Source organism: Bacillus cereus group sp. MYBK5-2 (assembly GCF_051915685.1).
GTDB classification, from domain to species: Bacteria; Bacillota; Bacilli; order Bacillales; family Bacillaceae_G; genus Bacillus_A; species Bacillus_A cereus.
On record NZ_JBQAFE010000006.1, the window covers coordinates 1 to 338,808 of the forward strand.

The following is a 338,808-nucleotide window of genomic DNA, read 5'->3' on the forward strand; positions in this document are numbered from 1 at the left end:
AGAAGAAGAGAAAGCAAGAGAAATAGCAAAAGCTAAAGAAGAAGAGAAAGCAAGAGAAATAGCAAAAGCTAAAGAAGAAGAGAAAGCAAGAGAAATAGCAAAGGCTAAAGAAGAAGAGAGAGCGAAAGAAGCATCTAAAAACAACATACAGTCTGCTAAACGTGAATTAACGGTAGTAGCGACAGCGTATACTGCTGATCCAAGTGAAAATGGTACATATGGTGGACGCGTTTTAACTGCGATGGGGCATGATTTAACGGCAAATCCGAATATGAGAATTATCGCAGTTGACCCGAAAGTAATCCCATTAGGATCTAAAGTATGGGTAGAAGGCTATGGAGAAGCGATCGCTGGTGATACTGGAAGTGCAATTAAAGGTAATCGTATTGATGTTTTAATGGGTTCAAAAAGTAAAGCTATGAATTGGGGAAGACAAACTGTTAAAGTGAAAATTTTATAATAACAATAATTATCCAAATAGAAGTCAGTTCTCTTTATTGAGGCTGGCTTTTATTTTGTTAGTAGAAGGATAATAGGATTTTTAAAGGGCTTATTACTAAATCTGTAATTAAGTTACCAGCTTCATTACCAAAAACAACGGTAAAGCTTATAAATATGAAAAATGAAGATATACCTACAGATGAAGATAGTTACTGGGAAGCTTTTGACTTGTTCGGTTCTAAATATGTATGTAGATTATTAGGCGTACCATTATATGATGATCTTCCAAAGGATTTGGCGTGTCCAACTTGTGCGAAAGAGATGAAATATGTTGCTACAATTACTCAAGATATTGAGGAACGTGGACTTATTTCAGTAGTTGATTTCCAGTTTGGGGAAATGAATATATACTATTATTTATGTATAGATTGTTTAATTATAAAAACTGAAATACAAAATACATAACAAGCCTAACATATTATGTTAGGCTTGTTTTTCGATCGCAACATCATTAAGAATTGCATCAAATATATCTTTTTGCGTAAAGTTATCTGTAAAAATAGTTTCTGTGGCAACCTTAATAGTATCGTGCGGATTATACCATTTTTGTAGGGAATCCTCACCAAATTCATGTCGTTTGTCTCTTGTGTTATGTCGTCTAATAGTTTCCTCTAATGATAAATCAAAGTAATATGCAAATGCATTTTCATCAAAATAACGAATTAATTCTTTTAACATCTCACCATACCTATGACTGTTCAATATACCTTCTAAAATAACAAATTCACATTTTCCTTTTCCGTACTTCGTAATTTCAAATAGTAAATCATGTGATAAATTACCCATTGTGTCGTGTACTCTAAGCATATCTCTACGTACAACATCCTGTGATACTAAAAGTGTTCCTTGTCCGAAATGTTCTTGTAGTTGTTTTGCAATCGTTGTTTTACCACTTGAGGAGTTTCCTCTAAGAATGATTAAAGTGGATGTAAGTATAGGATTAGACATAATGTATTTCCCCCCAACAGCATTAATTATATAGAAAATTTTAACAAATAAAGTGAGGAAAGTATATAATTAATATGATGGATATTTAAGGAGGGGGTAAGATGGGAGATATATTAAAAAATGCACAACCTATATGGAAACGGACTTGGTTTCGTTATCTAGGGGCATTTTTTATTGTTCAGTTACTGTTTACCCCGCATTAAAGGGCAGTAAGACCCCCACCTCAAAATTTAGCGAAAGCGAAGAAGTTAGGTGGGGGTCTTACTGCCCGTAAAAGCCCGATTGGTGAGGGCTGATAATCAGTGGGGGATGAACAAAACCCCCACTGATTAAAGTTTCACTTTATTTTGTGTGAAATCACTGCGTGGGCGCCAAACTTTAGGCCAGGCGGAGAGTTTTTTAATAGAATATTAAATTCTCAATTTTTCACTGAATGGTTCACACTCTATACAATCCCGCAATTTAACGTATTTACAGCATTTTTTGCGATTACATTACTACCATATGCATTAGTAGGTGCAATGAAAGATGTAACAGCAAGAAAAAATATAAAGGAATAATAGAGGTATAATATGCTTTTTCAAAAAGATGGTTTATTGATTAGATACGTAATGGAAGATGATGCATCTATCATTTCTAAATGGTTAACGGACCCAGCAGTCTTGCAGTATTACGAAGGACGAGATAATCCGCAATCTGTAGAAAAGGTGCTTGATCATTTTATACATAGTCCAAACAGTAATGAAAAAAGATGTTTAATAGAATTTGATACCGTTCCGATTGGTTACATACAAATGTACCCAGTGGATTCAGAGTGGAAAGCGTCATATGGCTATAAAGAATCACAAAATGTATGGGGTATGGACCAATTTATCGGTGAACCAGCTTATTGGGGAAAGGGAATTGGAACAAAACTCGTTCAGGCAGCAATTACATATATTATGGGTGAAATGGGAGCAGAAGCAATTGCAATGGATCCGAAAGTAAATAATGAACGAGCAATAAAGTGTTATGAAAAAAGTGGATTTAAAAAAGTAAAGATTTTAAAGGAACATGAGTTGCATGAGGGGAAATTAGAAGATTGTTGGATGATGGAATATAAACAATAATAATGGCTTATACAAATAAAGGGGGATGTGTGAAATGAAAAAAGCATTAATCGTAATTGATGTGCAAGCGGGTATGTATACAGCTGGAATGCCAGTACATAATGGGGGAAAGTTTTTACAAACATTGCAAGAGCTTATTATGGAATGTCGTTCAAATGATATTCCGGTTATTTATATCCAACATAACGGTCCTAAAGACCATCCGTTAGAAAAAGGTACGGATGGATGGCGAATCCATGCGGCCATCGCTCCGCAAGAAGGAGATAATATAGTTGAAAAGACGACTCCAGATTCATTCCATAATACAAACTTAAGCGAAGTGTTACAAGAGAAAGGAATTGAACACGTTATTCTTTCGGGAATGCAAACAGAGTATTGTGTAGATACGACAACGCGCAGAGCATGTAGTGAAGGATATAAAGTAACGTTAGTGAGTGATGCACATAGTACATTTAATACAGAAGTGTTACGTGCTGAAGATATTGTGAAACATCATAACGCAGTATTGGGAGCGTTTGCGGATGTTGTTGCAGTAAAAGACTTAAAAGTGGCTGCCTCTAAATAAGAGGCAGTTTTTTATTAGAAAAAATAGCGTCAAATATTGTTAGTAAGTCGGTATTTTGAAATAATCACTTATATAATTTCACGTACCATAATGAAAAAATACAAAAAAGGAGCACCACATAATTAAAAAGGGCGCTCCTGCATTAAAACATTACTTTTTTTTATCTTTATCCAATATATTTTGTTCTTCAGCAAACTCTGTACCATATGCAAAGCGGCGATTAATACGAATGTTATCATTGTTGTGCCTTGTATGAGAGTTAGAGAAGCGATGAACGATTACTTCAGATAAAGTGAAGACGATGGCAGAAAGGATACTGCCCCATGCAATTTGCATATAGTTGTCTAATAAAATATTACCGAAAATCCATACGCTTAAATATGTTAATAAGAAATCCGACATAATGGCACCAGTATTGCCAATTCGATTTAAAATGATTTTATCAACGAACATGTAGGATACGATTGTAACAAAGAGACTGAATGAAATAATTTGAACAAACGTTGCAGGGAAAAATAAAGCAAGCCCAATGCTAAATGCGATAATGCACGATATAAACTTGATAAGCACTACTGTGAAATCATTCAAAATTTACACCTCCGATTTATACATAGTTTTTCAATAAATTCTGGAGTTCATACATTGTAACGGATTTATTTACATAAAACTTTTTCATGTTCGGAATTTAGTCTAAATATTATAAAAACAATGAAAAAATGTTATAGTAAAATGAGAGTGTATGACATTTTTAGGTAAGGGGGAATCCAGGATGTGGATTACTTCAGAAGTAGAAATTCCAGATGAGTTAATTGATCACCTTGAGCAAGGAAAGTTAGTATTATTTGTTGGAGCGGGAGTTTCTATGAAAGGGAAATCAAACTTACCGAATTTTGATGATTTAGTTGATGAAATTGCAAAAACGTTATATGTCGAAAAACGTGAAATAACAGAACCACATGATTATTATCTTGGTAAAATTGCGAAAACAAAAGATGTACATCAAGTCGCAAGAGATCTCGTTCATATAGAGAAATCAAAACCGAATCCATTGCATTATGCAATTCCAAGGTTATTTCCTTTAGATACAGATATCCGCATTGTAACAACAAATTTTGATCAACATTTTACAACTGCAATTAAAGAAATAAATAGAGATATCAATGTTTATTACGCTCCAGCTTTACCGACTGGGAGAGCTTTTAAAGGTCTTGCTTACATACATGGTAATGTAGAACAGGAGAAAGAGGCTTTAATTTTAACAGATGGTGATTTTGGAAGGGCTTACTTAACGGAAGGGTGGGCGAGAAGGTTTTTAGTTGATCTATTCTCAAATTACACCGTTTTATTCGTTGGATATAGTCATAATGACCCAGTAATGAAATATTTAGCAACTGGTTTACCACCAAGTACAAGACGATTTGCTTTTGTCGCACAAGGAGAAAATACGTACCACTGGGAACATTTAGGGATAAGACCAATTGTGTATCCGAATAAGGTGAATAATCATCAATCCCTCGTAAAAGCGGTAAAACGCTGGGCTGAATTAATGGGTGATAATTATATTACGAAAAGAATGCGTATTCGGGATATTGTAACGGTTCCCCCGTCAGTAGAACAGGAACAATTATCATACATAAAGCAATCGATTAAAAAAATTGAAACAGTACGTTACTTTGTGGAATTTGCTCATGATTATGAATGGGTCGAATGGTTAGAAGCAGAAGGTAAATTACAAAATTTGTTTATGCTTACGCCAAACTATAATGAAGTAGATGAATTACTTGCAGAATGGTTAGTGGAACAATTTCTTTTTAGTCATCAGAAAGAATTATTTCAATTAATTTATAAAAACTATTCTAAAATATCACCGTTATTATGGAGAACAATTTGTAACTACTTAAACGAAACGAAGAGTAAGATGGACCCGTTGTTGTTTGCAAGGTGGACCCTCCTTTTATTAGAAACAGCTGAAAAAGATAGTAGCTCTATAGAAAAGATTTCTAAGTTACTGCAAAAATGTTCTTTTCCTGAGCATAAAGAAATTGCCTTATTGTTACTAACTTTTATTTTAGACGGAAAACTGAAGTTGAAACGTGTAAGGAAATGGGGAAATGATACGCAAGAATCAATAGAACTCGAGGAATCGAGTCGCTTACCAGTATCTACATTTTCTCATGTGGAGCAAATTTGGAACGAAAAGATGAGGCCATATATCGCTTATTATGCTGTTCCAATTATGATGATTGGATTAGAAAAATTGAGAATGTTGTCGTTAAGACAAACGGCACTGAAAAAAAGAAATAAGGAAAATGTAGAGAAAGAGTTTCATCAAAATGACCTTGCATTTTTAATACGAATTGTAAAAGAGTGTCTAACTTATTTATGCGAAAACAATGAGAAAAAAGCGGATTATTATATTACAGAAATGATAGAAGCAAATAGTGTACTTCAAAAGCGAATTGCAATTGATGCGATGAATAAAAATATTTTTGTTCGTGTAGATGACAAAATGAAATGGTTGTTACATGAAGGACTTCTTTTAGATTTCACTTATAAACACGAAGTTTTTCAACTTTTAAAAAGGCATTATGCACATTGTTTAGAAAAAACAAAAGAAGAAGTCACTCGAACTGTAATAAAGCATCTTACAGAAGAGAGGGTATTTGATGCATGTCTCGTATTAGACTTATTATTCAAGTGTGATTCGAATAGCCCATCTACGGCAAATGGGTATGAGTTAATGAAGCAAAAGCATCCTCATTTTCATTCTGAACGATACAGTGTACAAAAGAAAGAGGATACAGTAGAAAGCATTACTTGTAATGTAACTGCTGACGGATTATTGCAGCTGAAAGATGTTGAAATTATGAAGCAAGTTCAGCAATTTTCGCAAGATGGTGTTTTTGAACAACGCCATTTTTTAGAGATGTTATCAAAAGCATGTAAATTAAACACAGAGTTGAGTATTTCATTTGCATACCAATTAGTAGGAGTGCAAGAAATAAGTAATGAAGTATGGTTTGTTTGTATTAGAGAATGGCGAAATAATCGAGGATTGACGAATGAGCAAATCCAAAAAATTATTCCGCTATTGCAGAAATTTGTTAGAAATACTGCTTTTCATTGGTTAATTAGTAGTTTTCTATATGAAATTAGTAATCGACTAGAAGAGTTAGAAGAGAATAGTATACGTGTTGTAAAACGATTTGCATTTTCAGTGTTTCCTCAAGTTATGAAGAGTGATACAGACTTTAAGCTTGCGAAACAAGATTTTTATAATGAATCAATTCAGCATCCGGTTGGAAAAATGACGGCTGTATTATTAAAGTTGTTATCATATGATCATTTATACGATCGTAATGTATATGAATATTTATTTTTATTTGAAGAACAAGTAAGAGTTAATTCGGAACGAACAAACTTTATGTTTGCTCGTTTAATAGCAGATATTACATTCCTATATCATATTGAAAAACAATGGTGCCGAAAATATTTGTTACCATACTTAGATTTAAAAAAACAAAATGAGATTACGGAATATGCATGGGCCGGCTTATGTTACACGCAAATAAATCTACCTTTATTTACAGAAATGAAGCGATTTATTAAGTATGCGATAGAACATTTGGAAGTATTACATCCGCATACGAGAGAAGCTTTCTTGAAGTGGCTTAGCTTTGTATTTATTAAATGTGTACTATATTGGGATCAAAAAACAGATTGGTTATACCCGTTACTCATACTAGAAAATGAAGAAAATAAAATTAAGTTTATGCAGTTTTTATGCTATTACGTCAAAACATTAAGTGTAAAAGAACAACAAAAATTTTGGACAGCTTGGCTCAGTGTATTTTTGCGAGAACGACCAAAAATGGGTGAGATAACTGCAAGAGAATATGTAATGCTTTTACGTATTATTTTATACATGGATGAAATATTAGAAAAAGGATTATGTATTATGTCTCGTGCATTTTCAAGTGTACATGGTAAATGTGCAGGTGAGGAAATGAAGCAGTTATTGATTGAAATGCTTCATAAAAAAGAAAGTATGAAAGCGCATAAAGAAATATTTGCAAATGTGTTTTTTATTTTACTACAAACATGTCACGAAGCCGTTTTATTTGAAAAAGAAATCATAAAAATAAAAGAATTATTAGTTCAGTATGAAGTAGAGGAATATGTTTTACATTTACTAGAAAATGAAATAATTCGCATAGGAATTGTAATGGGTGATTTACAAAAAGAATTATAGGACGAAAGTGGAATTTAAAAAAATATATAAAAAGTTGTTGACAGTGTTTTGAAAAGCGTTCTATAATACGAATCATACTTATTCAATTTCAAAAACATTTGAATAAACAAAGTGCAATGAAGAGATCACAGTAGTGGTTAGTCTTACTGTAACAGAGAGCTGGTGGTTGGTGTGAACCAGTACAGGGATAATCATGAATTACAGTCTTGGAGCATCTTTTTCGTAATAAAGATAGTTTGTCTTTATGAGGAAAAAGCGGTCAATTGATCGTTAACAGTGAAGAGAGGTAGACGGAAAGTTAGTCTACAACTAGGGTGGTACCGCGATAAATATCGTCCCTACTGATTTATTCAGTAGGGACTTTTTGTATTTTAGTGGTTCAACTTGAAAATTAAATAGTCATGCATTGAAAGGAAAAGCAGTAGTTGTTGTTTCCCTGTAACAGAGAGCTGGTGGTTGGTGCAAACCAGTACATAAACAAGAGCGAATTACAGTCCTGGAGCATCTTTTTCGTAGTAAAGATAGTATTGTCTTTATGAAGGGAAAGACGGTCAGATGATCGTTAACAATGAAGAGAGGTAGACGAAAGAAGTCTACAACTAGGGTGGTACCGCGATAAATATCGTCCCTACTGATTGGATCAGTAGGGCTTTTTTGTACAAAAAAGTGGGCTTTTAACTAGTAGTTCATGTCTTTGTAAGAATTATCAGTTTAAAATAAGAAGAGGTATCGATTCCACTATGAATTTGTATAATTAGTCAGTTCAGAAAATAGAGAATTTTTTATTCTCTTACTATACTTTTAAAACATTAGAGGAGGATTTCCAAATGGCAAATCATGAATTAGATCAATTACGTAAACAGGTAGATGAAATTAACTTACAACTATTACACCTTTTAAACAAACGTGGTGAAATTGTTCAAAAAATTGGAGAGCAAAAGCAAGTACAAGGTACGAAACGCTTTGATCCAGTACGTGAGCGTGAAGTACTTGATATGATTGCAGAGCATAACGAAGGACCATTCGAAACATCAACAGTTCAACATATTTTCAAAACGATTTTCAAAGCAAGCTTAGAGTTACAAGAAGATGATAACCGTAAAGCGTTACTAGTATCACGTAAAAAGAAACAAGAAAATACAATCGTTGATGTAAAAGGTGAATTGATTGGAAACGGAACACAAACGTTCATCATGGGACCTTGTGCAGTAGAAAGTTTAGAACAAGTTCGTCAAGTAGGGCAAGCGATGAAAGACCAAGGCTTAAAATTAATGCGCGGTGGTGCATTCAAACCGAGAACTTCTCCATATGATTTCCAAGGTTTGGGAGTAGAAGGACTTCAAATTTTACGTCAAGTAGCAGACGAGTTTGACTTAGCAATTATTAGTGAAATTTTAAATCCGAACGATGTTGAAATGGCATTAGACTACGTTGATGTAATTCAAGTTGGCGCACGTAACATGCAAAACTTCGATTTATTACGAGCGGTAGGTAAAGTTAACAAACCAGTATTATTAAAACGTGGATTAGCAGCAACAATTGATGAGTTCATTAACGCAGCGGAATACATCATTGCGCAAGGTAACGATCAAATTATTCTTTGTGAGCGCGGTATCCGCACATACGAAAGAGCAACACGTAACACATTAGACATTTCTGCAGTACCAATTTTAAAGAAAGAAACACATTTACCAGTTATCGTTGATGTAACACATTCAACTGGACGCAGAGATTTATTATTACCAACAGCGAAAGCGGCACTTGCAATTGGCGCAGATGCAGTAATGGCTGAAGTTCATCCAGATCCAGCAGTTGCATTATCAGATTCTGCACAACAAATGGACATTCCAGAATTCCATAGATTCATGGATGAGTTAAAAGGTTTCAAAAATAAATTATCTTAATTCCATATCATATATGCGTTGAAGAGGAAACAGTAGTGCTTATCTCACTGTTAAAGAGAGCTGATGGTCGGTGTGAATCAGTACAAAGGTAAGCATGAATTACAGCCTTGGAGCATCTTTCCCGACAACTTTTGGAGGGTAAGACGGTCAAACGATCGTTAAAGAAGAAGAGAGGTAGACGAAAGAAGTCTACAACTAGGGTGGTACCGCGATAAACATCGTCCCTACTGAGCGCTCAGTAGGGACTTTTTTGTACAAAAAAATAGTAAAGGGGCAAGAGAAATGAGATACATTACAGCTGGAGAATCACATGGACCGCAGTTAACAGTTATTTTAGAAGGTGTACCAGCAGGTTTGACACTTACGGCGGAACATATTAATAAAGAATTATTAAGAAGACAAAAAGGTCATGGACGCGGAAGACGTATGCAAATTGAAACAGATACAGTTGAAATTGTAAGTGGTGTTCGTCACGGGATGACACTTGGATCACCGATTACGTTAATTGTAAAAAATGATGATTTCAAACATTGGACGAAAGTAATGGGTGCAGAGCCAATTTCTGAAAAAGAAAGTAAGGACATGAAACGTACAATTACAAAACCACGTCCAGGACATGCGGATTTAAATGGAGCAATTAAATATGGTCATCGTGATATAAGAAACGTATTAGAGCGCTCATCTGCAAGAGAAACGACAGTTCGTGTAGCTGCTGGTGCAGTTGCAAAACAAATTTTAAGCGAATTAGGCGTAAAAATTGCAGGACATGTTCTTGAAATTGGTGGAGTAAAAGCAAAACATATTTCAAACTTACCGATTGAAGAAATCCAAACGATAACTGAAAACTCACCAGTTCGATGTTTAGATAAAGAAGTAGAGCAAGAAATGATGGATGCGATTGACAACGCAAAAAGTAGCGGAGATTCAATCGGTGGTATTGTGGAAGTTATTGCAGAAGGTATGCCAATTGGCGTTGGTAGTTACGTTCATTACGATCGTAAATTAGATGCAAAACTTGCTGGTGCAATTATGAGTATAAATGCATTTAAAGGTGCTGAAATTGGCGTAGGTTTTGAAGCGGCAAGACAACCAGGAAGTAAAGTGCATGATGAAATTCTGTGGGATGAAGAAAAAGGATACACGAGAAGAACGAATAATGCCGGCGGTTTAGAAGGCGGTATGACAACAGGTATGCCAATTATCGTAAGAGGCGTGATGAAGCCAATTCCTACTTTATACAAACCGTTAGCAAGCGTTGATATTGATACGAAAGAAGCATTCCAAGCGAGTATTGAAAGATCTGATAGTTGCGCAGTACCAGCGGCGGGTGTAGTAGCTGAATCTGTTGTGGCATGGGAACTTGCAGATGCACTAGTCGAACAATTCGGAAAAGATCGTATGGAATTATTAAAACAAAACATTATGCAACACAATAACTACGCAAAAGAATTTTAATAAAAAGGTGGGTTTAACGTGCAAGTAAAAGATCAACTATCATCATTACAACCATATAAACCAGGTAAATCACCAGAACAAATGAAAGAAGTGTACGGAGATCATTCGTTTGTGAAATTAGCATCGAATGAAAATCCATTCGGCTGTTCGCCACGTGTTTTAGATGAGTTGCAAAAATCGTGGTTGGAACATGCTTTATATCCTGACGGAGGTGCTACAACGCTCCGTCAAACAATCGCAGATAAGTTACATGTGAAAATGGAACAAGTACTTTGTGGTAGTGGTTTAGATGAAATCATTCAAATAATAAGCCGCGCCGTATTACGAGCGGGAGATAACATTGTAACAGCAGGTGCAACATTCCCACAGTATCGTCATCATGCCATTATAGAAGGTTGCGAAGTGAAGGAAGTTGCGTTAAATAACGGTGTATACGACTTAGAAGAAATTTCTTCAGTAGTAGATAACGATACAAAAATTGTATGGATTTGTAACCCGAACAATCCAACAGGCACATATGTGAATGACCGAAAATTGACTCAATTCATTGAAGGTATTAGTGAAAATACGTTAATTGTCATTGATGAAGCGTACTATGAATACGTAACAGCAAAAGATTTCCCAGAGACATTACCGCTTTTAGAAAAACATAAAAATATTCTTGTACTTAGAACATTTTCTAAAGCGTACGGATTAGCTTCTTTCCGCGTTGGATATGCGGTTGGACAGGAAGAGTTAATCGAAAAATTAAATGTCGTTCGTTTGCCATTTAACGTATCTTCATTAGCGCAAAAAGCAGCGACGATTGCTTTTGGTGATGACGAGTTTATTGAAGAAATAGTTCGTGTGAATACAGAAGGATTACAACAATACGAGAGCTTTTGTAGGGAAAATGATATTCCATTTTATCCATCGCAAACAAATTTCATCTTCTTGCCAGTTGAGAATGCTGGAGAGATTTATGAAGCTTGTGCACATGTAGGATTTATTATTCGTCCGTTCCCGAATGGTATCCGTATTACAGTCGGAACAAGGGAGCAAAATGAAGGGGTGATTTCAGTGTTACAACAACACTTTGAAAATAAAAAAAGAAAGTCTCGAGATGAGGAAAATGCGTAAAAAGGTAGTATTAATTGGAACTGGTTTAATCGGAGGCTCTCTCGCATTAGCAATTAAGAAAGAGCACGATGTAACGATAACAGGTTATGATATATTTCAAGAACAAGTAGAGCGTGCAAAAGAATTACACGTAGTAGATGAAATAGCAGTTGATTTACAGCATGCATGTGAAGAGGCACATTTAATTGTTTTTGCTTCTCCAGTTGAAGAAACAAAGAAGCTATTACACAAACTTGCGTCATTCCGTTTACGAGAAGATGTTATAGTGACTGATGTTGGTAGTACAAAAGGCACGATTATGAATGAAGCAGAAACTTTATTTTCAAAGGAAGTATCTTTCATTGGTGGACATCCAATGGCAGGTTCTCATAAAACGGGAGTTGAAAGTGCAAAAGCGCATTTATTTGAAAATGCATTTTACATTTTAACACCGATGCATCATGTGCCAAATGAACATGTGGAAGAGTTAAAAGATTGGTTAAAAGGAACGGGATCACATTTCCTTGTTTTAAATACAGAAGAACATGATTATGTAACAGGAATCGTTAGTCATTTCCCGCACCTTATCGCAGCAGGTTTAGTGAAGCAAGTAGAGAAACATGCAGGAGATAATCCGCTCATTCATCAGCTAGCTGCTGGAGGGTTTAAAGACATTACACGTATCGCATCTAGTAGTCCGAAAATGTGGAGTGATATTGTAAAGCAAAATCGTGAGCATTTAATGGTATTATTAAAAGAGTGGATCTCTGAAATGGAAGATTTATATAAAACAGTTTCTACCGGAGATGCATGCGAGATTCAAAACTATTTTGCAGATGCGAAAGAATACCGTGATTCTTTACCAGTAAGAAAGAGAGGGGCAATTCCTGCCTATCACGACTTATACGTCGATGTATTAGATAAGGTGGGGGCATTGGCTCATATTACGAGTATTTTGGCGCGCGAGGAAATTAGTATTACGAACTTGCAAATATTAGAAGCGCGTGAAGGACTGCTTGGGGTATTACGTATTAGCTTCCAAAGGGAAGAAGATCGTATGAAAGCAAAACTAGCGCTTGGAGAAGAAGAATACCAAACTTATGAAACAATTTAAATGAGAAGGTGAAAAACGTGAAAGAAAGAACAATACAACCTGTTAATAACGGATTGAATGGCAATATTACAATCCCAGGTGATAAATCCATTTCACACCGTGCTGTTATGTTCGGTTCTATTGCAGAAGGGAAAACAACAATTAAAGGTTTCTTGCCCGGTGCAGACTGTTTAAGTACGATTTCATGTTTTAAAGAAATGGGAGTAGAAATTACGCAAAACGGTGACGAGGTTACTGTAGTTGGTAAAGGATTAGAAGGTTTACAAGAACCAAAAGCTGTATTAGATGTTGGTAATTCTGGTACAACAATCCGATTAATGTCAGGTATATTAGCTAACACACCATTTTTCTCTTGCGTACAAGGTGATGAATCTATCGCAAAAAGACCGATGAAGCGTGTAACAAACCCATTAAAACAAATGGGCGCAAACATAGACGGCCGAGAAGAAGGAACATTTACACCGTTAACAATACGTGGCGGAGATTTAAAAGCAATTGAATATATTTCTCCTGTTGCAAGTGCACAAGTAAAGTCAGCTATTTTACTTGCAGGTCTTCGTGCAGAAGGTGTAACAGCTGTTACAGAACCACATATTTCACGCGACCATACGGAAAGAATGCTCGAAGCATTTGGTGTTAAAGTAACTCGCGAAGGGAAAACAGTGAAGCTGTCAGGTGGACAAAAATTAACAGCAACAGACATTCAAGTGCCCGGTGACGTATCATCAGCAGCATTTTTCTTAGTAGCAGGTGCAATCATCCCAAATAGTAAACTAGTATTACAAAATGTAGGAATGAATCCAACCCGTACAGGTATTATTGATGTTTTAGAAAAAATGGGTGCTACGTTCACTGTAGACCTAATTAACGAAGGGGCATCAGAACCAGCTGCAAATATTACAATCGAAACATCTTCATTAAAAGGAATTGAAATTGGCGGAGATATTATCCCTAGATTAATCGATGAGATTCCTGTAATCGCATTAGCGGCAACGCAAGCAGAAGGAATTACAGTAATTAAAGATGCACACGAATTAAAAGTAAAAGAAACAAACCGTATTGATACAGTAGTTGCTGAGTTAACGAAACTAGGAGCTCGAATAGAAGCAACTGATGACGGTATGATCATTTACGGAAAATCAGCTCTAAAAGGCAATACAGTAAATAGTTATGGTGATCACCGTATCGGAATGATGCTTGCAATTGCTGGCTGCCTAGCAGAAGGAAAAACAATTATTGAAGATGCAGAAGCAGTAGGTGTATCATATCCTACATTCTTTGACGAACTTCAAAAGTTAGCTAAATAAAAAGGGTGGAAAGCAGATACGTGATGTATCTGCTTTTTTGTTAAAACGTCCTTGTAATTTCACTTACCGAACTATAATAGTGAGAATTATGATACAATTCAAAAAGGGAATGGAGGAGAATTATGTGAATGTCATACAATTAAAAGAAGATAAATTCAGAGAAGCATTACGTTTATCAGAATACGCTTTTCAATATAAAGTAGATGAGGAACGATTACAGCAGCAACTTACAAAAATGAAGGAAAGTCATGAAATATACGGCATTATGGAAGGGAAAGACTTAGCTGCAAAACTACACCTCATCCCGTTTCATATTTACATAGGTAAAGAAAAATTTAAAATGGGTGGCGTTGCAGGAGTAGCGACGTATCCAGAGTACAGAAGAAGTGGGTATGTAAAAGAGCTACTTCAACATTCACTTCAAAGAATGAAAAAAGATGGCTATACAGTCTCTATGTTACACCCATTTGCTGTTTCATTTTACCGTAAATACGGCTGGGAACTTTGTGCGAATCTACTCAAATGTCATATAAGTAAGAGCGATTTAGTGATGAAAAAACAAGTAAATGGTACTGTGAAACGTTTTAATAAAGAAAATCATCCAAAAGAAGTCGAGAAGCTCTATGAAGCATTTGCAGAACGTTTTTCATGTATGTTAGTTCGAGAGAAGAACTGGTGGTTACAAGCGGTTTATGATGATTTAACATTAGCGATTTACTATGATGAAAATAAAAAGGCAGCAGGTTACATGTTATACAAAATAGAAAACTATAAAATGACAGTAGAAGAATTTGTACCACTGCATAATGAAGCACGAAATGGTCTATGGAATTTTATTTGCCAGCATGATTCTATGATTAAAGAGCTTGAAATGAAAGTAAGTGAAAACGAACAGTTGTTATATACATTGCAAGAACCACGTGTGAAAACAGAAATAAAACCATATTTTATGGGAAGAATTGTAGATGTAGAGCAGTTCTTAAAACAGTATGAGTTAAACTGGAACAATGTACAACAAGAAGTCATTTTACATATTACAGATTCATTTGCACCGTGGAATAATGTATCGGTGAGACTTGCAAATTATGAAATAGCAATTATAGAAGAACCAATGGATAAAGGGATCAAGCTAGATATAAATGCACTATCTACAATACTGCTTGGATACAAACGCCCATTAGAACTAAATGAATTAGAATTAATTAGCGGAAGCGAAGAGGAAATACGGGCATTTGAGAATGTAGTACCAGTGCGCAAGCCGTTTATTTATGATTTCTTTTAATTTGCATATAAGATGGAGTTGTTTCGAACAAAATTTTGGGATAGCTCCATCTCATCGTATTAATTTTTGTCGGTAAGTTGATATATCCTGAAAATCGCTGATATAATTTTATTCACATACAAGAGAATAGAATCGCAACTATACGTTGTCACGCACTTGACTTTTATTCCCTGTAATTTATAATTAAAAACGGAATGAATTTTCATTCCTGAAAATAGAGGTGGAAAAAATGGCTAAAAACAAACAAGAGGATATTTTTGATGCTGCGATGCAACTTTTTGCAGAGCGTGGTTACGATGGTACGACAATTCCAATGATCGCTGAAAAGGCAAAAGTCGGTGCGGGTACTATTTATCGCTATTTTGAAAATAAAGAGGCACTTGTTAACTCATTATTTTCAAAAAGTATGTTAGAGCTTTCTGAAATAATAAAAACGGATTTTCCTGTTGAAGCAAATATTCGTGAACAGTTTAGTCATACGTACAACCGTTTATTTGAATTTGCGAGAAACAATGTAGATGCTTTTTTATTTACAAATTCTCACTGTGATAGTTATTTTCTTGATGAACAGAGTAAGAAAATATTTGATGATTTTATAGGCTTCTTTATGAATATTATTGAAGATGGAATCGCAAAAGGTTTTCTTCGTCCATTGCCTCCAGTTGCTTTAATTATTATTGTATATCAACCGCTAGAAAAATTAACGAAAGTAATTGCAACAGGGCAATTAGAATACTCGAAAGAGTTAGTAAAAGAATTAGAAGAAAGCTCTTGGAACGCTATTAGAATCATTTGATTCTATAGCTTTATAAGTACAGGAATGAATATTCATTCCTAAATAGATTAAAAAAATGAGAGCAGGAAAGGATATTTGTGTAACTAAGGGAATGAACATTCATTCCGGAAAGACTAGTTTAATAGAATTTACAAAATAACGTAATAGAATAATAGGAATGAACGTTCATTCCGTTACTAACGTGAAACTTTCAAAATGGGAGATGATTCAAATGAGCAAGTTAAAAAGTTGGAGAAGTTTATCTTTTCTATTATGGATAGTTATTACTATTACAATGGTCGTAACGATGCCTAATATGGATAAATTAGTGAAAGAAAAAGGGAAAATTACAATCCCTAATACAAAGCAAAGCAGTATTGCTGACAAGATGATGAAAGAGATGGATAAAGAAGGGGTTGAAAAGTATGAAATTATAGCTGTTTTTAATAGTGGCAATAAGGCAGCTTTAATAGATGAACAAAAAAAGGAAATAACAAAAACAATCAACGCCCTGCAAAATGAAAAAGAGCAATTAGGAATTAAGGAAGTTGTTTCACATTTAGACAATAAAGACTTGGAGAAACAATTAGTTTCTAAAGATAATACGACTATTTTAACGCAAATATCGATAGATAAAAAACATGGTGAAATATCAAAAGTTTCAAATAATCTTCATGAAAAAGTGCAAACGAAAGGGGTAAAAACGTATTTAACAGGAAGTGACTTAATAGCGGGTGATTTTCTTAAATCCTCTCAAGAGGGAGTGAAAAAGACAGAAGTTATTTCAATCATTTTCATTCTTGTAGTATTAATCCTCGTATTCCGTTCACCAGTTGTTCCAATTGTTTCTCTTCTTACAGTTGGTATATCGTATTTAGTTTCAATGGGGATTATTGCCCAGCTTGTAGATCAATTTAATTTTCCATTCTCAAACTTTACACAAGTGTTCGTAGTCGTCGTCCTGTTTGGGGTAGGAACAGATTATAACATTTTATTATATACGAGGTTTAAAGAAGAATTAAGTAAACAAGAAAATGCATTTTTAGCTACAAAAGAAACATTTAAATCAGCAGGTAAAACTGTATTATATAGCGGAATAGCGGTGCTAATTGGTTTTGCATCACTTGCTTTAGCAAGTTTTAAATTATATCAATCTACTTCAGCGGTAGCAATTGGTGTTTTAGTATTATTACTCGTATTAACGACTTTAAATCCATTTTTCATGGTGCTTTTAGGAAAAGGAATGTTTTATCCAGTTAAAACATTTAAAGGTCATGAGGATAGTCGCTTATGGGGATTCTTTGCGAAAAACTCAGTAGCAAGGCCATTTGTCGCTTTAATCATCGTATTCGTAATATCGATTCCTTTCGTATTAAAATACTCTAATACACTTAATTACAATGATTTATTTGAAGTGGATAATAAGTATGAATCCAAGATGGGTATTAACGTAATAGAGGATCATTTTCCGCCTGGTTTCTCTTCACCGAGTACATTAGTCATTCAATCTGATAAAAAGCTGGATGAAGGAACTTCTCTACAAATTGTAGACGAATTAACTGATAAAATTTCGAAAGTTAAAGGTGTGTCAGAAGTATATGCACCAACACGTCCAACTGGTGAGAAGATAAAAGAATTATATTTAAATAAGCAAGCGGGAGAATTGAATACAGGATTAGGAGATGCCGATGGTGGCATAAAGGAAATTAATGATGGATTAACAGATGCGAAAAATAAAATGGGAAGTAATGATTCAAATAGTCTTGCGAATGTTCAAAAATTAATTGATGGAACGAACGAGGCGAAAAACGGGGTATCAGCATTAGGAACAGCTTTACATCAATTATCAAATGGCATAAACGACGGTGCACAAGGAGCACAGCAAATTGAGAGTGGTTTAGCTTCAGTAAACGAAAATATAAATGTTCTATCTAATGCAACGTCGCAGCTGCATGCTGGTTATGCACAGTTAGAAAAAGGTTTAAACTCTTACGATCAATACTTCGGAAGTATTTCTCAAGCGATTGATGGTGCGAAAAAGGGATATGAACAAATTGAAATGTTAATGACCAATTTCGTTCAAACGAAACCAGAATTAGCGAATGATCCAAACATACAACAAACGATAGGAATTGCTAAAGAGGCTCAAAAGAAATTAAGCGTACTTTCAAATGAATTAAATCAATTAGCAACGCAGCACAAAACGGCGATGAGTTCATTTAAAGAAGCGAATCAATCGTTACTGAAAGTGGATAACGGCTTAAAAGAAATGAGCAATGGAGTTAATAAGTTACAAAAGGGAGCAGCCGATCTTAAAAATGGATTAAATGAAGGTTCTTCAGGTTCAAAACAAATTGCAAATAAATCAGTTGAGTTACAATCTGGATTAACGAAAATAAACGATGGGCAAGGACAACTTTTAACGGGCCTTAAAGACCTGCAAGAAAAGATGGGGCAATTACAATCCGGTTTATCTAAAAGTACAGAAGGGCTTGGAAAAGTAAGTAATGGCCTGCATGACGCACAAAAATATTTAGGGGAGCTCAATGAATCGAAGAGCTCTGAGAAGTTTTATATTCCAAAAGAAGTGCTAGAGGGAGAGGATTTCCAAAAAGCATTGAACACGTACATGTCACAGGATAGAAAAATTGCTAAAATGACTATCATTTTAGATGTAAATCCGTATTCAAAAGAAGCGATGCCAATTATTCAAGAAATCAATAAAACAATCGATGGCACTGTAAAGGGAACGGAATTACATGATGCGAAAACAGCAATTGGCGGAACAACAGCTAGAAACGTTGATTTAAAAGAAGTAACAGGGCAAGATTTCTTACGTACAGCTACAATTATGTTAATTGGAATTGCGATTGTATTAATCGTAATTACACGCTCATTACTAAACACAATATTTATTATTGGCTCATTACTATTAGCGTACTTCGCATCACTCGGTATAAGCGAACAAATTAGTGCACATGTATTACATGTAGATTCATTAAGCTGGAATGTTCCATTCTTTAGCTTCATTATGATTGTCGCTTTAGGAGTGGATTATAGTATTTTCGTAATGATGCGCTATAACGAGATAGAAGGGGATTCGGTAACGAAAATTGTAACTGCATCTCGTCATATAGGAGGAGTTGTATTATCAGCGGCGCTAATTTTAGGCGGGACATTTGCAGCATTAATTCCATCAGGTGTATTAACACTTATACAAGTTGCATCAGTAGTTGGCGTTGCACTTCTTCTATTAGCTTTAATTGTGATGCCGATATTATTACCGGCGTTAATAGGGTTAACGAGTAAAATGAAGAGTTACAAAGAGAAAATAATAAATACGAAATAAGAAGAGACTGTAGGGAATGATTTCTCTACAGTTTTTTCGGTATATAATATTTCAGATGAAAATGAATCCGATATATTACAGAATGAGCAGTGAAAGGTTATATGAGAAAGAGGTCGATGATACACATACAATAGCTAGGGGAATGGACAAAAACTATCCGATTTCATTGTAGAAAGGTAATCAACCGTTGCTATTCATCCAGCTTCTACTATATAATAGCTATAGTCTACAATAATTGAGTCGTAATATGCGATTTTTTAAGACAATCGGTGAGAAAACGCTGAAATAAGCGGTATTAGTAGGAGGACACAAATGATTACAGTAAGTAACGTTAGTTTGCGTTTCGCGGATCGCAAATTATTTGAAGATGTTAACATAAAATTCACGCCAGGTAACTGCTACGGTTTAATCGGAGCAAACGGTGCTGGTAAATCTACATTCCTAAAGATTTTATCTGGAGAAATTGAACCATCAACAGGTGACATACATATTACGCCAGGTGAGCGTCTAGCAGTATTAAAACAGAACCACTTCGAATATGAAGAGTTCCCAGTATTAGAAACAGTAATTATGGGTCACACGCAACTTTACAAAGTAATGCAAGAGAAAAATGCTATTTACATGAAAGAAGACTTTAGTGATGAAGATGGAATGCGCGCTGCTGAACTTGAAGGTGAGTTCGCTGAGCTTAACGGTTGGGAAGCTGAGTCAGAAGCTGCAATTCTTCTTAAAGGTTTAGGTATTGGTGAAGACCTTCATGATAAGAAATTGTCAGAATTAACTGGGGCAGAGAAAGTAAAAGTATTACTTGCTCAAGCTTTATTCGGTCAACCTGACATTCTATTATTAGATGAGCCTACCAACCACTTGGACTTAAAAGCGATTCAATGGTTAGAAAACTTCTTAATGAACTTTGAAAACACAGTTATCGTAGTATCCCATGACCGTCACTTCTTAAATAAAGTATGTACGCACATGGCTGACCTTGATTTCGGTAAAATTCAACTTTATGTTGGTAACTATGACTTCTGGTATGAGTCAAGCCAATTAGCTTTAAAATTAACACAAGATGCTAATAAGAAAAAAGAAGAGAAAGTAAAAGAGTTACAAAACTTCATTGCACGCTTTAGTTCAAACGCTTCTAAAGCGAAACAAGCAACTTCTCGTAAAAAATTATTAGACAAAATTACATTAGATGATATTAGACCGTCATCACGTCGTTACCCATTCGTTGGCTTCACACCTGAGCGTGAAGTAGGAAATGACTTATTAACTGTTGAAGGTCTGTCTAAAACAATTGATGGTGAAAAAGTGTTAGATAATGTGTACTTCACTTTAAATAAAGGTGATAAAGTTGCATTTATCGGCCGTAACGATATTGCGATGACAACATTATTTAAAATTCTTATGGGTGAAATGGAGCCGGATAGCGGTTCATTCAAATGGGGTGTTACAACCTCTCAATCTTACTTCCCAAGAGATAACTCTAAGTACTTTGAGAACAGTGATTACAACTTAGTTGAATGGTTACGTCAATTCTCTCCACAAGATGAGTCTGAAAGCTTCTTACGTGGTTTCTTAGGCCGTATGTTATTCTCAGGTGAAGAAGTTAAGAAGAACGTTTCTGTATTATCTGGAGGCGAAAAAGTTCGTTGTATGTTATCTAAAATGATGTTAAGTGGTGCGAACGTAATCACACTTGACGATCCAACGAACCACTTAGACCTTGAGTCAATCACAGCATTAAACAACGGTTTAATTGCATTCAAAGGTACAATCTTATTCACATCTCATGACCATCAGTTCGTGCAAACAATTGCAAACCGCATTATCGAAGTAACACCAAACGGTGTAATCGATAAAGAGGCTACTTATGATGAGTTCTTAGAAAATGAGGAACTTCAAAAACAAGTAGATGCAATGTACAAAGGTCAATAATATATAATGAAAAACTCGCTCTTTTTAGAGCGAGTTTTTTTGTCGAGAAAACGTAACATCGCTGGTCGGTCAAATGAATAATTATTCAAATATAATATTAATGAACAGGAGAATTTTTTCATGTATGAAGGGATGTAATGACTTTAAGATTTAAAGAGTTAGTTGAAGAAGGGAAATGTAAGTGGAGTAATATAATCAAATCGTATTATTTTGTCATGTGAAATATGTACCAAATTTGGAGATAGAATAGTTTGCGAATGAGTTTATAAAGGTATATAGTATGGGGTGTCATAATTAGTGGATGAATCTTGGGAGAAAACAGGAAATGTTACAAATTTATTTTGTTAAATAGAAACCAAGGTCAAAATGTCTAGAAAGAAATAGTTGAATAAATACTAGCTTCAAATTATAATTACTAATATTCTTCATATAGTTAAATAAAGATAATCTATTTGAAGAAGAAAATTTGAATAGAGAGACAGACTTATAAAAAATAAGCCTTGGATGATCAAAAGAGGTGGAGAAATGAAACAGTTCTTATTAAAGAGCAAAAGTGTGTTAAGCAATCATTTTGGATTCTTTCTGTTTGCCGTTATTTTATTGTGGCTCAAAACATATGCAGCTTATGTAACGGAATTCAATTTAGGAATTTCAAACACAATTCAAAAATTCTTGCTGTTTTTTAACCCGCTTAGTTCAGCAGTTCTATTTTTAGGACTTGCATTATTTGCAAAAGGGAAACGATCTTATATTTGGTTAATTATCATTAATTTGTTATTGTCGATTCTTTTATACGCAAACGTAGTATACTATCGCTTTTTCAGTGACTTTATTACGTTCCCGACATTAACACAAACGAATAACTTTGGAGATTTAGGTGGTAGTATTCTTGCGTTGCTACATCTTTATGATCCATTATACTTCTTAGACACGATTATATTAATTGTGTTAGTCGCAACAAAATTTGCAAATCCAAAACCAATTCGTGTTGCGAAGCATAAATTATCTCTAGTATTTGTAGCAGGTATTTTATTATTCAGTGTTAACTTAGGTCTTGCAGAGTCTGACCGTCCTGAATTATTAACAAGAACGTTTGACCGTAATTATATTGTGAAATATTTAGGTGCATACAACTACACAATTTATGATGGAATTCAAAGTGCGAAAGCATCGACAGAACGAGCATTAGCTGATGGCGATAATATGACAGAAGTACGAAATTATTTAACATCAACTTATGCAAGTCCAAACCCTGAGTATTTCGGTAAAGGAAAGGGAATGAACGTAATTTACATTCATTTAGAGTCATTCCAAAACTTCTTAATTGATTACAAATTAAATGGTCAAGAAGTTACACCGTTCTTAAACTCATTTACAAAAGATGCGAATACACTTTATTTTGATAACTTCTTCCATCAAACAGGACAAGGGAAAACATCTGATGCGGAGTTTATGTTAGAGAATTCAATGTTTGGTTTACCGCAAGGTTCTGTCTTTACAACGAAATCTCATAATACGTATCAATCAGCACCAGCTATTTTAGGACAACAAGGATACACATCAGCAGTATTCCACGGTAACTACAAAACATTCTGGAACCGTGACGATATTTATAAATCATTTGGTTTTAATAAATTCTTTGATGCGTCATACTACGATATGAATGAAAAAGATGTAGTAAACTACGGATTAAAAGATAAACCGTTCTTTAATGAATCTATTCCGTTATTACAAACGTTGAAACAACCGTTCTATACGAAGTTTATTACGTTATCGAACCATTTCCCTTATCCAATCGATAAGGCAGAAGCAACGATTGAACCAGCAACAACAGGTGATTCATCAGTAGATACGTACTTCCAAACAGCACGCTATTTAGATGAATCTGTAAAAGGCTTCATCGATTACTTGAAACAATCTGGTTTATATGATAACTCAATTATTGTTATGTACGGAGACCATTACGGTATTTCAGATAATCATAACGCAGCAATGTCAAAAGTAATGGGTAAAGAAATGAACTCATTTGAAAATGCACAGTTACAACGTGTACCATTAATCGTTCGTGTACCAGGAGTGAAAGGTGGCGTACAACATCAATACGGTGGTGAAATTGACGTTCTCCCAACGCTATTACACTTACTAGGTACAGATACAAAAAACTATGTTCAATTCGGTTCTGATTTATTATCACCAGATCATAAACAAGTCGTTGCGTTCCGTAACGGTAACTACGTAAGCCCAACAGTTACTGCACTAAACGGCAAATACTATGATACAACTACTGGAAAACCTGTAGAATTTACAGATGAAATAAAGAAAAATGAACAAATGGTTCAAAACTCACTAAAATACTCTGACCAAGTCGTAAATGGTGACTTATTACGATTCTACACACCGGAAGGATTCACTCCAGTAGATCGTTCGAAGTATAACTATAACAACCGCGATAAAAACAAAACGAAGGTAAAAACGACTCCGGAAGGGGAAGCTAAATAAATAATAAAAGGCGCTATTCATATGAATAGCGCCTTTTATTTGTAAATATACCATCATTATGAGACAGAACCAGCTGTTGCTTTTTGTTTTGCCTTTCCGAAGAAAACTACACCGACGATGATAATAATGATAAATGCCCATTTAACGAAAGGGTTACTTTCGAAAAATCCAGCGAACCATTTCTCATCTACAATCATTTTCGCGGCAGTATAAGCTAAAACGGCTGCTCCGATCGTAATAATGACAGGAAAACGATCCACCCATTTTAAAATCAATGTACTGCCCCATACGACTACTGGAATAGACACTAATAATCCGATGATTACTAAAGAAAAGTTACCATGGGCAGCTCCTGCAACAGCTAGTACATTATCAATGCCCATTAACGCATCAGCAATAATAATGGTTTTAATAGCAGACCAAAATCCTTCTTCGGCTTTAATATCATGATTTTTGCCCTCAGCGATCAGCTTGTAAGCGATCCAAATAAGAAGTACACCACCAATTAGGAGTAATCCAGGTATTTTTAATAACCAAACGACAACTAAGGTAGCGAGAGCTCTAATAGCGATTGCTCCAATGGTTCCCCAAATGATAACTTTCTTTTGTTGGTCTTTCGGTAATCTTCTTGCTGCTAACCCAATTACGATGGCGTTATCTCCGGCTAACACTAAATCGATGACAATAATGGCAAGCAAGGCAGACAAATATTCAGATGAAAGAAAATCCATATACATATCACTCCTTAAGAGTAATATGTGCTAAAGTGTTGATAATATAAAAAAGGATTGAAATTGTATATTCAATCCTTTTTTGACTGTATTCTGACATGTATGCTTTTATTTTGAATAAGTCGCTTTTGTAGTTTTTTACTTATCGCGTTTCTTTTTTTAATTGATTCCAAGCTTCTTCAGTTTGCACTATAAATACGATTATATAACATCTACTTATTTAAACTAGGTTAAAGATAGCATGTGATATTTCAAAGTTAAATTTATCCCACAGTAACGGGCAGTAGGACCCCACCTCAAAATTCAGCGAAAGCGAAGAAGTTAGGTGGGGGATCAACTGCCCGTAAAAGCCCGATTGGTGAGGGCTGATAATCAGTGGGGGATGAACAAAACCCCCACTGATTAAAGTTTCACTTTATTGGATAAAAGGGAAGGGACGTATAATATTGATATGGTGCAAGCGTGTATAGGTTTTCTCTATAAGGAAATTCTAAAAACGATAAAAAAGACTTGATAACCTACTAGAGGGAATCAAGTCTTTTTATTACATACGATTATCATGCCAGAAGTTTAATGGGAAGTGTTCGTTCTCATTATATGCTTCTAATTCATATCCTTTTTCTTTCAGTCCTTTAATAATTCCAGGAACTGCTTTTACTGATTGTGGATGAATATCATGCATAAGGATAACTTCTGTTGGATTTGTAGCACCATGTAACACGTTTTCTACAATTTTAGCAGATGCAGCATCAACTTGCATTTTGTTATATTTCCAGTCTAAAGAATCAATTGTCCAATCCCAAACTTTTAAGCCATTTTCTACAACTTTGTTGCGAAGAGCTTCGTTTAATCCTGGCATAGAGCCGTAAGATGGACGAGTTAATACTGGTGATTTACCTAAAACACCAGCGATTAAGCCTTGGTCTTCCTTCATTTCATCTACGTAATGACCTTCAGTGTAAAGTTTCTTGTAGTTATGAGTCATACTGTGCATCCCAACGTAGTGGCCTTCAGCATCTTCGCGTTTTACAAGATCAGGGAAAGCTTTTACGTTTGAACCAATTAGGAAGAATGTTGCTTTTGCATTTTCTTTCTTTAACATATCTAAAAGCTCAGCTGTGTATTTTCCAGGACCGTCATCAAATGTTAAATAAGCGACTTTTCTAACTTGCCCGTTATAATGTTTTGGAGCTTCTTTCGGAGCAAGAGATGTTTGAATCTCACTTACAAGTTGAACAGATTTTGCTTCATCCTCTGTACTAGCTAGAGCAGTATGTACTGATCCAAAAGCTACTTCGTATGTGAATAATACCCCCGCACAAACTAACATAGCCCTTTTTACTAAAGTTGTCATTCGAATTCCATTGTGCATAATTTTCCTTCTCTCTATAAAAGTTCTACTCTACTATATTAGCAATTATAGGTAGGGAAATGCAAAAAAACTTTTTTACAAGTGTAAAAAAGTTTACTCAAAAGTATGCAAGATTTTATATCAATTGCAGTTTTGAAAAATAGGATGAATTTAAACTTTATTATTTAAACTTTCAATCACCAAATCATACTTTCGTATCACTTCGTTTTCGTTCCAATTATTGATTCGAATATTTTTGATTTTTATTAAAATATTGGTAAAGAAACAATTACATGAAAAAAGGAGTGGGAATATGAATAATTATATTTGCACTACATGTGGAGTATAGTATCCCGAAAATGAAGAAGCACCTTCTCGCTGTAAAATTTGTAATGAGGAAAGACAGTATGTTAATCCAATTGGGCAGTCATGGATAACATTAGAAAAAATGCAAAATAGCAATTTATACTAAAGTCCTATTGTTTATTAACTAATAGTTCTTTCAACTTAGGAAGCTTACCCTAATGAGGGATGTTAAAGGGAATATAGTAATAAAGCTTTGGAAAATAAAAAGGAGGAGATTTGCATGAAGAATTGGGTTCAATTTAGAATTGCAAGACCAACAGATAAATTTGAAAAAGTGATAAGTTTTTATGAAACAGGATTAGGATTAAAACGTATAGGGGAATTTCACAATCATGAAGGATATGACGGGGTTATGTTTGGTTTACCAGATGAAGAGTATCATTTGGAGTTTACTACACATGTTAATGGAAGTCCATGTCCGGCACCGACAAAAGATAATTTACTAGTTTTTTATATGTCTAATAAAGATGAAATTGAAAAGATAGTAAATCGATTACGTAATATGGGTTATCATGAGGTGGAACCAGAAAACCCATATTGGATAGAGAAAGGAACCACAATAGAGGATCCAGACGGTTGGAGAATTGTGCTTATGAATGCATCTGAATGAAACTATTTTCATATGAAATAGAGTGTAACAAAATGATTTAGACATAAATCCCTACAGTGTTTGTAGGGATTTTTATATAAGAAAATCTTATTGAGAGAGTTATTAAAATGTAGAAAGATTTTGGCTAAGAATAAATGTAATAAACATAATTTATGAAGGAGGTATAAAAGTATGATAGTAAACCATTTTAAAGAGTTTTCTAAACATGTTGGAAATACACATCTCATTAAAAGTTCTTTCGTAGTTTATATCTTATTCTACGGAAAATTGATACCATCAAAAAACTGTATGTTTAACATGTATAGTTTTTTGATGGTATAGCTGTGCAATGTTTAAAAATTTCACATACCGTATTTTAAAAATAAATATAGGAAAACCAAAAAGTAATGTAGAATATATCGTACATACATATATACAGTCAACATAAAAGATAAAGAGGTGGGTATATGTTACTTGAGGAAGTAATGCGGCAACTAGAGGAATATGGAACAGAACAAAATCGAAAAACGTATAAAAACCACGGAGCGAAAGAGCCGTTATTTGGAGTTAGTTTTGCGAATTTAAAATTGTTAAAAAAGAAGATAAAAAAAGATCACGATTTAGCAGTTGAATTGTGGGAAACGAAAAATATGGACGCAATGACATTAGCAACTTATATTTTAGACCCGAAAAAAATAACGACAGAACAGCTTAATAGTTGGATTCAGGATGTTGATTATTACTGTTTAATGGATGTTCTTATGACATCTATATGTACTTCGCCAATTGCAATAGAAAGAATGGAAGAGTGGACAAAGTCTAATGATGAATGGATTGGAAGAGCTGGCTGGTCTTTATTAGCAAATATAGCGATTAAAAATAAAACGTTACATGATGATTTCTTCTCTCCGTACTTAGAAGAGATTAAAGAAAATATACATAATGAAAAAAATAGAAAAAAAGAAGCGATGAATAGTGCTTTAATCGCAATAGGAATTCGTAATGAAGACTTAGAGCGACAAGCGATTGAAATTGCAAGTGAAATTGGAAAAATAGAGGTTGATCATGGTGCAACATCATGTAAAACACCAGATGCAGAAAGCTATATAAAAAAAGCGAGAGAAAGAGCTGAAAAAAAGAAAGTGAAATAAGAAAAGAGGATCGGTTATGAAACCAATTGAAGCAGCACAAAACATAATTACATTACAATTTCCGAATTGTGATGTAGCTTTACTCGGCGGAAGCGTTGCACGAGGAGAAGCGACGAAAACATCTGACCTTGACATTGTAATAGTCGATCAAAGTTTAACTTCTTGCTATAGAGAATCTTTCTATAGTAATGGATGGCCTGTTGAGGTGTTTGTTCATAATTTCGAAACATATAAAACCTTTTTCAAAATGGATTGTGATCGAGGGAGACCGTCGTTACCACAATTAGTTTCAGAAGGGATTGCCTTAAAAGGGGAACAGGAAATTGTTGAGAAATTAAAAAAAGAAGCGAATGATTTACTACATAAAGGACCGGCTAAATGGACCGAAGAAACGATTAAGCAGAAGCGATATTTTATTACGGATACTTTAGATGACTTTATTGGTGCAACAAAAAGAGAAGAAGAATTGTTTATCGCTAATTTATTAGCCGATTTAGTACATGAATATGTATTAAGAGTAAATGGTAAGTGGCTTGGGAGTTCAAAATGGTTTATTAGAGTGCTAAAAAGATATGATGAGCAATATGCAAACAAATTTGTAGCCGCTTTTGATCATTTTTATAAAACGGGAGGGAAAAATGAATTAATTCATTTTATAGAAAAGACGTTAGAACAGTATGGTGGAAGAGTGTTCGAAGGATTTTCTATTGGTAAATAAAGAGAGGAGAAAAAAATGAATGTACCATATGTTCAATTAAGAGAATTGACACTAGATGATGTAGAAGATCGCTATCAATGGTCATTAGATAGAGATGTAACAAAGCATTTAGTTGTACCAGATCAATATCCTCCGTTCACTCGTGGAGATACGAGAAACTGGATTGAAGCTTGTATAAGCCGAAAAAATGGTTATGAACAAAGGGCAATCGTTACTGAGACAGGTATACATATTGGATGGGTAGACCTTAAAAATTTTGATAAAACAAATAAAAATGCTGAACTAGGAATTGCGATTGGAAATAAAGACTATTGGGGTAAAGGATTTGGAATGGCAGCTCTAAACAGCATGTTACAAATAGGTTTTTCTCAGTTTGAATTGGAGAAAATTTGGTTACGTGTAGATGAAGATAATACAAAAGCTAAAAAGAGTTATGAAAGTGCCGGATTTGTATGCGAAGGGTTAATGAGAAATGATCGATTGAGACAGGGAAAGTTCATTCATCGCTATCGTTACAGTATATTAAAAGAAGAGTATGAATCAAAAAATAATAACCTATAAAAATATTATGTAAATTAAAAAGGGGAAAATAAAATGATTCGATTACTTACAAAAGCGGATGCAAAAAAATATTGGGAGTTGCGTTTACAAGCACTACAAGTAAATCCAGAAGCATTTATAACGACTTATGAAGAAGCAGTACGTCAAGAAAACCCTCTTGAACGAGTTGCTAGTAATCTTTCATCCAACAGTAGTTTTACATTTGGTGCTTTTAATAATGAAAATCGTTTAGTTGGGGTTGTTACTTTATTAACAGAAGAAAAAGACGCATATAAGCATAAAGGACATATCGTTGCAATGTATGTAGATACTGAAAATCGAAGAAGTGGTCTTGCACGTGATTTAATACGTAAAGCAATTGAAAGGGCAAAAGAGATGAAGCTAGAGCAATTGAATTTAGGGGTTGTGTCAACGAACGAACCAGCCAAACGATTATATGAATCAATGGGATTTAAAACATACGGAATTGAAAAAAGGGCTATAAAAATGAATGGTGTGTATAGTGATGATGAACATATGGTGTTGTTCTTTTAAGAGAGGAAGTTTTGTATGAAAAAGGCGAAACTGCGACAATAAGATGGGGAATATGGCATATAGCAGATCATAATCGGTATCATCAAGCTCATATAAGTCGATTGAGGAAATTATACAGAGAATATAAACTACATATTCTTTAATTTTTTAATGAACGAACGCCCCTAAATAATAATTAAAGGAGGCATTTGTTTTTATTCGTTCGCTTTTCTTCCCAAGCTATCATTAAATTTTTATGATAATCTTTTGGTTTCTCAATAGAAAACCAGTAAATTGAATGTGCAATAGTTGGTAGCCATCTTTTATAGCGGATGCGTATATTTTCATGGTAAGTATAGTGGGGCGAGATTAAAGTAGATTTTGACCGTTGAAAATTTTGACATGTAATGGCCTCGATTTCATACCAATGCACTTTATTCCCATGTAAATCTACTACAATTCCTTCATCATCCTAAAGTGAAATGTAAGTTTGAATGTAGATTTTTCATCGCGTATACTAAAATATATGTCATAGAGATAAAAAATTAAATACAAGGGGTTTTACAATGAAAGCAATTGTTATAGGGATACTGGCATCATTTTTCTTTGCCTTTACTTTTGTTTTAAACAGGGCAATGGACTTAGAAGGTGGAAGCTGGATTTGGAGTGCATCATTACGGTATTATTTTATGGTTCCAATGCTATTACTTATTGTTATGTATAGAGGGAACTTAAAGCAACTCTTTCAATATATGAAAAACAATCCGAAAGAATGGTTAGTGTGGAGTATCGTTGGATTTGGTCTCTTTTATGCACCGCTTAGTTTTGCTGGAGCGTTCGGACCAGGTTGGCTCGTTGCATCAACATGGCAAATTACAATCGTTGCAGGGATTTTGTTAACACCATTTTTTGCGGTGGATTCACTACATAAAAAACTTCCGATGAAGGAATTAGTAATGTCGGGCATTATTTTATTCGGTGTCGTTCTCATGCAAGTAGAACATGCTTCTTCATTAGGTATTCGTGAAACCGTTTTATGTGTAGTTCCTGTACTTATTGCAGCATTTGCGTATCCTCTTGGAAATAGAAAAATGATGCAAGTTTGTAAAGGGGAATTAGATGTATTTCAGCGAGTACTCGGTATGACATTAGCAAGTTTACCATTTTGGTTTTTATTATCTGGTTACGAAGTATCAACAGGCGGATTACCGTCAAGTAGCCAAGTTTTTCAATGTTTTATTGTAGCAGTTAGCTCTGGGTTAATCGCGACAGTATTATTTTTCTTTGCAACAGATCTTGTGAAAGATGATCCGCAAAAATTAGCAACAGTGGAAGCGACGCAGTCTGGTGAAGTTTTATTTGCGCTAGTAGGAGAGTTGATCTGGTTATCTGCACCAATTCCATCATCATTATCTTGGATTGGTATGAGTCTCGTTATTATTGGAATGATACTTCATAGTTATGTGGCTGTCGTTGTAAAAAAAGAAGAAAAAATAACGGCGTAATGAGATTAGCTCTTTTTATTAAGAGCTAGTCTTTTTTCATAGAAAGGGATGAAAGTATGAATTTACAGTGTGTTAAACAAATTGAGAAAGATTCAATATTAAATGTGCTACAATATGCCGTCGGTCCAAATGAAATAAGCTTAAAGAAGGCAGTAATATTTTATCAAAGTAATAAAGGGACTTTGTACAAATATGAAGAAAAAGCTTGTCTAGGTATTGAAATAATCGGAGAAACTAAAGCACGCATATGTCATATAGCAGTGGCTCCAGATTATCGTCAAAAAGGAATTGCACTGCAAATGATTAAAGAAGTGGTAAGGATATATCAATTGACTTATATAGAAGCGGAGACAGACGATGGGGCGGTAGAATTTTATAAAAGAATTGGTTTTCAAGTTAAAAGTTTAGGAGAAAAATATCCAGGGATAGAAAGATTTCATTGTTACATGGAAAAATAGTATAAAAATATGCATATGGAGTATAGTTTGAAAAAATAGGATTTACATTTTTCTTCATTTCAAAAAAACTCTCGCTCATCATTATCTACGATTTTAATAGAGTTTTGAGGCTTCAGTATAATAATATACATATTTTTGTAGTAATGAATATGATTAAGTTAAAAATTAAGAAAAATATGATAATATATTTATATAAAAGTTTAAATTTACGTGGCTAGTGGGGGAACCAATATGAAAATGAATGAAATAGTAGCAAGTACACAATTTCCAAATACAATCGAAACAATAACAAAAGATTTAAAAGCATTAGGAGTCGAAAAAGGAATGACAATTATCGTTCATTCATCACTAAGTTCTATCGGGTGGATATCTGGTGGTGCCGTTGCTGTAGTAGAAGCATTAATGAAAGTTGTTACGGAAGAAGGAACGATAATAATGCCAACGCAATCTTCGGATTTGTCCGATCCGAAACATTGGTCAAGACCACCTGTACCGGAAGACTGGTGGCAAATTATCCGAGATAACGTCCCAGCATTTGATTCACGTATAACCCCAACAAGGGGAATGGGTGAAATAGTTGAATGTTTTCGTACATATCCGAATGTAGTACGTAGTAATCATCCGTTAGGAAGTTTTGCTGCATGGGGAAAACATGCAGTAGAAATAACAATGAACCATTCGTTATCAATGAGCTTTGGAGAAGAATCTCCATTAAGAAAAATATATGATTTAGACGGGTACGTATTATTAATTGGTGTTGGATATGATTCCAATACGTCTGTTCATTTATCCGAGGTGCGTTCTGGTGCATGTGAGTTAATACAAGTAGGAGCACCTATTATAGAAAACGGTGAAAGAGTGTGGAAAGAGTTTGTTGAAATGGATTACGAATCTGAGAAGTTTGTAGAAATTGGTGTGGAGTTTGAGCGAAAAGGAACTGTAAAAAATGGGAAGATAGGGAATGCAACGTGTCGTCTAATGAAACAGCGTGATATAGTTGACTTTGGAACAGAATGGTTTCGTAAGAAAAATTAGTAAGGGATGGTTACAATGAAGGGGAAAAAGGTATTAATTACGAGCGGTGGTTGTCTAGAAAAATGGGATCAAGTACGCGGGCATACGAATATGGCCAAAGGTACAATCGGAAGGATAATCGCAGAAGAACTTCTAGCTAAAGGGGCACATGTTATATATTTACACGGTTATTTTGCGGAGAAACCGAGTGATATACATAGAGGGTTAGAATTACATCCATTTGAAGGAATCGTTGATTTACAAGATAAAATGAAAAGTATCATATCACATGAAAAGGTTGATGCAGTCATTATGGCAGCAGCTGGATCAGATTGGATTGTAGAGAAAATTTGTGATCAAGATGGTAATGTTCTTAATATGAACGGAAAAATTTCAAGTGATATAGCACCGATTATTCACTTTCAAAAGGCTCCAAAGGTATTAAAACAAATAAAAGAATGGGACCCAGAAACAGTACTTGTTGGTTTTAAACTTGAAAGTGATTTAAATGAAGAAGAACTGTTTGAAAGAGCAAAAAATAGAATGAAAGAAGCAAGGGCGAATGTAATGATTGCGAATTCACCACATTCTTTATATTCGCGCGGGGCTGTGCATTATGTAATTGGACAGGATGGTAAAGGGAAGTTGTGTAATGGGAAAGATGAAACAGCGAAAGAAATTGTCAAAAGCTTAGAGGTATTATGTAATCGTGTCACTGCTTTTTAAAATTAAGTTTTTAGATGAGAATGAATCCGCATAGTAATAAGTAAGCGAAACTTTAATTGGTGGGAATTTTACTTTTACACGAATGTGAAGCGTATACCAATCAAGAGCTATACACAGAATAATTGGTGAGGAGTGGATTCTATGGAACATTTATTAAAGCAAGCTATTAAACTTAGAAATGAAAAGAAATATGCGCAGTCTAAAGAGATGCTTATAGGATTAACAAACTTTACAAAGGATGCAGAAGTACTGTATCAGTGTGCGTGGATACATGATGTAATGGGGCTAGAAACAGAAGCAGTTCCGTATTATGAGCAGGCAATCGCAAATGGACTTGATGGCGAATCGCTTTGCGGTGCTTATATTGGTTTAGGAAGTACATATCGTTGTATAGGGGAATATGAAAAGGCAATTACAGTATTAGAAGCTGGGGTGAAAAAATTCCCAGAGAACGCTCCAATGAAAGTATTTTTATCATTAGCAAAATATAACGTAAACGATCACGAATCAGCGATGAAATTATTACTTGAAACTGTCGTGAAAGTAGAGGAAGTAAAAGAATTTGAACGTGCCATTTCATTTTATAAAGACCATTTAAATGAGGTTTTTAAATAAAGGAGTGAACGTATGAAGGTTACACTATCACGAAGGCGAAAAGGTACTTGGATTGGACTCGTCTCTTTAATTATGCTATCAAACTATTTATTGTATGCCCTTCCAATTGTACCAGTTGCGCCGAAAGAAGTTGTGCTTGGGTCATTATTAGATTGCATGTTTGTCATTCCAATCATCACGTATTTCTTCATTATTCGAAAAAGATACTCGTTAACATATATAGTTCCTGTTGTAATAGCTGGTTATATTTTTGCAAGATTTATTATTCCAAGTGACTATTTACAAGCTTTTTCATTCATCTCTTATATTATTGTTGCGGCTGAAATTGCATTTGTAGGTTTAGAATTATTCCTTCTCTATAAAATTGTTAGAGTGCTTCCTAAAATAATAAAAAAATATAAAGAATATAGAAGAGAAAATTATTCCTTTTCTTATGCAATTGATGCAGCGTTTGACGCTACTATGAAAAGAGGTAAGTTAATAGATGTCATTCTAACAGAGTGTAAGTTAATCTATTATGCGTTTTTATCGTGGCGTGAAAAAGTACCAACAGGTAAATCTGTATACTCATATCATAAAAAGACTGGTGCTATAGGTGTGTATATCATGATTATTCACGCAACAGCAATTGAAAGCATTGGTTTTCATTATTTACTACATCAGTGGAATCCAGTAATAGCATGGATTTTACTTATTTTAAATGTATACGCGATGATTTATTTTATAGCTGAAATACAAGCGATGCGCAAAAATCCACTTGTCGTAACAGAAGAACAAGTAATCATTCAAATCGGATTAGGAAAGAAAATTGTTATGCCATTTACACAAATTGATAATATTGCGTTCTACAAGGGTGAATTGCTAACGGCAAAAGAAGGGAGACAGGTATTGGATGCAACTGTTATGGAGTTCATAAAAGAACCTGCTACTTTTGAAATAACATTAAAAGAGCCAGTGAAAGCGCAGTTGTTATACGGCTTTTCTAAAACAGTAAGTCGTGTTTACTTAAATGTTGATGAAGAACGAAAATTTTATGATGCGGTTAAGGAAAAGTTAAAACATGAGTAATAGTACTGTTAGTTGCATAAAAACAAATGAGCTTCCGTTAGAAGTGAAAAAATATGAAACATGGATAGTGAAAAACTCTTTCTAAATAAGAAGGAGTTTTTATTATGTACTTGTATAAATCATTATATAAAAAACTATACACTTCTTTATTACTACATAAATGGATATAATTGAGGATAGAACTAGCATAAGGGGAAACAAAATAATGAATAAGTTACTTACATCGAAAATTGAAATTATAGAAAGAAAAATCCGGTATAACTCAACAATAGTAGATCACAATTGCTTATTACTTGAAAAGCAATCACAAAGTATCGTTTTATTTCACGAGGTGCAGTATTCATTTACAATGACTGCAAATGATACTAAGTTAATAATCCCAAAAGGGAGTTATACAATCGCATATTACTGGAAAGATCGTCCGTACAATTTATACGTATGGAGAGATATAAAAGGAAAGTATTTAGGTTCCTATTTTAATATCGTAAAAAACACACAAATAAAAGATGAAGTGGTTTCCTTTGAAGATTTAATCATCGATATTATGGTACTTCCAAATGGAGAATACTTCATATTGGATGAGGATGAATTACCAGAACCATTAGGAAATTTCGAAGGTGGTTATGTGAAGAAAGCTCTTTATGGATTAAAAGAAATCATTCAAAAAGAGCTGCCACCAATAGTTTTGGAGACAGCCAGGGTGCAGAGGAAATAAAATTTAATTACATAAATATTTTGAATGGGAATGAGTAGTCTCAAGTTATATGATCTAACTTTTTTAATAAATCTAAGGTTAGTAGCATATCTCTTGAGATTACTCTTTTTTTGTAGAAATTTCGTCGCTTAGTTATTAAATCGATTTTAAATTTATGAAATAATATTGACTGAATCAAGTTCAGTCGTTTATGATTGAATCAGATTCAGTCGTGGTGAAAACATTGTAGGAGATGACGTATGAAAAGAATATCAAAAGAACCAGATGTAAGACGCCAAGAGTTAATGGATATTGGTTTTGAACTATATATGAAAAATGGTATGAAAGGATTTGGCATAAAAGATGTTGTGAATCATGCAGGTGTAGCAACGGGCTTATTTTATTATTACTTCAAGTCTAAAGAGAATTTTGTTGATGAAGTTTTAAATGACTTTATTGTGAAAAATATGGAGTTAATTGAAGAAATACTTATTTCAAATGAACGGTCTGTCATGCAAAAGATGAAAGATTCACTAGATATATTTTGGACATTTATTGAAAAGTTAGCACCCTATAAAAATGTGAGTTCGTTTCAGACGGAACAACATTTTCAACTGGAACAGAAATTATTCGCACGTATGCAACCGTTAATTAGACAAGTAATTGAAGAGGGAGTGAAAACAGGGATTTTTTATACTGATAACTCATTATTAGCTTCTGGGTTTATTTTATACGGTCTTAGCAGTATTGCTCATTCAGAAGTAAAGTTGAATCTAGATACAAAACAAGAAATGGTTAATTTAGTATTAACTACACTACGATACAATCAAAAGGAAGGAGAGAGTATATGAAGATTATTATCGATGGAAATAATATCTCACAAGAGCAACTTATAAAATGGAAAAGAGAACGGATAAAAAAAGTATTATATATATTAGGACATAAAGAGTCTGAAATAAATGATACAGACGTCATGATAAAACAGCTAACGGAAATAAAGTTGCGATATACATACAATGAAATGTACGAAAAGTTGAAATCAAAACTTAGATTAAGTGCAATAGGTATGCATATCTGTACTCTTTTATCTGGCGATAGACGAAAATTTTCAAAAACTAGTATTTATTTAGACGGGATTACAGCAGAAGAAGCCATACATGAAATTGATAGTTTGATGCTTGAACAATCACGTGAAAATAACAAAGTGAATTTATCTGCTTGTCCTGATCACTATGTACTAAGATCCTTTGGGGAAAATGAATTAGAGGTTATCGAAACTACTGGTAATTCTCCGTTTCCAGTTCAATTTTTCATTGTTTTTGGTGACGAAACTGGATTGAAAACACCAAGAGATAAATCTTATCAATACCAATCAACAGGTGTTGCACGTATGAAAGATGGTACTACTATTGGTGGAGTTCGACATCAATTTAAAGATACTGATACAGGGATAGAAGTAAGTCTAGTTGTTGAGTTCCCAGCCCTTTGTCCTAATAGTCTAATTAAATCTCATCAAATGCATTTAGCGTGTGAGTTTTCTTATTGGTTACAGTGGATTAAAGATCAGAAAAAATAGTAAGTAAACGATATCGTTTAAATAATCAAAAGTAAAATGTTCAAACAAATCATATGTATGTTTTAATAAAACCTAGTTGACTTATCGGAAATATTTGTATAATATGTACTTAATTCCATAACGTATTGCTGATTGGAGAAACCAAAGGCATTTTATCTATTGATAAAATGCCTTTGGTTTTTTTATTGTACAAATACTGAATCTGTTCATTTATATGAATCATTTTAAGGAGGGGAAGAAATGACTGTTTCAATTGATGGGGTATCAAAATATTTTTTGAAACAAACTGGTACGGTTCAAGTATTAGAGAATATTAATTTTCAATTAGAAAAAGGGGATTTCGTTACAGTAATTGGTCCGAGTGGTTGCGGAAAAAGTACATTACTAAAAATCATTGCAGGTTTAGACAGCGATTTTGAAGGTGAGATCACTATTGATAGGGAGCGTATAACAAAACCGAGTAAGAAGCAAGGATTTATATTTCAAGAGCATCGATTGTTTCCATGGCTTACAGTGGAAGAAAATATTGCAGCTGATTTGTCGTTAAAAGATAAGTATGTGAAAGATAAGGTGAGAGAATGGGTTGAAATCGTTCGGTTAGATGGCTTTGAAAAATCGTATCCGAAAGAAATTTCAGGCGGGATGTCACAACGTGTTGCGATAGCGAGAGCGTTATTAAGAGATCCAAATGTATTATTACTTGATGAACCTTTTGGAGCGCTGGATGCTTTTACTCGAAGTCATTTACAAGAAGTATTGCTAAATATTTGGGAGCAGAAGAAAACAACAATGATATTCGTTACACATGATATAGACGAAGCGATATATCTTTCAAACCGAATCATCATTATGAGTGCAAAACCAGGGAAAATACATAAAGTGATTGAAAATAATTTGCCTTATCCGCGAAATAAAACTTCTCAATCGTTCCAACAACTTCGAACGAAAGTATTACAGCAGTTTGAATATGGAGGGTTGATTCAAACAAGTATATAGGAAAAGGGTGATTTTATATGTATAAAAAATTAAAAATTCTTTCTTTTGCTTTAGCTATATCAGTATGTTTATTAGGATGTGAAAAAAGTACAGCAAGTAGTAAGAAAGAAGATGTAACAATACAAATTGGTATACAGCAAGGGTTAAGCCCGCTATTACTAGCAAAGAAAAAGGGGTGGTTTGAAGAGGAGTTTAAAAAAGAAGGAGTTAAAGTGAAATGGACAGAGTTCCAAAGTGGACCTCCTTATTTTGAAGCAATCGCATCAAACCGATTAGACTTTGGTGAAGTAGGGAATTCTCCAGTCATTTCAGCGCAAGCAGCAGGTATTGGATTTACCGAAATCGCCAATACAAGTTATGCAAGAAAAGGAACTGGAATTCTCGTTCAAAAAGATAGCAAAATTGCGAGTGTAAAAGAGTTAAAAGGTAAAAAAATTGCAGTAGCAAAAGGAAGTAGTGCCTTTAATTTATTGTATCGAGCACTTGATAAAGAAGGGATTGATGCAAAAGAGGTAAATGTCATTCAATTACAACCAGATGAAGCGCAGCCTGCATTCGAATCAGGATCAGTAGATGCATGGGCGATTTGGGACCCTTTCATATCATTACATACGTTAAATAAAGGTGCGAAGGTGATTGCAGACGGTGAAACATTAAATGTCTCTTCGCCAGAATTTTTAATTACGAGAACAAAATTTGCGAAAGAACATCCAGAATTAGTTGAGAAATTCCTCAAAGTTTATGAGAAAGCACGTGTATGGCAAGATGCTAACTTAGATGAAGCAATAAAAGTATATACTTCTGTAAAAAAGATAGATGCGGAGATCGTAAAAGAAGTGTTTAATCACGACAAACCAATTTTAGTTCCGGTAACGAAGGAAATAATAGCAGAACAACAAAAGACAGCGGATTTTCAATATAAGCTCGGTTCTATAAAGAAAGAAATTAAAGCGGAAAAAGTTGTAGATAATTCTTTCGTAGAAAAAGCATTGAAAGCGAAGTGAAAAGAGGTTTTGTAAAGTGGAAAATACGAAAGCTGTTATGAAACCAGCGAGTATAACGATTGAGAAAAACAGCGTTAAGAATGTGCGAAAGTTAAATGTAAAAGTTTTAGTAAGGGCGATTACTATACCGGTTATTATATTAATAATTTGGCAGTTAGCTGGTGTATTCGGTCTTGTTTCTAAAACAGTTTTACCAACACCATTAGATATTTTTCTAGCTTTCCAAGAGCTTATTAAAACAGGAGAGTTATTCGGCCATTTAAGTATTAGTGTATTCAGGGCTGCGGCTGGTTTCTTTATTGGTGGGGGCTTAGGAATCATTTTAGGAACGATTGTTGGATTTTCAACGAGAAGTGAGCAATATTTAGATCCATCTGTGCAAATGTTAAGAACTGTACCTCATCTAGCTGTTGCGCCACTTTTCGTATTATGGTTCGGTTTTGGTGAAACATCGAAAGTGTTATTAATTGCAGATGGTGCATTTTTTCCTTTATACGTAAACGCATTTTTAGGTATTAGAGGTGTGGATTCAAAGTTATTTGATGTTGCGAGAGTGTTAGAGTTTAGCAAAAGAAAACTAATTACGAAACTCATTTTACCATCTGCATTGCCTAACCTTTTACTAGGAGCAAGGTTATCGTTAGGTGTTGCATGGGTGAGTTTAGTAGTAGCAGAACTTATGGGATCTACAGAAGGTATTGGTTATATGATTATGGATGCAAGGCAATTTTCAAATACAGATATCGTATTTGTCGGCATAATTATCTTTGCATTTGTTGGGAAGTTTTCTGACTCTCTAGTACGTTTACTAGAAGTGAAGTTTTTAAGATGGCGAGATAATTTTAAAGGTGAGACTGGGAATTAACATATAAATTATTAGGGGTAATTTATATAGAATGTGTTAGTATACGTTTCAAAATAAATAAGGGGTGTGTAAAGGTATGGAATTATTATGGTTTATTCCGGCTTATGGAGATGGTCGATATTTAGGAACGACAAAACGAGGAAGAGCAGCTGAATATGGTTATTATAAGCAAGTTGCTGCGGCAGCTGATTATTTAGGATATACGGGTGTTTTACTTCCAACTGGTCAAGGATGTGAAGACCCTTGGGTGTTAGCTTCAGCTCTTGCTGCTGAAACAGAAAAACTAAAATTTTTAGTAGCAGTGAGGCCAGGACTAATGTCACCTACAGTTGCAGCGAGGATGGCATCTACATTTGATAGAATTTCAGATGGGAGATTGCTTATTAATGTAGTAGCTGGAGGAGATCCAGTTGAACTACAAGGAGATGGATTATATCTTGATCATGATGAAAGATATGAAGCAGCGGATGAATTTTTAAAAGTTTGGAAATCGACATTGCAAGGTAAAACGATCTCTTTAGAAGGAAAACATATTAAAGTTACAGATAGTAAAGTTGTATTCCCACCAGTTCAAACGCCATATCCTCCTATATATTTCGGAGGATCATCAGCTGCTGGAAAAGAAGTAGCAGCTGAACATAGTGATGTATATTTAACGTGGGGAGAGCCGCCAGAGCAAGTGAAAGAGAAAATAGAAGAAGTAAGAAAACTTGCAGAAGAGAAGGGGCGTACAGTACGATTTGGCATTAGATTACACGTAATTGTAAGAGAGACAGAAGAAGAAGCATGGGAAGAGGCCGAACGTTTAATTCAATATGTGGATAATGAAACAATTGAGCTTGCTCAAAAGACATTTGCAAGATATGATTCGGTTGGTCAAAAACGGATGACACATTTAAATAAAGGTACGAGAGAGTCGTTAGAGATAAGCCCTAATTTATGGGCTGGAATCGGACTTGTAAGAGGTGGGGCAGGTACTGCACTTGTAGGCGATCCGCATACAGTAGCAGAAAGGATAAAAGAATATGAATCGTTAGGAATTGATACGTTTGTTTTATCAGGATATCCGCATTTAGAAGAAGCGTATGAAGTGGCAGAATTGTTATTCCCATTATTGAAAGACAAGAAGAAAGAAGAAAATAAAATTGTTGGTGAAATGATTGCTGATGCATATGCATTAAAAAAATAGTGAGAAATAAAGTTTCACTTATTTATTGCTTCATTTTGTTTACTGCCTGTTAATACGGTATAAAAAATCCGCAAGTTATTCGCTTGCGGGTTTTCATCGTAAATTATTAGAAAATATGGTAAAATTAAAGGGTAACTTAAGGTGCGGTTGGTTGTTCAATTATCACTTCTCCGAGTAAGAGGGGGGTGATAATACGTGAGTGAAATAGCGTTGCTACTGCAAGGTGGACTGTTTCTCGTTGCATTGTTAACGTTCGTCGTCGTTTTAATAGACAAGCTCAAAAAATAACAACCCACCTATGCCTATAGAATGTGGGTTGTTTTGTTTGTAAGAAACAAATAGGATAAATGAACAATCCAATCTGCTAAGTTACGTGGACTAGTGTGTAGCCGCACACTAGTCTTTTTTATTTATATACAATTTATAATTGGTTTATGTGATTGTATTGTTCTTTTCATACTCATTATAACACAGTGTCTTTTCATCAAGAAAGGAGACCGTATGTTCTGGTCACTATTATATAGTAGGTGCTTTTTCTTTAAACAGCCCATCCATATACTGTTTTAAACTTTGGATATAAAATTTCTGTGTATTCACATTATTTACACCGACAATGGGTGATGGAAGGTCAAATCTTTTTTCTGATAAATGAACGACAACATCAAAGATGTCAAACAAGCGAATGAAGCAAAACAGACCGTCTTTATCGCTAAGTAAAATAAAGTAATGATTTTCACTACTTGTATTTAGCGTATTCCATAAAGAACTTTTGCTTAAATCACGTACAATGCTTTTTTCTTTTAGTTCCACGAAATCTGCATTTGAGAGAATGGTAGAAATATCAATCGCATCTTGATCTTCAAAGTAGCCATCAACTGCTTGTACAGCGAATGTATAAGCCATTTTTAATATACTCATTTTATATTTACGGTTATCTAATAGTAATTCACGTTGAATAGAACTCGCTACTTTCGTTACACGTTCCTCTTTCCAAATTTCATTATGTAAGGAAATATCGTGCTTTTTACATAGTTTCATAATTAATGCATTAGAATAAAGAATTTCGTCGCTTACTTCGACAACATCAGTCTCAGCAGCCGCAAGTTCCTCACCGTGCTCATTCGTATAGAGTGGGGAATCAATTTGTCTTTTCATTTGTTCAATCTTAAATTGACTCAATTTATGCCTAATTAAAGGACGATCAATATTTGTTGTCATTTGTTCATGACAAGTATCACAAATTGAGTTTGTGAAATAATATCCACATAATATTTCTGGAATGACATATTGTTCACTAAGTTCTTTCGTATCTTTTCTGCAAATGATGCATTGTGTCATTTTTATCACCTTTACCTGCAAATTTGTATGTAATCTCATTGTAGTGTATTTATCGGTATTTTGGAATATTGTAAAGGAAAATATTATGTGAAATTCATACTTATTTTGGTACAATGAAGAGAAGTGCTAGTTTAAAGGAGGCCGTTTTTTTGAAATCAAAAGTGCACTTTTGGACATTAGAAGTGCTAATGGTTGTAGGAATCATATTTATTTGCACAAAAATATCATTTTTATTTCAACCGATTGGTATCTTCATATCAACATTATTTTTCCCAATCTTAATCGCGCTTTTTTTATACTTCATATTTAATCCTGTATTAATCTTTTTGGAGAATAAAAAAGTACCTAGAAATTTAGCGATATTGCTGTTATATCTTTTTATCATAACATTAACTGCGGTTGGCGTTGGAGTAGTTGTTCCTACGATTTCACAACAGCTAATGGACTTAGTAAAAAATATGCCAGGCTACATAAAAGAGGGAAAAGTATACATACAAGAATTATCACATCATAGGTTGTTTGAATGGTTATCTACACAAAACTACGTTTCCATTGAAACAATTGAAAAAAATGCGATTGAATACTTAAAAGATATACCAAATACAATTACGTCGAGTGCAACGGCTTTATTTGGTATTATCACGAACGTTGCATTAGTTGTATTTACTGTACCGTTCATTTTATTTTACATGTTTAAAGATGGACATGCCTTTCCAGGAAAAGCGGTAAGTTTATTACCAGAGTCTTACCGTGAAGAGGGGCTTCGTATCATTAAGGAAACGAACGAAACATTATCTGCATATATTCAAGGGCAAGCGCTCGTTTGTATATTTGTAGGTGCGTTTACTTTTATCGGTTATTTAATTATCGATTTACCGTACGCTTTCGTTTTAGGAATTATCGCAGCATTTACAAACATCATTCCTAACTTAGGTCCATTTATCGGGGCAGCACCAGCTGTTATTGTAGGACTGTTCGTATCTCCGATGCAAGCCTTATACGTAATTATTATCGTAACAATTGTACAACAGTTTGAAAGTAATATTATTTCACCACGTATTATGAGCTCGAAATTAAACATCCACCCATTAACAATTATTATCCTAATTTTAGGGGTAGGAAACTTTGCTGGAATCATCGGAATGATTTTAGCAGTACCAGTTTATGCAGTAACAAAAACAGTTGTTTCGAACTTAGTGAGATTGTTTAAGACGAAGAGAAGTAACCGAAAATAGTAAAAACTGAGGAAGATACACCGCTTTTTAAGTGGTGTATCTTTTGTTTATAAATAAATAATTAAAAGTGGGTTGATTTGATTTTATTATATATTTTTTATACATCAAATTCAGTGATAAACTTGTGTGATATAAGCTCTATAAAACTATGTGGAATCCCTCTGAACTATCCAAATCATTTCCTTACAGCGTGCTATCAACATCATAATCGACTCCTTTCAATTCTATATAGTTAAACGATTAAAGGTGAGTGTAGTACTTGCTTCTACGATCTCGAATTTCATCAATAACTTGTTTATATTGTCTTTCTTGTTTTAATTTATTTTGAGATATTGTTTCTTTTTGAATCGTAATCGTTAAAAAGAAAAGGTGAAACTTCATATGTGAATTCCTCCTTTCGAATTGGAATTACAGATGACTACAGTAATGACTTTGTCTTTCTTTTACAGAATTCATAGCCTGATTAATTTGTCGTTCATGAAGCATTTCAGACTCAGAAAATTTATTTCTTTGAATGGTAATGGTTAAAAAGAATACTTTAAATTTCATAAAATAATTGCCCCTTTATAAATGTTTTAGAAAAAACGAGTGTAATAAGAAATTATAGGTGACTACAGTAATGACTTTGTCTTTCTTTTACAGAATCCATAGCCTGATTAATTTGTCGCTCATGAAGCATTTCAGACTCGGAAAATTTATTTTTTTGAATGGTAATGGTTAAAAAGAATACTTTAAATTTCATAAAATAATTACCCCTTTATAAGTGATTTAGAAAAGACGAGTGTAATAAGAAGATTGACGCTCTTTTACTTCGTCCATAATGTTTTGAATGTGTTGTTCACGTAAAATCTCTTTTTGTGAGAGCTTACGTTTTTGAATAGTGATTGTTAAAAAGAATGCTTTAAATTTCATGAATATATTACCCCTTTAAAATATATTTTTAATACATTTGAGTGTAGTATGAACTTTTAATGTCAGTTATTTTATCAGTCAGTTGTTTTAACTGTTGTTTACGATTGATTTCAGTTTCAGATAAAGTATTTTTTTGAAGTGCAGTCGTAAAAAAGAAAATATGAAAAGTCATAAATGAATTCCTCCTTTCGAAAAGGAATTACAGGTGATCACAGTAAAGTGCTTGGCGCTCCTTAACATCATTCATAGCTTTTTCAATTTGCTCATTATGAAGAATTTCATCTTTGGAAATTGTATTTCTTTGAATCGTAATACTTAAAAACAATACGCTAATAGTCATTGAATGTTGCTCCTTTCTTAGAAAAATAATGTAAGAGACTAAAAAATCGCGCAAAAAAACCACAGGAAGATACAGTTCTCCTATGGCTGGGCGTGAAAAAGCCACAGGAAAGTATACGACCTCCTGTGGCGAATTTATGAATTAAATGAAATAAAGTACGATTTTCAATTCTCCATTAGGGTGGTCGAATTCATATTTAATTGTCCAGAAAACACAGGTGCAGTTAACGCTAAAGTTAATGCATGTAATTGTAATTTCATCATTTCCTTCGACCTCCTTTTAGAATTTTTTTCTTACGTTAGTAAGTATATACAATTAATGGATAATTGTAAACATAAAAAATGAAAATTTTTAATTTTGATTAAAATGCGTATATTTAAAAAGGGATTTGAAAGTAAATATTGTAATTAACGAAATATCGATAAAAATGGGGGATGCTAAATGAAATATATGCATCATAACATGATCGTTATGCTAACAATTTTTTTATTCATTGCGGCTTGTTCTAACGGAGAAAGAATAAAAGATATATATGATGTTAGGTCAGATGATTTTAAGAAATATACTGGGACATACGTTGGTAATAATTCAGATGTGGTTGCAATTGTTAATCATTTACCCGGTGGTGGAACAGTTCAAAGTATAAGTTTAGGAAATGAAAATATAAAAGTGAACTATGGTGCAAAAGAAAGTGGGGCTCTTACAGAAGAAATGATTGAGACGTATTGGTTTGATGAGAAGGATACGATGAAGAAGAATTTTTTCTTTAATGCTATATATTTAGTGATTTTAGTACCAAATGCAAAAAGTTATGAGTTTCAGGTAGATAATAAAAACTTTAAGATAACGAGGGAAGAAATGTTATCAATTTTGCATAGTATATTCGATGATTTTCCAAAAGAAAAAGATATATGGAATAAAAATAAAGTTATAAAGTTCTTTAACGGCAATGAAGAAAAAATTAAAATGCTTGTGGAAGATAAAGATTTTCGGAAATCTTTATTTGCTAAATATCCAGTGAGCCAGTTGAAATAATGGAGGGGAGAAGATGGAGTTAGTATACAAAATTTCTTATCATAGAATGCAGGATTATTATTTACCTAAGTTAGTACAGGCGATTAGGCTCGTTAGTGAAGAAGATTTGTGGAAACAAGAGACCTCTGTTAATTCAATTGGTGGAATCGTACTACATATTTGTGAACATTTACAGAGAAATACAAGGCGTTATAAGGATCACAATATAGTTTTTGAAAATGGAATTGAAGAATATTTTCCAATAAAACATTTAAGCTTCGAAACTTTGTTAAAAATTGTTGAAGAAACATTTGATGAGTGGGGAAAAGTATATATACAAGTATGGGAAGAAAAAAGGCATATTGATCTTCAGAGTTTATTACATTTAGTGGAGCATACAAGTTATCATTTAGGGCAAATAGTAGATCGTACAAAGTCAATAAAGGGACAACAATTTAACTTTTGTCAAAATGGTATAAATGAAAAGAATTTGAGAACAAGAGTTGAAACCTCGAAATTTTAGAAAGAGAGTCATTCGTTTAAGAATGACTCTCTTTTTTGTAAAAGAAATTTATGGAAATAAATATATTTATGTGATATGGTTAATTGCATAAGTAATGAACCTAAGAACCTAAGGTGGTGAAATTGTGAAACCTACTCTGGAGCAAAATAAATTAATATACTTACAAATTGCAGAAACGATTGAATCTGATATTTTAAAAGACATATTGCTTGAAGAAGAACAAGTTCCATCGACAAATCAATTTGCGAAGATGTTACAAATAAATCCGGCTACTGCAGCTAAAGGGGTGAATGTATTAGTGGATGAGGGGATTTTATATAAAAAGAGAGGGATCGGAATGTTTGTTGCAAAGGGAGCGAAAGAAGTCGTACTAAAAAAAAGACAAAATGCTTTTATGACTGAATATTTACCTAAAGTGTGGGAAGAAGCGAAAGTACTAGAAATATCAAAAAATGAATTGATGGATATGATTCAAAAGATTACGAAGGAGGGGAAAGAGGGATGATTGCACTTGAAACGAAAGATATAACGAAAAAATATAAAAAGAAAATAGCTGTAAATGAAGTAACGATTTCATTAGAAGAGCATAAAATATATGGTTTGCTTGGAAGGAACGGAGCAGGGAAAACGACACTATTAAATTTACTTGCAGGTCAAATTACTTCAAGTAGTGGAAGTGTATCAATATTTGGTGAAAATGTATTTGAAAATAGTAAAGCAATGCAAAATATTTGTTTTGTTAGAGTAAAAGAAGAGTCTCATTTAAGTTATAGCGTAAAAGAAATTTTTAAGATATGTAACATGTTTTATAAAAATTGGGATCAGAAGTTTGCTGAAGAACTGGCGGGTAAATTTCAGCTTAATATAACAGAGAAATACCATAAACTATCTCATGGCATGCAAACAGTTGTAGGAATTATTAAAGGGTTAGCAAGCAGAGCGACAATTACTATTTTTGATGAACCAACTACAGGATTAGACGCAGCACATCGTGAGTTATTTTATAGTTTACTACTAGAAGATTACGGGGAGTATCCCAGAACAATTATATTATCAACACATCTGGTAGAAGAAGTAACCCATGTTATTGAAGAAGTAATTATCATAAAAGAAGGTGCACTTGTTGTTCAATCAACAGTGGAAGATTTATTGCAACAAGGTCATATTATTTCAGGGCAAAAAGGTAAAGTGGAGGAGTTCTTGATTAATAAAAAAGTTATAAATAAAGAAATTTATGGGAATAAAGGTATTGCTGTTATATGGGAAGAGCTTTCTAATGAAGATTGTTACTCTCTTGAAAAAGAAGGTTTAGTAATTGATAGAATTACATTACAAAAACTATTTATTCACATGACTGGTGGTGAAGTGGAATGACGATGTTAATGAAACAATTGAGGTTACATATAAATTTTCATTATAAAGCAATTTTAATATTTTGGATTGTAGCTTTATTAATAAAAGGAGCTTTATATGCTGCTCATTTAAATGAAGCGAAAGTTGGTTATTTACCCGAAATTATCAATAATCCTTCAATTGCAATTATGATTTTTATAGTAGGGAGTGTTTTCATTGTTCAAGATGATTTATTTCGTTTAGCAGTTTCATTTGGTATAACGAGAATACAATATTTTATCGGAGCGATTTGTTATATTGTGTTGCAATCCGCATTGTTTTCATTCCTTCAAATACTGTTTTTACAAGATATAAAATATAACTTAGTAAATGTTAACTTTGGAGAGCAATTAATACAACAGTTTATTTTACAATTTTTATTTTATGTTACGATAGCATGTTTCTTTCAAGTAGTAGTAATTTTTAAGCAAAGATTTCAATGGATTGGTCTCATGATTGGTGGGTCGCTTTTCCTTTCAACAAATAGTGTGCTGTATGGAGAAGTAGGGATAAAAGGATTGTTATTTACAAATGATGTATCTTTAATAGATATCCCTTATTTTATTGTTATTTCAATTGGATTAACAATTCTTTATATCATAACTAGTAGTATATTTATTCGTAAAGTATCATTTGAACGAACAGTTTAAAATAGTGATAGATTATTCTTTTAGGGAGAAGGAAAATATATGGGAGACACGTCCTCACTAATAACCGTCTTTTTATGCATTGCACTACTAATATTTTGGCGTCGTTATCGCTCCATGCATAAGCCAATAAAGGGGTCGGGAAAACGTATTTTATGGCCATTACTATTTTTAACACCAGGTATTGTATGGTTTTTAGGTCCCGTACATCCAGCTATATTGCAAGTAAGTATAGCGGTATTCATTGGTGTACTTTTTGCTGTGCCGCTTATAGTATTAACAAATTATGAACGAAGAGATGATGGGAATATTTATACGAAAAAAAGTGCAGCTTTTTTAATTACTTTTATTGCACTTGTCGTTTTGAGATACGGTTCAAGAAAATATATTGTTGACTTAGATCAGCAAACAATAGGTTTATTATTTTATGTTGTTGCAGTATCGTATATTTTTCCTTGGAGAATTGCCTGTTATATAAAGTTTAGGAAAGTTTGGCGGGAAAATAATAATCATGCTATATGAAAACTTCTCATTTGAGAAGTTTTTTTATTTTTATAGGTAAGCAAAACAAGTTGTTGAAGGGCAGGCTATCATAGAATATGATACATATTATAATGAGGAAAAGTTGAGGGGATAAAAATGCGTACAATTTTACTTTTTCTAAACAACATGTCCATCGATAAAATAGAGAACATTAGACATAAACATGATCCTTTAGTTGGATTAATTCCACCGCATATTACAATTGTATTCCCATTTGAAAGTTCGATTTCAAATGATGAGCTGAAATTACATATTATAAATGTATCAAAACCGATACAGAATATAGAAATTGAATTTACGAATCAAATTACAAGTGAAAGAGAATATTTGTTTTTACGAGTTGAAAAGGGGAAAGAACAAATAGAGGAACTACATAATATTCTATATACAGGACCTTTATTACAATTTTTGAAAGAAGACATTCCGTACATCCCGCATGTAACAGTCGGAAGAAAAGAAAGTGCCGAATTAGCTGCTGAAGTAGTGAAGGAGATTCCTAGTTTTCATGGGAAGTTAAATTGTGTGATTGATAGAATAAGCGTGGAGCGAATTGGAGAGAACGGGGAATCAATTATTGAATTTGAAGTGCCATTTCTAAAAAGCTGACAAAAGTCAGCTTTTTATTTCGTAGCATGAAGTAATGCACCAATTGCACCGCTATTACCACCATCTTGTAAAAAGATTGGTGTTTTATTTTGATATTCGGTGTAGCTACTAATAATATGTTGAAGTTGTACGTTATTACATAAAGTCGAACCAATATAAATAATATGTTCAATGTTTTTTGTTTCAGCGAATTGAAGGCTTAATGCAGTAACGACTTCACCAACAAGTCCTTGTACAGTAGCTAGTATATCGGAGCTACTATTATTTGATTCTGTAATGGCTGCTTTTCCGAAGTTACTAGCAGTTAAGTTATTATCGATAGGGGAAAGAATACCACCATAAATATCTCCAACCGTAATATCTAGTTCTTTTCTAGATCCTACTTTTGTTAGAGGGATTACATCTTCAAAATGATCTATATTTGTTAACAATTTTGAAAGTCCCATAATAGTCCCACCACCAACTCCGGTTCCACCAGCGCGAATATATTGTTCATTATAAACGTAATGGATAGAAGTACCTGTACCGATATTGGTTAAAATAAAATTGCGTATAGCATGTTTTTCTTCTTTTAATATGTATTGGACACCTGCAAGAGTAGCTTCAAATTCGTTTAGCTCTATTATTTTATATGAACCTGTAAGCAGATGCTGTAATAGTTTCGATTTACCACCCGTAATACATATTTGTTTTATGCCATTGTTGTTTTTAATCCAATCTATTATTTTATGTTGTTCATGCGAATAAAATTTTTCAAAAGTTAATAGCTTTTTTTTGTTAAAATAAGCTATTTTCGTTAATGTGCCTCCAGCATCGATACCGATAGTACGTTCCATTTTCCTGCTCCTAACTACGTAATATGTTTTCCTATTTACTCAATCGGTTGAGAATAGATATTTCCAACTGATATAAGGAACACTTTAATCTGCTTGATATATTAATAGTTTTTCTATAGTTACAATAGGCTGGTCGTTTACAGTTGCAATACCTTTACCAAGAACAAAACCTCGGCGATTGCGCGTTAGCTCATAATGTAAATCAAGTCTATCACCGGGATATGCTTTTCCGTGGAATTCAACTCCATCTAAAGAGGAGAGGAATCCTAGTCCTTCAGAATCACTTGTATGTACAAATGCACTAAGCTGAGCAAGTGCTTCTACAATTAACATATGAGGCATATGTTTGTGACTATCATTTATAAACCATTCGTTATTTGTAATGAGTTTATATCCTGTAACGAATTCATCTTGTTTTACATTTGTTACTTTATCAATCATTAAAAATGGATAACGATGGGGAAGTGTGTCTTTAATATGCATATGAAAGTACCTCCAATTAATAATACCCCTGCTAAAGTTAAGCAGGGGAGCCGGAATTAATTTTTAACTAATTCATTTACTTTTTCAAGGACGAAAATGCCGCTATTTCTAATGTTTTCAACAACTTGTTGCAACACTTCTTTATCTTGAACGAGTGCAATACGTACGAAGCCTTCTCCGTGAGGTCCAAATGCATGACCAGGTGTAACAACGACATTCGCACGATCCATTAATGCATAAGCGAAGTCTAGAGAAGTCCATCCTTGTGGAATTTCTGCCCAGACAAACATACTACCAGCTGGCTTATCGACATTCCAGCCAAATGTTCGGAATCCATCGATTAAAGTATCTCTCCGTTCTTGATAAATATTGCGGTTTTTCTCACAAAATGCAGCGCCATTTCTTAGTGCTGCAGATGCCGCTTTTTGAATTGGTAAAAATACACCGTAATCGGTATTAGATTTAAATTGAGTAAGTGCACGAACAATTTCTTCGTTTCCAATCATATATCCAATACGGCTACCTGCTAAACTATAACTTTTTGACAAAGAATTGATTTCTACACCAACTTCTTTAGCACCAGGTACAGAGAGGAAGCTAATTGGCTTATTACCATCGAAATAAAATTCAGCATAAGCAAAATCATGGACAACGATAATATTATGCTTTTTCGCGAATGCGATTACTTCTTTAAAGAAATCTTCATGAGCCATTGCTGGAACGGGATTCCCTGGGAAGTTTAAAATCATCATCTTTGCTTGATCGGCAATTTCTTCAGGGATGACTTCTAAGTCTGGTAAGAAATCATTCTCTTTCTTTAAAGGCATGTAGTAAGATGTTGCACCAGCCATTTGAATACCTGTTTCATAAGCTGTATATCCTGGATCAGGAACTAATATAATATCACCTGGATTTGCATAAACCATAGGTAAATGAACGAGCCCGTCTTGTGAACCCATTAATAATAAAACTTCTTTATCCGCATTTAATAAAACGTTATGAGTGTTGTTGTAATATTCAGTTACAGCTTCGTGAAATTCTTGAATACCTGATAATGTATACCCGTAGCTCTCTTTCTCACTCGCTGTATGTACCATTGTTTCTCTTACAAAATCAGCGGGCGGCATATCAGGATTTCCGATGCTCAAATCAATCATGTTATGACCTGCTGCAATTTTTTCTTTTTTATAGGCTCCTAATTCACTAAATATAGAAGATTGGAATGCTTTCATTCTAGTTGCTAACGTGTAAGTCATCAAAACCCCTCCTAAAACAGTGCTTTCATTCTGCGTTTTTAATTATTCTGAAAACACATGTTTATATTTTATCATTTTTTTATGAAAATTAAAACGATTGACAAATTTAGAGGAAGGATTAGCCTATTTTGAAAAGTATCGATGTAAATAGCGTAGATGTGTTAATTGAAATGTCTATTATAGGATTCATTTTATATAACTTAAGGTATTTTCTAGTTTTTATTAAGTATATTTCTCATGTTTTAAATGAAAAAGAATACGAAAACAAGGGCTATTTTTGTGGCCGATTTCTAAAGTGAAATAACGCAGAAAATATTTTCTGCGTCTCCTCTGAAATGTAATCATTTCTTTTTATATGTGCATAATTTTTCGGCTGTCAAAAAGTATACATTTAATGTACCGTCGGCAACTTTTAAAGTTTGGTCCGATGTAAATGAATTACCATAATCAATGTGATATACATTAGAATTTTTGACAAATGAGCCTTTATATAAATCGTCTTTATTCTTTGTTGTCTGCATTTCTACTAAATTTTGCACAATTTCCTCTTTATTTTCTTTTTTGACAACTGTTTCAAATTTATAATATACAGGGCATTCACCTTTTTTATTGTCAACGACTTCCCAAGAACCGTATATATCGTTATTGCTGCATCCACTAAGTAGGATGATTAGTATAGGAATTGTAAGTAGAACCTTTTTCATTTTGTGCTCCTTTCTTTTAAATTTGAATAAACGTGCGAATACGATAGGGATATTATAATAAATAAAGTTTAAATTTTTTTAAAGAATTATTTAATTTCATATAAAAATTTAAGAGAAATTAAATAAGCATGAATCTAGTGTAAAGTCAGATTCATGCTAGTACTATAGCCTATGTTATGTCTTTTTTGAGGATAAATAAAGAGGAAAGCAGAATCACTATTCCATTTAATATATATACGCTTGCGATCATAAAGGCTAACGTACCTGCGCCAAATCCTGCTTTATCGAATATAGAAGCAAATGTTGCGATAGTCAAAAAAATAATGGGAGTCAGTAGTAAAAATATGAAACCTGCCACGATTCTTTTTTTAAAACTATGTCCAGATAAGGAAATGGCTAAAAAGTTTAGGATGCTAAACAGAGCAATTGCAAAGAGCAGGACAATAAATACTTCGATGCCATCAGACATTTTACCACTCCTTTTATAAAGAGTACTTTTTATAATCTATTCGAAATAAAAGGGGGATACTCCTTTAGGTAATTTCAATAAACGTAATAAATAGGCGTATTATAAAACAAAGAAGTATGGATTCAATATTAGACCCATACTTCTTTGTTTATTTTATAAATTTGCAGATTGCGAATGCTGTTTTTCATAATGTTTCTGCTTAGAAAGGGAAATAGAAATAATCAATAATGAAACGACTCCAAAGATGAGAACCATATATTGTAACCCAATTGTATCTAAGAAGAAGCCTGTGCCAAGTAAGACGATTTGGAACATAACCCTCTCAAACATATTACGGAATGAGAAGAGGCGACCGTGATAACTTTTTTCCACTTTCGTTTGGAAAATCGTCGACATAATAGGGAAGAAGCAGCCAACACTAAACCCAAACAAACCAAATGATGTAAGAGCCATCCATTTTATATCGCTAAAGAACAATGACAGATGTGCAAAAGCAGTACAAACTGAGAAGAAATATAGTAATTTTTCAGGTTTGAAATGATCAGATAGACGTTTAATTACGAAGGCACCTAACATAAATGCGACACCTTCAATTGTATATATGAACCCTTTAATCGTAGGATCATGTTGCATTTCGCTAATGTTAATAACCATTAAATTAAACCCAGCTATAAATAATAGAGGGATGATACTTAATATAAGTGCTGTAAAAGCAATAGGAATTCCTTTTAAAATACGAAATACTTCCATAAAGCTATTATCTTTTGCAGCTTGTTTACTTGGTGTTGTTGATTTCTTGTCTTCGAATTGTAGGAAGAAAGTCGAGAGGAATAATAAGGCGTATGCTGCCATTGAGAAGGCATACATGTACTGTAAACTCATCACAACTAAAAGAATTCCACCTAGTGAAGTGCCTGCAATACGAGCAATTGTACCAACATTCATATGTACACCGTTCATTTGTAATAACTCATGCTCACGTACGATGAGTGGAATTACAGATTGTAATGCAGGGAAATAAAATGCTGCTGAAATTTGAAGAGCAACCATAAATGCGATCATAAATGCGATACTTTCAAATTGAATAGCAAAAAACATGAAAATAACACTTAAAACTCGACCAAACCCAGCGTAAAGAAGAACTTTTTTCTTTTCATACTGATCGATGACACGGCCAGCCATAGGTCCAACTAGAACACCGGCTAATAGTCCGATAAATAATATAACTGATTTCATGAAATCAGAAGGGACATATTTTTGCATAAATTCAAGGTTGCCAAGAATACCAAGCCATAATCCTAGACCTGCAATAAACTCCCCAATTAAAACAATCCAAACGTTTTTATTACGCCACATAACATTAAAACCTCTCCGTCTTTTAAAATGAAAAACTCGTATATAAAACCTCCTTATTTATGTATTCTTTTCATACGAACTTTTTTAGAGTCAGAGTCTATATTACGTGTTTCATAATTGGATTTCAATCTTTTTGATTGGTCAAAAATTTGATGTGTTAATTGATGAAATAAGTGAATCAAAACGTAAAAAAATTATGATTAAAGCTAATAGAAAGTAAGGATACATATAAAAAAGCAAGAACGTATAACTACGCCTCGCTTTTCTCAAGTACAAAATTAACTATTAGATTCACTTAGCAACATTTACGCTCTTGTCCAATAGCTAAAGCGCTAAAAGATAGTGGGCCAACAACTTCTGCGCTTGCACCACTAGTAAGGTTTTCTACAGTTAATGAATATTCGTGTGTTCCACTGCTAACGTTTTGATCTATAGCTTGAAATGTTTGTACGTAGAATTGTTCAGAATCTGTAGATTCAATACCTACTTGCGCATTAAAAATTTCAATGTTATCACGGAAAATTCGGAATAAAACTTGTGAAGTCTCAGTTATACCTTCTACACCAATTGTAGCGATTAATTCTACTCGATTATTACGTGAATCTCTACTTGAAATTCTCAATTTCAAATTTGCTAAAATTGCTTTATTTGGAGAAGCTGGGATTGCAAAAGTTGTTTCACCAGTTTTACTAATAGGTTGAGTAGCTTGGTAATCAATGATATGAGTCATATTCTTCACCTCCTCATATACTAGAATATGAAAATAGTGAAGAATTAGCTTGGACAAATACTAGATTATTTAATAGAGTCAACAACAATTATTGAAAAGAAGAAATTCACATAAAAGCATTAAGAATATATCACAATAAGATGATATTTTTCTTAATGCTTTTTGTAATTAAGCAGAGTATTCTTCTTTACGTACTTCAAAAAATTCATTACGTCGTAAGTAATTATAAATTTTCTCTGAAACCTCTTCTTCTTCAGACACCAAGAAACGATGATCAAAAGCGTAGAAAGATTGACCTTTAATTAATTTTACGTAATACATATTAAACGCCTCCTGACACTAGATTATTACTTGCTTCATATTTATGATGGCCTATATGTCTGCTAAAAATACTTGGAGTTTCAAAGGGGATAAGCAGAGGGATGAAAGAGCTTACAATTCTGTAAGGTTTATGTCACCTTTTTCGATAGTTTACATTCGCTAATTTCTTCTATACTACAAATAAGTTACATAAAATAAGGGGGTAAAAAGATGGATGAAATAATTGGAGAAGTTGTAGCTGGTATTTGTGAGTTTGTAGTGGAAGTAACAGCGGATGCTATAGGAAATTTAGTTTCCGGAAATGAGGAGGAAAAAGAAACATTATAATAATTTGTAAAAGAATAAAGTTGATCGAATTATAAAGGCTGATTTCTAAAGGGGATTCAGCTTTTTTATTTTTTACATTATATTAATTTAATTTGAATATTCATTTGTTATCATATTTAAGAAGCCTATATAAGGAGGTGAATAAACAAATATGTCGAATTCAGGGCCTGATTTATCTGTTTCTCGTTTGATTGTGGTAAATATAGAGGAAAAAGAATATCATTTTATTGTTCGTGAACATCCGATTGTAGGGAAATTTATATCGCTATTTGAAAATGGAAAAGAATATGGTTTAATAGATAAACAAATCGCTAATAAAGATAAATTTATTACATCGGAGCTTACTAAGTTAGATTATTTTAATATAGATGTTTTATATCTTACACCTGGTTGGATATGGATTGGTATGGATCAATTTGGTTTACATGCTCGTGAGGCTACTTATAACGAAGTAGATGTTATCATGAAGTTGAAAGAGGATTTATATTATATAGATATATACGAAGAAATAAAAATGTAGTAAATATTTAGTCAGGTTAGGGGGAAAGTTCCCGTAGCCTTTTTTTTGTTTAATGAAAGAACGTACAATCATGTTATTTTGATTATACGGGAACATGATGAGAAGTGAGATGAAAAGAGGATTTGAAAATACATGGAGAGAATTGTAATAATTATATGAGTCGTATATGTAAATAACAATGGAAAGAAGATGATAATATGAGTAAAGAAGAGCTTGTGAAAAAACAGTTTGGCAGTAATGCAGATAAATATGTAAATAGTAAAATACATGCTAAAGGACTGGATTTACAATATGTAGTTCAACAAGTTGAGTCTCGTCATAATAATCGTCTTCTTGATGTTGCTACTGGTGGCGGACATGTGGCAAATATGTTAGCACCCATGTTTGAAGAAGTAGTTGCACTTGATTTAACAGAACAGATGTTAGAAAAAGCAAAAGTTTTTATAAAGCAGAATGGGCATGAAAATGTATCTTTTGTAGCAGGAAACGCAGAGGATTTACCATTTGCAGACCATTTTTTTGATACAATCACATGCCGGATTGCAGCCCATCATTTTACGAATCCGGCTCAATTTATTTATGAAGTAAATCGTACATTGAAGGATAATGGATTATTCATCTTAACAGATAATGTTTCGCCAGAAAATAATGAATATGATACATTTTATAATTTTATAGAAAAAAAGCGAGACCCAAGTCATGAACGAGCTCTAAAAAAGACAGAATGGCTTACTTTATTAGAAAAAAACGGTTTGCAAATGCAGTCATGTCTTACTTTTGATAAGAAGTTTGATTTTGACTGGTGGTGTAATATGATGGATGTCCCTTTACAAAAGCGTGAAAAATTAACAGAATGTATGATGAAAGCACCAAACGAAATGAAGGGATATTTTAATATTCAATTTAAAAATAATAAAGTAGAATCGTTCTATACTGAAATGGCTATGTTTATATGTAAAAAAAGTACAACGTTAAAAAGATAAATGTGTTGCAGTCTTTCTGAAGTACGATATACTTAGTACAGAGAAACTGAGAATTGAGGAATAGTTATAATGATTCGTGTACGCATTGAAGGTTCTGAGGAAGAAATGCTTGAATTTATGGGGAAAATGCCAGACATTCCTGGATTTGAAAAGACACATATGAGAGAGCCGAGAAAAGGAAATAACCCGAAATACGATTCAAGTAAAAATGTACTTGCATATTTGTCTTATAAAAAGATTGAAGTCGCCAATAAATAGGCGACTTTTTTAGTTTGGGCTGTTTCACCGCCTTGTCTTTTTCACATAATAATAATAGTAGATTATGCTTAAGAGGGGTGAGAATAGTTAATAAGAAAATTATCTTTTTTGGAGATTTTGGTATTGATGACGCCGTAGCGTTAATTTATGCAAATAAAACATGTAAATTAGATATTCTAGGTATTGTTGCTGAGTACGGGAATGTATCACGAGATATCGTTACGGAAAATGTTTATTTTTTAGAAAGGTACTATGCTACACAAGTGAAAATTATTGAAGGTGCGAGTAGACCGATGACAGCTGAAGAGCCTTTGTTTTTCCCTGAAATCCACGGGGATCACGGTTTAGGTCCTATTATTCCACCTGAGATGAGAATTTGTAAACGAGAAAATTTTTGTGAATTAATCAAATTAATCGAACCTTGTCCAGAAGATATTATAATTGTGGCGACAGGGAGACTAACGACGCTTGCTACGTTATTTTTATTGTATCCAAATATAATGGATCGTATTTGTTCGTATTATATAATGGGCGGCGCTTTCCTATTTCCAGGTAATGTTACACCAGTATCTGAAGCGAATTTTTATGGTGATCCAATTGCAGCAAATATTGTTATGAAATATGCGAAAAACGCTAGCATATACCCGTTAAATGTAACACAGGGCGCGCTTATTACGCCTGAAATGGCCAATATAATAGATAAACAAGGAACTGGACAGGCGAAACTCATTAAACCAATGATTGATTTTTATTATGAGAATTTCTATAAAAAAGAATATCCGGGTATTGGTGGAAGTCCTATACACGATTTACTACCGTTTATCTCGTTTATAAATGACAGTATTTTCGAATATAAAAAATCGGCAGTGTGGATTAGTACGACAAATGATGTGACTAGGGGCCAAAGTGTAGCAGACTTTAGAAAAATAGCTGAGCCAACAAGGTTTGATGATCGGCCGATTCAAAGAATTGCTGTTGGTTTTAACTATGCAGCTTTTAAAGAAGAGTTTATGCGAACAATATTGAAGCCAGATTGTTCTTAATGTGTGTAATAACAAGTCGGATAAATCGTTAGTTCAAAAAAAGGTTTAATCTGTGTGTATTATTCTCAAAAATCTTAAAGTTGAACAACATGAATAACTTATGAAAAATGTCACATAACTAATGGTAAGCAATTGTTTCTAATTATATTTTGATTGGTGAAATGTAAAGGAGGTTATTATATGATTTGGTCTTTAATCGTCGGTGGTATATTAGGATGGCTTGCGAGCTTAATTACTGGAAAGGACGTACCTGGTGGTGTAATTGGTAATATTATTGCTGGTATTATCGGTTCTTGGGTTGGTTCGAAATTACTTGGTAGTTTTGGTCCAGTCATTGGCGGATATGCAATTATTCCAGCTTTAATCGGTGCGATTATTTTAATTTTCATCGTAAGCTTCTTATTACGAGCAATGCGAAAATGAATGTAAGGACTGTTTACATTTGTAAGCAGTCCTTTTTATATGTTATGCTAGTATTATACAATCAGGAGGTGTCAGCATTGAAATCATTTACAGTAAATTTCCATCAAGAAGATAATGCAAAAGCGACAACAGTACATAAATTAAGTGAAGAGGACTTCAATAAAGCAACTGAAAAAGGTACTCGTCATTTATTTGATTTAGATACAAACGTTGGCTTCTTCGTATTCTTTGATGCAGAAGATGCAGAAGGAAATGATCAATACTTAATGTTACAATATGAAGGGGATCATGAAGAACCAACTGCATGCTACGGATTTGATTTAAAACTATACTATCAATTTTTAGCACTATACTTAAACGATCTTGAATTCCAAGGCGAAACAGATGAGGAAGAGGAAGAATACGGTCCAATTCATCATTTAGCGCATTTACTTTATCATATTGTTGAAGATGGTAAATCAATCGAAGTGTAATATACATATTTGAAGCTGCTCTTTTTGGGCAGCTTTTTTATATGACATTGAAATGGTGTACTGTAAGCTAAATAAGGTGAAATTTTAATCAGTGGGGGTTTTGTTCATTCCCACTGATTATCAGCCCTCACCAATTTAGCTTTTACGGGTAGCAGGGTCTCCACCTAACTTCTTTGTTTCCGCTGAATTTTGAGGTGGGGATCTTACTGCCCGGCAAATAGCGAGATAAATTAATAATAGAAATTTATTTATTACTTTTATGTTAGCGTCGTAAAACACCTGTTATAATGATTGTAATCAAATTCTTGGAGGCTAATTCTATGCTTGTAGATGTAAAAGCTTTTATTAAAGCTGCAGGTTTAACATGTATTTCATCATTAAGTGGAGATAACACGTTTGCTTATAATTTTGAAACAGTAAAAAACACTATCGCTACATTTTTTAAGAAGCTAAGATTTACCGTTTAATTTCATTTCAACCAGTAGGAAAAGAGTAATCACTTCCTACTGGTTTTTTTGTTTCAAGGAGCTGTTGTGACAGCATGTTTTAAATTATAGATAGAGGATATTATCATTGAGAAGAGAAGGTTTAAAGAAGGAGATGAATACGATGATTAACAATATAATTCCAAGTTTTTTAAAATTATGGGAAAGTGACGATTTAGAATTAGAAGTCCTTAATTAATACTATACTTCGCATCCGGTTGATTATCGAAATGAATAAAATACAATAGGGGGTAAAAATGATGAAGGTATATTTGAAAATAGTTATGTTATTTCTTGCTTTTACATGCACATTTGCATTAGCAGCATGTAAAGGGACAGACGAAAAAAAGGAAGCAAATCCAGCCTCGGAAAATCATAAAAATGAACAAAGCAATTCTTCAGAAGAAAAGAAAAATCTTGAAGCAAAACCAAGTAATGAAAAAACAACAAAACCATCAGCTGAGCAAGATTCGAAAGATAGAACACTTAATCAAAAATCAATTAACCACGTTAAAGATTTGTTTGAACTAGCAAAAGAAGGAAAGGTACCTAATGTGCCATTTGGAGCCCATACAGGGGATATTGAAGAAATTGAAAAAGCGTGGGGGAAAGCAAATAAAACCGAATATGCAGGGAATGGAATGTACGCAACTTTTACAAATAAAAATGTTGTTTTCGGATTTAATAAAGGGTCACAAGTTTTTGATGTACGCTCATATCATGCAGAACTAAAATTGATTACATTACAAGAAATTGAAAAAGCATTAGGAAAACCATCTTCAGTTAAAGAGAATGGTGAAGATAAAATATATGTATACAAAGTAAATAACCAGTATGAATTGAAATTTGTCATTCCAAAATCGACTGGTAAGGTCGATCATATTTCCGTATTTTCGCCAGAGGATAGTATTAATAAAATGGCAGGATAAGAAATTAAGTGATTTCAAAAACACCTCACTTTCTTGAAGTGAGGTGTTTTTAGTTGTAAACAAGGAACGTCTCCTGTCATATAAAACATACTTTCATATGCGAAATACTTCACTTTTGTTTTTTAATATTCATCCAATAAGAAATATTGATCTACTGAAAAAGTAGTAACCTATAAATTATGTGTAGGATGGTTCGCGATTTTTTTACGTTCCAAACTTTGAACAAATAGCGCTTGAACAATACCTCCAACTAATAAGAAGCTAGCACAAATATAAAACAGCATACTTCCATTTAACTTACTTAATATAACTGCACCAATAACTGGTCCACACGTTCGAGATATATCCCAGTGTATACCGTAAATTGAAAAATATAAACCACGTTTATCATGAGGTGCAATTTCTGAAACGAATCGTAATAAATGGTTTAGAGCAATACTTTCGCCAATGACTAAAAAGAGTAAGGTGAAGAATAACGAGAATATCGTCGTTGAATAACTAAAGCCAACCGCAGCTATTGTATAGCAGGCGTAAGAAATAAGGATGATTTTCGTCATAGAAAATCGTTCAGACCATTTTACGAGGAAGATTTGTAGAATGATTTCCAAAATGGCTTTGCATGTTGAAATAAATGCGAGTATGAATACGAGATTAGGAAATACATGTTCTGCAAAAATACGATAATTTGTCTCAGTTTGTGCATAAAAAAAGCTAATAGGAAGTGTAGAAACCATAAGACCGAATATGGCATAATGTTTAAAAATAAATTGCTTTGGTGAACTTGCCTCAACTGTTTGTTTCGACTTACTCATAGGTGGAACGGTTTCTGGGAGCTGGGTCCAAACAACAACGGCATATATCGTAAGGGTTACACTTTGCACGATAAATAAATATTCTGGGTGAGTATTATAAAAACTTGCACCGATTAAAGGGCCGACTACGGATCCAATTGCTCCCATCGTTTGTAGGAGAGCAAAAATTTCTGCTTGCTGCTCTTGTTTTGTTAAATCAGCAATTTGTGCACGTTGAGCTGGAATATATAAGGAACGGCCAATACCATTAATGATATATAACAGTGCAAATATAAAAACGGATTGAGCGAAAACGAAACTACCGATTGCAACACCTTGTAGTAATAATCCGAGTAACATAATCTTTTTTCGGCCATATTTATCAGTAATTCCTCCAGCAATAAGTGTAAATAAAATGTCTGAAAGTGGCTGTAATCCGAAAATTAGCATAGTTATTATTACATTGCCGTTTAACATTTTATTGACGTAAATAATCATAATGAGAGCTAACATAGATTCAGTCGTTCGGGTTAATAATTCACCACACAATCTAATAAAAATAGGTTTATTGTAACGAAGTAAGAGATAATTCAATATTAATTCCTCCTTTCTATATTGAAATGATAAGATGAAAGGAGAGTTGGAAAAAGGGTAGAAACTATAGGGAGGATTTTTCACCTTTTAGGGGGAGTATGATGTTTATTTTAGATCAATACATTGAACTATGGATTGCTTATGGAAAAGGAAAAAAAGAGGGAGAACGATTGGAAGTAACAGTGCAAAATATATCTGGTACATTATTTTGTACAGAGCGCAATAGTAAATTAATTATAAAAAAATTAGATGAGTTAAATTGGATTAAGTGGTTTCCAGGTCGCGGCAGAGGAAATCGGTCTAAGTTAATATTTCAAAAGCACCCGATATCTTTAATTTTAGATAGAGGAAAAGAAATAACGAAAAAAGGGGATGTGAAAAGCGGAAGTATATTTGTGGAACGCTATAGCTCACATTTTCCATCGGTAAAGGGAGAATATCATTCCTGGGTGGATTCAATATTTGGTCATAAGGTTGAAATGACATCTGAAGGGAGAAGAGATGTACTCCGGTTGCAAGTACAAATGAATTTAGATATCACATTAGATCCTGTATACGCTACAATGCGTTCAGAATGCCATATGGTAAAACATATATTCGACACACTCGTGTATGTAGACGGTAATACAAACATTATAGAGCCAAGACTTGCATTTCACTGGGAATATAATGACGCTGAAAAAATATGGACGTTTTACTTACGAAAAGGAGTTCACTTTCATAATGGAAAACAACTTACTGCACATGATGTTATATACTCGTTGAATCGATTTATGAAGCTGGAAAATAATGCACACGCATGGATGTTACAACACGTTGAAAATATCCGTTCAGTGGATGACTACGTTTTCGAAATTCAATTACATACGGAAAATCGAATGTTTTTACATATGCTAAGTGCAGAACAGTGTTCTATCGTGAATGAAGATGAAGCAGGAGGGTTAATTGGAACAGGGCCTTTTCAATTATATAAAAGTAATGAAAATCTGTTCATTTTAGAAGGACATCCTTTATATTTTCGTGAAAGACCTTTTTTAGATCGTATTGAGTTGTGGAATGTAGAACAAGGTGTAAGTACATACGATGTTTTAGTAAAGGCGCAGTATAAAGATAAAGAAAAACATAATAAAGAATTGTCTCGGCTTGAGTCGAACGTGACATATATAACATGTAATCTTACGAGAGAAGGACCAATGCAAGATGCGTTATTTCGGAAAGCGTTATATAACATCATTCATGGTTATACAATCGTTCAAGAACTCGGCGGAGAACGTGGAGAAGTGGCAAAGAAACTAATATTAGCAAATGAAAGCATAGTAGATATTGACGAAGATATCGAAAGTTTAATTAAAAGGAGTACTTATCATAGTGAAGTGCTACAACTCTACACATTTACAGGACGAGATCATGTTGAAGATGCACAATGGATACAAAAAGAGTGTGCGAAGTACGGGATTCGTGTAGAAAATAATTTTCTTGAGATAGAAGAGCTATTGGAAGTAAGTACGATACAAAAGGCCGATATGATGCATGATAGTGCCACAATAAGTGAACGAATAGAAGATAGTTTATTATATATGTTTCTTACAAAAAATAGTTTTATTCATGGACAAAGCAGCATGGACTTTCATGAAAAGTTGTCTCCTTATTTTAGACAAGAAGAATTAGAGAAAAGAGTTACACTGTTACGCGATATCGAGGATACTTTGTTACGTCAAATTCATATTATTCCTTTATATCGTAATAAACAAGAGGTAAGTACACATGAAAAAGTTCAAAATATAATGATTAATTCACAAGGTTGGATTGATTTTTATAATATTTGGTTTAAATCTTGATATATAAGGGCTTTTGCACATTTTCATAAGATGTGTAAGAGCCTTTTTTGTATGTAGGAATAGGTTTGTTTTACACATTGTTACGCTACTTGTGATAAAAGTCTATTTACAGCGTAACAGTGTTATGTTACATTGTTGTCAGGAAGGAGTGTTATACAGTTGAGTACAGATTTAATTTCAAAAAAAGATTTATTAGAACTAACTGGTATTTCATACGGACAGTTATATAGGTGGAAAAGAAAAAATTTAATTCCGGAAGATTGGTTTGTACGAAAATCAACGTTTACAGGTCAAGAGACATTTTTTCCGAAAGAAAAGATATTAGAGCGTATCGATAAAATCCAAACGATGAAAGAGGATTTATCACTTGATGAACTAGCTAACATGTTTTCACCGAGTGTGAGAGAAATTCTTTTAACAAAGGAAGACATTTTATGCAAGGGGATTGCATCAGAACCAGTTTTACAATTTTTCATAGAACAAACGAATAAAACAGCAGAGTTTCAATTTGTAGACATTCTTTATGTGTACATGTTAGAAGAATTACTACAATCAGGAGAGATTAGTTTAGAAGAAGGAAAAATGGTCTTGCAAGTTTTACGTGAAAATTATGAAGCAATGAAACATAAAACTTGTGACTTAATCATCGTCCGAAAGTTAGGGATTTCTACATGTTTATTAGTTTCAAACGTGGACGATTTAATTTTTGAAAAAGGCACCAAAATCGTTTTACGCGAAGCGATTATGAAATATACCGAAGCATTAAAAACTAAATTGTTGTAGTGGAGGAGAAAGTATGCGTACAGATAATTTGATTATAAATGGTTACGGTTCATCGAATGGTGGCGAGTTTCATAAAGTGCAATTAAACGGAAAAGGAACTGTGAATGGAAATGTTGAATGTGAGCAATTTGAATGTAACGGTTACGGTGCAGTTACTGGCGATTTGAAAAGTAGCAGTGCACGAATTAGCGGATCTGGTAAAGTTGATGGCACAGTTCATGCTGAAACGATGCGAATTGATGGAAAAGCAACAATTACGCAAAATGTAAAAGCAAACAGTTTGAAAATTGCAGGAAAAGGTACGATAGGTGGAAATGTCACTGGTGAAGAATTTAAAGTCAATGGTCAAGCTACAATTGACGGTAATTGTGAAGTGGATACTTTTTCTTCAGAAGGACAATTTACAATCGGTGGTTTATTAAGCGCAGATGAAATTAATATAAATATTCACGGTACATGTCGAGCGAAAGAAATTGGTGGTCAAACGATTAAAGTAAGACATAGATCAGGTACATTTAGTAGGCTATTTAAAACAGTATTTGGCTTGCAGTTAGAAGCTGAACTATTAGAAGGTGACAATATCGATATTGATTATGCTCACATAAGAACGGTAAGAGGAAACAATGTTACAGTAGGAGCAAACTGTGAGATTGAACTGATTGAATATACCGGTGTTCTTACTGTTGATAAAAATGCAAATGTAAAAGAAATTAAGCAGGTTTAACGGAAGGGAGAAATCAGTATGGAACATCCACATAGTCTCACAGTAAATGGTTCTGGTAATTCAGCAGGCGGAGATTATAATAAAGTGAAGATTCGCGGTGAAGGAACAATTACCAATGATATGAGTTGCAATGAGTTTAAAACGTACGGAACGAGTGATGTACGCGGTAATGTGAAAGTGAAAAACTATGTCGTGTATGGAGATAACGAAGTACAAGGAAATGTAGATGCGGAATATGTAAAAGTATATGGTAATACACAAATTCATGGTGATGCTCATATTGAAAAAACAAAAGTTAGAGGTACGATAGATATTGAAGGAAAGTTTTCAGGTGATTTCGTAGATGTAAAAGGTGCTTTAAATGTAAAGGGAGATATTGAAGTAGAAGATTTATCATTAACTGGTGGTCTTGAAAGTGATGGATTACTTAATGCTGAAAATATTCAAATCTCACTTCGTTATGAAGGCAGTAAGGTAAGAGAAATTGGTGGTAAAAAGATTACTGTTCGTAAAAAAGCGAGATTTATTCCTTTTACTAGTCATGCTGGAAACCTCCAAACTTCGATTGTTGAAGGAGATGATATCTATTTAGAACATACGATTGCTGAAGTTGTAAGAGGCAACAACGTCACAATTGGTCCTGGATGTGAAATTAGTATTGTAGAATATCATACTAGTTTTAATCAAAAAGGTAATGCAGTCGTAAAAGAACATAAACAAATATAAGTAGTATGAGGGAGAGCAAGAGATATGGTTGAGAAGAATAATAAGCTCGGCTTTGTTGTGGCGGGCTTATTGCTAGGTATTTTAATGGCATCGATGGATAATACCATTGTCGTAACGGCGATGGGAACAATCGTTGGTGATTTAGGAGGCCTTGAAAACTTTGTATGGGTTGTTTCTGCCTATATGGTCGCAGAAATGGCAGGCATGCCGATTTTCGGTAAGCTATCAGATATGTATGGTAGAAAGAGATTCTTTATTTTCGGTTTAATTGTCTTTATGATTGGTTCGGCACTTTGTGGTACTGCTGAAAATATTACACAGTTAGGTATTTATCGTGCCATTCAAGGTATTGGCGGCGGGGCACTAGTGCCAATCGCGTTTACTATCGTTTTTGATATTTTCCCACCTGAAAAACGCGGGAAAATGGGTGGTTTATTCGGAGCGGTATTTGGATTATCTAGTATTTTTGGGCCATTACTTGGCGCATATATTACCGACTACATTAGCTGGCACTGGGTATTTTATATTAACTTACCACTTGGCATTTTAGCACTTATTTTTATTACATTCTTTTATAAAGAATCACGCGTTCATAGGAAGCAAAAGATTGATTGGTTTGGTGCAATTACTTTAGTTGGTGCAGTAGTTTCTTTAATGTTTGCGCTTGAACTAGGCGGACAAAAATATGATTGGGATTCTAGCTTTATTTTAAGCTTATTTGGTGGATTCGCCATTTTAATCATTGCATTCATTTTTATTGAACGAAAAGTAGAAGAACCAATTATTTCATTTGAGATGTTTAAGCAGCGCTTATTCGGAATGAGTACAATTATTGCTTTATGTTACGGTGCTGCATTTATGTCAGCAACTGTGTACATTCCGTTATTTATTCAAGGTGTATACGGTGGTACCGCAACAAACTCAGGATTATTACTTTTACCGATGATGTTAGGATCAGTCGTAACAGCGCAGTTAGGTGGATTTTTAACAACTAAACTTAGCTACCGAAACATTATGATTATTTCTGCGGTTATTATGCTAATTGGACTATTCTTATTAAGCACGTTAACACCAGAAACAAGTCGTGCATTATTAACAGTTTATATGATTATTATCGGATTTGGAGTCGGTTTCTCATTCTCTGTACTAAGTATGGCAGCTATTCACAACTTCGGTATGGAACAGCGCGGGTCTGCGACTTCAACGAGTAACTTCATTCGTTCGTTAGGAATGACACTAGGCATTACAATCTTCGGAATGATCCAAAGAACAGGTTTCCAAGATCAATTAGAAGAAGCATTTAAAGGGATGAGCGGGGGAATGAATACAAACGCTTTAGGGGATTCAAGAGCTATTCTATCAGAATCGGCAAGATCTCAAATCCCTCCGCAAATATTAGATAAGATTATTGACGCTCTTTCTAGTTCAATTGTTCAAACATTCATGTGGGCATTGGTACCAGCTGGATTAGCATTCATATTCATTTTCTTTATGGGAAATGAGCGCATGGTAATTAAGAAACAACAAACGAATAAAAAGAGTGAAACATCAAAAGCGTAATGAAAAAGCTCCTTTCTAATTGGAAAGGAGCTTTTTCGTATGTACGGTGTTAGATTAGCCTTCGATAATTTCGTATTCTTCGTCTGCAAGTAATAAAATTTGCGTTTTCTTGCCTTTGTTTTGAACTTCGATTACATCGTATGCGCCTAAGTCTCTTACTTTGCTTTGAGAAGCGTTAACCATAACTTCAATAGAATCAATTAAGATATCTTCTTCAATATATGATTCAGGCAATGCCATATCTTCAGTATCTAATACACACGCATATAGATTTTGTAAATTTTCAGCAGTTGGGTTTTGTTCCTCAACATCAATGATGTTTTTTACTGCTTCCATATTTTCCTCTTTTGCTTGGTATACTTTAATTTTAGCCATTGTTTTAATCTCCTTTATAACGTAATCGTAGAGGCTACACCTTATTATAACGTTTTTTTCATGAAAGATGAAATTGTTATATGTATTTATAGTAAAAATTATGTTTCCTTACTCAAAAATGGTGTGATTTCCATATAAATGTACGATTAGGTAACGATATTGCTACGTTAACGTTATATTGTCCAAGCTTTTCTTATTTTCTTCTCATATATATGTAGTAGCAATTCTATATAGAGAAGGGATGGAGTGTAAGTGGGGTGTGAACCGAAACGTGATTGTGGGTGTTGCCAAAATAGTATATGTGAGTTTTTACAGAGTCTAGAACCGTATACAAAAGTTGAAAGTATCATAATAGCAGGAAACGAAATTGCTGTATCTTATTTTCTTTCATTTAATAAGAAAACAGGTATCGTATCATTCGTACAAGAAGACAATGAGGTTATATTTGTCGATTGTTCAAAGATTGATGCAATTCGAATAGGGAAAGTATGTAGTTGCAAAACAAAAGTTAAATATATTGAAGAGGACTTTAGCTTGCTAGGAAATGTTTGCCCGCATTGTTTAACAGAGGGGAGTACAATCTTTTTCGATTTTAACAATCCTGAATTAAATGTGTCTTTCCAAGCAACAACAATTAATCCACCTAGATGTACTGAATTTACAGATGATCTCGGGAATGTAGTAAAGCAAATTACTATAGTAGGTGAGGCGAGAGTTTCTAGAGATTTTGTTCAAGTACCTGAACTGGTAGGTTTTCGATTACTTTTATCACATCCAGCTGGAGACCCTTTAAACTACGGATTATTATTTATTAATTTTCCTGATACGATTTTTATTTTTATATTGGCATCAAGCGGATACCTTTCCATTTCGAACTGTTTAAAAATAGAGGGCGGAACTGGTGATGCCGAAATAGAAGAGATGAAAAAAATGATAGAGGATGACGTTAACACGTACAAATCAGTTGTTAAATTGACTAAAGTATATAAGAACGGTGAGACGGAATCTTTTATTTATAAAAATGAGTTATAACACATGTATTTAAATGCACCCTCAAACTATTGTTGAGGGTTGTTACATAATTAATTATGTTGGTCCTTCAAACCGTTTGTTAACGGGTAAGAAATATATTTATTGTTGACTTATTTTATATGTTGATCATTTCATAGTTAGTAGATGTTATAATCATTTTATGTTTACTGATATTTTATAAATATTCGAAGTTTTAATTTAATAGTCAATTGCTTTTATGATGAACAGGTGGGTATGTATATGAATACGAATTATGGAGCGCTCATGAAAATGTTAAGAGTAGTTGATTCTAAAGAAGGCGGGAATGTAAATGATATATGAAGCGAATATACATACAAGAAAAAAACTAGTTTCTATGTTTGAGGATTTCAATAACGTTGTTTTACTTTCTTATTTACAAGGGCATATGGGTACTGCTTGGTTAAATGATCTTGAAAATCCAAAAGTAGCACAAGTTACGGTAGGGATTTTTACATTTTACGCTGGAGACCCAAATACGAAAGAAACAGAAGAGTTATTACGTAATATTCCAGAAAGAATTTTAGTTATCGTAAATAGTGAAGAGTGGAAACAACGCTTAGAAACATTCCATGAAAGAAAAATAGATAAGTTTTTACGTTATAAATTCAAACGAAATCCAGAAGTTTTTAATCGTTCAAAATTAAAATCTTTTATATCAGCACTTCCAAAAGAATATGAGTTAAGAAGAATAGACGAGCATATCGCAAATAGCCCTACATTACATAAGATATCTGAAGATTTCACAAGTCAATTTCATTCGGTAGAAGATTATATAAACCGTGGTATAGGTTATAGCATTTTATATAACGGAGAAGTTGTATGCGGTGCATCCTCGTATAGTATTTATAATGATGGGATTGAAATTGAAGTTGCGACTGATCACAATCATAGAAGAGAGGGCTTGGCAACTGTAGTAAGTGCAGCTCTTATATTGGATTGCTTAGAAAATGGAAAGTATCCAAACTGGGACGCAGCGAATACTACATCTGCTAAACTAGCAGAAAAGTTAGGATATGAATTTGATAAGGCATATGATACTTATTTTGTGGATAATAGATGAGTGAAGGAGTTACATACTAAAAAATAAATGCGCCCTAGTACGTAAGTCTAGGGCGCATTTATTAGTTGGTAAATATCTTCATAACAATCATATCATATTTTATCTTTTGAATGTTTGGAATTAAAGATATTTATGTGACTTTTTGAAAAAATAAAAGAGCAGCTAGCAAAAGCCAACTGCTCCTCTCTCAGGGGGAATGGAGAAATACAATCATATTATCTATAGTATTGACGGAACATAGAGTTTTAATCAAAGCCCGATTGGTGAGGGGTTTGATTAAAACTCCCACTGATTAAAGTTTCACTTTATTACATTTACAATTTAAATAGTAGAACGTGTTTATCGTAGTTCTCCAAACACCAATTATATTTTTTTAGAATAATTGGATGGACTGCTTCTGTCGTAGTATCGACTTCAGTATATCCATATTTCTTATAAAAGTTTTCTAATTCCTCAAAAGGAAGACAATATACATTTTGTATTTGTGATTTTTTCGCAGTTTCTACTAAAAATGAAACAAGCTCACCAGCTAATTGAAGCCCTCTAAATTGAGGCAGAATAAAAATCCCACCCATTTCTAAAGTATCTTCATCTATTTGGACTAATCGGCCAACACCTGCATACTCGTTGTTATATGTAATAATTGCAACTTTATCTCTTTTTAAATCACTTCGTACAAATCCTATTGAGTCATATTGATTATTAACCCATTCTAAATCGTTAGATGTGGCCAATTGAATACTCATATACATCCTCCTTGGAAATACTAGCGCTTTCTTCATTATATAGAACATAACATACTATATCAAAGGAACCTTGAGGTAGCCCATTTGTTTAAGTTATTAGTTAAAAGTGTGGGGTTGCTGGCATTGAAATGATGGCTTCACCAAACATAGGATAATAATCTTGTGAATTTAGTGTTACATAGTCAAAATAAAAATTAGTTCATGCGTTCGGTAATGCACGATGGTTTAAGTGTAGAGAAGATCATAGGGGTATTTTAATTAGTAGCTACTGTATTCATTGAAGTTATTAAGGAAATGTCGTAATCCCTAGCCTTAGTGATACAAATCATATTATGGTTTAGTAAAAAAACTCTTCCTGAAAAAGAGGGGGATTAAAGATAAGAGCACTTCGAAAAGTGCCCTTCAGTAAACGACTACTTATTCTAAAAAGAAAGGATGCAATATATTATATGAAGTTTAGTGTATTTAAGTATGGGTCTTTTATATAAAAGTTTTATTTTGTTCCGAATAAAAAGGCGGTTGTTTCCGCAACCACCTTTCAGTAAAACAAAGCACTTTTTATGAAATAAATTATGGATGGTCCCTAAAAAAGGTTATAGGATATACCCACATTTTTATAACTAAAGTGACGAACTCAGGTTATAAGGAAGGAACAATTATATTGTATGAAATCTATTCTAGAGTAGTCACAAAGAAAGTTGTCTTCTTATTAGAAGGCAGCTTTTTTTATTAGAAAAAGAAGTAGAAGATTAAGTTACTTGTCCAAACAAATTTTAAAAAAATACATAAAATGCTATTAGTTAGTCAATATTTTAATATTGCTAATTTTTAAGACTAAAAGGGGTGATTTTATGTGTGAATGTGAAGTTTGTAGACGAAAGAAAAATCGGGATCCATTAAACCGGGAGTTTGAGCCGAAAAAACGAGTTCATGAGCCAAAAAAAGAGGATTGTGAGCCAAAAAAAGAAGATTGTGAGCCAAAAAAAGAGGATTGCGAGCCAAAAAAAGAAGATTGCGAATCATTAAATGATTATTCGTTTAGTAAAAATGCAAATTTTTTAGAGGCAGCTATACAAACAGATGAAATCGATCAAATTTCTGAGGAATATATTGAAATAGTTGATTCAGCAGATGTACAAGTTACTACTACAGATACAAAAGCTGCGCTATCTATCCAAGCGGCATTACAAGCAGCTATCGTAGTTGTAGTAAGTATTTCTATAGCAGATAGTGAAAAGGCAGATAAAATAACACAAGAATTATTTCAAAAATCAGCTATTAAACAAATTAATAGACAAAAAACATTTATTAAAAATTCTAGAAACGTAACCGTAACAACTACTGATACAGATATTGCAGTGAATATTCAAATTCTCCTTCAAATTTTATTAGCTTTATTAGTTAAACTAAACATTTTATAAAGTGTCTATTCTATTGATATTTAGCTATAAGTTTTCACTCTAAGTAAATGTTTTTTGTTGTAATACGTGGTACAAGCTTGGACTTTTTATTATGACTGAATTAATATTCAAGATGAATGGTAAAGCAAGTGTGGAAAACTACAAATAAAGATAAAATACATGATTTAACAGTAATGAAACTTATATTTATGTGAAGTGAAGGAAAGCTGTCTTCTTATAAGAAGTCAGCTTTTGATTTTATTAGCAAAAAGAAGTGAAAATAGAAGATTAAGTTACTTGTCCAAGCAATTTTTATTTCATTACATATAATGCTCGTAGATATTTAAAATTTTTATAGAAAATTGATTGGAGTGAATATTGTAAATGGATGATTTAAACAAATTTTCTTCCTTTAAGTTTGATAAGGATCAAAAGAATATAATTATAGACCTTTTACTCTCAGATATTTTTAATAGGCATGGGATAAATGAAGAAAAATTAAAAAATTTATCACCAGAAAAAAAGCAGCAAATTAAAAGTATTGTTTCTGAAATACAATCACAAGTTAATAATTATTTAGATTGAAAGGGGGTGAACGCATGGACAAAACATGTCATTCAGATGAAAATAAAAAGTGGAGTGCATTAGATTCCTCAAATCCTCATCCATCTTTTAAAAATGCTAGCGTTTCAGAAGCAGCTGCGCAAGAAAGTAAAACGTATCAAATTTCTGAAGAATCTATTACAATTGTAGATTCAGCAGATGTAGAAGTTACTACTACAGATACAAAAGCTGCTTTATCTATTCAAGCAGCATTACAAGCAGCTATCGTGGTTATAATAAGTATTTCTATAGCAGATAGTGAAAAAGCTGACCGTGTAGCACAAGAATTGTTTCAAAAATCATCTATTAAACAAATTAATAAACAAGAAACTGTTATTAGAAATTCTAGAAATGTTACAGTTACGACTACGGATACAGACATAGCAGTAAATGTTCAAATTCTTCTCCAAATTTTATTAGCTTTACTAGTAAAATTAAATATTTTATAAAATGTTTAACTTGTTTTTATCTAGTGATTCTTACAGGTGAATATTCACTGTTTTAATTATAGTACAGGCTATAAATATTTATCATAACTGGACTAATATTCAACATCACCAAAGTATGAATGTAAACAAACAATTTGATGGAAAATAAAGTTTGGTTATTTTATGAAAATGTAAAAGCCATTTCCTTTATTGGATTTGGCTTTTACATTTTAAACAGTATGAATTTGAAAAGATTATATTAAGATAAAGAATTAAAATATAATGATACAAAATACTTATAAAATTATTCGTGTTTTAGAAAAATAATAAGAAAAAGGTGTTTAAAATAGAATCATTTTCATTAACAGTTCAAGTTTTGAAGAATAGTGCATACAATATAAAGTGTTTTCCTTTCTTCATTTAAGTTTTACGTATATAATTTAAAAGTACTATTTTTATTTTATTATTTTATATTTATAACAGAATAGAGGTTTAAAAATGGGTGTTAAAATCATTACGGATAGTGCGGCGGATTTACCAGTAGAATTGCTGCAAGCATATGATATTGATTTAATTCCACTCCGTGTATATGATGAAGCAGAAACAGAGTATTTAGATGGAGTAACATTAGAGTCAGTTACATTATTGCAAAAAATGAGAGAAGGCGCTGTTTATAGAACGTCATTGCCTTCACTTGAAACGTTCCAAGAAAAATTTGTTTCTTATGCAAAAGAAGGTAATCCTTGTATATATTTAGCTTTTTCATCTGAACTGTCTGGTACATATCAATCATCAGTTGTCATTAAAGAGGAAGTAAAAGAAACATATGCTAACTTAGATTTAGAAATTATTGATACGAAATGTGCTTCGCTTGGTCAAGGTCTTGTCGTTTTAGAAGCTGCTAAAATGGCAAAAGACGGCGCGTCAAAAGAAGATATTTTAAAGCGTGTTGATTTTCTAATGAGCCATATGGAACATATCTTCACTGTAGCTGACTTACAGTACTTAGTGAGAGGTGGACGTTTAAGTAAAGTCGCAGGATTTATCGGTGGTTTACTAAACATTAAACCGATCTTAAACGTGGAAGAAGGAAAACTTGTACCACTTGAAAAGGTACGAGGGAAAAAGAAAGTATTAAGCCGTATTGTTGATATTATGGAAGAACGTGGTAAAGACCTTAAAGGTCAAACAATCGGTATGACTCACGGTGACGATTTAGAAACAGCTGAAGCATTAAAATCATTAATTACGGAAAGATTTGGCTGTGAAGTATTTATCGTAAATACAATTGGTGCAGCAATCGGTGCACATACAGGACCTGGCGTTATAACGTTATTTTTCTTAAATGAAGTAGAGTAAAGGATTGATCTTTTGATCAATCCTTTTTTATTTTTTAATCTGTGATAATCGGTCGATATGGTATTGATGAAGATAAAATCTTTGAAGTTTTCCTATATCAAATGCAATCTTGTAGAGGGAGTATTTTTTATATGTGTAATGATACTTAATGGTAGAAGAAAAGAGTATAAATAAGAATATATTTATAGGAATTTAAATATTTGAAGATATCAAAATTTTGCCATTTCATATATAATTGTGTGGGGAGAAATATCTGTAACTATTTGTAAAAATAGGAGGCGGCTATAAAAATGCAAGAAAGTGCTAGATGGGATTTAAATCGCTTGTATTTGAATGAGGATATTCTATTTCCGATTTTGGAGTTGAAAGAGCAATATTTTGTAACAAAAGATGTAGAGATTCTTTCAAAGCTTATACAAGCTATTGAAAAAGCAGAATACTATTTGTACTGTCGATCGGTTGAAGAAAGTGTTCCATCTGACCTTACTAAATTGACCGTGAAAGTGAAGGAACTAAAAAGTGAATTACAGCAAGTAATAAAACATAATGAAGTGGAAACTTCAGATAATACTAAGTTAATAAAAGATGAACTTAATGCGTGGGAAAATATGTACATACAATTACGGGATAGGATAGAAATAGAGCACAATAATAAACTATTATCCTTTGGACAAGCAAATACTATTGCAATGAATAGTGATAATGAAAAGGAAAGATTAGAAGTATTCGATTCATTAACATGTGCTTTACATAAGGAAAAAGAAATCTTTGCTACTGTATTAAATCAAGTAGGGAGATTGCGTAATGCAAAGAGTAATGAAATAGAAGATAGAGAGATTTTAACACAATCTTTTCATGCGAATGGCATTTCAGAAACTGTATTATTCCAAATGTGGAATTTGACAGAAGAAAACCTTGATAAATTAGTAAGTGCTTTAAACGTGTATAAGAAAGGGAAAGCTTCGATTACATGGCATGAACTTATGACAGTAAAGGAAAGTAATGAGGTCATGATTCCTTTTTCAGTAGCAGTACAAAACGTTTATGATGCATGTAAGAATATTGATGAAGAATTAGCAGAATTTGCACGTAATGCGATAGAAAGTGGATGGATAGATGCTGAACCGAGAGAGAATAAACCACCAGGTGGGTTTTGTGCTCCATTTTTCAGTGAGAAAGAATCGAGAATCTCCATGCGTTATGATGGGAGTATAGATAGTGTAAGAGTGCTCGCTCATGAATTAGGACATGCTTGGCATTTTTATAATATGAGTTTTGAACAATCTACATCTTTTTTAGATGATTATTTGCCGATGAGTACGGCTGAATCAGCATCTATTTTCTTTGAAACGGTACTCTTAAATTATCTAATTGAAACAACGGATAGTAAAGATATGAAAAAGGTATTGCTTAGCTGGAAAATAAGAAATAGTTTTAATTATGTAATGGCAATACGAGCATCGTATCAGTTTGAAAAAACATTTTATGAAAAATGTAAAGAGGGTCCATTAAGTGCTGATGAAATTGAGAAATTATCTATAATGGCACAAAAAGAAGCTTATGGAAAAGCTTTAAGTGAATACCAGCCGTTTGTATGGATGAAATATATTCAATTTTATATAGCAGATGTTCCTTTTTACAATTATCCATACACGTTTGGATATTTAGTAAGTTTTAGCTTATTAGAAATAGCTCAAGAAGGTAAAAGTACTTTTCATTCGAAATATAAAGAGTTCTTACGAGAAACAGGAAAGGCTCCAGTAGAGGAGCTTATGAAAAAACATTTTGAAATAGATATAAGAAATTATGAATTTTGGAATAAAGCTTTTATTCAAATTTCTAAAGACATTGATGAATATTTGCAGCTTATATAAGGGGAGAGTAAAGTGGATCAGCAATTTATAAAAGGTATACCTTTTTCAACTTTAGAATATGCAAAAGCTATAAGTTTATTAAAAGGTTGGTTATATGAACAACAAGAGAAACCAAGGTTTGTAGTAACTGCAAATCCTGAAATTGTTATGTCTGCAAAGGAAAATACGGAAAAATCAAAGGAGTTTAAAAAGATGTTACTATCTGCGGATTTAATAACAGCGGATGGGATTGGTGTCATAATTGGCTCGAAAATATTAAAAGGAACTTTGAAAGAACGTGTTACTGGGGCGGATTTAACTCACGATTTAATAAAATATTGTAACGACAATGAATATCGTGTCTTTCTTTTTGGAGCTGCGCCAGAAAGTAATAAAAAGGCATTAGAAAAATTAAATGAGCAGTTCCCAGGAGCACAATTTAAAGGACAGCATGGATTTGTAAATGGTGAAGAAATAGAAGAAATAAAAATGAAAATTAAGCAATTCAAGCCGCATTTATTACTTGTAGGACTAGGTTCACCAAAACAAGAAGAGTTCATTTATGAAAACATACAAACATTAAACGTTCCGCTATCTATTGGTATCGGAGGAATGATTGATATAATATCTGGTACTGTAAAAAGAGCACCGAAAATAATGAGGGATACTGGAACTGAATGGCTGTATAGGTTACTCTCACAGCCGAAAAGATTAAAGAGACAACTTGTACTTCCGAAATTTTTATTGTCGGTTATGTCAGAGAGGATTAAAGGGATTAATTAATAAAGGGGACTACATACATGAACAGAATCGGCATTATCGGAGCAATGCAAATTGAAATAGATTTACTTTTAGAAAAGCAAGTAATACAAGAAGAACAGACAATAGCGGGAATGCCATTTTATATTGGAGAATTCATGGGAACAGAAGTAATTATTGCACGTTCTGGTGTAGGGAAAGTAAATGCAGCTGCATGTGCGCAAACATTAATTCATAAATTTAATGTAGACTCTATCATCAATACGGGCGTTGCTGGTGGATTACATCCAGATGTAAAAGTTGGTGATGTAGTTATTTCAACGAATGTTACCCATCATGATGTAAGTAAAAATCAAATGAAAAAATTATTCCCGTTTCAAGAGGAGTTTATTGCAAGTAAGGAATTGATAGAGTTAGCACGTAAAGCATGTAACAGTAATAGTTCAAATATTCAAGCTCACGAAGGAAGAATTGTAAGTGGTGAATGTTTTGTTGAAGATTCAAAGTTAAAGGCAAAATTAATAGATGAATACGCACCTCATTGTACAGAAATGGAAGGTGCAGCAATTGGACATGTTGCCTACATAAATGATATACCGTTTCTTGTTATACGATGTATTTCTGACAGTGCAGATGATGAAGCTCAAGTTTCTTATGATGATTTCGCGAAAACTGCTGCGAATTATTGCTCAGAAATTATTATTGAGATGCTTAAAAATATATCTGGTAAAACTATAGTCCAAAAGGAGAGATAGGAATGTTACAAGCATTAATTTTTGATATGGATGGAACATTATTTCAAACAGATAAAATTTTAGAATTATCGTTGGATGATACTTTTGATCACTTAAGATCACTTCAATTATGGGATACGGTAACACCGATTGAAAAATACCGTGAAATTATGGGTGTGCCGCTACCGAAAGTTTGGGAAGCTTTATTACCGAACCATTCTATTGAAATAAGAGAACAAACAGATGCATATTTTTTAGATAGACTAATTGAAAACATAAAAAGCGGAAAAGGCGCTTTATATCCAAATGTAAAAGAAATATTTACATATATAAAAGAAAATAATTGTTCAATTTACATTGCTAGTAATGGTTTGAAAGAATATTTACGAGCAATCGTAACGTATTATGCTTTAGACAAGTGGGTGACTGAAACGTTTAGTATCGAACAAATACAATCGCTAAATAAAGGTGACTTAGTTAAAAGTATTATGAACAAATATGATATAAAAGAGGCAGCCGTAGTTGGTGACCGGCTATCTGATATAAATGCAGCGAAAGACAACGGTTTACTGGCAATTGGATGCAATTTTGATTTTGCGCAAGAAGATGAACTTGCTCAGGCTGATATAGTAATAGATGATTTAATAGATTTAAAGCGGATACTGCCTGCTGTACAGAGATAAATAAAGTGTGTGCATTTTTTTCGAGTCCTATATGTCTTATTTTATGGAGGGGAATATGCTTAAAAATAATTTTAAAATTAGTAATATTCCTGCGGTTTTGTGGGGAGATAAGAGTGAAAAAATTTTTATTGCAGTACATGGAAATATGTCAAATAAGGAAGATGTAGTTATTCAAATATTAGCTGAAGAAGCCGATCGAAAAGGTTATCAAGTATTAAGCTTTGATTTACCTGATCATGGAGAAAGAAAGAATGATAACACTCCTTGTAAAGTACAGTTTTGTGTTAATGAATTATCTATAATTATGAACTACGCAAAAGAACATTGGAAAGAAATAAACGTGTTTGCATGTAGTATGGGAGCATATTTTAGCCTTTTAGCTTTTCAAAATGATGTGATAGAAAAGGCATTATTTTTATCACCAGTAGTTAATATGGAACGAATTATAGAAAATATGATGAAATGGTTTAATGTAACACCGGAGCTTTTACAAAAAGAAATGACTATAGAGACACCTATTGGTCAAAAGTTATATTGGGATTATTTATGCTATGTAAAAGAGCATCCTATTAGTACATGGAATACAGATACATATATTATGTACGGAGCTAAGGATGAACTGTGCGAATTTGAAACTATTAACTATTTTACAAAAAAACATCGTTGTGAATTAGAAGTTATGGAGACGGGTGAACATTATTTTCATACTGAAGAACAGTTGAAAATATTTGAACAGTGGTTACACAAGCATATCAATTAACAAATTATAATTTAACTTATACCTGCTAGAGAAGAATGGTGAATTTATAAACTGATATTATATTTGAGAGACATTATAAATGTATATGTATTCATTTAAGTAAACAGGTGCTTTAGTTCAATAAGAATTACACAACTTTAAAGAGCCTTACCACACACTAGATTGTAGCAAGGCTCTTATATTTTCATAATAAAATTAATTAACTGTATTATCGATTTGAAGTATATGCATACTATGAATTAAATAAAGTAACAACCATAAAAATGCTCAGAATAAATGATTCTCGAGCATTTTTATGTATTTTCGTACTTAGGGGGAATGGACTTGAAAGATATACATATTCAACAAATAGAAAATTTAATGGAATATGAATTCAGTCATCTCGTTCAAGACAGTGAAGAAGAAGGGTTTAATTTCCTTATAAGACTAATAAATGAATATAAAAACAAAGTAAATGTATTCAATAAAACTGGAGAATGTTTATATGGTATTTTCCAAGGGGATATGTTAATCGGAGTTGGAGGTTTAAATAAAGATCCGTACACAAAAGACAATAAGATTGGGCGGTTGAGGAGATTTTATATTTCCAAGGATTATCGGCGTATAGGGTTAGGGAATTTATTATTAAATCAACTATTATGTCATGCGGAAAAGTATTTTGAAGTGATTGTTTTACATGCTGACACGAAGCAAGGGGATGTGTTTTATACTTCAAATGGATTTGTAAAAGGGGGATTATATAAGGGATCGAGTCACTACAAACTATTATAGAGATTGCTATCCAAAGAATAGCTACGGAAAGATATTTTCGTTGATAAATCGATATATTTTAAAAATCCCTGATATATATGAAGGTGCGACCCTTATATTAAAAACAACTTTTATAATTTCATTTACCAAATTGTTATTATAAAAAAGAGCACCTTAGCTTTTAAAATTTAGCTTATAAGGTGACTCCTTTTCATTCAATTACATTTTAACCTTCATGTGTTTCAATAATAATCCTGGTTTACCTTTTACATAATAAAAATGCGGATTATTTTCATCATCATAAAGCATAATATAAGGCTTTTCTTTTAGTGGGAGTAGTATAAGTACTTCGTCTATTGTAGTGTGTAACCATTGATTAGTAATAGAAACCGGCTTAGATAAAGGGATTTTTATCATATAGCCATCTTTTGGAACGACATTTAAGTTTTTAAATGGACCAGTAATTGATTTAGCGTATTGAACTGCTTCTTTTTGGATTACTGGATCTAAAGATTGTTTTTGAATGACCATTTCTTTTTGACAATCAAATACTTCAATTTGTTGATTTGTATTTGCGAACGCATTTGTTGATAATAGAAATAGAAGCAGAGAAATGACCCCGATTTTTTTTATCATAGTACAACACCTCACCATTACTATCCCCTCAAAAGCTTTAAATATTTTTCTGTCACATTCATGTAACAAGGATGTTGTATGATACAATTGGTTTTTGTTTAAAAGCAATGGAGGAAAAAATATGAAAGTTTTAATTGCAGATGACGAACAAGATATGTTAAGGATTTTAAAAGCTTATTTTGAAAAAGAAGGCTTTGAAGTATTATTAGCGAAAGACGGAGAGGAAGCACTTCAAATATTTTATGATGAAAAAATTGATTTAGCTATTTTGGATTGGATGATGCCGAAACATAGTGGTATTACTGTCTGTCAGGAAATAAAAAAGAATTCAAGCGTAAAAGTATTAATGCTTACGGCGAAAAGTGAAAGTGAAGATGAATTAGCAGCGCTTCAAAGTGGGGCAGATGAGTACGTAAAAAAACCATTTCATCCAGGAGTACTAATTACGCGAGCGAAAAAACTTATTCAGCATGATGATATTATTCAAGTACAAGATGTAAAGATAAATTTTGCCAAAAATAAAGTATATAAAAATCATATAGAGTTAGAAATTACAAAAACAGAGCTCGAATTAATAAAATGCTTTTTAAATCATAAAGGAACTATTTTAACTCGTAAGAAATTGTTAGACATTGTATGGGGATTTGACTATTTTGGAGAAGAGAGAACGGTTGATACACATGTAAGAAGGCTGCGTAAAAAAATTGGAGAAAATATTATTAAGACGCATCGTGGGCTGGGTTATAGTTTGGAGGAACAAAGTGAATAAACTTGGGAAAAAGCTATTTCTCAGCATTTCTTTAACCGTTATTCTTATATTTACAATTTCTTTATTATTAATTAACTTTCTCCTGCCGAAATATAATATTTATAAAACACGTGAAAACTTAAATGAATTTACAACTCAAATACAAAATGCGCCAGTCAATGATTTAGAAGATGTTATTCATACAATTGAAAGTGAAAATAACGTTACAATTGCGTATACGCCAATTAATCAGTCAGAAGATGCTATGAACGACGCGTTACGCATGCAACTTACCAAAAAGAAAGTAACGTTAAATAAGCTTTGGATTACGAAAGACGAAGTTATGAAAGTGAAGACGGAAGGGCAATCGAATAAACTGTACGATCAAGGAAAGGTAAAAGCGAGTTTTTTTGCTAAATATATTGCGAAAGATGATACGATAATTTTAATTGGGACTTCCATTGCGAATTCAAATGAAATTATAAATACGTTAAATACATTTTACTTATATATCCTATGTTTCTCGCTCCTTCTTATTATTTTACTTGTGTGGATACTTTCAAAAATAATAACGACACCACTGAAAGAGTTAAGTGATGTGGCTCAGGATATTTCACATTTGCAGTTTAAAAGAACGAAAGTGAAAACGAATGATGAAATAGGAGAGTTGGCCAATAGTATTAATATCATGAGTGAAAAACTACATGAAGCACATCAAGACTTAACTGATCGTAATGAACATTTAAAACGATTTATGGGTGATGTAACGCATGAATTAAAGACACCGATCGCATTAGTAAAAGCATACTCTATGGGGATTAAAGATGGATTAGATGATGGGACTTATGTAGATACAATTATTAAACAAACAGATCAAATATCAAACTTAATTGAAGAACTATTACGATTTTCTAAACTAGAAAGAGATATTTTACAAAAAGAAGAATTCCCCATTGAACCACTGGTTCAGAGTATATTAGATAAGCATCAGATTGAACTGGATTCGAAAGAAATTAACTTGCAAGTAAATTGTAATGCGGGCAATACAATCGTTTATGCAGATTTAAATAAAATGAGAATGGTGTTTCAAAATTTAATTTCTAATGCGATAAAATATACAGCAAATCAAAACATAATAATTACATTAGAAGATAGAAATAAAAGTATATATTTCCAAATAAAAAATGGCATTCCTACGGATAAAATTAAGGATATCGAGAAAATTTGGGAGCCTTTTTACGTACTAGAATCTTCTCGTAGTAAAGAAAAATCAGGTACAGGATTAGGACTAGCGATAGTGAAAAGTATTTTAGAAAGGCATGGTTTTGAATATGGAGTTTCCTCTATAGATGGAGAAATTCAATTTTATATAAATGTGAAAAAGGACTAATGAAAATATTAGTCCTTTTTGCAGCTTTAGAGATTAGCGATACAGGATGAATCACCATAATTTTCAAAATTGATGTATTAAATGGAGAATTAGCAAATGTTCTACTTTCATTAAATTCACGTGAAGTTCACAGGAAAACGTTATATTTACATAGTTATATTTGAATTTAATGAAGTGAGGTATTTAGATTTGAAAAGAAAGAAATTAGTAATTGGTAGCATTTTAATGGGTATGACGTTATCTTTATCTGCATGTGGTTCATCAGATAATATTGTAACGACAAAATCAGGAAGCATTTCAGAAAGTGATTTTAACAAAAAATTAAAAGAAAACTACGGTAAACAGAATTTATCTGAAATGGTAGTAGAAAAAGTATTACATGATAAATATAAAGTTACGGATGAAGAGGTAACGAAACAACTAAAAGAATTAAAAGACAAGATGGGCGATAATTTTAATACATATATGGAATCCAATGGTGTGAAAAATGAAGATCAGTTGAAAGAGAAATTAAAGCTTACTTTTGCTTTTGAAAAAGCTATTAAAGCAACCGTAACGGAAAAAGATATTAAAGATCATTATAAGCCAAAGCTTCAAGTTAGCCATATTTTAGTAAAAGATGAAAAGACAGCAAAAGAAATTAAAGAAAAATTAAATAGTGGCGAAGATTTCGCGGCATTAGCTAAACAATATTCAGAGGATCCAGGTTCTAAAGAAAAAGGTGGGGAACTATCTGAATTTGGACCTGGTATGATGGTGAAAGAATTTGAGGATGCTGCGTATAAGTTAGAAGTTGGTCAATTGAGTGAACCTGTTAAATCTTCTTTCGGATATCATATTATTAAGCTAACGGATAAAAAAGAGCTTAAACCGTATGAGGAAGAGAAAGAGAATATTCGTAAAGAATTAGAACAGCAACGTATACAAGATCCTCAATTCCATCAACAAGTTACTAGAGAACTGCTTAAAAATGCAGATATAAAGGTATCTGATAAAGACTTGAAAGATACCTTTAAAGAGTTAGAAAAATAATAAATGGAATGTAAGGCAAGCGATAGAAATATCGGTTGTCTTTTTCTCTATTTATCCCGCTATTTGCCGGGCAGTAAGACCCCACCTCAAAATTCAGCGAAAGCAAAGAAGTGGCCCTGCTGATCGTAAACGCCCAATTGGTGAGGGCTGATTAAAGTTTTACGTTATAAAGAAGGAGGAAGTGGGAAAATACTTTCATACCTGCATTAAATTTTACTTAATAAGAAATCTTTGAGTTTCTCAACTTTTATATAAAATAAAACTGAATTTTCAGTTATTTTGTTATATAGTAAAAGAGAACGAATAAGGGGAGGGAACATTTTGAGTAAAAAGAAAATGGCAATTACACTGTCAGCAATGCTATCTGCAACAATTATACCTAGCTTTACTATGGATGTGCATGCAGAGAAGAAGGAAGAGACTAAAAGTACGAAAATTGAATTAGAAAATGGGATGACAAAACCGATTTATTCTCTCGATGAAGCTATTATCGAAAATTTATATGTAGAGACAGAAGTTGATAGTGATCGAGACGGTAAGAAAGACAGAGTATCGATAAAAGTTATGCGTCCAAAGACAGATTCGAATGTGAAAGTTCCTGTTATTTATGAAATGAGTCCATATCGATCTGGATTAAAAGATGTTCCTGTATATAATGTAGATGAAGAATTGTATGCGTATGAAGGAAAACCGTATGGAGCGGTTAATCTTGGTTCGTATGGGAACTATTACGTGCCAAGAGGTTATGCAGTTATTCTAGGCGAAAGTATCGGTACTGGAAAATCAGATGGATGCCCTACAACTGGAGATGAACAAGAGATACTCGGGACAAAATCTGTTATTGATTGGGTAAACGGTCGCGCGAAAGCATTTACAGAACAGGGTGAGGAAGTTCAGGCAAATTGGTCTACAGGAAATGTAGGTATGACTGGAGTTTCCTATAATGGTACATTACCAAATGCTGTTGCGACTACTGGAGTCGAAGGTTTAAAAACAATTATTCCAATCGCAGCAATTAGTAGTTGGTATGATTATTATCGTGCAAATGGTGCAGTCATTGCTCCAGGCGGATATCAAGGGGAAGATACAGATAATATGGCAGAAGCAGTACTGACAAGGGAAAACCCTGAAGTTTGCGGACAAGTTATAAAAGAGTTAACGGCTGGACAAGACCGAAAAACAGGTAATTATAATGATTTTTGGGATAAACGTAACTATGTAAAAGATGCTAAAAATGTAAAAGCGAGTGTATTTGTTGTTCATGGTTTAAACGATTGGAATGTTAAAACAAAACAGTTCGCGCAATGGTGGGAAGCACTTGGAGAAAATAATGTTCCGCGTAAAATGTGGCTACACCAAGGTGGTCATGGTGGGACATCAAGTAATAGCTGGCAGCAAACACAAAATAAATGGTTAGATTATTGGTTATACGGGATTGAAAATGGAATTATGGATGAACCAATGGTTGATGTGCAAAGAGAAAATAAAACGTGGCAAAAGATAAAAAATTGGCCAGATCCATCAGCTGTACCTTCAAAAATCCGTATGTATTTAAGTAATAAATCAGTCAATTTTCCATTAAGTATGGGATCGGCTAATAAAGTTTTCTCATTCTTAGATGATGCACAAATGAAATCAAACCAATTAGTAGCAAATCCAGAATTAGAAGTAGCAAATCGATTAGTATATACAATGCCTGTACTGCAAAAAGATACGCGTATAAGTGGTACACCAAAGATTTCAATTACAGGAAATATTGATCGATCTGTATCAAATTTAACAGCATTACTTGTTGACTATGGAGGAGCGAAGCCGGAAATCGTAACGAGAGGCTGGATGGATCCACAAAACGTAAAGAGTATAGAAAATTCAACAGCGATTCAAGCGGGCAAAGATTATACATTTACATGGGACATGCAGCCAGATGATTATGTATTTAAAGTGGGGCATCAAATCGGAGTTGTTTTAATTGCAAGTGATTATGATTATACAATTAGACCGAAAGCTGGCACGAAACTTACAGTGAAATTAAGTGAAGTGACATTGCCGATTGTGAAATAAATATTTTTTCTAAAGAGCTTACTAAAGTAAGCTCTTTAATTTGTAGTCTGAATTTTTAATTTTTATATTTCAAATTGGAAGGGTATGTAATACAATATCATTATATTCTATGGAAAGTGAGTGATATATTATGATAGTCAGCTCTTTCGAAATCTCATTAAAATTAGAGGTACAGGAAGATTAGTTGAATTGAAATCTTCCGTACGTAAAAACGGAGGAGAAAATAAATGTTTAGCTTTTATAGTACACTTTGTACGGAACTGTATGATTACACAAAACCAGTCGGTTATTCTTTAAATGGTGATATTGAGTATTACAAAGAACGTTTAAAAGATTGTAGAGGAAGAATCCTCGAAGCTGCAGTAGGTTCAGGGCGTGTCATCATTCCGCTTCTAGAGGCTGGTTTTAAAGTGGATGGGATAGATTATTCACCTGAAATGCTAGATTCTTGCCGTAAGCGCTGTAAAGAGAGAAGCTTACATCCTAATTTGTATGAAGGAAGCTTGCAACAATTTTCACTTCCGCATAAATATGACGCAATTATCATTCCTACTGGATCTTTTTGTTTAATTGAAAATCGTGTGGATTCTATAAATGCATTGAAATGTTTTTATGAACATCTTAATCCAGATGGACAATTAATCGTAGATATTATGCTTCCGCATGACTGGAAGACTGGAGAAATTCATACATCGACTTTCTCTTTGCCAAGCGGAGACGGAATCACATTAGAAAATAAATCAATTGAAATAGATTGGCTGGACCAAGTTACTGTATCATATTTGAAATATGAAAAGTGGAGTAAAGGACAGTTAGTACAAACAGAATTGCAACGCTTTGCGCTGCGCTGGTATGGAATAGAAGAGTTTATACTTCTTTTAGAAAGTATAGGTTTCTCAAACATTACTTGCTCTGCTGAATATGTTTATGAAAAAGAACCGTCAAACGCAAATCAAATGATTACTTTTGAAGCTGTGCGAAAAGAATAGAACTAAAACTATGAATAAAAAATAAGGCAATCGTTTTAAAATCGGCTGTCTTATTTTTTATTTTATGTAATGGTTTATAGAGAAAGATTGGAGGGAAATAAATGAAACTTATATTAATATTTGGCCCACAAGCAGTTGGAAAAATGACAGTGGGGCAAGAATTAGCAACATTAACCGGTTTAAAACTTTTTCATAACCACATGACAATTGATTTAGTAAGTCCAATTTTTGATTACAGTACGAAAGAAGCAAAAAGACTAGTAAGTTTATTTCGTAATGAAATATTTGAAGAAGTATCTAAAAGTGATTTATCTGGAATGATTTTTACGTATATATGGGCATTTGACCTCCAAGAGGATTGGGATTATATACATCATGTAGAAAATATTTTTGAATCAAAAGGTGGGACAGTGTATTTTGTAGAGCTGGAAGCGGAATTAGATGAAAGATTAGAACGAAATAAAAGCCCGAATAGATTAGAACATAAACCGAAAAAAAGAGATATTGAGTGGTCTGAAAATAATTTGAAAGAAACGATGAAAATGCATAGATTAAACTCTCTTCATGGTGAAATTGAAAAAGAAGAGTATATAAAAATTAATAACACGTATTTGAGTGCAAAAGAAGTAGCGGAAATGATTAAAGAGAAGTTTCAATTGTAAAATTCCCAAAGTCTATTTCGTTTCTATTGTCCAAGCATTCTCCTACTAATTACATATACTATTTATGTTAAAATCGGTCACTATTTTAGATGGTGCTATTTTAATATATATAACTATGCAGGGAAGAGGGGAGAATAAATTTGGAAAACGTAGAACAAGATAGAATTGAAAATCAAGTGTATTCAAATCGTGTAGTAAGATCAGAATTTGATTCGAATTGGGAAACTTGTATATCAAAGAGTGGTTATGTAATTTATGTAGCAACAAGTAATAATGCTGAAGTAATAGTGCTTCTTGCAGATGGTTCAAGTAAATTATTAATTTTCGAAAAAGGCGGTAAAGTAGTAGTAGGTGGCGGTGGAACAAGTCATTACAGTAAGCCGCATATTGCAAGAAATATTTAAGATAGAACATGTTGTTAATTAAGAAGAAGCTGGAAAACGGTTGTCATTCATGTTTAGGGCATGATAGACGAACCGTTTTTTTATTTGTTTATAAATTTAGAAGAACTTCATTGATTACAAATACATCGGGATGACCAGCGAAATTAGAAGAAAACTTGGCGGCTAATGGTACAAAATATTATGTAGGTTTGCAAGAATCTTATAAGCGATATAAAAAGTATTTCCTATTTGGGGAAACACTACTTCTATGTTATAGTATAATAGTGTTTTTAAAGGACGCTATTTTAATATATCTATAATTTTGTTATGTATTATTTTTATATTAAATAAGCGTCTAAAGTATTTTTTTATATAAGGAGTAATAATTAGAGAAATGAAAAATATAGACTTTATACTAGAAAGTGACGAGGCATTAAAACCGTCTGAACGATTAGTACTATTATTATTAGAGAAGCATAGAATGTTATATACGAACGATCTATTGGCATTATCAAATTTATCATATAAAACATTAACAGATTCATTAACCGCACTAGTTTTAAAATCGTATGTGTTAAAGGAAACAGGTAAGGGAAGAAGACAGAATTGCTATAGATTAGTATGATAAGGCAGCTGTTTTAGAGACTTTTACATATGTTTTTTTCAATCGTAAGGTGAAAGTGTATTTTTGTTTTCAAACGAAAAACTCACTATAAGAGGGGCTAAGATAGTAGTGTTTCATTTTTGTAAATGTAATTATTTCATCACTGAAAATACAAAAATAAAATAAACAGTATAAAAAAGAAACAAAAAAACAATCCATTCTAAAAAGGGATTGTTTTTTTATTGGAATAATATTATTTGATGCGTCGAAAGCATGAATAGCAGTAATAGACATTACCTGTTTTATTTCATGCAACTGAACAAATATGATGAAAACTATGTGTATAGTTTTTTGCTTGCTTTTTCAGTAACTCTAATGAAATCATGGTCTTCATTGTTTAAAGGCAGTATTTTTAACATTATTGCTATTCAGCATTAAGCACAAAAGAAGTGGTATATAATATTGTTATGTAAACTTAAGATTTTAAAAGGAAAATGTAATAATGAATAGAACATGTAGAAGGAGATGCTTAAATATTTTGAAGGATGGGAGATTATTATGGAGTATTTACAATCAATAGCACAAGCTGTGATAAGTGGTAATAAGGAAAAAGTAGTAAAGTTTATAAAGGCGAGTCCAAGTGTTGTTAACGAATGTAGTGAAGATGGCTGGACAACACTTCATTTAGCAGCTTATTTTGGACAGAAAGAAATAGCGAGTTTTCTTTTAGAAAGCGGTGCAGATATACATAGTAGAGCGAAAAACGAAAATGAAAATACGCCTTTGCAAGCGGCAATTGCGAACAAGCAAAGTGAACTTGTCGCTTTCTTAATTGAAAAAGGATCAGATGTAAATATTATGCAAAGTGGTGGCTGGACAGGACTCCACGAAGCAGCATTATTAGGAAATGAGGAAATAATTATGTTGCTCCTTAAAAATGGAGCTAATAAGATGATTAAGAAAAGTGATGGGAAAACAGCGTATGATATTGCATTAGAAAAAGGATATGATCACCTTTTACATCATTTGAAACAGGAAGTGAACTTATGATGAATAAATGGAGTGTTGGTATATTTTTATTTAATGAAGTAGAAGTGTTAGACTTTGCAGGGCCATTTGAAGTTTTTTCTGTAACTGAGGTGAATGGAGAAAAACCATTTACTGTTTATACAGTTAGCGAGAATGGGGAAATGATTACAGCAAGGAATGGATTGAAGGTACAGTCAGATTATAGTATTGAAAATTTACCACCAGTGGATATTTTAATAATTCCGGGCGGGCTAGGTGCTAGAAAATATGAAATAAAAAATGAAATAGTAATAAAATGGATTCGCCAACAAATGAAAGAAGTAAGGCTGATGACTTCAGTTTGTACAGGAGCGCTATTACTGGCGAAAGCAGGTTTACTAGAAGGTTTAAAAGCAACAACACATTGGGCTAGTATTGAAAAGTTTAAAAATGAGTTTCAAAATGTTGAAGTTATAGAAAATGTAAAGTTTGTAGATGAAGGACATATTATAACATCTGCCGGAATTTCAGCTGGAATTAATATGGCATTTCATATTGTGAAAAACTTGTTAGGTGTGCATGTTGCGGAGGACACAGCGAAGCGAATGGAGTATGATATTAGTTTCCCAAATTAAAAAGCCCGGATTGGGCTTTTTATATTGAATGAATATAGTTAAGCTCTTCATCACTCAACATAGGGCGAACAGATGCATTTGCATTTTCTTGTGCTTGTATTCCTGTTTTGGCACCAGGAATTACAACACTTACTGCCGGATGAGAGAGTACATAGCGAAGTGCAAGTTGCCCTAAGGTCTGATTTTTATTTGAGAGCAACCGAAGTTTCTCTACAGTTTGTAAGTCTTCTTGAAACCAAGTTTCATTTGGCCAATCTTTGCGTAAATCTCCATCCGGAAAAATTGTTTTATTTGAGAATTTTCCAGTTAAAATGCCCATTTTTAATGGACCACGAATAACAGCTCCTAAATTTTTCTCTTGTAAAAATGGTAATATATCTTTTTCTGGTTTTCGATTTAATATATTGTAATCAAGCTGTACGATATCAATTTCGTTGTTGTTATTGAAATGACGAATGTATTGTAAATCATGAGTCGAAACACCGACTGCTCTTACTTTGCCATCACGTTTTAATATGTCAAATGCACGTAGAAATGCTTCTGTTTCCCTACGATTATGCCACCAAATATGACAAAAATAAAGATCAATATAATCTGTTTGAAGACGTTGTAAACTTGTTTCGAATACGGCGATGATTTTTTCGGGAGTATCATATACAGGAACTCCATTAGGGTCGTAGTGATGTCCGATTAAACCACCTTTCGTTGATAGGATAATATCATTACGATGTCCTTTAATCGCGGTAGCCACCAACTTTTCACTATGTCCTAAACCATACACATCCGCAGTATCAATAAAATTCACACCACACTCAATTGCTTTTTTTATAGCGGTTATAGATTGTTTATCGTTAACAGGTCCCCATTCATCCCCACCGATTGCCCATGCGCCAAAACCTATTTCAGAAACAGTTATTCCAGTTTTACCTAATGTACGGTAATGCATATTCCCCCTCCTTGTAAGCATGTTATAACATGGATATGTGGGGAAGGAATTTTGTGTGTGAAAAAACTCTTCTACAATAGTAGAAAAAGAATTACAGAAACTACTATTTTATAGCAGCATGTATAAAAAAAAACGGTGTAAATATGGAAATGTCGTCGAATGCTATCTTTAATTGGTTAATTTATGGGATATTTTTGTGAAGGAGTTTATTTTATAAGAATAGAATTAATTTAGTAAGAAAACGTGCCGATGGTAGTGAAAAATATGGGTTAGGGGGATTTGAATGAGGAAACTCAAACGAGTAAATGTTCCTAATATACCAGAGCAATTATCACAACCTAGTGACAAGCGTAGGATAAATAAAAAGAAGTTAAGGCGACTTATTTTAATGGTCCTTTTTATTGCAGCAACTACTCTGTACGTTCAATATATTTTAACGAAACAACAAGAAGTAATTGATAAAAAGAAAGATACGATTACGGATCAAAAGAAGCAATTAGTATCTTTAAAGAAAGATAAAGATTCTTTAAAGACTAACATAGAGAATTTAACAGACGATGAGGAAGAAATTTTGAAGTTAGCGAGAAAAGAGTATCAATTTTCTAAGTCAAATGAAACTATATTTGTGATGCCAAAGTAATAAAAAACAGTTAGCCATTGAACTGCACCTCCAATTGTTAGGCAGCGTCTAACAATTGGAGGTGCAGTTTTTTATGTATGAATGTCATGGTACAAGGAACAATCACATATTGTAAAAATGAAGAGTTTAAGCTGTTTTCATAAATATGGAATATGCACTAAAATAAATGTTGTTAAAATTCTGTCAATTATATTATAATACAAGGTAAGCGGATACATTTTTTAATCAACGTTGAGTTCCTCGCTCATACGACTATTAAGAAACCCGTTATCCTCGTATAAGAAAGGAAGATAGCTGTGTACGCTTCAAATACAATTTATATCGTAGGGGATGCGAAAGCACCTCAAAATAATCCCATTACTGAAAAGTATAAAAGCTATTTCGTAGCATTTATACTTGTTAAGGATACAGGGGAAATTGTAGATGCAGACTGCTCAGCGACAATTGCATTAACATCTCAATTTGTTAAATATTTATTTCTACATAAAAATATAAATGACCCAGCGTTAGTAATGGAAGTAAAGAACCGATATTTCGGTTCTTCTCAAAAAGCGTTACTTGTAGCGCTAAAAGATGCACAGAAAAAATATAATCAGATTGCTGCTTTGTCTACTCAATCATAGACAAAATCCAGCCGTAAGAATCATTCTTATGGCTGGATTTTTTTATTTCACATTAACGTCCTACATCAAAAGCAAACGAAAATAAAGTAGAGAGATAGGAGAGTAAATGCCCAATGGGTTTACCTAATAATCCGTGGGTATAAATCTCCGGTGGATTAAAATTTCACTTCATTGGAGAACGAAAGGATGAACAAAATGAAAATTACAGATGTAAAAGTAAATCGTAGACGTGTAAAACTGCATACACCGTTTAAAACCGCGCTTCGTACTGTAACCGAAATTGAAAGTATAGATGTTTATATTCATACAGACGAAGGAGTGATTGGTAAGGGGGCTGCAGCCGCAACGCCAGTTATTACGGGGGATTTCACCAGCGGAATGGAAGAAGCGATTTTAGGGCCGATGCGTTCATGTTTAATTGGTCAAAATATCATTCAATTTCAGCAGTTACTACAGCGCATTCAAATGAGTTGTATTGGAAATTCAAGTGCGAAAGCAGCGGTAGATATCGCTTTATATGATGTATATTGCCAATATCAAAATGTGCCGTTATATGCATTGTTAGGCGGGAAGAAAGAAATTCATACCGATATTACAGTGAGTGTGGATGAGCCTGTATTAATGGCAAAAGAAGCGAAGAAACATATAGAAAAAGGATTTCAAACATTAAAGATTAAAGTGGGTAAAGAGGCGCATTTAGATTTGGAACGTATTGAGGCAATTCGAAATGTGGTACCAAGAAATACGACATTACGTTTAGATGCGAATCAAGGTTGGAGTCCAAAAGAAGCGGTCTCTATCATTCAAGAGATGGAAAATCGTAATTTAAATATAGAATTTATTGAACAACCAGTACACGCGAAAGATTGGGATGGGTTAAAGTACGTCAAAGATCGTGTGCAAACGCCAATTATGGCCGATGAAAGTATATTTTCAGCAAGTGACGCATTAAAGCTCGTTCAAGGAAGATATGCAGACTTCATTAATATTAAATTAATGAAATGTGGTGGCATACGTGAAGCATGGCGTATTGCTGATATCGCAGAAACAGCTGGTGTGAAGTGTATGGTGGGCAGCATGATGGAGTCTTCACTTTCCGTTAGTGCTGTTGCGCATTTAGCGGCAGCGCATCCTAATATTCATTATTTTGATCTTGATGCACCGCTTTGGTTAATGGAAGAGCCAGAAGGAATGACTTATTCTGGATCAAAGGTAAACCTTCAATCGACAGTGAATAGTAAATCTTAGGAGAAGAGACAAGTAAACTATCTTTTAAGGGGGATATATATGAAAAAAGTAGGAACTGCATTTTTAACAACTTTATTTATATTTTCATCGTTTACATCGGCAAATGCTGAAGAAAAGAAGGATAATAAAGCATTTATAGATGTATCTGCTGCAACGTTATGGACAGCACCTGATTCATTAAGACCAATCGATACACCGAGTGCAACAAATCCAGTGGATCTATGGAAATGGACGAAATCAATGACACTTGACGAGAAACTATGGTTAACAAATGCAAATAAATTAGAAACACAAGCTTTACTCGGTCAAGAAGTAACTGTTATTGATAAGAAAGGCGAATGGGTGAAGGTATTAGTGCATGGACAGCCAACACCACGAAATGAAGAAGGTTATCCGGGCTGGATGCCTGAAAAACAATTAACATATAATCAAGAATTTGCAGATAAAACAAATGAACCTTTTGTCTTAATAACCAAACCAACAGCGATTTTATATATAAATCCTTCTGAAAAACATAAATCACTTGAAGTCAGTTATAATACAAGACTGCCGCTATTAAGTGAAGACACAATTTCATACCGTGTATTGTTGCCAAGTGGTCAGAAAGCATGGCTACGAAAAAATGATGGAACAGTTTACCGATCTCAAACTGATATTCCAACTCCGGCGGCCGATGATTTAATTAACACAGGGAAAATGTTTTTAGGCTTACCGTATATATGGGCTGGTACAAGTGGTTTTGGATTTGATTGCTCTGGCTTCACACATACGATCTATAAATCGCACGGCATTACAATTCCGCGAGATTCTGGACCGCAATCAAGAGCAGGGGTTGCAGTTGATAAAGAAAATCTACAAAAAGGAGATTTAATTTTCTTTGCACATGATCAAGGGAAAGGTAGTGTCCATCACGTTGCAATGTATATTGGTGATGGCAATATGATTCACTCACCAAGAGCTGAAAGGTCGGTAGAGATTATACCGCTAAATACACCAGGATATATAGAAGAATACGCTGGTGCTCGTCGTTACTTACCTTAAAAATAGAAGGGGGTTTTTAAATGAAAAAAGTTATTCGTTACTCATTAGTTAGTACTCTATTAGTTTCTTCATTTTTAGTTGGTTGCGCAAAAGAAAAAACTGCAACAAAGCCGAAAGATGAGAAGAAAGTATTACAGTTACTAGAAACAGGTGAAATTCCGTCGTTAAATTCAGGGAAAGTAACAGATGCAGTCTCGTTTAACGTTTTGAATAACGTAATGGAAGGACTATTCCGTCTATCGAAAAATGATGAAGTAATTGAAGCCGGCGCACAAAAATATGAAGTGAGTAAAGATGGAAAAACATATACATTCCAATTGCGTGATGCGAAATGGTCTAACGGAGAGCCAGTAACCGCTCATGATTACGTATACGCTTGGAAGCAATTGATAAATCCAGATACTGCTTCTCAATATGCATACATTGCGTACGATGTAAAAAATGCTGAGAAGATAAATAAAAAACAACTAGGTCTAGATGAATTAGGAGTAAAAGCGAAGGATGATAAAACATTCGTCGTAGAGCTAGAACATCCTGTACCGTATTTTACGAAATTATTAATTTTACCATCCTTCTATCCAATTAACGAAAAATATGCGAAAGAGCAAGGTGATAAATATGGATTAGAAGCAAATAAAGCGGTATATAATGGACCGTTTACATTATCAGAGTGGAAGCATGAAGCTAGCTTTACAATGAAGAAAAACGATAAGTATTGGGATAAAAAAGAAGTGAAGTTAGATGAAGTAAACTATCAAATTGTAAAAGAAATTTCAACTGCGGTAAATTTATATGAAACAGATAAAGTTGATAGAGCTGTTATTTCTACAGAATTCGTAGATAAATATAAAAATAATAAAGAGCTAAAACAATATACAGATCCAGTTATGTACTTCTTCCGATTTAATGAAAATGTACCGATTCTTAAAAATAAAAATGCACGTCTTGCGCTAAGTACAGTTTTTGATAAGAAGGGACTCGCAGATTCATTTTTAAATGATGGATCGGTTGCAGCAAACTATTACGTACCAAAAGGATTTTTAAAGGGCCCAGATAAGAAAGATTTTAGAAGTACGGCTGGTGAGTTTAATAAGACAAATGTAAAACAGGCGAAGGAATATTGGGAGAAAGCAAAACAAGAGACAGGTACAAATGAAGTGACGTTAGAACTATTAAATTATGACTTGGAAAACTTTAAAAAAGTTGGAGAGTACATTAAAGAGCAGCTTGAGAAAAACTTACCAGGATTAAAAGTGAATGTAAAATTACAACCACATACGCAAAAATTAGCACTTGAGAAGAAGAAAGAATATGAAATGTCGTTATCACGCTGGTTACCAGATTATCCAGATCCAATGACTTACTTAGAAGTATTCCTTTCTGGAAGTAGCGTCAATAATACAGAATATGCAAACCCAGAATATGATGCGTTAATTAAGAAGATTAAAACAGAATTAGGTAATGATGAAAAGGCTCGCTGGAAAGCAATGCAAGAAGCTGAAAAAATGCTACTTGATGATGCAGTAATTGCACCGGTATTCCAGCGCGGATTATCTTACTTACAAAAACCATATGTGAAAGATTTATATGTACATCAATTTGGTCCAGCTACAAGTTTAAAATGGGCAGATGTACAAAAATAAAAGAATGGAGAAACAGACTTCATGTATGTGATAGTCTGTTTTTCTTATTTAAAGTTAGAAAAATAGTTCATGGTATAATTTATTAGTCTGTAAACAGTATTTGGAGGGGAAATGATGTCTATGTTTGAAGAAGAGAAAGTAATTTATACAAAAAGATTATTTATGAGGAAACCAATTGTAGAAGATATTAATCAGTTTTATAACATATTAAAAAAAGATACTGTTGGCAAATGGTTGGCTAAATCAAGAGGAATGTCGAAGGAAGAAACAAATGATTATATTGGGCAACTTATCTTACATTGGGAACAGTATGACTTCGGGGTATGGTTGTTATTTAATAGTGAAACAGGAAAGCTTTTAGGACATTGTGGTTTAAGAAAGGTAGATGAAACAGGTGCAATAGAAATTATGTATCTCCTTGACCCAGAACATTGGAGGAATGGGTATGCATTAGAAGCAGCAGAGGCTTCCATTAAATATGCAATAGAGACTTTGAATGTAATAAGAATAATTGCTAGAGTTAAAGTAGCAAATGAGAGCTCGAAAAAACTTTTACGAAAGCTCGGGTTTATATATACTCATGAAGTTAATCATAGCGGGCGTTTATTATCATATTTTGAACTTCATACATCATCCGAAGAATTCTAGACATTTCATATGTTTTTTTATTGTTAAAAAATAAAAAAACATATGAAATTCCAGTGTGAAATTTATGTAGAATCTTGTATAATTAACGTGTTTCTATGGAAACATTTTCTTGTGCTATTTATATAGGACTTAATAGAACAGTAAGGAAATACATACATGTATATAATAGATAAATAGAATGGAACATGTATAGAGAAAAAGGAGAGAAAAGATGACGTGTCAAAAACAAGGGTTACAATTTAATAACGATAGAAAGAGGGACAGAAGATGAAAATGAAGCATGCTTTTGGTCCTATAATTTTAGCGTGTGTGCTTTTTTTCATTATCATTCTAATCCCATCGAAAAGTTTAGTATCGCTTATTAGTGATAAGAAGGTAGAAGATGCGGCAACTTCTTTACAAAAAGAGAAATTACAAAGTGTTTTCTTACAGCAAAAAATGTTAGAGAATTCACAGTATTTACCGATGTACGGTTCATCAGAATTTTTACGAATGGATGCATATCATCCGTCTAATTATTTCAAAGTAAACCCAGCTGGTTTTACACCGTTTTTAATTGGAACTGGTGGTACACAAAGTTTAGCTCATATTTTAAATATGACATCTACTATGGATGAATTAGAAGGTAAAAAAGTAGCCTTTGTTCTTTCACCACAATGGTTTACAAAGACTGGTGTATCACAAGGGGATTTCACTAATAATTTCTCCAAACAACAAGCATATCATTTTATTTTTAATGATAAGATAAATCCAGAAATGAAGAAGCAAATCGCGAAACGGCTATTAGATTATAAAGTTGTTCAAGAAGATGATATATTAAAAAATTCATTAGAAGGTATTGTATATAATGATTCGAAACATAACATAAAAGCAGGGTTAGTTAAACCACTTGCTTATATGCATCGAAATATTTTAGATCATAGAGATTTATTTAACTCTTTATTTAAAATCGAACCGATGAAAGAGAAAACAAATATCGGACTTCGTTCAATTTCTTGGGAAGACGCACGTAAACACGCAGAACAAGAAGGGAAAGCTGAATCTACTACAAATACATTCGGAATTGAAAATCCGTATTATCATAAGAATAATCTGAAGAAAAAACTAAAAGGTTTAAAAAACTTTAGAGCAAATGAAACATATGATGAATCACCAGAATACGATGATTTACAAATTATTTTAGAGTTATTTAAAGAGAAAAATGTCAAACCACTCTTTATTTCTGTACCTGTAAATGGGCCTTGGTATGATTATACTGGCTTCCCGAAAGAACGCCGTGAAGTGTATTATAAAAAAGTTCGAGAACAGGTTGAGAAAGCAGGATATCCAGTAATTGATTTCTCTGGTCATGAATATGATAAGTATTTCTTAAAAGATACGATTCATTTGGGCTGGAAAGGTTGGATTTATTTTGATGAAGCAGTGCAGAAATTTTATTCTGAGAAATAAAGTATAGAAATCGGAATGGCTATGAGCCGTTCCGATTTTTTTTAGTATAGAGGATTTTGGTGAGGGCAATTTGGGAATGCATGTATATCTTGAATTTGTCTATAATCATAATGTTTCATTGCAAACTGAGCTTGGTAAAGGTATTCATACACATATAATTGACCATCATGCGCTGAACATAATACACCAGAAGTTCCTTGCCCATTTATGAAGGAAATGCCGATAGGGCGTCCGATTAAGTACGGTATTTTTTGCTGCCAATGCATAGGGGAATCACTCCTTTTTGAGATAATATACGAAAGAAATGATTAAATGGTTGCTTATCCATGTAAATGTAGATGGAAAGGTGTTATATAATTCCTGAAGATTAATTCATATATAAATAAAAAACCGCTATAATTCCGAATGAATTTATAGCGGTTTTTATTATATTCTTAAGCGAGATTTTTACGCTTTTTTGTCCATTTTTTTATAACGAAATATAAAAGTATAAGTACGACGCCACCAATTGCGAATGATTTCACATACGGACCAGCAATATCATTTATATTCTCCCAATTTTCACCTAGTTTTTCACCTAAATAAATGAAAATAATAGACCAAGGGATAATCGCAAGTGCTGTTAATGTAGTGAAACGTAGTAATGGCATTTTTGTAATACCAGCAGGAATTGAAATCGCATGACGCACTACTGGAATGAAGCGTGCTGTAAAAATGACGCCAGTTCCGTAACGATTAAACCAATCTTCTGCAGCATCTATTTGTTTTTTATGTATGAAAATATATTTTCCGTAACGTTCTAATATAGGGCGTCCGCCGTATCGTCCCAGCCAATAAATAAAGATTTGAGCAATGACACCGCCAATTGTACCGAATACAACAGCGCCTATAAATGAGATACTTCCATTGAATACTAAGTATCCTGCATAAGCAAGGACAATTTCACTTGGGATAATTTCAATCATAAGTCCAAGCATAATGCCCCAATAACCTAATTCTTCAAAAAACGTTAATACTGAATGAATAAAACTACTTAACATTGTTGCACCTTCTAGTTTATGAATTTTTGAGTATAAGAACCTTTTATTTAATGACGTAAAAGGTTCACTATATGTAGATTATACCTTATTTACATAGGGGATTGCTATTTCAATTCTTTTATGTCTCTCATAATTATTATAGTAAAAGATATAAGCCGCGTTTTCATGAAGGGTTAATGAAAAGATTATTAAAAATTTCTCATAAAAAAATAGAAGCATTTCTGCTCCTATTTTTTAAGGCTTCACATCTAAGTTCTGTAAAAATAAAGTTGCTGTTACGTAACGTTTTGCTAACATTTGTACATATGCGGTATGTACAGAAAGGGTCGCAATAATAATAGCGTTACGAATTGCTTCGCGTTGTTCGTTATTAATTTGATCGAACTTGCTTGCGATTTTATCAGCTTTTTCTTTTACGATGTTTTCAATTGTATGAACGGTATCTGTTGCATTTAATTGTAAGCAATTCCCTTGATTGAGTTCTTCAAATAGAGAAGAGTATGCTACATATAAATGAACAGGATTGATTAAATCATCACTTCGATCGGCTGGGTCATTTACAATAAGGCGTAATAGCTTACGAATGGATTCAAAATCAAGTGCTGTTTTTAAATCTTCGACAATAAATAGTAAGGCTGCTTGTTCAATTGAATATTTTTTCCCCTTTTGAGGAGAGCCAATCATTTCTTTTATATCTCGTTTCACCCAGTTTTGCATAGCAGTTACAGAGAAACTTGTGTTTTCAATCTGATTGCCAAGCGCAACTATTTCATTTAAAGAAAAACCGACATCAGTATCGTCAATTTTAATCAGCTTTTCAAAAATAGGTGAAAGTGCGGTAGTAATAAAAGCTGTAACGCTTTGTCCGCTTTCAATATCTTTTTTATGTGACTTTGCCCAAGCTTCTTGTAAAATACCGAGAGGCTTTTTCGTATTCCATCCTCTTAGTGATAGAAGAAGGGTAGCCATTTCGTTTCGTGTGAGATGAAATGTTTCCATCTTTTCACCTCCAAAATAATAAAAAGTTCTTATGAACTTATAATATGTTTTGTTTCATTTAAAGTCAATTCTGTTTTGCTTAATTTTTCCTTTGTGACCAAACTGTTGAAAGTAAATAATACTTGCATATTTCGACAAAAGTTCATATAATAAGTTCATAAGAACCTTTAAAATGTTCTTAAAAACAAATCTATCATTCTGAATTTACTAGAAAGATAGATTTCACATATATCTATATAAAAGGAGAATGGATATAATATGTTGAAAAAACTTGTAGCAGTAATGACAGCATTCATGGTTATCTTTGGGGCTAGCAGCTTTATGTTCGTAGATCATGCAGCAGCGAAAAGTTACAAATCTGGTAAAAAATCATTTACACCAAGTTCAGGTCAAAAGTCAAAAGTTGATTTAAACAAAAAAGACTCAAATGTAAATTCTCAAAAAACGACTCCAGATTCAAAAACGAAAGCAACAAACACGGCACCAAAAAGTAATAAAGGAAGCTTTATGAAAGGTTTATTACTAGGTGGTCTTGGTGGTTTACTAATGGGTAGCTTATTTGCAAATATGGGAGCTCTTGGTTCTGTATTAGCGTTTATGGTAAATATGTTAGTAATGGCTGGTATCGTAATGTTAGCAGTTCGTGCATTTAAATACTTCAAAGACCAACGTAAGAAGAAAGCAGATGAAGTAGCATGGAAACAATAAAAATTTCTGAACAAGAGCTTATAAATGCGCTTTGTATATATATCGCTGAAAAAAGACAAGTGGGTCCAGAAGAAGTATTAGTTGAACTCATGTATGATGACGACTACGGTTTCTCTGCGGAAGTAGAGGTAAATGGTCGCCAGCAAATTTTAATTCAAGCAAACTTAATCGAAGCTTTACGCTTATTGCTTGACAGAGAATATAATGTCAATCCATTCGCAGCGAGATTACAACTTGAATTAGATGATGAAGAAGGCATTTACGCATTAGCGAAATTTAATAACTCAGATGACTAGAAAAAAGAGCTGTTGAGAATAATCTCAACAGCTCTTTTTAGTATGTGCATATGTAGAAGAATAATCACGCCAAATTTCATTCATTTTTCGTCTACCGATATCTAGCATAGGATTAAACTGAATTGTAGCTTTTTGACGAACAGAGTGAACGTTTTGAATGGCGTGAGATAATTGTTGGTCGACTATATCAGGTTTTTTACTTGCATATTTAGCAATAGATAGACCTGCAACTGTTCCTTGCGCCATCGCAATTTCTCCGCTTTCAATGCCTGTAATATTGCCGGCTACAAATAAACCGGGAAGAGGGGTTTCCATTGCTTCAGAATGGAGAGGAACGTGTCCACCTAATTCTGAAATGTAATGGAAGGGACAACCAGCTACAGCTGCAAGTTCGGCAAGTGGGTATAATCCCCCGGCAATACATACAAAATCTGCTTCGTATATTTTCTCTGTTCCATTAATAACATTTCCTTTAGAGTCAATATTAGCAATACGTACACCTTCAACTTGATCTGTTCCGATAATTTCAAGAGCTGCTTTCCGAAGGTGAAGTGGCGTTCCGTTTATTTTCATTCCGTTGTTTGGATAGAATGTTAATCCAGCTTTTCGAATCCAATCGAATTTCATAAAGTGGCTACCTATTCGCAAGAAAGCAGAAGGAGCGAGGTGAGCTGCATTTAAAAGAGAGTTTAAAACTTCTTCAGGTTCACCAGCTTTTTGACTTAACTCGCTTTTCTCAGGGAGTACAATATGATCCACTGTAATTCCCGCTAATTGCAATTCACTTAAAATGGCGAAAGACAAAATGTTAGCACCAATAATAATTCCTTTTTTTCCAACTTGCACGCGATGAACATTTGTCATAACTTGAGCTGCTCCAATTGACATCACTCCTGGAAGTGTCCAGCCAGGAAGGGGAATAGAATATTCCGCAGCTCCAGTAGCAAGTAGTACGAAAGGTGCTTCTAACGTACCGATATTAGTATGTACAAACCAATTGTTTTCATCTTTATCTAAATTATAGACCGAAACACCGCATCTGATATGTACTGAAAGTGATTCTGCTTCTTCATGAAGTCGCTTCGATTCTTCTATTCCGTTCCACCATTCTCCAGTAGGCTCTTGATGCAACTGTCCTAACAATCTCCCGCCCGGCTTCATAAATTCATCAATAACGAGCACTTTTAGTCCGAAACGAGCACAAGAGATAGAAGCAGATAATCCCGCTGGCCCTGCACCTATAATAATTACATCACTCATCGCTTTTTCACCATCTCTCTCACGATATTCGGATGCTGTTTCCCGCTTTCAACAACCATGTTTTCTTCTACAACAGTTAAGCATGCGCGTACATTTGTTTGATTATTTACTGTCACGCGGCATTCGGAACAGTGCCCGATATTACAATAAATACCTCGCGGTGTTCCGCTATCTTCATGAACTCTTAATGTCCTTATTCCATTTGCTAACAGGGCAGCAGCTATCGTTTCATGTTCATATGCTTCGTATTGATGACCGTTAAATTGAAAGGTAATACGCTCACTACTTTGTAAAGTACCTAAAATAGGGTGATGTGTAATTCTATTCATTTACTTTCACCTACTGATCCAAAAGTAACTGCACGTATTGGTGGTTGATATTTTAACGGTAGTTCATTAAGAGTTACGTCAAGATTCACATTTTCAATCATTCGATCTATCATTATTCTGCATGTGCGACCACCGCAAAATCCCATGCCAGCACGTGTTCTTAATTTTAATTCTCTTGCCGAGCAGTTATATTCAGCAATTGTCGATTGAAGTTGCCCATATGTAACCTCTTCACAACGACAAACGATTAAGTTGTTTTTATTTGTCACGTGTATTCCTCCTCTAGTTCGATTTTCACAAATTATATATGCAAAAATCATGCCAATATAGAGGAGGGAGAGAGAGCTACCTGTAAACGCCTGATCGGTGCATACTGATTCTTTATTGAAGTCCAAGTTTCTTTAAACGGTTATATAAAGTAGCCCTTGTTACACCAAGTTGTTTTGCGCATTCTAATTTATTCCCATTTAAAATTCTTAAAGCCCTTTCAATAACTTTTTTCTCATGCTCATCCATCTCTTCTTGTAAAGAAAGGATTGTATTATTGTTGCTGAGTAATAGGGAATGAGCTGTATGGTTTTCTAAAGTTTCAGTCGTATGAAATGGTAAATATTCTTGTTTTATAATTCCGTCTGTTGCGAATACCACAAGCCGTTCAACAACGTTTCGAAGTTCGCGAATATTACCTGGCCAATTGTAATGAAGCAGTTCATGCATAATGCTTGAAGGTAGGTCACGAATTGGTCTGTTGTAGTTGATTGAAAAATCGTTTAAGAAAGAATAGGTTAATTCAATAATATCCTCGCGTCTTTCGCGCAGCGGTGGAATCTGCAAACTAACTACATTTAAGCGGTAATATAAATCTTCTCGGAAAGTTCCTTTTCTCATTTCTTCTTGTAAATCACGATTTGTAGCAGCGATAATACGGAAATCAATATTAATTTCTTTTTCACCACCAACTCGGTAATACTTTCGCTCTTGCAGTACACGTAACAGTTTTACTTGCATATCAAGTGGCATTTCACCTATTTCATCAAGAAATAAAGTACCGCCTTGCGCGAGTTCAATTTTACCTTTTTTTCCTTTACTATTTGCTCCAGAAAACGCCCCACGCTCGTAACCGAATAATTCACTTTCAAATAACGCTTCTGGAATTGCCCCGCAGTTAATCGAAATGAAAGGCGCCTTCGCTGCCTCACTTGCTTCATGAATTGCTTTCGCAAATACTTCTTTTCCAACTCCACTTTCCCCAAGTATTAAAACAGTTGATTTTACCGAACAAACTTTTCTAGCTAATTGTATCGTTCTTTGTATAACAGGACTTTTCCCATTCATCGCAAGGAATGGATCGGATTCATCTTTATACTTTGCCACTTCTTGTTCTAAACGGTGCATTTCATGTGACATATTAAATAGTTTTTCATTTAAAGCGACTTGATTTGTAACATCTGTTTCTGAAACGACTGCACCTATAATTTCATCATTACAATAAACTGGATTTGAATTAATTAATACGAATAAATCGGGACGAGGCTGATGGAACTGAGCGACTATGCTTTTTCCATCATGTAAAGATTGTAAAATTTCCAAGTCTTTATAATCAAAAAAACGAGTAATCGGTTGCCCAATAATCTCATTATGGTTGACTGAAAATATTTTTTCAGCGCCATCTGTCCAAGTTCGAACGTATTCTTTACTATCAATGACTGTAACAGAAGAGTCAGTTGTTTGTATTACAGTGTCATAAAATGACTGTAGTTCATTGTAGGACTTATAAAGAAATGGAATCATTTGCTGAGAAGTTATACAGCATAGCGGCTCATCGTTTTCGTTAAGGATGATAACAGCTAATTCATAAGAAAAAGCGTCAATTAATGCAGTGAATGAGTCATCTACATAAATAATTGCGCAATTATATTCTTCTGTAGTAGAAGGGAGATAATAAAACCTTTCGTTTATTTTCTTAATGCGACCAAGGCTACATGTATGATTGATTAAAGCGCTTTCCAAAAATTCTTGTATAGTCGGAAATGAAAATTCCATAATGTCCTCCTGTTATGTATAAAAATTTTGACAGTGATAAAAAAATAATACACCTATTCACTATAAATTTAAAATATTTTTACAAATAAAAATATTATTTATAAAAATTGTATATGTACAGAATTGGCACGTCAATTGCATAAAAAGAAAGTGAGAGGGCTAGGAAAGGAGGAGTATATTGTGAGGCACTGCGACGTTTTAATTATAGGTGGTGGAATAATAGGGTGTTCTATCGCTTATTACACTTCAAAATACGGAAGAGACGTAACAATCATTGAAAAAGGGGAATTTGTCAGCGGGACGTCTTCACGGTGTGATGGGAATATTTTGGCCATTGATAAAGACCCAGGATTTGATAGTCAAATGTCTTTAGTAAGTCAAAAATTAGTAACTGATTTAAGTGAAGAATTAGAGCATTCATTTGAATATAGGGCACCAGGAAGTATTCTCGTATGTGAGTCAGACGAAGAGATGGAGGCTGCGCAACAATGGGTAGATCGGCAAAAAGAAGCTGGATTACCGTTTCGAATGCTTGATAGGCAAGATATAAGAGAAGAGTCGCCTTTTTTTGCTGATGATTTATTAGGCGGTTTAGAATGTGCGACGGATTCAACTGTGAATCCATATCTCCTTGCTTTCTCGCTTCTGTCAGAGGCACAAAAGTTTGGCGCAAAAGCTTTTAAGCAGACCGAAGTAAAGAGTATGAAAATAGAGACGAATGGTTCATTTGTTGTAGAAACTACGAATGGAACTTTTACAGCACAACAAGTTGTAAATGCAGCCGGTGTGTGGGCTCCTAAGATTGGTCAGATGTTAAATATAAATATACCAATTGAACCGAGAAAAGGGCATATTATTGTAGCTTCAAGGCAACAACACGTAGGATGCCGTAAAGTAATGGAATTCGGTTATTTAATTTCTAAATTTGGCGGAAAACGAAAAGTAGATGCTTTAACTGAAAAATACGGGGTTGCGCTCGTATTTGAGCCTACTGAAAGTCAAAATTTCTTAATTGGAAGTAGTCGTGAATTTGTAGGGTTTCATACGAGAATAAACAATGAAGTCATTAAATGTATCGCAAATAGAGCGATTCGCTTTTATCCGAAAATGGCAGATATGATGGTAATTCGTTCTTACGCTGGTTTACGTCCGTGGACAGAAGATCATTTACCGATTATTTCACGAGTGGAACATATTCCGAATTATTTCATTGCCGCTGGACATGAAGGTGATGGGATTAGTCTTGCAGCAGTTACTGGAAAAGTAATTGAAGAGTTATTAAATGAAAAAGAGACAATTATTCCTATTGAACCACTTCGTTTGAGTCGTTTTACAGAAAGGGTGTTAAACAGATGAGGTCACAAAGAGTCTTTACGACGATTGATACACACACAGGTGGGAATCCAACGAGGACATTAATTAGTGGACTTCCAAAGTTGATTGGAGAGACGATGGCAGAGAAGATGTTACATATGAAAAAGGAGTATGATTGGATTCGAAAATTGTTAATGAATGAACCGCGTGGTCATGATGTAATGTCAGGAGCATTATTAACAGACACGTGTCATCCTGAGGCTGATATAGGTGTTATATACATAGAGACAGGTGGATATTTACCGATGTGTGGTCACGATACAATCGGTGTATGTACAGCGTTAGTTGAATCAGGTTTAATTCCGGTAGTTGAACCGATTACTTCTTTAAAACTAGATACACCGGCTGGCTTAGTTGAAGTAGATATTGCTGTTCAAGATGGAAAAGCAAAAGAGGTATCTTTCTGTAACATACCAGCTTTTTTATTGAAAAATATTACTGTACAAGTGAAAGACATTGGGACTATAGAGGCTGATATTGCGTATGGAGGGAATTTTTATGCCATTATTGATGCGAAATCAGTAGATCTAGAATTAGTACCAGAAAATGCATCTACAATCATCGATAAGGCGATTCATATAAGAAACACAATTAATGAGAAGTTTGAAATCACTCATCCAGAGTATTCGTTTATAAGAGGATTAACACATGTTGAATTTTATACAGATCCTACTCATGAATGTGCGCATGTGAAAAATACAGTTGTTGTACCACCAGGCGGAATAGATCGATCTCCATGCGGTACAGGAACATCCGCGAAGCTAGCTGTATTATACGCTCAGAAAGAAATCGAAATTGGTGAAGAGTTCATTCATGAGAGTATCGTTGGTTCTTTATTTAAAGGATATGTCATGAATACGACACATGTTGAAAATATTGAAGCTGTCATAACGAAAATTACGGGATCAGCTTGGCTTATGGGTATGCATAGATTTTTTTACAATGAAATGGATCCACTTAAAGAAGGATTTTTGCTAATTCCGCCGATGGAACATGAAACGGAGGATATAAAATGAACATTCAAAAAATTTATACAGCAGTAGACGTACATGTAAATGGCGAGGCATTTCGTGTAATGAAAGACGCACCATGCAAATACTACTACAGTTTGGAGCAATTAAATGAACAATTTTCAGGTGAATTAGCAGAAGAGATGAAGCTTTTATTAAATGAACCACGTGGTTTTATCGGTTTGAATGGGTGTATTGTCGTTCCATCTATCCATAATGAAGTGGATGCAGCTGTATTATTTTTTAATCATGAAGGTTCGGTTCCGCTTCATTATGGAGGCATTGTTGCAGTAATAACGATGTTACTCGAAAGTGGGTATTTAAAAAAGAGAGAGTCCAATCAATACAAAATTGAAACGTTATCTGGAATATTTTTAGTTCATGCGTATGTAGAGAATGATGAAGTTATATCGGTTTCGTTTGAAAGCAAACTATGCTATATGATTGAGGAAAATTTACAGGTTGGTAATGTAAGTTATTCTCTCATACAAGCAGATAAAGTATATGCAGTTGTAGAGAAAGGTGCGTATTCGCCAGAAATTCGTGTTGAAAACATTTCAGAATTGAAAAGATGGGGAGAAGCTACACTACAGACTATACAAAAACAGTCGCTAATAAAAAGGCTTATTTTAGTAGATCCTTCGCAAAAAGAAAAGAATCATATAAAATCGATTACATTTCATGAAGATAACTTTATTGTCCGTTCACCGGGGTTTGTTTCTTCTATTGTTTCTTATGTTCATGCATTATTTAAAAATGATTATATGGCGGATCAACCTTTTAAAAATGAAAGTATATTTAATAGTTTTATAATTGTGGAAAAAGTGAAGAAGGAGGAACTAGGATACATTTTCCGTTTTGAAAGTAGAGGATTTATTACAGGGATGCAGACGTTTCTATTAGACCCTACGGATCCATTTCCGGCAGGTTTCTTATTAAAATAAAATGTGATAGGGAGAGATAAATATGCAAAAAATTAAAGGGGCATTTCCAGTATTAATAACACCGATGGATGAATTTCAGGAAATTAATTGGGATGGGGTAAAGCAAAATGTAAATTACTTTATCGAACAAAACGTTGCAGGTATCATCATTAATGGAAGTACAGGAGAATTTGTAAGTTTATCAAAAGAAGAACGATTTAAAATGGTAGAAACCGTGTTGAAAGAAATTGATGGTCGTATTCCAGTCATTGTTGGAACTGCAGCAGAGACGACGAAAGAAACAATTGAATATACGAAACATGCAGAAGCGCACGGAGCGGATTGTGCATTAATTATAAACTCTTACTATTGTAAACCGAAGGAAGAGGAGATTTATTTTCATTTTAAAGAAATCTCAAACTCTGTAAATATACCAATTATGTTATACAATAATCCATTTACTTCTGGTGTTGATATGAGTACAGAGCTAATGCTCCGTATTGGAAAAGAGTGTGAAAATGTTACACATATTAAAGAATCTAGCGGAGATATTCGAAAAGCAAGAGATTTAGTAAGACAAAGTGAAGGGGCTTTCCAAGTCTTCTGTGGTTCTGAAGATTTAGTTATGGAATCATATTTAGTTGGTGCCTCGGGATGGGTTTCAGTAGCAGGAAATATCGTTCCCGGTCTCGTTACAAAAATGTATGAGCATTTTCAAAATGGTGAATTAGAAAAGGCGTGGGAAATAAACGATGCTATTTTACCACTTTGCGAGTTTCTTGAAGGATCAGGGAAATATGTTCAAATCGTTAAACGTTCCATGGAATTACATGGGCAAGCGGGAGGACCTTCTCGCTATCCAAGACTAGGATTAACTGTTGACGAAGATCAAAAGCTTCAAACGATTTTATCAAATATTGCAGCTCATGTAGCTGTTTAAATAAGGAGGAGAACATAATGTTAAAGACAAATATTGAGCTGAAACCAAAAGTGGAAGCGTTTTTAAATGAAGAAATTAAAATGTTTATTAATGGCGAATTTGTTGCTGCTATTGGGGGAAAGACGTTTGAAACGTATAATCCAGCTACAGAAGATGTTCTAGCTGTCGTATGTGAAGCGCAAGAAGAGGATATTGATGCTGCAGTAAAAGCGGCAAGATCTGCATTTGAATCTGGTCCGTGGGCAGAAATGACTACTGCTGAAAGAGCGCATCTTATTTATAAATTAGCAGATTTAATTGAAGAACATAGAGAAGAATTAGCGCAACTAGAAGCTTTAGATAATGGAAAGCCATATCAAGTAGCACTTGATGATGATATTTCAGCGACTGTAGAAAATTATCGTTATTACGCAGGATGGGCTACAAAAATCATTGGGCAAACCATACCAATTTCAAAAGATTACTTAAATTACACGAGACATGAACCTGTAGGTGTTGTAGGTCAGATTATTCCGTGGAATTTTCCGCTCGTTATGTCTTCTTGGAAAATGGGAGCTGCACTGGCGACAGGTTGTACGATCGTATTAAAGCCAGCAGAGCAAACGCCTTTATCTTTACTGTATACAGCGAAACTCTTTAAAGAGGCTGGATTTCCAAACGGTGTTGTAAACTTTGTACCAGGATTTGGTCCTGAAGCAGGGACGGCAATTGTAAATCACCATGACATTGATAAAGTTGCTTTTACAGGATCTACTGTTACTGGAAAGTATATTATGCGTCAGTCTGCAGAAATGATTAAGCATGTAACGTTAGAGCTTGGCGGAAAATCACCAAATATCATTTTAGAAGATGCGGACTTGGAAGAAGCAATTAATGGTGCATTCCAAGGTATTATGTATAATCACGGTCAAAATTGTAGCGCAGGATCACGTGTGTTTGTTCATCGTAAACATTATGAAACTGTAGTAGATGCACTTGTGAAAATGGCGAACACCGTAAAACTTGGAGCAGGTATGGAGAAAGGAACGGAAATGGGTCCACTCGTATCTAAGAAACAACAAGAGCGTGTGTTACATTACATTGAGCAAGGGAAGAAAGAAGGTGCTACAGTTGCGGCTGGTGGCGAACGTGCGCTTGAAAAAGGTTATTTCGTTAAACCAACTGTATTCACAGATGTTACAGACGATATGACAATCGTTAAGGAAGAAATATTTGGACCAGTTGTTGTTGTACTTCCATTTGATTCGACAGAAGAAGTAATTGAACGAGCGAACAACTCATCCTATGGCCTTGCTGCGGGTGTATGGACGCAAAATATCAAAACGGGTCATCAAGTGGCAAATAAATTAAAAGCAGGAACAGTGTGGATTAATGATTATAACTTAGAAAATGCAGCTGCACCATTTGGTGGATACAAACAATCTGGTATTGGCCGCGAATTAGGTTCATATGCGCTTGACAATTATACAGAAGTGAAAAGTGTTTGGGTAAATATAAAGTAATAGGGCGTTTTACTGACAAAAATTGAGGGATGAAATAATGAAAGATGCGGACAACTAGAAAGTTTGATAATAGTTGTCCGTTTTCTTATATACAAAATTGCTTTTAAAAAAAATGATAAGGGGGATTTGGATGGAGAATTTAGTAGAATGGTTAGTAGGGCAAGTGTGGAGTATCGGTTTAGTTGTTTTTGCATTAGGGGCAGGCGTATATTTCACGATTGCAACACGCTTTTTGCAAATTCGTTATTTTAAAGAGATGATTAAACTATTATTTGAAGGAAAGAGTTCAGAGACGGGGATATCATCTTTTCAGGCATTTTGTTTAGCCTTATCAGGAAGAGTTGGAATTGGTAATATTGCAGGGGTAGCGACAGCAATTGCTTTCGGCGGGCCTGGAGCTGTATTTTGGATGTGGGTAATGGCTTTGTTAGGGGCAGCGAGTGCGTTTGTTGAATCAACATTATCTCAAGTATACAAAAGTAAAGTAGGGAATGAATATCGCGGCGGTACTCCATATTTCATTGAGAAAGGTTTAAAAATGAAATGGTTTGCAGTCATTGTAGCGGTAGTTGTAACACTTTCATATGGCATGTTATTACCAGGTATTCAATCTAGTAGTATCGCAGTTGGATTCGAAAACTCTAATGGTATTAACAAATATATAACTGGTATATTTTTAGTCGTGTTACTAGCAGCAATTATTTTTGGTGGTGTAAAGAGAATTGCTGGCGTTTCTCAAATGCTTGTTCCATTTATGGCAATTGGTTATGTAATTGTTACATGTATCATATTAATTGCGAATGTAACGGAGATTCCAAGTATGTTTGCTTTAATTTTCTCTAGCGCATTTGGTGTAAATGAAATGTTTGGTGGAATTGTTGGTGCAGCTATTGCATGGGGTGTAAAACGCGCTGTATTTTCAAACGTTGCTGGTGTCGGAGAAGCAACGTATAGTTCGGCTGCTGCTGAAGTATCGCATCCTGCAAAACAAGGATTAGTTCAAGCGTTTTCCGTATATATTGATACAATTGTCGTATGTACAGCGACAGCTCTTATGATATTAATTACAGGTATGTATAATGTTATACCTGAAGGGAAAAGCGCTATTGTAAAAAACATAGGAAATGTGGAAGCAGGTCCAATTTATACGCAACAAGCAGTTGAAACTGTGATGACAGGGCTTGGTCCAATATTTATTTCAATTGCAATTTTCTTTTTTGCATTTACAACGTTACTCGCTTATTATTATATTGCTGAAACGACACTTACTTATTTAGATCGTCAATTGAAGTATGGCTGGTTAAAACCAGTTTTAAAATTTGGATTTTTAATTATGGTTTACATCGGTAGTGTTGAATCAGCGTCGCTTTTATGGAATCTCGGAGATTTAGGAATCGGTAGTATGGCATGGTTAAACTTAATCGCGATTCTATTATTAAGTAAAATCGCATTAAAAGTGTTAAAAGACTATGAAACGCAGAAAAAAGAAGGGAAAGACCCAGTATTTAATCCTAAAAATGTGGGGATTGAAGGATTAACATTTTGGGAAGAAAGAAGTAAAGAGGTTGAAAGAAAAAGTTATTGTAGATGATAATTTAAAATTATAATGTAAATTAACTGAAAATTCTTAATTTAAAAGAAGGTATATTGCCTCCATTTCATCGCATACTACAATAGGTATGGATAATATGACTGGAGGGAATAAGATGGAACATGAGCAACATAGTTCGATAAATGATATTCTACATCATTATAAAGAAGGTATAGGTAGTTTTACAAATCAAATTCCTGAAATCGCTGAGACATATAATGCGTTCACGCAAGCTTGTTTTCAAGAGGGTGCTTTAACAAAAAGAGAAAAACAACTTATTGCATTAGGAATTAGTTTAGCAACGCAAGATGAGTATTGTACAATTTATCATACAAAAGGTTGTCTTGATCAAGGATGTTCGGATAAAGAGATTTTGGAAGCATGTGGTGTTTCAGCAGCATTTGCTGGCGGAGCTGCGATGAGTCAAGCGGTAACTTTAGTGCAAGAGTGTTTAACAGAACTGAAAAATCAAAAGCATTGAATAAAAAACGTTTTAAACTTTATGTTTAAAACGTTTTTTATTTGAAATTAAATTTGTATTCAATTTAATATTCTATATCTTCATAAATAGATTTTTCTACATCAGGAAGAACTGTGTATATACTCTTACCGATTAAAGCTTCTAATTCTTTCTTAATCGCATAAAACCCTTTCCAATGTAAAGATGTATGAGATGTTGTACCATGACGCAAACCAACAGAAATTAATCTTCTTTCCAGCGTAGTAAAGCCACCCGCATCAGCAAGAGCGTCACAAAGAGTAATTACTTTATTGTATAAGTCGTAGTTACAATGTTCATTTAATATTTCAACTAACCGGCTTCTCATATGGTCAGGAACGAGACTCCATTCCGCTGCGATATCTATATGTTCATTTTTTGCATGGGAATGAGTGTGTCACACAAATAACAGCGTTTCCTGTATACCCTAAATCATTCATATACATATAACCATCATAGGAATGAATGACCGATTTGGTAAAACCTTTGTATCTTCCGATATCATGCAAAAGGGCAGCGTTATATGCTATGTCAGCATCTAGGTTATACCCATTTTTAATAAGTTCTATAATTATGTTTTCAGTTGCATGAGCAACATGTAGTGAATGTTCAAACCAAGGGCCCGGGTTTTGTTCATATGCCCATTCGAGTAATTCTTTTGCGTACGTTCTATCTAATATATATTTCATATCGTTATCCTTTCACAAAAAACCATATCTTTCTATAAATTCATCTTATTATTTCATTATTCCTTCTTTAAAAATTGTTACAATGAAACAAAAGGGGGAAAAGTAATGCGAAATTTAGTAATTGAAGAAATAAAGCAACTAGAAAATGATATGGAAGAACTTTCGAAACTTTTAAAAATGGTTGTAAATGATGGGGCATCAATTGGTTTTTTGCCTCCACTGGAACAAAAAGACGCAACAAAGTATTGGCGAACAGTATTAGCGCCAGAAGTGATATTGTATGTGGCTAAAATAAACAACGAAGTAGCAGGGAGTATTCAATTACAATTAGTTACTAAGCCTAACGGAATTCATAGAGCCGAGATTTGCAAATTAATGACTCATCCAAACTTTAGACGTAACGGTATTGGACGATCGCTTATGCAAAAAGCAGAGGAACGAGCAAAGCAAGAAAACAGGTCTCTTTTAGTATTAGATACTAGAGAAGGAGATCCTTCCAATAAATTGTATAAATCACTAGACTACCAAGAAGTTGGAACAATACCAGGGTATGCAATTTCTCCGAATGGAAAGTTAGATGCTACGGTTATTTATTATAAAAACATTTAAGGTATAATCAAACGGGGAGAGTGCTTAATTATTAGTAAGTGAATAATAAACGACTATTTTTAACACAGTCTATATTTTTCTGGCGGTGTTAAAATAGTTAATTATAATCTAATTAACGCACTAAATGAATTTGAGAAAGTTTTTAGAGGGTTCTTTTAGTAATGATTCTCGTCTTATAATAAATGTAGAGAAGATGACTAGCCAACTATAGTTATTTTCGCTTTATTATCGGAAGGGGATGAAAGTATGAAAAAGAATAGTTTACAAAAGATGAAGAAAGTTATTTTAAGTGGTGGAGTATTACTTACGGGATTATTAACATTTGGATTTTCAGAAAAGGCTTCAGCTCATGGATATGTAGAATCACCAGCGAGCCGATCTTATTTATGTAAGCAAGGGGTAAATGTAAATTGTGGACCGATTCAATATGAACCACAAAGCGTAGAAGGGATAGGTGGATTTCCGCAACTAGGACCTTCTGATGGACAAATTGCAGGGGCTGGTCATTTTCCCGCTTTAGATGTTCAAACTGTAGATAGGTGGAAGAAAGTTACGTTAAATGGCGGGACGAATACATTCAAGTGGAAACTAACGGCTCCTCATAGTACAAAAGAGTGGAAATATTATATTACGAAAAAAGGTTGGAATCCAAATAAACCTTTAACGCGATCAGATTTAGATTTAGTGCCATTCTATGTGAAAAATGACGGTGGAGCTAGACCAGGGACAACAGTAACGCACGAAGCAAATGTACCAACTGACCGTAGTGGATACCATCTTATTTTAGCTGTTTGGGAAATTGCAGACACTGGAAATGCGTTTTATCAAGTTATAGATGTAAACCTTTTGAATAATGGCTTATCCTCAAATTTCGCTTTTAACAATATAGTGCAAGCTCCTACACTATTTTAATTGAAACATACATTTCGATCATCTAATTCATTTTAGATGATTTTTTTTATGAAAATGATGAAAAATATAGAAGAAAGTGCAATTATTTATAAAAAAATATGCTTTAAATATTGTCATATTTGCTTCTTTAAGATATCCTTTTCATGAAGAGGTGGAAAACATGGAAAAAGTACTAGTTTTCGGGCATAAAAACCCAGATACAGATGCAATTTGTTCTGCAATTGCTTATGCAGAATTGAAAAAAGAATTAGGAATGAATGCTGAGCCTGTACGTTTAGGCGAAATCAGCGGTGAAACTCAATTTGCGTTAGACTATTTTAAAGTAGAAGGACCGCGTTTTGTTGAGACAGTAGCAAGCGAAGTGGACAACGTTATTTTAGTTGACCATAACGAGCGTCAACAAAGTGCTAACGATATCGAATCAGTTCGTGTGTTAGAAGTTATTGACCATCACCGTATTGCTAACTTTGAAACAAGCGATCCTATATACTATCGTTGTGAGCCAGTTGGCTGTACAGCTACAATCTTAAACAAAATGTACAAAGAAAATGGCGTAACAATTCGTAAAGAAGTTGCAGGTTTAATGTTATCTGCAATCATTTCAGATTCTTTACTATTCAAATCTCCAACTTGCACAGAACAAGACGTAGCAGCTGCTCGTGAATTAGCGCAAATCGCTGGTGTAGATGCAGATAACTACGGCTTAGAAATGTTAAAAGCTGGTGCTGACTTAAGCGGAAAAACAATGGAGCAATTAATCTCTCTTGACGCTAAAGAATTCCAAATGGGTAATGCGAAAGTTGAAATCGCACAAGTAAACGCTGTTGATACAAACGACGTTCTTGTACACCAAGCGGAACTTGAAAAAGTAATCTCTGCAGTAGTAGAAGAAAAAGGTTTAGACCTATTCTTATTCGTTGTAACTGATATCTTAACTAATGATTCTGTCGGTCTTGCGATCGGTAAAGCAGCAAACGTTGTTGAGAAAGCATACAACGTATCACTAGAAAACAACACAGCTACTTTAAAAGGTGTTGTATCTCGTAAAAAACAAATCGTACCAGTATTAACAGAAGCATTCCAAGCTTAATCGTATTGCGTACAGATGAACAGTAAGGACAAGTAGTCAGATTGGCTACTTGTCCTTTTTTATCTCTAAAAAACAGAAAATTAAAAACGGGAGGATTGTGTATGTTTAATGACTTGGAGAGTAAATTACAGTCACTTTTAGAACGAAATATTACGTCGGTTTCAGAATTAGAGAGCTGGCTCTCGGAGGAGCTACGTTTAAACGCTGAAATACAGAAGTTGCGTTTGACTTTTTAGAAGAAAGGATATAAAATACTGCAAGGGTCATTCTAAATTTGATTAACGAATTAAAATAAGGATAGCGTTAGCTATCCTTATAATCGTTTATTCGTAAGATTTTTTCTTGTTTATATAAAATGTAATTATAGCAGTAATGAAGAAAATAGGTATCGCATACACTTGCCCAACAAATAACTTCCAGCCGACATAATTATAGCCTTCAGATGCTGGGATGATAACGGAAATAACGCAAACAATAAAATAGACTAATAGTGCAGGGATAATATTTTTCATTTTTATGGACCTCCTTCCTAATTTAATTAATAAATTATAATATTGCAATTTAGTTATAATAATTTGAAGAAAAAAATGCAAAAATTTTTATGGTATTATAATATTTGCAATGAGAGTGATCCATAGTACATATATGGTAAAATGTGTAATTTAAACTTTTCAGAATTATTATATAGTATTTTGAGAGAAAAATGTACAAAATAACGAATTTTATTTACCAAAGTAAAGGGAGTAGAAATATATATGAAAAGGATATGTATAATTCCATGTGGAAAAAAGAAAATTTGGGATAAACATTCAGACTACGGACCGATGGAAGCAAAAGATGTGTATATTAGTCCGTTCGGAAAAGCATGTCAGGCGTACGCAACTATGTTTTTCGAAAACTGGGTTATATTATCGGCGAAACATGGATTTTTAAGACCAAATGATATTGTATTAGAAAACTATGATCTTGCATTTGATTCAAAAAGTGATGAGGTAATAAATATAGAGCAATTACAAAAACAGATGGTAGATAAAAGTTTATTACAGTTTGACGAAATCGTCTTACTAGCAGGGAAGAAGCATAAAAAAGTAGTGACAAAGTTATATCCAGAAGAAATGATTACATATCCGCTAGAGGGGTGTAAAGGGATTGGATATATGTTGCAGAGGTTGAAAGAAGCTGTGAAGGAAGGGGAGGAAATATAGGTGTAGTTTCAGTGATTTTAAACTCTATTTATTTAGGGAGCTGAAAAGTAAAATAGAGTTTTTAGGCATCGCCGAAAGGGTGATGCTTTTTTTGTTCGTGTCGTCATTCATGTAAAAGTAATTTAGAGAATAAATCATTCGATTTATGAAGCGATAGCTTTTTTATATCGAGAACAAATTGCTTCACTTCTAGAAAATGTAGGACATATGGGTACAGTTAAGCTTGTAAGTGGGAATAGCAATAAGACAAGTTTTGAATAGGATATTAAGAAAGGAGATGTTGATAAATAATGGCCAGATATAGTTTGCACGGAGGACACAATAGTATTGTTCAAGGTGCTAATTTTGGGAATCGGAAAGAACACGTTTTAGATAGGCAAGTTAAAGATGCTGTGGCGACTAAGTTAAGATCCCTAGGACACACGGTTTATGACGATACGGACGAGGTAGGGGCAACTCAATCACAAAATTTAAATAATATCATTCGGAATAGCAATTCCCATGCTGTGGATTTAGTTATTTCTTTTCATCTTAATGCAAGTGATGGAAATGGACAGGGTGTTGAGGTTTTGTATTATGATCAGAAAGATTTGGCGGCTAAAATCTCAGCTCAACTAGCAAAAGATATTGGATGGCGTGATCGAGGTGCGAAACAGCGTACAGATTTAGCGGTATTAAATGGGACGAAAGCACCTGCTATTCTTATAGAATTAGGATTTATTGACAATGAATCTGATATGGCAAAATGGAATGTTGATAAAATCGCTAATTCTGTTGTATTCGCTCTTACAGGACAAACTGGAGGAGGTGCAGCGGATTTGCTCAAAGTAAAAACTGGTGGTGTAGCATTTAGTAATTTACAAGCTTTGGCTCAAGCTATGGTAGATGCGGGTATTGATGGACAAATTGTCGTTCAGAAAGATGGCATTGGTTATGCTATAACGAATGGCTATCCGTCTGGAAATATCGCTAAATTTACAGCTTGGTTAGATGCACGAAAATGGTACTATGAGTACGTGAGATAAAATGAAAATTAGTTTGATTAAAAACTAAAAATTGTCTTATATTTAGTTAACAAGTATATTAAGTAACTAATAATTATGTAACTATAAAAATATGGACAATGTATATGTAAATTAGTAAACAAAACCACCTGTCAGAAAGGTGGTTTTGTTTATCTAGCTATTTGTGGGCAGTAAAATTCTTATCTCAAAATTCGGATGAAGCTAAGAAATTAAGTGGGAATTTCACTGCTCGTAGCCTCCTACTAATTATAGTTTCACTTTATATAGTTTAGAGCTTTGTAAATCTTTACTTGTTAAACCTGTAATAATATTTTGTTTTCTCAATACATAAGCCGAATTTTAAATTATTACCCAATAATATACTACCTCTCATACTATTTATTAGTTGATAATAGCAAAAAAACAAGCTTTGAATATAATAATGAAAAAGGAGATGTTAAATAATGGGTTATATTGTAGATATTTCGAAATGGAATGGCGACATTAACTGGGATATCGCAGCACCACAATTGGATTTCGTAATTGCACGTGTACAAGATGGTTCAAACTATGTAGATCCTTTATATAAAAATTATGTACAAGCAATGAAAGCAAGGAATATTCCGTTTGGTAATTATGCGTTCTGTCGTTTCGTTTCAGTAGAGGATGCACGGATAGAAGCAAGAGACTTTTGGAACCGTGGTGATAAAAATGCAACAGTTTGGGTAGCTGACGTAGAAGTAAGAACAATGAACGATATGAGAGCGGGTGCACAAGCTTTTATTGATGAATTACGCAGATTAGGAGCTAAGAAGGCTGGTTTATATATTGCTCATCATATGTATGCTCCATTTGGAATGGCAAATGTCAATTCTGATTTTGTATGGATTCCTCGTTATGGTGGTAACAAACCGGCGTATTCATGTGATATTTGGCAATACACAGAAACAGGGAATGTGGCTGGTATCGGCAAGTGTGATTTAAATAAGCTGATTGGAAATAAGCCGTTAGCTTGGTTTACAAATCCAATTGTTGAGCCGATAAAAAAACAAGAAGGGGTTGGAATTATAGTGAATAAATATAACAAAGTAGTTACTTATGAATTTGGTGTAAATTTAGTTCCTGACATGATTCAAATGATGGATAAGCTTGGATATACTTCTAAAATAATATCTCGTGGAGATAACCAAGGGCTTGTGTATTTCGAAACAGATTATCGTCAAGGGAACGAACTGGACAAAGCAACTGCTGGGTTAGATACGAAAGGAATTAAATATTCTTATGTAATCTTTTAACTCTACTTATATTATGGAGAAAATAGACTAATAAACAAGCCTTTGTATACTTTTAAACATAGAATATGATGAATTCTATTAAGGAGGAAGCAAATTCATGGGGAATACTTGTCATTGTGGGCATTCCCGAAATTGTAATACATTTTGGGATAATTTAATGTTTGGGAGATGTAGATGTAAACGCAATGATTTTCACGAATGTTGTTGCAAAGAGAAACCGAAATGTGAGTGTGAAAAATGTCATTGTAAAACAAAACCGAAATGCCATTGTATTCATGAAGAGGAAGGGTATTAATAATAAAAAAGAGTACGATACGTACTCTTTTTTTGGGTGATTATATTCCATCTTGAACAGATTTCTTTACAATTACCCATGTGTCTTTCTTTTTAACCGTTATAGCTACATTAGTTCCATTAGATTCCTTATAAAAGATATATCCATTATTTGAGTTTACATATGTTACTGGTTCGCCTATGCAATCTCGCGAGCAGGATTTGTTGACCAGTTCAATTAGGGATAGTTCACTTGGATCGGTTTTGCTTGCTTCTATAACAGCATCAAGGCTTGTTTTTCGATAACCTTGCAAGTTTATATGAAAAAGCTGCTCTATTTCTCCTGTAATGCTAGTGTTCATTACTTCTACTGAATTCTTTTTTTCTTGAAGAAAGCCGTTTTCATAAAGTAATTTTGTATAGCCAATCCATGCTATTAACACTAGCATGAAAAACATACCCGTCATTTTAAGTATTCGAAGTCGTTTGCTTATAATTGTTTCTGAGTATTTCATTCACTCTAATCCTCCAATGTTTTTAATTTAAAATATGCTTGGATACATACTTTTAGAAGAGGATGAAAGTTAATGAGTTTTCAATAAAAAAGAAAACATCCAGAGTTAGATGCTTTCTTTTTTTGTATTTTTGGCTATCTGTTCGTTACTTGTTTCATAAGTGGTCTTATTTCTTTAACTGGTGGTTTCTTATCATAGGCATCAACGTAAGAAAAGTAGTAGTTTAAGTTTCTTAGAAGACCTTTTCCTATTTTTGCACTTAAGAAAGGAAATACTTGTCCGGTATAATCATCGAGAGATTTACAGTAATATTTTTCATCTAAATATATACTGTATTTACATGTTAGTTCTACTAAAGGATTCCCTTCATCATCAAATACTTCTTTAGAATCAATAATATCTATTAGTGCAAATTTTTCATTTAAGTAAACTTTCTTTTTTTTCTCGTGTTTATTTGTAAGTATAAAAACGAGACCAATTGCGTTAATCAAACTATTTCCTCCTATAAAAAACGGATATTAATAAAATATATCGATATAAGCTAAATGTAAAGAGGAGAGGTGAAATATCATAGAGAGAAAACTAAATAAGCCGATTTATGTTTGGAAATCGACTTATTTTTATCAAGTACTACTTAGTAGTAATACCTACTCTGATTAAAGTTTCACTTTATTGAAATACTTGCGGGAATTGTTTTACGATTGCGTTTGTTATCATGTCGGCCATTTCCAATGCTTCTTTTTCAATTTTATCGTAAAGTTTTACTCCTGCTTCATAATCTTTATTTAGGAAGGCAAGTGCTTCTGCTTTCGTTAGTGCTAAATGTTCATAAAACATTTTTCTAAATTCTTCTTTATCTATATATGGGTTGATACTGTTAAGAAATTCAATAATTTCATCACCATTAGCGTACCATTTTTTCTCTATAGCGGCCGCTGCATTTTGATTACCAGCTTTTGCGGCTTTAACAAGATCCGCTGCAATTACTAAGTGATCTTTAATTAATGCACTATATTTTTTCACTGCATCCTCACCGTAAAATGGTTCAAGTGATAGTCCCATATGTGTTGCGTTTTGTAGAAGTCGTCCAACAGTAACGTTAACATCTGGTAAATTAAAGACTATACTTATAATAGCCAATCTCGTCCAAGCGACGTGTTGTTCCCATAAAGAACGCATATACCCTTTTAAAAAATTCTCATTTTTACTAATTCGGTAGTTCCGTACGGATAAATCATAGTTTACATAAGGGTTATGGTAGGGGGAGTAATACGATTGCCAATAAGAATACATAAATAGTAACACTCCTTTGAACATGTATAACTCAAAGTATGATGAAGATTTATTTTTAGTTACGTGTCCTAGATTATTTTTAGGGAATTTGAAATGGAGAAATTCAATGAATGATGTTGTGGTATATATGAATAAATTGAATATAAAGTAAAAGAGGGTCTGCAAGGGAAGTTGCAGACCCTCAAAAGGGTATTGCCGAGATGTCGGACTCGACTACGTAATGTTATCATAAAATTCTTTTGAAAAACCCTGGTAAATGTGTCCAAATGAAATTAGGACCTTCATACAGTCAAAGGGACCTGCTTCCCGCGGCAGGCCCCAATAACTAGATAATGTCGATGAGCAAAAAACTCATCTGGAGTACTTTTATAGTAACAAGTAAAATGTCTTTTGTGTATTGAGAAAGAAGAATTGCATAATTATATGTGAACAATTTAACTCCCAACAATTCATGATAATCATGAATTGTTGGGAGTTAAATATGGTTATAAAATGGAGAAAAGACTTGGAAGTGAGATCGAGGTACACAGAAGTATGTAATCATGAAAAAGACCTGCTAATATAAGCAGGTCAACTTAAGGGGTTTATCCAACAGATTATTATATATGGTAACAACTGAATTGTAGTAAGTCTATACATTTAATATTGAGAAAAATTCTGTGAATGATATATTTTTTGCGCATATATTAACGTCTAAAAAGTTGAGAAAGAAAATTAAAAAGCTTTTTATAAGAGAATAATGGCTGATACTTATAGTATGATTCATATTTCCACGCATCATTATTAGAGAATTGGAGTTTTTGTGTTTTCGTTTTCGTTTTCGCTGTGATGGAACTCATATTACGATGCTTCATATAGTAACCTCCTGAATTTATATGTATACGATTAGTAGTATTCAAGAAAGGGAAATAAAATGAACATTTAAATTGAAACTCTTTCTTCTTGTGTACTGGATTTATATTATAAATGTTGTAAAACATATAAAATAATGATGCTAGTTAGTATTAAATAGGTGGAGAAACATAGAATAATGAAAAAACAATAAGCATCTAATCATCCCTTTCAAGTCGCATAAGTGATTGATATAATAGAAGTAGATGAAAGATAAAGAAAAGCAGGTGACTCTTTTTTGTTTACTAAAGCACAAGAACTTTTAGCGTCCTACTTTGGTTATTCTTCGTTTCGAAGAGGACAAGATGAAACAATTAAAAATGTACTAGATGGGAAAGATACAGTTTGTATTATGCCAACGGGTGGCGGTAAGTCAATTTGTTATCAAATTCCGGCATTAGTATTTGAAGGCACGACGTTGGTTATATCTCCTTTAATATCACTTATGAAGGATCAAGTAGATACATTGGTACAGAATGGCATTTCAGCTACATATATTAATAGTTCTATTTCTATTGCTGAAGCAAATCAGCGAATTCAATTAGCGAAACAAGGACATTACAAATTACTTTATGTCGCGCCTGAGCGTCTTGATTCGATGGAGTTTGTTGACCAACTTATCGATATGAAAATCCCTATGATTGCGATTGATGAAGCACACTGTATTTCACAGTGGGGACATGATTTCCGTCCAAGTTATTTACATATACATCGCATATTAGATTATCTTCCAGAAAAGCCGCTCGTATTAGCATTAACAGCAACAGCAACACCGCAAGTACGTGATGATATTTGTAATACACTTGAAATTAATAAAGAAAATACAATTATGACAACGTTTGAGCGTGAGAACTTATCGTTTTCTGTTATTAAAGGGCAAGATCGAAATGCATATTTGGCGGATTATATTCGTCAAAATCAAAAGGAATCTGGGATTATATATGCAGCTACTAGAAAAGTAGTCGATCAGTTATATGAAGATTTAATGAAGGCAGGAGTTTCTGTATCAAAATATCACGCTGGTATGAGTGATATTGATCGCAATGAGCAACAAGAACTCTTTTTACGAGATGAAGTAAGTGTAATGGTAGCAACATCTGCATTCGGGATGGGTATTGATAAATCGAATATTCGTTACGTAATTCATTATCAGCTTCCAAAAAATATGGAAAGTTACTATCAAGAAGCAGGACGTGCTGGTCGTGACGGATTAGATAGTACATGTATATTGTTATATTCTTCTCAAGATGTACAAGTACAGCGTTTTTTAATTGATCAATCAACTGGAGAATCACGTTTTTCAAATGAACTTGAAAAATTGCAAAATATGACCGATTACTGTCATACAGAACAATGTTTACAATCATTCATTTTGCAATACTTTGGAGAAGAATCGAAAGAAGATTGTGGACGCTGTGGTAATTGTACAGACAATCGCGAGAGCATCGATGTGACAAGGGAATCACAAATGGTTTTATCATGCATGATTAGAACGAACCAACGCTTTGGAAAGCAAATGATAGCGCAAGTATTAACTGGGTCGAAGAATAAGAAAGTTATTGAATTTAATTTTCATACTTTACCAACGTATGGGCTTTTATCGAACCGTAGTGTAAAAGAGGTCAGTGAGTTTATTGAGTTTTTAATTTCAGACGAGTTAATTGCAGTTGAGCATGGCACTTATCCGACGTTAAAAGTAACTGAAAAAGGGAAAGAAGTATTACTTGGTAAAGAGAATGTTTTACGAAAAGAACGAGTAGAGACAAGACAAATTGTTCAAGACCATCCTTTATTTGAAGTGCTTCGTGAAGTACGTAAAGAAATTGCACAAGGAGAAGGTGTACCTCCGTTCGTTATTTTCTCTGACCAAACATTAAAAGATATGTGTGTGAAAATGCCGCAAAGTGATTCCGAATTGTTGACGGTAAAAGGTATCGGAGAACACAAACTTGTGAAATATGGCTCGCACTTCTTACAAGCAGTTCAGCATTTTATTGAGGAAAATCCAAATTATGCTGAAACGATTAAGACAGAAGTAGTTTCAGAGCGTAAAAAGTCAGGAAAAGCGTCCGCAAATTCTCATTTAGAAACGTATGAAATGTATAAACAAGGTATTGATTTGAATGAGATTGCAAAAGAACGTAACTTATCAAGACAAACAATCGAAAACCATTTAATTCGCTGCTATGAGGATGGAATGGAAGTAGATTGGCAAAGCTTTGTTCCAGCAGAGTATGAATCTCTTATTGAAACTGCCGTTCAAAATGCAGATGGTGGTCTGAAATCTATTAAAGAACAGCTTCCGAATGAAGTGAGTTACTTTATGATTCGTGCTTATTTACAAATAAGAAAGTAGAGGCATATAAAGGGGATAAGAATTTATGTATCATGTTTTCGTTTATGGCACGTTAAGAAGAGGACAAACGAATGCTCATTATATGCTGGGTGCAACATGCATCGCAGACAGAGCTTGGACATATGGAAAATTATTTGATACGAACGAAGGATATCCGGCCATGACTTATTCGATTGAAGAACAGGTATATGGAGAAGTTTATGTAGTAAATGATGAGATATTGTGTAAGTTAGATGAACTAGAAGAATATACAGGTAATGCGGAGACTGATTTATATGATCGAATCACGCAAACAGTATATGTTGCTGATAGGGAAATTGAGGCATATGTGTATATCGCTCAAGATAAAAAGATGTTAAAGAAAGTGATAGACTCTGGTGACTGGCTTATGTATCAAAAAATATAATAAGGTAGTTTTAAAAATTGGAAAGCAGATAATGACGAATTCATTATCTGCTTTTTATTGTGTGAATAATTGTCGTTCTCTTTTTATTCTTATAGTTCTTAGTACGATTCCAATTCCGAGAAATAAAACAGTAGCAGCGACCCCGCTAATAGGATTTAACCAAAAATCACTACTGTTTGTAAGGGTAATAATCCCTGTTATGGTAACTAAAACAGTAGGAACAGCATCCTCAATCGCATGCATGATAACGCATGGCCAGACGGATTTTGTAAGTCTATATATTTCAACATACATAATTGACCAACAAACCATAAGGATACAGCCAGATAAAAGCATATTTAATCTTGAGATAGATTCAAAATATTCATTTGAAGAGCCTCCTTTACTTTTATTTATCCTACTATTTATGGGCAGTAAAACGCCCATTGATTAAAGTCTTTAATTTTTACAATGTTTTTTAATAGATAAATTAAATAGGAGACAAATAGAAAGAAGTATCTTTTACATGCATCACTATACTATATGTGTATGTGTGTGATTTAGATGTTGCATATTCTTTTTAAATTAGAAAGATGAAAAGTAAGTTTTTTCGGAAAATTTAAATGGAAACTATTGACTTTATGATTGGATTTTTAATACAATGATACTTCGACTGAAAAATTAGAACGGACAGGAGGGAATCGTCGAAATGAGCAACATATTTGAAGATGAGTTACAAAAAATGAAGGATACTTTACATACGATGGATGAGCAATTGGATAGGCTTGAAAAAATCCCGGTTTATTATGGAGAAGATTTTAAAGAGCAAATTCTTGAAAGTATGAGGGAGTCTAATAGACAAAACTTACGTATTGGTGTGCAAGAGCCGTACTTTGGAAGGTTAGATTTTCAGGAAGATGGAAAAGAAGAAGTTATGCCGATTTATATCGGAAAAGTAGGGGTTTCGGATATGGACACGATGAAGCCAATCATTATTGATTGGCGAGCGCCTGTCGCAAGTATGTTTTATTCATTTACCGGTGGAGAAGAATTAGCATTTTATCAATCACCAGATGGGTTAGTAGAAGGTGATGTGTATTTAAAACGAAACATTTCCATTCGAAAAAGAGAACTTGAACGTGTTGTTGATACATATGTAAAAGGAAATGAAGATGTATCACATGCCGATGATTTTCTTCTATATCGATTAGGTGAGAATAAAGATAATAAGCTAAAGGATATTGTTTCAACGATTCAATCGGAACAAAATGATATTATTCGAGCGGAAAGAAATTTACCATTACTTATTCAAGGGGTTGCAGGGAGTGGAAAGACAACAATTGCTTTACATCGCCTTGCTTTTTTAATTTATGAATATCGTGAACAACTAGAAGCAGAAAGAATGATCGTATTTGCACCGAATAGTCTGTTTTTAGACTATATTTCGAGTGTACTTCCTGAATTAGGTGTAGGGAATATTAGTCAAACAACGTTTCCAGATTGGGCATTACGTACGTTAGATGATTCAGTGAAACTAAAGCAGACAGAAAAAAAATTGAAAGAAGCATTTTCAATTAATCGTGATGAAAAGAAGGTAATGCTAGGTAAATTAAAGGGTACGTTGGAATTTAAGACGTTTATTGAAGAGAGAATGATCCAATTTGAAAATGAGTTAGTTCCGACAAAAGATTTTGAGGCGTGGGATAGAGCGATTATTCCAGTAGAAGATATTAAAAAATGGATGCAAGTTGAATATAAACATTATCCTTTACAGAAAAGAAGAGAACGATTAGTAGGACGAATGAAGCGCTGGATTGAAATTGAGCTTAAAAAATTCGGGGAAACAAACGAGAAAAAATTACTAAAAAAAGAAGCGACTAAGAGACTGAACGCATATATGAAGTTTTGGCCGAAAATGAGTGCTCTTTCACTGTATAGTTCAATAGTAAAAAGTAAAGAAATACTTGAGGCATTACCTGAAGAACTTGTTAAAGAAACAGAAAAGAGTTGTCGTAAAAAAGAAGTGTATGTAGAAGATTTACCAGCTTTAATATACATACATCATCGTATAACAGGGATTGAAATCGGGCAGAAGTTTCATCACGTTGTTATTGATGAAGCGCAAGATTTTTCGCCTTTCCAAGTTTATGTATTAAAAGAAATTACATTAGGTAATTCTTTCACTATATTAGGTGATTTATCGCAAGCGATTTATGATTACCAAGGAATTGAAGATTGGAATGCTTTTAAGGAAGTATTCCAAGAAACCGGTTATTATGAATTGACAAGAAGTTATCGTTCTACAAAAGAAATTATTGAATTTGCAAATGAAATAATTAAAAATGCAGAAATCCCAGTAGGACTCGCAACACCAGTCTTCCGCAGTGGAGAAGATGTGAAAGTAATTCATGCAGAAAATCAATTTACTGAAATTGTGAAGACGGTAAAACATTTGCAAAATGCAGATGTGAAAACAATTGCGGTAATCGGAAGAACAGAAGATGAATGCCGTGATATATATGTGAAATTAACAAATGCAGGATTAACGGTCAACGTAATTGAAGCAAACCAAAGTAAATATGAAGGTGGTATATCAGTAGTACCTGTCTATTTAGCGAAAGGTTTAGAATTTGATGCGGTGCTTTTAATTGATGTGGATGAAGAACATTACAAAAACACAAAACATGATGCAAAATTACTATATGTCGGATGTACGAGATCACTTCATGACTTATGGATTTTCCATAGTGGGGAAGCGTCACCTTTAATTAAAGGATTAAAATAAAGTGGAACTATAATCAGTGGGGAGTTTTACTGCAAGCTAATGTGGGATAAATATAAAAAGAGGATTTTCTAGTACAGTATGAAGATCCTCTTTTTTATATTAAAATGGTAGACGAATTAATGACTTGAGCTGTTGTTTAAATGATATACGATGCTTTTTTCTAATTCCTTAGTTTGTTCTTTTTCCCATGTACGAACAGCATCTACTGGAATTTGTGTATGTTTTAACCAATCTAGAATTAAGTGTAGTTGTTCTTGTATTTGACCAATGTTTTGCTCCTTTATGTTCTTATTCTGAATTCTATTAATTAATTGAAGCATATAGGGAAGTTTTTCTATACATTCGCTTAAATCTCCGCAATAACCTGAAGGGAATTCATGTGTACCAAATTCTAAAGTATGGATGTAATTAGAAACTAGGTATATCATAGCTTCTTGTTCGGTATCACCACCTAATTCAATCGCTTTTCGAAGGGATTTTTCTAAATCGTCATCTTTATTGCTAGAGTCCATATAAATTCCTATCCATCTAAAAGGTCTTGAATCAATCGGGTTGTTTTCTGTCCATCTATATAGAATGTCAATTAGAAAACTATTTAGTGAGAAAGTTAAGACCTCATCTTTTTCGTTTAATGCATCTAAAATAGTAAACAACGAAATGGCAAACTCTTCTTGATCTTTTGATTCCCATTTCTTTGCATTTGAAATAAATGTCTCTAAATGTTTATAAGCTAATTTTCGAAGTCCCGCTTCGCGATGCTGACAGTAACAAATAAAATCATGTCAATGTTCATTTGTATTCATATGTATAATAATAGTTTGTAATGCAGTGAGAGGTTTATCCATTATAAGTCCCCAATCTATTAAGCACGTGTTGAAAATTTAGTGTTATTATATCATTACATAAATTAAAGTGGGAAGAATTTAAGATGGATTTTATTGGTCGCGGGATCCAATTGATTGGTAATGTAGCAGTTCTAACAGGACTCATTATAGACTTTGAAGATGAAACGTAAAAAAAGTTATTGTGTTTATCTGTATATTAAGGTAATGAAATATTTGTATTTATTTAATTTTTAGAAAACATAGACTACAACATTAATAAATGGTATAATTTCCTTGTTATTGGAATTAAAATGAAAATATTAGAAGAAAAAGGATAGGGTTGGTTTTAATGGGGGATTCTGATCACAAAGAAACAAAGGCAATATTAAAGTTATGGTTTATTTATATACCACTTGCATTTGGAGAGTTTGTCTTTTCGAATATCATAGATTATTTAAAAAAATAAAGATTTTGCATTTGAAAAACAATTAACCTAATTTAATTGTTTTTTTATTTTTCTCTAATAAACCAAACAAAAATAAAGATTTTGAACAAGATGAAGTTTATGAAGGAAATAACGTTGATTAGGTGCTGAAAACGGGAATCATTCAAGCATGGTAATTCGCCATTTTTATAGCTTCCTATAGTGAAATGTTATGTTCACATCATATGTATACGATATTTGTAACTTAATATAGCATTACTGGAACTTCAAAATTAGTAGTTAAGGTTGCTACCTTTTAGAGTGCTATAGATATATAACTTAGCTAAAAAAGCAAAAATCATATAATTTGCGCTTTTTATTATCCGTTTTTTGGTAAATGATTATAGTTTTTGTCACATTAATACTGTACGATACATAGTATAAAACACATACTGTATGACATATAGTAATGGAAATGAGGTGAGTGAATGGATACTTTATTAAACTCGTTAATTACTGAGTTAAGAAGAGGGACATTAACGTTAGCTGTTTTAAGTCAATTAAGAACGCCGCAGTACGGATATTCACTTGTCCAGTTATTGGAGCAATCAGGGATTACAATTGATCAAAGTACTTTATATCCACTACTTCGCCGATTAGAAAAGCAGGAGTTAGTGACGAGTAGTTGGGATAAAACAGAGAGTAGACCTCGTAAGTATTATGTTTTAAGTGAATATGGATTAGAGATATTTTTACAATTGAAAAAGCAGTGGGTAAAGGATTCGAAAGAACTTTATAACTTATTAAAGGAGGAGGACGAAAATGAGTTTGATTGATATGTATGTCCATGAAGTTGCGAAGAGATTGCCTGAACAAAATCGTGAAGATATTACACTTGAACTACGGTCAACAATAGAGGATATGTTACCAGACGATTATAATGAGGAAGATGTGAAGAGTATACTCGAAAAATTGGGAAGTCCAGTTTCATTGGCTAATGGGTACTTGGATAGACCAATGCATTTAATTGGACCACGTTATTTTGATGTATATACGACGCTATTAAAAATGATTATACCAATTGCAGCTGTTATTGCGCTCATTTCAATGGTTGCAGAAAATTTTATAGGCTATAATGGTGATCAAGCGGTATTAAATGTTATTTTACAATTGATAGGTAAAGGTATAGGGGAAATTTTTGAAGTGGGTCTCCATGTATTTTTCTGGTTAACACTTGTATTTGCTATTTTAGAAAGAACTGATAAAGAAAAGGATCCACACCCATTAACAACAAGCTTAAAAAAATGGACACCAGATGACTTGAAAAATGTTTCGTATATCCCGAAGAAAAAGGCGATTTCAAAGTTTGAAGTTTTTGGAGGTTTAATGTGGACAGCAATATGGGCTACACTTTACTTTTATGCGAATCATCTTGTAGGCGTATATCATGGTACAGAAAACGGATTGAAGTTTGTCGCGCCAACGTTTAATCAAGATGTTTTGCTTCAATACTGGTCCCTAATTTTGGTTATGATCGTTTTCGAAGTAGCTATATCACTTTATAAGTTAGTACAGGGACAATGGACGAAAAGGTTGGCAATTGGAAATGCTATTCTTCAAGTAGTCGGAACAATCATATTCATTGTAATTGTAGTAAATCCACATTTATTAAACGCAGGATTTATTACGTATTTGGCAAATGCATTTACTATTTCCCCAGAGGAGTTTAAAACGTGGCTCATTGGGGGAGGAATTTTCTTCTACATGTTATCTGCTGCAATAAATATACTTGATGGTTTCCGAAAAGCTAGTATTCGTATGTAGATAAAAATCGGAAATTTCGATAAAATAAAACTATTGAAAAGATAGTGAAATAAGATGAACATGATGAAAGGAAGAAAACAATGATAAGGGAAGCAACGAAAAGAGATTTAGCATACATTTTAGATATTTATAACGATGCGATACTTTATACAACAGCTGTATATGCGTATAAACCTGTAACCCTTGAAAATAGAATAGATTGGTATGAACAAAAAAAGGCTGAAGGGTATCCAATTTTCGTATATGAATTAGATAATAAAGTAGTAGGATTTGCGACATTCGGCCCATTTAGAGCGTGGCCTGCTTATAAATATTCAGTTGAACATTCTGTGTATGTAGATAAGGCATATAGAAAAAATGGCATTGGGTCTTCATTAATGAAAGAATTAATCAAAATTGCAAAGGAAAGAGAGTATATTACCTTAATTGCTGGAATTGATGCAGAGAATGAGAAAAGTATTGCCTTGCATCAAAACTATGGATTTATTCATGCAGGAACAATAAAAAAAGCTGGTTATAAGTTTAATAAATGGCTAGATTTAGCTTTTTATCAGCTGGAACTTAACGGTCCTGAAAATCCTATAGAAGAATAAATATTTTTCGGTAGCAAGAAAAAATTCATGCTACCTTTTTCTTATTTAAATAGCTGATATGAGCTGCCGAAAAGTTTTTTTTATATTCGATATTGAATTTATTGGTATAATAGGAATGTTTAACGAATTTCCGCTTCTTTATGTGATGGGGGGAAAAGATTTACCGAATCGACGTGAAAATAAAGAGGTAGATGAAGCTTTTGCAGCAGTTTTAAAGTACATATAAAAAGAATATAGTGAAAGCATGCTAGGAGTGAGCGATTGAAAAGAAACTTAAAGACTTCAACAATCATTATTTTAATTTTAACGATTATTGCTCTTGAAGTTGGAATCGCACTATATGATCACAATTTGTCATTAGATACAATTTACTTTGCAGCGATCCTTATTTGTATTGTATTGCTTTTTGGCACACGTGTTTCTGGAGAGAAAGAAAGTACATCGCAACGAGGAAGAAGAAAAACAGCTCTTATATTTTGGCCATCTATTTTATTGTCTATCGTTTGTTTTGCGGTTATAAGTTACATAAGGGTAGGATATGTCTCTGTACCAGGTATAATTGGCTTTTCATGCTTTGTTACATATGGTGGATTCGTATGTATTAGTATTTTAAAGAGAAAAAATAAAATGTAGATTACTAAGCTGAAAGGAAGCAATATAAATGAAACATATAAAGAACGGTACACGTACTGAAGGAGAATATATTAAAAATAAAGTTATTCAATATAATATGTCCATCTTAACAGATGAGGCAAGACAGACGATGGAAGAAGTACGCCTCGTAGTAAAAAATGAAGAAGGAAAAATTTTTGGTGGCGTAACAGGTGCGATGTATTTTTATCACCTTCATATCGACTTTTTATGGGTTGATGAATCAGTTCGTCATGACGGTTATGGCAGCCAACTTTTACATGAAATTGAAGGGATTGCGAAGGAGAAAGGGTGTAGATTAATATTGCTAGATTCATTTAGTTTTCAAGCACCAGAATTTTATAAAAAGCACGGTTACAGGGAGTATGGTGTCGTTGAAGATCATCCGAAAGGTCATAGTCAGCACTTTTTTGAAAAGAGATTATAATAATATTATGTATACTGATTGGTGGAGGGAAGCATATGTACACGTATAAATTGCAACAAGAACAACCAATCTGTGCAGAAAAAATAAAGAAGCTTTATGATTCTGTCGGTTGGTGGCCAGAAAGAAAAGAAGTCGATATTGAAAAAATGTTAAAGAATAGTATAGCCATTGGAGTATGGGAAGAAAATGAATTAGTTGGATTTGCTAGAGTCGTTTCTGATGGTATTTTTCGAGCATACATTGAAGATGTTGTCGTACATGAGAGTGTAAGAAATAAAGGTATTGGAGAGAAGATGCTTACAATGTTACTCGAGGAAATATCTCATATTCATATTGTTAGTCTATTTTGCGGAGAGAAGCTAATAAAGTTTTACGGTGAGCAGCAATTTCAAGCAACGAAGCAAATTGTGATGCATCGTAATCAAACAGGGAAAGAATAAGAGGTGCCAATTAAAATGAATGCAACAAGAGCGTACTGTTTATCGAAAAGAAAAGCGACAGAAGATTCTCCAGATGGCTGGAGTGCAACATGTATGAGGCTTAATAATAAAATATTTGCGATAGTAAATCATGAAGAAGGCGAAAAAGCTGCGATTACATTGAAGTGTGATCCAGAAGTCGCATTAAGAATAAGAGAAGATTATCCAGAAACCATTATTCCAGGGTATCATATGAATAAAAAACATTGGAATACTGTTTATATTCATAAGGATATAGTGCAGGAGCAAATTAATAAAATGATTGATTGGTCGTATGATTTAGTACTACAATCATTTTCAAAGAAAAAGCAGCAGGAGTTAATGGATTAATATGTATTAGGAGTGTGTGTAATGAAAGATTCGATTAAAGATACGTATGATAAATTAGCGAGTACATATAAAGAAAATCTAGATTTCGCAAATCCATATAACAGTTATTATGAAAGACCGGCGATGATGGAGCTTATTCCAAAGGAACTAGAAGGAAAAAAGATACTAGATGCTGGATGTGCAGCTGGATGGTATACTTCTCAATTCATAAAAAGAGGAGCAAATGTTACAGCAATTGATGTAAGTCCTGAAATGGTAAAAGCAGCAAAAGAAAATATAGGAGAAGAAGCAACGTTCCTTTGTCATGATCTGCAAGAAACATTGCCATTTAAAGATAATACATATGATGTGATTGTAAGTTCATTAACTCTTCATTATATAGAAAATTGGAATCAAGTATTTCAAGAATTTCGTCGTGTATTGAAGCCAGGTGGAGAACTTATATATTCTATTCATCATCCTTTTATGGATTTCACAAAGTTTCCATGTGAAAATTATTTTGAAAAACAGTTATTAATAGATACTTGGGTTAAACCGAATATTACTATTGAAGTCAAGTTTTTTAGAAGATCATTACAAGACATACTAAATGAAACTACAAATTATTTTGTATTAGAAGAGATAGTAGAACCGAAGGCAATTGAAAAAATGAAAGAAGTAGACGAAAAATCATATTATTATCTAAATACGAATCCACATTTTCTTATCATTAAAGCAACTAATAAATAGCTAGTAAAATAACTTTGTTTTACTAGCTATTTACAGTTTTACATTACATATTAGGGGACTTTAAAATGAATACGAAACGAAATAGAGTAGTATATGCACTATTTACTATAGTTGTTATTATTTTAGGTCTTAGCTCAAGAAAGTTTTCTTTCGCACTACCACATCTATTAAATGATTACTTAGGCGATGCTTTATGGGCATTAATGATTTTCACTGGCTTTGGATTTTTGTTTCCTAAAACAGAGACGAAGAAGTTGGCTTTTATTAGTTTAATGTTTTGCTACGGGATTGAAGCGAGCCAATTGTATCATGCGGAATGGATAGATAGCATGCGTGCAACGACTTTGGGCGGACTCGTGTTGGGATACGGTTTTTTGTGGAGTGATTTAGTGGCCTATACAATTGGTGTTGGAGTGGGAGTACTGTGTGAGGTTATTTTTCGGAAGACATAAGAATTGTAAAAGGGGTATTTGTAAATGGAACAAGCACTGGAAATTGCAAAGTTTTGGTTTCAAAATGAACATGTCACAGCTACTGTAATTCAACAAAAAGTAGCGAAGGTTATATGCAAGAATAAAGAGTATATTTTAAAGAAAACAGGATCAATAAAGCAACTTCTAGTTGAATTCGATGTTTTGAAGCAACTGTATGAAAAGGGGATTAAAGTACAGAGAGTAGTAAAGACAGAAAATGATGAACAATATGTATTATATAAAGAAAAATATTATTGCTTATATGAGTATGTTGCCGGAAGTGTTTTAGAAATAAAAGATACGAATAAGCTGGAAAGGCTAGCAAGTACAATTGGAGAAGAAATAGCTAATCTGCACAAAGCATTACATTCGGTGAATAGTGACCATGAGTTAATAAAAAGAGATTTATATAGGATGGTATTTGAATGGGCTATACCGATTTTAGAAAAGAATGAGTATGTTCATCGAGAGGTAATTCAAAAGATGGAGCGAATGCACGCAGCTTTCAAGGAAACAGTCCATCCATTACCGAGACAAATTATTCATCGTGATATGCATCTATCAAATGTAATCTTTAAAGATGATAAACTGGAAGGGTTTATAGATTTTGAGATTTTAGAAAATAATGTAAAAATATTTGATTTATGTTATTGCTGTACAAGTATATTAAGCGAGCTATTTAGTGATGAAAGATTAAGAGGGAAATGGTTACATATCGTTAGCAAAGTCTTTGAAGGTTATTATAAACAAAATGATTTAACGAAAGAAGAACTAAAAGCCATTTGGTATGTTATGCTTTCAATTCAAATTATCTTTATTACTTATTTTGTCCAGTTACCAGATTTATTAAAGTTAAATGAAGAAATGTTCTTCTGGATTTTAGCTAATAAGGAAACTATTGAAGAAGTTATAGAAGGTATCGTAAAGGTATGAAAAAAATAATATTAATTGGTTCTGGTGGTTCAGGAAAATCTACATTAGCAAGGCAGTTAGGAAATAAATTAAATATTAAGGTGCATCATCTTGATGCATTATTTTGGAAACCGAATTGGGAAGGTGTTCCGAGAGAAGAACAAATAACAGTTCAAAATAACTTAATTAAAGATGAGAAATGGATTATTGATGGGAATTACGGCGGGACGATGGGTATAAGACTGAATGCAGCTGATACAATTATCTTCCTTGATATTCATAGAACAATTTGTGTTTATAGGGCTTTTAAAAGAATTGTAAAATACCGAAATAAAACAAGACCAGATATGGGCGCAGGATGTGAAGAAAGATTTGATTTGCAATTTTTTAAATGGATATGGGAATATCCTAATGCTAAACGACCTACAATTTTAAAAGAGTTAGAGCAATTGCCGGAAGAGAAAAAGGTTATTGTTTTAAAATCTCCAAATGAGGTTCGGAAATTTTTAGAGCACATATAATTATAGAATGTAACACAAAAATTCTTTGTGAATCTTACCGATTAGTTTAATAAAACTAATCGTTTTTTATTATGAAAAATTTAACGCTTTTTGAAATTTGTATTTTGTAATGAGTATATGACTTTAATTTCATATAAAATGAACGTTTGGAGGAATAGAAAATGACTAACGATTTAATTCAACTAATCGATTCATTAATGGTCAATATTCCAGCTGGAGAGGTAGTATTAAGAGATGATCGAATAAAAAAAGAATGGCTAGTACAAATTCAACCATTTCTTCTTGCAAAGTATGCTGTAACAATGGAACTATATGATGCTATTACAAATAGTACATTAAATAATTTTGATAAAAATCATAAACCAGTTGTCAATATTTCATGGAACGATGCCATTGCGTTTTGTAATGTACTTTCAAAAAAAGCGGGATTAAAAGAATATTATTCTATTAGTGATGGTGGTCAAATTGTGAAATGTAATTTAGATTCAAATGGCTACCGATTACCATCTGAGGCGGAGTGGCAATATGCATGTAAAGCAAGTACAACCGGATATACATACGGGAAACTTCATGATATAGCGTGGTATAATGAAAATTCAAATGGAGAGATTCATGACGTTGGCCAAAAAGAACCGAATGCATGGGGACTTTATGATATGCTAGGGAACGTTTGGGAATGGTGTTATGATTTGTATGATGAAACAGTGTACGGATCATACCGCATTTTTCGTGGTGGTAGTTGGGCTGAAACAGCGAGAGGGTGCGGCGCTACTTGTCGTCGTCGAAGCCATCCTACATTTCATATAGATGATCTCGGTTTTAGACTTGCTAGGTCAATTTAGTAGGAACATGATACGAACAGCTAGGAAAAGAGTATGGAGAGAATCCGTAATCTTGCCAACATAGAAATGATTTAACGTAAGGAGTGTTTATTATGGCGCGTGTTTTATTTATTAATGCTGGATCAGAAGGACATATAAATCCAACTTTACAAGTTGTAGATGAATTGATTTCTCGTGGTGAAGAGGTCGTTTATTTTTCAATAGAAGCTTTCAGGGAGCGGATTGAGAAGACAGGTGCTACTGTACGAACGATTGATGATCAAAAATTTATAAAAGCGTTTCTATCTGGAGGCAGAAATTATTTACAGGAAAGAATAAATGGCCTTCTACATACAGCAGATATTGTAATACCTAGCGTTTTAGAACAAATTGAAGGTGAACATTTTGATTACATAATTCATGATTCTATGTTTGGCTGTGGCCATTTAATTGCTCAAATCCTTAAACTTCCAGCCATAAATTCATGCACATCTTTTGCGCAGGATGAAAAATCCTTTGAGCAAATGTTAGGTCATCTATCAAAAAATATCCCAGTAGAAATTTATGATAAAATACAGAATGATTTTCAAAACTTAACGAAGGGAATTGCTGAAAAATATGGTGTTGAAATAAAATCATCTTATGAAGTTTTCTGTAATCCTGCACCCCTTACTATTGTATATACAATTAAGGAGTTCCAGCCTTTTGGTGATACTTTTGATGAAACATATAAATTTGTAGGACCATCTATCTCTGCACAAATGAAAAACAGAGACGTTGATTTTACTTCAATTGAAGAAAAAAGTCCGATTTATATTTCATTAGGTACTGTTTTTAATGAAGCGATTGACTTTTATAAACTGTGTATGAAGGCCTTTGAGAATAGTGAGCATACAATTGTTATGTCTATTGGTAGTAAAACAAAAATAAGTGATCTAGGCGAAATTCCTAAAAACTTCATTGTGAAAAACTATGTACCCCAAACTGAGCTGCTTACATATACGAAACTATTTATTACACACGGCGGGATGAACAGTGCGCATGAAGGACTGTATAACGGGATTCCGCTCGTTGTAATACCGCAAAGTGCAGATCAGCCAGTAGTCGCAAAGCAAGTGGAGAGTCTTGGAGCAGGAATAAAATTACAAATGCAAGGATTAACTGCGGATCAACTAAGTGAAAGTGTAGAAATGGTATTAAATAATCCGTCATTTAAAGAAGTCGCTTTGAATTTGAAGAAATCTTTCCAAAAATCAGGTGGATATAAGGAAGCTGTTGATGAAATTTTTATATTTGTAGGTCAGTGAAAAAATGAAATTATACATTAGAAAAGCATCTAAATAGGATGCTTTTTATTTAACTTTATAATTCTTATTTTTAATATTTAGTATGGTTAAAACTAAGGCACGGAGAGATATAAGTATAAGAATAAAAGTTAACTAGTTAAATGTATTGTCAATTATGAAGTAAAGATGATAGATAAATATATTCAAATTTTATTTTAAAATGTTAGGACTTAGTTTTACATGTTAGTAATAATTTCACTGTTTCTGCACAACTTCTGCACATACTCAGGTAATTTCTATGTCATGATATATTCATAAAGTGAAATATTTCACAAGAAAAATATAATTTCACTGCGGTGTATGCATAATTAACACATACATCGGTACAAGTTTGTCTCTTGTTATTCTTTTACATCAAAGCCCACATTCCACTACAAAGTATAACAAGAAGGAGACATGAACATGAATAATCGATTTTTAAAACAACTACAAAATATGAAAATGAACAAAAAAAGTTTAGGAGCTGTAGCATTAACAGCTGGAATTATTAGTACGACACTTATTCCTCAAAATGCTTATGCGCACGGTTTTGTTGAAAAGCCTGGTAGCCGATCTGCTTTATGTAGTCCAACTTATGGTGCGCTAAATGTAAACTGTGGAAGTGTTATGTATGAACCACAAAGTTTAGAAGCTCCAAAAGGGTTCCCACAAGGTGGTCCAGTAGATGGACAAATTGCTTCAGCAGGCGGAAAATTTGGTGGTATTTTAGATCAACAAACAGCAAATCGTTGGTTTAAAAATACAATCACTGGTGGGGAAAATACATTTACTTGGAAGTATACTGCGCCTCACTTAACGAGTAAGTGGCATTACTATATTACTAAAAAAGGATGGAATCCAAATAAAGCGCTAACAAGAGCAGATTTTGAACCAATTGGAACAGTACAACATGATGGTTCTGCAGCTTCAAATAATTTAACTCATAAAATCAATGTACCTACTGATCGTAGTGGATATCATGTGATTTTAGCAGTATGGGATGTAGCTGATACAGCAAATGCATTCTATAATGTAATTGATGTTAATCTTATAAATGATGTGAAACCAGACATAGAAGCGCCAAGTATTCCAAATGGACTTCAGACGCAAAAAGTAACAGCGAATAGTGTAGAACTAACATGGAACGCTTCTACGGATAATGTAGGGGTAAAAGGATATCAAATCTTCCGTAACGGAGAGATGATTGATACAGTACTAGGCACTCATTTTATTGATAAGAAATTACAACCGAGTACAGAATACTCTTATACTGTAAAAGCAATTGACGCAGCTGGAAATGTATCGAAAGAAAGTGCAGCGCTTACAGTAAAAACGACAGTTGAGACTCCTGATACAGAAGCACCAACACAACCAAAAGGATTACATAGTATGGGAACGACAGCGTCAAGTGTGGATTTAATGTGGAGTCCATCTGACGATAATATTGGTGTAGACCATTATGATATTTATAGAGAAACAGAAGGGGCAATGAAAAAGATTGCAACATCCAATACAGCTTCTTATATGGATAAAAATCTGCTCGCTAATACTACTTATAAATATGTAGTAAAAGCTGTTGATGTAGCTGGAAATGAATCCGTACAGAGTGATATATTCACAATTACTACAAAAACCGAAAGCGCTTCATATGAAGCGTGGGATGCAAAAAAAGCATATAAAAAGGGAGATAGAGTTCTACACGAAGGAAAAGTATATGAAGCAGTCCAGAGTTATCAAGGAAATGGTGATCCGAACTGGATTTATGCATTATCATTATGGAAAACAGTGTAAGCTTTACCTAGATATGAACTAAGAGATGATGGGCTTTGATTTCAAAAGAGAATCTTGAGAATTCACTTTTCTATTTATAAAAAAGGGTAGTGTATGAATACATAAGATTCATATACTACCCTTTTTATTATGATAACACTTTCGTCATAAGTATATGCGGAATGCCATCTTCCATAAATATATCAGAAGAAGTTTCATAACCTAATTTTTTATAAAATCCTTCAGCTTGTGTTTGCCCGTGTAGTTTCACTTTTGTAGCTTGTTCGTTACGAGCAATTTCTTCTAACGTTTGAATGATGACTTTACCTAATCCGTATGTACGATAATCTTTTAAAATGCAAATACGTTCTAATTTTCCGACGCCATCAACAAATCGTATACGCCCTGTACCTACAGGAAGCTCATGATAATAAACTAAAATATGTTTACATTGCTCTCCGATTTCATCGAATGTATCAAATTCATCTGCAAGAGGGACACCTTGTTCTTTTACAAATACTTCTTTTCGAATATGAAAGGCAGTTTCTAAATCAGCAAGTTCTGTTATAAGTTTGGATTGCAAAATGTTCAGTCCTTTCTAATGTAATCAGCTTGTGTTTTCATAGTATATCATAATAAAGCGCTATAAAGAGAAGAACATACTAAAAAGCCAACTTTAAAAAGTTAGCTTTTATTACAATTCCTTTATCCCATTTTTAGCGCCGATAATTACTTTACTCGTCATACTTATAAATAACCCTGTTTCAACTACACCAGTAATCATTTTTAATTGAGTGTGTAAATGGGCAGGATTAGAAATATGATTAGGGAATATACAATCGATAATCATGTTATTGTTATCGGTTATATAGGTTTCATTGTTTTTCAAACGTAATGTTGTTTGACATCCTAAAGACTGAATTTTATTTTCGGTTTGTTTCCATGAAAAAGGGATGATTTCAATAGGTAATGGAAAAGTACCTAAATGTGTTACAAGTTTCGATTCATCAGCAATGATAATTAGTTTTTTAGAGGAAGAGGCAACGATTTTTTCACGAAGTAATGCACCGCCACCGCCTTTTATAAGTTGTAAATTTGAATCAATTTCATCCGCTCCATCAATTGTAAGATCAAGACTTTGTACGTCGTTTAACGAAATTAGGGGGATATTTAGTTGCTGTGCTAATGCTTCAGTTTCCTTTGATGTTGGTACAGCTTGAAATGATAATCCTTCTTTTACACGCTCACCTAATTTTTGTATTGTCCAATATACAGTAGAACCTGTACCAAGCCCAATTTTCATGCCATCGTTTACAAAGTTAGCAGCATATTCGCCAGCGAGCTGTTTTAAATTCATCGCTTTACTCCGCCGGACGTGGCCCAGCATCAAGACCTGAATTTTCAACTGTAAGTACCGGACGAACGACTATATCTTTATGTACACGCATTTGACAAGATAATCGTAAATGATCTTCAATTCCTTTTTCCGTCATTGCATGTTTCTCATTCGCACTCGCTTCACAGAAATCACCTGCTAGTATTTCTACTCTACAAGTTGTGCAACGTGCATTCCCGCCGCAACGATGAAGAATGTTGACACCGCTATCTTCAATTGCTAATACTAACTTTGTTCCTTCTTTCACATCAAAAGTTCCCGCACCTTCAATTGTTAATTTTGGCAAATTTGTTCCTCCTCACGTAAAATTGTACATAACATATTTATGACCGCGAATTATTGAACATAAACATTATTTTTTTATATCCCCGTAACTTTTTTAAATGTTGAATCGTTTATTAAGTAAGCGCTGAAAAGGAGTGGTTATTTTGTGCACAAAAGTAACTCATGTTTTAAAGAACCATATCGATATGAATCATTCAAATATAAACTTTTTAATTGAACAATATGGAGAGTTAAAAAGATACTGTACTTTTTTAACGAAAAACAAATGGGATGGGGAAGATCTCGCCCAAGAAACAGTGTGTAAAGTGCTTCAAAAATATAGAAATAAAGATATTTGTATGACACTCGTCTATAAAATAGCAAGAAATCGTTGGTTAGATCAGATGAAGTCTAAGTCTGTTCATGAAAAAATAAGAGAACAAATCACTTTTGAAGAACCACATGAGAACATTGCAGATTTGCATGAAATGGTAGGGAAAGTATTGTCTTCATTAAATGTACAGCAATCCGCAATTTTATTATTAAAAGATGTTTTTCAATATAGTATCGCTGATATTGCTAAAGTGTGTTTTGTATCAGAAGGTGCAGTAAAGGCTTCTTTATTTCGAAGTAGAAATAGGCTGAAAACTGTAAGTGAAGAAGGGATTGAGATAGTCGAATTCACAGAGGATATTGAAGTTGTTGTAACATCTATTCGTGAGGAAAGACCAGAATTGTTAACGAAACTTCTTCCGACAATAGATTTTACTAAGTTACCATCTAAACAGCCAGTGTTATTATTTAATGTGAAAAAACCTTCTTCCTACAGTTGTATGCTTTGCGCAGCATAACAAGTATTGGAGGAATTTAAAATGAATACAATTCCATATGTAGTAGAACAAACAAAATTAGGAGAACGTTCCTATGATATATATTCAAGGTTATTAAAAGACCGCATTATTATTATCGGCTCAGAAATTAACGATCAAGTAGCGAGTAGTGTCGTAGCGCAATTATTATTTTTAGAAGCAGAAGATGCAGAAAAAGATATATATTTATACATCAATAGCCCAGGAGGTTCAACGACAGCAGGTTTTGCAATATTAGATACGATGAATTTAATTAAACCAGATGTGCAAACGCTATGCATGGGCTTTGCGGCATCATTCGGTGCATTGTTATTATTATCAGGAGCAAAAGGAAAACGGTTTGCGCTCCCTAACAGTGAAATTATGATTCATCAGCCGCTTGGTGGTGCACAAGGGCAAGCAACAGAAATTGAAATAACTGCGAAAAGAATATTAAAGTTAAAGCATGATATTAATAAAATGATTGCAGAAAAAACAGGCCAACCGATTGAAAGAGTAGCACATGATACAGAAAGAGATTATTTTATGACTGCAGAAGAAGCGAAGGCATATGGGATTGTAGATGACGTTGTTACGAAAAAATAAGATGAAAAAGGCTAGAGGATATATTAATTCTCTAGCCTTTTTATTAATCCTTTACCCATTCATCAACTAATGCTTGATTTTTTTTAATCCATTTTCGCGCAGCCTCTTCAGGATCTTTTGTTTTATTTAACATGACCATTAACGTACCAAGCTGTTCATCGTTCATTTTCCATTTATCAAAGTATTTTATAACATCTGGGTGATCTTTTTCGAAACCTTTACGAACGGAGTAATAAATGTCATCTTTTTCACCATATACTTTCTTAGGGTCTTTTAAATATTTTAAGTCAAATTCTGAAAAACCCCAATGCGGATTCCAAAGCGTAACAGCGATTGGTTTCTTTTTTGTATATGCTTTCTTTAGTTCACTCATCATCGCAGCTTCAGAAGATTGGACAAGTTTTAGTTTTATATCATATTCTTTCATTGCTTTATTCGTTAAATTCATAAGACTACTACCGGGTTCGATACCGACAATTTTATTATCTAGTTCATCTTTATGAGCATTTAAATCTTCGATACTGTTTATGTTTTTCATATAAGAAGGGACGACTAAACCTAGTCCAGTACCTTCGTACCATTTTGATTTTAAGACAATATCATCTTTATAACGATCGTTTAGCGGTTTATCTGTAACTGGTAGCCATACTTCTAAATTCGCATCAACATCGCCACGAGCGACACCAGTCCAAATTGCGGCTTTTTCTAAATACATGAGCTCAACTTTGTAGCCTTTTTCTTCTAATAAAACTTTCCACATGTTTGCGGTTGCAATATTTTCTTTCCAACTTGTTACACCAAGTTTAATTTTTCCTTTCGAATTTGCATTTGTTGCATTACATGAAGTGAAAATCATAGTAATAAATAATGCAAGGCATATAAACCAAATTTTCTTTCGCATCGAAAACCTCCTAAGTAACGTTTGCCTTATAAAATAAATGTATAAGTAAGCATTCTTATTATGAACGGAAACGAGAATTTTAAAGAAATCTTATGAATGTCATTTTTATGTAATATTTCTTTGTAAAATCGCAACACTATGTGAATAGATGGGTAGAAAAGGAGTAGTGACATGGATAATACAAAGGTGCGTGTTGAAAACGTAACAAAAGTATTCGGGAAACATCCGCAAAGAGCCCTTTCCTTATTAAAAGAAGGAAAAAGTAAATCGGAAATTTTAAAAGAGACAGGAATGAACGTTGGGGTGAAAAAAGCAACGTTTGAAGTTTACTCTGGAGAGATTTTCGTTATTATGGGTTTGTCTGGTAGCGGGAAATCTACGCTAGTTCGTATGTTAAATCAATTGATTAAACCAACTGCAGGTCATATATACATAGATGGTGAAGACATCGCAACGATGGGAAAAGAAGAGTTACGGAGAGTAAGAAGAACGAAAATGAGTATGGTATTTCAGAAATTCGCTCTATTTCCGCATCGTACAGTTATACAAAATGTTGCATATGGTTTAGAAATACAAGGAGTTCCGGTTGAAGAGCGAGAGAAAAAAGCGTTAGAATCGCTACAGTTAGTAGGACTCGATCATCATAAAGATAATTATCCAAGTCAACTTAGTGGTGGTATGCAGCAGCGCGTTGGAATCGCAAGGGCACTAACGAATAATCCAGATGTATTACTAATGGACGAGTCATTTAGTGCATTAGATCCACTTATTCGAAAAGAAATGCAAGATGAATTGTTAGAGTTACAAGATAAAATGGAAAAAACGATTATATTTATTACGCATGATTTAGATGAAGCGCTTCGAATTGGAGATCGTATCGCATTAATGAAAGATGGAGAAATCGTCCAAATTGGAACGCCAGAAGAAATTATGATGAGCCCCGCAAATGAATTTGTAGAAAAGTTTGTTGCGGACGTGAATTTAGGAAAAGTAATTACGGCTGAGTCTATTTTAAAACGACCAGAAACTTTATTGATTGATCGTGGACCTCGTGTGGCCCTTCAAATTATGAGGAATGCAGGCGTCTCAACTGTATATGTTGTAAACAAAAAGTATGAGTTTTTAGGTATATTAACTGCGGATGATGCGAGTAAAGCAGTACAAAAACAGTGGCCGATTGCTGATTTATTACTTAATGATATTCCGCATGTGTATTTGGATACTTTACTGGAAGAGACATATGCAAAAATGGCAGAGATGAAATATCCGTTACCAGTAATCGATGAGAAGAAAAGGCTAAGAGGAATTATTAAACGTGAAAGTGTCATTCAAGCTCTTGCAGGAAACATTGAGGAAGAGGTGAAAGACGATGAATAGTATACCACGTATTCCATTAGGGGAATGGGTCGACTCATTTGTTGCAAGTTTATATGAGCACTTTGAAGGCTTATTCCGAGGATTCTCTTATATTATTGGTGGATTCGTTGATTTACTCACTAATTTTTTAACAATAATACCTGCCATATTGATGATTATTATCTTGTGTTTCTTCATTTGGTACACAACGAGGAAATTATCTTTAGTCATTTTTACGCTTATTGGATTATTATTCATTTTGAATATTAACTACTGGGCACAAACGATGCAAACATTAGCACTCGTACTTACGTCTGTTATTATTTCAATTATTGTCGGAATTCCAATTGGTATATTAGCATCTCAAAATGAGCGTTTCTCAAAATTTTTAAAGCCAACATTAGATTTTATGCAAACAATGCCAGCATTCGTATACCTCATTCCAGCGATTACATTTTTCGGAGTTGGTGTAGTACCTGGAATTATTGCATCGGTAATCTTTGCAATGCCACCGACAATTCGTTTTACTGACTTAGGAATTAGACAAGTTCCAGAAGATTTAATTGAAGCAGCGAATGCGTTTGGATCCACAGCATCACAAAAACTATTTAAAGTACAATTACCACTTGCAACCGGAACGATTATGGCTGGTGTGAACCAAAGCATTATGCTTTCGTTATCGATGGTTGTAACAGCATCACTTGTAGGAGCTCCAGGGCTTGGAGTTGATGTATATCGCTCTGTAACACAAGTTAATATCGGAATGGGATTTGAAGCTGGATTAGCTATCGTAGTAATCGCAATTATATTAGATCGAATTACACAAGGGTTCCATACGAAAAGAAAATAATGACCAAAAAACACACTTTTATAATACAAAGTGTGTTTTTTATTGTATCTAGATTACATATGAACGATAACAGAACCTCCAGCTGGTGTACAAACTTGGTTTTGTTGTTGTTCCATTGATTTGATGAATTGATTATTTTCCTCGATTAATGAGATTAATTTAGTTAATTGACTTTCAAGACTTGCGATATGATGCATCATATATTGTGAATCATGATGCAATGTATTCCTTGCGGGATGGGGGGAATAAACATACTGTTGATTTATATTTGGATTCCAATGAGGATACATTTGAATTGTTCCTCCTTCAATAAATTACGAAGCTTTCCTATAGTAAATGCCTATGTATAATTAATAGTTACTTGAAAATTTTTCAATATAAAAGGAGTATGTACAGAAAATGGAAAATGTTATATGTGAAGTTAAAGTACATTTTTTTGAAATGTTCAAGTGAGATAGTGAATATATTAATACATTCAAGTAAGCGTATGTTGTTTAGCGAGAAATGATGGGAGGAGATGCAATTTTGGCTAAAAATAAAAAAAGAAATGATGCTTTGGCAATAGGTATTGGTATAGGAGTTGTAATCGGTGTATTCCAAGGTTATTTTACAAATAATTTAGTAATCGGAATTGTGATTGGGATCGTAATTGGGATTGCGTTTTTGAAGAAATAATGAGGTTTAAATTCATTTCAAAAATTGCTGTATCAAAAGAGTGAATCTTCGGAATATAAATCCTGTTTTTCCTTTTTTTATGATATTATATATGAAAAGGATGGTGATGAATATGTCAACGAACGATCAAGTAAAACTAAACTGTTTTATTTGTGAAAAGCATAAAGGAAATATTATAGTTCCAGGTGGAGCTATTTACGAAGATGAACTGCTTTACGTTGGACATGTCCACTGGGATAGTGAAGAAACATACTTGGGTTATGTAATGATAGATATAAAAAGGCATGTACCTGGCCTCGCTGAACTAACAGATGAAGAAGCGAAAGCGTTCGGACTTATAACAAGTAGAGTAAGTAAAGCGCTAAAAGAAAGCGAAGGTGCAGAGCATATTTACACTTTTGTTTCAGGGAATGGTGTACCACATATGCATATGCATATCATACCGCGTTATGCAAATACACCAAAAGAGTTTTGGTCACCAACCGAGATAGCGAAATGGACCGGCGCACCATATGGTGAAGCAGCGAAAATCAAAAAACTATGCGAAAGAATACGAGAGTATATGGTGAGTGAATATGCATACAACAAATAATAGACAACATTCATGGGTTGGAAGTAGAGAAATGTGTTTAGACGAAATTTCGGTAAAGCAATATGGTGATATCGTGCTCGGTGCATATGGTGGGAATATTAGTGCCGGAGCAAAAAAGAACGAAGATGGTGCGTTAGTTTGGTCAAATGGTGATTGGGAATTTGCAGCTATATTAGATGGACATAATAGTGCAGAAAGTGTTGATTTAGTAGTAAATACAATCGAAAAAGAATATGAAAATATAAAAGTAATTTTGAATGAATCAATTAATACAGTGTTTCAATCTATTGAAAATCATATACTGACAATTTTTCAGTCATCTTCATTTAAGGAAAAGTGCAAAAAAATTAAAGGTGAAACAGCTTGCTTACTATGTGTAAGGAAAGAAAATTATATATGGTGGCTTTCTATCGGTGATTGTTTAGTGTATGTATTTCATGAAGAGTTACATAAGTTAGGACAATATGCATTAAATCAACGTCATTTTTACGAATGGATTGGAAATGTAAACACATTTGATTTACCTGTGCCTTGCTATTCATCAGGTATTCGTGAATTACGTACTGGAAAGAACCGAATTGTAATGGTGACAGATGGTGTATTAGAATGCGGGGAACGCCGATATGAAACACCTGTAAATTTGTATAATGCTATGAATAGAAATGATAAAACACTTAAAGAAAATATTCACAATGTTTTAGAACACGTGCATCATCAGTTGGGACGTGATAGTGCGACAATTATTAGTTGGGACGTAGAAAATAAAAGGAATGCTACGTATCCGAGTGATCAGCCGGAGAAAAGGTAAAGGAGGAAACATCACTGTTTTGGGTTAAAGGAATTTTATTAATAGTATGGATTATATCCTTAGTTGTTTTTGAAAAAGTAGTGAGGAAAAAACTAAATATACCGAAACAAACAGACTGGAATAGTAAATATGTAAACAACTTTCATAAATGGGGCACTAGGGCTCTTATTATTTCTTATATAATTGTTACGATGATATGTGCTACTTTAAATCCCGTTTATATTAGTAATTTACCCATTTTATTTTTAATAACTTTATACTGCCTTCAATCATTTATGGAGTGGAAATTTGATAAAGAATCGAGGGAATATGTCATTTCTTTAGGAGCGGTTCCGCTATTAGTAATAACAGGAATTATGCTTAATCTTTTCTTTTATACCTAGTGGATTTAATTATATGTGGAATGAATGGGGAGACAAAATGAAAAATCCTAAATTACGTGCTGAAGCAATGATTTTAAATGAAGATCATTCTAAAGTACTTGTACAATGCGATGAAAATGAATCATTTTATCGTTTTCCAGGTGGCTCTATTGAATTTGGTGAAACGTCAAAAGAAGCAATAATTCGAGAGTTAATAGAAGAGTACGATTTGAAAGTTGATGTTCAAGAGTTAGCAATTGTAAATGAACACATTTTTGAGTGGGATAACGAAAAAGGTCATCATTGTACATTGATACATTGGGGGACTGTTGAAAAAATCATTACAAATGAAATAAGGCATAAAGAGCATGAGGATATTATATTAATTTGGAAAAGTCTAGAGGAATTACAGGAGAAGCCGACATATCCTCAAGGCATCATAAGTTATTTAGAAGGGGATAACCGTAATATAGTCCAATTTATTTCAAGTAATTAAATGAAATAATAGGAGGGGTGAAAATGGGAGCTTCTACTTTTTGGATTATAACTATTGTTTTTTGTATAGCTATCTATTTTCTCGATAAGTTTTTAAGAAAAAAATTGAATATGCCCAAGGGTGGTTTTTGGGGATATAAGAAACATGTAAATAGTTTACATAAAAAATTGGAAATAGGACTACTTTTTATTTATTTAATAACTAGCTTTATATTTATCTTTAAATTTGAAAGTATTAATATTGCTTATGTCATTTTTACTTATTTAGGTGGGACGTTAATCTTAAGAGCATTGATGGAATGGAAGTATGATAGAGAGTCGAAAGAATATATATTTTCGGTAATTGGGGTATTCACGTTTATTTTTATGACTTCGATACTATTTTACTTCTTTCCACCTGTTGTATAATAAAAATTTGATAGTACAAATAATGAAATAACTAATAAACAAGAAACCATTTACTACTAAATGGTTTCTTGTTTATTTAAGCATTTATTTTAGTTAATATAGATGTAATGAAATTAGTTTTATCCTCTGCATACTTATGTTTATCAGTAGGATTAGCTTGTGAAAGTTGAATCTTTAACTGTTCATACTGCATGCGTGCAGTTTTATTGTCTATTAAGTAATCACGAAATTGTAATTGTTCTATTAAATATGTATTCCCTTGTTCATACATATGAATTTGATGAGTTCTTGGTTCACCTTTATTAAAATAGTATCTTTCGGGTAATACTTCTTTTCTATATTTATAGTTTAGTAGTTCTAACTTTTTAATACAATGTATACCGTCCGTATAATTTTCTAATTCAATTGCTATATCAATAATGGGCTTTGCACTTAAATATGGAATAGAAGTACTACCAATATGGTGTATCGCTAAAATATGTTCGCCAATTTGTTCCTCAATGAGTTGTTTCTCTTTCATAAACTCAATTTCCCATTCTTCAGTCCACGGCACTAAAAACACTTTCCCATACGGTAAACCTAACATTTAATTAGCATCCCTTTCAAAATAGTTTTCAAAAAGTTTATTACATCTTCTTAAAGCTTCTCAAAACAAGGTATTCCCACAATTTCCAAGGAAGAATCTTCTTCGCGAAGATCATAAATTTCACACCTTTACCGATTGGATATCGTAAATTTGTACGCTTAGATTCAGCAATTTCTACAATTTTATTAGCAACATCTATCGGATTACCAAATGTATCACTGCCACTATTAATATGTTTTTGTATTTTATCCATATACTCTTTGTAAGGAGATGTTGTATCAGATTGATTTTCAGCTAGTTGTTTCCCAACCTCCCATATGTTTGTGTTATAAGAACCTGGTTCAATTAAAGCAACATCTATTCCGAAAGGTTTTACTTCTAAGCGAAGCGATTCACTCCAGCCTTCTAATGCATATTTTGAAGATACATAAGGAGATAAACCAGGGAATCCAATTTGGCCGCTAATGCTGCTTATATTAATGATTTTTCCACTTCTTTGTTTTCTCATATACGGTAAGACAAGCTGGGTAATTGATATAGCTCCAAATAGGTTCGTTTCAAATTGTTTACGGTATTCCTCTACTGGAATTTCTTCTACAAAGCCGCCATTTGCATATCCTGCATTATTAACAAGAAGGTCTACTTTTTGTATTTCTTTTAAAAATAATTGGAAGTTATGTATAGAGTTTTGATCGGTTACATCTAATTGTTGAACTTTTATATTTTGCTGTAAGTTAAGTTGAGTAACTTGAGATAGTAAGCGCACTTGTTTTTCAAGGTTTCGCATTGTAGCGATAACTAAATAATCTTTTTTTGCGAGTTCGAGTGTAGTTAATAGTCCAAATCCACTTGAGGCTCCTGTAATTATTGCGATTTTTTTATTCATTTTCTGCCAGCTTTCTTTTTCTTTTATCATAACGAGTTATGATAAGAAAATCTATTATTCTTACATTCAGTATGAAATCAATTTGTATGTAAAAAAGGGGATTATAGGGAATGAGCGTATATAGAGTAGTGTATATTAATATGATAATGAAATGAGGGAAGAAAAATGGTCCATGTGAAAGATGTATTAGCAGATCAGTTATTAGCAAATGCGAATGATCCCAGTTGGTATATGCCATTTTCAGATGCAGTTAAGGATTTATCTGAGAGGGAAGCTTTCTGGAAACCGAATGAAGAGTGTAATAGTATAGCCGAAATCGTACAACATTTACTGTATTGGAACTCTACGTGGCAAACTAGGTATAAAGAATCACATGTTAATGCAGTACCCGCTATAGGAGATAATAATAAAAGTTTTATGCTTTCAGATAATCAAACTTTCGATGAATTACGGGAAAAGCTACTAGAAAAACTGTTACAATGGCAAACTCTCATAAATGAAGAAAAGGTTGAAAGTGATGTAGCGGGATTTCCCGTTTCTGCAAAATGGTGGGAAGTGTTAGCGAATGTAACAACTCATAATGCATATCATATTGGGCAAATTATTTACATCCGAAAATTACAGCAGAGCTTTGATAATGAATAAGATAATAGTTCTCAAATTAGGTGAACAAAAGTGGACAAAACGAGACAAATGTCTCATTTTGTCCACTTTTTATTATGAAAGAAAAGCGAAAACCTATTAAAGCAAGGATTAGAATTTGGCACGGTACTTGCAATATAAAAGACGAACAAGAAAATAGGAGGGCTGGACATGTTAAAAACAACTGAAAGTAAAGGGAATGAAATTACGAAAGAACAAGCTCGTTGGATGTACGAAAAAATGTTAGAGATTCGTAAGTTTGAAGATAAGGTGCATGAATTGTTCGCGCAAGGCGTTTTGCCTGGTTTCGTTCATTTATACGCAGGTGAAGAAGCAGTAGCAGTTGGTGTATGTGCCCACTTAACGGATAGTGACAGTATTACAAGTACACATAGAGGTCATGGACATTGTATCGCAAAAGGTTGTGATTTAAATGGTATGATGGCTGAACTTTTCGGGAAAGCGACAGGATTATGTAAAGGTAAAGGCGGTTCCATGCATATTGCCGATTTAGATAAAGGAATGCTTGGTGCGAATGGCATTGTAGGCGGGGGTTTCCCACTTGCTTGCGGTTCAGCATTAACAGCTAAATATAAAGGAACAAAAGATGTAAGTGTTTGCTTCTTCGGTGACGGAGCAAATAATGAAGGAACATTCCATGAAGGGGTTAATTTAGCGGCGATTTGGAAGTTACCAGTTATTTTTATTGCAGAAAATAACGGTTACGGTGAAGCAACTACATTTGAATATGCTTCAAGTTGTGATTCTATCGCTGATCGCGCAAAAGCTTATAATATTCCAGGTGTTCAAGTAGATGGAAAAGATCTTCTAGCTGTATATAAAGCTGCTGCAGAAGCAGTGGAACGTGCGCGTAATGGGGATGGTCCAACAATTATTGAATGTATGACATATCGTAATTATGGTCATTTCGAAGGTGAAGCGCAAACATATAAAACATCAGAAGAAAAAGAAGAACATTTAAATGAAAAAGATGCAATTGTGAATTTCCGTAAGCATTTAATTCATGAAGGTTTATTAACGGAATTTGAACTTGTTGATATGGAAAAAGCAGTAGATGATGCAGTACAAAGATCCATTGAATTTAGTGAAAATAGTCCATACCCAGACGATGAAGAATTATTAAAAGATGTATACGTTTCTTACAAATAAGAGGAGGGTGAAAAATTATGACTAGAACAGTAAGTATGTCAACTGCAATTAATGAAGCGATGAAAATCTCAATGCGTCGTGATGAAAATGTAATTTTAATAGGTGAAGATGTTGCAGGCGGTGCACAAGTTGATCATTTGCAAGATGATGAAGCATGGGGCGGTGTTCTTGGTGTTACGAAAGGACTTGTACAAGAGTTTGGCCGAAATCGTATATTGGATACACCAATTTCTGAAGCGGGTTATATGGGAGCCGCGATGGCAGCTGCTGCAACTGGGTTACGTCCGATAGCTGAGTTAATGTTTAATGATTTTATCGGTAGTTGTCTTGACCAAGTATTAAACCAAGGTGCGAAATTCCGTTATATGTTTGGAGGTAAAGCAAAAGTACCTGTTACAGTACGTACGATGCATGGCGCTGGTTTTAGTGCAGCAGCTCAGCATTCACAAAGTTTGTACGCATTATTTACGAGCATACCAGGTATTAAAGTTGTTGTTCCTTCCACGCCGTATGATGCAAAAGGCTTATTATTAGCAGCAATTGAAGATGATGATCCAGTAATCTTCTTTGAGGATAAAACACTTTACAATATGAAAGGTGAAGTGCCAGAAGGATACTATACAATTCCATTAGGAAAAGCAGATATTAAACGGGAAGGTTCTGATGTAACAATTGTCGCAATCGGAAAGCAAGTTCATACAGCGCTTGCAGCTGCAAAGCAATTATCGAAAAAGGGGCTTGAAGTAGAAGTAATTGATCCACGATCTTTATCACCGCTTGATGAGGATACGATTTTATCATCTGTTGAAAAAACAAATCGTCTTATCGTCATTGATGAAGCGAATCCTAGATGTAGTATGGCAACAGATATTGCGGCAATTGTAGCGGATAAAGGTTTTGATTTGTTAGATGCACCTATTAAACGAATTACAGCACCACATACACCCGTTCCGTTCTCACCACCACTTGAAAAGTTGTATTTGCCAACACCAGAAAAAGTAATTGAAACTGTATCAGAAATGATCGGAGACCAATCTTTATTACATGTGTAATAAAACGATGAGAAGGGAGAGAGAGACATGGCTGTAGAAGTTGTAATGCCGAAGTTAGGTATGGCGATGAAAGAAGGTATTATTACGAGCTGGAATATTAAAGCAGGCGATAATGTAGCAAAAGGAGAACTAATTGCTAGTATTAATTCAGAAAAAATTGAAACGGAAATTGAAGCGCCAGCTGATGGTACAGTACTTGATATAGCTGTAAGTGAAGATGAAGGAGTGCCGCCTGGTACTGTAATTTGCTACATCGGTAAACCGAATGAAAAGGTAGAAATGCAGGAAAGCACACATGTGGTAGAAGAAAAAACATCTAATATAGAAGTACAAAATCAAGAAGCAAATGGGAAAGAAGTATCGAAGCAAAGAATTAAAATTTCACCTGTAGCCAAGAAAATTGCAAAGTCTGAAAATCTGGATATCAAGGCATTAGTTGGTACAGGCCCTGGCGGAAGGATTACAAAGGCAGATGTATTAAAAGTACTTGAGGTAAGAGTAAACGTTCCGGAAATATCTGAACGAGAAGAAAGTAAAGCGATTCCTGTTACTGGTATGCGTAAAGCAATCGCAAATCGTATGCACGCAAGCTTACAAAATAGCGCACAATTAACGTTAACGATGAAAGTAGATGTAACAGATTTAGTTGCTTTACATAAAGAAATAGCGGAATTTGTACAAAAAAGATATGATAATAAATTAACCATTACGGATTTTGTCTCGCGTGCTGCTGTATTAGCACTTGGAGAGCATAAAGAAATGAACAGCGCTTATATAGATGATGCAATTCATCAATTTGAACATGTGCATTTAGGCATGGCAGTTGCATTAGAAAAAGGGTTAATCGTTCCAGCTATTCGCTTTGCAAATAATTTATCTTTAGTAGAATTGTCTAAAGAGATTAAGAATGTGGCACAAAAGGCGCGAGCAGGTAGCTTAAGTAGTGATGATATGCACGGAACGACATTTACAATTAGTAATTTAGGTAGCTTTGGTATTGAATATTTCACACCTGTATTAAATACACCTGAAACTGGCATTTTAGGTATTGGCGCAATTGAACATGTTCCTGTATATAAAGGGAAAAAATTAAAAAAAGGTAGTATGTTACCTTTAAGTTTAACATTCGATCATCGTGTACTAGACGGTGCACCAGCAGCTGCATTTTTACGCACAATTAAACATTATTTAGAAGAACCTATAACAATTCTTTTATAAAGAGAAGGTGAGAGAATGAGTAAACTAGTTGTAATTGGAGGCGGACCAGCTGGATATGTAGCGGCAATTACCGCGGCTCAAAATGGCAAAGGTGTCACTCTTATTGATGAAGCTGAACTTGGCGGAACGTGTTTAAATGTTGGCTGTATGCCTACGAAATCACTGTTAGAAAGTGCTGAAATACATGACATTGTGAGAAAAGCGAATGATTATGGAGTTACGCTTAATACAGGAAGTATATCAATTGATTGGGATCAAATACAGGCGAGAAAATCACAAATCGTAATGCAACTCGTCCAAGGAATACAATATTTAATGAAGAAAAATAAAATTAAAGTTGTAAAAGGAAAAGCGAAATTCGAAACGGATCATCGTGTGCGAGTTGTACAAGGAAATAAAGAAGAAGTAGTTGATGGAGAGAGCTTTATTATCGCATCTGGTTCCGAACCTACAGAATTACCATTCGCTCCGTTCGATGGAAAATGGATTTTAAATAGTAGCCATGCCATGTCTCTTGAGAGTGTACCATCTTCATTGTTAATCGTTGGCGGTGGTGTAATAGGATGTGAGTTTGCAAGTATTTATAGTAGACTTAGCACAAAAGTATCGATAGTTGAAATGGCACCGCAATTACTACCTGGTGAAGATGAAGATATCGCGAATATTTTAAGAGAGAAATTAGAAAAAGATGGTGTGAAAATTTTTACGGGAGCAGTTTTAAAAGGATTAAATAACTATAAGAAGCAAGCTTCATTTGAGTACGAGGGAATTACTCACGAAGTAACTCCAGAATTTGTTCTTGTTTCTGTAGGAAGAAAACCACGAGTGCAACAATTAGGATTAGAAAAGGCAGGGGTTCAGTTTTCAAATAAAGGGATTTCTGTGAATGAACATATGCAAACGAACGTATCGCATATTTACGCAGCTGGTGATGTAATCGGTGGAATTCAGCTTGCTCACGTTGCCTTCCATGAAGGAACGACAGCAGCATTACACGCAAGCGGAGAAGACGTGAAAGTAAATTATCACGCTGTGCCCCGTTGTATATACACAGCTCCAGAAATAGCTAGTGTAGGGTTAAGTGAAAAAGGTGCAAGAGAACAATATGGTGATATTCTCATCGGAGAATTTCCTTTTACAGCGAACGGAAAAGCTCTTATTTTAGGAGAACAAGTAGGTAAAGTAAAAGTCATTGTAGAACCTAAATACCAAGAAATTGTAGGGATTTCTATTATCGGTCCTTATGCAACTGAACTTATTGGTCAAGGAACCGTAATGATTCATACAGAAGTTACCGCTGATATAATGAGAGATTATATTGCAGCACATCCAACTTTATCTGAGGCGATTCATGAAGCGTTAATGCAAGCAGTAGGACATGCTGTACATGCTTAAATAAAAATATGATAAACCACTATTCTCTAAATGAAAGAGAGAATAGTGGTTTGAATTTTTATAGAAGAAATTAAATATCTTATTACTATTTAATTTCAATCGCTGAAGTAATATCGTTCCAATCAGCAGCTAAATTAGCAGTTTTACCGTACCAATCAGCATGTTTAAATAAAACGCCTTTTCCATATCCTTGTGTTGAAGTGTGCTCCCAAAGTGTAGTTGAATAACTTGCAGAAGGTGACGCTGTACTTACAGAAGAAATTCTGTCATTCCAGCTAGATGGTAAGTTTTTAAAGCCGCTACTCCAGTAAATATATTGTCCACCTTTATCTTTATGTTCATAAAAATCAGTACTACCAGCACCGCTACCTAAAGGATTAATTTTATTTTTAATTGCTTTTTTATCCTTTTCAATATACGCATCTAATGTTTCACGGCTAGTAAAACCATAAGCTAGCCAATCTCCATTTTCATTTTGCTCTGGTAATACCATAGTAATTTGGATATCTTTCTTATCCTGCTCACTTAATTTTGCAAATGAATTAACATTTTGTTCATCCACTTTTAAATAATCAAATGACTTAATTGTGTTACTTTTTTCTTCAGCACTTACCGCACCTAGTCCTCCAGTTAGTGCAAAACCTGCTACTAATGTCCCTGCTACTAATTTCTTCAACATATAACCATCCCTTTTTGTTTGAATTTTTGTACAGGTGAATCTTGTACAGCTAAAATGTATTTTAATTTTATAATTTTGTAAACATTCTGAAGTTTTAGAAATAATAGGCGGAATATTTACAGTTTTACATTTTTTCTTTAGAAAGAATGGTTATTGGAATGATATAATAAGTGGATATATTGTTTTTACTGGATGTAAAGATGTTTTAGGAGAGGTGTCATTGAAATATTTTACAAGAGATTGGTATAAAGAAATGCAAGTTTTAGAATTTGTAAGTTTTATAGATTCTATAAAAGAATGGTCGGAAATGGATATAGAAAGTTTAAAGGAGGAAATTGAGAAAAGGAAAATAGATTTATTAAAGTTCCTTCCTGAATCGATATACTCAATTATACAAAACATCACAACTAATTCAGAATACCCATCAGATGAACTGAAAAAACGTATGTGAAAGTGGTCAACAGATTATGAGAAAAGAGTGGCACAATTAGATCAATCATACGTAGAATATTTTAATTCCATTGAGAAAAAACTTCCGTCAAATGTCGTTCAGTTACACAAGACATCATTACACGACAGTGTAATTAAAGTAGTAAAAGAAGATACTTTGTCTATCGTATTAGATTGCAGTGGTACTTTTAGTGAATTTGATAAATTTGAAGTAACCTTTATAGGAGTAACAAAGTGTTCTATGCCGGAAAACTTTGAAAATGCTTGGTGGTTATATCATGAAATAGCTCTTACTGAAGATGGTTTTGAACTAGGTGTTTTATTCGACTGTCCATTTAGAGAAGTGACGATTTGTGCGACAGATGTATTACTTGTGAAGAAATAATTTTTTATGGAGCATTACAAACGTTTGACATAATAAAAAAATAAAGTTATTGTAGATACATGAAGTCTACAATAGGGGCTGTACTATGAAATATTCTAAAGCTACAAATTATGCTCTTCATACAATGCTTTTTCTGGCAAAGGCTACACCAAATAAGTTAGTTAGTGTTCACCAATTAGCAGAAATGCAAAATGTTTCACCAACGTACTTGTCTAAAATACTAACTAAGTTGACGAAGGAAGGGATGATACATTCATCATCTGGTCCAAAGGGCGGTTACTCGCTTAGTAAGAATTGGGAAGATATTTCATTTTTAGATATTATACATGCAATTGAAGGTAAAACATCATTGTTTGAATGTTGTTTACATGACAAACCTGGATGTTTAATTAATGAAGTAATGCTTGCAGCAGAAGAGAAAATGGAAGAAGAGTTACGAAATCAAAAAATCGTAGATCTTGCGAAAAAAATAAAAGTGGATTTTTAATCTGCTTTTATTTTTAAATTAATTAAGGATAAAAAGACTCTTTGATATCTTTAATTGTAGTTAGAAAATGATATGAAGAAGGAGAGAAGATGATGACTAAATTTTGGAATGATCGATATAAATCAGATGAATATTTTTACGGGGAAGAACCTAATACATTTATTAAAGAACAAGCATTTCGTTTAGCAAATCACGATAAAGTAATAGCTTTCGCGGAGGGAGAAGGTAGAAATGCTGTATTTCTAGCAAGACAAGGGAACGAAGTAACAGCTATTGATTATTCGGAAGATGGATTAGAGAAGACAAAAAAATTGGCAGAGAAGCATAACGTAAACGTGCATACAAAAAAAGTAGATTTATTAGCTGATAGTTTGCCAGAAAATGAATATGATGCAGCAATTATGGTATTTGGACATTTTCATGATGATTATAAAAAAATGATATTAGGTAAAATGATACAAACGATAAAGCCTGGTGGTTTAATTATGTTTGAAGTTTACTCAAAAAAACAAATAAACTATGGTACTGGTGGACCAAAAGATGTTGATATGCTGTATGATCCAATTGATATCCTTACTTGGTGTGAAGAACATAAGGTAATTCATTTCTTTAATGGCGAACAAGAGCGAATTGAAGGGAAAGGGCACACTGGTTTAGCTGATGTTATTCAAGTTGTTATTAGAAAATGAATATAAGTGTTAATGAAAGTTAAATGTATGAATGTAAAAGACCAGTCATGTAAGACTGGTCTTTCTATTTAGATACTAAATTATCAAGCTTCCAATATGTATCTGTTAACGGCGCTGCTTTGCTATCTATATATAAATACATATTATTTAAATCTTTTGGTGAAGTTTTCAGTTCAAACACAATGTCAGTAGTTAAAGAGAATTCGTGTGGAACATTTTTATAGTGCTCGTCATCTATCGGATGAGCTTCACCTTCATATTTCTGACCAGTTTTTTCATCTTGTATGAAATATTTTATTTCCGAAAGATCAATAGTTTGTCCATCGTCTCGAACATTATTAATCATAACACGAGTAGTAAGGCGCCGCTCTTTGTCTATTTTTTCAAACTTTGCATTATCAACTGTCGCTCTATAGTATTCATTTTTAACTATTTCTCCATAGTGCATTGCATTCTTTTCGAGAGCGCTCTTTTCTTGTTTTGATGTAGTATTGCTATTACATCCTGTTAATATTCCAGTAAATAATAATGCTGTACATGTCGTTTTGATTAATGATTTCATAGTAATCCCTTTCTGTATTAAAAAGTAAAACATAGGAATAATTTCACATCAATAGGAAGGTAAATGGAAGTATTTTTGCGTAATATACAGATATACATTTATTTGGTTGTTAAGTTAACAGGATAGAAAGAGGGAGAAGACTGTATAAAACGGAATAAATAAGAATTGAAAATATTGTAAAACGGAAGAGGCATGCATATAATTAAAATAAAGTTTAAGTTTCTGAACCTTCAATAACGGTGGTGATAACATGTTTACTGAAGAACGTCGAGAGAAAATTTTAGAACTACTTAATACAGATGGAAGAGTAATAGCAAAGGATCTTGCGGAAAGATTTGATATGTCTATTGATTCTATAAGAAGAGATTTGTCTATTATGGAAAAGGATGGTTTATTAAAAAGAACGCACGGAGGTGCAATTGAACTTACGCGAGTGAGAAACTTAGCTGCGGAACCAACTAAACGTTATAGTGATAGCTCAATATATGAGGACACAATTGCAAGAGTTGCGGTATCTTATATACAAGAAGGTGATTCAATTTTTATTGGTGGGGCTTCCGTTCATAATGCGATGCTGAAATATTTACCGGAAGTATCATTTACGGTTATTACGAATTCTATAGAAATAGCTGGTTATCTACGAGAATATAAGAATATTGATACGTATTTAATTGGCGGAAAAGTAAAACCTTCAGGGAATATTACTGATACACTTGCCTCTGAATTGATAAGTAGATTTTCTATTGATCTGTATTTCTCTACAGGTGGAGGCATTTCATTACAAGGTATTAGTACCGCAACACCTGAAGTTGCTTATTTTAGTAAAAGAGTAAGTGAAATTGCTAGAAGAAATATTTGTTTAGTTCCGCATAATAAACTTGGAATAGATTGTTTTATAAGAGGAGAGTCTCTAAAAAAAATTGACATTATTATAACTGACGAAGAGGCTAGTAAAGAAACTGTTCAGGACTTTGAGAAACAAGGTAAACAAGTTGTAATAGCGCCATTATATTCATTTGAAAGGAGTTTGACATGATTGTAAAAGAGCAAGAGTTTTATATAAATGGATTAACTTATACAATTCGTTCTGCAGCTGAGAAAGATGCTGAGCAGTTATCGAAAATTAGAGTTCAGATTGATGGAGAAACTGAAAATATGGATAGAGATGCTGGAGAGGGATTTATAGATGACCTAGGGTTTCAAAAAATAATAAAAACAGATAGTGAAGAGACGAAGAATCTCTTTTTAGTTGCAGAAGTGCACAATCGAATCGTTGGATTTTCAAGATGTGAAGGATCAAATTTTAAGAGATTATCTCATAAAGTGGAGTTTGGCGTTTGCATTTTAAAAGAGTTTTGGGGATATAGAATGGGGAAGAGCCTATTACAACAATCTATTAAATGGGCTGACGAAAATGCAGTAAATAAAATATCTTTACAAGTATTAGAGACAAACGAGAAAGCTATTCATCTGTATAAAAAATTAGGTTTTGAAGTAGAAGGCATTTTGAAAAATGACAAAAGACTATCGGATGGAAAGTATTATAATACGGTATTGATGGGAAGATTTACTAATACTTTTCATGAAAGAGGTGAAGAAGTATGTTTTACAGAAGGAAGTACTATGTAGTGAAAAATGAATTCATAGAAGTATTTAATGATCATTTCAATAATACGAACTTACCTAATCAATTAAAGCATGGTTCTAGGCTAATAGGACGCTGGATGAAAGATAATAAGAATGGTACGTCTGAAGTATTTGCCATATGGGAATATGATAGTTATGAACAGTATAATGAAATAGAATCGAAAATTAGAAGTGACGAGAGGCATATTAAAGGAATACATGAATGGTATGAAAACCATGGCGGGAAAGAATATGTTTTACAGGAGTACATAGTAGAGATGAAAAATGAAGAGTTAGTATGTACTGTAAAGTAACAGAGGGGTGAGGGATAATAGGAATGAAAACAAAATTATATTTTAGTTTAGCATCCGCTATTTTATTTGCAATAGCCGTGATTGTTTTCTTTATAAATGGTAATCCACAAAAGTGGTTTTGGTTATGTATTTTGTTTGCGTCCATTATACAAAATATAGTGCTACTAAAAAAGAATAAAGAAGTGCATTAGGATATTCAAATTATTAACATATTTGTGTCGTATTGCTAGTTGTATTGAAAACGCTTTTATTCAGTTTTATAATAAAAGTATGTTTTATAAATCTCCAAAACAATTAAAAGGGAGATGATACAATGTTAGCTTCACCGTTTTACTTACATACATGGAAAAAGTTTGTTAATGAAGGTGTTCTTGATTCAAATCGCATAAATCAAAGAATTTCAGAATCGTGGCATCGATGTAAACAGGCTAATGTTAATCCTCATATGAATAAAGGTCAGAAAGTTTTGTCTTCTAATATTTTTCGAGAACAAAAGAAAAAGAGTGAAATTTTCCTTGATATAGCATTACCCCAAATACAAAATATGAGAAAAACCATTGATGAACTACAAATGATGGCATTATTAATCGATCCAGATGGTTATGTCCTATCCTTAAGTGGAAATAAACAAACGTTAAAGCGAGCGAAACATATTAATTTTATTGAAGGTGTAAAATGGACGGAAGCAGCTGTGGGGACAAACGCAATAGGAACAGCGCTAGAAATTGAAGAAGCTATTATGATAAGTGGTACTGAACATTACTCCGTGGTATCTCATAGCTGGAGTTGTGCGGCTGCTCCCATTCATAATGATGACGGGAAATTAATTGGTGTTCTAGATTTCTCCTGTCCAATTGAATTTTCGCATCCATATATGCTCGGTATGGTAACTTCAATTGCACATGCGATAGAACGTGAATGTAGCATAAGAGTTCATCAAAATGAATTACACTTAATCCATCGTTTTTTAGATGTCATTGATAGTGATGAACAAGTAGTTATTTGTAATCATCGTGATGTTATCGTTTCTGCGAGTAAGAGCGTTCGGGAACGAGTAACTAATTGGTCAAGAATGAAACTTGAAGATTTAGTGCACCATGGATTGGAAACTAAATTAGAGATACCGGTATATAGTAATGAAAGAATGATCGGGAAATGTATGTATTTAAAGGAAAACAAACAAATGAATACATATTCTGCTTTCACATTTATAAAAGGAATTACTTTTCCAGGAGTTACCGGGACAAGTAAAGCATTTCAACACACACTAGAAGAAATTAAGCTTGTTTCACCGACTGATGCTAGTGTGTATGTATGTGGTGAGACAGGAGTAGGAAAGGAATATGTCGCGAGAGCGATTCATGAAAATAGTCCAAGAAAAGACGGACCCTTTATAGCTGTTAACTGCGGTTCTTTTCCTAAAGAATTAATGGAAAGTGAATTGTTCGGTTATGCTGAAGGTGCGTTTACAGGTGCGCGACGTCAAGGATATAAAGGGAAATTTGAACAAGCGAATGGAGGAACACTGTTTTTAGATGAAATTGGCGAAGTACCACCAGAGATGCAAGTAGCCTTATTGCGTGTTTTACAAGAACGCACAATAACTCCAATAGGAAGTTCAAAAGAGGTACCAGTAAATATTCGTATTATTACTGCTACACATAAAGATTTACTAAGGTTAGTAGAAGAAGGGAAATTCCGTCAAGATTTATATTATCGTTTGCACGTTTATCCGTTATATGTTCCATCGTTAATAGAAAGAAAAGAGGATATCCCATATTTTATACAACACTTTTGCGAACGGAAGAATTGGAATGTTGTATTTCCAAAGAGTATATACAATCAATTTTTACAACATACATGGCCCGGAAATATTCGGGAACTAGTAAATGTATTAGAACGCATTTACATTTTGTCGCAAGGACGGGAAATATGCGAAAAACAAGTCGCTTTTTTGATACAAACAATGACGGGAAATCAACAACAACTTGAGTTACAAGTTGAAAATAAAACAGAACAGACATTACATTTTCGCGAAAAAATACAGCGTGATAGCATGATTGAAGCATTACAAAAGACAAACGGAAATGTTTCGTTAGCTGCAAAACTATTAGATGTACCCCGTAGTACATTCTATAAACGAATGCAAAAATATAAGTTATAAAGTAGATTTTTGTAATCTACTTTTTCTTTGTGGGCTCATGTTCTGTCGGAATGTGCGCTTACCGGGGAAATAATAGAATTGTTAGAAAATAATTCCCGGAAGGGGGACTTATGTGAAGTATATTGAAATCGGCTTCGGAAATAGGTGGTTCGTTCGAACAGAAACCGAAAATAAAGATGGAACTGAATTTGAAGAACGAGGAATTATAAAACCTATTTATTTTGAGTCACTATATGTACGAATGTGGTTTCGGAAAACGTGTTTAATTTTTGATACGAAAGAAGGATTTAAAAAGATTAAGAAGAAGAGGATTGAATATAAATTTATAGTTGGAATTGTAAGTAGACTGAATAAAGAAAAAGTGTGCTAACATACATAGTTATATTGGCCAGGAAATTCTATTGACTTATATCAAACTCATAAAAAGTAATTTTACTAAATATAAATTGTTAATAAAACCACTAAGGAAACTTAGTGGCTTCTTTTTTTATAGGAAGGATTTTCATATGAATAGGATCTTAACGATTGTACTTGCAATTATTGTAATGGGGTATTCCATTTATAGTTGGAATGATACTTCGGAAATGAGTATGCTAATTTTACAAACGCTTTTAGGGTTTGTGTTAGTTAGCTTAGGCGTGCAAAATTTAAAAAATAACGAAAAAGAAAATAGAAGTATAGGGATTGCTTTACTACTCGTGGCTTTGTTTTTAATTGTTGTATCTTTAATAAAATATTTTGTATGAATAAGTTTTTAAATTAATAAAAAATGATTATTTATTGAATCCCCCTCACAATAAAAAGTTAAAATTCTACTTGTATTTCACTATATAAAATATGGCATAATGATTTAGTTAAATAGAAATGGATAGGGTATTTGAGAGGGGCAGTATAATGAGTTTTGCAATTGAAATAGTAATAAAAGCACCAATGGATATTGTATGTGACTATATAATAGAAGATGAAAAAATAAAAGAATGGAATACGTTTATAATAGAAAATCGCTATCCTTCAAATATGGATAAAGAGAATCCACGTGTAGGAGATAAATATATTACTGTTCAAAAAGTCGGTAAGAAAATATTCGAGGCAGAAGTAGAAATTCTTGAATACGATACACCGCATATTATTTCACTTGGTAGTGAAATGAAGCAAGGATATTCAGCAATGACTTATATGTTAGAAGAAGATGAGGAAGGTACAGCACTAACATTAATTTCAGAATATGAACCTAGTAATTTTTATTATAAAATGATGTATAAGTTAACAGGTTGGATTTCACGAGGTTTAACTATGGAACAAATGGAACGTCTAGCAGAATGTGTAGAAGCTGCTTATCATAAAGAAGATTAATATTAAAATATATTAAGGTAAAAGCGTTACTCAATCTCATGAGTAACGCTTTTACTGTTTGAAGATTTTTCATTGAAAATCTCAATAGCTCTTTCATATATTTCTTTATCAACACAAAATCTTTCTGTTATCCAATAATTAAGTTCAGAAGATGTAATGATTTGTTCTCTTTTCTTACCTTGGAAATATCGTTTTAAAACATTATCATTAATAGAAGTTGGAATACCATCGATATAACCGAAAATCTGAAGTTTCTTTAATACAGGAGATGTATGCCAATCGTTAGACTTTGTAACGAGTTCTTTCATACTTGATAAATGTATTGGATCTGTATGTAAGATTTTTGCTGGACCTGGATTTCTAGCAATTTTAATCCTATTATTTGAGACTTCATAAGTGAAAGTTTCTCTTACATTACTTATTTGAAATGATTCATAAAGTGGGTAAGCTTGGAATAAAGGTGCACAATAACCAACATCAACATAATAAGGTTGGTCTAAGTTAACCCGTAAGCATAAATGTCCGGGATCCATATACATATAATGAATATTAAAACCAAGATTTGATAATAACCAATGGAATCCAATTGAGTGCGTCCAACAAGTACCCCCGAGACCTTTTGTTGTAATACGGTTTATGTATGTCTCAATGGAAGGAAAATAATTACCTGTTTCATTACCCTTTTCCCAGTCAATTATTTTAGTAAGGGTTTCCCATTTTATTTTTTCTTGATGAGCTTTAATAAGCTCATTTAAAAACTTTAAGCTAGTAGGCTGTTTTGTCGTACCTAAAAATGATAGAAAGCTATTTACTAGTTGTACTTGGGTCATTTTCTTATCCTTTCTATATAGAAATTGCTATTGGTATTATTATACAATAGGTGTCAGAAAATACAGTTGTTTATTATTGGGGTGGGAGAGAATTATATGTCGATGTCGCTATATTATAAAAAAATCCGTGAGCAATTAGGCCATGAACTAATATTCATGCCAAGTGTAGCTGCAGTTATTAAAAACGAGCAGGGAGAAATCTTATTTCAATATCCTGGCGGAGAATATTGGAGTTTGCCGGCTGGAGCAATTGAACCTGGGGAAACTCCAGAAGAAGCAGTAATTCGGGAAGTATGGGAAGAAACAGGATTGAAAGTACGAGTAAAAAAACAAAAAGGGGTATTTGGAGGGGAAAGGTTCCGTCATATATATCCGAATGGCGATCAAGTAGAATATATTGTTGTTGTGTTTGAATGTGAAATTACTAGTGGAAAACTGAAATCGATAGATGGTGAATCTTTAAAACTACAATATTTCTCATTTTCTGAAAAGCCTACTTTAGCGCTACCATACCCAGATAATATATTTTTATAGATGTAAAATAACACACCTTACTTATTGAAGGTGTGCTATTTATATAACCCGGTCGTATACATCTCCGTTAACGTATACACAATTTCCTCTAAGTTAATCTTTTTATCATTTTGCGTAATAGTCCAAAGAAACGATTCATTCATCGCGAACCAACCGCGTGCTACAATCTCTTTATTTAAATTAAGTTGTGCTAATCCACTTTCTTGAGAGTAAGTAATATCCTGTTTAATACTTGTTATAAAACGTTCCCGAATCTCATCCCATTTTTGCCGTATTTCTTTTGATAATCCTATCGCTTCCTCTACAACTTGCAAAATAGCGCGTTCTTCATTTGCTAATTGCAGGAATGCTCTAACTTGATTTTGGATCATTATACGTGCTTCCTCTTTTGTTTGTGGAGAAAAAGAGCGTTCAGCGATATTATAAAAACGATTCATAACATCTTCCATTAAACTAATTAGGAGATCATCTTTGTTTTTGAAGTATACATATGCTGTTCCGTAACCAGTTTCTGCATGTTTAATAATTTGTGTAATTGTCGTTTTTTGAAATCCATTATTTGTAAAAATAGTGTAACCAGAGTGTAATAGTTTCTTCTTCGTTTCTAAGGAGCGGTGTTTTCTTGATGAAAGAGTAGAGTTTTTCAAAGAATCACCTCTTTATACTGAAATATCTGAAAATATAACTGTATTGTAAAAGAAGTTCATATATAAAGTCAACTGACATAATATCATTGACGTTGTATCAATTAAGGTGATATATTTCAATTAGTTAGAATAAAAAGAAAATTAAGAGAAGGTGACACCATGTATAAAGAACCATTTCAACCAACTTATGAGTATGCGCTTGGATGTGATAAACATGATGAACTGAAAGATTTTCAAACTGAATTCTATAAAAAAGAAGGTACTATATATTTAGATGGAAACTCATTAGGGCTACTTTCAAAAAGAGCAGAGAAATCATTACTTACGTTGCTAGATTCGTGGAAAGAGTATGGCATTGACGGCTGGACAGAAGGTGAGCACCCGTGGTTTTTCCTTTCAGAGAAATTAGGTAAACTTACAGCCCCTCTTATTGGTGCTTTACCGGAAGAAACTATTGTAACCGGTTCTACAACTACAAATATACACCAAGTTATTGCGACGTTTTACGAACCAAAAGGAATACGTACAAAAATACTTGCGGATGAATTAACTTTCCCATCAGATATTTATGCACTTCAAAGTCAAATTCGTTTAAAAGGATTAGATCCAGAGGAGCATTTAGTAAGAGTGAAAAGCCGAGATGGTAGAACACTTTCTGAAGAAGATATTATCCATGCGATGGAAGATGATATCGCTTTAATTTTATTACCTTCTGTTTTATATAGAAGTGGTCAAATTCTTGATATGAAACGTTTAACAACGGAAGCTCATAAACGCGGCATTCACATTGGATTTGATTTATGCCATTCAATAGGATCTATTCCGCATCATTTCAAAGATTGGGATGTCGATTTTGCTGTTTGGTGCAATTATAAATATTTAAATGCAGGACCGGGTAGTGTTGCAGGCCTTTATGTAAATAGTAAACATTTTAATAGACTGCCAGGATTGTCTGGATGGTTTAGTTCTAGAAAAGATAAACAGTTTGATATGGAGCATACATTAACAGCTGCTGATCATGCAGGTGCTTATCAAATTGGTACACCACACGTATTAAGTACAGCACCATTAATTGGTTCACTTGGAATTTTCAAAGATGCTGGTATTGAACGTTTACGTGAGAAATCTTTACATATTACGAGATACATGCTGAATTTAATTGGACATGAATTAAAAGATTTCGAATTTACAATTGGAAATCCATTAGAGGATGAAAAACGAGGCGGGCACATTTATTTAGAGCATGCAGAAGCAGCACGTATATGTAAAGCACTAAAAGCAAATGGAGTAATTCCAGATTTTAGAGCGCCAAATGGGGTGAGACTTGCGCCGGTCGCTTTATATAACACATACGAAGAAGTGTGGAAATCTGTACAAATATTAAAGAAAATTATGAAAAATGAAGAGTATAAGCAGTTTGAAAATAAGCGAGAGGTTGTGGCATAAATATGAAAACATCAGAGTGGATTGATATTTCACAACCGCTAAATAATAATATTGCAACGTGGCCAGGAGACACACCGTTCTCGTATGAAGTTTCATGGTCAAAAGAAGAAAGTGGCTCAGTAAATGTCGGAAAGTTAACGATGAGTATTCATACAGGCACTCATATTGATGCACCATTTCATTTTGATAATGATGGAAAGAAAGTATTGGATTTAGATGTTCAAGTTTATGTTGGCCCAGCACGGATTATTGACGTTTCTAATCTTAAAAGCATCGGGAAAAAGGAATTAGAAAGCTTTCATTTAGAAGGTGTAGAACGATTATTATTACGTACATCTTCACATGGAAAAGCTGAAGAATTTCCAGAGGTGATCCCTCATTTACGTGCAGACATAGCGTCGTTTCTTTCAGAGAAAGGTATTCGTTTAATCGGAGTAGATGTACCATCAGTTGATCCGCTAGATGATAAAGAATTAGCAGCGCATCATCAATTATTTAAACATGGAATTCATATTTTAGAAAATGTCGTACTAGATCATGTAGCAGACGGTGATTATGAACTTATTGCATTACCACTTGCATTAACTGATGCAGATGGAAGTCCAGTTCGAGCCGTTATTAGACCAATATAAGTAGAATCATATAAAAGGGGCGTTTGGCTAATATGAAAGAAAATGAAAAAGTAATTATGGAAAAAGGGATTCATACGGATTTTAAAGAGAATATGACGTATGGGGAGTATTTACAATTAGATAGTTTACTATCTTCTCAAAAAAGATTATCGGACCATCATGATGAAATGTTATTTATCGTTATTCACCAAGCAAGTGAGCTTTGGATGAAGCTCATTTTACATGAGCTAAATGCGGCGATTGAATCTATTAAACAAGATAAATTACAACCAGCTTTTAAAATGTTAGCACGTGTATCAAAAATTCAGTCTCAAATTATTCAATCTTGGGATATTCTTGCGACATTAACACCATCAGAATATATTGAGTTTCGTGATTCACTCGGTCAAGCTTCAGGTTTTCAATCGTATCAATATCGTATGATTGAGTATGCACTTGGCTATAAAACGCCACACGCATTAAAAATTTATGAAAAGGATCCAGAATTACATGCACGACTTCATAAAGCGCTACATGCACCAAGTCTATATGATGTCGCGATTCAAGCATTAGTAAAAGAAGGATTCCCTATTCATAAAGATGTGTTAAACCGTGATATTACGCAGCCTTATGAAGAAGATGCAACAGTAGAAGCAGCATGGTTGGAAGTGTATGCGGATGTGAAAAAATATTGGAATTTATATCAGCTTGCTGAAAAATTGATTGATATTGAAGACTGGCTACAACAATGGCGTTTCCGTCATATGAAAACAGTAGAAAGAATTATTGGACATAAAATGGGTACAGGTGGATCCTCCGGTGTTTCTTATTTAAAGCGAGTACTTGATCAACAATTCTTCCCAGAGCTTTGGAATGTTCGTACGAAATTATAAAAATAAACCTGTCAGTTCATTATGGCTGACAGGTTTATTTTTATTTGAGCATAATTATGTTTAAAATGAAGGAACAAGATATAATAAATGGAGTAACTATTTAAATGGAGGTAAAGTTTTTGGATTTCAAGCAACTAGAAAATAAATTCGAAAAGAAAAAAGTGAATACATTTCTTGTTTATCAAAAAGGGGAATTAACAACTGAGTATTATAAAACACCCGAATGTGCAAATAACTTATATAAAATAAATTCGATTACAAAAAGTATCGTATCTTTATTAATTGGTATTGCAATTGATAAGGGCTATATAAATGATATACATACATCGATTACAGAGTGGATTGAAAATGTACCTGGGGAAAAACATGATTTGACGCTATATCACTTATTAACAATGACTACTGGTGAGGACTGGAAAGAGTTTGGGAATGGAGTAGTATTCCCAAATGACTTTGTAGAATCAGAGAACTGGGTACAGTACATATTAGAAAAGCCAATAATTGAAGAACCTGCTACAAAAATGAATTATAATTCAGGTTCTTCTCATTTACTGAGCTATATTATTCAAGAAGCTACTGGAATTTCGACAGAGCGGTTTGCAAAGAAGTATTTATTTGATCCATTAAAAATTAACGAATACGAGTGGCAACAAGATCCGCAGGGTATATATGTAGGTGGCTTCGGTATGAAAATGAAATCTACCGATTTGTTAAAATTAGGGAAATTATGTTTACAAAATGGATATTGGAATGAAAAAGAAATTGTATCAGCGAAATGGTTAGAAGAGTCAAGTAGGGCTCTATTTGAAACATATGAACATGTCGGCGCATATGGGTATCACTGGTGGGTATTACATAACGGAAGATTTCACATACCGTATTGTATATATTTTGCTATGGGATATGGCGGACAATACATTGTTATCATTCCTCAGTTAGAATTAGTAGCTATTATAAGTAGTCATATGCCAAAACGTGGGCTCGTTCCATTAAAACTATTTATTGAGCATGTACAGGGAAACTCCAATTATATATAAGAAAAGGAGGGAATGTATGAGGGATGAAAAAACTTTATCTTTATTTAGATTCTGTTTAAGTCTTCTAGTATGTAGCGCCATTATTGCGCAATTCATAATTAGGGCACAAGTGAAGCCGTTTAATCCAGTTAACTTTTTTAGTTTCTTCACCATTGAAAGTAACATTTTAGTTGCATGTATTCTCCTTTTAAGTAGTATCGGAACAGCTACATTTGGTCGCTCAGAGCAGTTTAGTATACTTCGTGGTGCGGCGACGGTATATATACTTACGACAGGACTCGTTTATTTTTTGTTACTAAGAGGGTTAGAAGAGTCACTTCAAACGGCAATACCATGGGTAAATACTGTGCTACATTATATCATGCCGATTACAATGCTTTTAGATTGGATTTTAAATCCACCTATTAAGAAAATCACTTGGAAACAAGCTGCAAGTTGGATTTTATTCCCGTTTTTTTACGTTGTATATAGCTTAATACGTGGTCCAATCGTGAATTGGTATCCATATCCGTTTTTAGATCCGAGAATAGGTGGATATGGTAAAGTACTTTTATACAGTATAGGGATAGCAGTTGTAATTGGTGCTATTTGTATATTGGTAAGATTTTTAGGGAATCGAAACTTTAGAAAAGAATTTTAGAAATGCAAGAACCCCCACTGTGTCTGTTTTTAACAGTGGGGGTTTCACTTTATCCAGCTATTTGTCGGGCTGCCCGTAAAAGTCCGATTGGTGAGGGCTGATTAAAGTTTCACTTTATCTACTCGTCTTCTGAAACGACAGCTTTATAAATTTCTCCGTCTTCGTTTCAAATTCTACATCAACAAAAACACCGTATTCTTTTCCGTTCTCACGTAACCACAATTTAAATTTTTCAACAGTTATTTGAACTGTTTTTGGTTTTCTACCTATATGAAGATAGTCAATAATTTCTGCTTTTGGGTATTGTTCTTTCGTCTTTTCTACGGCAAGTTTACCCCATTTGGCATACGGTGGCTGCGCATGAACAATTGATGAGCCTGTATATATATTTGAACATGTTGTTAGGAACAGAATGACGAGTGCGACGTGTTTTAAAGATTTCTTCATGATGAACTCCTTTTATCCTTTTTTTATATTGTTTACATATTTTTTCAACGATATTAGTTTGGATTTTTTTGTCTTCTTTACATAAAAGCGAGGCTTTTACAAAACATAACCAAGAAATCATTTCCGTAATTAAGGAGGGAAAATTATGCGCCAAAAAGCTATTTTTAAAATAGCAGTTTTACTTGCGTTCATAGGACTGTCTTTAATGGTCAGTAGTATACAACTAAAGAATGTAGAAGCTTTTTCTAATCAAGTTATTCAAAGAGGAGCATCTGGCGAAGATGTCATTGAACTGCAATCTCGTTTGAAATATAACGGGTTTTATACGGGAAAAGTGGATGGTGTTTTCGGATGGGGTACATATTGGGCACTTCGGAATTTTCAAGAGAAATTCGGATTACCCGTTGATGGTTTAGCTGGAGCTAAAACGAAGCAAATGCTCGTGAAGGCAACGAAGTATGACAAGTCAACTGCTAATAAAGGGACGACAACAAATAAAGGAAATAGCGGCGGAACTGCACAAGAGAATAAACCACCTCAAAATAAAGGGACAAATGTTCCGAACGGTTATTCTCAAAATGATATTCAGCTTATGGCAAACGCAGTATACGGAGAATCACGCGGTGAACCATATTTAGGACAAGTTGCAGTAGCTGCCGTTATTTTGAACCGTGTTACAAGTGCGTCATTCCCAAATACTGTTTCAGGTGTAATCTTTGAACCTAGAGCATTTACAGCGGTAGCCGATGGACAAATATATTTAACGCCAAATGAAACAGCAAAAAAAGCAGTTTTAGATGCGATTAACGGATGGGATCCAACAGGAAATGCTTTATATTATTTCAATCCAGATACTGCAACTAGTAAATGGATTTGGACTCGTCCACAAATTAAAAAAATCGGTAAACATATTTTCTGTAAATAGAGCGGAGGTGGGACAATGTTACGAGGTATTATCATTGTATTATTAACAGTCGGTGTAGTAGGAACAGGCTATTGGGGCTATAAAGAGCACCAAGAGAAAAATGCAGTTTTAATTCGAGCGGAAAATAGCTATCAACGTGCATTCCATGATTTAGCATACGAAGTCGATTTATTACACGATAAAATTGGCACAACACTTGCGATGAATTCACGATCATCTTTATCACCTGCATTAGCGGATGTATGGCGTTTAACATCTGAAGCTCGCTCGGATGTAGGGCAACTTCCTTTAACATTAATGCCATTTAATAAAACGGAAGAATTTTTAGCGAATATCGGTGATTTTAGTTACCGTGCAGCCATTCGTGATTTAGAAAAAGAACCGTTAAATGAGCAAGAATATAAAACGTTGCAAACTTTATATTCAAATGCAGGAAATATACAAGATGAACTAAGAAAAGTACAACATCTTGTTTTGAAAAATAATTTACGCTGGATGGATGTAGAAATGGCACTTGCATCAAATCGCGATCCAGCAGATAACACAATTATTGATGGATTGAAAACTGTAGAGAAAAACGTAACATCATATTCTTCTACAAACTTCGGACCGACCTTTACAAGTGCGCAAAAAAATAAAAAAGGTGGATTTGAAGCGGAAGGAAAGGCAATTTCTAAAGATGAAGCGGCGAAAATTGCCAAATCATTTTTGAATTTAAAAGGAAATGAAAAAGTAGATGTTGAGAAAAGCGGAAAAGGTGCGAAAGAATCCTTCTATAGTGTGAAAATTAAAGATGAAGCAACGAACAATGAGTTCTATATGGATATTACCGGAAAAGGCGGATATCCAATTTGGGTTATGAATAACCGCGAAATTAAAGAACAGAAAGTTAGTTTAAACGATGCAGGTAGTAAAGGTTTGAAATTTTTAAAGGACCATAAGTTTAATAATATGGAGCTTTATGATAGCTCTCAATATGATAATGTTGGTGTATTTACGTATGTAGTAAATGAAAATGGAGTACGAATTTATCCAGAAGCAATCCAAATGAAAATTGCTTTAGATGATGGTTCTATCGTTGGGTTCTCCGCAAAAGAATACTTAGCGTCACATCAAAAGCGAACAGTTCCATCGGCAAAGCTAACTGCAACAGAAGCAAGAAAGAAAATCAATCCGGATGTAAAAGTTATGGAAGAACGTAAAGCTTTAGTAGTCAATGATTTGCATAATGAAGTACTTTGCTATGAATTTGTAGGCACTTTAGGAAAAGATACGTACCAAATATTCATTAATGCTAATAGCGGGGCCGAGGAAAAGGTAAAGAAAATGCAAGCTGTTGAAAAAATTTATGATTAAACCTTAATAGTGAAGTGGTGAAAATAATGAAAACTCTAATATATATATTGATGCTTTGCTTCGTTATAACTGGATGCAGTATTGGAAAAAAAGACAATCCAAACGAAAAGCCGGAACAAAAAAATGTTTCAATGAAAAATGTTAATTATACGAATAAATCAAATAAGCCAAATGAAAAAGCAGCAGATCATTTAGCATCTTTAGCAGCAAGTGTGCCAGGTGTGAATGATGCAACAGCGGTCGTTGTTGGAAAATATGCTATTGTAGGTATTGATGTAAAAGCAAAACTTGATCGAACTCGAGTTGAATCAATTAAATACTCTGTTGCAGAAAGTTTAAAAAATGACCCTGACGGTGCTAATGCAGTCGTTGTAGCAGATGTTGATACGTATGAACGCCTCAAACAAATCGGAAAGCAAATTAAAAAAGGAAAAACAGGTGAAGGTATACTAGATGAATTAGCCGCTATTGTGGGCCGAGTAATGCCACAAGTTCCAAATGATATGATAGAAAATAGAGAAACGAATCCAATTAAAGATAATGATAAACAATTACCAAAAGATGAAGAACAAGAGTTAAGAAAAGAACAGGATGATCAATCAAATAATCATTTGAATAAATGAAATTAGCCTCGTACTTAATTGTACGAGGTTTTTAAATATAATATTAAATATTCAGTTTATTTTTAAGGGAATATATGGTTTAATTATCATAGGAGGGACAACTGTTATGATGAAAAAAAGCGCATGTATATTGTTTAGTTTATGCTTAGGTTTCAGTATGACAGCGTGTGAGCAGAGAAAAGAAGTGAAAAACCAAACAGCAACTTCTTCTACTGTGATGGAAAGGCAACAGAAAGAGTCTATCAATATAAATCATTTCTCGAGTATAAATGAAGGAATGACTTATACAGAAGTGAAAGATTTAATTGGTTTTGAAGGAGATTTACTTATAGAAGAAGGGGTAGAACATTCTACACAAATTAAACAAATTTTTGCTTGGAAAGGGAACGATCCAAATTCATTTGTTGAAATTACCTTTTTAGATGGAAGAGTGCATTCAAAAGCACAGCAAGGTATAAGTTAATAAGCTAAAAAATGGGAGAGTTTAGCATGAACATACACACAGGGGAAATTCAATTAGCTCCGTATAAGGAGAAATATAAAGAAGTTATACAAACATTTACTTTACCAAGTGAACAAGTTCAGTTTACATCAGATCCAAGCGCATTACTGGAGAAAGCAAAAAGTGATTATACAAAAAATGTGATTGTCATTTTAGATCACAATGGGGTACCGGTGGGTCTTTTCGCATTGGAAACGGGAGATAGAGTAAAGGAGTTCACAGATAATGAGGATGCTTTACTTTTAACGTCATTTTCTATTAATCACAATAGACAAAGAAAAGGATTCGCTAAAAAGTCATTGTTATTATTAGAAGAGTTTGTAAAACGTTATTTTCCAATAAAAAATGAAGTTATACTTGCTGTGAATGAAAGAAATATTCCTGCACAAAATTTATATGCAAAAGTTGGTTTCCAAGATAAAGGTTTTAGAAGAATGGGACCAATTGGCCAACAAATAATAATGCATTTACCTATAATAAAATAATGAGATAGAAAACTTACTCTTGAATATTCAAGTAGTAGGTTTTTTATTTTAACAATATATAATATATGTATATAAAATGAAACAGGAATGAAGGATATAAAAAATGAATCAAGATAGAAAATGGAATATCGTTGGAGGAAGAGTGATTAAAACTGGGATTGCAGTTTTTCTTACAGTGTTAGTTTGTGATTTTTTTAACATCCCAACTATTTTTGCTGTAATAACAGCAATTGTTACAATTGAACCAACTGCAACAGACTCAATAAAAAAAGGACTTATTCGCTTTCCGGCCTCAACAATTGGATCGGCATATGCCATGACTTTCACATTTTTCCTAGCCCACCAAGCAATTTCTTATGCATTAGCTGCAATGTTTACGATCGTTACATGTCAAAAACTAAGGTTACATGCGGGAACTTTAGTCGCAACTTTAACTGCCGTAGCAATGATTCCAATTACGGCAAATCATTATTTTACTGCATTTTTAATTCGTTTAGCTACTACATCTACTGGTATTATAGTATCTACTTTAGTGAATTTTTTCATTTTGCCACCCCACTACACGAAAATGATTTTTGGATGTACAGAGGATCTATTTGCTAAAACAGCAAATATTATGGAAGAATGGATTACTGCATTAGTTGCAGGAAAAGGTATGAAAAAGGAGACTGCTCAGGATTTATCTAAATTGACTTTATTATTGCATAAGGCGATACAATTTGTTCAATATGAGCAGAAAGATTGGAAATATCATCAACATACAAAGAAGGAAATGAGAAGCTTTTTAACGATGCAGAAGCAACTTCATATATTACAGCAAATCATTTACCATATAGATAATTTAGCTCGGGTATCAATTGAGACTTGTGACTGGTCACAAAGTGAAAGAGAAATATTACAACGAACAATTCATTCTATAATTGCTATATTGAGAAACCGTTGTAATGAAATTGATGAGGAACATTTCAAACTTATTGCTGAATTAGACAAGCAATTTTGGAGTTATAAAAATGATTTAAAAGATTATAAACCAAATCATTATCATCACCATTTTTCAAGTGAATCTATTATTTTATTTGAGGTATTATCTATTCATGATATGTTAGAAGAATTAAAACAAATATCCGAGAAATATGAGTGGGAAAACCGATTCAATTGATAAGTTCATTTTACTGTGGGGGGGATAATATGACACTTTATATTGCATTACTAAGAGGAATCAATGTCGGTGGCCATAAAGTAATCAAAATGGCTGATTTAAAACGAGTGTTTGAATCAATAGGGTTAAAACAAGTGAAAACATATATACAAAGTGGTAATATTGTGTTCGAATCTGAGGAAGGTATAAACTTTCTAAAGGACCGAATACAATCTGAAATAAAAAAAGAATTTGATTTCGATGTTCCAGTCATGCTAAGAACACATGATGAATTTATAAATATTATTAAACAATGTCCATATGAAGTTCATTCATTGTTAGAAGGAGAAAGTGTTCATATTGCTTTTTTAGCTAATGTACTTTCTGAAGAAGAGAGTAGTCAATTGCTTACATTTAAAAGTGAACTTGAAGATTGCTATATAGATGAGAAGGTCGTTTATTTATTTTTCAAAAATAGCATTCGAAATTCTAAATTAATGAACCAGTTTCAGAAGTCACATACACTAGCTACAGTTAGGAATTGGCGGACTGTGAATAAATTAAAAGCAATTGTAGAGAGTATGTAAATATAAAAAGATGAGGTTTTCTACATGTAGAAAACCTCATCTTTTTACTTATATTGTTTTGCAATTATGAGTTCGACAATAGGATAAATAAAGAATGAAGAGCAAATTGCGATGAACAGAGGGAGGTTTTTTACTCCATCTAAATTAGCCCCCATAGAAAATCCTTCGGAGAAGATTAATAAAAGGAACATTACAACTACAAGCACAAAATACGCAATTTTAAAGCTTTTATATGTAATTTGTTGTCCCATCTCATCTTGACTTTCTTCTGACACACCGTGGGGATCTCCCCAAGTAATGTGATTAATTAAATTACTAAGTATTAACGAAATAGCAAAAATCGTACCACCTAAAATAGAACCTTCAGTTATGTATTTATATGTGCCATGTACTAGTATTGCAATTAATGCTAAAACAATGATTATAAAAATAGTTTTTTTAGTATTCAATAAATAATTGCCCCCTCGATTGTAAAAAACTTTTTACAAATATAAGTATAAAATTGGAAAAGCATCATGTCAAATACTTTTTACACGAAATATGTAAGTATGCAATATTTTGGTTTTATGATAAACAAAAAATTACAATACATTTGAATGTAAAAGAATGGGCTCGCATATATTTGGAAGGGATGTCAGATTAATTTAGGGGGTAGTTATGTCTATACTTTTAAAAGCTGGTGCAGATGCAGGAAACAACGGTTTGAAGTTAATGGTGAAAGGGCAAGACCCTATTTTTATTCCGAGTATTTATTCTTTATATATAGGTGAGCCTACAGGACTCTTAGATGAGGTAGATGTTTCATTATCTGAATTAGAAAACCACATTGATGTGACTATAAGTTCGCCATCGTTAATGCTAAATAATGTACGATACATCGTTGGAGAAAAAGTTATTCAAGATCAATTAAAAGGTACTGAGGTAGAGAAGAAATCGAATAAGTCAACGGATGAGTTAATGGTTATTACAATACTATCAGGTTTGGCGGTAAGCGCTATGCGTCAAAGTCCAACTTCTAGCCATATTAATATTCGTTATGATTTATCTGTCGCTCTTCCTATGCAGCTTATTACACAAGAAATAGCTGCTGAAAATGCAAAACGTTATATGGGAAATCATAAGGTTATTTTCCATTATCCGAACGGACGCGATGTGACAATTAATGTTTCAATTGAGTATTGTAAATGCCTGCCTGAGGGCGCTTCTGGTACGTGGGGCATTGTATACGATGAAGAAGGAAATGTTGTGAAACATAAAATAGAATGTGAGCAAAATCAAGTTTCTGAAATTGATTTTGTAGATAAAACGCTACTCTCTTTTGATATTGGTGCAGGGACGACAGAAGAAGTCGTTTCATTAGGGGTGAATTTCCGTCCGCAACTAAGTAAAGGTTTATCTTATGGTGTAAAAGAGACGTTACTACAAATCATTACGAGATGGAACCGGAAGTATCCAACTAAAACGATTGATAGTATTACAGAATTCAATCAAATTTATTTAAATGATAAGCATCCGAGAAATACCTTATTAGTTGAGGAATCACAGCCAGCGCTATTAGGTTTAGCAGCACGTGTTGCAACAGATATTATAAATAAAATTGATGATATGAAAGACGATCCATACGTGTTTATTTATGGCGGGGGTGCAGTAATTATTAAAAACAGTTTAAAAATGATTTTAAAGCAAAAAGGACGACTCAAAAATGTAATCTTTGTAGATAATCCGTTATTTACAAATGCACGAGGATTATTAGTCTATACTTGTTCGCCAAAATATAGAGAGCATAAGCAAAAAGAGTTAGGATTTACAAACTTAACGATAAGTTAGTTGGTGGAAGTATGCGATCTAGGCGATATAAACGTGGTGATCGAGTAAAAATCAATATTCATAAATCGGTATCACCTGAAATGCTTGCGTGGCTGAATAAACAATCAAATCCAACTAATTTCTTCTTTTTTGCTGCGCAGCAACTATTTAAACAAGTTGGAGATATTGACGTTTCAAAAGCTTTACCAAGCAGCCATGTTTTCTCATTATATGTGGAGCCTTCATCCTTATTAAAAGTCGAAGTAAACCCTTTTAAAAACATGACACTAGACACAAATACATCCACCGAAAATGCAAAAAAAAAATTATGGGAATCTGTTGATCAATTAGATTGTCCATTTTTTTAAACATAGAAAAATATACAAAGTCCCCATCACTATACATACGAATACAGTGATGGGTTTTTGTTTGTAACTAGAAGGGGGCACAATTTGTGCCCCCTTCCATTAGTTATTTATCTAAATTTTAGATGTATGTTTAGAAACAGCGTTAATTATGCTTTCCCAGTCATCTGGATGGTTTTCATGGCCTGCCCCTTTAAGGGTTAATAGTACTGAGTTTGGAATTTCATCAATTAGTGCGAGGCCATGTTCAAATGGTAGTGCTGTATCGTCTGTTCCGTGAATAACTAATGTAGGTGCTTGTATGGATTGAAGTACACCTTCATATGCATCATCACCTTGAAGTAAAGCGTGATTAAACATACTTAATAAATTGTTTGCGCGTTCTATTTCTTGTTTTACTTGTTTATAAACTCTATTTTCATCAAATATTCGTTCTGATCCACATAATAGACGAGATCCTGAAACTAAATACTCTGCCACATCATTTTTATTTGCCCAATCTATACTTGTGCCATTTACATGATGTGTTAAAATCCTTTCATCCATTGGAGGTAAATCGCGAGTATTGTCATCAGATCCTATTACACTAGTCGCTAGTAAAGTCAGCGTCAAAATTCTTTCGGGATGTTTTACAGCAGCAATTTGAGCAATCATACCACCTAATGACATACCAAATAGGTGAGCTTTATTAATATGATAAGCATCTAGTACTCCAATTGCATCTTCAGCCATATCTGTTACTGTATAATTGGAAGTTCTAGGTTCATATGTAACAGAGCGTCCAACATCGCGATTATCAAAGCGAATAACAAATTTTCCTGTGTTCGCCAACTGTTCACAAAATTCTTCATCCCAATATATCATTGAACAAGTAGCTCCCATAATTAATAAAATAGCGGGATCATTAGAGTTACCGAAGCTTTCTGTACATATATCAATACCGTTTATTTTAAATATCTTTTCACTCATAAAGTTAGCCCCATTTCTTTTGAATTTAATTAATAATACAGTTTTGAATAATTCTAAGATGTGTGTAAGATTCTTTTTGAAATTCATCCCGCTATTTGCCGGGCAGTAAGAGCCCGATTGGTGAGGAATGATTAAAGTTTCACTTTATAATACTTTTTGCATAATTACCCCCAAAAATAAGTATATGGTAATTCAAGGCAAAAAATTTTGAGAAATAATTGTATGTTATTAAAATAAACAGCAAGGAGGAGAGAAAATGAAAGCAATCGTTATTGATCGATATGGCAGTGTTGAAGAATTAAAAGAAAGACAAGTTTTAAAATCGGTTGTTAAGAATAACGAAAAAGCTCAACAATAGATAATATCCCATACTATACATTTTCATTTGCGGGTATTATTTATTGTTGGCTAATGTGATATTGCTTCTAACAAATACTTTTTCGTATTGTATCATGTAATTTCTCTAATCCAATTTCCATATCTTTCTCGTTTAACATTGAATAGCTAATTCTTAATTGGTTATCATTTGTTTCGTAGTTTAATAGACAAGCTGTTCCTGGTAAAAAAGAGACATCTACTTCATTTGCTTTTTGTAATAAGGTAAAGGGATCTATCGAATCAGGTAGTGTCACCCATAAATTAAAACCTCCATTTGGTATTTCAAAGTGTAGTTCTTTTAATGGCGATAATATATCAATTGTTAAATCACGTCTCATTTGTAAAGCTGTACGTAATTTTTCTAAATGGTTTTTCATACGTTCTGCACGTAAAAACGGTAGAAGTGCCTTTTGTGTTAATAAAGGACTACCGATATCCATTGAACCTTTTACTGCATATAGCCATTCAAAAATAGGACCATCGGCAATAAGTGCTGCAATACGCAGTCCTGGTGCTAACGTTTTACTAAATCCTTTTATATATATTACGTGGCCATCCTTATCAAAACTTTTGATTGGGGGCGGGATTATAGCATCCTCAAAATATATTTCTCCGAAAGAATCATCTTCAATAATAAAAAATTGATATAGCTCCGATAGTTCTATAAGTTCCATTCTTCGTTCTTTACTCATTACTGTACCTGTCGGATTCTGGAAGGTGGGATTCGTATACAATAAAACGGGATTTTTACTTTGACAAATATCATCAATTAAGTCGGAGCGAACTCCATGATTATCAAGAGAAACGGGAATGATTTGAACACCTTTATTGATGAAAATATCAAGCGCAGCACTGTAACATGGACTTTCTACCAATACAATATCTCCAGGTTTTAATAATGTTTGAGCAATTAAATCAATTCCTTGTTGTGCGCCGCTTGTAATTAATAATTGAGATGGGTCTGTCACTAATTTCTGGTGTTCATGTAAGTAATTTGCTATTTCAACTCGCAATTCATAATCGCCTTGAACTGGCCCATAAGTTGCTAACAACATCGGATTTTTATCCAGCAATTTATGCATTTCATCTGCCAAAAATGGATTTGGTAACAGACGAGGATACAGAATTGCTTGTGAAAAATTATAATATTTACGGTGCTTATTCATTGCATATTGAGAACGCATAACATTAATCGTTTTCGTTTGTTGCCATTTATACGGAATTGGTTTGAAATCTTTCTTTACCCGTTTATATATGTAAGCACCTTTTCCTTGTTCGATGCGTATATACCCTTTCGTTTCTAACTGTTTATACGCTTTACGAACTGTTAATACATTGATTTGTAAATCTGTGGCCATACAACGTAAAGAAGGAAGAGATTCACCATGTGAAAGCATACCACTTTGTATTCTGTCAACAATTTGCATATATATTTGCTTGTAATACGGTATGTTTGTTTCTTTACGCAATACAATTTTCATAGGTTCACCTATTTTTCTTTTTAACTTAATTAAAGCGAAAAATATATAGGGAATCAACTACAACTTGAAGTAACTGTTATATGTACCGATACACTGTTATACACCATAGCCTCTATACTCATTCTAAGAGTAAAAAGGAGGAAGCAAAATGGTCATTTTTAATTACATTTTAGTATGTATTATTTTCGGGACAACATTTTTAACGATAAAAATTGGAATTGAAGCAGGGGCGCCACCGTTGTTTTCAGCAGGAATTCGCTTCTTTTTAGCGGGCATAATCCTTATGATTATTTTTAAATTAAAGCGAAAAGAAATTATGCCACATATATTTTCAAAACGCATTATGTATGCTGGATTTTGTTTAACATTTATGACATTCGCAAGTTTATATTGGTCAGAACAATATATTTCTTCGGGATTAGCTGCTGTTCTTTCTGCTACGGGACCAATGATGATTTTATTAATACAAGCAAAGAGGAATAGGGAGAAATTACAAAAGGAACAACTCGTTGCTTTAGTTATTGCACTAATAGGTGTTATATTTGTTTCTTTACCAGGAATGCATCAACAAGTAAGTTTCATATGGAGTATTGCTTGTATTGTTTTAGTTATAGGGGAGTTATTTTACGGAATAGGCTCTATTCGTTCGAAAGAAATACTGTCAGATTTATCAAATGTATCACCATTTCTTATTAACGGTATTCAAATGTTTTATGGAGGGATTTTACTACTAATCGCATCTATTATTGTAGAACAACCAAATGTAACCGTATTAACTTCATGGAGTGTGCAATGGCCTATTTTATATCTCATATTTATCGGATCGATTGGTGGACACGGATTATATTACTGGCTCTTATCAAAAACAAATCCAGTATTTCCATCGACGTGGTTATATGTATCACCATTAATTGCAATAATTGTGGGATATATCATTTTAGGAGAACCTTTAAATCCTACAATGGGAATGGGGGCTTGTCTTATATTGATTGGTGTATTTTTGGCCAATCGTTCAACACTACGGACTTATTTCAAAAAAGGGCGGTTATTAGAGAAGGAGATGTAGTTTAATAAAGCAATAGCCCTGTATATTACAGGACTGATAAAATCAAAAACACAGTTGGAAAAATAACCAACTGTGTTTTTGATAATTAATTCACTTTTTTAATAAAGCCTTTATAATGACGTTTTACAAGCTGGCTTTCTAACGTCTTCATAGTTTCTAGTGCTACACCGACAATGATAAGTAAGCTTGTACCACCAATTTGAGCAGAAGGTGGTAACGTAGCAATTTTCGTGAATACGAGCGGTAATATAGAAATAGCACCTAAGAAAATTGCACCGATAAATGTTAAACGGTATAGAATTTTAGTTACATATTGTTCAGTTGCTTTACCAGGACGAATACCAGGAACATATCCATTTTGCTTTTTCAAATTCTCAGCCATTTGTTCAGGATTTACTTGAATAAATGCGTAGAAGTATGTGAAAGCAACGATAAGACCGACATAAAGTGTCATTCCAATTGGATGTGCGAAATCAAGATTTGCAACTAACCATTTTGATACGCTTGAATCAGGGAAGAGCTGCGCAATTGTACGCGGCGTCATTAAAAATGCAGAAGCAAAGATAACTGGTATAACACCAGCACTATTTACTTTAAGCGGTAAATGAGTGTTTTTTGCTCCTTGATATTGATTGTTTCCTGAAACAGCTTTTGCATATTGGATCGGTATTTTACGTACAGCTTGTTGAATGTAAATAACACCAACAACTATCGCTAAAATTACGAGTCCAATTAAAACAATTTTTATTATGTGCATAAATAGCTGATCGCCAGCATTTTGGAATTGTTGTAAATAAATTTGATTTGCAACATTTGGAATGGCGGCAACGAGACCTGCGAAGATAATCATCGAAATACCATTACCAACTCCGTTAGCGGTAATTTGTTCGCCTAACCAAAGTAAAAATGCAGTACCTGCAGTTAAAACTGTCGCAATAAATAAGTATGTAGTCCAGCTTTGATCTGTTATTAATTGTCCACCTGCTATATTATTAAAGCCATAAGACATTCCGATGGCCTGTATGAATGCGAGAATGATTGTAAAGTATCGAGTGAATTGAGCTGATTTCTTACGGCCCATTTCTCCTTGCTTTGCCCATTCCGAAAATTTAGGTATAACATCCATTTGTAGTAACTGTACTATGATGGAAGCTGTAATATATGGTGTAATACCTACAGCAAAGATTGAGAAGTGTTGCAATGCTCCTCCGCCAAATACGTTTAACATACCTAGAACGTTAGCTTGATCTTGTACTTTTAATACCTCTGCGTTAGTATGAGGAACTGGAATAAACGTGCCAATTCGAAAAACGATTAACATCGCTAGTGTAAAAAGGATTTTCCTTCTTATCTCAGCTACTCTCATGAAATTTGAAATCGTACGAAACATTATGTCGCCTCCTATATTTTTATCAGTAAAAAACTGATTATTATACCCTATGAAGTAACCACAAACCTCCTTCCGCACTAAATTCATTTGACAAATGGATTTTCATACACTTTGTAGTTTTCACGGATATAAAAATATAAGGTGTTATATAAGCGACCTATACACTTCACGTAATCATTCAATACCCATAATATATCGAATAAATTAACAAATGTACATACATACGCATTAAAAATGAATAAATAGGATCATTTTTTACATGTATTTAATGATAAATTGATAGGACATTATTATTCAAGATTGTTATACATGTTATAAAAATAAAGGTGAGCCATTATAATTTATAACTAATATTCATTCAAATGTGTCAGCTAATAGTGTCTCCCAATCTTTCAAGGATAATTTATCATTTATATGTTTTAGTGCGTTAGGTACAAAAATATGACAAATAAGTTCTAAGCTATTACCATCTGGATCAATAAAATAAACAGATGCATTACCTTGATGTGGACGGACAAATGGTTCAATAGATTCATTACTCCCAAACGGAACAGCTTTAATTTGAAGTGAGTGTAACCAATGTAATGATTCTTTTAAATCCTCATAGGAAACTCTAAATGCAATATGACGTAAAGAAGGATGATATTTTGTTTCGTATTCAGAGCCCGCCCATAATCCTAGCCAACTTTTCCCATCCTCAATCCAAAAGAATGCTGTTGATTCATCGCTCCAGGCTAACTTCAACCCTAGTTTTTCATAAAATTCGATAGATTGTTGTAAATTACTCACTGGTAAATGCGCTTCGTATATTCCTTTAATCAATTAAAATCCTCCACCTTTTTATTTTCTTACAATTAATATATCGATTTAAAAAGAATGTAAAATCAAATAAAAGTATGAAAGTACATACTACTTTAGTAGTAATAGTAATCAATTATATTTCAATTCAAATTCATCTCCCGCTGATTAAAGTTTCACTTTATATGATTAGAGAATTCTTTTTATTTAAGAAGGAATAAATGTTAAAGAAAGCTAATTAAACAGTGTACATATTTATAGGGGAGAAGATATAAATGAAAGTTGTTATAAAAAAATTACCACCATTAGAAGTAGCGTATATAAGACGAACTGGTAGCTACTTTGAACCGCAAGATCACTGGAGAAAGTTACTGAATTGGTCAATTGAAAATAAACTGTATCCACCAGAGCAATCATTTATCGGAATATCATTGGATAATCCTGAACTTGTTGCAAGTCATAAGTGCCGGCATGATGCATGTATTACGATTCCTGAAAACTTTGATAAAGAAAAGTATCATACTGTGCAATTTAAAAGATTAGATGGAGGTACATATGGTCTATGCCAGTTCTATGATGAACCTCATAAATTAAGTGAAGCGTATCAATACATGTATGCAGAGTGGCTACCAAATAGTGAGTATGATGCAGATTATGATAGAGATAATTTAGAGTTTTGCTTAAATAATGTTGCTGAAGATCTAGAAGGAAAGTTAAAGGTTGATTTATTTGTGCCAATTAAAAATATATAAAAAACAAATAACTTCATTTGTGGTTTTAAAATGAAATTGGACTAGTAGTGAAAGAAAATCTTTTTTCGAAGATAATATTTCTAGCGTAGAAATTTAAGTATGTAGGCTGCAATGAAAGGAGAATCCACATGGATAAAATTGTAAATGACAAGTTTTATGAAACGAGAAATCAATTAGTTGAGGAAATTACTTTGTTGAGTAATGCTCAATTTAATAGGAAACCAGATAAGGATAAATGGAGTATTGCACAAATTTGTCATCATTTAGTTTTATTAGATGAGAGAGTGATAACAGTTATTTCGTCAGGATTAAAAAAGTTAGATAGTACCCAAAATGAGCGTAAAGAAATTCACACTATTTTATTAGATAGAACGAAAAAGTTTATAGCTCCAGAAATGATTGAACCAAGTATAGAACCATTTGAAGTGCAGCAAATGCTCAATATGCTAAACGAATCAAGAAAAGAATTGATGCGTTTCCTGAGTACAATAGAAGATGAGTCTGTATTAGCGAAAAAATCAGTGATGCATCCAGCTCTTGGAGAATTGCCCCTTGATCAGTGGATAGAACTGATCTATTTGCATGAACAGCGTCATATGTTACAAATCAAAGAGATAAAATTGCTTTGTGAAATTGAAAAGTAAAAATTATTCTCTATTTATTATCGATACGTATTATAAACAGGGAAAACGGTTGATTCTTATTGATTCAGAAGAAACCAAAAATAGAATGAAATTAGTTGAAAGTAACCAATAAGCTGAAGAAAATATGAAACTATCCGATTTTCTGTATAAGTGTAACCCCCGTCTTAAATGAAGAGCGGGGTTATTTTTTTGAAAGTGTTTTTATTTAGAAGGAGATAAATCAGTAACTGTATATGCCCGTTTTAATAAATTGAAATGATGATTTTTATGATGATAAATGATATGTCCTTATTTTGAAAGTACACTTCACACTCTTAAGAAAGGGGTATTCTGTCAGGAAATGATAAAATACAATTCTGTTAGAGGATGTATGCAATTTATTCTCTTTATTTTTGCAACAGAACCACCTTCAAAATTATCTTTTGTAGTTGAAGTTTCCTGAATAATAAGTTACATTTTTAAAGTTCAAGCAACTTTATGAAATTACAAAAAGGGGAGAAATATTATTATTATGCAAAAAATGAAATGGAAGAACTTTGTATGTTACTTTGTAATTCTATTACTGCTTGGAACAGCAGTAATAGTCAAACCACCTATCTCTAAGGCTGAGGAATCTGAAGTTAATATCACATTGTTAGGTACTGCAGATATTCATGGTAGATTTATGCCTTGGGATTATGCGCTTGATGGAGCAAATATGAGTGGAAGTTTGACACAGCTTTATACGGTTATAAAGAAGGTCCGTCAAGAAAATCCAAATACCATATTAGTAGATGCCGGGGATACAATTCAAGGAAACTCAGTAGAATTATTCAACGATAAGCCACAATCGCCAATGATGGTAGCGATGAATACAATGGGATATGACGCCTGGGCATTTGGAAATCATGAATTCAACTTTGGATTAGATACATTGAAAAAAGTTAGTGAGCAATATAAGGGGAAAACGTTAGCAGGAAATATTTATAAGGAAAATGGAGAGCGCTTTCTTCCTGCATATACAATTGTAGAAAAAGGTGGAATTAAAGTTGGGATTATTGGTATGAATACACCAATGATTAGTGATTTTGAAAAAGGGACAGATCACTTAAATGGTTTAGTGGTGAAAAATCCGGTAGAAGAGACGAAAAAGGCAATTAAGGAATTAGAAGGTAAAGTAGATGTAATGGTAGGAGTTATGCATATGGGATTAGAAAATGAGAATGGTATCCCTGGTACTGGTGTTCAAGATATTGCAAATGCTTGTCCGGAACTAAGCGCTATTTTTGCGGCTCACATGCATAAACTTGTAAAAAAAGAAGTTGTAAATGGCGTAATTATTACAGAACCAGATAAATATGGAACACATATTTCACGTATTGACCTTACTTTTACAAAGCAAGATGGGAAGTTGGCTTTAAAAAATAAAACTGCTACCGCTATACCTGTAAAAAATGCTGATGGAACAACGATATTATCTGATCCTACACTTGAAGAAACATTAACACCTTTTCACGAATATGCGAGAGGAGATGCAAATGTTGTAGTCGCTCAATTAAAGGGTAGAAATCTTGTTCCTGAAAATGAAATAAAGGGTATTCCAAGTGTTCAGATTCAAGAAACACCTTTATCAGATTTCTTTCATGAAGTCATGCTCTACTACAGTAAAGCAGATGTAGTAGCCCATCAAATTGATAATGATTATGCCCGTTTAGATATAGGTCCTATTAAGAAAAAAGATATTGCGTACAATTACCAATATGCCTTGGGAGAAATTACAGTATATAAGATTTCTGGAAAAGATTTAAAAGACTATATGGAATGGACAGCAGGATATTTTAACTCATCTCGTGCCGGAGATGTAACCGTTAGCTTTGATAAAACCCGCCGTGCCTCTAAATACAGTACGAACGATTTCTTTGGAGGCGTAAAATACGAAATTGACTTAACAAAACCATATGGAAGTAGAATTACAAATTTACGCTCTATTCGTACAAACAAACCAATCAAAATGAGCGATGCTATGACGCTGGGAATGAATGCATATAGAATGGAGGCTCTTCAGGCAAAAGGAGGAGCTTTAGAGGGGCGTAAGTTTGAACAAATTTGGTCATCTAAACAAGAGAATGCATTTGGAGAAACAGGTGGGACCATTCGTAACCTTGCTATTACATATTTAAAAGAGGTAAAGAACGGTGTATACACGCCAAAAGTTATGCGTAATTGGAAAATTACTGGTGTAGATTTACATTCTTCAGAGCATAAGGCGGTAGTTGATCTTGTGAATAAAGGGATTTTAGAAATTCCAAAAACAGAAGACGGAAAATACACAAATATAGCATCTATAAATACGAAAGACTCAATTTCAAAAGAAGAGATTATATTACTCTCACAAAAAGCAAATATTAATCCAAATCAGTTTAATCATGTAAAGACAAAAGGTGAATTTTACAAAAAACTTAGTAGGATTACTAAAAAAATATAAATTATAAAATTTCTTATAGTAATTGTTATTTTAATAGCATGAAACCCACTCTTAAAATAGTTAAGAGTGGGTTTTTATGTTGTTATTTAGATGTAAGTATACTTTTATTAGAATGAATATAGATAATTAATAACTAACCAATTGGATGAGCGTCTTAGGGAGCTCTTTTTTATTGAAATTAATGCATTTATATGAGTTGTTCTTTAATTGTAGCATCATCCTTAATTTATGTAATTTTGCATAATGTTACATAAATTGTGTATTTTCTCTTTTTTTAGACATTAATAGACAGTATACTTTGTACAAGCTTTCTATTTCAAAAATTATACGAGGTGAAATAATGAAAAACAAAAAGACATTAACTAAGGTAGCATTAACAACAGGATTAGCTTTAACAGCTGTGGCACCATATGGGGTAGGTCATGCAGAGGAAACAGATCAACTACAAGTTCAAATTCAGGAGGAATCGTTCCGTTCGGGTGAACTTACACAGCCGTCACAAAAGGCACCAGAAAATGTAGTAAAGGATGCACTTAAGGAGAAAACAGAACAAGCTCTGTCCCAAAAACAAGTCAATGGAGAAGCAGGAGTAGATTATAAAGTCCTTCAAAAACGTGGTTCGTATGATGGAACTACACTTGTGCGTATGCAGCAAACATACGAAGGAAAAGAAGTATATGGACATCAATTAACTGCACACGTAGATAATAAGGGTGTTATTAAAAGTGTTTCAGGCGATAGCGCGCAAAATTTAAAACAAGAAGAATTGAAAAAAACTATTAATCTATCAAAAGATGAAGCAAAACAATATATTTATACGAAATACGGGAACGATATCAAGTTTATTTCTGAGCCAGAAGTTAAAGAGGTTATTTTTGTTGATGAAAATAATGGACAAGCTAGCAATGCATACCAAGTTACCTTCGAAGCTGCAACACCAAACTATGTTTCTGGTACTTATTTAGTAAATGCACAAAATGGTGATATGTTAAAAAATATGGTAAAAGAATCTAACTTAAAAGCAAGTGAAAAACTAGTTGGAGCCTTAAAGAAAAGTAAACAAAGCAGCCTTACATCATTAACGGGAACAGGAAAAGATGATTTAGGTATTAATCGTTCATTTGGTATCTCTAAACAAAGTAATGGCAAATATGCTCTTGCTGATTATACAAGAGGGCAAGGCATTGAAACATATGATGTGAATTACAGAGATATTACTAAAGAAGAAAGCTATTATCCTGGTACATTAGCGACAAGTACTTCGGCAACATTTAACGATCCAAAAGCAGTAAGTGCTCATTACTTAGCAACAAAAGTATTTGATTTTTATAAAGATAAATACAAGCGTAATAGCTTTGATAATAAGGGACAAAAGGTAGTTTCAGTTGTACACGCTTGGGATTCTGAAGAGACGAATGATCCGAAAAATTGGCAGAATGCATTAAGTGCTAATAATGGAAGTATGCTTGTATATGGCGATCCTATTGTTAAAGCATATGACGTAGCTGGACATGAATTTACACATGCTGTTACTTCTAGCGAATCTAATCTTGAATATTACGGGGAATCCGGTGCGATTAATGAGGCGCTATCTGATATTATGGGAACATCTATTGAGAAATACGTAAATAATGGAAACTTTAACTGGACAATGGGAGAACAAACGGGATCTGTTTTCCGTGATATGGAAAACCCAGCTTCTGTTCCATCTTCACTTGGAGTGCCTTATCCAGATGATTACAGTGAATTTAACGATTTTAATGGATGGGATCAAGGCGGTGTTCATTTTAATTCAAGTATTATTAATAAAGTTGCGTATCTGATTGCAAAAGGCGGAACTCATAACGGAGTAACTGTTAAAGGAATTGGTGAAGATAAAATGTTTGATATTTTCTATTATGCAAATACAGATGAGTTAAACATGACTTCTAATTTCAAAGAATTGAGATCAGCATGTATTCGAGTGGCAACTAATAAATATGGTGCGAATACAGCTGAAGTTCAAGCAGTTCAAAAAGCATTTGATGCAGCAAAAATTAAGTAATTTAGAAATATAGTTATCATTCATATATTAATACATTATGAAAAACAGCTAATGTCATTTTAAGGATATTAGCTGTTTTTTACGTAGCAATGTATTATTGAAAATAAACTGACTAAGCAATAATGAGGCACTTTATCTGTAAGAAGTTGTGACAAATAAATAAGGTTTAAAATATATAAAAACAGAAAATTAATAATATATTGACCTCTTGATAGAAAGTCTATAAAATGAAAGCGATAACAAACGATTGCTTTAAAATGTTTTCCCTGATCTTTTAGTATTTACAAATATATGAAGGCATAAACAAATCTATTTTTTTAAGCACTAATGCAAACGTTTTCGTATTAAAAGGTCATTGAAATACATACGTGAAAATAGCCAATATGGAGGTGAAGTAAAAGAGATTTCTAGATTAATTTAAGCAGTGTTATGTAGTGAAAGCATAATAAATCGTTAGTAATATTTGAAGAAAGGGTGTATGTGGTGCAAATTATAAAAAGATTAATTAACAAAACAGTTTTATTACTTACTTTAATCGTTATGTTATCATCTGTTTTCTCCTTTCAGAGTGTGAAGGCAGTTTCAAATTTGAAAACAACTGAAATTATCATTCATTACAAAGAAAAGCTTGGAAATACAAAAGACTGGAATCTTTGGTTATGGGGAGAAAATGCAAATGGTACATCTTATGAATTTACTGGTGAAGATGAATTTGGAAAATACGCTAAGATAAAAATAGACGGTGACTATAATCGTGTAGGATTTATAGTTCGAACAAATGAATGGGAAAAAGATGGTGGGGATCGTTGGATTGAAAATATAAAGGACGGTCGTGCTGAAGTTTGGATTCTTTCGGGTGATGAAAAAGTATATAATTCTAAGCCATCATCGGATCTCTCAATTCAAAAAGCAACTATTGATAGTTTCCATGAAATTACTGTAACGACTAATGTCCCGTTTCATATTAAGGAAAAGAAAATTGAAATTGAAGGCATTAAAATTAAGAATATTACTCCTTATGATATAAACAGTGGAGATATTACTAATAAGGTCAAAATAATTACGGAACAGAAAATTGATTTAAAACAAACATACAAAGTTAAAATAGAAAACTTAGCTGATACGAATACTGAAATTGGTAAAGTCATTCGTAGCGAAGAATTTGATAATTTATTTTATTATGGTGGTAACGATTTAGGAAATACATATACTCCGCAACATACAAAGTTTCGTTTATGGGCTCCTACTGCAAGCGAAGCGAAGTTAGTTACATATAAAAACTGGAACGATAAAATAGGTGCTGAAATAAACATGCAACAAGGTGAAAAGGGAACTTGGACAGCAGAACTAAAGGGGAACCAAAAAGGGCTCTTTTATACGTATAAGGTCAAAATTGGTGATAAGTGGACTGAAGCGGTTGATCCATATGTGCGTGCTGCTTCTGTAAATGGGGATAAAGGTGCAGTCGTTAATTTAGAAGAAACAAATCCGAAAAAATGGAAAGCAAACAAAAAGCCAAAATTTAAAAATCCGGAAGATGCTATTATTTATGAGTTACATGTACGCGATCTTTCCATTCAACCTGAAAGTGGTATTAAACAGAAAGGGAAGTATTTAGGTGTAACAGAAAAAGGAACAAAAGGGCCAGAAGGTGTAAAAACAGGACTTGATCATATAAAGGATCTTGGTGTTACTCACGTTCAGTTTTTACCGATATTTGATTATGCTTCTGTAAATGAAGAGACTTTAAATGAACCGCAATATAACTGGGGATATGATCCTAAAAATTTCAATGTTCCAGAAGGCTCCTATTCTACAAATCCTTATGAGCCGACTGTGCGAATAACTGAATTAAAGCAAATGGTTCAAACACTACATGATAATAATCTTCGAGTGGTGATGGATGTAGTATATAACCATATGTATAACGCTGCTGAATCTAATTTCCATAAGTTAGTTCCAGGTTATTATTATCGTTACAATGAAGATGGAACATTTGCAAATGGAACTGGAGTAGGAAATGATACTGCTTCAGAAAGAAAAATGATGAGGAAATTTATGATAGATTCCGTCACATATTGGGCAAAAGAATACAATTTAGATGGATTCCGTTTTGATTTAATGGGTATTCATGATTATGAAACGATGAATGAAATACGTAAAGCTGTTAATCAAATTGACCCTTCTATTATACTACACGGAGAAGGATGGGATTTAAATACACCTCTTGCAGCTGAGCTAAAAGCAAATCAAAAAAATGCAGAGAAAATGAAAGGGATTGCTCATTTTAACGATAATATACGTGATGGGTTAAAAGGTAGTGTATTTGAGGAAAAAGAAAATGGTTTTATAAATGGAAAGGAAAACATGGAAGATCGTATTAAAAAAGGTATTACGGCAGGTATTGACTACGATACAAATTCGTCTACCTATCAAGATCCAGAGCAGGTGCTAACTTATGTGGAAGCACATGACAATCATACATTATGGGATAAACTTGAGTTAACTAATCCAGGTGACAGCGATGAAGTGCGAACACAAATGCACAAATTGTCTTCTTCGATTTTATTAACATCACAAGGAATTCCATTTTTACATGCAGGGCAAGAGTTTATGCGGACGAAATACGGTGATCATAATAGTTACAAATCTCCAGACTCAATTAACCAGATGGATTGGCTGCGCCGTGCAACGTTTAATAATGAAGTAGATTATATGAAGGGTTTAATAGAATTACGCAAAAAGTACTCAGCTTTTCGAATGACATCTGCAGAGCAAATAAAAACACACGTATCATTTATTGATGCTCCAAAAAATACTGTAGCTTATATAATAGAGGGGAATAAACATGAATACTTTACAGTGGCTCACAATGCAAATAGAGAAGCTGTTGAAATAACACTTCCATCGAAAGGGCCTTGGAAAGTACTAGTAGATGGCAAGCAGGCGGGAAGTAAACCACTTTATGTTGTCCATGACAATAAAATTAAAGTTCCTGCATTAAGTTCCATTGTTTTAAAATCAGAAAAACCAATTAAATAAAAGCGAAGAGTGTGGAAATAAATACTGAATTGAGCAAAGTTAATAAGGATTGCAAATGAAAAAAGCGAAGTGAAGATTATTCTCACTTCGTTTTTAAAGTTAATGTAATATAATTTCACATACTGTAATTATATTACAGTAGGAGGAGAAGATATCTTTGAGTTTATTTATAAAATTACCTAAAATACATTCGTAATTCATATAATGTTTATTATATATTCGAACATATAACGAACTAGATGTTCGAGTTGTATTAATTCCTACAAATCGTTTAAAAATAACAAAGGCGTAAAAAGTATATGGAATTAAAATAGAGAAAAGACACCATTCAAGGTGTCTTTTCTCTATTTTGAATATGAAATGTAAGTAACTCGATTGTATGTAATAGTATGTGATATTTTCACACTAACTGATTAAGAAAAATTTAAAACTCTTTTCTTAATCTATTTGTAATAAATTACATCATAAAATTTTATCGATATAATAAATAAAACTTTCTCAACATTATTTGATTTAATAACTATATTCAACCGCTCTCCAATCCATTACAATAATTTCACATTGGAAATACATGAATATTCTCAATGTTACAAATGGTTTATACCTTATAGGATTACTATGGGAAAGGATGTGAAATATCCAAAAAGAAATCATTTTTTATGATGAAATAAAAAATTTTAATGAAGAAAAAGTTATTTCATTATTTTCAAGTTTCATTAAAGTGCATGTATTTATAATCACTATGAGACAAGGAGCAGAATCCGAAAAAATTTTTGTAAATTAGAAAATTGCATTTCAAAAATAAGTTAAATGTTTATGGAGGGTTATATGAGCGAGAAAATTTATTACTGGTCTCCGATTAAGCATTGGGAGAAGTTGCATAATGAAGTTTTGATAGGGGAAATGAGATTTACAGGTATTCTGTCTGAGTGGTTTCCAGATTTTTATTTTATGGCTCAAAAAGGTGTGAAAATTAGTGAACTAGTAGAGCGCTTTTCGTTAGGAAATGTAGAAGAGACACAAAAAAACATAGAGCTCATGATAAAAAATCGTGTGTTAGTAAGTAATATATTACACCCAAGAGAAGTATTTTCTTCACAAGAAAAGATTTTTTCAAATCCATATAGCAAGCAGATTCGCTTTTCTAAAGAAAAGTTAGATAAGTATATGAGTAAACAATTAAATCGCACGCACGTTGCTGCACGGTCGACCGAAATTCAACTTGAAACAACAAATGAGCTACCTACTATAATCAAGGAACGTAGGTCTTGTCGTCAATTTGATATGGAAAAACATATTAGTTTTTCGGAATTTTCCCGATTCTTATCAACTCTAAAACAGGTTAGGGAAGAAAAAATATACTATCATTACGCAAGTGCAGGCGGGCTCTATCCCATTGATATCTTTGTTTATGTAAAACCAAAACGTATAGAGGATATGAAAGCTGGATTTTATTATTATAACCCATCAAAAAATAGTCTTGTGATTGTAAACAACATTGATCAAGTAATCAAAAGTGATCATGAGTTAATTAATCAGGATTTATTTACTCAATCTGCCTTCTCAGTTTATTTGGTTTATAATGCGAACGCTTCCATCCCGAAATACGGTTCAGATGGATATTTATTTGCTTGTATTGAGTCAGGCATTATCACTGCTACCTTAAATATGGTTGCTGAGACATTAAATTTAGGGGTTTGTTCAGTCGGTCATATGAAATTTGAAGATATTCAGCAATTTTTATGTTTGGATAATCATCAAGTGTTTCTTCATGGGCTTGAAGTTGGCTTGAAAATTAACGAGTAGAAGAAATGAATATTAGGGGGATAAAGATAAAAATGCACATTAAAGATCGAAGTTCGATTCATGAAAATAAAGAAGTAGAAGCGTTTTGGAAGGAGCAATTATCTTCCGAGATTCTCGATTTTTCTGTATTTAAATTTAATAGCGATTACCAACTAAATAAAGAAACACCTTGTGAATACGTTCAAGTCATAGTGAATGTAGAATTTAGTAAAAGTATACAAAAAATAAGTAAGTCTCAAGATTTATTATTATTTAGCTGGTTTCAAGCCGCTTTAAGGGTTTGTTTGGCACATTATACAGATCAAGAAAGAATTACTATTGGTATTCCTATAATTGAAAAGAATCTTGAACAATGTGAGAATCTTAATAAGTTGATTCCTTTAGGAAGTGAAATCCAGCCGCATCACACCTTTAAACAATTAGTAAATGAGATTGAACAAACGACTTTATTCGGGTATGAAAATCAGGAGTATCCGCTCTCTGAATTATTAGTTAAACACAATTTAACTCCTTTTCAAATTGTAATCGGGATGGAAGGATTACATAATGAAAATTCGCTAGAAGAATACGCAGAGAATAATTTAGCCCTATGGATACGAAGAAAATGGAATGAAATACATAATGAATTTGAATTTCAAATTTCTTGCAAGTCCCGTTCATTCTCTTCTTTGCAACAGTTTGCCAATTCGTATTGTTATGTTTTAAAGCAAGTTTCACAAAATCCGAATTTGGCATTGAAAGATATTTGTATTATTGCAGAAGAAGAAAAAGAGTTGTTAGAAGGATTGAATACTTTTCAAACGGGCATAGACTTGTTTCAATCATTTCAAGATTTGTTTGAAGCGCAAGTATTAAAAACTCCAGATCAAATTGCTGTTGTTTGTAATGATCAATCTTTGACATATAGAGAATTGAATAAGAAAGCGAATCAATTGGCTTCTATTCTTCAAAGTAAAGGTGTTTCAAAAGAAAGTATTATTGGCGTTATGGTAGATCGGTCATTAGAAATGATTATTGGTATGATGGGGATTTTAAAAGCAGGAGCAGCGTATTTACCAATCGACCCTAACTACCCAACTGAACGAATTGAATATATGTTACAAGATAGTCAAGCAAAATATTTACTTAGTAAGCGAACAGAGGAAGTATTGCCACAATTTGCAGGTGAAGTACTGTATCTTGATAAAGAATATCTTTTTCAAGGTGAAGAAAGTAATTTAGTACGAGAACATAATCCTAATGATTTAGCTTATGTTATTTACACATCAGGATCGACAGGAAATCCAAAAGGGGTAATGATAGAACAAAAATCGCTAGTTCATTTTTTAAATGTAATGAGAGAAAAAGTAAAAGCTAATCAATCATTCTTGTTTCTTGCTAGTGTATCTTTTGATATTTCCTTGTTAGAAATATGTCTTCCTTTAACGCAAGGTTCAAAAGTAGTAATTGCTACAGAGGACCAGTTTGCAACAAAAGAATTGGCTCATTTGGTCAAAAAACATAAGGTGGATTTATGGGAATCAACGCCATCGCGAATGGAAGTGATTTTGAGTGATCCAGAAGGGGCGATTTTTCTAAAAGATTTAAAATCTATTTTATTAGCAGGAGAATCATTTTCCATTGATTTGGTTGAAAAAATTCGTTGTATCAGTGAAGCAACAATTTTAAATATTTATGGTCCCACAGAAACAACCATTTGCGCAACAGTAAAAGACTTGAGCACTTCCAAAGAAGTTACGATTGGCAAACCTAACCCGAATTATCATTCCTATATATTGAATAAGTATGGCCAATTAAAACCATTTGGAATTCCCGGTGAACTCTGCATTGCTGGCGTAGCGGTAGCACGAGGGTATCTTGGTAAAAATAAACTGACAGATGAAAAGTTTGTACCGAGTCCTTTTGCGGCAGGGGAAATGATGTATCATACAGGTGATCTCGTTCGTTGGTTGCCTAATGGAGAACTTGAATATTTAGGTAGAATGGATCATCAAGTGAAAATTCGGGGGTATCGGATTGAATTAAGAGAAATCGAAACTCAATTAAGGGAATATCCAGAAATAAACCAGGCTATCGTTGTTGATCAAGTGTATGGAAATAGGAAATTATTAGCTGCCTACTATGTATCGGATAACAAGGTGTCTTTTGATGAAATCAGAAAATATTTAAGTGATAAATTACCTGAGTTTATGATTCCTGAAAAAATGATTCAGGTAGAAGAGATTCCATTGAATCCAAATGGAAAAGTGGATAGAAAAAGATTGTTGGATATAACACAAACGGATTATGTATCAATTCCATACGTTGCTCCGCGCAATGAAATTGAACAAAAATTAGTGCGTGCATGGGAAAAAGTTATGGAGATCGAGGGAATCGGTATTCATGATAATTTTTTTGCATTAAAAGGAGAATCTATTAAAGCACTTCAGGTAATTAATTTATTAAGAAAAGACGGCTTAAAAATAAGTACAACAGATTTTTTTAAGCACCCCACAATCGCTCAACTGAGTTCTTGTGTAAAGCTAGAGCATAAAGAGGAAAACCTTGAAAGTAGACCAACTCATGTTAAAGATTTGTCTAAGCCATTTTCCTTAACAGAAGTTCAGACAGCGTATATGATAGGACGGAATTCACAGTTTGAATTAAGTGGTATTTCCCCTCAAACATATTTTGAATATGAAACAGCTTTGGATATCAATCGTCTTTCAAAAAGTTTTCAAAAGGTAATTCATCGTCATCCAATGTTGCGAGCTGTAATTTTACCAGAGGGAAAACAGCAAATATTACAAAGCGTTCCTGATTACGAGATTGAAATAGTGAGTCTCATAGATTTAGATGATAGGAATCAACATGCTCGCTTACAAGAAGAGCGTTCTCGAATGACTAACCATGTATTCCCTTTGGGGCAATGGCCTTTGTTTGAATTGAAAGCTTTTCTTTTAAAAGAAGACACGTATTTATTATGTTTTCGATACGATGCTTTATTAATGGACGGAGCAAGCATGAACATTGTTGGACAGGATTTGTTGCATTATTATTATAAACCAAATCAAAAATTAGAATCTTTATCTTTTGATTTTCAAGATTATATGTTTATCTATGATGAAATGGAACAAAGCGAAGAATATAAAACAGCAAAAGATTATTGGACAAGTAAGCTTCCTGACTTTCCGTTTGCACCTTCTTTGCTGTTAAAAAAGGATCCAGCAGAGATTGCTACTCCTAAATTCCAATCACTTACAAAAATCCTGGATAATAAAAAATGGACAAAGCTACGAAAGTTAGCACAAGAGAAAGAGGTAACGCCTTCCGCTCTACTTTGTACAATATATGGTGATGTGTTGGCATATTGGAGTAATCAACGTCGATTAGCAATTAACTTGACTGTATTTAACCGTTATCCTGTTCATGATGAAGTAGAACAGATTGTTGGAGATTTCACATCACTTATTTTATTGGATGTTGATGTAAAACCAGAGCAAACTTTCTTTACTAGAGTAAAAGAAACGCAAGCTACTTTATTAGATGGCCTTGAACATCGTCATTACGATGGAGTTAACTTTATTCGAGATTTTACTCGATATCATCAAATGACGCCAAAAGCAGTTATGCCAATCGTTTTCACCTCGATGTTAGCAGGTGCAGGTGCTTTCTCTTGGGAACAACTTGGTTCTCTTCGCTATATTCATGCTCGGACTCCACAAGTGTATTTGGATAATGTAGTAATTGAAAAAAATGGAGAGTTATTAATTAGCTGGAACTATGTTGAAGAGTTGTTTGATGTTGATGTAATAGAAGCAATGTTTTCCCAATTTGTTGACTTATTGGAACAATTGGTGAAACAAAGCGATATAACATCTTTGCAGATGAAAGAATCGGATCAAACTTTAATTAAGCAATACAATGAAACAACAGAAAAAATACCTTCAACTACTCTGTATCAATTATTTACAGACCAAGTAAAACGTACACCGGATGAAGTAGCAGTGGTATTTGAACAAGAATGGTTAACATACTCGGAACTTCATAAACGTTCTAATCAAATTGCCCACTTCTTAAAAGAGCAAGGTATTGGTCTAGGTGACAAAGTGGGTCTTTTAGCAAAAAGGCGAGTTGACACAATTGTTAATATGTTAGGTGTTTTAAAATCAGGTGCCGCTTATGTTCCGATTGATCCCGATCATCCTTTAGATCGCCAAACATATATTTTAAAAAATAGCTCATGCAAGCTTTTATTAGAACCTAGTCTTTATGAAGAAAATCATTTGTCATTTTATACAACAGAAGATATGCCCGCTATTGCTGGTCCAGAAGATATTGCCTATATTATATACACTTCAGGAAGTACAGGAAAACCAAAAGGAGTAATTATTACTCACCAAGCGGTTACGAATACTATTCAAGACATAAATCAAAAATATGAGGTGAATGAAGATGATCGTATTATTGGTATCTCTTCCATGTGTTTTGACCTATCTGTATACGATATTTTCGGAGCTTTAAGCACAGGTGCAATGTTAGTAATGATTCGTGATCCGAGAGACATGCAAGAATTAATCCGCACTGTCGAACGTAGAGGGATTACAATTTGGAATACAGTGCCTGCAATCATGGATTTGGCATTGGAGCAAGTAGGTTCTCATTTTGAATATCCTTCTTTACGTTTAGTTTTACATAGTGGAGATTGGATTCCGCTTTCTTTACCAGAAAAAATAAAACGACATTTTCCGATTGCAGAAGTAGTCTCACTAGGAGGGGCAACAGAAGCATCGATTTGGTCAATTTATTATCCGGTCAAACAGGTGGAATCACATTGGAATAGTATTCCATACGGGATGCCCTTGGCAAACCAAACGTATTATGTGTTGAACTATGAAAAGAAAATGTGCCCTGTTGGTGTAATTGGAGATTTATATATCGGGGGAGTGGGCCTTGCTAAAGGATATTTAAATGATGAAAAGAAAACAAATGAAGCGTTTGTGTCACATCCTGATTTTGGTCTTATATATAAAACAGGGGATTGTGGAAAAATGCATTCTGAGGGATATATTGAATTTTTAGGCCGCCAAGATTACCAAGTGAAAATTCAGGGATATCGAGTAGAGTTAGAAGAAATCTCTCATTGTCTTCTAACTTATAAACAAGTCGAACATGCTGTCGTAATTGATCAAACAGATGAGAACGGAATAAAATTTTTAGTTGCATATGTGGTAACTGAGCAAAATATTAGTACAACAGAACTACGAAAGCATTTGCAAGATCACTTGCCAGATTATATGATTCCTTCTTATTTTGTTTATTTGGACCAATTACCCCTGACTCCAAACGGTAAATTAGATAGAAAAGCGCTCCCTACTCCGGAGAAACAAAAAAATGAAGTATTTATTGCCCCAAAAACTGAAATGGAAAAAATATTAACTAGTATTTGGCAAGAAGTACTCAAAATAGATCAAGTTGGAGTAAATGATCATTTCTTCGCCTTAGGTGGAGATTCGATAAAAGCGATTCAAGTGTCCGTCAGACTGTATCGACAAGGATTCGAGCTTGAACCAAAAAATATATTTTCATTTCCTATATTAAGGGACATGGTTCAATTTGTTAAAAAGCTAGACCAGTTTTCAAGTTCACAAACAAATGATGTAAACATAATGAACGATAATAAAGCTACATTACTAAATGTTAAAGATAAACAACTTAATCAACATACACTTAACAAAATACAAGAAAAAATGCCGGATATAAAAATAGAACGTATTTACCCGTTAGCACCTTTCCAGGAAGTTATTTATGAGCATGCTACGAATGAACCTGATACAAATGCATATTTTGAACAAACAATTTGGGCACTTGAGGGGGAGCTGGATATTAAACTCTTTATTCAGTGTTTCCAACAATTAGTTGATCGTCATGATTCTTTAAGAACAATAATTGTGCAAGATGAACAAGCAAAACCTTGGCAAGCTGTTCTATATGATGTTCAAATAAATTCAGAAATAAAAAACTTGATTGAGATGACGAAACAAGAACAGCAAGAATTCCTAAAACAGTGGATGAATGAAAATTTAAGTCGAGGATTTAAAAATGATGAACTTATGACACGTCTCTGTATATTCCAACTAGGTAATAACGAGCATAAAGTAATTTGGAGTTCCCATCATCTATTATGTGATGGTTGGAGCGTCAGCATTTTGATAGACGAATTATTCCAGCTCTACGAAACTACAAATGCCGGAACTACGGCGGGGTTACCCATGGTAAAACCTTTTGAAACATTTATAGATTGGACTTTGGCACAAGATCATGAGAAAGCACGTCATTTTTGGCGAGATTATTTATCAGGATACAATCAGAAAATTAGTATTCCTAAAAAGAAAGTCCCATCTAAAAGTGAAGGGTTAAACTTCACTTTTATGGATTTAACATTAGACAAGGATTTGACTGATCAGTTACAGACATTTGTAACTAAAAATAATATAACTATGAATACGGCATTACTAGCTGTATGGGGAATATTGCTTGGCAAATTCAACGGAACGAGAGAAGTAGTATTGCCTAACCTAGTATCAGTCAGACCTCCCGAAGTAGAAGGAATTGAAAATATGTTCGGTCTGTTCACAAATGTTTTGCCTATCCGATTAGCATGGACAGAAACGCAATCTTTTGTGGACTTCCTGCAAAAGGTACAACTAGAGACATTGAAATGTAATGAGTATGCATACTATTCATTTGTTGATATACAAAAGCAAAGTGAATTAAAAACTGAGTTGACTGACCATCTTTGGGTTTTTGAAAACTATCCAACTAATCCAGCAATCTTTTCTTCAAATGAAAACAGACATTTTGCTATCACGGATTACGAAGTTGTTGATGAGCCACATGTAAAGTATGGAATTATGTGCTTCCCTGAAGAAAGACTTACAATAAAGTTTGGATATGATCAAACGGTATATGAAACAGAGAAAATACAGGAAATATTAAATCACATCCAGGGGTTAATCAACACGATTCTTCAAAATCCAATACAAACAATTTGTGATTACAAATTATAAAAAATGAAAAGGCGAGCAAGAACTCGCCTTTTTAAATAGAATAGGAGTAAATCAAATGACAAAAAAATTACAGTTATCAGCCGAAGAAATGCGTCAGTTAGGATATCAAGCGGTTGACTTAATTGTTGATCATATGAATCATTTAAAAAGTAAACCAGTTTCAGAAACGATTGATAGTAATATTTTTAGAGACAAGCTAATTGAAACGATTCCGGAAAATGGATCTAATCCAAAAGAATTACTTCATTTTCTTAATAACAATGTGTTTAATCAAATTACTCATGTGGATCATCCTCATTTTATGGCTTTTGTGCCAGGTCCTAATAATTATGTTGGTGTATTAGCAGATTTTTTAGCAAGTGGGTTTAATGTATTTCCTACAGCTTGGATAGTAGGTGCAGGTGCCGAACAAATTGAATTAACGACAATTAACTGGTTAAAATCAATGCTAGGATTCCCTGATTCAGCTGAAGGATTATTTGTCAGTGGTGGTTCCATGGCTAATTTGACTGCACTTACTGTAGCGAGACAGGTCAAGCTGAATAATGACATAGAAAATGCGATTGTTTATTTTTCTAACCAAACTCATTTTTCTGTAGATCGAGCACTTAAAGTATTAGGTTTTAAACAGCATCAAATTTGCCGAATTGAGACAGATGAAGACTTAAAAATTTCAGTTAGTACTTTAAGAAAACAAATAAAAGAAGATCGATTAAAAGGGAAAAAACCATTCTGTGTTATTGCTAATGCAGGGACAACGAATTGCGGAGCGGTGGACTCCCTCGATGAATTGGCTGATGTATGTGGTGATGAAGATATATGGCTACACGTGGATGGGGCTTATGGGGCTGCAGCAATTCTCAGTGAAAAAGGAAGGGAGTTATTAAGTGGAATTCATCGTGCCGATTCTTTAACGTTAGACCCGCATAAATGGCTTTTTCAGCCTTATGATGTTGGTTGTGTACTTATTCGAAATAGCCAATATTTAAGTGAAACATTCCGTATGATCCCAGAGTATATTAAGGATACAGAAACTAATATAGAAGAAAAAGTGAATTTTGGGGAGCGTGGAATTGAACTTTCTCGTAGATTTAGAGCATTAAAGGTATGGCTTTCTTTTAAAGCATTCGGAGTTACAGCTTTTCGTGAGGCAATTGATCATGGCATTATGCTAGCTGAACAAGTTGAAGAGTTTTTAAGGAAAGAAAAAGATTGGGAAGTAGTAACACCTGCCCAATTAGGAATTGTTACTTTTCGTTATATTCCATGTGAGCTAACATCTACAGATACAATTCATGAAATAAACAAAAAATTGGTGGAAGAAATTAATCAAAGAGGATTTGCTATGCTAAGTACGACTAAATTAAAAGAAAAAGTAGTAATTCGACTTTGCTCTATCAACCCAAGAACAACAAAAGAAGAAATACTTCAAATCATGATGAACATAAAAGCATTAGCAGAGGAAATAAATACATCGCCTAAACATCTTATATCTGTTTCTCAACCTTGATATATTAGGCGGATTTTACATATTAATAGCCGATTCTTATTTAGAATCGGCTATTATATTTAAATGATAAATACATATATACTATTTATAAGTGTTTCTCTTGTAATGGGATTAAGCCTCAACCTTGGATACTCGTTTGAAACCAGTCTTTATTGCTTGTACTATTTCGTTCACAGCATAAATAGATACATCGGCATTTGGATTTAACCCTTCAAACCAGTGATAGGCATTTGGATATAAATGAAACTCCACATCAACACCAGCTTGTGCTAGTTTGCTTACATAGGTTAATGTTTCGCTGCGGAATGGATCTAATTGACCAACAAATGTGTAAGTATACGGTAAGTCACTATAATCCTCAGCTCGAGAAGGTGCTGCATAGGCAGGGATTTGATCCGTTCCATACATTTCTCCTAAATACATTTTCCAGCCAGCTTCATTTGCCTTTTGGTTCCAAACAAATCCCTCTTTAATTTCATTCGCTGAAGGTGTATCATTTCTGTCATCAATCATTGGATATAGTGGCATTTGTAAACAAATTGAAGGATATTTTCGATCTCGTGCTAATAATGATAATGCTGCTGTTAGTCCACCGCCAGCGCTTACTCCTGCAACCCCAATTCGATTCGAATCAATGTTTAATGGCTTTGCATTATCAGCAATCCATTTTAAAGCTGAATAACAATCCTCAATTGGTGCTGGGTAAGGGTGTTCAGGTGCTAAGCGGTAGTCTACAGACACGACCACACAGCTAGCTTCTTTTGCAAACCTCATACAAGTATCATCGTTATCATCTATAGACCCTAAGATATAACCTCCACCATGTATCCATAATAAGACAGGTAAAGATTCATGATTTGATTTTGGACGATAAATTCGTAATGGTAACGGATTATCATCAGGCCCAACAATGACTTTATCTGTTAAAGAAAGAGAGTCATCAACAACGGTAGGTGGTCTCATTTGAGCTATTCCTTCTCTGATTGATTGCAAATTTTCTGGGCGTAAATCGAGATCCGGAAACATCTCTAACCCTTGTAATAATTCTGGATTTACTCTAGTTTTCATTTTAGCACCTCTATTTGTAATTGTTTTCAAATAAATGAAGTGTATTCTAAGTAGTTTAATTGTGAAAGAACACCACAATTAAATTGTAAATTGGATATGTTATAACGGTCAACAGAATATTCGGAAATTAAAACCTTTCTCAAGAAGGAGTTTCATGCAATCAATAATACAAGTAGTGGATTTAAGAGCAAAGAGGTTTAATGTCGTTGTAATTATGTACATTAGAAAAATTTCTTTTCTAGACTCATGAAGAATTATGAAAAGCAAAATTTTATAGATGGTTATCTTAAAAATAAACAAAGAGAGAAGAACTAACCAATGTTCTTCTCTCTTTTTCATATGTAATTAGGGTATCCATAACTGTAAATATGGATGGTATAGATTAATGGATGAATAATTTATTTTTAAATTAATAACGTAATACATAAAGATTTTTGTATGTAATATTTCATATACAGGGACCACTGGTGAAAATGCTGAGCAATGTTTTTCCATATGGTAAATTAGTTCCTTAGTTATTTATTTTATTTCATTTTCAATCGTGTAAGGCTTGGGGCTAAGATTTACAAAGGTGACTAGTAAAAAATATAACAATACAAGTATAAGATTTTGTACTTAGTAATCTCGCGATTTAAGGCATGACATTGGATAAGTGTGGGGAGTTCAATCGATTTTGAATAAAATCAATAGTATCAGTTGCAATTTTTTTACGTTTAAGAACTATCCCGGCATGACCACATGTATAAATATATCGTGTAGGCCTTTCCCAAGATGTCCACAAGTAGTCTGTATCCTCAGAATGCACATATAGATCGTGCTTACCTGAAATTAATAAAATATTTTCTTTTTTTACTTTTGGTAATGTTTGACTCGGTTCAGTGATTTTCCAATAATCTATTAAATCATCATACGTTACATCATGATGTTCCAAGTCTTCTCTAATAAATTTACCTGGAGTTGTATTCCAAATTGAATAAGAGAGTCGATTTGCATAGAAAATGGATGCTAACACATCAATTTCTTCTTCAACAAGAGAGGTTAAGTTAGTAATAAATCCACCTAAACTAATTCCTATTAGAATCAGGGGACCATTTTTATTTGCTTTAATCCATTTAATCAAAGCTCGTAAATCAGCTACCGCTTGTCTAGTTGCTTGTACTGTTCGTTCAATATTTGCACTTACCATATACTCTCCACTGAAAAAGGATTGATCGGGTTTTCTTTCAAAATGATAGGGTAGAGTGAAATAATACATATTCCACTTCAGGCTGGTCATATGATCGTGGAATATTTTTTTCACACGTTCGTTAGAATCCATTCTCCAACCGTGAACAAAGATAACATGAGGTGCATTTTCATTTTTATGTAAGAATAATTCCCCAGTTACAGAGTCGTTGCGTGAATCACCGGATTGAACCGAGCTTTTATATTTGAATTGCCCAACCATGTATTCCTTTTCCTGTTTTAAATGCTTAATGTCAAAATGAATATAGGATGGTTTTACTTTATAAAAAGATTCTATGTCCTTTATATTTAATGAAGTGTTAGATAGGGAAGTATACTGAAACGCTACACTTCTTTTTTTGTGTAAACCATATAAGGCGTACCGATCAATGAGTTTTGAAAAAATCAAATTAACCTCCTCCAAAATACATATTGTTTAAAACCTGGACAAAATTTATGTTGTAAATTAATTATAAAATATTCTCTTTTTCTAATAGTAGGTGATAAATTTGTATATCATATTATAAAGCTTGCAATAAAATAAAACTATAAATATATTATACTAAAATCTAAAAAGCAAGTTAATATTCTTATTCATATAAGAAAATATTAACTTGCTTATTTTCGTATTAAAAGATGCACCTTTTAAAGCGACGTGATTTGTATGAGATACAGTAACTATATTAAAATCCCTATTATAGATATCCAAATAGGTTTCTCTATATTTATTGTATAGAAATTACACAGTAAATATTTTTTGTGCTACATATATTAAATTAATCTTAACCTTTAATTAATCTTAACCTTTATATAAATTTATTAAACGGAATAACTCCTTACCAATATTCAAAAACGGCTACGTTTTTGAATTTGTGTTCTAGCTTTTCTGAAACAGGTAAATAACTACACATAAACTCCTTATATCTCTAGTTAAACTACCGATTAGCTCCATATAAACTCTAGATAACCTATATAGAATACAAGATATCAAGGAGGTAAGAAAAAATGAATTTTATGAAACGAGCAATTCTCAGTATGAAAAAAAGGATAGGAACATCATTAATTTTGATGGCAGTTTTTCTGATTGTTACAAATTTGGTTCTTTCAGGTTTCACAATCCAAAATGCGTCAAAAAAAGCAGCGGATGCTGCGAGAAAAAAACTTGGTGCAGATGTTACTTTAGGTCTTGATTTCGACAAATTAGGTCAAAAAGCTAAGGAAACTGGAGAAATGCCAAATCCACCGCAGCTCGATACAAAAGAAACAGATCAATTAGCGAAATCCAAGTATGTAAAAGACTATAATTACATAGCTAACACTTTTGGTATTTCTGATGGACTTAAACTAGTAGGAGCTTCAGAAGAAGAAGGAAAAGGTAAAGCCGGAATGGCGGCTGTGCGAGGCGGTTCAAGCTCTGGTACAGAAATAGATATGAATGCTTCTTTTATGATTGAGGGAGTTCGCAAGACTGCATTACAAGAAAGCTTTAAAAACGGAAAAAGTAAAATCATTGATGGAAAACCAATTACAGAGCAAATGAAGGATCAGAATGTAGCTTTAATGGAAAAACGATTAGCGGAATTAAACAATTTGAAAGTAGGAGACAAAGTTAAAGTGCAATCAGGGGATAAGAAGGAAACCCTTGAGGTTGAAATTATCGGTATTTACGAAACAAATGAGCAAGGAATGGGTCAACAGGCTCCTCCTATTATGGATCCAGCTAATAAACTATATATGCCGCATTCAACTATGAAAAAATTAGAAGTAGACCAAGGTATAAGTAGTGTTCAAGTCGTGTATTTCTTGAATGATCCACAATATATTGATGCATTTAAAAAAGAAGTAAAAAAATCTAACATTGATTTTAATTATTATAAATTAGATGCGCATGATTCATTGTACAAGCAAATGATTGGTCCTATCGAAAATATCTCTTCGACTTCTCAAATGATTATTTATATTGTATCGATTGCAGGTGCAATTATTTTAGGATTAATCATTATGCTATCAATTAAAGGACGTCGTAAAGAAATGGGAATTCTATTGTCTATTGGAGAGAAAAAGTGGAAACTGATAGCGCAATTCGTAGTAGAAGTAGTGTGTATCGCTATTTTAGCATTTGGATTATCCATAACAACAGGAGCTAAAGTTTCTCAATATATCGGGGATAATTTACTTTCGAATGAAATTGCTACTGCAAGCGAAGAAACAGATACTTCGCAACATGGTACTGTAATGATGGCTGGATCTGGTGGTACTCTACAAAATCAAAAAGAAGATCCAATTGATAAAATTGATGTAAGTGTAACAGGAGAAGATGTAGGGAAAATGGGTGGAATTGGACTAGCTATTGCTATAATAGCAACGCTTCTTCCAGCATTATCTATTCTACGTTTAAACCCAAAACAAATTCTTTTAAAAGATGAATGAGGAGGCTTAATATGGAGACGATTTTACAGTTTAAAAATTTGGATTATTATTATGAAAGTAATGGGAAAAATGTAGCGATACTAGATAATGTTAACTTTTCTTTTCAAAAAGGACATTTCTACACGATTTTAGGACCATCTGGATCTGGTAAAACCACAACTCTGAGCTTAGGTTGTGGACTGGATGTCCCTAAAAATGGTTATGTACTGTATAATGGCAAAGATATTAGAAAAATTGGTTTGGATCGATACCGTAATCAAAATGTATCTGTAATTTTTCAATCTTATAATTTGATAACCTATATGACAGCTCTTCAAAATGTCTTAACAGCAATGGAAATTACGGGTGTTAAAGTGCAAAATAAAACAGCAAGAGCATTAGAATTGTTAGAAAGGGTAGGACTCACAGAAGTTGAAGCGAAACGAAACGTCCTGCAACTAAGCGGTGGACAACAACAGCGTGTAGCAATTGCTCGAGCACTATCTTGTAATGTTGATTTACTGATTGCAGATGAGCCGACAGGAAACCTCGACGAGGAAACTGCAATGGATATAATAGAACTATTTCAAGAACTTGCACATAAAGAGAATAAATGCATTATTGTTGTGACGCACTCACAGGAGGTTGCTAAAAAATCAGATCGTGCAGTGTATTTAAGTAAGAAGAAGTTGGTCGTAAATGAAATCTAATATAAACATCGTAGCTTTTTAATTCACATAATTTTCAAAATCTAGACCTTTCAAAAGCTTATATTTGATTTATAATAAAATCAAGCCATAATCAAAATGGTCTCCCTGTACTAAATGTTAAAATAGTTTGTTGTTCCCGTTTTTATTATAATTGGTTACCTATATCATGGGATAATCACACATAAAAAACGGGACATTACCTAGATGTATGACCTAAATATCGTCCCGTTTACCTACTCTGTATAGTTATTGCAGAATTAAACCTACAATCATAATTAAACTAAATACTATTATCCAACCAAACGCACAGTAGCCAAAAATTCTAATCCATTTAGGTAATTGATGCATGTTAATTTTATTTGTGGGAACTCCTTGCATAGAAAACATCATTTTTTGATCTCTATCTCTATTATTTTGTTGTTCATACATACTATCATCACCTTTCCAGAACTATTGCGTTTATAGTATATCAGCCTAAAGAAAATTATGTACAGAATAAGAAGGGATAGCATATATATTATGTGGTGGACTTTATAAATAAATGCATTTAATTGCCATAGTTCTAAGCACTAATCCGTTATAAATACTGAAAAAGAGCCCTACATAGATAGGACTTATTTTCTTCAAATGTTAAGTTGCTGGATATAAATCAGAACCAAGGTAACGTTCTTTTATAATTTGAAGATGATGAAGCTCATGACCAGCAATGATGTATGCTAATGCACGAACTGTAACTTCAGAATTATTCGCATTTCCTCTTTGTGACCAAGCTTCTTTATCTAAGCTTCTAAGTAAATACAGGGTAGATTGGCGAACAACTATTAAATTCTCAAGAAGATCTTGCATTGATTGCTTATCAAAAGCAGCTCTAAGAACATACATATCATCATTATAGCCTGGAAGTTCTGCTGTCTCGCCTCGAGCGATTGATAGCAATCGATACGCCATAATCCGTTCTGTATCTGCTATATGACCGATTACTTCCTTTATACTCCATTTAGTAGGAGCATACCGGAAAAGTCCCTCACTATTAGAAATTCCCTTTAATAAAAGATTCGTTTCTTTCATTTGTTGTTCTAGAATATGTATGATATTTCCGTCTGATACCAAGTTGGTATACGTTGCATAATAGGAGTTATATTCACTTACCTTTGGTCTTATTTGCATACGAATCATCCTTTTTGTTTTATGTTTAATCTTTACATATAGCTTATCATAAAAGAGTTCCAAATTAATCTGAAAAATGGAGGCAAATATGCATTTTTCATCCTCCTTTTCAGTTTCATAGATGAAATGCATCTCAAATAAGAGAATCTAATTTGCTGCTATGCGGAATTTCGTTTTTTTGCTGTTATAGTAGAAGATAAATATGTAAATTGAATACAGTTTGTCACTACTTATGATAATCGCCATTTAAGAAGAAGCATTTGTCCATTAAGTGAAAAACCTGTTAATAAATTTATACTTACTACAAAAACAAACAAACTCGTCCTATTTAAAGGAGAGTTTGTTTGTTTTTGTGTTTAGATAATGGAATACTCATGTAAAATTGCACACTATGTTCCATATTTTTTATTGAATACTTTATATCTAGCGTTTCAAGAATTTGCTTAACAATATATAGCCCTAAACCACTTCCTCCGGTATTTCGATTTCTTGATTTTTCAATTCGATAAAATGGTTTGAAAATTTGTTGTAAATCTTCATCTTTAATATTGACACCTGTATTTATAATTTGCATTTCGATTTGACCTTGTTTCGAATCCTCACTTAACTTTATATAGACTTTTTCATTATGTGGTGAATACATAACCGCATTATGAATAATATTTTTACATGCTTTTTCTAAAAGAACACAATCTGTATAAATAGAAAGGTCAGAATCAATTTCTTTTATTATTTCGATGCTTTTTTGAGAAGCGAAAAATTCGAGATCTTTTGTGATTGTACCTATTAACTTTGAAGGATTAACTTCCTCTACTTTTAGTTTGAAGGTGTGTTGTTCTAATTTCGATACGCTTAAAATTTCACGAACTAATTGTTCCATACTTTCAATAATTTGATGATTTTTCTTTAAATATTGATCGCGATTTTGATAAGGGCCAATATTGTAAATCATCCCTTCTAAGTAGCCTTTCATTACAGTAAGAGGGGACTTTAATTCATGTGCTACAATCGCAAAAAACTCTCTGCGTTTTGTTTCTATTTCTCTTTCTTTTTCAATATCATTTTTTAATTGTTCATTTGCTTTTTTTAAATCAAACATAGCTTGTTGTAAGTTAATAGACATGTCATTCAAACTATTAGACAATTCTCCTAACTCATCTGTAGAGCGAACCTCAATTTTTTCGGAGAAATCTAAATTTGCCATCTTTTGTGCACCTTCATTAATATAAATAAGTGGCTTTGTAATAAACCTGGAATAAAAATAAGCACTTCCTATACCAATAATGAGCACAATGATACTAATATAGGGGAGAAAGCGTACTAAAACCTGTGAAGCTTCATCAATCGGTTGAAATGTAGCAAAGACTATAAGCGTTAAACTACCATCTTGGAATTGAATTGGTTTCGTAACGTTATATGAATTGCTAAGGCTACTTGCATTCTCGAATCGTGTTGCTTTAGTAACTACTGTTTTTTGCGTACCACTTTGAATAAAAGAAAACGAAGGAGAGTAAATAATTACTCCTTCTTTATTTTGAAGATAAAGCATCGCATTATTTTTTTTTGCGTATTCATCAAAAAGTGGTATCGCATCTTGAAACGTAAGATTTTTAGACTTATCAATGATTTCGTTTATCCCTGTTTGAAGTTGATCTGTTTTATATTGCTCATAAAATGTAGGAAGAAAGAAGTATAAAGTTAAATAAATCAATACTGCAAAGGATAACAAAATGAGAGATGTAGTCATAAAGAGTTTATAAGTGATTTGCTTCATTTTCATGAGTTTCACAATACTATTCATCAATTTTATAACCAATACCCTTTATTGTTTTAATATAAGGGATAGCTAATTTTTTGCGTAGGTTTTTAATATGTGTATCAATTATTCGTGTTTCTCCAAAATAATCGTAACCCCAAACTTTCTCTACGATATTTTCTCTTGTAAGTACTTTTCTCTCATTTTGAAATAGTAGTTGTAGAATTTCAAACTCTTTTGTCGTTAATATAATTTCAACGTCATTTACATAGACTCTATATGCATCCACATCGATACGAACTTCTTTAAATATCAAATGATTATTTACATTTTTATCATAACTTCTTCTAAGTACAGCTTCGACTCGTCTAATCAAAACATGAAATGAAAAGGGTTTTGTTATATAATCATCGATCCCAAGATCGAATCCTTTCATTTGATCTTCTTCTTCTTCCAACGCAGTTAGCATAATAATTGGTACGTTTGACTGACTTCGAATCATTTTAGAAACTTCAAATCCATTAAGATTGGGCATCATGACATCTAGAAGAATTAAATCAAAGGATTGCTTATTAAATTGTGTCATACCCTCTAGTCCATCTGAAGCGACTACCACTGTATAATGCTGTGTCATTAAAAATTGTTTAATTAATTCCTGAATTTCTTGATCGTCCTCTACCACGAGGATATGATAGTTTTTCATAATATCACCTCTGGTAGTCATTATAGCCGTACAATCTGGAGTTTATGTGGAGATACAGTAGTAAACTTCATAGAACGCTTACTACCAAAAAGTATTATTAGCTATATTACTTTTTTATGGAGAAATAATTGCTTAAAAAAACTTATTGTATGAATTGGTGTACGATTAATATTTACGAAAAACTAATGTATAATAATGTGAATTGTATGTAGTTTCTTAAAATTTGTGAAAATATACTTTTGCTTCTTTACCAAAAGAGGAAAAGGAATTTCAATATAGAAGAAACTACCGTAATACTAGAGTGTGTGCCAAGAACTTTGGATTTCTTTCATCTAGTTTCTATTTAATCGTTCATCACTACATAATAATGTTCTTGCTAAACCAAAAGTTTAAAGGTACAAACTTGGAGAGATTTATATAATGCTAGAAAGGTTGTGAAATGATTTGATGGGTTATAAAGCGATGCTGTTTGATTTAGATGATACATTACTTGATAGGGATAAAGCAGTAGAGGCATTATTTTTAATTGTTTTAGAAAAGTGTTATGAAAATGTAGATGGTGCGGCTAAAAGCAACATGTTACAGAAATTCAAAGAATACGATAAAAGAGAATATGGCATAAGTAATAAAACGACAGTTTTAGAATCATTGTTTGATGAATTCACGCCAAGGTATAGATTGCCACGCAATTACATCCAAGATTTTTGGAATAATAATTTCCCTAGATGTTTTTCAATAGACCAAAATACTATTCATTTCTTAAATCAAATAAAGAAGCACTGTAAAGTTGGAATTATAACAAATGGCTCAACTCAGAGGCAAAAAGCTAAAATATTTAACACGAATTTAAATAGGTATTTTGAAACAATCATTATTTCTGAAGAAGTGGGATTTAGTAAACCTGATAAACGTATATTCGAACTAGCATTAAATAAGCTAAATGTACAAACGGAAAATACTTTATTTGTTGGGGATGACTTAGAAAAGGATATTACTGGTCCTCAAAATGCAAATATAAAAGGTGTGTGGTTTAACCCTCAGAAAATCAAGAATACTACCAAAATACAACCATATGCTGAGATTAACACTTTGAATAGTTTGTTAAGTTATGTTACTCCACAATATTTTTATAACAAGTAAAAGTAATCTCATATATATATTAAAAAATATAAAAAAGAGAAACTATCATTAATTTCATTGACCGTATTAGTAATAAAAAATAGATATTTACAACAAAAAATAGAGGCCATTTTAATAGCTGAGGTTAATTTAATCTATGATTAATACGAAGTTTTGTAAAACAATTTTACTCATACTGTGTAAATTATAAAGGGGGAGGACTATGAAAATAAAGAAAGTAGTAATCGATGGAATCAATATTGCGGTCATTAGGAACGATAAGGTATTAATATCGGATGTTCAGTCTGCATTAGATACTATGGCAACAGTTCAATATGAGGTAGATGCGAAACATATTATTATCCATAAATCTTTAATAAGTGAAGATTTCTTTGACCTAAAAACACGGCTTGCGGGCGATATCCTTCAAAAGTTTATAAACTACAAGGTAAAGATTGCTATTGTTGGAGATTTCTCTATGTATACTAGTAAAAGCTTAAAGGATTTTATTTATGAATGTAATAAAGGGAATGACATTTTTTACTTAGCAACTGAACAACAAGCAATTGAAAAACTAAGTACATTAAAGTAATAATTATATTCTGCTAAATTCCCCCATTTCACTTAGTTCATAATTATATACGATATAGAAGAACTGATGTTTGTGGTAAACTAAGAGATGAATAAAGGGGGAGTTTTTTTGAACAATTTTAATAATATAATCCAAAATTTAAATAATATAGTTTACAAACCTAACAACTTAATGATTACGAATCTAAAAGAAGAAAAGCAAAACGCAGAATATGCCGGATGTTTATTCCACTTAAATAACAAAACCATTCGTTTTAGAAAATCAAAAGTTACACCTAATAAAATTGGTCAATTCGTTTCTTTTTGGGAGAAAGATGAAAATATGCGAAATAGAGCTTTCTCTTATGAAGCTGCTCCTGATTTATTAGTAATCACTTGTATTGCTGATAATAAACTAGGGCAATTTATTTTTCCTAAAGAGATTCTTCTTAAAGAAAAAATATTGAGAACACAAAGTCAAACAGGGAAAATGGCAATGAGAATTTATCCTGTTTGGGATACCACTGTTAGTAATCAAGCTAAAAAGAGCCAAACATGGCAACTTCAATATTTTGTTGATTTAAGTGATAGTAATAGTTTGCCTATAGATAAACTATTAAATTTATATTCGTAGCTTTTGGTTTGCCACAAAAAGAAGTGATTACAAAAAACATGTGTAATGACGCCTCCTATGTGAATCGTAATTTTTGTACCGGTACAGTTAGATGAAATGTACGTTGTTACAGTGCCCCTTAAAATTTACAATCAGCATATATTATTTAAACTTATAAATTTTTAAGGGGTGCTAAATATGACAAGTTTACAAGATCAGCTTTTCACAAGATTAAATCTAAAAAAACGTAATGATGTAACGTTTGAAGAATTACCTACCATACTCTTTTCGTTTGCGCATACTATACCATTTGAGAATTTAGATGTTATAGCACGAAATACGAATCAAATCTCTCTGGAAAACTTACGAGAGAAAATTTTAACTAGTCCCCGTGGTGGACTTTGCTACGAATTAAATACTCTTTTTTACTATTTCTTAAAAGACTGTGGCTATGATGTACAACTGGCATTAGGTACGGTGTATAAAAACGATATAAATGCATGGGCACTTGAGGATGGCCATATAACAATTATTTTAACTTATGATAATGTACAGTATTTAATTGATGTAGGTATAGCTTCGTTAGTACCTCTTGTTCCTGTACCTTTTACTGGTAAGTCTGTTTCTTCAAAAAATGGTTCGTACCGGGTGAGACGAAAAGATACGAGTAAAGGAAATTATGTTTTAGAAAGAATAGATACTGATGGAGAATGGAAAGTTTGTCATGCTTTTTATAAACATAATATTGATGAGATAGTAGTAAATGATGTTCAAAGAAGAGTGATAGAAGATGAGAAGTCTATTTTTAATAAAGGACCAATTGCAGTAAAGTTGACGAACTCTGGCCATATTTCATTAACGAATACAAGTTTAACCGAAATTATTCATGGGGAAAAAACTAAGCATGAAATTACAGAAGATCAATATAAAGAGTTTTTATATACTTTATTTGCTATTAAGTTATGAATAATAAAGATAGCCGGTTCCTATTCAGAAGCGGCTATCTTTATTATTTTTGGTGTAAATGGTTTTCTTCTAATATGTTTTGGAAACTGTGGTATAGTTAATGTTTCCTCAGCTTCTTCATATGTATGAAAAATTGGTTCTTTTCCATCATCCCCTTGTAAAACTAGCCCTTCATCTCGGATTACATATGGCATAAAACCACCCCATCTAGTAAAGAATTATGTTCTTTTGCAGCAGAATAATACGATTTAAAGTTTGATTTTCTTAATACATATAATACACTAGAACAGTACGAAAAAGTATGTACAATGAATTTTGAATGTAAAGGAAGATTATTATGTCAGTTATTGATAAATTGAAACTTAATAAGTATACAAATATGGTCGTTATTAACGAACCAAGTGATTATGACATTTTTACAGGTAAAGAGACTGCATTCTCAAAAGGACACGATGCTATCTTTATATTTGTAGAAACGCTTGATGAAATGGTGAAACAAACGAATTTTATTATTAGTAATGAAGAATTACTAATTGAAAAAGGTTACGTATTCTTCGCATATCCGAAAAAAGGTAATGCGCGTTATAGTACGTTTATTCACCGTGATGAGATGTTTCCGGCATTAAACGTTGGAGAAGATGGTTATGTGGGAGAAAGCGATATTAAATTTGCACGAATGGTAAGTATGGATGAAGTCTTTACTGTTGTTGGTTTAAAACGTGAAAAGAAAAAAACAACAAAAACATCTGCTATGAGTCAATGTGTTGCCGATTATGCAGATCGAATTAAAGATGTTGAAGCATTATTAGCTACTCATCCGAATGAACTTAAGTTTTATCAAAGTTTAACGCCTGGATACCAAAAAGATTGGGCACGTAATCTTTTTTCTGTGAAACAAGAAAAAACTCGTGAAAAACGTCTAGAGAAAATGATAGAAATCCTTTCACAAGGCTATAAAACAATTGAATTATTCCGTAAGAAGAAAAAATAATGATTAAGGAAGTCACAATGCTGCAACAATTAATTGTGATGAGTACATTGAAAAAAGCATTCCTTCCATTATACTAAGGAATGTTCTTATATTTATATAATTAGCAAAAGAGAAAAGGTGTTTGAAATGAAATCGTATATTGTAGTTGGATCTGGAATTTTAGGAGCGTCTACTGCTTATCATCTTGCTAAAACAGGTGCGAATGTTACTATCGTGGATCGCCAACAATTAGGGCAAGCAACTGATGCAGGAGCAGGAATTGTATGTCCATGGTTATCACAGCGTCGTAATAAAGCATGGTATAAAATTGTTAAAGGCGGTGCACGTTACTATTCTTCGTTAATTCAGCAATTAGAAGAAGACGGTGAAACTGACACAGGATATAATCGTGTAGGTGCAATTAGTTTACATACTGACGAGAAAAAGTTAGATCAAATGGAAGAGCGAGCTTATAAACGACGTGAAGATGCCCCGGAGATTGGTGAAATCACTCGCTTATCAGCTGAAGAAACAAAAAAATTATTCCCAGCATTATCAGACGAATATAGTTCTGTTCATATTAGTGGTGCTGCACGAGTAAATGGGAGATTATTACGCAATGCATTAATAAGTGCTGCGAAAAAACATGGTGCAACTTTCATAAAAGGCGATGCTATATTAGTCCATGAAGGAAATCATATTACGGGAGTTACAGTAAACGATGAAACAATTTTAGCAGAAAAGGTTATTGTAACTGCAGGCGCATGGGCGAATGAAATCTTGAAACCATTAGGAATTAATTTCTTAGTTACATTCCAAAAAGGACAAATTGTTCATTTGCAAATCGAGAATACAGCCACAGAAAATATGCCAGTTGTTATGCCACCGAACGATCAATATATTTTAACGTTTGACAATGGGCATGTCGTAATTGGTGCAACACATGAAAATGATACTGGTTTTGATCATCGTGTAACAGCAGGTGGTTTACATGAAGTATTCCATAAGGCATTAACAGTTGCGCCTGGCTTAGAAAATGCTACAATGCTTGAAACGAGAGTTGGATTCAGACCATTTACACCAGGATTCTTACCTGTTATCGGACCGCTACCTAACTTTGAAGGAATTCTCGTTGCGAATGGATTAGGGGCTTCGGGTTTAACAGCTGGTCCATATCTAGGAGCGGAACTTGCTAAACTAGCGCTCGGAAAAACGATTGAATTAGATTTAAATGATTATGATGTTGCTGGCGCAATTGAATAATATAGGGTACTGCTAACATTTAGGAAAAACCATGCTAAACAAATTCGACAAGAAATAATCAGTTTTTCCTCTGTTAAGAGTAAGCCTGTTTATGAAAAATAAAATTATTTAAAAATAGAGGGCCGACATTATAAACCTGCATTAATAATGTAGAATTGTGATGGCGGCTCTTTATTCATACTGATTTAAAACTTATTTTCGAGAGGAGGTTAAGTAATGAGGGCGTCATATCAAGTATTGATATTTCCTTATATAAAAACTGCCGATTCTATTCAATATGCCATTTTTAACCGAAGTGATTATGGTTATTGGCAAGGAATAGCTGGTGGCGGAGAAGACGGTGAGATTCCTATTGAATCAGCAAAACGGGAAGCATTTGAAGAGGCTGGTATTACAAGAGAATGTCCATATATACAATTAGATTCTGTGTCTTCACTACCAGTAGAGGATGTAGTTGGAGGATTCCTTTGGGGAGAAGAGGTTTATGTAATAAAAGAATTTTCTTTTGGAGTTAAAGTCCCTACAAAAAACATATCATTATCTAAAGAACACTTTAATTATAAATGGTTATGCTTTGAGGAAGCAGTAACGCTTTTGAAATGGGATAGCAACAAAACAGCATTGTGGGAATTAAACAAAAGACTATTAAAACAATAAAAGTTTTTGCTAACAAAAATAGTTGTGGAAGAAGAATTGAACCATTAACAAACCCTTGCTACACTTCTAAACAATGTTTTAGATTATAAAATAGAGTAATATAGATTTTGTATAGGTAATTTACTAAGAGAACTTGTACTAAGAAAAGCCCTATACAGTTGACTCTGAAAAAATGAAAATAATTAGAAATATTTTTATATCGTACGGTTTTTGGCTATGAATAACGGAATAAATATTAAGTATTCAACAGTTTAAATAAAACGAGTTAGCTTTTTATTTTAAGAAGAAAGATGACTCGTTTTATGCTAAAATTCGCTTAGTGTATATTTTCGTTAAAATGTGGGTGGGCCCCCTTTTAGCAAAACCGGAGTGGGAATGATGAGTATAAATAGTTTTGTGGGATTGATAAATAACGAATTATTAAAAGAGGTAAGTATAAGAAGTGAGGATGAATTCGAGCCTGTAGTAGTTAAAGATATTCCTAGACTTTGGAAGTGTTTAGGAACAGGTAATTATGCCGCAGTATTCATGCACAAAGAATACAAAGATTGGGTAGTGAAAGTTTACGTGCGAGAAGGAGAAGGAATTGAAAAAGAGTCAGAAGTATACCGAAGAATCGGAAATCATCCTTCTTATTCAAAGCTTATATATAAAGGGGAAAATTTCATAGTATTGAAACGTTTAAAAGAAATTACCTTATACGATGCTATTCATAAGGGTATTAAAATTCCTAAGCAAGTAATACTTGATATTAATGAGGCTTTAGAGTATGCGAGGGAACAAGGGTTAACTCCTTGTGATGTTCACGGGAAAAATGTGATGATGGAAAAAGGAAGGGGATATGTAGTCGATGTATCTGATTTCTTAAAAACAAAAGAAGATAGTAAGTGGAGAGACCTAGAAAAGGCATATTTCACCTTTTATTTTCCTTTCATTTATAAATTGCCTTTCCCGGTTAAAATACCGTATTTTATGTTAAACATTGTTAGACGTTCGTATAGAAAATATAAGAAGCTTAAAAAGAACTTCAAATTGTAAAAGGACCACATATGTTCCTGAAAATGAGTTAAATTCACATAAATAACTTTAGAAAAATTTCAAATTTTGTTTAGGGGCTACTCCAAGACCTTAGCTTGCTGGGCATGTGGTGTTACCTCAAAAAATAAAAAGATTAGGAGTGAATCCTAATCTTTTTATTTATACATATTTTTGTTAGTTATATCACTATCAATTCCAAAACGGGATATTTTGAATAAATGAAACCGTCAAAATAAGTGTTGATGCGGAACCAGCAGTTACTAAAGTTACTATTTTTCGTCCATTCTGTTCTTTTGAAAGTTTTATAAGTTCTGTAATTAACACAATCCATATTATGATAGATACTATTGAAATAATATTTATAGACATATGTAACACATCTCTTCGTGTTTTTACATAAATATTTCTTCTTTTATAAAATAAAAGCAATTTAACAAGAAAATATGTAACGCATTAAAAATCAATATTTTCCTGTTAAACCACCTTTTTTAAATAGAAATATGACTGATAAAACGATAACAACAGCCTTCAAACTGCCCCAATATGGATAAATAGCATGATCTGTTAGACTAGCATATTGAAAGATATTCTCTAAACCGAAAATTCCTATCATGACTGCTAAAAGGAATGAAGCTGATTCATACGTCCCTTTACGATAGAGGGTAAATAAATAGACTGCGAAAATTAGTGGTAAGATGATTTGTAGTACGATTATCATAGTTCGTCCCCCATATTATTTATAATTATATTATATACAAAATTGTAATAAAAAGGAATATAACTTATTTGATACTAACAGAACTACTCTAATCATATTCTTCTATAAAAAAGAAGAAAAAGGGGTGTACAGTTAATTGACAAAAGTTAAAGTTAGTTTACGACCCATTGTTCAAAACGTAAATTTACCAACCGTATTGAAAACAACGATACTTCCAGGTGAATCGATTGAAAGACTATTTATCGCAACCCAATTAGGAGAGATTTTTTACATAGGGGACGGAGTTATAAAGACATTTTTAGATATTCGTCACCTAATTATTAAATTAGGTACATTTGAAGAAGGTGTTTCTAGTAGCGGTTATGATGAACGCGGATTGCTAGGACTTGCGTTCCATCCGCAATTTTATCAAAATAGGTTATTTTATCTACATTATTCAGTAGCTGGAACTCAAGGGCCAGGTGCATTTTCTGAGCAATTTAAACCGAATCCTTGTGACCCTAAAACGCTAAATTTAAAGTGGGTTAATAGAAATACGCAATATGATCACATTGATACAGTAGAAGAATGGACTTTACAATCTAATGGTCAAGCTCAAAAGCGACGAACATTACTGAATGTAAGAAGACCATTTTTTAATCATAACGGAGTCAATAGTTTAAACTTTTCACCTGAGACTGGAAAACTTGTTTTTACAAATGGAGATGGCGGGTCAGGTTATGATCCATTTAATTTAAGCCAAGATGATTTAGAAATAGCAGGTAAAATAATTGAAATCGATGTAAGTAAAAATACATTTATAAATAACCCTCCTATAGTTACACGCTTTAATGAACTTCCTTTATCTATACAAGAAACACTTACAGTAATTGCAAAAGGAGTACGTAATATAACCGGCATTTCATTTCAAAGGTTTTATAATCAATATATCAAATACGCCGGAAATGTCGGACAAGATATTGTAGAGTCTATTTTTTCATTTATTCAATATAAACCTATACCGGTTACAGAACTTGTTCAAATGCATTTTATGAGGTTAACTCCCAATCAAGATGGGGTTATCAATTTTGGGTGGCGAGGATGGGAAGGGGATTTACCTACTTCTTTTATACGACATTGTTCTGAGAATCAGACTTTGGATGAGAGAACAATGGTTTATTATGATGAAACAATACAAACTTCAGTCAAGCGTATTCTGCCTCTACTTAGTTATTTTCATAAAGATTCTAGAACAGATAAGTTTGGAGGAACTTCACTTACAGGAGTTCAGCCATATATGGGAAATGCAATTCCAAATTTAACAGGTAGCGTTGTTTTTACTGACCTTGCCAAGAAAGGAGAATCTCAGTCTCCAATTAAGGGTGTTTTAGCCTATACTAGAGCAGGTACAGATGGTAAACATGCTGACTTTCATGCTATTGAAACCAATTATGATTTTGGTACGCAACCAGCTTATTATATGAGTTTAGGAACAAATTCGGATCAAACTAAATTATATTTAGGAGTTTACAGTTCTATGAAAGTAACTGATTTTAACAAAGGTACCATTTTTGAAATTATTCCCTGATACGATATACACTTGTAGTTTATAATCCAAGGAATTTATTTTGTTTCAAAACGCACAATTTATCCCCCTAAAAGTCTTTTATTATATAGTAATTCATAACAAGTAGAAAGCAGCTCATAAACCACTAGTGTATGAATAATATAGAAAGTAATGAATGAGGCATCTTTAGGGGGAGATATTGATGAATCGGTTTGTACGTTATTGGTATCAACTGATGATAGAACATGATACGAGTTTTGTTCATAAAAGAAAATTGTCCCTTGCGAATAAGTTAGTACTTACAGCTTTGATGAGTACATTGGCCACCATGTTTCAAGCAGCAGGAAACTTAGTTCCTGGTATAGGTTTGCTCATTAGTCCATTTTCGACATTACCGATTTTTTTTGCTATTTTCTATTCTATTCGTGAGGGAATAGTTTCTTATATTCTTACTATTTTTCTATTATTTATTATTGAGCCCAGTGAACTAATTGTTTTTCCTTTTACTACAGGCTTATTAGGTCTAGCCTTAGGAGTATCTTTTTTAAAATTAAAGAGGAGAATTTGGATAGTTTCTTTTTCAGCAACGTGTCTACTTATAGGTATTATGATCGTTCTCGATGTTTTCCGTTTTCCGGTACTTGGTCCTACTGTTCATACAACTATGGACATAAAAATTATTTTATCAATATTTATAATGAGCTTTCTATACTGTTGGATTTATGCAGGTTTTTGCAGAATAATGATGAATAGATTATATAAAGTGTTGTATTGACAATGGCATAATGAGGATTGGAGATTGAATTCATGACTAACGTTGCAGTTAGAAGACCGAATTTGAATGATGTAGATGAACTATATTTGTTTTTCCGTATAGTTATTACGAATACATACAAAAATGAAGGATTGTCACAATTATTAGATGACATAGAAAATGAAATTAACTCAAAAAAGCAGTATTTGAAAAGTGATTTTGATAGTAACGGAGAAAGTCGTTACTTTTTATTAGCAATTGATACAAGTAACGATAAAATCATTGGAACAATCGAAATCGGTCCAGCAAGTACATTGATTAATAGTTGTACAGGTGGTGTACTTAAAAATTTGTATGAAATAGGAACTGTATTCATACTTCCGGAGTATCAGAGAAAGGGAATAGGGAGTTTATTATTACATACAATGTTTCTTACATTACTTAGCAGAGGGATAACAGAATATTGTTTAGATAGTGGATATAAAAATGCGCAAAGTATATGGATAAAAAAGTTTGGAAAACCTAGCTATGTATTGAAAGATTACTGGGGAGAATCCAGTGATCATATGATTTGGAAGAAAAGTTTACATGATACACCTATAATATTTGAATTATAAAATGAAATATGCCTCTGAACATAGCTTTTCTTACTTATGTATGCTATTATTTATCTTTATAATAAAAGAGGACGTGAATGAACTTGATTAAAATTAATATTCCTGAAGCTGATGTTTCAATTACTGAACGTAAACAAGTTATTAAAGGAGACGAGCCAATCATTACGCCAATTAATGGATTTATCGATTTCCACTTGTTCCCTAGAGATAAAGGCGGCATTTTTATGTTTTACAATATTAATGACGAACTTCTTTTCGTAGGTAAAGCTCGTAAAATTAGACAACGTATTAAGAAGCATTTTGAAGATAATGTTTCACCAATTAAAAATCACCGTGATGAAGTATACCGCATTGATGCATGTATCGTAGAAGATCCAACAGAAAGAGAAATTTACGAAACATATATCATTAATGAATACAAAGCGAAATATAACGTTGATAAAGTATTCTACAAATAATCAACATTAATAAAAAGCAATCCTAGCTAATATGCCAGGATTGTTTTTTATTTAGATTTATTCTTCATATCTTTCTCCTTTTTTCAAATGATTAGCAGCAACAAAACAGATTACACCTATAAATATAAGTACAATACCAACCGTTTTATGTTTTCCCTCAAAGAAAGGAATATCTGAAATAACATTTGTCATACATAGTCCTAAAAATACAAGGATAGGGCCCACCCAAAGTAATACATTACCGAATTTTGTGTGCTTCCACATAATAACCCTCCTTAACCCTCTTTACATATATATCCATAAATGAAAAGTAAATTCATAGAGAAATATAGTTTTTTTCATATCGAAAATTTAACCCTCATATATTGGTACAAGCAAAAGAGAAAGGAGACCATCATGAATTGGTTAGAAGCTTTCATACTAGGTATAATTCAAGGTTTAACAGAATTTTTACCAATCAGTAGTACCGGACATCTTTATTTAGGAAGGCATTTGTTCCGATTAGATGAGGCTGGCTTATTTTTAGATACGATGCTGCATATTGGGACTTTACTTGCGGTTTTTATTTATTACAAAAAAGAATTTATATATTTAATTAAAAACCCATTTTCAAAGCTCATGTTATTACTTATCGTTGGGACAATACCCGCAGTTGTAATTGGTTTATTGTTTAAAGATTTCTTTGAAGATATTTCAAAAACAGGAATCACGATCGGTTGGGAGTTTTTAGTGACCGGATTCTTTCTCTACACGGCAGATAAACAAAAGAATGGTCGTAAAAAAATGAATGACATAACATATAAAGACGCATTAATTATCGGTTCATTTCAAGCTGCTGCTATTTTTCCAGCCATTTCCCGTTCTGGAATGACAATTGTCGCTGCATTATGGAGAAAATTAGACCGTGAAACTGCTGCTTACTTTTCTTTTTTACTATCGACACCAGCCATTGTTGGAGCTATCATTTTGCAATTTATAGACGTTTTTCAAGGGAAAGCAGAATCTATTTCTAGTACATCTTTAATTATCGGAACGTTATCAGCAGCGTTTTTTGGATACATAGCTGTTTCATGGATGATTCAATATTTAAAACGTCACTCCTTAAAAGTATTCGCGTATTACGTATGGGGATTAGGTATTTTAATTTTAATGTTGCAATTTACTGATGTATTTTAAGTATAATGATAAAGAAGTTAATTAGTTTAAGATCCTGTTTCATTCATACAAGGCAGGATCTCTTTTTATTAAGGGGGAAAATATGTTTAATAAGGCTATCGTTATTGGTGGAAGTATGGCAGGAAAGTTTGCAGCAAAAGCATTATCAACTTCTTTTAAAGAAGTAATCATTATAGAAGCTGGTGAAAGATGGGATGGAAAGTCTTCGAGAAAAAGAGTTCCACAAAGTAATCATCCTCACGTGTTATTAAAAGGTGGAGAAAACGCAATTGAAGAATTGTTTCCTAATATTACGAATGAATTAATAGAAGCAGGTAGTATCGTAAATAACTTTACTCGTGATTTAAAATGGCATCAATTTGGTTTATGGAAACAGCCATTCATAGGGGAAGTACATATGATTCAACAAAGTCGTCCTTTGCTAGAATGGCATATTCAAAAACGAATACATCAAATTTCAAATATTACTATTAAATATGAAACATTGGTTAAAGGGTTATTGGTAGATGCAAAGCTTAACAAAGTGTGTGGAGTAAAAGTTAAATATCTAGAGACAAACACACAAGAAGAAGTTCATGCGGATCTTGTAGTTGATGCGAGTGGATTTGGCTCAAAAAGTATAGAGTGGCTACGAGAATACGAAATTGAAGTACAAGAAGAGAAAGTTCGTATTGATTTATTTTACGCAACGAAAATGTTCAAACTTAAAGAAAATGAGAAATTAGACTGTTGCAATGTGCTAATGTCTCCGAGTTTCCCTGATAACCTTTATGGCGTTCTTATTCAAACGATAGAAGATAATCGTTATTTTGTTACTTTCAGTGGATACGCAAACGAGAAAGCACCACAAACAGATGATGAGTTTTATGATTTTGCTGAAAACCTATCAATTTCTAATGTTACAGATTTCCTAAACAAGGCCGAGGGAATTACTGATATAAAGACATACAAAATTCCTTATCAAGTACGCCGGCGATTTGATTTAGTGAATAATGTACCAGAAGGATTATTAGTTGTTGGAGATGCGCAATGTCGTTTTGATCCCGTTTTCGGCCAAGGCGTATCAGTTGCTGCTATGGAGGCTCACCAATTGCAATTACTTTTGCAAGATAGAAAACAACTTGATAAAACATTTACACAACAATTTTATAAAAAGGCAGCTACTATAATAGAAACCCCTTGGGATATGACAACAACAGAAATATCACGTCACCCGCAACTAAAGAGAGAATTAACTACAAAACAAAAATTTCAGCTATGGTATACGAAACAAATATATCGACTATCTGCAAGTAATTCTGATGTTTATATTCGGTTAGTACGAGTGATGAATTTAATTCGTAGTCCATTTCATCTTTTTCATCCGAAAGTGTTACTATCTGTATTACTTAATCGAAAGAAATAGCAGGAATATAATTGATTAAAAAAGAATGTATAACAGTTAGTAAATCAAGAAGGAGAATACGGGATGGAAATATACATAGAGCAACTAAAGGAACAAGATGCTAAGGATTTATTTACGTTTGAACTTACGAATAAATCTTTTTTTGAAACAATGGTACCAAATCGTGGCTCAAAATATTTTGAATTTGAATATTTCCAAAAACTACTAGACGATTTATTAATAGAACAAGCGGATGGAGATTCTTATTTTTATTTAATTCGTAATAAAGAAAAAGAAATTGTAGGGCGAATTAATTTAGTAGATATAGATACGGAAACTCGAATTAGTTCGCTCGGGTATCGGGTCGGAGAAAAATTTACTAAAAAAGGAGTTGCAACAGCAGCCGTAAAATTAATTTTAGATGTAGCGAAAAATAATGAAATTACTGAAGTTCATGCTAAAACAACGACTAATAATCTCGCATCACAAATTGTACTAGAAAAAAGCGGATTTTCTTCTTATCAAAATGAATCAGATATAACATCTGTAGAATTACATGGAGAACATGTGAAGTTTGTACACTATATTTGGAGAAATACTTCGCGCTTATAATAAGGAGGACTTATTCATGAATGATTTACGTTATCCAATTGGCCAATTTACATACAAACGTCCTATAACTGAAGAAATGATTGATACATGGATTCAAGAAATTGAAGATTTACCTAATGAACTAACAAAGGCAATTAAAGATTTAGATCAGAAGCAGTTAGATACACCATATCGCGTTGGAGGGTGGACTGTCCGTCAAGTTGTTCATCACGTTGTTGATAGCCATATGAATAGCTACATACGCTTTAAATTAGCACTGACAGAAAAGAATCCAACTATTAAGCCGTATAAAGAAGAGAAGTGGGCAGAGTTACCCGATTCAAAATTACCGGTAGATGTTTCACTAGTAATGCTAGATTCATTACATAAAAGATGGGTTAACCTTTTATATTCTCTAGAAATTGAAGATTTAGAAAAGACATTTAACCATCCTGAAACTGGTGAAACAAAACTTGCTGTTGCAATAGGACTATACGCATGGCATGGTCGTCATCATACCGCTCATATTACCTCGTTAAGAAAGCGACTTAATTGGTAACATGGAGATTACATTAGAGAAGGCGACAGAAAGTGATGCAACAGATTTATTTCAAATGCAAATAGACTCATTTAGCCCTTTATTACATAAATATAAAGACTACGAAACAAACCCAGCAAATGAACCTATTGAAAAAACTATATTTAGAATAAATAATCCCAGCAGTAATTTTTATAAGATGATAATAGATTCGAAACTTGTTGGAGCGATATGTATATCCCAAAAAGAACTACCTTATAAATTTTGGATCAGTCCAATGTTTATTCATCCAGTCTATCAAGGGAAAGGAATTGCTCAGAAGGTACTTATTTTAATTGAAGAGATGTTTCCAGAAGCACGAAGCTTTGAACTTGCTACGATTTTAGAAGAAGAAAGAAATTGTTTTCTATACGAGAAAATGGGGTATAAAAGAACAGAAGTAATAAAGAAATTAAATGATAAAACTACACTTATTTATTACAAAAAAGAAAGGTAAAGCATATAAAATACGCTTTACCTTTTTATGTCATTTCGGATTAAATATACAAAAATAATGTATGTTCTTCCAGAATACTCGGGTTAGTAATTTTAAAAATGAATAAAAATACAAAAACCACTACTTTGTCGTAAAGGTTACTAACGCTTTTTGAATGCTTAAAATACTATCGTCACCTTTAAATTCTTTCGTAATTGGATCCTCCATACTAGACACCCAAATTTTAAGTTCTGCATCTAAATCAAAATGCCCAGCCGTTTCGATGCTATATTGTGTAATACTTTTATAAGGAATAGAATGGTATTCTGTTTTTTTGCCAGTTACTCCTTGTTTATCTACTAAAATAAGACGACGATTTGTAAATACGATTAGATCACGAATTAATTTATAAGCATGCTCTACTTTTTCATCGTCTAGCATAATCTTCTCTAAATCACGTTCTACACTTTCAGAACTTGTATTTGATGCATTTCCTAAAATACCGCTAAATAAACCCATATTAAATTCCTCCTTTAATATATGTGGAATGAATTACTTATATTGTAACATGTTACTCGCAAAGATATTATGACATTACTTTAGTAGTTTCTGGTTATTGTTGTAATTAGTTTATATAACCTCATCTTAAAATCTTATGCTAATATGAAATTAAGAAAAAAGAAGCAGAGGGATATAGCATGAAGAATATTGGTTTAGTGTTAGAGGGCGGAGGAATGAAAGGTTTATATACTGCAGGTGTACTCGAATATTTCATGGAAAAGAACTTATTCTTTCCATATGTAGTCGGCGTATCAGCTGGAGCCTGTATGGGAGCAACCTATTTGTCACGTCAAAAAGGTAGAAATAAGAAAGTAAATACAGAGCTAGTATCAGATTACAGGTATATATCTTATCGAAACTTAATTCGAAAACGTGAATTATTCGGAATGGATTTTTTATTTGATGAAGTACCTAATAAAATTGTACCATTTGATTTTCAAACTTTCTTAAACTGTAATGAACAGTTTGTTATAGGGACAACTGATTGCGAATCAGGACAAGCCATTTATTATAATAAAGCAGAACACGGAAATGATATTTTAAAAATCATTCGTGCATCTAGCTCTGTGCCGTTTATAGCACCTGCTGTAGAATATAATAATCGAAAATTATTAGATGGAGGGATTATAGACCCTATACCTGTTTTGAAAGCCCAAAAGGATGGTTATGAAAAGAACGTTGTAATTATGACAAAGCCAGAAGGATATGAGAAGCAACGAAATAAATTTTCAGGCCTGGCTAAAATTTTATATAGAAAATATCCGAAAATCGCAGAGAATTTAGTAAACCATTATCGTTTTTATAATGAGACGATATCTTATATGAATCAAGAAGAACAAAAAGATAATTTTTATGTAATTCAGCCAAGTGTACAGCTTCCTATAAGCGGAATAGAAAGAAATAAGGAAAAGCTTGTTAATCTATATAATCTTGGGTATATCGATGCTCAATATCATTATGAAAACTTATTAAATTGGATAGAGAAATAAAGGAGGAGAAAGTTGAAGTTAGGAAAACAAATTATTTTTAAGGAATTGCAGAAAATGCATAGTCCACTTCATAAACCGTTTCCTTATCGTGCTACAGCAAAATTGCAACGAGACCTAAAAAGTAAATTTACCGAAGATGATTGTATAAACGCTGATTTTAATCATTATTGGATGCATACAGCAGCTACTTTAAAGTCTATACTAAATGGAAACGAACAGAACATTACGTTTCAACAAATAAAGTGGTTAAGAAAATCGTTTTTTGAGTGGTTTCTGCAATATCGTTTTCTAGAAACAGAAATTGTGAATTATCCCATTTTGTATAGAGATTTCATAAGTTATGAGAAGACCAGGAAGCTATTACCTTACTGAACAAAAAAACGTACAGGTTACATTACTTGTACGTTTTTTTGTTCATAAAACATTCAATATTAACAACTAGTTTATATAGGAATTCTAATGAGAAGAAAGAAGTACATATAATAGAATGATACAGGGAGGAGAGAGGAATAGCTGTTTTCCTTTAAGATATTGTCCAATTCGAATACAGTTAGTTATTTATGTTAAAATATTTCGAGTGAAATCAAGCTTTAAACAAAATAAGTCAACATGCAGAAGGGACAACATTAACATGGAAAACGTATCAAAAATAGATAAATTGGAATCAATAAAATCTTTACAGTCAACAATCCGTAAACTTGAAAATGCCTTATCACAGATGACTCAAAAGGGCTCAAATACTACTTTAGTGAAAAAAAGACTCAAAGCAGCTAGTATCGGCTTAGCTATGTTAGAAAGTGTTTGGAAGCAAGAAACTCATCATTATACTCAGGAAGATTTAGCAGAAGCTCGTAATGTTCTGATTGGTTTGCTTCCATCAATTGAAAAGATTTACGATAAGTCAAAGCTTGGGAGTCCTCAAAGAACACTTTTAGAAAGAAGAATAAAATCATTGGAACTTTCTATTCAAGCAATTGATCATTTTTCTAATCAATAACTTCTCTAAACACATTACTTACGACTACTTTTATATAGGGATTCTAATGAAAAAACTACATATAGAGTACTACAAAAGAGGAAGAGAGGTGACTTCGATCATTAGTCATAAGTTAGAGCAGCTTAAAAATCAATTAAAGAATGGAAACGAAAAAGCTCTTTATACTTTTTTGCATGAAATCAAATCATACACTACTAATAGAACTATGCCCTATAGATAATCAGTATAAACTTATAACGTATATATGGTTAGGCAATCAAAATACTGAAAATGTTTATGTATTCGGTAGTTTTCCTGGTTGGGATCTGTCTGTAAATCAATTACAACGATTGTTACAGACAGATATTTGGTATGTTACGTTTAGAACAAATAAGAGTTTTATTTCAACTTATTATTTTACAGTAAATGATTTTTTCGAAAATAATTGGATAAAGCGTAGTGAACAGTATCGATTAGACCTATTTAATAAAAATACATTTGGAGAAGGTACCAATAAAGCGTCTGTGTTAAAAATAAGTATGGACATGCAGTATAGCAGTCGTTTCCCTTCAAATCATTATCCATCTGGGAGAGTTGAAACATATTCTTTTCATAGTTCGATTTTAAATAACACACGTAAAATTCATATTTATACGCCTCATGATTATTCTCACACTCCACATCTTCAAGAACTTCTCATTGTATTTGATGGGAATTCATTCAGAGCCTTTTAATTGAAAAAACACTTAATTATTTAATTTACGAAAAAGAAATCCCATCTTGCATTGCTGTTGCTATAGATCCTGTCGATCGATTAGAAGAGCTAACTTATAACGATAAAATGAATGCATTTTTAACGAAGGAATTACTTCCGTGGATTCAAGCTAAGTATCACGTTTATCAAGAAAAGAATCATACAACAATTGCTGGTTTCAGTCTTGGTGGCTTAGCAGCTTTTTATGCAGCACTTCAAAATCCACATATTTTCGGAAATGTGTTGTCAATGTCTGGATCCGTACATTGGAAAAAGGATAATTATGAAAATACAATTCCTTGGATTGAAAATCAAATTTCATCAATAAATTCTAATGCGACTCATCTACATTCTTACATAGCAGTAGGTGAACTCGAAAACGAACCTCTTTTAACGGCTAATAGACGGCTATATAAAGCTTTAGAAGCAAAGAAATACCAAACCACTTACGAAGAGTTTCAAGGTGGACATGATAGCGTATGGTGGCGAGAAAAGCTATTCGATGGATTAAGGGCATTAGAAAATAAAAAGGAGAGAGAATCTATGAATCAAGAAGAACTAGATAAAAAACTAAAAAAACAAGAGATTTTAGTAAAAGATGAGAAAGTTTGGTCTTATACGTATGAGGATCATATTAGTTCTATCGTTAAACAAGCAGAACAGAAAGGAGCTTTTGATCATTTACCTGGTAAAGGGAAACCTCTTAATCTTGATAAAGATCTTTCGTACAATCCTGAAAAGCAACTTTATAGAACTTTAGCAAATAATCATGTTTTACCTAGGTGGATTGAGCTTTCAAAAGAAATTGATGATTTAAAAGAAAAGCTAAAAGAAAATACAAATACTGCAGAAGCAGCGGATTTAATTCGAACTATTAATAAAAAGGTATTAGAACATAATCTACTTTGTCCACCAAGCGCGCAAAAAATGAGGGTAAAAATGGATTTTTAACGATTTTCAATTAAGCTATCGCTTACTATATAATTAAGTTAGGCATTTTCAATTCATTACTAAAAGGAGGCAAATATAGTGAAGAATACGTATCAACTTCAAATTCCGAAAGAACTAGAACAGTATCGTAGTATTTTAGAAGAAAGTGTGAAACCGTATGTTAAAGTGTCTGGAACATTAGCAGAGACAACGCTTTTTGAAAGTAAGTTTGGTGGATATCCGTATTTACCTATAGATCAAGAGCATCCTAAAGACTCAAACGGACAACCTATGATGCTACTTGCGCAGTTAAACCTTGAAGAAATACCAAACATTGAACATATGCCTCAACATGGAATGTTACAGTTTTTCATAAGTGCTGAAGAAGATCTTTTTGGAGCAGATTTTGATCATCCCACAAGCCAAAAAGACTTTCGAATTGTTTATCATTCTACAATCACAGCGGATTTAACTAAGGTGATTACTGATTTTAGTTATTTAAACACTTTAGATTTAGAGAATTTTATCATACCCAAAGCAGCAAAACTAAAGTTTGAGTTGGCATATCAACCAGTAACACCAAGAGATTATCGATTTGAAATGATTTTTAATGATAACATTGATTGGGAAGAAATTGTTGATGAAGAAAATAATACAGAATTAGGCGAACTGTATGATGATTTATGTAAGGATCAAGGACATAAAATTGGTGGTTATCCATTTTTCACACAGACAGATCCAAGGGAATGGGAAGAAAAATACCAGCAACATGACATATTATTGATGCAAATCGATACAGACGATTCATTAAATATTATGTGGGGCGATTCTGGGGTTGCTAATTTCTTTATACGTAAGGAAGATTTGTTAAATCTAGATTTTTCCAATGTCATTTACAATTGGGATTGTTACTAGAAGATATAAATAAAATAATAGCAAACAAAAAATCTTCCTGAAGGTGAGGAGGATTTTTTTATGTTAAAAATAAGCGTTATGTTAACTAGAATAAAAAACAATGAGTGTAATGAAAGTCAAGCCTAAATAACAGAAATAACAACAAATAATGTAAAGTTGTAAAACATGTGCAAATAGCAATTAATTCATTAAGTAAAACATAAAATAAAATTATTAATTTATATTTTGTATAGAAATAATTTTTCTGTATAAAAATTTCTTGCCAATCAAAAATGTTTTTAATTCGTTAAATCTTAAGCGATTATTGATTAAGATTTGCTGTGATGAATTTATAACAAATAAAAACGATAAAAACTGAAGAAATTTGTTTAGATAAGATTTAATGTAAATCTCACCAAAAATCTCCGTTTCGTCTCATTAAGTATAGTTTACTTGGGTTTTGATACCTGTTATTGCTTCGTTTCTATAACTGCCTATAATATATATTATGTTAACTAACTTTAAATAATAAACTTATTATAGGTAAGTTAGTTTTGTGATTAGCCTCCCCTCGTTCTTTTTAATCATTCTGTGTGATGGATTGTTTAGTTGTTTGTTTTATAAGTTGTTGATGAAAATGTCTCCAGATATAAATTATATTTAAGACAATAAAAAATGCAATTCGTTTTAACTGAACGCATTAAACGAATTGCATTGATATGATTACGAATAAGTTCTTAAAATTAGTTTGCTACAGCAATTGCTTCGATTTCAATTAATAAGTTATCGTTAATTAACTTTCTAACTTCTACAGCTGAACTTGCTGGTGGATTATTAGTGTCAATGTATTGATCTCGTATATCTCTAACAGTGGCCATTTGAGAAATATCTGTTAAGAAAAATGTTAATTTTATTACATCATTAAATTGTAATTCTAAAGTATCTAATGCACTTTTAATGTTTTCGAATACTTGTCGCGTTTGTATAGCTATATCACCAACACCAACTATTTGACCATCAGTATTGATTGCTACTTGTCCAGATATGTAAATTGTTCGTTTAGCGTTACTAACTTCAACTACATGTGAATATCCAAAAGTTGGTGGCATTGTTTCTGGATTGATAAATTTCTTTTGCAAGGTGTCTCTCTCCTTTTTTATCAAGACAATTGTAAAATCTATGTATTTACTATATTCAATCAATAAAATTAAGAATCCTTTATGATTTAAAAATTAAAAACCTTAGAATAACTATCTTCATACCTATTCTAAGGTTTTTTAGGATTTTATATTCAGTTATCGCTAGTGGACATTGTTAAATTAATCTTTTCATAATCTCTTTTAAATTGATTATCATTTTTTAGCCAACGTTTGAAAGCCGATTCGCTTATTTCTAAATTTGAACAAGTTGTAGCATTACATTTATTTTTCATATATTCTTCAAGGAAATTTTGTTTTCTTTGTTTAACGGCAGTTTGAGTTTGTTTTAATTTTCGATCTTGTAATTGATCTAAACTCAGACTTTCTTTCTGAAACACTTCATATTTTCTATGCAAATAAATACCTTTATCTTTATAAATCCACTTTGAAAATAATTGTATTGATTTTCTTCCAGATAAAATGACACGATAATGTGTATTTTGATTTATTAAATAGGAAGTTAAATTGTGATTTTGTAGTACCTGATTTAAAGAATTCATAAAGTTATATGATCCTCCTACAAAGCTTACTGTATAAGTTTCATACTTGACGTAACCATCCCCATCAAAATACCCACGAACAAAATGATGCAAATATTCTTCTGGTACTAAAGGAAATTCAATGTTAAAAGATTTACATGGCATGATTCCGTGAATATTCATTAGATCGTCTTTTATTACTTTGCTATTAATATTTAGCATATATACGTTTGTTTTTTTATTTAGATATAGTGGCTGGTTGGTGTTTAGTTCTTGTTTTATATCTTCTAAAATGTAATTTTCTTTTTGAGATATACTGACACATTGATTTTCTTTCTGTATAACAACATCTGCTGCTATAAACCCTAAAATATAAGCCATATTGTTTGACCACGTTTTAAAATAATCTTCTGTTATGTCATACTTTCTCTTCCAACTCCCTATAGCGCGCCTTGGTACGTTATTGTCTGATAAAACCATACGAATATACCTTGCAGACACATTAGCAAGCATGGCGATTTCTGAGGTGCTCTTCCCTTCTGCATACAAATGAATGATTTCCGATTTTGATAGTTTACATTTTGAGTTCTTTTTTCTCTCTATTTGCACTTACGTCCTCTCCTTCCTTTCTTTTATTAGAGATATATTTTCTTCTATAACATACAACGAAACATATGTTCTTTGTTACGTATAAGAAGGAATTTACTAAATAAAAACAATTTACATGTACTTAATATTTGTCTTAGCTGCTGTAGGATTTACATTTTATATATACAAATAATGAATTTGACAAATTTATGAAATGTACTGCATTTAAGGTGAAAGGTAAAATGATTTCGTTTAAACTACAAATAGCTACAATAACAACATACGTATATTGTTAAACGTAAAAAGGAGAACGAATGAAAAAGAAATATATAAATCAAATCGATACTGATGTAAGTTTTAAACCGAAAGATATTATAGGTTTAATGACTGATTACTTAAAAATGAAATCAAAGCTGCGTCCTATAAAGAATTTGCCTATCGTTTTATCAAATAAAGATAATGAATCGTTAGAGAGTGTTACATGGTTTGGCCATTCTGCTTCTCTTTTGAAAATAGAAGGTAAAAAACTATTATTAGACCCTATGTTTGGAGATGCCTCTTCCCCATTTCCTTTGTTTAATAGTAAACGCTATAGTGGTACTTTTTCTTTAGAACGTGATGACCTTCAAGAAATTGATGCGATTATCATTTCTCATAATCACTATGATCATTTGAATTACAAAAGTATTATGCAGTTAAAAAATCGCGCAAAACACTTTTATGTTCCAACTGGAGTTGCACAATATCTTATTAAATGGGGTGTTTCACCTAGTAAAATTAGTGAGCATAATTGGTGGGACGAAATTACGTTTGATAATATTAAGTTAGTATGTGCGCCTGCAAGGCATTTCTCTGGACGTGGTATGACAGATAGAGATCGTTCATTATGGTGTTCATGGCTTATTCTTGGTCAAGAGACTAAAATTTTCTTTAGTGGTGATAGCGGTTATGCCCCTCACTTTAAGGAAATTGGTGATAAATACGGTCCATTCGATCTTACATTAATGGAATGCGGGCAATATGATCCGAGGTGGTCTGCTATTCATATGTTGCCTGAAGAAACGGTACAAGCTCATATTGATGTTAAAGGAGAATTACTTCTTCCGATTCATTGGGGTGCTTTTACGTTAGCATTACACGAATGGAGTGATCCGATAGAACGTGTTACGAAAGAAGCTAACCGTTTAGGAGTTAAAATTACAACGCCTCAAATTGGCGAATCTATTACGTTAAAATCTACAAACTATCCTTTAACAGCTTGGTGGAGAGAAATTTAATTATAAATAGAAAAAAAGCGAACTCTCTTATAAGGAATTCGCTCTTTTTCTGTATTTAAACTTATTTCACTATATTTGATTTCCCGCTATCTAAAATTCTATTTGCTGGTACACTGGACATTTCAATCACTGTATTCATACTTTTATCAGTTAGTTCAATGAGTTCGTTTTCGTGACTGATTTTCTGTAAGTCCCACACCATTCCATGAAATTCATTATACTGACCACTTACTTTTATAATGCTTTTTGTTTTATTTGAAGGCTGTATTTGAAGATTTGTAAATTGATTCCCACTAATTTCATTTGGCGTAGTTACTTGACTATCCATATAAATCATATTCACACAGTCTTCTAAAGAAAAGTTCATAAAACGATTGGCATTTATCCAAGCTTGTCCGGTGCTCGGTTTTTTTGCTACTAATTTTAGTCCGGTTTCCATTCCTACAATTTTAATGTTTTCGAAGTTAACAAACGAAATTTCATTTTCTTTTCCAGCAGAGTATAAAGAAATTCCGGTACCTTTATTCGTTTCCGTCCAATTGATAATATTTATATCTTTTATTTGTGTTTTGTTCCAAGTGTTATAATATTTATTTTTACCGTCTAAATAAATAACTTCAGAGTTAAATTTAGGATCGTCAATAGCTATATACGCTCCTTCAATGGATGCGTTTTTCTCCAGTTCTAGAACTCTAAAGTTTCCCTCAACTACAAATTGGGATCCATAACCAAATAATAATTTCACACCTTTTTTAACAATGATTGGTGACGTAATTTTATACTTCTTATCATCAAGTAATACCGTTTTAATTTTACTAGATTCTGCTTTATTAATAGCAGATTGTATTTTTATTGAATCATTTTCCCCTTTAAAGTTTTCTACATACAAGTCAGTACTTTTAGCTGCATAGTCTTTTTTATTGTATTGATAAAAAGCAAAAGTAATTAAAACTATACCAATGAGTAAAACAATTATTTTCTTCATCATACTCACCCCATATCGATTAATCTATGGCTTTTATATTGAGGTTATTATTATTTTGCTTTGTATTTCAGATTACCATTGCTGCTTTGTCTATTAATCCCTTCCTCTATCCTTAATAAGCTCTTACTGGCGATATAAGATGTACTGCTGCAGATTGTTCTCCTGCTTCAATCAATATCGGTCTCATAGAACCGCCAAAGCTTAAAGTAATCGTTTCTTCTTTTATTGCTCGTAAAGCATCAACCATAAAATGCCCATCGAAAGATATATTTAATTGTTTTTCACCTTGAATTGCATCTATTTGTTGCGTTTCGGATATTTGCCCAATTTGAGAAGCGTTTGAAGAAATTTTAATTGTGGATTCGTTTATGATTTCTAAGTTAACATTGTTATTGGCCCATTCACTTGCTAATAAACTTGATCGGTCTACACCTTGTAATATCTTTTTTCTATCTACGTTAATAATCGTTTTAAAATCATTTGGGATAAGGTTAGAAATATTAGGATATTTCCCTTCAATTAGTCTTGAATATAATGTAGTTGTTCCAAACGTAAATATAATATGACTCTCCGAAAGGTAGATATATACGAATTCCGAATTGCTGTTCATTAATTTTAGAAGTTCATTAATGGTTGCGCTTGGTACAATACAATTTGCTTTTACATCTGAGGAAAGTAGCGCTTCACGTATCGCTAGTCTATGTGAGTCAGTTGCAGCACAAATTAACTTATTATTAGATAACTCTATATGCACCCCAGTAAGAACAGGTCTAGATTCATTTTTTGCTACCGCAAAAACTGTTTGTTTAAATACTTCAATCAATTGCTCTGTCTCTACTTTGATTTCTGCATGATTGTCTATAAGTGGTACATTCGGAAACTCATCTGCAGGAAATCCATTTAAACTTAATGTGATTTCTTCTGATTGTATCTTAATAATTTGCTCATTCTTACTTTTTATTGCTATATCACTTGGCATTTTCTTTATTATTTCAATGAAATACTTTGCAGGTACAACAATAGTTCCTGCCTTTAAAATAGTTGCAATCTTTTCGTCTTCAATTAAAACAGGAATGAATTTTTCAATAAAAATATTCGAGTTACTTGCAATTAAAGTAATTCCAGATTGATCTGCAGTTATTTTTATACCAGATAATATAGGAATTAAAGATTTTGTTGATATTGCTTTGTTGACTTCTGAAAGTGCTTGAGTGAATTGTTTGTGATTAACGATAAACTCCATGTTTTCCCCGCCTTACATGAGATAATATTTTTATGAAGATTGATGAACGATTGTTCCGTTAAAAAAATAAGGTACTGTTTCTTTATTTTGTAATAAATCTAGTAAATGTTCTGGTATGCGTAAATATGGAGCTGCTATATGTAATTCCATCCAAGTAATCTCTTCAATTTCTTTTGGCCTTGATATATATGTCTCTCCGCCAATTATTTCACCTAGAAAATTAAAGAAAATTGCATGATGATCTCTTTCCTCGAAAAAGGCTTCGCTGATAGAACAAATCCCTTTTACGTTTATATGTAACCCTGTTTCTTCTTTTACTTCTCGAATTACTGCTTCTTCCAATGTTTCTCCTAATTTAACTGCGCCACCTGGTAATGTATAATAAGAACCATTTTCCCCTTTGTTTTTTACCATTAAAATCTTTTCATTAGTTTTATCGTACAAAATCGCGTATGTAACATTAACTTTTTTCATATGTACCTCCTCTATTTTTAATAAAAGGAATTTTCTGTCTTCTATTCATTCTACCATTAACTCCTTTTAATATATATAAGTTAGTTAAGTCTTGCCTTTACCACTATTGGTGGAGTTAATAAGAATAGGCTACTGATATAAAAAAAGAACGTACCTTAGGAAGATTATCCAAAGTACGTTCTTGCAGTTTTAGAATAAAAATTGATCCAATTAATACTGAAATTAATAATAACCTCGCCCTTATTGCATGTGTATTCCAAATACTAATGTTAACAAATTCTATATACTTTTTAGCCGTTTTTCTAAATAATAATGATTATGTCCTTTCGGGTGATCTTCACTTACTCCAATTACTTTATATCCATGTTTCTTATAAAAATCAGGAGCTTGGAAACTAAAAGTATCTAAATTAATTAACCTACACCCTTTTTCAATTGCAAATTCTTCAATAAGTTTTATTAACTTGGTTCCATAACCTTCGTGTCTATATTCTTCAGAAACCCACAGGAAATCAACATGTACGTGGTGCCAAAATGTAATTGCAGTTATTCCGCCTACTATTTCTTCTTTTTCATTTTTTACTATGAAACTAACCTTTTCTGAAGGTGTTTTTTCTTCATCTGCGAGACATTTTTGATTGTATTCAATTACTTTCTCTCTTATGTAATCACTATCTTCTTGTACCCACTGCTGTACTATTTTCATTTTAATTATCACGCTCCTTTTAAAGTATCTATTCAATTTAATAATCGTAATATCCTGTCTAACTCAATAGTCGTAGTGCACTGTTTCATTTCACTAAAATTTTAAAAAACCGTACTACATTTTATCTGTAGTATGGCTTTTTACCGCGTTTGATTCTTTTTAATTCAAGTTTCAACATATTAGTACAATAATTCAATTGTATCACTGCGAAAAAGAATGAACATTCCTAAACTAATTAGAACAATAATATAACAATTTTTCTCAAGTACTTTAGCTAGAATAGGAGCTCTTATTAATTTGTAGCTAATAAAACACCATATCGCTATCATGGAAAAAAAGATCATTAATGTAACGATATTTGCTTCCAAGGATTGACTAGCGAACATTGGTATATAAATTGAGATATTGTCAGCTCCATTAGCCAATGTAATCGTAGCTACTTTAAATAATGACTCAGAAGTGTTATCAATATGAATATTCTACGTATCTGCTACTTAGTTCATCAAGAAATAAACAACTTTATTGCTTCTCAAATCATTTCATTTTAAATTAAATAACTCTATTCTCTCTATACTAAAAAGAGCCCTAACATGAGGACTCTTTTTAAAATTAAGCTACTTTCCGATGTAAATGTTTTAGTTCCTTTTTCTTTTCTACATTTGGTGGACGGATTAATATTGAAATAATGAAGGAAATAACACTTAAAATACCGATTATAATGAAAGTTGGTTGAAATCCCCCAAGTATCGCTCCAATAAATGATCCTGCAAGCGCACCAAATCCAAAACCTTGGTAGACAATCCCGTAATTTGTACTATGGTTTTTTAATCCAAAAAAATCTCCGACAATAGCTGGGAATATAGTTATATTACCGCCGAAGCAAAAGGCGACACTTGCTACACAAGCAAAATAGATTCCGTAATTTAGCGGAATAAAACTTAAAGTAAAGACTGACAAACCTATAATAATAAACGTTGCAGAGACAATTTTCATTCGGCCGATTTTATCTGATAACGTCCCAAGAATGATTCTACCTACTGTATTAAAGATCGCAATCATAGCAACGGCGTTTGCAGCGGTTGCTGCGCTAAGTCCAACAAGTTGTACGCCGATATCTTTTACCATACTGATTAAATACAAACCACCCATACACGAGGTGAATAACATAAAAAATAGCAGATATACTTGTTTCGTTCGCATCATTTCACGCGGAGTATAGTCATTGTGTAATGTTTCAGTTACAGCATTACTTACAATTGCCTCACGTAAGAAGAACGATCCGATTAACACTAAAAGTAACACGATAATACCCCAATATAAGAATGCTTGTGATACACCAAGGTTATCGATAAGATTTCCGTTTATATATCTAAAGATTAAGCTGCCCATTCCATACGCTGATACAGATATACCTGAAATAAGCCCTTTCCGATTTGGAAACCATTTAATTAAATTAGATAGTGATGTAATATAAGCTGTTCCATCCGCATAACCAACAACGACACCAGCTAATAAATATAATAGTGGTAAGGAAGAAACTTGTGAACTAAGTATTAAGCCGAGTCCTAAAACAATTCCTGCAGTAGCAATAAGTTTCCGAAGTCCTAATTTTTTCTGTAACTTTGCTGCAAATAAAGTTGAGAATGATAAAGAAAAACTTGTTATAGAGAAAGTTATCGCTACTGAATTGAGATTCCATCCAAACTTACTTACAAGGGGTTGATTAAATAAACTCCATGTATAAATTGTTCCAAGGCCAATTTGAACAATGATTGTACCTAGAACAATTAGTAACGGATTTATAGAAGTTTGTTTCATACTAACTGTCCCCTTCTTTTATCTTGACATGAATTTTCACAGTTAGTATATCCATCGTAAATTGCAAGATACTGTACGGAAAATGGTAATTAAGTTCATATACACAAAAAGACACTTCATAAAGAAGTGCCTTTTGCAGGTTATATCAGATGTTTCTAAAGAAAGCTTTGTTAAGATAAGCCATTTTCAAATGCTTATGTATATATGTTATCAAATAATTTCTTATATGTGATGAGACTTAAGACGTATTTTTCATTCATCATATAGTCGGATGAAAAATTAATATTCGATTTCATCAAAATCCTTCGGCTGCGGTACAGTTTGCATATTAGCTGCATCTTTAGGATCGCTATAAATCGCATTTTGCTCTGTATTTACATCTTTTATATTTTGTTTTTTATTTTTGTTCACTTTATCTTTCACTTTCAATCACTCCTTTTTGTTATAGGAGTAATTATGCCCTATTACCGTTACTAAATGTATCAGCGACTAAATTACTAAATTCACGTAAATAATATAAGTAATTATCACCGCCGTAGTTATATCTTTTGTTATACATTTTTGCAACAACTACATTATATTCAGGTATTACTAAAATGGTCGGTCCAGTAATCCCTAATATTTGATAAGCCCCTTTTGGAACACGTTCACCAAGTTCGCTTAATCGCGCAGGCTCATTTTGGATGAACCAAAACAATCCATTTTGTGGTAGCTCTTTGTTTATATATGTTGGACTCTGCAAACTCGTAGCGATTTTTATAACTTCTTTTGGAACAATTTGTTTATCATCTATCCTACCTTGATTTAAATGAAGATTGCCCCACTGCGCAAATTCTCTAGTTGAGACAAACAAATTTTTTTCAGTACCGTCATCTACCGTACCAATTTCACTAATTGCGTCTTCATTTGGATTATTAACAACGTCAACTAAATTTTCATCTCGCTGAACTCTCCAACCTGTTTCTTGAAAATTAGCAGGCTTAAAAACACGCTCCTTTAACAATTCAGGAAAACTTTTGTTATATAGCTGATAAATAAGACGTGTCATCATTCTTACATTAATATCTCTATACGCCCATGATTGTCCCGGTTCAAATTCACGAAAAATTGTCCTGTCATTCGTTTCTTCTAATCCGTGCGAATGTGTTACTAAATGTCTTATCGTCGTTTTACCAAGCAATGCGGGATCAAAGTTTTTAAAATATTTTATCGCTTCATCATCAATAGAATTTATTTTCCCCTCATAAAGCGCATACGCTATCATTAATCCTAAATAACTTTTTCTAGCAGAAGCAACGTTAAATTGTGAAGATGCTGTTACTTTCTTGCTTGTAGATGTATTTGAGTGATAACCACTATAATGCTCTAGTACGATTTTATTATCTTTTATAATACAAAGTGCTGTAGCAGAACTATGATTTTTTTCTTTTATATCCTCTACCCAAGAAATCAACTTATCATATGTATACAAATAAATCCCCCTTAATACACATCAAAATTACAGCATGAAAGAAAAGTGCAAAATAATTTTCACACCTTTCTTTCAAGTAAAATAGCTTTGATGTTCTATACTTAAATAATCCACCAGTTCCAGCAATTAAAGCAACCAAAACATCCAGCGCAGCCTACACATCCGCCACATCTGCCGCCGCAACCACCGCAGCGTCCACCACAACCTCCGCATCCGCCGCAACGACGTACATCGCCTTGAATGTAATAATATGGATATTGATTTTGTTGTTGATCCCAATACACAACATTGCCAGTTTGATAATCATTAAGGTTTAATGATTGTAGTTCTTGTTGAAACTGATTCATTATGAAACCCTCCATTTATAAATGTAAATTCCGTCCAAATATTAAAGTTAATAAATTCTTGTAAACAAAGTAGAAACAAGACTATAGACTAAATACGTACATCAACAAAATATGAACTTACACTAGGTAATGTACCTTGTTTTTTAGCCTATTTTCTTTATATTCATTTGATGGACATATTTACTATAAATAAAGTGATTTAAAAATTACTAATCCAACAATTTAGTAGTTCATCACTTAACTTTCTTTCTAGTAATTCCTTCACTAAAGGCATTGGCATGATTTCATAATGATTTAAGGCTTCTTTATTATAATCTATCCAGTGAAATGCTAAATGAGACTCGCTAGATTTCGGTGTTAAGTCCGTATGTAAATCTTGTGACTCTACTTCAAAAATGTGATTAATTTCATGATGAAGCACTTCTTTATCTTGCCATTGATTTTCTATGACTCCTAAAAATTGTTGTATACTACAGTTTACTCCAAGTTCTTCTCTTAACTCTCTTATTAATGCATTCTCTGCTGATTCTCCAATTTCAATATGGCCACCAGGTAAAAAATAATGATGGCCAATATATTCAGCAACTAATAATTTTTCATCTTTTATCATGACTGCTCGTACAATATGATGGAATTTACTTTTCAATTGATATCCCTCCTAGTTATTCAATGTATAGTTGCTCAAAATAGTCATTTAGTATTGGTATTATATAAATCATAGGTGTTTCATACGGATGAATATCATTAATAACTTCAAGAGCATCTTTTACAAGTTCTCGTTTACACTTTATTTCAACTTTACATTCTTGCCCTTCGCATATTCGCCCAATTTCTCCATTAAAAGGAGATGCCTCGTCTAAAGGTCTCCAATATCCTTTCACTGAACTATAGGAAAGACAATGGTCATATTCGCCCGTTTTACATGCTCCAATTTTATTTAATTCATCCCTTAATGTTTCAATATATTCTTCAGGAATGAACACTTCAATTTTCACTTCAGTAAATTGCATATTTCATTTCACACCTTTACTTCTTAATAGTTAAACAAATAAACGGTATACTTGCTCACCATCATACTCCTGTCCTAATGATATGAAACCATATCGTTCATATAATTTCTTTGCAGAGAGATTATCTTTATGTACGGTTAATCTTATTTCTTTACACGATTTAAAAGTATTTTTTATTATATTAATACTTTCTTGTAATGCTGCTTTTCCATAACCATTACCTTGTTGCGATTGATCAATAATAAATCCGTTAATCCAATACATATCCGATGTCTCTATTACAACAGCATGCATAACAAAACCAACCATAAGGTCACCATCGTATATAGCGAATGGTATGTACTCTACATTGTCACCATCTGGTTTTATATATACTTTAGCAAGCGAAACTGCTACGGATGGCACAAATTTCAACTGATTTCCTTTAACTTGTAGCTTTAATGCTGCTTCCCAATTTTCTCTCGTAACAACCTTTAACTGGACATTCAATATTGTAAGCTCCCTTATATAGAGGATGTATGTTTATATTCAACGTAGCGAAATAATTCCCTTTTTCGACAACAACTTATAACATGATTTTTATAAAATCTTGAATGAATTTTTGTTCATCTATTTCTAGTGCTATATGGGCTCCATCAGATATAGAGCTAGGGCGAAAATCAGCAAATGTTTGTCCTTTCGTATCTCCGTATGTATCTACATATACTGTACGATGCACAAATTCAAAAAAACTTGGATTTACTAATCCGCTTATTGCAACCACATCATGTAGCAAAGGTCCTTCCATAGATGGATTAAGTTTTTGGTATGCGGATAGATAGTAATCATACATTGGTTTCATTATCATATGAAATGGATTCTTTGTATTAGCTTGAATATAGTTAAATACATTCGGTGTTAACACAGCTTTGTTTGTTACATTTAAAGGGAATATGAATAAATTCTTTGCTTGATGGAAAACAATTTTACTTGCTATCGGATCTCCATACACGTTTGCCTCTGCTAATGGCGTAACGTTTCCTACTTCTAAAAAAACACCACCCATGAAATAGATTCCTTTTACATTTAGCATTAAATTATTCCATAAATTAAAAGCAATTGCTAACGAGGTAGATCTTCCTACATCAACAATCGTTAAATCTTTTCCGTACTTTATAAGAATCGCAGCAATACTGCCGAAATTATATATTGGAATAGATAATACATTTTCTGGAACATGGATGGGCCCTAATCCTTCTGCTCCGTGAATTTCAGGGTAGTACGTAGTAATTTCTTCTGTAAGTGGTTTTGTTGCACCACTAATGACAGGAATATCTTGTCTATTTGCTAACTGTAAAATATAAGCTGCATTATGTGCAGCATGTATATGCTCAACATTTCCGTATCCGGTTACAATACCGACAATTTCAATTTCGGGATGCAGTAAACCATACATAATGGCAAATGAGTCATCAATACCTGGGTCTCCGAAAAATAATACTTTTTCCAAGAAATACTCTCCCCTCATAAAAACATAGAGTCATCAATAACTATGTATATGAAAAAAGCAAGTATATCTATGCGAATTTTAGGATGGATAATGTTTTACAAAATATTAAAAAGGAACTAGCCTATGCTAATTCCTTTCTTAAGTAACCATTCTCAAATTTAATTAATTATCGTATCCTTCATAAATTGCATCATTTATTTGATTTTGTATTTTTTTATCATCAGGTACAGGTTTCCACCAATTTCCTGTAATAAATAACATAGTTAATAAATTATAACTATCACTAAAATAACTTTCTTTCTTATTCTTCATCCAATCCCAACCGCTATTTACCCACTTTTGATTATTGCTACTCGTTATACTTGCAGCAATAAACGGTGAAACAAATACAGCAGTTGAATAACTACCAATATTGGATCCGTTTAATTGATAACCATCCACAATTTTAGAAGGATTTCCATTCGTTTTATTTTGAATCCATGAAGAGACTTTATCAGAAATGACTTTACTTCTTTTCTCGCCGTACATCGCATAGTCCATTACAATTCTCAATGGTACCCGACTAGCATTGTAATAATATGCATTTGTATATTCTGACTCATCTAAGAAGTCTTTAGGTGCGGGTTGTGGTGGGTTTTTTACAACGAAATCTGAAATAAGTCCTGTATTTGGAGAGTACTTATTACTAAATTGCGTATAAACATCGTACAAATTATTAATAACAGTAAGCCAAGTTTTATCACCTGTAAATTCATAAAATGCTCTAAGGTGTGACATCATCCAATCAGATGGTCTCGTATCAAGTGAACTTTTAGAATCCCAATCTCCTAAATTTAGTCGGTTATTATTTGTAACATTACTAGCTTTAATACCTTTTGTAATCATGTCTTGTGCTTCTTTCAAATAATTAACTGTTCCATTAGATCCCCACTGCTTATGAGCAAGAAGAAGAGAATACGCAATATCTAAATCTCCATCAGTAGCAGAATCAAAATGACCTTGTGCTTTTTTACTATCTGCGACAACCCATCCCATTAAATTAGGATTTTGAGAACTTTTAAAAGTTCTTGCTGTTTTAAATAAACCGTCATAGATTTTTTGAGCATTCGAATCATAACCAGCCATTAATACTGTAATTATCATCCCATACCCTTGACCTTCTGAAGTTCCAAGTGGCTTAAACCCATCAGCATCACCTGTAATCTCTCCTTTTACATAATAACCACCAGGTAAAGAAGATAAATCATTTTTCAAATATTTCTTTTTCCAATTATCGTAGTAACTTCTTACAGAAGCATTTAAACTTTCCTGTGTAACATGATTCGGTTTTATAACACCTGCATAATTAACTTGCTGGGGAAATGGTTTCATCTCCTTTGCAGCAGCTACTTGTTGATTAACTACGGGAATAGAATTTTGTATTGAATTGTCCGTTACACTTGCTGCGAAACTAGAATTAGAAAAACTAGCTAGTCCGATTCCTACAATAGAAATACATGTGAAAATTTTTCTTTTTCCATTCATTATGTTGTCAGCTCCTTTTAAAATGCTTACTACATAAAATATAACATACAATATTTAACTGAAATACAAAATATTATATTTATCAACATAAGAAAGAAACTATATAAAAAAGTATCATAAAATTATTATTGAATTACATTATACGGATTGATTATTTGCTAAATTCCTATGTTTTTCTTTTCTTAATACTGGTATATGAGCAATCACAATTCCAAGTATAGTAATTCCTCCGCCAATTATCGAAACTAAAGTTGGCACTTCTCCTAACCATATCCAAGCAATGAAACACGCAGTTATTGGCGTTAAATATAGAGAACTTGTTGCTTCAGAAGCACCAGCACGAGATATAATATAGGCCAATGCAATATACGGGAGTACTGTTGGAAAGACACCTAAATATATAACGCTCAAGTTAACTTCAAGAGGAGCTGCTAGTACTTCTTGATAAACTCCGGGTAAGAAAATAAGCATACATACAGTACTAGACAAAATTGTATATATGGTAAATGGTAAGAAACCGTATTTTTTTAAGTAAGATGTTTGGAAAACGAAAAATAGACTTTCTGAAATCGCCGCTAATAATATAAATAATCCCCCGCTATTCAATTGAATAGCATCGCCCTGGCTAAATGAAATTAAGGCAATTCCTGCAAAACTAATTACACCACCAAGCCAACCATTTAATTTCATTTTGTCATTCAAAAAAACAGAAGCAAGAATTGCCGTCACTATTGGAGTGACTGAAATTATTAAACTTGCAGATCCAGCATTTACTGTTTTTTCGCCGTAGTTTAATGCGATGTGATAAATAGTAAACCCTAAAGCACCAAATATAAAAATTGCTGGGATATCCTTTAAATCCGGTAATCGTAGTTTGTATATAAATGAAAATAACAAAAGTATAAATGAAGCGATTAATAAGCGTAGTAAAGTAAGGTGTTCCGGCGTATAAGATTCAAGCCCCATACGAATTGCTGGAAAAGCAGTTCCCCATATAAGAATTGTAAAAGCGTGAGCACATATAATGCGTAAATCCCATTTTTTATTATGCATATTTTCTCTCCTTCCCTAAAAAACCAACCATTTTTAAATTACCAATTATTTCTTTTCATCATATTTAATAGTTGATACAATGTCTTCAACCAGTTATTTATCGGAAAAACCAACCACTTTGAATCTTTTAAATAAACGAAGGAGTTTTTTATATGACAACCGATAAAAAAGTGCCCAAATATCGGCAGATAATAGACTATATGAAAGAAAAAATTGAAAACGGAGAATGGCCAATTGGAAGTAAAATCCCTAGTCAGCGGCAGTTAGCAAAATTATTTCATGTAAATCGAAGTACTGTAATAAATGCGCTAGATGAACTTATGGCAGATGGTTTAATTCAAGGACAAATCGGAGCAGGAACAATTGTAACAAATAATACATGGTCATTATTAGCAACTAATCCCCCGCCCGATTGGAGTGAATATGTAAAGGCCGGTATTCATAAACCAAGTAAGTTAATGGTGCGAGAAATAAATGAAGCAGAAGCAAATAAAACGCTTATCCATCTTAGTAAAGGTGAACTTGCACCGCACCTTTTCCCGCTCGAAACTATGCAATCTATAATTAAAAACGTCAGTGAGGAATTAGATTATTTCGGATACGAAGAACAAAAAGGTTTTTATCCGTTACGTGAAGCAATAAGCAAATACGTAAAATCATTTGGAATACATGCATCACCGGGTTCTATATTAATAGTCTCTGGTGCACTCCAAGCATTACAATTAATATCAATTGGTCTTTTACATAGAAAATCAACTGTTTTACTTGAACAACCTTCTTACTTATATTCACTTCATGTTTTTCAATCAGCAAATATAAATTTATCCGGTATATCAATGGATCACCACGGTATTTTACCTAACGACTTATTAAAACGAATTAAATATAGTCAAAAGAATAATATTTTATATTCAATCCCTTGTTTTCAAAATCCAACGGGGATATTGATGTCCAAAGAGCGAAGAAAAGAAATATTAAAAATATGTGAAAAAGAGCAATTGCCTATCATCGAGGATGATATTTACCGAGAGTTATGGCTTGATGAATCACCTCCAGCTCCTTTAAAGTCGATGGATAAACATGGACATGTATTATATATTGGTAGTCTCTCTAAAACACTTAGCCCAGGACTTAGAATTGGATGGATAATCGGACCAGAACCTGTTATTGATAGATTGTCAGATATAAAAATGCAAACAGACTATGGATCCAGCTCTTTATCTCAAAGAGTAGCTGCTGAATGGATAAATGAAGGTTTTTATGAAGAACATGTAGCAAACGTAAGAATGCACCTGAAAGAACGAAGACAAATAATGATACGAGCTTTAAATAAATATTGTGCAGATATTGCATCATGGGATATTCCTAGTGGTGGATTTTTTATATGGCTAAAGGTTGTACATAACATTCCGATGAAAAAACTATTTTCAGAGGCACTATCAAAAGGAATTCTTTTAAATCCGGGACGTATTTATGAAGAAGAATCAGATCAGTACATTCGTTTATCATATGGATATGCTACTCCAGAACAAATGACTAACGGAATTAAATTGCTCAGTGAATTAATTCGGAAGTTAACGGCATAAAAAAAATCCTCTTTTGTTTTTGGAGGATTTTTTTATGTATCTTATTTACCACAATTTCATTTCCTGCCCTAATAAAATAAGTTCTTCATAAGGATCTCCGTCAATATTTAATACTTGAGCAAAAGCAGGTTCTGTTTTTAAACCTTGTTCCTTTAAGTGAATAACTTCTTCCCTTATATGGGGATGCTGCATTAATAACATGTGCTCCACTATCATATGTCTATATGCATTTTGATTACGCACTGGCTTAGGTTGAGCAAATAATTCAAATTCAAAACCTTCGAATTCAAAATTCACCTTTATCGATTCAGTACCTTTCATTTTTTTCTTTTTTATATTGAACCCTCTATAAGAACCATATAAAGATCTCATTTCCTGCTCAAAAACATCAAAGTTATATACTTCCATTACAATATCTAAGTCAGATTGAGGAGTATCAATTCTTATCGGGATTGTCCCGCAAAGAACGGGATTATATAAAGCTAAATCCTCCATTATGTTTAGGCTATTCAAAACATCATATATTTTTTGTTGCTTGTCATTGCCCGATTGTAAATATGTAATAGATGTAAACATGGAAGTCTCTCCTTCATTTCACGTAATACGTGTCTCACTAAACTCAAGAAAAATTTGTCCGTTTAAACTTGTTCTTGAAGTACCTTTACTTCAATATATTAAAGTGAATAAACAATATGTTTCAACTTTTCTCCTATGCTGCAATACTATAAAAATAAAAAGGGAGGAATTATGATGAGCATTTTCAACATTCTTTTAACCATCCACATATTATTTGGAACGATAGGTTTAATAACTGGGATAATAGCGATGGTTGCTCAAAAGAAGAAAGGTAAACATACGGAATGGGGTGAAATATATCACGCATCCTATGTCGTTATCACCGTTACTGCCATTATATTATCCATTATAAACTGGGATAAAATCGCATATTTATTTTATGTAGCAATCTTCTCTTATTCATTTGCGATTTATGGATACCTTGCACGAAAAAAACGTTGGAAAAATTGGCTCCATCACCATATTAGAGGTATGTTAGGCTCTTATATCGGTGCTGTTACTGCACTTTTAGTAAATGTCGGTATTCATATTCCCTTAATTAATTTATTGCCGCCTATATGGTTTTGGTTTTTACCTACATTAATCGGTATTCCTCTCGTAGCCAGTGTATCAAAAAAATATAAAAAGCGTAGTTAAACTTCATTACATTTTCGTTACTTTCTGATGATTATTATGAAAAATCATACTCAATGTAATATTTTATTTATAAATTCAAGATCGTATTGCTTTAAGTTAGTCACTTAGCGCTAAATAAGAAGAATCCAATAACAGTATTGGATTCTTTTTCAAATTTCATTTCAATATCGGCTTTATGCATTCAATGATGTTACCATTTGGACCAAAAACCATCTTTGTATACTTGTGGGTACTTGTTTTATTGATTCAGTGATAATTACACCATTATAGTTTAAGATTGTAATAACGAATGTAAACGATCCGGGTAATTCGTAAACATCCCATCAACGCCCCATAAAAGTAACTTTTTCATATCTTTTTCATTATCTACAGTAAATGGATGAACTTCTAATCCGTGTTTCTTTATTCTCTTTACATAAGCGGAATCAATATATTTATAGTTCATCCCAAGACCGATGCAGTATGTTTTATACTTTTTTATCTCTAATTCAGTTAATTGAACTGCCTTTTTGTAAGGTAGTAATTGTACTAGCGGTAAAGTAACATCTAAACTATGAATTTTTTGCAGACTTTCTCCACTAAATGATTGAATAATAACGTTATCACTTATTTCGTAGTGCTTTATAATTTCTAATAGCTTCTCTTCCATACCAGCGTATTCATCTGGTGATTTTGTTTCAATATAATAGTTTGCACCATTCCCGAACGTTTCAATAATTTCTTCTAGTGTTGGGACTTTAGCATCTTCAAAGTCTTTCTTTGCTAAACTTGGATGCTTTTCATTGAAAAAAGAACCTGCATTAAGTTTCTTTATTTCTTCTAATGTATGTTCCTTAACTAGACCCGTACCATTTGTAGTGCGGTTTACTGTTTCATCATGCATAGCTACTAAATGTCCGTCTTTTGTCATTTGAAGATCAATTTCTATATAATCTCCTTTTAATTGTTGTCCTAATTTATACGCTGCTATTGTATGTTCCGGCGCATACGCAGAAGCGCCTCTATGTGCAATGTTTTTTATATGATTTGCTTGATTAATAGCTTTCGTGTACTTACGTTCATCTACTTTATGTAAAACGAAAGTACCTAGTAATATAATGGTGCAAATGATTGTAATGATATATATCTTTTTCATAATGATGTATTAACTCCTACATGAAAGCAATTTGGATCGAATAATTTATTCAATTAAATGTCGATTTTCAAATACAGTCATTTGTCCAACAGATTGAAAACCAGCCTTTTTATAAATATTAATCCCATCAGGTGAAGCTTGTAATACGCATTGAGCAACTTTCAATTGTTTTGCTTCTTGCAGCAAGTAATTAAACATAGTGGAGCCAAATCCTTGCCCTCGCATTTTTTCTTTAGTTGCTATATCATAAATACCAATACTATCTTTTGTACATACTAATGAACCAACAGATACAACTTCATCTTTAAAAATCCCTAAATATAGTTTCATATTTTCACTATTCCATAAATCGAAAGAAGCAGTTTCATTATAAAATGTTTGCACATGTATACCTTCCTCTGATGTACCAAATAGATTAGCTAACGTTTCCCCAAACTTTTTAATTTGTCCTAACGAAGATGCTCTTTGTATCATAAAACCTTCTGGCATTTTTATTGTTGGTTGAATTGTCTTTAAGTCTGCTACCATCGCAATATTTTGTTCTGCTTCTTTTAAGCCAAGTTTTATTAATTCGTTTTTTATAGCCTATTCATAGCTATTATCCCAAAACCAAACACACATTGGAAACTTCTTTTTATTATAGTTGTTTATCACTTTATATAATTTCTCAATGTCTTCCGTTACATCATTGTTTAGTAAAGTAATGATATTAAATGTATCTGCAGGTAAACCACAATCTACAGCAATGTAGTCCTTCGTTTCTTTTACATTCATTCCATGTACATGACGCGCAATATATGACATTTTATATGTGAAGTTATCTATTAATAACTGTTTATAATTCATTCTTTTTTCTCCTTTCATAAAAATTCGTATTCAAATCGTTCAGTATTAAATATAACATATACGAAATGTAACTATTTCTATAAAAATATCTCTATAAATCACTCTATACGCTCTGAAAGAATTAAAAATGATATAACGTTGTCGGAATGAAAAAAGTGGTATATAATAAATATTAACATTACTAGTAATTATTTTAGGTATTCCTAGAATAAAGGAGCGATACATATGAAAATTACTATTTATTTCGGAAGTCATGAAGATCAAGATGTTCGTACTATGGACTGTCATTTAGATGTAGAAGATACAGAAGAGATTGTTTCTGTATCATAATATAAATTGTAGGGATGAACCCTCTTCCCTACAGCGTTTAAGGCACCCTTTACAGGTGTCTTTTTTGTTGTTTTTTTCGTCAAAAACCCTTTACTTTATAGCGTTTTAATAGTAAAATATAAACATACGAACAAACGTTCTTTTTATTTTAAACGTACATGAAGGGATGATTTTAACAATGGCTCCATTAAAGCGCAGAGGAAGAAAAAAGCAAGCACCTATTATTTCAAATACAGGCTTTATCGGCTCTGTCTTTATTGATACATTGGAGTTACAAAAGAAATCCTATTATTTCGCTCGTAAAAAACTTCAAATTGTTCATCACGTATTAGATGGTCTCTCTGGAGCAACAAGTGCTTTATTTAAAGAACATAACATTTCAGCATACATGTCATGTGTGTATTTACATAAACAAAAGAAAATTGGCTTTGTTCTTTCAACGAAACCATTTGAACAAAGTGATGGCGTTGCTTATTTTGTCAATTATTTAATCGAAAAGAATTTTTACGGCGGCCATGACGAAGATGTAGAATATCAAGAAGTATTTAATACAGGTTTTATCGGTGTAGTATTCGCTGATTTATCTAGTATAGATCGCTTTAATTTCGAGTTTGAAATGGGTATGCTAACGAAATTAATGAAAGATATGATTATTCCGGTTAAAGAACTCTTTTTACGCCACAATGTACCGGCATACATTTCCACTTCTCATCTAGAGGAACAAAACAAATTAGGTTTCGTTCTCTCTGTAAAGCCATATGACGAACGCGCTGAAGCAGATTTATATTTTGAAGCATATTTAAAAGAACGAGGATTATTTATTGGTGATGAAGAAGATGAAATTGATAAGATCGTTATTAGAAAAACAGCTGAATTACGATAGAAAAGCGCAGGATTAGAATCCTGCGCTTTTTAAGTTACGTTAAACACTATAATCTTTTGAATGAATTTCTAAATTAAACTTATTTGCTAAAATTTTATTCAAATCTCGATCAACAGCAATATATAAACAATCTTCCGGTAGTTCTTCATAAATATTTCGTAAAAAGAACCCAATACCAGACCCTAAATCAAGTAGTATTTTTTCATTTAAATCTAGTTGCATTAGTTTCTTTTTTGACCATTCTCCTCCTCTTTGAACATTTTCCAAAAAAGCAGTATCGGTTTCATGGATATAATCCGAAATAGAATCTTCAAGTGATGTCTTTTCATACGCTTTCAACGAGTTACCAGCTGTTAAAACCCCTGAAATAATCGCGTATTCTTCACCACAATTACAAATTAACTTTCCTTCAATAATTTGATTCTTATTAATAATCCCATCTTCAAGAATTAAATTTCCGTTACACTTAACACATTTAAATAAATGAAGTACTTTTAAATCTACCCCTAAAATTGAACTCGAGATTTCAGTTTCTATAGATAAATTATGTAACGCTTCCTTTAATTTATCCCGTTTCTTCTCCAAAAGTTCTATTTCCTGTTCCATTTCGTCATATTTTAGTTTAAATAAAGATTGGTAAAAGGTAATTTTTTCGTAATTCATAGATTTCGCTAAATTTTTATAAAAAAATAGTTCTTTAATTTCATTCAAGCTAAACCCTAAATCTTTGTAATATAATATAAGTTCTAAATCTCTTTGACAATACTCATCAAAAAAATAGTGCCCTCCTTTTTTTTCAGGAATAATGAGACTGAGATCCATATAATGTCTAATTGTATCAATACTTATGTTATTTACTTCACCAAACTTACCGATTTTCATAATATCCCTATCATTTAAATATTTTTTTATATAGATTTCTATTTTTATCTTTAAAAATCCTTTCACCTTTTTTTATCAGCATTATTTACGGAATAAACAAATAGTATTATTTATATTGTTGTGCCTAATAATATAACATGCAACTTTTGGTTTTATGTATGTTATATTGTCAGTATCAAAATTATTAAACCTAAATAGATTTATTACTCTCTACTTAATGAAATGTACCTATAAACGGACATTATAGCATCGCTTTATTGAATTGTTGGAGTAGGATTACTGTAGAAGGTTACATAGGGGGAGCGTCAGGAAAATGCCGATTTACAATGATAAGGGAATTCCAAATTAAAAAGCGCAATTTCTCTGCAAATCAAAACAGAGAAATTGCGCTTTTTAATTATTTCATTTTTTTATTGAATTCATTAACTGGAAGAAGTATTCAGGTTTATGAGTCTTATTTAGGTTATACCATGAATGTAATGCATCTGGTGTAAATACATCTATTTTTTTCAGTACCTCCCTTGCAAATTCCAGAGGAGCTATTCCTGATGCAGTAACTAAATTCGCATCAGATACCGCAGATCCCAACTCATAAAACTTTTCTCCTTTATAGTTAGGACATACCATTTTAGTATATTCTAAGTTATTACTTGTATGCTTTCTAGTATCCAAGTATCCCATATTCGCTAGGGCATCAGTTGCACCACAAATTGCAGCAACAATAGTGCCAATCTTTAGAGCTTGGCCAATTCTTTCCAAGATAGGTTGATGAATTTCTTCGCTCCAAGTAGTCCCTCCTGGTAAAATTAAAAGATCTTTACTCTCAAGAGTACATTCATCAAGGGAAATATCTGGTTTTATGCTCAGTCCTCCCATAGTAGTAATCATTTCTTTATTAGCTCCTACTGTAATTACTTTTAAAGGTGCTAAATCTTTTTTGAAATATCTTCCTGAGTTTAGTTCAGCAATTAAATATCCATATTCCCAGTCCGACATTGTATTAAATACATATAGAAAAACTTTTTTTGTTTGCATCCAATAACACTCCAATCACAATTTATATAGCTATTATAATATAACTTCCCTGACAGTTAACGTCAGGGAAGTTATCATACTTGATGAAATTTTATTAATTCCGACAGAACTTCAATAAGTCTTTTCTTAAGACTTATTGGCTCAATAACTTTAATAGATTTATTGTACGGTAAAAGTAAATAAGGTACATAGGTATGTATCATATCTTTTTCAAGAAGAAAAACAGCTTGATTTGAAGTCCGTTCTTGTAAATAATGTCCTAAAAACCAATGTTGGCAAATATCAGCTAATACATTTTTATCCCCATTAATAACCAAAGAAATAATATCTTTCTTATCTTCTATAGTTGGAAGAAGACTTTTTATAAAAAAGTCCCGTGCCGAAAAATTTTCTGGCCGGTTAAACTTATTTTCCGTTAACATTAAACTTTCAATTCGATCTACTCTAAAACTACGGATATCATTCCTAAGATGACAAAATCCAATCACATACCATTTATTATTCCAATAGATAATTCTGTATGGATCGACCAATCTATAATTTAATTTCTTTTCACCATTTTTATGGTAAAGAATTTTTACTGAGTACCCGTCAGCTACGGCCTGCTCCAACTCCTTCAAAAAAGTTTCTATAGAGAGCGGACTTAATCGACTTATTACTTCAAGACTAGTTAAATGTTGATTTATCTTTGTTTCCTGCTCTTGATTTGAGTATTTACTTAGTTTTGAAATGGCCCTATTTAATGCTTCACCTCCATAATACCCGGCTTCTTCTGCAAAAACAGCAGCATGAAATAGTGAAGTTTGCTCCTCAAAATCAAAAAAAAGAGGGGCTTCAATAAAATTGTTCAATAAAGTGTATCCGCCGTTATGTCCTGGTTCTGAAATTATAGGTACTCCACTAGTTGAAATTGTATCAATATAACGATACACAGTCCTTATATTCATCTCTAACTTTTCTGAAATTTGTTTCGCAGTAATTTTTTCACCTGAACGAAGCATCCAAAGAATTGCTAACATATTGTCAATTTTAGGCATATAATTTCACCTCTATATGAAACTTATTTTCTATTATAAATTTCCGATTTTCGGTATAACTCATCAATTGTTCCTTAAACTTTTTCTTCAAAAATAATATCCATTCTGATTTCGTTCAGTTGCTGAAATTGCCTTGAAGAATTCTGGTTAATTGAACTGACACGTATAATAGCATAAATGGTACTGCAAGCGTAACTAGTTTCCTTACTTTTATATTAACCTTTCCCCTTGAAACTAAAGATATATCTTTTATATACTATTGGTTAAATTTGGATGGATGAATATTATTTTATATTGAAAAAATAAATACGTCAAAATTATTTTACGGAAATTATAAAAATCATATTATATATAGATTAGTAAACTACTGAAATAATGCCCCCTAAAAGCGAAAAACGTGTTTCTATCTGTGAGTTTATAAGAAAGGATGACGTTTTTATTTCTATTTGTATGTGTGATAAATTACACCTATTTCCCTGAGAATTTTAAAAATCCTCATCCCCAATACCATACGAGTTGTTGCTACAGGTCTTGGTTTTGTACAAAAAATCGATAGAAACCAAGAAAATGATTTTATATCTTTTTATGTTTAGAGGAATTAAAAAATCACTACACCCCCTTCATATACGTGTAATATACAGGGATTTATAACTTGATATAGAACATAAAAAGGAGATGTTTATATTATAAATAAAATGATATATATAAGTGGAGGGTTAGAAAATGAAAATTGCAATAGTCTGCTTCGATAACTTTACTGATATAGATGTTTTTCTACCATGGGATTTATTAAATCGTGTACGTTTAGTCGGTGGTCTTTCTGATTGGGATGTACAGCTTTTAGGAACGGAAGAAACTCATATATCTATGTCTGGCTTGCGTATTCCCATGACAGGAAGCATATCTGATATCCCTTTTGCCGACGCTGTAATATTTGCAAGTGGTAAAGGTGTAAAGGATTTATATAAAAACCAACAATATATTAATAGCATTCATGTAGATCCTCAAAGACAATTAATAGGATCTATGTGCTCTGGTTCACTACTATTAGGAGCTAAAAAATTACTAACTGGTAAAAAAGCTACAACATATCCATCCGCAGTAGAACAGCTAAAACAATTTGATGTAGACGTTATTGAGCAAAGTTTCGTAAACGAAGGAAATATCTCGACTGCTGCGGGTTGTTTTGCTGCTCAAGAACTCTCAGCCTGGATTATAAGGACCCTACTTAATGAAGAAATGGTTGATATTGTACTAGAAACTGTTCAGCCAGTAGGAAAAGGTTTATATTTTTAATCTCAAATCAAGTCCAGGAATTGTGGTTGCTCCCCAAAACGATAAAATAAGATTTTTGTTTCAAGTTAACACAAATTTCGTTCTAGAGTGCTATAAAAATTCAACTTGATGATGGCGTGCACCATTTATAAATAAAAAACCCGTGAACTATTCACGGGTTTTACTTTAATAACTAATTGCAATTGTACCTTCACCTGCATGAACCGCAAATGAAATTGGTAATGGATATAATTTGAAATCCATTTCAGGGAATGCTTGTCTAATATCTGCAATCCATTCTTCAGCTCCAGCTTTATCGTTAGCATGGAACATGTGAAGTACTTTTGGTAATTCTTTTTCAAGTTCATTTTTAATATATTCTCGACATTTTTGGATTTTACGAACTTTCTTTTCAAGTAAAAGCTCTCCACCTTTTACTTCTAATATTAAGTTGACACTTAATAAACTTCCAAGTAAAAATTGAACTCCCTTTACACGCCCACTTGCATAAAGGCCTTTTAAACTTTTCGGGAATACGTGGAAAGGTCTTCTTTTTTCCTCTACTAATGTTTTGTGTATATCTTGTAAAGTCATACCATCATTGTATAACGATTTCGCTTTTCTAATTAGTTCATCCATTGGATAACTTGTTGTTTCACTGTCTAATACCGTTAATGGAAAACCTGCCATTTCTGCAGCTAACTTCATATTTTGATAGGTTCCACTTACTTTTCCGCTAATAGCAACTGCAAATCCTTCTTCATATTCTTCTTTGCATTTCGAAAATAACTCTACCATTTCCCCTATGTTAGGCTGTGATGTAGTGACAGTTTTACCTTCGTTCAAAGCATTATAAACGCGCTCACGCACACCTTCTTCACAATCTTTGTACGACACACCATCAATAATAACTTCAATTGGGATAACAAAGTTATCTCCTTCTGTTTTAAAACTCGCAGTTGTACTATCAGTAATCCAAGCAACACGATTCATGTTGTTCCTCCCTTAATTCAATTCCTCTTTTCTAATTTTTCTATATATTTATGTTATGAAAAGAGAATATCCCTGTAATAGTAACAGGACTTTATTGTTTTGGCTATAGTAGATGCATATTAAATGTGACTATTTCTTGTCTATTTCACAAATAAAAAAGAAAATCAAGGAATTTGCTCGATTTTCTTCTTATCATATACTATTTAAAAGTTTCATTATCTAAAATTACTACATAATCATTCGTTAATCGTCCAGCTTCTTTTGTATAACTAACAAGCCTTTGTATATTATCACAGCAAATTTTTGCTCCCCATACGAGTAACGGTACGCCAATAAAATCAATATGGAACCTTCTAGAAAACAGCCCACCGAAAGTCATCGGTAAAGGCACTGTTGGTGATGTATTAGAAAATATAATCTTTTCATGGCTTTGATAATGTTTTTGCAAGATTTCTCCTAAATGCTTCATCGCTGGTACAACAACTTTTGATGCGCCACATCCAATCGTATATACAGGATGACCATGTTCATCGATTCCATGAAAAATAATTTTTCCCATATCTTCTGTTTTCAATTTATTAAAGTAATCTACATTCAAAATTTCTTCTTTCGTTAACTTACGATCCGTTGGTAGTTTATTTAAATGATACGCTGCAGCTAGTGAGGTAGTATGTGTTCCACCAAAATCTGTGTAAATGTATATCATATTATCATCCCTTGTTGTAAAAGTTCAATGTTAATTAGTATTACCGTTCTTAGCAATGTTAAACAAGGGATGTTATTTGTCCCATATGAATAATGGACTGGATTGTTACAAACCACAACAAAGCCGAAATGAGCCAAATACGGTTTATTTTCACTTTTCGTTCTTTACTTTGCATCAAAACAATAATAAGAACAACAAGTAAAATATCCATTTAGAATCCTCCTATAAACTTGTTTATCTTTAAAGCTTATATTCTCCCCTTCTCATCAGCCTTAAGCATTATTTATAAAAATAAAAAGACGTACTTTTTACTCGTACGCCTTTAATAACTCGTTTAAACTCCTATTTATCAACTAATTCCATACCTTTAGAATTAGTTTTACCCAACACTCGAATGTTAAATTTATTAATGGCTTTTAAAAAGATATTATAAATACAATATCCAAAAATAGAACCTAGAACATTACAGATCACATCATCAATATCAGTAATACGTCCCACTCCACTAAATAACGACTCAATTAATTGTAGCAATTCAATACTAGCTGATATAGAAAATCCTAATAAAATTGTATTTTTGAATTTCTTATATTTATCCCATAGGATAGGTGCTAAAAATCCTAAAGGCATTAATAATAAAATATTCCCGCCTACATTTCTTACAATTAGACCAATCATAAATAGGGCATCTCCATCATAAGCACTACCAATTTGATTGATATCTTTAATAATTGATGCAAATGGTATTATATTGACCGAGCGATTCAGATTTTCAATATTAGAAGGAAAACCGATTGGTAAAGGGAATAAAGTTACTGCAACAACCATACAAATGTAGACCACGAATAAAAAACTTACTAGTTCTTTCCACCAAATCACATATTTTTTATTTTTGGTACCAATTAATATTCCACGTACAATTAAATAACAAATAACCCCTAAAATAATAAACAAACTACCGTTGATCATATACAAATTGTTAACACATCCTTTCATATGAAGTAATAATTAAAATTTACAACTATATAGTAATGTTTTTTTATTTAAAAATCCATATATTTATATGTAATTGTGCAGAATTACAAAAAACCCTTATTAAATGAATATAGGGTTCCTCGTTAACTAAAATATTTTTCAAAACAGAAACAAGCATGAACCCGTTTAAATTATTTTCGTATCTCTTCTTTTATATCCATATAATTAAAAAGCTCTTTCTATTTCTGTCATTAATTTTTCGGGTCCTGCCCCTTTATTCGATGGAATAACTAAAGTGATTCCTAATTCTGGATATATGGCCGAGCGAAAACTGACGCCTGGATCATATCCCATTACATGATATTTGAATACCTTGTTTTCTCGTGTTTCAATCCATATTCCATATCCGTAAGACTGTTTATCATTTACATGAATGTGGGGAGTTAAAAGTAACTTTGTATATTCCTTTCCTAAAATTTCATTATTAAATAGTGCCGCCCAAAATTTCAACATGTCTGGTGCAGTAACATATGCACCTCCATCAGCTCCTCCTTTTATTGGTATAGAGTAGACGTTTGTTCTCCAATTTTGGTTGGTTTCGTCCTTTATATATCCTAGAGCTGTATGTCTTGGTAATCTATCTAACGAAAAATAGCCAGAATCATTCATACCAATCGAATTAAAAATGTTTGTTTCTATATACTCCGTGAATTTAAGTCCCGTCTGTTCTTCTATTATTAATCCAAGTATAATAAAACCTGCGTTGTTGTAGTGAAACTTATTTCCAGGTGCAAACATCATATTATTGTTTTGAAATAATGGTAAAAAGTCTTTTACGCTCTTTAATAGATACATAGGTGTTTGTTTCCAAAGGTCTTCGAAGTTATCCATAATACTTTCATCAAAATAATCTGGTATACCAGCACTATGCGTTAGTAGTTGATGTATTGTAATATCTTCATCGAAGTTTGGAAATTTTATCTCTAGACAATCTTTTAATTTTGTATGAAAAGAAATAACACCTTTTTCAACAAGTTGACAGATGCCAATTGCAGTGAAGATTTTACATCCTGAGGCAATGCCAAATCTTGTTTGTATCGTATTGTTTATACATTCACTTTGGTTTGCGTAACCCAATGCTGTTTCATAGACTAAATCTTTTTCTTTTTTTACTAAAACTACTCCAGAGAAATCTATTTTCTTTTGTATTTCTTTTACAATTTTATCAATTTCATCTTTTGTTTTTATCACGACAACCACCCTTATCTTTCGGTATTGTTCTTTCTTCTTATTAATTTTTCCATATAAAGAGGAAAGAACCCTCTTATTAAATACGATAAATTGTTAATGAGAACACAAAGTTCATTTCGAATGTACTCCGCTATTTGTGGGCAGTAGGACCCCCATCTCAAAATTCAGCGAAAGCAAAGAAGTTAAGTGGGGACCCTGCTGCCCGTAAAAGCCCGATTGGTGAGGGCTGATAATCAGTGGGGGATGCTCCCCTGATTAAAATTTCACTTTATTGACTCAGTAGAATACAACTTAGATTGTGATGGGAATAAAGTAAACACACACAAGACGATAGTAATAAATAACATTATTAATGACCCTACAATAACTACAAGTTGTATAGAAATGAACTGAGTCGCAACACCAGATAGTATTGTAATAAAGATTGTTACTAACGCAATAACAAGTCCATATATGCTCCCGATCCGTCCCATTATATGAACGGGAACGTTATTTTGGTAAAATGTATAAAATCCTGTATTTGCATATGCCATAGAGAAAGATAAAATAAAGAATCCAATAGCAGCTATTAAAAATACATTTGAAAAAGCATAAATTAAATAACCAATTGCGATGAATAGTGATCCTATTCCAATTAGAAATGAAGGTGCTAATTTCTTTGATAAAATTGTATTTGTTATGGCACCTAAAATAAATCCTGCACCAGCTATACTAACTAGAAAACCGTATTCACTATCTGTTAGTAGTAATACCTCTTTCGCAAACGATAGTTCAAGTGAATCAGTAGCAGTTGCTAATACGAACATACTTTGAAATAAGAAATACACACATACGACATACACATGTTTTCTACTAAAATTTATAACAGTGTTCCAATCTTTTTTTAATACTGTAAGTGATAATGTATTACTAGTTGTATCCGAATCTTCTTTCTTATCAAGATTCGGTAAAAGTAATGTAATGAATCCTGATAAGAGAAATGCTATAGCATTCATATATATAGCAAACTCTGGTGTACCTGCAATTAATAATCCCCCCGCTACTGCTGGTCCAATTAATGATGCACCAGATCCTATTAAAGTACGTAATGAGTTGAAACGTTGTCTTTGCTCTACTGGAATTAATTTCGTCATATACGTCATAGCAGTTGGCTCATAAATTGCACTGGCCATACTTATAAAGAATACGAATACATAAACAATCCAAAGTGACGGAAGTAAAGGTAAAATAGCGATAAATAACGCACGATATATATCGAGGTGAATCATTAATTTCCGTTTATTTAAACGATCAATCATACTCCCAGACCAAGCGTTTGTAAATAAAGTGGCTAATGGTTTTATTACATATAAAGTAGCAACAGCTAAGGCTGAGCCACCCATATTATAGACAAGTACATTCAGTGCTATTAAGTAAATCCATGCCCCTAAATTCGCAATACCAACTCCGGACAATAGTAATAAAGGATATTTCCAATCTTTAAGTAAATTTTTCATTTTTGGCCCCCGCTTTCAAAATTGTTTTAAAACAATAAAAAAATCCCACCCCCAAGACTTTTAATCTTAGGGACGAGATTTATCATCGCGGTGCCACCCTAGTTTGTTAATATGTCACCATATTAACCTTATCAGGTACTGCATTCTAACTCATGCTTATACCATAGCTCTATAACGGGAGCTCCCGTCACACCATCCCCTAATAATAGGTTCCGATGCGCTGCTCAGAGGCTTGGTTCAATAAAGAATTTTTACTCCTTTTCAGCTAAATGGAGCTCTCTGTGAAAAATTCATTTTATTTACTCTTCTCTTCACTGCATTTAATTTTTTCCATATTATCACATATCTATTTAACTGTAAATAAAAAATAATCAGATATTTATATTTTCGTCATTTTTGCTTTACGACCAATTCGACATACGAAACGCATTAGCTTTTTATGAAGATAAGGAAATAAAGTAAAGAATACGTCCATCGTTTTTTTTAATGGCATTGGACAAATTACTAATTTATTTTTATGAATAGCTTTCAGTGCAATTTCAGCAAACTTGTCAGCTGAAATTGGCTTATTTGTTTTTAGTTGTTTTATAATTTGATTCTTATTCATATTAATTGCAATTGATTTTTCAAATATGGGTGTATCTACAAAAGTTGGACAAAGCACACTTACATTTACACCGTATTCTTCCGCCTCATAATGTAATGAAGTTGTTAAACCTACGATAGCATGTTTGGTTGTTGCATACGCGGTACAAAGGGGAGCTGGTCCTAAACCAGTTGCAGAAGCAGTATTAATGATATGACCAAATCCTTGTTTTTTCATGAATTGGTAAGCCAATTGTGTCCCGTAAATTACTCCTAATAAATTTATTTCAATAATATGTTTCCAATCATCCAAAGACATATCGTATACTTCTCCATACATAGCAATTCCTGCATTATTAAACATATAATCAATTCTACCAAACTCATTAACTATTTTTATAATAAGTTCTTCTATGGATCCAGCGTTAGTAACATCTAAATATTCGAACCTAGCTAGTTGATTATTATTTTTTATATTATTCACAAGGTTCTGGCCACAGGCTTCATTAATATCAGCGATAATTACAAATATATCTTTATTTGCTAATTGAATGGCTAAAGCTTTACCAATACCAGAAGCGCCGCCAGTTATAATTGCGACTCTTTGCTCATCCATATAAATAACCTCCTGTTGTTTATACATATAATGAAAACGGACGAGTGTAAGGATTTGAACAATCGTTCTAATTCGCTTGTCACGCTACATATATTTGTTTGAAATAGAGAGTAAAAAAATTTTAATAGCTTCTTCAAATAAAACTTCTAATTTCTCCATTTCAATTGAATGAATGAATTGACATAATCCACCTAGCCATGCACCTAATAAAAGGCATGAACCCTCAACATTTTTCATATAAAACTCACCACTTTTTATACCTTCATCTAAAATTTGTTGATATACCTTTAAAGGGACAACAGCTAAACCATAAAGTTGTTGAACTGTAGAAGGATTCGTGCTCGGATCAGAGGCAAGTTCTTGCCCCGCTCTTAATAACGGCGTTTTGTAATTATAAAGTACAAATTTAGCCATTCCATATAATTTTTCAGTTGCGTTTGTATACTTTTTTTCTGCCATTTTCCATTTATCATGCCAGTTTTTCATACTGTCTTTAGCTAAATAAACAAATAATTCTTCTTTATTTTTATAATGATAATATATATGTCCTTTACTATAACCAGAGGCTTTAGCAATGTTATCAATGGAGGTTCTTGTATACCCTTTTAAGGAAAATAACTCTATCGCTTTTTCTCCTATTATTTCTTTGGCTAAATCACTATCATATCGTCTTTTATTCAATGTAGACTCCTTCCATCGTTTAATACAAAAATTGAACAATCGTTCTAATTTCAATATATGTAAGTTTTTTTGTTTTAGTAACTGTTAAGTATTTTATTTATTGTTTTTTCTGAAAATTACGGTGCGTGAAATTACTTACAGCTCTAAAGAAAAAGCCATTTGCATCTAGCTCCTTCCAAATACCTGAATTAATTCGTATTCGCCTCTGTTAACGGTTGTAACGGCGGTTCTAATTCTAGTTCTAGTGTATCTCCTTCATGTAAATCTTGTCCTTTTTCAATACTTTGGCTCGTTACATAACCTGTACCAGAAGTTTTCAAATCTAATTTCAAAAGCTTAGAGAAATACATAACATCACGCATGGACCAACCTTTTACATTTGGCATTTGTGCGTTATTCCCTAATAAAAATATACGATCACCTTCACTCATTACCTCGCCAGACTGTGGATATTGTTTTATTATTTTTCCTTCTCCTAAAATCACCGGCTGTAGCTTCTCTTTTTCTACACTTTTCTCTGCTGTACCCATCGATTGATTTACATAATTTTGTACTTTTAATTGAGATTGTTTCGCTGCATCAGCTATTTGTTTTTCGGTATACGGTTTCACCTTTAAATATTCAAGGCTGTTTTTTATAACAGGTTTAAATATTTCAGCAAGAGGCTGAGCTCCATACTCATCTCCTTTTAACTTTGGCTGCTTAATAGCTAAGTATACGATTAACTCCGGATCATCAATTGGAGCCATTCCTAAAAAGGAGAAAATGTAATTCTCTTTCCCTTCCATATATCGGCCGTTTTCAGGATTCGGGATTTGTGCTGTTCCTGTCTTACCTCCAATTGGATAACCATCCACTTTATACATTGTACCAGTTCCTTTTGAAGATGTTATAACACGCTCCATTAAGCTTCTAACCTTGTCCGCTGTTACTTTTTTTATCGGATTCCCAATTTCTTTCGGTTGATTTTCCATAATAACTTCTTTGTTTGTTGGATTTACAACTTTATCAACGATATATGGTTGCATCATTTTCCCGTCATTTGCTATAGCAGTAGCCGCTTGGATTAATTGAATCGGAGTTACTGTAGAACCTTGACCGAAAGAAGTTGTAACCTGTTGAATTTGCGTATTTAATAATAAAGTATTTTTACTTTCTCCAGGTAAATCTATTCCTGTTTTTTGATTGAATCCAAATTTATTCATATATTGCTTAAATTTATTTGGTTTCAGTAACTGATCTTCTAAAATAGAAAAAGCTACGTTTGATGATCTTTCAAAACCTTCATCAAATGTAATTGATCCCCATCCAAATCCACTATTATGATCTTTTATATCAGAGGAACCAACGGAATATTTTCCAGATTGAAAATATTCTTTTCCGTTATATACACCTTCATTAATGGCAGCTGCTAACGTAAAAACTTTCATAGTTGAACCTGGTTCATATGCATTTGCAATCGGATCATTTAAAAAGTATTCGATATCACCTACATTAGGATTGTAACTAGGTTTACTAGCCATCGCTAAAACCTTTCCTGTTTTTGGATCAGCAATAATGCCAATTAACATAGAAGGATCATAATGCTCTTGTGCTTTGTTCATCGCTTCTTCTAAAAAGCTATTAATTTGTTTATCAAGCGTTAAATACACATTATTCCCATTTTTAGCAGGTTCTACTTTACCTATATCATTTGTAAGCGGAATCCCCCTTCGTGTACCCACATATTCTATATTCCCGTTTGTCGAGCGCAAATATTTATCCAAACTCTTTTCAAGCCCAAACTTCCCTTCCGTATTCCCTTTATCATCTGGTCTAGCAAAACCAAGTATATAGGATGCAAAGTCTTCATTCGGATACACTCTTGCTTTTTCCGACATAAAAGATACACCTGGTATTTTTAAATCATTAATTTTTTCCTTCTTTTCCCTAGATAAGTTCCGACCAATTTTCCCAATTTCAACTTGCGTACGCCCTTCATGAAAGTTTTTTAATACTTCTTCTTTATCAATTTCAAGCGCATCGGCTAATTGTTGTGCGGTTTCATCTTTATTTTTCACTTTATCTTTTCCTTTTAAATTAACAACAACTCGATATGTTGTAGAATCTTGTACTAACACCTTTCCGGTTTGGTCATAGATAGTACCACGATTCGCTTCTAAAATACCTTTTTTATTATGTTGTTCATCCGCTAGATCCTTTACATTTACATTATGCACGACTCCTACTGCCTGAATATAGACTATACGCAAAATCATAATAAGAAACAAAACAATAAAAGCAATCATCATATATCGAGCGCCTTTATTAGTTTGAAGTTTTTGCATACTTATCTCCTCTCTTTTGGAATGGATTCGTACGAAGATGCGTTTTATAATTTGTAGTTTTTGTTTACGATACTATATGTTTCGAAGTTTTCTTTTTAATTCCTTTAAAACAATACGAAACTAACTATTGTTATTTTTTGTTTTTGTTTTATTTCATTAAAATACGGTGCGTGAAATTTCTGAATATTAACTTCACCAAAACTTGATTGCATAGCACTCTAAACTCTTTTCTTATTTACTATAAAAAGTTCCCCTCTGGATTTCCAAAGGGGAACTTTTTATAAGAAAATTATGCGATATGGTTATATTTTGCTAAGAAAGGAATTCGTTTCGCTACTAATGCATACATTTTGAATACGAATTTCGCTATTGGTTCAAACATACGTGTACTTTGCATTACTAAACCGCTCGTAACAAGTGTTATGAAAGCTGCACCAAGTATATCTAAAGGATAATGAACACCTACATACATACGTGATATACCGACTAACACTGCCCATAAGAGCGCGATATATTTCAGTTTTTCTCCTCTAAGAATAAATACAAAGGCAATTGAAAATACAAGTACAGAATGATCACTAACGAATGATGAATCTGCTGCGTGTGGTACTAATTGGTGTACATCATGTGATACGAACGGACGCGGATGGTAATATACTGCGTGTATAAGAACATTTACTACTAATGCAATAATAACCGAAAGCGTCGTATATAAAACTGTATATTGTTTTCTAATTGCATTCTCTTTCTTTCCATTATTAAACCATAAGATAAGCATAAATAAAATGGCTACGTATGCAGCGCTATTTGTAATTGCAACCATTATTGTATCTAATAGTTTGGATGAATCAGCAAAATTATTAAACCACTGAAATACTGTGTAATTCATAATACTCTCTCCCTACTTACAAGTGTTCTTGATTTACACAGTATACAATACCATTATGAAAATGGGCTTAAACTTTTTTCATCTAATTCTCATTTTACTATTACTCATTTGACAATTATAAAACAAATTTTATACGCTATTTATGTATAAAGCCGGTAAACCTTTATAATAAGGCGGTTCGTATTTTTTTCATGTTTGGAATACATAACATGTTCATTTAAATATACTAATTGCCAAATCATATTTTTTAATTCATTTGAAGTACAATATTTCCGAATTGTTCTCCATGTTCCATACGGCTTAGTGCTCGAATTGCTTCTTCTAACGAGTAAACTTTATCAATAATTGGTTTAATTTGATGTTTTTCTATAAACTTTATCATCTCATTAAATTCCTCACGGCTACCCATGGATGTTCCCATAATATCAATTTGATTGTAAAATAGCGCGCGTAATGGTAATTCAATTTTATCTCCTGAGCTTGCACCAAAATTCACGATTCTTCCGTTTGGTTTTAATACATCAAAATATTTCAAAAAAGTTGCTGGACCTATACTATCTATTATTAAATCTACTTTTTCACCTTGTAAGCTCTCTTCCCAATTTCCGGCACTATGAAAAGAAATATCTGCACCATATTTTGCAGCAAGTTCCATTTTATTCTCTACCCTTGAAGTAACACTCACTTTTGCGCCAATTGCTTTCGCGAATAACATGGCAAATGTAGCAACACCACCGCCTATTCCCGGAATTAAAACGTGTTCGCCGCGCTTCAATCTACCTTTAGTAAAAAGCGCTCTATATGCAGTTAATGCGGATAAAGATAAAACACCTGATTCTTCCCAAGTAAGATATGACGGCTTTTCTACAACATTTTCAACTGGTACAATTACATATTCAGCAAACGTTCCATCTTTCGGCCCACCTAGCACTTCCGGTAACTCCGGTACTTCAGTAGCATGTTCCCATCCAATACTAGGATTAATAATAACTTCTGTATGTAATATGTTATCAGAAACACCGTTTCCAATTTCCGTAACAATACCTGCACCATCTGATCCTAAGATTAAAGGTAATTGCATTTCTTTTCTATTATTCATAATAAATAAATCCCGATGATTTAAGCCTGCTGATTTTAATTTCACTTTAACTTCCCCATCATTAAGTGCTCTCTCAGGTGATATTTTATATTCTACACCGTCAAACCCAGTTTTATATTGATGTACGATAGCTTTCATTATTATTCCCCCTTAATAATTTTAATGTACTAGAAATTTCGAAATAAACAAAATGATTTGATCGTAAAAAAAGAAGGAATGCAAAACGCACCCCTTCTTTGAAGGCTTATTTTATTATACATGGTAATGTAATCGTAACGATTGTTTCTTCATTTTCTTTACTCTCTATTTTAATAGCTCCGTTATATTTTTCTACAATTCGTTTTGCAATAGACAAACCTAGTCCATTTCCACCTTGTTTTCGACTTCTCGCTTTGTCAACTCGGTAAAACCGATTAAGAACAAATGGTAAATCGGTTTCAGGTATTCCCGTTCCATGATCTATTACACGAATTGTAACTTTCCCTGATTGTAAACTGGATTCTATGCAAATATATTTATTAACCTCTTTTGTATACTTAACTGCATTATCCATTATGATAATAATAATTTGTTCTAAGTAAGATGATGGTATTGAAACATAAGCCTCGTCATCCCCGAATTTCATATCAAATTGAAAATCACTTTGAATTACTATAAAGTTTTGTGTAACATGTTTTAATACGCTATTTACATGGACTGGCTCAGCTGCTATTGGATGCAATTGTTCAGATTCAGCTCTTGATAGTTCTAGCAATTCTGAAACTAATTTATTTAAACGATCTACTTCCTTTAAACTAGATTGAAGAGATTTATCTAATACTGCTGGGTCATTTTTCCCCCATCGGTTTAACATCGCTAAGTGACCATGAATAATTGTTAACGGTGTTCTTAGTTCATGAGATGCGTCTTCGACAAACTGTTTCTGTTGTGCAAAAGAAGTTTCTACTTCATCCATCATCTCGTTAAAGAGAAATGATAATTTTGCAAGCTCATCATTATTTTCTCGTACTGGAACCCGTTCATTTAGTCCATTCTTTTTAATACGTTTCATCGTATCTGTTATATTTTGAACACTTGATAATAGTTTCTTCGTTATAAGAATCCCACCTAAAAAACTAAATATCAATCCAAATATTCCAGCAATAAGCATTACCACTAAAATAACTTTTAATAAATAATCAAATGTCTCTAGGTTTTTCGTAAGTTCAATAGTGCCAGTAAACTCTTTCGTTTTAATTGGTATGCGCTTAACTAATATTCGATCTTCTAAATGCCTTTTTATAAATGACTCATCTTTTATAACCTGTTTCGGCTTTATCCACGTTTCATTAAAATCTCGTGAAACAGTAATAATCGGCCCCCCATCCATGTCAATAATACGAATCATTTGATGCTTATCAATCATATTGTTTAGAAAATCTTTACTGTTTTCAAATGTTTTACTCGAAAGAGTATCATTTTTATCTTGGAAATATGCCGCTATTTCCGTCACTTGCCTATTTATTTGTTTCTGTTCATAATCTATAGTCCACTTATTAATTACAATAAACTGCAAAGCACTATATAAGATGAACAAAATAAATACTAGTGTAGTGGACCAAAGTGTTAGTTTCCACTTTATAGGTAGATTTCGAATTCGAAACATAATATTTTTTATCATTTCATTATATATCCCGCACCACGGACTGTTTGGATATACTCCTCCTTATCTACACTATGTAACTTGTTTCGCAAATAACGAACATATACATCAACGATATTTGTCTCAACAATTGCATCATATCCCCATACTTGGTCCAGTAAAACATCACGAGTAAGTACGCGATTAATATTTTTCATAAACATAAGCAATAACTCGAATTCTTTATTTGTAAGTTCAATTTCTTCATTTCCTTTAGTTATAGTTCGAGATTCAATCTGAAGCTGCAAATCTTTGAATGTAAGAAATGAAACCTGCTTGTTTTCAATATGTTCTTCTCTTCTAAATATCACTCTCATACGTGCTAACAGTTCTTCAATTGCAAATGGTTTCGGAAGATAATCATCCGCTCCACTATCTAAACCTGTCACACGGTCCATAATACTATCACGAGCAGTCAGCATAATAATAGGTGTATTTTTAGTCGCTCTTAGTCGACGACATACCTCTAGTCCATTTAATCCAGGCAGCATTAAATCAAGCAAAATGAGATCGTAATTCTTTTCAAGTGCTGCGCTTAACCCTTTTCTTCCATCTAGTTGTATATCTACTTTATACCCTTCATATTTTAGTTCTAATTCTAGAAAATCTGCTAAACTTTCCTCATCCTCAATAATTAAAATGTGTTGCAACGGTAGTTCCTCCTAGACAATTAAATGAATAAATAATCCTATTCCAAATATAATTACAATGATTTGATGCACTTTTCTATACATCATAAATTTTTCTTTCTTATTTATTTTCTGTAAATAAAACCCAACAATCCCTAGTGCGATTAAGGCTAATAGAGAAAATATGCCACTGTATATGAGTAAAATATGAGGACTCCCTTTTATAAAAAAGTAAACACCATGAGTAATTGCAACAGCTATTATAGCGTATCCAATTAATACATGAAACTTTTTTGCAAATAGATACACTTCTTTAACTTTTTTAAATCCTTGTATATTTTTCTTCTTTAAAAACACCCATATATGGCGTAAAAACCATAATGAAGCAGCGATAATAGCCCCATATTCACCAAAAGAGCCTAATTTTTTATTTAACCATTTTACATTCAAAACATTGCCGTATATAACATTAATAAATAGCATCAATACACTACAAATAATAATAGTAATGCCCACAATTTTAACACACACACGAAAATATTTATTTCTTAATATCTTCTCCATTTTATTTAATCTCCTTACTAATAAAGGCTTTGTAACAAGCAGTCTATCAAATAAAAAAGAAAATAAAATGAGAGAAAGATTAAAATAAAATGAGAATTTCAATATCACTGGCAACTATTATTGATTTTTTTCAGCTAACTTTATTATGTTTTGAATAAACGGCGCTTTTGCCTTTGTATATGAAACACGATCAAAAGCATATGTAATAGCAAGCCTCTCTTTTAATTCTCTATATTCTTTACGTGCCCATTTATGGCATATTAGAAAGTCGCGAAATAAAATATTGTTTCTCCACTCGTCACTATTATAAATATAAACATGCAAATGATGAGTACCTGCCCTCCATTTTCCCTTTCTAAAAAAACGCCAATTCGTTGCTTCTTTTGGGACAAACTCATATCCAATTTCCGATAGAACTTCAATCCAGTTTTCAGTAATTTGTAAGTCTGTTACGCCAATCATCATATCAATAAGAGGTTTAGCTCCTAATCCTTCTACTGCTGTGCTCCCTATATGTTCAACAGCGATTATTTCTTGTCCTAACAAGGAACAGAATTTCTCTTCTTCTTTTATATACTCTTCAACCCAGTCTTTTTGATACGGTTTAATAACAATTTGTTGGTCCATTGTACTCACCTCTCTATAAGTATTTATCATTATATTTATAAAATTTTATGTTGTTAGCATAGGATTTCCATAAAATATGTCGAATAGTGGAATGTACAACTTAATTATATTAAATGTGAGGTAATCTATGAAAGATAATTCAGTCGAAATTCAGTTAAATAACGTAACATTCCAATTAAAAGAATATCATAATTTTGATTGGCTTATTAAATTAGGGACCGTATTTGCAGTTTTTGACCAGCAAGATTCAGGGAATATAAGTTTTGGTGTAGAAAAAGATGGGCATAAGAAATTTATCAAATACGCAGGAGCACAAACAATTACATATGAAGGAACAACGGGTGATGCTATTAAAAGGCTAAAAAATTCAGTTACTATCTATGAAGATTTAAAGCATGAATCGCTCATAAGACTAATTAATCATTTTCCAGTCCAATCTGGATATGTATTAATTTTCGATTGGTTTGATGGTGAATGTCTTCATTCGCATTGGAGTTTCCCACCTCCTGAAAAATATAAAAATCCAAACTCACCATTTTATAAATTTAGGCATTTATCTGCTATAGAACGAATTCATTCCTTACATTCCATTTTTTCTTTCCATAGTTATGTAGAAAAGAAAAACTATGTAGCAATAGATTTTTATGACGGTAGTATTTTATATAATTTTAATACAAACGAAACAAAAATTTGTGATATAGATTTATACAGTAAGAAACCTTACATAAATAGAATGGGCCGGCTATGGGGTTCCTCCCGTTTTATGTCACCAGAGGAATTTGAACTAAACGCAACAATTGATGAAAGAACAAATGTATTTAATATGGGAGCAATGGCTTTCTCACTTTTAGGCGGTGAAAAAGATCGTTCTTTTATAAAATGGGAAGCAAGTAAGGAATTATATGAGGTAGCGTATCGCGCTGTAAATGCCAATCGAGCAGAACGGTATGCATCAGTTATAGAATTCTATGAAGCGTGGTTAAAAGCGTCTAATGCAGAAAAGATATAACCCTAAATTATTAAAAGAAATATAGAGTTTATACTATTATCATGTATAATTCATTGTTTCATAATACTTACCTTTTTGAGTTACACAGTACGATAAACATGGGTAACTATGAAGCAATAATCTTGTTCATCTCTTATCTAAAACTTGGATTTCCTTAATAAAAAAAGAAGCTGTAAAATAACTACAGCTTCTTTTTTTATTCGCATTTTTCTATTTGGTCGCCTTCTTCGCCTGCATTTACTGCCGAACTATCCGTTCCTCCTCCCACTGCATGTTGCTGTTTAGTATTAGAACTTTCGATAGCAGCGTTGGTTCCAGCTGCACTGTCATCTCCACCACCACTTGCCACTTGAGTAGCACTAGCCTGTTCCTTACGGGTTTTATTAATTTGATTATTGATGACAATTACAAATTCTTCCTCTTCATTCGAAGTTTCTTTTTTCATTTTATGTGACTCAATCTGGTCCCCACTAATTCCCTTATTTACGGCTTCGCCTCCAGCGCCCACCGTTTGTTGCTGTCGGGTATTCGATGAATCGATTGCTGCATTACTTCCTGCTGCACTATTTTGTCCGGCTCCACTGGCAATTTGTGTTGTATTTGGTGCAAATGTAATCTGATTATTAATGACAATGACAATTTTTCGTTTACCAGCAAGATTTCCTAAATTAATTTCTTCTCCATCTTTTTTTACAAATCGGAACGTGATTTCTTCATTGTTTTCCATGTTATCCCCCCTTTTTAATATTAAATGACTGGGGAATGATAATGGATTGGACAAGCGTATTTTTTTATAAATATGTGCCCCCGCCCACAATGAAGGATGTATTATCAGATTCCGGTATTTTGCTCGTATGAGGTACGTCGACTTGACGACAGTCCAACATCCGCCAAAATTCCGGGATGCATAGAGAATAATCTTATACGAAATATAGAAAGAGAGATTAGTAGAAATATTGGTATATAAAGGTTTCATTTTATTTTTCTACTTTCCTTTTCTTATTTAGATCTATCAGCCAAATATCTAGCGTAGTGAATTAAATTTCTAGCTACATCTAATTCCAGATTAAATATATTAGGTACCCCTGGTCTCCAATTCACCTCAAATAACCACAATTTTTGGTCTTTATCAATCCCTACGTCAATTCCTAACTCATCAAATAATACATCCCTAAATAAAGAATTAAAATGGTTAGAAAAAGTTACTGCGAATCGTTCTAAATACCTTTTAATATTATACCAATCGTTATCAAACTCCGATTTTAAAAAAACATCTAAATAAGTACTATAACCACCCTTAGCCATATTTGATACAATACTTCCTAATGGACCTATTCTTGGAAATATAGAAGTAACAACCCACCTACCTTCCCCATTTCTTTGAACATGCAATCGAAAATCATAAACATGACCAGATTTCATTTGACATGAGATAAACTGCTGAACTATGTATCCTTGCTCTTGAATCTTATCCAATATAAAGCTCCGTAATTGTTTTTCATTAATAGTTGAAATTTGTTCTGACTCATTCATACTGTAATCTATTCCATTTTTTTCAATGAAAACAATACCACTACCTTGATGTCCAGAAATAGGTTTAATAATAATTTTTTCATAATGATTAATCAAGTCAAAAAACTTATTAACATCATTTAATTCATAAAAAGGAATAAGATATTGCTTAAATTTTTTTGCTCTATTTATTCTGTTATATACACTTAATTTATCTCCAATTGAATGACTTGTAAAAGGAACTTTGTCATGCAGATAATCATAGATTTGCTGAGTTTTATCACTAATATGAACACTTGCATTATAAATAACATCTGGAAAAGAAAATTCTTTTTCAATCCATTTACCATTTTCATAAGTTTTACCTAAAATCTTCTTCGTTTCTAAATTTACTTTCCCTAAGGTGAAATAAAAAAAGTCCACACCTTCAGCTTTAGCTACAGCAGCGTAAGTATATGCTTTCTTTACGTCATTCGGATCTTTCCGATGATGAAGCATACCAATTATAGTCATGTTAGTTCTTCTTCCCTTCTTTCTAAAAATCTTTTTCAAAACAAATATCAAATTCATTATATATATATTCATGTTCTCCCTCATTCAACCATTTTTCAAAAATCCGGAACAAGCTTAACCTCATTTTAATATTCTACCTATAGAAATAATAAACCTGAGGTTTTATAAAATGATAAATGATAAAGGTTAAGGTGACATAAAATGGATACTATTGTTTTCATTGAAACAAATAAATCCGGATCAAGTAGGGAAGCCATCAAAGCAGCTGAAAAACTTAATTTCTTTACTGTTTTATTAACTAAAAAAACAAAATTTATTAATGAACGCACTATATTCCCTGATGTACATCAGATGATTTTAACTGATATAAATGACTATGATAATATAATTACAACAATTGGAAAATTAAATAAATCAGGAAAAAACATAAAAGGGATTTTTAGTTTTATTGACCCTTATGTTTATGTGGCTGCACGTTTATCAGAAAAATTTTGCTCAAATATTGTATCTACTAAAGCTATCCATCATATGGAAAACAAAATATTAACTCGTAATGTACTTAAAGATTTACCAATCTCACTCAACTATTCAATTTACAAACCAACAGAATCATTATCATCTTTTTTACAAAATAATAATAAGATAAATTTCCCTCTTATTGTGAAATCCCCTAAATCAACAGGATCAAAAGATGTATTATTAGTAAAAAATAAAGAGCAATTAATTTTATCTATACAAAGTCTTTTAAAAAAACTACCTAATGAAGAGATTTTACTTGAAGAATATATAGATGGACCTCAGTACTTAGTTGAAATTTTAGTTCAAGATGGAAAAGTCCATATTATAGCAGTAATTGAACAAGAAATTACATTTTTTGAACGCTTTATTGTTACTGGTTATTCTTTACTAGGAAGGGTAGAAAAAAGACTATATAATAGTCTTTTCAATGCAATTAATTCTGTTATTCAGGCTTTTAATATGAAAAATGGAGCGTGTCATCTAGAACTCCGGAGAATAGATAATGTTTGGAAATTAATTGAGATAAATCCCAGAATATCAGGCGGAGCAATGAATGACATAATTGAAATTGGACATGGAATTAACTTAGTGCGAGAGACTATTCGGTTAATGTTAGGAAATAAACCTTCACTAATAAAAAAACATTATAAATATGTGTACGCTCATTACCTAACAGTTAAATCTACAGGAAAACTAATTCGAGTTACAGGAAAAAACCGTAGTTCTAAATATCCTGGTGTAGAGAAAGTTTTTATAAAGCCTAAAAAAGGAACTACCTTAAAACCACCTACATCAATGGGACATCGATGTGGATACGTTTTAGCAGCAGCCGATTTTAAAGCAGAAGCTAAAAAAATAGCTTTAGAAGCAGCTAAAGAAATTTCATTTGAAATCCAAGAAGAATAAGAACAACTTATATACACCAACAGATAAAAATATAATAAAAATTATATTTCATATAATTCTAATTATCATAATCTATCATTATTCATAATAAAATTTTAATTTATTTACTAAATAGATAACTCCAAAATGATTTCTTACAAAATATTATTACGTTCATTGTTTTCCTTCAGATATTCTTTAATCTGTTGTATTTGCTCCGGATCACGTATCGATCGAACAAAATTCATTATTCATTACCTCCCTTTTCTTCTGTCTCGTAAACTTCTAATCCAAGTGCAAAACAAGCTTATAAAACGCTTTAGACTTCCGACGTCGATAAGTACGCTCTGACATCCCTATTTCGTTATAAACCATGTAATCACATACGTCCTCTACTTCTATCTAAATACCGTTTATAAATAATATCTCTTTGAATGCTTTCTGCACGTCTGTTCCCTAATCGATTTAAAAACTGATCACTACGTAATGACATTTTCTCAAGCCACTCTTCTCGTTTACTCTGTTGAATATTTGCTATAGCAACATCTTCTAACGGCTTACCAACTGTATGTGTAGGACCGTGCTCACGTATTCCATAAGAAGGAGTGACTTTCATTTCTTTACGCATCATCCCAAATTGTCTATGTATACGTACACTTTCCAACACACCTTCTAATTCCTCTTGTGTCGCTGTTCTATCAATTTTTGGTAAGAAAGATAATTGTTTAGTCATGTAAGACCACTCCTTTTTATTTTTAGATTACTTTTGTCTTAATGCTCCACGTCTACGCTCGTAACAAGGTCTATGCATCCCCATTAAATCTTCAATGTCACGAGTACTTAATTTCTCTTTTCGTTTTTTCTTAGTTTTTTTCGCTTGATTCGATTGCTTTTTCCATTCACGTAGCTGATCCTTTAACACTTTCATTTCCCCATCTTCCTTTTCAAAATAAAAAGGACACCTATTCCTAAAACAGCTTTAATTGCTGCTTTAATGAATTGGTGTCCTCTAGTTTTCTAGCCGGACTGAATTGATTTTATGATACTTGACTACATGAAAAGATTCATCCATGCTTTATCTAATCTGTCTTTCTCATATTTTTGTATAGCCTTTGCGCGACGAGAAATTGCTTTTTTTAATTTCTTCTTCTTTAAATTAGTCAATCCTCTCACTCCTTCGTATGAAACAGATTACTGTCCATTTTAGGGCGTTTTCATTAATTTAATACCCTATTACATTCAAAAAACTGCTCAAATGTGAATTATACTTATAATTTCAAAAGGATTATTTTGTTTGAATTTTCATAAAACACTTTTTAAATTCCTAAATATTGGAAATAGCTATATAATAAGAATGATTAGATGTTAGGAGTACTATAAATGCCTGATATAATTAAAAGCTGTATTGTAATAGTCGTTGCCTTATTTTTAATGTTTTCCATAATATCAGAGTTTAAAAAACTCAAAAAGGTATATTTTGGTTCTCGATTGACGTAATGTTTCTCCTTGTAGCTTTTTTACTAATAAAAGACTATATCATCAAACATATAACGTAATTACTTTAATAAAACTCAATATTCCTTCAATACTATAGACAACCCAATTTTTCAAACCACATTCCATGAACCGAGCAGTTAGCTTTTGCTAGCTGCTTTTTTGTTGATCATTCTTTTAAGAGGAACCATTTATATGCATAATAACTCAAATTAAATCCATACTATACTTAGGTTAGGTCTTAAAATCTAAAAACCTTATTCCAAACTTAGACCTAATTGATCGCTCCTCTCCCTTCTCTGGGGCTAAGTAGCTAGCTTTTGCTAGCTGCTTTTTTTATTAAACGGATAAAATTCGATATTCTAACAATACTACTCACAATACAACTTGCTTCTTACCCAAGTTGTATCTACTTGAGCAGTTAACTTTTGTTAGCTGCTCTTTATTTGTACAAGGTACTCAATTGACTGGTGCACATATAATATCCTGAGTTCCTTTCTTTATAAAATAGTCGTTATAAAATGAGACTCGTCACGAGAGCACTTTACTAAGTGCTCTTTTTATATTCCAACTTAATACAAAATGAAAGTTTGATTAAGCTTATTTTTACTACCGCATAACATGTTTAATTCTGCTTATAATATAGTTGTAACTTAAAGTTACATATCATTTACTTGTAGGGCCTAATTTTCTTTTGTACAACAAGCAGTTAGCTAATTAAGCTGGCTGCTTTGTTGTGTAAAAGAAAGACTTTGTTTTAACTTTACACATATCTAAAAAACATACATATAGTATCTTGGGTATCCTTTTTCAATATTAATTTTGGTCAGAGAGCACTTTTAAAAGTGCTCTTTTAATATATTGCAATGTATCACGTTTTACATACCATAAACAGTTTCTCTAGTCCAGTTACCTTGAATTTCTTGCACACCTTGTGGGAATAACCTCTTTTAAATAGCGGGTTATTTTATTATGTTTCCTAACTTACAGTAATGTCCTTAAAAAACGTTCATATATATTTATCAGATGCACTTTGAAATCCCAGAGTTTCAAATAATTTCAAAAGTCGACTGACCAACAATATTAGACTTATCTTTAAAAACTTATTAAAAATAACTCAGATACAAAAAGGCTACGTTTTATATAAGATAAAAAATTATCTTACGCAAAGGAGCTTGATTATTTGTGAATTACCAAAATGATAACAACTCTAACATTCACAAACCTTGTTCTTGTCCATCTCCCACGGCTAACAGTTTAAATGTTGTTCAAACTACCCCATCCATAGTTTCTGTAAACTCTGCGATTCCACTAGATACCGTGGTAAATTCTAATGGTACGGCAATCTCATTCACACCACCAACAACTGTTTTACTTGAAGGTGGAAGAACTTATTTGGCAATCTATGAAGTGCAAGTTATTATTCAACCAGGAGGTAATTCGGCAGGTATAACTATGTATCTGAATAATAATCCAATCATTGGCTCAGGTACTTCTCTAGGATATACTGCAGGATTCACTTCTGTATCAGCACCCGCAATTTTCACTACACCTCCAGGTATAACAAGTACTCTTACTGTTAATGTAGGACCATATTCTAATACATTAAATACGTTGGGCTTAACTCTTGCTGTTGTAGCATTAACATAGTAAAATCTAATACTTTCTAAAATAAATTTCTTTGTCCTTTAACTGCAATTTGGGGTTAGCCTCTAAGAGCTCACTATAACTACATATAGAAAAAGAAAATTACCTGGATCAATAGTACTAGGTGACTCGGCTGACACAATTGCTGAGTCACCTATTTTTCTATAAAAAATAACGCTTTTATTTATTTTTTAAAATACAATCACATGTACTATTGCAACTATTTATCAAACGCTTTTAATTTTATTTTCATGAATACAGCAAAAAAGAGGCCCTATGGCTCTTTTTTATTCCTTAATAACAATCTAAATATGGTAAAATATATCCATCGCTCATATGTCCAACTATGCAATTTTCAAAGTAGCAAAATTACAACTAGACTTATACAACATGATTCAAAACAAAATGAAGGAGTGTTTTAAGTGAAAGGACATATTCGAAAAAGAGGAAATAAGTACTTAGTGTTTTTCTGGTTATAAGACAAAAAAAGAAGCCGAAAAAAATGTGGCGAAAAAGATTACGAAGTTAAATAAAGGGACTTTTGTGGAGCCGTCTAAGCTTACTTTAAAAGACTATCTCGTTCAGTGGCTAGAAATTAAAAGGATGAGTTTAGAAAAGAATACCTACGTTTCTTATAGTAGCAACATAACCCACCTTGTTTTACCGAACATGCAGAAAGAAGTAGTAAAAAATTTTGGTAAAAGTAGCTTTGAATAGCTAATGTTTGCATTTTATAAAAAAAGCTAAATAAATCTTGTATGAACAAGGTTTATACATCCTAACACATGTTATCATGATACATATGTTAAGTAAATTCAGAATAACGAGGCAAATATTATGGACTTTGTTTATATTAATCAAAACGTATTAAATAATCTTCTATACATTTTATGTAGTATATTTGTTTTTTATTTCATATATGATAGCCGGCACTATTTAAAGAAATATAAAATACTACTGATCACCCTTTGTTCTAGTATCCCGCTTATTTTATGTATGCGATACCCTATCTATATGGATGAAAGTTGTATTCATGATTTAAGACAAATTCCGGTCATAATAGGTACGCTTTATGGTGGATTCCCTGTCGGTATCATATTGTTTGCAATTTTATTAATTACGAGATTTTTATTTTATGGCTTTAACATGCTGACAGTTGTTGTTTACGGAATAATGTTCATCGTTACAGCACTCGCATCTTCAAAATTTAATACATATAATAGAAAACTTAAAGTAGCTTTTTCCATGTTTTTAACCTTTTTCCTAGCAATATTTACAACTTTAATTGTATTAACTTTATCAGATTTTGAAGTAAATAATTTGTATATTATTTATTTCATGGTATTACCGACTACTTTAATGTTATTTATTGTTTATATAAATGAAGTTATAAAAGATGCTGTATTAATGCGCTCTAAATTAATTAAAATGGAAAAAATGGAGATTGTTAGCCAACTCGCTGCAAGTATATCGCACGAAGTAAGGAATCCCTTAACGGTTGTAAAAGGATTTACACAGCTTTTAAAAACACAAAATTTAACTCCTGAATCAAGAGACGAATATATTAAACATATACTTGAAGAGTTAAATCGTGCCCAAGAAATTATCGATGATTACTTAACGTTTGCCAAACCTGCTCCAGAAAAATTAGATCAAATTTCAGTAAAACAAGAGTTAAATCGAGTTATTAATATGATATTGCCATTGTGTAATATGAATACGATACATATTACACAGGATTTTTCTGAGGCAACCATTGTTGGTAATAAACAGCACTTTCAACAATGTTTTTTAAACTTAATAAAAAACAGTATTGAAGCAATGCCTAATGGTGGTACCTTAAATATTTCCTCATCTATCAATAATAGTAAAGTTGAAATACGAATTGAAGATAGCGGAGTTGGAATGTCACAGGAGCAAATACATCGATTCGGTGAACCGTATTTTAGTACAAAAACAAAAGGAACTGGTTTAGGTACAATGGTTGCTGTTAAGATTATTGAGACGATGCATGGAAGTTTAAAAATCCGAAGTATCGTTAGTAAAGGAACGACTTTAACGATTACGTTCCCGAAATATAGTAAGAATACGCATTAAGACAAATAAAAAAGGAGCATAGTTGCTCCTTTTTTATTTGTTTCGATACATAAGTATCTTCAATGTTTTTTTAGTTTACATTTGTGAAGACTAATTAAAAATTAGTATCCTCCGCCCCAGCAGCTGCATCCTACAATTATTAATAGAATGAATAACACAACTAGTAAAGCGAAACCTCCACCAAAACCACAAGAACCACCGTAACTCATATTTTCTCCTCCTTTTGGCTTGAAAACTAATAGGTAGTTGATCATTTTAACTGGTTCGTATTATACATTATGTATATATCCCTTTTTTGAGCATGTCTACATAAAAATAAGTAAAAGCACTCGTTTAAAGAGTGCTTTAAAATGGATACCAAAAGTTTTGAAATACGTTTAATTTTAAATATACCGCAACAATAAATATGAAAATACCGGCAAATAAAGCAATGAAATCTTCACGTTCCGCCTTACTTGTATAAAACCATGTACGTTTATCCTTCTTTCCAAATCCTCTTAAATCCATTGCATTTGAAACCGTATCTATTCTTTCTAGAGAATGAATGATTAGTGGCCAGAAAATTAAAACACGGTTCTTCATACGAACCCATAAACTTGCTTCTCCTTTTTCAAAAGCCACTCCTCTCGCTTCTTGCGCGTGTTTAATAATTTTATACTCAGACTGGATGTCGGGAATATAACGTAGTGCAATATTTATTGCATATGTAATCTTATAATGAATACCAAGTTTACTTAAGCTACTTACAAATTCGCTTGGATCTGTCGTGTAAATAAAAAGAAGTGTAAATGGTAATAACGTAAAATACTTTAATGAAAGTGTAGCTGCATAAAATAATGTTTCATATGTAATCGTTGCATATCCAACATGTAAAAACGCGGTATATGATTCAGTTAATTCAGATCCATGAGTTGGTGTAATAAATAAAATCATGACAGAGTTTAATAAACTAAATGTAAATATGACACTAAAAACAATTAAAATTTTACGAAATGGAATTTTAGCAATGCTGAGTCCGATACACCCAATAATAAATAATATTAGCAACACCCGAAAATCAAAAAACAAAAAAGTAAGCGTCATACAAAAAATAAATAAAAACAATTTCACTACCCCATCCATACGATGAAAATATGTACTATGCACCTTCCTCCCTCCTATTACTGTCTAAATAAAGCTCCATAAATTTTTCTGGACATGCAATCCCACTAAATTTAACAAGCTTGGTTAAAGAACTCTCTCTTAAGTTGGCTCTTTGTAACGTTTCTTGATCGCCTAATACATCAAACACTGTATTATCCGCAATAATTTTCCCTTCATGTAGAACTACTGCACGGTCTGTATATTCTAGCGCGAGATTCATATCGTGAGTGATAAAAACAAATGAAATTCCCTTTTTAGCTAGGTTTTTAATAAACGACATAAATTGTTTATAATGATAATAATCTTGTCCCGCTGTCGGTTCATCTAATATGATAAGCTTAGGATTTGTTGTTAATACAGATGCGATTGTTAGTCTCTTTTTTTGCCCATAGCTTAGTGCTTGAATTGGCCAATTACGAAATGGATATAAACCACAAATTTTTAAAATACCTTCTACTTTATTCTTAATTTCTTCCTTAGAAAAATTATGTAATGTTAATGTAAATGAAACTTCTTCAAAAACAGTAGACTGTGTAATCATATGATTTGGATTTTGCATCACGTAAGATATGATTTCCCCACGTTTACGAATAGACCAAGAACTAATATCTTCACCTTTTAACGAAATTTTCCCATTTTTCATTTTGTTTATACCTATAAGACTATGAGCTAATGTTGATTTCCCTGCTCCATTATGTCCTAACAGTGCCACAATTTCTCCTTCATATATTAAAAGGTTTACATTTTCTAATACTTTTTGTTTATTAGGGTATGAAAATGACAAATTCTCCACTTTAAGTAATTCCTTGTTTTTAGCATTCCTTTCTAATATGACTTGTTTCTCCATCCACTCTTTTATAACGTTGCTTACCTTTTCTTTTTGAAGGTTTTCCATTGGATATATTACGTCATTATTACGATCAAAATGTAATCTCTTTAATGCTTCGATGTAAATAGGCTCTCTTAAGCCAATACGTGGTAATATATTTGACGCTAAGATTTCTTTTGGTGTTCCCATCGCAATGACTTTACCTTCATCAATTAATATAACTTTGTCTAAATCCAGTTTTAAAATTTCTTCTATCCTATGTTCGATAATAACAATCGTTTTATTATACTGCTCATGTATATCTTTCATAAGTTCTATCGTATGTATGGCGCTTAGTGGATCTAAGTTCGCTAATGGTTCATCGAACAATAATATATCCGCATTTGTTGTTAATAAACCAGCAAGAGAAACTGTTTGCTTTTGACCTCCTGATAATTCATGCGGACTTTGTTTATGAAACGTATGCATCTTCACCTTTCTTAATGAGTCCGAAACAATCTTTTTCATGTTATCTTGCTTTACACATTCATTTTCTAAATAAAAAGCTACATCTTCTTCTACTGTCAGACCAATAAATTGAGCATCTTGATCTTGTAAAATTGTTCCTACCTGTTTACTTTGTTCAAAAATACTTCCTTCCCTTGGGTCTTTACCGGCAATTAAAACGTTACCTGTACTATTCCCTTCGTAAGAAAATGGGATTAGCCCATTTATACAATGAGCTAATGTCGACTTTCCTGAGCCACTTCGTCCAGCAATTAGCACTTTTTCCCCAGGGTATATATGAAAGGTAATATCACTTAAAGTAGGCTGCACAGCATGCCCATATTGAAAGGTGAATTGTTCAAACGAAATAATTGGTTGCATGTTAACATCCCTACTTTTCAATTTTTAAATGTGTATGTTTCTTATTGGATTTCGCCAAACCAATTGTAAGTGGCAATCCAAGTACTAAGAAAACGATGACATCGGAAATTGTTGCTCCTAATACTTGTATAACAATTTTGTCAAATGGTTCTCCCATCACAATAATATCGAATGCCCCAGCAAATATAATAGCAATGACAATACCAACTAGCCCAGTAATTGCTAAATAAGAAATATCCCCCTTGTTAAATGACCCGTTTTTCACACTAAAACCAACTCTTTTTTGAATAAGCCCCATTGAAAAACCAATAATACCTGAACTAATAACCCAGCCCCACCAAATACCCCAGCCAGCAATCGTATCTGTTACGGTATGACCGATAAGTCCGATTAACAGTCCTGCCACTGGACCAAATAATGCTCCAAAAACAGTTAATATAGCTAATGCTGGTTTAATAAATGTATTCGGTGCAATAGAAAATCCCCAAAGTCCTAATATCCCGTATAATGCTGCTCCAATACCGATTGCTACTACTAACTTTGTTGATAATTTGTTCATGACAATTCCCCTCTCATATTAGTCAACTTTTATTACTCTATATTTAATTTAAAAATGAATTATGCATCGACACTCCCTTTCTATACAACAAAAAAATGACCTCTTACATAAGAGGTCATTTTCTTTCACGTTCAAGAATCCTCTTATCTTTCAAAAAACACATCGTGTCCTCTGCGGAATTAGCACCTTCCTATAAAATTGCATAGGGGTTGCTGAGGTTTCTTAGGGCCGTTCCCTCCACCTCTCTGGATAAGTATTAATTTGTAATTCGTATTATGGCACTAAAGAATGTAAATTTCAACACTTTTCTTACTATTTTTATTTTTTATTAAATAGCGCATTTAAATCATTGTATTCTTATCGGAATTGTGAAATAATGAATTCAAAATCGTTTCGGGAGGAATGCATTATGAAAGTTATTGGTTTGATTGGAGGATTAAGTTGGGAATCTACATCATTATACTATAAACATATTAATACACTTACACTCTCTCAATACGATCAAAATGCGAAGCTAATTTTATATAGTATGGACTTTGGTGAAGTAACTACTTTATTACAAAACTATCAATATGAAGAAGTGAAAAATGAACTAGTTACAGTTGCAAAGAAAGTTGAAAAATCTGGGGCTGAATGTTTATTAATGTGTTCAAATACTGTACATCTATTTGCCGAGGAGGTAGAACAAGCAATATCTATCCCGCTTCTTCACATTGGTGATGTAAGTGCTAAAGAAATGGTAGAACAGAATATAAAACGTATCGGACTATTAGGAACAAAACAAACGATGGAGCAAGATTTCTATAAATCACGATTAGCGAAATATAACATTGAGACAATTATCCCAAATGACGAGGAAAGAACCTTTATCCACCATGTCATATTAGATGAATTAAGTAGAGGGATCATTTCAGAAACATCTAAAAAAAGGTTATTACAAATTACAAAATCATTAATTCAAAACGGCGCTGAAGGTATATTATTAGGCTGCACTGAAATACCTTTACTCATCTCCCAAAATGATCTTACTGTTCCCGTTTTTGATACTGCTTTTTTACATGCATATACTGCTGTACAATTTGCTGGATAAGAATACACAAGCATAAAGGTGAGAACCTCTATGCTTGTATACAGTTACGACTATTTATCCCGCTATTTGCAGGCAGTAAAGCCCCACCAATTAAAGTTTTACTTTATTTAAAAGAGATTCAATAACTGCAATGGCTTCTTTTGAACCACCACATTCTAAAAAGCTATCATTAAGTTTTCTTATACCATGTTTATACTTTTCATTTGAAAGTACATCTGTTACGGCCTCTTTTAAAGTGTACACATTAACATGTTCTTTCAATAGTCTATGTGCTGCTTCCAGTTCAGTTAATCTTTGCGCTATCATAGGCTGATCTTTATCATGCGGTATTATTACAAATGGGACATTATAATGAATGGCATCGTGTACGCTATTCATACCGCCATGTGTAATAAAAACATCTGCTTCATTTAATATTTCTGATTGAGGTACGTATGGAGCAATTATAAAATTATCTGGCGTTTGCTTTATTTTTGAAATATCATTTCTATCACCAATTGCCATTACAACTATCCCATCAAAATCTGAAAAAGTATCAATACAAGTATTAAAGAATGGTTCGAGTCCTTCAAGCAGTGTTCCCATTGAAATGTAAATAACTTTCTTTTCTTTAAGTAATTCCAGTGGAAATTTTATATTTGTTTTACGCTTTGAAATACTCGGTCCAATAAAAATGTTATTTTCTCCGAACGATTCGCTATTAGGTTGGAAATAACGACTTGTGTATACGAGACAAACATCACCTTTATTATTCATAAATTGAAGATTATTCTTTGGTTTTACTCCAAATTTATGTTCCATCTGATTTAGTAATTTTTCAGAGATTTCCTCTGGTTGGAATGGCATATCTGCATTTGGATGAAAAGGTAATGTCTTCAAAAATTCTGGCGGAATTAAAAATATAGGCGAGGACACTACACCTGGAACTTGTAAATACTCCTTTACTAACTCTCCTGCGCCAAATATATCATACATTACGAAATCAAAATTTATACTTTCACATAATTGTTTCGTAATTTCTAATATATATAAAGAAGTTTGAACATGCATATGAAAGAAAGCATTTAACCCAGATGAGGTTTCAGCATCAATAGAAATCTCTTTTAATAGATCCGGATGAGTATGTACAGTAGCTCCTAAATCTTCAATTCTATCCTTAAAGTTTGCCGTTGTAATATAATGTACGTTATCCCCTCGTTCAGTAAAGGCTTTTACTAAATTTAATGTAGGGTTTACATGTCCCTCTGCTGGAAAATTAACCACTAAAATATTTAGCACTTATTCCTCACTCCTTACATTTCATTGTTTTAATTAAGCATACTGTTATTTGTACAAGTAATCTTCCCTTAATAGTCCTAATATGCTTGCTACATTATATTGATAAATAATTTTCAGTCATCAACATAAAAAAAGCATCTACCTATGTAGATGCCTAACCGTGATAAGGAGTGTTCTGTGAGGTTAGAACAAGCGTTTTTGCTTGTCCTATGCTATCAATATATGATTTATTTTATAAAATGTGAATCGTTAATAGAATTATTTTATCCATTTTATATGATCAAATGGATAAAATACCATTTCTACTTTACCTATTATATTTGATTCATCAATAAGTCCAAGTGTATTCCTACTATCTTTACTATGATTACGATTATCACCTAACACAAATAATTTATGCGTAGGAACTTTTATTTCTCTAAAATTTGAAAAACGATTGGATACTTGTGACATATCTAAATGTATATACGACTCATCACGCTTTTTACCGTTAATAAATACCTCATCCTCTTTTAGTTGTATGTTATCCCCCGATAATCCAATAATTCGTTTCACATAGTAAGTAGGCTCGTCTTCTTTTTTTATAATGACAACATCTCCATGATGAAAAGACGATAAACAGACGTTTACCTTATTAACAAGTATATAATCTTTTTCATTCAAAGTAGGTTGCATCGAAATTCCTTCTACCATACAAAATAAAAAGGACTTATTAATAAAAATAACCCCTATTATAATGAATATGTAGCTACATATGTTCCTCCAATATTTTAGAATAAACAGCTTCATATATACCTCATTTCTAATCTATTCCCAGATAAAAACGCCTCTAGTTTACAGGAATGCTAGAGACGTTTCGTACATTTTAATTCTCTTTAGAGACATCTGTTTTTGGCGCTTCACCAGTTAATCGCTTATTTTTCAAATCAAAATAAACATCTAAAACTTCTTTTCCAATATCGGAGTTAATGCCCGATTTATCATTTTCAACCCACGGTACTACAACAGAAAATGCTACTTCTGGATCATCATATGGCGCATATCCAGCTAATGTTAAGTTATAACATTCTCTACGATCGCCTTTCGCATTTCGCCCAATTTCATTTTCTCCACCATATACAGTTTGTGCGGTCCCTGTTTTACCAGCTGGTTTATATGGTGCTTTTTGGAACGCTCTTACTCCCGTTCCATCTCCTTCTTGAAATACTTTTCTAAATCCTTCTTTTACTTGATTAATATATTCTTGTTTCATATCGATTCTATTTAAAACAACGGGTTCTATTGATTGTACTACTTTACCAACCTCATCTTTTTGAACGGTTTGTTCTCTAATCTCTTGAACAATTTGTGGCTTCATTCGATACCCCCCATTTGCGATAGTAGAAATATATTGTGCAAGCTGAAGTGGTGTATACGTATCATATTGTCCAATAGAATAATCTAATAAGAAACCAGGCTGATTATCTTTTCTTCCAATTTGCCCTGCAGTTTCATTTGGTAAATCAATACCAGTTTGTACACCTAGTCCAAATTGCCTGAAATAATACCTCATTTTATCAAAATATTCTTGTTTAATATCTAGTGAACTATTTTTCACATAACCCACGCCAGCAATTTTTAATGCTATATTAAACATATAAACGTTTGAAGAAACTTGTAACGCTCTTAGATCGTCTATATCACCAAAATTTTTCCAAGACTTCTTTTCCTTAGTTCCTTTAAATTTCATAGGTGCATCATAAAAATGTGTTCCAGGAGTTATTGCATTTGTTTCAAACCCTGTTAACACTGTCGCACCTTTAACCGTTGATCCAAGCTCATATGAACTTGTCAGCGTGCCTAAAGCATAATCTTCAACTTCCATTTTCCCGTCTTTTTCTACAAGCCTTTTCCCAGCCATCGATAATACTTGGCCATTTTTCGGATTCATCATTACTACGAAAGCACGGTCTAACATTGATTCTGATCCTTTATATTGTTTTAATATTTTTTCTATGCTCTCCTCTACTTTTTTTTGCAATTCCATATCTATTGTTAAAGTTAAATTTTTACCGCTTTTCCCTTCCGAAACCGTTTCCGTTCTAATAGTATTTCCTTGTTTATCAGCAATGCTTCTTACTTCTTTTTTTGTACCATGAAGTACATCTTCGTATTGCTGTTCGATATAACTTTTGCCGACTCTATCATTTCGGCTATAATCACGCACTAAATAATAATCTAATCGTTCACGTGGCAATCCTTCATCAGCATTTGAAACGTTACCAAGGACAGAACGGAATAATCCATCATTTACATAGATTCTCTCCCAATCAACTGATGCGTCTACCCCTGGAAGGTTCGCTAAATTTTCACTAATCACCGCATATTCCTGTTCACTAACGTCCTTTTTAATAATTTGAGGTGCCATTTGAAAACCTGAGGTCATTTTACTTTTAATAGCTAACACTTCTATATCTTTAGCCGTTAGTTCTTGAAGATTTTTTTCTGTAACGCGCTTCCTTTTTAAATCTTCTATTTTTTTGTCTAGCTCTTTTCCGGTAATATCTTTATCTCGGAACTTATCTATTTCTTTTTTTGATACTAAGTCTTGAGTAAGTTCTGGATTTAATTGCATCCAAAAGTCTTTCTTATCAGTCTCAGTTAACTTATCTATATCTTCTTGTGGCATTTCAATAATATCTGCAAGTTGTCTTGCTGATTTTAATATTTCTTCTTGTTTTACACCTTTCACCTTTGTATATGTAATCGTACGTAAAGACTTATTATCAACTACTGGATTTCCTTCACGATCAAATATTTTCCCACGTGGTACAGAAAGGCCCACGGTTGCATTTTCTCTCTTCTCTACTTCATTTTTATATGTTTCTCCATCAAAAATTTGCACTTTCCCTAACTGAATAATAATGCCAGAAAATAATAAAAATACACAAAGGAATAAAATATTTAACCGGAGAGGTACTACTCTACCACTTTTCTTCTCTTGCTTTTTCACCTTGTCATAATCTCCTCCTTACAATATTTCAAATAATAATCACATTTCTATATTAAAAGTAATGTACAATTTCTATACATTGCTTTGTACAAATATCAATATAATGTTTAAAACTTAATAGAAATTAAAACAAAGGTAAAGAAAAGGTAAAGTTTACTAAATTAAATATAAAAAATACCCAATAACAAAAAGCTTAGTTTTCACTAATCGCTTTGTTATTGGGTATTAATTGATTTAAGAATTACTACTAGTGCGTATTGCTATACATTTGTCGTCACAATTAGAAAGAGATTGTTTACTTAGTACTTTCGGTAAGTAAATAGTTACTGTTGTCCCGACACCAACCTCGCTCATGATACTAATTGTCCCTTGATGACTTTCAATAATTTTATAACTTAACATTAATCCAATACCAGTCCCTTTTTCTTTCGTACTATAAAAAGGTTCACCTAATCTCTTAATTCTTTCTTCAGGTATTCCTATTCCTTCATCTATTACATGAATGATGACACCATCATCATTTATTTCTTTTATGTGAATTGAAATTTCCCCACCATTTGGCATAGCTTCGATTGAATTTTGCAAAATATTAATAAATACTTGTTTCAATTGATTTTCTGAGCATTCAATAACTATATCTTTGTCATCCGTAAATAGTTCAACTTGAATATTTGTCATAATTGCTTTTGTATTCATTAACGATACGACATTTTTAAAAATTTGATAAATATTTTTCTTTTCTGTATTTATCTCATCTGTTTTAGCAATTGCCAGAAATTCTTGCAGGATTGCTTCTATCCTTTCAATTTCAGAGAGCATAAGATCAAAATATTTTTCTTGATCTTCTTTATTAATTTGAAATAACTGTATAAAACCTTTAATTACAGTTAAAGGATTTCTTACTTCATGAGCCACGCCAGCTGCTAATTGACCAATTGCTGCAAGCGTATCTGATTTATTTAGCAATTCTTCTGTCTTTTTTCGCTCTGTAATGTCGCGTACAATAATCATAATTTTATCATGTAATAATGGTAAGCACCTAGCCTCAAAGAAATCAATACTTCCATTAAGTGTGAGTGGATATTCTACAATTACATTCGTTCCTTTTTCCTTCACTTGATTAATGGCTTCCTGAAACTGCTGTGCTACTGAAGATGGTAATACTTCGTAAAACTTTTTTCCCATAAAAGCTTCTGCGGGTACGTAAAACTTTGTAGGAGATCCTGCCTTGTAATCTATAATTGTGCCATCATCTTCTGTTAAAAAACATAAATCTGGTAAAGCTTTAAAAATTAATTCCAGTTCAGATGTTTGTTGTTTTAACTGCTCTTCTATCGCTTTTAAATGTGTAATATCTACACCAACAGCCCAATAACTATATCCTGTTACAGGAAACTGTTCTGATATATTCGACCACATTATTGTTTTGATTTCACCATTTTTACATGTTAAGTGCATTTCCCAATCTCTGAAATTTTTTCCACAAGTTAAAAATTTCTTTTGTATTTGATGGCGATAATTATGATCAGGATACAATAATTGCAGTGCATTGGGATTTCCAATTATTTCTTCAGCGGTATAACCTGTTACAATTTCGCATTCTCGATTCCACAAAACAAAATCTCCATTATAATCAAGCGCATCGACCATAACAGGCATGTTTTGTAAAATCGTATGTAGTTCCTCCTCTTTCTGAGAAAGCAACGTTGTATTTTTACTTTGAAATACTTTTATTGCGCTATCTAAAATTAAACTTGAGAGCATTTCAAAGTATTTTTGACAACTGAAAATTTCACTTTTTTTGGACCATACAACAAAAGATCCTAAATGTTGATTGTATAAGAAAATGGGGATTTCAATCTTTGGAAGTTTACTCTTTTTTATCTCATTCATTCCGAATGAAAAAACACATTCTTTTTCAGCATCAAGAAGTTGATGTGATATATTAGTTAATTTATAAAATTGTTCTGCCATGGTTTCTATTGTACTCACATCAATAAGTTCCATTAGCCGCGAATTCATTCCTTTTTCACCTCAATATGTAAAATTAATACAAATCTAAAATTCATACTTCTCCATTATACGAAGAAAGCTAGTGTAGGTATATAGCTGTAGAATAATTATTCGAACAAATTTTATTTTTCAATTAAAATAAGAAAAGAATATATATACTGAATATACCTTTAATTAGTATATATTTCGTTGATTCCTCACTTATTGTCTAGTAACTTGAATTCCTCCTTACATTCACTGAATTTTCACTTGAGAGTCATACACGTTACTAATAGCGGTATAAACATGCAATAAGTATAAAGTTCATAAAATATTCACAATTTTTATGAAAAATATAAACATTTATTCCAATATATTCTATATAATAAAATGTAATAAGGCTTCTATGAATCTCATAGAATACCTTACCCCTAATAAAAAAGAAAAAAGAATCCATTTGGATTCTTTTTTCTTTTTTAATTACATTACATATTTATATAAAGCATGTGCCACACCATGTTCTTCATTTGATAACGTTTCGTATTTACACATTGCTTTTATTTCTTCTACTGCATTCCCCATTGCAATTGATATGTTCGCTTTTTCCATCATAGAAACATCGTTTAGCCCATCACCTATCGCTACAGTGTTTTCAACCGGAATATTAAGATGTTCTGCTAAAGTATATAATCCATTCCCTTTTTGAGCATCTCGATGATTAATCTCTAAATTGTGCCAATATGAAGATGTAATTGCTAAATCTGTATTATGAAGAAATGTTTCTTTGAGTTTTTTTAATTTCTCAATTTCATAAGAAAATGGTAATAGTTTATGCACATGTATATCTGTTTCTACAATTGGTTTACAACTTTCCGCACTATGAAACGCTGTATGCTCAAGATATAATGCTGCGATTGTTTCTAACTCTTTCAAGTCGAAATTTTCTTTTGAATTCTTCACATGCTCAATTTCATTACGTACACTCTCTACTCCATAATCCGGTACATACACACCTTTATCAGTATAGAGCTGATAATATAAACCATTCTCTTCAAGATATTCTACAATTTCAAGTGCCTGCATATTTTGAATTGGATATCTCTTCATCATTTTTTTATCTTTATATATAAGAGCACCATTTTCCGCAATGATTGGACACTCTAAATCAACTTCTAACAATAATCGCTCAATGTCAACAATTGAACGTCCTGTACAAATTGCTACAACATGGCCAGCTTCTTGACATGTTCGAATTGCTTCTGCATTTTCTTTACTTATCATTTTATTCCCCGAAAGAAGAGTTCCATCTAAATCAATTGCAATTAATTTCATTATTTCTTCACCACTTTCTATAAATACACGAGTTCTAATTAATTATTAGGTATCGTTTTCATACAATCCTCGTGAGGTACTTCTTATTTATAATTTATGAAAAGCGTTTCAGGTCAAGAAATAATTAAAAATAAAATCCAAAGCTTTTCTTTTTAAAAAAGCTTTGGATTTTAAACTATGAATTATAACTAATGTATTTCGTCTCACACATGTACACATTTTTTTCTTCAGTTGGGATATATACTTTAAACTTTTCTAACCGTTTTCCATAGACATGAATCGTAATAACGCTTTCATTTTTGCTAATTTCAAGAATATGACAATCCGCTGGTGGAATTACTTTATCTGTTTCTCCTTCTCCCAAATAAAGATTTCCTGTATGTGTTAAATAAACAAGTGAATTTCCAAGTTGTTTCGTTTGTATAAAGTTCTGCACCATAATCCTTCCTGAAAAAACGCCTTCTACTCCCCATGTGCCGTCATGATCATGTAAAGGTGTAGATTGTCCATCTTTCCATACGAGAGCTAGTACTTCAAAACGTTTGAGCGGATCTTCATACAATAAATGTCGTGCATATTGAGTCAAATTGGCCTTCTGTTTATCTAACGGAAGCCATGTTTTCTTTTCTAAAAGTTCTTCTAGTAACTTTTCAATGCCACACACTATTTCTTCTTCAAATAAACCGTTTTCCATAAGATCTGTAACACCTTTAATAAACTTTTGAAATGATTTACTTCCATTACAAGTCAACATAAGAATCCTCCTCTACGTTTTATACAATTCCATATTAAGGTAATTACCGAAAACTCACAATTGAGAAACAAAAAACAAGATGCAAATGTATGCACCTTGTTAAGATTTTTATTTAGCTTTCAAACGAATAGGTAAGTATTTTAATGTTTGTTCATTTTCCAATATACATTTTTCTAAACAGAAAGATGGAGATAGCTCTATTTTTTCAAAAGTATTTATAAAGGTAGTTAATGCAATCTCAGCCTCTAAACGTGCAAGTGGTGCTCCTAAGCAAAAGTGAGGACCTTTCCCAAAGGTTAAATGCTTTTCATTTCCTGTTCGATGTACATTAAATTGAGAGGCTTGTGAAAATTTTTTCTCGTCTAAATTCGCTGCACTAACCCACGCAACAATCATCTGATCCTTTTTCATTAAAGGACCAAATATATTTGTATCCTCTGTAATCCTCCGGGCCAATGTAACAGGAAAGCGATAGCGTAATACTTCCTCAATCGCTTTTGAAATTAAGTTAGGTTCTTTTCTTAACTCTTCATAAATTCCAGGTGAATCTACTAAAAAGCAATAAAAGCTATTAATAATTAAATTTGTAGTGGTTTCATTCCCAGCTGCTAGTAAACCTAATGAAAAGGTTACAATTTCTTCATCGGTTAATCTTTCGCCTTCATATTCAGCTCGAATTAAATCAGAAATGATATCATCGGTTAAATGATATCTCTTTTCCTGAACAATCGGTAGAAGGTATGCTTTGAATTCATTTAATGCTATCCCTTTCTCAGCATCCAGATCATTAAACTTTTCTTTACTATACGGCATAAATAAAATATCAGACCATTCTTTAATTTTTTTACGATCTGTTGTTGGGACTCCTAATAAATCAGAAATAACGGTAACAGGTAAAGGTGCAGCAAACTGTTCAACGATATTAACTTCACTACATTTTTCGATATGTTGTACAAGTTCATCTGCGATAGCCTGTATTCGAGGTTTCCACTGTTCTAAACTTCTTGGAGTAAATGCCTTAGAAACAATGGAACGTACATTGCGATGTTCTGGTGGATCTGTAGAGTTTATATTTATTCTAGTTTCTAAAGGAGGGATTGAGAATTGTCTGCGCTCCCTTCTACTTGAAAATAAGCGATAATCTGATAAAACACGATTTACATCATCATATAAATAAACATTCCATACATCCTGCTCTTCATCATAATGAACTGGGTGATTATCCCTCATCAAACGATACCATTCATATGGATTCCATAATTCTTCTTTTGTTTTCAGCTTTGAAATTTCATGAACTAAAATAACATTTTCAGGTGAAGCCATAGTTCTTTCCTCCCTTTTCTTTTACAATAAAAGTGATAGGTCGGCAGTTCAAAGTTGTATAAACTATCATATGTTATTTTAACATATACTAAAGGGGATTTTTCATTAGAGAACTTGAGAAATATATAAGGGGGATTTTTATGTACGTTGATATTTTACTACTAGCAGAATTAACGACCGGACCAAAACATGGATATGAAATCAAAAAAAATGTTCAAAATCGTTTAGGTGAGAATTTTGAATTAAATCACAACATGCTTTACCCTGCCCTTCGGCGCTTTGAAAATATGGGTGCTATAACGAAAAAAATACATAAACAAGTTGGAAAACCAAACCGAAATATGTACGATATAACAGAAACAGGAGAAGAAATTTTTTCTGAAATGTTACGAGAGTTTCCCGAAAAACTTGCGACAAATAATGCAGAATTTCTTGTTCGTATCGCGCTATTTGAAAAACTTGAATATGAAGCTAGAAAAGAGATTTTGACTGTACGTCAAAACGTACTACATAATCAACTTACCGCTATTCAGTCTCTAGAGGTTACCTCACCCTTTATTACTGAAGTCATTGAATTTAGTAAATCACGAATTGAACATGAATTGAGTTGGATTACATCACTTATGAAGAAAATATGAAAAAATAACAAGAAAAGTTAAAAACAATGAATGAAAATGATATTTATTATCAATACTATCATTAATAAAAGGGCAACCACGATTTGGCTACCCTTAAAAAATTTACACTTCTGGATCGAATGTTTTGCAATCTGTTTCTTCCGTTGTAGATGCATGTTTACCTTTATGACTTACTACGTAAATTGCCTCTGCACTACATTTATTACCGTTCGCCCAAAATTTACAGTTGTTTACTTCACATAAAACGTCTTGTGCCATAGTATCACACCTCCTTGTTCTATTATCATTAACAAAATTCGGAGGTATGATACTATTTGTCATCCATTTTTCATTCCCTTTTTAGCTTTCTTAATGGTTCAATATCTCCGCGTACAATAGCATCAATATTTCCAGTTATTTTTTCAATATCAAAATGCCACCATTGAATTTGCAATAATTCTTGAATTATTTCATTTGAAAATCTCTCTTTTATTTTATTTGCAGGGTTTCCACCAACAATTGTATATGGTGCGACGTCTCTAGTCACAACAGATTTAGCTGCAATGATTGCACCATCCCCTATTTTTATTCCGGGCATAATTGTTGTATCCATACCAATCCAAACGTCATTTCCTATAACTGTATCACCTTTATAAGGTAAATCAGACAAACTAGGTGTATACTTCTCCCACCCATTTCCAAATATATTAAATGGATATGCCGAAAATCCATCCATACGATGATTGGCTCCGTTCATAATAAAGTTAGCTCCAGATGCAATACAACAAAACTTTCCAATAATAAGGCGATCTCCAAGAAATTCATAATGATGTAATACTCGATCTTCAAATGTTTCTCCATCTTTCGCATCATAATAAGAATAGTCACCAACAAGTATATTAGGTTTTGTTATTATATTTTTTATAAATTGAACGTTTTGATTTCCTTCAATAGGGTATTTAACATTTGGATTAGGATTCATTTTGTACGGCACTTCCTTTACCACTTATTTCACTTTCTACCGCTATTACTGGCTTTAAATTGTATATAGGTAAAATAAACAATAATCCAATTATAAAAAGTAAAGCCGTCCCTTCATACATCATACTTAATGAAAACATCTCTTTTAATGAGCCAGCTATACTCATCGTTACTACCATTGAACCGGTAAAAAGCGGACTTAAAATACCATTTACACGACCTATAAAATCGGTATCGCTATTTTGAATAATAAGTGTATTTATACCAATTTGGATACAAGGAAGAGCTAAACCACTAAAAAGCTGCGCTGTAAGTGTCACCCATAAATTTGTAGAATATCCTATAATGCCAATACCAATTGCTTGACCAAGCATACCGATAATTAACATCTTTTGCGGAGCAACATTTTTCGCAAATACCATTGCTAATGCTCCGCCAACAATCATTCCCGCACCATTTACTGTTAGTAGCCACTGTAAACTCTCTTTTGATAATCCTAACTGCTCAGTCACAATAAATATACCTAATGGCTGAATTAATCCTATACCTAGTCCTGCAGCCATAAAACAAAGCCCTAGCAAAGTTAATGCTTTTTTCTTTTTGACATACTTAATACCATCCTTCATCTCCTGCAACAGAGTGATATCCTTCTTTTCTACGTCGTTTTCAAGATCTTTCGGAAGGAATAACAATACAACTGCCGCAAGTAAAAACGAAATACCTGTTATGATGATTGAAATATAAATTCCAAAACTATGAAAGATAAATGTCCCTAGTATTGGTCCTAATACCATAAATATTGCAAATATCGTTTGATATATAGACATTGCTAATTGAATTTGTTCCGTTGATAAATGTTGTTTAAACAACTTCATTCCAGATGGTTGTGAAAACTGTGAAAGGATTGCAGAGATGAGTGTCACAAAAAACACAATTTTCCACGTTCCAAACATAAGCGTAATTAATACAGCGAATACTGAAATGGAACTTAACGTTTCACACCATATCATTGTTTTCTTTGGCTTCCACCTATCAGCAAAAGTACCGCCAATAAATGAAAAAATAAAAATTGGAGCGAATTCAGCAACTGAAATCATCGAAATAGCAAAAGCATCACCTTTTGTCATTTCCATTACATATAGTAATACCGCAAAGTTTCGAACCCATATTCCTATTTGTAAAAATAATGCTGATGCTAAAATCCCTTGAACAAACCGATTTTTTAATACTTGTGATACCCCATTGTTTTGTTTCGTTACTACATTTGTCGACATAAAAAAGCCTCCTATTTCATGTTCTGAACAGGAGGCAGCACAAATCATATAAAAAGACTATATATTCGCAGAGCGAAATACATCCCTTTTCTATAAATGTACAGACTAACCCTATTCAGAAGAATATTTCGTTTTTTAACGAAGATCTCTTACAAATAGAATTAGTTGATCATTGGGATGTTTTCACCCTTCCGTTTCGAATTTAAATAACACATACATACTCTATGTAAATCATTTTCGATGTATGCATGTCTCCTTTTAACTATTCTAGAAAGTTAAAGGCAATTCCTCTAAAGAACGCATTAAATAGTTACCTTGCCATTTAATTTCTTCACGATTCCCTTTTATTTGTAGTTCAGGCATTCGATTAAACAAAGTAGTAATAGCAATCTTTGCTTCTAACCTCGCAAGTGGAGCGCCTAAACAGAAATGGCTACCATGACCAAAGGCAATATGACGATTATTTTCCCGAGTAATATCGAATACTTCTGGGTTTTCAAATACAGTTTCATCACGATTTGCAGAAGCTAAGGCAATGACAACCATATCTCCTTTTTCGATTGTTCGGTCGTGAATTTGAAAAGGTTCCGCTGCCCATCTTGCAGTTGTAACCTCAACTGGAGAATAATAACGCAATCCTTCCTCAATAGCCGAATCAATTAGTTTTGGATTATCTTTTAATAACTGTAATTGATTTGGATTTTCAAGAAGTGCTAATACCGTATTTGTAATTAAATTCACTGTCGTCTCGTGTCCTGCTACAATTAATAGCATTATCATTGAATATAGTTCCCGAGCGCTAAGTTTATGCCCTTCACTCTCTGCAAGTATTAAAGCACTCACTAAGTCTTCTTTTGGCTCTTTTCGTTTAATATCAACTAAATATTGAAGATATGTAATAAACTCAGATAGTTGTTTTTCGGTCTCTTTTATTTCTTCAGGTGTTTCTGGTGATGCAATAACAGCATGAGACCAAATTCTAAATTTCGCTTGATCTTCTTTTGGAATACCGAGCATCTCACTTATTACAATAATCGGTAATGGAAATGAATAATCATCCACAAGATTTAATGTACCTTTTCGCTCTATATCACTTATCAAATCATCTGCTATTTTCTCAATTCTTTTGTCTAATTGTGCAATCATCTTCGGTGTAAAAGCTTTTTGAACTAAAGATCGTAAACGACTGTGGTTAGGTGGATCTGAATTTAGCATATGTGTTGTTAAGTGGTCACTATTATCAACGGAAAGATACATGTTCTTTATATCTTGAGAAAACACATTTGTCCAATCTTTTTTTAAACGATTATCTTTTAAAAGTGGCAGAGCATCTTCATATCTAGTAATGAGCCATTCTTTACCGATTTCAACTTGGTTTACAAATAATATAGGTTGTTTTTTTCGCGATTCTTTATAAATTTCATACGCATCTTCTTTAAACTGAGCTGAAGCTAAATTAATGCCATCCTCTATGCTTAACCCAACTTTGTTTTTCATTGACATTGTATTCCCTCACTCTCATTTGTTTTTGAAAATCAACCCAACATATGCATTATACTCTAATAAAAACGTGAAAATTGTAAATTTTTAATCAAAATCTTACTTCGTATATTGAAAAATAAAAAAGTGAGAGAGTAAAATCGTTTCACTCTCCCACTTCTCTTTATGCGAAGCACATAAAATTACTAATTTGTTGATAGCGATAACTTACTTTACGACGACGACCACCTTGCCACGTGTAACCTGACACTCCATTTCTTCTCACTTCAGTCGGGAAGAACCATAAATCTCTTCCGAAAGGACCAGGACGATGTAAGCGTAAATAGCCCCATCTTCCTAAACAGTTACACATCCATGATTTCATATTGCCTGGTTGTGCCGGAGAAGCAAATGTAGACGGTAACGATGGCGCTTGTGACGGTGGTGGTGACGTTGGAGCATCCTCCGCATCATCTGGTCTGTAATCTTCTTGTTCAATATCTCTCACTTCATTTGTAGGTTCATACCCGTAGTTTTGTGGATTATAATACATCGCTTGATCATATGGATAATTTTGTTGGTTATACATATTAACAAATCACCTTCTTTTCATTCATTACCTTTATCATTCATATGTGATATGCCCTCTCTGGGAAGCTTATGTATAGCCCAAATTCAACTTAAAAAGCTCGTATTATTAAAAATACGAGCCTTTCAAAAATAGAATGTGTTTATTATTTCCTTAACTTCACACTATAAAAACGCATTTCATCTAACGAACCTTCAAATTCAAATACTTCTTGTTTAATTAATTGTTTCAAGCTATATTCTAAGAAGGTATCTCCAACCAATTGTTCAACAAGACCAAGTGCTTCACCAATTACTCTAGGAGCTTTGAGGAACTCTCGATCAGCACCCACACTTTTCGCGCATTCAATTATAAATTGATCAAAATAATCTTCTTGTACAAAATGCACTTCATTTTCTTTCCACACTCTTAAACATTCTATGCTTTCCGATAATCTATCCCACTCATGTTCAAACTTCATTCGCTTCTCTTCAGTTAAATAAGGTAACTTTATAAAACTTTTTTGGAATAGAGCTAAACTTTCAGGTGGTAATTCTCCCGTTCCACGAATATCATACTCTTGTTTTAATATTTCTCTACTTGCTTCAGACGTATTAATAACTCGAATGTTTTTCTTATCCTTTAATTGTGCTATTACAAAACTTAGGCCTACATGTTCATGTGCATTATCAGCCTTCCAAATTGTAATAGGTGTTTCAACAGGAATAGTATGTAGTTCTTCTATAGTTGCTATAAATCTTAATAAATATTCTTCTTCAAAATAACTATCATATGCAGTTAAGTTATTTATTAACCACTTCTGTCTTGCTAGTTGCCCCTCATTCGTATGCAACTTATATATCGGTCCAATTGAAAAGAATTCCGAAAAAGCAACAACACTCTCTTCAAATAATTCTTCTTGACTTAACATATATTTCAAGCAACCAGCCGTTGAATCATCAAAAGCAATATGTACGTGCGTACTTTCTTTTACATTCCTTTTATAAGTAGGATTACTTGTTAATTGTTTCGGAATATCCATCAAATTTTTAATTGTATCTTCACTATAGTTTTCTTTTAATAAGTTTAACTGTATGAGAATACTTTGAAGTAAACCTTTAGCCTCATCTTCGTACATATCCTCTACAGCATTTTTAATTTTATCTATCACACAAATCCCTCTATTCATTTCAAAAATAACGTAGATTATAGTGTATCATTTTAGTATAGTTCTTTAAAGTCAAATTCAGATTACTACAGCAATCTGGATTTTCAACAAAAGCTCTCCTTATATTTTTGAATTGCTAAATATTTTTACTTTGAAAATCCTTGTATCTAAATGTATAATTATATAAAAACAAAAATATAGGGGCTATATTTATGGATAAAGTACTTACAAATTATAAACATTACTTAAAAAATTGGAGATTTATATTTATTTGCATACTACCTGCTATTGCCTTATTCGTTACTTTCGATGTCATCTTTGAACTACTGTTTCATCAAAATTTCTACTTATCTAACTTAATTTCTGCTATCATATTATTTTTAATATTTATTAACGTTAAAGATAAATTTAAAATTAAAGGCTAAAAAACACTATTTCAAAATAGCCCTTTATTATTGCATCCTACTATAAAATAAGGCTCATAGTAGATTTTCATAAAAAATAAGAGCACCCTGCAATTGGCTGCTCTTATGTGATTAGAGGTTTTTTCTGAGTATTAAGTAGGACACGAAGATCTTGTCCTACTACATAATATATGCTTGTACTTATTATTTCGTGCATGTATTAAGCACCATGTTCAGGTACTTAATATATGCATAGTCATTGCTAAAAAATCTACTCAAATATTCACTGTACAATTTCATATTTATAAATTAAAAAACATCCTCAATGGATGTTTTTTATCTAACGATTTTAAGCTTCCATAAACTTAGCCGGTACACCAATTTTTTCAACTACAGAAGATATATTAGTAGGATTAATCATTACATTTTCAATACATACTAATTTATTTTCTAATATCCCATTCTCTGTAGTAATAAGTTCTTCAAACCGATCTAAAGTCATTGAGAATTTATGTTCACTTCCACCATTCATACTAACTTTTACATACTTCATAGTGTCACCGCCTTTCATAATAATTTACCTTTCGACAAGAAGGCGCTTACATCCTTTTTATTTACTCTTAGATTTCTCACGTTTATATATATTTTGAGAACGGAAACTACTATTATTCACTCACAAAATTATTGCTAATAAGAAAGATAAAGATAAAAATGCACAAAGTGGAATATATAAACCGGTATCCATTCTTGCAAAGTGCGTATCTTTTTGTCGTTTAAAGATACCAAAATAGTTAAATTCACCAATTACTCTAATAGAAAAGACGATCATACAAATCCAGGAACCGACTTGAATAATAACATTAGGAACTGCAAAATGAACAATATTTGCTTGTTGCAATAAAATTATTGCTGCCATACTTAATAATAATGCAATGAACAATGTCATTCCGGCGCGAGGTGTAAACGCCTTTTCCCCTGATTTAGTTGGAATAACACTATTTGTCCCCCAATTACCTCCGAAAGCCCAATATACATGTAAAAAGCTAACTAAGAATAATATACAAGCAGATATATATGTAATGATAAGCATTTTATCCTCCCCTTATTTTAGTTCCTATCTATAAAATATGCTATTCCCCTCCGCAATAGCAACCTTCATTTCATTACATAAAAAAACCGTAATGATTTATCAATATTAAGATAAGTCATTACGGGGTTATTAAACTTCATTATGCATTATACCTATTTCTTCGGCGTTCCATCCTTGTTTGACCTTGAACTGCATTTTCTTTGTATGGATCTATTTGCTCTGTCATTTCATATGTTGCAACTGGTTCTTCGTACTTATACTCATGGATTTTTTCTGGCATTTTACTTTTAGATTCTTTCCCACCAAACTTAAATAGTTTCATCTTTAATTTCGGTAATCTTGGAAGACGAATCTTAAATGATAATCTTTTGCGTTTCTTTTTTGGTCCAAGTAGATTTATATTTTCTTTATTATTATCTTTCTCTTTGCGGTGAATGAACATCGCAAGTAATCCTCCTATTACAAGTCCTCCAATTAATAGTAATATATATACATAATGGCTTGTCATTAAACTCATTATGCGTTCAAGTATGACTAACGACTGTACTTCTTTTATATCCCATAGTAAAGCGGCCCATAATGAGAATAAGCCCAAAGTAAGTCCATATGTACGAAAACGGAATAAACATGGAATTAACGCGACACATGCAGCAATTTTCGCATTTGCTATGATTGAGCTTGTTGCAATATCTTGATGCCAAATAACTAACAGTAGTGTTATAAATGGCGCATACGCTATCCAACTGCATATACGTGAATACATCTTTTTAGCAAAATAACTACCGAAACTAGTAAAAAATAAAAGCCCTCCAATATATATAGATTGTTCTAGAGGGATTTGCTTTGTAAGTCCTGCAATTGGAAAGAGGCCGCTCAGTAGCATTAAGAGCACATCTAATTTCTTCACAATTCCCCATTCCTTTCAAATTTTTTCAATTAATAAAAATCGTTTTTCCATATGAAATAGTTTTTGTATTTCTAAAAAACATATTAATCCTGTCTGCACATAAAGTAAATATGTAAACGAAAAGATACTTGACAAAGGATATCCTTATTTACATAAAAAAATGACAAATCCTGATCGATATAACGAGCAGGATTTGTTTACTAGTATTTAAAGTAGAATAATTGAATCTTTCTTTTCTACTTTTACTACATCTACATCCAATTCATCATCAAATTCTTTAAACTCTCTTGCATCTATGTCAGTAATATAACTCTTTATTACTTTTTCCATATGCATGGAATATGTAATGTGTACATTCTTTTTCGAAAGCATACTAGAATTACAGCACATGTAATGTATCATTTTAGCGATATAATCCCTTTCTACAGGTTTTACACCTAATGGTAGAATTTCAAGTATATATCGCTGAAAAATCCCACTACAATTAAGTGAATATTCACCAGTGCTATAATACATCCCTTTTTGATCTGCATATAAGCCAATGCTATCTAGAGCATCATCAGGTTCTATTACACCGTAACTTGGTACATCAAAACCTGTATTTATTCTAATAATATTTAAATTTGGAACCTTTAACACCTCTGGAACAATATCAGGTAAAATATCTATATTAATTTCTTTATTTTGTAACTCTTTTATCCAATATTTTCTCAAATTTGCATCTACAATGAAGTAAACTTGTTCATTTTGTTCTTTTGCATATTGTACAATTTCCATTAATGTTTCGAAAACATATTGTTTAAAAAGAGCCCCCATATCATTTCTCTTTGATGGTTGTGGTAAAAATGCATTATGTTTATTTATATTTAATAATACGTAATCAATCGTTTGCCACTCTGTACTCCCATATAATTTATATAAAATTTCTTTTCCTTTTATTTTTGAAAAAATAGGTAAGAAATCGAATTTCGATATTCGTTCAATTGATAAACTAACATATGTACAAGGTAAATTTATCTTATTCCAACTACGCCTCAAAAATCCTTTTTGTTCTAATAGACTAAAAATACTATTTACAATTGTTTTACGAGATACATTTTGTCCTATAAATAAATTAATAAATGTTGAAATACGGTTTGTTCGTGCAAATCCCTCTCTAATGATTTGTTTTGGATCAATTTTTTCGCGTCCATCACAATTCTTCATCGCGATTAATGCTAATGTCGCATCACTGCGCTTACCCGCGGTAGCATAGACAGCTTTCTTAACATCATCTACAAGATTTGTTTTATATTTTTGGCAATATTGCATTTTATATGGATTTTGTAACACCTTTTCAATATTGTATCTCACAATCTTTAATAACACTGGAAAATCTGTATTCAATACATAAGAATTTTCACCAACTTTAGTCAAAACAATTTCGCTATCAAGTAATGCTTGTTCTATTTCCAGCGCTATATTTTCAGACCAAACTTCTAATATTAATGTCTCTAATCCTTTTGGTGCAAATAAAGGAAATAATTCATTTTTGTTATTTGTTGCTATCTTTTTACATTCTGGAAGTATTGTGAAATAAGAGAATTTACGCTGAAATTCTTTAAATAAATACTCTCTTTCCTTTACTTTTATACCCGGTTCTATTTTAGTACCTTGAACTTTATAAATTCTCTCATTGTATGGAAATAACACCCTTTTATTTTCCCCTACAATATAATCTTTCGGATATTGGAGAATATGGTCTAAATCCACCTCTCCCCCTATTTGAAAATCATCTTTTAAATTTCTAAATATTTTAATCCATTTCATACCGGTTGTAGCTTGTTGTATTTTTAGTTTTACAAACCGTATTTTTTTATTATTTGACGCAAACTCTGAGGTAGAAATCAATATCATGCCTCGTTTCCGTCTTAAAAGTAAAGGAATATCTGGGTGATTATATTCTTGATATTAAGACTGTTTTTATGAGCATTTCATATAAGTATGATGTAACTGATTAAAGCCATTTTCAAAGACGACATATCGGCGATAATTTATGTCTATTCTATGTTGGTGTTAGCAAGTTCGTTTGCAAACTTGTTAGCACTTTTTCGTTTCATCCATATGTATTTAATTTATATCAAGATCTATATCGGTTGTTCTTTCTCAATTGAGTCCATATAAAAAATCCGACTCATTAGAGTCGGATTTTCTCACATCGCACTTAAAAGATTAATCTCAATCTATTAATTTTTGATTACATTTCTCAATCCACTCTTGATATTCATTCTTCTCATCTTCAATAGGTTCACTTTCCAATAGTCTTTCACATACAAATATGAAGTTTTTATAAAACCCTTTTGATTTATAGATTGGTTTATTTGACTTATCTTTAAATCCTATAAAAGCTTTTCTATATGAATCAATAACTTCTGCACTCATATTTAAACTCTGGTATATTCTACCTTGAAGTAGATAAAGAGATGGTTCATCCTCTTTTATATCAATAGTCAGCTTTATACCTTCTAAGGCTTTTTTAAATTCTCCTTCACTATAATCTATCATAACCTTCCCAATATAAGCTCTTACAAATTGTTTATCTAATTTTATTGCATTATTATAAGCATCAATAGCGTCTTCGTTATTTTTTAATTTTACCAATGCATCCCCTAAATTAAAATATCTTTCAGGAGTTGGATTTATTTCTATAGCTTTTTCAAGGTCATATACAGCTTTTTCTGGCTTATCTAAATCTAAATATATTAAACTTCTCAGATTATAAGCTTGCCCAAAATCTTCTTTTAACTGTATAGCATGATTTATAGCTTTTAATGAGTTTGTCAATTCTCCATCAATTTTGCTTAATATACGTGCTTTAGTGAAAAATGTTTCAGGTCTTCTTGGATTTAATCCTTCCAGTTCTTTAACTAGTTTTAAAGCCTCTTCAAACTTCCTAGCACCATATAGATTATTTACCCGCTTAGCTAGTTTACTAATTTGTTTCTCTATTTCACTATCAGGAATAATGTCAATCATACCATCTTCTGAAATTACTACAATTACACATTTCCCTTCGATTTCATCTCCATTTATATATCTTATAGCTGAATTATACCTAGCCCCCCTTGATGAGTCACCCTTTCCAGCTTGTGCATATCCATCTAATATCACTCCAATTGCATGAACATGCCCATTAATATCCATATATAAAGCACCATCTATATTGGTTATCTTCTCAACTACTTGTCTAAAATAACTACTCTCTTTAGTATCTATTATATTAATTTTTATAGATTGGTCTTTTAACCTTTCTACTTCGGTTTCTGCTACTTCTGGTGTAGTAATAACTAATGTCGTTCCATGCTTCTGATTATATGCACATTTTACAACTTCAACAATATTAGTAATTTTATTCTCTATCTGCACTTTATCTTGATTTTCTTGCTCACATAAGTACTTATTAAATATATTTTGTAAGGATTTTTTTAACCTAATTTCAGAAAATGTATTTTCTAGCAATTCCATTTTCCCATGCTTTACACTTAACAAATTTTTCTCTTCATAAAACCAATGGACTATTTCATCCATTTTAGATTCTCCATCCTTAATATTATGAATAATTTTTATTTCCTTCAATTTATATTCAAACTTACCTAAAAAATCAATTAATAAAACCTTATTCATAGCACTCTCTTTTAAGTTATATAAACCTCTTAAATTTCCTAATCCATATATATATTGGTTGTCACCTATAAGATAAATACTTTCATCCGTCATCTCCAATAATTTTCTTATCTTTCTATGCTCTTTGTACGCTATTACATCTTCAAATTTAATAATATAGCTGACGTGTTTCTCTATTATCTTCTCATCTATTAAAAGTAATTTAGCATTTATACTTTGACCTTCATAGTTTAAAGTTGAGATGACGTTTAATTCATCATACAGATTATAATTTTCATTCCCTTCCTCATTACATACATGGTTAATTAAGTTATTGATAAAATCTCTCCCTATAGAGGATATAGAATCATCAATATTTTGTTCTAAAAACTTATTTTGCCCTAAGTCTGCATATTTTTTAAATATACAATCCAAAACATATCTAAAAAATGAAAAATGTGGGGTATTCAAAAACATTTCCTTTGTATCATCCTCAAAACCTGTAAAGGTCAAATAAAATAATAAATATTTCTCTTCTTCAATTTTTAAGTAATTCAAGTAATTTAACTTCTCAAAATTTGTAAAAGAATCATTCTCTTTATCATCACTTTTAACTAATTGAATTTGTTCTAATACTCCATCAGATTCAATTAATGTTTCTTCATTTAATTTATTATTTAAGTTATGTAATTCTTCTTGTTTCCACAAAAACGAAATATCATTAATACTTAATTCAATAAGTCTATGTGGTATTTTTATATCTTTATCACCATTCTTCCCAATAATCACCATTGTTTCAATTGCTATATTAACAGTCGGATTGAGCGTCTCGATATAATTTTTAATTAACCCTTGTATATTTCCTGATCCATTCACTTCATTCTTCTCCCTTAACAAAAATTAGCAAAATAGCTTAATTTATAAATAAAATCACTTCTTAATCTCTATCTATCATACTTAAAAATCTACATATTCAAAAACCCTTAATTTTTACATTAACATTATACAAGATAAATTCTATTGTAAATACCTTTATTTCAATTTCCTAAGACAAAAGCAAAAAATTCCACTTAGATAAAAAACTATATCAGAACAAAGACAGGTCCTTTTTTATAACTTTATTCTTTTACAAAAAACACTTAACAAATTACTCCTAAAAGAATATTATAAACTCTAATATTTCTATTTGCATATAAACTAATAGACATTTTAGTTACAGACACATATGGAAGGAATAGAATAGATGTAAAAAACTAAAAAGTTTATAGCCGTTATGTTATCTAAAGGGTTTACAACAAATACTGCAAAAGAAGATTCAACACATTGAGCTGATTTTGCAGTATTTGTTTTTTCGACAAAGGCTATGCTTAATGTTATTTTCCAAATAGGCTCACACTACGACAAAATGTTTGGTTAATGCTTGCTCGTTATCATAGGAACTGGGTTAAAAATCTCAAAGAAGCACGTCAGTTTATAATAAGAAGAGGTATTTCTAACAGAAGCCGTGGAAACATAGGGATTACTCATTATGAAATGATAGGTATGCTTTATTCAGTACATTATCAAAAACCTTTTTGGAATGCTAAAGGTGGATTCAGTAACGCAATTACATGGGGAGAACATGCTGGTATTTTTACTGATACTCGTGGGAATGAAGTAGCAACAAGAGGTGAAATTTTCGTTATGCTGCACAATTGTGCTAAGAAATTTACTCAGGATAAACTTTAACCTTATTACATAACTAAGTCATTACACAAAGAGATATAGATAAAAAAGAATATTGTGTTTAAATCTGATGAATTGGTCAATATAAATTAACAAAAAGGCCGCCCGACAGACGGATTTTTTGTTAATCAAACTATTCTTTTATTAAAAATTATTGAACAAAGGAAAAGCAAACTCATACGAGCTTGCTTTTCACATTAATTAACTTTAATATATTCGTACCACCATTTTCCACCTGGTCGAGTATCCATCCACCAAGTAATCTTGTCTAATTCTGGATTAGGTAAAACATCGGTTTGGATATAAGCTAAACCTGTTAATGGATTAATAACAACTTTTCCCTTTGTTCCTCGTTCAGCCATAGCTTGAATCACTTCATTTAGATAATTTATACCGAATTCACCGGACTTAACATATTGATATCCACCATTAGAACCGCTGTTTCCTCCACCATCACCAACAGTTTGCCCAGTTAAAGCGTAAACAATTGAGTTAGCGATTTTATCAACATTCCATTTGGCCATATCAGATTCGTTATCAATGAATCCTAATTCAATAAGAATAGCTGGTGCTTTTGTCCCATTCAATACCGCTAAATCTGTACGTTGCTTTGCGCCACGATCACGCCACCCAATATCTTTTGCCAATTGAGCCGAAATTTTAGCCGCTAGATCTTTCTGATCATAATACAGAACTTCCACTCCCTGTCCATTTCCGTCACTTGCATTAAGATGAAAAGAAATAATTAAATCCACAACATGAGAATTACTGTTACGAATAATATTATTTAAATTTTGCGCTTGAGTGCCTCCTACTTCGTCTGTATCATCATAGACTGTGTGTCCTAAAGCTCTTAACTTAGCTGCCACTGCATCTTTTACTTGACGATCCATAATATGCTCTTTTCGATTTCCTGAATTAGCTCCTTGTACAATACTGTTGTGTCCTCCATGTAAACTATAACGAGTCATCATTCAACATCTCCTTTTTTATTATCATATTCAGAACTTGTCTTATTGCTCTTGCCACCTAAAATTTCAACTGCATTCGTTAATGCTGAAGGTAAAGGTATTCCCATACGCCCTGCATTTTCTAAAAGTGAAAGTAACTCATTGCCCATGAAGAAGAAAATAGTCGCTTCACGAATCGCGCTGTTACTTCCAAGTGCTGAATCTAGTTGTGCGGCCGCTCCGACCAAAAGAAAAAGCACCACCTTTTTGGCGATGCCTTTGAAACCAACTTTACTTTTTAATTCTCCGTTATACCCTGCTGCAATCATGCCAGTTAAATAATCAATAACTGCCATCGTCACTAAGATTTTCAATGTTGCATTCCATCCTCCCAAGAAATACCCACAGAAGCCACCGAAAGTGGCGATAAAGGTTTTTAATAATAAATCAATACGATCCATCTTTTCCTCTCCTTTTTTAAGTAATAAAAAAAGACCAGCTTATTGCTGCTCTGTCTTCGTTGTGTTTTCACTTGTTGGTTTTTCTAAACTTTGAGGATATACCCCTGTTAACTTATAGTAATCCTCTGCGCAAATCTTTCTATTAACCGGACCCATATTTAATTCATATAACCTTGAACCTCGTCCGCATAACTCACATAATGTCGCAATACGAATCGCAATTGTTCCGTCCATATGACCGATTACTTCTACTTCATCACTATTAAATATCCCTGAACGATCCAATGTTTCTTTTGGAATCGGAATAAATAGACCTTCTTCATTCCGGTTCACTTTCATAATTCTTCCTAAAAATGGTCTTACGTCCATATCCATTATTGTCACTCCTTATATTAGATACTAGCTACTCTCCAGCCGCCTTCATTTATATACCAATTAATCCCTTGAAACCCTTCGCCATAATACATCGAACCCGGACCATGAAATGCACCACCTCCCATATTGATTCCAGGTGTTTCAATATATTTATCAAAAGACACGTTGTTCCTTGTACTCACTCGAAAACGATTGTCATTTGGAGAACCATGACCAATATATCCGAATCGACCATTTTGATCTGTAAAAGACATAAAGCTATGTGATACCCCTTTTACTTCTAACGCGTGACCATCTCCTGCAGCTGTTATAAAAGGTATTTTATTCCGGTTATTCTCAAACAGAAATGCATTATCTACAGTACCTAAAGTAAAGCCGCTAAAAGGTGTTTCCCCACCGATTGCTTGTGCATAGGATAAATCCCAATTGTATATACAAGGTAACTCTCCTTCTACTAATTGGACACCTGAAACCATGCAAGATTGTCCATATGCAACTTGTCCATAACCAAAAATATCAAAGAAAATATACCCGTTATTCATGCTGTAATCCGATGGGACCGTGAAGGAAACAGTGTATCTAACAATCTTTCCATCTGCTATTTTTGGGGCTGAGAATTTTTTCTCAAATATTTGTTTGTCCACTGGCTTGTCGCCTTGCCATGTGCCAAATTTCACACGTATTGTTGGTTCAGCTGTTACTCTCTTTCCAGATAACATAGCCGCTCTGAAATGTGCGGAAATCGTATACTTTTTACCAGGTTGTACATCACGAAAATGCTTATAACGAATCCAATCTTCACCATTGATTCGCATTGCATTAATCATACCTTCCATACCTGTTTCTACGATGGAATTTTCTACAGCTGGCGAACCATGGATCTCCCAGAATGGACTGTACTGAATGTTAAAGAATTGTGCGTTTTGATATCCTTTTGTGATATGTGCGAAACAATGATCCACAATTAAATTCTTTCTCGGAATAACTGAGAACTTCTGCCCATTGTCATCTTCATACAAGAAATCAGCCATTTTAGCAGTAATACCATTTTTATCAATCGTCACTTTATTTCCACTGATTTTAATGACATCTGCGTTTATTCCTTTTGCAGTAAGCCATTTCACAACAGTATCTGCGTTTATAGCAAGTTTTGAAACATCTATGGTGATTTGTTCGGCTGACATATTAAGCGCTGCAATGATATCACCTTTTTTAACTTGTGCTAGAATTCCTTCATCTAAAACCTTAAGTTTAGAACCTGTTTCTTTGACGTAAGCGTCAAAAGTCTCACCCACAAAAGTCTCGTGCTTTTTCGAGACAATTGAAACACCGTCTTGGTTTGCGGTAATACCTCTCTCTAACTCAGTGATTTTTTGATTGTATTTTTCAGTTGCTATCTTATCAGCCAACTCTTCCATGATTTTATCTTTATCTACAATATCAACAGGATTCTCCTGAAATGAAGAAGGTTTATCACCAATTTGAAGCATGGGTTGTGCCATCCATAGGCGACCATTTTTACGAACCCAAAATAGCACTTTAACTTTTTTTGTGCCTTCTACTAATAGCCCTGCCACATGTGTACGAATCCATGTGCCTTGTGAAATAGTTATTTCTTGTAAGTAACTTTTAATCATTTTATTGTTTACATCGTAACATTGAAGCTCGATAGCAGCTCCGGCATCTATACTAGCTTTGTTGTCTGTATAAAAGTAAGCAGAGAAAACGTAATTCCATCCAGTCCCAGCGTTTATATAATCGTGCGATGCTCCTTGATACAAATTGCTCGCATTGCCTGTAGTAATAACACTAAGTGAATTGCACCCCTTATAAGTGACTTGTGTATTTCTTGCTGCGTTTGAAGTTAATTGCCAATATTTCGTGTCGTTCTTCCACAAGGCATTGCGTAAAACCGTTTGGTTGCCAATTCCACCAACGTAATCTTCAACATCTTTCATTTTTACAGCTAAATTTAGCGCATCAGAATGTTGTTTGATTGTAGATTGTGCTTCAGAAATCTGTTTACCTTGTGTCGTTTGTGTTTCTTGTAACTTGCTAACGTTTTGAGAAATACCTTCAGCATTTTTCTCTACTGCTGTTACACGCTTATCAAATCCCCCCTGATTATTTTCTACTTTTATTACTGTTTCTTTGATTCCATCCACACTTTGCCCTAGCTCATATGTTGACTTACTGAAGTCTGTTGGAACAGAACCCTTTTCTAGTTTAGCTTTCTTAAAACGAAATCTCTTACCCTTTGAATTTTCATCTCTTTCAAATCTTAATCGCAATCCCCATCCAGTTGCTCGCGCATCAATCTTAAATAAAAATGATCTTCTGGACCAATCAGCAACAGGGAATCTATTGTATAAGTTTTCTGTCCACACTCCATTAATAAATTGGAATACAATTAGATCAATTGGAACGTCGTTTTGCATATCGATACTGAATGTCATATCTTTCGCTTTTTCATAGTCGCCCATCTTAGTATTATCTAGATGGAATTGATAGAAAGAGTCAGTATGATCCGTACATTCAATGACACAGTATTCCCCAGGCTGTACGATGAAATTAGCTTTGTTAACTTGACCACCATTAAGCATGCCAATTGTTTTTGCTTTCTCGTTGTTACCTGTATTAATCAGCCAGTTTTCAACACCTACAGTACGCGCCTCAACCTCTTCTAACTTTGTTGAGATTTTCCCAGCTTCTTCTTTAATATCAGTTGTTGTTTTCTTTAAATCATTAGTCGTTTGCTGAACATCAGAAATAGTTTTCTTTGTGCCTTCCACAGTGGATTCAACCGTATTTAATTTATTACTGATTTCAGTATCTTTTTTTGTTAACGATTCAATAGAAGTTTTAAATCCATCTGAAGTTTGTTCTATTTGAGTTACTTTTTTATTAATATTACCTTGTTCGTTTTGTACATCAGAAATTGTACGACTAACACTTTGTAAGGTTTCCTTCACTTGATTAAATTGTCCTGCCGCTTGTTCTTGTGCTTCTTGAACCTTTTGATTTAATTCACTTTTGGTGGTTTCAATATCTTTGGTGACTTTCTCTAAGGTTTCTTTCTTTACTTTGTCCACATCAGGAACAACCGACTCCCAATTGCCATTCTTCCATAATTTGAGGATTCCAGGCTTGCCGTTTGAAATATCTAACCATAAGGTTTTTCCATCTTCTAATCCAGTTGTAGGTTGTTTTGCACTTTCAATGATTGTTGTTTGATAGTTTTTAAGGTTTGCTTGTACTTTTTCTGCTAACTTTTTTGCTGCTTCTGATTCCTTTTTTACAACATCAACTTGTTCATTTGTCTCTTTCACAAGTTCTTCTAACTTATCTAGCAAGCCTTTATTTGCTTTTCCAGCTAAACTGCCCATAACTTGGGCGTACATCCGATCCAACAGACTTCTCGTATCTTCTACTTCTTTAAAGTCACCAAAATAATATTTATCATTGGCTGCATTTGTATCACCTTCATCCGCTGCAATAAGACGTGCTTCTAAAAATAAAGGCGGTGTAAATTTTGTATCTTTGATATGGACAATATCGCCCTTATTTACTTTTTCATGAGATAAACCAAATATCTTTTCTAATGCAATTGGAGTTACTTCATACTGTACAGTGCTATTAATACGTTTCTTTAGTTCCGCTTCCGTTAGTTGTTTTAATCTTTCGGCTGACATATTTTGATCTTCTGTTTGCGGGCTATAGATGTCATATTTGTGTGAACCATCTTCTGTCCAACGTTGTAAGGCATCTGCATCAGCGACGTATAACTTCCCGCCATTTATCTTTTCAAAAGTTAGATACTCACCTGTCTCTTCGTTAAAAGGTCCAACCCCAACTAATGCAGAAATCGTATCTTGTGAATTTTCAATACGGCGTATACCTTGTAAATCCTTTCCTAAGACAATTTCTTTTCCATTGGCCCTGCCTACTTTACGTACCATATCTACGTATCTACCAACGATAAACGAACCTTGTACTTCTGTACGGAATCGGATTTCTAACTCGAAGGTACTTACTATTGTTTTAAGTAAGTCTAATGGGTTTGTAAATTCTTTGATATTTATCGTGCGGAAGCTTGTATATTCCGTTACACCACGTTGCCACTTCGTTCCTTCTAAAGCGAAATCCAGCCATTGATTAACTGTGTATCCTTCTAAGGTTTGTGGTTTAATTACTTTTGCTTTCTTTAATTTCGTATGTTCACTTAGTGCATATATTTTTTTAGAACGATCTACAGAATCCTGCTCGCTTTCGTTTATCACATATGAAACAAACGATCCATCACGAACACGCTTTAAGACTATGTTTTGTTGCATTAACTTTGCTGCTTTATGTGTACCATCTGAAACCGTAAATTCGAATCGATCTACATTGTTTTTTAGTTCCCATTTACGAAGATCATCCCAATAATCTTGTTCTTTAATTACTGCAATAATTTGTTCTGTTTTAAAATCAAAAATGTGTAAATCATTATTACTCATAGATATCTCTCCCTGTATGTCACTTCCACTTGTCCGATATCAGAAGGGAAAATTTCGATTTGATTCGTTCCTTTTTCTATATTTATAAAGTCACCAAATAAATCTTTCGTATAGATTGCATCCTTGCCATTAATCTTGATGCTTGCATCTGCCGTGTCGATTTCCACTACATCACCTTTTCGTACGATATAAGGCGCTTCGAGAGTGGTTGTTTTATTGTATTTCCAAACTTTCAAATCGTTTATTGAAGCATTTAAATTGGGTGCTTCTTTCCATCCTCCAATATGCACCATAATTTGTGCTAGTTGATTTTTAGAATATCTTTCATCCACATCAAAATACTCACGGTATGATTCTGAATCGTATCCACCCTTTTCTAAAATACGAGCAATATCAGCCACCCAAAAGTTTCCGACACGAGTAATTCGTAAACGACCCGTGAAGTCATTCCAAGTCCAAGGAGAATCACCCGTAGTTGAGATAATGTGATGTCCTTCGTTAATCTTTCCGGCGCGTATCTCTCCATAATTAGAAGCTACGTTTACATGTACTTCGGCCATTGTCATTTTCCCTATGACATCAGAATTCACATCCAGAAGATATATTTCTACTCGTCCCATAGATTTAGCACTATTTTGATTCCAACATTCTACAATCGCTTCAATAGTAAAATCCTGTAGCGGTTCTTTTAAACTTTTCCTAGCCACTCCACCATGCCATTTACTACCTGCACCAAAGTTATCTATAACAAAGCGCTCACTATCTGACTTTAGAGTTCCTGTGTTTTCACCTTCGTCAGTGTTTGGACCATTTTGAGTCCAACCAACCATTGTTTTCATTTCATCGTGCATAACAAGCTGTTCTTTCTCGACTGTTCGTTCTTCCACAGAAACAGGGTATCCCATACGGAAATGTTGAATTTCTTCTTCCTTTTTTCGTGAAATATCAATAAAAGTGGATGGATTTTCTACATGAATTGTGAACTTAGGATCAGAATATTTACTCCCATTATTCGATATATTTGTAATTAATCTGCTTCCCTGTAATTTGAAATCTATTTTTCTCCTTGGACCTAGTTTATAAGGCATTGAACAAATGAATTTTAAGGTGCCTTTTCCTAGACTCACAAAATCATCAACATTAAAATCTTCATCAATAACAGCTATATATGTTCTATCTAGTTTTGTATCAAAAGTTAGCTCGGCTGCTTGTTCAGTAATTAACCATGACGCTATTTCTTCTTTTAACGTTTCTAAATCTGTTCCATCTGGAACGATAATTCCTACAGGGACAGGGAGTGGACGAGGGTCCGTTTCTGTTCCTAATAATCTTGCACCAGGATATCCAGGTGTTTTAAAAAAATTCCGTTTTAGAGGTGCCCATGTTGGCGGGCTCCATCCTTTTTCTATTTGGATATATTCTTTTCGTTGATTGTCGAATGTAAAAGAGCTCATTTTGACACCCCGTTTCTTTATAAAATAAAAGAAACCCAAACCTAAAAGGCTGAGTTTCTCTTTTCTTCTCTTTCTTGATACTCGGTTGTATAGCGATAAGTACCGCGTGCCACGTCTCTTCCTTCTAAATTTACAGGTACTTCAATAACTAAATCTCCACCAAGCATTGGAATGACTCCACCGCCAGATGATCCGAAAGAATTATTAATGAATTGATTTGATACACTATTTGTCATGGCTTGTCTACTGTTTGACATACTTCCATACACACCACTCATGACGGTCTTTAATTCTGCTAATTGGCTTGCGGAACCAGCCATCATACGGCTCATATCGTCCATTAATTGATTTATTTCTCCTGATATAGCAAATTGTTGTCGCGGCATTGCCGCTACTATTCCTGCGCCAATATCTCCAAGTGTCTTTTTATTCAATGGTAAAACCGCTTCTTTTCCAGCTTCTCCTGCACCTTGCAAGTTTCCGCCATTCATTCCAAAGATAGTCGGTTTAGTGAAGATACCACCTTTTGCACGCCAATCTATATTAAGTCCAGAAGGGAACGTAATATCCTTGCCTAAAATATTTTTCGTACTAGTTTGCAAGCTAAAGTGTGGAAGTGGCGGCATTTCAGGTTTAGGAATTTTTAACTTCAAATCACTAAAGAAGCTTTTGATCTTCCCAATAAATTTTTCTACACTGTCAACTGCATCTTTAATTGGATTAATAATAAAACGTTTAGCTGCTTCAAATTTTTCTTGAGCTGCATTCTTTACAGAATCAAATTTTTCCCGTGCTGTGTTGTACATATCATTGAATTTCTCTTTTACAGAATTGTAAGCTGAAATAATTGGTTCAACAATGTATGTGTAAACCATCTTCCAAGCTTCAAGTGTATACCCTTTTATTTTCGCCCAATTTCCTAATATCCAATTGGATAAATCATTTAACTTTTCTTTTGTTGCATTCCATAATTCCTCAACAGGTTGAATGACATATTGCTTTACTAGGTTCCATGCTACGGAAGTATATGATTTAACTGTTTCCCATTGTGATTTTAGCCAAGAAACTAAATCGCCAAACTTTTCTTTTACTAAGTACCAAGTATCTAAGACAGGTTGAATGATGTATTGTTTAAATAATCCCCACGCAACTTGCGCCACCGCTTTTGCAATTTCCCATTGTGTACCAAGCCAAGTGACCATTTCACCGATTTGTGTACTTACCCAGTCGTAAGCTTCCTGGATTGGTTGAATAATATATTGACAGATTGCTGCCCATGCAATTTGTGCACCGGCCTGTATTAAAAACCAACCTGCTTCTAAAACGGTAGAAACTGCCGAAATAATTGGATCTAACACAGTAAGAATCGTATCCCAGGTTTCTTGCCATGCTTGCGTTAATAATCCCCACAATTCAGACGCTGTTTCAGTTAAAGAAGTCCACCAAGAAGACGCCGTTTCCACAATACCTGACCACAAACTACTAAAGAATTCACCTATCGGATCAAAGAAACTATGCATCATTTCAGTGAATGAAGCCCAAGCTCCAGAAAAGAATTCAACAATAGAATTCCAGGTAGTACTACATATCTCCCCTATACTTGTCCATAAATCGCTGAAAAATTGACCTATCGGATCAAAAAAGGTATGCATTGTTTCTAAAAATGAATTCCATGCTTCACTAGAGGATTGAACGATGCCATCCCAAAGTTCTATTAAATATTCTTTAATAGAATTCCACATATATATAGTCCATTGTTTTATAGAATCCCAATTTTGATAGATGGCAATTCCTAAAGCGACTATAGCCGCAATAATAATCGGAACAATAGCAACTATTCCTAATGCCGCTGCTGCTCCGATTTCAAATACACTCATGACCGCCATAACTATAGGAGCAAGCGCCATAACTGCACCTGAAATTACGCCAATAGCTATTGCAACAGCTGTTAATGTGGCTGCTAATTCTGGGTTATTAGAAATCCATTCAGCCACTTTTGAAATGACATCTGCTATAACACTAAGAACCGGCTGAAGTGCAACTTGTAAATCTTGCATCGCCTTTTGAAATTTAACTGCTGGGTTTGAATCCATTTTTTTAATAGAGTCATTCAATTTGTCCTGTTGCTTCCCAAAATCAACTGTTTTCTCTTTCGCACCTAGCAAAGTATTAATGATGTTTTGTCCTTGATCTTCGTACATTGTACCGAAAAACTTAACACCCAATTCGTTACGCTTTGTTTCGTCTTCAACTTGTGATAGAGCTTGTGCAATCTCAGTCATAGCTGCTGAGCCTTCTTTACCACCATTAGCTACAGCTTTACCCCATTTTTCAACCTGTTCTGCTGAAATTTGTGTACCTTTAAGAGCTTCTTTCATAGCCTTATCGACACCTTGACCGAATTCAGCCGCTTTTACACGACCTTCTTTCAGTCCATCTAGCAAATTATCGATATTCCAGGTTCCTGTTTCAACCCCAGCTGCCATAATGGCTTGTACTTCTTCAGCGTTGTATCCTGCTCGCGTTAACTGACCACCATATTCGGCGATAATATCTAATTGTTCCGGTGGAAAACCCATTTTTAATAAGGCATCAGCCATACCAAGAGCGCCTTCTTGTGAAATGCCTAATTCATTACCGATTTCATTCGTTTCTTGAATTAATTCAGTAAAATCAATGCCAGCATAAGCATTAGAAATAACAGCTGCACTCTGTACGAAAGAAGCATTTGCTTCATCACTAACATTTTTATTCAAAGCCCATTGTCTTCTTACACCCTCAAGTGCTTCTTCTGCATCTAATCCATAGGCTGAAATTCCTCTCACAGCATCCTCAACTGATTTTTTTGAAGACTCAGGAACATCAAATCCTATTTCAATTTTTGTTTTTAACTTTGACATATCAAGCGCTTTTTCAACAGCTGCTGCCATTCCGCCACCAGCTGCCATTCCACCGATAACATTTTCTAATCCAACTTTTAGACCTTCAAACTTTTTCTCAGTTCTTCCGGCTTCTTGTTGTAAATCTCTCAGTTCATTTCGTACTTGCTGAATTGAGTTTCCAGCATCCACAGATCGAAGTGCTCTTTGTAATTTTTCAATATCAGCTTCTGTACCTAATGCCTCACGACCAATAATTCCAATCGCCTGTTCTAACTGTCGACTTGTAGCTGTTCCATTCCGAATTGCATTCACAAGACGATTCCCTAATGCTCCTGCAAAATCATCAACGCTTTTTCCTGTAGCTCTAAACAATGTTTCTAATTGCCTTGTGGAACTCGCTACATTCTCTTGCTCAGCTTTCATGTTTCCAAGTTTATTTTTCAGACCATTAAGCGATCCTTCTGTAAATTCAATTTCACGCCTGAATGCACGATATTGTTCTTCAGAAATTTTACCGTTTTGAAATTGAGCTTGTACTTGTTGTTCCGCTGCTTTCAACTTATCTAGTTTTTGCGTTGTATTTTCAATCTGTTGTGTAAGTAACTGTTGTTTTTGCGCTAATGCTTCCACATTACCAGGATCGAACTTTAACAAACGCTCGACATCTTTTAGTTCTTTAGCTAAAGAATCGCTTTGTTTATTAACATCTTTTAGAGCGTTTTGTAACGGTTGAGTGTTACCATTAATTTCAATCGTAATCCCTTTAATTCTTCCTGCCATTTTCTCACCCCTTTCTTAGAATGAATCGAAGTCTTTTTGATTTGCCTTTCTAACTTTTTCTTTATCTGGATTCTCTAGCTCAGCAAATTCAGCAATGTAATCAAAACAATCACCAATTGTCATATCTTCTAAATCCCAGCTTGTTAATTTCGCTTTATAACAAAGAGCAAGAAACAGTTCAGTAGTAAATTCCTCATCACTGAATGTCCCTTGCTCTCCATTATTTTTCTTTATTTTTTTTTTGCTCCCATAGTAACCTGAACTAATTCCATGACCGCAGGCATAATTTCTTCAATTGGGAATTCTTCAAATTCATCTAGCCACGTCATAGGATCAGGAATATTAGGATCAGCCGTTTTAGCGTATAACCACGTTAAGTCATAAATAAGTTCAAAATCTACTTTACTCATATCGACATTAGACATATCAATAGGTTGTTCTGCCCCATTTGATGAAGCTAAAGCATTAATTGCCCCTAACCCCATCAAATCTGCAAATAAATTACGTCTGAATTGCGCTTTATACCGCTTAACCGTAGCTGCTGTAGCTTTTAATTTGACTTGTTTTCCATCGATTGTAATTGTCTTTTCCATTTACTTACGCTCCCTTTGGTGCTGCTGGTTTTTTAACGTACACTTCTTTGTACCAGTTATCGTAAATTGCTTGAGTCGTTTTAGAAGTTGTTTTTGTTTTAACCATTGGTCTTCCGCCAGGCACTAAAACAATTGGACTAGAAACAAACTTTAATTCATTTGTATTTGGTTCGGCTGAATTTGTTTTTGTTTTAGAAGCGATTGTCGGACGACTCGCTGCACAGTTATACATAACGTGGCGAGTTGCGTTCACATCGCCATCGAATTCAAAGAGTAATGCAAATGATTTTCCTTTGGCATCAGCTAACTCATTTAATACACCGTCTGTTTCATCTAATTGCTCACCTAATGCATCGATAGCAAATTGTTCCGGAATAGTTGCAATAGATAGCGTTCCATCATAACCTTGGTTATTACTTGCTGCGTAATAAAGCATGTCATCAGCATAAAATTCAATTAAATCACCGCGTGGTTCAAAAGTTAATTCAACTCCACCGGGTAGTGGAATTGGTGTACCAAATTTCACTAAAAAGTCTTGAACATCATATGGAACATAATGTACATTCTTCAGACCAAACGTAACTTTATTTTCTTTATTCACTTACATCAACCTCGTTTCATAAATTTTTTGATACATTTTTTCAGATTCAATAAAAGTCTCATATGAGTCATAAGGAATTTCATGATCGTCTAGGACTTTTTCAAGTTTTTCTTCTGCAACTAAATCTTTTTTAGTTGTGCAAAGTTCAATATTTGCATCGTCTATCTTGTGATACACCTTGTTATCAGCCATTAAATTTGCTGATCCATCCACAAGGAAACATATATAAGGTGGCGCTGGAACTGGCTTGGTCGGCGTTGCTGTGAAATGCGAATAAGCCACAGGATAACCTGTAGCTTCAAGAATTTTCGTTAATTCACCTAATGTCATTGCTGAACCGCCCTTTCGATACGTCTTGGCAATTCATCAATTACATACTCTTCAACTGGACGGATATGCACCTTTGTCGGAACACGCCCCCCGCCAGCTTTCGCATGTCCTTTTTCTAAAAGATGTGTTAATTGTCCTTGAGTATTATGGATAACAACACCATTACCTTCTTTTTTCTTACGCCAACCTTTACGATATGCACCTGTTTTTTTAGGACTTTTCTGCTTTAATTTTTCCACAGCAACATCAGAAACTTCTTCTTGCGCTTTCAGTAATTCTTCTTCTACAACATTTGCATATCTTTGTAATTCTCTAGCAAGTTCGCTCGCAAAATCGTTCATATTAAACATGCTCCTTTGCGATAATAGTCAATGTTTGATACATTTCATCATCATTCATTGGCGGTTCGATAATGTCAAAGATACGACTTTTCATATTGATTCGCATTAATTCTGTAATACCTGTTGTATAAGGCATCACAAACCGATAAATTCGTGTAGATTGTGATGCTGAAGCTTCAATGTACTCAGAACCTTTTACTGTTTTTATCATTGCCCATGCTTTTTTTACTTCTTGCCAATTACCTGTTTCAACTTCTTGATTCAAATCATCTTTTATTACTTCAGGTTGCTCAATGATAATTCGATTTCTACAATCGCCTGTATTCAGTGGTTTCTTGTACTGAAAAAGACGCATATTAATCACCGTCCAATTTAATTTCTTCTAATGCTTTATCGATACCTAAACTATTAATCTGACTTAAAAAATTCTTGTCAAAATACTCTAATGCATCGTTATAGACATAACGAGAACGTTCAAAGACTAATTCTTTGAACTCCTCGTCTTTATTTAAATCATAATTCCCACAGACCCTAAGTAATGTCTTGTTAGACGTAGAAAGGATGCGCTTTAGGTTATCATCTTCCTCATCTCCTAAGTGCATCCTATCCTTAAATTGCTGTAATATTTCATTTGAAATTACCTTATCCATTCACATCATTCCTTATTTAGTTGCTGGTGGAGTTGGTGGTGTAAAAGAAATTTTCAAATCATAAACAAGAGCTGCTTTATTATCTTTTGGTTTACCATTAGCAAACTGTTTAATTGTATAAAGCATAGCATCTTCAATTGCTAATGTTTGGTCAAACTTTTTAAGTTTGTATCCACCTGCAATCGCTGCAAGATATTGACCTTTTACAAAGAATAACGCTTTACCAACTGGCACTTCTTCAGATTCTACAGTTTGAATGTTATAAGGTAATGCCATTACCCATTGACCTGTTGAGGTTTGAATTGTATTGCGAGCTTGTACACCAATTGAATCTACAGGATTTACAACCATTACGATGTTATTTAGGACTTTTCGTGATTTTCCTTTCGCATCAGTTGATAAAGCTTTTACTACTTCATATAATTCTCCAGCAACAACTTCACCAAATTGAGAAGGAGCAAATGTTAATGTACCGGATGATTTCTTATCAGTAACCGCGCCTGTAGTTGCATTTACATCTTTCATTAAACCTACAGGTTGATGCGCTACTGATCCGCCACCATTTACAAAGCCAAACTCTAAACCTACTGAATAAGATTCTACTAATAGAGTTCGAACATAACGTTCAACCCATTCAGGGCCAAGATCTAACATATCATTTGGAATAGCTGCGAATGCAGTTAATTTAAGTTGACCAATTTTTTCTTCTCGGAACGCTGCATTTACTTGTCCTCGAATTTCCCCAAATAATTCGCCCCATGCATATGCTTTTGTTGCATCAGAATAAATGAACTTTGTAACTGCTCCTAGATCTTGTAACCCTAAAGCATCAAGTAATGGATGCTCTTTAACTAAATCCTCAAATACACGTTCTTGTGTAGTTACTGGCAAAATTGAGCCATCCTTAAAACCACCATCTTGTACAACAGCATTGAAGAATTTTGTTTCTGATGCAGTTAATACATTTTGACCGCGTTGTTGAAGAATAGAACGATCTAACATTTCATCATTTACTTGATTACGGACTGTATTAATTACATCCGTTTGCATTGCATCAAAGAAACCTTCAAATGCTGCCGTTTGTTCTTGTTCTGTACTTTCTGCATTAGTTAAGGCATCCGTTAATTTAGCTTTCGCTTTATTAAATGCTTCAGATTTATTAAATTTAATTACCATTGTGTGTTTCCTCCGTTTTTTTATAATTTTAAAAGGAGCCCTTTAATCCCACTGTTTTTTACAGCTTTAGGATTTGGCTCCTTTGGTTGTTCTTCTATATTGTTTTGTAAATCATTCAGGATTTCATTTTTTAATCCTGATAATGCTGCATTTAAATCTTCTTTTGTGATTCCTTGGCCTTTGTTCATGGTTCCATTTCTAAAGCCATCGATTACTTTCTGCGGAAGCATGGCAGCAGTAGCTGTTGAAGCTGTCGTTTTAACTGGATTTTCCATAAACATGATTTCATCCGCAAAGTTGTTTTCTAACGCTTGCTGCGGACCCATCCAAGTTTCTTCAGCCATCATGTTAAGTAGTTCTTCCTCAGATTTACCACTTTTAATGACATAGGCATTTACAATTGCACGATCTGTTATTTTTAACATCTCGGCTGCCTTTTCCATGTCACGATGATCTCCACCATGCCATTTAGCAGCGTTGTGAATCATGATTTTTGCTGTTGGAGAAATGCGAACTTTATCACCTGCCATCGCAATTACAGAAGCTGCACTTGCTGCTAAACCAACAATTTGAACTTCTACATGACCAGAATAATTTTTTAAAGCTGTGTAAATTTCCGAACCCTCATCTACATAACCACCAGGACTATTGATTGACACAATTAAATCCTCACTATTTGCATTATCAAGTTGTTTTGTAATCTTACCTGGGCTTGTCGCATCCATTTCAAACCAATCATAAATCCAAGCTTCATCATTTGAAATAATTGGCCCTTTAACGTCAATTTTCACCGTCATTTGTATTCTCACCTCCTTCAGATTCAGTTAATTTCGTATAGTTTTTCGTAATATGATGTGTATTTAAGTTAGGATCATCAGAAACTTCATATCCTACTTCTAATCGAATCTCATTCCCTGTAAATGCACTTGAAGAAATGAGCTTATCAATGCTTGTCGCAAGATCAAATATACTTTGATAAGAAACAGCTTTAATTTCAATTTTTTGACCTGAAAGATACTCTTCTTCTTCAAAAAATTTAACGTTTGCTTCATCACACATCTTTTTTAATAAAGGTTTCACTGTAAAAAGCATATAATTTTTCGTTTGCTTCTCAACATCAGCAATTTCGCCATATATCAAAGCAGTTGGAATACCAAAAGCCATTGCTACTTGATTTAAGAAGCCATTTGTTACTTTATTAATTTCCTCCACACTCTGCCCAGAATTTGCTCCACCTGACGTTTCAGCATATTTAAAACCTGGTTGTTGCGGAATGATAGCAACGTCTTTTTCTCCAATTGCTTTATACATGTTATCAATGAATTCTTGAAGTTTGGCTTGATGTTTTTCACTCTTTGCAGCGAGCATGTCCATATCAACTGTTCCGCGAATTTGATTCTTACGTTTTTGAGAACTTAATATTCTACCGAATAAATCACCATAATCAGCAAACAAACCATCGATAAGAGGTGATAACTTATCATTCCTGTATCTTAAATGAATGACTTCACTTTGTTTAAAACTTCTCTTAAACTGATAATCTTTTACAGTGACATTTGTAAAAGTATCTTCAAATACAGCATATTCGTTATGTTCAAAGTCATCAGCAATAAGTAGATCACCATCATCCGCTTGAATAATCAAAGCTTCATTATCATAAATAAGTTTGTAAATGAAACTCTCCCAAAAGGTACTTGCTGTCATATTCTTATTAGGCCTAACATTTAATCGGTAGTAGAGCTCATCCTTTTCAAATTCTTCACCGTTTTTCACTCTAAATTCTGACTGACTAATCGTTCTACCTAAAAAGGATATACAGGTATCAATTGCTAATCTTTTCATGTGAACCCTGTTTGCTTTTTCAATAAACATTTCCACATCAAACATAAACCCTACTTCACTATTTCTTTTGAATACTGCTCCTAACCAACCAATGGTTATCACCCCCTTTTATTAGAATTTAATACCATCTAGCATAAAGTCGAATTCATCCACAAGAATGTTATCTGCTTGCCATAATGCATGAATAAAAGCTTGGAATCCATCCGTTTTGCGCTTAAATTCATCTTTTTTCAAATATTCTTTGTTGCCGTCTTTTTTTATGTGGACGTAGACGTTGTTGGTGTACCAACGCATTAATGGATTATCTCCAAAAATGATACGGTTGTTTGCAAATAACGTTTCAACTCTTGGAGCTAAAAGAGAATGTATCGCTTTTGGGTTACGAATATACAACAATATAAATCCTTCAGCTTCAAGTGCCGTTTTAACAAGATCAAGACGGAATGTATCGGCCACAATCGTATTAACACCGTATATCTCACGCATTTTCACAAACCAATCTACAATGTGAGAGATATTAATTACAGGTTCATCCACAATAGTTAACAAACCCTTTTCAGCCCATTCATAAATAGGCGCTTTCAGTTTCACCTTATCCAAGAATCCTTTACGTACAAAAGAATGACCTTTCCATATATAATCTTCACCATGTTTAAATAGCAAGCCAACTGCCGCGAAGTCTTTGATGCTAGCAAAATCGAGACCGCCTACAGCTACTTTATGTTTTAAATCTGGAACTTCTCTGAGCGTTTCTCCATCTTCTTCAAAACCAGTACGCATGATTTCTTCCCATGAAGCTACAGACTTTGTTAAATCTGTTTCAGGGTAATTCATACGTTTTGTTATGAATTCTTCACGGTTTGAAGGATTATTTTCTAATTGTTTATATTGAGTTAATACTTTTTTAAATAATTGTTTAGCATAAGAACTTCTCGGCTCACTAAACATTGGATTCGCTTTCTCCCATACATCGGGATTATCAATTTCTTCTGGATTATCTATCTTGCAAATGAAAGGAAATAATGGATCTTCTAAATCTTTTCCCTTTAGAATGTTCATCGCTCGCTCTTTTGTTTTGTCCAGGAATCCGTCGCGAACAAAGCCATCTGTACCAATAAAAAATTCTCTAGCATTTGGTACTTTTCCAAGTCCACTAGAGAATACATTTACTACATCAAAGTTTTCATATCGATGTATTTCATCATAAATAACACAACCGTCACGAAGTCCATCCTTAGAACCAGCATTAGATGTATGATATTGCATAATGCTTTGCGTATCGTTACTCAGTATCTCTACCTTAGTTCGATAAAACATATCCTCTAGTATTTCTTTTCCTTTAATAGCATCATAGACTTCACGAAAAGAAACTTTAGCTTGTTTCTCGTTGTTCGCCACAATTGAAACATTGTATCGATCTATTCCGTGTAGCGGACTAATAAAGAAATGGCATAACGATGAAATTAAACCATTTTTCCCACCACCACGAGCCATCATAATTAAAAATTGCTCGTAAAAAACAGAATCATCTTCTTTATAGAAAAGAAAAACAAATGCTGTTAGGAACTTTTGAAATGCTTGCAATTCAAAGTACCATTTCTCAGTGAATTTTATATAGTCCTCATGCATTTCATTATCGAAATACAAATCATCACGTATTAAAATGTATTTCTCCAGGTACTCAATTAGCATTATGCGCTCTTTATTCAGCTTAATTTTCCCTGCGCGATACATCTCAATATATTCAGTGACATATTTATTTTGAATCATGTTAAATCTTTAACTGAGCGCACAGGTTTTGAAGGAACTTTCTTTTCTTCTGCCGATGCTTCTAATCCAAGTGCATCTAAAATCTTTATCATTCGATCATTTGTTTTATGTAAATCATTAATAGAAGGATTGGATTTCGGACCATGCATGCCAGATACTTTTATTCCTGTTTCTTCAATATCATCAACAAGAATACACTTTAAATCCCACAACGATAAATAGTCTTGAATTAAGTCAGTATAATGATTACCTATAATCTTTTTTTCTTTTAATTGATTTGTTAGATCCTTTTCAATCCTTTTTCTCATTGTTTCACGCTTCACTCTAGCCACAATATCCCTCCCTTCTGATTTACATCGTTTTCCAATTTGATATAACGCGCGAATTTGGTTATAAATTTGAAAAATCGACCCCCTCCTCCGGTGCCCCTTAGAGCAATTTTTGATGAATTTTTTAAGGGGGGGGTATTATTTTTGATTCCTTTTTACCACTTTTCATCGTTTTCCCATTTATTCGGTTTCTTTTCAAAGAATCTACCATGTTCTTTATTATGGCAATCCACACAGACTGTTTCTAGATTTTCCATTTCTAATGCAAGTTCCGGATGATGTTCTAGTTCTTTTTTATGATGGACAACGAGTTGAATCTTCTTGCGCTTTGCACTCTCACTGTATTCATTTGTGTCCACACGAACACTACCATTACGTTTACACTCCTGGCATTCATAGTTGTCTCGCTTCTTTACTTGCTCGCGTATACTCTTCCACTCACCACTGTCATAGAACTTACGCTTCTGTTGTTTGGTTTTATATTCTTTCATTGTTACTTCCTAAATTAATTGTTGTTTCTTTATATTTAAAATCAAGACACTTCTCACAATAGAAAGTAGTTGATACTTTCCGAACGCATTGTTTATCATCCGAATAAAAAGAAGTAGTCTCACTATCTAACACTTGATACTTATGCTCACACATCTATCTTCACTCCTCTTCCACAATAGGATTATTATGTTGAATGATTTCAGTATTACAACGCTTATTATCAAATGGTACATGTTCAATATGAATGTATGTGCGATTAATCTTATCAATCGATTGTGACTCCCAATCAAATGCAACTCGTAACTTTCTATCAATCTGTTTACCTTTGTAATGAACTATTGGTTTAGCATCTATATCTGTTAATGTAATTACTAATAACGGTTGTTTCTCATCCACCTATCCTCACCCCATTTGAAAGAATATTCCAATTATACTTTTACAAATAAATACAAATTGATATAATGAAATTAACATTGCCGTCAGTGTGGTATAAAGAAAAAGCACTCCATAAGGAATGCTTCCAATTAATATACTACTTTTTATGATATTGGTAACACTTTCTGTTCTTCAACACTTAGAATATAAACCCCTTCGAAACTCCTTAAATAACTTCTAACCCGCGCCAAGTCACGATTACTGCGTGTAGTGATTACATTTACAAACCCCACATCACTACCATCAAATTCAAAATTCACTTGACATGAATCTTCAGTCCCTGCATATGTTCCCGGAAACTCATTAATTATATTTGCAAACTTGTCCATATCCATTTTTCTTTCATCAATTTTAATTGGAATTTGATGACTTCTCGCTTTCTTCCTAATTTGTACATTACCTATATTACTGTAGGATTTGTTAATACTTAGAGTACCGATAAGATCTGATAAGTTTTTCTCTAATGAATCTATACGATTCAACATATATCTTGATGGATCAGTTTCATCAACATTTTTCATTATTGAATTACTTTCAACCACTCTATAAATAGGATTATCCGGTTCTTCATCACAGATAGCTTCCACTACCATATCTTTAAAATTATTATTTAATTCTATTACACCAGCCATATCATTAGTATAGAAGATAGTACGTTCTTCCGTGATATCAAATGGTAGTCTTGTGCCCTTTTGACAAATTTGAATTACTGGTTTTCTAGCAGCATGTCTAATGGCAAGTTCATACATTACATTTGGATTTAAATTTGTAAGATTTGCTACAGCCAAATCACATTCTAAAACACTTGAAATGACTTGTTTATTTATTGAACCAGGACTTGGCATCCTATGAGCTACTTTAATATTTTCTTCATCAAATCCCATCTCACATAATGCCGGGACAATTACAGCATCTATTACCCCATCGGCCGCTCTTCTTGTATCAGATTGATCATCACCTATTGGTGTAATAATAAAACAGGTTTTATCTTTATTTGGATTATCCATCATTTATCCTCCATATTGTTTTAATACAATTTTATCATCTACTTCCAAATTAAAACAATACAAAACATTAATAATCATACAAAAGAGCAACCATGCATCAGTTGCCCTTTCGTCAATTTCTTATATTATTAATCAAAATTCGGTACATGAAGTTTTACTAGTTAAAATTAAAGACGTTACCGAAGCGGATAACACCTTTGCAAAATAAGCGAATCATGTTGTGTATTTCATATTTACTTTAGTTTGGTTTAGAGGTTTTATTCTTCTCTCAGCTAACAACCGCGACTGACACTATCGGCAAACTTATCAGGTTCCCCTCATTCCATCTACCTAGGATGTTGTTAGCTCACAGAAGAGCAAAAGCTCTCCTCATTTACGGTATCATCTAATCAGTTCCATCTGCTGGTTTCGGATTTTATGTGCCGTCATTATGAACCGTTTAGAAATTTAGAAACAACATAGTGAGTTATGTTTTCCGCCACTTCTCACAATACAAATATATCACGTTGATTCCAAAACAACCGGCACATTTACTGCCAAAAAACGGTCACGACTCTGCCACTTTTTTTAATATAAAACAGGATGTAAAGTCACAATTCCACCAATATTTTTTAAAATATCTTCTGGAGTTTTATTTACAAATTCATCATACGAACTTTGTTTTGTTAGAAGAATTGTAGCTTTTTTTAAATCGAATTCAAAATCACCTTTTACTCTCCATTCTCTTTCGTGAGTCCAATCAATAATATTGTCATCGTCCTCCAAATTAAAATTGACTATTCGCCACCACTCTTCTGGAGGCAACATCCCCCTAGCAACATCTTTCTTTTCATATATTACTGGTCTACCACCTTTTTTATACACATACTGCTTTGGAAAAGCTATGCCTATAGGTGAATATCTTTTATGCGCCTCATCTCTATTACGTAATTGTTCAAATAGAACGTTCTGACACACACCACTTAATGGCATATCTTGAAAACATACTGCTGTATTTGCACCATTAATAAATCCTTTAGAACCACTCCCTTTTAACACTTGTGATTCTAGAATCTCCATCAAAACACTATAACCGCTTTTAATTGCATTCCCATTTTCATCAAATTTCATCTTGGTTAAATGAACTAGATAGCTGCTCAGATCGGTTCTATGACGATACCGATTTTCCCATTCCTTTATTGTATATCCCAATCTCCACACCTCTTTATATATTAGTTTATTACTAATTTAATATACCACACTAGTTACCCATATCTTATATTGTGTGTAACTGCCCCCTTCTCTGAATCGTTTGGTATCATTGATTTCGTTTCACTTTCTCTTTTGAGTTACACAGTACGAAAATTATGAGTAACTGTATAGGGATACCACCAGCATTTTGCAAAACAACCTACGCTATGCGGAAAAATAAAATAAGCTGTCCATCTGGACAGCTTATTTAAATAATTATCGTTATTGGAAGTCGTTTTAAAATTCTACATGTTTACTTTTTTCTTATTCTTACGAATAAACCACAACACCACAGTTAAAAATAATAAAAAAATCAGTAAAAAGAGCGGTATTTTTTGAATAAAGAAAAATCCTTTCCAAAAATCTAACCTAGTACTATCAGGAGAATCTGTTGCCATCACACCTATAAAAAAAGACAACGGACTAGTAATTATATTTATCCCTAAACCGAGCATTACGAATGATAGATTTTTACTCCAGATTTTTGGTAATGCAGCCATAATAAATAAAACTAATGCGGTACCAATTATAAGAAACAGTGATCCAAAATAAAACCCAAAATAAAATACAATATCCACAATAAATTCCATAATACCCCTCCAAGACTTTAATTATACCATCAATAAGGGGAACTTTGGTTGAATATGATATTCATAGAAAGTTAACATAACGCAATATTATCGGTATCACTGAAAAGAGAAAACCGTACGCTCACCAAGGAACCTTCTTTTTTAGTTCTATGGATCAATGCATTTTATATATGCTGCAATAACTCTAGATTTAAAAAGAAATAAGCAGTGATTAGATTTTAAACCTAGTCATTGCTTTATCCATTGCATCTTGGTTAACACCTATATAACGTAACCTTCTCTGACGAGTGATTGAATATCTCCATAAGTAATGCTATATTTTTTGTTTGCATGTACATGTGATACCCGTACGTTTTTCTCAACGTATGTGTTCCTATTTCATCTAATCCAAACTCCGCCGCTGCTCCGCTTAATATCTTATATGCCATACTACGA

Annotated in this window: 350 protein-coding genes, 17 pseudogenes, 1 riboswitch and 4 other annotated features; of the genes and pseudogenes, 210 read left to right on the forward strand and 157 right to left on the reverse strand. The window is 33.0% G+C overall.

The genetic code is table 11. From position 1 onward, the window contains the following. Both ACTFP3_RS19645 and ACTFP3_RS19650 read left to right on the forward strand, forming a co-directional pair. A partial coding sequence (locus tag ACTFP3_RS19645) for a 3D domain-containing protein (RefSeq protein WP_440011032.1) occupies positions 1-460 on the forward strand: 460 nt, incomplete at its 5' end. A 110-nt stretch (positions 461-570) separates the two neighbouring features. Beyond that, positions 571-906 (forward strand): annotated as a pseudogene (locus ACTFP3_RS19650) (hypothetical protein); the annotation flags it as partial. Positions 907-924: 18 nt separating this feature from the next. Here the strand turns inward: ACTFP3_RS19650 and ACTFP3_RS19655 are convergent. Then, a complete protein-coding gene (locus ACTFP3_RS19655; protein ID WP_000070150.1) occupies positions 925-1,449 on the reverse strand; it encodes a kinase in 525 nt (174 codons plus the stop codon). Positions 1,450-1,550: 101 nt separating this feature from the next. Here ACTFP3_RS19655 and ACTFP3_RS19660 point away from each other — a divergent pair, with 101 nt between their 5' ends. The 4 genes and pseudogenes from ACTFP3_RS19660 (at position 1,551) to ACTFP3_RS19675 (ending at position 3,123) form a co-directional block, all read left to right on the forward strand. After that, on the forward strand, positions 1,551-1,652 hold the full coding sequence (locus tag ACTFP3_RS19660) for a YfzA family protein (RefSeq protein ID WP_000502345.1): 102 nt from the start codon (positions 1,551-1,553) through the stop codon (positions 1,650-1,652). 138 nt (positions 1,653-1,790) lie between these two features. Continuing rightward, positions 1,791-2,009 (forward strand): annotated as a pseudogene (locus ACTFP3_RS19665) (YfzA family protein); the annotation flags it as partial. 12 nt (positions 2,010-2,021) lie between these two features. Next, on the forward strand, positions 2,022-2,558 hold the full coding sequence (locus ACTFP3_RS19670) for a GNAT family N-acetyltransferase (RefSeq protein WP_086385766.1): 537 nt from the start codon (positions 2,022-2,024) through the stop codon (positions 2,556-2,558). A gap of 34 nt (positions 2,559-2,592) precedes the next feature. After that, positions 2,593-3,123 (forward strand): cysteine hydrolase family protein, encoded by a 531-nt coding sequence (locus ACTFP3_RS19675; RefSeq protein ID WP_284996252.1) that lies wholly within the window; start codon positions 2,593-2,595, stop codon positions 3,121-3,123. Between the two features lie 150 nt (positions 3,124-3,273). Here ACTFP3_RS19675 and ACTFP3_RS19680 read toward each other — a convergent pair whose 3' ends face one another. After that, on the reverse strand, positions 3,274-3,711 hold the full coding sequence (locus tag ACTFP3_RS19680; RefSeq protein ID WP_000997702.1) for a YndM family protein: 438 nt from the start codon (positions 3,709-3,711) through the stop codon (positions 3,274-3,276). A gap of 181 nt (positions 3,712-3,892) precedes the next feature. On the opposite strand from ACTFP3_RS19680, the gene ACTFP3_RS19685 reads away from it, so the two are divergent. The 11 genes from ACTFP3_RS19685 to ACTFP3_RS19735 all read left to right on the forward strand — a co-directional run bounded on the left by ACTFP3_RS19685 (position 3,893) and on the right by ACTFP3_RS19735 (position 24,096). Continuing rightward, positions 3,893-7,375, forward strand: a complete 3,483-nt coding sequence (locus tag ACTFP3_RS19685; protein WP_440011034.1) for a DUF4020 domain-containing protein — start codon at positions 3,893-3,895, stop codon at positions 7,373-7,375. Positions 7,376-7,482: 107 nt separating this feature from the next. After that, positions 7,483-7,718, forward strand: a binding site (T-box leader). A 54-nt stretch (positions 7,719-7,772) separates the two neighbouring features. Continuing rightward, positions 7,773-8,008, forward strand: a binding site (T-box leader). A 194-nt stretch (positions 8,009-8,202) separates the two neighbouring features. Next, on the forward strand, positions 8,203-9,279 hold the full coding sequence (locus tag ACTFP3_RS19690; protein ID WP_001273575.1) for a bifunctional 3-deoxy-7-phosphoheptulonate synthase/chorismate mutase: 1,077 nt from the start codon (positions 8,203-8,205) through the stop codon (positions 9,277-9,279). A gap of 9 nt (positions 9,280-9,288) precedes the next feature. Further along, positions 9,289-9,508 (forward strand) — a binding site (T-box leader). A 53-nt stretch (positions 9,509-9,561) separates the two neighbouring features. Next, the gene (aroC, locus tag ACTFP3_RS19695) at positions 9,562-10,734 is read left to right on the forward strand and encodes a chorismate synthase (protein WP_149215716.1); all 1,173 of its coding nucleotides are present in this window, start codon (positions 9,562-9,564) and stop codon (positions 10,732-10,734) included. Between the two features lie 18 nt (positions 10,735-10,752). After that, positions 10,753-11,853 (forward strand): histidinol-phosphate transaminase, encoded by a 1,101-nt coding sequence (gene hisC / locus ACTFP3_RS19700; RefSeq protein WP_440011036.1) that lies wholly within the window; start codon positions 10,753-10,755, stop codon positions 11,851-11,853. Then, positions 11,846-12,946 (forward strand): prephenate dehydrogenase, encoded by a 1,101-nt coding sequence (gene tyrA / locus ACTFP3_RS19705; protein ID WP_001228137.1) that lies wholly within the window; start codon positions 11,846-11,848, stop codon positions 12,944-12,946. Before hisC ends, tyrA begins: the two co-directional genes overlap by 8 nt. Positions 12,947-12,963: 17 nt before the next feature. Beyond that, positions 12,964-14,253 (forward strand): 3-phosphoshikimate 1-carboxyvinyltransferase, encoded by a 1,290-nt coding sequence (gene aroA, locus ACTFP3_RS19710; protein ID WP_000664630.1) that lies wholly within the window; start codon positions 12,964-12,966, stop codon positions 14,251-14,253. 124 nt (positions 14,254-14,377) lie between these two features. After that, positions 14,378-15,535 (forward strand): GNAT family N-acetyltransferase, encoded by a 1,158-nt coding sequence (locus ACTFP3_RS19715; RefSeq protein WP_001100925.1) that lies wholly within the window; start codon positions 14,378-14,380, stop codon positions 15,533-15,535. A 229-nt stretch (positions 15,536-15,764) separates the two neighbouring features. Next, positions 15,765-16,331, forward strand: coding sequence for a TetR/AcrR family transcriptional regulator (locus ACTFP3_RS19720; RefSeq protein WP_001107299.1), 567 nt, complete (start codon positions 15,765-15,767; stop codon positions 16,329-16,331). A 211-nt stretch (positions 16,332-16,542) separates the two neighbouring features. Beyond that, on the forward strand, positions 16,543-19,659 hold the full coding sequence (locus tag ACTFP3_RS19725; protein ID WP_440011039.1) for an MMPL family transporter: 3,117 nt from the start codon (positions 16,543-16,545) through the stop codon (positions 19,657-19,659). Positions 19,660-19,971: 312 nt separating this feature from the next. Next, positions 19,972-21,597 (forward strand): ABC-F family ATP-binding cassette domain-containing protein, encoded by a 1,626-nt coding sequence (locus ACTFP3_RS19730; RefSeq protein ID WP_000633864.1) that lies wholly within the window; start codon positions 19,972-19,974, stop codon positions 21,595-21,597. Positions 21,598-22,122: 525 nt separating this feature from the next. Continuing rightward, positions 22,123-24,096 carry an LTA synthase family protein gene (locus tag ACTFP3_RS19735; protein ID WP_000808770.1) on the forward strand — a complete coding sequence of 658 codons (1,974 nt, stop codon included), beginning with the start codon at positions 22,123-22,125 and terminating at the stop codon, positions 24,094-24,096. 56 nt (positions 24,097-24,152) lie between these two features. On the opposite strand, the gene ACTFP3_RS19740 is transcribed toward ACTFP3_RS19735, so the two are convergent. After that, positions 24,153-24,827 carry a TerC family protein gene (locus ACTFP3_RS19740; RefSeq protein WP_000346955.1) on the reverse strand — a complete coding sequence of 225 codons (675 nt, stop codon included), beginning with the start codon at positions 24,825-24,827 and terminating at the stop codon, positions 24,153-24,155. A 544-nt stretch (positions 24,828-25,371) separates the two neighbouring features. After that, complete coding sequence (locus ACTFP3_RS19745; protein ID WP_000551452.1) at positions 25,372-26,199, reverse strand: peptidoglycan-N-acetylglucosamine deacetylase; 828 nt, start codon at positions 26,197-26,199, stop codon at positions 25,372-25,374. A 565-nt stretch (positions 26,200-26,764) separates the two neighbouring features. Between ACTFP3_RS19745 and ACTFP3_RS19750 the strand changes: the two genes are divergently transcribed. The 20 genes and pseudogenes from ACTFP3_RS19750 to ACTFP3_RS19845 all read left to right on the forward strand — a co-directional run bounded on the left by ACTFP3_RS19750 (position 26,765) and on the right by ACTFP3_RS19845 (position 42,074). Next, a complete protein-coding gene (locus ACTFP3_RS19750) occupies positions 26,765-27,154 on the forward strand; it encodes a VOC family protein (RefSeq protein WP_440011041.1) in 390 nt (129 codons plus the stop codon). Between the two features lie 446 nt (positions 27,155-27,600). Beyond that, positions 27,601-28,284 carry a DNA alkylation repair protein gene (locus tag ACTFP3_RS19755; protein ID WP_000923471.1) on the forward strand — a complete coding sequence of 228 codons (684 nt, stop codon included), beginning with the start codon at positions 27,601-27,603 and terminating at the stop codon, positions 28,282-28,284. Between the two features lie 16 nt (positions 28,285-28,300). Then, a pseudogene (locus ACTFP3_RS19760) lies at positions 28,301-29,061 on the forward strand (nucleotidyltransferase domain-containing protein). Beyond that, a complete protein-coding gene (locus ACTFP3_RS19765; protein ID WP_001102498.1) occupies positions 29,018-29,563 on the forward strand; it encodes a GNAT family N-acetyltransferase in 546 nt (181 codons plus the stop codon). The pseudogene ACTFP3_RS19760 and the gene ACTFP3_RS19765 overlap by 44 nt, the downstream one beginning before the upstream one ends. 33 nt (positions 29,564-29,596) lie before the next feature. Then, positions 29,597-30,097 carry a GNAT family N-acetyltransferase gene (locus ACTFP3_RS19770; protein ID WP_000620314.1) on the forward strand — a complete coding sequence of 167 codons (501 nt, stop codon included), beginning with the start codon at positions 29,597-29,599 and terminating at the stop codon, positions 30,095-30,097. After that, a pseudogene (locus ACTFP3_RS19775) lies at positions 30,094-30,240 on the forward strand (DinB family protein); the annotation flags it as partial. The gene ACTFP3_RS19770 and the pseudogene ACTFP3_RS19775, both read left to right, overlap by 4 nt. Before the next feature lie 402 nt (positions 30,241-30,642). Then, positions 30,643-31,581 (forward strand): multidrug resistance efflux transporter family protein, encoded by a 939-nt coding sequence (locus tag ACTFP3_RS19780; protein ID WP_326036636.1) that lies wholly within the window; start codon positions 30,643-30,645, stop codon positions 31,579-31,581. A 56-nt stretch (positions 31,582-31,637) separates the two neighbouring features. After that, positions 31,638-32,039, forward strand: coding sequence for a GNAT family N-acetyltransferase (locus ACTFP3_RS19785; protein ID WP_001053115.1), 402 nt, complete (start codon positions 31,638-31,640; stop codon positions 32,037-32,039). 231 nt (positions 32,040-32,270) lie between these two features. Next, on the forward strand, positions 32,271-33,074 hold the full coding sequence (locus ACTFP3_RS19790) for an aminoglycoside N(3)-acetyltransferase (protein WP_000783346.1): 804 nt from the start codon (positions 32,271-32,273) through the stop codon (positions 33,072-33,074). Between the two features lie 15 nt (positions 33,075-33,089). Next, a complete protein-coding gene (locus tag ACTFP3_RS19795; protein ID WP_000676721.1) occupies positions 33,090-33,779 on the forward strand; it encodes a phosphopantothenoylcysteine decarboxylase domain-containing protein in 690 nt (229 codons plus the stop codon). 141 nt (positions 33,780-33,920) lie between these two features. Then, positions 33,921-34,394 (forward strand): tetratricopeptide repeat protein, encoded by a 474-nt coding sequence (locus ACTFP3_RS19800; RefSeq protein ID WP_000400636.1) that lies wholly within the window; start codon positions 33,921-33,923, stop codon positions 34,392-34,394. Between the two features lie 12 nt (positions 34,395-34,406). Beyond that, positions 34,407-35,462 carry a hypothetical protein gene (locus ACTFP3_RS19805; protein ID WP_016122698.1) on the forward strand — a complete coding sequence of 352 codons (1,056 nt, stop codon included), beginning with the start codon at positions 34,407-34,409 and terminating at the stop codon, positions 35,460-35,462. 205 nt (positions 35,463-35,667) lie between these two features. Further along, positions 35,668-36,177 (forward strand): DUF402 domain-containing protein, encoded by a 510-nt coding sequence (locus tag ACTFP3_RS19810; protein ID WP_001037874.1) that lies wholly within the window; start codon positions 35,668-35,670, stop codon positions 36,175-36,177. A gap of 239 nt (positions 36,178-36,416) precedes the next feature. Further along, entirely contained in the window at positions 36,417-37,007 is a 591-nt protein-coding gene (locus ACTFP3_RS19815; protein WP_000822633.1) for a TetR/AcrR family transcriptional regulator, read from the forward strand. Further along, a complete protein-coding gene (locus tag ACTFP3_RS19820; protein ID WP_440011044.1) occupies positions 37,004-37,732 on the forward strand; it encodes a hypothetical protein in 729 nt (242 codons plus the stop codon). The genes ACTFP3_RS19815 and ACTFP3_RS19820 overlap by 4 nt, the downstream gene beginning before the upstream one ends. A gap of 240 nt (positions 37,733-37,972) precedes the next feature. Next, on the forward strand, positions 37,973-38,728 hold the full coding sequence (locus tag ACTFP3_RS19825; RefSeq protein WP_086388250.1) for an ABC transporter ATP-binding protein: 756 nt from the start codon (positions 37,973-37,975) through the stop codon (positions 38,726-38,728). 17 nt (positions 38,729-38,745) lie between these two features. After that, positions 38,746-39,732, forward strand: coding sequence for an aliphatic sulfonate ABC transporter substrate-binding protein (locus tag ACTFP3_RS19830; RefSeq protein WP_242245065.1), 987 nt, complete (start codon positions 38,746-38,748; stop codon positions 39,730-39,732). A 16-nt stretch (positions 39,733-39,748) separates the two neighbouring features. After that, complete coding sequence (locus tag ACTFP3_RS19835) at positions 39,749-40,597, forward strand: ABC transporter permease (protein WP_000432131.1); 849 nt, start codon at positions 39,749-39,751, stop codon at positions 40,595-40,597. Between the two features lie 76 nt (positions 40,598-40,673). Beyond that, the gene (ssuD, locus tag ACTFP3_RS19840) at positions 40,674-41,786 is read left to right on the forward strand and encodes an FMNH2-dependent alkanesulfonate monooxygenase (protein ID WP_016122695.1); all 1,113 of its coding nucleotides are present in this window, start codon (positions 40,674-40,676) and stop codon (positions 41,784-41,786) included. 195 nt (positions 41,787-41,981) lie between these two features. Next, the gene (locus ACTFP3_RS19845) at positions 41,982-42,074 is read left to right on the forward strand and encodes a putative holin-like toxin (RefSeq protein ID WP_001289320.1); all 93 of its coding nucleotides are present in this window, start codon (positions 41,982-41,984) and stop codon (positions 42,072-42,074) included. Positions 42,075-42,302: 228 nt separating this feature from the next. On the opposite strand, the gene ACTFP3_RS19850 is transcribed toward ACTFP3_RS19845, so the two are convergent. Further along, a complete protein-coding gene (locus tag ACTFP3_RS19850) occupies positions 42,303-43,124 on the reverse strand; it encodes an HNH endonuclease (protein ID WP_088362018.1) in 822 nt (273 codons plus the stop codon). A gap of 149 nt (positions 43,125-43,273) precedes the next feature. On the opposite strand from ACTFP3_RS19850, the gene ACTFP3_RS19855 reads away from it, so the two are divergent. Continuing rightward, positions 43,274-44,359 carry an AI-2E family transporter gene (locus tag ACTFP3_RS19855; protein WP_000837892.1) on the forward strand — a complete coding sequence of 362 codons (1,086 nt, stop codon included), beginning with the start codon at positions 43,274-43,276 and terminating at the stop codon, positions 44,357-44,359. A 240-nt stretch (positions 44,360-44,599) separates the two neighbouring features. On the opposite strand, the gene ACTFP3_RS19860 is transcribed toward ACTFP3_RS19855, so the two are convergent. The 6 genes from ACTFP3_RS19860 to ACTFP3_RS19885 are packed head-to-tail and all read right to left on the reverse strand — an operon-like array spanning position 44,600 to position 45,611. After that, positions 44,600-44,740, reverse strand: a complete 141-nt coding sequence (locus ACTFP3_RS19860) for a YrzI family small protein (RefSeq protein WP_097842498.1) — start codon at positions 44,738-44,740, stop codon at positions 44,600-44,602. A gap of 27 nt (positions 44,741-44,767) precedes the next feature. After that, positions 44,768-44,908, reverse strand: coding sequence for a YrzI family small protein (locus ACTFP3_RS19865; RefSeq protein ID WP_000669816.1), 141 nt, complete (start codon positions 44,906-44,908; stop codon positions 44,768-44,770). A 52-nt stretch (positions 44,909-44,960) separates the two neighbouring features. Continuing rightward, the gene (locus tag ACTFP3_RS19870; protein WP_000669805.1) at positions 44,961-45,101 is read right to left on the reverse strand and encodes a YrzI family small protein; all 141 of its coding nucleotides are present in this window, start codon (positions 45,099-45,101) and stop codon (positions 44,961-44,963) included. A 26-nt stretch (positions 45,102-45,127) separates the two neighbouring features. Beyond that, positions 45,128-45,271 (reverse strand): YrzI family small protein, encoded by a 144-nt coding sequence (locus ACTFP3_RS19875; RefSeq protein ID WP_000668963.1) that lies wholly within the window; start codon positions 45,269-45,271, stop codon positions 45,128-45,130. A 28-nt stretch (positions 45,272-45,299) separates the two neighbouring features. Beyond that, positions 45,300-45,443 carry a YrzI family small protein gene (locus ACTFP3_RS19880; protein ID WP_000142708.1) on the reverse strand — a complete coding sequence of 48 codons (144 nt, stop codon included), beginning with the start codon at positions 45,441-45,443 and terminating at the stop codon, positions 45,300-45,302. Positions 45,444-45,470: 27 nt separating this feature from the next. Further along, complete coding sequence (locus tag ACTFP3_RS19885) at positions 45,471-45,611, reverse strand: YrzI family small protein (RefSeq protein WP_000156193.1); 141 nt, start codon at positions 45,609-45,611, stop codon at positions 45,471-45,473. Positions 45,612-46,052: 441 nt separating this feature from the next. On the opposite strand from ACTFP3_RS19885, the gene ACTFP3_RS19890 reads away from it, so the two are divergent. The 7 genes from ACTFP3_RS19890 (at position 46,053) to ACTFP3_RS19920 (ending at position 50,336) form a co-directional block, all read left to right on the forward strand. Continuing rightward, positions 46,053-46,646: a DUF4825 domain-containing protein gene (locus ACTFP3_RS19890; RefSeq protein WP_326036632.1), complete on the forward strand. Its 594-nt coding sequence runs from the start codon at positions 46,053-46,055 to the stop codon at positions 46,644-46,646. 13 nt (positions 46,647-46,659) lie between these two features. Continuing rightward, on the forward strand, positions 46,660-47,148 hold the full coding sequence (locus tag ACTFP3_RS19895; RefSeq protein ID WP_326036631.1) for a hypothetical protein: 489 nt from the start codon (positions 46,660-46,662) through the stop codon (positions 47,146-47,148). Positions 47,149-47,272: 124 nt separating this feature from the next. Continuing rightward, the gene (locus ACTFP3_RS19900; protein WP_000805190.1) at positions 47,273-47,653 is read left to right on the forward strand and encodes a GntR family transcriptional regulator; all 381 of its coding nucleotides are present in this window, start codon (positions 47,273-47,275) and stop codon (positions 47,651-47,653) included. Further along, on the forward strand, positions 47,650-48,522 hold the full coding sequence (locus ACTFP3_RS19905) for an ABC transporter ATP-binding protein (protein ID WP_326036630.1): 873 nt from the start codon (positions 47,650-47,652) through the stop codon (positions 48,520-48,522). The genes ACTFP3_RS19900 and ACTFP3_RS19905 overlap by 4 nt, the downstream gene beginning before the upstream one ends. After that, entirely contained in the window at positions 48,519-49,190 is a 672-nt protein-coding gene (locus ACTFP3_RS19910) for a DUF4052 domain-containing protein (protein ID WP_000178200.1), read from the forward strand. The genes ACTFP3_RS19905 and ACTFP3_RS19910 overlap by 4 nt, the downstream gene beginning before the upstream one ends. A gap of 39 nt (positions 49,191-49,229) precedes the next feature. Beyond that, the gene (locus ACTFP3_RS19915) at positions 49,230-49,709 is read left to right on the forward strand and encodes a cytochrome c biogenesis protein CcdC (protein WP_326036629.1); all 480 of its coding nucleotides are present in this window, start codon (positions 49,230-49,232) and stop codon (positions 49,707-49,709) included. 117 nt (positions 49,710-49,826) lie between these two features. Beyond that, on the forward strand, positions 49,827-50,336 hold the full coding sequence (locus ACTFP3_RS19920; RefSeq protein WP_326036628.1) for a 2'-5' RNA ligase family protein: 510 nt from the start codon (positions 49,827-49,829) through the stop codon (positions 50,334-50,336). Positions 50,337-50,350: 14 nt separating this feature from the next. Here the strand turns inward: ACTFP3_RS19920 and coaW are convergent, their stop codons facing one another. From coaW to ACTFP3_RS19960, 8 genes are all read right to left on the reverse strand, one after another. Further along, positions 50,351-51,172, reverse strand: coding sequence for a type II pantothenate kinase (coaW, locus tag ACTFP3_RS19925; RefSeq protein WP_242284545.1), 822 nt, complete (start codon positions 51,170-51,172; stop codon positions 50,351-50,353). A gap of 84 nt (positions 51,173-51,256) precedes the next feature. Further along, positions 51,257-51,655 (reverse strand): 3-hydroxyacyl-ACP dehydratase FabZ family protein, encoded by a 399-nt coding sequence (locus ACTFP3_RS19930; RefSeq protein ID WP_242284543.1) that lies wholly within the window; start codon positions 51,653-51,655, stop codon positions 51,257-51,259. 56 nt (positions 51,656-51,711) lie between these two features. Then, positions 51,712-52,911 (reverse strand): LL-diaminopimelate aminotransferase, encoded by a 1,200-nt coding sequence (locus tag ACTFP3_RS19935; RefSeq protein WP_242284541.1) that lies wholly within the window; start codon positions 52,909-52,911, stop codon positions 51,712-51,714. A gap of 341 nt (positions 52,912-53,252) precedes the next feature. Then, on the reverse strand, positions 53,253-53,615 hold the full coding sequence (locus ACTFP3_RS19940; protein WP_000757017.1) for a hypothetical protein: 363 nt from the start codon (positions 53,613-53,615) through the stop codon (positions 53,253-53,255). 169 nt (positions 53,616-53,784) lie between these two features. Further along, the gene (locus ACTFP3_RS19945) at positions 53,785-54,084 is read right to left on the reverse strand and encodes a hypothetical protein (RefSeq protein ID WP_001279462.1); all 300 of its coding nucleotides are present in this window, start codon (positions 54,082-54,084) and stop codon (positions 53,785-53,787) included. 153 nt (positions 54,085-54,237) lie between these two features. Further along, positions 54,238-55,440 carry an MFS transporter gene (locus tag ACTFP3_RS19950; protein ID WP_086388245.1) on the reverse strand — a complete coding sequence of 401 codons (1,203 nt, stop codon included), beginning with the start codon at positions 55,438-55,440 and terminating at the stop codon, positions 54,238-54,240. Positions 55,441-55,735: 295 nt separating this feature from the next. After that, a complete protein-coding gene (gene exsC, locus ACTFP3_RS19955) occupies positions 55,736-56,170 on the reverse strand; it encodes an exosporium protein ExsC (protein ID WP_000148797.1) in 435 nt (144 codons plus the stop codon). 168 nt (positions 56,171-56,338) lie between these two features. Further along, on the reverse strand, positions 56,339-56,491 hold the full coding sequence (locus ACTFP3_RS19960; protein ID WP_000291905.1) for a YqbF domain-containing protein: 153 nt from the start codon (positions 56,489-56,491) through the stop codon (positions 56,339-56,341). A gap of 478 nt (positions 56,492-56,969) precedes the next feature. Between ACTFP3_RS19960 and ACTFP3_RS19965 the strand changes: the two genes are divergently transcribed. The 8 genes from ACTFP3_RS19965 (at position 56,970) to ACTFP3_RS20000 (ending at position 61,932) form a co-directional block, all read left to right on the forward strand. Next, complete coding sequence (locus tag ACTFP3_RS19965; protein ID WP_000071478.1) at positions 56,970-57,338, forward strand: hypothetical protein; 369 nt, start codon at positions 56,970-56,972, stop codon at positions 57,336-57,338. Positions 57,339-57,535: 197 nt separating this feature from the next. Further along, complete coding sequence (locus ACTFP3_RS19970) at positions 57,536-58,321, forward strand: class I SAM-dependent methyltransferase (RefSeq protein WP_000031301.1); 786 nt, start codon at positions 57,536-57,538, stop codon at positions 58,319-58,321. Between the two features lie 69 nt (positions 58,322-58,390). Beyond that, positions 58,391-58,579 carry a DUF3970 family protein gene (locus tag ACTFP3_RS19975; protein ID WP_000621873.1) on the forward strand — a complete coding sequence of 63 codons (189 nt, stop codon included), beginning with the start codon at positions 58,391-58,393 and terminating at the stop codon, positions 58,577-58,579. 77 nt (positions 58,580-58,656) lie between these two features. After that, positions 58,657-59,622 (forward strand): nucleoside hydrolase, encoded by a 966-nt coding sequence (locus tag ACTFP3_RS19980; RefSeq protein WP_001223682.1) that lies wholly within the window; start codon positions 58,657-58,659, stop codon positions 59,620-59,622. A 180-nt stretch (positions 59,623-59,802) separates the two neighbouring features. Further along, positions 59,803-60,045 carry a GlsB/YeaQ/YmgE family stress response membrane protein gene (locus ACTFP3_RS19985; RefSeq protein WP_000638306.1) on the forward strand — a complete coding sequence of 81 codons (243 nt, stop codon included), beginning with the start codon at positions 59,803-59,805 and terminating at the stop codon, positions 60,043-60,045. A 77-nt stretch (positions 60,046-60,122) separates the two neighbouring features. Further along, positions 60,123-60,518, forward strand: coding sequence for a hypothetical protein (locus ACTFP3_RS19990; protein ID WP_000834883.1), 396 nt, complete (start codon positions 60,123-60,125; stop codon positions 60,516-60,518). 320 nt (positions 60,519-60,838) lie between these two features. Then, positions 60,839-60,985: a hypothetical protein gene (locus ACTFP3_RS19995; protein WP_000959548.1), complete on the forward strand. Its 147-nt coding sequence runs from the start codon at positions 60,839-60,841 to the stop codon at positions 60,983-60,985. Between the two features lie 275 nt (positions 60,986-61,260). Then, on the forward strand, positions 61,261-61,932 hold the full coding sequence (locus ACTFP3_RS20000; protein ID WP_135277807.1) for a YjgB family protein: 672 nt from the start codon (positions 61,261-61,263) through the stop codon (positions 61,930-61,932). A gap of 170 nt (positions 61,933-62,102) precedes the next feature. Here the strand turns inward: ACTFP3_RS20000 and ACTFP3_RS20005 are convergent, their stop codons facing one another. Next, entirely contained in the window at positions 62,103-63,317 is a 1,215-nt protein-coding gene (locus ACTFP3_RS20005) for an MFS transporter (RefSeq protein WP_326037054.1), read from the reverse strand. A gap of 101 nt (positions 63,318-63,418) precedes the next feature. Here ACTFP3_RS20005 and ACTFP3_RS20010 point away from each other — a divergent pair, with 101 nt between their 5' ends. From ACTFP3_RS20010 to ACTFP3_RS20030, 5 genes are all read left to right on the forward strand, one after another. After that, positions 63,419-65,155 carry an ABC transporter substrate-binding protein gene (locus tag ACTFP3_RS20010; protein ID WP_440011049.1) on the forward strand — a complete coding sequence of 579 codons (1,737 nt, stop codon included), beginning with the start codon at positions 63,419-63,421 and terminating at the stop codon, positions 65,153-65,155. Between the two features lie 159 nt (positions 65,156-65,314). Then, positions 65,315-65,938 carry a YhbD family protein gene (locus ACTFP3_RS20015; protein WP_000102241.1) on the forward strand — a complete coding sequence of 208 codons (624 nt, stop codon included), beginning with the start codon at positions 65,315-65,317 and terminating at the stop codon, positions 65,936-65,938. A 13-nt stretch (positions 65,939-65,951) separates the two neighbouring features. Then, complete coding sequence (locus ACTFP3_RS20020; RefSeq protein WP_001258384.1) at positions 65,952-66,662, forward strand: bactofilin family protein; 711 nt, start codon at positions 65,952-65,954, stop codon at positions 66,660-66,662. An 18-nt stretch (positions 66,663-66,680) separates the two neighbouring features. After that, entirely contained in the window at positions 66,681-67,388 is a 708-nt protein-coding gene (locus ACTFP3_RS20025; RefSeq protein WP_440011051.1) for a cytoplasmic protein, read from the forward strand. A gap of 24 nt (positions 67,389-67,412) precedes the next feature. Further along, the gene (locus ACTFP3_RS20030) at positions 67,413-68,948 is read left to right on the forward strand and encodes an MDR family MFS transporter (RefSeq protein WP_000229616.1); all 1,536 of its coding nucleotides are present in this window, start codon (positions 67,413-67,415) and stop codon (positions 68,946-68,948) included. A 54-nt stretch (positions 68,949-69,002) separates the two neighbouring features. Here ACTFP3_RS20030 and ACTFP3_RS20035 read toward each other — a convergent pair whose 3' ends face one another. Then, positions 69,003-69,323 (reverse strand): hypothetical protein, encoded by a 321-nt coding sequence (locus ACTFP3_RS20035; RefSeq protein ID WP_001062733.1) that lies wholly within the window; start codon positions 69,321-69,323, stop codon positions 69,003-69,005. Between the two features lie 252 nt (positions 69,324-69,575). Here ACTFP3_RS20035 and ACTFP3_RS20040 point away from each other — a divergent pair, with 252 nt between their 5' ends. Further along, positions 69,576-70,355: a BC_2878 family exosporium-associated protein gene (locus ACTFP3_RS20040; RefSeq protein ID WP_000501710.1), complete on the forward strand. Its 780-nt coding sequence runs from the start codon at positions 69,576-69,578 to the stop codon at positions 70,353-70,355. Positions 70,356-70,665: 310 nt separating this feature from the next. Further along, a complete protein-coding gene (locus ACTFP3_RS20045; RefSeq protein WP_440011053.1) occupies positions 70,666-71,436 on the forward strand; it encodes a GNAT family N-acetyltransferase in 771 nt (256 codons plus the stop codon). Between the two features lie 314 nt (positions 71,437-71,750). Here the strand turns inward: ACTFP3_RS20045 and ACTFP3_RS20050 are convergent, their stop codons facing one another. Further along, positions 71,751-72,182 (reverse strand): GNAT family N-acetyltransferase, encoded by a 432-nt coding sequence (locus ACTFP3_RS20050; RefSeq protein WP_000027163.1) that lies wholly within the window; start codon positions 72,180-72,182, stop codon positions 71,751-71,753. Positions 72,183-73,033: 851 nt separating this feature from the next. Here ACTFP3_RS20050 and ACTFP3_RS20055 point away from each other — a divergent pair. The 10 genes from ACTFP3_RS20055 to ACTFP3_RS20100 all read left to right on the forward strand — a co-directional run bounded on the left by ACTFP3_RS20055 (position 73,034) and on the right by ACTFP3_RS20100 (position 81,532). Next, positions 73,034-73,603, forward strand: a complete 570-nt coding sequence (locus tag ACTFP3_RS20055; protein ID WP_000333025.1) for a spore coat protein — start codon at positions 73,034-73,036, stop codon at positions 73,601-73,603. Positions 73,604-73,966: 363 nt separating this feature from the next. Then, positions 73,967-74,167, forward strand: coding sequence for a spore coat protein W (locus tag ACTFP3_RS20060; protein ID WP_000342253.1), 201 nt, complete (start codon positions 73,967-73,969; stop codon positions 74,165-74,167). A gap of 14 nt (positions 74,168-74,181) precedes the next feature. Next, positions 74,182-74,634, forward strand: coding sequence for a spore coat protein (locus ACTFP3_RS20065; RefSeq protein WP_000361676.1), 453 nt, complete (start codon positions 74,182-74,184; stop codon positions 74,632-74,634). A 477-nt stretch (positions 74,635-75,111) separates the two neighbouring features. After that, the gene (locus tag ACTFP3_RS20070; RefSeq protein WP_000538278.1) at positions 75,112-75,972 is read left to right on the forward strand and encodes a DegV family protein; all 861 of its coding nucleotides are present in this window, start codon (positions 75,112-75,114) and stop codon (positions 75,970-75,972) included. 290 nt (positions 75,973-76,262) lie between these two features. Beyond that, a complete protein-coding gene (locus ACTFP3_RS20075; protein ID WP_033696155.1) occupies positions 76,263-77,846 on the forward strand; it encodes a M3 family metallopeptidase in 1,584 nt (527 codons plus the stop codon). Between the two features lie 12 nt (positions 77,847-77,858). Next, positions 77,859-78,608, forward strand: a complete 750-nt coding sequence (locus tag ACTFP3_RS20080; RefSeq protein ID WP_000372664.1) for a WecB/TagA/CpsF family glycosyltransferase — start codon at positions 77,859-77,861, stop codon at positions 78,606-78,608. A 17-nt stretch (positions 78,609-78,625) separates the two neighbouring features. Next, positions 78,626-79,339, forward strand: a complete 714-nt coding sequence (locus ACTFP3_RS20085; RefSeq protein ID WP_326036455.1) for a 5'-methylthioadenosine/adenosylhomocysteine nucleosidase — start codon at positions 78,626-78,628, stop codon at positions 79,337-79,339. Between the two features lie 2 nt (positions 79,340-79,341). Beyond that, positions 79,342-80,001 (forward strand): HAD hydrolase-like protein, encoded by a 660-nt coding sequence (locus ACTFP3_RS20090; protein ID WP_033696156.1) that lies wholly within the window; start codon positions 79,342-79,344, stop codon positions 79,999-80,001. A gap of 55 nt (positions 80,002-80,056) precedes the next feature. Beyond that, positions 80,057-80,761, forward strand: coding sequence for an alpha/beta hydrolase (locus ACTFP3_RS20095; protein ID WP_440011057.1), 705 nt, complete (start codon positions 80,057-80,059; stop codon positions 80,759-80,761). A 276-nt stretch (positions 80,762-81,037) separates the two neighbouring features. After that, positions 81,038-81,532, forward strand: a complete 495-nt coding sequence (locus tag ACTFP3_RS20100; protein WP_113304098.1) for a GNAT family N-acetyltransferase — start codon at positions 81,038-81,040, stop codon at positions 81,530-81,532. A 198-nt stretch (positions 81,533-81,730) separates the two neighbouring features. On the opposite strand, the gene ACTFP3_RS20105 is transcribed toward ACTFP3_RS20100, so the two are convergent. Then, complete coding sequence (locus ACTFP3_RS20105; protein ID WP_033696158.1) at positions 81,731-82,147, reverse strand: hypothetical protein; 417 nt, start codon at positions 82,145-82,147, stop codon at positions 81,731-81,733. Positions 82,148-82,268: 121 nt separating this feature from the next. Between ACTFP3_RS20105 and ACTFP3_RS20110 the strand changes: the two genes are divergently transcribed. The 10 genes from ACTFP3_RS20110 to ACTFP3_RS20155 all read left to right on the forward strand — a co-directional run bounded on the left by ACTFP3_RS20110 (position 82,269) and on the right by ACTFP3_RS20155 (position 91,659). Continuing rightward, the gene (locus ACTFP3_RS20110; protein ID WP_033696159.1) at positions 82,269-82,916 is read left to right on the forward strand and encodes a response regulator transcription factor; all 648 of its coding nucleotides are present in this window, start codon (positions 82,269-82,271) and stop codon (positions 82,914-82,916) included. Further along, positions 82,909-84,285, forward strand: coding sequence for a sensor histidine kinase (locus tag ACTFP3_RS20115; RefSeq protein ID WP_001037254.1), 1,377 nt, complete (start codon positions 82,909-82,911; stop codon positions 84,283-84,285). Before ACTFP3_RS20110 ends, ACTFP3_RS20115 begins: the two co-directional genes overlap by 8 nt. A 189-nt stretch (positions 84,286-84,474) precedes the next feature. Then, on the forward strand, positions 84,475-85,317 hold the full coding sequence (locus ACTFP3_RS20120) for a peptidylprolyl isomerase PrsA (RefSeq protein ID WP_002204764.1): 843 nt from the start codon (positions 84,475-84,477) through the stop codon (positions 85,315-85,317). A gap of 321 nt (positions 85,318-85,638) precedes the next feature. Beyond that, positions 85,639-87,378, forward strand: a complete 1,740-nt coding sequence (locus ACTFP3_RS20125; RefSeq protein ID WP_197323781.1) for a Xaa-Pro dipeptidyl-peptidase — start codon at positions 85,639-85,641, stop codon at positions 87,376-87,378. A 227-nt stretch (positions 87,379-87,605) separates the two neighbouring features. Next, positions 87,606-88,367 (forward strand): class I SAM-dependent methyltransferase, encoded by a 762-nt coding sequence (locus ACTFP3_RS20130; protein ID WP_000490918.1) that lies wholly within the window; start codon positions 87,606-87,608, stop codon positions 88,365-88,367. A gap of 101 nt (positions 88,368-88,468) precedes the next feature. Further along, a complete protein-coding gene (locus ACTFP3_RS20135; protein ID WP_000767065.1) occupies positions 88,469-89,029 on the forward strand; it encodes an AAA family ATPase in 561 nt (186 codons plus the stop codon). A 140-nt stretch (positions 89,030-89,169) separates the two neighbouring features. After that, positions 89,170-89,433: a hypothetical protein gene (locus tag ACTFP3_RS20140; RefSeq protein ID WP_000432429.1), complete on the forward strand. Its 264-nt coding sequence runs from the start codon at positions 89,170-89,172 to the stop codon at positions 89,431-89,433. 373 nt (positions 89,434-89,806) lie between these two features. Then, entirely contained in the window at positions 89,807-90,037 is a 231-nt protein-coding gene (locus ACTFP3_RS20145) for a hypothetical protein (protein WP_000789031.1), read from the forward strand. Positions 90,038-90,574: 537 nt separating this feature from the next. Beyond that, complete coding sequence (locus tag ACTFP3_RS20150) at positions 90,575-91,066, forward strand: ankyrin repeat domain-containing protein (RefSeq protein WP_440011185.1); 492 nt, start codon at positions 90,575-90,577, stop codon at positions 91,064-91,066. After that, positions 91,063-91,659 carry a DJ-1/PfpI family protein gene (locus ACTFP3_RS20155; RefSeq protein WP_440011060.1) on the forward strand — a complete coding sequence of 199 codons (597 nt, stop codon included), beginning with the start codon at positions 91,063-91,065 and terminating at the stop codon, positions 91,657-91,659. Before ACTFP3_RS20150 ends, ACTFP3_RS20155 begins: the two co-directional genes overlap by 4 nt. A 19-nt stretch (positions 91,660-91,678) precedes the next feature. Here the strand turns inward: ACTFP3_RS20155 and ACTFP3_RS20160 are convergent, their stop codons facing one another. Further along, positions 91,679-92,605, reverse strand: a complete 927-nt coding sequence (locus ACTFP3_RS20160) for an aldo/keto reductase (protein ID WP_440011061.1) — start codon at positions 92,603-92,605, stop codon at positions 91,679-91,681. A gap of 283 nt (positions 92,606-92,888) precedes the next feature. On the opposite strand from ACTFP3_RS20160, the gene ACTFP3_RS20165 reads away from it, so the two are divergent. From ACTFP3_RS20165 to dltD, 7 genes are all read left to right on the forward strand, one after another. Next, the gene (locus ACTFP3_RS20165; protein ID WP_001228727.1) at positions 92,889-93,245 is read left to right on the forward strand and encodes an FtsB family cell division protein; all 357 of its coding nucleotides are present in this window, start codon (positions 92,889-92,891) and stop codon (positions 93,243-93,245) included. Between the two features lie 296 nt (positions 93,246-93,541). Further along, positions 93,542-93,868: a DUF3870 domain-containing protein gene (locus ACTFP3_RS20170; protein ID WP_000271318.1), complete on the forward strand. Its 327-nt coding sequence runs from the start codon at positions 93,542-93,544 to the stop codon at positions 93,866-93,868. Between the two features lie 186 nt (positions 93,869-94,054). Then, the gene (locus tag ACTFP3_RS20175) at positions 94,055-95,116 is read left to right on the forward strand and encodes a dipeptide epimerase (RefSeq protein ID WP_001038463.1); all 1,062 of its coding nucleotides are present in this window, start codon (positions 94,055-94,057) and stop codon (positions 95,114-95,116) included. 39 nt (positions 95,117-95,155) lie between these two features. Beyond that, positions 95,156-96,157, forward strand: a complete 1,002-nt coding sequence (locus ACTFP3_RS20180) for a C40 family peptidase (RefSeq protein WP_000755419.1) — start codon at positions 95,156-95,158, stop codon at positions 96,155-96,157. A 20-nt stretch (positions 96,158-96,177) separates the two neighbouring features. Next, positions 96,178-97,800, forward strand: coding sequence for a peptide ABC transporter substrate-binding protein (locus ACTFP3_RS20185; protein WP_063225500.1), 1,623 nt, complete (start codon positions 96,178-96,180; stop codon positions 97,798-97,800). Positions 97,801-97,914: 114 nt separating this feature from the next. Further along, positions 97,915-98,448, forward strand: coding sequence for a GNAT family N-acetyltransferase (locus ACTFP3_RS20190; protein ID WP_000061616.1), 534 nt, complete (start codon positions 97,915-97,917; stop codon positions 98,446-98,448). 267 nt (positions 98,449-98,715) lie between these two features. Next, positions 98,716-99,897 (forward strand): D-alanyl-lipoteichoic acid biosynthesis protein DltD, encoded by a 1,182-nt coding sequence (gene dltD / locus ACTFP3_RS20195; RefSeq protein WP_440011063.1) that lies wholly within the window; start codon positions 98,716-98,718, stop codon positions 99,895-99,897. A gap of 41 nt (positions 99,898-99,938) precedes the next feature. On the opposite strand, the gene ACTFP3_RS20200 is transcribed toward dltD, so the two are convergent. The 3 genes from ACTFP3_RS20200 to ACTFP3_RS20210 all read right to left on the reverse strand — a co-directional run bounded on the left by ACTFP3_RS20200 (position 99,939) and on the right by ACTFP3_RS20210 (position 101,936). Continuing rightward, positions 99,939-100,163 (reverse strand): hypothetical protein, encoded by a 225-nt coding sequence (locus ACTFP3_RS20200; protein ID WP_000558689.1) that lies wholly within the window; start codon positions 100,161-100,163, stop codon positions 99,939-99,941. Between the two features lie 168 nt (positions 100,164-100,331). After that, positions 100,332-100,937 carry a DedA family protein gene (locus ACTFP3_RS20205; RefSeq protein ID WP_205170923.1) on the reverse strand — a complete coding sequence of 202 codons (606 nt, stop codon included), beginning with the start codon at positions 100,935-100,937 and terminating at the stop codon, positions 100,332-100,334. A gap of 234 nt (positions 100,938-101,171) precedes the next feature. After that, positions 101,172-101,936 (reverse strand): DUF1836 domain-containing protein, encoded by a 765-nt coding sequence (locus tag ACTFP3_RS20210; RefSeq protein ID WP_000447231.1) that lies wholly within the window; start codon positions 101,934-101,936, stop codon positions 101,172-101,174. Between the two features lie 258 nt (positions 101,937-102,194). Between ACTFP3_RS20210 and ACTFP3_RS20215 the strand changes: the two genes are divergently transcribed. After that, positions 102,195-102,644, forward strand: a complete 450-nt coding sequence (locus ACTFP3_RS20215) for a hypothetical protein (protein ID WP_000914478.1) — start codon at positions 102,195-102,197, stop codon at positions 102,642-102,644. Then, positions 102,632-102,940, forward strand: a complete 309-nt coding sequence (locus tag ACTFP3_RS20220; protein ID WP_000447746.1) for a YxcD family protein — start codon at positions 102,632-102,634, stop codon at positions 102,938-102,940. Before ACTFP3_RS20215 ends, ACTFP3_RS20220 begins: the two co-directional genes overlap by 13 nt. A 24-nt stretch (positions 102,941-102,964) precedes the next feature. Here the strand turns inward: ACTFP3_RS20220 and ACTFP3_RS20225 are convergent, their stop codons facing one another. The 4 genes from ACTFP3_RS20225 to ACTFP3_RS20240 all read right to left on the reverse strand — a co-directional run bounded on the left by ACTFP3_RS20225 (position 102,965) and on the right by ACTFP3_RS20240 (position 106,572). Then, a complete protein-coding gene (locus ACTFP3_RS20225) occupies positions 102,965-104,200 on the reverse strand; it encodes an NAD(P)/FAD-dependent oxidoreductase (protein ID WP_440011066.1) in 1,236 nt (411 codons plus the stop codon). Then, positions 104,197-104,529, reverse strand: a complete 333-nt coding sequence (locus tag ACTFP3_RS20230; protein WP_113303592.1) for a (2Fe-2S)-binding protein — start codon at positions 104,527-104,529, stop codon at positions 104,197-104,199. The genes ACTFP3_RS20225 and ACTFP3_RS20230 overlap by 4 nt, the downstream gene beginning before the upstream one ends. Then, positions 104,526-104,798 carry a (2Fe-2S)-binding protein gene (locus ACTFP3_RS20235; RefSeq protein ID WP_113303591.1) on the reverse strand — a complete coding sequence of 91 codons (273 nt, stop codon included), beginning with the start codon at positions 104,796-104,798 and terminating at the stop codon, positions 104,526-104,528. Before ACTFP3_RS20235 ends, ACTFP3_RS20230 begins: the two co-directional genes overlap by 4 nt. A gap of 112 nt (positions 104,799-104,910) precedes the next feature. Then, complete coding sequence (locus ACTFP3_RS20240) at positions 104,911-106,572, reverse strand: sigma 54-interacting transcriptional regulator (protein ID WP_326036467.1); 1,662 nt, start codon at positions 106,570-106,572, stop codon at positions 104,911-104,913. A gap of 180 nt (positions 106,573-106,752) precedes the next feature. Here ACTFP3_RS20240 and ACTFP3_RS20245 point away from each other — a divergent pair, with 180 nt between their 5' ends. The 7 genes from ACTFP3_RS20245 to ACTFP3_RS20275 all read left to right on the forward strand — a co-directional run bounded on the left by ACTFP3_RS20245 (position 106,753) and on the right by ACTFP3_RS20275 (position 114,393). Next, positions 106,753-107,928 (forward strand): FAD-dependent oxidoreductase, encoded by a 1,176-nt coding sequence (locus ACTFP3_RS20245; protein WP_326036468.1) that lies wholly within the window; start codon positions 106,753-106,755, stop codon positions 107,926-107,928. Continuing rightward, complete coding sequence (locus ACTFP3_RS20250) at positions 107,925-108,962, forward strand: proline racemase family protein (RefSeq protein WP_326036469.1); 1,038 nt, start codon at positions 107,925-107,927, stop codon at positions 108,960-108,962. The genes ACTFP3_RS20245 and ACTFP3_RS20250 overlap by 4 nt, the downstream gene beginning before the upstream one ends. Continuing rightward, positions 108,959-109,900 (forward strand): proline racemase family protein, encoded by a 942-nt coding sequence (locus tag ACTFP3_RS20255; RefSeq protein ID WP_326036470.1) that lies wholly within the window; start codon positions 108,959-108,961, stop codon positions 109,898-109,900. The genes ACTFP3_RS20250 and ACTFP3_RS20255 overlap by 4 nt, the downstream gene beginning before the upstream one ends. A gap of 22 nt (positions 109,901-109,922) precedes the next feature. Next, positions 109,923-110,819: a 4-hydroxy-tetrahydrodipicolinate synthase gene (gene dapA / locus ACTFP3_RS20260; RefSeq protein ID WP_326036471.1), complete on the forward strand. Its 897-nt coding sequence runs from the start codon at positions 109,923-109,925 to the stop codon at positions 110,817-110,819. 17 nt (positions 110,820-110,836) lie between these two features. Next, positions 110,837-112,321: an aldehyde dehydrogenase family protein gene (locus tag ACTFP3_RS20265; protein ID WP_326036472.1), complete on the forward strand. Its 1,485-nt coding sequence runs from the start codon at positions 110,837-110,839 to the stop codon at positions 112,319-112,321. A 130-nt stretch (positions 112,322-112,451) separates the two neighbouring features. After that, positions 112,452-113,912, forward strand: coding sequence for an alanine/glycine:cation symporter family protein (locus tag ACTFP3_RS20270; RefSeq protein WP_370512802.1), 1,461 nt, complete (start codon positions 112,452-112,454; stop codon positions 113,910-113,912). A gap of 88 nt (positions 113,913-114,000) precedes the next feature. Continuing rightward, positions 114,001-114,393: a carboxymuconolactone decarboxylase family protein gene (locus ACTFP3_RS20275; RefSeq protein WP_001999958.1), complete on the forward strand. Its 393-nt coding sequence runs from the start codon at positions 114,001-114,003 to the stop codon at positions 114,391-114,393. Between the two features lie 64 nt (positions 114,394-114,457). Here ACTFP3_RS20275 and ACTFP3_RS20280 read toward each other — a convergent pair. Continuing rightward, a pseudogene (locus ACTFP3_RS20280) lies at positions 114,458-115,100 on the reverse strand (HD domain-containing protein). A gap of 105 nt (positions 115,101-115,205) precedes the next feature. Here ACTFP3_RS20280 and ACTFP3_RS20285 point away from each other — a divergent pair. The 4 genes from ACTFP3_RS20285 (at position 115,206) to ACTFP3_RS20300 (ending at position 117,947) form a co-directional block, all read left to right on the forward strand. Further along, complete coding sequence (locus tag ACTFP3_RS20285; RefSeq protein WP_016122672.1) at positions 115,206-115,709, forward strand: GNAT family N-acetyltransferase; 504 nt, start codon at positions 115,206-115,208, stop codon at positions 115,707-115,709. A gap of 246 nt (positions 115,710-115,955) precedes the next feature. After that, positions 115,956-116,621, forward strand: coding sequence for a lytic polysaccharide monooxygenase (locus ACTFP3_RS20290; RefSeq protein ID WP_016122671.1), 666 nt, complete (start codon positions 115,956-115,958; stop codon positions 116,619-116,621). Between the two features lie 160 nt (positions 116,622-116,781). Continuing rightward, positions 116,782-117,711 (forward strand): manganese-dependent inorganic pyrophosphatase, encoded by a 930-nt coding sequence (gene ppaC / locus ACTFP3_RS20295; protein WP_000416873.1) that lies wholly within the window; start codon positions 116,782-116,784, stop codon positions 117,709-117,711. A gap of 101 nt (positions 117,712-117,812) precedes the next feature. Beyond that, complete coding sequence (locus tag ACTFP3_RS20300; protein WP_000481362.1) at positions 117,813-117,947, forward strand: hypothetical protein; 135 nt, start codon at positions 117,813-117,815, stop codon at positions 117,945-117,947. Between the two features lie 87 nt (positions 117,948-118,034). Here ACTFP3_RS20300 and ACTFP3_RS20305 read toward each other — a convergent pair whose 3' ends face one another. Further along, positions 118,035-118,223 carry a DUF4017 family protein gene (locus ACTFP3_RS20305; RefSeq protein WP_000789485.1) on the reverse strand — a complete coding sequence of 63 codons (189 nt, stop codon included), beginning with the start codon at positions 118,221-118,223 and terminating at the stop codon, positions 118,035-118,037. A 243-nt stretch (positions 118,224-118,466) separates the two neighbouring features. On the opposite strand from ACTFP3_RS20305, the gene ACTFP3_RS20310 reads away from it, so the two are divergent. From ACTFP3_RS20310 to ACTFP3_RS20325, 4 genes are all read left to right on the forward strand, one after another. After that, positions 118,467-118,916 (forward strand): DUF6884 domain-containing protein, encoded by a 450-nt coding sequence (locus ACTFP3_RS20310; protein ID WP_000820903.1) that lies wholly within the window; start codon positions 118,467-118,469, stop codon positions 118,914-118,916. A 290-nt stretch (positions 118,917-119,206) separates the two neighbouring features. Further along, the gene (locus tag ACTFP3_RS20315; RefSeq protein ID WP_086385735.1) at positions 119,207-119,941 is read left to right on the forward strand and encodes an N-acetylmuramoyl-L-alanine amidase; all 735 of its coding nucleotides are present in this window, start codon (positions 119,207-119,209) and stop codon (positions 119,939-119,941) included. A gap of 443 nt (positions 119,942-120,384) precedes the next feature. Beyond that, the gene (locus ACTFP3_RS20320) at positions 120,385-121,215 is read left to right on the forward strand and encodes a GH25 family lysozyme (protein ID WP_440011071.1); all 831 of its coding nucleotides are present in this window, start codon (positions 120,385-120,387) and stop codon (positions 121,213-121,215) included. Between the two features lie 161 nt (positions 121,216-121,376). After that, positions 121,377-121,550 (forward strand): hypothetical protein, encoded by a 174-nt coding sequence (locus ACTFP3_RS20325; RefSeq protein WP_000503004.1) that lies wholly within the window; start codon positions 121,377-121,379, stop codon positions 121,548-121,550. Here the strand turns inward: ACTFP3_RS20325 and ACTFP3_RS20330 are convergent, their stop codons facing one another. From ACTFP3_RS20330 to ACTFP3_RS20345, 4 genes are all read right to left on the reverse strand, one after another. Next, positions 121,551-122,003, reverse strand: coding sequence for a hypothetical protein (locus ACTFP3_RS20330; RefSeq protein WP_000877572.1), 453 nt, complete (start codon positions 122,001-122,003; stop codon positions 121,551-121,553). A gap of 134 nt (positions 122,004-122,137) precedes the next feature. After that, a complete protein-coding gene (locus ACTFP3_RS20335) occupies positions 122,138-122,494 on the reverse strand; it encodes a hypothetical protein (protein ID WP_000606231.1) in 357 nt (118 codons plus the stop codon). A gap of 178 nt (positions 122,495-122,672) precedes the next feature. Next, positions 122,673-123,296: a hypothetical protein gene (locus tag ACTFP3_RS20340; protein WP_000287728.1), complete on the reverse strand. Its 624-nt coding sequence runs from the start codon at positions 123,294-123,296 to the stop codon at positions 122,673-122,675. Positions 123,297-123,982: 686 nt separating this feature from the next. Continuing rightward, entirely contained in the window at positions 123,983-124,150 is a 168-nt protein-coding gene (locus ACTFP3_RS20345) for a hypothetical protein (protein ID WP_016122667.1), read from the reverse strand. 275 nt (positions 124,151-124,425) lie between these two features. Here ACTFP3_RS20345 and recQ point away from each other — a divergent pair, with 275 nt between their 5' ends. Beyond that, positions 124,426-126,543 (forward strand): DNA helicase RecQ, encoded by a 2,118-nt coding sequence (gene recQ, locus ACTFP3_RS20350; protein WP_326036474.1) that lies wholly within the window; start codon positions 124,426-124,428, stop codon positions 126,541-126,543. A gap of 25 nt (positions 126,544-126,568) precedes the next feature. Next, positions 126,569-126,949: a gamma-glutamylcyclotransferase family protein gene (locus ACTFP3_RS20355; protein WP_000274908.1), complete on the forward strand. Its 381-nt coding sequence runs from the start codon at positions 126,569-126,571 to the stop codon at positions 126,947-126,949. Positions 126,950-127,003: 54 nt separating this feature from the next. Here ACTFP3_RS20355 and ACTFP3_RS20360 read toward each other — a convergent pair. Beyond that, a pseudogene (locus ACTFP3_RS20360) lies at positions 127,004-127,318 on the reverse strand (CPBP family intramembrane glutamate endopeptidase); the annotation flags it as partial. A 319-nt stretch (positions 127,319-127,637) separates the two neighbouring features. Here ACTFP3_RS20360 and ACTFP3_RS20365 point away from each other — a divergent pair. After that, positions 127,638-129,713, forward strand: coding sequence for a HelD family protein (locus ACTFP3_RS20365; RefSeq protein ID WP_440011074.1), 2,076 nt, complete (start codon positions 127,638-127,640; stop codon positions 129,711-129,713). 116 nt (positions 129,714-129,829) lie between these two features. Here ACTFP3_RS20365 and ACTFP3_RS20370 read toward each other — a convergent pair whose 3' ends face one another. Next, positions 129,830-130,486, reverse strand: coding sequence for a hypothetical protein (locus ACTFP3_RS20370; RefSeq protein WP_326036493.1), 657 nt, complete (start codon positions 130,484-130,486; stop codon positions 129,830-129,832). 963 nt (positions 130,487-131,449) lie between these two features. On the opposite strand from ACTFP3_RS20370, the gene ACTFP3_RS20375 reads away from it, so the two are divergent. From ACTFP3_RS20375 to ACTFP3_RS20445, 15 genes and pseudogenes are all read left to right on the forward strand, one after another. Continuing rightward, positions 131,450-131,797, forward strand: coding sequence for a PadR family transcriptional regulator (locus ACTFP3_RS20375; RefSeq protein WP_000380296.1), 348 nt, complete (start codon positions 131,450-131,452; stop codon positions 131,795-131,797). Then, on the forward strand, positions 131,784-132,785 hold the full coding sequence (locus ACTFP3_RS20380) for an HAAS signaling domain-containing protein (protein ID WP_326036476.1): 1,002 nt from the start codon (positions 131,784-131,786) through the stop codon (positions 132,783-132,785). The genes ACTFP3_RS20375 and ACTFP3_RS20380 overlap by 14 nt, the downstream gene beginning before the upstream one ends. A gap of 80 nt (positions 132,786-132,865) precedes the next feature. Beyond that, positions 132,866-133,378: an N-acetyltransferase family protein gene (locus tag ACTFP3_RS20385; RefSeq protein WP_440011077.1), complete on the forward strand. Its 513-nt coding sequence runs from the start codon at positions 132,866-132,868 to the stop codon at positions 133,376-133,378. 100 nt (positions 133,379-133,478) lie between these two features. Next, positions 133,479-133,604, forward strand: a pseudogene (locus tag ACTFP3_RS20390) (serine hydrolase); the annotation flags it as partial. Positions 133,605-133,639: 35 nt separating this feature from the next. Then, positions 133,640-134,011, forward strand: a complete 372-nt coding sequence (locus ACTFP3_RS20395; RefSeq protein WP_000827997.1) for a hypothetical protein — start codon at positions 133,640-133,642, stop codon at positions 134,009-134,011. A gap of 28 nt (positions 134,012-134,039) precedes the next feature. Continuing rightward, the gene (locus tag ACTFP3_RS20400; protein WP_440011079.1) at positions 134,040-134,456 is read left to right on the forward strand and encodes a GNAT family N-acetyltransferase; all 417 of its coding nucleotides are present in this window, start codon (positions 134,040-134,042) and stop codon (positions 134,454-134,456) included. Between the two features lie 35 nt (positions 134,457-134,491). Next, on the forward strand, positions 134,492-134,896 hold the full coding sequence (locus tag ACTFP3_RS20405; protein ID WP_060852057.1) for a GNAT family N-acetyltransferase: 405 nt from the start codon (positions 134,492-134,494) through the stop codon (positions 134,894-134,896). 15 nt (positions 134,897-134,911) lie between these two features. Next, the gene (locus ACTFP3_RS20410; protein WP_000994621.1) at positions 134,912-135,265 is read left to right on the forward strand and encodes an MmcQ/YjbR family DNA-binding protein; all 354 of its coding nucleotides are present in this window, start codon (positions 134,912-134,914) and stop codon (positions 135,263-135,265) included. Positions 135,266-135,286: 21 nt separating this feature from the next. Beyond that, on the forward strand, positions 135,287-135,994 hold the full coding sequence (locus tag ACTFP3_RS20415) for a class I SAM-dependent methyltransferase (protein ID WP_000655262.1): 708 nt from the start codon (positions 135,287-135,289) through the stop codon (positions 135,992-135,994). 65 nt (positions 135,995-136,059) lie between these two features. Continuing rightward, a complete protein-coding gene (locus ACTFP3_RS20420) occupies positions 136,060-136,446 on the forward strand; it encodes a DUF2809 domain-containing protein (protein WP_078386549.1) in 387 nt (128 codons plus the stop codon). 24 nt (positions 136,447-136,470) lie between these two features. Next, complete coding sequence (locus ACTFP3_RS20425) at positions 136,471-137,400, forward strand: phosphotransferase enzyme family protein (RefSeq protein WP_440011081.1); 930 nt, start codon at positions 136,471-136,473, stop codon at positions 137,398-137,400. Beyond that, entirely contained in the window at positions 137,397-137,900 is a 504-nt protein-coding gene (locus ACTFP3_RS20430) for a DNA topology modulation protein (protein ID WP_000720561.1), read from the forward strand. Before ACTFP3_RS20425 ends, ACTFP3_RS20430 begins: the two co-directional genes overlap by 4 nt. A 161-nt stretch (positions 137,901-138,061) precedes the next feature. After that, positions 138,062-138,742, forward strand: coding sequence for a formylglycine-generating enzyme family protein (locus ACTFP3_RS20435; protein ID WP_000180345.1), 681 nt, complete (start codon positions 138,062-138,064; stop codon positions 138,740-138,742). 92 nt (positions 138,743-138,834) lie between these two features. Continuing rightward, the gene (locus ACTFP3_RS20440; protein WP_025689378.1) at positions 138,835-140,028 is read left to right on the forward strand and encodes a macrolide family glycosyltransferase; all 1,194 of its coding nucleotides are present in this window, start codon (positions 138,835-138,837) and stop codon (positions 140,026-140,028) included. 441 nt (positions 140,029-140,469) lie between these two features. Next, positions 140,470-141,837: a lytic polysaccharide monooxygenase gene (locus ACTFP3_RS20445; protein ID WP_326036479.1), complete on the forward strand. Its 1,368-nt coding sequence runs from the start codon at positions 140,470-140,472 to the stop codon at positions 141,835-141,837. Positions 141,838-141,964: 127 nt separating this feature from the next. Here the strand turns inward: ACTFP3_RS20445 and ACTFP3_RS20450 are convergent, their stop codons facing one another. The 3 genes from ACTFP3_RS20450 to ACTFP3_RS20460 form a co-directional block, all read right to left on the reverse strand. After that, a complete protein-coding gene (locus tag ACTFP3_RS20450) occupies positions 141,965-142,399 on the reverse strand; it encodes a GNAT family N-acetyltransferase (protein WP_065382634.1) in 435 nt (144 codons plus the stop codon). 111 nt (positions 142,400-142,510) lie between these two features. Beyond that, on the reverse strand, positions 142,511-143,173 hold the full coding sequence (rpiA, locus tag ACTFP3_RS20455; protein ID WP_001049991.1) for a ribose 5-phosphate isomerase A: 663 nt from the start codon (positions 143,171-143,173) through the stop codon (positions 142,511-142,513). 4 nt (positions 143,174-143,177) lie between these two features. Next, positions 143,178-143,498, reverse strand: coding sequence for a 2Fe-2S iron-sulfur cluster-binding protein (locus tag ACTFP3_RS20460; RefSeq protein ID WP_001125388.1), 321 nt, complete (start codon positions 143,496-143,498; stop codon positions 143,178-143,180). A gap of 142 nt (positions 143,499-143,640) precedes the next feature. On the opposite strand from ACTFP3_RS20460, the gene ACTFP3_RS20465 reads away from it, so the two are divergent. Together ACTFP3_RS20465 and clpP are read left to right on the forward strand one after the other, a co-directional pair. Further along, complete coding sequence (locus tag ACTFP3_RS20465) at positions 143,641-144,327, forward strand: RNA polymerase subunit sigma-70 (protein ID WP_440011084.1); 687 nt, start codon at positions 143,641-143,643, stop codon at positions 144,325-144,327. Positions 144,328-144,348: 21 nt separating this feature from the next. Continuing rightward, entirely contained in the window at positions 144,349-144,930 is a 582-nt protein-coding gene (clpP, locus tag ACTFP3_RS20470; RefSeq protein ID WP_001092372.1) for an ATP-dependent Clp endopeptidase proteolytic subunit ClpP, read from the forward strand. A gap of 43 nt (positions 144,931-144,973) precedes the next feature. Here the strand turns inward: clpP and ACTFP3_RS20475 are convergent, their stop codons facing one another. Continuing rightward, positions 144,974-145,831, reverse strand: a complete 858-nt coding sequence (locus ACTFP3_RS20475; protein WP_001227615.1) for a glycine betaine ABC transporter substrate-binding protein — start codon at positions 145,829-145,831, stop codon at positions 144,974-144,976. 171 nt (positions 145,832-146,002) lie between these two features. On the opposite strand from ACTFP3_RS20475, the gene ACTFP3_RS20480 reads away from it, so the two are divergent. After that, complete coding sequence (locus tag ACTFP3_RS20480; RefSeq protein ID WP_000370606.1) at positions 146,003-147,208, forward strand: quaternary amine ABC transporter ATP-binding protein; 1,206 nt, start codon at positions 146,003-146,005, stop codon at positions 147,206-147,208. Continuing rightward, the gene (locus ACTFP3_RS20485; RefSeq protein WP_001084759.1) at positions 147,201-148,037 is read left to right on the forward strand and encodes an ABC transporter permease; all 837 of its coding nucleotides are present in this window, start codon (positions 147,201-147,203) and stop codon (positions 148,035-148,037) included. The genes ACTFP3_RS20480 and ACTFP3_RS20485 overlap by 8 nt, the downstream gene beginning before the upstream one ends. 53 nt (positions 148,038-148,090) lie before the next feature. Here the strand turns inward: ACTFP3_RS20485 and ACTFP3_RS20490 are convergent, their stop codons facing one another. Then, positions 148,091-148,327 (reverse strand): hypothetical protein, encoded by a 237-nt coding sequence (locus tag ACTFP3_RS20490; protein WP_326036481.1) that lies wholly within the window; start codon positions 148,325-148,327, stop codon positions 148,091-148,093. A 217-nt stretch (positions 148,328-148,544) separates the two neighbouring features. Between ACTFP3_RS20490 and ACTFP3_RS20495 the strand changes: the two genes are divergently transcribed. From ACTFP3_RS20495 to ACTFP3_RS20520, 6 genes are all read left to right on the forward strand, one after another. Continuing rightward, on the forward strand, positions 148,545-148,712 hold the full coding sequence (locus tag ACTFP3_RS20495) for a hypothetical protein (RefSeq protein ID WP_000508397.1): 168 nt from the start codon (positions 148,545-148,547) through the stop codon (positions 148,710-148,712). A 100-nt stretch (positions 148,713-148,812) separates the two neighbouring features. Further along, positions 148,813-149,304 carry an HIT family protein gene (locus ACTFP3_RS20500; protein ID WP_002195555.1) on the forward strand — a complete coding sequence of 164 codons (492 nt, stop codon included), beginning with the start codon at positions 148,813-148,815 and terminating at the stop codon, positions 149,302-149,304. After that, a complete protein-coding gene (locus tag ACTFP3_RS20505) occupies positions 149,288-150,112 on the forward strand; it encodes a PP2C family serine/threonine-protein phosphatase (protein ID WP_152121901.1) in 825 nt (274 codons plus the stop codon). The genes ACTFP3_RS20500 and ACTFP3_RS20505 overlap by 17 nt, the downstream gene beginning before the upstream one ends. Positions 150,113-150,165: 53 nt before the next feature. Beyond that, complete coding sequence (locus ACTFP3_RS20510; RefSeq protein WP_078214853.1) at positions 150,166-150,495, forward strand: DUF4181 domain-containing protein; 330 nt, start codon at positions 150,166-150,168, stop codon at positions 150,493-150,495. Positions 150,496-150,532: 37 nt separating this feature from the next. Further along, positions 150,533-150,970, forward strand: coding sequence for an NUDIX domain-containing protein (locus tag ACTFP3_RS20515; RefSeq protein WP_152121903.1), 438 nt, complete (start codon positions 150,533-150,535; stop codon positions 150,968-150,970). A gap of 23 nt (positions 150,971-150,993) precedes the next feature. Then, the gene (locus ACTFP3_RS20520; protein ID WP_000501286.1) at positions 150,994-151,377 is read left to right on the forward strand and encodes a DUF4181 domain-containing protein; all 384 of its coding nucleotides are present in this window, start codon (positions 150,994-150,996) and stop codon (positions 151,375-151,377) included. 76 nt (positions 151,378-151,453) lie between these two features. Here the strand turns inward: ACTFP3_RS20520 and ACTFP3_RS20525 are convergent, their stop codons facing one another. Next, positions 151,454-151,963, reverse strand: coding sequence for a GrpB family protein (locus ACTFP3_RS20525; RefSeq protein WP_000901213.1), 510 nt, complete (start codon positions 151,961-151,963; stop codon positions 151,454-151,456). A gap of 40 nt (positions 151,964-152,003) precedes the next feature. Further along, on the reverse strand, positions 152,004-152,849 hold the full coding sequence (locus ACTFP3_RS20530) for an oxidoreductase (protein WP_226800167.1): 846 nt from the start codon (positions 152,847-152,849) through the stop codon (positions 152,004-152,006). A 165-nt stretch (positions 152,850-153,014) separates the two neighbouring features. On the opposite strand from ACTFP3_RS20530, the gene ACTFP3_RS20535 reads away from it, so the two are divergent. The 5 genes from ACTFP3_RS20535 (at position 153,015) to lpdA (ending at position 158,326) form a co-directional block, all read left to right on the forward strand. Further along, the gene (locus ACTFP3_RS20535; RefSeq protein ID WP_000233791.1) at positions 153,015-153,494 is read left to right on the forward strand and encodes a DinB family protein; all 480 of its coding nucleotides are present in this window, start codon (positions 153,015-153,017) and stop codon (positions 153,492-153,494) included. Between the two features lie 168 nt (positions 153,495-153,662). Beyond that, entirely contained in the window at positions 153,663-154,661 is a 999-nt protein-coding gene (gene acoA / locus ACTFP3_RS20540; RefSeq protein WP_087967032.1) for an acetoin:2,6-dichlorophenolindophenol oxidoreductase subunit alpha, read from the forward strand. Positions 154,662-154,678: 17 nt separating this feature from the next. Continuing rightward, complete coding sequence (gene acoB / locus ACTFP3_RS20545; protein WP_000198901.1) at positions 154,679-155,713, forward strand: acetoin:2,6-dichlorophenolindophenol oxidoreductase subunit beta; 1,035 nt, start codon at positions 154,679-154,681, stop codon at positions 155,711-155,713. 27 nt (positions 155,714-155,740) lie between these two features. Next, entirely contained in the window at positions 155,741-156,931 is a 1,191-nt protein-coding gene (locus tag ACTFP3_RS20550) for a dihydrolipoamide acetyltransferase family protein (RefSeq protein WP_326036483.1), read from the forward strand. A gap of 15 nt (positions 156,932-156,946) precedes the next feature. Then, positions 156,947-158,326 carry a dihydrolipoyl dehydrogenase gene (gene lpdA, locus ACTFP3_RS20555; RefSeq protein WP_440011088.1) on the forward strand — a complete coding sequence of 460 codons (1,380 nt, stop codon included), beginning with the start codon at positions 156,947-156,949 and terminating at the stop codon, positions 158,324-158,326. Positions 158,327-158,411: 85 nt separating this feature from the next. On the opposite strand, the gene ACTFP3_RS20560 is transcribed toward lpdA, so the two are convergent. Continuing rightward, a complete protein-coding gene (locus tag ACTFP3_RS20560) occupies positions 158,412-159,005 on the reverse strand; it encodes a hypothetical protein (protein WP_000914443.1) in 594 nt (197 codons plus the stop codon). Positions 159,006-159,225: 220 nt separating this feature from the next. Here ACTFP3_RS20560 and ACTFP3_RS20565 point away from each other — a divergent pair. From ACTFP3_RS20565 to ACTFP3_RS20575, 3 genes and pseudogenes are all read left to right on the forward strand, one after another. After that, positions 159,226-159,840: pseudogene (locus tag ACTFP3_RS20565) on the forward strand (DUF4085 domain-containing protein). Positions 159,841-159,925: 85 nt separating this feature from the next. Next, positions 159,926-160,327: an Rrf2 family transcriptional regulator gene (locus tag ACTFP3_RS20570; RefSeq protein ID WP_000877650.1), complete on the forward strand. Its 402-nt coding sequence runs from the start codon at positions 159,926-159,928 to the stop codon at positions 160,325-160,327. An 89-nt stretch (positions 160,328-160,416) separates the two neighbouring features. Further along, positions 160,417-161,016, forward strand: coding sequence for a class I SAM-dependent methyltransferase (locus tag ACTFP3_RS20575; RefSeq protein WP_002178251.1), 600 nt, complete (start codon positions 160,417-160,419; stop codon positions 161,014-161,016). A gap of 64 nt (positions 161,017-161,080) precedes the next feature. On the opposite strand, the gene ACTFP3_RS20580 is transcribed toward ACTFP3_RS20575, so the two are convergent. Then, entirely contained in the window at positions 161,081-161,578 is a 498-nt protein-coding gene (locus tag ACTFP3_RS20580; RefSeq protein ID WP_440011090.1) for a hypothetical protein, read from the reverse strand. 250 nt (positions 161,579-161,828) lie between these two features. On the opposite strand from ACTFP3_RS20580, the gene ACTFP3_RS20585 reads away from it, so the two are divergent. From ACTFP3_RS20585 to ACTFP3_RS20615, 7 genes are all read left to right on the forward strand, one after another. Beyond that, on the forward strand, positions 161,829-162,614 hold the full coding sequence (locus tag ACTFP3_RS20585; RefSeq protein ID WP_000493642.1) for a DeoR/GlpR family DNA-binding transcription regulator: 786 nt from the start codon (positions 161,829-161,831) through the stop codon (positions 162,612-162,614). Then, positions 162,611-163,207 (forward strand): GNAT family N-acetyltransferase, encoded by a 597-nt coding sequence (locus ACTFP3_RS20590; RefSeq protein WP_000635680.1) that lies wholly within the window; start codon positions 162,611-162,613, stop codon positions 163,205-163,207. The genes ACTFP3_RS20585 and ACTFP3_RS20590 overlap by 4 nt, the downstream gene beginning before the upstream one ends. Further along, entirely contained in the window at positions 163,180-163,518 is a 339-nt protein-coding gene (locus ACTFP3_RS20595; RefSeq protein WP_000499992.1) for an NIPSNAP family protein, read from the forward strand. The genes ACTFP3_RS20590 and ACTFP3_RS20595 overlap by 28 nt, the downstream gene beginning before the upstream one ends. Positions 163,519-163,831: 313 nt before the next feature. Then, positions 163,832-165,682 carry a sigma-54-dependent Fis family transcriptional regulator gene (locus tag ACTFP3_RS20600; RefSeq protein ID WP_326036486.1) on the forward strand — a complete coding sequence of 617 codons (1,851 nt, stop codon included), beginning with the start codon at positions 163,832-163,834 and terminating at the stop codon, positions 165,680-165,682. Positions 165,683-165,794: 112 nt separating this feature from the next. Beyond that, positions 165,795-166,052 (forward strand): DUF3977 family protein, encoded by a 258-nt coding sequence (locus tag ACTFP3_RS20605; RefSeq protein ID WP_000873828.1) that lies wholly within the window; start codon positions 165,795-165,797, stop codon positions 166,050-166,052. 136 nt (positions 166,053-166,188) lie between these two features. Further along, positions 166,189-166,428, forward strand: a complete 240-nt coding sequence (locus ACTFP3_RS20610) for a DUF3953 domain-containing protein (RefSeq protein ID WP_326036487.1) — start codon at positions 166,189-166,191, stop codon at positions 166,426-166,428. A 148-nt stretch (positions 166,429-166,576) separates the two neighbouring features. Continuing rightward, positions 166,577-167,035 carry an SRPBCC family protein gene (locus ACTFP3_RS20615; RefSeq protein ID WP_119683512.1) on the forward strand — a complete coding sequence of 153 codons (459 nt, stop codon included), beginning with the start codon at positions 166,577-166,579 and terminating at the stop codon, positions 167,033-167,035. 26 nt (positions 167,036-167,061) lie between these two features. Here ACTFP3_RS20615 and ACTFP3_RS20620 read toward each other — a convergent pair whose 3' ends face one another. Next, positions 167,062-167,865 carry a hypothetical protein gene (locus ACTFP3_RS20620; RefSeq protein ID WP_326036488.1) on the reverse strand — a complete coding sequence of 268 codons (804 nt, stop codon included), beginning with the start codon at positions 167,863-167,865 and terminating at the stop codon, positions 167,062-167,064. Between the two features lie 96 nt (positions 167,866-167,961). Between ACTFP3_RS20620 and ACTFP3_RS20625 the strand changes: the two genes are divergently transcribed. Then, a complete protein-coding gene (locus ACTFP3_RS20625; protein ID WP_119683510.1) occupies positions 167,962-168,399 on the forward strand; it encodes an NUDIX hydrolase in 438 nt (145 codons plus the stop codon). A gap of 35 nt (positions 168,400-168,434) precedes the next feature. Here ACTFP3_RS20625 and ACTFP3_RS20630 read toward each other — a convergent pair whose 3' ends face one another. After that, a complete protein-coding gene (locus ACTFP3_RS20630; RefSeq protein WP_326036489.1) occupies positions 168,435-169,046 on the reverse strand; it encodes a TetR/AcrR family transcriptional regulator in 612 nt (203 codons plus the stop codon). A 159-nt stretch (positions 169,047-169,205) separates the two neighbouring features. On the opposite strand from ACTFP3_RS20630, the gene kynU reads away from it, so the two are divergent. From kynU to ACTFP3_RS20655, 5 genes are all read left to right on the forward strand, one after another. Beyond that, entirely contained in the window at positions 169,206-170,492 is a 1,287-nt protein-coding gene (kynU, locus tag ACTFP3_RS20635; RefSeq protein ID WP_326036490.1) for a kynureninase, read from the forward strand. A gap of 2 nt (positions 170,493-170,494) precedes the next feature. Next, complete coding sequence (gene kynB / locus ACTFP3_RS20640) at positions 170,495-171,124, forward strand: arylformamidase (RefSeq protein ID WP_242554508.1); 630 nt, start codon at positions 170,495-170,497, stop codon at positions 171,122-171,124. Between the two features lie 32 nt (positions 171,125-171,156). Then, on the forward strand, positions 171,157-171,996 hold the full coding sequence (gene kynA, locus ACTFP3_RS20645) for a tryptophan 2,3-dioxygenase (RefSeq protein WP_000661957.1): 840 nt from the start codon (positions 171,157-171,159) through the stop codon (positions 171,994-171,996). Between the two features lie 119 nt (positions 171,997-172,115). Continuing rightward, a complete protein-coding gene (locus ACTFP3_RS20650) occupies positions 172,116-173,033 on the forward strand; it encodes a serine hydrolase (protein WP_326036491.1) in 918 nt (305 codons plus the stop codon). Between the two features lie 16 nt (positions 173,034-173,049). After that, the gene (locus ACTFP3_RS20655) at positions 173,050-173,673 is read left to right on the forward strand and encodes a Pr6Pr family membrane protein (protein WP_326036492.1); all 624 of its coding nucleotides are present in this window, start codon (positions 173,050-173,052) and stop codon (positions 173,671-173,673) included. A gap of 114 nt (positions 173,674-173,787) precedes the next feature. Here ACTFP3_RS20655 and ACTFP3_RS20660 read toward each other — a convergent pair whose 3' ends face one another. Further along, positions 173,788-174,120: a DUF3889 domain-containing protein gene (locus ACTFP3_RS20660; protein ID WP_000749106.1), complete on the reverse strand. Its 333-nt coding sequence runs from the start codon at positions 174,118-174,120 to the stop codon at positions 173,788-173,790. Positions 174,121-174,265: 145 nt separating this feature from the next. On the opposite strand from ACTFP3_RS20660, the gene sleB reads away from it, so the two are divergent. The 7 genes from sleB (at position 174,266) to ACTFP3_RS20695 (ending at position 179,736) form a co-directional block, all read left to right on the forward strand. Next, on the forward strand, positions 174,266-175,045 hold the full coding sequence (gene sleB, locus ACTFP3_RS20665; protein WP_001249053.1) for a spore cortex-lytic enzyme: 780 nt from the start codon (positions 174,266-174,268) through the stop codon (positions 175,043-175,045). A gap of 15 nt (positions 175,046-175,060) precedes the next feature. After that, on the forward strand, positions 175,061-176,401 hold the full coding sequence (gene ypeB / locus ACTFP3_RS20670; protein WP_086388210.1) for a germination protein YpeB: 1,341 nt from the start codon (positions 175,061-175,063) through the stop codon (positions 176,399-176,401). Between the two features lie 26 nt (positions 176,402-176,427). Next, complete coding sequence (locus ACTFP3_RS20675; RefSeq protein ID WP_000854053.1) at positions 176,428-177,024, forward strand: YhcN/YlaJ family sporulation lipoprotein; 597 nt, start codon at positions 176,428-176,430, stop codon at positions 177,022-177,024. 106 nt (positions 177,025-177,130) lie between these two features. Then, positions 177,131-177,487 (forward strand): hypothetical protein, encoded by a 357-nt coding sequence (locus ACTFP3_RS20680; RefSeq protein WP_000976446.1) that lies wholly within the window; start codon positions 177,131-177,133, stop codon positions 177,485-177,487. A gap of 11 nt (positions 177,488-177,498) precedes the next feature. Continuing rightward, entirely contained in the window at positions 177,499-178,011 is a 513-nt protein-coding gene (locus ACTFP3_RS20685) for a GNAT family N-acetyltransferase (protein ID WP_326037076.1), read from the forward strand. A gap of 103 nt (positions 178,012-178,114) precedes the next feature. Then, on the forward strand, positions 178,115-179,170 hold the full coding sequence (locus ACTFP3_RS20690; protein WP_440011094.1) for an aromatic acid exporter family protein: 1,056 nt from the start codon (positions 178,115-178,117) through the stop codon (positions 179,168-179,170). A gap of 29 nt (positions 179,171-179,199) precedes the next feature. Further along, a complete protein-coding gene (locus ACTFP3_RS20695; RefSeq protein ID WP_000177390.1) occupies positions 179,200-179,736 on the forward strand; it encodes a DUF1697 domain-containing protein in 537 nt (178 codons plus the stop codon). Between the two features lie 44 nt (positions 179,737-179,780). Here the strand turns inward: ACTFP3_RS20695 and ACTFP3_RS20700 are convergent, their stop codons facing one another. Continuing rightward, positions 179,781-180,185, reverse strand: coding sequence for a hypothetical protein (locus ACTFP3_RS20700; protein ID WP_326037078.1), 405 nt, complete (start codon positions 180,183-180,185; stop codon positions 179,781-179,783). Between the two features lie 208 nt (positions 180,186-180,393). On the opposite strand from ACTFP3_RS20700, the gene ACTFP3_RS20705 reads away from it, so the two are divergent. Continuing rightward, complete coding sequence (locus tag ACTFP3_RS20705; RefSeq protein ID WP_000025622.1) at positions 180,394-181,563, forward strand: ParM/StbA family protein; 1,170 nt, start codon at positions 180,394-180,396, stop codon at positions 181,561-181,563. 11 nt (positions 181,564-181,574) lie between these two features. Further along, entirely contained in the window at positions 181,575-181,910 is a 336-nt protein-coding gene (locus tag ACTFP3_RS20710) for a hypothetical protein (protein WP_001257760.1), read from the forward strand. Positions 181,911-182,021: 111 nt separating this feature from the next. Here ACTFP3_RS20710 and ACTFP3_RS20715 read toward each other — a convergent pair whose 3' ends face one another. Further along, a complete protein-coding gene (locus ACTFP3_RS20715) occupies positions 182,022-182,876 on the reverse strand; it encodes an alpha/beta fold hydrolase (protein ID WP_001290788.1) in 855 nt (284 codons plus the stop codon). Positions 182,877-183,301: 425 nt separating this feature from the next. Then, positions 183,302-184,735, reverse strand: coding sequence for a MocR-like pyridoxine biosynthesis transcription factor PdxR (gene pdxR / locus ACTFP3_RS20720; RefSeq protein ID WP_006922681.1), 1,434 nt, complete (start codon positions 184,733-184,735; stop codon positions 183,302-183,304). A gap of 148 nt (positions 184,736-184,883) precedes the next feature. Between pdxR and ACTFP3_RS20725 the strand changes: the two genes are divergently transcribed. Further along, entirely contained in the window at positions 184,884-185,801 is a 918-nt protein-coding gene (locus ACTFP3_RS20725; RefSeq protein WP_000234337.1) for a DMT family transporter, read from the forward strand. Positions 185,802-185,886: 85 nt separating this feature from the next. Here the strand turns inward: ACTFP3_RS20725 and secY are convergent, their stop codons facing one another. Together secY and ACTFP3_RS20735 are read right to left on the reverse strand one after the other, a co-directional pair. Then, positions 185,887-187,191 carry a preprotein translocase subunit SecY gene (gene secY, locus ACTFP3_RS20730; protein WP_000490135.1) on the reverse strand — a complete coding sequence of 435 codons (1,305 nt, stop codon included), beginning with the start codon at positions 187,189-187,191 and terminating at the stop codon, positions 185,887-185,889. A 354-nt stretch (positions 187,192-187,545) separates the two neighbouring features. Continuing rightward, positions 187,546-188,013: a VOC family protein gene (locus tag ACTFP3_RS20735; protein WP_097987264.1), complete on the reverse strand. Its 468-nt coding sequence runs from the start codon at positions 188,011-188,013 to the stop codon at positions 187,546-187,548. 251 nt (positions 188,014-188,264) lie between these two features. Between ACTFP3_RS20735 and ACTFP3_RS20740 the strand changes: the two genes are divergently transcribed. The 8 genes from ACTFP3_RS20740 to ACTFP3_RS20775 all read left to right on the forward strand — a co-directional run bounded on the left by ACTFP3_RS20740 (position 188,265) and on the right by ACTFP3_RS20775 (position 207,300). Further along, positions 188,265-188,741, forward strand: coding sequence for an AraC family transcriptional regulator (locus ACTFP3_RS20740; protein ID WP_000869617.1), 477 nt, complete (start codon positions 188,265-188,267; stop codon positions 188,739-188,741). Positions 188,742-188,869: 128 nt separating this feature from the next. Then, on the forward strand, positions 188,870-189,385 hold the full coding sequence (locus ACTFP3_RS20745) for a DinB family protein (protein ID WP_046392786.1): 516 nt from the start codon (positions 188,870-188,872) through the stop codon (positions 189,383-189,385). A gap of 511 nt (positions 189,386-189,896) precedes the next feature. Beyond that, entirely contained in the window at positions 189,897-191,849 is a 1,953-nt protein-coding gene (locus tag ACTFP3_RS20750; protein WP_440011097.1) for a bifunctional metallophosphatase/5'-nucleotidase, read from the forward strand. Between the two features lie 340 nt (positions 191,850-192,189). Continuing rightward, positions 192,190-193,893: a M4 family metallopeptidase gene (locus ACTFP3_RS20755; RefSeq protein WP_000791448.1), complete on the forward strand. Its 1,704-nt coding sequence runs from the start codon at positions 192,190-192,192 to the stop codon at positions 193,891-193,893. Between the two features lie 483 nt (positions 193,894-194,376). Then, on the forward strand, positions 194,377-196,935 hold the full coding sequence (pulA, locus tag ACTFP3_RS20760; RefSeq protein ID WP_440011099.1) for a type I pullulanase: 2,559 nt from the start codon (positions 194,377-194,379) through the stop codon (positions 196,933-196,935). 828 nt (positions 196,936-197,763) lie between these two features. Beyond that, positions 197,764-198,741 (forward strand): SagB/ThcOx family dehydrogenase, encoded by a 978-nt coding sequence (locus ACTFP3_RS20765; RefSeq protein WP_139849354.1) that lies wholly within the window; start codon positions 197,764-197,766, stop codon positions 198,739-198,741. Between the two features lie 32 nt (positions 198,742-198,773). Further along, positions 198,774-205,790, forward strand: coding sequence for an amino acid adenylation domain-containing protein (locus ACTFP3_RS20770; RefSeq protein ID WP_440011101.1), 7,017 nt, complete (start codon positions 198,774-198,776; stop codon positions 205,788-205,790). A 55-nt stretch (positions 205,791-205,845) separates the two neighbouring features. Beyond that, positions 205,846-207,300 carry a pyridoxal phosphate-dependent decarboxylase family protein gene (locus ACTFP3_RS20775; RefSeq protein WP_000162820.1) on the forward strand — a complete coding sequence of 485 codons (1,455 nt, stop codon included), beginning with the start codon at positions 205,846-205,848 and terminating at the stop codon, positions 207,298-207,300. Positions 207,301-207,411: 111 nt separating this feature from the next. On the opposite strand, the gene ACTFP3_RS20780 is transcribed toward ACTFP3_RS20775, so the two are convergent. Both ACTFP3_RS20780 and ACTFP3_RS20785 read right to left on the reverse strand, forming a co-directional pair. Continuing rightward, positions 207,412-208,368 (reverse strand): alpha/beta hydrolase, encoded by a 957-nt coding sequence (locus tag ACTFP3_RS20780; protein WP_440011103.1) that lies wholly within the window; start codon positions 208,366-208,368, stop codon positions 207,412-207,414. A 631-nt stretch (positions 208,369-208,999) separates the two neighbouring features. Further along, on the reverse strand, positions 209,000-210,001 hold the full coding sequence (locus ACTFP3_RS20785; RefSeq protein ID WP_440011104.1) for an alpha/beta hydrolase: 1,002 nt from the start codon (positions 209,999-210,001) through the stop codon (positions 209,000-209,002). A 596-nt stretch (positions 210,002-210,597) separates the two neighbouring features. On the opposite strand from ACTFP3_RS20785, the gene ACTFP3_RS20790 reads away from it, so the two are divergent. After that, positions 210,598-212,022: an ABC transporter permease gene (locus ACTFP3_RS20790; protein WP_440011106.1), complete on the forward strand. Its 1,425-nt coding sequence runs from the start codon at positions 210,598-210,600 to the stop codon at positions 212,020-212,022. An 11-nt stretch (positions 212,023-212,033) separates the two neighbouring features. After that, on the forward strand, positions 212,034-212,711 hold the full coding sequence (locus ACTFP3_RS20795) for an ABC transporter ATP-binding protein (RefSeq protein ID WP_000447855.1): 678 nt from the start codon (positions 212,034-212,036) through the stop codon (positions 212,709-212,711). Between the two features lie 246 nt (positions 212,712-212,957). Here the strand turns inward: ACTFP3_RS20795 and ACTFP3_RS20800 are convergent, their stop codons facing one another. The 4 genes from ACTFP3_RS20800 to ACTFP3_RS20815 form a co-directional block, all read right to left on the reverse strand. Beyond that, positions 212,958-213,140 (reverse strand): hypothetical protein, encoded by a 183-nt coding sequence (locus ACTFP3_RS20800; protein WP_000273232.1) that lies wholly within the window; start codon positions 213,138-213,140, stop codon positions 212,958-212,960. A gap of 201 nt (positions 213,141-213,341) precedes the next feature. Next, the gene (locus ACTFP3_RS20805; RefSeq protein ID WP_016512709.1) at positions 213,342-213,878 is read right to left on the reverse strand and encodes a DinB family protein; all 537 of its coding nucleotides are present in this window, start codon (positions 213,876-213,878) and stop codon (positions 213,342-213,344) included. Positions 213,879-214,206: 328 nt separating this feature from the next. Next, positions 214,207-215,658, reverse strand: coding sequence for an ATP-binding protein (locus tag ACTFP3_RS20810; protein ID WP_440011108.1), 1,452 nt, complete (start codon positions 215,656-215,658; stop codon positions 214,207-214,209). 13 nt (positions 215,659-215,671) lie between these two features. Next, complete coding sequence (locus ACTFP3_RS20815) at positions 215,672-216,337, reverse strand: response regulator transcription factor (protein ID WP_000800727.1); 666 nt, start codon at positions 216,335-216,337, stop codon at positions 215,672-215,674. 447 nt (positions 216,338-216,784) lie between these two features. Between ACTFP3_RS20815 and ACTFP3_RS20820 the strand changes: the two genes are divergently transcribed. From ACTFP3_RS20820 to ACTFP3_RS20835, 4 genes are all read left to right on the forward strand, one after another. Then, complete coding sequence (locus ACTFP3_RS20820) at positions 216,785-217,477, forward strand: HAD-IA family hydrolase (RefSeq protein WP_440011110.1); 693 nt, start codon at positions 216,785-216,787, stop codon at positions 217,475-217,477. A gap of 202 nt (positions 217,478-217,679) precedes the next feature. Then, positions 217,680-218,048 (forward strand): DUF4180 domain-containing protein, encoded by a 369-nt coding sequence (locus ACTFP3_RS20825; protein WP_266006092.1) that lies wholly within the window; start codon positions 217,680-217,682, stop codon positions 218,046-218,048. A gap of 87 nt (positions 218,049-218,135) precedes the next feature. After that, positions 218,136-218,660: a MepB family protein gene (locus ACTFP3_RS20830; protein ID WP_266006090.1), complete on the forward strand. Its 525-nt coding sequence runs from the start codon at positions 218,136-218,138 to the stop codon at positions 218,658-218,660. 177 nt (positions 218,661-218,837) lie between these two features. Continuing rightward, entirely contained in the window at positions 218,838-219,605 is a 768-nt protein-coding gene (locus ACTFP3_RS20835; RefSeq protein ID WP_440011113.1) for an arylamine N-acetyltransferase family protein, read from the forward strand. Positions 219,606-219,625: 20 nt separating this feature from the next. On the opposite strand, the gene ACTFP3_RS20840 is transcribed toward ACTFP3_RS20835, so the two are convergent. Beyond that, positions 219,626-219,799, reverse strand: coding sequence for a hypothetical protein (locus ACTFP3_RS20840; protein ID WP_176265164.1), 174 nt, complete (start codon positions 219,797-219,799; stop codon positions 219,626-219,628). A gap of 143 nt (positions 219,800-219,942) precedes the next feature. Between ACTFP3_RS20840 and ACTFP3_RS20845 the strand changes: the two genes are divergently transcribed. The 4 genes from ACTFP3_RS20845 (at position 219,943) to ACTFP3_RS20860 (ending at position 223,533) form a co-directional block, all read left to right on the forward strand. Then, the gene (locus tag ACTFP3_RS20845; protein ID WP_000110849.1) at positions 219,943-220,596 is read left to right on the forward strand and encodes a YdeI/OmpD-associated family protein; all 654 of its coding nucleotides are present in this window, start codon (positions 219,943-219,945) and stop codon (positions 220,594-220,596) included. Positions 220,597-220,722: 126 nt separating this feature from the next. Then, on the forward strand, positions 220,723-221,838 hold the full coding sequence (locus ACTFP3_RS20850; protein ID WP_086385710.1) for an NAD(P)/FAD-dependent oxidoreductase: 1,116 nt from the start codon (positions 220,723-220,725) through the stop codon (positions 221,836-221,838). 216 nt (positions 221,839-222,054) lie between these two features. Next, positions 222,055-222,495 carry an NUDIX hydrolase gene (locus ACTFP3_RS20855; protein WP_016122617.1) on the forward strand — a complete coding sequence of 147 codons (441 nt, stop codon included), beginning with the start codon at positions 222,055-222,057 and terminating at the stop codon, positions 222,493-222,495. A 369-nt stretch (positions 222,496-222,864) separates the two neighbouring features. After that, positions 222,865-223,533, forward strand: coding sequence for a serine/threonine protein kinase (locus tag ACTFP3_RS20860; protein ID WP_326037005.1), 669 nt, complete (start codon positions 222,865-222,867; stop codon positions 223,531-223,533). A 189-nt stretch (positions 223,534-223,722) separates the two neighbouring features. Here the strand turns inward: ACTFP3_RS20860 and ACTFP3_RS20865 are convergent, their stop codons facing one another. Together ACTFP3_RS20865 and ACTFP3_RS20870 are read right to left on the reverse strand one after the other, a co-directional pair. Beyond that, complete coding sequence (locus ACTFP3_RS20865) at positions 223,723-223,902, reverse strand: hypothetical protein (RefSeq protein ID WP_326037017.1); 180 nt, start codon at positions 223,900-223,902, stop codon at positions 223,723-223,725. A 91-nt stretch (positions 223,903-223,993) separates the two neighbouring features. Then, positions 223,994-224,251 carry a hypothetical protein gene (locus tag ACTFP3_RS20870; RefSeq protein WP_326037006.1) on the reverse strand — a complete coding sequence of 86 codons (258 nt, stop codon included), beginning with the start codon at positions 224,249-224,251 and terminating at the stop codon, positions 223,994-223,996. Between the two features lie 136 nt (positions 224,252-224,387). Between ACTFP3_RS20870 and ACTFP3_RS20875 the strand changes: the two genes are divergently transcribed. From ACTFP3_RS20875 to ACTFP3_RS20890, 4 genes are all read left to right on the forward strand, one after another. Then, positions 224,388-225,818, forward strand: coding sequence for a PQQ-dependent sugar dehydrogenase (locus tag ACTFP3_RS20875; RefSeq protein ID WP_326037007.1), 1,431 nt, complete (start codon positions 224,388-224,390; stop codon positions 225,816-225,818). Between the two features lie 181 nt (positions 225,819-225,999). Then, on the forward strand, positions 226,000-226,572 hold the full coding sequence (locus ACTFP3_RS20880) for a hypothetical protein (RefSeq protein ID WP_326037008.1): 573 nt from the start codon (positions 226,000-226,002) through the stop codon (positions 226,570-226,572). A 32-nt stretch (positions 226,573-226,604) separates the two neighbouring features. Then, positions 226,605-227,168 carry a GNAT family N-acetyltransferase gene (locus ACTFP3_RS20885; protein WP_000185960.1) on the forward strand — a complete coding sequence of 188 codons (564 nt, stop codon included), beginning with the start codon at positions 226,605-226,607 and terminating at the stop codon, positions 227,166-227,168. 77 nt (positions 227,169-227,245) lie between these two features. Then, positions 227,246-227,626: a nucleotide excision repair endonuclease gene (locus ACTFP3_RS20890; RefSeq protein WP_001048941.1), complete on the forward strand. Its 381-nt coding sequence runs from the start codon at positions 227,246-227,248 to the stop codon at positions 227,624-227,626. Positions 227,627-227,683: 57 nt separating this feature from the next. Here ACTFP3_RS20890 and ACTFP3_RS20895 read toward each other — a convergent pair whose 3' ends face one another. Further along, positions 227,684-227,890 carry a hypothetical protein gene (locus ACTFP3_RS20895; protein WP_000265477.1) on the reverse strand — a complete coding sequence of 69 codons (207 nt, stop codon included), beginning with the start codon at positions 227,888-227,890 and terminating at the stop codon, positions 227,684-227,686. A 132-nt stretch (positions 227,891-228,022) separates the two neighbouring features. Here ACTFP3_RS20895 and ACTFP3_RS20900 point away from each other — a divergent pair, with 132 nt between their 5' ends. The 5 genes from ACTFP3_RS20900 to ACTFP3_RS20920 all read left to right on the forward strand — a co-directional run bounded on the left by ACTFP3_RS20900 (position 228,023) and on the right by ACTFP3_RS20920 (position 231,811). Further along, positions 228,023-228,802: an undecaprenyl-diphosphate phosphatase gene (locus tag ACTFP3_RS20900; RefSeq protein WP_006929725.1), complete on the forward strand. Its 780-nt coding sequence runs from the start codon at positions 228,023-228,025 to the stop codon at positions 228,800-228,802. Between the two features lie 82 nt (positions 228,803-228,884). Beyond that, a complete protein-coding gene (locus ACTFP3_RS20905) occupies positions 228,885-230,207 on the forward strand; it encodes an FAD-dependent oxidoreductase (protein ID WP_440011119.1) in 1,323 nt (440 codons plus the stop codon). A 63-nt stretch (positions 230,208-230,270) separates the two neighbouring features. Further along, entirely contained in the window at positions 230,271-230,798 is a 528-nt protein-coding gene (locus ACTFP3_RS20910) for a GNAT family N-acetyltransferase (RefSeq protein WP_006929721.1), read from the forward strand. 16 nt (positions 230,799-230,814) lie between these two features. Further along, a complete protein-coding gene (locus ACTFP3_RS20915) occupies positions 230,815-231,336 on the forward strand; it encodes a YfiT family bacillithiol transferase (protein WP_000999070.1) in 522 nt (173 codons plus the stop codon). A gap of 1 nt (position 231,337) precedes the next feature. Beyond that, positions 231,338-231,811 carry a GNAT family N-acetyltransferase gene (locus ACTFP3_RS20920; protein WP_440011121.1) on the forward strand — a complete coding sequence of 158 codons (474 nt, stop codon included), beginning with the start codon at positions 231,338-231,340 and terminating at the stop codon, positions 231,809-231,811. Between the two features lie 120 nt (positions 231,812-231,931). Here the strand turns inward: ACTFP3_RS20920 and ACTFP3_RS20925 are convergent, their stop codons facing one another. Continuing rightward, positions 231,932-232,309 carry a PH domain-containing protein gene (locus tag ACTFP3_RS20925; protein WP_000522472.1) on the reverse strand — a complete coding sequence of 126 codons (378 nt, stop codon included), beginning with the start codon at positions 232,307-232,309 and terminating at the stop codon, positions 231,932-231,934. Between the two features lie 179 nt (positions 232,310-232,488). Between ACTFP3_RS20925 and ACTFP3_RS20930 the strand changes: the two genes are divergently transcribed. The 6 genes and pseudogenes from ACTFP3_RS20930 (at position 232,489) to ACTFP3_RS20955 (ending at position 236,915) form a co-directional block, all read left to right on the forward strand. Beyond that, on the forward strand, positions 232,489-233,340 hold the full coding sequence (locus ACTFP3_RS20930; RefSeq protein WP_063536527.1) for a patatin-like phospholipase family protein: 852 nt from the start codon (positions 232,489-232,491) through the stop codon (positions 233,338-233,340). A 12-nt stretch (positions 233,341-233,352) separates the two neighbouring features. Then, positions 233,353-233,712: a YxiJ-like family protein gene (locus tag ACTFP3_RS20935; protein ID WP_326037012.1), complete on the forward strand. Its 360-nt coding sequence runs from the start codon at positions 233,353-233,355 to the stop codon at positions 233,710-233,712. A gap of 259 nt (positions 233,713-233,971) precedes the next feature. After that, on the forward strand, positions 233,972-234,337 hold the full coding sequence (locus ACTFP3_RS20940) for a hypothetical protein (RefSeq protein ID WP_000432659.1): 366 nt from the start codon (positions 233,972-233,974) through the stop codon (positions 234,335-234,337). Positions 234,338-234,425: 88 nt separating this feature from the next. Next, positions 234,426-235,601 (forward strand): annotated as a pseudogene (locus tag ACTFP3_RS20945) (alpha/beta hydrolase-fold protein); the annotation flags it as partial. A gap of 12 nt (positions 235,602-235,613) precedes the next feature. Then, a complete protein-coding gene (locus ACTFP3_RS20950; RefSeq protein ID WP_002204774.1) occupies positions 235,614-236,021 on the forward strand; it encodes a J-domain-containing protein in 408 nt (135 codons plus the stop codon). A 78-nt stretch (positions 236,022-236,099) separates the two neighbouring features. Beyond that, entirely contained in the window at positions 236,100-236,915 is an 816-nt protein-coding gene (locus ACTFP3_RS20955; RefSeq protein WP_000799803.1) for a YwqG family protein, read from the forward strand. Positions 236,916-237,637: 722 nt separating this feature from the next. On the opposite strand, the gene ACTFP3_RS20960 is transcribed toward ACTFP3_RS20955, so the two are convergent. Together ACTFP3_RS20960 and ACTFP3_RS20965 are read right to left on the reverse strand one after the other, a co-directional pair. Beyond that, the gene (locus tag ACTFP3_RS20960; protein WP_001169711.1) at positions 237,638-238,033 is read right to left on the reverse strand and encodes a RidA family protein; all 396 of its coding nucleotides are present in this window, start codon (positions 238,031-238,033) and stop codon (positions 237,638-237,640) included. 152 nt (positions 238,034-238,185) lie between these two features. Next, positions 238,186-239,181: an LAGLIDADG family homing endonuclease gene (locus tag ACTFP3_RS20965; protein ID WP_440011123.1), complete on the reverse strand. Its 996-nt coding sequence runs from the start codon at positions 239,179-239,181 to the stop codon at positions 238,186-238,188. 293 nt (positions 239,182-239,474) lie between these two features. Here ACTFP3_RS20965 and ACTFP3_RS20970 point away from each other — a divergent pair, with 293 nt between their 5' ends. Then, positions 239,475-240,437 (forward strand): MBL fold metallo-hydrolase, encoded by a 963-nt coding sequence (locus ACTFP3_RS20970; RefSeq protein ID WP_326037013.1) that lies wholly within the window; start codon positions 239,475-239,477, stop codon positions 240,435-240,437. 61 nt (positions 240,438-240,498) lie between these two features. Here ACTFP3_RS20970 and ACTFP3_RS20975 read toward each other — a convergent pair whose 3' ends face one another. The 15 genes and pseudogenes from ACTFP3_RS20975 to ACTFP3_RS21045 form a co-directional block, all read right to left on the reverse strand. Beyond that, entirely contained in the window at positions 240,499-241,422 is a 924-nt protein-coding gene (locus tag ACTFP3_RS20975) for a hypothetical protein (protein ID WP_440011125.1), read from the reverse strand. Positions 241,423-241,534: 112 nt separating this feature from the next. Then, entirely contained in the window at positions 241,535-242,665 is a 1,131-nt protein-coding gene (dnaN, locus tag ACTFP3_RS20980; protein ID WP_440011127.1) for a DNA polymerase III subunit beta, read from the reverse strand. Positions 242,666-242,695: 30 nt separating this feature from the next. Beyond that, a complete protein-coding gene (locus ACTFP3_RS20985) occupies positions 242,696-243,139 on the reverse strand; it encodes an NUDIX hydrolase (RefSeq protein WP_163093327.1) in 444 nt (147 codons plus the stop codon). A 279-nt stretch (positions 243,140-243,418) separates the two neighbouring features. Then, a complete protein-coding gene (locus ACTFP3_RS20990) occupies positions 243,419-243,844 on the reverse strand; it encodes a GNAT family N-acetyltransferase (RefSeq protein WP_326037015.1) in 426 nt (141 codons plus the stop codon). Between the two features lie 179 nt (positions 243,845-244,023). Then, a pseudogene (locus ACTFP3_RS20995) lies at positions 244,024-244,314 on the reverse strand (cadmium resistance transporter); the annotation flags it as partial. A 139-nt stretch (positions 244,315-244,453) separates the two neighbouring features. Continuing rightward, a complete protein-coding gene (locus ACTFP3_RS21000) occupies positions 244,454-245,662 on the reverse strand; it encodes an L-lactate MFS transporter (protein WP_006929696.1) in 1,209 nt (402 codons plus the stop codon). 279 nt (positions 245,663-245,941) lie between these two features. Then, positions 245,942-246,085: a hypothetical protein gene (locus tag ACTFP3_RS21005; RefSeq protein WP_000653680.1), complete on the reverse strand. Its 144-nt coding sequence runs from the start codon at positions 246,083-246,085 to the stop codon at positions 245,942-245,944. Between the two features lie 31 nt (positions 246,086-246,116). Continuing rightward, positions 246,117-247,133, reverse strand: coding sequence for a serine hydrolase domain-containing protein (locus tag ACTFP3_RS21010; RefSeq protein WP_440011130.1), 1,017 nt, complete (start codon positions 247,131-247,133; stop codon positions 246,117-246,119). A gap of 101 nt (positions 247,134-247,234) precedes the next feature. Further along, complete coding sequence (locus ACTFP3_RS21015) at positions 247,235-247,480, reverse strand: heterocycloanthracin/sonorensin family bacteriocin (RefSeq protein ID WP_001071385.1); 246 nt, start codon at positions 247,478-247,480, stop codon at positions 247,235-247,237. 199 nt (positions 247,481-247,679) lie between these two features. Next, positions 247,680-248,126: an NUDIX domain-containing protein gene (locus ACTFP3_RS21020; RefSeq protein WP_000836823.1), complete on the reverse strand. Its 447-nt coding sequence runs from the start codon at positions 248,124-248,126 to the stop codon at positions 247,680-247,682. Positions 248,127-248,142: 16 nt separating this feature from the next. After that, positions 248,143-248,490 (reverse strand): divalent cation tolerance protein CutA, encoded by a 348-nt coding sequence (gene cutA, locus ACTFP3_RS21025; protein WP_001160789.1) that lies wholly within the window; start codon positions 248,488-248,490, stop codon positions 248,143-248,145. A gap of 30 nt (positions 248,491-248,520) precedes the next feature. Beyond that, positions 248,521-248,979, reverse strand: coding sequence for a GNAT family N-acetyltransferase (locus ACTFP3_RS21030; protein ID WP_440011133.1), 459 nt, complete (start codon positions 248,977-248,979; stop codon positions 248,521-248,523). 76 nt (positions 248,980-249,055) lie between these two features. Continuing rightward, positions 249,056-249,979: a nucleoside hydrolase gene (locus ACTFP3_RS21035; protein ID WP_440011135.1), complete on the reverse strand. Its 924-nt coding sequence runs from the start codon at positions 249,977-249,979 to the stop codon at positions 249,056-249,058. 162 nt (positions 249,980-250,141) lie between these two features. Further along, positions 250,142-251,503 (reverse strand): glycosyl hydrolase family 8, encoded by a 1,362-nt coding sequence (locus ACTFP3_RS21040; protein WP_071740716.1) that lies wholly within the window; start codon positions 251,501-251,503, stop codon positions 250,142-250,144. A 138-nt stretch (positions 251,504-251,641) separates the two neighbouring features. After that, the gene (locus ACTFP3_RS21045) at positions 251,642-252,556 is read right to left on the reverse strand and encodes a DMT family transporter (RefSeq protein WP_023522095.1); all 915 of its coding nucleotides are present in this window, start codon (positions 252,554-252,556) and stop codon (positions 251,642-251,644) included. A gap of 152 nt (positions 252,557-252,708) precedes the next feature. Between ACTFP3_RS21045 and norG the strand changes: the two genes are divergently transcribed. Beyond that, on the forward strand, positions 252,709-254,142 hold the full coding sequence (norG, locus tag ACTFP3_RS21050; protein WP_326304305.1) for an efflux pump transcription regulator NorG: 1,434 nt from the start codon (positions 252,709-252,711) through the stop codon (positions 254,140-254,142). A gap of 45 nt (positions 254,143-254,187) precedes the next feature. Here norG and ACTFP3_RS21055 read toward each other — a convergent pair whose 3' ends face one another. Next, positions 254,188-254,718 (reverse strand): DUF4269 domain-containing protein, encoded by a 531-nt coding sequence (locus ACTFP3_RS21055; protein ID WP_000495169.1) that lies wholly within the window; start codon positions 254,716-254,718, stop codon positions 254,188-254,190. Between the two features lie 174 nt (positions 254,719-254,892). On the opposite strand from ACTFP3_RS21055, the gene ACTFP3_RS21060 reads away from it, so the two are divergent. Continuing rightward, on the forward strand, positions 254,893-255,354 hold the full coding sequence (locus ACTFP3_RS21060; protein WP_440011137.1) for a DUF2306 domain-containing protein: 462 nt from the start codon (positions 254,893-254,895) through the stop codon (positions 255,352-255,354). A 271-nt stretch (positions 255,355-255,625) separates the two neighbouring features. Here ACTFP3_RS21060 and ACTFP3_RS21065 read toward each other — a convergent pair whose 3' ends face one another. Both ACTFP3_RS21065 and ACTFP3_RS21070 read right to left on the reverse strand, forming a co-directional pair. Further along, positions 255,626-256,489 carry a glycerophosphodiester phosphodiesterase gene (locus ACTFP3_RS21065; protein ID WP_440011139.1) on the reverse strand — a complete coding sequence of 288 codons (864 nt, stop codon included), beginning with the start codon at positions 256,487-256,489 and terminating at the stop codon, positions 255,626-255,628. A gap of 45 nt (positions 256,490-256,534) precedes the next feature. Beyond that, positions 256,535-257,335, reverse strand: a pseudogene (locus tag ACTFP3_RS21070) (GNAT family N-acetyltransferase). 508 nt (positions 257,336-257,843) lie between these two features. Between ACTFP3_RS21070 and ACTFP3_RS21075 the strand changes: the two are divergent. Continuing rightward, positions 257,844-258,548, forward strand: coding sequence for a hypothetical protein (locus tag ACTFP3_RS21075; RefSeq protein ID WP_000035356.1), 705 nt, complete (start codon positions 257,844-257,846; stop codon positions 258,546-258,548). A gap of 66 nt (positions 258,549-258,614) precedes the next feature. On the opposite strand, the pseudogene ACTFP3_RS21080 reads toward ACTFP3_RS21075, so the two are convergent. The 3 genes and pseudogenes from ACTFP3_RS21080 to ACTFP3_RS21090 all read right to left on the reverse strand — a co-directional run. Beyond that, positions 258,615-259,430, reverse strand: a pseudogene (locus tag ACTFP3_RS21080) (MerR family transcriptional regulator); the annotation flags it as partial. 402 nt (positions 259,431-259,832) lie between these two features. Next, a complete protein-coding gene (locus ACTFP3_RS21085; RefSeq protein ID WP_001193598.1) occupies positions 259,833-260,465 on the reverse strand; it encodes a type 1 glutamine amidotransferase family protein in 633 nt (210 codons plus the stop codon). Positions 260,466-260,539: 74 nt separating this feature from the next. Next, the gene (locus tag ACTFP3_RS21090; RefSeq protein ID WP_001124128.1) at positions 260,540-261,502 is read right to left on the reverse strand and encodes a helix-turn-helix transcriptional regulator; all 963 of its coding nucleotides are present in this window, start codon (positions 261,500-261,502) and stop codon (positions 260,540-260,542) included. 723 nt (positions 261,503-262,225) lie between these two features. On the opposite strand from ACTFP3_RS21090, the gene ACTFP3_RS21095 reads away from it, so the two are divergent. Then, positions 262,226-262,798, forward strand: a complete 573-nt coding sequence (locus ACTFP3_RS21095) for a DJ-1/PfpI family protein (protein WP_000684456.1) — start codon at positions 262,226-262,228, stop codon at positions 262,796-262,798. A gap of 165 nt (positions 262,799-262,963) precedes the next feature. Here ACTFP3_RS21095 and ACTFP3_RS21100 read toward each other — a convergent pair whose 3' ends face one another. From ACTFP3_RS21100 to ACTFP3_RS21170, 15 genes are all read right to left on the reverse strand, one after another. Next, on the reverse strand, positions 262,964-263,770 hold the full coding sequence (locus tag ACTFP3_RS21100; protein WP_001082413.1) for a DegV family protein: 807 nt from the start codon (positions 263,768-263,770) through the stop codon (positions 262,964-262,966). 199 nt (positions 263,771-263,969) lie between these two features. Beyond that, on the reverse strand, positions 263,970-264,476 hold the full coding sequence (locus tag ACTFP3_RS21105; RefSeq protein WP_000639421.1) for a DUF3189 family protein: 507 nt from the start codon (positions 264,474-264,476) through the stop codon (positions 263,970-263,972). Between the two features lie 58 nt (positions 264,477-264,534). Then, the gene (locus tag ACTFP3_RS21110; protein ID WP_006929664.1) at positions 264,535-264,687 is read right to left on the reverse strand and encodes a hypothetical protein; all 153 of its coding nucleotides are present in this window, start codon (positions 264,685-264,687) and stop codon (positions 264,535-264,537) included. A 131-nt stretch (positions 264,688-264,818) separates the two neighbouring features. Continuing rightward, complete coding sequence (locus ACTFP3_RS21115) at positions 264,819-265,451, reverse strand: VanZ family protein (RefSeq protein ID WP_000281844.1); 633 nt, start codon at positions 265,449-265,451, stop codon at positions 264,819-264,821. Between the two features lie 225 nt (positions 265,452-265,676). Next, on the reverse strand, positions 265,677-266,702 hold the full coding sequence (locus tag ACTFP3_RS21120) for a serine hydrolase domain-containing protein (RefSeq protein ID WP_006929662.1): 1,026 nt from the start codon (positions 266,700-266,702) through the stop codon (positions 265,677-265,679). A gap of 263 nt (positions 266,703-266,965) precedes the next feature. After that, a complete protein-coding gene (locus ACTFP3_RS21125) occupies positions 266,966-268,198 on the reverse strand; it encodes an MFS transporter (protein ID WP_000793348.1) in 1,233 nt (410 codons plus the stop codon). A 65-nt stretch (positions 268,199-268,263) separates the two neighbouring features. After that, positions 268,264-268,522: a binding site (T-box leader), on the reverse strand. 55 nt (positions 268,523-268,577) lie between these two features. Continuing rightward, positions 268,578-269,399: an SDR family NAD(P)-dependent oxidoreductase gene (locus ACTFP3_RS21130; RefSeq protein ID WP_098286900.1), complete on the reverse strand. Its 822-nt coding sequence runs from the start codon at positions 269,397-269,399 to the stop codon at positions 268,578-268,580. Between the two features lie 84 nt (positions 269,400-269,483). Continuing rightward, on the reverse strand, positions 269,484-270,080 hold the full coding sequence (locus ACTFP3_RS21135; protein ID WP_098286901.1) for a TetR family transcriptional regulator C-terminal domain-containing protein: 597 nt from the start codon (positions 270,078-270,080) through the stop codon (positions 269,484-269,486). Between the two features lie 188 nt (positions 270,081-270,268). After that, positions 270,269-272,407: a penicillin-binding protein gene (locus tag ACTFP3_RS21140; protein ID WP_440011143.1), complete on the reverse strand. Its 2,139-nt coding sequence runs from the start codon at positions 272,405-272,407 to the stop codon at positions 270,269-270,271. Between the two features lie 289 nt (positions 272,408-272,696). Continuing rightward, positions 272,697-273,296 carry an undecaprenyl-diphosphatase gene (locus tag ACTFP3_RS21145; RefSeq protein ID WP_440011144.1) on the reverse strand — a complete coding sequence of 200 codons (600 nt, stop codon included), beginning with the start codon at positions 273,294-273,296 and terminating at the stop codon, positions 272,697-272,699. A 247-nt stretch (positions 273,297-273,543) separates the two neighbouring features. After that, on the reverse strand, positions 273,544-274,533 hold the full coding sequence (locus tag ACTFP3_RS21150; RefSeq protein WP_000644550.1) for a zinc-binding dehydrogenase: 990 nt from the start codon (positions 274,531-274,533) through the stop codon (positions 273,544-273,546). 106 nt (positions 274,534-274,639) lie between these two features. Continuing rightward, the gene (locus tag ACTFP3_RS21155; RefSeq protein WP_440011147.1) at positions 274,640-276,055 is read right to left on the reverse strand and encodes a HAMP domain-containing sensor histidine kinase; all 1,416 of its coding nucleotides are present in this window, start codon (positions 276,053-276,055) and stop codon (positions 274,640-274,642) included. Continuing rightward, on the reverse strand, positions 276,052-276,726 hold the full coding sequence (locus ACTFP3_RS21160; protein ID WP_001163828.1) for a response regulator transcription factor: 675 nt from the start codon (positions 276,724-276,726) through the stop codon (positions 276,052-276,054). Before ACTFP3_RS21160 ends, ACTFP3_RS21155 begins: the two co-directional genes overlap by 4 nt. Positions 276,727-276,738: 12 nt before the next feature. Further along, the gene (locus ACTFP3_RS21165) at positions 276,739-277,269 is read right to left on the reverse strand and encodes a hypothetical protein (protein WP_440011148.1); all 531 of its coding nucleotides are present in this window, start codon (positions 277,267-277,269) and stop codon (positions 276,739-276,741) included. A 117-nt stretch (positions 277,270-277,386) separates the two neighbouring features. Next, the gene (locus tag ACTFP3_RS21170) at positions 277,387-277,896 is read right to left on the reverse strand and encodes a GrpB family protein (RefSeq protein ID WP_078993696.1); all 510 of its coding nucleotides are present in this window, start codon (positions 277,894-277,896) and stop codon (positions 277,387-277,389) included. Between the two features lie 127 nt (positions 277,897-278,023). Here ACTFP3_RS21170 and ACTFP3_RS21175 point away from each other — a divergent pair, with 127 nt between their 5' ends. Further along, on the forward strand, positions 278,024-278,905 hold the full coding sequence (locus ACTFP3_RS21175) for a protein kinase domain-containing protein (protein ID WP_440011149.1): 882 nt from the start codon (positions 278,024-278,026) through the stop codon (positions 278,903-278,905). 196 nt (positions 278,906-279,101) lie between these two features. Here the strand turns inward: ACTFP3_RS21175 and ACTFP3_RS21180 are convergent, their stop codons facing one another. Together ACTFP3_RS21180 and ACTFP3_RS21185 are read right to left on the reverse strand one after the other, a co-directional pair. Next, the gene (locus ACTFP3_RS21180) at positions 279,102-279,632 is read right to left on the reverse strand and encodes a hypothetical protein (protein ID WP_086388175.1); all 531 of its coding nucleotides are present in this window, start codon (positions 279,630-279,632) and stop codon (positions 279,102-279,104) included. 272 nt (positions 279,633-279,904) lie between these two features. Next, positions 279,905-281,002, reverse strand: coding sequence for a YheC/YheD family endospore coat-associated protein (locus tag ACTFP3_RS21185; protein ID WP_440011150.1), 1,098 nt, complete (start codon positions 281,000-281,002; stop codon positions 279,905-279,907). 129 nt (positions 281,003-281,131) lie between these two features. Here ACTFP3_RS21185 and ACTFP3_RS21190 point away from each other — a divergent pair, with 129 nt between their 5' ends. Then, positions 281,132-282,355, forward strand: coding sequence for an ATP-grasp domain-containing protein (locus tag ACTFP3_RS21190; RefSeq protein ID WP_086388173.1), 1,224 nt, complete (start codon positions 281,132-281,134; stop codon positions 282,353-282,355). Positions 282,356-282,492: 137 nt separating this feature from the next. Here the strand turns inward: ACTFP3_RS21190 and ACTFP3_RS21195 are convergent. The 4 genes and pseudogenes from ACTFP3_RS21195 to ACTFP3_RS21210 form a co-directional block, all read right to left on the reverse strand. Beyond that, a pseudogene (locus ACTFP3_RS21195) lies at positions 282,493-282,582 on the reverse strand (site-specific integrase); the annotation flags it as partial. Then, a pseudogene (locus ACTFP3_RS21200) lies at positions 282,582-283,067 on the reverse strand (ArpU family phage packaging/lysis transcriptional regulator). The pseudogenes ACTFP3_RS21195 and ACTFP3_RS21200, both read right to left, overlap by 1 nt. Positions 283,068-283,094: 27 nt before the next feature. Then, positions 283,095-283,262, reverse strand: a complete 168-nt coding sequence (locus tag ACTFP3_RS21205; RefSeq protein ID WP_086388172.1) for a hypothetical protein — start codon at positions 283,260-283,262, stop codon at positions 283,095-283,097. A gap of 122 nt (positions 283,263-283,384) precedes the next feature. Further along, the gene (locus ACTFP3_RS21210; protein ID WP_140159149.1) at positions 283,385-283,498 is read right to left on the reverse strand and encodes a DUF3983 domain-containing protein; all 114 of its coding nucleotides are present in this window, start codon (positions 283,496-283,498) and stop codon (positions 283,385-283,387) included. Positions 283,499-285,013: 1,515 nt separating this feature from the next. Between ACTFP3_RS21210 and ACTFP3_RS21215 the strand changes: the two genes are divergently transcribed. The 3 genes and pseudogenes from ACTFP3_RS21215 to ACTFP3_RS21225 all read left to right on the forward strand — a co-directional run bounded on the left by ACTFP3_RS21215 (position 285,014) and on the right by ACTFP3_RS21225 (position 287,572). Beyond that, positions 285,014-285,478 (forward strand): hypothetical protein, encoded by a 465-nt coding sequence (locus ACTFP3_RS21215; RefSeq protein ID WP_001109242.1) that lies wholly within the window; start codon positions 285,014-285,016, stop codon positions 285,476-285,478. A gap of 419 nt (positions 285,479-285,897) precedes the next feature. Beyond that, positions 285,898-286,147 (forward strand): annotated as a pseudogene (locus ACTFP3_RS21220) (site-specific integrase); the annotation flags it as partial. Positions 286,148-286,312: 165 nt separating this feature from the next. Next, on the forward strand, positions 286,313-287,572 hold the full coding sequence (locus ACTFP3_RS21225) for a LytS/YhcK type 5TM receptor domain-containing protein (RefSeq protein ID WP_033667149.1): 1,260 nt from the start codon (positions 286,313-286,315) through the stop codon (positions 287,570-287,572). 101 nt (positions 287,573-287,673) lie between these two features. On the opposite strand, the gene ACTFP3_RS21230 is transcribed toward ACTFP3_RS21225, so the two are convergent. From ACTFP3_RS21230 to ACTFP3_RS21245, 4 genes are all read right to left on the reverse strand, one after another. After that, a complete protein-coding gene (locus ACTFP3_RS21230; protein ID WP_000120182.1) occupies positions 287,674-287,781 on the reverse strand; it encodes a YjcZ family sporulation protein in 108 nt (35 codons plus the stop codon). Between the two features lie 136 nt (positions 287,782-287,917). Then, entirely contained in the window at positions 287,918-288,718 is an 801-nt protein-coding gene (locus tag ACTFP3_RS21235; RefSeq protein WP_326303533.1) for an energy-coupling factor transporter transmembrane component T, read from the reverse strand. Then, positions 288,711-290,411, reverse strand: a complete 1,701-nt coding sequence (locus ACTFP3_RS21240) for an ABC transporter ATP-binding protein (RefSeq protein WP_153595236.1) — start codon at positions 290,409-290,411, stop codon at positions 288,711-288,713. Before ACTFP3_RS21240 ends, ACTFP3_RS21235 begins: the two co-directional genes overlap by 8 nt. A gap of 10 nt (positions 290,412-290,421) precedes the next feature. Next, positions 290,422-290,970 carry an ECF-type riboflavin transporter substrate-binding protein gene (locus ACTFP3_RS21245; protein ID WP_001038210.1) on the reverse strand — a complete coding sequence of 183 codons (549 nt, stop codon included), beginning with the start codon at positions 290,968-290,970 and terminating at the stop codon, positions 290,422-290,424. A 140-nt stretch (positions 290,971-291,110) separates the two neighbouring features. Further along, positions 291,111-291,226, reverse strand: a riboswitch (SAM riboswitch). Positions 291,227-291,379: 153 nt separating this feature from the next. On the opposite strand from ACTFP3_RS21245, the gene ACTFP3_RS21250 reads away from it, so the two are divergent. Next, positions 291,380-292,060 (forward strand): aspartate/glutamate racemase family protein, encoded by a 681-nt coding sequence (locus ACTFP3_RS21250; protein WP_166695990.1) that lies wholly within the window; start codon positions 291,380-291,382, stop codon positions 292,058-292,060. A gap of 90 nt (positions 292,061-292,150) precedes the next feature. Here ACTFP3_RS21250 and ACTFP3_RS21255 read toward each other — a convergent pair whose 3' ends face one another. The 7 genes from ACTFP3_RS21255 to ACTFP3_RS21285 all read right to left on the reverse strand — a co-directional run bounded on the left by ACTFP3_RS21255 (position 292,151) and on the right by ACTFP3_RS21285 (position 301,731). Beyond that, entirely contained in the window at positions 292,151-293,338 is a 1,188-nt protein-coding gene (locus ACTFP3_RS21255; protein WP_440011153.1) for a macrolide family glycosyltransferase, read from the reverse strand. Between the two features lie 258 nt (positions 293,339-293,596). Next, positions 293,597-294,127 (reverse strand): signal peptidase I, encoded by a 531-nt coding sequence (lepB, locus tag ACTFP3_RS21260; RefSeq protein ID WP_041183985.1) that lies wholly within the window; start codon positions 294,125-294,127, stop codon positions 293,597-293,599. Positions 294,128-294,203: 76 nt separating this feature from the next. Next, the gene (locus tag ACTFP3_RS21265; protein ID WP_440011154.1) at positions 294,204-296,330 is read right to left on the reverse strand and encodes a peptidoglycan D,D-transpeptidase FtsI family protein; all 2,127 of its coding nucleotides are present in this window, start codon (positions 296,328-296,330) and stop codon (positions 294,204-294,206) included. A gap of 234 nt (positions 296,331-296,564) precedes the next feature. After that, complete coding sequence (locus tag ACTFP3_RS21270) at positions 296,565-298,352, reverse strand: ATP-binding protein (RefSeq protein ID WP_440011156.1); 1,788 nt, start codon at positions 298,350-298,352, stop codon at positions 296,565-296,567. Positions 298,353-298,802: 450 nt separating this feature from the next. Continuing rightward, positions 298,803-299,654 carry a Cof-type HAD-IIB family hydrolase gene (locus ACTFP3_RS21275; RefSeq protein WP_000766385.1) on the reverse strand — a complete coding sequence of 284 codons (852 nt, stop codon included), beginning with the start codon at positions 299,652-299,654 and terminating at the stop codon, positions 298,803-298,805. Between the two features lie 175 nt (positions 299,655-299,829). Continuing rightward, complete coding sequence (locus ACTFP3_RS21280) at positions 299,830-300,408, reverse strand: cysteine dioxygenase family protein (RefSeq protein ID WP_000954437.1); 579 nt, start codon at positions 300,406-300,408, stop codon at positions 299,830-299,832. A 108-nt stretch (positions 300,409-300,516) separates the two neighbouring features. Next, a complete protein-coding gene (locus ACTFP3_RS21285) occupies positions 300,517-301,731 on the reverse strand; it encodes a cytochrome P450 (protein ID WP_440011158.1) in 1,215 nt (404 codons plus the stop codon). 140 nt (positions 301,732-301,871) lie between these two features. On the opposite strand from ACTFP3_RS21285, the gene ACTFP3_RS21290 reads away from it, so the two are divergent. Then, the gene (locus ACTFP3_RS21290; RefSeq protein WP_000289121.1) at positions 301,872-302,369 is read left to right on the forward strand and encodes a PadR family transcriptional regulator; all 498 of its coding nucleotides are present in this window, start codon (positions 301,872-301,874) and stop codon (positions 302,367-302,369) included. A 102-nt stretch (positions 302,370-302,471) separates the two neighbouring features. Here ACTFP3_RS21290 and ACTFP3_RS21295 read toward each other — a convergent pair whose 3' ends face one another. From ACTFP3_RS21295 to ACTFP3_RS21320, 6 genes are all read right to left on the reverse strand, one after another. Further along, complete coding sequence (locus ACTFP3_RS21295; protein ID WP_000046095.1) at positions 302,472-302,627, reverse strand: DUF1540 domain-containing protein; 156 nt, start codon at positions 302,625-302,627, stop codon at positions 302,472-302,474. A gap of 70 nt (positions 302,628-302,697) precedes the next feature. After that, positions 302,698-303,330, reverse strand: a complete 633-nt coding sequence (locus ACTFP3_RS21300) for a Vat family streptogramin A O-acetyltransferase (RefSeq protein ID WP_086388162.1) — start codon at positions 303,328-303,330, stop codon at positions 302,698-302,700. Then, complete coding sequence (locus tag ACTFP3_RS21305; RefSeq protein WP_000106396.1) at positions 303,320-304,603, reverse strand: MFS transporter; 1,284 nt, start codon at positions 304,601-304,603, stop codon at positions 303,320-303,322. Before ACTFP3_RS21305 ends, ACTFP3_RS21300 begins: the two co-directional genes overlap by 11 nt. Before the next feature lie 267 nt (positions 304,604-304,870). After that, positions 304,871-306,106: a cytochrome P450 family protein gene (locus ACTFP3_RS21310; RefSeq protein ID WP_000062125.1), complete on the reverse strand. Its 1,236-nt coding sequence runs from the start codon at positions 306,104-306,106 to the stop codon at positions 304,871-304,873. A gap of 160 nt (positions 306,107-306,266) precedes the next feature. Beyond that, a complete protein-coding gene (locus ACTFP3_RS21315; protein ID WP_000282687.1) occupies positions 306,267-306,671 on the reverse strand; it encodes a hypothetical protein in 405 nt (134 codons plus the stop codon). 145 nt (positions 306,672-306,816) lie between these two features. Then, positions 306,817-307,821, reverse strand: a complete 1,005-nt coding sequence (locus ACTFP3_RS21320) for a DUF1835 domain-containing protein (protein ID WP_440011160.1) — start codon at positions 307,819-307,821, stop codon at positions 306,817-306,819. Positions 307,822-308,030: 209 nt separating this feature from the next. Here ACTFP3_RS21320 and ACTFP3_RS21325 point away from each other — a divergent pair, with 209 nt between their 5' ends. Continuing rightward, a complete protein-coding gene (locus ACTFP3_RS21325; protein WP_000362067.1) occupies positions 308,031-308,243 on the forward strand; it encodes a hypothetical protein in 213 nt (70 codons plus the stop codon). 328 nt (positions 308,244-308,571) lie between these two features. On the opposite strand, the gene ACTFP3_RS21330 is transcribed toward ACTFP3_RS21325, so the two are convergent. From ACTFP3_RS21330 to ACTFP3_RS21350, 5 genes are all read right to left on the reverse strand, one after another. Further along, positions 308,572-308,775, reverse strand: coding sequence for a hypothetical protein (locus ACTFP3_RS21330; protein ID WP_000878369.1), 204 nt, complete (start codon positions 308,773-308,775; stop codon positions 308,572-308,574). A gap of 120 nt (positions 308,776-308,895) precedes the next feature. Further along, entirely contained in the window at positions 308,896-309,312 is a 417-nt protein-coding gene (locus ACTFP3_RS21335) for a DUF3995 domain-containing protein (RefSeq protein ID WP_000905571.1), read from the reverse strand. Between the two features lie 139 nt (positions 309,313-309,451). Then, on the reverse strand, positions 309,452-310,219 hold the full coding sequence (locus ACTFP3_RS21340) for a DUF3959 family protein (RefSeq protein ID WP_000732176.1): 768 nt from the start codon (positions 310,217-310,219) through the stop codon (positions 309,452-309,454). 207 nt (positions 310,220-310,426) lie between these two features. Next, on the reverse strand, positions 310,427-312,109 hold the full coding sequence (locus ACTFP3_RS21345) for an RNaseH domain-containing protein (RefSeq protein WP_440011161.1): 1,683 nt from the start codon (positions 312,107-312,109) through the stop codon (positions 310,427-310,429). A gap of 327 nt (positions 312,110-312,436) precedes the next feature. Next, positions 312,437-314,737 carry a tetratricopeptide repeat protein gene (locus tag ACTFP3_RS21350; protein WP_440011163.1) on the reverse strand — a complete coding sequence of 767 codons (2,301 nt, stop codon included), beginning with the start codon at positions 314,735-314,737 and terminating at the stop codon, positions 312,437-312,439. A gap of 540 nt (positions 314,738-315,277) precedes the next feature. Here ACTFP3_RS21350 and ACTFP3_RS21355 point away from each other — a divergent pair. Next, a complete protein-coding gene (locus ACTFP3_RS21355; protein ID WP_440011165.1) occupies positions 315,278-315,589 on the forward strand; it encodes a hypothetical protein in 312 nt (103 codons plus the stop codon). A gap of 194 nt (positions 315,590-315,783) precedes the next feature. On the opposite strand, the gene ACTFP3_RS21360 is transcribed toward ACTFP3_RS21355, so the two are convergent. From ACTFP3_RS21360 to ACTFP3_RS21475, 24 genes and pseudogenes are all read right to left on the reverse strand, one after another. After that, positions 315,784-316,557: an N-acetylmuramoyl-L-alanine amidase gene (locus ACTFP3_RS21360; RefSeq protein ID WP_242259093.1), complete on the reverse strand. Its 774-nt coding sequence runs from the start codon at positions 316,555-316,557 to the stop codon at positions 315,784-315,786. Beyond that, on the reverse strand, positions 316,557-316,997 hold the full coding sequence (locus tag ACTFP3_RS21365) for a phage holin family protein (RefSeq protein WP_242259092.1): 441 nt from the start codon (positions 316,995-316,997) through the stop codon (positions 316,557-316,559). Before ACTFP3_RS21365 ends, ACTFP3_RS21360 begins: the two co-directional genes overlap by 1 nt. A gap of 39 nt (positions 316,998-317,036) precedes the next feature. After that, on the reverse strand, positions 317,037-317,372 hold the full coding sequence (locus tag ACTFP3_RS21370; RefSeq protein ID WP_242259091.1) for a hypothetical protein: 336 nt from the start codon (positions 317,370-317,372) through the stop codon (positions 317,037-317,039). 17 nt (positions 317,373-317,389) lie between these two features. Further along, on the reverse strand, positions 317,390-321,871 hold the full coding sequence (locus tag ACTFP3_RS21375; protein WP_440011168.1) for a phage tail spike protein: 4,482 nt from the start codon (positions 321,869-321,871) through the stop codon (positions 317,390-317,392). Next, the gene (locus ACTFP3_RS21380; RefSeq protein ID WP_440011170.1) at positions 321,868-323,325 is read right to left on the reverse strand and encodes a distal tail protein Dit; all 1,458 of its coding nucleotides are present in this window, start codon (positions 323,323-323,325) and stop codon (positions 321,868-321,870) included. Before ACTFP3_RS21380 ends, ACTFP3_RS21375 begins: the two co-directional genes overlap by 4 nt. Before the next feature lie 41 nt (positions 323,326-323,366). Further along, the gene (locus ACTFP3_RS21385; protein ID WP_440011172.1) at positions 323,367-326,987 is read right to left on the reverse strand and encodes a DUF2207 domain-containing protein; all 3,621 of its coding nucleotides are present in this window, start codon (positions 326,985-326,987) and stop codon (positions 323,367-323,369) included. Positions 326,988-327,217: 230 nt separating this feature from the next. After that, positions 327,218-327,580 (reverse strand): hypothetical protein, encoded by a 363-nt coding sequence (locus ACTFP3_RS21390; RefSeq protein ID WP_098279945.1) that lies wholly within the window; start codon positions 327,578-327,580, stop codon positions 327,218-327,220. Between the two features lie 4 nt (positions 327,581-327,584). Then, entirely contained in the window at positions 327,585-328,181 is a 597-nt protein-coding gene (locus ACTFP3_RS21395; RefSeq protein ID WP_001031291.1) for a major tail protein, read from the reverse strand. Then, on the reverse strand, positions 328,182-328,511 hold the full coding sequence (locus ACTFP3_RS21400; RefSeq protein WP_440011174.1) for a hypothetical protein: 330 nt from the start codon (positions 328,509-328,511) through the stop codon (positions 328,182-328,184). Then, the gene (locus ACTFP3_RS21405; protein ID WP_440011175.1) at positions 328,508-328,852 is read right to left on the reverse strand and encodes an HK97 gp10 family phage protein; all 345 of its coding nucleotides are present in this window, start codon (positions 328,850-328,852) and stop codon (positions 328,508-328,510) included. Before ACTFP3_RS21405 ends, ACTFP3_RS21400 begins: the two co-directional genes overlap by 4 nt. A gap of 1 nt (position 328,853) precedes the next feature. After that, a complete protein-coding gene (locus tag ACTFP3_RS21410) occupies positions 328,854-329,207 on the reverse strand; it encodes a phage head closure protein (protein WP_440011188.1) in 354 nt (117 codons plus the stop codon). Between the two features lies 1 nt (position 329,208). Beyond that, positions 329,209-329,502 (reverse strand): hypothetical protein, encoded by a 294-nt coding sequence (locus ACTFP3_RS21415; protein ID WP_440011177.1) that lies wholly within the window; start codon positions 329,500-329,502, stop codon positions 329,209-329,211. A 12-nt stretch (positions 329,503-329,514) separates the two neighbouring features. Then, positions 329,515-330,678: a phage major capsid protein gene (locus ACTFP3_RS21420; RefSeq protein WP_050822072.1), complete on the reverse strand. Its 1,164-nt coding sequence runs from the start codon at positions 330,676-330,678 to the stop codon at positions 329,515-329,517. Between the two features lie 20 nt (positions 330,679-330,698). Next, positions 330,699-331,475, reverse strand: coding sequence for a head maturation protease, ClpP-related (locus ACTFP3_RS21425; protein WP_098279943.1), 777 nt, complete (start codon positions 331,473-331,475; stop codon positions 330,699-330,701). Beyond that, positions 331,459-332,622, reverse strand: a complete 1,164-nt coding sequence (locus tag ACTFP3_RS21430; RefSeq protein WP_440011179.1) for a phage portal protein — start codon at positions 332,620-332,622, stop codon at positions 331,459-331,461. The genes ACTFP3_RS21425 and ACTFP3_RS21430 overlap by 17 nt, the downstream gene beginning before the upstream one ends. A 9-nt stretch (positions 332,623-332,631) precedes the next feature. After that, a complete protein-coding gene (locus tag ACTFP3_RS21435; protein WP_050822074.1) occupies positions 332,632-334,290 on the reverse strand; it encodes a terminase TerL endonuclease subunit in 1,659 nt (552 codons plus the stop codon). Continuing rightward, entirely contained in the window at positions 334,287-334,622 is a 336-nt protein-coding gene (locus tag ACTFP3_RS21440; protein ID WP_098867210.1) for a P27 family phage terminase small subunit, read from the reverse strand. Before ACTFP3_RS21440 ends, ACTFP3_RS21435 begins: the two co-directional genes overlap by 4 nt. Before the next feature lie 152 nt (positions 334,623-334,774). Then, the gene (locus tag ACTFP3_RS21445; RefSeq protein ID WP_097981907.1) at positions 334,775-335,110 is read right to left on the reverse strand and encodes an HNH endonuclease; all 336 of its coding nucleotides are present in this window, start codon (positions 335,108-335,110) and stop codon (positions 334,775-334,777) included. Continuing rightward, a complete protein-coding gene (locus ACTFP3_RS21450) occupies positions 335,097-335,264 on the reverse strand; it encodes a hypothetical protein (protein WP_176520367.1) in 168 nt (55 codons plus the stop codon). The genes ACTFP3_RS21445 and ACTFP3_RS21450 overlap by 14 nt, the downstream gene beginning before the upstream one ends. A gap of 6 nt (positions 335,265-335,270) precedes the next feature. After that, positions 335,271-335,495: pseudogene (locus ACTFP3_RS21455) on the reverse strand (hypothetical protein); the annotation flags it as partial. Between the two features lie 155 nt (positions 335,496-335,650). Then, the gene (locus tag ACTFP3_RS21460; protein ID WP_255260096.1) at positions 335,651-336,553 is read right to left on the reverse strand and encodes a hypothetical protein; all 903 of its coding nucleotides are present in this window, start codon (positions 336,551-336,553) and stop codon (positions 335,651-335,653) included. A gap of 567 nt (positions 336,554-337,120) precedes the next feature. Next, entirely contained in the window at positions 337,121-337,744 is a 624-nt protein-coding gene (locus ACTFP3_RS21465; RefSeq protein WP_097981910.1) for a DUF2971 domain-containing protein, read from the reverse strand. Positions 337,745-338,028: 284 nt separating this feature from the next. Continuing rightward, positions 338,029-338,373 (reverse strand): hypothetical protein, encoded by a 345-nt coding sequence (locus ACTFP3_RS21470; protein ID WP_440011183.1) that lies wholly within the window; start codon positions 338,371-338,373, stop codon positions 338,029-338,031. A 211-nt stretch (positions 338,374-338,584) separates the two neighbouring features. Beyond that, a pseudogene (locus ACTFP3_RS21475) lies at positions 338,585-338,808 on the reverse strand (site-specific integrase); the annotation flags it as partial.

Excerpts from the sequence above, each read along its gene's own strand:
- ACTFP3_RS19655 (WP_000070150.1), bottom strand. The coding sequence starts at position 1,449 with ATGTCTAATCCTATACTTACATCCACTTTAATCATTCTTAGAGGAAAC.
- ACTFP3_RS19660 (WP_000502345.1), top strand. The coding sequence starts at position 1,551 with ATGGGAGATATATTAAAAAATGCACAACCTATATGGAAACGGACTTGG.
- ACTFP3_RS19670 (WP_086385766.1), top strand. The coding sequence starts at position 2,022 with ATGCTTTTTCAAAAAGATGGTTTATTGATTAGATACGTAATGGAAGAT.
- ACTFP3_RS19675 (WP_284996252.1), top strand. The coding sequence starts at position 2,593 with ATGAAAAAAGCATTAATCGTAATTGATGTGCAAGCGGGTATGTATACA.
- ACTFP3_RS19685 (WP_440011034.1), top strand. The coding sequence starts at position 3,893 with ATGTGGATTACTTCAGAAGTAGAAATTCCAGATGAGTTAATTGATCAC.
- ACTFP3_RS19690 (WP_001273575.1), top strand. The coding sequence starts at position 8,203 with ATGGCAAATCATGAATTAGATCAATTACGTAAACAGGTAGATGAAATT.
- aroC (WP_149215716.1), top strand. The coding sequence starts at position 9,562 with ATGAGATACATTACAGCTGGAGAATCACATGGACCGCAGTTAACAGTT.
- tyrA (WP_001228137.1), top strand. The coding sequence starts at position 11,846 with ATGCGTAAAAAGGTAGTATTAATTGGAACTGGTTTAATCGGAGGCTCT.
- ACTFP3_RS19720 (WP_001107299.1), top strand. The coding sequence starts at position 15,765 with ATGGCTAAAAACAAACAAGAGGATATTTTTGATGCTGCGATGCAACTT.
- ACTFP3_RS19725 (WP_440011039.1), top strand. The coding sequence starts at position 16,543 with ATGAGCAAGTTAAAAAGTTGGAGAAGTTTATCTTTTCTATTATGGATA.
- ACTFP3_RS19730 (WP_000633864.1), top strand. The coding sequence starts at position 19,972 with ATGATTACAGTAAGTAACGTTAGTTTGCGTTTCGCGGATCGCAAATTA.
- ACTFP3_RS19735 (WP_000808770.1), top strand. The coding sequence starts at position 22,123 with ATGAAACAGTTCTTATTAAAGAGCAAAAGTGTGTTAAGCAATCATTTT.
- ACTFP3_RS19740 (WP_000346955.1), bottom strand. The coding sequence starts at position 24,827 with ATGGATTTTCTTTCATCTGAATATTTGTCTGCCTTGCTTGCCATTATT.
- ACTFP3_RS19745 (WP_000551452.1), bottom strand. The coding sequence starts at position 26,199 with ATGCACAATGGAATTCGAATGACAACTTTAGTAAAAAGGGCTATGTTA.
- ACTFP3_RS19750 (WP_440011041.1), top strand. The coding sequence starts at position 26,765 with ATGAAGAATTGGGTTCAATTTAGAATTGCAAGACCAACAGATAAATTT.
- ACTFP3_RS19755 (WP_000923471.1), top strand. The coding sequence starts at position 27,601 with ATGTTACTTGAGGAAGTAATGCGGCAACTAGAGGAATATGGAACAGAA.
- ACTFP3_RS19765 (WP_001102498.1), top strand. The coding sequence starts at position 29,018 with ATGAATGTACCATATGTTCAATTAAGAGAATTGACACTAGATGATGTA.
- ACTFP3_RS19770 (WP_000620314.1), top strand. The coding sequence starts at position 29,597 with ATGATTCGATTACTTACAAAAGCGGATGCAAAAAAATATTGGGAGTTG.
- ACTFP3_RS19780 (WP_326036636.1), top strand. The coding sequence starts at position 30,643 with ATGAAAGCAATTGTTATAGGGATACTGGCATCATTTTTCTTTGCCTTT.
- ACTFP3_RS19785 (WP_001053115.1), top strand. The coding sequence starts at position 31,638 with ATGAATTTACAGTGTGTTAAACAAATTGAGAAAGATTCAATATTAAAT.
- ACTFP3_RS19790 (WP_000783346.1), top strand. The coding sequence starts at position 32,271 with ATGAAAATGAATGAAATAGTAGCAAGTACACAATTTCCAAATACAATC.
- ACTFP3_RS19795 (WP_000676721.1), top strand. The coding sequence starts at position 33,090 with ATGAAGGGGAAAAAGGTATTAATTACGAGCGGTGGTTGTCTAGAAAAA.
- ACTFP3_RS19800 (WP_000400636.1), top strand. The coding sequence starts at position 33,921 with ATGGAACATTTATTAAAGCAAGCTATTAAACTTAGAAATGAAAAGAAA.
- ACTFP3_RS19805 (WP_016122698.1), top strand. The coding sequence starts at position 34,407 with ATGAAGGTTACACTATCACGAAGGCGAAAAGGTACTTGGATTGGACTC.
- ACTFP3_RS19810 (WP_001037874.1), top strand. The coding sequence starts at position 35,668 with ATGAATAAGTTACTTACATCGAAAATTGAAATTATAGAAAGAAAAATC.
- ACTFP3_RS19815 (WP_000822633.1), top strand. The coding sequence starts at position 36,417 with ATGAAAAGAATATCAAAAGAACCAGATGTAAGACGCCAAGAGTTAATG.
- ACTFP3_RS19820 (WP_440011044.1), top strand. The coding sequence starts at position 37,004 with ATGAAGATTATTATCGATGGAAATAATATCTCACAAGAGCAACTTATA.
- ACTFP3_RS19825 (WP_086388250.1), top strand. The coding sequence starts at position 37,973 with ATGACTGTTTCAATTGATGGGGTATCAAAATATTTTTTGAAACAAACT.
- ACTFP3_RS19830 (WP_242245065.1), top strand. The coding sequence starts at position 38,746 with ATGTATAAAAAATTAAAAATTCTTTCTTTTGCTTTAGCTATATCAGTA.
- ssuD (WP_016122695.1), top strand. The coding sequence starts at position 40,674 with ATGGAATTATTATGGTTTATTCCGGCTTATGGAGATGGTCGATATTTA.
- ACTFP3_RS19850 (WP_088362018.1), bottom strand. The coding sequence starts at position 43,124 with ATGACACAATGCATCATTTGCAGAAAAGATACGAAAGAACTTAGTGAA.
- ACTFP3_RS19860 (WP_097842498.1), bottom strand. The coding sequence starts at position 44,740 with ATGAAGTTTCACCTTTTCTTTTTAACGATTACGATTCAAAAAGAAACA.
- ACTFP3_RS19865 (WP_000669816.1), bottom strand. The coding sequence starts at position 44,908 with ATGAAATTTAAAGTATTCTTTTTAACCATTACCATTCAAAGAAATAAA.
- ACTFP3_RS19870 (WP_000669805.1), bottom strand. The coding sequence starts at position 45,101 with ATGAAATTTAAAGTATTCTTTTTAACCATTACCATTCAAAAAAATAAA.
- ACTFP3_RS19875 (WP_000668963.1), bottom strand. The coding sequence starts at position 45,271 with ATGAAATTTAAAGCATTCTTTTTAACAATCACTATTCAAAAACGTAAG.
- ACTFP3_RS19880 (WP_000142708.1), bottom strand. The coding sequence starts at position 45,443 with ATGACTTTTCATATTTTCTTTTTTACGACTGCACTTCAAAAAAATACT.
- ACTFP3_RS19885 (WP_000156193.1), bottom strand. The coding sequence starts at position 45,611 with ATGACTATTAGCGTATTGTTTTTAAGTATTACGATTCAAAGAAATACA.
- ACTFP3_RS19890 (WP_326036632.1), top strand. The coding sequence starts at position 46,053 with ATGAAATATATGCATCATAACATGATCGTTATGCTAACAATTTTTTTA.
- ACTFP3_RS19895 (WP_326036631.1), top strand. The coding sequence starts at position 46,660 with ATGGAGTTAGTATACAAAATTTCTTATCATAGAATGCAGGATTATTAT.
- ACTFP3_RS19905 (WP_326036630.1), top strand. The coding sequence starts at position 47,650 with ATGATTGCACTTGAAACGAAAGATATAACGAAAAAATATAAAAAGAAA.
- ACTFP3_RS19910 (WP_000178200.1), top strand. The coding sequence starts at position 48,519 with ATGACGATGTTAATGAAACAATTGAGGTTACATATAAATTTTCATTAT.
- ACTFP3_RS19915 (WP_326036629.1), top strand. The coding sequence starts at position 49,230 with ATGGGAGACACGTCCTCACTAATAACCGTCTTTTTATGCATTGCACTA.
- ACTFP3_RS19920 (WP_326036628.1), top strand. The coding sequence starts at position 49,827 with ATGCGTACAATTTTACTTTTTCTAAACAACATGTCCATCGATAAAATA.
- coaW (WP_242284545.1), bottom strand. The coding sequence starts at position 51,172 with ATGGAACGTACTATCGGTATCGATGCTGGAGGCACATTAACGAAAATA.
- ACTFP3_RS19930 (WP_242284543.1), bottom strand. The coding sequence starts at position 51,655 with ATGCATATTAAAGACACACTTCCCCATCGTTATCCATTTTTAATGATT.
- ACTFP3_RS19935 (WP_242284541.1), bottom strand. The coding sequence starts at position 52,911 with ATGACTTACACGTTAGCAACTAGAATGAAAGCATTCCAATCTTCTATA.
- ACTFP3_RS19940 (WP_000757017.1), bottom strand. The coding sequence starts at position 53,615 with ATGAAAAAGGTTCTACTTACAATTCCTATACTAATCATCCTACTTAGT.
- ACTFP3_RS19945 (WP_001279462.1), bottom strand. The coding sequence starts at position 54,084 with ATGTCTGATGGCATCGAAGTATTTATTGTCCTGCTCTTTGCAATTGCT.
- ACTFP3_RS19950 (WP_086388245.1), bottom strand. The coding sequence starts at position 55,440 with ATGTGGCGTAATAAAAACGTTTGGATTGTTTTAATTGGGGAGTTTATT.
- exsC (WP_000148797.1), bottom strand. The coding sequence starts at position 56,170 with ATGACTCATATCATTGATTACCAAGCTACTCAACCTATTAGTAAAACT.
- ACTFP3_RS19960 (WP_000291905.1), bottom strand. The coding sequence starts at position 56,491 with ATGTATTACGTAAAATTAATTAAAGGTCAATCTTTCTACGCTTTTGAT.
- ACTFP3_RS19965 (WP_000071478.1), top strand. The coding sequence starts at position 56,970 with ATGTCGAATTCAGGGCCTGATTTATCTGTTTCTCGTTTGATTGTGGTA.
- ACTFP3_RS19970 (WP_000031301.1), top strand. The coding sequence starts at position 57,536 with ATGAGTAAAGAAGAGCTTGTGAAAAAACAGTTTGGCAGTAATGCAGAT.
- ACTFP3_RS19975 (WP_000621873.1), top strand. The coding sequence starts at position 58,391 with ATGATTCGTGTACGCATTGAAGGTTCTGAGGAAGAAATGCTTGAATTT.
- ACTFP3_RS19985 (WP_000638306.1), top strand. The coding sequence starts at position 59,803 with ATGATTTGGTCTTTAATCGTCGGTGGTATATTAGGATGGCTTGCGAGC.
- ACTFP3_RS19995 (WP_000959548.1), top strand. The coding sequence starts at position 60,839 with ATGCTTGTAGATGTAAAAGCTTTTATTAAAGCTGCAGGTTTAACATGT.
- ACTFP3_RS20000 (WP_135277807.1), top strand. The coding sequence starts at position 61,261 with ATGATGAAGGTATATTTGAAAATAGTTATGTTATTTCTTGCTTTTACA.
- ACTFP3_RS20010 (WP_440011049.1), top strand. The coding sequence starts at position 63,419 with ATGTTTATTTTAGATCAATACATTGAACTATGGATTGCTTATGGAAAA.
- ACTFP3_RS20020 (WP_001258384.1), top strand. The coding sequence starts at position 65,952 with ATGCGTACAGATAATTTGATTATAAATGGTTACGGTTCATCGAATGGT.
- ACTFP3_RS20025 (WP_440011051.1), top strand. The coding sequence starts at position 66,681 with ATGGAACATCCACATAGTCTCACAGTAAATGGTTCTGGTAATTCAGCA.
- ACTFP3_RS20030 (WP_000229616.1), top strand. The coding sequence starts at position 67,413 with ATGGTTGAGAAGAATAATAAGCTCGGCTTTGTTGTGGCGGGCTTATTG.
- ACTFP3_RS20035 (WP_001062733.1), bottom strand. The coding sequence starts at position 69,323 with ATGGCTAAAATTAAAGTATACCAAGCAAAAGAGGAAAATATGGAAGCA.
- ACTFP3_RS20045 (WP_440011053.1), top strand. The coding sequence starts at position 70,666 with ATGATATATGAAGCGAATATACATACAAGAAAAAAACTAGTTTCTATG.
- ACTFP3_RS20050 (WP_000027163.1), bottom strand. The coding sequence starts at position 72,182 with ATGAGTATTCAATTGGCCACATCTAACGATTTAGAATGGGTTAATAAT.
- ACTFP3_RS20055 (WP_000333025.1), top strand. The coding sequence starts at position 73,034 with ATGTGTGAATGTGAAGTTTGTAGACGAAAGAAAAATCGGGATCCATTA.
- ACTFP3_RS20060 (WP_000342253.1), top strand. The coding sequence starts at position 73,967 with ATGGATGATTTAAACAAATTTTCTTCCTTTAAGTTTGATAAGGATCAA.
- ACTFP3_RS20065 (WP_000361676.1), top strand. The coding sequence starts at position 74,182 with ATGGACAAAACATGTCATTCAGATGAAAATAAAAAGTGGAGTGCATTA.
- ACTFP3_RS20070 (WP_000538278.1), top strand. The coding sequence starts at position 75,112 with ATGGGTGTTAAAATCATTACGGATAGTGCGGCGGATTTACCAGTAGAA.
- ACTFP3_RS20075 (WP_033696155.1), top strand. The coding sequence starts at position 76,263 with ATGCAAGAAAGTGCTAGATGGGATTTAAATCGCTTGTATTTGAATGAG.
- ACTFP3_RS20085 (WP_326036455.1), top strand. The coding sequence starts at position 78,626 with ATGAACAGAATCGGCATTATCGGAGCAATGCAAATTGAAATAGATTTA.
- ACTFP3_RS20090 (WP_033696156.1), top strand. The coding sequence starts at position 79,342 with ATGTTACAAGCATTAATTTTTGATATGGATGGAACATTATTTCAAACA.
- ACTFP3_RS20095 (WP_440011057.1), top strand. The coding sequence starts at position 80,057 with ATGCTTAAAAATAATTTTAAAATTAGTAATATTCCTGCGGTTTTGTGG.
- ACTFP3_RS20100 (WP_113304098.1), top strand. The coding sequence starts at position 81,038 with ATGATTCTCGAGCATTTTTATGTATTTTCGTACTTAGGGGGAATGGAC.
- ACTFP3_RS20105 (WP_033696158.1), bottom strand. The coding sequence starts at position 82,147 with ATGATAAAAAAAATCGGGGTCATTTCTCTGCTTCTATTTCTATTATCA.
- ACTFP3_RS20110 (WP_033696159.1), top strand. The coding sequence starts at position 82,269 with ATGAAAGTTTTAATTGCAGATGACGAACAAGATATGTTAAGGATTTTA.
- ACTFP3_RS20130 (WP_000490918.1), top strand. The coding sequence starts at position 87,606 with ATGTTTAGCTTTTATAGTACACTTTGTACGGAACTGTATGATTACACA.
- ACTFP3_RS20135 (WP_000767065.1), top strand. The coding sequence starts at position 88,469 with ATGAAACTTATATTAATATTTGGCCCACAAGCAGTTGGAAAAATGACA.
- ACTFP3_RS20145 (WP_000789031.1), top strand. The coding sequence starts at position 89,807 with ATGAAAAATATAGACTTTATACTAGAAAGTGACGAGGCATTAAAACCG.
- ACTFP3_RS20150 (WP_440011185.1), top strand. The coding sequence starts at position 90,575 with ATGGAGTATTTACAATCAATAGCACAAGCTGTGATAAGTGGTAATAAG.
- ACTFP3_RS20155 (WP_440011060.1), top strand. The coding sequence starts at position 91,063 with ATGATGAATAAATGGAGTGTTGGTATATTTTTATTTAATGAAGTAGAA.
- ACTFP3_RS20160 (WP_440011061.1), bottom strand. The coding sequence starts at position 92,605 with ATGCATTACCGTACATTAGGTAAAACTGGAATAACTGTTTCTGAAATA.
- ACTFP3_RS20165 (WP_001228727.1), top strand. The coding sequence starts at position 92,889 with ATGAGGAAACTCAAACGAGTAAATGTTCCTAATATACCAGAGCAATTA.
- ACTFP3_RS20175 (WP_001038463.1), top strand. The coding sequence starts at position 94,055 with ATGAACAAAATGAAAATTACAGATGTAAAAGTAAATCGTAGACGTGTA.
- ACTFP3_RS20180 (WP_000755419.1), top strand. The coding sequence starts at position 95,156 with ATGAAAAAAGTAGGAACTGCATTTTTAACAACTTTATTTATATTTTCA.
- ACTFP3_RS20185 (WP_063225500.1), top strand. The coding sequence starts at position 96,178 with ATGAAAAAAGTTATTCGTTACTCATTAGTTAGTACTCTATTAGTTTCT.
- ACTFP3_RS20190 (WP_000061616.1), top strand. The coding sequence starts at position 97,915 with ATGTCTATGTTTGAAGAAGAGAAAGTAATTTATACAAAAAGATTATTT.
- dltD (WP_440011063.1), top strand. The coding sequence starts at position 98,716 with ATGAAAATGAAGCATGCTTTTGGTCCTATAATTTTAGCGTGTGTGCTT.
- ACTFP3_RS20200 (WP_000558689.1), bottom strand. The coding sequence starts at position 100,163 with ATGCATTGGCAGCAAAAAATACCGTACTTAATCGGACGCCCTATCGGC.
- ACTFP3_RS20205 (WP_205170923.1), bottom strand. The coding sequence starts at position 100,937 with ATGTTAAGTAGTTTTATTCATTCAGTATTAACGTTTTTTGAAGAATTA.
- ACTFP3_RS20210 (WP_000447231.1), bottom strand. The coding sequence starts at position 101,936 with ATGGAAACATTTCATCTCACACGAAACGAAATGGCTACCCTTCTTCTA.
- ACTFP3_RS20215 (WP_000914478.1), top strand. The coding sequence starts at position 102,195 with ATGTTGAAAAAACTTGTAGCAGTAATGACAGCATTCATGGTTATCTTT.
- ACTFP3_RS20220 (WP_000447746.1), top strand. The coding sequence starts at position 102,632 with ATGGAAACAATAAAAATTTCTGAACAAGAGCTTATAAATGCGCTTTGT.
- ACTFP3_RS20225 (WP_440011066.1), bottom strand. The coding sequence starts at position 104,200 with ATGAGTGATGTAATTATTATAGGTGCAGGGCCAGCGGGATTATCTGCT.
- ACTFP3_RS20230 (WP_113303592.1), bottom strand. The coding sequence starts at position 104,529 with ATGAATAGAATTACACATCACCCTATTTTAGGTACTTTACAAAGTAGT.
- ACTFP3_RS20240 (WP_326036467.1), bottom strand. The coding sequence starts at position 106,572 with ATGGAATTTTCATTTCCGACTATACAAGAATTTTTGGAAAGCGCTTTA.
- ACTFP3_RS20250 (WP_326036469.1), top strand. The coding sequence starts at position 107,925 with ATGAGGTCACAAAGAGTCTTTACGACGATTGATACACACACAGGTGGG.
- ACTFP3_RS20255 (WP_326036470.1), top strand. The coding sequence starts at position 108,959 with ATGAACATTCAAAAAATTTATACAGCAGTAGACGTACATGTAAATGGC.
- dapA (WP_326036471.1), top strand. The coding sequence starts at position 109,923 with ATGCAAAAAATTAAAGGGGCATTTCCAGTATTAATAACACCGATGGAT.
- ACTFP3_RS20265 (WP_326036472.1), top strand. The coding sequence starts at position 110,837 with ATGTTAAAGACAAATATTGAGCTGAAACCAAAAGTGGAAGCGTTTTTA.
- ACTFP3_RS20270 (WP_370512802.1), top strand. The coding sequence starts at position 112,452 with ATGGAGAATTTAGTAGAATGGTTAGTAGGGCAAGTGTGGAGTATCGGT.
- ACTFP3_RS20275 (WP_001999958.1), top strand. The coding sequence starts at position 114,001 with ATGGATAATATGACTGGAGGGAATAAGATGGAACATGAGCAACATAGT.
- ACTFP3_RS20285 (WP_016122672.1), top strand. The coding sequence starts at position 115,206 with ATGCGAAATTTAGTAATTGAAGAAATAAAGCAACTAGAAAATGATATG.
- ACTFP3_RS20290 (WP_016122671.1), top strand. The coding sequence starts at position 115,956 with ATGAAAAAGAATAGTTTACAAAAGATGAAGAAAGTTATTTTAAGTGGT.
- ppaC (WP_000416873.1), top strand. The coding sequence starts at position 116,782 with ATGGAAAAAGTACTAGTTTTCGGGCATAAAAACCCAGATACAGATGCA.
- ACTFP3_RS20300 (WP_000481362.1), top strand. The coding sequence starts at position 117,813 with ATGTTTAATGACTTGGAGAGTAAATTACAGTCACTTTTAGAACGAAAT.
- ACTFP3_RS20305 (WP_000789485.1), bottom strand. The coding sequence starts at position 118,223 with ATGAAAAATATTATCCCTGCACTATTAGTCTATTTTATTGTTTGCGTT.
- ACTFP3_RS20310 (WP_000820903.1), top strand. The coding sequence starts at position 118,467 with ATGAAAAGGATATGTATAATTCCATGTGGAAAAAAGAAAATTTGGGAT.
- ACTFP3_RS20315 (WP_086385735.1), top strand. The coding sequence starts at position 119,207 with ATGGCCAGATATAGTTTGCACGGAGGACACAATAGTATTGTTCAAGGT.
- ACTFP3_RS20320 (WP_440011071.1), top strand. The coding sequence starts at position 120,385 with ATGGGTTATATTGTAGATATTTCGAAATGGAATGGCGACATTAACTGG.
- ACTFP3_RS20330 (WP_000877572.1), bottom strand. The coding sequence starts at position 122,003 with ATGAAATACTCAGAAACAATTATAAGCAAACGACTTCGAATACTTAAA.
- ACTFP3_RS20340 (WP_000287728.1), bottom strand. The coding sequence starts at position 123,296 with ATGTATTCTTATTGGCAATCGTATTACTCCCCCTACCATAACCCTTAT.
- ACTFP3_RS20345 (WP_016122667.1), bottom strand. The coding sequence starts at position 124,150 with ATGAAGCATCGTAATATGAGTTCCATCACAGCGAAAACGAAAACGAAA.
- ACTFP3_RS20355 (WP_000274908.1), top strand. The coding sequence starts at position 126,569 with ATGTATCATGTTTTCGTTTATGGCACGTTAAGAAGAGGACAAACGAAT.
- ACTFP3_RS20365 (WP_440011074.1), top strand. The coding sequence starts at position 127,638 with ATGAGCAACATATTTGAAGATGAGTTACAAAAAATGAAGGATACTTTA.
- ACTFP3_RS20375 (WP_000380296.1), top strand. The coding sequence starts at position 131,450 with ATGGATACTTTATTAAACTCGTTAATTACTGAGTTAAGAAGAGGGACA.
- ACTFP3_RS20380 (WP_326036476.1), top strand. The coding sequence starts at position 131,784 with ATGAGTTTGATTGATATGTATGTCCATGAAGTTGCGAAGAGATTGCCT.
- ACTFP3_RS20385 (WP_440011077.1), top strand. The coding sequence starts at position 132,866 with ATGATAAGGGAAGCAACGAAAAGAGATTTAGCATACATTTTAGATATT.
- ACTFP3_RS20400 (WP_440011079.1), top strand. The coding sequence starts at position 134,040 with ATGAAACATATAAAGAACGGTACACGTACTGAAGGAGAATATATTAAA.
- ACTFP3_RS20405 (WP_060852057.1), top strand. The coding sequence starts at position 134,492 with ATGTACACGTATAAATTGCAACAAGAACAACCAATCTGTGCAGAAAAA.
- ACTFP3_RS20410 (WP_000994621.1), top strand. The coding sequence starts at position 134,912 with ATGAATGCAACAAGAGCGTACTGTTTATCGAAAAGAAAAGCGACAGAA.
- ACTFP3_RS20415 (WP_000655262.1), top strand. The coding sequence starts at position 135,287 with ATGAAAGATTCGATTAAAGATACGTATGATAAATTAGCGAGTACATAT.
- ACTFP3_RS20420 (WP_078386549.1), top strand. The coding sequence starts at position 136,060 with ATGAATACGAAACGAAATAGAGTAGTATATGCACTATTTACTATAGTT.
- ACTFP3_RS20425 (WP_440011081.1), top strand. The coding sequence starts at position 136,471 with ATGGAACAAGCACTGGAAATTGCAAAGTTTTGGTTTCAAAATGAACAT.
- ACTFP3_RS20430 (WP_000720561.1), top strand. The coding sequence starts at position 137,397 with ATGAAAAAAATAATATTAATTGGTTCTGGTGGTTCAGGAAAATCTACA.
- ACTFP3_RS20435 (WP_000180345.1), top strand. The coding sequence starts at position 138,062 with ATGACTAACGATTTAATTCAACTAATCGATTCATTAATGGTCAATATT.
- ACTFP3_RS20440 (WP_025689378.1), top strand. The coding sequence starts at position 138,835 with ATGGCGCGTGTTTTATTTATTAATGCTGGATCAGAAGGACATATAAAT.
- ACTFP3_RS20445 (WP_326036479.1), top strand. The coding sequence starts at position 140,470 with ATGAATAATCGATTTTTAAAACAACTACAAAATATGAAAATGAACAAA.
- rpiA (WP_001049991.1), bottom strand. The coding sequence starts at position 143,173 with ATGAATTTAAAACAGCTCGCTGGCGAATATGCTGCTAACTTTGTAAAC.
- clpP (WP_001092372.1), top strand. The coding sequence starts at position 144,349 with ATGAATACAATTCCATATGTAGTAGAACAAACAAAATTAGGAGAACGT.
- ACTFP3_RS20475 (WP_001227615.1), bottom strand. The coding sequence starts at position 145,831 with ATGCGAAAGAAAATTTGGTTTATATGCCTTGCATTATTTATTACTATG.
- ACTFP3_RS20480 (WP_000370606.1), top strand. The coding sequence starts at position 146,003 with ATGGATAATACAAAGGTGCGTGTTGAAAACGTAACAAAAGTATTCGGG.
- ACTFP3_RS20485 (WP_001084759.1), top strand. The coding sequence starts at position 147,201 with ATGAATAGTATACCACGTATTCCATTAGGGGAATGGGTCGACTCATTT.
- ACTFP3_RS20490 (WP_326036481.1), bottom strand. The coding sequence starts at position 148,327 with ATGTATCCTCATTGGAATCCAAATATAAATCAACAGTATGTTTATTCC.
- ACTFP3_RS20495 (WP_000508397.1), top strand. The coding sequence starts at position 148,545 with ATGGGAGGAGATGCAATTTTGGCTAAAAATAAAAAAAGAAATGATGCT.
- ACTFP3_RS20500 (WP_002195555.1), top strand. The coding sequence starts at position 148,813 with ATGGTGATGAATATGTCAACGAACGATCAAGTAAAACTAAACTGTTTT.
- ACTFP3_RS20505 (WP_152121901.1), top strand. The coding sequence starts at position 149,288 with ATGCATACAACAAATAATAGACAACATTCATGGGTTGGAAGTAGAGAA.
- ACTFP3_RS20515 (WP_152121903.1), top strand. The coding sequence starts at position 150,533 with ATGAAAAATCCTAAATTACGTGCTGAAGCAATGATTTTAAATGAAGAT.
- ACTFP3_RS20520 (WP_000501286.1), top strand. The coding sequence starts at position 150,994 with ATGGGAGCTTCTACTTTTTGGATTATAACTATTGTTTTTTGTATAGCT.
- ACTFP3_RS20525 (WP_000901213.1), bottom strand. The coding sequence starts at position 151,963 with ATGTTAGGTTTACCGTATGGGAAAGTGTTTTTAGTGCCGTGGACTGAA.
- ACTFP3_RS20530 (WP_226800167.1), bottom strand. The coding sequence starts at position 152,849 with ATGAATAAAAAAATCGCAATAATTACAGGAGCCTCAAGTGGATTTGGA.
- ACTFP3_RS20535 (WP_000233791.1), top strand. The coding sequence starts at position 153,015 with ATGGTCCATGTGAAAGATGTATTAGCAGATCAGTTATTAGCAAATGCG.
- acoA (WP_087967032.1), top strand. The coding sequence starts at position 153,663 with ATGTTAAAAACAACTGAAAGTAAAGGGAATGAAATTACGAAAGAACAA.
- acoB (WP_000198901.1), top strand. The coding sequence starts at position 154,679 with ATGACTAGAACAGTAAGTATGTCAACTGCAATTAATGAAGCGATGAAA.
- ACTFP3_RS20550 (WP_326036483.1), top strand. The coding sequence starts at position 155,741 with ATGGCTGTAGAAGTTGTAATGCCGAAGTTAGGTATGGCGATGAAAGAA.
- lpdA (WP_440011088.1), top strand. The coding sequence starts at position 156,947 with ATGAGTAAACTAGTTGTAATTGGAGGCGGACCAGCTGGATATGTAGCG.
- ACTFP3_RS20560 (WP_000914443.1), bottom strand. The coding sequence starts at position 159,005 with ATGTTGAAGAAATTAGTAGCAGGGACATTAGTAGCAGGTTTTGCACTA.
- ACTFP3_RS20570 (WP_000877650.1), top strand. The coding sequence starts at position 159,926 with ATGAAATATTCTAAAGCTACAAATTATGCTCTTCATACAATGCTTTTT.
- ACTFP3_RS20575 (WP_002178251.1), top strand. The coding sequence starts at position 160,417 with ATGATGACTAAATTTTGGAATGATCGATATAAATCAGATGAATATTTT.
- ACTFP3_RS20580 (WP_440011090.1), bottom strand. The coding sequence starts at position 161,578 with ATGAAATCATTAATCAAAACGACATGTACAGCATTATTATTTACTGGA.
- ACTFP3_RS20585 (WP_000493642.1), top strand. The coding sequence starts at position 161,829 with ATGTTTACTGAAGAACGTCGAGAGAAAATTTTAGAACTACTTAATACA.
- ACTFP3_RS20590 (WP_000635680.1), top strand. The coding sequence starts at position 162,611 with ATGATTGTAAAAGAGCAAGAGTTTTATATAAATGGATTAACTTATACA.
- ACTFP3_RS20595 (WP_000499992.1), top strand. The coding sequence starts at position 163,180 with ATGTTTTACAGAAGGAAGTACTATGTAGTGAAAAATGAATTCATAGAA.
- ACTFP3_RS20600 (WP_326036486.1), top strand. The coding sequence starts at position 163,832 with ATGTTAGCTTCACCGTTTTACTTACATACATGGAAAAAGTTTGTTAAT.
- ACTFP3_RS20610 (WP_326036487.1), top strand. The coding sequence starts at position 166,189 with ATGAATAGGATCTTAACGATTGTACTTGCAATTATTGTAATGGGGTAT.
- ACTFP3_RS20615 (WP_119683512.1), top strand. The coding sequence starts at position 166,577 with ATGAGTTTTGCAATTGAAATAGTAATAAAAGCACCAATGGATATTGTA.
- ACTFP3_RS20620 (WP_326036488.1), bottom strand. The coding sequence starts at position 167,865 with ATGACCCAAGTACAACTAGTAAATAGCTTTCTATCATTTTTAGGTACG.
- ACTFP3_RS20625 (WP_119683510.1), top strand. The coding sequence starts at position 167,962 with ATGTCGATGTCGCTATATTATAAAAAAATCCGTGAGCAATTAGGCCAT.
- kynU (WP_326036490.1), top strand. The coding sequence starts at position 169,206 with ATGTATAAAGAACCATTTCAACCAACTTATGAGTATGCGCTTGGATGT.
- kynB (WP_242554508.1), top strand. The coding sequence starts at position 170,495 with ATGAAAACATCAGAGTGGATTGATATTTCACAACCGCTAAATAATAAT.
- kynA (WP_000661957.1), top strand. The coding sequence starts at position 171,157 with ATGAAAGAAAATGAAAAAGTAATTATGGAAAAAGGGATTCATACGGAT.
- ACTFP3_RS20655 (WP_326036492.1), top strand. The coding sequence starts at position 173,050 with ATGAGGGATGAAAAAACTTTATCTTTATTTAGATTCTGTTTAAGTCTT.
- ACTFP3_RS20660 (WP_000749106.1), bottom strand. The coding sequence starts at position 174,120 with ATGAAGAAATCTTTAAAACACGTCGCACTCGTCATTCTGTTCCTAACA.
- sleB (WP_001249053.1), top strand. The coding sequence starts at position 174,266 with ATGCGCCAAAAAGCTATTTTTAAAATAGCAGTTTTACTTGCGTTCATA.
- ypeB (WP_086388210.1), top strand. The coding sequence starts at position 175,061 with ATGTTACGAGGTATTATCATTGTATTATTAACAGTCGGTGTAGTAGGA.
- ACTFP3_RS20675 (WP_000854053.1), top strand. The coding sequence starts at position 176,428 with ATGAAAACTCTAATATATATATTGATGCTTTGCTTCGTTATAACTGGA.
- ACTFP3_RS20680 (WP_000976446.1), top strand. The coding sequence starts at position 177,131 with ATGATGAAAAAAAGCGCATGTATATTGTTTAGTTTATGCTTAGGTTTC.
- ACTFP3_RS20685 (WP_326037076.1), top strand. The coding sequence starts at position 177,499 with ATGGGAGAGTTTAGCATGAACATACACACAGGGGAAATTCAATTAGCT.
- ACTFP3_RS20690 (WP_440011094.1), top strand. The coding sequence starts at position 178,115 with ATGAATCAAGATAGAAAATGGAATATCGTTGGAGGAAGAGTGATTAAA.
- ACTFP3_RS20695 (WP_000177390.1), top strand. The coding sequence starts at position 179,200 with ATGACACTTTATATTGCATTACTAAGAGGAATCAATGTCGGTGGCCAT.
- ACTFP3_RS20705 (WP_000025622.1), top strand. The coding sequence starts at position 180,394 with ATGTCTATACTTTTAAAAGCTGGTGCAGATGCAGGAAACAACGGTTTG.
- ACTFP3_RS20710 (WP_001257760.1), top strand. The coding sequence starts at position 181,575 with ATGCGATCTAGGCGATATAAACGTGGTGATCGAGTAAAAATCAATATT.
- ACTFP3_RS20715 (WP_001290788.1), bottom strand. The coding sequence starts at position 182,876 with ATGAGTGAAAAGATATTTAAAATAAACGGTATTGATATATGTACAGAA.
- pdxR (WP_006922681.1), bottom strand. The coding sequence starts at position 184,735 with ATGAAAATTGTATTGCGTAAAGAAACAAACATACCGTATTACAAGCAA.
- ACTFP3_RS20725 (WP_000234337.1), top strand. The coding sequence starts at position 184,884 with ATGGTCATTTTTAATTACATTTTAGTATGTATTATTTTCGGGACAACA.
- secY (WP_000490135.1), bottom strand. The coding sequence starts at position 187,191 with ATGTTTCGTACGATTTCAAATTTCATGAGAGTAGCTGAGATAAGAAGG.
- ACTFP3_RS20740 (WP_000869617.1), top strand. The coding sequence starts at position 188,265 with ATGAAAGTTGTTATAAAAAAATTACCACCATTAGAAGTAGCGTATATA.
- ACTFP3_RS20745 (WP_046392786.1), top strand. The coding sequence starts at position 188,870 with ATGGATAAAATTGTAAATGACAAGTTTTATGAAACGAGAAATCAATTA.
- ACTFP3_RS20750 (WP_440011097.1), top strand. The coding sequence starts at position 189,897 with ATGCAAAAAATGAAATGGAAGAACTTTGTATGTTACTTTGTAATTCTA.
- ACTFP3_RS20755 (WP_000791448.1), top strand. The coding sequence starts at position 192,190 with ATGAAAAACAAAAAGACATTAACTAAGGTAGCATTAACAACAGGATTA.
- ACTFP3_RS20765 (WP_139849354.1), top strand. The coding sequence starts at position 197,764 with ATGAGCGAGAAAATTTATTACTGGTCTCCGATTAAGCATTGGGAGAAG.
- ACTFP3_RS20770 (WP_440011101.1), top strand. The coding sequence starts at position 198,774 with ATGCACATTAAAGATCGAAGTTCGATTCATGAAAATAAAGAAGTAGAA.
- ACTFP3_RS20775 (WP_000162820.1), top strand. The coding sequence starts at position 205,846 with ATGACAAAAAAATTACAGTTATCAGCCGAAGAAATGCGTCAGTTAGGA.
- ACTFP3_RS20780 (WP_440011103.1), bottom strand. The coding sequence starts at position 208,368 with ATGAAAACTAGAGTAAATCCAGAATTATTACAAGGGTTAGAGATGTTT.
- ACTFP3_RS20790 (WP_440011106.1), top strand. The coding sequence starts at position 210,598 with ATGAATTTTATGAAACGAGCAATTCTCAGTATGAAAAAAAGGATAGGA.
- ACTFP3_RS20795 (WP_000447855.1), top strand. The coding sequence starts at position 212,034 with ATGGAGACGATTTTACAGTTTAAAAATTTGGATTATTATTATGAAAGT.
- ACTFP3_RS20800 (WP_000273232.1), bottom strand. The coding sequence starts at position 213,140 with ATGTATGAACAACAAAATAATAGAGATAGAGATCAAAAAATGATGTTT.
- ACTFP3_RS20805 (WP_016512709.1), bottom strand. The coding sequence starts at position 213,878 with ATGCAAATAAGACCAAAGGTAAGTGAATATAACTCCTATTATGCAACG.
- ACTFP3_RS20810 (WP_440011108.1), bottom strand. The coding sequence starts at position 215,658 with ATGAAAATGAAGCAAATCACTTATAAACTCTTTATGACTACATCTCTC.
- ACTFP3_RS20815 (WP_000800727.1), bottom strand. The coding sequence starts at position 216,337 with ATGAAAAACTATCATATCCTCGTGGTAGAGGACGATCAAGAAATTCAG.
- ACTFP3_RS20820 (WP_440011110.1), top strand. The coding sequence starts at position 216,785 with ATGGGTTATAAAGCGATGCTGTTTGATTTAGATGATACATTACTTGAT.
- ACTFP3_RS20825 (WP_266006092.1), top strand. The coding sequence starts at position 217,680 with ATGAAAATAAAGAAAGTAGTAATCGATGGAATCAATATTGCGGTCATT.
- ACTFP3_RS20830 (WP_266006090.1), top strand. The coding sequence starts at position 218,136 with ATGAATAAAGGGGGAGTTTTTTTGAACAATTTTAATAATATAATCCAA.
- ACTFP3_RS20835 (WP_440011113.1), top strand. The coding sequence starts at position 218,838 with ATGACAAGTTTACAAGATCAGCTTTTCACAAGATTAAATCTAAAAAAA.
- ACTFP3_RS20840 (WP_176265164.1), bottom strand. The coding sequence starts at position 219,799 with ATGCCATATGTAATCCGAGATGAAGGGCTAGTTTTACAAGGGGATGAT.
- ACTFP3_RS20845 (WP_000110849.1), top strand. The coding sequence starts at position 219,943 with ATGTCAGTTATTGATAAATTGAAACTTAATAAGTATACAAATATGGTC.
- ACTFP3_RS20850 (WP_086385710.1), top strand. The coding sequence starts at position 220,723 with ATGAAATCGTATATTGTAGTTGGATCTGGAATTTTAGGAGCGTCTACT.
- ACTFP3_RS20855 (WP_016122617.1), top strand. The coding sequence starts at position 222,055 with ATGAGGGCGTCATATCAAGTATTGATATTTCCTTATATAAAAACTGCC.
- ACTFP3_RS20865 (WP_326037017.1), bottom strand. The coding sequence starts at position 223,902 with ATGTCTATAAATATTATTTCAATAGTATCTATCATAATATGGATTGTG.
- ACTFP3_RS20870 (WP_326037006.1), bottom strand. The coding sequence starts at position 224,251 with ATGATAATCGTACTACAAATCATCTTACCACTAATTTTCGCAGTCTAT.
- ACTFP3_RS20880 (WP_326037008.1), top strand. The coding sequence starts at position 226,000 with ATGAATCGGTTTGTACGTTATTGGTATCAACTGATGATAGAACATGAT.
- ACTFP3_RS20885 (WP_000185960.1), top strand. The coding sequence starts at position 226,605 with ATGACTAACGTTGCAGTTAGAAGACCGAATTTGAATGATGTAGATGAA.
- ACTFP3_RS20890 (WP_001048941.1), top strand. The coding sequence starts at position 227,246 with ATGAACTTGATTAAAATTAATATTCCTGAAGCTGATGTTTCAATTACT.
- ACTFP3_RS20895 (WP_000265477.1), bottom strand. The coding sequence starts at position 227,890 with ATGTGGAAGCACACAAAATTCGGTAATGTATTACTTTGGGTGGGCCCT.
- ACTFP3_RS20900 (WP_006929725.1), top strand. The coding sequence starts at position 228,023 with ATGAATTGGTTAGAAGCTTTCATACTAGGTATAATTCAAGGTTTAACA.
- ACTFP3_RS20905 (WP_440011119.1), top strand. The coding sequence starts at position 228,885 with ATGTTTAATAAGGCTATCGTTATTGGTGGAAGTATGGCAGGAAAGTTT.
- ACTFP3_RS20910 (WP_006929721.1), top strand. The coding sequence starts at position 230,271 with ATGGAAATATACATAGAGCAACTAAAGGAACAAGATGCTAAGGATTTA.
- ACTFP3_RS20915 (WP_000999070.1), top strand. The coding sequence starts at position 230,815 with ATGAATGATTTACGTTATCCAATTGGCCAATTTACATACAAACGTCCT.
- ACTFP3_RS20920 (WP_440011121.1), top strand. The coding sequence starts at position 231,338 with ATGGAGATTACATTAGAGAAGGCGACAGAAAGTGATGCAACAGATTTA.
- ACTFP3_RS20925 (WP_000522472.1), bottom strand. The coding sequence starts at position 232,309 with ATGGGTTTATTTAGCGGTATTTTAGGAAATGCATCAAATACAAGTTCT.
- ACTFP3_RS20930 (WP_063536527.1), top strand. The coding sequence starts at position 232,489 with ATGAAGAATATTGGTTTAGTGTTAGAGGGCGGAGGAATGAAAGGTTTA.
- ACTFP3_RS20940 (WP_000432659.1), top strand. The coding sequence starts at position 233,972 with ATGGAAAACGTATCAAAAATAGATAAATTGGAATCAATAAAATCTTTA.
- ACTFP3_RS20950 (WP_002204774.1), top strand. The coding sequence starts at position 235,614 with ATGAATCAAGAAGAACTAGATAAAAAACTAAAAAAACAAGAGATTTTA.
- ACTFP3_RS20970 (WP_326037013.1), top strand. The coding sequence starts at position 239,475 with ATGAAAAAGAAATATATAAATCAAATCGATACTGATGTAAGTTTTAAA.
- ACTFP3_RS20975 (WP_440011125.1), bottom strand. The coding sequence starts at position 241,422 with ATGAAGAAAATAATTGTTTTACTCATTGGTATAGTTTTAATTACTTTT.
- dnaN (WP_440011127.1), bottom strand. The coding sequence starts at position 242,665 with ATGGAGTTTATCGTTAATCACAAACAATTCACTCAAGCACTTTCAGAA.
- ACTFP3_RS20985 (WP_163093327.1), bottom strand. The coding sequence starts at position 243,139 with ATGAAAAAAGTTAATGTTACATACGCGATTTTGTACGATAAAACTAAT.
- ACTFP3_RS20990 (WP_326037015.1), bottom strand. The coding sequence starts at position 243,844 with ATGAAAATAGTACAGCAGTGGGTACAAGAAGATAGTGATTACATAAGA.
- ACTFP3_RS21000 (WP_006929696.1), bottom strand. The coding sequence starts at position 245,662 with ATGAAACAAACTTCTATAAATCCGTTACTAATTGTTCTAGGTACAATC.
- ACTFP3_RS21015 (WP_001071385.1), bottom strand. The coding sequence starts at position 247,480 with ATGAATCAGTTTCAACAAGAACTACAATCATTAAACCTTAATGATTAT.
- cutA (WP_001160789.1), bottom strand. The coding sequence starts at position 248,490 with ATGCAATTTACTGAAGTGAAAATTGAAGTGTTCATTCCTGAAGAATAT.
- ACTFP3_RS21040 (WP_071740716.1), bottom strand. The coding sequence starts at position 251,503 with ATGAATGGAAAAAGAAAAATTTTCACATGTATTTCTATTGTAGGAATC.
- ACTFP3_RS21045 (WP_023522095.1), bottom strand. The coding sequence starts at position 252,556 with ATGCATAATAAAAAATGGGATTTACGCATTATATGTGCTCACGCTTTT.
- norG (WP_326304305.1), top strand. The coding sequence starts at position 252,709 with ATGACAACCGATAAAAAAGTGCCCAAATATCGGCAGATAATAGACTAT.
- ACTFP3_RS21055 (WP_000495169.1), bottom strand. The coding sequence starts at position 254,718 with ATGTTTACATCTATTACATATTTACAATCGGGCAATGACAAGCAACAA.
- ACTFP3_RS21060 (WP_440011137.1), top strand. The coding sequence starts at position 254,893 with ATGAGCATTTTCAACATTCTTTTAACCATCCACATATTATTTGGAACG.
- ACTFP3_RS21065 (WP_440011139.1), bottom strand. The coding sequence starts at position 256,489 with ATGAAAAAGATATATATCATTACAATCATTTGCACCATTATATTACTA.
- ACTFP3_RS21075 (WP_000035356.1), top strand. The coding sequence starts at position 257,844 with ATGGCTCCATTAAAGCGCAGAGGAAGAAAAAAGCAAGCACCTATTATT.
- ACTFP3_RS21085 (WP_001193598.1), bottom strand. The coding sequence starts at position 260,465 with ATGCAAACAAAAAAAGTTTTTCTATATGTATTTAATACAATGTCGGAC.
- ACTFP3_RS21090 (WP_001124128.1), bottom strand. The coding sequence starts at position 261,502 with ATGCCTAAAATTGACAATATGTTAGCAATTCTTTGGATGCTTCGTTCA.
- ACTFP3_RS21095 (WP_000684456.1), top strand. The coding sequence starts at position 262,226 with ATGAAAATTGCAATAGTCTGCTTCGATAACTTTACTGATATAGATGTT.
- ACTFP3_RS21100 (WP_001082413.1), bottom strand. The coding sequence starts at position 263,770 with ATGAATCGTGTTGCTTGGATTACTGATAGTACAACTGCGAGTTTTAAA.
- ACTFP3_RS21105 (WP_000639421.1), bottom strand. The coding sequence starts at position 264,476 with ATGATATACATTTACACAGATTTTGGTGGAACACATACTACCTCACTA.
- ACTFP3_RS21110 (WP_006929664.1), bottom strand. The coding sequence starts at position 264,687 with ATGGATATTTTACTTGTTGTTCTTATTATTGTTTTGATGCAAAGTAAA.
- ACTFP3_RS21125 (WP_000793348.1), bottom strand. The coding sequence starts at position 268,198 with ATGAAAAATTTACTTAAAGATTGGAAATATCCTTTATTACTATTGTCC.
- ACTFP3_RS21130 (WP_098286900.1), bottom strand. The coding sequence starts at position 269,399 with ATGGATGAGCAAAGAGTCGCAATTATAACTGGCGGCGCTTCTGGTATT.
- ACTFP3_RS21140 (WP_440011143.1), bottom strand. The coding sequence starts at position 272,407 with ATGCAAAAACTTCAAACTAATAAAGGCGCTCGATATATGATGATTGCT.
- ACTFP3_RS21145 (WP_440011144.1), bottom strand. The coding sequence starts at position 273,296 with ATGAATTACACAGTATTTCAGTGGTTTAATAATTTTGCTGATTCATCC.
- ACTFP3_RS21150 (WP_000644550.1), bottom strand. The coding sequence starts at position 274,533 with ATGAAAGCTATCGTACATCAATATAAAACTGGGTTTGACGGTGTAGAA.
- ACTFP3_RS21155 (WP_440011147.1), bottom strand. The coding sequence starts at position 276,055 with ATGATAAAAAATATTATGTTTCGAATTCGAAATCTACCTATAAAGTGG.
- ACTFP3_RS21165 (WP_440011148.1), bottom strand. The coding sequence starts at position 277,269 with ATGGAGAAGATATTAAGAAATAAATATTTTCGTGTGTGTGTTAAAATT.
- ACTFP3_RS21170 (WP_078993696.1), bottom strand. The coding sequence starts at position 277,896 with ATGGACCAACAAATTGTTATTAAACCGTATCAAAAAGACTGGGTTGAA.
- ACTFP3_RS21175 (WP_440011149.1), top strand. The coding sequence starts at position 278,024 with ATGAAAGATAATTCAGTCGAAATTCAGTTAAATAACGTAACATTCCAA.
- ACTFP3_RS21180 (WP_086388175.1), bottom strand. The coding sequence starts at position 279,632 with ATGGAAAACAATGAAGAAATCACGTTCCGATTTGTAAAAAAAGATGGA.
- ACTFP3_RS21185 (WP_440011150.1), bottom strand. The coding sequence starts at position 281,002 with ATGAATATATATATAATGAATTTGATATTTGTTTTGAAAAAGATTTTT.
- ACTFP3_RS21190 (WP_086388173.1), top strand. The coding sequence starts at position 281,132 with ATGGATACTATTGTTTTCATTGAAACAAATAAATCCGGATCAAGTAGG.
- ACTFP3_RS21205 (WP_086388172.1), bottom strand. The coding sequence starts at position 283,262 with ATGAAAGTGTTAAAGGATCAGCTACGTGAATGGAAAAAGCAATCGAAT.
- ACTFP3_RS21225 (WP_033667149.1), top strand. The coding sequence starts at position 286,313 with ATGGACTTTGTTTATATTAATCAAAACGTATTAAATAATCTTCTATAC.
- ACTFP3_RS21230 (WP_000120182.1), bottom strand. The coding sequence starts at position 287,781 with ATGAGTTACGGTGGTTCTTGTGGTTTTGGTGGAGGTTTCGCTTTACTA.
- ACTFP3_RS21240 (WP_153595236.1), bottom strand. The coding sequence starts at position 290,411 with ATGCAACCAATTATTTCGTTTGAACAATTCACCTTTCAATATGGGCAT.
- ACTFP3_RS21245 (WP_001038210.1), bottom strand. The coding sequence starts at position 290,970 with ATGAACAAATTATCAACAAAGTTAGTAGTAGCAATCGGTATTGGAGCA.
- ACTFP3_RS21250 (WP_166695990.1), top strand. The coding sequence starts at position 291,380 with ATGAAAGTTATTGGTTTGATTGGAGGATTAAGTTGGGAATCTACATCA.
- lepB (WP_041183985.1), bottom strand. The coding sequence starts at position 294,127 with ATGAAGCTGTTTATTCTAAAATATTGGAGGAACATATGTAGCTACATA.
- ACTFP3_RS21270 (WP_440011156.1), bottom strand. The coding sequence starts at position 298,352 with ATGAATTCGCGGCTAATGGAACTTATTGATGTGAGTACAATAGAAACC.
- ACTFP3_RS21275 (WP_000766385.1), bottom strand. The coding sequence starts at position 299,654 with ATGAAATTAATTGCAATTGATTTAGATGGAACTCTTCTTTCGGGGAAT.
- ACTFP3_RS21280 (WP_000954437.1), bottom strand. The coding sequence starts at position 300,408 with ATGTTGACTTGTAATGGAAGTAAATCATTTCAAAAGTTTATTAAAGGT.
- ACTFP3_RS21285 (WP_440011158.1), bottom strand. The coding sequence starts at position 301,731 with ATGGCTTCACCTGAAAATGTTATTTTAGTTCATGAAATTTCAAAGCTG.
- ACTFP3_RS21290 (WP_000289121.1), top strand. The coding sequence starts at position 301,872 with ATGTACGTTGATATTTTACTACTAGCAGAATTAACGACCGGACCAAAA.
- ACTFP3_RS21295 (WP_000046095.1), bottom strand. The coding sequence starts at position 302,627 with ATGGCACAAGACGTTTTATGTGAAGTAAACAACTGTAAATTTTGGGCG.
- ACTFP3_RS21300 (WP_086388162.1), bottom strand. The coding sequence starts at position 303,330 with ATGAATCCTAATCCAAATGTTAAATACCCTATTGAAGGAAATCAAAAC.
- ACTFP3_RS21305 (WP_000106396.1), bottom strand. The coding sequence starts at position 304,603 with ATGTCGACAAATGTAGTAACGAAACAAAACAATGGGGTATCACAAGTA.
- ACTFP3_RS21310 (WP_000062125.1), bottom strand. The coding sequence starts at position 306,106 with ATGTCAATGAAAAACAAAGTTGGGTTAAGCATAGAGGATGGCATTAAT.
- ACTFP3_RS21315 (WP_000282687.1), bottom strand. The coding sequence starts at position 306,671 with ATGTATAACCAACAAAATTATCCATATGATCAAGCGATGTATTATAAT.
- ACTFP3_RS21325 (WP_000362067.1), top strand. The coding sequence starts at position 308,031 with ATGGATAAAGTACTTACAAATTATAAACATTACTTAAAAAATTGGAGA.
- ACTFP3_RS21330 (WP_000878369.1), bottom strand. The coding sequence starts at position 308,775 with ATGAAGTATGTAAAAGTTAGTATGAATGGTGGAAGTGAACATAAATTC.
- ACTFP3_RS21335 (WP_000905571.1), bottom strand. The coding sequence starts at position 309,312 with ATGCTTATCATTACATATATATCTGCTTGTATATTATTCTTAGTTAGC.
- ACTFP3_RS21355 (WP_440011165.1), top strand. The coding sequence starts at position 315,278 with ATGCTTGCTCGTTATCATAGGAACTGGGTTAAAAATCTCAAAGAAGCA.
- ACTFP3_RS21360 (WP_242259093.1), bottom strand. The coding sequence starts at position 316,557 with ATGACTCGTTATAGTTTACATGGAGGACACAACAGTATTGTACAAGGA.
- ACTFP3_RS21365 (WP_242259092.1), bottom strand. The coding sequence starts at position 316,997 with ATGGATCGTATTGATTTATTATTAAAAACCTTTATCGCCACTTTCGGT.
- ACTFP3_RS21370 (WP_242259091.1), bottom strand. The coding sequence starts at position 317,372 with ATGGATATGGACGTAAGACCATTTTTAGGAAGAATTATGAAAGTGAAC.
- ACTFP3_RS21375 (WP_440011168.1), bottom strand. The coding sequence starts at position 321,871 with ATGAGTAATAATGATTTACACATTTTTGATTTTAAAACAGAACAAATT.
- ACTFP3_RS21380 (WP_440011170.1), bottom strand. The coding sequence starts at position 323,325 with ATGAGCTCTTTTACATTCGACAATCAACGAAAAGAATATATCCAAATA.
- ACTFP3_RS21385 (WP_440011172.1), bottom strand. The coding sequence starts at position 326,987 with ATGGCAGGAAGAATTAAAGGGATTACGATTGAAATTAATGGTAACACT.
- ACTFP3_RS21390 (WP_098279945.1), bottom strand. The coding sequence starts at position 327,580 with ATGGAAAAGACAATTACAATCGATGGAAAACAAGTCAAATTAAAAGCT.
- ACTFP3_RS21400 (WP_440011174.1), bottom strand. The coding sequence starts at position 328,511 with ATGACATTAGGTGAATTAACGAAAATTCTTGAAGCTACAGGTTATCCT.
- ACTFP3_RS21405 (WP_440011175.1), bottom strand. The coding sequence starts at position 328,852 with ATGAACGATTTTGCGAGCGAACTTGCTAGAGAATTACAAAGATATGCA.
- ACTFP3_RS21410 (WP_440011188.1), bottom strand. The coding sequence starts at position 329,207 with ATGCGTCTTTTTCAGTACAAGAAACCACTGAATACAGGCGATTGTAGA.
- ACTFP3_RS21415 (WP_440011177.1), bottom strand. The coding sequence starts at position 329,502 with ATGGATAAGGTAATTTCAAATGAAATATTACAGCAATTTAAGGATAGG.
- ACTFP3_RS21420 (WP_050822072.1), bottom strand. The coding sequence starts at position 330,678 with ATGGTAATTAAATTTAATAAATCTGAAGCATTTAATAAAGCGAAAGCT.
- ACTFP3_RS21425 (WP_098279943.1), bottom strand. The coding sequence starts at position 331,475 with ATGACGGTGAAAATTGACGTTAAAGGGCCAATTATTTCAAATGATGAA.
- ACTFP3_RS21435 (WP_050822074.1), bottom strand. The coding sequence starts at position 334,290 with ATGATTCAAAATAAATATGTCACTGAATATATTGAGATGTATCGCGCA.
- ACTFP3_RS21445 (WP_097981907.1), bottom strand. The coding sequence starts at position 335,110 with ATGAAAGAATATAAAACCAAACAACAGAAGCGTAAGTTCTATGACAGT.
- ACTFP3_RS21450 (WP_176520367.1), bottom strand. The coding sequence starts at position 335,264 with ATGTGTGAGCATAAGTATCAAGTGTTAGATAGTGAGACTACTTCTTTT.
- ACTFP3_RS21460 (WP_255260096.1), bottom strand. The coding sequence starts at position 336,553 with ATGGATAATCCAAATAAAGATAAAACCTGTTTTATTATTACACCAATA.
- ACTFP3_RS21470 (WP_440011183.1), bottom strand. The coding sequence starts at position 338,373 with ATGGAATTTATTGTGGATATTGTATTTTATTTTGGGTTTTATTTTGGA.